Origin of the sequence: Chryseobacterium nepalense (assembly GCF_023195755.1) — a bacterium.
In the GTDB taxonomy this organism is placed as follows: domain Bacteria; phylum Bacteroidota; class Bacteroidia; order Flavobacteriales; family Weeksellaceae; genus Chryseobacterium; species Chryseobacterium nepalense.
Genome location: NZ_CP096203.1, coordinates 3171930 through 3633302, shown reverse-complemented (window position 1 = coordinate 3633302; position 461373 = coordinate 3171930). Strand labels below are relative to the sequence as shown.

433 protein-coding genes, 4 tRNA genes, 1 other RNA gene, 1 pseudogene and 2 riboswitches (2 of these 441 running past the window's edge) are annotated in these 461373 nt (G+C 36.1%); of the genes and pseudogenes, 202 read left to right on the top strand and 237 right to left on the bottom strand.

The annotated features are described in order from the left end of the window. The 6 genes from M0D58_RS16415 to M0D58_RS16390 all read left to right on the top strand — a co-directional run. Positions 1-944: the 3' end of an endonuclease MutS2 gene (locus M0D58_RS16415; RefSeq protein WP_248391696.1), read on the top strand. The gene continues 1204 nt to the left of window position 1, outside the view; the window shows 944 of its 2148 coding nt (coding positions 1205-2148); its start codon lies beyond the left edge, outside the window; it ends in the stop codon at positions 942-944. A 149-nt stretch (positions 945-1093) separates the two neighbouring features. Continuing rightward, entirely contained in the window at positions 1094-1435 is a 342-nt protein-coding gene (locus M0D58_RS16410; RefSeq protein WP_248391694.1) for a YcxB family protein, read from the top strand. 84 nt (positions 1436-1519) lie between these two features. After that, positions 1520-1798: a hypothetical protein gene (locus M0D58_RS16405; RefSeq protein WP_248391692.1), complete on the top strand. Its 279-nt coding sequence runs from the start codon at positions 1520-1522 to the stop codon at positions 1796-1798. Beyond that, entirely contained in the window at positions 1795-2457 is a 663-nt protein-coding gene (locus M0D58_RS16400) for an ATP-binding cassette domain-containing protein (protein WP_248391690.1), read from the top strand. Before M0D58_RS16405 ends, M0D58_RS16400 begins: the two co-directional genes overlap by 4 nt. A 9-nt stretch (positions 2458-2466) precedes the next feature. After that, positions 2467-3282, top strand: a complete 816-nt coding sequence (locus M0D58_RS16395; RefSeq protein WP_248391688.1) for a hypothetical protein — start codon at positions 2467-2469, stop codon at positions 3280-3282. A 40-nt stretch (positions 3283-3322) separates the two neighbouring features. Then, positions 3323-3501: riboswitch (cobalamin riboswitch) on the top strand. Between the two features lie 103 nt (positions 3502-3604). Next, positions 3605-3988, top strand: coding sequence for an acyl-CoA thioesterase (locus M0D58_RS16390; protein ID WP_248391686.1), 384 nt, complete (start codon positions 3605-3607; stop codon positions 3986-3988). A 160-nt stretch (positions 3989-4148) separates the two neighbouring features. Here M0D58_RS16390 and M0D58_RS16385 read toward each other — a convergent pair whose 3' ends face one another. Beyond that, positions 4149-4739: an HD domain-containing protein gene (locus tag M0D58_RS16385; RefSeq protein ID WP_248391684.1), complete on the bottom strand. Its 591-nt coding sequence runs from the start codon at positions 4737-4739 to the stop codon at positions 4149-4151. A 153-nt stretch (positions 4740-4892) separates the two neighbouring features. On the opposite strand from M0D58_RS16385, the gene M0D58_RS16380 reads away from it, so the two are divergent. The 9 genes from M0D58_RS16380 to M0D58_RS16340 all read left to right on the top strand — a co-directional run bounded on the left by M0D58_RS16380 (position 4893) and on the right by M0D58_RS16340 (position 14145). After that, positions 4893-6233: a cytochrome P450 gene (locus M0D58_RS16380; protein ID WP_248391682.1), complete on the top strand. Its 1341-nt coding sequence runs from the start codon at positions 4893-4895 to the stop codon at positions 6231-6233. A gap of 213 nt (positions 6234-6446) precedes the next feature. Continuing rightward, the gene (locus M0D58_RS16375; RefSeq protein ID WP_248391680.1) at positions 6447-6776 is read left to right on the top strand and encodes a PadR family transcriptional regulator; all 330 of its coding nucleotides are present in this window, start codon (positions 6447-6449) and stop codon (positions 6774-6776) included. An 11-nt stretch (positions 6777-6787) separates the two neighbouring features. After that, entirely contained in the window at positions 6788-8509 is a 1722-nt protein-coding gene (locus M0D58_RS16370) for a PspC domain-containing protein (RefSeq protein WP_248391678.1), read from the top strand. 317 nt (positions 8510-8826) lie between these two features. Beyond that, complete coding sequence (locus tag M0D58_RS16365; protein ID WP_248391668.1) at positions 8827-9429, top strand: 1-acyl-sn-glycerol-3-phosphate acyltransferase; 603 nt, start codon at positions 8827-8829, stop codon at positions 9427-9429. Between the two features lie 105 nt (positions 9430-9534). Then, a complete protein-coding gene (locus M0D58_RS16360) occupies positions 9535-9963 on the top strand; it encodes a PaaI family thioesterase (protein WP_248394992.1) in 429 nt (142 codons plus the stop codon). A 100-nt stretch (positions 9964-10063) separates the two neighbouring features. Further along, a complete protein-coding gene (locus M0D58_RS16355) occupies positions 10064-11122 on the top strand; it encodes a hypothetical protein (RefSeq protein ID WP_248391666.1) in 1059 nt (352 codons plus the stop codon). A gap of 5 nt (positions 11123-11127) precedes the next feature. Beyond that, complete coding sequence (locus M0D58_RS16350) at positions 11128-12240, top strand: RNA polymerase sigma factor (protein WP_248391664.1); 1113 nt, start codon at positions 11128-11130, stop codon at positions 12238-12240. An 11-nt stretch (positions 12241-12251) separates the two neighbouring features. Then, positions 12252-13148: a porin family protein gene (locus tag M0D58_RS16345; protein WP_248391662.1), complete on the top strand. Its 897-nt coding sequence runs from the start codon at positions 12252-12254 to the stop codon at positions 13146-13148. After that, a complete protein-coding gene (locus tag M0D58_RS16340) occupies positions 13096-14145 on the top strand; it encodes a chorismate-binding protein (protein WP_248391660.1) in 1050 nt (349 codons plus the stop codon). Before M0D58_RS16345 ends, M0D58_RS16340 begins: the two co-directional genes overlap by 53 nt. A 90-nt stretch (positions 14146-14235) precedes the next feature. Here M0D58_RS16340 and M0D58_RS16335 read toward each other — a convergent pair whose 3' ends face one another. From M0D58_RS16335 to M0D58_RS16290, 10 genes are all read right to left on the bottom strand, one after another. After that, complete coding sequence (locus tag M0D58_RS16335) at positions 14236-14430, bottom strand: hypothetical protein (protein ID WP_248391658.1); 195 nt, start codon at positions 14428-14430, stop codon at positions 14236-14238. Between the two features lie 5 nt (positions 14431-14435). After that, positions 14436-15038, bottom strand: coding sequence for a MarC family protein (locus M0D58_RS16330; protein ID WP_072885314.1), 603 nt, complete (start codon positions 15036-15038; stop codon positions 14436-14438). A gap of 44 nt (positions 15039-15082) precedes the next feature. Beyond that, positions 15083-16828, bottom strand: a complete 1746-nt coding sequence (locus tag M0D58_RS16325) for a BatD family protein (RefSeq protein ID WP_248391656.1) — start codon at positions 16826-16828, stop codon at positions 15083-15085. Beyond that, positions 16828-17568 carry a tetratricopeptide repeat protein gene (locus M0D58_RS16320; RefSeq protein ID WP_248391654.1) on the bottom strand — a complete coding sequence of 247 codons (741 nt, stop codon included), beginning with the start codon at positions 17566-17568 and terminating at the stop codon, positions 16828-16830. The genes M0D58_RS16325 and M0D58_RS16320 overlap by 1 nt, the downstream gene beginning before the upstream one ends. An 88-nt stretch (positions 17569-17656) precedes the next feature. Beyond that, positions 17657-18664: a vWA domain-containing protein gene (locus tag M0D58_RS16315; protein WP_248391652.1), complete on the bottom strand. Its 1008-nt coding sequence runs from the start codon at positions 18662-18664 to the stop codon at positions 17657-17659. Continuing rightward, on the bottom strand, positions 18664-19656 hold the full coding sequence (locus tag M0D58_RS16310) for a VWA domain-containing protein (protein WP_248391651.1): 993 nt from the start codon (positions 19654-19656) through the stop codon (positions 18664-18666). Before M0D58_RS16310 ends, M0D58_RS16315 begins: the two co-directional genes overlap by 1 nt. Further along, positions 19649-20545, bottom strand: a complete 897-nt coding sequence (locus M0D58_RS16305; RefSeq protein ID WP_248391650.1) for a BatD family protein — start codon at positions 20543-20545, stop codon at positions 19649-19651. The genes M0D58_RS16310 and M0D58_RS16305 overlap by 8 nt, the downstream gene beginning before the upstream one ends. Positions 20546-20612: 67 nt before the next feature. Continuing rightward, positions 20613-21476, bottom strand: a complete 864-nt coding sequence (locus tag M0D58_RS16300) for a DUF58 domain-containing protein (protein WP_248391649.1) — start codon at positions 21474-21476, stop codon at positions 20613-20615. Between the two features lie 142 nt (positions 21477-21618). After that, positions 21619-22041, bottom strand: coding sequence for a GNAT family N-acetyltransferase (locus M0D58_RS16295; protein WP_248391644.1), 423 nt, complete (start codon positions 22039-22041; stop codon positions 21619-21621). Then, positions 22041-23045 carry an AAA family ATPase gene (locus M0D58_RS16290; protein WP_248391643.1) on the bottom strand — a complete coding sequence of 335 codons (1005 nt, stop codon included), beginning with the start codon at positions 23043-23045 and terminating at the stop codon, positions 22041-22043. Before M0D58_RS16290 ends, M0D58_RS16295 begins: the two co-directional genes overlap by 1 nt. Before the next feature lie 250 nt (positions 23046-23295). Between M0D58_RS16290 and M0D58_RS16285 the strand changes: the two genes are divergently transcribed. The 8 genes from M0D58_RS16285 (at position 23296) to M0D58_RS16250 (ending at position 30931) form a co-directional block, all read left to right on the top strand. Further along, the gene (locus tag M0D58_RS16285; protein ID WP_248391642.1) at positions 23296-23766 is read left to right on the top strand and encodes a DinB family protein; all 471 of its coding nucleotides are present in this window, start codon (positions 23296-23298) and stop codon (positions 23764-23766) included. A gap of 32 nt (positions 23767-23798) precedes the next feature. After that, positions 23799-24191 carry a four helix bundle protein gene (locus M0D58_RS16280; protein WP_248391641.1) on the top strand — a complete coding sequence of 131 codons (393 nt, stop codon included), beginning with the start codon at positions 23799-23801 and terminating at the stop codon, positions 24189-24191. A gap of 116 nt (positions 24192-24307) precedes the next feature. Continuing rightward, positions 24308-25057, top strand: coding sequence for a 23S rRNA (guanosine(2251)-2'-O)-methyltransferase RlmB (rlmB, locus tag M0D58_RS16275; RefSeq protein WP_248391640.1), 750 nt, complete (start codon positions 24308-24310; stop codon positions 25055-25057). A 37-nt stretch (positions 25058-25094) separates the two neighbouring features. Continuing rightward, a complete protein-coding gene (locus M0D58_RS16270; RefSeq protein WP_248391638.1) occupies positions 25095-26147 on the top strand; it encodes a DUF6263 family protein in 1053 nt (350 codons plus the stop codon). An 85-nt stretch (positions 26148-26232) separates the two neighbouring features. Further along, a complete protein-coding gene (locus M0D58_RS16265; RefSeq protein ID WP_072885326.1) occupies positions 26233-26472 on the top strand; it encodes a hypothetical protein in 240 nt (79 codons plus the stop codon). A 10-nt stretch (positions 26473-26482) separates the two neighbouring features. Beyond that, positions 26483-29017, top strand: a complete 2535-nt coding sequence (locus tag M0D58_RS16260) for a hypothetical protein (RefSeq protein ID WP_248391636.1) — start codon at positions 26483-26485, stop codon at positions 29015-29017. Positions 29018-29127: 110 nt separating this feature from the next. Further along, a complete protein-coding gene (locus M0D58_RS16255) occupies positions 29128-29442 on the top strand; it encodes a GxxExxY protein (RefSeq protein ID WP_248391635.1) in 315 nt (104 codons plus the stop codon). A 178-nt stretch (positions 29443-29620) separates the two neighbouring features. Then, positions 29621-30931, top strand: coding sequence for a glycosyltransferase family protein (locus M0D58_RS16250; protein WP_248391634.1), 1311 nt, complete (start codon positions 29621-29623; stop codon positions 30929-30931). Between the two features lie 144 nt (positions 30932-31075). Here M0D58_RS16250 and M0D58_RS16245 read toward each other — a convergent pair whose 3' ends face one another. Next, positions 31076-31720 carry a hypothetical protein gene (locus M0D58_RS16245; protein ID WP_248391633.1) on the bottom strand — a complete coding sequence of 215 codons (645 nt, stop codon included), beginning with the start codon at positions 31718-31720 and terminating at the stop codon, positions 31076-31078. Between the two features lie 151 nt (positions 31721-31871). Here M0D58_RS16245 and M0D58_RS16240 point away from each other — a divergent pair, with 151 nt between their 5' ends. Continuing rightward, positions 31872-32834, top strand: a complete 963-nt coding sequence (locus M0D58_RS16240) for a YpdA family putative bacillithiol disulfide reductase (RefSeq protein ID WP_248391632.1) — start codon at positions 31872-31874, stop codon at positions 32832-32834. Positions 32835-32877: 43 nt separating this feature from the next. On the opposite strand, the gene M0D58_RS16235 is transcribed toward M0D58_RS16240, so the two are convergent. From M0D58_RS16235 to fbp, 5 genes are all read right to left on the bottom strand, one after another. Then, positions 32878-34908, bottom strand: a complete 2031-nt coding sequence (locus tag M0D58_RS16235; RefSeq protein ID WP_248391631.1) for a TonB-dependent receptor — start codon at positions 34906-34908, stop codon at positions 32878-32880. Between the two features lie 471 nt (positions 34909-35379). Beyond that, positions 35380-36606, bottom strand: coding sequence for an MFS transporter (locus M0D58_RS16230; RefSeq protein ID WP_248391630.1), 1227 nt, complete (start codon positions 36604-36606; stop codon positions 35380-35382). 148 nt (positions 36607-36754) lie between these two features. Then, a complete protein-coding gene (locus M0D58_RS16225; RefSeq protein ID WP_248391629.1) occupies positions 36755-38428 on the bottom strand; it encodes a glutamine--tRNA ligase/YqeY domain fusion protein in 1674 nt (557 codons plus the stop codon). A gap of 564 nt (positions 38429-38992) precedes the next feature. Next, complete coding sequence (locus M0D58_RS16220; protein ID WP_248391628.1) at positions 38993-39997, bottom strand: o-succinylbenzoate synthase; 1005 nt, start codon at positions 39995-39997, stop codon at positions 38993-38995. Further along, the gene (gene fbp, locus M0D58_RS16215) at positions 39997-41013 is read right to left on the bottom strand and encodes a class 1 fructose-bisphosphatase (RefSeq protein ID WP_248391626.1); all 1017 of its coding nucleotides are present in this window, start codon (positions 41011-41013) and stop codon (positions 39997-39999) included. Before fbp ends, M0D58_RS16220 begins: the two co-directional genes overlap by 1 nt. A 314-nt stretch (positions 41014-41327) precedes the next feature. Between fbp and M0D58_RS16210 the strand changes: the two genes are divergently transcribed. From M0D58_RS16210 to M0D58_RS16180, 7 genes are all read left to right on the top strand, one after another. After that, positions 41328-42566, top strand: a complete 1239-nt coding sequence (locus tag M0D58_RS16210; RefSeq protein ID WP_248391624.1) for an aspartate kinase — start codon at positions 41328-41330, stop codon at positions 42564-42566. Between the two features lie 22 nt (positions 42567-42588). Then, positions 42589-44430 (top strand): bifunctional lysophospholipid acyltransferase family protein/GNAT family N-acetyltransferase, encoded by a 1842-nt coding sequence (locus M0D58_RS16205; protein WP_248391622.1) that lies wholly within the window; start codon positions 42589-42591, stop codon positions 44428-44430. 98 nt (positions 44431-44528) lie between these two features. Beyond that, positions 44529-44601 (top strand) — tRNA-Phe (locus M0D58_RS16200). 115 nt (positions 44602-44716) lie between these two features. Continuing rightward, positions 44717-44789: transfer RNA gene (locus M0D58_RS16195), tRNA-Phe, on the top strand. A 94-nt stretch (positions 44790-44883) separates the two neighbouring features. Beyond that, positions 44884-46065 (top strand): thioredoxin family protein, encoded by a 1182-nt coding sequence (locus M0D58_RS16190; protein ID WP_248391621.1) that lies wholly within the window; start codon positions 44884-44886, stop codon positions 46063-46065. After that, on the top strand, positions 46065-46694 hold the full coding sequence (locus M0D58_RS16185) for a DUF3575 domain-containing protein (protein ID WP_248391620.1): 630 nt from the start codon (positions 46065-46067) through the stop codon (positions 46692-46694). Before M0D58_RS16190 ends, M0D58_RS16185 begins: the two co-directional genes overlap by 1 nt. A gap of 5 nt (positions 46695-46699) precedes the next feature. Then, complete coding sequence (locus tag M0D58_RS16180) at positions 46700-46906, top strand: hypothetical protein (RefSeq protein ID WP_248391619.1); 207 nt, start codon at positions 46700-46702, stop codon at positions 46904-46906. Between the two features lie 65 nt (positions 46907-46971). On the opposite strand, the gene M0D58_RS16175 is transcribed toward M0D58_RS16180, so the two are convergent. After that, positions 46972-48183 carry an exo-beta-N-acetylmuramidase NamZ family protein gene (locus M0D58_RS16175; RefSeq protein ID WP_248391618.1) on the bottom strand — a complete coding sequence of 404 codons (1212 nt, stop codon included), beginning with the start codon at positions 48181-48183 and terminating at the stop codon, positions 46972-46974. A gap of 4 nt (positions 48184-48187) precedes the next feature. On the opposite strand from M0D58_RS16175, the gene M0D58_RS16170 reads away from it, so the two are divergent. Both M0D58_RS16170 and M0D58_RS16165 read left to right on the top strand, forming a co-directional pair. Then, complete coding sequence (locus M0D58_RS16170; protein ID WP_248391617.1) at positions 48188-49417, top strand: ABC transporter permease; 1230 nt, start codon at positions 48188-48190, stop codon at positions 49415-49417. A gap of 122 nt (positions 49418-49539) precedes the next feature. After that, complete coding sequence (locus M0D58_RS16165; RefSeq protein WP_248391616.1) at positions 49540-50523, top strand: PLP-dependent cysteine synthase family protein; 984 nt, start codon at positions 49540-49542, stop codon at positions 50521-50523. Positions 50524-50611: 88 nt separating this feature from the next. Here M0D58_RS16165 and M0D58_RS16160 read toward each other — a convergent pair whose 3' ends face one another. The 3 genes from M0D58_RS16160 to M0D58_RS16150 all read right to left on the bottom strand — a co-directional run bounded on the left by M0D58_RS16160 (position 50612) and on the right by M0D58_RS16150 (position 52482). Continuing rightward, positions 50612-51139: a hypothetical protein gene (locus tag M0D58_RS16160; protein ID WP_248391615.1), complete on the bottom strand. Its 528-nt coding sequence runs from the start codon at positions 51137-51139 to the stop codon at positions 50612-50614. A gap of 113 nt (positions 51140-51252) precedes the next feature. Continuing rightward, positions 51253-51561, bottom strand: a complete 309-nt coding sequence (locus M0D58_RS16155; RefSeq protein WP_248391613.1) for a chaperone modulator CbpM — start codon at positions 51559-51561, stop codon at positions 51253-51255. A 3-nt stretch (positions 51562-51564) separates the two neighbouring features. Further along, positions 51565-52482, bottom strand: coding sequence for a DnaJ C-terminal domain-containing protein (locus M0D58_RS16150; RefSeq protein ID WP_248391611.1), 918 nt, complete (start codon positions 52480-52482; stop codon positions 51565-51567). 93 nt (positions 52483-52575) lie between these two features. Here M0D58_RS16150 and M0D58_RS16145 point away from each other — a divergent pair, with 93 nt between their 5' ends. Next, positions 52576-53775, top strand: a complete 1200-nt coding sequence (locus M0D58_RS16145; RefSeq protein WP_248391609.1) for a dicarboxylate/amino acid:cation symporter — start codon at positions 52576-52578, stop codon at positions 53773-53775. A gap of 57 nt (positions 53776-53832) precedes the next feature. Here the strand turns inward: M0D58_RS16145 and M0D58_RS16140 are convergent, their stop codons facing one another. The 3 genes from M0D58_RS16140 to M0D58_RS16130 all read right to left on the bottom strand — a co-directional run bounded on the left by M0D58_RS16140 (position 53833) and on the right by M0D58_RS16130 (position 57686). Next, positions 53833-54216 carry a DUF779 domain-containing protein gene (locus M0D58_RS16140; RefSeq protein ID WP_248391607.1) on the bottom strand — a complete coding sequence of 128 codons (384 nt, stop codon included), beginning with the start codon at positions 54214-54216 and terminating at the stop codon, positions 53833-53835. 374 nt (positions 54217-54590) lie between these two features. Continuing rightward, positions 54591-55628 carry an alcohol dehydrogenase AdhP gene (adhP, locus tag M0D58_RS16135; RefSeq protein WP_248391598.1) on the bottom strand — a complete coding sequence of 346 codons (1038 nt, stop codon included), beginning with the start codon at positions 55626-55628 and terminating at the stop codon, positions 54591-54593. Between the two features lie 528 nt (positions 55629-56156). After that, positions 56157-57686, bottom strand: a complete 1530-nt coding sequence (locus M0D58_RS16130; RefSeq protein ID WP_248391595.1) for an aldehyde dehydrogenase family protein — start codon at positions 57684-57686, stop codon at positions 56157-56159. Between the two features lie 182 nt (positions 57687-57868). Between M0D58_RS16130 and M0D58_RS16125 the strand changes: the two genes are divergently transcribed. Then, entirely contained in the window at positions 57869-58798 is a 930-nt protein-coding gene (locus tag M0D58_RS16125) for a helix-turn-helix transcriptional regulator (protein ID WP_248391593.1), read from the top strand. Positions 58799-59013: 215 nt separating this feature from the next. On the opposite strand, the gene M0D58_RS16120 is transcribed toward M0D58_RS16125, so the two are convergent. The 8 genes from M0D58_RS16120 to M0D58_RS16085 all read right to left on the bottom strand — a co-directional run bounded on the left by M0D58_RS16120 (position 59014) and on the right by M0D58_RS16085 (position 67998). Then, entirely contained in the window at positions 59014-60342 is a 1329-nt protein-coding gene (locus M0D58_RS16120) for a hydroxymethylglutaryl-CoA synthase family protein (RefSeq protein WP_248391591.1), read from the bottom strand. A gap of 164 nt (positions 60343-60506) precedes the next feature. Continuing rightward, positions 60507-61340: a T9SS type A sorting domain-containing protein gene (locus M0D58_RS16115; protein ID WP_248391589.1), complete on the bottom strand. Its 834-nt coding sequence runs from the start codon at positions 61338-61340 to the stop codon at positions 60507-60509. 174 nt (positions 61341-61514) lie between these two features. Then, on the bottom strand, positions 61515-64025 hold the full coding sequence (locus M0D58_RS16110; RefSeq protein WP_248391587.1) for a M1 family metallopeptidase: 2511 nt from the start codon (positions 64023-64025) through the stop codon (positions 61515-61517). 12 nt (positions 64026-64037) lie between these two features. Continuing rightward, entirely contained in the window at positions 64038-64256 is a 219-nt protein-coding gene (locus M0D58_RS16105; protein WP_248391585.1) for a hypothetical protein, read from the bottom strand. A gap of 4 nt (positions 64257-64260) precedes the next feature. Then, a complete protein-coding gene (locus M0D58_RS16100) occupies positions 64261-65580 on the bottom strand; it encodes a serine hydrolase domain-containing protein (protein ID WP_248391583.1) in 1320 nt (439 codons plus the stop codon). Between the two features lie 181 nt (positions 65581-65761). After that, positions 65762-66556 (bottom strand): thymidylate synthase, encoded by a 795-nt coding sequence (locus M0D58_RS16095; protein ID WP_248391581.1) that lies wholly within the window; start codon positions 66554-66556, stop codon positions 65762-65764. Positions 66557-66661: 105 nt separating this feature from the next. Further along, a complete protein-coding gene (locus M0D58_RS16090) occupies positions 66662-67411 on the bottom strand; it encodes an SDR family NAD(P)-dependent oxidoreductase (protein WP_248391579.1) in 750 nt (249 codons plus the stop codon). A gap of 134 nt (positions 67412-67545) precedes the next feature. Beyond that, a complete protein-coding gene (locus tag M0D58_RS16085) occupies positions 67546-67998 on the bottom strand; it encodes a hypothetical protein (RefSeq protein WP_248391577.1) in 453 nt (150 codons plus the stop codon). Between the two features lie 244 nt (positions 67999-68242). Between M0D58_RS16085 and M0D58_RS16080 the strand changes: the two genes are divergently transcribed. Next, positions 68243-69784, top strand: a complete 1542-nt coding sequence (locus M0D58_RS16080) for a hypothetical protein (RefSeq protein WP_248391575.1) — start codon at positions 68243-68245, stop codon at positions 69782-69784. Positions 69785-69844: 60 nt separating this feature from the next. Here M0D58_RS16080 and M0D58_RS16075 read toward each other — a convergent pair whose 3' ends face one another. From M0D58_RS16075 to M0D58_RS16060, 4 genes are all read right to left on the bottom strand, one after another. Continuing rightward, entirely contained in the window at positions 69845-71194 is a 1350-nt protein-coding gene (locus M0D58_RS16075; protein WP_248391573.1) for an alpha-amylase family glycosyl hydrolase, read from the bottom strand. A 466-nt stretch (positions 71195-71660) separates the two neighbouring features. Then, on the bottom strand, positions 71661-72254 hold the full coding sequence (locus M0D58_RS16070) for a plasmid pRiA4b ORF-3 family protein (protein ID WP_248391571.1): 594 nt from the start codon (positions 72252-72254) through the stop codon (positions 71661-71663). A gap of 130 nt (positions 72255-72384) precedes the next feature. After that, positions 72385-73416, bottom strand: coding sequence for a sensor histidine kinase (locus M0D58_RS16065; protein WP_248391569.1), 1032 nt, complete (start codon positions 73414-73416; stop codon positions 72385-72387). Between the two features lie 50 nt (positions 73417-73466). Continuing rightward, positions 73467-74144 (bottom strand): response regulator, encoded by a 678-nt coding sequence (locus M0D58_RS16060; RefSeq protein WP_072885369.1) that lies wholly within the window; start codon positions 74142-74144, stop codon positions 73467-73469. Positions 74145-74332: 188 nt separating this feature from the next. Between M0D58_RS16060 and M0D58_RS16055 the strand changes: the two genes are divergently transcribed. The 3 genes from M0D58_RS16055 (at position 74333) to M0D58_RS16045 (ending at position 79393) form a co-directional block, all read left to right on the top strand. Next, positions 74333-76801, top strand: coding sequence for a TonB-dependent receptor domain-containing protein (locus tag M0D58_RS16055; RefSeq protein ID WP_248391567.1), 2469 nt, complete (start codon positions 74333-74335; stop codon positions 76799-76801). 24 nt (positions 76802-76825) lie between these two features. Next, complete coding sequence (locus M0D58_RS16050; RefSeq protein ID WP_248391565.1) at positions 76826-78040, top strand: hypothetical protein; 1215 nt, start codon at positions 76826-76828, stop codon at positions 78038-78040. 189 nt (positions 78041-78229) lie between these two features. Continuing rightward, positions 78230-79393, top strand: coding sequence for a hypothetical protein (locus M0D58_RS16045; protein WP_248391563.1), 1164 nt, complete (start codon positions 78230-78232; stop codon positions 79391-79393). Positions 79394-79717: 324 nt separating this feature from the next. Here M0D58_RS16045 and hemL read toward each other — a convergent pair whose 3' ends face one another. From hemL to M0D58_RS16025, 4 genes are all read right to left on the bottom strand, one after another. Beyond that, positions 79718-81001 carry a glutamate-1-semialdehyde 2,1-aminomutase gene (hemL, locus tag M0D58_RS16040; RefSeq protein ID WP_248391561.1) on the bottom strand — a complete coding sequence of 428 codons (1284 nt, stop codon included), beginning with the start codon at positions 80999-81001 and terminating at the stop codon, positions 79718-79720. 70 nt (positions 81002-81071) lie between these two features. After that, positions 81072-82130, bottom strand: coding sequence for a glucosaminidase domain-containing protein (locus tag M0D58_RS16035; protein WP_248391559.1), 1059 nt, complete (start codon positions 82128-82130; stop codon positions 81072-81074). 65 nt (positions 82131-82195) lie between these two features. Then, the gene (locus tag M0D58_RS16030) at positions 82196-83104 is read right to left on the bottom strand and encodes a 1-aminocyclopropane-1-carboxylate deaminase/D-cysteine desulfhydrase (RefSeq protein ID WP_248391557.1); all 909 of its coding nucleotides are present in this window, start codon (positions 83102-83104) and stop codon (positions 82196-82198) included. Between the two features lie 154 nt (positions 83105-83258). Beyond that, complete coding sequence (locus tag M0D58_RS16025) at positions 83259-83585, bottom strand: hypothetical protein (RefSeq protein WP_248391555.1); 327 nt, start codon at positions 83583-83585, stop codon at positions 83259-83261. A 40-nt stretch (positions 83586-83625) separates the two neighbouring features. Between M0D58_RS16025 and M0D58_RS16020 the strand changes: the two genes are divergently transcribed. Then, a complete protein-coding gene (locus tag M0D58_RS16020; RefSeq protein WP_029294953.1) occupies positions 83626-83808 on the top strand; it encodes a C1orf53 family protein in 183 nt (60 codons plus the stop codon). Between the two features lies 1 nt (position 83809). Then, positions 83810-84337: a DUF4136 domain-containing protein gene (locus M0D58_RS16015; RefSeq protein WP_248391553.1), complete on the top strand. Its 528-nt coding sequence runs from the start codon at positions 83810-83812 to the stop codon at positions 84335-84337. Between the two features lie 487 nt (positions 84338-84824). Here M0D58_RS16015 and M0D58_RS16010 read toward each other — a convergent pair whose 3' ends face one another. Beyond that, a complete protein-coding gene (locus tag M0D58_RS16010) occupies positions 84825-85610 on the bottom strand; it encodes a T9SS type A sorting domain-containing protein (RefSeq protein WP_248391551.1) in 786 nt (261 codons plus the stop codon). Positions 85611-85852: 242 nt separating this feature from the next. Here M0D58_RS16010 and M0D58_RS16005 point away from each other — a divergent pair, with 242 nt between their 5' ends. After that, complete coding sequence (locus tag M0D58_RS16005; protein WP_248391549.1) at positions 85853-87391, top strand: endonuclease; 1539 nt, start codon at positions 85853-85855, stop codon at positions 87389-87391. A 72-nt stretch (positions 87392-87463) separates the two neighbouring features. Here M0D58_RS16005 and M0D58_RS16000 read toward each other — a convergent pair whose 3' ends face one another. Genes M0D58_RS16000 through M0D58_RS15990 form a run of 3 tightly spaced genes read right to left on the bottom strand, consistent with a single transcriptional unit; the run spans position 87464 to position 89191 of the window. Continuing rightward, positions 87464-87796: a CCC motif membrane protein gene (locus M0D58_RS16000; protein ID WP_248391547.1), complete on the bottom strand. Its 333-nt coding sequence runs from the start codon at positions 87794-87796 to the stop codon at positions 87464-87466. 15 nt (positions 87797-87811) lie between these two features. Next, positions 87812-88105: a DUF2752 domain-containing protein gene (locus tag M0D58_RS15995; protein WP_248391545.1), complete on the bottom strand. Its 294-nt coding sequence runs from the start codon at positions 88103-88105 to the stop codon at positions 87812-87814. Between the two features lie 39 nt (positions 88106-88144). After that, positions 88145-89191, bottom strand: coding sequence for an NADH:flavin oxidoreductase/NADH oxidase (locus tag M0D58_RS15990; protein ID WP_248394991.1), 1047 nt, complete (start codon positions 89189-89191; stop codon positions 88145-88147). Between the two features lie 104 nt (positions 89192-89295). Here M0D58_RS15990 and M0D58_RS15985 point away from each other — a divergent pair, with 104 nt between their 5' ends. From M0D58_RS15985 to M0D58_RS15975, 3 genes are all read left to right on the top strand, one after another. Further along, a complete protein-coding gene (locus M0D58_RS15985; RefSeq protein WP_248391543.1) occupies positions 89296-89778 on the top strand; it encodes a cytidine deaminase in 483 nt (160 codons plus the stop codon). 430 nt (positions 89779-90208) lie between these two features. Continuing rightward, positions 90209-90385, top strand: a riboswitch (cobalamin riboswitch). A 29-nt stretch (positions 90386-90414) separates the two neighbouring features. Then, positions 90415-92241: a TonB-dependent receptor plug domain-containing protein gene (locus tag M0D58_RS15980; protein WP_248391541.1), complete on the top strand. Its 1827-nt coding sequence runs from the start codon at positions 90415-90417 to the stop codon at positions 92239-92241. A 13-nt stretch (positions 92242-92254) separates the two neighbouring features. Then, positions 92255-93295 carry a hypothetical protein gene (locus tag M0D58_RS15975; protein WP_248391539.1) on the top strand — a complete coding sequence of 347 codons (1041 nt, stop codon included), beginning with the start codon at positions 92255-92257 and terminating at the stop codon, positions 93293-93295. 380 nt (positions 93296-93675) lie between these two features. Here M0D58_RS15975 and M0D58_RS15970 read toward each other — a convergent pair whose 3' ends face one another. The 9 genes from M0D58_RS15970 to gldB all read right to left on the bottom strand — a co-directional run bounded on the left by M0D58_RS15970 (position 93676) and on the right by gldB (position 100900). Next, positions 93676-95097: a CCA tRNA nucleotidyltransferase gene (locus tag M0D58_RS15970; RefSeq protein WP_248391537.1), complete on the bottom strand. Its 1422-nt coding sequence runs from the start codon at positions 95095-95097 to the stop codon at positions 93676-93678. Between the two features lie 154 nt (positions 95098-95251). Continuing rightward, a complete protein-coding gene (locus M0D58_RS15965; RefSeq protein ID WP_248391534.1) occupies positions 95252-95800 on the bottom strand; it encodes an L-threonylcarbamoyladenylate synthase in 549 nt (182 codons plus the stop codon). Between the two features lie 114 nt (positions 95801-95914). After that, positions 95915-96139, bottom strand: coding sequence for a GIY-YIG nuclease family protein (locus tag M0D58_RS15960; RefSeq protein ID WP_345892703.1), 225 nt, complete (start codon positions 96137-96139; stop codon positions 95915-95917). 72 nt (positions 96140-96211) lie between these two features. Further along, entirely contained in the window at positions 96212-96715 is a 504-nt protein-coding gene (locus M0D58_RS15955; protein ID WP_248391532.1) for a DinB family protein, read from the bottom strand. 142 nt (positions 96716-96857) lie between these two features. Further along, positions 96858-97298, bottom strand: a complete 441-nt coding sequence (locus tag M0D58_RS15950) for a GNAT family N-acetyltransferase (protein ID WP_248391530.1) — start codon at positions 97296-97298, stop codon at positions 96858-96860. Between the two features lie 64 nt (positions 97299-97362). Then, positions 97363-97842 (bottom strand): nuclear transport factor 2 family protein, encoded by a 480-nt coding sequence (locus M0D58_RS15945; RefSeq protein ID WP_248391528.1) that lies wholly within the window; start codon positions 97840-97842, stop codon positions 97363-97365. 468 nt (positions 97843-98310) lie between these two features. Beyond that, positions 98311-99450: a cystathionine gamma-synthase gene (locus tag M0D58_RS15940; RefSeq protein ID WP_248391526.1), complete on the bottom strand. Its 1140-nt coding sequence runs from the start codon at positions 99448-99450 to the stop codon at positions 98311-98313. 85 nt (positions 99451-99535) lie between these two features. After that, positions 99536-99862 carry a gliding motility protein GldC gene (gene gldC / locus M0D58_RS15935; protein WP_248391524.1) on the bottom strand — a complete coding sequence of 109 codons (327 nt, stop codon included), beginning with the start codon at positions 99860-99862 and terminating at the stop codon, positions 99536-99538. A gap of 57 nt (positions 99863-99919) precedes the next feature. Further along, positions 99920-100900, bottom strand: a complete 981-nt coding sequence (gldB, locus tag M0D58_RS15930; RefSeq protein WP_248391522.1) for a gliding motility lipoprotein GldB — start codon at positions 100898-100900, stop codon at positions 99920-99922. A 53-nt stretch (positions 100901-100953) separates the two neighbouring features. Here gldB and M0D58_RS15925 point away from each other — a divergent pair, with 53 nt between their 5' ends. The 6 genes from M0D58_RS15925 (at position 100954) to M0D58_RS15900 (ending at position 104812) form a co-directional block, all read left to right on the top strand. Continuing rightward, a complete protein-coding gene (locus tag M0D58_RS15925) occupies positions 100954-101589 on the top strand; it encodes a leucine-rich repeat domain-containing protein (RefSeq protein ID WP_248391520.1) in 636 nt (211 codons plus the stop codon). Positions 101590-101591: 2 nt separating this feature from the next. Then, on the top strand, positions 101592-102116 hold the full coding sequence (locus M0D58_RS15920) for a GNAT family N-acetyltransferase (protein WP_248391517.1): 525 nt from the start codon (positions 101592-101594) through the stop codon (positions 102114-102116). A 59-nt stretch (positions 102117-102175) separates the two neighbouring features. Continuing rightward, positions 102176-102967, top strand: a complete 792-nt coding sequence (nadE, locus tag M0D58_RS15915) for an NAD(+) synthase (RefSeq protein ID WP_248391515.1) — start codon at positions 102176-102178, stop codon at positions 102965-102967. 165 nt (positions 102968-103132) lie between these two features. Next, a complete protein-coding gene (locus M0D58_RS15910) occupies positions 103133-103633 on the top strand; it encodes a ribonuclease domain-containing protein (protein ID WP_248391513.1) in 501 nt (166 codons plus the stop codon). A 24-nt stretch (positions 103634-103657) separates the two neighbouring features. Further along, positions 103658-103966, top strand: coding sequence for a barstar family protein (locus M0D58_RS15905; RefSeq protein ID WP_248391511.1), 309 nt, complete (start codon positions 103658-103660; stop codon positions 103964-103966). Positions 103967-104215: 249 nt separating this feature from the next. Further along, positions 104216-104812: a Crp/Fnr family transcriptional regulator gene (locus M0D58_RS15900; RefSeq protein ID WP_248391509.1), complete on the top strand. Its 597-nt coding sequence runs from the start codon at positions 104216-104218 to the stop codon at positions 104810-104812. 230 nt (positions 104813-105042) lie between these two features. Here the strand turns inward: M0D58_RS15900 and pafA are convergent, their stop codons facing one another. Continuing rightward, on the bottom strand, positions 105043-106689 hold the full coding sequence (gene pafA, locus M0D58_RS15895) for an alkaline phosphatase PafA (protein ID WP_248391507.1): 1647 nt from the start codon (positions 106687-106689) through the stop codon (positions 105043-105045). Between the two features lie 228 nt (positions 106690-106917). On the opposite strand from pafA, the gene M0D58_RS15890 reads away from it, so the two are divergent. The 10 genes from M0D58_RS15890 (at position 106918) to M0D58_RS15845 (ending at position 116116) form a co-directional block, all read left to right on the top strand. Further along, positions 106918-107241, top strand: a complete 324-nt coding sequence (locus M0D58_RS15890) for a hypothetical protein (protein WP_248391506.1) — start codon at positions 106918-106920, stop codon at positions 107239-107241. Between the two features lie 42 nt (positions 107242-107283). Continuing rightward, positions 107284-107820 carry a GNAT family N-acetyltransferase gene (locus M0D58_RS15885; protein WP_248391504.1) on the top strand — a complete coding sequence of 179 codons (537 nt, stop codon included), beginning with the start codon at positions 107284-107286 and terminating at the stop codon, positions 107818-107820. Between the two features lie 75 nt (positions 107821-107895). Then, the gene (locus M0D58_RS15880) at positions 107896-109608 is read left to right on the top strand and encodes a S41 family peptidase (RefSeq protein ID WP_248391502.1); all 1713 of its coding nucleotides are present in this window, start codon (positions 107896-107898) and stop codon (positions 109606-109608) included. 67 nt (positions 109609-109675) lie between these two features. After that, entirely contained in the window at positions 109676-110281 is a 606-nt protein-coding gene (locus tag M0D58_RS15875; RefSeq protein WP_248391500.1) for a TetR/AcrR family transcriptional regulator, read from the top strand. Between the two features lie 132 nt (positions 110282-110413). After that, on the top strand, positions 110414-111154 hold the full coding sequence (locus M0D58_RS15870; protein WP_248391498.1) for an SDR family oxidoreductase: 741 nt from the start codon (positions 110414-110416) through the stop codon (positions 111152-111154). Between the two features lie 157 nt (positions 111155-111311). Beyond that, positions 111312-112358, top strand: coding sequence for a DUF262 domain-containing protein (locus tag M0D58_RS15865; RefSeq protein ID WP_248391496.1), 1047 nt, complete (start codon positions 111312-111314; stop codon positions 112356-112358). Position 112359: 1 nt separating this feature from the next. Then, positions 112360-113046: an MAE_28990/MAE_18760 family HEPN-like nuclease gene (locus M0D58_RS15860; RefSeq protein ID WP_248391494.1), complete on the top strand. Its 687-nt coding sequence runs from the start codon at positions 112360-112362 to the stop codon at positions 113044-113046. Between the two features lie 91 nt (positions 113047-113137). Next, positions 113138-114106, top strand: coding sequence for an SDR family oxidoreductase (locus M0D58_RS15855; protein ID WP_248391493.1), 969 nt, complete (start codon positions 113138-113140; stop codon positions 114104-114106). Positions 114107-114132: 26 nt separating this feature from the next. Then, positions 114133-114918: a helix-turn-helix domain-containing protein gene (locus M0D58_RS15850; RefSeq protein ID WP_248391492.1), complete on the top strand. Its 786-nt coding sequence runs from the start codon at positions 114133-114135 to the stop codon at positions 114916-114918. 226 nt (positions 114919-115144) lie between these two features. After that, a complete protein-coding gene (locus M0D58_RS15845) occupies positions 115145-116116 on the top strand; it encodes an RDD family protein (protein WP_248391491.1) in 972 nt (323 codons plus the stop codon). A gap of 109 nt (positions 116117-116225) precedes the next feature. Here the strand turns inward: M0D58_RS15845 and M0D58_RS15840 are convergent, their stop codons facing one another. The 4 genes from M0D58_RS15840 to M0D58_RS15825 all read right to left on the bottom strand — a co-directional run bounded on the left by M0D58_RS15840 (position 116226) and on the right by M0D58_RS15825 (position 121401). Next, positions 116226-117152, bottom strand: a complete 927-nt coding sequence (locus M0D58_RS15840) for a malate dehydrogenase (RefSeq protein WP_029294870.1) — start codon at positions 117150-117152, stop codon at positions 116226-116228. Positions 117153-117349: 197 nt separating this feature from the next. Continuing rightward, the gene (locus M0D58_RS15835; protein WP_248391490.1) at positions 117350-117901 is read right to left on the bottom strand and encodes a biliverdin-producing heme oxygenase; all 552 of its coding nucleotides are present in this window, start codon (positions 117899-117901) and stop codon (positions 117350-117352) included. A 28-nt stretch (positions 117902-117929) separates the two neighbouring features. After that, positions 117930-120122: an ATP-binding protein gene (locus M0D58_RS15830; RefSeq protein WP_248391489.1), complete on the bottom strand. Its 2193-nt coding sequence runs from the start codon at positions 120120-120122 to the stop codon at positions 117930-117932. A 265-nt stretch (positions 120123-120387) separates the two neighbouring features. Then, positions 120388-121401 carry a nucleoid-associated protein gene (locus M0D58_RS15825; RefSeq protein ID WP_248391488.1) on the bottom strand — a complete coding sequence of 338 codons (1014 nt, stop codon included), beginning with the start codon at positions 121399-121401 and terminating at the stop codon, positions 120388-120390. 268 nt (positions 121402-121669) lie between these two features. Between M0D58_RS15825 and M0D58_RS15820 the strand changes: the two genes are divergently transcribed. Together M0D58_RS15820 and M0D58_RS15815 are read left to right on the top strand one after the other, a co-directional pair. After that, positions 121670-122026, top strand: a complete 357-nt coding sequence (locus M0D58_RS15820) for a DUF7674 family protein (protein ID WP_248391487.1) — start codon at positions 121670-121672, stop codon at positions 122024-122026. Between the two features lie 71 nt (positions 122027-122097). Continuing rightward, a complete protein-coding gene (locus M0D58_RS15815; RefSeq protein ID WP_248391486.1) occupies positions 122098-122505 on the top strand; it encodes a DUF7674 family protein in 408 nt (135 codons plus the stop codon). Positions 122506-122591: 86 nt separating this feature from the next. On the opposite strand, the gene M0D58_RS15810 is transcribed toward M0D58_RS15815, so the two are convergent. The 8 genes from M0D58_RS15810 to dnaK form a co-directional block, all read right to left on the bottom strand. Then, positions 122592-125093 (bottom strand): cation-translocating P-type ATPase, encoded by a 2502-nt coding sequence (locus M0D58_RS15810; RefSeq protein ID WP_248391484.1) that lies wholly within the window; start codon positions 125091-125093, stop codon positions 122592-122594. 256 nt (positions 125094-125349) lie between these two features. After that, positions 125350-130098, bottom strand: coding sequence for a T9SS type A sorting domain-containing protein (locus M0D58_RS15805; protein ID WP_248391482.1), 4749 nt, complete (start codon positions 130096-130098; stop codon positions 125350-125352). A gap of 17 nt (positions 130099-130115) precedes the next feature. Further along, positions 130116-131054 (bottom strand): formyltransferase family protein, encoded by a 939-nt coding sequence (locus M0D58_RS15800; RefSeq protein ID WP_248391480.1) that lies wholly within the window; start codon positions 131052-131054, stop codon positions 130116-130118. Further along, positions 131051-132172 carry a type 1 periplasmic-binding domain-containing protein gene (locus tag M0D58_RS15795; RefSeq protein ID WP_248391478.1) on the bottom strand — a complete coding sequence of 374 codons (1122 nt, stop codon included), beginning with the start codon at positions 132170-132172 and terminating at the stop codon, positions 131051-131053. The genes M0D58_RS15800 and M0D58_RS15795 overlap by 4 nt, the downstream gene beginning before the upstream one ends. A gap of 63 nt (positions 132173-132235) precedes the next feature. Beyond that, positions 132236-132778 carry a phage tail protein gene (locus M0D58_RS15790; RefSeq protein ID WP_248391476.1) on the bottom strand — a complete coding sequence of 181 codons (543 nt, stop codon included), beginning with the start codon at positions 132776-132778 and terminating at the stop codon, positions 132236-132238. 32 nt (positions 132779-132810) lie between these two features. Continuing rightward, positions 132811-133353, bottom strand: a complete 543-nt coding sequence (locus tag M0D58_RS15785; RefSeq protein WP_248391474.1) for a phage tail protein — start codon at positions 133351-133353, stop codon at positions 132811-132813. Between the two features lie 45 nt (positions 133354-133398). Next, positions 133399-133938 (bottom strand): phage tail protein, encoded by a 540-nt coding sequence (locus M0D58_RS15780; protein ID WP_248391463.1) that lies wholly within the window; start codon positions 133936-133938, stop codon positions 133399-133401. A 667-nt stretch (positions 133939-134605) separates the two neighbouring features. Further along, complete coding sequence (dnaK, locus tag M0D58_RS15775; RefSeq protein WP_248391461.1) at positions 134606-136501, bottom strand: molecular chaperone DnaK; 1896 nt, start codon at positions 136499-136501, stop codon at positions 134606-134608. A 363-nt stretch (positions 136502-136864) separates the two neighbouring features. Here dnaK and ppk1 point away from each other — a divergent pair, with 363 nt between their 5' ends. The 5 genes from ppk1 to M0D58_RS15750 all read left to right on the top strand — a co-directional run bounded on the left by ppk1 (position 136865) and on the right by M0D58_RS15750 (position 144294). Next, positions 136865-138937, top strand: coding sequence for a polyphosphate kinase 1 (gene ppk1 / locus M0D58_RS15770; RefSeq protein WP_248391459.1), 2073 nt, complete (start codon positions 136865-136867; stop codon positions 138935-138937). Then, the gene (locus M0D58_RS15765) at positions 138934-139818 is read left to right on the top strand and encodes a Ppx/GppA phosphatase family protein (protein ID WP_248391457.1); all 885 of its coding nucleotides are present in this window, start codon (positions 138934-138936) and stop codon (positions 139816-139818) included. The genes ppk1 and M0D58_RS15765 overlap by 4 nt, the downstream gene beginning before the upstream one ends. A gap of 451 nt (positions 139819-140269) precedes the next feature. Further along, positions 140270-140923 (top strand): NAD-dependent epimerase/dehydratase family protein, encoded by a 654-nt coding sequence (locus tag M0D58_RS15760; protein ID WP_248391455.1) that lies wholly within the window; start codon positions 140270-140272, stop codon positions 140921-140923. Further along, positions 140920-141072, top strand: coding sequence for a hypothetical protein (locus tag M0D58_RS15755; RefSeq protein ID WP_248391453.1), 153 nt, complete (start codon positions 140920-140922; stop codon positions 141070-141072). The genes M0D58_RS15760 and M0D58_RS15755 overlap by 4 nt, the downstream gene beginning before the upstream one ends. Positions 141073-141252: 180 nt before the next feature. Beyond that, positions 141253-144294 carry a choice-of-anchor I family protein gene (locus M0D58_RS15750; RefSeq protein WP_248391451.1) on the top strand — a complete coding sequence of 1014 codons (3042 nt, stop codon included), beginning with the start codon at positions 141253-141255 and terminating at the stop codon, positions 144292-144294. 111 nt (positions 144295-144405) lie between these two features. Here the strand turns inward: M0D58_RS15750 and M0D58_RS15745 are convergent, their stop codons facing one another. The 3 genes from M0D58_RS15745 to M0D58_RS15735 form a co-directional block, all read right to left on the bottom strand. Then, a complete protein-coding gene (locus M0D58_RS15745; protein WP_248391449.1) occupies positions 144406-145020 on the bottom strand; it encodes a response regulator transcription factor in 615 nt (204 codons plus the stop codon). A 583-nt stretch (positions 145021-145603) separates the two neighbouring features. Then, positions 145604-145852 carry a NifU family protein gene (locus M0D58_RS15740; RefSeq protein ID WP_169229467.1) on the bottom strand — a complete coding sequence of 83 codons (249 nt, stop codon included), beginning with the start codon at positions 145850-145852 and terminating at the stop codon, positions 145604-145606. A 39-nt stretch (positions 145853-145891) separates the two neighbouring features. Next, a complete protein-coding gene (locus M0D58_RS15735) occupies positions 145892-146998 on the bottom strand; it encodes an Mrp/NBP35 family ATP-binding protein (RefSeq protein WP_248391447.1) in 1107 nt (368 codons plus the stop codon). A 127-nt stretch (positions 146999-147125) separates the two neighbouring features. On the opposite strand from M0D58_RS15735, the gene M0D58_RS15730 reads away from it, so the two are divergent. Together M0D58_RS15730 and M0D58_RS15725 are read left to right on the top strand one after the other, a co-directional pair. Beyond that, positions 147126-149948 (top strand): GH92 family glycosyl hydrolase, encoded by a 2823-nt coding sequence (locus M0D58_RS15730; protein ID WP_248391445.1) that lies wholly within the window; start codon positions 147126-147128, stop codon positions 149946-149948. An 8-nt stretch (positions 149949-149956) separates the two neighbouring features. Continuing rightward, positions 149957-150718, top strand: a complete 762-nt coding sequence (locus tag M0D58_RS15725) for a hypothetical protein (RefSeq protein WP_248391443.1) — start codon at positions 149957-149959, stop codon at positions 150716-150718. Between the two features lie 36 nt (positions 150719-150754). Here M0D58_RS15725 and M0D58_RS15720 read toward each other — a convergent pair whose 3' ends face one another. Both M0D58_RS15720 and M0D58_RS15715 read right to left on the bottom strand, forming a co-directional pair. Next, entirely contained in the window at positions 150755-151468 is a 714-nt protein-coding gene (locus M0D58_RS15720) for a phytanoyl-CoA dioxygenase family protein (protein ID WP_248391441.1), read from the bottom strand. Between the two features lie 565 nt (positions 151469-152033). Beyond that, positions 152034-153284, bottom strand: coding sequence for a dicarboxylate/amino acid:cation symporter (locus M0D58_RS15715; RefSeq protein ID WP_248391439.1), 1251 nt, complete (start codon positions 153282-153284; stop codon positions 152034-152036). 235 nt (positions 153285-153519) lie between these two features. Here M0D58_RS15715 and M0D58_RS15710 point away from each other — a divergent pair, with 235 nt between their 5' ends. The 5 genes from M0D58_RS15710 (at position 153520) to M0D58_RS15690 (ending at position 159702) form a co-directional block, all read left to right on the top strand. Then, on the top strand, positions 153520-154017 hold the full coding sequence (locus M0D58_RS15710) for a BON domain-containing protein (protein WP_248391437.1): 498 nt from the start codon (positions 153520-153522) through the stop codon (positions 154015-154017). A gap of 4 nt (positions 154018-154021) precedes the next feature. Next, positions 154022-154441 carry an SH3 domain-containing protein gene (locus M0D58_RS15705; RefSeq protein WP_248391435.1) on the top strand — a complete coding sequence of 140 codons (420 nt, stop codon included), beginning with the start codon at positions 154022-154024 and terminating at the stop codon, positions 154439-154441. A 172-nt stretch (positions 154442-154613) separates the two neighbouring features. Continuing rightward, positions 154614-157385, top strand: a complete 2772-nt coding sequence (locus M0D58_RS15700; RefSeq protein ID WP_248391433.1) for a TonB-dependent receptor — start codon at positions 154614-154616, stop codon at positions 157383-157385. A gap of 126 nt (positions 157386-157511) precedes the next feature. Beyond that, on the top strand, positions 157512-157802 hold the full coding sequence (locus M0D58_RS15695) for a hypothetical protein (protein ID WP_248391431.1): 291 nt from the start codon (positions 157512-157514) through the stop codon (positions 157800-157802). A gap of 40 nt (positions 157803-157842) precedes the next feature. Further along, positions 157843-159702 carry a CocE/NonD family hydrolase gene (locus tag M0D58_RS15690; protein WP_248391429.1) on the top strand — a complete coding sequence of 620 codons (1860 nt, stop codon included), beginning with the start codon at positions 157843-157845 and terminating at the stop codon, positions 159700-159702. Positions 159703-159961: 259 nt separating this feature from the next. Here M0D58_RS15690 and M0D58_RS15685 read toward each other — a convergent pair whose 3' ends face one another. From M0D58_RS15685 to speB, 3 genes are all read right to left on the bottom strand, one after another. Then, positions 159962-160573, bottom strand: coding sequence for an alpha-ketoglutarate-dependent dioxygenase AlkB family protein (locus M0D58_RS15685; protein WP_248391427.1), 612 nt, complete (start codon positions 160571-160573; stop codon positions 159962-159964). Positions 160574-160850: 277 nt separating this feature from the next. After that, complete coding sequence (locus M0D58_RS15680) at positions 160851-161699, bottom strand: bifunctional helix-turn-helix domain-containing protein/methylated-DNA--[protein]-cysteine S-methyltransferase (protein ID WP_248391425.1); 849 nt, start codon at positions 161697-161699, stop codon at positions 160851-160853. Between the two features lie 67 nt (positions 161700-161766). Continuing rightward, positions 161767-162624 carry an agmatinase gene (gene speB, locus M0D58_RS15675; RefSeq protein ID WP_248391423.1) on the bottom strand — a complete coding sequence of 286 codons (858 nt, stop codon included), beginning with the start codon at positions 162622-162624 and terminating at the stop codon, positions 161767-161769. 244 nt (positions 162625-162868) lie between these two features. Here speB and M0D58_RS15670 point away from each other — a divergent pair, with 244 nt between their 5' ends. Continuing rightward, complete coding sequence (locus M0D58_RS15670; protein ID WP_248391421.1) at positions 162869-163528, top strand: HAD family hydrolase; 660 nt, start codon at positions 162869-162871, stop codon at positions 163526-163528. A gap of 142 nt (positions 163529-163670) precedes the next feature. Here M0D58_RS15670 and M0D58_RS15665 read toward each other — a convergent pair whose 3' ends face one another. From M0D58_RS15665 to M0D58_RS15650, 4 genes are all read right to left on the bottom strand, one after another. Next, the gene (locus M0D58_RS15665; RefSeq protein ID WP_248391419.1) at positions 163671-165065 is read right to left on the bottom strand and encodes a type III PLP-dependent enzyme domain-containing protein; all 1395 of its coding nucleotides are present in this window, start codon (positions 165063-165065) and stop codon (positions 163671-163673) included. A 110-nt stretch (positions 165066-165175) separates the two neighbouring features. Further along, positions 165176-166051 (bottom strand): tyrosine-protein phosphatase, encoded by an 876-nt coding sequence (locus M0D58_RS15660; RefSeq protein WP_248391417.1) that lies wholly within the window; start codon positions 166049-166051, stop codon positions 165176-165178. Between the two features lie 168 nt (positions 166052-166219). Further along, positions 166220-166849 carry a thiamine diphosphokinase gene (locus tag M0D58_RS15655; RefSeq protein ID WP_248391415.1) on the bottom strand — a complete coding sequence of 210 codons (630 nt, stop codon included), beginning with the start codon at positions 166847-166849 and terminating at the stop codon, positions 166220-166222. Next, positions 166839-167408 carry a cob(I)yrinic acid a,c-diamide adenosyltransferase gene (locus M0D58_RS15650; RefSeq protein ID WP_248391413.1) on the bottom strand — a complete coding sequence of 190 codons (570 nt, stop codon included), beginning with the start codon at positions 167406-167408 and terminating at the stop codon, positions 166839-166841. Before M0D58_RS15650 ends, M0D58_RS15655 begins: the two co-directional genes overlap by 11 nt. Positions 167409-167977: 569 nt before the next feature. Here M0D58_RS15650 and M0D58_RS15645 point away from each other — a divergent pair. Beyond that, positions 167978-168469: a DinB family protein gene (locus M0D58_RS15645; RefSeq protein ID WP_248391404.1), complete on the top strand. Its 492-nt coding sequence runs from the start codon at positions 167978-167980 to the stop codon at positions 168467-168469. Between the two features lie 110 nt (positions 168470-168579). Here the strand turns inward: M0D58_RS15645 and M0D58_RS15640 are convergent, their stop codons facing one another. The 4 genes and pseudogenes from M0D58_RS15640 to hemB all read right to left on the bottom strand — a co-directional run bounded on the left by M0D58_RS15640 (position 168580) and on the right by hemB (position 173700). Beyond that, entirely contained in the window at positions 168580-169551 is a 972-nt protein-coding gene (locus M0D58_RS15640; RefSeq protein WP_248391402.1) for a helix-turn-helix transcriptional regulator, read from the bottom strand. 107 nt (positions 169552-169658) lie between these two features. Continuing rightward, a complete protein-coding gene (locus M0D58_RS15635; RefSeq protein WP_248394990.1) occupies positions 169659-171386 on the bottom strand; it encodes an ABC transporter ATP-binding protein in 1728 nt (575 codons plus the stop codon). Positions 171387-171886: 500 nt separating this feature from the next. Then, positions 171887-172612 (bottom strand): annotated as a pseudogene (lptB, locus tag M0D58_RS15630) (LPS export ABC transporter ATP-binding protein); the annotation flags it as partial. Positions 172613-172710: 98 nt separating this feature from the next. After that, positions 172711-173700, bottom strand: coding sequence for a porphobilinogen synthase (gene hemB, locus M0D58_RS15625; protein ID WP_248391398.1), 990 nt, complete (start codon positions 173698-173700; stop codon positions 172711-172713). A 120-nt stretch (positions 173701-173820) separates the two neighbouring features. On the opposite strand from hemB, the gene M0D58_RS15620 reads away from it, so the two are divergent. The 3 genes from M0D58_RS15620 (at position 173821) to M0D58_RS15610 (ending at position 176499) form a co-directional block, all read left to right on the top strand. Continuing rightward, on the top strand, positions 173821-174171 hold the full coding sequence (locus M0D58_RS15620; protein ID WP_248391396.1) for a T9SS type A sorting domain-containing protein: 351 nt from the start codon (positions 173821-173823) through the stop codon (positions 174169-174171). 103 nt (positions 174172-174274) lie between these two features. Continuing rightward, on the top strand, positions 174275-175186 hold the full coding sequence (locus M0D58_RS15615) for an ABC transporter ATP-binding protein (protein WP_248391394.1): 912 nt from the start codon (positions 174275-174277) through the stop codon (positions 175184-175186). A gap of 2 nt (positions 175187-175188) precedes the next feature. After that, the gene (locus M0D58_RS15610; RefSeq protein WP_248391392.1) at positions 175189-176499 is read left to right on the top strand and encodes an ABC transporter permease; all 1311 of its coding nucleotides are present in this window, start codon (positions 175189-175191) and stop codon (positions 176497-176499) included. 73 nt (positions 176500-176572) lie between these two features. Here the strand turns inward: M0D58_RS15610 and M0D58_RS15605 are convergent, their stop codons facing one another. The 9 genes from M0D58_RS15605 to M0D58_RS15565 all read right to left on the bottom strand — a co-directional run bounded on the left by M0D58_RS15605 (position 176573) and on the right by M0D58_RS15565 (position 184708). Continuing rightward, positions 176573-177241, bottom strand: a complete 669-nt coding sequence (locus M0D58_RS15605; protein ID WP_248391390.1) for a porin family protein — start codon at positions 177239-177241, stop codon at positions 176573-176575. 17 nt (positions 177242-177258) lie between these two features. After that, entirely contained in the window at positions 177259-178131 is an 873-nt protein-coding gene (sucD, locus tag M0D58_RS15600; RefSeq protein WP_029294782.1) for a succinate--CoA ligase subunit alpha, read from the bottom strand. Between the two features lie 90 nt (positions 178132-178221). Continuing rightward, positions 178222-179124: a UDP-3-O-(3-hydroxymyristoyl)glucosamine N-acyltransferase gene (locus M0D58_RS15595; protein WP_248391388.1), complete on the bottom strand. Its 903-nt coding sequence runs from the start codon at positions 179122-179124 to the stop codon at positions 178222-178224. A gap of 145 nt (positions 179125-179269) precedes the next feature. Then, the gene (gene efp / locus M0D58_RS15590; protein ID WP_027379799.1) at positions 179270-179836 is read right to left on the bottom strand and encodes an elongation factor P; all 567 of its coding nucleotides are present in this window, start codon (positions 179834-179836) and stop codon (positions 179270-179272) included. A gap of 15 nt (positions 179837-179851) precedes the next feature. Further along, positions 179852-180181 (bottom strand): hypothetical protein, encoded by a 330-nt coding sequence (locus M0D58_RS15585; RefSeq protein WP_248391386.1) that lies wholly within the window; start codon positions 180179-180181, stop codon positions 179852-179854. A 16-nt stretch (positions 180182-180197) separates the two neighbouring features. Further along, positions 180198-180986 carry an acyl-ACP--UDP-N-acetylglucosamine O-acyltransferase gene (lpxA, locus tag M0D58_RS15580; protein ID WP_248391384.1) on the bottom strand — a complete coding sequence of 263 codons (789 nt, stop codon included), beginning with the start codon at positions 180984-180986 and terminating at the stop codon, positions 180198-180200. After that, positions 180987-182384 carry a bifunctional UDP-3-O-[3-hydroxymyristoyl] N-acetylglucosamine deacetylase/3-hydroxyacyl-ACP dehydratase gene (locus M0D58_RS15575; protein ID WP_072885190.1) on the bottom strand — a complete coding sequence of 466 codons (1398 nt, stop codon included), beginning with the start codon at positions 182382-182384 and terminating at the stop codon, positions 180987-180989. Between the two features lie 4 nt (positions 182385-182388). Beyond that, the gene (gene lpxD, locus M0D58_RS15570) at positions 182389-183408 is read right to left on the bottom strand and encodes a UDP-3-O-(3-hydroxymyristoyl)glucosamine N-acyltransferase (RefSeq protein ID WP_248391382.1); all 1020 of its coding nucleotides are present in this window, start codon (positions 183406-183408) and stop codon (positions 182389-182391) included. Between the two features lie 88 nt (positions 183409-183496). Further along, positions 183497-184708 carry an HD domain-containing protein gene (locus M0D58_RS15565; RefSeq protein ID WP_248391380.1) on the bottom strand — a complete coding sequence of 404 codons (1212 nt, stop codon included), beginning with the start codon at positions 184706-184708 and terminating at the stop codon, positions 183497-183499. Between the two features lie 218 nt (positions 184709-184926). Between M0D58_RS15565 and porX the strand changes: the two genes are divergently transcribed. Together porX and M0D58_RS15555 are read left to right on the top strand one after the other, a co-directional pair. Continuing rightward, complete coding sequence (gene porX / locus M0D58_RS15560; RefSeq protein ID WP_248391378.1) at positions 184927-186471, top strand: T9SS response regulator signal transducer PorX; 1545 nt, start codon at positions 184927-184929, stop codon at positions 186469-186471. Positions 186472-186598: 127 nt separating this feature from the next. After that, on the top strand, positions 186599-187363 hold the full coding sequence (locus M0D58_RS15555) for an exodeoxyribonuclease III (protein WP_248391376.1): 765 nt from the start codon (positions 186599-186601) through the stop codon (positions 187361-187363). A gap of 62 nt (positions 187364-187425) precedes the next feature. On the opposite strand, the gene M0D58_RS15550 is transcribed toward M0D58_RS15555, so the two are convergent. The 36 genes from M0D58_RS15550 to M0D58_RS15375 all read right to left on the bottom strand — a co-directional run bounded on the left by M0D58_RS15550 (position 187426) and on the right by M0D58_RS15375 (position 228869). Continuing rightward, positions 187426-187797, bottom strand: a complete 372-nt coding sequence (locus tag M0D58_RS15550) for a septal ring lytic transglycosylase RlpA family protein (RefSeq protein ID WP_072885186.1) — start codon at positions 187795-187797, stop codon at positions 187426-187428. Positions 187798-188143: 346 nt separating this feature from the next. Continuing rightward, positions 188144-189445: a 30S ribosomal protein S12 methylthiotransferase RimO gene (gene rimO, locus M0D58_RS15545; protein ID WP_248391374.1), complete on the bottom strand. Its 1302-nt coding sequence runs from the start codon at positions 189443-189445 to the stop codon at positions 188144-188146. 99 nt (positions 189446-189544) lie between these two features. Then, positions 189545-190084 carry a dTDP-4-dehydrorhamnose 3,5-epimerase gene (gene rfbC, locus M0D58_RS15540; RefSeq protein WP_248391372.1) on the bottom strand — a complete coding sequence of 180 codons (540 nt, stop codon included), beginning with the start codon at positions 190082-190084 and terminating at the stop codon, positions 189545-189547. 1 nt (position 190085) lies between these two features. After that, positions 190086-191063: an MraY family glycosyltransferase gene (locus M0D58_RS15535; protein WP_248391370.1), complete on the bottom strand. Its 978-nt coding sequence runs from the start codon at positions 191061-191063 to the stop codon at positions 190086-190088. Then, the gene (locus tag M0D58_RS15530) at positions 191060-191956 is read right to left on the bottom strand and encodes an NAD-dependent epimerase/dehydratase family protein (RefSeq protein ID WP_248391368.1); all 897 of its coding nucleotides are present in this window, start codon (positions 191954-191956) and stop codon (positions 191060-191062) included. Before M0D58_RS15530 ends, M0D58_RS15535 begins: the two co-directional genes overlap by 4 nt. Then, entirely contained in the window at positions 191953-193158 is a 1206-nt protein-coding gene (locus tag M0D58_RS15525) for a glycosyltransferase family 4 protein (RefSeq protein WP_248391366.1), read from the bottom strand. The genes M0D58_RS15530 and M0D58_RS15525 overlap by 4 nt, the downstream gene beginning before the upstream one ends. Beyond that, positions 193158-194294, bottom strand: a complete 1137-nt coding sequence (gene wecB, locus M0D58_RS15520) for a non-hydrolyzing UDP-N-acetylglucosamine 2-epimerase (RefSeq protein WP_248391364.1) — start codon at positions 194292-194294, stop codon at positions 193158-193160. Before wecB ends, M0D58_RS15525 begins: the two co-directional genes overlap by 1 nt. After that, positions 194251-195501, bottom strand: a complete 1251-nt coding sequence (locus M0D58_RS15515) for an O-antigen ligase family protein (RefSeq protein WP_248391362.1) — start codon at positions 195499-195501, stop codon at positions 194251-194253. Before M0D58_RS15515 ends, wecB begins: the two co-directional genes overlap by 44 nt. Positions 195502-195504: 3 nt before the next feature. Then, positions 195505-196623 (bottom strand): polysaccharide biosynthesis C-terminal domain-containing protein, encoded by a 1119-nt coding sequence (locus tag M0D58_RS15510; protein ID WP_248391360.1) that lies wholly within the window; start codon positions 196621-196623, stop codon positions 195505-195507. After that, the gene (locus tag M0D58_RS15505; RefSeq protein WP_248391358.1) at positions 196623-197048 is read right to left on the bottom strand and encodes a WxcM-like domain-containing protein; all 426 of its coding nucleotides are present in this window, start codon (positions 197046-197048) and stop codon (positions 196623-196625) included. The genes M0D58_RS15510 and M0D58_RS15505 overlap by 1 nt, the downstream gene beginning before the upstream one ends. Positions 197049-197059: 11 nt before the next feature. Beyond that, a complete protein-coding gene (locus tag M0D58_RS15500; protein WP_248391348.1) occupies positions 197060-198097 on the bottom strand; it encodes a polysaccharide biosynthesis protein in 1038 nt (345 codons plus the stop codon). Between the two features lie 14 nt (positions 198098-198111). Beyond that, the gene (asnB, locus tag M0D58_RS15495; protein WP_248391346.1) at positions 198112-199917 is read right to left on the bottom strand and encodes an asparagine synthase (glutamine-hydrolyzing); all 1806 of its coding nucleotides are present in this window, start codon (positions 199915-199917) and stop codon (positions 198112-198114) included. 3 nt (positions 199918-199920) lie between these two features. Then, the gene (locus M0D58_RS15490) at positions 199921-200685 is read right to left on the bottom strand and encodes an AglZ/HisF2 family acetamidino modification protein (protein ID WP_248391344.1); all 765 of its coding nucleotides are present in this window, start codon (positions 200683-200685) and stop codon (positions 199921-199923) included. A gap of 15 nt (positions 200686-200700) precedes the next feature. Then, complete coding sequence (gene hisH, locus M0D58_RS15485) at positions 200701-201315, bottom strand: imidazole glycerol phosphate synthase subunit HisH (RefSeq protein ID WP_248391341.1); 615 nt, start codon at positions 201313-201315, stop codon at positions 200701-200703. Continuing rightward, entirely contained in the window at positions 201312-202454 is a 1143-nt protein-coding gene (locus M0D58_RS15480) for an N-acetyl sugar amidotransferase (RefSeq protein WP_248391340.1), read from the bottom strand. Before M0D58_RS15480 ends, hisH begins: the two co-directional genes overlap by 4 nt. Then, a complete protein-coding gene (locus M0D58_RS15475) occupies positions 202454-203365 on the bottom strand; it encodes a hypothetical protein (protein WP_248391337.1) in 912 nt (303 codons plus the stop codon). The genes M0D58_RS15480 and M0D58_RS15475 overlap by 1 nt, the downstream gene beginning before the upstream one ends. A gap of 66 nt (positions 203366-203431) precedes the next feature. After that, positions 203432-204166 carry a glycosyltransferase gene (locus tag M0D58_RS15470; RefSeq protein ID WP_248391335.1) on the bottom strand — a complete coding sequence of 245 codons (735 nt, stop codon included), beginning with the start codon at positions 204164-204166 and terminating at the stop codon, positions 203432-203434. Then, positions 204163-205332 carry a glycosyltransferase family 4 protein gene (locus M0D58_RS15465; RefSeq protein WP_248391333.1) on the bottom strand — a complete coding sequence of 390 codons (1170 nt, stop codon included), beginning with the start codon at positions 205330-205332 and terminating at the stop codon, positions 204163-204165. Before M0D58_RS15465 ends, M0D58_RS15470 begins: the two co-directional genes overlap by 4 nt. A 52-nt stretch (positions 205333-205384) precedes the next feature. Then, complete coding sequence (locus tag M0D58_RS15460; RefSeq protein ID WP_248391331.1) at positions 205385-206569, bottom strand: O-antigen ligase family protein; 1185 nt, start codon at positions 206567-206569, stop codon at positions 205385-205387. Beyond that, positions 206559-207824, bottom strand: coding sequence for a lipopolysaccharide biosynthesis protein (locus tag M0D58_RS15455; protein ID WP_248391329.1), 1266 nt, complete (start codon positions 207822-207824; stop codon positions 206559-206561). The genes M0D58_RS15460 and M0D58_RS15455 overlap by 11 nt, the downstream gene beginning before the upstream one ends. 10 nt (positions 207825-207834) lie before the next feature. After that, complete coding sequence (locus M0D58_RS15450) at positions 207835-208845, bottom strand: Gfo/Idh/MocA family protein (protein WP_248391327.1); 1011 nt, start codon at positions 208843-208845, stop codon at positions 207835-207837. Continuing rightward, on the bottom strand, positions 208838-209992 hold the full coding sequence (locus M0D58_RS15445) for a hypothetical protein (RefSeq protein WP_248391325.1): 1155 nt from the start codon (positions 209990-209992) through the stop codon (positions 208838-208840). The genes M0D58_RS15450 and M0D58_RS15445 overlap by 8 nt, the downstream gene beginning before the upstream one ends. Then, positions 209985-211916, bottom strand: coding sequence for a dehydrogenase E1 component subunit alpha/beta (locus M0D58_RS15440; protein WP_248391323.1), 1932 nt, complete (start codon positions 211914-211916; stop codon positions 209985-209987). The genes M0D58_RS15445 and M0D58_RS15440 overlap by 8 nt, the downstream gene beginning before the upstream one ends. A 6-nt stretch (positions 211917-211922) precedes the next feature. Further along, positions 211923-213047 carry a DegT/DnrJ/EryC1/StrS family aminotransferase gene (locus M0D58_RS15435; RefSeq protein WP_248391321.1) on the bottom strand — a complete coding sequence of 375 codons (1125 nt, stop codon included), beginning with the start codon at positions 213045-213047 and terminating at the stop codon, positions 211923-211925. Between the two features lie 27 nt (positions 213048-213074). Further along, a complete protein-coding gene (lhgO, locus tag M0D58_RS15430) occupies positions 213075-214265 on the bottom strand; it encodes an L-2-hydroxyglutarate oxidase (RefSeq protein ID WP_248391319.1) in 1191 nt (396 codons plus the stop codon). A 10-nt stretch (positions 214266-214275) separates the two neighbouring features. Then, positions 214276-215568, bottom strand: a complete 1293-nt coding sequence (locus M0D58_RS15425; RefSeq protein ID WP_248391317.1) for a nucleotide sugar dehydrogenase — start codon at positions 215566-215568, stop codon at positions 214276-214278. Then, entirely contained in the window at positions 215565-217967 is a 2403-nt protein-coding gene (locus M0D58_RS15420) for a GumC family protein (protein WP_248391315.1), read from the bottom strand. The genes M0D58_RS15425 and M0D58_RS15420 overlap by 4 nt, the downstream gene beginning before the upstream one ends. Positions 217968-217972: 5 nt before the next feature. Beyond that, positions 217973-218791 carry a polysaccharide biosynthesis/export family protein gene (locus tag M0D58_RS15415; protein WP_248391313.1) on the bottom strand — a complete coding sequence of 273 codons (819 nt, stop codon included), beginning with the start codon at positions 218789-218791 and terminating at the stop codon, positions 217973-217975. Between the two features lie 41 nt (positions 218792-218832). Continuing rightward, on the bottom strand, positions 218833-220761 hold the full coding sequence (locus tag M0D58_RS15410) for a nucleoside-diphosphate sugar epimerase/dehydratase (protein WP_248391312.1): 1929 nt from the start codon (positions 220759-220761) through the stop codon (positions 218833-218835). A 347-nt stretch (positions 220762-221108) separates the two neighbouring features. Further along, entirely contained in the window at positions 221109-221567 is a 459-nt protein-coding gene (locus tag M0D58_RS15405; protein WP_248391311.1) for a regulatory protein RecX, read from the bottom strand. Positions 221568-221623: 56 nt separating this feature from the next. Then, positions 221624-222889, bottom strand: a complete 1266-nt coding sequence (gene glyA / locus M0D58_RS15400; RefSeq protein WP_248391310.1) for a serine hydroxymethyltransferase — start codon at positions 222887-222889, stop codon at positions 221624-221626. A gap of 227 nt (positions 222890-223116) precedes the next feature. Continuing rightward, positions 223117-224016, bottom strand: coding sequence for an NAD(P)/FAD-dependent oxidoreductase (locus M0D58_RS15395; protein ID WP_248391309.1), 900 nt, complete (start codon positions 224014-224016; stop codon positions 223117-223119). A 206-nt stretch (positions 224017-224222) separates the two neighbouring features. Next, the gene (locus M0D58_RS15390) at positions 224223-225419 is read right to left on the bottom strand and encodes an efflux RND transporter periplasmic adaptor subunit (RefSeq protein WP_248391308.1); all 1197 of its coding nucleotides are present in this window, start codon (positions 225417-225419) and stop codon (positions 224223-224225) included. A 32-nt stretch (positions 225420-225451) separates the two neighbouring features. After that, positions 225452-226723 carry an ABC transporter permease gene (locus M0D58_RS15385; RefSeq protein ID WP_248391307.1) on the bottom strand — a complete coding sequence of 424 codons (1272 nt, stop codon included), beginning with the start codon at positions 226721-226723 and terminating at the stop codon, positions 225452-225454. Positions 226724-226831: 108 nt separating this feature from the next. Continuing rightward, entirely contained in the window at positions 226832-228061 is a 1230-nt protein-coding gene (locus M0D58_RS15380) for an ABC transporter permease (RefSeq protein ID WP_248391306.1), read from the bottom strand. Between the two features lie 118 nt (positions 228062-228179). Then, entirely contained in the window at positions 228180-228869 is a 690-nt protein-coding gene (locus M0D58_RS15375; RefSeq protein ID WP_248391305.1) for an ABC transporter ATP-binding protein, read from the bottom strand. A 421-nt stretch (positions 228870-229290) separates the two neighbouring features. On the opposite strand from M0D58_RS15375, the gene M0D58_RS15370 reads away from it, so the two are divergent. The 5 genes from M0D58_RS15370 to M0D58_RS15350 all read left to right on the top strand — a co-directional run bounded on the left by M0D58_RS15370 (position 229291) and on the right by M0D58_RS15350 (position 234165). Then, positions 229291-230265 carry a ribonucleotide-diphosphate reductase subunit beta gene (locus M0D58_RS15370; RefSeq protein WP_248391303.1) on the top strand — a complete coding sequence of 325 codons (975 nt, stop codon included), beginning with the start codon at positions 229291-229293 and terminating at the stop codon, positions 230263-230265. A gap of 19 nt (positions 230266-230284) precedes the next feature. Beyond that, positions 230285-231007 (top strand): toll/interleukin-1 receptor domain-containing protein, encoded by a 723-nt coding sequence (locus M0D58_RS15365; RefSeq protein ID WP_248391301.1) that lies wholly within the window; start codon positions 230285-230287, stop codon positions 231005-231007. A 101-nt stretch (positions 231008-231108) separates the two neighbouring features. Beyond that, positions 231109-232767 carry a ribonucleoside-diphosphate reductase subunit alpha gene (locus M0D58_RS15360; protein WP_072885148.1) on the top strand — a complete coding sequence of 553 codons (1659 nt, stop codon included), beginning with the start codon at positions 231109-231111 and terminating at the stop codon, positions 232765-232767. Positions 232768-232868: 101 nt separating this feature from the next. After that, positions 232869-233759, top strand: a complete 891-nt coding sequence (locus M0D58_RS15355) for a DUF72 domain-containing protein (RefSeq protein WP_248391299.1) — start codon at positions 232869-232871, stop codon at positions 233757-233759. Positions 233760-233934: 175 nt separating this feature from the next. Further along, a complete protein-coding gene (locus tag M0D58_RS15350; RefSeq protein ID WP_248391297.1) occupies positions 233935-234165 on the top strand; it encodes a hypothetical protein in 231 nt (76 codons plus the stop codon). A 55-nt stretch (positions 234166-234220) separates the two neighbouring features. Here M0D58_RS15350 and M0D58_RS15345 read toward each other — a convergent pair whose 3' ends face one another. Next, positions 234221-234814: a hypothetical protein gene (locus tag M0D58_RS15345; protein WP_248391295.1), complete on the bottom strand. Its 594-nt coding sequence runs from the start codon at positions 234812-234814 to the stop codon at positions 234221-234223. Between the two features lie 51 nt (positions 234815-234865). On the opposite strand from M0D58_RS15345, the gene M0D58_RS15340 reads away from it, so the two are divergent. Further along, complete coding sequence (locus M0D58_RS15340) at positions 234866-235264, top strand: hypothetical protein (RefSeq protein ID WP_248391293.1); 399 nt, start codon at positions 234866-234868, stop codon at positions 235262-235264. Positions 235265-235531: 267 nt separating this feature from the next. Then, positions 235532-236104, top strand: coding sequence for a PorT family protein (locus M0D58_RS15335; RefSeq protein WP_248391292.1), 573 nt, complete (start codon positions 235532-235534; stop codon positions 236102-236104). Here M0D58_RS15335 and M0D58_RS15330 read toward each other — a convergent pair. The 5 genes from M0D58_RS15330 to M0D58_RS15310 form a co-directional block, all read right to left on the bottom strand. Beyond that, positions 236101-236745 (bottom strand): HD domain-containing protein, encoded by a 645-nt coding sequence (locus tag M0D58_RS15330; RefSeq protein ID WP_248391290.1) that lies wholly within the window; start codon positions 236743-236745, stop codon positions 236101-236103. The two genes, M0D58_RS15335 and M0D58_RS15330, sit on opposite strands and share 4 nt — an antisense overlap. Next, positions 236745-237584: an alpha/beta hydrolase family protein gene (locus M0D58_RS15325; RefSeq protein ID WP_248391288.1), complete on the bottom strand. Its 840-nt coding sequence runs from the start codon at positions 237582-237584 to the stop codon at positions 236745-236747. Before M0D58_RS15325 ends, M0D58_RS15330 begins: the two co-directional genes overlap by 1 nt. A gap of 88 nt (positions 237585-237672) precedes the next feature. Then, positions 237673-238563 (bottom strand): ribokinase, encoded by an 891-nt coding sequence (locus M0D58_RS15320; protein ID WP_248391286.1) that lies wholly within the window; start codon positions 238561-238563, stop codon positions 237673-237675. Between the two features lie 57 nt (positions 238564-238620). After that, a complete protein-coding gene (locus tag M0D58_RS15315) occupies positions 238621-239256 on the bottom strand; it encodes a DUF4241 domain-containing protein (RefSeq protein WP_248391284.1) in 636 nt (211 codons plus the stop codon). Positions 239257-239322: 66 nt separating this feature from the next. Continuing rightward, a complete protein-coding gene (locus M0D58_RS15310) occupies positions 239323-241938 on the bottom strand; it encodes a valine--tRNA ligase (RefSeq protein ID WP_248391282.1) in 2616 nt (871 codons plus the stop codon). 128 nt (positions 241939-242066) lie between these two features. Between M0D58_RS15310 and M0D58_RS15305 the strand changes: the two genes are divergently transcribed. Beyond that, the gene (locus tag M0D58_RS15305) at positions 242067-242534 is read left to right on the top strand and encodes a DUF1573 domain-containing protein (RefSeq protein WP_248391278.1); all 468 of its coding nucleotides are present in this window, start codon (positions 242067-242069) and stop codon (positions 242532-242534) included. 202 nt (positions 242535-242736) lie between these two features. Beyond that, the gene (locus M0D58_RS15300; RefSeq protein ID WP_248391276.1) at positions 242737-243609 is read left to right on the top strand and encodes a PPK2 family polyphosphate kinase; all 873 of its coding nucleotides are present in this window, start codon (positions 242737-242739) and stop codon (positions 243607-243609) included. 91 nt (positions 243610-243700) lie between these two features. Here the strand turns inward: M0D58_RS15300 and rnpB are convergent. Then, positions 243701-244023: RNase P RNA component class A (gene rnpB, locus M0D58_RS15295), an RNA gene on the bottom strand. Between the two features lie 156 nt (positions 244024-244179). Between rnpB and M0D58_RS15290 the strand changes: the two genes are divergently transcribed. Then, entirely contained in the window at positions 244180-244671 is a 492-nt protein-coding gene (locus M0D58_RS15290; protein ID WP_248391273.1) for an RNA polymerase sigma factor, read from the top strand. Beyond that, the gene (locus tag M0D58_RS15285) at positions 244664-245338 is read left to right on the top strand and encodes a beta-carotene 15,15'-monooxygenase (RefSeq protein ID WP_248391272.1); all 675 of its coding nucleotides are present in this window, start codon (positions 244664-244666) and stop codon (positions 245336-245338) included. The genes M0D58_RS15290 and M0D58_RS15285 overlap by 8 nt, the downstream gene beginning before the upstream one ends. A 50-nt stretch (positions 245339-245388) precedes the next feature. On the opposite strand, the gene rpoN is transcribed toward M0D58_RS15285, so the two are convergent. From rpoN to M0D58_RS15265, 4 genes are all read right to left on the bottom strand, one after another. Continuing rightward, the gene (gene rpoN, locus M0D58_RS15280) at positions 245389-246852 is read right to left on the bottom strand and encodes an RNA polymerase factor sigma-54 (protein WP_248391270.1); all 1464 of its coding nucleotides are present in this window, start codon (positions 246850-246852) and stop codon (positions 245389-245391) included. Positions 246853-247108: 256 nt separating this feature from the next. Further along, positions 247109-248557 carry an asparagine--tRNA ligase gene (gene asnS, locus M0D58_RS15275; protein ID WP_248391268.1) on the bottom strand — a complete coding sequence of 483 codons (1449 nt, stop codon included), beginning with the start codon at positions 248555-248557 and terminating at the stop codon, positions 247109-247111. A gap of 94 nt (positions 248558-248651) precedes the next feature. Further along, positions 248652-249296 carry a hypothetical protein gene (locus M0D58_RS15270; RefSeq protein ID WP_248391266.1) on the bottom strand — a complete coding sequence of 215 codons (645 nt, stop codon included), beginning with the start codon at positions 249294-249296 and terminating at the stop codon, positions 248652-248654. Positions 249297-249306: 10 nt separating this feature from the next. Continuing rightward, positions 249307-249906 (bottom strand): CDP-alcohol phosphatidyltransferase family protein, encoded by a 600-nt coding sequence (locus M0D58_RS15265; protein WP_248391265.1) that lies wholly within the window; start codon positions 249904-249906, stop codon positions 249307-249309. 110 nt (positions 249907-250016) lie between these two features. Here M0D58_RS15265 and M0D58_RS15260 point away from each other — a divergent pair, with 110 nt between their 5' ends. The 3 genes from M0D58_RS15260 to M0D58_RS15250 all read left to right on the top strand — a co-directional run bounded on the left by M0D58_RS15260 (position 250017) and on the right by M0D58_RS15250 (position 253493). Then, positions 250017-250949: a helix-turn-helix domain-containing protein gene (locus M0D58_RS15260; protein WP_248391264.1), complete on the top strand. Its 933-nt coding sequence runs from the start codon at positions 250017-250019 to the stop codon at positions 250947-250949. Further along, a complete protein-coding gene (locus M0D58_RS15255) occupies positions 250946-251749 on the top strand; it encodes a helix-turn-helix domain-containing protein (protein ID WP_248391263.1) in 804 nt (267 codons plus the stop codon). Before M0D58_RS15260 ends, M0D58_RS15255 begins: the two co-directional genes overlap by 4 nt. Positions 251750-251816: 67 nt before the next feature. After that, a complete protein-coding gene (locus M0D58_RS15250; RefSeq protein WP_248391262.1) occupies positions 251817-253493 on the top strand; it encodes a serine hydrolase domain-containing protein in 1677 nt (558 codons plus the stop codon). Between the two features lie 53 nt (positions 253494-253546). Here M0D58_RS15250 and rimM read toward each other — a convergent pair whose 3' ends face one another. The 5 genes from rimM to M0D58_RS15225 all read right to left on the bottom strand — a co-directional run bounded on the left by rimM (position 253547) and on the right by M0D58_RS15225 (position 256616). Next, positions 253547-254089, bottom strand: a complete 543-nt coding sequence (gene rimM, locus M0D58_RS15245; protein ID WP_248391261.1) for a ribosome maturation factor RimM — start codon at positions 254087-254089, stop codon at positions 253547-253549. Positions 254090-254100: 11 nt separating this feature from the next. Further along, a complete protein-coding gene (locus tag M0D58_RS15240; protein ID WP_072885130.1) occupies positions 254101-254655 on the bottom strand; it encodes a 30S ribosomal protein S16 in 555 nt (184 codons plus the stop codon). 220 nt (positions 254656-254875) lie between these two features. Further along, positions 254876-255391 carry a nitroreductase family protein gene (locus M0D58_RS15235; RefSeq protein ID WP_248391260.1) on the bottom strand — a complete coding sequence of 172 codons (516 nt, stop codon included), beginning with the start codon at positions 255389-255391 and terminating at the stop codon, positions 254876-254878. Between the two features lie 114 nt (positions 255392-255505). After that, a complete protein-coding gene (locus M0D58_RS15230; protein ID WP_248391259.1) occupies positions 255506-255955 on the bottom strand; it encodes a GreA/GreB family elongation factor in 450 nt (149 codons plus the stop codon). 127 nt (positions 255956-256082) lie between these two features. Beyond that, entirely contained in the window at positions 256083-256616 is a 534-nt protein-coding gene (locus M0D58_RS15225; RefSeq protein WP_248391258.1) for an SRPBCC family protein, read from the bottom strand. Between the two features lie 213 nt (positions 256617-256829). On the opposite strand from M0D58_RS15225, the gene M0D58_RS15220 reads away from it, so the two are divergent. Both M0D58_RS15220 and M0D58_RS15215 read left to right on the top strand, forming a co-directional pair. After that, complete coding sequence (locus tag M0D58_RS15220) at positions 256830-258899, top strand: M3 family metallopeptidase (protein ID WP_248391256.1); 2070 nt, start codon at positions 256830-256832, stop codon at positions 258897-258899. A 154-nt stretch (positions 258900-259053) separates the two neighbouring features. After that, complete coding sequence (locus tag M0D58_RS15215; protein ID WP_248391254.1) at positions 259054-259659, top strand: hypothetical protein; 606 nt, start codon at positions 259054-259056, stop codon at positions 259657-259659. A 33-nt stretch (positions 259660-259692) separates the two neighbouring features. On the opposite strand, the gene M0D58_RS15210 is transcribed toward M0D58_RS15215, so the two are convergent. The 3 genes from M0D58_RS15210 to panD form a co-directional block, all read right to left on the bottom strand. Next, positions 259693-260268 carry a TerD family protein gene (locus M0D58_RS15210; protein WP_248391252.1) on the bottom strand — a complete coding sequence of 192 codons (576 nt, stop codon included), beginning with the start codon at positions 260266-260268 and terminating at the stop codon, positions 259693-259695. Positions 260269-260450: 182 nt separating this feature from the next. Further along, positions 260451-261533, bottom strand: coding sequence for a lysylphosphatidylglycerol synthase transmembrane domain-containing protein (locus M0D58_RS15205; RefSeq protein WP_248391250.1), 1083 nt, complete (start codon positions 261531-261533; stop codon positions 260451-260453). 3 nt (positions 261534-261536) lie between these two features. Continuing rightward, positions 261537-261887, bottom strand: a complete 351-nt coding sequence (gene panD / locus M0D58_RS15200; protein WP_066433540.1) for an aspartate 1-decarboxylase — start codon at positions 261885-261887, stop codon at positions 261537-261539. A 400-nt stretch (positions 261888-262287) separates the two neighbouring features. Between panD and M0D58_RS15195 the strand changes: the two genes are divergently transcribed. Further along, positions 262288-262578 carry an HU family DNA-binding protein gene (locus M0D58_RS15195; protein WP_029294646.1) on the top strand — a complete coding sequence of 97 codons (291 nt, stop codon included), beginning with the start codon at positions 262288-262290 and terminating at the stop codon, positions 262576-262578. Positions 262579-262718: 140 nt separating this feature from the next. Here M0D58_RS15195 and pdxH read toward each other — a convergent pair whose 3' ends face one another. Continuing rightward, positions 262719-263363 carry a pyridoxamine 5'-phosphate oxidase gene (gene pdxH, locus M0D58_RS15190; protein WP_248391248.1) on the bottom strand — a complete coding sequence of 215 codons (645 nt, stop codon included), beginning with the start codon at positions 263361-263363 and terminating at the stop codon, positions 262719-262721. A gap of 24 nt (positions 263364-263387) precedes the next feature. Here pdxH and M0D58_RS15185 point away from each other — a divergent pair, with 24 nt between their 5' ends. Beyond that, positions 263388-263936: a YqgE/AlgH family protein gene (locus tag M0D58_RS15185; protein ID WP_248391246.1), complete on the top strand. Its 549-nt coding sequence runs from the start codon at positions 263388-263390 to the stop codon at positions 263934-263936. Between the two features lie 279 nt (positions 263937-264215). Here M0D58_RS15185 and M0D58_RS15180 read toward each other — a convergent pair whose 3' ends face one another. The 9 genes from M0D58_RS15180 to M0D58_RS15140 all read right to left on the bottom strand — a co-directional run bounded on the left by M0D58_RS15180 (position 264216) and on the right by M0D58_RS15140 (position 275350). Continuing rightward, complete coding sequence (locus M0D58_RS15180) at positions 264216-265022, bottom strand: aminotransferase class IV (protein WP_248391244.1); 807 nt, start codon at positions 265020-265022, stop codon at positions 264216-264218. Positions 265023-265096: 74 nt separating this feature from the next. After that, entirely contained in the window at positions 265097-265483 is a 387-nt protein-coding gene (locus M0D58_RS15175; protein WP_066433531.1) for an START-like domain-containing protein, read from the bottom strand. Positions 265484-265738: 255 nt separating this feature from the next. Continuing rightward, positions 265739-266914 carry an aspartate aminotransferase family protein gene (locus M0D58_RS15170; RefSeq protein ID WP_248391242.1) on the bottom strand — a complete coding sequence of 392 codons (1176 nt, stop codon included), beginning with the start codon at positions 266912-266914 and terminating at the stop codon, positions 265739-265741. 434 nt (positions 266915-267348) lie between these two features. Further along, positions 267349-269112 (bottom strand): OstA-like protein, encoded by a 1764-nt coding sequence (locus M0D58_RS15165; RefSeq protein ID WP_248391240.1) that lies wholly within the window; start codon positions 269110-269112, stop codon positions 267349-267351. Further along, positions 269105-269578 carry a Fur family transcriptional regulator gene (locus M0D58_RS15160; RefSeq protein ID WP_029294631.1) on the bottom strand — a complete coding sequence of 158 codons (474 nt, stop codon included), beginning with the start codon at positions 269576-269578 and terminating at the stop codon, positions 269105-269107. Before M0D58_RS15160 ends, M0D58_RS15165 begins: the two co-directional genes overlap by 8 nt. Before the next feature lie 67 nt (positions 269579-269645). Further along, a complete protein-coding gene (locus M0D58_RS15155; RefSeq protein ID WP_248391238.1) occupies positions 269646-271640 on the bottom strand; it encodes a KUP/HAK/KT family potassium transporter in 1995 nt (664 codons plus the stop codon). 121 nt (positions 271641-271761) lie between these two features. Beyond that, positions 271762-272742, bottom strand: coding sequence for a pyruvate dehydrogenase complex E1 component subunit beta (locus M0D58_RS15150; RefSeq protein ID WP_248391236.1), 981 nt, complete (start codon positions 272740-272742; stop codon positions 271762-271764). Positions 272743-272853: 111 nt separating this feature from the next. Next, positions 272854-273270 carry a DUF2147 domain-containing protein gene (locus tag M0D58_RS15145; protein WP_072885114.1) on the bottom strand — a complete coding sequence of 139 codons (417 nt, stop codon included), beginning with the start codon at positions 273268-273270 and terminating at the stop codon, positions 272854-272856. 148 nt (positions 273271-273418) lie between these two features. Next, entirely contained in the window at positions 273419-275350 is a 1932-nt protein-coding gene (locus M0D58_RS15140) for an LTA synthase family protein (protein ID WP_248391234.1), read from the bottom strand. A 166-nt stretch (positions 275351-275516) separates the two neighbouring features. On the opposite strand from M0D58_RS15140, the gene M0D58_RS15135 reads away from it, so the two are divergent. Continuing rightward, complete coding sequence (locus M0D58_RS15135) at positions 275517-276230, top strand: CDP-alcohol phosphatidyltransferase family protein (protein WP_248391232.1); 714 nt, start codon at positions 275517-275519, stop codon at positions 276228-276230. 113 nt (positions 276231-276343) lie between these two features. After that, a complete protein-coding gene (locus tag M0D58_RS15130; RefSeq protein ID WP_248391230.1) occupies positions 276344-277108 on the top strand; it encodes a 3'-5' exonuclease in 765 nt (254 codons plus the stop codon). 135 nt (positions 277109-277243) lie between these two features. On the opposite strand, the gene M0D58_RS15125 is transcribed toward M0D58_RS15130, so the two are convergent. The 4 genes from M0D58_RS15125 to M0D58_RS15110 form a co-directional block, all read right to left on the bottom strand. Continuing rightward, the gene (locus M0D58_RS15125) at positions 277244-277735 is read right to left on the bottom strand and encodes a hypothetical protein (RefSeq protein WP_248391228.1); all 492 of its coding nucleotides are present in this window, start codon (positions 277733-277735) and stop codon (positions 277244-277246) included. A gap of 83 nt (positions 277736-277818) precedes the next feature. After that, on the bottom strand, positions 277819-278385 hold the full coding sequence (locus tag M0D58_RS15120) for a hypothetical protein (RefSeq protein ID WP_248391226.1): 567 nt from the start codon (positions 278383-278385) through the stop codon (positions 277819-277821). A gap of 15 nt (positions 278386-278400) precedes the next feature. Continuing rightward, entirely contained in the window at positions 278401-284895 is a 6495-nt protein-coding gene (locus M0D58_RS15115) for an RHS repeat-associated core domain-containing protein (protein WP_248391224.1), read from the bottom strand. A 9-nt stretch (positions 284896-284904) separates the two neighbouring features. After that, on the bottom strand, positions 284905-285363 hold the full coding sequence (locus M0D58_RS15110) for a hypothetical protein (RefSeq protein ID WP_248391222.1): 459 nt from the start codon (positions 285361-285363) through the stop codon (positions 284905-284907). A gap of 257 nt (positions 285364-285620) precedes the next feature. Between M0D58_RS15110 and M0D58_RS15105 the strand changes: the two genes are divergently transcribed. The 3 genes from M0D58_RS15105 (at position 285621) to M0D58_RS15095 (ending at position 287654) form a co-directional block, all read left to right on the top strand. Beyond that, a complete protein-coding gene (locus M0D58_RS15105) occupies positions 285621-286019 on the top strand; it encodes a putative signal transducing protein (RefSeq protein WP_248391220.1) in 399 nt (132 codons plus the stop codon). 531 nt (positions 286020-286550) lie between these two features. Further along, positions 286551-287156: a fumarylacetoacetate hydrolase family protein gene (locus tag M0D58_RS15100; RefSeq protein WP_248391210.1), complete on the top strand. Its 606-nt coding sequence runs from the start codon at positions 286551-286553 to the stop codon at positions 287154-287156. Positions 287157-287216: 60 nt separating this feature from the next. Then, positions 287217-287654 (top strand): universal stress protein, encoded by a 438-nt coding sequence (locus M0D58_RS15095; RefSeq protein WP_248391208.1) that lies wholly within the window; start codon positions 287217-287219, stop codon positions 287652-287654. A gap of 78 nt (positions 287655-287732) precedes the next feature. Here M0D58_RS15095 and M0D58_RS15090 read toward each other — a convergent pair whose 3' ends face one another. Further along, on the bottom strand, positions 287733-287966 hold the full coding sequence (locus M0D58_RS15090) for a DUF6341 family protein (protein ID WP_248391206.1): 234 nt from the start codon (positions 287964-287966) through the stop codon (positions 287733-287735). 42 nt (positions 287967-288008) lie between these two features. Here M0D58_RS15090 and M0D58_RS15085 point away from each other — a divergent pair, with 42 nt between their 5' ends. After that, positions 288009-288914 (top strand): DUF6427 family protein, encoded by a 906-nt coding sequence (locus tag M0D58_RS15085; protein WP_248391204.1) that lies wholly within the window; start codon positions 288009-288011, stop codon positions 288912-288914. A gap of 5 nt (positions 288915-288919) precedes the next feature. Then, a complete protein-coding gene (locus tag M0D58_RS15080; RefSeq protein WP_248391202.1) occupies positions 288920-289504 on the top strand; it encodes a DUF3109 family protein in 585 nt (194 codons plus the stop codon). 162 nt (positions 289505-289666) lie between these two features. On the opposite strand, the gene M0D58_RS15075 is transcribed toward M0D58_RS15080, so the two are convergent. The 13 genes from M0D58_RS15075 to M0D58_RS15015 all read right to left on the bottom strand — a co-directional run bounded on the left by M0D58_RS15075 (position 289667) and on the right by M0D58_RS15015 (position 306027). Further along, positions 289667-292528, bottom strand: a complete 2862-nt coding sequence (locus M0D58_RS15075; RefSeq protein ID WP_248391200.1) for a M16 family metallopeptidase — start codon at positions 292526-292528, stop codon at positions 289667-289669. Positions 292529-292817: 289 nt separating this feature from the next. Next, positions 292818-293501: a hypothetical protein gene (locus tag M0D58_RS15070; protein WP_248391198.1), complete on the bottom strand. Its 684-nt coding sequence runs from the start codon at positions 293499-293501 to the stop codon at positions 292818-292820. 110 nt (positions 293502-293611) lie between these two features. Further along, entirely contained in the window at positions 293612-294946 is a 1335-nt protein-coding gene (locus M0D58_RS15065) for a trigger factor (RefSeq protein ID WP_248391196.1), read from the bottom strand. A gap of 253 nt (positions 294947-295199) precedes the next feature. Then, entirely contained in the window at positions 295200-295787 is a 588-nt protein-coding gene (locus tag M0D58_RS15060) for a hypothetical protein (RefSeq protein WP_248391194.1), read from the bottom strand. 48 nt (positions 295788-295835) lie between these two features. After that, positions 295836-298220, bottom strand: coding sequence for a TonB-dependent receptor (locus M0D58_RS15055; RefSeq protein ID WP_248391192.1), 2385 nt, complete (start codon positions 298218-298220; stop codon positions 295836-295838). A 225-nt stretch (positions 298221-298445) separates the two neighbouring features. Then, positions 298446-298802 carry a hypothetical protein gene (locus tag M0D58_RS15050; RefSeq protein ID WP_248391190.1) on the bottom strand — a complete coding sequence of 119 codons (357 nt, stop codon included), beginning with the start codon at positions 298800-298802 and terminating at the stop codon, positions 298446-298448. A 152-nt stretch (positions 298803-298954) separates the two neighbouring features. Next, positions 298955-300883, bottom strand: coding sequence for an ABC-F family ATP-binding cassette domain-containing protein (locus M0D58_RS15045; RefSeq protein WP_248391188.1), 1929 nt, complete (start codon positions 300881-300883; stop codon positions 298955-298957). Between the two features lie 185 nt (positions 300884-301068). Beyond that, entirely contained in the window at positions 301069-302409 is a 1341-nt protein-coding gene (locus M0D58_RS15040) for a T6SS phospholipase effector Tle1-like catalytic domain-containing protein (protein ID WP_248391187.1), read from the bottom strand. A 135-nt stretch (positions 302410-302544) separates the two neighbouring features. Then, positions 302545-303222, bottom strand: a complete 678-nt coding sequence (locus M0D58_RS15035; protein WP_248391186.1) for a response regulator transcription factor — start codon at positions 303220-303222, stop codon at positions 302545-302547. Then, a complete protein-coding gene (locus tag M0D58_RS15030; RefSeq protein ID WP_248391185.1) occupies positions 303191-303919 on the bottom strand; it encodes a sensor histidine kinase in 729 nt (242 codons plus the stop codon). The genes M0D58_RS15035 and M0D58_RS15030 overlap by 32 nt, the downstream gene beginning before the upstream one ends. A 50-nt stretch (positions 303920-303969) precedes the next feature. Continuing rightward, entirely contained in the window at positions 303970-304446 is a 477-nt protein-coding gene (locus tag M0D58_RS15025) for a hypothetical protein (RefSeq protein ID WP_248391184.1), read from the bottom strand. A gap of 139 nt (positions 304447-304585) precedes the next feature. Beyond that, positions 304586-305326 carry a hypothetical protein gene (locus M0D58_RS15020; protein ID WP_248391183.1) on the bottom strand — a complete coding sequence of 247 codons (741 nt, stop codon included), beginning with the start codon at positions 305324-305326 and terminating at the stop codon, positions 304586-304588. A gap of 80 nt (positions 305327-305406) precedes the next feature. Continuing rightward, entirely contained in the window at positions 305407-306027 is a 621-nt protein-coding gene (locus M0D58_RS15015) for a DUF5715 family protein (protein ID WP_248391176.1), read from the bottom strand. Positions 306028-306242: 215 nt separating this feature from the next. On the opposite strand from M0D58_RS15015, the gene aqpZ reads away from it, so the two are divergent. Next, the gene (gene aqpZ, locus M0D58_RS15010) at positions 306243-306971 is read left to right on the top strand and encodes an aquaporin Z (RefSeq protein ID WP_248394989.1); all 729 of its coding nucleotides are present in this window, start codon (positions 306243-306245) and stop codon (positions 306969-306971) included. Between the two features lie 55 nt (positions 306972-307026). Here the strand turns inward: aqpZ and M0D58_RS15005 are convergent, their stop codons facing one another. From M0D58_RS15005 to M0D58_RS14985, 5 genes are all read right to left on the bottom strand, one after another. Then, positions 307027-307572 carry a hypothetical protein gene (locus M0D58_RS15005; protein WP_248391174.1) on the bottom strand — a complete coding sequence of 182 codons (546 nt, stop codon included), beginning with the start codon at positions 307570-307572 and terminating at the stop codon, positions 307027-307029. Between the two features lie 154 nt (positions 307573-307726). Further along, positions 307727-308713 carry a LuxE/PaaK family acyltransferase gene (locus M0D58_RS15000; RefSeq protein WP_248391172.1) on the bottom strand — a complete coding sequence of 329 codons (987 nt, stop codon included), beginning with the start codon at positions 308711-308713 and terminating at the stop codon, positions 307727-307729. A gap of 175 nt (positions 308714-308888) precedes the next feature. Then, positions 308889-309680 carry a UDP-2,3-diacylglucosamine diphosphatase gene (locus tag M0D58_RS14995; RefSeq protein WP_248391170.1) on the bottom strand — a complete coding sequence of 264 codons (792 nt, stop codon included), beginning with the start codon at positions 309678-309680 and terminating at the stop codon, positions 308889-308891. 23 nt (positions 309681-309703) lie between these two features. Then, positions 309704-310150, bottom strand: coding sequence for a 6-pyruvoyl trahydropterin synthase family protein (locus M0D58_RS14990; protein WP_066433447.1), 447 nt, complete (start codon positions 310148-310150; stop codon positions 309704-309706). 48 nt (positions 310151-310198) lie between these two features. Continuing rightward, complete coding sequence (locus M0D58_RS14985; protein ID WP_248391168.1) at positions 310199-310582, bottom strand: acyl-CoA thioesterase; 384 nt, start codon at positions 310580-310582, stop codon at positions 310199-310201. A 104-nt stretch (positions 310583-310686) separates the two neighbouring features. Between M0D58_RS14985 and M0D58_RS14980 the strand changes: the two genes are divergently transcribed. The 3 genes from M0D58_RS14980 (at position 310687) to M0D58_RS14970 (ending at position 312620) form a co-directional block, all read left to right on the top strand. Beyond that, positions 310687-311340, top strand: a complete 654-nt coding sequence (locus tag M0D58_RS14980) for a ComF family protein (RefSeq protein ID WP_248391166.1) — start codon at positions 310687-310689, stop codon at positions 311338-311340. Positions 311341-311421: 81 nt separating this feature from the next. Next, a complete protein-coding gene (locus M0D58_RS14975) occupies positions 311422-311847 on the top strand; it encodes a hypothetical protein (RefSeq protein WP_248391164.1) in 426 nt (141 codons plus the stop codon). Between the two features lie 83 nt (positions 311848-311930). Then, positions 311931-312620: an alpha/beta fold hydrolase gene (locus tag M0D58_RS14970; protein WP_248391162.1), complete on the top strand. Its 690-nt coding sequence runs from the start codon at positions 311931-311933 to the stop codon at positions 312618-312620. Here M0D58_RS14970 and upp read toward each other — a convergent pair. Both upp and der read right to left on the bottom strand, forming a co-directional pair. Further along, a complete protein-coding gene (gene upp, locus M0D58_RS14965) occupies positions 312609-313262 on the bottom strand; it encodes a uracil phosphoribosyltransferase (protein WP_248391160.1) in 654 nt (217 codons plus the stop codon). The genes M0D58_RS14970 and upp overlap by 12 nt on opposite strands. Before the next feature lie 78 nt (positions 313263-313340). Next, complete coding sequence (der, locus tag M0D58_RS14960; RefSeq protein ID WP_248391157.1) at positions 313341-314651, bottom strand: ribosome biogenesis GTPase Der; 1311 nt, start codon at positions 314649-314651, stop codon at positions 313341-313343. 251 nt (positions 314652-314902) lie between these two features. On the opposite strand from der, the gene M0D58_RS14955 reads away from it, so the two are divergent. Further along, positions 314903-314973 (top strand) — tRNA-Gln (locus tag M0D58_RS14955). 178 nt (positions 314974-315151) lie between these two features. Here M0D58_RS14955 and katG read toward each other — a convergent pair. Next, positions 315152-317431: a catalase/peroxidase HPI gene (gene katG / locus M0D58_RS14950; protein ID WP_282569123.1), complete on the bottom strand. Its 2280-nt coding sequence runs from the start codon at positions 317429-317431 to the stop codon at positions 315152-315154. 288 nt (positions 317432-317719) lie between these two features. Here katG and M0D58_RS14945 point away from each other — a divergent pair, with 288 nt between their 5' ends. Both M0D58_RS14945 and M0D58_RS14940 read left to right on the top strand, forming a co-directional pair. After that, positions 317720-318181, top strand: a complete 462-nt coding sequence (locus M0D58_RS14945; protein ID WP_248391155.1) for a heme-binding domain-containing protein — start codon at positions 317720-317722, stop codon at positions 318179-318181. Between the two features lie 11 nt (positions 318182-318192). Next, positions 318193-318606, top strand: coding sequence for a thiol-disulfide oxidoreductase DCC family protein (locus M0D58_RS14940; RefSeq protein ID WP_248391152.1), 414 nt, complete (start codon positions 318193-318195; stop codon positions 318604-318606). A gap of 69 nt (positions 318607-318675) precedes the next feature. On the opposite strand, the gene M0D58_RS14935 is transcribed toward M0D58_RS14940, so the two are convergent. Continuing rightward, the gene (locus tag M0D58_RS14935) at positions 318676-320106 is read right to left on the bottom strand and encodes an alpha-amylase (protein ID WP_248391150.1); all 1431 of its coding nucleotides are present in this window, start codon (positions 320104-320106) and stop codon (positions 318676-318678) included. Positions 320107-320284: 178 nt separating this feature from the next. On the opposite strand from M0D58_RS14935, the gene M0D58_RS14930 reads away from it, so the two are divergent. Together M0D58_RS14930 and murA are read left to right on the top strand one after the other, a co-directional pair. Then, on the top strand, positions 320285-320953 hold the full coding sequence (locus M0D58_RS14930) for a DUF4290 domain-containing protein (RefSeq protein WP_248391148.1): 669 nt from the start codon (positions 320285-320287) through the stop codon (positions 320951-320953). Between the two features lie 2 nt (positions 320954-320955). Then, positions 320956-322263 carry a UDP-N-acetylglucosamine 1-carboxyvinyltransferase gene (gene murA, locus M0D58_RS14925; protein ID WP_248391146.1) on the top strand — a complete coding sequence of 436 codons (1308 nt, stop codon included), beginning with the start codon at positions 320956-320958 and terminating at the stop codon, positions 322261-322263. A gap of 76 nt (positions 322264-322339) precedes the next feature. On the opposite strand, the gene M0D58_RS14920 is transcribed toward murA, so the two are convergent. From M0D58_RS14920 to M0D58_RS14900, 5 genes are all read right to left on the bottom strand, one after another. Then, a complete protein-coding gene (locus M0D58_RS14920) occupies positions 322340-322651 on the bottom strand; it encodes an NIL domain-containing protein (RefSeq protein ID WP_248391144.1) in 312 nt (103 codons plus the stop codon). Between the two features lie 189 nt (positions 322652-322840). Continuing rightward, positions 322841-323497, bottom strand: a complete 657-nt coding sequence (locus M0D58_RS14915; protein WP_248391142.1) for a YiiX/YebB-like N1pC/P60 family cysteine hydrolase — start codon at positions 323495-323497, stop codon at positions 322841-322843. Then, entirely contained in the window at positions 323475-323930 is a 456-nt protein-coding gene (locus tag M0D58_RS14910; protein ID WP_248391141.1) for a DUF1801 domain-containing protein, read from the bottom strand. Before M0D58_RS14910 ends, M0D58_RS14915 begins: the two co-directional genes overlap by 23 nt. 119 nt (positions 323931-324049) lie before the next feature. Beyond that, positions 324050-325474, bottom strand: a complete 1425-nt coding sequence (locus tag M0D58_RS14905; RefSeq protein WP_248391139.1) for a hypothetical protein — start codon at positions 325472-325474, stop codon at positions 324050-324052. Positions 325475-325484: 10 nt separating this feature from the next. Further along, entirely contained in the window at positions 325485-326669 is a 1185-nt protein-coding gene (locus M0D58_RS14900; protein WP_248391138.1) for a hypothetical protein, read from the bottom strand. A 176-nt stretch (positions 326670-326845) separates the two neighbouring features. Here M0D58_RS14900 and M0D58_RS14895 point away from each other — a divergent pair, with 176 nt between their 5' ends. From M0D58_RS14895 to M0D58_RS14855, 9 genes are all read left to right on the top strand, one after another. Then, a complete protein-coding gene (locus M0D58_RS14895; RefSeq protein WP_248391136.1) occupies positions 326846-328051 on the top strand; it encodes a pyridoxal phosphate-dependent aminotransferase in 1206 nt (401 codons plus the stop codon). 105 nt (positions 328052-328156) lie between these two features. Further along, positions 328157-329176: a UDP-N-acetylmuramate dehydrogenase gene (murB, locus tag M0D58_RS14890; RefSeq protein WP_248394987.1), complete on the top strand. Its 1020-nt coding sequence runs from the start codon at positions 328157-328159 to the stop codon at positions 329174-329176. A gap of 71 nt (positions 329177-329247) precedes the next feature. Next, a complete protein-coding gene (proC, locus tag M0D58_RS14885; RefSeq protein ID WP_248391134.1) occupies positions 329248-330051 on the top strand; it encodes a pyrroline-5-carboxylate reductase in 804 nt (267 codons plus the stop codon). A gap of 127 nt (positions 330052-330178) precedes the next feature. Next, positions 330179-331822: an apolipoprotein N-acyltransferase gene (gene lnt / locus M0D58_RS14880; protein WP_248391132.1), complete on the top strand. Its 1644-nt coding sequence runs from the start codon at positions 330179-330181 to the stop codon at positions 331820-331822. Between the two features lie 140 nt (positions 331823-331962). After that, on the top strand, positions 331963-332202 hold the full coding sequence (gene rpmB, locus M0D58_RS14875; protein WP_029294538.1) for a 50S ribosomal protein L28: 240 nt from the start codon (positions 331963-331965) through the stop codon (positions 332200-332202). A gap of 7 nt (positions 332203-332209) precedes the next feature. Beyond that, on the top strand, positions 332210-332392 hold the full coding sequence (gene rpmG, locus M0D58_RS14870) for a 50S ribosomal protein L33 (protein ID WP_027379950.1): 183 nt from the start codon (positions 332210-332212) through the stop codon (positions 332390-332392). 20 nt (positions 332393-332412) lie between these two features. After that, on the top strand, positions 332413-332565 hold the full coding sequence (locus tag M0D58_RS14865; protein WP_002976755.1) for a DUF4295 domain-containing protein: 153 nt from the start codon (positions 332413-332415) through the stop codon (positions 332563-332565). A gap of 179 nt (positions 332566-332744) precedes the next feature. Then, complete coding sequence (gene ftsY, locus M0D58_RS14860) at positions 332745-333698, top strand: signal recognition particle-docking protein FtsY (RefSeq protein ID WP_248391130.1); 954 nt, start codon at positions 332745-332747, stop codon at positions 333696-333698. 69 nt (positions 333699-333767) lie between these two features. Then, a complete protein-coding gene (locus M0D58_RS14855; RefSeq protein WP_248391128.1) occupies positions 333768-334034 on the top strand; it encodes a GlsB/YeaQ/YmgE family stress response membrane protein in 267 nt (88 codons plus the stop codon). Positions 334035-334098: 64 nt separating this feature from the next. Here M0D58_RS14855 and sppA read toward each other — a convergent pair whose 3' ends face one another. Beyond that, a complete protein-coding gene (sppA, locus tag M0D58_RS14850; RefSeq protein WP_248391121.1) occupies positions 334099-335856 on the bottom strand; it encodes a signal peptide peptidase SppA in 1758 nt (585 codons plus the stop codon). Between the two features lie 19 nt (positions 335857-335875). Between sppA and folK the strand changes: the two genes are divergently transcribed. From folK to fmt, 5 genes are all read left to right on the top strand, one after another. Beyond that, positions 335876-336292, top strand: a complete 417-nt coding sequence (folK, locus tag M0D58_RS14845; RefSeq protein WP_248391119.1) for a 2-amino-4-hydroxy-6-hydroxymethyldihydropteridine diphosphokinase — start codon at positions 335876-335878, stop codon at positions 336290-336292. Between the two features lie 19 nt (positions 336293-336311). Continuing rightward, the gene (locus M0D58_RS14840) at positions 336312-337424 is read left to right on the top strand and encodes an OmpA family protein (RefSeq protein ID WP_248391117.1); all 1113 of its coding nucleotides are present in this window, start codon (positions 336312-336314) and stop codon (positions 337422-337424) included. A gap of 29 nt (positions 337425-337453) precedes the next feature. Beyond that, entirely contained in the window at positions 337454-338917 is a 1464-nt protein-coding gene (locus tag M0D58_RS14835) for an OmpA family protein (protein WP_248391115.1), read from the top strand. Positions 338918-338997: 80 nt separating this feature from the next. Further along, positions 338998-340899 (top strand): RecQ family ATP-dependent DNA helicase, encoded by a 1902-nt coding sequence (locus M0D58_RS14830; RefSeq protein ID WP_248391113.1) that lies wholly within the window; start codon positions 338998-339000, stop codon positions 340897-340899. A gap of 41 nt (positions 340900-340940) precedes the next feature. After that, positions 340941-341888 carry a methionyl-tRNA formyltransferase gene (gene fmt / locus M0D58_RS14825; RefSeq protein ID WP_248391111.1) on the top strand — a complete coding sequence of 316 codons (948 nt, stop codon included), beginning with the start codon at positions 340941-340943 and terminating at the stop codon, positions 341886-341888. 114 nt (positions 341889-342002) lie between these two features. Here the strand turns inward: fmt and ribB are convergent, their stop codons facing one another. The 4 genes from ribB to M0D58_RS14805 all read right to left on the bottom strand — a co-directional run bounded on the left by ribB (position 342003) and on the right by M0D58_RS14805 (position 346971). Beyond that, positions 342003-343124 carry a 3,4-dihydroxy-2-butanone-4-phosphate synthase gene (gene ribB / locus M0D58_RS14820; RefSeq protein WP_248391109.1) on the bottom strand — a complete coding sequence of 374 codons (1122 nt, stop codon included), beginning with the start codon at positions 343122-343124 and terminating at the stop codon, positions 342003-342005. A gap of 65 nt (positions 343125-343189) precedes the next feature. Next, a complete protein-coding gene (locus M0D58_RS14815) occupies positions 343190-344194 on the bottom strand; it encodes an LLM class flavin-dependent oxidoreductase (RefSeq protein WP_248391108.1) in 1005 nt (334 codons plus the stop codon). A gap of 238 nt (positions 344195-344432) precedes the next feature. Further along, positions 344433-344804, bottom strand: coding sequence for a hypothetical protein (locus M0D58_RS14810; RefSeq protein WP_248391106.1), 372 nt, complete (start codon positions 344802-344804; stop codon positions 344433-344435). A gap of 37 nt (positions 344805-344841) precedes the next feature. Further along, the gene (locus M0D58_RS14805) at positions 344842-346971 is read right to left on the bottom strand and encodes a helix-turn-helix domain-containing protein (protein WP_248391104.1); all 2130 of its coding nucleotides are present in this window, start codon (positions 346969-346971) and stop codon (positions 344842-344844) included. 89 nt (positions 346972-347060) lie between these two features. On the opposite strand from M0D58_RS14805, the gene M0D58_RS14800 reads away from it, so the two are divergent. Beyond that, entirely contained in the window at positions 347061-347489 is a 429-nt protein-coding gene (locus M0D58_RS14800; RefSeq protein WP_248391102.1) for an outer membrane protein assembly factor BamD, read from the top strand. A 128-nt stretch (positions 347490-347617) separates the two neighbouring features. Here M0D58_RS14800 and M0D58_RS14795 read toward each other — a convergent pair whose 3' ends face one another. Then, positions 347618-348154 (bottom strand): gamma carbonic anhydrase family protein, encoded by a 537-nt coding sequence (locus M0D58_RS14795; protein ID WP_248391100.1) that lies wholly within the window; start codon positions 348152-348154, stop codon positions 347618-347620. A gap of 144 nt (positions 348155-348298) precedes the next feature. Between M0D58_RS14795 and M0D58_RS14790 the strand changes: the two genes are divergently transcribed. The 4 genes from M0D58_RS14790 (at position 348299) to M0D58_RS14775 (ending at position 350972) form a co-directional block, all read left to right on the top strand. Continuing rightward, positions 348299-349177 (top strand): NifU family protein, encoded by an 879-nt coding sequence (locus M0D58_RS14790; RefSeq protein WP_248391097.1) that lies wholly within the window; start codon positions 348299-348301, stop codon positions 349175-349177. A gap of 56 nt (positions 349178-349233) precedes the next feature. Then, positions 349234-350280: a ferrochelatase gene (hemH, locus tag M0D58_RS14785; RefSeq protein ID WP_428037164.1), complete on the top strand. Its 1047-nt coding sequence runs from the start codon at positions 349234-349236 to the stop codon at positions 350278-350280. A gap of 209 nt (positions 350281-350489) precedes the next feature. Next, a complete protein-coding gene (locus tag M0D58_RS14780) occupies positions 350490-350720 on the top strand; it encodes a hypothetical protein (protein ID WP_248391094.1) in 231 nt (76 codons plus the stop codon). Then, positions 350721-350972, top strand: a complete 252-nt coding sequence (locus tag M0D58_RS14775; protein ID WP_248391091.1) for a hypothetical protein — start codon at positions 350721-350723, stop codon at positions 350970-350972. It abuts the gene before it with no gap. Between the two features lie 153 nt (positions 350973-351125). Here M0D58_RS14775 and M0D58_RS14770 read toward each other — a convergent pair whose 3' ends face one another. Then, positions 351126-352337 carry a type IX secretion system plug protein gene (locus M0D58_RS14770; RefSeq protein WP_248391088.1) on the bottom strand — a complete coding sequence of 404 codons (1212 nt, stop codon included), beginning with the start codon at positions 352335-352337 and terminating at the stop codon, positions 351126-351128. Positions 352338-352480: 143 nt separating this feature from the next. Between M0D58_RS14770 and M0D58_RS14765 the strand changes: the two genes are divergently transcribed. Next, complete coding sequence (locus tag M0D58_RS14765) at positions 352481-353119, top strand: MBL fold metallo-hydrolase (RefSeq protein ID WP_248391085.1); 639 nt, start codon at positions 352481-352483, stop codon at positions 353117-353119. A gap of 90 nt (positions 353120-353209) precedes the next feature. Here the strand turns inward: M0D58_RS14765 and M0D58_RS14760 are convergent, their stop codons facing one another. The 10 genes from M0D58_RS14760 to M0D58_RS14715 form a co-directional block, all read right to left on the bottom strand. Further along, positions 353210-354289, bottom strand: coding sequence for an endonuclease (locus M0D58_RS14760; RefSeq protein ID WP_248391069.1), 1080 nt, complete (start codon positions 354287-354289; stop codon positions 353210-353212). Between the two features lie 795 nt (positions 354290-355084). Next, complete coding sequence (locus M0D58_RS14755) at positions 355085-355267, bottom strand: hypothetical protein (RefSeq protein WP_248391066.1); 183 nt, start codon at positions 355265-355267, stop codon at positions 355085-355087. 52 nt (positions 355268-355319) lie between these two features. Continuing rightward, positions 355320-355598, bottom strand: coding sequence for a PepSY domain-containing protein (locus tag M0D58_RS14750; protein ID WP_248391063.1), 279 nt, complete (start codon positions 355596-355598; stop codon positions 355320-355322). 205 nt (positions 355599-355803) lie between these two features. Continuing rightward, positions 355804-357300 carry a hypothetical protein gene (locus tag M0D58_RS14745; RefSeq protein WP_248391061.1) on the bottom strand — a complete coding sequence of 499 codons (1497 nt, stop codon included), beginning with the start codon at positions 357298-357300 and terminating at the stop codon, positions 355804-355806. A gap of 3 nt (positions 357301-357303) precedes the next feature. Next, on the bottom strand, positions 357304-357534 hold the full coding sequence (locus tag M0D58_RS14740) for a hypothetical protein (protein ID WP_248391059.1): 231 nt from the start codon (positions 357532-357534) through the stop codon (positions 357304-357306). Beyond that, the gene (locus M0D58_RS14735; protein WP_248391057.1) at positions 357521-357889 is read right to left on the bottom strand and encodes a nucleotidyltransferase domain-containing protein; all 369 of its coding nucleotides are present in this window, start codon (positions 357887-357889) and stop codon (positions 357521-357523) included. Before M0D58_RS14735 ends, M0D58_RS14740 begins: the two co-directional genes overlap by 14 nt. A 23-nt stretch (positions 357890-357912) precedes the next feature. Then, positions 357913-361896, bottom strand: a complete 3984-nt coding sequence (locus tag M0D58_RS14730) for a hypothetical protein (RefSeq protein ID WP_248391055.1) — start codon at positions 361894-361896, stop codon at positions 357913-357915. Positions 361897-362441: 545 nt separating this feature from the next. After that, entirely contained in the window at positions 362442-363551 is a 1110-nt protein-coding gene (locus tag M0D58_RS14725) for a hypothetical protein (protein WP_248391053.1), read from the bottom strand. A gap of 258 nt (positions 363552-363809) precedes the next feature. Beyond that, positions 363810-364991, bottom strand: a complete 1182-nt coding sequence (locus M0D58_RS14720) for an NUMOD4 domain-containing protein (protein ID WP_248391051.1) — start codon at positions 364989-364991, stop codon at positions 363810-363812. Positions 364992-365573: 582 nt separating this feature from the next. After that, positions 365574-368867 carry a DEAD/DEAH box helicase gene (locus M0D58_RS14715; protein ID WP_248391049.1) on the bottom strand — a complete coding sequence of 1098 codons (3294 nt, stop codon included), beginning with the start codon at positions 368865-368867 and terminating at the stop codon, positions 365574-365576. A 56-nt stretch (positions 368868-368923) separates the two neighbouring features. Between M0D58_RS14715 and M0D58_RS14710 the strand changes: the two genes are divergently transcribed. From M0D58_RS14710 to M0D58_RS14680, 7 genes are all read left to right on the top strand, one after another. After that, on the top strand, positions 368924-369784 hold the full coding sequence (locus M0D58_RS14710; RefSeq protein ID WP_248391047.1) for a hypothetical protein: 861 nt from the start codon (positions 368924-368926) through the stop codon (positions 369782-369784). Positions 369785-369931: 147 nt separating this feature from the next. Continuing rightward, complete coding sequence (locus M0D58_RS14705; RefSeq protein ID WP_248391045.1) at positions 369932-370120, top strand: helix-turn-helix domain-containing protein; 189 nt, start codon at positions 369932-369934, stop codon at positions 370118-370120. 1 nt (position 370121) lies between these two features. Next, positions 370122-371048 carry a hypothetical protein gene (locus tag M0D58_RS14700; RefSeq protein WP_248391043.1) on the top strand — a complete coding sequence of 309 codons (927 nt, stop codon included), beginning with the start codon at positions 370122-370124 and terminating at the stop codon, positions 371046-371048. Between the two features lie 458 nt (positions 371049-371506). After that, a complete protein-coding gene (locus tag M0D58_RS14695) occupies positions 371507-371908 on the top strand; it encodes a hypothetical protein (protein WP_248391041.1) in 402 nt (133 codons plus the stop codon). A 9-nt stretch (positions 371909-371917) separates the two neighbouring features. Then, the gene (locus M0D58_RS14690; protein WP_248391039.1) at positions 371918-372382 is read left to right on the top strand and encodes a hypothetical protein; all 465 of its coding nucleotides are present in this window, start codon (positions 371918-371920) and stop codon (positions 372380-372382) included. Between the two features lie 2 nt (positions 372383-372384). Next, positions 372385-372750 (top strand): hypothetical protein, encoded by a 366-nt coding sequence (locus tag M0D58_RS14685; protein WP_248391029.1) that lies wholly within the window; start codon positions 372385-372387, stop codon positions 372748-372750. A 15-nt stretch (positions 372751-372765) separates the two neighbouring features. Beyond that, positions 372766-373191 carry a hypothetical protein gene (locus tag M0D58_RS14680; protein WP_248391021.1) on the top strand — a complete coding sequence of 142 codons (426 nt, stop codon included), beginning with the start codon at positions 372766-372768 and terminating at the stop codon, positions 373189-373191. Positions 373192-373495: 304 nt separating this feature from the next. Here the strand turns inward: M0D58_RS14680 and M0D58_RS14675 are convergent, their stop codons facing one another. The 4 genes from M0D58_RS14675 to M0D58_RS14660 all read right to left on the bottom strand — a co-directional run bounded on the left by M0D58_RS14675 (position 373496) and on the right by M0D58_RS14660 (position 378997). Continuing rightward, complete coding sequence (locus M0D58_RS14675) at positions 373496-375313, bottom strand: hypothetical protein (RefSeq protein ID WP_248391018.1); 1818 nt, start codon at positions 375311-375313, stop codon at positions 373496-373498. After that, positions 375313-376311 carry a hypothetical protein gene (locus M0D58_RS14670; RefSeq protein WP_248391015.1) on the bottom strand — a complete coding sequence of 333 codons (999 nt, stop codon included), beginning with the start codon at positions 376309-376311 and terminating at the stop codon, positions 375313-375315. Before M0D58_RS14670 ends, M0D58_RS14675 begins: the two co-directional genes overlap by 1 nt. A 1-nt stretch (position 376312) precedes the next feature. Then, a complete protein-coding gene (locus M0D58_RS14665; protein WP_248391012.1) occupies positions 376313-377551 on the bottom strand; it encodes a hypothetical protein in 1239 nt (412 codons plus the stop codon). A 222-nt stretch (positions 377552-377773) separates the two neighbouring features. Then, positions 377774-378997, bottom strand: a complete 1224-nt coding sequence (locus M0D58_RS14660; protein WP_248391009.1) for a site-specific integrase — start codon at positions 378995-378997, stop codon at positions 377774-377776. Positions 378998-379460: 463 nt separating this feature from the next. Here M0D58_RS14660 and M0D58_RS14655 point away from each other — a divergent pair, with 463 nt between their 5' ends. The 5 genes from M0D58_RS14655 (at position 379461) to M0D58_RS14635 (ending at position 386296) form a co-directional block, all read left to right on the top strand. Continuing rightward, positions 379461-381008 (top strand): AAA family ATPase, encoded by a 1548-nt coding sequence (locus tag M0D58_RS14655; RefSeq protein ID WP_248391006.1) that lies wholly within the window; start codon positions 379461-379463, stop codon positions 381006-381008. Beyond that, positions 380995-381837, top strand: coding sequence for an HNH endonuclease (locus tag M0D58_RS14650; protein WP_248391003.1), 843 nt, complete (start codon positions 380995-380997; stop codon positions 381835-381837). Before M0D58_RS14655 ends, M0D58_RS14650 begins: the two co-directional genes overlap by 14 nt. A 457-nt stretch (positions 381838-382294) precedes the next feature. Continuing rightward, positions 382295-383209 (top strand): HamA C-terminal domain-containing protein, encoded by a 915-nt coding sequence (locus tag M0D58_RS14645; RefSeq protein WP_248391001.1) that lies wholly within the window; start codon positions 382295-382297, stop codon positions 383207-383209. A 2-nt stretch (positions 383210-383211) separates the two neighbouring features. Further along, complete coding sequence (locus M0D58_RS14640) at positions 383212-385335, top strand: DEAD/DEAH box helicase (protein ID WP_248390998.1); 2124 nt, start codon at positions 383212-383214, stop codon at positions 385333-385335. A gap of 145 nt (positions 385336-385480) precedes the next feature. Further along, positions 385481-386296, top strand: coding sequence for a hypothetical protein (locus M0D58_RS14635; protein ID WP_248390996.1), 816 nt, complete (start codon positions 385481-385483; stop codon positions 386294-386296). A 161-nt stretch (positions 386297-386457) separates the two neighbouring features. Here M0D58_RS14635 and M0D58_RS14630 read toward each other — a convergent pair whose 3' ends face one another. The 3 genes from M0D58_RS14630 to M0D58_RS14620 are packed head-to-tail and all read right to left on the bottom strand — an operon-like array spanning position 386458 to position 387570. After that, entirely contained in the window at positions 386458-386730 is a 273-nt protein-coding gene (locus M0D58_RS14630) for a hypothetical protein (RefSeq protein WP_248390993.1), read from the bottom strand. 16 nt (positions 386731-386746) lie between these two features. After that, on the bottom strand, positions 386747-387082 hold the full coding sequence (locus M0D58_RS14625) for a hypothetical protein (RefSeq protein ID WP_248390990.1): 336 nt from the start codon (positions 387080-387082) through the stop codon (positions 386747-386749). Further along, a complete protein-coding gene (locus M0D58_RS14620) occupies positions 387082-387570 on the bottom strand; it encodes a hypothetical protein (protein WP_248390987.1) in 489 nt (162 codons plus the stop codon). Before M0D58_RS14620 ends, M0D58_RS14625 begins: the two co-directional genes overlap by 1 nt. Before the next feature lie 225 nt (positions 387571-387795). On the opposite strand from M0D58_RS14620, the gene M0D58_RS14615 reads away from it, so the two are divergent. From M0D58_RS14615 to acpS, 9 genes are all read left to right on the top strand, one after another. Continuing rightward, the gene (locus tag M0D58_RS14615; protein ID WP_248390984.1) at positions 387796-388464 is read left to right on the top strand and encodes a tyrosine-type recombinase/integrase; all 669 of its coding nucleotides are present in this window, start codon (positions 387796-387798) and stop codon (positions 388462-388464) included. Positions 388465-388520: 56 nt separating this feature from the next. Further along, positions 388521-388805, top strand: a complete 285-nt coding sequence (locus M0D58_RS14610; protein ID WP_248390979.1) for a hypothetical protein — start codon at positions 388521-388523, stop codon at positions 388803-388805. Beyond that, entirely contained in the window at positions 388792-389133 is a 342-nt protein-coding gene (locus M0D58_RS14605; protein ID WP_248390976.1) for a helix-turn-helix domain-containing protein, read from the top strand. The genes M0D58_RS14610 and M0D58_RS14605 overlap by 14 nt, the downstream gene beginning before the upstream one ends. After that, positions 389133-389984 carry an ImmA/IrrE family metallo-endopeptidase gene (locus M0D58_RS14600; RefSeq protein WP_248390973.1) on the top strand — a complete coding sequence of 284 codons (852 nt, stop codon included), beginning with the start codon at positions 389133-389135 and terminating at the stop codon, positions 389982-389984. The genes M0D58_RS14605 and M0D58_RS14600 overlap by 1 nt, the downstream gene beginning before the upstream one ends. A gap of 11 nt (positions 389985-389995) precedes the next feature. Further along, positions 389996-390745: a thymidylate synthase family protein gene (locus tag M0D58_RS14595; protein WP_248390970.1), complete on the top strand. Its 750-nt coding sequence runs from the start codon at positions 389996-389998 to the stop codon at positions 390743-390745. After that, positions 390738-391766: a nucleotide kinase domain-containing protein gene (locus M0D58_RS14590; protein WP_248390966.1), complete on the top strand. Its 1029-nt coding sequence runs from the start codon at positions 390738-390740 to the stop codon at positions 391764-391766. The genes M0D58_RS14595 and M0D58_RS14590 overlap by 8 nt, the downstream gene beginning before the upstream one ends. A gap of 66 nt (positions 391767-391832) precedes the next feature. Beyond that, positions 391833-392612 carry a dCTP deaminase domain-containing protein gene (locus M0D58_RS14585; protein ID WP_248390965.1) on the top strand — a complete coding sequence of 260 codons (780 nt, stop codon included), beginning with the start codon at positions 391833-391835 and terminating at the stop codon, positions 392610-392612. Further along, positions 392599-393198, top strand: a complete 600-nt coding sequence (locus M0D58_RS14580) for a nucleotide pyrophosphohydrolase (protein ID WP_248390963.1) — start codon at positions 392599-392601, stop codon at positions 393196-393198. The genes M0D58_RS14585 and M0D58_RS14580 overlap by 14 nt, the downstream gene beginning before the upstream one ends. Next, positions 393198-393575, top strand: a complete 378-nt coding sequence (gene acpS / locus M0D58_RS14575; protein WP_248390961.1) for a holo-ACP synthase — start codon at positions 393198-393200, stop codon at positions 393573-393575. Before M0D58_RS14580 ends, acpS begins: the two co-directional genes overlap by 1 nt. A 121-nt stretch (positions 393576-393696) precedes the next feature. Here acpS and M0D58_RS14570 read toward each other — a convergent pair. Beyond that, positions 393697-393770 (bottom strand) — tRNA-Ile (locus M0D58_RS14570). Between the two features lie 61 nt (positions 393771-393831). Beyond that, a complete protein-coding gene (mce, locus tag M0D58_RS14565) occupies positions 393832-394230 on the bottom strand; it encodes a methylmalonyl-CoA epimerase (RefSeq protein ID WP_248390959.1) in 399 nt (132 codons plus the stop codon). Positions 394231-394315: 85 nt separating this feature from the next. Between mce and M0D58_RS14560 the strand changes: the two genes are divergently transcribed. The 6 genes from M0D58_RS14560 (at position 394316) to M0D58_RS14535 (ending at position 400420) form a co-directional block, all read left to right on the top strand. Beyond that, the gene (locus M0D58_RS14560) at positions 394316-394675 is read left to right on the top strand and encodes a ribosome-binding factor A (RefSeq protein ID WP_248390957.1); all 360 of its coding nucleotides are present in this window, start codon (positions 394316-394318) and stop codon (positions 394673-394675) included. A 3-nt stretch (positions 394676-394678) separates the two neighbouring features. Continuing rightward, complete coding sequence (locus M0D58_RS14555; RefSeq protein ID WP_248390955.1) at positions 394679-395884, top strand: ABC transporter permease; 1206 nt, start codon at positions 394679-394681, stop codon at positions 395882-395884. A gap of 223 nt (positions 395885-396107) precedes the next feature. Beyond that, entirely contained in the window at positions 396108-396845 is a 738-nt protein-coding gene (locus tag M0D58_RS14550; RefSeq protein ID WP_248390952.1) for a shikimate dehydrogenase family protein, read from the top strand. Positions 396846-396924: 79 nt separating this feature from the next. Further along, positions 396925-398730 carry a DUF349 domain-containing protein gene (locus tag M0D58_RS14545; RefSeq protein WP_248390937.1) on the top strand — a complete coding sequence of 602 codons (1806 nt, stop codon included), beginning with the start codon at positions 396925-396927 and terminating at the stop codon, positions 398728-398730. Between the two features lie 60 nt (positions 398731-398790). Next, positions 398791-399825, top strand: coding sequence for a bifunctional diaminohydroxyphosphoribosylaminopyrimidine deaminase/5-amino-6-(5-phosphoribosylamino)uracil reductase RibD (gene ribD / locus M0D58_RS14540; RefSeq protein WP_248390934.1), 1035 nt, complete (start codon positions 398791-398793; stop codon positions 399823-399825). Next, positions 399815-400420, top strand: coding sequence for an IMPACT family protein (locus M0D58_RS14535; protein ID WP_248390920.1), 606 nt, complete (start codon positions 399815-399817; stop codon positions 400418-400420). Before ribD ends, M0D58_RS14535 begins: the two co-directional genes overlap by 11 nt. On the opposite strand, the gene M0D58_RS14530 is transcribed toward M0D58_RS14535, so the two are convergent. Beyond that, positions 400417-401127: a zinc metallopeptidase gene (locus M0D58_RS14530; protein ID WP_248390918.1), complete on the bottom strand. Its 711-nt coding sequence runs from the start codon at positions 401125-401127 to the stop codon at positions 400417-400419. The two genes, M0D58_RS14535 and M0D58_RS14530, sit on opposite strands and share 4 nt — an antisense overlap. A 103-nt stretch (positions 401128-401230) precedes the next feature. Between M0D58_RS14530 and M0D58_RS14525 the strand changes: the two genes are divergently transcribed. The 18 genes from M0D58_RS14525 to M0D58_RS14440 all read left to right on the top strand — a co-directional run bounded on the left by M0D58_RS14525 (position 401231) and on the right by M0D58_RS14440 (position 419510). Continuing rightward, positions 401231-402358, top strand: coding sequence for a GNAT family N-acetyltransferase (locus M0D58_RS14525; protein ID WP_248390917.1), 1128 nt, complete (start codon positions 401231-401233; stop codon positions 402356-402358). 31 nt (positions 402359-402389) lie between these two features. Further along, positions 402390-402566 (top strand): hypothetical protein, encoded by a 177-nt coding sequence (locus M0D58_RS14520; RefSeq protein ID WP_248390915.1) that lies wholly within the window; start codon positions 402390-402392, stop codon positions 402564-402566. Between the two features lie 120 nt (positions 402567-402686). Continuing rightward, positions 402687-403058 carry an NADH-quinone oxidoreductase subunit A gene (locus M0D58_RS14515; RefSeq protein WP_029298774.1) on the top strand — a complete coding sequence of 124 codons (372 nt, stop codon included), beginning with the start codon at positions 402687-402689 and terminating at the stop codon, positions 403056-403058. A 104-nt stretch (positions 403059-403162) separates the two neighbouring features. Continuing rightward, positions 403163-403723: an NADH-quinone oxidoreductase subunit B gene (locus tag M0D58_RS14510; RefSeq protein ID WP_066441001.1), complete on the top strand. Its 561-nt coding sequence runs from the start codon at positions 403163-403165 to the stop codon at positions 403721-403723. A gap of 5 nt (positions 403724-403728) precedes the next feature. Further along, positions 403729-404223, top strand: a complete 495-nt coding sequence (locus M0D58_RS14505) for an NADH-quinone oxidoreductase subunit C (RefSeq protein ID WP_248390913.1) — start codon at positions 403729-403731, stop codon at positions 404221-404223. 67 nt (positions 404224-404290) lie between these two features. Continuing rightward, on the top strand, positions 404291-405514 hold the full coding sequence (gene nuoD, locus M0D58_RS14500) for an NADH dehydrogenase (quinone) subunit D (RefSeq protein ID WP_066440999.1): 1224 nt from the start codon (positions 404291-404293) through the stop codon (positions 405512-405514). A 121-nt stretch (positions 405515-405635) separates the two neighbouring features. After that, positions 405636-406145 carry an NADH-quinone oxidoreductase subunit NuoE family protein gene (locus M0D58_RS14495; RefSeq protein ID WP_248390911.1) on the top strand — a complete coding sequence of 170 codons (510 nt, stop codon included), beginning with the start codon at positions 405636-405638 and terminating at the stop codon, positions 406143-406145. Between the two features lie 68 nt (positions 406146-406213). Next, positions 406214-407566, top strand: a complete 1353-nt coding sequence (nuoF, locus tag M0D58_RS14490; RefSeq protein ID WP_248390908.1) for an NADH-quinone oxidoreductase subunit NuoF — start codon at positions 406214-406216, stop codon at positions 407564-407566. A gap of 25 nt (positions 407567-407591) precedes the next feature. Further along, positions 407592-408416: a hypothetical protein gene (locus tag M0D58_RS14485; protein ID WP_428037163.1), complete on the top strand. Its 825-nt coding sequence runs from the start codon at positions 407592-407594 to the stop codon at positions 408414-408416. A 42-nt stretch (positions 408417-408458) separates the two neighbouring features. After that, a complete protein-coding gene (locus M0D58_RS14480; RefSeq protein WP_248390905.1) occupies positions 408459-409457 on the top strand; it encodes an NADH-quinone oxidoreductase subunit G in 999 nt (332 codons plus the stop codon). A gap of 178 nt (positions 409458-409635) precedes the next feature. Continuing rightward, positions 409636-410700 (top strand): NADH-quinone oxidoreductase subunit NuoH, encoded by a 1065-nt coding sequence (gene nuoH / locus M0D58_RS14475; protein WP_248390902.1) that lies wholly within the window; start codon positions 409636-409638, stop codon positions 410698-410700. A gap of 160 nt (positions 410701-410860) precedes the next feature. Further along, entirely contained in the window at positions 410861-411418 is a 558-nt protein-coding gene (locus M0D58_RS14470) for a NuoI/complex I 23 kDa subunit family protein (RefSeq protein WP_062160095.1), read from the top strand. Beyond that, positions 411418-411915 carry an NADH-quinone oxidoreductase subunit J family protein gene (locus tag M0D58_RS14465; protein ID WP_029298759.1) on the top strand — a complete coding sequence of 166 codons (498 nt, stop codon included), beginning with the start codon at positions 411418-411420 and terminating at the stop codon, positions 411913-411915. The genes M0D58_RS14470 and M0D58_RS14465 overlap by 1 nt, the downstream gene beginning before the upstream one ends. Before the next feature lie 3 nt (positions 411916-411918). Then, positions 411919-412248: an NADH-quinone oxidoreductase subunit NuoK gene (gene nuoK / locus M0D58_RS14460; RefSeq protein ID WP_029298757.1), complete on the top strand. Its 330-nt coding sequence runs from the start codon at positions 411919-411921 to the stop codon at positions 412246-412248. Between the two features lie 2 nt (positions 412249-412250). After that, the gene (gene nuoL / locus M0D58_RS14455; RefSeq protein ID WP_248390899.1) at positions 412251-414164 is read left to right on the top strand and encodes an NADH-quinone oxidoreductase subunit L; all 1914 of its coding nucleotides are present in this window, start codon (positions 412251-412253) and stop codon (positions 414162-414164) included. 2 nt (positions 414165-414166) lie between these two features. Next, the gene (locus M0D58_RS14450; protein ID WP_248390896.1) at positions 414167-415660 is read left to right on the top strand and encodes a complex I subunit 4 family protein; all 1494 of its coding nucleotides are present in this window, start codon (positions 414167-414169) and stop codon (positions 415658-415660) included. A 101-nt stretch (positions 415661-415761) separates the two neighbouring features. Then, positions 415762-417147: an NADH-quinone oxidoreductase subunit N gene (locus tag M0D58_RS14445; protein ID WP_248390893.1), complete on the top strand. Its 1386-nt coding sequence runs from the start codon at positions 415762-415764 to the stop codon at positions 417145-417147. A 62-nt stretch (positions 417148-417209) separates the two neighbouring features. Beyond that, positions 417210-419510, top strand: coding sequence for a GAF domain-containing protein (locus M0D58_RS14440; RefSeq protein ID WP_248390891.1), 2301 nt, complete (start codon positions 417210-417212; stop codon positions 419508-419510). A 47-nt stretch (positions 419511-419557) separates the two neighbouring features. On the opposite strand, the gene M0D58_RS14435 is transcribed toward M0D58_RS14440, so the two are convergent. Next, on the bottom strand, positions 419558-420736 hold the full coding sequence (locus tag M0D58_RS14435; protein ID WP_248390889.1) for a Pycsar system effector family protein: 1179 nt from the start codon (positions 420734-420736) through the stop codon (positions 419558-419560). A 38-nt stretch (positions 420737-420774) separates the two neighbouring features. Between M0D58_RS14435 and M0D58_RS14430 the strand changes: the two genes are divergently transcribed. After that, positions 420775-424479 (top strand): metallophosphoesterase, encoded by a 3705-nt coding sequence (locus tag M0D58_RS14430; protein ID WP_345892702.1) that lies wholly within the window; start codon positions 420775-420777, stop codon positions 424477-424479. 61 nt (positions 424480-424540) lie between these two features. Here the strand turns inward: M0D58_RS14430 and M0D58_RS14425 are convergent, their stop codons facing one another. The 9 genes from M0D58_RS14425 to ruvX all read right to left on the bottom strand — a co-directional run bounded on the left by M0D58_RS14425 (position 424541) and on the right by ruvX (position 432301). Beyond that, positions 424541-425317: a hypothetical protein gene (locus M0D58_RS14425; protein WP_248390885.1), complete on the bottom strand. Its 777-nt coding sequence runs from the start codon at positions 425315-425317 to the stop codon at positions 424541-424543. Between the two features lie 40 nt (positions 425318-425357). Then, on the bottom strand, positions 425358-426227 hold the full coding sequence (locus M0D58_RS14420) for a hypothetical protein (protein WP_248390883.1): 870 nt from the start codon (positions 426225-426227) through the stop codon (positions 425358-425360). A gap of 2 nt (positions 426228-426229) precedes the next feature. Continuing rightward, on the bottom strand, positions 426230-427309 hold the full coding sequence (locus M0D58_RS14415) for an FUSC family protein (protein ID WP_248390881.1): 1080 nt from the start codon (positions 427307-427309) through the stop codon (positions 426230-426232). 1 nt (position 427310) lies between these two features. Continuing rightward, on the bottom strand, positions 427311-428078 hold the full coding sequence (gene mazG, locus M0D58_RS14410; RefSeq protein ID WP_248390879.1) for a nucleoside triphosphate pyrophosphohydrolase: 768 nt from the start codon (positions 428076-428078) through the stop codon (positions 427311-427313). Between the two features lie 556 nt (positions 428079-428634). Beyond that, positions 428635-428871: a hypothetical protein gene (locus M0D58_RS14405; protein ID WP_248390876.1), complete on the bottom strand. Its 237-nt coding sequence runs from the start codon at positions 428869-428871 to the stop codon at positions 428635-428637. Between the two features lie 71 nt (positions 428872-428942). Continuing rightward, on the bottom strand, positions 428943-430418 hold the full coding sequence (locus M0D58_RS14400; protein WP_248390873.1) for a hypothetical protein: 1476 nt from the start codon (positions 430416-430418) through the stop codon (positions 428943-428945). A 236-nt stretch (positions 430419-430654) separates the two neighbouring features. Next, positions 430655-431218, bottom strand: coding sequence for a DUF5606 family protein (locus tag M0D58_RS14395; RefSeq protein WP_169229223.1), 564 nt, complete (start codon positions 431216-431218; stop codon positions 430655-430657). A 97-nt stretch (positions 431219-431315) separates the two neighbouring features. Continuing rightward, on the bottom strand, positions 431316-431888 hold the full coding sequence (def, locus tag M0D58_RS14390) for a peptide deformylase (RefSeq protein WP_066440264.1): 573 nt from the start codon (positions 431886-431888) through the stop codon (positions 431316-431318). Further along, positions 431885-432301 carry a Holliday junction resolvase RuvX gene (ruvX, locus tag M0D58_RS14385; protein ID WP_248390871.1) on the bottom strand — a complete coding sequence of 139 codons (417 nt, stop codon included), beginning with the start codon at positions 432299-432301 and terminating at the stop codon, positions 431885-431887. Before ruvX ends, def begins: the two co-directional genes overlap by 4 nt. A gap of 113 nt (positions 432302-432414) precedes the next feature. Here ruvX and M0D58_RS14380 point away from each other — a divergent pair, with 113 nt between their 5' ends. Further along, positions 432415-432894 (top strand): SixA phosphatase family protein, encoded by a 480-nt coding sequence (locus M0D58_RS14380; RefSeq protein ID WP_248390867.1) that lies wholly within the window; start codon positions 432415-432417, stop codon positions 432892-432894. 165 nt (positions 432895-433059) lie between these two features. Here M0D58_RS14380 and M0D58_RS14375 read toward each other — a convergent pair whose 3' ends face one another. Beyond that, positions 433060-434604: a serine hydrolase gene (locus tag M0D58_RS14375; protein WP_248390864.1), complete on the bottom strand. Its 1545-nt coding sequence runs from the start codon at positions 434602-434604 to the stop codon at positions 433060-433062. Between the two features lie 144 nt (positions 434605-434748). Here M0D58_RS14375 and M0D58_RS14370 point away from each other — a divergent pair, with 144 nt between their 5' ends. From M0D58_RS14370 to M0D58_RS14350, 5 genes are all read left to right on the top strand, one after another. After that, positions 434749-435198 carry a hypothetical protein gene (locus M0D58_RS14370; RefSeq protein WP_248390861.1) on the top strand — a complete coding sequence of 150 codons (450 nt, stop codon included), beginning with the start codon at positions 434749-434751 and terminating at the stop codon, positions 435196-435198. Then, on the top strand, positions 435198-435695 hold the full coding sequence (locus M0D58_RS14365; protein ID WP_248390858.1) for a metallophosphoesterase family protein: 498 nt from the start codon (positions 435198-435200) through the stop codon (positions 435693-435695). Before M0D58_RS14370 ends, M0D58_RS14365 begins: the two co-directional genes overlap by 1 nt. Before the next feature lie 39 nt (positions 435696-435734). Next, positions 435735-436229, top strand: coding sequence for a Smr/MutS family protein (locus M0D58_RS14360; RefSeq protein WP_248390854.1), 495 nt, complete (start codon positions 435735-435737; stop codon positions 436227-436229). 18 nt (positions 436230-436247) lie between these two features. Continuing rightward, entirely contained in the window at positions 436248-436964 is a 717-nt protein-coding gene (locus tag M0D58_RS14355; protein ID WP_248390851.1) for a DUF3822 family protein, read from the top strand. Positions 436965-437028: 64 nt separating this feature from the next. Next, on the top strand, positions 437029-437613 hold the full coding sequence (locus M0D58_RS14350) for an RsmD family RNA methyltransferase (RefSeq protein WP_248390848.1): 585 nt from the start codon (positions 437029-437031) through the stop codon (positions 437611-437613). Between the two features lie 229 nt (positions 437614-437842). On the opposite strand, the gene murI is transcribed toward M0D58_RS14350, so the two are convergent. The 5 genes from murI to M0D58_RS14325 form a co-directional block, all read right to left on the bottom strand. Further along, a complete protein-coding gene (gene murI, locus M0D58_RS14345) occupies positions 437843-438673 on the bottom strand; it encodes a glutamate racemase (protein ID WP_248390843.1) in 831 nt (276 codons plus the stop codon). 109 nt (positions 438674-438782) lie between these two features. Continuing rightward, positions 438783-439907: a radical SAM family heme chaperone HemW gene (hemW, locus tag M0D58_RS14340; RefSeq protein ID WP_248390840.1), complete on the bottom strand. Its 1125-nt coding sequence runs from the start codon at positions 439905-439907 to the stop codon at positions 438783-438785. A gap of 49 nt (positions 439908-439956) precedes the next feature. Continuing rightward, a complete protein-coding gene (locus M0D58_RS14335) occupies positions 439957-440907 on the bottom strand; it encodes a PorP/SprF family type IX secretion system membrane protein (protein WP_248390838.1) in 951 nt (316 codons plus the stop codon). A gap of 51 nt (positions 440908-440958) precedes the next feature. Next, the gene (locus M0D58_RS14330) at positions 440959-442032 is read right to left on the bottom strand and encodes an RluA family pseudouridine synthase (RefSeq protein ID WP_248390826.1); all 1074 of its coding nucleotides are present in this window, start codon (positions 442030-442032) and stop codon (positions 440959-440961) included. Positions 442033-442104: 72 nt separating this feature from the next. After that, entirely contained in the window at positions 442105-443199 is a 1095-nt protein-coding gene (locus M0D58_RS14325) for a PASTA domain-containing protein (protein WP_248390824.1), read from the bottom strand. A 151-nt stretch (positions 443200-443350) separates the two neighbouring features. Here M0D58_RS14325 and M0D58_RS14320 point away from each other — a divergent pair, with 151 nt between their 5' ends. The 4 genes from M0D58_RS14320 to M0D58_RS14305 all read left to right on the top strand — a co-directional run bounded on the left by M0D58_RS14320 (position 443351) and on the right by M0D58_RS14305 (position 445944). Further along, complete coding sequence (locus M0D58_RS14320) at positions 443351-444340, top strand: D-alanine--D-alanine ligase (RefSeq protein ID WP_248390822.1); 990 nt, start codon at positions 443351-443353, stop codon at positions 444338-444340. 69 nt (positions 444341-444409) lie between these two features. After that, a complete protein-coding gene (coaD, locus tag M0D58_RS14315) occupies positions 444410-444874 on the top strand; it encodes a pantetheine-phosphate adenylyltransferase (protein ID WP_248390821.1) in 465 nt (154 codons plus the stop codon). 36 nt (positions 444875-444910) lie between these two features. Next, positions 444911-445228, top strand: coding sequence for a four helix bundle protein (locus M0D58_RS14310; RefSeq protein ID WP_248390819.1), 318 nt, complete (start codon positions 444911-444913; stop codon positions 445226-445228). 83 nt (positions 445229-445311) lie between these two features. Next, positions 445312-445944: a trimeric intracellular cation channel family protein gene (locus M0D58_RS14305; protein ID WP_248390816.1), complete on the top strand. Its 633-nt coding sequence runs from the start codon at positions 445312-445314 to the stop codon at positions 445942-445944. A 112-nt stretch (positions 445945-446056) separates the two neighbouring features. On the opposite strand, the gene M0D58_RS14300 is transcribed toward M0D58_RS14305, so the two are convergent. Both M0D58_RS14300 and M0D58_RS14295 read right to left on the bottom strand, forming a co-directional pair. Next, positions 446057-446626: a DUF2892 domain-containing protein gene (locus M0D58_RS14300; RefSeq protein ID WP_248390813.1), complete on the bottom strand. Its 570-nt coding sequence runs from the start codon at positions 446624-446626 to the stop codon at positions 446057-446059. Between the two features lie 83 nt (positions 446627-446709). After that, positions 446710-447195 carry a dihydrofolate reductase gene (locus M0D58_RS14295; RefSeq protein WP_248390810.1) on the bottom strand — a complete coding sequence of 162 codons (486 nt, stop codon included), beginning with the start codon at positions 447193-447195 and terminating at the stop codon, positions 446710-446712. Between the two features lie 75 nt (positions 447196-447270). On the opposite strand from M0D58_RS14295, the gene M0D58_RS14290 reads away from it, so the two are divergent. From M0D58_RS14290 to M0D58_RS14270, 5 genes are all read left to right on the top strand, one after another. After that, complete coding sequence (locus tag M0D58_RS14290; RefSeq protein WP_248390808.1) at positions 447271-447879, top strand: LemA family protein; 609 nt, start codon at positions 447271-447273, stop codon at positions 447877-447879. Further along, the gene (locus tag M0D58_RS14285) at positions 447879-448310 is read left to right on the top strand and encodes a TPM domain-containing protein (protein WP_248390806.1); all 432 of its coding nucleotides are present in this window, start codon (positions 447879-447881) and stop codon (positions 448308-448310) included. The genes M0D58_RS14290 and M0D58_RS14285 overlap by 1 nt, the downstream gene beginning before the upstream one ends. Then, complete coding sequence (locus M0D58_RS14280) at positions 448291-449091, top strand: TPM domain-containing protein (protein ID WP_248390804.1); 801 nt, start codon at positions 448291-448293, stop codon at positions 449089-449091. The genes M0D58_RS14285 and M0D58_RS14280 overlap by 20 nt, the downstream gene beginning before the upstream one ends. A gap of 204 nt (positions 449092-449295) precedes the next feature. After that, complete coding sequence (locus tag M0D58_RS14275; protein ID WP_248390795.1) at positions 449296-449817, top strand: NAD(P)H-dependent oxidoreductase; 522 nt, start codon at positions 449296-449298, stop codon at positions 449815-449817. Between the two features lie 3 nt (positions 449818-449820). After that, positions 449821-451698, top strand: a complete 1878-nt coding sequence (locus M0D58_RS14270) for a monovalent cation:proton antiporter-2 (CPA2) family protein (RefSeq protein ID WP_248390792.1) — start codon at positions 449821-449823, stop codon at positions 451696-451698. Here the strand turns inward: M0D58_RS14270 and M0D58_RS14265 are convergent. Beyond that, positions 451695-452513, bottom strand: a complete 819-nt coding sequence (locus tag M0D58_RS14265; RefSeq protein WP_248390789.1) for a head GIN domain-containing protein — start codon at positions 452511-452513, stop codon at positions 451695-451697. The genes M0D58_RS14270 and M0D58_RS14265 overlap by 4 nt on opposite strands. A gap of 227 nt (positions 452514-452740) precedes the next feature. On the opposite strand from M0D58_RS14265, the gene M0D58_RS14260 reads away from it, so the two are divergent. The 3 genes from M0D58_RS14260 to M0D58_RS14250 all read left to right on the top strand — a co-directional run bounded on the left by M0D58_RS14260 (position 452741) and on the right by M0D58_RS14250 (position 456018). Then, positions 452741-453106, top strand: a complete 366-nt coding sequence (locus M0D58_RS14260) for an SPW repeat domain-containing protein (protein WP_248390786.1) — start codon at positions 452741-452743, stop codon at positions 453104-453106. A 134-nt stretch (positions 453107-453240) separates the two neighbouring features. Next, the gene (locus tag M0D58_RS14255; protein WP_248390783.1) at positions 453241-455382 is read left to right on the top strand and encodes a M3 family metallopeptidase; all 2142 of its coding nucleotides are present in this window, start codon (positions 453241-453243) and stop codon (positions 455380-455382) included. Positions 455383-455643: 261 nt separating this feature from the next. Then, complete coding sequence (locus tag M0D58_RS14250; RefSeq protein ID WP_248390780.1) at positions 455644-456018, top strand: YchJ family protein; 375 nt, start codon at positions 455644-455646, stop codon at positions 456016-456018. A gap of 69 nt (positions 456019-456087) precedes the next feature. Here M0D58_RS14250 and M0D58_RS14245 read toward each other — a convergent pair whose 3' ends face one another. The 3 genes from M0D58_RS14245 to M0D58_RS14235 all read right to left on the bottom strand — a co-directional run bounded on the left by M0D58_RS14245 (position 456088) and on the right by M0D58_RS14235 (position 457897). After that, positions 456088-456588 (bottom strand): FKBP-type peptidyl-prolyl cis-trans isomerase, encoded by a 501-nt coding sequence (locus M0D58_RS14245; RefSeq protein ID WP_248390777.1) that lies wholly within the window; start codon positions 456586-456588, stop codon positions 456088-456090. 103 nt (positions 456589-456691) lie between these two features. Further along, complete coding sequence (locus M0D58_RS14240; protein WP_248390774.1) at positions 456692-456943, bottom strand: VF530 family protein; 252 nt, start codon at positions 456941-456943, stop codon at positions 456692-456694. A 99-nt stretch (positions 456944-457042) separates the two neighbouring features. Further along, on the bottom strand, positions 457043-457897 hold the full coding sequence (locus M0D58_RS14235; RefSeq protein WP_248390771.1) for a hypothetical protein: 855 nt from the start codon (positions 457895-457897) through the stop codon (positions 457043-457045). Between the two features lie 83 nt (positions 457898-457980). Here M0D58_RS14235 and M0D58_RS14230 point away from each other — a divergent pair, with 83 nt between their 5' ends. Beyond that, on the top strand, positions 457981-459186 hold the full coding sequence (locus tag M0D58_RS14230) for a metallophosphoesterase family protein (protein ID WP_248390769.1): 1206 nt from the start codon (positions 457981-457983) through the stop codon (positions 459184-459186). A 5-nt stretch (positions 459187-459191) separates the two neighbouring features. After that, positions 459192-461373, top strand: the 5' portion of a protein-coding gene (locus M0D58_RS14225; RefSeq protein ID WP_248390767.1) for an AAA family ATPase. 854 nt of this gene lie beyond the right edge of the window; 2182 of the gene's 3036 nt are visible here — the first part of the coding sequence; it begins with the start codon at positions 459192-459194; the stop codon falls past the right edge of the window.

Here is a 461373-nt window from a genome sequence, read left to right as displayed (position 1 = left end):
GGAAAATGTCGGGAATTATCCGTGAAGCAGATGCCAATACGCTTTTACTGATTGACGAATTCGGTACCGGCTCCGATCCTGAATTAGGAGGTGCTTTAGCAGAAAGTTTTCTGGAGTTTTTCTATGATAAAAAGAGCTTTGCAATTATCACCACGCATTACACCAATATCAAATTGGTGGTAGAACAGCTTCCGAATGCACAGAATGCCGCCATGCTCTTCAATGAGGAAACGCTGGAACCGATGTATAAACTTGAAGTAGGACAAGCAGGAAGCTCATTTACTTTTGAAGTAGCCGAGAAAAATAAAATCCCAAGGTTCATCATTCATTCTGCCAAGAAAAAGGTAGAACACGATATTGTAAATCTTGATAAAACGATTGTAAAGCTTCAGCAGGAAAAGTATGAGGTTGAAAAGCTGAAATCTGATCTTGCAGAAAGGAAAGAATCCGTTGAGGACAAGCGTGATAACCTTCAAAAGCTGAATGAGCAGCTTCAGCAGAAATTGTATAATTTCCAGAAACTGTATGAAGAAGAACACCGTAAACTGCAGTTCGGGAATAAGATTGAAACGTTTATCGACAGCTACACCAAAGGAAAATCGAGAAAAGATGTAGTGAAAGATTTTGTAAAACTTCTGGAACAGGAAAAATTCCGTAAGCTGGGTGCTGACAAAGATGAAAGCAAGCGCCTTCAGGTTGTTAAACGGAAAATCACCCAACAGCTGAAAAAAGAAGAAGTGATTGAAAAAATTGCTGAGACCAATGAAAAATTGGAAGAAAAAAGGCAAACTGACCGTTCACTCTGGATGAAAGTGGGACAAAGAGTTCGTATCGCCGGAAGCACAAGTGTGGGAACCATTGAAAAGATTTCCAAGAAAAAGGTTGTGGTGAATTATGGTACGTTCAAAACGACCATTGATGCGGATGAGCTGGAAAGAATTTAATGATCATAGTAAAAACCCATATCACGTTTAAGGATTTTTTGATGTTTCATTTAAAAAATTCATTAATACGAATCATTGTATTTCCAATAATTGCATTGATTTTTTTTGGAATAAATTATTATAATGCAGATAATGATAATCGGGAATTTATGGAATCAGCATCGGTCTGGTTGCTGGTTTTCTTTGTGTTCATCATTATCCGCACTTATTTTAGTGTAAAAAATATTTTTTATTCCAACAAAAATATCCAGGAGATGATTTCTTACACCTTCACGGACGAAAAGATCCGTACGGAAGGCAAAACCTTTGATGCATATGTTACATGGGATTCGATTTATAAAGTAAAAGAAAAAAAAGAATGGTTTCTGATTTACCAAACTGCCCAGACCATGAATATGGTTCCTAAAAAGTTTTTCACAAAGGACCAGATTTCAGAACTTAGAGATCTTATCAGAAAGAATAATGTGAAAGCAAAACTCAGAAACGATTGAAATAAAAATGAAAAGAGTGTCGAAAAGCACTCTTTTCATTTTTAAATAGTGATAAGATATTCTGTTCTATTGCTATATTTGAATATGATTAAAACCATAAAAATTCTCTGGATCTTCTATCTGAAACTATTGATCCCTTCCTTATTGTTTTCTGTATTATTAGCTTTTCAGACAGGATTTAGCATAGGAAATTTCGGATTCTGTTTTCTGGTGATGTTACCTGCATTTCACTTTTTGATTTATGAATTAAGACTGAAAAGGGAATATTTGTTTTTTGCTAATTTTGGATTTTCAAGGCAGCTTCTCTGGATCACAACCGTTTCCATCGGATTTATTATCAACCTTATTTCCAAATTGTTATGAGCAAGCTTCATATTGACAGTATCACAAAATCGTATGGTTCAAAGAAAGTCTTACAGGACGTTTATTTAAGTTGTGAAACAGGAAAAATTGTGGCTTTATTGGGAGGAATCGGATCCGGAAAATCAACATTGTTACAGATTATTTTCGGAACACTGAAGGGAGATTCTCAGTTTATTAAATTCAATGACCAGGTTCTTACAAAGCAATCCGATAGAAAAAATAAGATTGCCTATCTTCCTCAAACTCCGATTTTTCCAAGAGATATTAAAATTAAAAACCTTATCTCATTATTCTGTAATGAAGTGAACACTCAAAAACTTTTTAATTCTGATCTTCTTAAACCTTTGCTAAACAGAACTACGAGAAATCTTTCCGGAGGTGAAAGAAAAATGGTGGAAGTATTAACGATCATCCACTCTAACGCTGATTTTATCTTACTGGACGAGCCTTACAGCGGCCTGTCACCTGTTCTTACGGAAAAGGTAATGAGAATGATAAAAGAAATGTCCAGAAAGAAAGGGTTTATTATATCTAATTTTATGACTGAATATGCACTGGAGCTTTCAGATGAAATTTACCTGCTTTCAGATGCTTACTTAAGACAAATTAAAGATTTAAGAGAATTGCGGCTCCATTATTATCTTCCGAAAAACATTTAATTTATATATTTGACAATCAAAAAAATCATGATGTCCGTAAATAAAACATTATATATATCCGTTTTCACTTTTCTTTTTGTGTTTTTCGCCAAGGGGCAGGATAAAGTTCCTTTCGGTGTTGTAAAAGCAGAAGAAGGTTACGCCATGGTGCGTGTTCATAAAGACGATTACCGTAAAATCATTGATAAAATCCGAATGAAAACCGGCGATGTTTTTATTTATGTGAAACCTGCTCCGGGAGAAACAGAATGGATCTGGATCAAATATCCTGAAAAAGATGACACCGACAAGCCTTTCGTAAGATACGACAGCATTACAAAAGAAGGAATGGTGAACAAAAACCGCGTGGTTTTCGTGGATAAGCTGCCCCCATTTACCCCTTCAAAATCAAAAAAAGGAAAATCGCTTATTTTTACGGATGATACCAATCCTAAAATTCCGGGTAACCAAAGGACAAAAGTGATTATCGACGTCTATCCTTCTTATGCAAAGCTTAAAAAACAGGAAAAAGATGCTGAAGGAAATATCATCAAAATCGACAAAGTAAAATCCTGGGGTGTTGGCAAAGAGATCCCTGAAGGACTAACAGAAATAAAATCAGTAAGAGTTCAGCAGCCGGGAAGAGGCTCTGTCTTTGTTAGAGATGCTATCAAAAATATGTTTCAACCGACAATAGATTTCAATAACGTTGGCGTAACGGCCATTGATAACGACCATATTTTTCTTTATATGACCAATGGCGCCGGAGAGAACCGATATACGACGATCTGGACGATCAAGCAGGGAAAAGTTCAAAGCCAGATCATTTATAAAAACCCGGAATAATTCAGTAATATTCATTACTTTTGCTGCCGAAAGTCCAGCTTTTGGCTTTCAGGAAATTGGTTTTGCTTAACTGCAGATTAAAAGGGAATCGTGTGAAAATCACGAACTGTCGCGCAACTGTAAGTAACTGAAGTCTTTATTAATAATCCACTGTAAAACGTACGGGAAGGAAATAAAGATGTTACAAGTCAGGAGACCTGCCTTTTTCTTCACCACAAAACTTTCGCGATTTGAAGTTTGTTGATCTATAGAACCCAGGGATTTTACGCTCTGCTTTTTCTGTTGTTTTCAACTTTTCATTTCGCTTTAATTTAAATGAAATATGACTACAGAAGAAAGAATTAAAACCTCGGAGACCAGAATTTTCAAAGCCGTTTTCCCCAACACGACCAACCATTACGATACGCTTTTCGGAGGCACTGCCATGCAGCTGATGGATGAGGTTGCCTTTATCGCAGCAACAAGATTTGCCCGGAAACGCGTAGTAACGGTAAGCAGCGATAAGATTGATTTTAAAAGATCAATTCCTGCCGGAACCATTGTGGAGCTTATTGGAAAAGTAGTGCATGTCGGAAGAACAAGCCTGAAAGTGAATGTGGAAATTTATACCGAGCAAATGTATTCTTATGAAAGGGAAAGAGCCATCGTGGGTGATTTTACTTTTGTAGCAATTGATGAATTTAAGAAACCAATTCAAATACTATAAAAGAGCTTCGGCGGCCAAAGGCCGCCGAAGCTTTATTTTATTTCCCGCAGATTGCACAGACTTCACAAATTCTGTCTATATCAAATCTTCAGCTAAAAATATATACATCATCAGCGTAATTTGTGGAATCTCTGAGAGAATTCTCAATTGAAATTAAAACTTACTTCAACACCTTTTCGGTTTCCAGATTTTTAATTAAGAGCAACTGAAAAGCTTCGCCTAGTTCATCAGACGCTCTTACAATCGCATTTTCCAGCATATTTCTGATTTGTTTTTCGGTAACTCCGGCTTCTGTCCAGCTCTTTCCGGAAGTGTGCGAATTCAGAATGAACGGCATGATCCGATCTATGGCACACGCAAAAATAGCATCCGGTGTCTGTTCTTCCTCAAATTCCAGCCACAAATTAAAAAATTCACTTTTTAACGGCTCATCCAAAATACCGAAGATCTTTTGTGCTGAAACTTTTTCCCGCTCAAACTTCCCAACCATCGCCGCTTCGTCAAACAAGAAAGTATCGCCTGCTTCAATTTCAACCAGATCGTGAATAGAAAGCATTCTGATGACTCTCAACAAATCAATATCCGCTCTGTTTTTGGCGTAGGGGAACAAAATTTGTGCAAGAATGATGATCTGCCAGGAATGTTCTGCGGTATTCTCCCTTCTGGAATCATCGGCATTAAAATTTCTTCGCTGTACATTTTTCAGGGCGTCGACAGCCAAGATGAAATCAATTTCCTTTTGAATCTTCATTGCTCTAAGTTTATATGTAAATATTTGAAATTGCCTTCAGTATGAATTATTTTTAAAAAAAATGACAAATTTCATGAGGTGCAAAAATAATACTTTAAATATAAAGCCATATTAATTAACAGATTAGTGTTATTTTTATTGTAAATATTTATCATGGCTTCAGAATTCAATTATCCGCCCGAAATTAAAGGAAAAAGAAAATTATATTCCCTATTTAACGGAGTAAAAGATCCTTTAGGAGTGATCAGTGGAAATCATGCCATTTCAGGAGACAGTTATCATCTTAAAGCTACTTTCACGAATAAATATTTTATTTTCTCTCAGGATAAAGAGTTCACAGAATATATTTTAAAACAAAATCATAAGAATTATTTTAAATCTGAAATACAATCTGTCACTTTAGGAAAATATCTTGGAAAAGGTTTACTGACCAACAATGGAAAAGATTGGCTTAAGCAACGAAGATTAATTCAACCCGGTTTCAGTAAAGCAAAAATTGCCAATCTGGTTTCGATTATGGAAGAAGAGATTGATTCGGCTTTTTCGTCTTTTGAGAAAAAACCTGAAATTGATCTGTACGATGTTTTTCATACTCTGGCTTTTAATATTGTTGCGAAAACTCTTTTCAGTTCTGATATTGATGAAGAAAAAGTGAAAGAGCTGGGCAAAATTATCACTGAAGTTCAGGAAGTGTTTGCGAAAGAAGTGAGAATACCTCTTTATACGCAGGTTTTAAATATTCTCGGAATAACAGATAAAAATATAAGAAAAAGCAAACAGGCAAAGCATATTATCCAGAGTGTGCTGGAAAAAAGAAGGAATTCAGATGAAGAAAAGAATGACCTTTTGGATATGCTCATTCATGCAAGATATGAAGACACACAGCTTCCAATGTCTGATGAACAGCTTGTTGATGAAATGCTAATCCTTTTTATTGCCGGTCATGAAACAACTGCGAATGCTTTAAGCTTTATCTTCTTTGAGATCAGCCAAAATCATGAAACAGAAAAAAAATTACGGCAGGAAATCAGAAAAGAAGGCGAAAATGTTTTCACTACAGAAAATTTAATGAAAAAGTCTTTTACCATTAATATCATTAAAGAAGCTATGAGACTGCATTCTCCGGCCTGGGCTATCGACCGTCAGGCATTGGAAGATGACAGTTTTAAAGACTATTCGTGGAAAAAGGGAACTTTAATTATCCTTTATATTACAGGGCTGCACAGAAATCCAAAGTACTGGAGTGATCCCAACTCCTTTATTCCGGAGCGTTTTGATGATGAGAATGCTAAAAATTTTGCATACTATCCTTTCGGAGCGGGTCCAAGGCTTTGCATCGGTGAGCATTTTGCCATGATGGAAATGGCTCTTATCGTTCGTAAATTCTACAAAAACTACAGTTTTATATCTTATCAGAAAGATTTGGAGAAAAAAGCATTGGTTACTTTAAGAACAACAAGCTTAAAAGGTAAAATTATAAAAAATCTGAGCTAATTTTTCTCAAACTTCTCATTTAATAAATATAGCATTAAAAATAATTATATTGATTTCCAATAAGTTAAGTTATTAATTTATATTTTTTCACTACTTTGTATTGCATAATACCATTTTAATTATATATCTTTGTAATGTAAAATCGAAATAGGATCGTCTAGCTAGGTTCCGGATTTCGAAATTGATATAACTAATTAACAAAACTTATTAAAGATGAATACTGAAAATACCAAAGCGCAAATGCGAAAAGGAATTCTGGAATTCTGTATTTTAAGTCTCATCAATCATCGCGAAATGTATGTTTCCGACTTAATCGATGAGCTGAAAAAAGGAAAACTGGATGTAGTGGAAGGAACACTCTACCCTCTTTTAACAAGATTAAAAAACGGCGAGTTTCTTTCGTACCGATGGGAAGAATCTACAGGAGGACCTCCAAGGAAATACTACCAGATCACTGAAAAAGGTAAGCTGTTCTTAGACGAGCTTCAGAATACCTGGAACGAATTAACAGATTCAGTCAACCAAATTACTCAAAAAAAATAAAAAACAAAGCTATGAACAAAACACTCTCAATAGGACTCGCAGGTTTTTCTTTTACAATAGAAGAACACGCATATATAAAGCTCAGTGATTATCTGAACGCACTGAGAAGCTCTCTGGATGCTTCTGAAGCAGACGAGGTAATGCACGACATAGAAATCAGAATGGTAGAGATCTTCAAAGATTCTATGGCGAAACGTGAAGTAATTAACGACTCTGATGTAGAAAGAGTAATCGCCCAGATCGGAAGCCCTGAAACCATTGAAGAGCAGGAAGAAGCTTATTATTCTGAAAAGAATACCAAAAAGACAGGTAGCGCCGGAACTGAATATTCAGATAAAAAACAACTGTTCCGTGATCCTGAAAGACAAAAAATAGCTGGGGTTTGCGCAGGCCTTGCCCATTATGTAGGAATGGACATTACTGCAATGAGAGCTATCTGGCTTGGAATCTTCATCTTAGGGATTTTTACAGCGGCTGTATCTTCCACATTGGTTTTCTTATTATATATTATCCTTTGGGCGGTATTGCCAAAAGCAGAAACGGCAGCAGATTTCCTGAAAATGAAGGGAAAGCCTATGAACTTCGACAATCTTAAGAATGAGTCTAATAAATTGGTACAGTTTGCCAACGAGTCTACTCAGAGGGTCGGAGAAATATATATCGAAAACAAACCTTATATCAACAATGCAGGTAGCGGATTGTGGAATGTTGTACGATATATCTTAGGTGGAATCTTCGCATTCATGTCTTTATCCTGCCTGATCGGTGTATTCGTAGTGTTCGGTTTCATGGGAGCAGACAGCGACTTTCCTCCTGTGAGTGAAATGAATTTCTATTTCGATAACGACAATATGAAATACGTTATCATGGCGCTGATCACTTTAGGAAGCTTACTGCCTGCGATGTTATTTGGGTTACTAAGTATTAAATTAATTTCACCTAAGACAAAATTAAGAAACACAGGTTGGGTAATCGGAGCATTATTCCTTGCATTAATCGCTTTGGGTGCTTATTTCGGATTCAGCATGGCTAAAAAAGAAATGTTCCTGAAAGGTCATAAAGAAGATACGGAAGAGGTTTCCATCAACACAAAATCAGACACGCTCTATGTTGATTACAAGCAGGTTACCATTCCTCAGAATTTCAAAGGGTATGATGATGATATTTATTCCGACAAAATTTCAGTGTACGAAAAAGACTGGATCCATGTTGATGTAACAAGAAAAGCAGATATCAAAACGCCTTATCTGATCATTAAGAAAGAAGCTAAAGGATATAATCTTCCATTGAGTGTTACCGTTCCTGTGGAAGTTGCAGATAACAAAATTATCCTTCCAAACTACATCAAATATCCTTATGAACACCGATTCAGAGATTACAGCATTGATTATGAACTGGTGCTTCCATTAAAAACCATTGTTATCCCTGCCAAAAAAGACGGAATCAATTTCGATGGCGATCTTAATGCAGACGGAATCAATGATAACGACCAGGAAAGAGATGAAGACGGAAAAATTAAAATCGAAAACAACAAAATCACGGTAAACGGCTCTACGATTGAATATAATTCTGATGATGAAGACAGCATTATTGTAAACGGAAAAAAAGTTCCTAGCAATCAGGCAGATAAAGTGATCGATTCTATGAAGCACAGCATCAAAAAAATGAAAGGAGCAAACATCGACTTCAAAGTAGACGAAGGTAAAAATGAAATTTCCATACAAACTAAATAACTAAACTGCAGAGAGTGGCAGAAGGTGTGAATGGATAACACAACCGTTTGAAATTCACACCCTTCTTCTCTCACTGTTAACGAAAAAAAAATCAAATTTAGTTCGCTATGTAAATAAAATACTTTACATTTGTGTAGATAAAAATTATAACCAAAAACACTCAAAAAATATTAACTAATCATGATACAACTGGCATTAGAAATTGTAATGAAAATCGTAGATTTAATCAGCGGTTTGTTTTAAGAGCGATAATATTTCAATATATTTGTAAAGTATAACCACTTTGGTTATACTTTTTTGTTTTTAATTGAGATGATATGAGAAAGCTTTTTGGCAAAATAATGTTAAAATTAATGGGCTGGAAGGTCGTTCTACAGGGCGACGTAAACAACCTTAACAGATGTATTCTGGTAGTGGCGCCGCACACCCACAATATGGAATATATCTTGGGAAATCTTGCCTATTGGTCTCTGGAGAAGCCATTGAAAATAATCATTAAAGATGCTCATACCAAAGCCTGGTATGGCGGTCTGGTAAAAGGCCTGGGAGGCATCGGAATCGACAGAAGCCAGAAAAATGATCTCGTTAATTTTGTAGCAAAACAATTCGCAAAAGATGACTTCAGCCTCGTGATTACACCGGAAGGCACAAGAAGTTGGGTACCAAAATGGAGAAAAGGTTTCTATCATATGGCATTAGCGGCAAAAGTGCCGATTGTTCTTGCTGCCGGAGACTTTAAAAGAAAAATCATTTATCTCGGTTATACGATCCCTTATGAAAGAATTGAAACGGCATCCTTTGCTGATATCATGACTGAGATTCAGGAATATTACATCAAAAATGATATTGTTCCGAAGGTCCCTGAAAACTGGAACCCGAATATTATGGGGAATGATTCGGAAGTGAGAAGTGAGATGTAAGAAGTTAGAAGTTAGAAGTTAACAAAATTATTGATTGTTATTAACGTATCATTCAGATTCACAATTCACAATATAAATCAATCATCATTTATAGCAGACATGTATATTAAAGATAAAAATAAGGAAGATTTATTGAAGTTTATCAACGGATGGGGTGGAGAAACTTTTGCCAAAACCCTGGATATTAAATTTACCGATATCGACGTTGAAAATGAAACCTTAACGGCAACAATGCCCGTGCTGCCCAGAATTCATCAGCCTTTTGGAATTATGCACGGAGGCGCAAGCTGCGTTCTGGCAGAAACCATGGGCTCCAGCCTGTCTAACATTTTTATCGATGGTGAAAAATACTTTGGAGTGGGCACCAATATTAACACCAATCATCTACGAAGCAAAAAAGACGGATTGGTAACTGCGGTAGCAAGATTTATCCGGAAAGGAAAATCAATGCATGTTTCAGAAATTGAAATACGGGATGAAAAAGGCCAGCTCATTAGCCACACCACCATGACGAATACCATTATCAACAGATAAATTTCAGAAGCTCAAATTTTTTTTGAGCTTTTTTTATTTTTTTACTGCAACCTTTTCAAAATTCTGCATCTTATAGGTACAAACTTAAAAACAATTCTCTATGAAAAAACTACTTTTACCTTTTTTTGTATCTGTATTATCCGTTTTTAATTCTTGTAGTAATACAAGTATTAATGACGAAACAACAGGTAATTTGCCACAGTCTTACGATGTCTATATTGCAGGAAGAGAAAACAGCAAAGCATGCTACTGGAAAAACAACATTAAAACAGATCTTAACGGCGGCGACAATCTTGTACCTCTCGAGATCAAAGAGGAAAACAACAATGTGTATGTCACGGCAAGTCTTGGTGTAACGCCTACTTCTTTTAAATCGGTTCATTATTTCTGGAAAAACGGTAATAAAACTGAAATCAAACAGTATCTTGGAATACCTTCCGGTGCACAGAATGATATAACCGCATTTGGTGTAAACAATGGTGATCTTTATTTTGCCGGTTATGTTGAAAATCTTTCACCTGCCAATCCCAACCAAAGGTATGAACTCTGCTATTGGAAAAACGGAGTAAAAACACTACTCTACCAGAGTCAGTATATTCCATCTGCAGAAGGACTTTTCATCAATGGTTCAGACATTTACGTATCAGCACTTATTGTTGACAATAATCAGAATGTTGACCGAGGGTATTTTAAAAATACAACATTCAATTCTCTTGGACAGCCTAATTATGTTTTCAATTTTGCTAAAAATAATAACGGATTGCACATCCTTTTCCAGAAGAATGCCAAATATTACTTTAAAAATATTACCTCAAATACAGAAACAATGATCGGTAATTACACCATCACTTTACCTTTTTACGGAAAAATTGCTTCTGATGCAGGTTCCAATGATCTGTATACAACGTATTATAATCAGGGAAGTGATTACTTTAAAAACAGCAGTATTGTAAGTCCTGGTTTTTCATCTCTGCCGTATATTCAGGATTTGTTTGTGTTGAATAATAATGTATATATGATAAAATACAGCACGGCAAATAATGCGTATCTTGGCAAAGTGTTTATCAACGGCGTGGAAACCCAGAGTATCAACGGTACACAAAACGGAACTGTAAATTACACATCAACATTTAATTCTATTTATGTTGTGGAAAACTAGAATCTATGTCTAAAATAAAGCCGGATTGGAACAAAATTTATTCAGGTTTATCCCCAAAACTTTTGGGGATTTGCCGCAGATATATACAGGATATTTATACTGCAGAGGATATTGTGCACGATAGTTTCATTACGGCTATTCAAAAAAATGATCAGCTGAATGATGAAAAAGCTTTATTTGCATGGCTCAAAAAAATTGTAGTTAATAACGCTCTTCAGCATATCCGTAAGCATAGCAAAGATACCTTTATCTCTACAGAACCATCAGAAATTCCAGATAACTCATCAGAAATGGAACACCCTATTTTAGAAGATAAAAATATCTTCATCTACGATTTTACCAATGAAGAACTGCTTTCGTCTATTGATAGCCTGCCTCCTCACCACAAATCCGTCTTTAATTTGTATTTTATTGAAAACCAATCACATGCTGAAATTTCAGGATTACTGGGAATTACGGTTAACACTTCAAAATCTCATCTTTTACGTGCAAAAAAATCAATACAAAATTATTTGCTGAATAATTATGTGAATCAAAATACGCCGAAAAACAAGATAGCACAGGTTCTTGTTATTTTTGGACTTGGCGGATTGCTTTGGGCGCAGACTTTCCAGAGTAAATTTGCAGATTTCAAAATAGCTTCTTCAAGGAAACTTCAGATTCCTTCAGATATAAAAACCGGCAGCGTTATGATCTCTTCTTCAAACAGATCTTTACAAAACAAAACGGTAATTGGGCTTACGTTTCTTGTCATCATCATAACTTCTTTATTTTTAGTAAATCGAAAAACAAGTTTATCATTTAAAGATCACACAGTTTCAGCGAATGGTTCCGGCAATACTTCTAAAGAGACGGATGAAATCTCTGTACAAAATAAAAATTCCGGACTTTCAGATGAAGTATCTGCAAAACCGTCAGTTCAAAATACATCTGATGATATAGAATCTGAACAGAAAGAGCATGCTGCAGAAAAACAACATATTAATGATGAAAAAATCGTGGGAATCCATAAAAGCACAAAGAATGTAATCCATAGAGATTCTCTTGATGAGGCTCCACAAAAAGTAATTGTTGTCAAAAAAGTAATCAGGAGAGACACTATATTTATCGAAAAGTAACTAATCGGGCCATGATTTTCAAAAAGATTTTTTTTCTTTTGCTTGTATTTTTGATCAGTTTTTTTCATGCTCAAAGGCGAAAAAAAGTAGACACCGTATATGTTTATGAAAAAGTTGTCGTTTATGACACGGTTTACCTTCTTAAGCCGATCCGTTTTAAACCGAACGGTTTACTACTTCCGGAACCCAGATTGGAAGAAAAATTTTTCGTACGAAATATCTATAAAGAAGATATTGAAAAACAGAGGGCAAAAAACAGAATCAGAAAACAGAAATCCGGAGCGTCTGCATTTGGAATTGAAACAGGATTTGGTTTAAAAATGAGTGATTGGACGAAAGCTGTTTCTAACCAGAATGCTCAGTTGGGAGAGAATTTTAACATCTGGTTTTCAAAGAATATACTATCACCACAGACCTATTTGCTAATTTCCGCCGGTATTTCTCACTGGAATTCGACATTTGACCTCGATGCCAATAGAGATGATACCATTCTTAACGGCTATTATTTCACCAAAGATAGCCAGCCTTTATTATTTCAAAAATTCAACAACAAGCATTTTGAATATTCAGCTCAACTAAAATTTATTTATGAGTGGAAAAACATTCGTCCTTTTGCAGGAGTTTTATTTAACCGTAATACCTACAAAATGCAGTTTTTAGTTCCGGAAAACAATATTCTTGGCAAATTGGACGATTTTAAAAGCGACCAAACCAATTTCGGTTTCATTTTGGGAGTTCAGTACAGGCTTATCAGAAAGGTATATTTATCCTTAGAATATCAACAATATAAAATGAAAAATGTTTCTTTAAAAAACAGTACGTTTGATTTTGACATTTTTAAGACTAATAATACCTTTGCAGAAAGAAAAATCAACTTTGGGATTTCCTACGCTATATCCGGACGCTGATCTTCGAAATGCACTATCAATGATTTATTTTAAACTTCCATTCGACGAAAATCTGTATTCTGCAGATAACAACAATTCTGATGAACAACATATTGTTTTTCATTCTTTTGAAGGATCTGAAACGGTTGCGCATCCCGGAAAGATAATTAAAATAAAACCTGAAGAAACAGATCTTACTCAACTTGTAAGCAGTGCTCTTTCACAAGACAGCAATCATTTCACTCCGGAAACGAAGGACGAATATCTTAAAAATCTCGCTAATGTGATTGACGTGATCAATCAAAATCAGCTTCCGAAACTGGTGTATTCCAGAAGAAAGATCATAACAGACTTTCTCAAAATTGATCTTTCAAAAAGTTTTAAAAATCTTTGTGATTCTTATCCGAATGCATTCCGGTATATTTTTACTGATGAAAAAAATGCCTGGATGGGAGCTTTCTCTGAGGTTTTAGGCAAATTTAACAAAAAGGCACATACCTTTGAAACGATGAGCCTTGCAGGAACGCTTCCTGTTTCGGAAAGCTGGTCTGAAAAGGAAATTAAAGAGCAAAAACCCGTTACGGAATACATCAGAAATATTCTGAAAAATTATTCTGATGATATTGAAGAATCTGCAACCTATGATCATGTCTCAGGAAATATCAAACATCTTCGCACCGATTTCAAAGCCATGATCCGACCAGAAAACCTTGACCTCATTATTCAACAATTACATCCTACTCCTGCAGTATGCGGCATTCCCAAGGATTTTTGTAAAGAGAAGATCCGTGAACTGGAAAAATTTCCCCGCGAATTGTATGCAGGATATATTAAAATTGAAACAGAAGAAAACATCTATTACTTTGTCAACCTTCGTTGCTGCAAACTTTACCAGGATTCCGTACATATCTTTGTAGGAGGCGGAATCACCGCACAAAGCAGCCCGGAAAAAGAATGGCGTGAAACAGAACTTAAATCTGAAGCGATTCTGAAAAATCTCGCGATGATCACGGAATAGCTTTAATTCCTTCAGTTAGCATCAATAAATTTCGTAAAAAAACCTCTTTCGGGAAAGAAAGAGGTTTATATAGATTTTGTAATATAATTCTTATTTTTTAACGCCTACTTTACTCCATGTATTCATTACAAAAAGTAAAATAATACCAATGAGCGCTGAAGCCGCTGAAAATACAAACTTCAGATTATCTTCTGATAATAAATCAGTCTGCCAGTCCAGTGCATACAGATTAATTGCGATGAACACTAGAAATACAACTAAAAATACTTTATAAAACTTCTGCATGATTCTTAAAAATTAATATATGTTTTTACCAATTCGGCAAAATTTGCGGTAAATAATTTAATTGAAATTGCCAACAGAATGATTCCGAAAACTTTCTGCAGGATTGCCAGTGTGGCATCACCTATTTTCTTCTCAAGCCAGTTTGCAGATTTCAGCACCAAATATACGAAAATTGTATTGAGAATGATCCCAAAAATAATATTAATATCGTGAAATTCAGCTTTAAGAGACAAAGTGGTGGTTAAAGTTCCGGCTCCTGCTACCAAAGGAAAAGCAATGGGAACAATAGATGCAGACCTTGCTTCGGAAGTTTTGTTAATTTCAATCCCCAGAATCATTTCCAGGGCGATAATAAAAATCACGAAAGCACCGGCAATGGCAAATGAATTAACATCAACCCCGATGAATTTGAGGATTTTATTTCCTACGAACAGGAAAACAAGCATAATCAGACCTGCAGTAATAGTAGCTCTTTCGGCTTCAATCTTACCGAATTTCTGCTGAAGACTTACGATAATAGGAACAGATCCTATGATATCGATCACAGCAAAAAGTACCATAAAACAGGTAACGATTTCTTTAATAGAAAAATCATTGAAAATCTCCATGCCTTTAGAATTATTAATTTCGCAAAAATATGAAAATAAATTAACTATTTGCTAATTTGAGAATATAAATTCACAATGGAACTTAAGAGAATATCCATTCCTTCCGAAGATTTTACAGGAGCAAACTTTTCAATCTGTATTTTCTGAGTAAGACTTCTGTATTCTTCGGCAATTGCAGCACCTTTATAGTTTTCAAGGAAGCCGGCAAAATCTTCTGCGGAGCTCTGGAAGTATTGATTTCTTACTTCAGAATCCAATTCTTCAAAGGTTTGAAAAAACTTCTCATAATCTTCTTTATCCTTGAGATTTTCCAAATAACTAAAATAATCATTCACATCTGTTTTCAGCTGTTCCCTGATTTCTTTCTCTGCTTCTGCTATTGTGCCTAATGGCTTCACAACAGGCTCACCTGTTTTCTGCAACCTGCGCTTTTTCTGCCAGTTCTTGAAAATAAGATAAGCGACAAACAGTGCAATTAATATAGCAATATTGATGAAAAGAATATTCCAATGCAGTCTGCTTTTTTCCTTAACTTTAAAAGATGTTGTCTTAAGAACAGGAGTATTTACCGTCTCCAGGAAAGTATTTGTATATTCATTTACTTTTTCAACCGTAGTACGCGATTCCAGGATTTGATCATGTGAAAATGCATTGACATTAAGCACTTCCTGCCCAAGATCAACATATTCTTTTTTAGACGGATCAAAAAAAGAAAAATTTTCTGTTTTAATAGAAATTCCTCCTGCTTTTTTAGGGATTACAAGATAATTAGCGAGGATCTCCCCTTTCATTCCCGTCATTTCCGTTTTTACATTGGACGTAATTTTAGGAGCAAACACTTCATAATCCGGCGATTCGGCAAGCTTTGGAAGTTCCATGTTTTTCAGGTTACCTTCACCGCTTACTTTTACCAGGACGCTGATGGGTTTCTTCACTTCGGCTTTTTCCTTAGAAATATTAGAAATACTTACCTTAAAATTTCCTACTGCATTTTTAAAAGATTCAGGAGAATCTTCAGGAAGCTTTTTAACATTGATTTTAACTTTATTGGAAATAATTTTATTTTTTCCCGCAAAAGTACTCATTGAAGCAGAAGCTCCGGGCACCTCAACATATCCTGATTCATTAGGGAAAATAAGAAAGATGGCCAGTACCTGAGACGACATGTTTCCATAATCTGACGGATCAATTTCAGATTTTGCAAAACTTACCGGATATACATCCAGATCATTATCTTTGGGAAGACGGATATTCTTTACCTTTCTCAGATTATCCATATTCCTGGAATATACTTTCAGCACTGCAATGGTAGGTTCATCCTGATATACCTCGCGATCTTCCACCTCCATATTCAGATAAACATCTTTTGAGGAACTCGCTGCGACAGAAGCTTTTTTATCAACATCTTTAATAAGAATATCGAAAGGTTCGGTTTTATAAATCTTATTATTGATGGTAATCAGAAACGAACCTATTTTTAATTTTCCTTTTTGTTTCGGCTCTAAGGCAAGCCGGGTAACAGATTGAGAAATTACGGTGTTGGTCTCAGGATCCATAAAACCATTCGTTATGGAACCTGTGCCAATGAGATTGAATTTTGAGAAATCCGGAAGCCTCAGCTTGGTTTGTTGGCTGTTGTATTCACTGCCTTCAATTTCCAGCACAATCGTAAGGTTGATGACATCTCTTGCAGTGTAAGTGGTTTTATCGGAAGTTACGCTAAGATTTACCTGTCCATAAGAAATTACGGATATTAAAAGGAATATTATGTAGGTAAGTCTGCTCTGCATCACCAATCTTTCTCGTTGCTTTCGGGCATCGAATAAGAATTTTTATTTAAAATTCTTCTGGCGGTTTCTTTCTCTTTATCGCTTACTTTATTGAGTATCTGATTTTCAAGCTGTTTTGGGATTTTCCCTTCATTATCAGGTTTTTGCTCGGGATTATTTCCTTGTCCCTGCCCCTGATTCTGCTGCCCTTGTCCCTGATCTTGTTTTTGATCTTTGGGACCTTTTTGATCATCATTTTTCTGCTGGTTTTGGCCACCGCCTCCTTTGCCGGAGTTATTTTGTTGTTGTTTTTTCTGTTGGTTTTCTTTTTCCTTCAGCTTGGCTATCTCGTAATTTTTTCTTGTAGCCTCGCTGTAAGGATTTTGTTTCAGAGATTGTTTATAAAATTCGGCTGCCTTTTCAGGCTGTTTCATCTGCATATAAGCGTTTCCGAGATTGTGTAATGCTGCAGCTTTATCAGGAACGGTCTGAGAAAGTCTCTGGGCTTTTTCAAATTCCGCTTTTGCCTCTTCATATTTTTTACTTTTATAAAGGGCATTGCCTAAATTATAGTGTGCTGCAAAATCCTTATCATTCGTTTTTATGGCTTCCATATATTTTGCGGAAGCTGCATCATAATTTTTACCGTTAAATTTTTCATTGCCTTCATACACCAGTGTACGATAGTTTTTTTGCCCAAAAAGTAGTCCTGAGCTCAATAAGGCAGTAATAAACGACAAAAAAATGATTTTAGTATTCATCAGATGCAAAATTATTCCTTTATATGTTAATAAACAGTGCCTTAATTGTTAAAATTGGGTTAAAGTAGGCATTGAACGAAGGTTTCGATTATACATTAAAATCTCTTTTCGGATTAAACATATATATCAGGAAGAAGAAAAATATAGAAACCGCCAGAAAATATTGATAATAATGATTGGCATTCTGTGATTTTACCATAGTTTCAGAAGATCCTGTTTTCTTTTTCAAAGCTTCGATAATCCTTTCTGGAGCTTCATTGATATTATTTCCGTCAATATACGTTCCTCCCGTAGATTCGGCCATTTTTTTCAAAGCTTCCGTTTGTCTCTTGGAAATTACCGTTTGTCCGGACATATCTGCTTTATAGCCCATCAGCTGTCCAAACGAATATTCGGGAACCGGCGCACCTTCATCAGAGCCTAGCCCTACGGAAGTAATCATTATTCCTTCCTTTTTAGCCAGCCTTATGGCAGCGTCATCATTTCCTTCATTATCTTCTCCATCACTCAGTAAGACAACTTTCCGGGCATCTTTATTTACATTTTTAAATTTCTGAACTGCGACTTTCATCCCGTTAAGAAAATCGGTTCCCTGAATCTGCATGGAATTGGTTTCAATAGCACCAACATATGTTTCTGCCGAAGTGTAGTCTGTTGTAAGCGGCATAATAGAAGTCGCCTGTCCAGCAAACATTACAATTCCCACTTTGTCACTCTTCATCCGCTGCATGGTCTGGATAATGAGATTTTTCGCTTCTGTAAGGCGGCTTGGGTCGATATCTTCAGCATTCATGGAATTTGAAACATCCAGCATAAAAATAACATTATTCAGTTTCTGGTTGGTCTTGATTTCTTCAGAACCGCTCAGAAGATCGATGATCGAGAAAATAAGAAAAAGTGTTCCCAATAAATATAAAGCAGGAAAAAACTTTGTAAAACCCGAACGTTTTTCAAAAAGATGCTGATGGAATCGACTGTCCGCAAAAAGTTCCCTTTTTTTCTTTTTCCATTTTAAATAACGGACCAGAAAAATGGCTAACAGCGGCAGAAGCAACAGCAATAACAAATACCAATAATTACCTAAGTACCAATCCATTAACTTAAAATTTTATATAATACCCATCTCAGAAGTGCATCCAGAAACAGCATTCCCAACGCTATCCAAAGAAAGATTTTAAAATATTCCTGATAATTGAATAATTTAGCCACTTTCACATCAGATTTCTCCAGCTGATTAATTTCGTCATACACTTCCTCAAGGCTTGTATTTGATGTTGCCCTGAAGTATTTCCCTCCCGTCATTTGGGCAACTTCTTTTAAAACAGGTTCATCAATTTTCACTTCTGTTTCCGTAAAAACAAGATCTCCGAAAATATCAATCTGTGTAGGCATCAGTGCATATCCATTGGTTCCGATTCCGATAGTATAGACTTTTATATTGTTATTTTTCGCAAGTTCAGCGGCAATAGGTGGAGGCATTGCATTTTCAATGGTGTTGACTCCATCGGTCATCAAAATAATAATTTTACTTTTGGCTTTACTGTTTTTCAGGTGATTCACGGCTACTGAAAGCCCTTCTCCAATTGCTGTTCCCGGCTCAAGTTCCTGAAGATTAAGGTTCTGTAGCTCATCGATAACAACCTGATGATCAGAAGTCACCGGAACTTTTGTAAAAGCCTCTCCCGAATAGGTTACGAGCCCGATTCTGTCATTCGGACGTTTCTGGACAAATTTAACGGCGATATCTTTTAAAGCTGTAATACGGTCCGGAGTAAGATCTTTTGTAAGCATACTCAATGAAACGTCCACCGAAAGCATAATATCTATTCCTTTTGTATCGTCGCGGTCCTGAGAGATGGTAAACGTTCTCGGCCTTGCCATTGCGATAATTAATGCAGAAAGAATAATATACTTTGAAAATTTCAGCAAAAACATCACGAAACGGATTCCTCCGCTTTCTCCCATATTGCTAACGGTAGGAACTTTAATTCCTTTTCTCTGCTGACTGCTGACGTCCCGGATCAGAACAGGGATCAACAGCAGGAAAAGCAGTAAAAACCAAGGACTGTAAAACTCAAAATCAAACATCTTTTCTCAAATTTTCAAATTCCAAATCTTTTGATGAGCGCTTTACAAATTCTCTTATATCAGCAAGGTCTTTTTCCATTGTTTCTTTATCCGGGAATGTTTTTGCAAACTTTACAAGATCACCTCTTACGAATACATCTTCTACTACCCTTTCGTTTTCCTGGGAAATGGTATTGTTTTTCTTCATAAGGTCTACAAGATCATCGGTTAGTAAAACATCTGCCGGCAAACGGTATTGTTTTGCGATAAACTTTCTTGAAATGTCAATCAGTTCCACGTAAAAAGAACGGTAATTTCCGGTTTCAACGTATTTTTTCTTCTGGAGTGAATCGAGTTCCTTGAGGGTTTGATTGGTTGCTACAACCGGTGAATCTTTTCGTTTCCTTCCATATTTTACGAACATAATTATGGCAATAATCAGGGCGATAACTGCAATAGCAGCCAGAATATAAAACTTATACAGCTGCCAGTAATCGGTAACTTCAAGCTTTACCTCTTTATTATTCATGATATCATTAATTGGATCATCTTTCTGAGCAGTATTGATGACATCAATTTCATAAGGAATTGTTTTCAGGACTTTTCCTCCCACTTTAAACTCCAGCTCAGGAATTGTGAATTTCCCTTCTTCAAAAACAGCAAATTCTATTCTCCTGTAATAGATATCCTGCGTCTGCGAGATGCTGTCTTTCACTTCCTCAAAATGAAAGGGAAGCAGCTCATTTTCCGGAGCTGCAGAAACCTTTTCGTTATTAAGGTTGTTGATGGTCACAATAATATGATCCACCTCTCCGAGCGCAATGGTTTTCTTTTCCACACTCGAAGAAAGAATCTGTGAAAAAGCGTTTGCACAGAGTAAAAAACAAAATATAAATACTAGTTTTTTCAATTTTAATTAATTCAAAGTTTAAAGTTCAAAACTCAGTTTTTAAAATGGCTGGTTTTGACTTTTATATTTATTTTTTCTGAAAATAATTATACAACAGTTTCGAATAATCCGAACCGGTATCAACATTAAGAAAACTGGCTGAGCTGTTAGCAAAATCATCTTCCAGCGCTCTCAGTTTCTGCTTCTGAGCTTCCGCAAAATTATACCTCCATCTTGCATTCGATGTATTAGCCCAGATCTGTTTACCGGTTTCAGCATCATATAATAAGGTATATCCTACGTCCGGAATTTCATTATCTTTTTCGTCAAAAATCCTCATTCCTAAGAGCTGGTGTTTTTTAGCGGCTGCTTTCAGCATTTTGGAATCATATTCATCTTCAAAATCCGAGAACATGAAAACCAGAGATTTCCTTTTAAAAATACCCATCATATATTCCAGAGCCTTATCAATTTTGGCCGTTGCAGGAATATATTCTGCCGTAAGAATCGTACTGATGATCGAAAGAATGTGCTTTCTGCCTTTCTGAGGAGGGATTACTCTGTAAACCTTGTCAGCAAAAAGAATTAAACCGACTTTATCATTATTTCCTGCTGCGGAAAATCCCAGGCTTGCCGCAATTTCCGCAACATATTCGCGTTTCAGCTGATTCTTGGTTCCGTAATCCATTGAAGCAGAAATATCAACCAAAAGCATCATGGTGAGTTCTCTTTCCTCCTCCATTACTTTCACGAAAGGTTCACGGAAACGGGCTGTTTTATTCCAGTCGATCCTGCGGATCTCGTCTCCGAACTGATAAGGACGCACTTCCGAAAAAGTCATTCCCTGCCCTTTAAAAGCACTGTGATATTGCCCCATCAAAGTAGCTTCCGTCTTTTTTCGGGTACGGATTTCTATTTGTTTGACTTTTTTTACAATATCTTTTATCTGCATATAATTGTTTAAGGTTTTTGGTTCAATGTTTTTGGTTTGAAATGTTCCATTTTATTAAAAATTTAAATTGGCTTAATGGCATCAATAAACTTTAAATCTAAAACATTAAACATTAAACTCGATTGAAACATTAAACCATTCATCATCGAATTTTCGGGCTGTATTTTTTATAGAAATTAATCACCGGCTCATTCCAGTTTAAAACCTGAAAGACCATTCCGCTGTAGCGACGGGATTTTCCATATTCCATCGTAGCTTCAAATAATTTTCTCCCCACCTGTTTTCCTCTGCACCTTTCGGTCACGACCAAGTCTTCAAGATAAAGTCTTCGTCCTTTCCAGGTTGAATAACGGTCGTAAAATAAAGAAATACCGACAATTTCACTATTATATTCAGCCACAAAAGCTCCCCAGACAGGAGATGCCCCAAATCCGTCTTCGATGAACCGATCTAATGTGAGGATAACTTCACCCGATGCCTTTTCATATTCCGCAAGTTCTTTGATAAGTTCCAGCATAGAATGACAATCTTCCGGAACTGCCTTTCTAATTATCACTTCATCCATTACGGAGCCTGAATTTTCGCTAAGATTCTGTTGACGATTTCTTCTGATGAAATTTCTTCCGCTTCCGCTTCGAAAGTAAGACCTATTCTGTGTCTTAAAACATCTTTTGCCAGAGATTTTACATCTTCAGGAATGACAAAAGCTCTTCCTTTAAGGAATGCATACGCTCTTGAAGCGATAGCCAAATTAATTGATGCTCTCGGCGATGCCCCGAAACTGATATAATTTTTAAGCTCCGAAAGACCATAATTTTCAGGAAAACGGGTTGCAAAGACCATATCCAAGATATATTTTTCTATTTTTTCGTCAAGGTAAATCTGGTTAATCAGTTCTTTTGCAGCAACGATATGCTCAAGAGAAATTACAGGTTTTACCGAGGGCTGATGCGAAGTTGACACCATTCTCATTACCGTTCTTTCATCTTCAAATTTGGGGTAATCAATCGTACATTTCAGCATAAAACGGTCGCTTTGTGCTTCCGGCAACAGATAAGTACCTTCCTGATCTATAGGATTTTGTGTCGCCAACACCAGGAACGGCTTCGGCAGCTTCATCGTTTCGTCACCTATGGTTACCTGCTTTTCCTGCATTACCTCTAAAAGAGCCGACTGAACTTTCGCGGGGGCACGGTTGATCTCATCTGCCAGTACGAAATTGGCAAAAACAGGACCTCTTTTTATGGAAAAATCATTTTCTTTAACATTGTAAATCATGGTTCCCACCACATCGGCAGGCAACAGATCCGGAGTAAACTGAATTCTTGAGAATTCACCGTCAACAGCATCTGCAAGTGTTTTTATGGCAAGTGTTTTTGCCAGTCCGGGAACACCCTCCAAAAGAACGTGTCCATTCCCTAAAAGACCGACCAAAAGACGGTCAATCATATACTCCTGACCGATGATTACTTTATTGATTTCTTCGCGGAGACGGGAAAAATGGAAATTGGCTTCTCTTACCTGCTCAGTTAGCTGACGAATATCTTCTGCTTGATATGTATCTGACATAGTCTAATTAAAATAATTGGTAAATTTCTAATAAATAGTTGCATAAATCAACCCAAACAATGCTATTTTTGAGTTAAAGTTTGTTAAATATTCCGGCATTAATGTGATATTGAAAAACAAACATGATCTTGATTGCCTTCTATAATAAAGATATTTTCATAAAAATATATAAATTTTAACTGAATCACCTGTTCAAAAATTGTCATTTCCAGTTTATTAAACTATTTTTGGTGATTAAAAATTTTGCAAAGTGAATTATCATTTTCAAGCCCACAGACAAGTACGGAAGAACCTTCTGGGTATTTTACAGAATACTTCTCATGAAGATCTTCTGCTGATTCCGGACGGTTTCAATAACAACATTTACTGGAATATTGCGCATACCGTTGCTACCCAGCAGCTTCTGCATTATTACCTTAGCGGTAATCCTTTCAGAATTGATAAATACTGGATTGAAACTTATAAAAAAGGTACTTTGCCCAATCTGAATGTTCAGAAGTCTGAAGTAGAAGATCTTGAGTTCTTACTAACGGAAACCTCAAAGATTTTAATGAGGGATTATGACAGCGATTTCTTTTCAGATTACACTCCGTACACCACAAGTTTCGGAATGGATCTTAAAAGCATTCAGGACGCCATCATTTTCAACAATATGCACGAAAGCCTGCATTACGGCTATGCAATGGCACAAAAAAGAGCAATTTTAGGAGAAAAATATTAGGTTCAATGTTTTGAGTTTAAAGTTTAAGATTTATGGCAACAGTAAATAGATTTGAAGATTTAGAAATTTGGAAACTTTCACGTGAATTGTGTAAAGACATCTACGAAATTATTGAATCTACTAATCTTAAAAATAATTTTAAACTTTGCAATCAGATTGACAGCTCTTCAGGTTCGGTTATGGATAATATTGCAGAAGGATTTGAAAGAAATGAAAATAAAGAATTTATTCAGTTTCTGTCTATTGCCAAAGCGTCTTGTGGAGAAACAAGATCACAATTATACCGAGTGTTTGACAGAAATTTCATTTCACAGGAAAAGTTTGAGATCTTAAAAGATCAAAAAGAAGTTTTGAGCCGAAAAATAGGCTCATTCATAAAATATTTAAATATTACAGATTTAAAAGGAACAAAGTATAAACCATAATGGTTTCTGATTTAAAGTTTAAGGTTCTGGATTTGAACCGGATTATTTTAAACAGAAAATTCAAAACATTAAACTTTAAACATTGAACTTTGAACCTTAAACATAAAAATTATTCAATGAAAGACGATTTTATTTTCGGGCTGCGTCCCGTAATTGAAGCTATAGAAGCAGGAAAAACAATTGACAAGGTCTTTGTGCAGAATGCACTTCAGGGGCCTATTTATGCTGAACTTAAAGCAATTTTAGCCAAAAATAAAATCCGTCCCAATTATGTTCCGGTTGAAAAACTGAACCGTTTTACAAGAAAAAACCATCAAGGTGTGGTGGCTTTTATTTCAGATGTTCCTTTTCATAAAGTGGAAGATATTGTTCCTCAATTATTTGAAGAAGGGAAAACGCCTTTCTTACTCATTTTAGACCGGTTAACAGACGTCCGAAATTTCGGAGCGATCTGCAGAACGGCAGAATGTGTAGGGGTCGATGCTGTAATCATTCCTGAAAAGGGAGCCGCTCCAATTAATTCCGATGCCATAAAAACATCTGCAGGAGCTCTTTACAACGTAAAAATATGTAAAGCACCCAATCTTGCTCATGTGGTAGATTTTCTTCAACAGAGCGGTATATCGGTATTTGCAGCGAGCGAAAAAGCTGAAAAGCTCATTTATGATGTTAATTTCAACGAGCCTTGTGCCGTGGTAATGGGTAATGAGGAAACAGGAATTTCAAAAGAAGTCCTTCATCATTCGGATGAAAAAATAAAATTACCGATTGAGGGAAAAACCCAGTCACTGAACGTTTCGGTGGCTTGTGGAGCGATCCTGTATGAAGCGGTAAGACAGAAAATGACTGCAAAAGCAGGATTGTAGTACCTATAAAGAAATAGTAAAATTTAAAAAAAATTCAATGAAAAATATAGCAGCATTAGCGCTGATCTCAACGATAGCTTTGGTTTCATGTAATAAAAAAGAAACGGCAAAAATAACGAAAGTAGATCCTAAAACCGGAAAAACAATTACAGTGGAAGTACCTGCCGATTCTGTAGCAAAAGTGGAAGAAAATCCTGCGATAAAAGATTCTGCAGGAATTTACAAGCAGACTTTCAAGCTGGAAAAAGGAAAAACCTATCCTTTGACTACTTATCAGAGAGATACCAAAACCATGACCGACCCTACCGGAAAAACATTAAATGCAACCAGTGAGGCGACAGATGAAATGTCTTTTACGGTAAACGATATCAAAGGAAATGTATATGACATTACACTGAACCTGATTTCAAAAAGAAACTCTCAGACCTCACAGGGAAAGACAATCGTTGTTGATACCAAATTGCCTATTCCGAAGGAAGACGACCTGAAAATGATCTGGAATATCAACAGAGCGCTTACCGGAAATAAGCTGAATATGAAAATGGATACCAAAGGAAACGTTATTTCCATCACAGGTTTTGATGCGGTTTACAATAAAGTGGGAAATTCTGTAGGAACGATTGTAAAAGATAAAAGTCAGAAAGAAAGCATTATTGAAAGCCTGAAAGAATCATTCAATGAAAAAGTTCTGAAAGACCAGTTTAATAAAAATCTGACGATCATTCCGAAAAAAGGAGTAAAAGTAGGAGAAAAATGGACCAACAGTGAAAATGCCGATGCACAGGGAAAAATAAAAGTAACGTCAAATTATATTTTAAAAAGCGTAGGAAACGGTATTGCTGAAATTGCCGTAACCGGAGGAATTCCTAAAAAAGTGGAAAAGCAGAATCAGGGTGAAGTCACACACAGCTTAAGCAGTGAACTCAGCCAGAACGGAACCATAAAGTTTGATCAGAATACAGGATGGATCAGCAATCAGAATATTTCTGTAAAAACAACACAGATCGAAACCATTTCAAACGGAAAAGAATCGCAATCTATGAAAAGCGTTTCCAATTCTTCTGTGATGGTAAATCCGTCTGCAAAATAAAAGTTTAAAATTCAGGGTTTCGGGTTTAAAGTTTTTCAAATCTGAACGCAAAACTTTAAACCCTGAACCAAAACATTTAAATATTATGAAATATATTTTTGAGCTGGTATTAGCCGCGATCATTATTTTCTTTGTTTGGAATATCCTTAAAAGGATTTTTTTCAAAACATTTTATAGTTACAGATTTAACAATAATAACCAAAATGATAAGCAGCAGGACATACGAAACTCAAATAAAAACAATATCAACTGGGATGCTGAAACCGTAGATTACGAAGAAGTAAAAGACAGTACTGATAAAGGTAATTCCGAAAATAAAAGATAATAACCATCACATGGCGAAAAATAAAAACTTGATTTATATTGCAGTTTCAATAATTGTATTTATAGTTTTAGCATTTTTATATTCCACTCCTGTTTTTACGGGAAAACAGCTTTTCCAGCATGATATCGTGCAATATCGCGGAGGCGCAAAAGAACTCATCGATTACAGAGCCGACACCGGAAAGGAAACCTACTGGAGCGACTCTATGTTCGGTGGCATGCCTACTTACCAGATGGGAAGCCGTTTTAAAGGAGACTTTATCAAAAACATAGATTCTGCCCTAAACTCTTTCCCGAGGCCGGTCAATTATATTTTTATGCTTTTCGCCGGCTTTTTCCTGTTAGGAATGGTTGCCGTCAGAAACTGGAAATACGCATTACTGGGAGCCACATTCTTCGGACTTTCCACCTATTTTTATATCGCCATTGCGGCAGGACACAACGGTAAAATCAATACCATTGAATATTTTGCGCCGCTTCTTGCCGGAATTTTACTCGTCTACATCAGGAGACAATATATCTGGGGATTCATTGTAACCGCCCTTTTTATGGGACTTCAGATTGCAGCGAACCACCCGCAGATGACGTATTATCTGTTCCTTGCGTTAGGATTTTTATTCTTGTCTGAATTAATTCGCGCCATTCAGAAAAAAATACCGATGAAACATTTTCTTGTTTCATCAGGAATTATCGCAGCTGCATGCATTATCGGTGTCGGGATGAATTCCCAGAGAATTATGGCCAACTCCGAATATGTGAAAGAAACGGTTCGTGGAAAGCAGATCTTAACAAACGACAGCCACACCGGAGGAAATTCGGGGATGGATAAAGAAAGTATGCTGATGTGGAGCTACGGAAAGCTTGAAACACTGAATCTCTTCATCCCAAGACTGATGGGCGGCGGAAGCCAGGAGCCCGAAGGAAAAGAAATGATGAACAGAATTCAGGAGCTCGTTCAGGAAAATGTAGGTTCGCAGGCTGAGATGGACAGGATCTCCAAAGGTTTCGGCAGTCTTACGTACTGGGGAGATCAGCCCGGAACTTCAGGGCCGGCTTATCAGGGAGCAATTGTCTGCTTTTTAGCGCTTTTAGGGTTTTTCTTTGCCTGGAAAAAATACCGTTACTGGATTCTTGGAGCAACGGTTCTGACGATCTTTTTAGCCTGGGGAAGCAATTTCATGGCGCTTTCCGACTTTTTTATTGACTTCGTTCCTTTTTATAATAAATTCAGGGCTCCGTCATCTATTTTGGTGGTTGTAGAGCTTTTATTTCCTTTAATTGCGATTATCGGATTATACAGATTTTTCAAAGACAATGAGCTAACTCAGGAATATAAGCAGAAAATCCTTCTTTATGTTGGAGGCGGAACGCTGGGTTTTGTATTGATTTTACTGATTTTCGGAAAATCTTTATTAGGTTTCCATACCGAGAATGAAAAAACATATCTTCCTCCTTTCCTTTTGGATTATCTGAGTGAAGAACGGTTTAAATTATTCAGGATTGATGCCCTTAAAGCATTCATCTATGTTGCCATTGCGGCCGGTGTTTTATTCATGGTTTTAAAGCAGAAACTCAATCATAATATTGCTTTGGTAATCATTGGTGTCGTAAGCTTATTCGATCTATGGACTGTAAATAAGCGTTATCTGAATGACGATAATTATGTGGATAAGATCTTTGCAGAAAATCCTTTCCAAACGGAAAGTTCAGACTTAATGGCGGAAAAAGTTCAGGGCAATCCGAATCTGGAACCTATTCTTGCGAATGTAAATGTCAACAAAACGCTGGAAACCATCGCGGAAAAAGATAAAACACATTACAGGATTTTCAATAATATTTTAGGAACATTCAGTGAAACGAATACCTCTTACTTCAAATCTTCCATCGGTGGATATCACGCAGTTAAACTGAGAAGATATGATGACGTGATCAACGAATATTTCCAGATCATGGATTCGGTAAGAGTTCCGAATATCCTTAATCTCTTAAATGCAAAATATCTTGTGTTGGGTGGTCCTGAACAGCCACAGGCTATTGCCAATCCGAAAGCCAACGGAAATGCATGGTTTGTGAGTGATCTTCAATTTGTAGAGTCGCCCAATCAGGAAATTAAATCCATTGGAGTAATAGACAGCAAGAAAACAGCAGTTATTGCCGCTTCAGACAAAAAATATTTTGACGGAAAAACGGTTCAGGCAGATCCAACAGCGTTTATCAACCTAACAAATTATCAACCCAACGAACTGGAATTCAAATCTCAATCAAAAACACCGCAGCTCGCTGTATTTTCCGAGATCTATTATCCACATGGCTGGAAATTCTTTATTGATGAGAAAGAAGTTCCGTATATCAAGGCAGATTACCTTCTTCGTGCAGTACACGTTCCTGCAGGAAAACATGATATAAGAATGGTATTCGAACCGGAAGTGATTGAAAAAGGTAAGTGGATTTCATTAATTTGCTTCGGATTGTTTATTCTTTTGAGTGGAGTCGGAATTTATGTTCTTTACTGCAAAAGAGACAAAAGACAAGTTGAGGCTATTTAGTATTTTAGAGGTTTAAATTCTGAAAAAGCTGTATATTGATGATTACCCAAAAGTACATAACCGATCTTACCTATAGAATTAACGGAGCCTGCATTGAGGTTCATAAGATCTTGGGTGCAGGACTGGCAGAAATTGTGTATCATAGAGCTTTGGTAAAGGAATTTAAATTAAGAAATATTGAATACAAATCTGAATTTCAAATTCCTGTGGTTTACAAAAATGAAAATTTAAATTGTGATTTTAAATGCGATTTTTTAATTGAAGATTTAATTGTTCTGGAAATAAAATCCGTATCATCTATCTTGGAAATCCATAAAGCTCAGGTTATAAATTACATCAATTTATTAAAAGCTCCAAAAGGAATTCTTGTAAATTTTAATGTTAAAAATATTTTATCATTTTGGTCAGGAAACATTTATAAATAGGTACTTTGATCAATATGACTAAAAAATAATATATCATTTAACCGCAAAAGAAACAAAAGAAGATAATATTGAAAAGTTTATTCAAAAGTTTGCAAAATGTATTCTTTGAGTTTTGCTCTCTTTGAACACTAAAACAACAAGCATCTTTTGCATCTTTTGCGGTTAAAAATAATTATAAATGAACTCTCCGAAAAAAATACTCATCATCACCTATTACTGGCCGCCGGCGGGAGGGCCCGGTGTTCAGAGGTGGCTGAAGTTTGCAAAATATCTCCCTGAATTCGGTTGGAAACCAATTGTCTATACCCCCGAAAACCCGAGTTATCCTTTGCTGGATGACAGCCTTATAAAAGATGTTCCGAAAGATCTGGAAATCGTACAGACAAAAATCTGGGAGCCTTATCAGCTCGCCGAAAAACTTAACAAAAGCAATAAAAAGTTCAAAGCCGGGCAATTTGACGTTGGCAAAAACCAGAGCTGGAAATCCAGGCTTTCGATCTGGGTGAGAGGTAATTTTTTCATTCCTGATGCGAGAGTTTTCTGGGTGAAACCTTCCGTAAAATTTTTAGAACACTATTTAAAAGAAAACAAAATAGATGTCGTTGTAACGTCGGGACCGCCGCATTCTTTACACCTGATTGGTTTAAACCTCAAAAAAAAGCTTCCTCACCTAAAATGGATTGCCGATTTCAGAGATCCCTGGACAGAAATTTCCTATTACAAACATCTGAAATTAACCAAAAGTTCGGACAGGAAGCATCGCCAAATGGAAAGCGAAGTCTTCAGAAATGCTGATATTACTCTGGCTACCAGTTATACCGACGCAGAAAATTTCAGGAAAAACGGGGCCAATTCTTTTTGTATTACGAATGGATTTGATGAAACCGATTCCCCAACAATAAGCTCAAACTCTAAAACGTCCCGACCCTCAAACACTTCAACTTTCACATTGAGTTATATCGGTGTACTCGAACAGCTCAGAAATCCGGAAAACCTCTGGAAAGCACTTAATGATCTTATACGTCAGAATGCAGATTTTGCTGAAAGTTTTGTCTTGAAATTTGCAGGAAGAATTGATGATAAAATTTTAGCAGATTTAGAAAATTCGGCCTTAAAAAATCACATCCTGAATCTTGGCTATTTGTCGCACGATAAAGCAATTGAAGAAATGCAGACCTCCGATATTCTATTGATTACCAATTTTCCGAACAAATCTTCCAAAGGTATTATTCCGGGAAAAATTTTCGAATATCTTGCAACCGGAAAACAGATTATTTCTTTTGGACCGGATGATGCCGATGTTTCAAGAATATTAAATGAAACCCAGGCGGGAAAGCATTTCAGCTACCAGAATTCCGATACGATCAAAGAGTTTATTTTAGAGAAGTTTGACCTTTGGAAAAATGGGTATTCTGCTGAAAATACAACAAATATTGAGCAGTTTTCCAGAAGAAATCTTACGAAGAGGCTGTCCGAAATTTTAGAGTAAGAAATTACTAAAGGTTAAGGATAAGATCAAAGTTGAGCCAGAGATTATTATTTAATTATGAGGCTTCGACAAGCTCAGCGTGATAATGCATAACTTTAGAATTAGCTTTGTCACACTGGGCCTGCAGTGCTTAAAAGTAATCATTTAGATCGTCCACTGGTCATTAATAACCGCCACAAGATAATATTTCCCTTGAAATTCTTCAAAAACAAGACGAAGACATTTCCAGTCCATACCGCTATTGGCATCGGAACCTTTGAGAAAATTTTCCGTGAAATCCGCTTTTGGATAAATTTTTTTTAGATTATTCAGTGAGTTTCCGCTGCCCTGAAATTCATTTAATGAAACCTGGCCTGCTGCAAAATCTTCTGAATATACCCATTTCCTTAAATAATCACTGATTGTAGCTTTATACAGATCACCACTTCCGTCCAGTGCTCCCCAGGTGAAAATTGTTTTGGAAGGAAGATATTTTTCAAAATCAGATTTTGAAAACTTCTTATCCTGTTCGGGATTTACAAATGCATACATGGAAAACCGCACTCCTTTCTGAGGATGAATATATGCTGCTAATCTTTGATAATTTTTATCTTTTAATGCCTGAATAATACCTTCATTCAGTTTTTTAAGAGATTCTTCTTTGTTTAACGATGTATTGACAATACTTTTATCTTGTTGATTATCATCAATATTAGTAACAGAATCAGGACGATCATTGACAAATTTTTCAGGATTTTTTTTACAAGCAACGACACCAAAAATGATAATCGAAAACATTATTTTTCTCATGATTTTAAGAGTATTGGCTAAATTCACCAAAAACGATACCACATTTATTGTCTATTTTATGAGATTTGCAGGATAGATCTAAATTATCAAGATTATTATTTTTGAAGACTGTTAAAATACTTACGTGGCTTGTTTTTTGTAATTTTGTGAAATGGAAACGTTGGATATTCTTATCATTGGAGGTGGGCCGATCGGACTGAATTGCGCTCTGGAAGCACAGAAAAATAATTTAAGCTATCTCATTATCGAAAAAGGAACGATTGTTAATTCTTTATACAATTATCCTTTGTATATGCGTTTCTTTTCTACCGCAGAAAAACTTGAAATCGATGGAATCCCATTCATTTCTACTGCTCCGAAACCCGGAAGGCAGGAAGCTTTGGAATATTACCAGGGAATTACAAGACAACGGAATGTCAATATCAATCTGTATGAAAAGGTAGAAAAAGTTTCCAAAGAAAATGAAATCTTCGTTGTTGAAACTACCAAAGGAAAATATTCTGCAAAAAATGTAATCATATCAACCGGCTTCTATGATATTCCGAATCTGATGAATATTCCGGGAGAAGATCTTCCTAAAGTAAAACATTATTATACCGAACCTTATCCATACGCGAAACAGAAAATCGTTGTTGTAGGCTCCAGTAATTCTGCGGTTGATGCAGCCCTGGAAACTTACAGAAAAGGAGCAGAAGTGACAATGATTATCCGTCATTCTGAAATTTCCAAGAGTGTAAAATATTGGGTAAAACCAGATATTGAAAACAGAATTGCAGAAGGAAGTATTAGCGCTCATTTTAATGCAGAACTTCTTGAAATTAAGGAAAAAACAGTCATTTTTAAAAATGAAAAAGGTGAAATTCATGAAATCGAAAATGATTTTGTGCTGGCGATGACAGGCTATCTTCCCGACTTCGACTTCCTCAGAAATTCAGGAATTGAACTACAGGGAGAATGTCTCAACCCTTTGTACAATAATGAAACAATGGAAACCAACATTCCGAAGTTATATCTTGCCGGGGTTGTATGCGGAGGAAAAGATACCCATCTCTGGTTTATTGAAAATTCCAGAATTCATGCGGAAATGATTGTTCAGCATATTCTTTCAAAGTAATAGGCAATTCATGGTAAGAATTCCAGCACTCGTTCGCAATTACTTAAAAATCAATCTTTGCACCAAGAACAAAATTCCTTTTAGCAGCGGGATTATAATAGCGATTCCCGAAAGCATTGATATCAAAGCCGGAAACATAATCTTCATTATAAAGATTCTGTATCTGCAGGAACAAATTTAGTCTTGTCCTTTCAAGCTCAAAAGGAAATCTGAACTGGATATTTCCCACAAGACTGGGTTCTGACCATACGGAATTGGCATCGTTCAGTGGGATTTTTGAGGTGTAAAAATGTGAATAATCTACAGCAAGTTTTTTAAACAAAACAAAGTTCAGCAGACTGTTTACAGTCGTCCGTGGAACACCGGTGAGATCATTTCCTGAATAATCTGCATCGTTCTGGCGGTAATTTTCAAAGGTGAACCGGTAAAAACTTCCCGACATTCTGAATTTCAAAAAGCTGAAAATATTATTTTTAAGGTTAAAATTTTTAGATTCTATCAAGAGTTCCAAACCTTTCTGAACAGTTTCCCCGGAATTAACAAAAAATTCCTGACCAGCATCATTCTGACGTCTGACAATGGCATCTTTCATCCTGAAATCAAAATAACTTCCCTCCACAAAAACTGCATTTCCAAACTGTTTTCGGATTCCGAATTCTTTATTCCAACCATATTCCGGTTTGAGATCTGCATTAAACTGCTGATCTGATGCACGTATCTCCTCATTCGTCGGTGCCGAATTGCCCTTCCCTACTTTTGCGCGTACTGAAAAACCTTTAGCCAGAAGATAACTCAGTCCAAAATTGGGCAGCCACTGGTTTTTAAAGCTTACTTTTCCCTGCCCGACATCCGGAAAAGACCTTTCCCAATCGTAAGAGTTTGAATTCAGACTTAAAGAAATATCCGTAAAAAGTTTTTCATCAATATTTAATTTTTGGGAAATAAAATAAAATCCTGAAGTGTTTTTAATCTTGTCAAAATTCTGCGGATTACCCTGAATTCCTCTGTTGTTATCGTAGTTTTTCACGATAATATCATTGATTCCTCCTTCAAATCCAAAGCGATATGCCAATGAAATATGTTCCCAGTTTCTTTCATAATTGAAATGAGTACGCAGAGCAAAATTTTTCTCGAAACGATTTTCGAAATTGGTAATAAATGGATTTTCAAAATCTACGTAAGATCCCTGAACAAGAATGAAATGTGAAAAATTCCTATTAAAACTATACTCGTTTGAAAGTCCTGCCAAAATCATCTTATTACGAATTCCTGCATCCTGATCTGCCGCACCGGGAAGTGTTTTGGTTGCAGGTCTTGCCTGTTTCCGATTCATCTGCATCTGCTCAAGAGTAAGTCCACCGGGCGTCTGGTAATCAAGATCAGCATACAGAATCATAGCCTTCAGCGAGCCGTTCTGTGCATATTGAAAATGATCTTTCAGGAATATCTGTTTTCGTACAACTTTAGACTGTTCGCGGTAGGAATCTGTCTGATAATAATTCTGAAAAATTTCAACAAAATGTTTTCCCAGTTGCCTGGAAAGATTAAAGCTCTGGTTAAATGTTCCGTAACTTCCTGTTGCGAGATTAGCTGACATCTTTTCAGAATCTGATGTTTTCAGCAGTACGGTTCCGCCTGTGACGGCACCGTAATCGCCGCTTTCCGGACCTTTATAAATTTCCATTCTGTTGATGAGTTCGGGAGAAATTATATTAAAATAAGTATTGCCCGAAGCATCCGAAAGGATAAAATCGTCAAGATATACCTTTACATTCCGCACTCCAAAAGGCGAACGAAGGGTACTTCCTCGAAGTGAAATCCTATAACTTCCGGGGGAACGTTCTTCCATCCTTGCACCGGAGATCTGGTTGATGGATTCCAGCATTCTTTCTGGGGGATTCTGGTTGAGCAGATTTTGTGAAACGACAGACACTGATTTGGTGGAAGAAATAAAAGCTGTCGGCTTTTTGTACGCATCAATCTGTACTTCTGAGATCAATTGTGCAGAGTCTCTTTTCTGCGCCGATAGGAAAGTTGTAGAAATGATGGGTAGAAGAATGTAGACTTTTTTCATTGTCTAATTGTAAGCAAAAATTGTTCTTTTTATTCTAATACTTTTAAAATTTTATTAATTACGTTGCGAAGCATTTCCCGCTGATTTCACGGATTTACGCAGATTATTTAATTAATGTATTTTCTTAATTCTTCTTAGCCTAGATTTCTTAATGTTAATTATTGTGAATTTAGATATTGTTGAGATTTTTACAGAATAAGAAGCTGTACTAATATTTGAAATTAATTCATTGAAATATATTCATGTTTTTTTTATAAAAGCCTGTCAATTTGTATTTTGACAAGCTTTTTTGATATGACTTCTCGCGTGAGGGATGCGGCGGGCGGCGACGCAGGAGCCGGTGCGAGTGAGGAACGAGCGAGTACGGAAGCGAAGCGGACCCCAAAGCAGCCCGACCCGAATTTGTAGAGGAAACCTCATAGGTTTTTAAACCTATGAGGTTTAGCTTTGGAATGAGGGACACGCCCAAAATTATTCAGCGTGTTTTCTGTCGCCAATCATCCAAGGAACAATGAAATAAAATGCAATGGCAATCGCTGTTGCTAAAATTCCGGTCCCCATCCACAATGTTGTAAAGCCGAGCTTTTCTGCTATTAAAGTTCCAAGATATGGGGTTATGATAAATGCGATGGAGAATGATATTCCGTTCAGTCCCATGTAAGCACCTTTGTTGTTTTTACCGGACCGCAATGCCGTAATGGTTACCATAAAAGGCAGCGCCCAGATTTCACCAACACACAGCAAACTCATTGAAAGGACAAGAGTAAGCATCCCGTGATCAAAACCCAGCATTGCATAGGAAAGTCCACAGATAAAAGTTCCCAGAAACATGGTCACCGCAAGACTGAAATACTTTTCCGCCACCTGAACGAGTCCCATTTCCAGCAGAACCACAAGAAATCCGCTATAGCCAAGAATGTAACCGATACTCTGCTGACTGAGATGAGCCGTGTCTTTATAAAAGATAGTCAAAGTACTGAACAACTGGAAAAAGCAGATGGAAAAGAGCATGCAGAAGAAACAGTATAGTAAAAATTTACTGTCGCGGTACGGCGAGCGGTCTTTTTTAATTTCAATCACTTCTTTTATTTTTTTGGCTTTCAGTCTGGCAAGTTTATTTCGTTTTTTAAAAAAAACAATGTACAGAATTCCGGCTGATAAAGCTGTAAACGCATTCGCAAAGAAGAGAAACTCGTAAGAAATCGCTGATAAAATTCCACCCAAAGCAGGACCAATGGAAAACCCTAAATTGACCGCCATCCGGTTTAATGAAAATGCCCGCGTTATGTTTTCGGGTTTTGCATATTTGGTGATGGCAACGGAGTTGGCCGGCCGAAAAGCGTCGCTTACAATACTCTGAATCAAAATAATAGCTGCAACCCCAACTTCTGTCTTGAAAACAGGAATCAGGCAGAATAAGGGGACACTCAGCAGTAAACTGAAAGACTGTACTTTATATTCCCCAATCTTATCGGTAATAAATCCGCCAAGCCAGGAGCCTATAACGGAACCAATCCCGAAAAAGCTCAGCACAATTCCGGTATTTTCTATGCTGAAATGCAAATGATTGGTCATATATACTCCCAAAAAAGGAAGTACCATGGAACCGGCCCGGTTGATGAGCATCACCAGCGCCAGCATCCAGCTTTCTTTGGAAAGCCCTTTGAATGAGTTGGTATATAAATATATAAGTTTCATGATTTTATATTTTAATAGGACTTTATCCTATTTTGGTTTATATCGTCCCTTCGGGACTCTTTTCTTTACTATTATCATCTGTTTAAACAAAAAAAACAGGACTTAAAAAATTAAGCCCTGTTTCATTTATATTGGTATAAATAAATTATTACTCCGGCTTATAAGAGTCTTTTAAAGTCACAGTTCTGTTGAAGACCAAATTGTCTTCGGTAGAATCCTGATCTTTTGTGAAGTAGCCAATTCTTTGGAATTGAAGCGGTGCTCCCACTTCAACATCTCTAAGGCTTGGTTCTGCAAATCCTTTCACAACGGTTACGGATTCGGGATTGATGAAATTAAGGAAATCCACATCCTTTTCTGCATCAGGCTGCTCCACCGTAAAGAGTTTATCGTAATTTCTGACTTCCACAGGAATCGCGTGTTTTGCAGAAACCCAGTGAATGGTTCCTTTTACTTTTCTTAAACTTTCTTCCGTTCCGCTGCCTGACTTGGACTTTTCGTCGTAAGTTGCGTAGATGGTTGTAATATTTCCGTTTTCGTCTTTTTCCACTCTTTCCCCTTTAATGATGTAAGCAGATTTTAAGCGGACTTCTCCACCCAGTTTCAGTCTGAAGAATTTATTATTGGCTTCTTCCTTGAAATCTTCACGCTCGATATACAATTCTCTTGAGAAAGGTATTTCCCTTGTTCCGGCATCTTCTTGTTCCGGATTGTTTTCTGTATCCAGCCATTCTTCTTTTCCTTCCGGATAGTTTTCAATAACTAATTTTACTGGATCAACAACGGTCATAACACGTTTTGCGACTTTATTTAAGTCTTCACGAACGCAGAATTCCAACAACTGAAGCTCAATAAGGTTTTCCCTTTTGGCAACACCTACTTTTTCAATAAAATTCCTGATCGCTGTTGCCGTATATCCTTTTCTTCTCATTCCTGATATGGTAGGCATTCTAGGATCATGCCATCCGTTCACCACTTTTTCAGCAATCAGTCTTTGTAGTTTTCTTTTGGAAGTAATCATATAAGAGACATTCATTCGTGCGAATTCTCTCTGCTTATTTCTTACTTTCGTTTCATCGTATACCTGATCAAGATACCAGTCATACAGCGGTCTATGATTTTCAAATTCCAAAGAACATAAAGAGTGTGAAATCTGTTCAATATAATCAGATTCTCCATGAGCCCAATCATACATCGGGTAAATCTTCCATGCAGTTCCCGTTCTGTGGTGAGGTCTTCTTAAGATTCTGTACATCACAGGATCACGCATGTTCATATTGGGAGATGTCATGTCTATTTTTGCACGGAGCGACATTGAACCTTCTTCAAACTCTCCTTTTTTCATTCTTTCGAATAAATCTAGCGATTCTTCTACCGGACGGTTTCTGTATGGAGATTCAATACCTGGCTCAGTAGGATTTTTTCGCTGTTCGGTAATCACTTCAGACGGCTGCTCATCTACATAAGCCTTACCTTCTTTGATTAACTGCACCGCCCAATCATAAAGCTGCTGGAAGTAATCGGAGGCGTACAAAACTTTATCCCATTTGAAGCCCAGCCATTCAACGTCTTTCATGATAGAATCTACGAATTCCTGTTCTTCTTTTTCAGGATTCGTATCGTCGAAACGAAGGTTCACGGGAGCATTGTATTTTTCACCCAGCCCAAAGTTGATGCAGATCGCTTTTGTATGACCTACATGCAGATAACCGTTGGGTTCAGGCGGAAAACGGAAACGGATCTGATCTTTTTTCAGGCCGTTTGCCAAATCATCTTCGATAATTTGCTCAATAAAATTGAGTGATTTTTTTTCTTCTTCCATTAAATTCGCTTTAAAGATGCCGCATCTACGACAATTTGCAAATTTAGGAAATTTTAAAGTTTTACGGAAATTATAATTTACCGGTTTTAAGGACACTTATCCAATATTTTAACTTATCTTCGCAATAACTAAAACCATAGCTAAAATTATACATTATGTCCATCCCCATTCTATATTTCAAAAGATTTCCATTTTAATAATAAGTCCTCAGTCCCAAGATTAATTTTAATTTAATTTTGAGTTAAAAAGAAAGCAGGAAAAACGCAAATCTCCTGCTAAACAGCCATTTAAAATCAACCCATGAAATCTATCATATCAGAGATGGTAAGAGGCACCCTATTATGGCACAAAGATTGCAAACAAATAAGCGCACACAAACTAAATAATATTGTTATGAAAAAGGTTAAAAGAACGTTTTCTTCATTTTTAGAATACATCAAAAAGGCAATTTTCGTAGAAGATGTTATCTAGCAGGAATGAATCTAACAGTATGAATTTTTTTTTATTCATCTAATTTTTAAATGGATAATTCAAAAGTCATCTGAAAAACTCCAATCTTTCCGATTAAATTTTAAAATATAATAATTCTCCTTTCAGATCAAGATTGGATTCGAAATTATTAATAAATAAAGATCCGGTACCCAGACCCTGCGGCATCGGATTTTTCTTGGTAAAGGTATACTGTGCAATGGCATTCAGCCCGATATTGCTTTCCAGCGCAGAGGTAATCCACCAATCAATATTACGCTCTTGAGCTAAAGAAATCCACTCGTCCGAACCTGAAAATCCTCCAATTAATGAAGGTTTTAAAATAATATACTGTGGCTTTACGCTATCCAAGAGATTGATCTTTTTATCCAAATCAACAATTCCTATCAACTCTTCATCTAAAGCAATAGGTGTAGGAGTTTCAGCACACAATTCAGCCATATCATCCCAATTGCCGGCTTTTACAGGCTGTTCGATAGAATGAATCTGCAGTTCTGCCAATTGTTGCAAAACAATTTTGGCTTCATCTTTTGAAAAGCCTCCGTTTGCGTCAACACGGAGCTCAAGCATCTCTTTTGAAAACTTCTGTCTCAGTTTTTTAAGAATTTCATATTCGGATTTCCAATCGACACCGATTTTTAACTTGATACAATGAAATCCCTGATCCAGTTTATCCTGAATCTGCTCTTCCATGTATCCAATATCTCCCATCCAGATCAATCCGTTGATCACAATAGGTTTATCTCCTTCAGTAAATTCACCAGGAAAATAAATATTACCTCCATGTTTCAGGTTTAAAATAGCTTGTTCATAACCGAACCATATCGAAGGAAAATCTTTCAGTTCTTTTTTTAAATATTCATACTCCTGCTGAATATTTTCACAAAGCCACTGAAGCTTCTCTTCATAATCCGGCCTGTCGTCAAAACTGAGCTCTCTGAAAACAGCACACTCTCCTGTTCCTCTTTTTCCATTTGAGTCAATATGAAGAATAAAAGTTTCCTTTTCATACAAAACGCCGCGAGATGTTCCACTCGGGCGCTTGAATTCTAATAAATATCTGAAATATTCTGCTGTCATTATTTTACGCTGTCGATTCTCATAAATTCTTCCGCTTTCTCCACCATATCAACACTTCCGCAGAAGAAAGGAATTCTCTGATGCAGTTCTGTAGGTTCAATTTCAAGAATTCTTCTGAATCCGTCCGTTGCTTTTCCTCCCGCCTGTTCTGCAAGAAATGCCATAGGATTACATTCATACAGCAATCTTAATTTCCCGTTGGGTGCCTGTGAATATGAAGGATAAATATAAATACCGCCTTTCAGCATATTTCTGTGGAAATCAGCAACAAGAGAACCGATATACCTGGAAGTATAAGGCCTGTCCCCTTCTTCCATCTGGCAATATTTAAGGTAATTTTTTACTCCTTGCGGAAATTTGATATAATTTCCTTCATTGATGGAATAAATTTTTCCTGTTCTTGGAAACGTCATATTTGGGTGAGAAAGATAATAAGTACCTAGCGAAGGATCAAGCGTAAATCCGTTTACTCCGTTTCCTGTAGTGTATACAATCATGGTAGAAGATCCGTAAATCACATATCCGGCAGCAATCTGATTGACTCCTTTTTGTAAAAAATCCTGAAGCTGAACGGGAGTTCCGGGTTCTGTAACTCTTCTGTAAATAGAAAAAATAGTTCCCACGGAAACATTTACATCAATATTTGAAGAGCCATCCAAAGGATCAATCAATACGACATACTTGCTTAAATGGCCGTTTTCTCCGCATTTTATATCGATAAAATCGTCATTCTCCTCAGAGGCAATTCCGCAGACCACTTCTCTTTGAGACAGAGCGGTAATAAAAATTTCATTGGCAATAACATCAAGTTTCTGCTGTTCTTCACCTTGAACATTCTGGTTTCCGGCAGCGCCTGCAATGTCTACAATTCCTGCTTTATTTACTTCTCTGTTTACTACTTTCGAAGCAAGTCTTATCGCACTCAGAAGCCGGGAAAACTCACCGGTGGAATATTGAAAATCATCCTGTCTGTCAATAAGAAATTCTCCTAAAGTCTGTAATGGTCTTTCTGACATATTTTCCTTTTTACGTTTTCCTCAAATTTCGTAAAATTTATCGCATTTTAAAAGAATTATTAATAAAAGAGCTTATCCTTTGTTTATCAACATAATACGAAGCTTTTTCAGTTTTTAAAAGAACCCTTATCATAAAAAACTGTTCCCAAATTGCTCAATGATCTTATGATAATTTCTCTGGATTAATGATTTTAATGAAATCTTAAGGTCACTGTGATTCAACGCTATTTCATATCTCGTTGTAAATTTATAATTTTGTCACCCGTAAAATATTCCCACAAATTTTATCTAACAATTTTATTATTAACAATTTAATGAAAATTTTCAAGTTTGGTGGCGCATCGGTAAAAGATGCCGAAAGTGTAAAGAACGTATCTCTGGTACTAAAAAGTCAGGGATTTGCAAAGTGTCTGCTGGTAATTTCAGCAATGGGAAAAACGACGAATGAACTGGAAAAAGTAGTGGAGCTTTATTTCAGGAAAGATAACTATCAAACGGAGATTGAAAAGATAAAACGAAAACACATTGAAATTGCAGAAGGACTTTTTCCTGAAAACCATGCAGTTTTTGCGGAAATCAACTTGTTTTTTGATGATATTGATTCTTTTTTAAGAAGAAACAAATCTCCTAACTATAATTTCGTATATGATCAGGTAGTAAGCTGTGGGGAAATGATTTCTACGAAAATCGTGAGTGAATACCTGAATGAAATCCAGTTTACGAACCAGTGGCTGGATGCTAGAGATTATGTAAAAACCGACAATTCCTACCGTGAAGGTGTGGTAGACTGGGCTAAAACCGAAGAATTTATTTCAAACCTTAATAAGGAAATCTGCTATGTTACACAAGGTTTTATCGGTTCCGACGATAATAATTTTACCGTAACACTGGGAAGAGAAGGTTCAGATTACTCTGCAGCTATTTTCGCTTATTGCTTAAATGCTGAAGCCATGACCATCTGGAAAGATGTTCCGGGAGTAATGACCGGAGATCCGAGAAAATTCAAAGATGTGACATTGCTTTCCAATATTTCTTATGAAGAAGCTATTGAAATGGCTTATTACGGGGCAAGTGTCATTCACCCGAAAACGCTTCAGCCGCTTCAGCAAAAGAATATTCCTTTTTATGTAAAATCTTTTATTGATCCTTCAAAAGCAGGAACCAAAGTAGGTGCTTCAGAGAAAAATCAGAGTGAAGAAACTTACATTTTAAAAGAAAACCAGACCCTTTTAAAAATCTCAACAAGAGACTTTTCATTCATTGCGGAAGATCATATGAGCTTAATTTTCGGATATTTATCGAAATATAAGATCAAAGTTTCCCTGATGCAGAATTCTGCCATTTCACTGGCTTTATGTCTGGAAGATAAATTCCACACTATTGATGAACTGAATGAAGAACTTCAGAAAGTATTCCGCACGGAAGTGATAAAAAACGTATCTTTATTTACGGTAAGGAATGCGAAGATGGATCATATTGATCAATTTTACCAGGAAAAAAGTGTATTATTGGAGCAAATTTCGAAGAATACACTTCAAATGGTAACACAATAAAACTAATTGCGACTAAACACACATGAGTTTAATATCGAAAAACGATTTGATAAATGCTTCCGGCTTACATAAAATAGGATTTTTAAAGAATCCTGTGGCATCTGCTGTGATGAGCGTTGCCAAAATAAATGAAGTAAATAAATTATACGATAAATTAAAAGACAAGGAAGGCAAAGACTTTTTCGACTCATTTGTGAGAGAGCGAAACCTAAGCTATATCGCTTTTGAAGAGGATCTGGCAAAAATACCGAAAACAGGGCCGTTTATTCTCGTTTCCAATCATCCGCTTGGTGCCATAGATGGTATTCTGATGTGCAAGATTCTTTCGGAAGTCCGTCCTGATTTTAAGGTTATGGGAAATTTCCTGCTGGAAAAAATAAAACCCATGGAACCATATGTAATTTCGGTGAATCCTTTTGAAAACAGGAAAGGTGCATACAGCAGCTCTTCAGGAATGCGTGAAACATTGAAGCATCTTCAAAACGGAGGCTGTGTAGGTATTTTTCCGGCAGGAGAAGTCTCCAATAAGAATAATCCGTACGGAGAAATTTTAGATAAAGAATGGGAAAAACCGGCGCTTAAGCTCATCAAAATGGCCAAAGTACCGATTGTTCCTATGTATTTCCATGCCAAGAACAGCAGATTATTTTATCAGATGGCAAAAATACATCCGAGTTTACAGACCCTTATGCTTCCGGCAGAAATGATGAACGACCGGGAAAAACCGATCAGGATTCGTATCGGAAGACCCATTGCCGTAAAAGCAATGGACGATATGGAGAGCATTGAAGAACTCGGCGATTTCCTGAAACGTAAGGTTTACATGATGAAATCTTACTATGAGAAACGAAAATCACTGGCACAAAGCATCAATCTTAAAAATCTCTCGGTAAAATTCCCTTTGCTGAAAGAAGAAAATATTGTTCAGAATATTATTGACGAGACGCCAAAAGAAGATATTCTTAAAGACATCCAAAAGCTGAAAGGAACTGATAAAATGTTCTTCAGCAACGGGAATTATGAAGTCTATTTTACCAAATATGAAGAAATCCCTTCTATTATGAGGGAAATCGGAAGGCAAAGAGAGCTTACCTTCCGTGCCGTGGGAGAAGGCAGCAACCTGCCATTCGATCTGGATGAATATGATAAGCATTATCATCACCTTTTTTTATGGGACAGCGCCGAAGAAAGACTGGTAGGAGCATACAGAATGGCTTTGGGAAGAGAGGTGATGAAGAAATCCGGAATCAAAGGATTTTATACCAGCTCATTGTTTGAATTTGAACAGGACATCCATCCTTTCTTTAAAAAAGTTATTGAAATGGGACGCGCTTATATCTGTCAGGATTATCAGCAGAAACCATTACCGCTTTTTCTGCTTTGGAGAGGAATTGTGCATGTATGCCTGAGAAATCCGGATCATAAATTCCTGATGGGTGGCGTAAGTATTTCCAATAAATTTTCCGAGTTTTCGAAATCACTGATGATTGAGTTTATGCGTTCCAATTATTATGATTCTGCAGTAGCACAATATATTACCCCCAGAAATGAATACAAAGTAAAGCTCCGCGACAGGGATAAACATCTTTTTTTCGAAGAAATGGAATCTGACCTGAATAAGCTGGATAAAATTATTGATGACCTTGAGCCTGAATTGAGACTGCCTGTTTTGATTAAAAAATACATCAAACAAAATGCAAAAGTAATTGCCTTCAACGTAGATCCAAACTTCAATGATGCCATCGACGGATTAATGTATATCAGAATAAGTGATTTGCCTGAAAATACGATCAAGCCAGTATTAGAAGAGATGAGTGAGCAAATAAGGAAAGAACAGGAAAATAATTCTGTTGAAAATCAATAGGTTTTTAATTTTTGTTAAAAAAAGTATTATTAATACTTGCTTCATATACGAAAACTTAGTACTTTTGCATCACTTTAAAACAACGAAGTAAAAAGAATGGTTTCTTAGCTCAGTTGGTAGAGCAATGGATTGAAAATCCATGTGTCCCTGGTTCGATTCCTGGAGAAACCACAAAAACCACCTTCAAAAAAAGGTGGTTTTCTTTTCTAAGTTTTTAAGATAAGTTGCAGGATGTGATTTTTATTATTACTTTTGCACCACTTCAAAAAAGAAGTAAAAATTAAATGGTTTCTTAGCTCAGTTGGTAGAGCAATGGATTGAAAATCCATGTGTCCCTGGTTCGATTCCTGGAGAAACCACAAAAAAAGTCATCTCAATTGAGATGACTTTTTTGTTTTTCAACTATTCTTACGCTGAAAATAAGTATATTCGCTTTTCTAATTTTTATTGAAAATGAAGAAGATTGTTTCCGTTTTGTTTTTATTTTTTGTGATTACAGCTTTTGCCCAGGAAGCTATTCATTTTCAGGAACTTCCATTTAAAGATCTTATTTCAAAGGCAAAAAAAGAAAATAAAATCGTATTTATTGATGCATTTACCTCATGGTGCGGCCCTTGCAAAATGATGGAAAAGAATATTTTCACGAAAAAATCGGTGGGAGATTATTACAATGCTAACTTTATCAACGCCAGATTCGACATGGAAAAGGGCGAAGGAAGAGAAATTGCTGCCAAATACGGTGTACGCTCCTATCCTACTTATCTATTTCTGAATGGCGATGGCGAGCTCGTTTCCCAGAATTACGGTTATATGGAAGAAAGTATGTTCATCTCAATGGCACAGGACGTTAATTCTCCCAACAACAAAAAAGGTTCCTTAAAAGAACGCTTTGAAAAGGGCGAAAAAAATCCTGAATTTCTGATCAATATTATGAAACTCAATTCTTCTTCAGATTTTGGTTTTGCCAAAAGAGCTTCGGAAAGATATTTTGAAAACAAAGCAAAAACATCAGAATTCACAAAAGATGATGTGGGTCTTTTACTGTACTTCCTTAAATCTTCTGAAGACAAAAATTATAAAGTCTTTACTGAAAGGAAAGCTGACATCATTAAATTTTTACCTGAAGAAACATATCATGAATTCGACAATCAGATTAAGCTGGGGAAAATTGTTGAACAATCAATCGACAATCAGAATAAAAGAATTAACGATGATTACTTCATGAAAGCAGCAGAACCTCTTGTAGGAAAACATGATGCTGAAGTAAAACTCAATCAGACCAAATTAAGCTATTACGAGCAAAACGCCAATTTCCCGGAATATGAAAAGGCTGCCCTTGTCTACTATAAAAATTCGGAAGCTTTTGAACCTAATGAATTATTAAAAGCAGCATGGATATTTTCTGAACATATAACTAATGTTACATCGCTGAAAAAAGCTGCTGAATGGGCCGAAAAATCGGTTATGCGTAGTGAAACTTCTGAAAACACTTACATTCTCGCAAAACTTTATTTTCTTACCGGAAATAAGGAACAGGCAAAGACCTACGCAGAAATGTCAAAAAATATGGCATCTCAGGCACAGAAAGATTCTACACTGGCAGAGGAGTTATTAAAACAAATTAATAAGAAATAATGAAGATCAGATTATTAGCAGGTTTTCTTACCCTTTTTATTTTAGGAAATTTAAATGCCCAGGAACAGGAAAACATCAATGAAAAAAAGGTCTATATAAAAGGTAATGCAGCCTTTATTCCTTTAGGGATTGTTAATCTTGCTCTGGAACATCAGCTCAGCAAAAAAATTACCATACAGGGTGATGTTTTGATTTCTCCCTGGAAATCTTTTGCAGGACATGAACTACAGTATTATTCAGTCTCAGCTGAAGGAAGATATTACTTTAATGAAGCGTTCAGACATTTTTATCTGGGAGCCAACATTGCTGCCTCTTCATTTGTTTTGCAAAAGTGGAATTATTGGTCTGACGGACCCTATTATAATGATTTTGGAGAAGTTTTCGTTACCTCAAATCTTTACCAGAAAGGATATTCGCTTATATTTGGTATAACGGGAGGGTATCAGTTTAAAGTTTCCGACAGATGGAATATCGACGTGTATGCAGCTATTGGATCATCACAGGATTTTTACAAAGGCTACGACAGAACTACCGGAGAGCGCTATGACAGAAAAGACAACAAATTCAACAGAAGTGGTGAAATTCTTCCTTACAGAGGAGGCGTCATGATTTCTTATCAATTAAAATAATCATTATGAAATTATTCGGAAAAAATCATCTGATTCTTTGTGCCGTTACTTTTATCATTCTTTTTATGATGAATTATCTGGGCAATGACCAGGCTGATAAACTGGAAAGAGCTTTAATGATCGGTGCTGCGGGAGTAATTGGTCTTTCCATCGGTTTAGTAATCATGAATAAGGGCAAAGACGATAAAACGCCGCCGCAAAATTTTGATTAAACGTCAAAAAGCAACGGTAAATTCATTCTTTGAATTTCAAACTGATACGATTGATCATTCACAGATCAATTTTCATAGATCATATACTTCTTTCTTATTTTCTCGAACTTTTCCAAACCGGGTTTCCAGGAATCTTTGATTTCCCTGATAGACTTTCCGGAAACGATCTGTTTTCTAAGCGTATCATCCCCAACTAAAGTATCAAACCAGAAATTTTTGCCGAGTGCAGGCTTAAGGAAAAAGTCCAGCTCAGGATTCTTATAATTTCTATAGGCTTTAAGCAACCATTCGAGGTTAAGCTCTGTTAAGTCGTGAGGATAACCTGAAAGATTTTCTCCATAGCAGAGTTTTCCGTTGAGGAAAGGATCTTTAGCCCCAAAATTAGGTTTCGGTGTAAACTGATACGGTAAACTTTTTGTCCACGGCGAACCGTAAATCTGAAAAGGCAGATCGGTACCTCTTCCTACGGAAACCTGAGTTCCTTCAAAAAAGCATAAACTTGGATACAAATTGATTGATTTTTCGTTGGGCAAATTCGGCGAAGGCTTTTCCAAAATTGGATACCGTAATTTTTTATGATAATTTTTCATCTGGACCAAAGTATATTTTGCCTGAACTCCCTTTTCAAGCCATCTTTCTCCATTCACCATTTTACCGTATTCCCCGATGGTAAGGCCATAAACTACAGGCACTTCATGCATTCCGACAAAACTTGTCCATTTTTTGTTCAGAACAGGGCCGTCTGTATAACCGTCATGCGGATTGGGGCGGTCCAGCACCATTACCTCAACATTATTTTCCGCTGCGGCTTCCATAAGATATGTTAATGTAGAAATATAGGTATAAAAGCGCACCCCTACATCCTGTATATCAAAAACCACAATATCAATTCCTTTTAATTGTTCAGGTTTTGGTTTCTTATTATTTCCATACAAAGAAACAATAGGAATTCCTGTTTTTACATCGACACCGTTTTTTACTTTTTCACCGGCATCGGCATCGCCTCGGAAACCATGCTCGGGAGCAAAAATAGATTTAATGTTAATCCTGTTTTTTACTAAAAAATCAACAACATGAGTTCTGTCGCTCATTAATCCGGTCTGATTAGTCACCACGCCAATTGTTTTACCCTTTAGCAACGGCAAATATATTTCTGGCTGATCGGCACCTGTTTTAAAACCTTCCAAAGCTTTGGATTGAGAATTATATTGATGGAATACTCCTAAAAAAATTAGGCAAATAAGAAGTAAATTTTTAATTTTGAGATCTAAATTCATAAGCTTGAAATTTCCTTTATATTTCTCTAGAAAAATAGCGTTTTCCAAAGATAACAAAAATAACCTGTCAAGGGTGATTATCTTCATTGGAAGGCTTTCGGTAGCGCTGGGAATCATTGTTTCTCTAATTACCGTATCCACTGGGTTCGGTTCTAAGAAAGCGATTAAAGAAAGACTGGCAGATTTCAGCGGCCATATTACAGTAAGATCTACAAGATCAAACTCTTCATACAACACTTCTGTACTCGATAACCAGGGTCTTGATATTAAAAAAATAAAAGAAATTCCTGATGTCGCAAGCGTTCAGAAATATGCGATGTTAACGGGTATAATGCGGAATGAGCATAATTTTGCAGGGATTATTTTCAAAGGAATCGGAAAAGATTTTGACAGCGTCAGATTTAAAAAATTCCTGATCGCAGGAACTACCCCGCAGGTTACTGAAAAAGGGTATAACAACGGCGTAGTGATCTCTGAAAAAACAGCAAAAGATCTTCATCTCAAGGTAAAAGACAGCATTGTCACGGTATTTTCAAAAACCGATCAGCAGCCTATCTACAGAAAATTTGAAGTGCTGGGAATCTACAGAACGGATATTAAGATGATTGATGATCAATTTGTTATCGGAGACATTAATCATGTGCGTAAAATTCAGGATATGAAACCCGAAGAAGCTGGTGGAATTGATATTTTCTTTAAAAATGTAAATGATGCAGATGCAGATTTTCCCGAAATCGAAAAGCTGATAGGTTATAAAAACTATGCTGAAAAAGCTACAGAGAAATTTCCGCAGATTACCGACTGGATCAGTATTTTTGATACCAATATTGCATTGATTATCATCATCATGCTGATTGTAGTGGTTATTAATATTATCATGGTTCTATTAATCCTTATTATTGAAAGAACCAATTCCATAGGCCTTCTTAAAACACTCGGAGCCAGCAATTCACAGATTCGTGCAACCTTTATTAACTATACACTGATCATTATGATTCCCGGGCTTTTGTATGGAAATGTAATTGGTTTAGGCCTGATTTTCATCCAGAAGATTTTTGGCATTATCAAACTGAATCCTGAAAACTATTACGTAAGCACGGTTCCGGTAGATCTTAATCCATTGATGATTATCTCCATCTCGGTGGGCATTCTGATTATTTCAGGGCTGGCCTTAATTATTCCCAGCTACCTCATCAGTAAGATTTCTCCGGTGAAGGCGATTAAATATAATTAGAAGTAAGTGAAAAGTAAAAGGTGAAAAGTCTCAGTTGTGAATTAACTTATTCATGGAATCGATAGGATCGTTTATCCTGATAAAATTTAAAGCCGTATCTTTGCCATGCTTAAAAAACATTTATGAAATACGCAAACAACATCCTCGAAACTATAGGAAATACACCATTGGTAAAACTGAATAAAGTTTTGGGTGAAGATTTTCCGGCACTAGTTTTGGCAAAGGTTGAGACATTCAATCCAGGAAATTCCGTGAAGGACAGAATGGCCCTGAAAATGATTGAAGACGCAGAAAAAGACGGAAGGCTAAAGCCGGGAGGCACCATTATCGAAGGAACTTCAGGAAATACAGGAATGGGATTGGCTCTTGCAGCAATCATCAAAGGATACAAATGTATTTTTGTAACCAATTCAAAACAATCTAAAGAAAAATGCGATATTCTCCGTGCTGTAGGTGCTGAAGTCATTGTTTGCCCTACCGACGTAAAACCTACAGACCCGCGTTCTTATTATTCGGTATCAAAGCGTCTTGCGAAGGAAACTGAAAACGGTTGGTATGTGAATCAATATGATAATTTATCCAACAGGGCTGCGCATTATGAATCCACCGCTCCTGAAATATGGGAACAGACCGAAGGAAAACTGACCCACTTCGTAGTGGGAGCAGGAACGGGAGGAACTATTACCGGCTGTGGCACATTCTTCAAAGAGAAAAACCCGAATATCAAAGTAATTGGAGTTGACACCTACGGATCTATCTTAAAAGAAATCCATGAGACGGGGGAAATTAATTTAGGAAACGCCTATACTTATATTACCGAAGGAATCGGTGAAGACATTCTTCCTGAGAATTATGACATGGCGGTTATCGATCATTTTGAGAAGGTAACAGATAAAGACGGAGCTATTTATGCTAGAAAATTAGCAAAAGAAGAAGGAATTTTCTGCGGATATTCTGCAGGAAGTGCCATTGCTTCACTGGTACAGATGAAGGATCAGTTCACGAAAGATGATGTAATTGTCGTACTTCTTCATGATCACGGTTCAAGATACGTCGGAAAAATCTATAACGACGAATGGATGAAAGAAATGGGTTGGCTGGATTAATAAGTCCCACTCTACAAAATAAAGAACTCAGAACATCTGTTCTGAGTTTTTTTATTTTATACGGATTAAGTTTTAATCTGCTGAATAATTATTCGTTGATGTTTTTCTTTAAAATTTGCTTTAAAAAGCTGTAGTCTTTTTCGCTCATCGATTTTCTGGGAAACATATAGCTGTACTTCCCTTCGATGCTGATAAATTCATTATTGCTGTCGAAAAACTCAAAATCTTTCCATTCGCTGGTCTCTTTATCACCGTTAATATTCACAGTGAAAAAATTCTCCTCTATTCTGATTTCATAAACCTTACAATTTTCGATCTTATTTAAATAGTGCGCTACCTGCTTCTTCCATCTTGAAACTTTATTAATGCTTACCGATAAAAAAACAGCGCAAAGCAGGAACAAAAAGCTTACAAAATACAATATCCCTGATTTTTCTTTACTGAAATCATCTTTGAAAATGAATAAAATTAACAGGATAACAGCAACTATAATGGTGGTAACCGTTTTTCCCCTTGTTGTAGGAGAAAAGAACAGGCTTCCCTGGTTCCCGCTGAAATATATTTCTTCAAAATCTTTTCTTTTCGGTTTCAGAACGATTACTTTCTCTTCAGTCATATTATTAATTCTGCAGCAAAGATAAGTTTTTCATTGTATCAATCTCATTTTAAGATCAACATCAAACACTTCCTCTAAAACTCTACAACACTCATACTCTAAAACCCTCTCACTCAAAAACTCCCATCCTCATATTTGTCGCTGATGGCTGAAAGCTTACTCATCAGTTCACGGTTTTTCTGTTTCAGGTCTTCCATTTTCCTGAGCATATCGTGGATCACTTCAAGTCCGGGGAGGTTGATTTCCAGATCATAATACCAGTTGGTAAACCTTTCAAAAGACGGCAGATCTTCATACATCAGATAGTGGATTTCATTCTCTGTCTGAATATTCAGTAAACCGGAATCTACCAGTTCATCAAAAAAGGTGATTTCAATATTGTATATTTTTACGAGTTCTTCCCGTGATATTCTTTCATTCATGACTTAAGAGTTTTTTAGTTGTTCGAAAAGCTGCTTCTGCTTATCAGTAAGATTGGTAGGCAGTTTCACATCGTATGTCACAAAAAGGTCGCCGAATTCTCCTTCTTTTTTGTAAACAGGGAATCCTTTTCCTTTTAGCCTTACGGTAGTTCCGTTCTGCGTTTCCGACTTTACTTTAAGATTAACGCTTCCTGTAAGGGTTTTAACTTTAACATCGCCGCCCAAAACAGCCGTATACAAATCGATCGCGACTTTAGTTTTTAAATCATCTCCTATCCTTTCAAAATCCGGATCAGCCGGAATCATAAAAGTAATGTACAAATCACCGTTCGGGCCACCATTATAGCCGGGATTTCCATGGCCTTTTAATTTAATCTGCTGTCCGTCATAAACTCCGGCCGGAATGGTAATCCTCACCTTTTTCCCGTTAATATCAAAAGTCTGCTGATGGGTAGTTGCAGCATCCTTTAAGCTTAGATTCAGCTCTGCATGAACATCCTGTCCTTTAAATTTCCCGGAAGCGCTCCCTCTTGAACTTCTCCCGAAACCTCCTGTTCCACCGAACATGCTTTGGAAAAAATCCGAGAAATCTTCTCCTTCACCAAAATCAGCACCGGAAAATCCGCTACTGTAATCATTTCCGTGACTTTGCCTTTGTTGCTGCTGTTGCTGTTGTGCTTTTTCATACTCTTCACCATGTTTCCAGTGTTCTCCATATTTGTCGTATTTAGCACGGTTTTCAGGATTACTGAGAACTTCATTGGCTTCGTTGATCTCCTTGAATTTCCTTTCTGCTTCCTTATCGTCTGGATTCAGGTCGGGATGAAGTTTTCTTGCAAGCTTGCGATACGCTTTTTTAATATCTTCCTGCGTTGCGTTTTTATCTACGCCTAAAATTTTATAGTAGTCTATATAAGCCATAGAAACCTTTTTACTCAAATTTAAGGATTTTAGAGACGAAATTTATATAATGAAGTGTTAAAAATAAAGCTATCTTTGATTAAAAAGCGCTCTATGAAAGAAGTGTTGAAAAACTACTCGGGAATCCTGCTTTTGCTTCTGGGGATCGTTATCGGGAGTATCATCGGAATTGTGGCACCACAAACGGTAAGTTATATAAAACCTTTAGGAGATATTTTCCTGAATTTACTGTTCGTAAGTGTTGTTCCGCTTGTTTTCTTTGCAGTCTCCAATTCCATTGCATCGCTGGAGCAAGAGTCGAAGTTTGGAAAAATCATGATAACCATGGCGTTTACTTTTATTTTTTTCATCTTAACAGCGGCCGTTTTTACGATCTTCGCGGTGTATTTATTTCCGGTTTCGGGAGTTTCAGGGAGTAAGGAACTGGTAGAGGAAGTGGCTTCCGAAGAAAGCTGGGGCAACAGGATTGTGAGTTTTTTTACTGTGGGCGAATTTACACAGCTCTTTTCACGGCAGAATATGCTGGCCCTGCTTATTTTTGCATTTATGACGGGATTTTCTGCAAGAAAAGCAGGAGAAAAAGGACAATCATTCAGGATGTTTATTGCTTCCGGATATGAAGTCATGAAAGAACTGTTACTATTAATTATGAAAGCTGCTCCTATTGGTTTGGGGGCCTATTTCGCTTATCAGGTGGCCACACTGGGACCTCAGCTTTTCGGATTTTATGCTAAGCCACTCGGACTTTATTATATTGCAGGTGTCGTTTATTTTCTGTTGTTTTTTTCCATTTATGCTTTTATGGCCGCCGGGACGAATGGTGTTAAAAGTTTTTGGAAAAATGCGATTTATCCTACAGCCACGGCACTGAGTACCTGCAGCAGCTTCGCTACTATGCCTGCTAACTTAGAAGCTGCATCCAGAATCGGAATTCCCAATCAGATTTCAAATATTGTGATCCCTATCGGAACTACGCTGCATAAAAACGGATCTTCCATGTCATCCATCATTAAGATCTATGTTGCTTTTATGATTATCGGCAGAGACTTTTTCGATCCGATGAATTTACTTCTGGCATTAGGCATTACGGTTTTCGTGAGCATTGTAGCGGGCGGAATTCCCAATGGCGGATATATCGGTGAGATGCTGATGATCTCAGTCTATAAACTGCCACAGGAAGCCATTCCGGCAGTGATGATTATCGGAACCCTGGTGGATCCGCTGGCTACTGTTCTGAATGCAGTCGGGCAATTGGTGGCTTCGATGTTTGTGAGCCGATTTGTGAAAGTCTGATTTTTTGTTTTTGCTAAACACAGATTACACAAATTTTTTTTTGATGATCAGGCAGATTTATTCACTGCGCTTTACTGGCTCCAGATTTTCCAGTTCTTCCGGTGTGAAGAGTGTATAAATAACTTTAAATGTTTTTCCCAGTGGAGTTTCCAAAGAAAACCCTCCCGGTCCGAAACCATCGGTAACGTCCAATGTAAAATGGGAATACTGCCAGTACTCGAAGAGGTCGCGGTCGATCCAGAATTCGTGTCCGTTGATGGTCCCGATCATGGCATCGTTCATTCGCGGATAAAACCCACCTTTTTCAAAACATTGCGGCTGTGTGCCTTCGCAACAGCCTCCTGTCTGGTAGAACATGAGATCACCGTATTTTTTTTCGAGCACCCAGATGACTTCCAGGGCTTTTTCTGTAGCAGAGAGTCTTGTTATTTTAGGGTTCATAATTCTTCTTTTGTTATTGATTGGCATAGCTCAAATTAAATAGTTTGCTATTCGGGGTACTTCAATTATTTTAAGCAGCTGGGCTTTTTCTGAGTCTCAAGCAAATTTACTTTATACTTATAATAAGCAGTTGTGCATTTTGCAAAATTTTGTTATTGAATTCGTCAGTTCGAGTATTTTTTCGTAACAAAGTGGAGAAAAATGTATCGAGAATAGATTATCTTCAGAAGTAACAAACTTCTCGATACGATTTTTTCAAAATCTACTCGAAGTGACGAAAATATATCAAAATACAAAACGTGCTTACAATTCTTTTAAACAAGTTAAAAAAAGTTCGGCAAAATTTCATTTCGCCGAACCAGACATTGTCATCATTAATTTGCACTTCCGGCGATATCAAGAACGATCCTTCCATCGATCTGTCCTTTTTTCATCTTATCAAAGACGTCGTTAATATCTTCCAGTTTTGCAGCGGTAACGGTTGCTTTTACCAATCCTTCATTAGCAAAATCAAGTGCCTCCTGGAGATCTTTCCGTGTTCCGACGATGGAACCTCTCACGGTAATTCTCTTGAGCACGGTTTCAAAGATCGGAAGCTCAAAGGATCCCGGCGGAAGGCCGTTCAGCGCAATGGTTCCTTTTCTTCGTAATACATCAATTCCCTGTTTGAAGGCAATAGGGGAAACTGCCGTAATGAGCGCGCCGTGCATTCCGCCGACTTCTTTATGCAGGTATTCTCCAGGATCTGTGTTTCTTGCGTTGACTACCAAATCTGCCCCGAGCTTTTTCGCCAAATCCAATTTATCATCCGCCACATCAATAGCAGCCACATGCATTCCCATTGCTTTCGCATACTGAACGGCTACGTGACCCAATCCCCCGATTCCTGAAATGGCTACCCATTCTCCAGGTTTTGTTTCCGTTTCTTTTAACCCTTTATACACGGTAACTCCGGCGCAAAGAATCGGCGCGATCTCCAAAAAGTTGATATCACTTTTCAAATGTCCCACATATCTTGAATCTGCAATTACATATTCTGCAAAGCCACCATCTACACTATATCCGCCATTTTTCTGCGCTTCACACAGAGTTTCCCATCCTGTAATGCAATAATCGCAGCATCCGCAAGCGGAATATAGCCAGGGTACTCCTACTGCATCTCCTTCTTTAACATACGCTTCAGGACCGCAGGCGACTACAATTCCCACTCCTTCATGTCCGGGAATCAGAGGCATTTTGGGTTTGGCCGGCCAGTCGCCATCAACGGCATGAAGATCTGTATGACAAACGCCACATGCGATTACTTTTACCAATACTTCATATCTTCCAGGTTCTCTTACGGGAACTTCTTGTATTTTTAATGGTTGTCCGTAGCCTTGAACAACCGCTGCTTTCATTGTTTTTGGTATCATATTCTGAGTTTTGAATTAGTTTTTATTGAATCATTGGAATTTTCTTGGAAACGGATATCCTAATATTATAATGAAATGTTGTTTTTTATTTCCCTCAGATTTCGCGGATTATTTATAAAAAGTTTATTTGATTAATCTTTAATTTAACGCAAAGTCCGCAAAGATCTTTTTTAATACTATATGTTTTTTAAGTTCGCAAAGGCGTTACACTTAACTAAGATCGCTAAGAATTTTCTTTACTTTTTATTTCTATAATAAATTACTTGAAGACTCTAAAGAATCATATAAGGTTGATTTTACTTGATGCAAAGAGTATAAATTGTTAATATTACTTTTCTGACTTCGGTAATCTCTATGTGTATAAATATGTACAAGACAACGAATCATTGCGTGAGGGATAGGAAGGGCGGCGAGGAACGAGCCGGTGCGGAGCGAAGCGGAGCACCGAAACGAAGTGCAGCCCTGGATAGCCCGACCGTTTTGCCCCGGCTTCAGCCGGGGCAAACGGGCACGCCCTATTATTTAAAATTAAAAAAATCCTAGTTTGTTTTTGTTGTACGAGATCAGCATATTTTTGGTCTGACGGTAATGATCCAGCATCATTTTGTGGTTTTCCCTTCCGATTCCGGATTGTTTGTAGCCCCCAAAAGGCGCTCCTGCAGGGTAAGAGTGATACTGGTTTACCCAGACTCTTCCCGCCTGGATCTGACGCGGAATAGTATACAGCTGATGTGCATCTCTCGTCCAGACTCCTGCTCCCAGTCCGTAAATCGTATCATTGGCAATTTTAACGGCTTCTTCTTCGTCTTTGAAGGTTGTAAAAGCCAGCACCGGCCCGAAAATTTCTTCCTGGAAAATTCTCATCCTGTTATTGCCTTTGAAAATTGTAGGCTGAATATAATAGCCATCTTCAAGTCCTTCGCCTACATTGTTGACATCACCACCAACGAGCACTTCCGCACCTTCTTCTTTTCCAAGTTTGATATAGGAAAGAATCTTATCTTTCTGGATCTGCGACGCCTGTGCGCCCATCATTACGGTTTTATCCAACGGATTCCCGACCTTAATCGCTTTTACTCTTTCAATCACTTTCGCAATAAAGGCATCCGCAATATCTTCCTGAACAAGCAATCTTGACGGACATGTACAGATTTCTCCCTGATTCAGTGCAAAAAGAACTGCTCCTTCAATGGCTTTATCCAAAAACTCATCATCGGTATCCATTACAGAATTGAAAAAAACGTTTGGTGATTTCCCGCCTAATTCCAATGTTACCGGAATAATGTTTTCCGTTGCATACTGCATAACAAGGCGTCCCGTTGCAGTAGATCCTGTAAATGCGGCTTTAGAAACTTTCGGATTGGTCACCAATGCCCTTCCCAATTCTGCGCCGAAACCGTTGACAATATTTACAACACCCGGAGGAAGGAGATCTCCTATAATTTCCATCAAAACCATGATAGAAACCGGAGTGCTTTCCGCGGGCTTCAGTACAACGCAGTTTCCGGCTGCCAATGCCGGAGCCAGTTTCCAAACCGCCATGAGAATCGGGAAATTCCACGGAATAATCTGTGCAATAACGCCCAGTGGTTCGTGAACGATAAGGGAAACGGTGTCTTTGTCCAATTCATTATGGGAACCTTCTTCCGCTCTGATCACCGAAGCGAAATATCTGAAATGATCAATTGCCAAAGGAATATCTGCCGCGAGCGTTTCTCTTACCGCCTTACCGTTGTCAATGGTTTCAACGGTTGCGATGTATTCCAGGTTCTGCTCAATCCTGTCGGCAATTTTATTCAAAATAACACTTCTTTCTGTTGATGAAGTATCTTTCCAGGTCTGAAACGCTTTTTCCGCAGCATTAACAGCCATCTCCAGATCTTCTTTTGAGGAATGGGCAGCCTGCGTAAACTTTTTCCCGTCCACCGGCGATACAACATCGAAGTACTCTCCGTTTACCGGTGCCGTGAACTGACCATTGATATAATTATCATATCTCTTTTTGAATTCAGGCCATTGAAGTAATGTGTCTGATTGTTGTTGTGTTGTAGTGCTCATATTTGTACAATTTTTAATTTTTCTTAATAGCCAAATTACACCTACATTTGAGATTTGAATAGCATAATCGTACAAAAAAGCTTCAAAATCGTACAGAATAATAATTTTATAATTCATTAACATTCAGCAGATACCATATTTTTCTTATATTTGAGATACGTGTAAACATAAATTGTTTAGAAATGAATGATCACAAATTTTTACTGAAAACTCCTGAATTGAAAAAGGAAAACCAGCTTTTAAGCATGGTTGAAAATCAGACCAAATTCAATCTGAACAATTGTGAATTCAGTATCTATGAAACACATAAAGCCGCTTTTGATGTAAAACTGCATTTTGAAACCATCGCTTTTACCACTATGCTTCGCGGAAAAAAGCATATGAAGCTCGACAATAAGACGAATTATTTTGATTATTACCCCGGTGAGAGTGTTCTGGTAGCTCCGGGCGAAACCATGATTATTGATTTTCCGGAAGCAGACGAAACGCCATCTCAATGCATTTCCCTGAGCCTGAATCCCGAATTTATAGAAAACTCTCTTAATCATCTTAATTATCACCTGCCGAAAACGGATGAAACTTCACAGTGGAATATTGAACTTGATGAATATTTTCTTTTCAACAATCAATCTTTAGCTTCCGCCACAAACAATATTATGCGTATTGCCATGGATGATAATTCACAGAAAGATATTATGGCTGATTTTGCTTTGAAAGAACTTCTGATCCGTTTGATGCAGACCCAGGCAAGAAGCATGGTAGAGAAAAATATTGCAAAAAACAGATCCAGAATCAGTTTTGCGGTAGATTATATCCGGAAAAACCTTCATCAGAAACTCTCTATTGAAAGCATTGCAAAACTGGCATATGTGAGTAAATCGAATTTCTTCAGGATGTTTAAGGATGAGCTGGGAACTTCCCCAAATGAATTTATTCTCCAGGAAAGAATCAGCAGGGCAAAAGAGTTACTGAAAAGCAGGAACAGCATTAAAGAAACCGCTTTTCAGACCGGCTTTTCGGATGCCAATTATTTCACACGTGTTTTTAAGCAGCTGGTAGGGGTTACGCCAAAGAATTATCAGGATAAAAATACCTTAGATATTTTTGAATGATATCCCTATTTGGCGTAAAAAGTAAGCAGAAAAGCTAACTTGATTATTAAATCTTTGTATTCTGCTTTTTATTATTGTTATATTTCTGGTTATAAAAAAGTCATTCTAAAAAAAGTCATTCTGAATAAAATGAAGAATCTCAAATAATTAATTTAAACAGATTCTTCGTCCCTCAGAATGACAAATTTCAAATTATCCTTACTTAAGAGGCCCTTCTATTTCTGATAATGATAATATCTTGCTCCTTTCAAGACCGGGTTTTCCAATTCCACATATTTTAATCCGAACCCTTTGTAATTTTCATTAACAGAATTTTCCAGCTGCTTTCTGTGAAGCTTTTCATAGGTTTCAAAATTGATGGCTGTTCTGCTTTTTAATTCTTCAAATACATCCCATTTTGAAACTACGTTTTTCCAGTTTGCTGAAACTTTCCCGGCAAAAACTTTCGATTTGGAACCGCTTCCATATCCTAAAAAGCCAATTTCCTTTCCGGTTAATTCTTCATTTTCATTAAAAGAAGTCTGTAATGCAGAAAGCAAAGCCATAAAAATGGATGCTGTGTACATATTTCCGATTTCTGAGGAAGCACGCTGTGATTTTTCAATTTTATCATTAATAAACTGAATATACGCTTCTGATTTTGCGACTGCTTTTTGCTCTTCAGGCGTTTCGTAGGATAGTCCGTTTTCCAGACTGTAAATCTCCGTAAAAACCCTTTTACCGTGAAATGCGTACGGAAGATGGAAAATCAGATATTTCCAGTGTTCATACGGTTTATTTTTCCCGGTAATTTCTTTATAATGGTTGTACGCTTCCCTGATTCTGTCCTGATAACACTGATTGGAATATTGCCCGTCGAAAACCGGTTCATCCGTAAAAATTTCAATTTTTTCCGGGAAACTTTCGGGAGCATTGTTCAGATTTTCTTTTTTGAAATGACGTCTCGGCTTGAAGAAGTCAAAGACAGATTCTGTCGCCACTCCCCAATTGTTTTCAAATTCAATTAAATCCGGTTTTGAAGAAACCAAAACAGCGACCGCTCCACCACCCTGCGTGTATTCACCGGAAGAAGCCAGTTCATATTTTGCATAATCGCTGGCGATAACAACTGCTTTTTTATCCGGATTTACTCTTACAAAGTCTAAAGAATTGTGAAATGCGTCTACTGCCCCGATACAGGCGAAGGTGAGATCCACCACATCACAGTTTTTGAAACATCTTTCTCCAAATTCTTCCTCCAGCACCTTTTCTACCATTTGCATCGCGTAGGAAGCTGTTGGCTTTGCCGCATCGAGAGCGCTTTCTGTCCCCAGATAAATTCTTGCAATGTCTTTTGGATTAATATGGTAATCTTTAATCAGTTTTAATAAGGCTTCTGCAGCAAATGTTGCCGCATCTTCATGCACATCCGGGAATCCCATTTTATGCAAGCCCAGACCTTTTTCCAGTTTTGCGGGTTCAATTCCTCTTTTTTCCGCTAAATCTTTAATTTCCAAATATAATGAGGGCACATGGTAGCTTGCCGCTTCAATTCCGAAAGTCATATCTTTTAATTTAATACGAATTTAAAAAATGTAAACGTTTAATCACATATGATTTTATCTAAATTTCGTCAATATTTTTATTTTAATATAAAAAAAGACATCCCGTGATGAGATGTCCTGATGTAAATTATTAACTATTTATCTTTTATACCATGAGAAGTAAATTAATTTTTAATGATCTTAAATGATTCTATTCCTTTATCAGTTTTTCCTGAAATAACATATATCCCATTACTCAAAGTAGAAATATTTATATTTCCCTGTTCAGCATTTACTGTATGCGTCTGAATGCTTCTTCCGTTCGCGTCATAAATGGTCATTTCGTGTACCTTATCTTTTGCCTGATAATGCAAAATATCATTAACAGGATTCGGATAATAATTAATCGATGATTTCGGAGAAACCCTTACATCATTCACCCCTAAAACATCATTGCTAATCGTAAAATTATCAATCAATGTAGAATATCCCTGTGCATTTTCACATTCTATGGCAACCTGATAAAGATTGGGAGGAAGATTAACGTTGGCAAAGAAGTACCAGGAATTAAAAGGCGGCTGAAATCCCATCACCATGTTCCATGAATCAGACGCTGACATCCGGTAGTAAATTCTTACCCAGTTCGCATTCGATCCCTGTTGGGGATTGATAAGATAAAAGCTCAGTCTGGGCGAAGTGAGCACCAAACTATTCAGTGGCGGGGTTACAAGCTTTGTTTTGTCTGCACCGGAAGAATTCGCCGGAAAGTTGGCAAATTTTGTTCCGGCAAACGCTGTTACTCCATTACTTCCTGTGGTTGCAGAAGATGCGAATGTCCAGGACATGTTGTTTGTTTCATAAACCTGAGTCCAGCCTGATCTGGTAGGAGAATTGTCTTCAAAAGTTTCCGTCCAGGGAAATGTTGAAATTTGAGCATGAAGCCCAATAGCGGAAAAAATGGTTAAAGCCGAAAATACATATCGGTTTTTAATTTTTTTAGAAAGTAGATTTGTTTTCATTAGCAATTATTTTAATGTTAATTCATTAACAAAATTATAATATAAAAACAAATAAATCAACAATATTAAAAATTTAATATATAAAATTTAATAAAAATCGTTTAACCAATAAAATAACCGCTATTATAAAATAGCGGTTATCATCATTATAATATTATAGAGTTTACCTGAACATTATTTAAAATCTTCAATTGCTTTATTCAGCAGATCGATCTGTTTATTAATGCTTGCGGCACTTTGAGGATTCTGTTTTAAAAGCTCCATTTTTTTATTCAGACCATCTTTCAGCATTTGGCTTATCATCATTTTTACCTGAGGGTTTTCACCAATCTGTCCTTTTGCCTGACCAAGAATTTTCGTGATGCTTTCTGTAGCTTTTACATTGTCTGAGGTCATAATCCAGTTGAATCCTTCTTCTGCAGATTTTCCAAGTTCAGGATTCTGGAATTTGATAAAAGGATAAAACGCTGCAAATTGCGCAATATTGGCCATTTGGGAAGTAACTTTATTCTTTACAATAATCGGAAGCATTTGTGCAGCCAGTGTTTCCGAAGCTCCTTCTAAATCAATTTTATCAGCATATGCCGCAGCTTTTGACGGATCAATAGCAACAATAGCTCCCACAGAACTTCCTTTTACGGCATTGGAGACCGCATTAATTCCTTTTTCAAATATCGGCATGTACTTTTTATCCTTTGTTTTTGCCAATGCTGAAATAGCTGCCGCCTGAACCAGTGTCTTAGGATCGTTAGAAGCTAATTTTTCAACATCTGAGCCTAAAGCCTTCAATTGCTCTGCATTGGAAAGATCCATAAGCTGCAATGCTTTTATCCTTGTTCTGAAGTAAGGATCTTTGATTGCTGCCGACAATAATTTAGTTGCTGCAGGATTTTTTCCGACCTGATCTTTAATACCATTTAAAGCATTGTATCTGCTTTTGAATTCTTTAGATCCCGTAAACTGCATCAGATACTGTTCAGGTGTTTTGGTATCGTTGATTTCTGCCAGTAAAACGCCATCTGCATTAATGTTGACAAGATCTGCATTTTTAGAAACATCAAAGTTGAATGTATTTTTAGCTTCCGCATTTACCCAAACGTTATATCTTTTAGGTTTTCCATTTTCGTAAACATCAATGGCCAGAGGAAACTGGAACGGCTGTTCCTGCGTCTGCTCAATGGTCACTGCAACTTGCTTTTTAACAGGTTCGAAAGTGTAGGAATAATTGATTTTCGGGTTTCCACTACCGAAATACCACTGATTGAAGAACCAATTCAGGTCTTTTCCGGAAACTTTTTCGAATGAAAGTCTCAGCTGATGAGCTTCGGCATTCTGATATTCGTTGGTTTTAAGATAATCCTGCATTCCGGCAAAGAAAGCCTCATCGCCAAGATAGTTTCTGAGCATGTGAAGTATTCCTCCTCCTTTCTGATAGGTCACGAGGTCGAAAACATCTTCGCGGGAAGCGTAATCAAATCGTACAAGATTATTTTTAAAATCGGTAGGATTGTGGATGTACATATTCACATCTGTCATCTGATGATAGTCTGCCTGATCTTTTCCATACTTAAATTCATTCCACAGATACTCCGAATAGTTGGCAAAAGATTCGTTAACCGTAAGATTGCTCCAGCTTTCCGCTGTGACAAGATCACCAAACCAATGGTGAAACAATTCATGGGCAATGGTATCTTCCCAAGTGTTTTCATCAATTAATTGCCCGGGTTTCTGCAGGATATCACTTCCGTGAAGAGTGGCCGTTGTATTTTCCATTGCGCCGCTGACGTAGTTTCTTCCGGAAATCTGTGCATATTTAGCCCAAGGATAATCGTAACCCAGTTTTTTAGAGAAAAACTCGATCATTTCCGGCGTATTTCCGTAGATCTGCTTTGCATACGGCTCATATTCTTTTTCAATATAATAATCTACAGGAATGTTTCTCCATTTATCTTTTACAATAGCATATTCTCCCACACCCATGAAAAACAGGTAGGTAGAATGTCTTTTATCCATCACCCAATGATCCGTTCTCAAGCCGTTGGATTCTTTTTGAGAATCTTTCAGGATACCGTTTGAAAGCGTAACATATTTGTCAGGAACCGTCATGTAGATTTCCTGAGTAGTCTTCTGATTGGGTTTATCAATGGTAGGAAACCAGGCTGAAGAAGATTCGGTTTCGCCCTGCGTCCATATCTGTGTAGGCATATCTGGATCTTTCCCTTGTGCGTTGATAAAGTAGAGTCCTTTTGCATCATTGATAGCGGCGCTTCCTTCCTGCTTCACTTCGTTTGGACGGGAAGTATATTTAATATAAACCGTGTAATCCTGGTTTTTCTGGTAGGTTTTATCTAAAGTGATTTTAAGAATATCGTCCTTATAATCATATTTTAACGGAGATTTTTTACCATTCGATTCTAATGCTACTTCATGAATCAGCATTCCTTTGGCATCGAGCGTGAGTTCGTTGGAAGGGTAAAAAAACGGTGATGCGGTGAGCCATTCTTCACCGTTCATCTGTTCTTTCTGATAATCGAAATTTACTTTAAGTTTGGTATGTTTAAGTTCAGTTACTTTGGTATGAGTAGCCCGGTAGACTTTTTCTCTTCCTGAAGTTTCGGTTTGTGCCGCTACATTGGTGGAAAAGAAAATTCCTAAAAGAGCGATCGATAAAATGGCTTTTTTCATTATGATTAAAAATTATTTCTTGGTTAAAATATCAAAAATATCATTAACTAACGTTTCGTAATCTCCTTTTTTGAACTGTTCTTTCGTTTTCGCAAAGGCTTTTTTAAGTTCACTTTCGGGATTTTCGTCGTCGATAATTTCTGCTGAATCTACACCTTTTAATTGAAGGATAACCGTTTTCAGGACTTCGATGTCTGCATTTTTTTCAATATTTATTTTTAAATATTTCATTGTTTTATTCTTTTGTGAATGTGTTTTTGGATCCTCCCTGCATGATGATGAACTGATTTTTTTCGGGATAAAAATTGATTTCTATTCCGTACATATCACATGTAAAGTTTGTGACAGAAGTTGCTTCGAGAGGAAATGCGCTTTGTCCGGTTGCCTGCGCCATCAGTTTTTTATCCTGGATAAAGATATTAATTTTCAGAGGTACTCCAACAGAAGCGTATGTTCCGGCGTATTTCTGAAGTATGTTTTCCGGAATGTTTATCGTCTTAAAATTGGGGATCTCAAAATCTTTTCCGGTTGCAACGGCCATCATTCTTGAAAAAATTTCATCAGAATCCATATCCTGCTGATTGACTGTGAAACTAACCGCTGTTTTCAATTCAGGAAAGTATACCAGCTCTGATCTGAAACCGTCAATGGCGCCGTTATGTCCAAATCCTGTATACTTTTCAAATGGGAATTTCACAAGGCCATATCCGTAATCATCAATAAAATGTTTCATTTTATCAACGTTTTCTTTTTTAATGAGTTTTCCCTGTTCCAGACCTAGAATAAAGATTAAAAGTTCTCTTGGAGTCGAAATGATATTTCCTGCTCCAATCGGAATGCTCATATCCGTTTCAGGTGCTGCGATATAACTTCCGCCAGAATACTGATAGGATTTCGCCTGATTTTTTGAAGTATCAATCTTTCCTCCAACGCTTGTTAAAGTCAGTTTTAATGGTCTTGCAATTTTATCTTTAATTAATTCTGCGTACGTTTTTTTATAGATTTTTTCAAGAATTAATCCAAGTAAAATAAAGTTTGAGTTGCTGTATTCATATTTTGAACCCGGCTCAAAGTCACTTTTATATTTTTTAATGATATTTACCAGATCATTTCCTGTGTGAGGCTGAGTATAATATTGTAAAAATTCGGCTTCATCCGTTAAATTATGAATTCCTGTTCTGTGCTGCAGTAAATGTTCGATGGTAATTTTATCCGCATTAGGAATTTCCGGATAAAAATCCGAAAGCTTTTTGTCTAAAGAAATCTTTTTATCTTCAACCGCTTTCATGATCAGAACTGCGGTAAAAGTTTTACTGATTGAGCCTATACGATATTGCGTATTTACGTTGGCCTTCTGATTTTTTTCTGCATCTGCAAATCCGACTACTTTTATAAAGGTAGGCCGATTATCTTCTGCCAGTGCAAAACTTCCCATTATTTTATGGTGTACAAACAGAGAATCCAGATAATTGGACATTTTATCTTTCACCGTATTCTGGGAGAAAACCATACCTGAAATACCCATTGCTGAAAGAAAAAGTAGCTTTTTAAACATATCTTGAGATTTACCGGATAAGTTGAAAATTTTCAGGAGATGTTACAAAAAAAGTGAAGTTTTACACTTCACTTGGTTTATTTTTTATTGCATTGAAATTTGATATAAGAGCCCATCTGCAAGCTCTTGGTTTTTTCTATTCTGATAGTAAAGGACTGCTAAGATTTAAATCTTCATTAAATTAAATTGCCACAGGAGCCTTTATTCCCGGATGCGGATCATAATTTTCCAGCGTAAAATCTTCAAAATCAAAATCAAATAAGTCTTTAATTTGCGGATTAAGCTTCATTGTAGGAAGCGCTCGCGGCTCTCTGGAGAGCTGTTTATGAACCTGTTCAAAATGATTGTTATAAATATGAACATCTCCAAAAGTATGCACATAATCTCCTACTTCAAGATCACAAACCTGTGCTACCATCATCAGCAATAACGCATAGCTTGCAATATTAAAAGGAACTCCCAAAAAGACATCAGCGCTTCTCTGATAGAGCTGTAAAGATAATTTTCCATCCGCTACATAAAACTGGAATAGAGCATGACACGGTGCCAGAGCCATATTCGGGATTTCTGCAACGTTCCATGCAGAAACAATTAATCTTCTGGAATCCGGATTTTTTTTGATCTGATCAACCACGTCTGTAATCTGGTCGATCACTTTACCGTCCGCGCCGTTCCAGCTTCTCCACTGTGCTCCGTAAACAGGTCCGAGATCTCCGTTTTCATCGGCCCATTCATCCCAGATGGATACTCCGTTATCTTTAAGATATTTAATATTGGTATCGCCTTTCAGAAACCAGAGCAATTCATAAATTATAGATTTCAGATGTACTTTTTTGGTCGTTACCAAAGGAAAGCCTTTAGAAAGGTCATATCTAAGCTGATATCCGAAGACACTTCTTGTGCCGGTTCCCGTCCTGTCGGTTTTATCAGTTCCGTTATCTAAAATATGTTGTAAAAGATCTAAATAGTTCTGCATCTGAAAAAGAATTTTAAGGTTCAAATTTAAAGAAAGTATTCCGAAATTATATGAAAAAAGCATCCATTTTGATGGATGCTTTCTATTGCTGAAAATCAAATTATATTAAACTGCCGTGTAGCCACCATCTACAAGATAATAGCCTCCCGTCATAAAAGATGATTTTTCTGAACTCAGGAATAACACCAGTTCTGCTACTTCTTTAGGTTTTCCCAGTCTTCCCATCGGATGTTTTGAAATCAGTGCTTCCTTCATTTCCTTTGTCAGGCTTTCCAACAGCGGGGTTTCAATATAAGCAGGCCCCACCGCATTGCAACGGATATTTTTCTGTCCGTATTCTGCTCCTATATTTTTAGTAAGCCCTACCACTGCGTGCTTTGCAGAAGTGTAGGCTGAGGAAAGCGGTGCAGCAACAATACCATGAATAGAGGCCATATTCACAATAACGCCGCCCCCGTTTTTTTCCATTTGTTCTAACTCATATTTGCACCCGTAGAATACGCCATCAAGATTTATGCTTAATACTTTTTGCCAGCTGTCGAGACCGTAATCGCCTGCCAGCGCCTGTTCGCCACCGATTCCCGCATTATTACATGCAATATCAAGTCTTCCGTAGATTTCTACTGTTCTTTTTACTAAAGCTTCCACTTCTTCAGGGTTTGAAGTATCTGCTTTTACAAAAGACGCTTCCCCGCCTTGTGCTTTAATGTCTTCAACTGCTTTGTTACCGTGATCTTCATTAATATCGGATACAATAACTTTGGCGCCTTCTTTTGCATACGAATGAGCAACAGCTAATCCGATTCCGGATCCTGCTCCTGTAACAAGTGCTACTTTGTTGTCTAAAATTCCCATATTGATTTTATTAATTGGTGATAATTGATACCACAATTTACGACAAAATCCCGGTATTGCTTCTAAAGTAAGCAATAAAATTTTCTTAAATTATGGTTAAATATTATTTAAACAAAAAAGCCCTTATCCGGCGTTTACCAAATCTGCTTAATAGTCTGAGTAATGCTATTCAGAGAAAAACTTTGTCCGTTACTTAATCCTGCCATTGCTTTAGCTAATGGTGACTCCCCTGAAACGGTCATTACTTTACGGTTATCACAAATTACTTCTCCTACGGAAGCAACAATATAAAACAAACCTTTTTCAGTCTCTACCAAAGCCCCGCTCTGTACTTTTGAGCAAGATTCGGGGCTTATTTTTTGTAGCAAAGCCTGCTGATTCAGCGTTTCATTCAACTGTCTCTGCAGATTATTAATTTCCTGCTGGAGCATTTCTCTGCCGGTTTCATATTTGTCGCCCATTGAACTTTTAGTATCATTGTTTGAAGCACGGGTATCTTCGATCAGCTGTTCAAATTTCTGAATTTTATCTATAAGTTTGTTTTTTATGATATCTAATAATTTTGATTTATCCATAACTGAATTCATTTCACTTAATTACCCAAATGTATTAATAATTAATTTTAAAAATTTAACGCCGCTTTTTCCGGTAGATTTATTCAGCACAGTACATTTTATGGTCTTTGAAATACAGACATTTAACATAAAAATATTTTTATCACTACTATTTGAAAATTTTCTAAATTTGACTAATGTTTATCATTTTTGATAAAATAATCAATTCAAAAAAAGACAATCATTTATAAAACCTGTTAATTTTAATAAGAACACTATGAAAAAAAAATTAATTATTGTAATATCAGCTATTTATTCGTGTATGACTTTAGCTCAGGTAGGGATAAATACACAAACACCACATGCATCTTCGCTATTGGATCTTAATTCAGATACAAAAGGACTTCTTTTACCAAGAATTACCACTGCTGCAGCCAACAACCTCTCCAGTACGGCAAGTGAGGGTCTTGTTGTTTTTGATAAAGATAAAAAGGCTTTTATTGGATGGGACGGAACAAAATGGCAAAACCTGGGTTATGAAGAAATTAATACCGTTCCTTCTGCGACCAATGTAACCATCGGTGGAAATTATACTATAGGTTCTGTACTTACAGGGAATTATACATTCTCTGATGCGGAAAGTAATCCTGACAATGCAACGACTTTCGTATGGAGAAGAGCAGATGATGCAACAGGTAGTAATATTGCTACGATTGGTTCTGCTACCTCTCAAAATTATACCACGGGCGCTTCGGACCTTAATAAATTCATTCAGGTCTGTGTAACTCCAGGTTCATTAGTTGGAGCTTCACCTGGCATACAAAAATGTTCTGCGTGGGGCGGGCCTGTTGGCGCAAACCAGGCTCCTGTTGCTACTGGTGTAACAATTTCAGGAAATGCAATACAGGGCCAAACTCTTACCGGAAACTATACTTACAACGATGCCGAAGGAAATGCGCAGGGAATTTCCACTTTTAGATGGACACGTTCCGATGATACATCAGGCACTAACGAAACAACAATAGCAGGGGCAAATGGAATTACATACGCTGTAGGACCCGGTGATGTTGGAAAATATATTAAATTCTATGTCACCCCTATGGCAATATCAGGTACAACAACGGGTGCAGAAGCAGGTTCTGCATTTAAAGGGCCTGTAATAAATCTGATAACAGGTACTATTTTTTCACAAGGATTTGAGACAGGTGATACAGTAAATTATACAACCTCAGGATTTTTTACAGGAGGTTTAAACTTTACTTCAGGGACTACAGCAGCAAGCGGAGATGCACCAGCTTCGTCCCCTTTATTTTCAACAGGGTCAAGAGGTTATGGATACTCTAATCCAACGACTAGTACAGTGACAAGTACCTATGTTGAATTTAACACCGTAGATGCGTCAAGCTATACCAATAATATTACTTTCAGTTTTGATGTGGCAGCATTTTCCATAGCAAGTACTACCAACGGAATGGAAAGCAGCGATCTTGTGTCGGTAGAAATAAGTACTGACAGCGGAGCAACGTATGCAACCAAACTTACGTTACTTGGAGGAAATTCTTCAACCGGCTCAAATGTAAGATGGGCATTTACAGGTACAGGCACGGGCACCAACAGTTACTCTTCATCAAATCTTAATGTTAGCTCTTCTAACACCTCAACTTCTTCAGGGATTACGTTTACCGGAACCCAGGCAATAACAAAGCTATCGGTAACGGGAATTCCAAACTCGAGCCAGCTCCGTATAAGAATTGGCTTAAGAAATAATGCTGCTTCTGAACTTTGGGTTATTGATAATGTACAGCTGGTTGCTCTATAGATAACCAATCATTCTTTACAAAAAAATCTCCGCCTGGACAGGCGGAGATTTTTATATGAATTACTTTTCAAAAACAGCATAATCGCCGGGTTGGAAATTAAAGTGCTTCCCTTCCTGAAAATCTCTGTTCATCTTGGTGAAAACATTTTTGAATGATCCGGACAGATGCTCGTCTTCAATATTGAAGTCAACAGGATCTTTTGACATATTTAAAACAACCAAGACTTCATGATTACTGTTTTTTCTTAGGTATGCAAATACTTTATCATTAGCAGTTGTATTCAGAAGATAGGTTCCGACATTCGGGTCACCGCCTCTTAAAGCCGGATTTGATGATTTAAGGTTTAATAAAGTCTTATAAAACTCTGCCATCTGGTAATTATTAGTCCATTCTATAGGATCTTTTTCAAAGAATTCCAGTCTTTTCATATTGGGAAGTTCCTGCCCGGAATAAAGCAATGGAATTCCGTTCCATGTTGCAGAAAAGACTGCCATTGGCTTAGTGATCACACCATATTTTTCATATTCGGTACCGTTCCATGAGTTTTCGTCGTGATTGGAGGTAAACCAGGCTCTCATAGAACCATCTCCGATATTGGAGTATTGTATAAGAAGATCTTTCAGTTCCTGTATGGGGAGATTTTTCTTATAATAGTCTTCTGATTTGTGCATCCACTTCCATGAATAGCTTGCATCAAAGACTTTTCCATATTCCGGGTTTTCCAGTTCATCATATTCCCCAATCCAGAAGAGCGGCTTTATTTTTTCAACTTCAGGACGTGCCTGCTGCCAGAAATCTACTTCAACCCAAGAGGCAAGATCACAACGGAAACCGTCAATATCGGTTTCACGGATCCAGAATTTCATGGCATCAATCATTGCGAGTCTCATTTGCTGATTTTTATAATCCAGTTCTATGATATCATCCATTCCTGATGCACGGTGAAAACTTCCATCAGGATCTTTCAGATAAAATTCGGGATGTGTTTTTGTCCAGACGTGATCCCATCCTGTATGATTCGCTACCCAGTCGATGATGACTTTAAATCCCAAACGATGAGCTTCGTTTACCATATGCTTAAAATCATCCATTGTTCCGAACTCGGGATTGATAGATGTGTAATCTGCCGCAGCATACTGACTTCCCAGGCTTCCTTTTTTGTTTTGCTGTGCAATGGGAGTAACCGGCATAAACCAAAGGGTTTTCACCCCCATCGCTTTTAGTCTCGGCATCTCCTTTTCAAAGGCTTTGAATGTTCCTTCTTTTGTATATTGTCTTACATTAACTTCATAAATATTGGTGGTGTGCTTCCATTCTTTAGGCTGTTCCGTCATTTTTCTTGTTGTATTTTGAGTGGCACAGGAAACGATTCCCAAGCCCATTATCGTTAATAGAATTAATTTTTTCATTATTTCTTTTAACAAAAATAACAATTGTGATTGGAATAAGAGAATTGTGGATGTCTAATTTTAGAATGCAGAACATTTCACTTTCAGTTCAGACGATTAAAATCCCGCTTCATTGATTTTGACAGTGTTAATTTTTTCATGTCGACTACCCTAGCCCTGATCGCAGCTTTGTCTGAGCTCATTTTTAATTTTTCGGCGGCGCGGCGAAGCCGTGCCGCCGAAAAATTAAAAATAGCGAGTGCGGAGAGCAGGAAAAAGCTTCCAATAAAATATATATTGCTTTTCGATGTAATCAAATAGCTCCTTTAAAAAATATCAATAATACAATTCGACGAAGTCAAAAAAGCTTCAAATAAAAGATCTCAATATCAAGTTATTCTTAAAGTAAAGACCAGACTGGAAATATCAATAAGATTCCGAAAGTTTCGGCAATAAAAAAGCCCTGAATTTCAGGGCTGTATATTTATTATCTTTCGTCATCGTTGTCTTCATCATCAAAAACATCGTCATTGTAATCTTCTTCTTCCTCATCATCGAAATTATCGTCGTCTTCATCTTCAAAATTACCACTAACGGCAAAATCATCTTCGAAGCTGAAATCATCATCCAGCAACGGCATGGCAGATTTCTTTTTAGACCCTCCCGTTCCGCTTTTGCTTGGTGCTTTTAAAGGCACATTTCCGAATCGGTATACGGTAATCGGGTAATTTACGCCTTTTGTTTCATCTATAATTTCGATCAATTCGCAGAAAAATTCCCAAAGATCGAGAAGTCCGTACTGAAACTGAGCTTTATCACCTTTATTTTCGAAAGCTTCATCGATGTAAACATCCGACATAATCTCTCCATCGCCATCGTCACTCATATCTTCCAACGGAACACTTTTTACGATCGTTCCGTCTTCTTCCAGTAAATTAAAAGCTGAAAGCTCGTCTCCCTGCAAGCTGAACGCACTTTTAATTCCTAAATGTAAGTTCCATAGCGTCTGTTTTCCTTTAACTTCGATATCCCGGAAAATATCTTCTTTCGCATCTAATATTACGCGGATTTTGTAAACCATCAGTTTAAAATTACTTTTTTGCCTTTGTTATTATGATAAATCTCTGTTGCAAATATAAAATAAATGAGATGTGACAAAAAAATATTTCAGGATTTTTTAAAATATTTTTTTTCCTTACATTTTGCAAAAATTATTTACTTTTTTCAAGCATAAAACTGAATTTTGTTCCTTCAAGGTATACGCTTTCAACCGTGATATTTTCATTATGAGCTTCCAGAATATGCTTTACGATGGCCAATCCTAATCCTGAGCCACCTTCTCTCCTGCTGCGGCTGGTTTCCACACGGTAAAATCTTTCAAAAATCCTTGGAAGACTTTCTGCTTTGATCCCCATTCCATTATCGATAACTTCAATCAGGACTTTATTTTTCAGAATGTTCGTTTTTACCACTACTTTTGCTTCCTGCCTGTTGGCATAATGGATGGCATTGGAAATAAGGTTGATAAAAACCTGCGAAATCTTCTGTTTATCCGCCTCTACAAAAATCTGCGGATGGAGGGTCTGAATCTGCATGGTAGCATTGTGCTTTTCAGCTTCAAGATCAAGGAGGTCAAAAATTTCCCTGATGAGAAGGTTGACGTCAAATTTTGAAACGTTAAGATTTATTTCTCCAGCCTCCAGACGGTTAATCATATCAAGATCGGTAACAATGGCTATAAGCCTTTCTACCGACTTATCAATTCTCTCCAGGTATTTGTCGCGGATGGTAAGGTTGTCTACTCCGCCATCCCGTAGGGTTTCCACATACCCCTGGATGGAAAATAAAGGCGTTTTAAGCTCATGAGAAACGTTTCCTATATATTCCTTACGATAGCTTTCCATTTCCTTCATCATGTCCAGCTCAGTAACCTTTTTCTGATTTAAATCTGAAAATCTTTCTCCAAGTTCTTTGATGGTAATGTTTTCGGCATCATCGTGAACAATTTCCTGAGGTAACAGAAGCGAAAGTCCGCGGACCTGTTTTTTACCATAGTAATTGAACAGCAGCTCCAAAACAATATAATTAATGATAAAGATAAAAATAAGGCAAATGAAAAGACCAATCTTGAAGAAAGGTGTACTGTAATACATATCTTTTAGCGAATCGAAAATGATTACTAAAAGAAACATCACCAATGTCAGAAGACAAGAGGCTACAAGGGTAAGTCTGTAAAATTTCAATTTTACAATTTTTATGGGTTGATGTAAAGGTAAGAAAATGAAATTGAGTATTAAACAATAAGTTTATACCCAATCCCTTTTAAAGTCTGAATCGTGTTGATCCCTAATTTTTCTCTTAATCTTCTGATATGTACGTCAATCGTTCTCTCTCCCACGATCACGTCATTTCCCCACACCTTTTCCAGGATTTCTTCTCTTTTGAATACTTTTTCCGTATTGGAAGCAAGTAAGTAAAGAAGATCAAACTCCTTTTTCGGAAGCAGAAACTGCTGCCCGCTTTTCGATACTCTGAAATTGTCTTTATCAATGATCAGATCACCGATCTCAATAAGCTTGGAATTGTCCGAAACCTGAGAAGTAAGCTGTAATAAAGCATTTACTTTAGAAATAAGGATTTTCGGTTTAATAAGCTTTACGATATAATCGTTTGCTCCTGCCTGAAAACCTGCCAGCTGAGAGAATTCTTCGCTTCTTGCTGAAAGAAAAACGATCAGTGTTTTCTGAAGTTCCTTAATCTTACGAAGTTCCTGACATGTTTCAATACCGTCTTTCTCCGGCATCATGACATCCAATAGTATAAGATCGGGAACAATTTCTTTGGCTTTATCGATACCTTCGTTACCATTTGTGGCCGTATAGATATCATAGCCTTCCTTTTCCAGATTGTAAGACAGAATCTCTAAAATATCCAATTCATCGTCTATTAAGAGGATTTTCTTTTGGTTCATTTCTAATTTTTACGCGTCAAAGTTAATAATATTTTAATCACAGTTTAATAAAAGGAACATCGTTCACATAAAGTTAACAATAATATCTTTTTCTTAATGTTTAGTTAAGAAAAAATTAAATTTCCCTAAACCATTTACCCCACAGATTCTTTCTTCCTTTGCACCGAAAGTTATATAGTAAAAAAGAAATGAATTTTAGAAAACTGAGTATCGCAGTTTTGTTTTTAACAACATCGGGAACTGTACTTTACGCTCAAGAGACCACAAACGACACCCTAAAGAAAGAGAAAAAAATCGAAGGTGTAGTCATTAAAGGATCTACTAAAAAAGGAACTGAAGCCAATCTTATCAATTTGCAAAAAAAATCTGTAGAAGTAATTGAACGTGTAGGTTCTGTACAGCTTGCAAAACAAGGGGTCGGTGATGCAGCAACAGCTGTAACCAAAGCTACCGGAACCACTAAACAAGAAGGAAGCGGACAAATTTTCGTAAGAGGTCTTGGTGACAGATATAACAGTACTACATTAAACGGATTGCCAATTCCCTCCGACGATCCGGAATACAAAAACATCAATCTTGAGATCTTTAAGACGTCAATGATTGAATATATTTCATTAGATAAAGTGTACAACCCGAAAATGCTTGGAGACTTTGGTGGAGCGAATGTAAATATCGTTTCCAGAGAGCATTCAGGAAAGCCTTATTTCAAAATAGGTTTGGGAAGCAGCATTAACCTTCAGACATTTGACAAAAAAGATTTCAAAGTTCAGGACGGTGCTCCGGGATTCTTCGGATATAAGGAAACCACTTTTACCAAAGGAAATCCTTATCAGAAATATCCTTTCCAGACGACATGGAATTTTAAAAATGCACAAAATCCTTTCAACACAGATATGAATATTGAAGGGGGTGCTACTTTCGGAAAGCTTTCCTTATTTGCTTATGCCGGATTTGAAAACTCTTATGAATACAGCCAGGGACAGGAAGGGTACTACTTCTTTGACAATACGCCGAGTAAAAACTACACGGACGTACAGCGTTTTAATTATAAAACCAATACTACAGCTCTAGTAAACTTAGGATATAAAATTAATGCCAACCATAAAATAAGCTTTACCTCAAACTATATCCACTCGTCTGACCAGTCAGCGAAAATTTATAAAGGATATTCCTATGATGTAGACAGAAATGTGATTATCAACCGTGGTGATAACAAGATCACAACCACATGGGTAAACCAGTTATTAGGAACCCATAAATTGGGAGACACATGGTCTGCAGACTGGGCTTTAGGTTACAATATGCTGAACAGTAAAAGGCCAGACCGTCTTCAGAATACCATTGATGCCACAAACTCTCAGCTCATTGCAGGAAGCGCCATCAACAACCACAGGTATTTTGATGAACTGAAAGACAATACAGTATTAGGACACGCTTATCTTACCAAAACGTTTGAAAAATTCAAAGTAACCGTAGGATATGACGGACAGTATAAGGACAGAAAATTTGAAAATACTACCATTGGAATGAACTTCAGCAATGTAGTACCGGTAGATCCTAATAATATCGACGGATATATCAATGCAGGAAACAATTCATTATTCTCCTATATCACTTTCCAGCCAACTGATAAATTATTCAATCCTTTTTATTATACTGCAAAGCAGAATATCCAATCCGGTTTAGCCAATGTGGATATTACCCTTTCAGACAAATTCATTATCCAGGTTGGTGGCCGTTTTGATTATATCGACATGCAGATGAAATGGCTGGATCCCATTGCACAGGATGGTAAAAAGAACAAGCAGTACAACAAATTCTTACCTGCCTTGAACGCGAAATACAGCATCAACGACAAGCAGAATTTGAGATTTGCCTTCTCCAAATCATATACATTACCTCAGGCAAAAGAAATTATTCCTATTGCTTACTATGATGTAACAACGAATACGTACGGTAACCAGTTCCTTAATCCGTCTGACAATTACAATGCAGACCTTAAGTGGGAATTATTCCCAAGATCCGGTGAAGTTATTTCAGTTACAGCTTTTGGAAAATACATCCAGAATGCCATTGCAAGAACAAGCTATGCTAGTTCGGCTCCAAGTGACATGACGTATTTCAACATTTCAGATTGGGGGTATATTGTAGGAGCGGAAGCCGAATTCAGAAAAGACCTTTATTCCTGGAATAACTCTAAAATTTATACATTCCTTAATGCTACTTACATGCATTCTGAACAGGAATTTAAATCTGAGAACGAAATTGCAAAAGAAAACGGAGGCAAAACCATTGTATTCAATACAGAAAAAGATAAAATCCAAGGAGTTGCAGATCTTATTGCCAACGTAAACTTAGGATACAACTACAAATGGAATAATGTAAACAGTTTAGATTTTGTAGTTTCTTATTCACACATCGGAAAAAGTCTTTATTCCGTGGGAACAGGATTTATCGGAAATTTTTATGAAGTACCCAGAGAGATTCTTGATATGAATTTAAGTTTCACATTAAACAAAATCGGTATCGGGATTTCTGCAAAAAATTTACTGAATCCTCACTTCAAAATTGAGCAGGAAAATACCACGCAGACCTTCATCCACAAAGACTATACAAAAGGCCGTCAGTTAGGATTAAACCTGTCGTATAAATTTTAATAAAAATAAAAATCTATAAAAGTTATGAAAAAAACAATCTTAAAAGCAGCTCTTTTCTTTTCATTAGTTGGAGCATTTTCATCAGTAGCCGTTTCTTGTAGCAATTCTGATGACGACGACTCTACAGAAACAATTTCTACCATCGATCCAAGCAACTTTAAAGGAAATATTGCTGCGGGAACTACCGTAACATTAGACCCTTCAAAAGTATATACCATCACCGGTAAATTAATGGTTGAGAACGGTGCAAGCCTTATCATCCCTGCAGGAACAAGAATTACTGTAGCAGAAGGTGCCAATTATTTAATCGTAGACAGAGGTGGTAAAATCTTTGTAAACGGTACTGCTTCAAACCCGGTTGTTTTTGAGGGTACTGCACACAAACAAGGACACTGGGGAGGTATTGTTATCTTAGGAAATGCTCCTAGTAACAGAACTTCATCCGGAACATCAACTTCAGAATTGGGTGATTTAACGTACGGAGGAACAAACACAGCTGATAATTCAGGTATTATTAAATATCTTATTATTAAAGACAGCGGATTCAAATATAATCCTGAAAAAGAATTTAACGGACTTTCTCTTTTCGGAGTGGGTAGCGGAACTACAATTTCTTATGTATATGTAACTGTAGGTGCTGATGATGGTATTGAATGTTTCGGAGGAAACGCAAACCTTGATCACATTGTTGTAACAGGTGTGGGTGATGATTCTTTCGACTGGACTGAAGGATACAGAGGTACTGTAAATTACATTTACGCTGCCAGAATGAAAGCATATCAAACCGCTGCAGAACCAGGAAACAGAGGTATTGAAGCAGATACTCAGGATACCAACCCGAACACTACTTTCGGAAACGGTGCTTCTAATCCTGTCATCAACAATGCAACGTTCTTAGGAAACACTGCTGGATCCGAGTCTCAGGGCATGAAAGTAAGAGCAGGATCTAACGGTCAGTTTGACAACATCGTTTTGGCAAACTATTCAACAGGTCTTGATTTCGAAACAGACAGAACTTTAACATGGTTCCAGGGTGGTTCTTACATCAAAAACCTGAGATTTGTAAATGTTGCTACAAAATCTAAAGCTAAAAATACTGCCGGTACAGCCGTAGATATCAGTTCTGTATACACTGAAAATACATCTGCAACAGGTGCAGGTAGCGGAACAGCTTTACCAGATTGGGCTAAAGGGTGGACTGGCCTTTCCAGCTTCGACGTAACAGATGCTATGAATTAGTAATTAGTTTTATCATATCAAATTAAAAAAAACGGCATCGGAATTTTTCCGGTGCCGTTTTGTGTTTATTGAATAAATCTGTATTTCTGCTGATCCGGATTATGGAAATACAGAGAAAAATGGTAATTTGGTCTTCTGAAATAAAACAGCATTTAAAAACTCCATTAAGCATAATAACCTTACAATATTATGAGAAAAAACTATCTGAAGCTCTTCATTGCAGCTGCCGTTATAAGCTTTTCATCCATCATCCACTCATGTTCGGAAGATGAAGACACAGCCACCATTGAAGTGGTGGGAATTGCACAGGATCCGGCAAATTTCAAAGGTGAGGTTACCGATGGCCAGGTGGTTACTCTTGATGCGACAAAAGTGTATGTACTCAATGGAGCAGTACGGGTGAAATCCGGTGGTAAACTTGTGATTCCGGCAGGAACAAGAATCGTGGCTACAGCAGGAGCAGAATCCTATGTTGTAATAGAACAGGGCGGACAGATCTTTGCTAATGGAACCCCGGCATCTCCCGTAACATTCAATTCCTCGGCAGCGGCTGCAGGAACATGGGGAGGCGTCATGATATGTGGCAGAGCACCCATCAATACCGGCGCAACAGCTACTTCCGAAGTTGGAAATGCTTCGTATGGCGGAACAGCTGCTACAGACAATTCGGGATCATTAACGTATGTGAGAATTGAAAACGCAGGAATCAGCTACGCTACCGATAAAAACTTCAATGGCTTGTCATTGTATGGTGTAGGAAGTGATACGAAAGTTGAAAATATAGCCGTTGTAAATGGCGCTGAAGACGGGATCCAGATGTATGGCGGAACCGTAAATATTTCCAATATTGTTTCCATCAGCAATGCAGACGATGCCTTTGTCTGGACAGACGGATGGATAGGAACAGCTACCAATCTCTATACCAAAAGAAGAACCAGCGGTACAGGAAATACCGGGATCAAGGGACTCAATAATGCAACAAACGCAGATGCCTCTCCAAGGTCTAATCCGATTATTAAAAATGTTACCATTCTTGGCGGGACATCAGGAGAATCGCAGGCGATAAGACTGTATTCAGGAACGTATGCCAATTTTGACAATGTAGTGCTTTCTAACTGGACAGACGGTTTCAGCCTTGAAAATAATTCCACGGTAACCTATATCAATGGGCAGAGCAAAATCCAGAATGTCTTTTTTGATACCAATGTTACCAACAAAATGACAGCGAAAACAACCGATGGTTCCACGGTAACCATTCTGCCATCAACGTACACCGAAAAATCTGATGCTACCGGCGCAGGAAACAAGCTGGCGAGCCCGGCCTGGGCAATTGGATGGTCTACCCTACAATAAATTTGTTTAAATAATAATGGCAGCGGCACCGGAAAATCCGGTGCCGCTGCCATTATAATCTTTCAGAACTTGTAAAAAACACCAACGGATACGTAATAAATATTGCCAGCCCTTTTAAAACATAGATCCCAAATTATAATGTATCCCTGCGGAGATGTATAACACTTCATTGCCGGTTTTCACGAACGTCATCCACGAGGCTTCGAATATCAAAATACACGTTGAATAACTTATCGGAATCCCTATAAAATGACAATTGAAACAACATCAGCTATATGCAGATTAAATAAAAAGGATGAAGTTTAACCTCATCCTTTTTATTATTTAAGAATATTCAAATTTTCGTACGGCTTCCAGCGTCCTATCGATTTCTTTATCCCTGATGGCATCACTGATAAAGTACGTTTCATAGCCGCTTGGCGGAAGATAAATTCCGTTCGTCAGCATCTGATGGAAGAAATTATTAAACAAAGCATGATTGGCTTCCTGCGCTTCATCAAAATTAGAAACCCTGTTAATATCGAAAAACACAGACATCATTGACCCTTTTCGGTTGATTTTATGAGGGATTCCTTTTTCATTTAAAATTTTTCCGATTTCAAAATCCAGTGTTTCGGTTGTTTTTGCCAGGCGATTGAAAAATTCAGGATCCTTTTTAATCAGCTGAAGCGTTTTTAATCCGGCTCTCATGGCCAGAGGATTTCCGCTGAGTGTTCCTGCCTGATAAACACCTCCTTTTGGAGCAAGATGATCCATAATCTCGTTTCTTCCTGCAAAAGCGCCTACCGGAAGTCCACCACCGATTACTTTTCCATAGGTTACCAAATCAGCTTTTACATTAAAAAGCTCCTGAGCACCTCCGAAAGCAAGCCTGAAACCAGTCATTACCTCATCGAAGATTAATAAAGCGCCGTTTTCATCACAGATGGTTCTCAATTTCTGAAGAAATTCGTTTTCAGGAAGAACACAGCCCATATTTCCGGCTACAGGTTCAATAATGACTGCAGCAATTTCACCCTGATTATGTCTGAACAAATCTTTTACCTGCTCAAAATCATTATATCTTGCCAGTAAGGTATCTTTTGCCGTTCCTGCCGTTACTCCCGGAGAATTCGGATTTCCGAAGGTAGCAGCACCACTCCCCGCCTTTATCAGGAATGAATCTGAATGCCCGTGATAACAGCCTTCGAATTTTACGATCTTATCTCTTCCTGTAAAGCCTCTCGCCAGGCGCACTGCACTCATGCATGCTTCCGTTCCCGAAGAAACCATTCTGATCTGGTCTATATTCGGGACATTTTCCACGATGAATTTTGCAATTTCAGTTTCCAGTTCTGTAGGAGCTCCGAAGGAAAAACCTTTCTCTGCCTGAATTTTCAATTCTTCTAAAACTTCGGGATGGGTATGTCCTAAAATAGCAGGTCCCCAGGAATTAATATAATCAATATACGTGTTGTCATCGGCGTCGGTAAGATAAGCCCCTTTTGCAGATTTCATAAAAACCGGAACTCCTCCTACGGATTTGAATGCCCGGACCGGGGAATTTACTCCTCCCGGAATGTATTGATACGCCTCATCAAATAAAGCTGAACTTCTTTGGTATTTCATATATAGTTGTTGGTTAATGGCTGATTGTTGTCAGTTTATCAATCAACCAACAACAATGACCATCAACAAATTAATTTCTTGGTTTTTTATCAATTAAATAAATCAATTGTCCGGCAGAAGGCTTCTGCCCCGCATCCATCCTGTTTTTAGCGTACAGTTTATTCAATTTGATCCCGAATTTCTGGGCGATATCATGCATATCTTCCCCTGCTTCGGCTTTATAGGTTGCTGTATTTCCATCAGAATTTTTAGATTCCAGGAATACAATATCATTTTTGTATAGAACATCACCTTCCAGCTCGTTCCATTTTACAAGTTTGCTTTCGCTTATTTTAAATTTTTTCGCGATAAATTCCAGATTGGTATCTTCAGGAATTACAATGTATTTCAGACCGTCGTTCGGGTGGGTTTTAATGAGAATAGAATTAAGAACTTCCGATTTTGTTCTGATTCTTTCCACCCTTTTCTGCTGTTGCGCATAAGAAGTCTGTTTATAGGGCACTTCAACGATTACGGGCTCTTTTGTTTTTTTGGTATATTTTTCCGTTTCCAGCTGTGCCATAAAGGTTCTGTCATCCTTAAGATTCGGATACATTTTTAGCACCGCATACAGCACTTCTTTTGAGCTGGTATTATCAAATTCGTATAACCTGTATTTTTCTATTTTACCGATTAGTATGGAAGCATATCTCGGATTGGTTGCGTATCCTGCTTTTTTAAGTCCGGTTGCCCACGCTCTGTAATCCTTCATATCCAGGTTGAAAAGATTGGCGTAGTATTTTCTTGTCGACAAAAATATGGAATGATCTTCATACGACTGACGCGGATCGTCATATACCCGGAAGCACTCATTGGGAGCGTCATCGGTGTGCTTCATGGTTTTTCCGGTCCAGTCTTCTTTACATTTGATTCCGAAATGGTTCTTGCCTTCCAGAGCGAGCCGGCTTTGTCCGCCACCCGTCTCCAGAAGTCCCTGTGCAAGGGTAATAGAAGCAGGAATTTTATACTTTTCCATTTCTTCTACAGCATATTTGGCAAATTTCTGGATGTATTGATCTTCAGTTGCCCAAGTCTGAGCCGAAAATTTTGATAAAACTAAAAGGCTTACGAGTAAGAAAAGTCTTTTCATCTTATAATTTTTATTGTTTTAAAATGAAAGATGGAACACTTAGTGTTTCCTATTTTCAATTTTACTTATATAATTAAATTTCTGTTCTGTTTTTCCAACAATAAATTTGCGCCTTCAATTCCCTGTAATCCACCGGTGTGGAAGCACAAAATTTTACTATTCTCGGGAAAATATCCTTCTTCAATCATTTCGAAAACCTTCTGCATCATTTTTCCTGTATAGATCGGTTCCAGCGGAATTCCGTAATCTCTCTTAAAATCATTGATAAAACGGATATTCTCATCATTTATTTTACCATAACCCCCAAAGGAAGAATTTATTAGACTGAAATTCCGCTTTGAAGTTAATTTAGCAATCGTTTCTTCCAAGCTACGATCCATCACCGCCTGAAATCCCATAACTTTCTGATTCTCTTCACAAAATTCTGAGATTCCTGAAATGGTTCCTCCCGTTCCCACTGCGGTGCAAAGATAATCAAAATCTTTTGTTTCGTCATTGAGCATCATTTTTATGCCTTTTACCGCCTCTTCGTTGGTACCACCTTCGGGAACGACAAGCGCGTCCGGAAATTCGGCTTTTAAAAATTCGGTAAGTTTTTCCTTGTGCCTGTATTCTTCACGGCTTACAAACTGAAGGTTCATTCCGTTTTTTCTGGCAAAAACTAAGGTTGGATTTTCACGCCATTTGTCTTTAAGTTCTCCTCCCCTGATCATACCTAAAGTAGGAATTCCGGTGAGATTTCCTACTGCAGAAACTGCCGCAATATGATTGGAAAATGCACCTCCAAAAGTAATGATATAAGGCTTTTCCGGGTTTTGGGTCAAATAATTATTGATATTAAAAAATAGCTTCCAGTATTTGTTTCCTGAAATATCAGGATGAATGAGGTCTTCTCTTTTGATGAAAAGTTTAACCTTTTTATCAATCGGGATTTCCTGGATCGGAATTTTTTGTGCCGGAAGCTGTAATATCATTGTAGCCTGAATGTATTGTACAAAAATAGTATTTTTTGTTTTTTTAAATTTTGCTATGGATTTAACGTTGTCGTTTTAATAAAAATTTAATTTTTTTGTGAATTTAAACCACCCTCCCGAGGAAGGGAATTTTTAATGTATGAGAAAAATTTTATTAAAGATATTTTCTGAAGCTCCATAATTTCCTTTTTTTAAGGTAATTCAGATCATGTTCGTTGGCATATGCTTCTCTTTCAAAAGAAATTCTCTGATAAGCGTGAAATGCATTTTTCAGTTTAAAAAGCCAGTAATAATATTCAATGATATAAAATAAATAGAAAAATATGACCAGCATTTCGATTTGCTGTCTTAAATGAATCTTTTCGTGGTTGATCAATATTTTATTTTTCTTATCTTCGGAATTCCTTATTAAGATAAAAGGAAAAAGAGCGATGCCGCTGATTTTTAGGAATTTCAAAAGTTTTTGGCATACAATTATCATAATAACAAATATAAAGTTTTTTGACTTAGCGATTTAACTTATGGCACTTTTTGACATCAAAGAAGGTGAAGATTTTTACTACAATGAGCAGGGGTATAAGGTTTTTACAGAAAAATTTCATCTGAAGAGAGGACATTGCTGTAAAAGTGGCTGTAGACATTGTCCTTACGGATACGATAAAAAAACGGACACATTTATTAAAAACGATAAAAAAAATAAGTAAAATGAAGAAATATATTTTTATTTTGTTAGCCGCGGCTACTTTGGGTTTAACATCCTGCAGTCCTTTTAATGTACGTTCTGATTATGCGGAAACCGCAAACTTTACGAATTACAGAACCTATAAGCTAAGAATTGATGATCTGAAACTGAATGACATAGACAAAGACAGAGTTTTGAACGAATTATCAAAACAGCTTCAGATGAAAGGTCTTCAGTCGGGAGACAGCCCGGATCTGATCATCAACGTGAAAGCCAATCATAAAAAAATTACGGATATAACCACCAGTTCTCCTTATGGAGCATGGGGATGGGGCGGACCTTTCGGATGGGGAATCGGGATGAACAGAACATGGACCAGCAATTATAATGAAGGGGCCATTATTGTAGATATGGTAGATGCAAGATCAAATAAACTGGTTTGGCAGGGGATCGGAAGCGGAATTTCCGTAGACCGCCCGAAAGCCAAGCAAAAACAAATTCCTGAAATTGTGGGTGAAATCATGAAGAATTACCCTCCACAAAGAAAATAATTTAAATCAATCATTATATATGAAAGCCGATACAAATTCTGTATCGGCTTTTTATTTCAGCATATAATCGAAATAAATTCTTCCTGAAAATTTATCCCATTTTAAAAATTATATTTTTCGTGACAAATATGTTTTACTTCTTTTATTTCCGTATTATTCCTCGTAAATGAACGCACTATAGTATCACACTCTTTATGATCATTACTGTTCTTAATAAATTTAATAACACCGAATGTTGTAATAATTAAAAAAACCAGAGAAAAAGAATAAGCAAGCTGTTTTTTCATAATACTATTTAATTGTTCAATAAAGTTTTTCAAATATAGTATTTTTAAGCAGAGTTATTTATGTTAAAACGCTCCTCATATATTCAAAAGTTGTAATTTTCCGTCAGCATCTAATCTGCATTACCATTACTATTTAAAATAATAAAAAAAGTCAGTAGCTCGGTATACTGACTTTTACAAAATAATTTTTAAAATCTAAGTTAATCCTTAATTATTTTATATGAGGCATCTCCTCCTTTTTTGAAATGTAAGGATATAAAATACATTCCTTTTTCAAGATCACTCAATGATACGGTAGTTGAAGGATTATTAATGATTTTTAATATCCTTCCCGATGTATCTGCTAATGTAAGGGTTTCTACATTTTTCACATTAGAAATATGCAGTTCATCGTGAACAGGATTCGGATAAAGACCTATCTTAGGCAGATTTTCCGTTTCGCCGGTTGCCAGATTCGGTATAGGTTCCCAGACTACATCGTCCCAGTAATGTCCGGCAAAAGAAGTTCCGGGATTGCGTATGGCCAGCCTCATTCCTGCGGGAATCGTAGTTGGTATCGTAAAAATCCTTTCCGATGTGCTGTCATAGGAAGTATTGGTGATGGTAATAGGCTGAAGAACTACAAAAGTTTCGGGAATTGCATCTTTTATGTAGCCTAATTCCAGATAACCCGCTCCGTTTGCTTTCATCTTCACACGAAGCCGATGCGTACCGTCTGAAATATTTGTCATTGTCGGCAAAATAACGATGGATATTTTGCCTGTGCCATAGCCGGTCTGATAAATCTGACTTGTTCCGGAGGCAGGCTGTGTACTTGAAATAATCTGGCTTGCCCCGCCCAAAATCACACTATCCCAGCATGTAGGCACGACTCCCATGCTGCAACAGGAATATGCATCAAAATTTTCAGATAAACTGCTTACCGGATTACACTGTGCACCGGCAAAGAAAACTCCGCCTATAAGCCCTAATACAGGCATACTCATTTTAAAATATAAATTTTTAACCATTCTAAATAAAAATAATAACAACGAAAGTAATTCTTTTCTCTCATATTATTGATTTATATTTTTATGATTTTTCTCAAGTAATTAAAAATTAAAACACATGTAATAAATAATTATTAATATTAATAATTTATCATGATATCAATATTATTTAGAAAATTAACAATTCCGTAATTTCTTATCCGTAATTTTATATTAATCTTACCACCTAAAATATTGACATGAAAAAAACACTGTTCATTTTGGTGTTTGTCTCTTTTCTGACAAATGCGCAGGCTCCTTCAGGATATTACAACTCGGCCAACGGGTTGTCCGGAGCTTCACTGAAAACAGCCTTAAGTACAATTATTACCAACGGACACCAGGACAAAGGCTATAATGGACTCTGGACCGGCTATAAGACAACTGACATTGACAAAAATTACGAAAATGACGGTTCTATTCTGGATATTTATTCAGAAAAGCCGGCAGGTACAGATCCTTATAAATACACTCCCGGAACAAATCAGTGCGGGACCTATTCCGTAGAAGGAAATTGTTACAACAGAGAACATATTGTTCCCCAAAGTTTATTTAATGAATCTTCACCAATGGTTTCCGATATACATTTTATCAGGGCAACCGATGGAAAAGTAAACGGGATGCGATCCAATTATCCTTTCGGAAAGGTTGGTACCGCAACATTCACCTCTAAAAACGGATCCAAACTTGGAAACTCGGTTTCTTCCGGATATTCGGGAACCGTTTTTGAGCCGATTGATGAATTTAAAGGGGATGTCGCGAGAATGATCTTCTATTTTGTAACACGCTATCAAGGCAAACTTTCCACTTTCGCTTCAGGAAATATGCTGGGCAATTCCACCTTTCCAGGATTACAGACCTGGGAACTGAATGTTTTGCTCGCATGGCACAATCAGGATCCTGTATCGCAGGCTGAAATCAACAGAAATAATGCTTCTTATGCTTTTCAGGGAAACAGAAATCCTTTTATTGACAATCCGAATTATGTGAATTTAATTTGGGGATCCGGATCTACAGGAGGCGGCGGAACTACAACTCCTCCCACAACGACCGGTTGTGCGAACGAAACTTTCGAAACCATTCCAACAGCAAGTTCTGCTTCTTATTTAACAAGAACCTGGAGCAACGGCGGAATTTCATGGATTGCCACAGATGCCAGAACCGACCAGACTATTTCTACAAAAGCCATTACCATAAGAGACGGTGCTTTAACATCAGGAAGTTCGGGTAACGGAATCGGGTCATTAACGGTAACCACCCAATTGAAATTTACAGGATCGAACGGAACATTTACTGTGAAAGTAAACGGAACAGCCGTAGGAACCGTACCTTACAGCACTAATTCAACAACTACTACGATTAATAATATCAACATTTCAGGAAATGTAGTTGTAGAGCTGGAAAACAACTCAACCAGCAACAGAGTAGCCATAGACAACCTAAGCTGGACCTGTTATTCCGGAACATCAAGAAACATTCAGAGTGTTTATGCAGAAACGATCTTACCTCAAAACCAGATGCAGATCTCCCCAAATCCGATTGTGAATAATGAAATTTTTGTAAAAGGTGAAACACGGAACATTACGAAAGCTGAAATTTATAATCTCCAGGGAAAAATAATGCAGTCTTTTGAACAGCCATTCAGGAACAACAGAAATTCTATCAGAATAAAAAATCTTCCTTCGGGAGTCTATATTCTGAAAGTAGATGGTTCGGTAATGAAGTTTATTGTTAAATAAATATATCTTAACTTTAAAATAAAAGCCTTCATCATAGATGACGAAGGCTTTTATTATTAACTATCATTTAGATTATTGTCCAAGCAAATCTCTCATTTTCTCCTGCATCAGTTGAGGGTCTTTCATTGCTTCCCAACCAACTGTCGATAACAGTACAATCACATAAATAAAGTACAATACACTTAATGAAATCCCAATAATCGCCATAATTTTACCGGCATTCAGCTGGCTATAATTTGAGTACATTGTTGGATTTTGTTTATACAATTGACCATCTTTCTTGGCGAGAACAAGAGCAATAATTCCAGATATAAGCCCCGGAAGGCCATAGCAGCAGCAACCTACAATTGATACAATTCCAAGAATTAATACTGCGGTTGCGTTAGGTAATTTTTGTTGATCCATAGTTTATAATTTAGTTTAAGTTATGTTTAGAAATAAATGTTTATAAAAGTATGAAATTACCATAATAATAGCGTTTGTTATTGCTAAAAAAACTAAGATATTACTGTAATTCCTTTTTCTATCCACAAAGTTTAAGATGACTGCCACAAAAAACAGCAATACAGTATATACCGCAGGAAACATATGAAAAGCTTCAGCAAATCTGCCTTCAAAAACCATAACGATCGCTCTCTGGGTGCCGCATCCGAAGCATTCTACCCCAAAGAATTTTTTGATAGGACAGGGCAGCATAAAATCTTCTGCTTTCATATTCTGATTTTTTGTTGATCAAATATATAAAAATTAAGATTATATTTTTGCTCTCAGATACTGATGTGGGAAAAAGCATTCTTCATTCATTTCAAATGATCCCTGAACTGCAAGATAAGGGTTTCTCAACATTTCCCTGGCAATAAAAATGAGATCGGCATCTCCTTTCTCAAGAATCTCTTCCGCATGGGAAACCTTTTTAATCAGTCCTACAGCTCCTGTTTTTACATCGGCTTCATTTCTTACCTGTGAAGCTAACGGAACCTGGTAGCCATCGAAAAGAGGAATCTTTACGCCGTGAATATTTCCGCCACTGGAAACATCAATGAGATCCACAGAGTGATTCTTCAAGACTTTTGACAATTCAACACTGTCGGTAATCTCCCAGCCGTTTTCTGCATATTCTGTTCCTGAAATTCTTACAAACAAAGCAACATTGTCATTCAATTCTTCGTTTACAGCATCTACAATTTCAACTAAAAAACGGATTCTGTTTTCAAAGCTTCCACCGTATTCATCAGTCCTGATGTTTGAAAGCGGCGATAAAAACTGATGAATAAGATAGCCATGAGCCGCATGAATTTCAATGACATCAAAACCTGCCTCTACTGCTCTTCTGGCAGCTTCTCTAAAATTCCGAACCTGTTCCTTAATTTCTTCCTGGGTTAAAACATGCGGAATTCTTTCTGTCGGATGATACGGAATCGGACTTGGCGCGATGGTTTCCCATCCTTCTTCAACGGAAATTTGTTTGGTATTCCAGGTAGATCCTTTTCTTCCGGAATGCGAAAGCTGAATTCCTATTTTGCTTTCTGAATTTTTATGAACAAACTCTACAATTCTCTGAAGCTGCTTTGCCTGCTCATCGTTCCATATTCCCATACAGTGATTGGTAATTCTTCCGCGGGGCTCCACCCCGGTTGCTTCTACGATAAGAAGCCCTGCTCCACCCTGAGCGCGACTTCCATAGTGAACAAAATGGAAGTCATTGGGAAGTCCATCTTCACTGGAATACATACACATTGGCGACATTACCCAACGGTTTTTTAATTCAACATTTCTGAAATTAACTGGAGTATATAACATGTTCATTTTTATTTTTAAAAATTGAGAATTGCAAAGAGCAGGCCTTTATTGCCTACCTCGTGAAAAAGAAGTAATTTTATCCCCCTTTTTTTAATCCACAATATATGAAAAAAGAAACTCAGATCAGTTACGAATATTTTAAGAATAGCAGCGAACTGAACGATATAGAAAAAGAATTATTTCAAAAGGCAAAGGACGCGCGCGAGAATGCATATGCTCCCTACTCCAACTTTCTGGTAGGATGTTCTGTGCTGCTTGAAAATGGCGAAATGTATTCCGGGAACAACCAGGAGAACGCGGCATTTCCATCGGGACTTTGTGCCGAAAGAACAACCTTATTCTGGGTAGCTGCCAATTTTCCGGCTGTGAAAATTAAAAAGATTTTCATTGTGGGAGGCCATAGGGAATTTCCTGAGAAAAATCCTCCTATTCCGCCCTGCGGAGCCTGCAGGCAAAGTTTGATTGAATTTGAGACCAAGCAAAATGAAAACATTGATCTTTATTTCTCAAGCATGAATGAGGAGGTGGTGAAGGTACATTCGATTAAGGATCTGCTGCCGTTTTATTTTGACGGTACGTTTTTGTAGCGATTTTTGGTGAATGATGAATTCTGCTTTGCAAGTAAATGGTGAATTTAAGAAAATTGACAAATTGACAAACGTAGCAAATTGACAGTTCACAATTGACTTTGGATTAGCCTTTTTAAATCATCTAATTTCTCTGAAAATTAATCCCCCCACCAAGTGAGGAGAATTCTTACCATTTAGAAAACTGAGATTTCTGTGGTGGCTCCGAAAAACCTCAGCCGTCACAGAAATCCTAGCCCTGATTGCAACGAAAATCCCGGAGTGGAGCGGCGGAGCCCGTCGTAGGCCCAAGCCAGGCCGGGTGGAGCCGCGTAATGAGGAATTGCAGTGGAAAGCAGGTTCCCGGCTCCTGAAAAATAAAACAACCTTTACAAAATCGTCATCGTACTTTAATTATTTCTCTGTTTTTGCTTTTTTGACGAATAAGTTTATCTTTGCAAAAAATTTTGGTTTCCAATCATTTGGAATGAAAAGGGAATCGGGTGTAAATCCCGGACTGTCCCCGCAACTGTAGATCGCAAGAAAAGTTTCTACGACAAACCACTGTGCAAACGGGAAGGTGTAGAAACGCGAAAGTCAGGAGACCTGCCAGAATTGTAACTAAATACATTGCTTTCGGAGGAAAAGTAAAATAGAATGGATATAAAAAAATCTTTAGTACTGATTTTTTCGGCTTACGGCTGCTTTCTTTCTGCACAGGAGAAAGCCATTGATACGGTATATATCTTTGATAACCAAATGAATAAAGTAAAACTTTTTCATAGTGTCAATACAATCCGTCCGAAAGATTTCGAAAAAAACACCACCAATCTTTCCGAACTTTTGCGGTTCCAGTCTCAGCTTTATATTAAAGAAAACGGACGGGGTGCAGTTTCATCGCCATCCTTCAGGGGAACCAGTGCAGGGCACACAGCTTTTGTGTGGAACGGCATCAACATCAACTCAGCCTTTCTCGGACAAGGTGATGTGAATAATATGCCGCTTTTCGGGTATGATGAGCTTGAAGTAAAAGCCGGCGGCGGAAGTGTACAATATGGAAGTTCTGCCATCGGAGGGAGTATTCATCTTAATAATAACCTGGAGTTTAACAAGGGTGCCCATGCTTTTCTTTATTCGGAAGCAGCATCGTTCGGGACCTTTAATAATTTCCTGAGGACTTCCTTCAGCAATGAAAAGTTCAGTATGAAGGTTTCGGGAAATTATGTCATCAGCCAGAACGATTATGAAGTTCCGGAGAAGGAGTACATCAACAGAAACGGCAGGTTTTACAATTCGTCGATCAACATCGGAGCTTCGTATAAAATTGCACCGCATCAAACGATTTCGTGGCAAAACCAGCTATTTGACGGATCCCAACATTATCCTATTTTCACAGAGAACGGTAACAAAACAAAATATAAAGCCCAGACATTGCGCAGTCTTCTTTCCTGGGATGTTACAAGAAATAATTTTTCCAACAGCCTGAAAGTGGCTTACACGGAGGATAATTTCCAGTATTTCGGAGATATTGACAAACCGAAGGAAAGTGGTGCGGAAGGTAAAAATTATATTTTCAGAAATGATTTTAATTATTTCATCACTCCGAAAATCAACGTCAATGCCATTGGGGAATTTCAGGTAAATAAAGGGTCGGGTTACCAATCGGGCATTGGAGATATCAGCAGAAATGTTGGTTCTGCAGCAGGTCTTATTAGATATTTCGTTACTTCTGATCTTCGTTTTGAAGCAGGTATTAAAAAAGATTTTGTAGAAAATATATCTTCTCCTGTCCTCTATTCTTTTTCAGGAAAATGGCAGCCTGTAAAATGGTATCAGGCAGGCGCAAGCTTCTCAAGAAATTTTAAGTTTCCTACTTTCAATGATCTGTACTGGCAACAGGGAGGAAATCCTGATTTGGTTCCGGAAACATCTACAAACCTGGATATGGATCATGAATTGACATTCGGAGATTTGAAACTGACGGTGAGTCCGTATTATATGGATATTAAAAACTATATCAACTGGCTTCCGACAGCTGCAGGTTACTGGGCTGCATTCAATACCTACAGCGTAGAAATTTACGGGCTTGATTCGCGGATCACTTATCTGAAAGATTTTGGAAATCATCATTTTACGTTTAACGGCGGATACACATATTCCAGATCTACCAATAAGCTTACAGGAATGCAGATGATGTATGTTCCGCTTCATAAGGCTACCGGAAACATCGATTACCGCTACCGTTTCCTGAGTGTTTATGTGCAGGGGCTTTTCAATGGGCTTACTTATACCACTACCGACGAAAAAAGAGCGGATGCCATTGATCCTTATTTCGTTTTGAACACCGGAATTTCCACAAAATTTTTAAACCATTACACTTTAGGATTTAAGGTAAATAATATTACAGACGTTGTTTATCAGACCGTTTCTTATTATCCTTTGCCCAAAAGAAATTACAGTGTTTATATCAATATTAATTTTTAACATTTAACATATTATGAAAATAACTAAACTTCTGACCCTTGTTTTTGCTTTTGCATTACTGTTCAATATTTCGTGTAGCAGTGATGATACTATAAGCGATGAAACGTACTACGGAAACGGATTTTTACTAAGCAACGAGGGAAATTTCGGAAAACCAAATGCAGATGTAACGTATATTACTTCTGACCTGAACATGAAACAGGACAATATTTTCTCTGCCAACAACGGAGGCTCTAATCTTGGTGATGTTTTGCAGATGATCAGCTTTAATGGAGACCATGCATACCTATTGCTGAATAATTCGAACAAAATTCAGATCGTCAACAGGTCGAACTTTAAGAGAACAGGCGAAATTACCGCTCAGCTGAACTCTCCAAGATTCATGGCTTTTGCCAACAATAATATTTATGTAACCAATGACAAATACGGAGGTGACAAATATGTAAGCATTTATAAAACATCCGATTTATCTTTTGTTAAGAAAATAAACTTCACCGACAGTGTTGAAAGAATCGTTGAAGCCGGAAATAATATTTTCGTGCAGAATGCTTCTTTCGGTTTCGGAAATAAGATTACCTATATTACGACATCTAATAACGAAATACAGTCTACGATCACGATACCGAACGGAAACATCAATAAAATGATTGCCAGCAACGGAACGGTATATGCTATCGCCGCAGGAACTGCAGATTCTTATATCTACCAGATTTCAAATACGGGGAGCATCACCAAAACATTTACTTTAACAGGAATTAGCGATGCTACGAATCTTGAAATTGAAAAGGGCAAATTTTACTTTACTTCAGGGCTAAAAGTATACGCGATGGATTTAACCGCTTCTACGGCGCCTACTACCCCACTGTTTACGGTAAGCAACAGTGTTGATCCGTATTCTAATCTATATGGATTCAGCGTTGTAAACGACAGAATTTTTGTTTCTGATGCCAACGGGTTTACTGAAGACAGTAAAGTCAGCGTATATTCTACGAACGGTTCTCTTCTGAAAACTTTTACAGCAGGTAAAGGTACCAACGGTGCATACTGGAACTAAGAACATTTGTATTTACCAATAAATACAATTTATTTTTTCATCATTTGTGTTTTTTTCCGGGCGGTTTCTTCGAAACCGCCCGGATTTTTATTTTAAGATAATATTTTAACCAAATTACCTCAAGCACACCTATCATCCACCAAATGGGAAATCTGAAATACGTATATAACAATGTAAAATTATCTACAAACGGCTGGCCTTTTATCGCTCTCTGAACTTCGAAATAAATAGAAAAAACAGGAATAATAAAGCTGAAAAGCAAAAACGCAATCAGGTAAAATACCCAATTGCGTTTCTTTATGATTTCATATTTCCAAACTATAATGTTGAAAATTACAATGATTATCAGTATGATACAATCAAATGGGCCAAAAAACATTTTAAACAAGTGTTAGCCCCAGTTTTCCTCCTTCTGCAATAACGAATTGTTTTGCCTTTTCGCTGTCATTTTCAATTTCTCCCTCCAGGATGGCCTCTTTTACTTTTTCTTTTAAAATTCCGATTTCACGGCCCGGTTTCAGGTTAAACAGTGCCATAATCTCCTCTCCGGAAATCGGCGGCTGAAAATTTCTTACCTGATCTTTCTCTTCCACTTCTTTGATTTTTACCGCTACATATTCAAAATTCTTTTTAAATTTTTCCTGCTTTTTAGAATTTTTCGTAGTGATATCTGCTTTGCAAAGGGTAAAAAGATCTTCCAGATCTTCCCCGGAATCAAACAAGAGCCTTCTTAACGCAGAATCTGAAGCATCATCAGTAATAAGAGCAATCGGACGTGAAGAAAGCTTTACCATTTTCTGAACATATTTCATATCCGGCCCTAAAGGCAGTTTCAGTCTCTGGAACAAAGTTTTCACCATCTTTGAACCTAAAAACTCATGTCCGTGGAATGTCCAACCCGTTCCTTCCACAAACTTTTTCGTCGGTGCTTTTCCGATATCGTGAAGCAATGCCGCCCAACGCAGCCAAAGATAGTCGGTATTTTGTGAAATATTATCTACGACTTCCAGCGTGTGGTAAAAATTATCTTTATGGGTCTGCCCTTCCACTTCTTCTATTCCTTTCAGATCAATGAGTTCAGGAATAATCAATTTCATCAAACCGGTTTCTTCCATCAGCCTAAGTCCGACAGAAGGTTTTTGGGAAAGCATGATTTTGTTAAATTCCACCATAATTCTTTCCATCGAAACGATTTTTATTCTTTCCGCTTCCTGTTTAATAGCTTCCAAGGATTTTTCTTCAATCTGAAACTGTAATGTGGAAGCAAAACGAATGGCTCTCATCATTCGCAACGGATCATCAGAATAGGTTTGAGCAGGTTCCAACGGTGTTCTGAGAATTCCTTTTTCGAGATCTTCCACTCCGTTAAACGGATCAATTAATTCACCGAAATTATCTTTATTCAGAGAAATTGCCATTGCATTGATCGTAAAATCCCGTCTCTTCTGATCGTCTTCTATGGTACCGCCTTCCACTTCCGGCTTCCGGCTGTCTTCCGTATAACTTTCTTTTCTGGCACCTACAAATTCAAGCTCAAGGTCTTTGTACCTGATCATTGCCGTACCATACGTTTTAAAGACGGAAACTTTCATCTTCGGATCAATTTCTTTTCCCACATTTTGGGCCAGCTCGATGCCGCTCTGTTCAGTTACAAAATCAATATCCGTAGAAGCTTTTCTTTTCATCAGCAAATCACGAACATAACCGCCAACGATGTACACCGACTGGCCATTTTTTTCCGCGACTTCAGAAATTATTTTAAAAAGTTTAAGGTTTCTATTTTGATTAAGATTGATGAACATTTTTTTAGATGTTAGATGATACTGATAAACAATAGATTAAAGCTCAACTATTATTTAACTTAAAACCACTAAGAAATCAGATTTTAGTGTAAAAACTAAGTTTCCGACTTCTTAATGGCTGAATGATTTTGCAAAGATAATTAAATCTTTTTTCTTATTCGCGAAGTACTTTTATTCTGTTATCACTCCAGATTTTGATAACCGAAGAGCCTGAATACTGAGACACTTTTTCCCTGTCTTCTTCCACTGCATAATCTACCAGATCAATAATCTCCCGTGAAATGTCCGAAAACTTCAAAGGACTTTTTTCACCACTGAAATTTGCAGAGGTGGAAACCAATGGTTTATTAAGTTTGGTAATGAGTTTCTTACAAAAATCATTTTTTACCAGACGAATCCCGATGCTTCCGTCTTCCGCCAACAGTTCTTTTGGCAGACCTCTCGGATTTTCATAGACGATGGTAACGGGTTTTTCGCTCAAATCAATGATTTCCCAAGCCATTTCAGGAACGTCCACCAAATCCTGCAGCCTTTTCTCAGACTCTACGAGAATAATCATGGATTTATTCTTTTCCCGTTTTTTGATTTCAAAAATTTTATTGACCGCTTCTATATTGGTGGCATCACAACCGATTCCCCAAATAGTATCGGTAGGATATAAAATAGTACCGCCTGATTTTAGAATTTGTATAATGTTTTCCATAATTATTTGTCATTGCGAGGAGCGAAGCGACGAAGCAATCTCAAAAAGGATTCATGATATCCTTAATATCTTCAGTCAAATCTCTCCATTCTGAATTGATTGAATTTATCAGATCTATTTTTTTCTGTCTTGAATCTGTTTTTCTCTATAAATTGCATCACCTATTTCCTGAAAAGATTCCCAATAAATAAGTTTATTTATATTATATTTTGAAGTAAAACTTAATTCAAAAAAATGTTTTTTGTGTTCATTAACTCTTTTAGGTAAATTAGATGTTACACCAGTATATAAAACCGTATTATTTTTATTTGTCATGATGTATACAAAGCCTGCCTTCATTTGTGTTAAATTTTAAATTATTAGATTGCTTCGTCGCTTCGCTTCTCGCAATGACAATAAAATTAAAAAACTTCACAATTCTACCAAATATCTTTCTTTAATAATATTGAGATGATGCACATTGTGTCCCACAATCAATTTCCCGATGGTTTCTGCGGAAATCTGGTTTCCGTTTGCCGTACCAATATTTTTTAATGCCGATAAATGAGCGGTTTCCAGTAAAACCTGAGAAGATTTTCTGATCAGCTGATATTCTTCCAACAGTGAGCTTACGGTTCTTTCATTGGCAAAAGACTGGCTCGCATATAGTTCTTCATCGAAGCCGGGCAACTCATTTTGATCGCTTCTTAAGAATGCCAGAATTCTGTATTGAAATACTCTTTCGGTATCTGATAAATGCAACAATAGCTCCTTCAGGGTCCATTTTCCTTCTGCATAAGCAAACGAAGACTGTTCTTCCGAAAGCTGAGCATAGAGTTCAACCGTTTGTTCTCCGGTTTTTTTTAATTCTTCCAACCAGTTTTCGGATGGGATTAAGTCTAAATATCTTTGTATATATTTTTGAAAATCAGTCATTGTTTATGATTTAATAATGTAGCAATGTAGCAATGTAGCAATTTAACAGTATAACAATGTAACAATGTAACAATGTATAAGTTTAATAATATAGAGCTTAATTATTGCCAGACTGTTATATTTATTTCATTAGTGCATTAATTTATTCATTTGTCCATTCGTAAAAATTCACTTCATCATAGATTTCAAATCCGCAGGCGGGGTATAATTGATTTCCGATATCGTTGGATTTCCCGGTTTCAAGAAGAATTCCGCATGCGTCAGAAGATTTCGCAATTTTCTTAGCTTCTTCGATAAGAGCCTTTGAATACCCTTTTCCACGATAATTTTCATTGACATACAAATCATTCAGCAGCCAGTAACGCTTCATTCTTGTAGAAGAAAACAGCGGATAAAGCTGTACGAAACCTACCAGCCTGCCGTTATATTCAGCGACAAAAATTTCAGAATCTTTATTCTCGATCCTTTCTGCTAAAAATTTTTCTGCTGCCTGAATATCAGATTCTTTATGATAAAATATTCTATATTGATCAAACAGTTCAGCCAATTGCTGCAAATCTGCGGCCGTTGCTTTTCTTGTCATTTTTATTGAATTTGAAAATATTGTCAAAGATAAAGCTATGAAAATATATGTTTGATAAAGTAATTTATAGATGGTGATCGTAACTTAAAACCCTTTTCATTTTCCAGTTTTTATCTTCCAGAGTCCAGAGAATAGTAAATTTTGCGCGGCTTCCTTTATTCCATTTTCCTTTATAAAATTCAGCAAAATCATGTTCTCCTTCCTGAATGAAAGCATACAGAACATTATTATTGTACAAAGGATAAATTTTCATGCTGCCGGGAACCAGTTCGCGCCTTACTTTGTTGGGACCGCCGCAGATATTGTTTTTAATGGACGCAATGAATGCTGCTTTTCCGGAGGTAATCCCGCCTTTGTCGTGGTAAAATTCAAGATCGTCGCTGACGATTGAATCATAATGAGAAAGATCGCATGCATTAAATCCGATATCGAATATCAGACTGTCTAATTTTTTTGCCGTTTTATAGAGCTCATCGGTATTCTTTACCTGAGAAAACATGATCTGACTTACAATCAGTAACAATACAATCTGAATCTTTCTCATAATATTTTTATTAATAATTTATTTTAAATGCAAAGCCGCTAAGATTATTGACTACTAAATGTTTTTAAGGTCTCAAAGCCTTTTTACTTAACAAAGACCATAAAGCTTAATTTTTATTAAATCAATATCTAAAAACTTTGTACGGTTTTCAAATGTTTAAACAAAGACCTCCACCCTAGCCCCGGTTGAGCGGCATGTCTGAGCTCTTTTCTGTTTTTGGCTCGGCGGCAAAGCCGCCGAGCCAAAAACAGAAAAAGCGAGTAGCGAAAGCGGGAAATTGCTCCTTAAAAAATTTGCAAATACAATTCGACGGAGTCAAAAAGCTTCAAATAAAAAATATATATTGCTTTTCGATGCAATCAAATTGCTCCTTAAAAATTTACAAATACAATTCGACGGAGTCAAAAAGCTTCAAATAAAATCAATACTGCTTTTCGATACAAATCAAAATGATTTTAAAAAGTTATATTACGAAAAAGCTCTTTCAAGATCTGCGATAAGGTCTTCCGCATCTTCGATTCCAACACTTAAACGTACCAGATCATCGGTAATTCCCAATTCTGCACGTTTTTCCGCAGGGATGGAAGCGTGGGTCATTAAAGCAGGATGATTAGCCAGAGACTCTACTCCACCCAATGATTCAGCCAATGTGAATACTTTTACTTTTTCTAAAAATTTAATCGCATCTTCTTTTTTTCCCGATTTAAACGTAAAAGAAACCATTCCGCCAAAATCTTTCATTTGGGATTTGGCCAATTCATATTGAGGATGAGATTCCAAACCAGGATAAATCACCTTATCCACAGCAGGATGAGATTCAAGATATTGGGCAACAGCCATTCCGTTTTCTGAATGTCTCTGAACTCTTAATGCCAATGTTTTGATTCCTCTTAGTACAAGGTATGAATCATGAGGGCCCAAAATACCACCGCTCGCAAACTGGATAAAATGAAGTTTTTCGCCTAATTCAGCATCTTTCGCTACTAAAGCTCCTGCGATAACATCGGAGTGCCCACCCAAATATTTGGTTGCAGAGTGCATTACGATATCAGCGCCCAGGTCAATCGGTCTCTGGAGATAAGGAGTCGCGAAGGTATTGTCAACCGCAACCAGGATATCTTTACCCTTTGCCACTTCAACTACCGCTTTGATATCAACCAGCTTCATTAAAGGATTGGTTGGTGTTTCAACCCAGATTAATTTTGTTTTATCGGTAATGACATCGGCAATTTTTGAAGTATCATCAAAACTCACAAAGGTAAATTTGAGCTGATATTTTTCGAAAAGCCTGGTAAACATTCTGTAGGTTCCCCCGTACAAATCATCCACTGCAATAACCTCATCTCCTGGGTTTAATAATTTTAAAACACAATCAATGGCCGCTAAGCCAGACCCGAAGGCCAAACCTCTCGCACCGTTTTCAATGCTTGCCAGAGAATCTTCCAAAGCCTGTCTTGTAGGATTTGCCGCTCTTGAATATTCGTATCCGGAATGTACACCCGGACTTTTCTGGGCGAATGTTGATGTTAAAAATACAGGAACATTTACAGATCCTGTTGCAGATTCGTGGTGTTGGCCACCGTGTATTACTTTTGTATTGAAATTCATAATCTTAATAATTTAACAATGTATCAATGTACCAGTTTACCAATATTTATTACATTGCTAGACTGATACATTGTTATATTAATTCTTACATTTTTATCACCGATTTTACGGCAAACTCTTCTGCTATTTCTTCCATCCACTGTGCTACATCTTCTTCACCGGTTGCTCTCTGATAAGTATTTCCTAGAGAAACCAAAATCTGATGGATAAACATTTTCATTTGGTCTACCGGCATTTCTTTAGTCCAAAGATCAATTCTCAAAGCCTCCATGGCTTTGTCGTCCCACACTGAAATCATGGTTGCTTTTGTAGGTTCTTTTTCAATTCCTCCGTCCTGAGCATTCCAGGTGATATTTTCGGGGATATGATTTTCATCCAATTCTACATCTATGGTAATCTGAGTTTTTCTCATAACATTCTATTTTCTAAATTTCTATATTTATCAGCCGTATATTTTACAGCTTATTTCTTATAATTTCGGTTTGTACCCAGACTGATTAAAAATAACCGTAGCATCCGTATTCAGGAAATCCTGAAGTTTAATGTCAGGTTTTTGATTAAGATACGCTTTACAAATCTGCCATCCCGTGAAAATTCCAACCTGTGGTGAAGATTCATTATCAATTTCCGTATAAAACTTTGAGAACGGTCCGGGAGCAATAAAACGGTCTTCCAATCGATGATCATCTCCAAAAATGATATTATTTTCTACAAAATAATTCCAGATATTGGCTTCATTAGCTACCGCCCATTCATATTGCTTCTGGGTATAGTTCATTTTCAGATAATCCGGATAAGTCGGCAGAAATGCATCTTTCAGAATCATGATCTTACCATTAAGAATGATCATGTCTATAAATTTCTGATGGTCGGGAGATTCTTTCACAAAACCTTCTGCAAAAATCTGGGCAACTTTCGGTACGATATTATTGGGGTTCATCGATTTCTGGAAATACATCTCAAGCCCTTTATAATTAGGATTTCCCTCTCCCATAAAACCTGTGACATCAACAAACAGCAGATTTCCTTTCGGATCGTAAAAAATAGGATCCTGAACCATCTGCAAGGCAGACGAAAAGAGATATACTTTCGGGCTTTTGAATGCCGGGAAATAATATTTTATATGGGTAAACAGATCCTGAAGGTCTGTCTGAAGTTTTTTCTCATCTATTTTAGCAATAGCTTCCTTGTAAATTTTTATTTCTTCCTGATCCGCTCTACGTTTAACAAAATCGGCATCATTTACTGTTCCCTGGAACCACGGAAATTCTGATTTAAATTGTGTTAAAGGAAAATTCTGATCATAAAAGTTTTTGGAAATATCGATAATTTCTACTTTTTCAGCAGGATTCTTTACTTCAACTTTCCATTTATTTTCAGGTTCTTTTTTACAGGAATTTAATCCCAAAACGAATACTAGTGAAAGTGCAACAATTCTGAAAATCTTCATATTTTTACATGAAATTAAGTCTACAAAAATAGTGATTTAAACATAAAATGATAATGAAAAATAAAATAATATCCTTCTGGCTTTTGATTTCGTTATTCCCTTTTTTCAATGCTCAGAAAATTATATTTAAAGATAAAAACTTTGAAAAAGCCATTATCGAAAACTTTGATCTTAATAAAGACGGAAATATTGTTCAGTCTGAAGCCGATCACGTTGAAAATCTTTTTCTGGTAGGAAAAGGCATTACCTCAATGGAAGACCTTCCGTATTTTAAGAATGCAAAAATGATCGTATTGGACGATAATAAGATTTCCGTAATTTCCGTAAAAAACATGGGCTGCCTCAGGCTGTTTTCCTGTACCCGGTGTAAGATTTCTTCCTTCAGTGCCGAAAACCTTAAAAACCTTACCTCGCTGTATCTTGATGATAATATGATTCAAAATATTTTATTGAAATCCACTCCTGCAATTACCCAATTAACCGTATCTTTAAATAAAATTAAAGCCATTGATATCAGCGGCCTTAGAAATCTTAAAAATATAAATCTGGAACATAATTTTATCCGAAAACTGGACATTTCTCAAAATCTGAATTTAGAAACTCTGAATATAAAACAAAATCCCATCCGGGAAGATGATATTAAAAAAGGAGCTAAAGATGTGACCATTTTTGGATTTCACCAACAATAAAAATGCAACTGGAAACCGAAAGACTGATCATGAGAAAATTTGAAGAAACAGACGCAGAGCGTATGTTTCTGATGGATTCCCATCCTGAAGTCATGAAATACATCGGAATGCCGCCTCTCACCCATATCCGTGAAACTGAAAACATTATTACCATGATCCGGCAGCAATATGAAGATTATGGAGTGGGAAGACTTGCCGTTATCGAAAAACAAAGCGGACTGCTGATCGGATGGAGTGGGCTTAAATTTCTGGCCCGGGAAGTGAACGGCTATAAAAATGTTTATGATCTCGGCTATCGTTTCATGCCTGAATATTGGGGAAAAGGATATGCCTCAGAATCTGCAAGGGCTTCGCTTGATTTTGGCTTTAATGGTTTAAAAATTGATGTTATTTACGCTCATGCTCATTCTGAAAACCATGCTTCCCATTATGTTCTGAAAAAACTGGGTTTCATAAAAACCGGAGATTTTACAGAACCGGACGGTATTTGTTTCTGGTACGAGCTGAATCATAAAAATTATTTTTAATACTATTTTCAAAACATTTAATTTTGAAATTCTTATAAACAGATTAAAAAAATATAACAATGCAGACACAAAAAGTAATAGACCATATTGTCAACTGGCTGAAAGATTATGCGGTAAAAGCTAATGCAAAAGGATATGTAATCGGGGTTTCGGGAGGTGTGGATTCCGGAGTGGTTTCTACCCTTTGCGCAATGACAGGACTTGAGGTTTTACTGTTGGAAATGCCTATCCGTCAGAAAGAAGACCAGGTAAACCGCGCACAGGATCATATTGAAGATCTAAAGAAAAAATTTCCTAATGTGCAGGGAAAGACCATTAACCTGACACCAGTTTTCGAAAGTTTTGAAGGAATTGTTCATGATCATGTGGAAGGAAGATGGAGCAATAATCTGGCTCTGGCTAATACAAGATCGCGTTTAAGAATGCTTACGCTTTATTATTTCGGGCAGCTTCACGGACTTCTGGTTTGCGGAACGGGAAATAAAGTGGAAGATTTTGGAATAGGATTTTACACAAAATACGGAGACGGCGGTGTAGATGTTTCGCCTATCGCCGATCTTTATAAAACCGAGGTGTACGAGCTGGCAAGATCTCTCAACCTTATAGAAAGTATTCAGAATGCGATTCCTACCGACGGACTTTGGGATGCAGACAGAACTGATGAAGACCAGATCGGGGCAACTTATCCCGAGCTTGAAAAAATTCAGAAAGAATACGGCATAAAAGCGGTGGAAGATTATGAAGGCCGCGATAAGGAAGTATTCATGATCTTCGACAGAATGCATAAAGCGGCAAAACATAAAATGGTTCCTATTCCGATCTGTGATATTCCGGAAGAATGGAGAGGATAATTTAATGGAACAATTTGATAATGTAACAATGTAGCAGTTTACTAATGTAATAAAGTGAGTTTTCAAACTCTGATTATCTTTAGTTATTTTATTAAATATTATTACATCTTTTAATTTTTACATTGTTAGATTCTTAGATTGTTATATTTTTTTAAATTAAAAACTATGAACAGTAAAACAAGATCTCTGTTTTTCATCTGCCTCGGACTTCTTTTCGGGATGTCGGCGATGTATATTTACCGGAATTTTATTGAAGATCAAAAAGATCATGCAAAACCCGTTGTAGAATACAGCAGTGCCGGGTCTTCAGCACCAGATAATTCTTCAGAACAGCAGCAATCTGTAGATCAGCTTACGGAACAAAATACGGTTATCCGCTTTGTAAAGCAAAATCATAAGCTTCCGGACTATTACATTACTAAAAATGAAGCCAGAAAAATGGGATGGAAGCCTTCTGAAGGAAATCTTTGCGAAGTATTGCCTGGAAAAGCGATTGGCGGAGATCCATTCGGGAACCGCGAAAAATCTTTACCTGAAGGACAAATCTATTTTGAGGCCGATGTTAATTATCATTGCGGAAACAGAAATGCAGACCGTATTATTTTTACAAAAAACGGTGATGTGTATCTCACAAAAAATCATTACAAAAGCTTTGAAAAGCAGTAATTAATGAATAGTATCTAAAAAATTATGAAAACAATATATATTGATTTTACAGACATAGGAGATTATGAAGACTTCTATGCACAATTAAAAACAAAGCTTCCACTTCCGGAATATTTCGGAGATAATCTGGATGCGCTATCGGATATTATTACCGGCGGACTTGAAATGCCGCTTCATATTGAATTCGTTAATATGACGGTGGATCAGCTCGAAATTTTTGAAGATCTTCTTACCGTACTGGAAGATGCGGAAGATCAGATGGAAGAATTTACTTTTACGTATTTTCTGGAGCAATACGATGATGAAGACGAACCTGAAGATGATGAAGATTAATTTTTTATAATTCTATAAAATCTAAATGGCGGTATACAGATTGTGTACTGCCATTTAATTTTATCCGTTTGGTATGAACTAATCAATAATATACAAAAAATGGTTGTTATCATACCGTTCATAATAGGTATTTCAATTTTTAGAGTTATTCTCTGTATCTCCCTGTATAAGGCATGTATGTGGTATTAATAAATTTTTAATCAACATGTTTATTTGTTAATTTTATCTCAAACAAATAACAGTTAGAATATGATCATATGCGAAAACCTCTTGTTTTCACATGGTGCCGAGCAACAAAATTATAATTCCGGTGAATATATCTTTGAAGAAGAGAGCACTCCGAAGTATTATTTGCAAATAAAAACCGGTACTGTAAAAATAAGCAGCTTCCTGGAAGACGGTAAAGAGTTTATCCACGGGATACCTTTCGATGGTCATTGTCTGGCCGAAACCTATCTTTTTCATGATAAAAAATATGCGGTTAATGCAATTGCCGTTACTTACTGCGAAATTATAAAACTTGAAAAGAACAGACTAATTGAACTCCTTCTGAAAAAGCCTCAGCTGATCTTCAGCATGTACTCTTATACGGCAGACCGTATGCGTTATAAGCACATTACCTCTGCACCGTTTTCTTTTCAGGATCCCGTAACGAAGCTCAATCTTATTTTGAACCATGTGAAAAACCATTTCGGGTTTAATGACAAATTTTCTTTTCATATTCCGTATACCAGGCAGCAGCTTGCATCACTTACCGGAATGCGGATAGAAACGGTGATCCGGGCCATTAAAAAGATGGAGAAACAGAATATGCTGAAAATAGACGGCACTAAAATATTCGTCTGAATAAAAAAATCCTTAACAAAGTTGTTAAGGATTTTTTATGCTAATTTATTTTTAACCGCAAAAGAGACAAAAGTTATTGCAAATCTTCGTTAATAAGGCTTTCAAAAGAATAAAAATCAAAGATTTTTAAAACTTTGAGATTCTTTTAATCTTACGCAATGATAAGCTTTAAAACTATATTATTCTTTGTACTTTTTGCGGTAAAAAGCTTAGACAGTTTTTCAAAAAAATTATTTTCCGATTACTTCCGTTATGGGATTTCCTATGTTCCCGCTTGGAAACTGTATTTTAAGTAAAGAAGAAACCGTAGGAGCAATATCCGTCATGAAATATGCTTTATTGCTTTCGCCATGTTGAATTCCCCAGCCCATAAAAATCAAAGGAATATGTGAATCATAAGAATTCCATACACTATGCGTTGTTCCTGTTTTAGAATAAGGCGGAAGCATTGAATCGTGTGAGATCAGCTGAATATCTCCGCTTCGCTGTCTGTTGATCCCGTTGATAATTCTTTGTTTAATCGGTTCCGGAATCGTAGATTGCTGTACCTTTGTCACCGAAACGGCGTAAAGGTCATTCGGATCATTTTCAATTTCCTCAACGGTGAAATCTCTTACCACATCCAGATCAAGTTTATGTTCTTTAAGAAGTTTCCTGTCGAAATAGATCTGATAATTATCAATGGCATTAATAAGTTTATCAACTCCGAATTTTTCTTTCAGCTTATCATTCATATTTTTTTCCATTCCGTCGCCAAAAAATCCGGTAGTAATTTTATGTTCCTGCAGAAAGCCTACAGAATGTGCACCGCCATGATCTGCGGAAAGAAAAACAGTGTACTGCCCTTTTCCTACTTTAGAGTCAAGATAATTAAAAAACTGTGCAAGATCCTGATCCAGCCTTAAATATACATCTTCAACCTCAATAGAGTTGGGTCCGAATTTATGTCCTGCGTAATCTGTGGAAGCAAGGTTTACGGCCAACATATCCACCACATCATCACTTCCCAGCTTTTCTCCTTCTACTGCCGCTTCGGCAAGTTTCAGGGTCAGTGTATTCCCGAATGGCGTATACCGGATATTATCTTTTTTATCTTTATAATCCGAAGCCAGATTGCTGTAAGGAAAAACAGGTGTTTTTGCACTTCCTAATAATCCTTCCCACGTAGAATTATCCGGTGAACTTTCAGTATACTGATCAATAGGAAGAAGGGTACTCCATCCATTAGCAACCAATTTTTCCGGCATTTTCTGCGCATTGAAAGCTTTTACCCACTGCGGAAGATCATTCATATACCAGCTGCTCGTAATAAAATCTCCCGTAGAATCATCAAACCAGAAAGCACCGTTCGGGGTATGACCTGCCGGTAAAATAGAAGCCCTGTCTTTAAGAGAAACACCAATTACTTTACCCTGAAAATTAGTAGCCATTCTCAGTTCGTCACTGATAGTGGTTGACCATAAATTCTTCGGAGAGTGGCTTCCTACTTTTGTATTGGTAGTCCCAACCGGTGTTACCGACTCGTCTGTGGTACAGTACACATTTTTGCCGGTTTCCTTATCTGTCCAGTCATTTCCTGCAATACCGTGAATGGCCGGAACTGATCCCGTATAGATGCAGGTGTGTCCCAATGCCGTAACAGTGGGTACATAAGGGATATGAACGTTATTCAGAGAATAGCCCGTATTCAGTAATCTTTTAAAACCATCATTGCCGTATTTGTTATAATAACGGTATAAATAATCCCATCTCATCTGGTCTACCACCAGTCCCACCACCAACTTCGGCCTTTCCAGTCTGGAATTTTTAATCTTCTGCGCGTTGATTGCCGTTACAGATACAATAACTGCTGTTGCAATCGAAATTTTCCTAAGCATTGAATTACATTTTATTGTGAGCAAATTTACGGGTTTTGAATTTTTGGTATATGAAATTTTGTTTAAATTTCAGTTTCCTGCTGTTTATAAGATGTATTATCCGGTAATTTTTCCTTTTAAAATGGTAAATAATTGTCTTAAAAAAGTTTAAGGTATATTATTTGTATGGAGTTTGTTTCAAATTAGTTAAATTTGAGAAATATCAAATCCTTATTAATACACAGAAAAATGAAACTTCTCCGACCTTTTCTTTTATCAGTTTCCATCATTTTATTTGCATGGCTTTTTATAAGCAATATCAACCTGATCAATGTGGCCACCACACTCAACGAAGCTGAAATCAATTCGGAGATCAAAAAAGTAAATGAATTTACGGACATTGCCCGCCTTAAGGAATTTGCGATCGAGAAGATCAACTATATGGAAACCATCAGAAACCGGTTTGCCGAAAACGCGATGATCAGGGTAGCTGTAATTTCGGTTCTTATTATTTTACAGGTTTTGCTTTATGTAACGGGCAGCAATATGTTCAGTACCAAAACTACGCGCTAGAAATGGTTTCAAATAGAATCAATCAACATCCTCATTTCATCGATGGAAATACGAAAACTTGAAAGCTTTCCCGGAAGTCCCATACTGGATTGGAGCTTAGACGGCTATACTACCGATAAAATATATGTAGTATCTGCTATTGAAGCAGGAAATACTTTTGAATTCAGTTTAAGAGAAAAAAACCAGTATTACAGTAAAATTTGGAATCATGAGGAGAATTTTGAACGGCTCAACTCTATTATCAGCCGGGGACATTCTTTTGGAGCGTTTCATAACGGTGAGCTGATAGCCTGGACGGTTTGTGATTTCAGAGCATGGAACAATAGTCTTTTTATTGAAAACCTGTTGGTAAGTGAAGACTTCAGAGGACAGAATATAGGAAAGCTGCTCATTAAAGCAATTAATCGTGAAGCAAGGTATTTACAATGCCGGATGGTAGAAGTTGAAACCCAAAACACCAATTACCATGCGATCAAATTCTTTCAGAAAGCCGGATTTTCAATAACCGGTATCAATACAAAACTATACAATGATTCTACTGAAACGGCAATTTTTATGAGTTTTGATCTATTAACATAAGAACAATCAGCCCATTATGGTAATAAATAATTTTTATTAAAATATATATACTATATTTATAAACTACTTATTATCATGAAAAAAATCACCATTTTTACACTAATTATTACAATTCAGCAATTTATTTTCGCCCAGAAAAATCAATATGCAGATTTCATTAAGACATGGAATTTCGTGAAATATTATCATCCCGATCTTGCCAGTGGAAAAATCGATGCCGATAGTTTGTTTTTAGTCAATATCGAAAAAGTTAGTCCGAAACAGAATTTCAACGAAATCATTACTTTAATAACACAGAATTTAAATACCCAATTTTCTTCACCACCTGTTATTGATAACAATAAGGATATCCTTTCTGTTAATCAAAATTTCGACTGGTTTCAAAAAAATAAAAAGATTACTGCAGAAAATAAAAACCTTTTGAACAACATCTACAAAAACCGCTTTGATTACGGACTTTTACCAAAAGGAAAATCAGTAAGTGATGAGAAAGAATACCCCTTCCCCAAAGAAGAAAATCTACCGCTGAAGTACAGGCTATTGACCATGGCAAAAATACAGGGTACTGTTGATTATCTTTTTCCACACAAATATTTAATGGATAAAAATTTCGATTCTTACTTCAATATTTTACTGGATGAAGCTGTACAATCATCAACACGGAAAGATTTTGAGAGGGTCTTAGCAAAAGCCGTTTCACAATTTCAGGATAGTCACGCTTTTTCTTTTTACCGTCAGCTCAATTACAAAGACGGGATATTATTCAATGTTTCATATTATTCACCATTTGATTTTCAGATTGTGGGAGATCATTTGTTGGTTACACATCTCATTTTCCCTGAAATATGCAATAAAGCCCGTATAAAAACGGGTGATAAGATAACCGAAATTAATGGAAAAAAAGTCTCTGAAATTATTAAGGAAAAAGGGAGATTACTTTCGGTTTCCAATCATCAGAAGTTACTATACGTTCTTTCAACCTACGAGTACAATTTGATCTGGCCCGATAATTTACCCAAGAAAACTTTAGCGGTACGCTCCGGTTCCAAAAAATTCTCTACAGAAATTGAATTAATCAATGCAACTGATAAATCACAAGTTTCTGCTCTTGTTAATTATATCAACCATAAAAACAGGACAATAGAAAACCGCCATTTAGACAACAAGGATATTGCCTATTTTAAAACCGATGCAACGATGCATTTCATGGAGAATGTTGACGATGATAAATTAGATGCTAAAATGGATAGCATCCTGGAAAATGCCTCGCGTAAAAAGGCCATTGTTTTTGATATGAGGGGTTATCCGGATTGGGGTGGCTTCATTTTTCATTATGTTTATAAATACTTCTCGCCTGTCGAAAATTATTTTTATAAATATTATGAACCTAATTTGAAAAATTTAGGCACCTTTAATCTCCGGGATCCAAAATATAATTATCCGGAAATTGAAAATAAAACAACGCATTCCTATTCCGGAAAAGTCTTTATACTTGTAAATCCCGATACACGCAGTGCAAGTGAATGGTATTCTATGAGCCTGCAGAAAATTTTCCCACAATCGATAACAATCGGGCAGCAAACTTCAGGTGCAGATGGAGATGTGGTTAAAATCAATCTTCCCGGTGATTACCTTCTGGAATTTACTGGAAATGGAATCTTTTATCCTGATAATTCGCAGACTCAGCAAAAAGGAATCAGAATCAATGAATTAATCAAATATACGGATCAGGATATTCTCGATAACCGTGACCTTGAGTTCGAAAGGGTTTTAAATTCACTTCAATAATTATCGACAAAAACTATAAAAGATATTTGAAAATTAATTTTGTACTGAATAGTACAATTCAATACCTTTGTCTAAACAAAATACAGAAATGGCAGGAAGACCGAAAATATTCGACGAAAAAGAAGCGATAGATAAAGCAACAGAAGTCTTTAGAAATAAAGGCTACGATACTGCTTCCGCAGATGAGCTGCTAAATGCCATGGGAATCGGTAAAGGCAGTTTTTACCTTGCCTTCAAAGGGGGAAAGCAGGAACTTTATATTCGCTCATTAAAGCAATTCGCTGAAGAATTTAGTAAAAAAATTATTTCTGCAATTGAACATTCGGATGATCAGATCCAGTTTATCAGACGTTTTTTTTTGGTTCTGGCCGATGCTGAAAACTGTGATATAGACAGAGGCTGCTATCTTGGAAATGCACTGGTTCAGCTTTCTGAGAAAGACGAGGATATTAAAAAAATCACTGCAGGATTATTAAAAAATCTCCAGAAAATTTTTGCTACAGTCATTTGTAAAGCCCAAGAAAACGGAACGCTTGAGAACAGTGATGATCCTGAAGTTCTAGCATGGCATCTTACCAATCTCTGGAACGGAATTCATGTAACAAGACGCATGGAAGCCTCCCACGAAACACTCAGATCGATGATTGAAATGAATTTGAGAATCCTCGAATAAAGATAACCTAATTTTAAATATAATTTAATACCATCCTATACTTACAACTCTTAAATATTAATAAACTTTAATCAATTTTGTACCGAATAGTACAATTTATAAATCAGATAACTTTAAACAAAACAAATTATTATGAACCTTACAAACAACACCATTTTAATTACCGGAGGAGGTTCCGGGATCGGATTAGCAATTGCAAAAGCATTGAGTCCTGACAATACCATTATTATCGTCGGCAGAACAAAAGAAAAATTAGAAGCCGCAGCGAAAGACCTGCATAATGTTCACACAATCCAGGCTGATATAACCAACGAAAAAGATATAGACCGTCTGGTGGAAGAAATGAAAATAAATTTTGGCGGGCTGAATATCTTAATTAACAACGCCGGCAGCGCCTATGTATACAATGTTGCAAAAGACGGGGACGCTTACAGTAAAGCGGTTACGGAGTTCACCACCAATTATTTTGCGCCCATCAGATTATCTGAAAAATTTCTTCCGCTACTAAAACAGCAAAGCGAAGCGGCTATTGTAAATGTTTCATCTATTGTGGCTTTTGTTCCCGGTGTTTATCTTCCAACATATTCAGATTCCAAAGCAGCGCTGCACTCTCATACCCAATCGTTGAGATATGAACTGGCAAAAGACACCCAAGTAAAAGTTTTCGAACTGATGCCGCCTTTGGTAAATACAGATTTTTCCGTAGAAATCGGTGGTCGGGAAAACGGAATTCCGGCTTCGGATGTTGCGAACGATCTGGTGAAAGCCCTTCAGGAAGATATTTATGAAATTCGTGTTGGAAATACAGGAGTGTTATACGATAACTTTTTTGCCGCTGCCGAAGGTGCTTTTGCCACTTTTAATAAGAATTAAATAAAACTGATCGAAGTTCGATTTCATATATTTTTTCTCCTGCGGATTTTTCCGTAGGAGATTTTGGTTTTAGTATAGATAATCTTCTAAATTTAGCATTAATAGTTTAGCAAAATTATAATTAAATTTGCTGAAAACTAAATGAATAAATTAGACAATGACAATTCAAGAACAATTAGACAAAAATAGAAGAACAGTTTCTTTTGATAATTATGATATAACTGTAAGGCAATTATATACTATGATTGTTGAACATCAAATTGAATTACAACCTGAATATCAAAGACATTTTATATGGGATGATACAAGACAATCACAATTAATTGAATCAATCTTCTTAGGTATACCAGTACCTAATTTATTTATGGCAACGAATCTAGACTCTAGTTGGGAGGTAATCGATGGATTGCAAAGACTTACAACAATAGTAAATTTTGTTGGAGATCAAAATACAAGAGAAAGAATTAATCCTATATCTAAAAAATTAAAAATTAATAATTTAGATAAATTGAGTTCAATGAATAATTATTATTTCGAACAGCTACCTCTTTCTGTCCAACAAATGTTTTTTACTAGGCCAATTCGAGTAACTGTTCTTAATGATAAAAGTGATTTTAATGTTCGATATGACCTATTTGAAAGGTTAAATACTGGCGGGGTGACATTACATCCACAAGAAATAAGAAATTGTGTCTATTTAGGTGAATTCAAAGATTTTATAATAGAATGTAGTAAAAATGAGAATTTTAATCATTCTGTTAAAATGACAGAATCAGCTGAAAGAAATGGAAACAGGGAAGAATTAGTTTTAAAATTCTTTGCTTATTATGAGCAAAGAAATATTTTCGATCATAGCGTTAAGGAATTTCTTAATAATTATATGGAAAGAAAAACCAAAAGGTTCGAAAATAAAATACAATTAAAAGACTTATTTTCTTCTACATTTGAAACTATAAGGGATAAGTTGCCTAATGGTATTGTTCGTGGTAATAGAATTAATATTACACCATTAGTTCTTTTTGAAGCCATTTCAATAGGTGTTGCTGATGTTATCATAAGTGGTCATATAGCAAATATTACAACTCAAAAATTGAATAATCTTTTAAATGATGATGAATTAAAGAGACTAACCACTGGGGCAACAAATTCTAGGAATAAATTAAATGGCAGGATTGATTATGTCAAAAACTATTTAATAGATTAAAATGCCTTATAATTTAATTAGAACAGAGGTAGGCAGTAGATTTTTAGAAGTAAATAATTTATTAAGTAGTATAAAGTCTTCCGAAGAAAGTATACTTCCTCCTATGTTACCTCCAGTAGAGAATAAAATTGTCAAAGGATTATTTTATGTATTACTTTATGCAAGTATAGAATATACATTTAGTAAATTAACTACGCACACATTAACCATCATTAAAAATAATAATATCAGGTATCTTGATCTAAACAATAAATTTTATACTGTTGCATTAGCATCAAATCTCCAAAGTATAAAAGATTGTACTCCAAAGGCATTTTTAGATAAGTCTGCAGATTTGTTTATACTTCTTGAAAGTACAGATGTTTCTTCTTATAGCGAAACTTTTATAAACCAATATTTAAAGAATATTTGGGGAAAATCATTTAATCAATTGACTAAAACTATTGGAATAAGTCCTTTTGTAATTACTCCAAGAGAATTAACTATTTTTGATGAAATTGTTGAAAATCGAAATATTGTTGCTCATGGTAGAGATTTTGCTCAAAATATTGGTTCATCTCCAAATTATACTGATCTCAAAGTTAAGGTTGATATTGTTTTTGATGTTTTAAGTAGATTTATCGACCATTTTGAAAATTTTTATGTCACTAAAGAATTTATTAAACCACATATGAGAACAGCATATTGAATCTGACCTCCACAACAAACAAAAATTGAACCCCACAACAAAATTCCCACTCCAAATAAACCTCAACTTTGTAATGTAAAATTTAAAATAAATGGAAAATACAAAGACAACAGTTTTGGTGACGGGAGGAACAGGATTTCTTGGAGTTCATACTGTATTACAATTATTACAGCAAGGATATGAGGTGAGAACGACACTTCGTTCACTTTCAAAAAAGGACAGCATCATTAAAGCGTTGGAAGAAGGCGGAATTTCAGATTTTTCAAACCTCACTTTCTTTGAAGCGGATCTCACCAGTGACAACAATTGGGATGAAGCTGTAAAAGGCTGTGACTATGTTCTTCATGTGGCCTCCCCTTTCCCGGCCCAGGACCCGAAAGATGAAAATGAACTGATCATTCCCGCAAGAGACGGGGCTTTGCGTGTATTGAAAGCAGCAAGAAACGCCGGCGTTAAAAGAGTGGTTTTAACCTCATCTTTTGCGGCAGTCGGTTACAGCATTAATACTGAAAATCATGTTTTTACAGAAAATGACTGGACGGATATCAATACAGAGCTTCCGGCTTATATCAAATCGAAAACCGTAGCAGAAAAGGCAGCTTGGGAATTTATTGAAAAAGAAGGAAACGGACTGGAATTATCCGTTGTTAATCCTGTAGGAATATTCGGTCCTGCACTTGGCGGAATTACCTCTGCTTCACTGGATATTGCCGTTTCCGGCATTTTGGAAGGTAATCTGGAATATACTCCTACTTTTACAATGGGTATTGTAGATGTGAGAGATGTTGCAGATATTCATATAAAAGCTATGCTAGATCCTGAAGCTGCGGGAGAGCGTTTTATTGCAACCGCAGAAGGTGTAATGAGTTTTTACGATGTTGCCGAACTGTTTAAAAAACAAAGGCCACAATATACTTCCCATATTAAAAAACTGGAACCGATTGGTGATGAATTCTATAAACAGATATCCAACAAAAAAGCAACAACAATACTCCACTGGAACCCCAGAAGCAACGAAGAGGCATTACTGGCAAGCGCTGATAGTCTTATGAATCATTGATAGATTTATCGTATCTTTAATACAACATGAAATTCAACAATCTGCAGTCTTGCCATTTAGGACCTGAAATTTCTCCGGAACAGTTCATTCCGGAGCATTTCTTTTTGTTTCTGCTAAAAGGTTCGATGATCGCCTATGACGGAAACAAACATTACCAGATACAGCCCGGTGATTATTGTATTGCCCGGAAAAATCATCTGGTGCGGTACACCAAATATAAAGACGAAGGGCAGTTTGAAAAAGTAATTATAACTTTCGATGAGGCTTTCCTTAAAAAATTTCTGGAGCGCCATTCCTACACTGCTGAAACAGCAGATAACGACGATTCATTTATCTTCATTAAAGAAGATCATTTGGTTAAAAATTTTGTCCGTTCTCTGGAACCTTACTATGATGGTACGGAACAGCTTGATGATTATTTTGTAGACATCAAACGGGAAGAGCTCATGATGATTCTGCTGAAGAACAATCCGGAACTTAAGAATATTTTTTTCAATTTCAGTATTCCGCATAAAATAAACCTGGAGCATTTCATGAATGAGAATTATAAATTCAATATCAGCTTAGAGCGCTTTGCATTTATGACCGGCAGAAGTTTGTCTACCTTTAAAAGGGATTTCAAAGCGGCCTTCAATATGGCTCCGGGCAAATGGCTCATTAAAAAACGCCTTCAGGAAGCATACTTTCTTCTGGATAAGGAGCATCGGAAACCTTCGGATATTTATATTGACCTGGGGTTTGAGGATCTTTCCCATTTTTCTTATGTCTTTAAAAAAGAATTTGGTATTTCGCCATCGGAGCTGCGGGGTTGAGCTGGAAAGTATAATTTTTGTGGCGAAACAAAAAAGTAAAATCAGCTGCTTGCAAATTTCCTGCAATTTTTAACTTTATTCTAAAAAATTAAGGAATTCAAATATTCAAGTAATTTTTTAAGGATATGATGAATATCGCTTTTTAATTCAGAAGTTCTCTATTTAAAAATAATTATTTTACGATAAAATAATTGACTACTTTTGCCGACAAATAAACTATTCAGACATGGAAAACAATTTATTATTATCCAAATTTTGGATGAGAATCTGGGCATTACTTATTGATTCACTTATTCTTGGACTTTTCGGATTCATATTAGGTCTTATTTTTAAAAATTTTTTCATTTCGTTTGGAGAAAGCGCAAAATTAATAGGATGGATCATATCGCTGTTTTACTTCACTATTTTAAATTCTAAATTATACAAAGGTGGTACTCTCGGAAAAAAAGTAATGAAGATCCAGGTAACCGATATCAAAGGAAATTTTATAGATGTTAAAACTTCTTTCATTCGATCATTGGTTTTTACTGCCCCATTTTTTCTTAATGGTTTTAAAATTCCTGGAGTGAGTTCATTTTCTTTTGTTACAATTATTCAGGGGATTATCATTTTCACAATTGGGCTGGGAATTATTGTATTTTATATTTTCAATAAAGAAACCAGGCAATCCATTCATGATATTGTTGCAAAGACATATGTAGTACAGGATTTCAGAAATAAGGAGATAGGTTTTATGCCGAAAATACGAAAACTTCCTTTTTATATTACCGGAGCAATATTATTGGTAACAATAGGAGTTTCCATTTACAGTTTAAGTAGTACATCAAAAATTTCAAAATTAGTTCCAGTGTATGAAGATATTTTGAAGCAGGAAAATATTACCAATGCCGCAGTTAATATGAATTATATTCCTATTACAGACGATGCCGGGAATAAACGATTTGTTTATACAGTAACTGTTTATGTCAATAAAGACTTAGAAATTACACAAAACAATATTAATGAACAAGCTAAAAATCCTGAATTGCTGGAAACTGTAAAAACTTTCATTAACAGCAATGCCTATGATACAGATAACGATATTTTGAACGTTGTGGTCGTTTCAGGATATGATATTGGAATAGCCAAGCAATATAAATCATTCAATTTTTACAAACCGATATCCGAGTGGAAAAGAATATTCGGTAAATCATTATAAATAAATTACGGCTCGGAACAAAAACAGAATTTTAAAAATCAAGGAAATTTTAAATAAAAAGCCCGAAAATAAATTTCGGGCTTTTTATTTTATGTTCAGTCTAATGTAATTAAAACTTAAGATCTCCGTTCACTTCTCTTACTGCATTAGCTGCTTCAGCGAATTTCAATTGCTCTTCAGCAGTAAGGGTTACGTTTACGATTTTTTCAACACCGTTTGCTCCGATGATGGCAGGAACACCCAGACAGATATCATTTTGTCCGTATTCTCCTTCAAGCATTAATGAACAAGGGATCATTTTTTTCTGATCGCAAGCGATTGCCTGAACCATTACGGAAACAGCAGCTCCCGGAGCATACCATGCAGAAGTTCCCAATAATTTGGTAAGCGTTGCGCCTCCTACTTTTGTTTCTTCGATTACATATTTTTGTTGTTCGGCATCAAGGAATTCAGTTACAGGAACCCCGTTTCTTGTAGCTTTGCTCAATAGAGGAAGCATTCCTGTATCACTGTGAGCAGCGATTACCATTCCGTCAACATCCGAAATCGGAGCTTCTAATGCTTCAGCCAATCTGTATTTGAATCTTGCAGAATCCAGCGCTCCACCCATTCCGATGATTTTATGCTTAGGAAGACCGGAAGTTTTGTGTACAAGGTAAGCCATTGTATCCATTGGATTGGAAACAACAATGATGATTACCTCCGGAGAATGTTTTACTAAATTTTCAGTAACTTCTTTTACAATTCCTGCATTGATACCGATAAGTTCTTCTCTCGTCATCCCAGGTTTTCTTGGAATACCAGATGTAATAACGGCTACATGAGAACCTGCAGTTTTGCTGTAATCTCCTGTTGTACCGGTAATTTTCGTATCGAATCCGTTAAGAGATGCCGTCTGCATCAGATCCATTGCCTTACCTTCAGCAAATCCTTCTTTAATATCTACCAAAACCACTTCCGAACAGAAGTTTTTCATAGCGATGTATTCTGCACAGCTTGCTCCTACAGCGCCTGCACCTACTACAGTTACTTTCATAATATATTTATATTTATTTATTGTTTTTAAAGGTATTATGAACTTTACCGTTTCATAATATAACTTTTAAATTATTTATTAGAATTATTTATTTAGCTTAAAATTGAAAGCTCCCAAATTTAACAATTCCTGAAAAATTGAGCAATCTTTCAGGAATTTAATTATCTTAAAAACGTTATTTAGAATATAAAATCTGTTTAGCTGACGTTCAGCAGGAATGAATAAAGCTTTTTGGCACCGGATAATACCTCATCATAATTATTTTCATGGACTTCGGCATCAAGGGTTTCTTTGAAGCTTTTCCACATAGCACCGGTGTTTTCGTGGTAACAGCCGAAAAAGTTGAAAGTAATTCCATCAAAGCCATCGGTTTTGGAAAGTTGCTTAGCAATGACATTTCCACCCAAAGTTGAACCTTCTATCACATACATGGCTCCAAGTGCTTCATGCTGACTGGTCAATTCCAGTTCACTGCCGGCAACAGCTTTTTTCAGTAAAAGGCTTTTAAGATCTTTCTCAATTAAAGGCAGCTTCATTCTGTCGCTGAGCTGCAGCTTTTCCGAATATTTGTTAAGTTTCTTAAAGATCTTATCTTCAGAATGCAAAAGCATCAAATAATTGCTGCGAATAATTTTTTTATAATCTTCAAGAGTAAATGTTTTACTGAAAATTTTTTTTGAGTTGAAAAGCTTTTCGGCAGCATCGTGATATGATGCTGTATTTTGTTTTAAATATTCTGATACAGTCATAAGGATTTTGATATTCCCTAAATAATAATTAAGGTTTTTTAAATGTTAGGATAAATGAAGTGCCTTCCGGAGAACTTTCGTATTCTACATTACCACCGATCCGTTTCATAATTCTGTGGACAATTGATAGCCCGACTCCATTTCCTTTGAATTTTTTGGCATTATCCATCCTGTTGAAAATTTTAAACATTTTGTGTTTATTTTCTTCAGGAATACCGATTCCGTTGTCTGAAATTCTGTAGATTACCATCTCGCCCTGTTCGGTCCCTTCAATCTCCACCACCGGTTTTTCCTGTTGAGAAGAGTATTTTATCGCGTTGTTGATGATGTTCAAAAACACCTGATGGAGCATTGTTTTATCAGCAAGAACTTCCGGACATGCCTTAATGATAACTTCACTTTTCGGAGTTCCGAAAGTAATTTTGGCATTTTCACAAATCTTTTCGATGGTTTGCACCGTTTCAAGTTTTTCAAGCTGGATTTCACTATGTTTAGCACGGCTGAGCTGTAAAACATCATGCATCATTTCCGCCATATTGTCTATCTCTTCGATGATAGAATTAATTTTATTACGGCTTTTCTCAGATTCGTCTATTAAAGTTTTAAGAAGCATCTGTGCATTCAGCTTCATCACCGTAAGCGGTGTTCCCAGGTCATGAGAAATAGTATATGAAAAACTGTCGAGTTCTTCATTTACTTTTTTAAGCTCGTCGTTGAGCCTTTTAATGGTATTATAGTCTTTGTGTAATGCTTCTAAAATAAGGTCCCGTACTCCCTGAAGCGCCAGAATATTCCTGGAACTCCATCTTTTAGAACTTCCTTTAATATCTTCTGTAAATATTTTGAAAGAGGTCCTCGGGGAAACCATCATTTTTTCTTCTCCGTTGTTATTCACCACCTCAACTTTTTTCTCCGGATTCCCAGCCCAGTTGATGTGTTCATCAAACTCTTTACGGAACCAGATCAGGACATTGTTTTTATTCCGTTCCATGAAATAAATAATAACACCCGCGGCCCTTTCATCAAGCCCAAGTTGCTGACCGTAGTCTTTAAGGAAACTTCGGCTCAGGTAAATAGTGTCTTCAATATTTTCATGGGCCCATTTGGTGATTTTTTCAATGACAGATGGTTCGGGTGTGATTCCTTCTGTAATGGTATTTTCATCAGCAACCACTGCAAGACCGTCTGCATCAAGAAGTTTTCTTAGTTCCGCCTTATTTTCCGTTAAGGATTCAAGTAAAGTATCGTGTTTTAAAAATTCCGCTTTTAGACGTAAAACATCCTCATTAAGCTGGAGGCGGTAATTCAGTTCATTTTTCGATTTGAAAGATGAAAACGCATTGGATGCCAGTGCCGTGAAAATCCCGGCCTGCACACGGTCTTCCAGATCAATATGCTTTGGTTCCGAATTCTGGCAGGTAACAAGACCCCAGAGATAATCATCAATAATAATGGAAACACTGAAACTTGAAGAAGCACCCGAATTTTTAATATACTGTCCGTGGATGGGAGACATGGCCCGTGAAGTTGAATAAGTAAGGTCTATATTTTCCTTCGTTTTGCTTAGCAGCGGTACCGGTTCCTCATGCACATTGCTGAAAATTCTTTTTCTTTTTTTAAGATACAGTTCCCTTGCCTGGATGGGAATATCAGATTCCGGATAGTGAAGGCCAAGATAGCTTTCCAGGTTATCGTTTGTTTTTTCTGCCACAACTTTCCCGGAGCCGTCCATCATGAATTTGTAGACCATCATACGGTCATAATTCACAATTTTAGATAATATATTAAGCAGCTGATCCCAAATTTCCTGTTCATTTTCAACAATATAAAAATTATCATATTTGTTGGTAATCTGCTTATTGGGATTTACAAGAACCTTTTCAAATTCAAGAAAAATATTCCCTTTACTTCTGAATGCCGATAAGTGATACTGATTGTCTCCGATAAATACTTTATCAAAGAACGTTTCATTATCTCTCCGCGTGAAATTAGGTAGGGATTTAAATATATCGGAGCTAATAATACTGCCGAAAGCTTCCGGAAAATCCGTAAGCCTTTTGCCGAAAAGCTCTTCAGAACTTTCGATTTTAAAAATATCCTCAATATTCTTGCTGAAAAAAGTGATGGAATGAGATTCTGCGTCAATGCCAATCAGATAGCCAAAACTTTGTACGTAGCCCGGAATATGGATAGGCTCTTCATGACACTCTACAAAATTCATATAATACTTTGATCAATCAAATATAAAAAAAATTTTAAAGCTGTGGTATTTTTTTAAATGAAAGAGATACCACACAAAAAATATTACTCTAAACTGTGATAATCGATTAAAAAAATTAGAAAAAAATTATTCAGCTTTCTATTTTTAATGGAATAATTTATATACAGTTTAATAGCCTTTTTTATTTGGTTTATTTTAAAATAGCAACATTTTTGCCGTAGCAGCTTGTTCGCTAACTATTCTGCAAAATACACAACTGTTAACATTACACTTCTTTTTCGAAGTACAGCATATAATATTTCCCTTTTTCATCTTCTCCCTGCGCCAATTTCTGGCGGTCGCCGTGGATATAGATATGGAAATTCTTGTCTAATTTAATAATGCTTTTAAAATGCCTCTGGGTTTTCTTTACGGCAGTTTCATTGATCGGGAATTCTTCTGCGATATTGATCTGCATATCCTGCTCGTAATCGGTTTTAAAATTTACGAAGCTTTCAATAACATGCTCGTCCTGAAGCACTTCTTTATTAAAATCATCAAGATTAAATTCTTCTTTTTCTTTGAAGAAATTGATGGATTTATTCAGGAAATCTGCCTGATCTGCCCTGGAAACTTCAAATTCCTGCGGAAGCTGCTTGGTGATATAATCTTTATATACCATCAATGCTTCCTGGGTGTGGAAATATTCGTCATCACGCTGTTTTACCTTCAGAAAATCTTCAAACCAGTAATACATATCCCCGTTTTTATTGTTGTCCACTACAGAAAGTACGTACCCCGTTTCTTTATCATTATTATAAATAAGAGCCGCCTTATCTATTTTGGAAAGACCGATACCCTGATCTTTTTCTATCACGAAACTGTCTTCCTGAGGAGAAATTTTAAGGAAAGATTCTCTTTTTTCCATTTTAAAGATCCCGATTTTGTCAACTTTTTCAGTGCCTTCTCTTTCATCTTCAAAATAAATGATAAATAATTCTCCTCCCTGAACTCTTGGATTTTCGGCTGCTTCAAAAAGATGTTTGGCAATATTTTCCGCTTCCCAGAGAAATTTGGCCTTGTCATCAAAAATTTCAGATACGGAACTGTAGACCGGATTATTCACCAGATAAGAATCGCTGTAAAAATGAAACGTTTCTTCTGATTTGAAAGATCCAAGAAAATAATTCTCCAGCAGCTCTGCCATTCCCTCATCAAGCTGAAGTTCTTCCTGAGAAAGCATTAACGATTCTCCGTTGATTTTATTTCCTACTCTGTGCATTACGATTTTTGAAAACATCTCCTGAATATTTTTGGACTGCAAAGATATTAATAATATCAGAGAATCAGCACCATTTCATTTTGATAAAAAAACCTTGTCAATTTGGGAGTGGCTGGTCTGGTGACCGGATTAGCTATTTATAAATAATAATCTGACTATCAAAATAATACAGTTGAGGATCCCACACCAGCCTGAAATTTGGCATTATGATTGTGAATATCCTTCTGACAGCCTTTCAACTATTATTAAATCTATTGATAACATTTTTTAACCAACCACAAAATATATGAACTATTTACAAGCCACTCAGGAAATAACCGTTGCGATTCCGGAAATCTGCAATGATCTTAATGAAAAAAAAATAGAGAATTCGTATCATATTATTGTTTTTTTAACCGATAAAGTAAAAAACATGATCCGGCAGAACAACACCAGCTGTTTATTTAAATGCCTTGGAAAAATGAACGAATTGTACAACAAAGGAGATAAAATGGTAAAAAGTGCAATTGAAAATTCTTTTGTGTATTCACTGGACAGCTGTACCGCTTTCTGTGCTAAAGAATACCGTGATCTGATTTTCAGTCGTCTTTCACCTGACCTTCAAAAAGTGTATGCCCGACAGATTTACAGCCACAGTATCTGATTATATTTTATTTTCAGACTGTTTCCACAGAATTTATAAACTTTGGTACGGTTTTCGTTTAAATAAAGTACTTGAAATTAATTATGATGAATGCACCAATGCAAACTATTGATCAAAAAATAGCTGTTGAATATTTAAAGTTTTTTTACCCGCCGTTGCGCACCGAAATCTCCCAACTTTCCGTACAGAATAATTTTGCAGGTATCATTCAGGCCACTATCAATTATTTGAAAAGTCTCCTGTTGGAAGCAAAGATAAATATCATTTCCCATCATATGAAACTGATGCATCTGATCTACCGAAACGGGAATTCTTATATAAAAGATATTATTGAAAATCTCTTTGTAAGATCTTTTGAAAGTTTTAAAAAACATGCTAAAATTCAGCATTGGAAACTTCTTTATCAATATATGCCGGTAAGCTTCCAGGAAATTTATGATGAGCAACGAAAACAAGACAAACTATTTTTCGGTAAATAAAGTATTTATAATAAACTTCGGGCGGAACCAAAGGTTCCGCCCGAAGTTTTAATATAATCCATAATGTAATGATAATATTGCCGATATCAAACTGAAATTCTTTTAACAAATTTATAAAGTTCAAACCATAGTACCGAAACAGCAGCTGTAGCCACTACCAGCAATAGCTCATTGATATCCAGAGATGTTACATTAAAGAACCTTGAAACAGGATGTATATACAGAATAACAAAAAGCAGTACCAATACCAATACCGTAATCCCCGCAAGCAACGAATTACGGTTTTTAAAACTTTCTATAAAGCTGTAATAAAAAGACCTGTTTACAAGACTGAGCAATATATTGGCAAAAATCAGAGTACTGAAAACGAGCGCCCTGGTTTTGATTTCATCATTTCCAAGATAGAAGGAATATTGATAGATGCCTAATATTCCGGCCGTTATTACCAATCCCTGAATAATACTTATAGTAAGTTCTTTCCAGTTGAGGAAAGTATCCGTAAGCTTTCTTGGCGGATTATTCATGGTATTTTTCTCCATAGGTTCATTTTCGTAGACAATAGAGCAGGTAGGTCCCATAACCAGCTCTAAAAATATAACATGTACCGGAGTAAAAATACCGGGAAATACCCAGCCTAAAAACAGAGGCAGCGAAACGGTAAGTATAATGGGAATGTGAATAGAAATAATATACTGAACCGCTTTTTTAATATTGGCATAAATTCTCCGCCCCGCAGCAATCCCAACAACCAATTTTTCCAGATCATCATTCATAAGCACCATTGCTGCTGCCGATTTGGCAATTTCAGTTCCCTTATTTCCCATTGCCACACCAATATGTGCTGCTTTTAAGGCCGGTCCGTCATTTACACCGTCTCCAAGCATGGCTACTACCTGACCCTGCTTTTTTAAGGCCGTGATTATTTTAAGTTTTGCTTCAGGAAACATTCTGGTAAATAAGGTTTTATCTTCGGCAATTTTCATCAATCCCTCTTCTGAAACCGATGCAACATCATTACCGTTCACCGCGGCCGTACTGTTTTTAATTCCCGCCTGCAGGGCGATAGCCTGTGTTGTATCGCTATTATCTCCTGTAATTACTTTTATTTTTATCCCCGCATTATAGATCTGTTCCAATACTTTTTTAATTTCTTTTTTAGGAGGATCATAAAATACGGTTAATCCAAGGAAGTCAAAACTGAAATCCTGTTGTTTTTCCGGGAAATTATTTCCTTCAAAGTCTGACATCGCCACTCCCAAAACCCGGTATCCCTGTTCTCCGAATTTTTTTACTACTCCACGTATTTTAATTTTTTCTTCTTCTGAAAGTCTGGAAACATTAATGATAGCTTCCGGTGCTCCTTTCGCAGCAACAATTCTTTCTTTCTGTTCATTTTCAAACAGATCGGTCATCATCGGAGGCTTACCTTCCAACGGATATTCATGAAAAAGTTTATAGCTTTTTCTTTCATCATCAGGACGGTTCTGCTCATAGGTTTTGTGAAGCGTAATTTCCATAGGATCAAAAGGAACAGGCTCACTGCTCCACATAGCATAATCAATCAGCCGATTTAGTTTTTCCGAATTAAATTCTTCTTGTCCGTACACCATATCTGAACGGTAATCATAAAGATATTTAAGCTGCATAACATTTTCAGTGATTGTTCCTGTTTTATCGGTGCAGATTACCGTTACACTTCCCAAAGTTTCCACAATACTGCTCCGCTTGATGATAATACCGTTTCGCATCAGCTTCCAGGCTCCCAATGCCATAAAAGTTGTAAAAGCCACAGGAATTTCCTCAGGAAGCACGGACATAGCCAGCGTAAGACCGTTCAAAAGACTGCCAAGAAAATTTCCCGTTTTGATGAAACTGAAAGTACAGACTCCCAGAAAAATAATGATTCCGATGATCGCCATTCCTTTTACAAACTTCCGGATCTGGATCTGCAGCGGCGATTCTTCTTCTTTGATATTGATAATAGACTGTCCTATTTTTCCTACTCTCGTTTCTCTGCCAATACGTTCTACCCTATATACTGCAAGACCGGAAACGGTTACTGTTCCGCTGAATATCTCATTATCTTCAGATTCGCTGTCTTTAAATACAGAGTAACTTTCTCCGGTAAGAGAAGATTCATTGACTGAGAAATCATTACTGTGTACAATTCTTCCGTCTGCATTAATCAGATTCCCTTCTTCAGTAATACATAAATCCCCCACCACAATTTCAAAAGTTGGAATTTCTATGATTTTTGAATTCCGGATTACTTTGCTTAAAGGTTCATTAAGCTTTTCCAGTTCTTTCAGCGCTTTTTTGCTTCGGTTATCCTGATAAAAAGAGATTGCCGTAACGGCAAGTATGGCAGCAAACATAAATAGCGCTTCCCCGTAATCTCCTATCAGAATATAAATAAATGAAACACAAATCAGTAAAATAAGCATCGGTTCCTTCAGAATGCTGACGAGAACATTCATCCATGTTTCTTTCTGAACTTCTCCCAAAGTATTGTATCCGTATTTTTTTCTGGAAAGTTCAACTTCGGCTTCTGTAAGTCCTTTTAAGTTTTCAGGTATATTGTAATTCATAGCATATGAATAGATTACTAAAGTTAAGAATTCTTCTTTTAAGTACTGACATTATTTCACTTTATGAATAAATCTTATTATTTTAGAAAACTATTAAAAAAATTATGAATTATGAGTGAAAATTACCTCGCCACTCCTGAATTTACGGAACCATTATACAGGTTTACCAAATATTTCATAATAATATCTAAGATTAATAAAAAGGACTGCCTAAAATTAGACAGTCCCTTTATTATAATTGATTAAATGTATGAAACTATTTCTTAATGAATTTAAAGGTTTGCATACCATTATCTGTAAATACCTGAATCAGATATACTCCCTGAGGTAAAGCGTGAACATCAATGCTTCTTTCCCCTGATTGTAGTTTCTTTTCAGTTACTCTTCTTCCATCTGCAGCAAAAATTACTGCTTTGGTGATCACTTCCTGTCCGCTGAAATTCAAAATATCTCTTACCGGATTAGGATAAATCTGAAGCTGAGATTTTGTTTTTGTATTATCAGCAACACCAAGAGTAGTATTAATTGCCACTACTGCTAAAGAAGCCGTAGATTCACATGATCCTACGGTCTGTGTAGCATAGTAAGTAGTATTGTGCACCAAAGCTGTGTTAAGCGGCAGACTGTTTACATGGTTCTGTGCGTCTGAAGATGAAGCATACCATTTGATATTCTGACCAGTTACTACCAAAGCACTCAGAGTACTTCCAGGAGCAAAATTCTGAGGTGAAGTTCCTGTCGGAGCCGCTACCGGAGCTGATTGTGTAATAGTGAATGTTCTGGTTAATGTACATGCATTAGCATCAGTAACAGTCACAGTGTAAGTTCCGGCAGATAAGCCTGTAGCTGTTGCAGCTGTTCCCCCTGATGGAGACCATGAATACGTATAAGGTGCTGTTCCTCCTGAAACGTTAACAGTTGCTACTCCTGTAGATCCGCCATTACATGCGATATTCGTCTGGGAAGTAGTAGCACTAAGAGCCGTTGGCTGTGTAATAGTGAATGTTCTGGTTAATGTACATGCATTAGCATCAGTAACAGTTACTGTATAAGTTCCGGCAGATAAGCCTGTAGCCGTTGCAGCTGTTCCTCCTGATGGAGACCATGAATACGTATAAGGCGCTGTTCCTCCTGAAACGTTAACAGTTGCTACTCCTGTAGACCCACCATTACATGCGATATTCGTCTGGGAAGTAGTGGCACTAAGAGCTGTAGGCTGGGTCACTGTTCTACTCACTGTTGCAGTACATCCGTTGGCATCAGTGATGATTACCGTATATGTTCCGGCAGCTAGCCCTGTTCTGTCTTCTGTTGTGATTCCACCACCCCAGTTGAATGTATAAGGTGCTGTTCCTCCTGCCGGAGTCAAGTTGATCGCTCCATTAGAAGCGCCGTTACATGCTACGTTAGTTACTACCGTTGTTCCGCTTACTGCACTTGCTGGCTGCGTTACTGTGGCATTAACTGTTGCAGTACATCCGTTGGCATCAGTGATGATTACCGTGTATGTTCCGGCAGCTAGTCCTGTTCTGTCTTCTGTTGTGATTCCACCACCCCAGTTGAATGTATAAGGTGCTGTTCCTCCTGCTGGAGTCAAGTTGATCGCTCCGTTGGAAGCGCCGTTACATGCTACATTCGTTACTACCGTTGTTCCGCTTACTGCACTTGCTGGCTGCGTTACTGTGGCATTAACTGCTGCAGTACATTCGTTGGCATCAGTGATGATTACCGTGTATGTTCCGGCAGCTAGTCCCGTTCTGTCTTCGGTTGTGATTCCACCACCCCAGTTGAATGTATAAGGTGCTGTTCCTCCTGCTGGAGTCAAGTTGATCGCTCCGTTGGAAGCTCCGTTACATGCTACGTTTGTTACTACCGTTGTTCCGCTTACCGCACTTGCTGGCTGCGTAATAGTGAATGTTCTTGTTAATGTACATCCATTTGCACTAGTAACAGTCACAGTATAGGTTCCAGCTGATAATCCTGTAGCCGTCGCAGCTGTTCCTCCTGATGGAGACCATGAATACGTATAAGGTGCTGTTCCTCCTGAAACGTTAACAGTTGCTACTCCTGTAGATCCGCCATTACATGCGATATTCGTCTGGGAAGTAGTAGCACTAAGAGCCGTTGGCTGTGTAATAGTGAATGTTCTGGTTAAGGTACATGCGTTAGCATCAGTAACAGTTACTGTATAAGTTCCGGCAGATAAGCCTGTAGCCGTTGCAGCTGTTCCTCCTGATGGAGACCATGAATACGTATAAGGTGCTGTTCCTCCTGAAACGTTAACAGTTGCTACTCCTGTAGATCCGCCATTACATGCGATATTCGTCTGGGAAGTAGTAGCACTAAGAGCTGTAGGCTGAGTAATCGTGAATGTTCTGGTTAATGTACATGCATTAGCATCAGTAACAGTCACGGTGTAAGTTCCGGCAGATAATCCTGTAGCCGTTGCAGCTGTTCCCCCTGATGGAGACCATGAATACGTATAAGGTGCTGTTCCTCCTGAAACATTGATAGTTGCTACTCCTGTAGATCCGCCATTACATGCGATATTCGTCTGGGAAGTAGTAGCACTAAGTGCTGTAGGCTGAGTAATAGTGAATGTTCTGGTTAAAGTACATGCATTAGCATCAGTAACAGTCACTGTGTAAGTTCCGGCAGATAAGCCTGTAGCCGTTGCAGCTGTTCCTCCTGATGGTGACCATGAATACGTATAAGGTGCTGTTCCTCCTGAAACGTTAACAGTTGCTACTCCTGTAGACCCGCCATTACATGCGATATTCGTCTGGGAAGTAGTGGCACTAAGAGCTGTAGGCTGAGTCACTGTTCTACTCACTGTTGCGGTACATCCGTTGGCATCAGTGATAGTTACCGTGTATGTTCCGGCAGCTAGTCCCGTTCTGTCTTCGGTTGTGATTCCACCACCCCAGTTGAATGTATAAGGTGCTGTTCCTCCTGCTGGAGTCAAGTTGATCGCTCCGTTGGAAGCTCCGTTACATGCTACGTTAGTTACTACTGTTGTTCCGCTTACTGCACTTGCTGGCTGCGTTACTGTGGCATTAACTGTTGCAGTACATCCGTTGGCATCAGTGATGATTACCGTGTATGTTCCGGCAGCTAAACCTGTTCTGTCCTCTGTTGTGATTCCACCACCCCAGTTGAATGTATAAGGTGCTGTTCCTCCTGCTGGAGTCAAGTTGATCGCTCCGTTGGAAGCTCCGTTACATGCTACGTTTGTTACTACCGTTGTTCCGCTTACTGCACTTGCTGGCTGCGTTACTGTGGCATTAACTGTTGCAGTACATCCGTTGGCATCAGTGATGATTACCGTGTATGTTCCGGCAGCTAGTCCTGTTCTGTCTTCTGTTGTGATTCCACCACCCCAGTTGAATGTATAAGGTGCTGTTCCTCCTGCTGGAGTCAAGTTGATCGCTCCGTTGGAAGCGCCGTTACATGCTACATTCGTTACTACCGTTGTTCCGCTTACTGCACTTGCTGGCTGCGTTACTGTGGCATTAACTGTTGCAGTACATCCGTTGGCATCAGTGATGATTACCGTATATGTTCCGGCAGCTAAACCTGTTCTGTCTTCGGTTGTGATTCCTCCACCCCAGTTGAATGTGTAAGGTGCTGTTCCTCCTGCCGGAGTCAAGTTGATCGCTCCGTTGGAAGCGCCGTTACATGCTACGTTTGTTACTACCGTTGTTCCGCTTACTGCACTTGCTGGCTGATCAATCGTAAATGTTCTTGTAGATTGGCATCCCAAATTATCCGTTACCGTTACAGTATAAGTTCCGGCAGATAAACCTGTAGCCGTTGCAGCGGTTCCACCAAAAGGTGCCCAAGAATATGTATAAGGTGCAACACCACCTGATGGTACTACCGTAGCAACACCATTGGACCCGCCATTACAGGATACATCAGTTTTGCTTCCTGTGGTACTTATGCTTACAACCGTTAATGTAGCAGCATTAGAAGTAGCAGAGCCTGAACCGATAGCCACGGCACGATACTGATAGCCGTTCATGGCTGAAGTAGCTCCCGTGATGGTCAAAGTACTGGTTGTAACTCCTGAATAAGGAGCGGTGTTAGTCAAAGCAATAAATCCGCTACCAGAATTCTGATACCACTGGTAAGAACTAGCCCCTGAAGCAGCAACCGTAAAGGTAGTGGTGCCTCCTGCACATATAGTTCTGTTTGCCGGGCTTGCCGTAATTACAGGATTACTGGCCAAGAACGTACACCCTGAATACTGCGATCCTGCAGCAGTACTAAGTGTCCAGTTGGCATTATTCATGACCGCTGTTCTTATATTGGCAACTGTTGATGTTGGAACACCGGTACAGTTAAACTTTCCGGATCTAGCCACTGTGACACCAGATACCGGCCCTGTATAAAATGCATTCGTACCTCCCGTAAGTCCCGGTGGCATTAATGAAGCATTGGGACTTCCAACCGCATCACTATTCCATGCAGCTGTTGTAGATCCTGCTGTATAAAAATAATTGATACCGGCAATACAAGTCACATTAGCACCTGTAACACTACCGTTTCCTCCCTGGAAAGCTATAATCTGATCTCCCACAGATGATAAAACCAATCCATTGGAAGATGTTCCGTCGGTAAGCGCTACAGTACCATTGGGTATAGATGTACTTGTTGCAGGATTATAAACAGAAGCTGACAACGCTGAAATATACACTTCAGTACCGGCCGGCAACGCAGTACCGCTGGTCCATGTAATTGCAGATTCTGTTGATCCGGCTGCTTGCCAGGCATTGCTTCCCTGATATCCCCGATCGGTAAAGCTTATTTGTGTTCCGCTTGAAATAGGGGCAAGCAAAACAAATGAAAATACATCTACCGAAGTAGAACTCGAATCATAAGAGGTAAACGCAATCCCTCCGGGAGAGAGCGTCGTCTGAGCCTGGGCATATCCCAGCAACGACGCTCCCATAATGACGACTGTTTTCGCCAGCGTTCTAATTGTAGAATAAAAATTTTTCATTTTTAATTATATTTAAGTTATAAGTTCAAAAATTGTTCACCATTTCTAAGCCCGAAAGCAGATAATTTATGTCCGCTCATGAAGCCCTCTTCGACGTAGACGATATCTAGTCTCAGATATGAATTATGATTACATTTAACAATTAACCCATTTTCCTTATCCAAAGAAAGTATGGTTCCGGGAGTTCCGGCATGATGATTTGCAATCTCAACGGAGGTAGCTTCCACTAGCCTGATATTCCATCCATTCCATTGAGCATACGCTCCTTTATTCCAGGGATTACATGCTCTTATTAATGCTTCAATGGTTTCAGCATCCTGCTTCTCCCAGGAAATACAAACATCTGTAGCACCTGGTTTCGGATAATACCGGGCCATTTCTTCGTTTTGTTCCGTTCCTAAAAAATTTCTTTGTAAAAGGTTTAAAAGTTCATTTAAAAGATTGGCGCCTAACCACGACAAGTGAGTGCATAATGCCCCATGTGTCATTTCCGCAGTAACAGGAATATTTTTTTTAAGAATAATGGCTCCTTTATCGATATCCCGATCAATAACATGAACAGTAATTCCCGATTGTCCAGAACGGCTTCTTATGGTTTCAAAGACAGGATCTGCCCCTCGCATTTCCGGCAAAAGCCCGTAATGAAAGTTGTAAAATTTACCAGAATAAAGCGCAAGAATTTCAGAAGAAATTTTCCAGGGAAAAGTCATGGTAAAAACGGTATTGGCGCCGGAAACCTCCATCATATTTTTTATCTGACCGGTGCAGCTTTCGGATGTCATAATAAAAAGAGGTATTCCTGACTGCTTTGAAAGCATGGAGCAAAATTCAATAACTTCCGCATTCTTATCAGGCACTCCTAACGCACAAAGCCGGCCTGCAGCATGTAAAGCCTGCAAAGCCGGAAATGCCATCCGGTTATTACATAAAACTGCTATTTTAAATGGACCTGTCATGATTCTAAGCACGCATAAGCATTAAGCCAAGTATTAGCCTCTACAGTTCTTATATATTCAATATTCCTTTCTAACGCTTCGCGTTCCATTTCTGTAACCGAGGCTGCATAACAGTCTTTTAAAAGACAGTTTCCTGTTTTGTCATCTTTTGAAACGGTCGCATAATAAACTTCAGTCTCCGAAAATCCGTTTTCAGGATTCATATATACTTTTCCACGTGGTGAATGAATGGTCATTTCATTAAACTCTGTATTTTCCAGTCCTATCAACTGTGCAGCTTCCCATCCCAATAAAGAGAAAAGGTTGGCTTTACCATATTTAATTCCATCCATTATATTTACAAAAATTTCATTTTCAGGAATCTTCAAATTTCTTGACCAGGCTATTGCTGTACTCCAATCATATCCGGGATATGTTATTTTTCCCAGCCAGGTTTCATCCGCAGTAAATCCCGTACCATATACTTTATAATGGCCGGACATTTCGCTGCTTCCCGCAAAAAAGTCTTCAGCCATATCACCACAAAAAGTTGCAAGTACCGCAGTGTTCTGTTCTTTTTCAAGAAATTCCGTAAGTGGTTTCAATGTAAAATCAGAACGCTTTAAAGAAGTAATGTGGTTAAAAACTATAGATCCTCCTTTTTCTTCAGCAGCAGCTGCATATACATAAGAAGGACGGTATCCTGCATCATAAAAAGAGCAGCTGAATGCAAAATTCCTGAATCCGTCTTCAATGGCTTTATGTGTTATTACACGTGTACAAAGGCCACCCTGAAGAGAGATAAACCATGCATTTGAAAGCTTTTTGCTGAATTTAGGAAAATGATAGCCACTATCAAGAACGATGAGGCTTTTTCCCGAAGATTCAAAAAGAGGATGTACAAATTCTGCTGAAAAAGGATTCATATATCCTATTATGATATCTGTACCGGCGAGCAAAAACTGTTCGCAATGGTCATAAATTTCCTCGTTTTTTGCAGCAACCCCAATTCCTGCTGAAATGATTTCATGGTATCCTTCCAGTCCCATATTCTTAAGGGATTGTTTGAAACCGTCCATAATATCAAATGAAATAGACGGATAAATAACAGAGCGCGGTAAAAGTAAAGCTATTTTCATATTCTTTAATAAAGTCAGTCTGCGGCAAACTGTTTTGCCGCAGACTGAATTAATAAATGCTAATTAAGATCTTGACGGAAAAATCCCGTACATACAGATGATGTAATTCATTCCCAGATAAGGCTGACGAATACTCATCGGCTGCCCTGCTCCTGAAACGCTTAACGCGAATGCATTAGGTATTGCTTTCATGGTGCTGTCTGGCTGCTCGCTAGAATACAAACCCTGTAATGATGCAAGTGTACTGCCTGCAGGAGAACCTGTATTTCCTTCATCTGAAAATGTTTTTATTGAAACTGTTTCAGACCCTGCAGTGTGTGTATGCGTTGGCATGTGCTGTATATCGCAGGTTACCGTTTCAGTACCTGCCGTCATTCCTAATTGAAATACTTTGGTTCCTGCTCCAGTACCGGTTCCCACAGCTGTTCTTCCTGCAAAATTCGGCAGCATGAAGGTTGTTGTCCCGTTACCTCCGTACATTGTACCCAAAAGCGCAAAAAGTGCCTGGTTAGTACTAATCGATATTGTCTGCCCCTGACAAAACGCCCAATACTTGGGAGCAAAATTTCCGGCAAACATTCTTATTTCTGACATGGTTCCTTCCATAATAATCGTTTTTCTATTAATAGTTTAATGAATTAATCCTGTCTTGGCGGGTAATACCCTTCAAGACAAATAATGTAGTTGGTTGCCAATACAGGCTGTATAATACTAAATGGAACATTGCTTCCAACAGCAGATATAGAACCTGTTGTGGTAGCCGGTGCGATAAAAGTATCTGGTGCCTGAGTGGAATATGCTGCAGCTGAACCTGCGAGTACGTTACCTGCCGGAGATCCCGTATTACCTTCATCTGAAAAACATGGAAATGCAATTGTTGCTGCTGCGGTATGGCTATGCGCAGGCATTTGCGCGGTAGTCATGGTAACCGTTTCAGTTCCGCCTACCTCTCCTAAATCTATAGGAGTAAGACCAGCTCCCTGGCCTGTTCCTACAGCAACTCTTCCTCGAAGATCCGGAACGCCGAACGTATTGCGGCCATCGCCACCGAAAGTAGTTCCTAATATTGTGTATACTGCCTCAAATTGTGAGATACTATAAAGTGTTCCGTCGCAGAAAGCCCAGCCAAGCGGAGCAAAATTTCCACCAAATAAACGCACTTCTCCTATATAACCTTCCATAATGATATCTTTAATTGTTATTAATTTTATTTTAAATTTCAGTAATTATCCTCTTGGAGGAAAAGTCCCGTAAAGGCAAATAATATAATTCATTCCAAGTGAAGGCTGAACAATAGTGAGCGCGTTATTCCCCCCCGAAACACCTACCTGCAATGCCATCGGAATTGGTTTTGTCGTAGAGTCGGTACCCTGATTGCTGTACATCGATGCCTTTGATGCGAGGATATTGTTCGCCGGAGTTCCCGAATCCCCTTCATCCGAATAAGCAGGAATTACAACATTCCCTGACAAATTATGGGTATGAGCAGGCAAATTTGACATGGTGAGAGTTACAGAGTTTGTACCTGTCGCTTCTCCCAAACTGTAATATGATAAACCGGGACCCTGCCCTGCACCTACAGCCGACCTTCCCGCAAGGTTCGGGAGACCGAAGGTAGTTATCCCATCTCCACCATAGGTATTTCCTAGAAGTGAAAACAAGGCCGTATTTGACCTGATAGCCAATAAAGCGCCATTACAATACTGCCATGATTTGGGAGCAAAGTTTGCGGCAAAAAGTCGGATTTCTCCAATTGTTCCGTCCATAATTATTGTTTTTAAAATGAAAATTTATTAAAGTATAACCTACTCAGGAGAATGATAAACAGAATCCCAACCTGAATAAATTGTTTAGATGTCAGCAGATGTCGGAGTGAAAGAAGCATCCATACAGTAAAATTCAAACAATGTTTGAAAGCCCGTATTTTACGATCTTATTAGTCCCGAAAATGTGATATTAATTTGGAAAAGAATAGTTTACTATGATTTTCATGATTATTTATTTTAGTTTTTTAGTTTTCTGAGTGATAAACTGCTTTACAGTAATCACATCTTATTACAAATTTAAATTTATTATTGACATAATTGCTATTTATTAAAAAAAATTAGTTAATAATTTATTATTTCTAATTTATATTCATTTTTAAAGCAATATGACTCAGCAATTATTTTCCCGATAAAATTAAACATTACCGTATTAGCTGAATTAAGTATTTATACTGAATTTGCATTAAAATTTGCAACATACCACGATTACAAATCCTGCAGATTTTGTTTATTGGTGAATGTTTTTAAGCCAATTCCGATTTATAATTTTATAAGTGTCTGATTTATAAAACATAATGACCTTCAACATCATAAAGTCAATTGCCAGCATAAAAAAACCGCTTTAAACTTGCGTTTAAAGCGGCCTTTTATTTTTATGAAGTTATGCTTATTTTACTTCTTCAAAGTCTGCATCCTGTACATCATCTGCTCCTGCATTGTTACCACCAGGGTTTTGAGCTCCTGCATCGGCACCAGGCTGCTGTCCTGCTGCATACAATTCTTCTGAAGCTGCCATCCATGCTGCATCAAGTGCTTCTGTTTTAGCTTTTACATCATCTGCATTTTTAGCTTCAAAAGCGGTTTTCAATTCTGCATGAGCAGTTTCGATTGCTGCTTTTTTATCTGCAGATAACTTATCACCAAACTCTTTCAGTTGCTTTTCAGTCTGGAAGATCAATCCGTCTGCTTTATTGAAGATTTCAACTTCTTCTTTTTTCTTAGCATCAGCAGAAGCATTTTCCTGAGCTTCTTTTTTCATTCTTTCGATTTCCTCATCAGAAAGACCAGAAGAAGCCTGGATTTTGATAGACTGCTCTTTACCTGTTCCTTTATCTTTCGCAGAAACACTTAGGATACCATTCGCATCAATATCGAAAGTTACTTCAATTTGAGGAACTCCTCTTGGTGCCGGTGGAATATCTGTAAGATCGAATCTACCGATTTCCTTGTTATCATTGAACATTGGTCTTTCACCCTGTCCTACTCTGATGCTTACAGCAGGCTGATTATCAGAAGCTGTTGAGAATACTTCAGATTTTTTAGTTGGGATCGTTGTGTTTGCTTCAATTAATTTAGTGAAAACAGAACCCATTGTTTCGATACCTAAAGAAAGCGGTGTAACGTCTAATAGAAGAACGTCTTTTACATCTCCTGTTAAAACCCCTCCCTGGATAGCAGCACCAATTGCCACAACCTCATCCGGGTTAACTCCTTTAGACGGTTTTTTACCGAAGAATTTTTCCACTTCTTCCTGAATGATCGGGATTCTCGTAGAACCACCTACCAGGATTACTTCATCGATATCTGAAGTTGATAAACCTGCATCTTTCAATGCTTTAGCAACCGGCTCCATAGATCTTCTAACAAGATCTGCAGATAACTGCTCAAATTTCGCTTTCGTTAAAGTCTTCACTAAGTGTTTAGGACCTGTAGCGGTAGCGGTAATATATGGAAGGTTGATTTCTGTTTGTGGAGAAGAAGATAATTCGATTTTTGCTTTTTCAGCAGCTTCTTTTAATCTTTGTAATGCAATAGCATCTGATTTTAGATCAACACCTTCTTCAGATTTGAATTCATCTGCCATCCAGTTAATGATCACATCATCAAAGTCGTCACCTCCTAAGTGCGTATCACCATTTGTAGACAATACTTCAAATACACCGTCTCCTAAATCAAGGATAGAAATATCGAAAGTACCACCACCAAGGTCATAAACTGCGATTTTCTGATCTTTATGGTTTTTATCAAGACCATACGCTAACGCTGCAGCAGTAGGCTCATTGATAATTCTTTCTACTTTAAGACCTGCAATTTCACCGGCTTCTTTGGTAGCCTGTCTTTGTGCATCATTGAAGTATGCAGGAACAGTAATTACCGCTCTTGTCACTTCCTGACCAAGATAATCTTCTGCAGTTTTCTTCATTTTCTGAAGGGTCATTGCAGAAATTTCCTGCGGAGTATATTCTCTGTCGTCGATTTTTACTTTTACGGTATCGTTTGGCCCGCTTACTACTTTATAAGGTACTCTTGAGATTTCAGAGGCATCATCTTTAAAATGTGTTCCGATAAATCTTTTGATAGAGTAAACCGTTTTTGTAGGGTTAGTAACCGCTTGTCTTTTCGCAGGATCCCCCACTTTTCTTTCACCATCTTCTGTAAATGCTACAATAGAAGGAGTTGTTCTTTTACCTTCTGCGTTAGGGATAACAACAGGGTCTTTTCCCTCCATTACAGCAACACAAGAGTTGGTTGTACCTAAGTCAATTCCGATTATTTTACTCATAATATTTTTATTTTTTCTATTTTTAATTTTAATTTACATTCTGTATTTCTCAATATTTGTACCATTCAAATTTTTATGACAAATTGACACACCCCATTTGAAATCAGCAATAACAATGAGATTTTAAAGCTAACCGATCATATGATAACGATACTGTAAAGGTGGATTTTAACCAGTATTGCTGTTCAAAATGTCACTTTTTAATTTATAAGCATATTTCTATTCCATAGGTTTTTTTAATAACTTTAATCACTGTAAAAAATTAATTGCATCGGGCTTTATTAAATTTAATTAAAGCTTAACGTTGAAATACTTCAATAAAAAAAGGTGAATTATTATTTTTGATAAATTATAAACTAGCGAATGTCATTACATTTTAATCCGAGAGATATTACCTGGCTTGCCTTCAATGAGAGGGTGCTACAGGAAGCAATGGACGAGAAAGTTCCTTTGCATTTGAGAATCCGTTTTTTAGGAATTTTTTCAAATAATTTAGATGAATTTTTCAGAGTTCGCGTTGCCGGGTTAAAACGTGCCATGGATTTCAAAGAAAAAGTAATTGCCGAATCTTTTTATCAGCCTCCTTCAAAAATTCTTCAGAAAATCAATGATATTGTTATGAGGCAGCAACAGAATTTTGATAAAACGTGGAAGAAAATCCAGGGCGAAATGGCGGATCATCATGTATTCATCAAAGCTCCCAAAAACTTAACCCCAAAACAGAAAGAGTTTGTAAGAAACTATTTTGATGAAGTGGTAGAATCAAACGTGATCCCGATTCTGCTTCATGAAAATACCCCAATGCCTTATATGAGAGACAAAAGTCTCTATCTGGGTGTTGCCATGAGAAAAAAAGATTGGCAGTATTCCAGCAATTATGCCATTATAGAGATTCCATCGCGTTTTGTAGGAAGATTTGTCCTGCTTCCGACTGAAGATCCGCAGGAAAAAGATGTCATGCTTCTGGAAGACGTGATTACGTTCAACCTGCCGCATATTTTTTCGTATTTCGGATATGATGAATTTTCGGCGAATGCTTTTAAAGTAACCAAAGATGCGGAACTGGATCTTGATAATGATATCAGAACCAATTTTGCCGAAAAAATCGAAAAAGGATTAAAAAACAGGAGAAAGGGGAAACCTACCCGTTTTGTTTTTGATAAAGATATGGATAAAGCACTTCTCGAGATGCTGATCCGAAAATTGAATTTATCCAAAAAGGACAGTATTATTCCTGGTGGAAAGATTCATAATTTCAAACATTTTATGGATTTCCCGGATGTTTTCGAGAAATATGAAAGGCCTGTAGAAAGAACTTCTTTTACCCATCCTGACTTTGAAAACGGTAACCGTGTAACAGACGTTATTTTAAAACAGGATGTTCTTTTAACATTTCCTTATCATAAATACAATCCCGTTATTGACCTCCTTCGGGAGGCGGCGATGGACCCTGATGTAAAATCCATTCAGATTACGGCATATCGTCTGGCGAGTAATTCAAAAATAATCAACGCATTAATTTATGCCGCAAGAAACGGCAAAGAGGTTACCGTTATGCTTGAGCTGCAGGCAAGGTTTGATGAAGAGTCTAACCTCGAATGGAAAGAAATGCTGGAACCGGAAGGAATTACGGTATTGATAGGTATTCCGAACAAGAAAGTACATGCCAAATTGTGTATCATCAAAAAAAGATCCCACAACAAAACCATTCAGTACGGATTTATAAGTACCGGAAATTTTAATGAAAAAACAGCAAGAATTTACGGCGATCATTTGCTGATGACAGCCGACCGCGGAATCATGGCAGATATCAATAAAGTGTTCAATATCCTTAAAAAACCAAAGGTTGACTTTCTGCCTGTTCTTAAAACCTGCAAAAATCTTTTGGTATGTCCGCAATTCATGAGGGAAAAAATCGTTCATCATATCGATAAAGAAATTGAAGAAGCAAAAGCAGGAAGACATGCGGAGATGATCATTAAAGCCAATTCGGTGAGTGACAGATCGCTGATTGAAAAATTGTATGAGGCTGCTAACGCCGGAGTTCACATCAGAATGATCGTAAGAGGTATTTACTGTGCGGTAAACCAGAAGGATTTTAAAGAAAAAATTAAGGCGATCAGTATTGTAGATGAATATCTGGAACATGCCAGAGTCATGTATTTTTATAATAAAGGTGCTGAAGATATGTATATTTCATCAGCAGACTGGATGACCAGAAATTTGGATTACAGAATTGAAGCCGCTGCCAAAGTCACCGATAAAAACCTTAAGAAAGAACTGAAAGATATTCTTGACATACAGTTGAAAGATAATGTAAAAGCTCGTATTTTAGACAAAAAATTGAGTAACGAGTACATTCATAATGATAAAGAAGAATGCCGTTCCCAGATTGAAACCTATCGATACTTACATGCTAAAACAAACAAAAAATGAAGATTGCAGCCATAGACATCGGAAGTAATGCGGCCAGACTGCTGATTAATGAAGTAAAGATTAATAATAAACAGCCTGAATTCATCAAGCTGAATCTCTTGAGAATTCCTCTGAGACTGGGAATGGATGTGTTCACCCTTGGAAAAATCGGTGAGGAGCGTGAGAAAATGGTGATTGATTCTATGAAGATCTTCAGTGACCTGATGAAAATTTATAAGGTAGAACATTACAGAGCCTGCGCGACAAGTGCCATGCGTGATGCTGCCAATGGCCGGGACATCATTGATGAAGTAAAAAAAACCTCCGGAATTGATATTGAAATTATTTCGGGAGACGAAGAAGCTTCCCTGGTTTTTGAAAACCACATTGCAGAAGGCCTTGATAAAGATTTTGCCTACCTTTACATTGATGTTGGCGGTGGCTCTACTGAACTTACCTTCTATGAAAACGGCAAAATGCTGTATGAGAAATCTTTCAACATCGGGACGATCCGCTTACTGAATAATTTGGTAACCCCCGATAACTGGAAGGACATGAAGGAAGAGATCAGGAAAAATATCAACAGCAAAAAGCCTGTTGTTGCGATCGGTTCAGGCGGGAACATCAATAAAGTTTTTTCGATGAGCAAAACGAAAGACGGCAAACCGATGTCCTCATCACATCTTAAGAAAGTCTACAAGGAGTTCAATGACCTTACCGTGGATGAAAGAATGACAAAATACAACCTCCGCGAAGACAGAGCAGATGTGCTGGTTCATGCCTTAAAAATTTTCAATAACGTGATGACATGGTCTGAAATCAATAGGATTTTTGTCCCTAAGATCTCTGTAGCAGACGGTTTGATCCATAATATTTACAGTACTTTACAGGACAAAAAATAATTATCTCAATAGAAATTAAAACCGGTCAGTGATCGGTTTTTTTTTGTTGATTCAATTTGTTTCTTTTTTAAATAGTGAGGAAGTGACAACCACCCTAGCCTTGATTGAGCGGTATGTTTGAGCTCTTTTCCATTTCCATTTTGCGGCGGCTTCGCCGCCGCAAAATGGAAATGGAAAAAGCGAGTAGCGAAAGCAAGAAAAAGCTTCCAATAAAAAAATATATTGCTTTTCGATGCAATCAAATTGCTCCTTAAAAAAATAACAAATACAATTCGACGGAGTCAAAAAGCTTCCAATAAAAAATAAATATCTGCTTTTCAATGGAATCAATTACTTCTAAAAAATATAAATACAATTCGACGGAATTAAAAAAACTCAATATATATAATTTTTCATCTTCCATAAAGTAAAATTGAGGTTCGGAACGTCAGCAATAATACAATATTAAATAATGAACTCAATTAAAGTAATTCTCACAGGAGCCACCGGAATGGTGGGCGAAGGTGTTCTGATGGAATGCCTTGAAAACCCCAATATTTCGGAAGTTCTGAGTGTAAGCCGTAAGACCAGCGGAAAAAAGCATGCTAAACTGAAAGAATATATCATTCCCGATTTTCTCGCCATGAATCTTCATGATGAAAACCTAAAAGGTTATGACGCTGTTTTCTTTTGCGCAGGAATAAGCAGTATGGGAATGAGCGAAGAGGAATATACCAGAATAACCTTTGATACAACGATCCATTTTGCCAAGGCTGCACTCAGCCAGAATCCGGATATGGTATTTAACTACGTTTCAGGTGCATATACCGATAGTACAGAGAGCGGAAAGATCATGTGGGCAAGAGTAAAGGGGAAAACGGAAAATACGTTGAGGAAGCTTGGATTCAGTGCTGCATACAATTTCCGGCCCGGATTTATGAAACCTGTTGAGGGGCAGAAGAATGTAAAATGGTTTTTTAAACCTTTTATTTTATTTTTTCCGGTGATATTTCCTTCAAAATCATTAACTTTACATGAAGTGGGTAGAGCAATGATCAACGCAGTACAAAAAGGATACCCCACCTCAACATTAGAAATCAAGGACATTAAAAATCTGGCGATATGAAAGGAATGATAAAAAGAATTTTTCTGGTTGCTTTTATTTTATTGGTTCTGACTGCTATTTCGGGTTTTTTCTATATGCAGAAACATCCTCTTGACGGGAGAAAAGCAACGGGAAAAAATCTGAATTTTTCGGGCCATGTGTCCAAGTAGGAAAAACTAATATTTCGTGAAGTTCAAAGATCGTTTTAGAGAATTCTGATGACGGTTCATCGCCTGCGATGTAATATTTTTCATTCATCTTAAACCTATTTATTAATCATTTATTAAAATTACCTTAAAATATTTAAAAAGTAGAAACTCCATTTTTGCATAAATTTAATATCAGCAAAAATGATTAATAACTACTTTTTGAAAGGTTCTGTTATAGCTGCATTTTTCCTTCAGGGAGCGGTTTTTGGACAGACATCCCTTATCCACTACTGGAATTTTAACAATAATACTTCTGTTGCTGCCATTACCACTCCTACAGTAAGTTTAACAGGAGGATCACTGAACACAGTGATTAATGGGACGACAGAGATCGATTTTGCAGGCGGAACAGGACAGAATTTCAATGTTGAAAATCTGAATGCCAGAAACGGAGATGCCGCAGGAACCCATTTACGATATAACTTCCCTATTAACGGAAACCTGCAGTTTAATTTACCTACGACAGGGTATCAAAATGTAGTTGTGAAATTTACAACTAGAAGATCCGGTTCCGGAGCGGGAACACAGACATGGTCTTATTCTACGGACGGAACGACATTTCAGACATACCAGACTATTTCCCCGCAGGATGCCAACCCGCAGCTGATTACATTTGATTTTTCCGGAGTGAGCGGCGTTTCCAACAACCCAAATTTTAAACTTAAAGTTGAATTCTCTCCAACTGGCGGCGGAAGTGTGGGAAATAACCGGTTTGATAATTTTACTGTAGATGCAACTGCTGTAAACGGAGCCGACACAACGCCACCAACAGTAACGTATCTTCCGGCAAATAATACAAATAATGCTTCTTCTACCGCAAATCCTACTATTACATTCAACGAAAATGTAAGGCTGCTGGATAATTCTGCAATTACCAATGCTAATGCACAAAATCTGGTTGATTTCCGGTTAACAGATGCTTTGGGAGCACAGGTTCCTTTCACTACAACATTTGCGAATAATACAATCACCATAATTCCTGTTTCTGGTTTAGCGACCAATCAGACTTATTTTCTGGCTTTAAAGCCGAATACCGTTGAGGATACGAGTGACAATGCCGTAAGTACGGTGACCTCTTCCACTTTTACTACTGCGGGAACTTCCGTTTCTTTAGATAAAAATTTTATTAAAGTCAATGAAAATGCAGGAACATTAGCATTTAAGCTAAATATTGCCAATCCATCAAATGCTACCGTGAATCTTGTGGTAAAACCTGCTCCGTTCAGTACTGCGGACAGTACTGATTTTACATTGGCCAATCAGACCATTACGATTAATCCTTCTACAACAAGCTATACCGTGAATATTCCGATCATTGATGATATAGCTGAAGAACAGCAGGCAGAATATTTTGTAGTGAGTCTTGAAAGCCCTGTTGGGGCAACCATTTCAGGAGACAATAATGCAACAATTTATATTATTGATAACGACAAGCAGGCACCTGTTCCGTCAAATCAGATTGCCCTAAACTATATCGGAAGTTTTGATCCTTCCGGAAACAACAACAGTTCTACGGAAATTGTTGTTCATGATCCCGCAACTCAGAGATTATTTACCATCAGCTCCATTACGGATGTTTTTGATATTATTAACTTTAGCAATCCTACAACCCCAACAGTAATCAATACTATCAACATGGCTCCGTACGGAGGTATTACCAGTATTGCCGTAAAAAACGGAATCATCGCTGCCGCTTCTCCGAATACCAATCCGCAACAGAATGGCTCCGTAGTTTTCTTTGATATCAACGGGAATTTCCTGAAACAGGTAACCGTAGGTGCTTTGCCGGATATGATTACTTTCTCACCGGACGGTACAAAAGTAATGACCGCTAACGAAGGAGAACCGAATGATGCTTACACCGTTGATCCTGAAGGTACAATCAGCATCATTGATATTTCAGGCGGAATTGCAAACCTTACCCAATCTAATGTAACAACCCTAAATTTTAATGCATTTGATGCTCAGGTTGCTGCTTTAACAGCAACAGGTCTAAGAAAAGTGAGAACGAACAACACCCTTTCCCAGGATCTGGAACCGGAATATATTACGATCAGTTCAGACAGTCAGAAAGCATGGGTTACGCTTCAGGAAAACAATGCGGTGGCAGAGGTGAATTTAGCGACAAAAACAATTACCGGAATCTGGGGACTGGGTAAAAAAGACATGAGCATTCCCGGAAACGGCTTCGATGCATCGGATAACAATAATGAAATTTTAATCGCCAACTGGCCTGTAAAAGCGTACTACACTCCGGATGCGGTTCAGAATTATAAAGTGGGGAATACTCATTATATTGTTACGGCCAACGAAGGAGATGAAAAAGATCTTTCAGGCTTCAGCGAAAGAACAACGGTGGGAGCAAATAATTATAGTCCTGATCCAGCTTTGTTTCCTCAGGCAGCGATTTTGAAAGCTTCTTATAATTTGGGCAGATTCAGAGTTTCTAATGCTACAGGAAATACAGATGGCGACGCAGATTTTGAAGAGATTGCAGCGTTAGGCGCACGTTCTTTTTCTATATTTAATGCAGATACAAGACAGATTGTTTACGACAGTGGAGATCAGTTTGAGCGGTATATTGCAGCTAATCATCCTTTGATCTTCAATGCTGATAATGAATCAAATACTGTAAAGAACAGAAGCCGCGCGAAAGGCCCGGAGCCGGAAGGTGTGGCTCTAGGAACGATCAATGGGCAGACTTATGCTTTTATTACTTTGGAAAGAACCGGCGGTGTGATGGTTTACAATATTACAGACCCTAATAATCCAACATTTACCGATTACAAACATTCGCGTATGACTTCTGCTTATGGTGGCGATAACGGACCTGAAGGAATTATCTACGTAGCTCCTGAAAATACAACAACAGGTAAAGGCTATGTAATCATCGCCAACGAAATAAGCGGAACTTTATCCATGTATGAAGTTGCGGGTGCCCCTACTCTGGCAACAGGTGAGATAAAAACAGCTAAGACTACCTTTAATGTATTCCCAAATCCTATAACAAAAGGAAATACTCTTTATTTCAACAGAATGCAGGATTATGAGCTGTACGACATGTCCGGAAAATTAATCAGAAAAGATAAAAAGGCTTTAACTATTGATACTTCTGAACTTTCTACAGGAGTTTATCTTTTGAAAACTTCAGAAGGACAAACAAAAAGAGTTGTTGTAAAATAGAATACATTATTTAGTTGATTTGAATAAGCCCTTTACCGGGCTTTTTTATCCTTACAATAAATATTCTTTAAAAAAATCAATCCCGGCGAATTTCTCTGCCGGGATTTATAATTAATGCATATCGTCATAAATTCTTACAAGATCAACTACATTTTTCACCTGCAGCTTTTCAAAGATTTTTTTCTTATAAGTACTGATGGTAGACATCTTAAGGTTCAGTATGTTTGAAATTTCTATATTCCCGTTTCCCTGCGCAAGAAGCTTAAAAATCTGAAATTCTCTTTTAGAAAGTCTTTCTACAGAATGACTGCCCGCAGTATGTGTAACCAGCTTCTTCATCATATCCACGGTATAATAATAGCCTTCCTCAAACATGGAATTTACCGCGGTAATGATTTCAGATTCTGAGGCTCCTTTGTTGAGATATCCGGCAGCTCCCTCTTCTATGTATTGTATCCCTACATTGTCATCATAAGTTGAAAAAAATAAAATCTTAAGGTGTTTTTGCTTTTTCTTAAGATCTTTTACCATTGCCCTAAAAATACTTCCCGGTATATCAATATCAATAATTAAAAGATCATATACCTTTTCAGAAACCATATCCTTTGTATCGGAGTATGTTTCAGCAAAATCTATATTACAATGATATTGGAGTTTTGACTTTAGCACCAGAGCTGTACCTGTTCTTACTACATAGTGACCGTCAGCAATGAGTATATTTTTCATAGAGTTAGTTTTTTAAATAAAAGTCCCAGTCAAACGGGAAACAGCTTCTCTTTATTGTTATGTTTTCAATACAAGTTACAGACCAAATACCATATACATTTCTATCCATACCTTTCTATCAGGAGTTTTATTAAAGTTATTACAACGGTTTTATGATTCCGGAAATTCAGGAACCTAATAATTGAAAATAATTTTTATAAAATCTTTAAAAATTATTAAACATATAAATTAAATGAATAAAAAAGTATGTTACAAGCATTCATCCTTATCTTAGCGCTGTAAATATTTTCTACAAAAATAATACATAAAATATTCATGGGCATGTAGAAATATTACTATAAATATTTCATAAATTTTCTAAATAATTTCTTATAAATCAAGTGAAAACGATTACACATAAAAATCAAAATAGTGTGATAAATTTAAAACCAACCGAATCTTTGTTCAAATCCCTTCCTTGTAAAGATAAATCCTGCGTAAAGATTGGCAATTTTAAAAGTTATAAGTATATGAAAAATCTAAAATAAAAAAACAGACCTCTAAATATTAAAGGTCTGCTGAAAAATATATTTAATTTTTTCTTTTATTCTACGCTTACAACTTTTTCTATCTCCGGAGCATGCTGCTTAATCGTGTTCTCAACACCCAGTTTCAGGGTAGAAAAATTTAACGAACATCCGGAACAGTTTCCTAAAAGTTTTACATAAACCAGATTATCCTTCACATCGATAAGCTCGATATCCCCTCCGTCTTTATTGAGAAACGGACGGATACTTTCCAAAGCTTCCAATACCCTTGTTACTGTATCTTCGTGTGTTATATTTGTTTCCATATTTTTTTCAGTTCAATTTGGTTTCAATTACTATTGAAATTATTTTGCTTTTGGGGAGCATCCTGCCATCGTAGTGATCTTAACCGCTTCCGTAGGAGGCAGATTTTTGTTTCTTTCTACAAGGCTTTCCACCATTCTTCGGGCAGTTTCCGTATACACCTCTGCAATTACAGAATTTTCCTGCAATGCTGCCGGTCTTCCTACATCTCCAGCTTCCCTGATGCTCTGAATCAAAGGAATTTCCCCCAGTACAGGAATACCAAGATCTTCTGCAAGATACTGAGCGCCTTGTTTTCCAAAAATATAATATTTATTTTCAGGCAATTCTTCCGGTGTAAAGTACGCCATATTTTCGATTAATCCAAGAACTGGAATATTAATACTTTCCATTTGGAACATTGCAATACCTTTTCTTACGTCTGCCAAAGCTACATGCTGCGGTGTGCTCACAATCACGGCACCCGTTACAGGCACTTCCTGGATAATAGACAGGTGAATGTCTCCGGTTCCCGGAGGAAGGTCAATTAATAAAAAATCAAGTTCTCCCCACGCTGCATCTCTGATCATCTGGTTTAATGCCTTTGAAGCCATCGGACCTCTCCAAACTACCGCCTGATTTGCTCCTGAAAAGTATCCTATAGAAAGCATTTTTACACCATAGTTCTCGATCGGTTTCATTAGATTTTTGCCTTCAATTTCTACAGAAATCGGTTTTTGCCCTTCCGTATCAAACATCGTAGGAACAGATGGACCGTAAATATCAGCATCCAGCAATCCTACTTTGAAACCCATTTTTGCCAGTGTTACCGCTATGTTCGCAGAAACGGTAGACTTTCCTACCCCTCCTTTTCCTGAAGCAATAGCAATGATATTCTGGATTCCGGGAATCTGTTTTCCTTTAATCTGGCTTTGCTGAATTTCACTCGGTTCCGGAGAAACGATTTTCAGTTTCAGGTTTACCTCTTCTCCGAATTCGCTTGCAAAAGCCTGTTTCATGGCTGCTTCAAGCTTTTTCTTTTCATGCATGGCCGGTGAATGAGCTGTCATATCAATATAAACCTCATTACCCATGATCTGAAGATTGTTTACCAAATCATCTACTTCTATATCTTTAAGGAAATTCTGAACCTTGTCTTTCGTCAACATAAACTAATAAATTGTCTACAAATTTACGAAAAATTAACCTATTTAGAATAAGTAAAGACACTGATAGATATTTTCTTTTGCGAAAGCTAATTTTATAGTATTTTAGGGGAATTTTAATTTATAGATCATGAAAAGAATATTCATCGTTCTTTTAGGAATTTTATTCCATAATACATTTTCACAAAATTATTCGCAATATGTGAATCCGTTTATCGGAACAGGCGGCCACGGACATACTTTTCCGGGAGCGATTGTTCCCTTCGGAATGGTGCAGCTATCTCCGGATACAAGAATCGACGGAAGCTGGGACGGCTGCAGCGGCTATCATTACTCAGATTCCGTGATTTATGGATTTTCTCATACGCATCTTAACGGAACGGGAGTTTCGGATTATGGAGATATTATGCTGATGCCAACGATGGGAAACCCGGGACTTACTCCAAAAGAATATTCTTCAAAATTTTCACATAAAAACGAAAAAGCTTCGGCAGGATTTTATTCGGTTAAATTAGATAAGCACAATATTGATGTACGTTTAACCACTACAAAAAGAGTAGGTTACCATGAATACACATTCAATAATGCCGGAAATGCCAATATTATTTTAGACTTAAATCACAGGGATAAATTATTGCAAGGTGAGGTAAAAATTATCAATGACAAAACGATCGAAGTTTCCCGCAGGAGCGAAGCCTGGGCAACCAACCAGTACATCTATGCCAGAATTGAGTTTTCAAAACCGATGCTCGAATCAAAATTAATACAATCTCATAATGCTACACCAAGAGGCATGATGCAGGAAAATAACTTTTATTACGGAAATGAGATACAGATTGCTTTTTCAAATAAAGTTAAAAAAGGCGAAAAAATTCTCGTAAAAGTATCAATTTCCACTACCGGTTATGAAGGCGCTGCCAAAAATATGCTTGCAGAAGGTAAATCAAATGATTTTGAAGCGATAAGAAAACAGGCCGTAGCTGACTGGGATAAAGAATTATCTAAAATCGAAGTTAAATCTTCGGATAAAGATAAGCTAGCTGTTTTTTACACAGCTATGTATCATGTTTTCACACAGCCGAACATTAATATGGATATTGACGGAAAATACAGAGGCCGCGACAACAAATTCTATATGACCAACGGTTTTGACTATTATTCGGTTTTTTCACTGTGGGACACCTTCAGAGCAGCACATCCTCTGATGACACTGATTGACAGAAAAAGAACGGCAGATTTCATCAATACTTTTATCAAACAGTATGAGCAGGGCGGAAAACTTCCCGTTTGGGAACTGGCTTCCAACGAAACAGAATGTATGATCGGTTATCATGCAGTGTCGGTTATTGCCGATGCCATGGCAAAGGGAATCACCGGTTTTGATTATGAAAAAGCATTCGAGGCCTCCAAACATTCTGCCATGCTGGATATCTTCGGGTTAAATGCCTACAAACAGAATAATTTCATCAGTATTGATGATGAACATGAAAGTGTTTCCAAAACGGTAGAATATGCCTATGACGACTGGTGTATTGCGCAAATGGCTAAAATTTTAGGCAAAAAAGAAGATTACCAGTATTTTATGAAGCGCTCTCAGAACTGGAAAAACCTCTACAATCCTAAAAACGGATTTATGCAGCCGAGAAAAAACGGAAACTGGTACGAGCCTTTTGAACCTCGTGAAGTGAACAATAACTATACGGAAGGAAATTCATGGCATTATTCTTATTCTGTTCAGCAGGATATTCCGGGATTAATTGCAGCTCATGGCGGAAAGGAAAAGTTTGAGCAGTTTATTGACGCTATTTTTTCTGCACCGGATAAAACCACAGGAAGAGAACAGGTGGATATCACCGGACTGATCGGGCAATATGCCCAGGGAAATGAACCGAGCCACCATATTGCGTACCTTTACAATTATGTCGATAAGCCGGAAAAAACAGATGCGAAGATTAAATTCATCCTCGATAACTATTATAAAAATACTCCGGACGGACTGATCGGAAATGAAGATTGCGGACAGATGAGCGCATGGTACATTCTGAGTGCCCTGGGAATTTATTCCGTAACACCCGGATTACCCGAATGGCAGACCACAAAACCTTATTTTGATGAGGTTAAAATTCATCTGGAAGACGGAACCACGAGAACCATCACTAAAAATACAGGCAAAGAAGAACTTAAAAAACTTGGTTTTGAAAATGCAAAATCCTACAAAGATTTTAAATATGATGAATTAACAGCTTCGCCCGTGATTGCAGCAGCAAGAATCTTTGATCTTAATACGAAAGTAGAAATTACTGCCATGAATCCTGATGATAAAATTTACTACATGACACTCGACGAAGGAGATGCTAATGTTAGAAAAATGTTCATGCCTTACAAAGGTCCGTTCACCATTACCAAAACAACGCAGGTTGCCGCTTACGCAGAGCGAAAAGGAGAAAAAAGCTCTATTGTAAGAGCCGACTTCAACAGAAGACCTAATAATTGGGACATTTCGGTACTTTCCCATCCTACTCCACAGTATACTGCAAGTGGAAAATTATCTTTAATTGACGGCATCAGCGGTGATACCAACTGGCGAAAAGGAGAATGGCTGGGTTACCAGGGACAGACTTTTGAAGCCGTTATCGATATGAGATCTCCACAGCAATTCACAAAATTGTCTTCCACCTATCTTCAGGACAGCAGAGCATGGATTTTAATGCCGAAAAAAGTAGAATATTATGTTTCAAACAACGGCAAAGATTACATTCTGCTGAAAACGGTGGAAAATACACTTGATCCGAAAGACGAAACCGTTCAGATAAAAGATTTTTCAGCTGAGGTATTGCCTACACAGGCTCGATTTATCAAAGTAAAAGCTTATCATTTCGGCAAACTTCCGGAATGGCACCAGGGAGCGGGGGGCGATGCTTATATTTTTGTGGATGAAATTTCCGTGAAATAATACTGATCATGAAAAAACTGTTATTTTTTTTCTTTTTAGTTTTAAACGTTGTAACGTTGTACGCCTGCAAATGTAAAACAGATCCGTTAGCAGAAAACTATCTGGCTGCAGATGTTGCGGGAATTATCAGAATTATAAAGGTCTACGGCGAAAATGCGGAACAGAGAACTTATAAGGCAGATATAAAATTTGAAAAGATTTATAAAGGTAAGAAATTCCAAACGCTTACTGTAAGGGGCCTTATCGGAAATCCGTATTCAGGAGCGTGCGAAACAGATGTACAGCCTGGTGAAACCTATCTTATTTTATTGAATAAATACAATGGTGAATATTCTATTTCGTCCTGTTCTCCGAAATACAGGTTTGATATGGAGAAGGAAAAAGCAACATCTGAAGTTTTGGAAAAAACATTCGCCTATATTGATAAAAATAAATTTGCTTTCACAGGACTGCAATTTGCGACGTGCTTTGATGAATTACAAAAAGGTAACAAATCTGATCTTTCAGCAATAAAAAACTTTTCGCCGAAAAATCCGTTTGCAATTTATAAGGTAAAAGTTAATGATTATTCTAAAATTGAGGAACTGACTCCGGTCACAACTTTCGGAGATAAGGATCAAGAAATTGAAAACATTCTTAAAAGAAATATGATTATCGACACCCCTATGTTCTTCGATCATAAACCCGGAGAAGAATTTTTGATATTACTTTTATACCTTCCGGATAATATCAATACAAAATATGGAGAAATAATCAATTTTGAATGGTAAAAAACTAAACCTCTTCTTTTGAAGAGGTTTTTTATTTTAATTCATATTTTCCGACCACTTCAGCTCTTCCGGTAATTGTCTGTCTGAAAATTCGATATGAATCACCCTTCTTTTTTTTCCGTTTGTAGTACGGTTTGATCCATGAAGAAGTAAAGGCTTCATGAGCATTATTCCGCCTTTATGCACCCTGCAGATGGTTTCTGTTTCTACGGACCAGTCGATGGTTTCGGGGCGGTAAATTCCTTTCGCGTGTGATGTTGGAATTACTTTTAACGCACCGTTGTATTCATCGGTATCATCCAGGTGAATCCTAATAGTAAAAATATTTTCCAGAATGTCAATCGGCGGCTGAACGGCAAACTGATTCTGCTTCGTAGTCCACGGACCAAATCCCGGAAGATCTGTTTTTTTGTCAACAGAAATCGTAAGATCCTGATGATATGCCACATACCAATTTGATTTTTCAGGCTTATCAAAGTAAATGCTTTTCACCACAAAATATTTTTCTCCGAAAATTTCTGTGATGATGTTCTTTATATTTTCATTGAAAACCAGCTCCCTGACTTGAGGAATTTCTTTTAAAAATTGCCTGATCGCGAAAAGATCATCTGATTTTCTGAATGTCTCTTTCGAGGTATCTATATTTTGAATGATTTCTCCGATCTTTTTAATTTCTTCTTCCGAAAAAACGTTGTTAATTACAGTAAAGCCATTTTCCTGTATTGAGTTTTTATGATGGTCTAAATTCATTTTCTAAAAAACAGTTTTTTGAAAAGCAAAGATGCAAAGATTTTCTTTTAATGATCACATAGATTTTGCAGATTCTATGTTATTACTGTTAATTTGAATTAGGAATCATGCAGCAATTTTGTCATCCTGAAAGGATCTCAACAAGAGTATTTTTTAAAAAGACTTCGCTTAAAGCGTAATATTAAAGGTATAATAACTCAATATTTATGTTTTCTCCCGCGGATGACACGTATAACGCAGATTGTATGACTTATAAAAATTAAGGATTTTATAATAATTTCATGAAGAAAAGTTCCGGCATGACCAATTAGCCCCGATCGAACGGCATGTCTGAGCTCTTTCCGAGTTCTTTTCGCGGCGGCAAAGCCGCCGCGAAAAGAACTCGGAAAAGCGAGTAGTGAGAGCGGGAAAAAGCTTCAAATAAAAAAATAAATACTGCTTTTCGATATAATTAAATTGCTCCTTAAAAAAATTCACAAATACAATTCGACGGAGTCAAATAGCTCCTAAAAAAATAGCCAACAGTGAATGCACTATTGACCATTTTTCTTATTTACTACATATTTTAAAGATCACCACCATGATTATCCAGCTGTCCTTCCCATTTGGAAACCGCTGAAGTTGCCAAAGCATTTCCAAGAACGTTGGTCATACTTCTTCCCATATCACAGAAATGGTCAATCGGAAGGATCAGGGCGATTCCTTCAGGAGGAATTCCGAACATGGAACATGTGGCCACAATGATTACCAGAGAAGCTCTCGGAACACCTGCAATTCCTTTTGAAGTAAGCATCAATACTAAAAGCATAGTGATTTGCTGACCAATACTCATTTCAATTCCATAAATCTGGGCAATGAAAATGGAAGCAAACGTCATGTACATCATACTCCCATCCAGATTAAAAGAATAGCCTAATGGTAAAATAAATGATACCACCCTGTTATTACAGCCGAATCTCTCAAGCTCTTCTACCAGTTTCGGGAAAACTGCTTCAGAACTGGTGGTGGAAAAGGCAATAAGCAAAGGTTCTTTAATTCTTCTCAGCAATTCAAAAAGCCGGTTGCCGATGATTAAATATCCTACAAGTAAGAGAACCAGCCAGAGAATGCCCAGTGCAAAGAAAAAATCCCTGAGATAAATGGCATAAACCTTAAAGATCTCAAAACCATTGGTTGCCACTACTGCTGCAATAGCTCCCAGGACACCCAGCGGAGCAAACCACATAATATAACCTACCATTTTCAGGATTCCATGGGCGATAATATCAAACAGCTTTACAACAGGTTGTGCATATTCGTCTCCCAAATTGGCCAGTGCAATCCCAAACATGATAGAAAATACCACAATCTGCAGCACTTCATTGGTAGCAAAAGCTTCAAAAACACTTTTAGGAATAATATGCTTTACAAAATCTTCCATGGAAAATCCTTTGCTGCTTTTCAGAAGTTCATCTGCGGAAGCCGCATCCTGAATAGGGAGTGTTGTCACGTGTCCCGGCTCCAGCCAGTTTACCAACATAAGACCAATAAACAGAGATACCAAGGAAGCAGAGATGAACCATAACATCGCTTTTGTACCTACCCTTCCGATCATCTTAATATCACTCATTTTGGCAATTCCCACCACCAGGGTCGTAAATACCAAAGGTGCGATAATCATCTGCACCAGACGAATGAAAACAGTTCCTAAGAGTTTTATGTTTTTAGAAAACGGTTCTGCGCTTTCAGGATAACGGATGTGTACAAATCCGCCGATGGCCACACCCAGAATCAAGGCAACAACGATGGCTATAAATAGTTTATTCTGTCCTTTCATATAGATAATTCAAGTTTGGCAAATATAATATTTTTAGAATTGCTTCCAATCCCACATCAGATATAATACAGCCGTTATCAGATATTGAGTTCAGAATGTCTTTATTTAAAGAACAATTTTATCAATCTGAATTACATTTCTTTTTTAATTTCATGAAAATAAATCCTAAATATGATCTTTTGGTATAAATTTTATTGTTATCTTGATCATATTAAATACATCAAAATATACAACTATGAAAAAAACTATCGCAATGGCTGCCTTAGCTGTAGCTATCTCTTTGGGATCAGTTTCATGCAAAAAAAAGGTTTCTGATACCGACCTGCAGACGCAGGCTACTACGGTGGTAACCTCTAATCCTGGAGCTTCTGTAGAAGTAAAAGATGGTGTTGCACATCTCAGCGGCACCTTTGAAACCCAGGAAGAAAAAGACGCTATGATCACACAGCTTAAAGCCATCAACGGAATTAAGGACGTACATGATATGGCAACGGTAGCTCCTGCAGCCGCAGCAACACCTGCTCCTGTAGAAACGCAGTCTGCTGTGGATCCTGCCGTACAGCAAAAAGTACAAGATGCCGTAAAAGATATTCCCGGAGTAAAAGTGGAGGTCATAAACGGAGAACTAACCTTAACCGGAACTATTTCTGCTTCAGATGCAAGAAAAGTAAAAGAATCGGTAGATGCTTTAAAAGTAGGAAAGGTAAACTATAATTATACAGTTAAAAAATAACGACATGAGTACTTTAGAAGACAAATATTCAAGTGTGGTTTCTGCGGCACAGTCTGCAGGAATTTCTGATCTTAAAGTTCAGGAACAGGATGGTATTCTGTATGTTTCGGGAAGTGCCTCCAACACCGCTGCCAAAGATGCGGTATGGAATGCTTTGGGAACCATTGATTCCACTTATTCCGCTTCAGACATTAATATTGATGTACAGGTTTCCGGACTTACTACAGGAACGCCACTCACTGTAGCAACGGATGATTCTAATCTCAATATCAGACAGGAACCTTCCACGGATGCAGCTATTATCGGCAAAGTAAGCAAAGGTTCTTCCATCACGCTTGTAGAGCAGACTTCGGATGACTGGTGGAAAGTGAAAACTTCTGACGGACAGGAGGGATATGCTTATTCAAGATATTTGAGAGCTTAGTATCATTATCTATATAATTAAAAAACATCCTTTGTCAAAGGGATGTTTTATTTTTATGGAAAATTAACAGTTAGCCCCCAATTCCAGGGGAAAAATTAACTGTCTTTAACTCTATTAATTGTGAATTAAATAATGTTTTTTATAATTTTGCAGCTCTAATAATCTATGATACATGAAGAAATTAGCAATTCTGCTTATCCTGACATTCAATATTTTGATTCTTAACGCTCAAAAATTTAACATCGACGGAAAAATACTCGGCCTAGAAAAAAAACCTATTGAAAATGCAACGGTTTATCTTCTCAAGGAAAAAGATTCTTCTATTATCAATTATACTGCAACCAACCGCGAGGGAAAGTTTTCCCTGAAAGCAGACGAACTGAATGAACCCAGCATTCTGAAAATAGATGCCGACAAAATGATTTCTTTTTCCAAGCGTCTTGAAAAAATTGAAAAATCTTTTTCGTTAGGAGATATCGAGATGGAGAAAAACTCGATAACCAATATTGAGGAAGTTAGGCTTACGGCATCGCCGGTAAAGATTAAAAAGGATACGATTGAATTTAATGCTTCATCCATAAAGGTTCGTCCTGACAGTAAAATTGAAGAACTTCTTAAGCAAATTCCCGGCGTTCAGATTGATAACGACGGAAAAATCACGATCAATGGTAAAGAGATTGACCAGATTACCATCAACGGAAAGCCTTTCTTTGACAAAAACGGGAGAATAGCACTGCAGAATCTTCCTGCGGATATTATCAAAAACATCCAGTTTACCACGACAAAAACCAAAGAAGAGGAACTGAGCGGCAAGGCATCAAAGTCAAACAACGCCACCATTAATTTCAATATTGATGAAAAGAAAAACAAAGGGCTCATTTCACGACTTACGTTGGGCTATGGCTCTGACAAGAGATATGAAGGCAGCGGACTGCTGAGTTATTTTAAAAACGACACCAAAATAAGTATCCTGGCGGCTTCAAATAACATCAATTCTCAGGGCTTTTCCAGCGATGAGGTTTTCGACAGTATGGGTCGCGGAAGAAATTCGTGGCTGATGCAGGGTGGTTCCGTATACACTTCCGGAGGTGTTACCTATTATTCTTCAGCAGGACCTAACACCAAAGGTATTCAGAAGTCAACGACTATTGGATTCAATTACAGTGATAAATTCGGAAAAGATACCGACCTGGACAACCTCAGCTTAATCCACATCAATAATAATCTCGAAACAAGATCCAAAGTATCAAGAACAACCCTATTGCCAGATTATATTTTAAAAACAGATTCCGAAAACAATGGTGAAAATGAATCGAAGCAGTATAATTTCGATCTTTCAGCAAGAATTCGACTGGATTCTCTCACAAGCATTTATTTCTCTCCTTCATTCTCAAGAAATGAGATACATAATTTCAGCGCTTCCAATTCCCGTACATTCAAAGACAACGACCTGCTGAACACAAGTGATAATTACACCAAAACAGATTCTGAGAACAACTCCTTTAGCCCAAATATTTATTTCTCAAAGAAATTCCGTAAAAAAGGCAGGGAAATGCACGCGAGTATGAGCAGCAGCATCTCAGAAAATAAGGAAAATGTACTGAACAGATCTGAAAATATTTTCTATACACAGCCTCAATCTTTTGATAACAGAAACCAGTATTCTGTAAGGAAAAATCTCAACAACAATTATCGCTTCAATTTAGGATATTCAGAGCCTCTTTCGGACTCGTTGAATATTGGCCTGGGCATACGCTATAATTCATCGAATATGAGAAACCTGCGTGATGTAAATGATTTCAATGCGGCAACACAGGATTATTCCAGCTACAACGATATTTTATCAAACAGGATGAATCAGAAGATCGATGAGTTTACTCCCGAATTATCATTTGAACTCAACAAAAAGAAAATAAGTGCCTGGGGAGCTTTGAATGCAGATATTTCGAACATGAACGTCAATTCAAGCTTTACCGGTCAGAATTACGATCTGCAGAAAAACTTCATTCTTCCAGGCTATAATGTAGGACTAAACTATCAGTTTTCCCAGAATAAAAGATTAAATCTTTATCATTATTCAGACTTTACCATCCCGACTGCAGAACAGCTTACTCCTTACCGGGATATTTCAAATCCTTTGGTAGCCTTTCAGGGAAATCCGGATCTGAAAAACACATGGAGCAATTCCACGTATCTCTATTTCAACAATTTTAATATGGTAAAAACTATCAGCTATTACTTTAATATTGGATTTACTTATAAGAACAATGATATCATCAATTACTCTTCATTCGATGAAAGCGGAAGGCAGCTGATCACCTATGCCAATATCAGCGGTAATAAAAATTTCAACCTGGGAGGAGGTTTCAGCAAAACATTCAAATGGAAAGAAAATAAACTGACGATCAACCCAAGACTCAATACCAATTATGCATTCAATAAAGGTTTCGTGAACGGCCAGGAATTTACAAGCCAGTCATACAACATCAATCCCGGGATCAATTTAACGTACGAAATCAAAGAAAAACTAACGGTAAAACCTTCTTACACGATAGGATATAATTTTTCAAAATATAAAAATTACAGCATCGATGATGTAAATACCACCAATCAAGCTCTTAAGCTGGAACTTACCAACTACATTTTTAAAAGCAGGCTGATCTTAGGAAATGATGTGGAATATAATACAAGCACCAATATTGCACCCGGCTTTAAAAGAGATTTTTATTTCTGGAACACCAGCGTAGGCTATTCATTCTTTAATAAGCAGCTGACCGCCAAAGTAAAAGTCTATGATGTATTAAATCAAAACCAGAGTGTAAGAAGAGTGATTTCAAACACGTATTTTGAAGACCGTGACGATCTGATCCTAAAGCGTTATGTCATGTTCTCGCTAACAATGAAGCTTAATAAATTCGCAGGAAAAAAGACAAAAACCCAATAGATTAAAATTATTTACACAGCAGCATCCTCTTTTCGGGGATGCTTTTTTTGGTTTGTAAGTTGGCATATCTATCATTAACACTATTTAAAAACAAGCTATAAAACACTGAAATATAACAATTTGTACTTGATCGCCTTTTCGGACTGGTTGATTGCCTCTGCGGAGTGGTTGATTGCCTCTTCGGACCGATTGATTACTTCTCCGGACCAGTTGGTTGCTTCTCCGGACCGGCTGATCGCCTATTCGGAATGCCTGAACGTTTCTTCGAAGCGATTGATCGTTTCAACAAAATTCCTGAACATTACTTCTGACAGGTTGGAACGGTTATCAAAACAAATGAAAGACCTACCAAAGTTTTTGCTTATAGCAAAGGTTATTAATACCAATTCTTCAGAATCTTGTCCCAGTCAACAGTAAATAAAATCATTTATCATTAAATTAGCCACAAATTTTATATATGAAGATTCATTTTTCAATTTTGTTTATTTTATTATTCGTCTTTGGAAACGCACAGAATCCGGATGATGAAGATCATTTTGTGAAAGATAACTTTACAAAAAAGGAATTTTACATTCCGATGCGTGACGGGGTGAAACTTTATACAGCGGTCTACATTCCGAAAGATATTTCCAATAAAAACAAATATCCTTTCCTGATGCAGAGAACCTGCTACAGTATTGCGCCATACGGTGAAAATGAATACAGAGAAAGACTTGGTCCCAACAAATACCTGATGCAGGATAAATATATTTTTGTACTTCAGGATGTACGTGGAAGATATATGAGTGAAGGAACATTTACCAATATGACCCCGCAGGTTGACCGGAAAACCAAAATAGATGTCGATGAAAGTACGGACACTTACGATACCATCGAATATCTTCTGAAAAACATCAAAGGAAACAATGGAAAAGTGGGCCAGTACGGAACTTCTTATCCCGGATTTTATACTGCTGCAGGAGTCCTGGCGCAGCATCCATCTTTGGTTGCCTCTTCCCCGCAAGCTCCGATTTTAGATTTCTGGAATGACGATTTTCTCCATAACGGAAAAGTAATGCTAGGCTATTTCAGGACCTTCCCGGTTTTCGGCGTTCAGAAAACAAAACCGGAAAATAAAGCATGGTACAACGACACCATGATTAAACCTACTTCTGAAGATGGCCTTAAATTTTACAGAGATATGGGAACTTTGAAAGACGGGTACGAGAAATACTACAAGGATAATTTCTTTATGACCGAAATTATGAATCATCCGAATTACGATGAATTCTGGCAGAAAAGAAGTCTTCTTCCTCATCTTAAAAATGTAAACCATGCGGTAATGACCGTAGGCGGATGGTTTGACGCAGAAGACCTTTCGGGGCCATTAAATATTTATAAAACCATTGAAAAGACAAGCCCGAAAGCTAAAAATACAATTGTAATGGGACCGTTTTCACACGGGGCCTGGGCTTATGAACAGGGAAAACATTTTCATAATGACATCTATTTTGGGGACAGCATTGCAACATATTATCAGAAAAACGTGGAAACAAAGTTTTTCAGTCATTATCTGAAAGGAAATGCAAAACAGGATGCAGGTTTACCGGAAGCACTGATGTACGATACCGGCGCCAAACAATGGAGAGAATTTGCAACATACCCTCCGAAAGTAGCACAGAAAGTGAATTTCTATTTGTCTGGCGGCACATTGAAGAATACAGCAGGACAAGGTTTCTCGGAATATTACAGTGATCCGAATAATCCTGTTTTAAGTTCTGATAAGCTTAAAGATTTTAATGGTTTTACTCCGAAAAATTACATGTCGGAAGACCAGCGTTTTGCAGAGGGCAGACCGGATGTTCTGACTTTCACAACAGATGTACTGACGGAAGACGTCACTTTTGCAGGAGAGATCATGGCTAAATTAAATATCGCCTCTACATCATCCGACGCAGATTTTGCCGTGAAGCTGATTGATATTTATCCTGAAGATTTCAAGCCTGCCGCAAAAAAAGAAGGCGTGATTTACGGAAATTACCATCAGATGGTACGCAGCGAAATTATGCCTGCAAGATTCAGGAATTCGAGAGAAAAAGCAGAAGCTTTGGTTCCGGACCAGAAAACGGCTGTGAATTTCAGACTTCAGGATGTTGTTCATACTTTTAAAAAGGGGCATAAAATTCAGATTCAGATTTCTTCAACCTGGTTTCCGCTTTTTGCAGTCAACCCGCAAAAATTTTTAGACAATCCAAATTTTGCGACAAAAGAGGATTACACAAAAGCATTCATCAAAGTTTTTGATGACAGTGCGATTGAAGTTGAGGTTTTGAAATAAATTTCTAAAAGCTGTTCGGTCTGAACAGCTTTTTATTTTTTTTGTTTCTTATCTAAACGCAAAGATCTATTATAATTGGATACTTTTTAAGGAGCAAAGATGCGCGACAGGTCATTTATTAAGCTTAATTTGTGATCAAGGTCAAGGTGTTGAAATAAAAATGGAACTGTGGTTTCGAGGACCTAAGCACCGATAGCGAGATTGTTATATTTTAAATTATACCTAAAAATGGTGGCTGAGGTTCTCGAAGCCACCATTTTTACTCCTCAATCGTTCTGAAAGTCAGGTTTACTCTTGGGGTTTTCACTTTTGTTGTTGGCGGAAGCCTGTGTAGCCAGTGATCCTGTGTTGTTCCTTTCATCACGAGTAAACTTCCGTTTTCCAGGAATATTTCTACTTTTTCTTTCGTTGTTTTATGTTTAAACAAGAACTTTCTTTCTGCACCGAATGTCAGCGATGCAATGGCTCCATGTTTTTTAAGATCCTTTTCGGCATCGCTGTGGTAAGCCATTCCTTCACTGCCGTCGTGATATAAATTCAGAAGACATGAATTATAGGTTTCTCCTGTAATCTGCTCACATTTATTTTTTAATTCCAGCAGTTCAGGCGTCCACGCCTTTGCATATTTTGTTCTTTTCGAATAAGTGTACTCAAATGGTTTCTCTCCAAACCACGCCACTTTTCTTTTGGTTAAGATCAATTTTCCGAAAATCAGGGCTTCGTCATTTTCCCACGGAATTTCTTTCAATAAATAATCATAATAAAAATCAGATTTTTCTCCGGAAAATATTTTTCCGTAATAATGAGCGATTCCATCATCAGGAAGAAGGTTTAAAGGATAATCTGATATATCTTCGAATAAATTGAGCATGACAATCTGAGTTTTGTGTTTAGGGTTTATGTTTATTATCTCATCTTTTCATTCTGTAAGAATCCAGTCAAGATATTATTAAAATTAACATTTAATACATAAACCTTAATTCCTATGCAATGGTGAAGATGAAGATGTGTTGAAGTTTGGCTAAAGCCGATTCTGATTTTATATCTTTAAAATGGACTAAAGCCCGTTCCTATTGATGAAATTATTGGCTTTATAAAATTTAAATAAATCAATTGTATCTATTCGTGAAAATTTGTTCCCTTTATGCTTAAAAATCCGAATAAACCTGCGAGCTTTCCCAGCCAATCATTAGCTGCTTTCGGTCAGGTCCCCACATATAACCCCCGATTTTTCCGGAAGATTGGATCACGCGGTGACAAGGGATCAAAAACGCAACAGGATTACTGCCTATTGCCGTTCCTACCGCTCTTGAAGCATTCGGGTGCCCTATTTTCCCGGCTAAGCTTCCATAAGTAGAGAGTTTCCCCATCGGAATGGTAAGAAGGCTTTCCCAAACTTTCAGCTGAAAATCCGTGCCTTTTAAATGTAATTTTACGGTATTTAGCTTAGTCCAGTCTTTATTGAATATGGACAGGGCATTGGCCTGAAGCTCGTCCGGCCTTTCAATAAAAGAAGCATTGGGAAATCTTGACTGTAAATCTCCCAATGCTTTATAGATATCATTTTCAAAAGCCATATAGCAGATTCCTTTTTCTGTGGAAGCTGCAATTAATTTTCCAAAAGGGCTGTCTGAAAAACTGTAATTGATGTTCAGATTCTTTCCGCCATTTTTATATTCTGCAGGAGACATTCCTTCGATTTTCACAAAGAGATCATGCAGCCGGCTCGTACTGGAGAAACCTGTTTCAAAAGCCGTATCAAATAAACTTGCCTTTTCTTCTTTCAATAAAGATTTGGCGTGTTCCAGGCTGATGAACTGTAAAAATTTTTTCGGACTTGTCCCTGCCCAATCCGAAAACATTTTCTGAAAATGTGCAGGACTCAGGTGTATTTTCTCCGCCACTTCCTCCAAACTTGGCTGAAGCTTAAAATTGCTGCGGATATATTCTATCGCTTTGGCAATTCTTTCGTAATCTAACTGATTTTGTGTGGACATATCATTAATTTTACCTCACAAATTTCCGAAGAAGATCCGGTAGAAAAAATCCGATTCCTGCGGAATTTTAGTTGTTTTTATAAAGGTGATAATACGCAAGCATTTTGTAGTAAAGCTTTGCAGCAAGGAATGCACTTGGTTTCGCCATCGGAGAATCCATTAATTCTACAATATCAAATGCCACCACATTACATTTTTCAAATACTTTTCTCAACAATTCCAAAGTCGGATACCATTGTAAGCCTCCCGGTTCCGGTGTTCCTGTTGAAGGTGCGATGGAAGGATCAAAAGCATCAAGATCGATGGTGATATATACATTCCCTGAAACTTTTTCCAATACATCATTTACCCAATTTTCGTTGTTGGCAATTTCGTGAGCAAAAAACACTCTTCCTTCCGGCAGATATTGTGCTTCCTCGATATCCATAGAACGGATTCCCACCTGTACCAGGTTATGTTTCTGGCTGGCTTCAAAAACTGCACATGCGTGATTGGAAGTAGAACCGTGGAATTCCGGACGTAAGTCGGTGTGAGCGTCCAGCTGAAGAACCGTTAAATTCTCAAACTTCTCTCCTACTGCACGAATCGAACCGATAGAAACGGAATGTTCCCCGCCAAAAAGGGTAAACAATTTATCGTCATGACTTAAAAGTTCTTTTGTTTTTTGATAAACCGCTTCCGTCATGGCTTCAGGAGTAGCGTTTTCAGAAACTTCGCCCGCTAAATACACGCCTTCAAGATAAGGTTCAGTCTGTGTTTCAATATCGTAAAGTTCCATATTTTCTGAAGCGTTCAGGAACAATTCCGGTCCTTTGTCGGCTCCTTTTCCCCATGTAGATGTTCCATCGTAAGGGACCGTTACCAACACTACTTTCGAGTTTTCCAGTGATGCATTTTCTTCAGGAATTCCTGCGTATGTTTTCATGTTTTATCTGAAATTAAATGATTTCGGCAAAGATACAAAGAAGTTTGGAGAAGTGGAGGGATGGTGGACGATAGGTGCTGGAAGTCTTACATAATGAAGAATAATTAATGTTGAAATTTTAGATCTAAATCATTTTTAAATTCAAATAATTAACTTAATAAAATTACGCCCTCCAATTTTAAACTTCCATCCTCCAACTTCCCGCTTCCCACCAAAATCCTTACCTTTGCAAAAACAAAATTGTATGTCGTTAAAAGCTGTGCTGTTCGATATGGATGGCGTTATTGTGGATACAGAACCCTTGCACAGAAAAGCCTATTTTAAAACATTTAAAGAACTGGGAATTGATGTTTCCGAGGAATTGTATGCTTCATTTACGGGAGCTTCCACCAAAAGAGTGTGTGATACGTTGATTAAAAATTTTAATCTAAAACAAACCTTTGAAGAAATAGCAAAAATTAAAAGGGAGTATTTTAAGGATTATTTTTATAATGATGAGGAATTCGACCTGATTTCCGGAGTGAAAGAACTGATTGAGCATTATTATGAAAACGGCATCACCCTGATTCTTGCATCGTCTGCAACGATGAACACTATTGATATGGTTTTTGAGAAATTTGAGCTTGAAAAATATTTCAGCGGAAAAATAAGCGGTGCCGATTTGAAAGAATCAAAGCCTCATCCCGAGGTTTTTCTGCTGGCTGCGGAAATGGCAGGACAACCCGTTGAAAACTGCATGGTAATTGAAGATTCTACCAATGGTATTTTAGCGGCACACCGGGCAAAAATTTTCTGTGCGGCATATAGAAGTCCGCATTCTAAAAACCAGGATTATACATTGGCAGATACGGTAGTTTCAGATTACGAAGATCTTCAGATTGATAAAATCTCACAATATTTTTAAACGCAAAAAGCTCTCAGTCTGGTTCTGAGAGCTTTTTATTATATTTCATTGTTGTCATTCTGAATGAAACGTAGTGGAATGAAGAATCTATGTAATTTTGAGATTGCTTCGTCGCTTCGCTTCTTGCAATGACAATTTACAGTTATTTATACCCAAGGATTTTCAATACATCTTCCGGCTCCTGTTTTTCACGGAAAATCTCGTATTGCAGCTCCCCGTTTTCATCTTTCTGAATCAGGACGTGTCTTGGCTGCGGCATCAGACAGTGGTGAATTCCTCCAAAACCACTGATGGTTTCCTGATAGGCACCGGTATGGAAAAATCCGATATATAAAGGTTTTGTATCACTGAAAACCGGCAGATAAATAGCATTGGTATGCTGCTCAGAATTATAATAGTCATCCGAATCACAAGTTAAGCCACCTAAGAAAACTCTTTCATACGTATCTTCCCATCTGTTAAGCGGAAGCATGATGAAGTGTCTTGAAATGGCCCATGTATCAGGAAGTGTGGTCATAAACGATGAGTCGATCATATTCCACTTTTCTCTATCGTTTTGACGTTTCTGAGAAATTATCTTATAAATATTCGCGCCACTTTCCCCTACGGTAAAGCTTCCGAACTCTGTGTAAATATTAGGCTCTTCAACCCCTTCTTCTTCACAGAATTTTTTGATCTGGGAAACAATTTCCTCTACCATGTACTGATAGTCATAATCAAAGTTCAGGGAAGTTTTGATGGGAAATCCGCCACCAATATTTAAGGAATCAACTTCCGGTGCGATTTTTTTCAGACGTGCATATACACGAAGACATTTGTAGAGTTCATTCCAGTAATAAGCGGTGTCCTTGATTCCGGTATTAATGAAGAAGTGAAGCATTTTAAGCCTTGCATTCGGGTGTTCTGCAATTTTCTGGCTGTAATAAGGAATAATATCCTTGTATCCTATTCCCAACCTTGAGGTATAAAATTCAAACTTCGGTTCTTCCTCAGAAGCAATTCTGATTCCGATGTCGAAAGTAGTATCAATGCTTTCCGTAAGTTTATCCAGTTCGCGGTAATTATCAAGAATCGGGGTAATATTTTCAAAACCGCTATTGATCATATCCGAAATCTTTGCCAGATAATCATCTGTTTTGAAACCGTTGCAGATTACTTCAATATTTTTATCCACTTTTCCGTTCTCGTAAAGAGATTTTACGATATCCATATCGTAAGCGGAAGAAGTTTCTATGGAAATATCATTTTTGAGTGCTTCTTCCAGTACAAATTTGAAATGACTTGATTTTGTACAGTAGCAATAAGTATAATTTTTTTTATATTCGGTTTTCTCAAAAGCTTCCTTAAACCAGCTTTTCGCCTTCTGGATATTTTGAGAAATTCTCGGCAGGTAGCTAATTTTTAGCGGGGTGCCAAATTTTTCAACAACATCCATCAACGGAATGTCGTGAAACAACAAATTGTTCTCAGATACATTGAATTCTTCTGTTGGAAAATACAATGTCTGATCAATTAGTTCCGAGTATTTTATTTTCATTTCTAAACAAGTGAATTAAGAAATGCAAAATTGCTAAAAAAGTTTGGTTTTTTAGCGTTAAAGTTATTATAAATTTTTATCGTTTTCGATCTTGAAATCCGCGCTAATTATTAATCCGTGAACTTCCTAATATATTCTTCCCGTTTATTTTCATTTATTTTTAAAACCTGTTGAATATAAGCATCTTCAGAACCATATTTTTTATTGATTTCATTAAATGCAGCATCAAGATAAGCCTTTTCTACCCAACTGAGTTTTTCAAGTACACTAATATCCATCTTAGGGTACAGAAAATGTAGATTTATGGCAAGTTTAAGTCTTTGATTAACTAAGTTTTTTCTATAATTATTTGATAGCAGATAATCGTTATAAATAGTTTGTTTGTCGAATTTCAGTATGGTTAAAATAAGTGCTGTAATGATTCCTGTACGGTCTTTTCCGGCAGTACAGTGGTACAGAACAGGCTGATCAGAATCTAAAATTTCAGTGATGATTTCCCTGATTATTTCAGGATTTTCTGTGATATATTCTCTGTAAAAATCAAGCATTCTTCTGTCGGCATCTTCACCTTTTACTTTTCCTTTCAGCACTAATTTTCTAGCCTTGTCCAACTGATCGCCTTCATCCTCAAAAGCAGAATAATTTTTGTAAACCATCTGCCCCGGAAGATGATCCGGTTTCTGTGCAATTTCTCTGGAATTTCTTAGGTCGATCGTTTCTTTTATTCCAAGATTTTCCAATTCTTTAAAGGATTTTCTTTTCAGTTGATGAAGATTTCCGCTTCGGTAAAATTTTCCACTTTTCAGGATTCTTCCCTCAATATTTCTGATGTTACTGACAGATCTGAAATTATGAACCTCTTTAATTTTGATATTTTTTTCACTTATATTTCTTCCGTACTCAGGAGCAGAGAAGTTTTGCGTTTTGCATGAGCTTACGCAATATATTGAAACAATGAGAAAAAGTATTTTGATTAAATTTTTCATTTTTTGATTCTGTGAAGCTAATTGCTTTTTTAAATCCGCTAGTTTCACGGATTTACACAGATTAGAATTTATTTAATTGATTAATAACTGTTAGTTCTGAACAAATTTTAATTTCCCACAGATTACGCTGATTACACGTAATTTATGCTTAAAGTTTAAAATTATTAATTACAGGTAATTTTTACCAATGAAAATTAATAAATCTCCCTTTTCATATTCAACAGAAACTTCATCTTGAACGGCAAAATTCCGGGTTCCTATATTGGATGTAATACTTAAATTTCCATTAGTTAGAGGCCAGTTCAACCCTTTGGTTGTAATATTTTCAACGGAAGGAAAGGGATATAATGAAACCATTTTACCTTTTAGATTTTTTACAGTAAATTTTTTCGGAATAAAATAATATTCAGAAAATTCATCATAAAACCTTATGTTTAGCTGATCTTTAAAACCAAAAGCTACCGTAAGATTTCCTAAAAAATGATCCTGCTCTCCTCCGCTTCCTCCGAAAACATCAACACTGGCAATGTCTTTTTCCGCTATGATTTCCAGCGCTTTCTGAAAATCGGTTTTATCCTGATCCGGAGTATAAATGAATTTGTCCTGGTAAATATTTTCATCTGAACCCGAATGTGAATCAAAATCCCCGGAAATAAAATCCAGTTTTTCCAAAGGAAAATTAAGGTTTTTCAGATAATGAAAGGCTCCGTCTGTACAGGCAATGAGATTGTATTCATCAGGATCGGGAAATGATTTCGGGACGTCGCCATTAATGAAAAGTAAGGCTTTATCTTTCATTCGGATTCCAGTATTCTTCCGGTTCGTTGTGGATTTTTGAAATATATCTCGCGAGAACGAACAGATAATCTGAAAGCCTGTTCAGATACTTTATCAGCTCGGGTCTTACTTCTTCTGATTCATTCAGGAAAACCAGAGAACGCTCTGCTCTTCGGCAAATTGTTCTTGCTGCATGTAAAAATGTCGCTGCTTTTCCGCCACCGGGAAGGATGAAAAACTGGAGCGGTTCAAGTTTTTCATCGAAAGCATCCATCCAATTTTCCAGCTCTTCGATTTCGGTATCGGAAATAATTAATGGCAGACGGGATTTTCCGTTGGCTAACATCAGTTTGTCAACCGGAGTTGCCGCCTCTGAACCAACAGTAAATAAATCAAACTGAATTTTCTTCAGTTGTTTTAAAACTTCTTCGTCCCCGATGTGGCTTTTGGCAATTCCGATGAATGAATTCAGCTCATCTATATTTCCGTAACTGTCGACTCTTGCACTGGCTTTTGAAACTCTTGTTCCGCCGTACAATGCTGTCTGACCTTTGTCTCCTGTTTTCGTGTAAATTTTCATTGTACTAAATTACTTTTTTCCGGCAAGGTTTACAAGTTCTGATTAAGAATCGGTGACTTCGAGAGCCTCAGTCCCCGGGCTGTTAGATATTAAGTCGGCCATCAGTCTGTTAAGTATTAAGTCAGCCACCAGTTGTTATGTTATAAAGTCAATCAACGGTTTCTATTCAAGATTTTCACCAGTATTTGTATCATCGACAAATACCCTAGCCCTGATCACAGCAATTGTCTGAGCTCTTTTTTATTTTCGGGCTGCCGCCGCAGCCCGAAAATAAAAAAGCGAGTGCGGAGAGCAGGAAAAGCTTCAAATAAAATAATCAACGGCTTGTAGAAGTATCAAATTGTTCTTAGAAGTTCCACTTTTCCGAATTAAAATAAATGACCGGCCCTGCGACCGATCACTTCTCAAATTATTATTTACCTAACATTGCATAATACATAATTGTAACGCAAAAAACCTGCAGAATATTTTAGACAATTAAAAAATTTTCAATACTGAAATTCCTACTGACAAACTGTTGTCATCAACCGGTTTTATCTTTGTATCAACAATAACAAACAAATTAAATTATGACAACTACAGCAATTAACACCAAACAATTCATGACCTCCGAACAACTTCTTGAACATTGGCAGGGACACAGAAATCTTACAAGAAGAGTAATTGAGGCCTTCCCGGAAAAAGAGCTTTTTGAATTTTCCGTTGGCGGAATGAGACCTTTCGCAAAACTTGTGGTTGAACTCATCAGTATCGGCGGTCCTGCTTTAAAAGGAATTGTAGAGAAAAACATGGACGGCTACAATGAAGAAGGCTTTAATCCTACAACAAAAGCAGAGTTGCTGAAGAAATGGGATGAGGAAACAGAAGTGATCAACCGTTATTTCGCGCAAATCTCAGAAGAACGTTTTCAGGAAACATTCAATTTATTCGGACAATACGAATTTCCTGTTTATCAGAATATTCTGTATTTCGTAGACAATGAAATCCATCACCGCGGACAAGGCTACGTTTATCTGCGAGCACTTGGAATGGAACCGCCTTTTTTTTGGGAGAGATTTTAAGCTTTCTGATGCCTCTCTACAGATTACGCGTATTGATTAACAATACACATAGAACATCATTTGTTTAAAATCTTACAATTCTATTATTAAATTTTGCAATAACCTCAGCATCAACTATTGGCTGAGGTTTTTTGGTGTTTTACGGAAATATTTTCAATGAGCTCGGCCAGTCTGGTTTTGAGAATTTCCGGTTCCAGGATGGTCGCATAATCTGCAAAAGTGATGAGCCAGCGTGGAAATCCGTCTGTAATCCATTCGGTTTCAAAGGTAAGTTCCATCCCCAGATCAGTTTCTTTTTCATCGATGAGTCCGTAATATTTTTTGGAGTTGGAAAGATGGTTGATGATCTTTTTTTCAACCAGAAGTTTTACGATGGTCTTATTTCCGTTTCCATTTTGCCTGTAGTCATTGATCTGACCATATTCCTGAAGAAAAGGATTCTGGGTTTTAAAGATCTGTAAAATCCTGTCGACCCTGAATTGTCTGAAATCGTTCCTCAACGTACAGAAAGCCATAATGTACCAATAGTTAAACTCAAAGAAAACGCCTACCGCTTCAATAGTCCTCATCGAAACGCTACCGTCAATCGTTTTATATTCCATGGTAAGCTGTCGTTTTTCAGCAATACTTTCCAAAACTATCGGAAGAATATCTTTAATATGATCTTCTGTTTCAGGATAATAATTAAAGATATCAATCTGCTTTTCAATATTCTGAATGAGGTTTTTATCTGAATATTTCAAAACAGAGCGCACTTTTTCCATGGCTGTTCTGTAGTGATTTCCCAGACTCTGATGGGAAAATTTCTGCATCAGCTTTTCAGCCGTGATGAAACTCAGCACTTCTTCTTTGGTAAACATCACGGGCGGAAGTTTATAACCATCCATTAAAGAATAGCCGCTTCCGGCTTCTCCGATAATGGGAATGCCGGCATTTTCCAATGTTTTGATATCCCGGTAAATCGTTCTTACACTTACATCGAATTTCGCCGCCAAATCGTGCGCTCTTACAACCGGTTTCGACTGTAATTGGGTAAGAATTGCGGTTACCCGGTCAAGTTTTTTGAGATAATGATCATTCATGAGTAATTAGGGGTGAGGGATGAGAAGTTGGAAGTTGGAAGTTAACAAAAATACTTTTCACTTTTCACTTTTCACTTTTCACTTTTTACTTTTTAATTATTAAACATCTAATTATCTTTAAAACTATTAACCAGTTTATCCAGATTTAAACTTCTTGCGGAAGCATCGAAAATTTCGCGGTAAGTTCCGTTAATCTGTACCAATTCATCGTGGGTTCCGCTTTCCACTACCCTTCCTCTTTTCATGACATATATTTTATCCGAATCTAAAATCTGTGATAAAGAATGCGAAATGATAATTACCGTTCTGCCTTCTTTTATAGCATCCAGAGAATTTTTAATTTGTTCTGTTGCAATGGCATCAAGACTTGCTGTGGGTTCATCAAGGAAAATAATCGGCGGATCTTTTAAGAATAGTCTGGCAATGGCAATTCTCTGCTGCTGTCCTCCGGAAAGCTGGGTGGCATCGTGATTATAACCGTTGGGTAAATCAAGAATCTGCTCATGGAGATATGCTTTTTTGGCAGCCTCTTCAATTTCCCGGAATGTTGCATCCATATTGCCATACCGGATATTGTCTTCAATGCTTCCCTGGAAAATATGGTTTTTCTGCAGTACCAAGCCAAGATCATTTCTAAGAAAAGTATTGTCAAAATTATTTAAATCAACCGCGTCTAAAAGAATTTCTCCTGAATCGGGAAGATAAAATTTACATAAAAGGTTGATAATGGTAGATTTTCCGGCTCCACTGAGACCCACCAATGCCGTTGTTTTTCCGTTTTCGATTTTCATGGAAACATCATATAAAGCCTGGGTTCCGTTTGGGTAAGTAAAATTGATATTTTTCAGTTCAAAATTTCCTTTGATGTCTTTTTCAACGAAATTTCCATTGGGTTCTTTTTCATTGTTAGCATTTAATATATCGAAATACCCTTCGGCATAAATCATGGCATCGTTCATATCGTCATAAATCCTGTGAAGCTGGCGAATGGGTGCCGAAACATTATTAAAAAGCATAATATGCAGCATGATCGCTCCGATGGTCATCTGCTGATCCAGCACTAAGTAAACAGTTAAAAGGATAATCAGGACCACACCAAACTGTTCGATAAAAGTTTTTAATCCGTCATAAATAAAATTCGTTTTGCGGGTAAACATCTGGCTTTCCATAAGCTGCATCTGAAGATCATATTGCTTTTTGCCTTCAAATTTTTCTCTTACAAAACTTTTAATAACCATGATGGAATTAATCAGATTTAATAATCCTGAAGTTTTCTGCTCACGCTGGTTTCTCAATGTTCTCCTTACACCACTCAGTTTTTTTGCCTGTAAAGAACTGATATAAAAATAAATGGGAACAATAATCGTAGAAACTACTCCGACGTACATATTCTGCAAGTACATGATAATTAGAGCGATAATTGCATTTGAAAAAAGAGGCAGCATATCAATGAAAAAGTTTTGAACCAGCCTGGTTAAACTTTCAATTCCCCTGTCTATCCTGATCTGCAGCTTTCCCGATTCGTGATTTTCATCATTAAAGTAAGCAACACGATAGGTAAGAATCTTGTCGATGGCTGATTGAGCCAACACCGAGCTTACATTAATCCTTATTTTTTCACCGTAAAATTTCTGTCCGAAATTGATAAAAATATTCACAAGTTCTTTCCCTAATAAAATTACCGAGATTACCACCAGCACATGAATTCCTTCCGACATCGGATGCGGAAGACGGGTAAGCTTTGTGACTTCATCTACGGTGTATTTCAGTACCAAAGGATTTACCTGGGCAGCAAGCGCTCCCAAAAATGTAAGAAACAAGGTCCCGTAAATCATCAGACGGTATGGCCTGATAAAGGGAACCAGCTGTTTGTAAATCCCGAATAAGGTTACCGTTCTGTTGAATGGTTTTGCCATACAAATTCTTTTAATTGAAAACGTACCGTTTTACAAAGAAAAAGGTACGTTTTATTCTATTTTTCAGCAAATAATTGCTTTAATTAATTTTCGAACACGTAAGTTGTGAGATAATGTAATTCTGATCTGCTCGCAGCTTTAGATTCGGCCTCCGCCTGTTCCAGTAAGTATTGGGAATTGATTTCTTTTTTCTGAAATACAAAAGCATTATTGGCCGTTTTATCCACTACATCATTGAAAATATGCTGAATCTCTGAATTTCCTAATGATGCGAAACTGATATCTTCAAAACCGTACATTAACCTCAGATCATCAAATTGTGCGAAATTCTGATTCACAAATTCCTGCAGCTGTGCCTTAGAATCGAAGTTTCCGGCCCAGATATTATAGGCATAACTTTTCTTTTTGGGCTTATCCAAAATACTCTGATAAACGAAGTTTTCTCCCAAATACGCTTCCCGTACCTGCGGATCATTGGCAAGATCTTCCGGAAGACCTTCTTTCAGGATCCGTCCTTCAAACATAATGTAAGTCTTATTCGTAATAGCCAGCGTCTGCTGTACATTATGGTCGGTAATAAGGATTCCGATATTTTTATCTACGAGGCTTCTTACGATTTTTTGGATGTCTTCAACAGCAATTGGGTCTACTCCGGCAAAAGGTTCGTCCAGAAGGATAAAACTCGGATCCGTGGCAAGACACCGCGCAATTTCCGTTCTACGCCTCTCCCCTCCGGACAGAAGATCTCCCCTGTTTTTGCGGACATGCTGTAAAGAAAATTCTTCAATCAGCTCGTCACATTTGATCTGTTGTTCACGTTTTGAAAGTTTTGTCAGCTGCAAAACCCCCATAATATTTTCTTCCACAGAGAGTTTTCGGAAAACAGAAGCTTCCTGTGCAAGGTATCCGATACCTTTTTGGGCCCTGCGATACATCGCGTCCGTTGTGATTTCCTGTTTGTCTAGAAAAATTTTTCCCGAAGTAGGCTTAACCAATCCTACAATCATGTAAAAAGATGTGGTTTTTCCGGCTCCGTTCGGACCGAGCAATCCAACAATCTCTCCCTGCTGAACCTGTACAGATACGCCTTTTACAACTTTTTTCGGACCGTATTCTTTGATTAAGTTTTCTCCTCGTAAAATCATAAAGCAAATATATAAAATGTAAACGTTTTACTTTACACAATCACAAAAATTTAAAAACACCTCAACTGAGGTGTTTTCAGTAATTATCACTGATGGAATTATCTGTTTAAAATCATTGCCGCTTCTTTCGCAAAATAGGTAAAGATCATATCTGCTCCCGCTCTTTTAAAGCAGGTAAGACTTTCTACAATGGTTTTATCATTGTCCAGCCAGCCGTTCTGTGCGGCAGCTTTTACCATTGCATATTCACCACTTACATTATATACCGCTATCGGAAGATCAATAGCTTCACGAACTTTAGAGACGATATCCAAGTATGGAAGTCCCGGTTTAATCATGATAATATCTGCGCCTTCTTCAATATCCTTGAAAACTTCGTTCAATGCTTCACGTGAATTATGAAAATCCATCTGGTATGTTTTTTTATCTTTCGGAATTTCCATATTATCTTTCGGCGCACTGTCTAAAGCACTTCTGAAAGGTCCGTAAAATGAGCTCGCATATTTTGCCGCATAACTTAAAATCCCCACATCGGTAAATCCGCTCTCTTCCAACGCTTCGCGGATCACCTGAACTCTTCCGTCCATCATATCGCTCGGTGCCACAATATCTGCTCCGGCTTCTGCATGAGAGACAGACATTCTTGCCAAAGCATCATTGGTTGCATCATTCACAATTTTACCATTTTCAATGATCCCGTCGTGTCCGTAAATTGAGTAGGGATCAAGTGCTACATCGGGCATCACTACCATTTCGGGAACAGCATCTTTTATCGCTCTGATCGTGTTCTGCATTAATCCGTTCTTGTTCCATGCTTCTTTTCCGGTATTATCCTTAAGATCATCCGAAACTTTCATATACAGATTGACTGCTTTTACTCCCAAAGAAAATAATTCCTTACATTCTTTCACTGTCAGATCAATGCTTCGCCTGAAAATCCCCGGCATTGACGCAATTGGTTCTTCTTTATTCTCGCCCTCCATTACGAAGATTGGCATTACGAAATCACTTGTAGTAAGGGAGCATTCTCTTACCAGACTTCTGACAGATTCATTTACTCTCAGTCTTCTATTTCTTGAATGTATCATTTGGAATACTTTTTGAATGAAATTTAATGCAAATTTACTACAACTTAAACAAAAAAGTATTGCAGGAGATTGTAGAATTGTTTACTTTTGTTTTAATATATTTATAGAAATTGTAATTTGATGAAAAAACTTTTACTTTTATTTATCTTTTTAGGCGCTTTTGTTGGATTTTCCAATAATGCAAAAGCTCAGATAAAGGAGCCTTCAGCATTTTCTCAGAAAGCTGATGATGGTGTCCTTGTAGCCTATCCGAATCCTGCTAAGGACTTTCTGATTATAAAGGCGAAGGACTCTAATCTTAAAATTAAAAGTGTGACCTTCTATTCCATTTTGGGAACTCAGGTTGCCAATTATGCTGTAAATATGAATTCGGGGGAAATTAATATTGAAAAATTAAAACCCGGAAAATATTTGATCCGCTACATATTGAGCGACAACACCATGAAGGTTACACAAATCGTAAAACAATAATTAAATCCTGATAATCATCAGGATTTTTTCTTTTAGATTAATCTGTTTTCAATAATTCCGTAACTTTCGGAACTTTTTCATACTAATCAGTAAAAACAATTTAATGCTAAAAGCTGAACATATCAGAAAGACTTACAATGCGGGCAAAAAAGTAGCATTGGACGATTTCAGCATCCATGTTCCGAAAGGAAGCGTGTATGGTCTTTTAGGACCGAACGGAGCCGGAAAAACTTCATTTATCCGCATTATCAACCAGATTACCCAGGCAGATTCCGGAGACATTATGATCAATGGACAAAAACTCAATCCGGATCATATTAAAGATATCGGCTACATGCCTGAAGAAAGAGGGCTTTATAAAAACATGACCGTAGGAGATCAGCTTCTTTACTTTGGGGAACTTAAGGGCATGACTAAAAATGACGCTTTGAACGAAGCTAAGAAATGGTTTGATAAGCTGCATATCGATCAGTGGTGGAAAAAGAAACTGTCTGAGCTTTCCAAAGGTATGGCACAAAAGATACAGTTTGTAGTTACTGTTCTTCACAGACCTAATTTATTGATTCTGGACGAACCTTTCTCCGGTTTTGATCCAGTGAATGCCAATCTCATTAAGGACCAGATTATTGATCTTAAAAACAATGGCACCACAATAATTCTTTCAACACACCGTATGGAAAGCGTGGAAGAAATGTGTGATTATGTTGCGCTTATTAATAACTCTAAAAAAATTATTGACGGAAGAGTATTTGATGTGAGGGAAAAATTCAAAAAAAATATTTTTGGAATTACACTTTCGGAAGTACAGGATATTCAGTTTGATAATTTTAAAAGAAAATATGATCTTTTCAATATTGTAAATGAAAACAATCTTATTTCCTTTGATCTTAAAAACGAAACGAATCAAAATGATATTCTCCTTGAACTGGTACATATAGGAAAAGTGCGTTCGTTTGAAGAGAAGATCCCGAGTATGAATGAAGTTTTTATTAATGCAGTAAGCAGCAATATTTAATTATGAATAATATTTTTTTAATTACAAAAAGGGAATTTCTGACGCAGGTTAAGAAAAAATCCTTCATTATACTGACGATTCTGGCGCCTATTCTCCTTGTTGCATTCGGAGCGGTTATCGGTCTTATGTTCAAAGCTAATGAGTCTCACAGCGTTATTGAAGTTGTTGATAAAAGCGGATTATTTACCCATAAGCTGAAATCTTCAGACCAGCTGAAATACATTTTTGTTTCGGCAGCAGATGAAAAGTCGAAAATTAACAATCTAAAAGGTAACGAATCATTAGATGGCATCTTAGTATTACCGGAACTTAAAAATAAGAACTTCGATGATCTTCAGAAAAACACAAGGCTTGTTATTAATAATAAAATAGGCTTTGATACCAAGCAAAAAATTGTTTCCGACATTAATGAAGTTATTAAAAAAGAAAAAATAAAGCAATTAGGTATTGCAGAAACCCAGCTCATCAATCTTGATAAAAGCTTTACCCTTAAAACGATTAATGTTTCTGAAAACAATAAGGAAGATTCTGATCTTGCGTTTGGGGTAAAAAGCGGGTTGAGCATCCTTCTGATGTATGTCACTTTCATGTTTATCATTATTTACGGAGTAAGGGTAATGCGTAGCGTGCTGGAAGAAAAAAACAACCGTGTAGTGGAAATTATCATTTCTTCGGTTAAACCTTTTGAGCTGATGATGGGGAAAATATTAGGCGTTACGCTTGTAGCCTTAACGCAGTTTGTTGTCTGGATCACTATGTCTGTAATTGGTGCTCTGGTTCTGAATACAGGATTTTCATCGATTCAGAAAAATATCCCCGGAGGAAATGAAGAACTGGCTGATAAGCTAGATGTTACACAGATTGCCACCCAGGTTTCCCACAGTTTGCTGGAGCTTAATTTTCCGCTGATCATTTTTGTATTTATCGTGTTTTTCCTTTTGGGATACATTTTTTACAGTTCCATATATGCAGCGATTGGATCTGCGGTGGATAATGAGACGGAAACACAGCAATTCACACTTTTTGCCATTCTTCCTTTAATGCTGGGTATGTACGGCAGTTTTTCTTTAATGAATAATCCGGATGGTCCGCTGGGCTTCTGGCTATCCATTATTCCTTTCACTTCTCCTGTCGCCATGATTGCAAGAATACCTTTTGGAGTTCCTGCATGGCAGATTGCCTTATCAATCGCCCTCCTCTTGGGAACTACTATTTTTATGATTTTCTTAGCCGGAAAAATATATAGGGTGGGTATCCTGATGTATGGTAATAAAGCGACCTTAAAAGAGCTCTGGAAATGGATTAGAGGATAATAAATGTAGATAGAGTTAAAATAAAAATCCCGAAGTAAAGTTCGGGATTTTTTATGCTTGAATTACATAATTTTTATCTAAAAATATAGTTCAGACTTATACTGAGAACCTGTTCAGATTTATTTTTAGTAGTTCCCTGCGGTTCATAATCAAGACCGGGATACGTATTGGAAAGTCCAAAATCATATCTTGCAGCTACTTCCAGTTGTCTTTTATAGCTGTAGCCCACTCCAAAGCCGATTCCAAGGTTAAAGCTATTCGCTTTTCCATTGACATTAGGCAGAGACGATACCGTAACATCCGGGTCGTAATAAGGTCTTGATACGGGAGCGTTTTTTGTCCGCTGATCTATCAAAAAATTAAATCTTGGTCCTATCAATCCGAAGAATTCTGATTCTGCTTCGGAGAAATAGGCCTTAAAACTGATTGGTACACTAAGATAATTATTGGCATAGACAGCATCATAACCATCTTTACCTTTAAAATCTTTATCTTTTCCTGTTTCTCCTGCCCCGAAATATTGTATTTCAGGCTGAAGGAAAAACTGATTAGTGCTGCCTACAGGAATCAGAGCAAGAAATCCTGCCTGTACCGTAAGTCTTCTTCCTGAGGGATTGTGAGCATTTTTTACTGCCGAAAGATTACCTCCGGCAGACACCCCGAATCTTGTACTGCTGAAGTCTATTTGTGCGAAAGACATCACCGACAATAACAAGGCGGAGGATAATAAAAATTTTTTCATTGTGTATATTTTTTAAATTATGCTAAAACCTTAGCCACGGTAACACCAATATCAGCAGGGGAATCTACTACATTGATACCGTTTTCTCTCATGATCTCCATCTTTGCCTGGGCTGTGTCTTCAGCGCCACCAACGATAGCACCTGCATGTCCCATTGTTCTTCCTTTAGGAGCAGTTTGCCCTGCAATGAAACCTACTACCGGCTTTGTAGAACCGCTGGCTTTGTACCATCTTGCTGCTTCTGCTTCAAGACCTCCACCGATTTCTCCGATCATTACAACTGCTTCCGTTTCAGGATCATTGATGAATAATTCCAAAGCTTCTCTGGTCGTAGTTCCGATAATAGGATCTCCACCGATACCAATCGCTGTAGAAATACCAAAACCGGCTCTTACTACCTGATCTGCTGCTTCATAAGTAAGCGTACCGGATTTTGAAACGATACCTACTTTACCTTTTTTGAAAACGAAACCTGGCATAATACCAATTTTAGCTTCTTCAGAAGTAATGATTCCCGGGCAGTTCGGACCGATTAATCTGCAGTCTCTGTCGGCAATATAAGATTTTACTTTCACCATATCTGCTACAGGAATACCTTCGGTAATACATACAATTACTTTAATGCCCGCTTCGGCAGCTTCCATAATGGCATCAGCAGCAAATGCAGGGGGTACGAAAATGATACTCACGTTTGCTCCGGCTTTTGCCACAGCATCAGCTACAGTATTGAATACAGGTTTCCCAAGGTGCTCGCTTCCTCCTTTTCCCGGAGTAACACCACCTACAACGTTGGTTCCGTATTCGATCATCTGGCTTGCGTGGAAAGTACCTTCATTCCCCGTAAATCCTTGTACAATTACTTTAGAATCTTTGTTTACTAAAATTGACATTTTATTATTTATTTAATTTATTTATTAATTTTTAAATGCACACAAATTTAATTAAATTTCTTTGATTAAAGATAAATCTAAACAATTTGTTTATTTGAGATTTCTCAGTTTAACCTCTTTTTTCAGATAGGTTCTGAAGTCTTCTGCAAGGAAACCAAAGTATGTTCCTTTAGTTAAATCTCTGTTCACTCCGGCTTTTGCGAGTAAAACGGTCCCTTTTTCTATTCTTAGACCAGATGCGATCCCCACCTGTCCCCAGATGGTTACTTCATCTTCAATGATACAGCATCCTGCAATTCCCGTCTGGGAAGCAATAAGGCATCTTTTACCGATTACCGTATCATGTCCTATCTGGATCTGGTTATCTAAAACAGAACCTTCACCGATAACCGTAGAATCCGTCACACCTCTGTCAATTGTACATCCGTTTCCAATTTCAACGTTACTTTCAATGACTACATTTCCAACAGAGATTAAACGATCAAAGTTACCGTCCAGTTTTCTGTAATAGAATGCATCACCACCTAAAACCGTATTCGACTGAATGACAACATTGTCGCCGATGACTGTTCTGTCGCCAATCACAACATTCGGGAAGATAAGGGTGTTTTTTCCTATTTTAACATTGTTTCCTATGACTGCCGAACGATGAATATGCGTTCCTTCACCAATTTCAACATCATGAAGCTCTTCCGTGAAGTTATAAATTCTTGTAAAATGGGTATTGATCTTATTAAAATCCCTGAAAGGGTCTTCAGAAACCAAAAGAGCTTTTCCTTCAGGACATTCCACTTCTTTATCAATAAGAATAATGGTAGCTGCGGAATTCAGGGCTTTGTCATAATATTTCGGATGGTTTACAAAAACAATATCACCTGGTTTTACCATATGAATTTCGTTTGTTCCCAGTACTTCAAAATCTTCAGGACCTATGAATTTAGCTCCGATAATATCAGCAATTGTTCTAAGTTTTTGTGGCTGATGAAACTTCATATTTTTAATGAGGTTTAAATTTTATCAAAATATTATCGGAATTATATCCGATTTTATAAATCTTCCTTTTGGGAATATTTGAGACTTTTATAAACAAAAATTCGGTCTGCTTTCACATTCCGAATTTCTGTAAATTGTATTAAAATTATTCTTTAACTCTTTCTAAGTAAGAACCGTCTTCCGTACTTACTTTAATTTTGTCTCCCGGCTCAATAAATAAAGGAACCATTACTCTTGCTCCTGTTTCAACGATAGCGTTTTTAAGAGCATTGGTTGCTGTATTACCTTTTACTCCAGGATCAGCCTCTACTACTTCAAGGTAAACAGACTGTGGTAATTCTGCAGATAAAGGTGTTTCATCTGCTTCTTTAAGAATGATAGTAACTTCTTCACCGGCTTTCATAAGGTTTGAATTTTCAATCATTTCCTTATTCAGGTAAAGCTGAGAAAAATCGTCATTATTCATGAAGTGGAATCCGTTCTCATCATCATAAAGATACTGATATTTTCTGGTGATTACTTTTACTTCGTCGATTTTGTGACCTGCAGAGAAAGTATTATCAATTACTTTTCCGTTGGTTACAGATTTTAACTTTGTTCTAACGAAAGCAGGACCTTTTCCCGGTTTTACGTGAAGAAATTCGATAACTTTATAAATATCGTTGCTGTACTCAATACAAAGCCCTTTTCTGATATCGTTACTTGTTGCCATTAATTTTGTATATAATTATTTTCTTTTGTTAAATTGTATTCCCTCCCCCTGCGGTATCATTCTGTTGAATGTATTGTTATTGAAAGTGTTTACATTATTCTGCAAACGGTTCACATTCATCTGAACTTCCGAATTATAAGGATTCGCCGTTCCAAAAACGGAGCTTGAATTATCCTTTTTCAGGATAGATTTAAAATTACTTCTGGCGAGACTGTCTTGAGACTTCTCGGGAAGTTTTCTTTCCAGAATGGAATTCTTTGTTGTTTTCTGAGTTTTTAATCCTTCCGTTTGCTGTCCAAACACAGAAGTCGCTGAAAGCATGATAAAAAAGATTAAAATTTTCATATTTTAATTTTGCTGATTACTCTTTTCCGGTTCCGTAGCCTTTTACGATTCCTCTCGGAGAGTTTTGGATGAACTGAAGGATCTCATCTCTCTCTGCAGTAGGAAGCATTTCTTTTTCAATATGTGAAATCGCCTGGGAAACATTCATTTTCATCTGAAAAATAGCTCTGTAGATTTTCTGGATTTCAAATATCTTCTCATTAGTAAACCCTCTTCTTCTTAATCCTACAGAATTGATTCCTGCATAAGACATCGGCTCTCTCGCAACTTTTACATAAGGTGGAATATCTTTTCTTACCAGTGTACCTCCGGAAATCATTACATGTTTTCCGATTTTCCCAAACTGATGCACTGCGGATAATCCCCCCATTACGGTATAATCACCAATTTCTACATGTCCGGCGATCCCGCAACCGTTTACAATGATAACGTGATCTCCTATCACACAGTCATGTGCAATATGCGATGTTGCCATGATGAGACAGTTGGTCCCGATTTTAGTATATCCGAGTGCTTTTGTCCCTCGGTTTACGGTAACACATTCTCTGATGGTGGTTTCATCCCCGATGATAACCTGAGTATCTTCACCATCAAATTTCAAATCCTGAGGAATTGCTGAAATTACGGTTCCCGGGAAAATTCTGCAGTTTTTACCAATTCTTGCTCCATCCATGATGGTAACATTGGGACCAATCCATGTTCCTTCTCCTATTTCTACGTCCCCTGCAATGGTAGTGAAAGGTTCTACGATTACATTTTTGCTGATTTTCGCACGCTTATCTACGGCTGCTAATTGATGAATCATTTAATCAACTTTATTTTTTGCAACTTGAGCCATTAATTCTGCTTCTACGGCAACCGCATCCCCTACATATCCGTAGCCCTGCATGTGGACGATTCCTCTTCTGATCGGCTCGATCAATTCAATCTTGAAAATAATGGTATCTCCCGGCACTACTTTTCTTTTGAATTTTACTTTATCAATTTTTATGAAATAGGTAGAGTAATTTTCAGGATCTGGAACACTTGCCAATACAAGAATACCTCCTGTCTGTGCCAATGCTTCCACCTGTAAAACGCCCGGCATTACAGGCTCTTTTGGAAAATGTCCTACGAAGAATGGTTCGTTCATCGTTACATTTTTCAGCCCTACAACATGGGAATCTGAAAGTTCAAGAATTTTATCAATCAGCAAAAACGGTGGTCTGTGCGGCATCAGCCTCATGATCCCGTTGATGTCAAAAACCGGTTCTTTGGTAAGATCAAAGTCCGGAACATTTTTCTTTTTCTGCAGTTTCCACTGGCGGTTAAGTTTTTTCGCAAACTGGGTATTTACATAATGTCCCGGTTTGTTGGCAATAACTTTTCCTTTTATTTTTACTCCTGCCAAAGCCAGATCCCCAATCACATCCAGTAATTTGTGTCTTGCAGCTTCATTAGGATAATTTAAATTTAAATTGTCAAGAATTCCGTTTGGTCTTATTGAAACATTATCCTTACCGAAGGCTTTTTTAAGCTTTTCTGTGGTTTCCGGCGTAAGATCCTTATCTACATATACAATAGCGTTTGATATATCACCTCCTTTGATAAGGCCGTGATCCAACAGCATCTCCAGCTCATGTAAGAAACTGAATGTTCTTGCTGAGGAAATCTCATCTTTAAATTCTGAAATATTTTTAAGAGTGGCATTTTGTGTCCCCAGAACCTTAGTCCCAAAGTCTACCATAGTTGTTACTTCGTAGGTATCAGAAGGGATAATGGTAATTTCAGATCCCGTAGCAGGATCACTGTATGTAAGCACTTCTTTTACAACAAGATATTCTCTTGCAATATTCTGTTCAACTACACCAACACTTTCAATCGCTTCAACAAAATACTTTGAAGATCCATCGAGAATCGGAGGCTCCGAAGCATCCATTTCAAGAATCGCATTATCGATATCACAACCTACCAATGCGGCTAAAAGATGCTCGCAAGTTGTAATTTTAACACCTAATTTTTCTAATGTTGTCCCTCTTTCCGTAGCTACTACATAATTAACATCTGCTTCTACCTGCGGATGTCCTTCAAGGTCTGTTCTTACAAAAACAAAACCTGTATTTTCTTTGGCAGGTTTCATGGTCAGTTTTACTTCTTTACCAGTATGAAGTCCGATCCCGGAAAGTGTTACTTCTTGCTGAAGCGTTTTTTGCATATCACTCATTAGTTTAATCTTTTGAGTTATTCTCAAGATTTTTTATTCTATTAACAATTTCAGTAAAGTTTCTGAAATGAATGTAGTTTCTCAGATAATCATTATAATTAATTGCCGGTGAGCCGTACAACGTTTCTTTATCATTAACGCTGGAATTTACGCCACTCTGGGCCTGAATTTTCACCTGACTTCCTATTTTAATATGACCTACGATACCTACCTGGCCGCCGATCTGGTTCCAGTCGCCAATGGTTGTAGAGCCTGCAATACCGGCCTGTGCAGCAATTACATTATTTTTACCGATCTTTACATTATGTGCAATCTGAATCAGATTGTCTATTTTTGTACCTTTTCCTATAACGGTAGATCCGATGGTTGCGCGGTCAATACTACAGTTTGATCCTATTTCCACATCATCTTCAATGATTACATTCCCCAACTGCGGAATTTTTTTAAATCCTTCAGGTGTCGGCTGGAAACCAAATCCATCTCCACCTATTACCGTATTGGAGTGAATCACACAGTTGTCCCCGATGATGCAGTAGTCATAAATTCTGGCGCCGCTGTCTATTTTGCAGTTTTTACCGATTTTTACCCCCTTCCCTATATAAACATGAGGGTAGATCTGAGATCCTTCCCCTATTTTTGCTTTCTCTGAAACATAGGTAAAAGCCCCGATATAGGCTTTATCACCGATTACTGCCGTTTCATGGATTGAAGAGCCATTCTCTATACCTTCTTTTTTTCCCTGCATTTCCTGATAAAGGTTCATGAGTATCTGAAAAGAAAGATAGGCATCTTTCACCGATATAATGGTAGAATTATAAGAATCTTTTGTAATAAGACTTTCTGAAACAATGATAACGGAGCACTTTGAGGTATCCAAATAATGCGTAAATCTATCTTGTGCTATAAAAGAAAGATGTCCTGTTTCCCCGCTTTCAATAGGTGAAACTCCAGTAATAAGTGCACTTTCGTCACCTATTATTTTTCCGTCAATAAAACTTGCAATTTGCGAAGCTGTAAATTCCATATTCTGCAAAGATAAGAAATTCTGTAATTCGCAAACATTTTTTGGTTTTCGGAAAGTAAAATTTTAATAATATTTAAGAAAATGTATTCTAAATATCCCTTGGATACATGAGAATATAGCGTTGGGTCTTATTTATCATAAGTCCTGATAAAAGCTGATCTTCCGACTCTTCAAGTCTTATTTTTTTTCCGCTTTTCTGAAGGAGATAAATAGGCTGTTTTTCTGTATCATAAGGCAGAAGTTTTCTTTTAATTTCATGAACAAGCTCTTCTCCATTATCAATTCCGAAAAAATCATTGGTTTTTTTTATTTTTTCTTTAATGAATTCCTGTTCAAAAGGATGTGATGAGATAATTGTTCTGGGAATGTTCCTCTGTATGATACATTTGCACCAATATGACAATATATGATCTTCTGCATTCTGCCACAGTTTCATTGCATGAATAATATCATTATCGTCCAGCTGAGTAAATCGTTTTACGTCTTCATCAGTAGCTGCACTTTTTTCACGATAAAGGAAATATTTGAGATTATCTCCGGCAGGAAGATCTATTCCCTGAGAAACAAGATATTTGGCGCGCTCCAGAATTTTCACCAGTAAAAATTCAGCAAGCGCCGATGTTTTATGATAATATACCTGCCAGTACATGAACATTCTGGCTGTTAAAAAATTTTCTATAGAATATACTCCTTTTGCATCAATTACCAATTCTCCCTCCTCACAAACATTCATCATGGAAATGATGCGCTGGGTATTGATACTGCCTTCCGAAACTCCTGTAAAAAAGCTGTCGCGTTTCAGATAATCAAGCCTGTCTACATCCAACTGCGAAGAAATCAGCTGATTGAAAAATTTCCGGTGATATCTTCCCTGAAACATCTCAATAGCGCAGGAAAGCGCTCCTTCAAACTCAACATTCAGTCGATTCATCAACAGCAGTGACAGCGTCTCGTGATGCCAGTCGTCCATCAGCATACTCTCTAAAGCATGAGAGAAAGGGCCGTGACCGATATCGTGCATTAAAATTGCCAGCATTGCTCCTTTTTCTTCATTTTCTGATATTTTCACACCTTTTTGTTTCAATGTTTCAAGTGCTGTGAACATGAGATGCATCGCTCCCAGTGCATGATGAAATCTTGTATGCGTTGCTCCCGGAAAAATAAGATTCAGAAGGCCCGTTTGCCCGATTCTTCTTAACCGCTGAAAATAAGGATGCTCAATAATATCAAATAAGATTTCGTGTGGGATTCTGATAAAACCGTGAACCGGATCATTAATGATTTTGAGTTTATTCTGCATGGAAAACGTCTGAATTTAGAAACAAATTTAAGGATTTTAAAATTGAACATGGTTTAAAACATTATTAAAAAATCGGGCCGAAATTCCTGAATAATTATTATCCGGAAATATTGCAGTTTTCATTAACTTATATTTAACTTTACACATGTTCATTTTGGCAGATTTTAATGTTAGTTGGTCGGCAATTTGATACAATAACCATGTAAAAAAATAAATTTATGTCGGAAAAGATATTATGGATAGATGATGAAATTGATCTCCTTAAACCTCACATTGTATTCCTTGAAAAAAAGGGCTATCAGGTAACCCCTGTAAACAATGTTAATGAGGCTTTGGAGCTGATGGATTCTGAAAAATTCGCATTAACGCTAATTGATGAAAATATGCCCGGAATCTCCGGACTTGAAGCTATTCCTATGATTAAGGATAAAGATAATTCCTTAAAAATAGTAATGGTAACCAAAAGTGAAGAAGAACACATTATGGAGGAGGCTATCGGATCACAGATTGCAGATTATATTCTCAAACCAGTGAATCCCAACCAGATTTTGCTTTCTCTAAAGAAAAATCTTCAACAGGACAATCTTGTGGAACAGAAGACGATTCTTCAGTACCAGCAGGAATTTAGGAATCTTTCGATGGAACTCTCTTACCTGAGAACCTATCAGGAATGGGCAGAATATTATAAGAAAATTTTAAATTGGGAAATTAAATTCGATAAGGTTACAGACAATGAATTTGCGGATCTTTTACAATCGCAGAAAGAAGAAGCGAATATCCAGTTTGCCAAGTTTATCGAAAACAACTACGAAGATTGGCTCCACGACTCTGACAAACCGATCATGAGCCATACGCTTTTTAAAGAAAAAGTAAAGCCTGAAGTAGAAAAGGAAAAAGTTCTGCTGTTGATGGTTGACAATCTGCGTTATGATCAGTGGAAGGTAATTGAGCCGTTATTTACTAAATATTACAACAAGATTTCTGAGGACTATTATTACAGTATTCTTCCTACGGCGACCCAGTATGCGAGAAATTCATTTTTTGCAGGGCTTATGCCTTCAGAAATTGAAAAACGTTTCCCCGATAAATGGTTTAACGATAACGAAGAAGGAAATAAAAATGAATATGAACGTGATTTCCTAGAAGACCAGATGAAAAGGATTGGCCTTGGCTCCAAGTCCATGAAATATCTTAAAGTCCTGAATGCAGATTTTGAGCGAAAGATTTATGATGATTTTAACCAGCATAAAAACAATGACCTTTTAGTGATCGTGTATAATTTCATTGATATTCTTTCTCATGCGAAAACAGACAACCATATTGTTGATCAATTGATCCGTGATGATAAGACCTTCAGATCACTTACTTTAAACTGGTTTGAAAATTCTTCATTGATGAAAATTATTAAAGTTGCAGCTGAAAACGGATTTAAACTTGTGATAACCACGGACCACGGAACGGTTTACGTTAAAAAACCAAGCAAGGTTGTGGGTGACAGAGAAACTTCAACCAACATCCGTTATAAGACAGGAAAAAGCTTAACATACGACAGCAGTCATGTATGGGCTATTACCAATCCTGAAAAATTATTTTTACCAAAAGGAAATTTAAGCTCAAAGTATATTTTTGCCAAGAATAATATCTTCCTTGCCTATCCTAAAAATTACAATCATTTTGTGAATTATTACAAAGAGACTTATCAGCACGGAGGAATTTCACTGGAAGAGTGCATTATCCCGATCAGCATTCTGGAACCTAAATAGCAGATGGTTTTGGCAGTTTGCCAATGGCTTTATCAATAACATGTTTCGGGCGGAAAAATCGAAGATTTTTCCGCCCGAAACTATTTTAAGACCATAAAGACTTTGTATTTTTGAAAAAAATTAAATTTTGAGATTAATCACTTATAACGTTAATGGAATACGGGCTGCTTTCACCAAAGATTTTTTAGGATGGCTGAAATCTGCAGATCCTGATATCATCTGTATTCAGGAAAGCAAAGCCGGAAACGATCAGATTGATATCGAAAGCCTCGAAAAGCTGGGCTATCACAGTTACTGGCATTCGGCTGTTAAAAAAGGCTACAGCGGGGTTGGAATAGCTTCTAAAATAAAGCCCAATCACGTGGAATACGGCTGCGGTATTGAAAGCTATGATAACGAAGGAAGGATAATCCGTGCTGATTTTGACGGGTTTTCTGCAATTTCCGTTTATGTTCCGTCTGCTTCCAATATCGAAAGGCTGGATTTTAAAATGCAGTTCTGCTATGACTTTTTAGAATATATTAAAAATTTAAAGAAGGAAATTCCCAACCTTATTATTTCAGGCGATTTTAATATCTGTCATGAAGCTATTGACATTCACAATCCAATCGGATTAAAGAATGTTTCCGGATTCTTACCGATGGAAAGAGAATGGATGACGAATTTCATCAATGAATGCGAGCTGATTGACAGCTTCAGGTTTTTTAACAATGAACCTGATCATTACACATGGTGGAGCTACCGGCAAAATTCAAGAGAACGGAATAAAGGCTGGAGGCTGGATTATAATTTTACTTCCTATACTTTAAAAGATAAGCTTACCAGAGCTGTTATATTAAAGGAAGCAGTACATTCCGATCATTGTCCTGCACTTGTGGAAATCAGTTTATAGTATTGCATTATAAAAGAAAAAAGCCAACTGCGAAAGTTGGCTTTTTAATTTAAATCATAAAATTAATCGACAATTTCATATTCCACCGGAATCGTACCGCGGTCGGTATCTCCGATTTCATCGAACGCAGCTTTAGACATATCCAAAGCTCTTGACGAATGGTAAGGTCCTCTATCATTAATTTTCACAATTACCTCTTTACCATTGTTCAGGTTGGTTACCTTAATGTTTGTTCCAAAAGGAAGCGTTCTGTTGGCTGCAGTAAATTTTGCATTATCGAAAATCTCTCCGCTGGCCGTTTTTCTACCGTTAAATTTATCGTGGTAGTACGATGCATAACTTGTTTTTTTCGCATCTATGGCATTCATTTTGAATGAATAAACACCAAGGGTTGAAATCATCATTATGATTACGAGAATTAATCTTTTCATCATTTTGAACTTTTATTTGTTTGACGAGGCAAATGTATCAGGAATCTTTTAACGAGCCTATTTTATATGTTAACAGATGTTAATAAAAACCAAAATAAATGTTAATTTATATTTTAAACTACTGATTATCAACAAGTAAAACCATATTGTTAAAAAATGTTAAAAAAACAGTTAAAAAGTTAACGAATTTAACGAAAAGACTGCGGAAATATAAAATTTAAAAACACAAAACACTAATTATCAGCATATTAAACATTTGTATTTCATGTAAATTTCTTTACATTTTTATTTAAAAAATAAAAACAACCTTACACAGGTTGTTTTATTATTTTAGATTATATGTTTATTATTATACCAACACTCCGTAAAGATCAAATTCTTCAGCAGAAGTAATTTTTACGTTTGCAAATTCGCCAATGGAAATATAGGTTTCTTCTGCAGATACCAGAACGGTATTGTCTACATCGGGAGAATCGTATTCCGTTCTTCCTATGAAATAATTTCCTTCTTTACGGTCAAAAATACAGCGATATACCTGCCCTATTTTTTCCTGATTCTTTTCCCAGGAAATCTGAGACTGGATTTCCATGATCTCTTCCACTCTGGCTTCTTTAACTTCCTGCGGAATATTATCTTCCAGTACATAAGCACCGGTATTTTCTTCGTGAGAATATGTGAAGCATCCTAACCTGTCAAATTTCTGCTCCTTCACCCAATCTTTTAATTCCTGGAAAATCTCTTCAGTTTCTCCCGGATATCCTACGATAAGGGTTGTACGGATGGCCATATCCGGAACCTTCTCTCTGAATTTTGCTAAAAGTGCATCTGTCTTTTCGTGGGTAGTTCCTCTTTTCATGGATTTCAGCAGCTCCGAGTTGATATGCTGGAGCGGAATATCAATATAGTTGCAGACCTTCGGTTCTTCTCTTATAATATCAAGAACATCTTCCGGGAAACCGCTTGGAAAAGCATAGTGAAGTCGGATCCAATCAATCCCATCTACCTTTACCAATTCTTTTAATAAATCGCCAAGCGCCCTTTTTTTATAGATGTCCAATCCATAATAAGTAAGATCCTGGGCAATAAGAATCAATTCTTTTGTTCCTTTTTTAGCAAGTTTTTGAGCTTCTGAAACCAACTTTTCGATTGGCGTGGAAATGTGGCCTCCTCTCATCAGAGGAATCGCACAGAAGGAACATGGTCTGTCGCAGCCTTCGGAAATTTTAAGATAGGCATAATGTTTTGGAGTAGTTGTTAAACGCTCTCCTACAAGCTCATGTTTGTAATCTGCGCCAAGATGTTTAAGCAAAATCGGAAGATCTCTAGTTCCGAAATACTGGTCTACATCAGGAATTTCTCTTATAAGATCCGGTTTGTATCGTTCCGAAAGACATCCTGTAACAAATACTTTTTCTACTTCGCCCCTGTTTTTAGCTTCAACATAATCAAGAATTGTATTGATGGATTCCTCTTTGGCATTATCTATAAATCCGCAGGTATTGATGACCACAATATCTCCTTTGTCTTCATGAACTACTTCTTTTCCATTGGCTTTCAGCTGGCTCATCAAAACTTCAGAGTCATAAACATTCTTGGAACATCCAAGCGTTACCACATTGATTTTCTTCTTCCCTACAGATTTTGTACGCATCTTTTTGATTTTGAGTTGGCAAAGATACAAAATATTGAAGAGTCCTGGATAAAAAATAAAAACCACCCTAAAGAGTGGTTGTAATATCATTTTAAAATTCTATTCGTGATTAAAAGCGGGTAAAATTTGGTCTTTTTCGGATAAGACAGCATCTTCCGCTGGAACGATCCAGTCTATGTTTAAATTGGAATCATTGTAAACAACACCTGCTTCTGATTCTTTATTGTAAAAATTATCACATTTATATGCGAAAACGGCTGTTTCACTTAACACAGAAAAACCATGTCCGAAACCTCTAGGCACATACAGTTGTGTCTTATTTTCTGCCGTAAGTTCAATTCCGAACCATTTCCCGAATGTAGGAGAATCTTTCCTCAGATCTACCGCAACATCCCATACCCGGCCTTCAAGACAGGAAACCAATTTCGCCTGCGCATGTTCTCCTTTCTGCAAATGAATTCCGCGGATTACTCCATATGAAGATTTGGATATATTGTCCTGAACAAAATGACCATTCATTCCGGTAAGTTCCTCAAATCTTTTTTCATTATACTTTTCAAAAAAATATCCTCTTTCATCTTCAAAAATTGTAGGTTCAATTATATAACAGTCTTTCAGAGGAGTTTCTTTTATTTTCATATTATTTAATTACGGTTGATTGTACTTTCTTTTTCAGCTTTAATTTAAGGAACAGATAAATGCTGCCAAACGGAACAAATATAATTAAAATAACAGCATAAACCGGAAGCTTCGAGTGTATTAAAAATACATTTACTGCCAATTGTGCAAGTGCATAGAGTATACTTATCACGAGATGAGACATTTTCTTCTCATTGGCCAGCAGCTGATACAGATGTCTCCTGTGAGCTTCAAATATATTTTCTTTCAGGAGCAGCCTTTCTATAATTGTCAGTACAACCTCTATTCCATATATTGAAAACAGGAGTATATATCTGTAATCCTGTGTCTTCATAATCAATAAAGTAATAAGTGCAATGAGCCAGAAACCAATTCCCATACTTCCCACATCTCCGGCGAAGCATTTGGCCTTTTTTCTGAAATTAAAAAACAGGAAAACCAGGGATGCTAATATGGCATAGATTATAAAATTTTCCTGTGTAAATGCAATAATATCACGATTGATATAAAAAAGGGTTAACAATGTGACCAATGTGTAAGCTCCAGTCATGCCATTAATTCCATCCATAAAATTATAGGCATTGAGAGTTCCTATCACTATAATGAAGAAAATCGGCCAAACCCAGACCGGCATCATACTGAACATCTCTGCAAAATTCAGCAAAAGTGCTACCGATAAAAAATGCACCGTAATTCTTATTTTTCCTGATAAAGTTTTGACATCATCAATGAAACTGACCAGGCAAATTGACAATAATCCGAGCCCGAAAGACCAATACATGCTCATTGCTTCTTTATAATTGATTATAGAGAAAATAACAAAGGCAATCGGAAAAATGATTCCGCCTCCTCTGAGGGTAATTTGCGAGTGGGCACTGCGATGGTTAGGCTTATCGATAATATTATACTTATCCGCTATTGCGAAATATGCCTGAATTAAAATGAATAAGGTTATGAAAACCAGTAGATATTCTATCATTTGTGTTGAAAGCTTTTTATAGTTTTTATTAATCCTTCTCTTGTGGAAACAGGAAGTTGCCTGATATCTAAAGCTGATTTTATTTTATGATTGGAAACTTTATAATTTTCGGTCAGCTTTTTTAATCTTTCTGAGTTTAAAGGAAGTTTTATTTTATCACCTACTTTTGAAAAAATATTTATAATATCCGGATACACATTCAATTGCTTTGTTCTTTTACCAAGTGCTTCATCAATAATCTTTATCAATTCATTAGTTGATAAAAATTCGTCATCCGCAAAATTATATATTCCAGATGTAATTTCTTTATTTTGAAGTAATTGTAATACCAAAAAATTAACATTATCAATACTTAAAAATGATCTTTTATTATCAAATGCTCCTAATGGCCATGGCATGCCCATTTTGACCATTTTATACAAAAGATTAAGATTGCCTTTATTTCCGGGGCCATGAATCATACAAGGGCGAATAATAAAAAGTCTTTTTGTGCTGGGAAGTGCTTTGGAAAGTAAATATTCTTCCGCCAGCAATTTAGATTTCCCATAAGGAGTTTTAGGTTCTGCCATGTGGTCTTCATGTAAAATATCCACAACACAGTCTGCGACAGCCTTTACGCTGCTAAAATAAATAAAATCTCTGATATTTGAATTCAAAAACTCATCAAAAATTTTTTTTGTAAGATCTGTATTAATTTTGAAATAATCTTCTGCATCCGAACTGTTTTCAATATCGTGTGCTTTCCCGGCCAGGTGGATCAGGGCATCGGCATTGATGTCAAGAGTCCATTCGGACCGCAATGACAAAGTCTCTACATTATGATTTTCATTCTTTAGGAATTGTGAGAGATTTTGTCCTACAAACCCTGAAGCTCCTGTAATAATTGTTTTCATTTTTGGGAAATTAGTTTTTCAAGATTTGAAATACACTGTTCCATTTTATAATTTAACTCATAAAATTGTTTTCCATTTCTTCCTAAAATTATCAAATCTTCTTTTTTCATTTGTGATATTTTTTCAATTGTCGCGGCTAATTCTTCACTATTACCCGCTGGAACGGAAAATCCGCATTGTGCTTCAGCGATATTTTCTGCTCCTTCACCATTCAGCATAGCAAGAATGGGCTTCCCGGAACTCATATAAGCCTGAACCTTTGCAGGAACAGTAAGGTTGAATATCGGATCATCTTTAAGACTTACCAATAATATATCTGCAGCATTAAAAAAGGTAGCCATTGCATCAACAGGAAAACGTCCTAAGGTATAAACAGTATTCTCAAGATGATTTTCTGAGATAAACTCCTGTACAAAAGGCATTTTTCTGCCATCTCCCAGTAAAATAAATTTAATTTCTTTATTTTCTTTAAGTAATAAAGCTGCCTTCATAATATTGTCCATATCCTGAGCTTCCCCTATATTTCCGGCAAACATAATCCTGAATCCATCCGGAAGTTCGGGAATAGGGAATGCTGTATTGCCAGAGGATATAGTGTCTTCTGCCCAGTTGGGAAAATAGTGAATTTTATTTTTAAAATCGCCTTTTTCCAGAATAGATTTTTCAAAACCTTTAGAGGTGATCAGTATTTTTTCTGATTCTTTGTAAAAGTTCCGCACCATCCCGGTGAAAAAGTTGAGTATGAATTTATTTTTGATACCTCCGGCAATTTCAAGGCTTTCGGGCCATAAATCCATTACCCAAAAATAGACAGGCGTCTTTTGCAGTTTTTTTAAAACCAGCGCAGGATAAAACTGAGTAATGGGTGAAGGTTCATGCACTATAATTGCATCATATTTTTTTGAAGATAGCTGCAATGCTTTTAATGAGGCAAAAAATGCCCAGCTAAAATAATTGAGAAATAATCTCAGACCGCCACCACTACCTCTCGGCACCAATAATGTTCTTATAATCTTGACATTGTTGATATATTGCGTTCTTTTTTTAAAATATCCATATCCCTCATATATTTTACCTTCAGGGTAATTTGGAATTCCGGTGAGTACGGTAACATCATGTCCTCGCTTCTTTAATTCGAAAGCGAGGTCATTGCTTTTAAAGTTTTCCGGGTAAAAATACTGCGTTACAATAAGAATTTTCATTAGCTTTTACTCCAGACAACCCTGTTAATATAATCGGTATAGCTCAGAATAATTCTTACCATCTTTTCGGAAACATTGGGCATAGAATAATCTGCAACCGGCCTGTAATTCCTTTCATTTCCTATTTTCTGCTGCTGAAGCTGGGCAAGTCCCTGCATGATTCTTTCAGGAGAAAGCCCTACCATCATGACGGATGCTTCTTCCATAGCTTCCGGCCGTTCATGAGCCTCACGAATGTTTAATGCCCTGAAATTAAGAATTGAAGATTCTTCAGAAATTGTTCCTGAATCTGATAAAACTGCATAGCTTCTCATCTGCAATGCATTATAATCGTGAAATCCCAAAGGTTTTAAGAACTGAATTTCCGGTCTTACCTCAACGTTCATTTTATCAATCATGTTTCTGGTTCTGGGATGAGTGGAAACAATGATCGGCAATTCAAACTTTTCGGCAATTGCATTCAGGCTTTGTATTAATCCTTTAAAATTTTTCTCTGAATTAATATTTTCTTCCCGGTGAGAAGATACTACAAAATATTTTCCTTCTTCAATGTTCAGACGAGTGAGCACATCGGATCTTTCAATCTGTGGAAGATAATGATGCAGGACTTCGAACATCGGAGATCCTGTTTTAATAATCCTGTCGGCAGAAAGTCCTTCACGCAAGAGATATTCTCTGGCAATGTCTGAATAGGTTAAATTAATATCTGCTGTATGGTCTACAATTTTTCTGTTGGTCTCCTCAGGAACTCTCTGGTCGAAACATCTGTTTCCGGCTTCCATATGGAAAATAGGTATCTGTCTTTTTTTTGCGGGAATCGCACAAAGACATGAGTTGGTATCTCCCAAAACCAGAAAAGCTTCCGGTTTTAGTTCTTCCAGAAGAGGATCTATTTTAATCAGAATATTTCCAACGGTTTCTGTTGCCGTTTTACCGGCTGCTTCAAGGAAATAATCCGGCTTGCGAAGTCCCAGATCTTCAAAGAAAATCTGGTTTAGTTCGTAATCATAGTTTTGTCCCGTATGGACGATGATATGTTCAATCGCTTCAGAAGCGTCTAAAGCAGATAATACTCTTGATAATCTGATGATTTCAGGCCGTGTTCCCACGACGGTTATTACTTTTAATTTCTTCATTTGTAAAATTTATATATCCTAAGCCGATAACGGCTGCTCCAAAATACCACAACTCAAATGATAAATAAAGGCTTCCCGAGGTCTGAGCCAAAATTAAATACTGCAGGAAAAAGAAAATTAAGATTCCGCTTTCTTTATATTGATAAATATTCTTCAGAACTTTAAAAAAGCTTCTGATTACAAATTTAAAATAAATTATAAAGAGCACCATACCCAATAATCCTGTTGACATTAATATATCTATAAAAATATTGTGTGAATAGGCTCCATCGCTTAATAAAGCATTTCCTCCAATTAAAGGATGTTCCCTGAATATCTCTATCCCGCTATTTAAGTAAAAAGCCCTTCCTGAAGCATTATTTTCAAAAATTGCAGCATTTAATCTTTTAAAAAAAATAAAATCTTCAGCTATTTTACTTTGATATATAAAATATAAAGCAAGAAAAGATAATAATATAAGACTAAAGAAAGATATCCAGTATTTTCTTTTATTCAATAACATTAAAAACACAAAAAGAATAATTACCAGTGCCAGAACCGGACTTCTTGCTGCGGCAACATACATGGGAAAAAGCCCGAGAAAAACTGCAATGATATATTGAAATCCTTTAATTTTTAAAATTAAAAAACTATACAGCGCCATGATAATCAGACTTAACCCGTAATGTCCGACTGTGATGTAATACAATCTGAATATACCGCTTCTTCCATTACTTGAATAATTACCAAAAATAAAGTGAGTATGAATAAAATTGATAACCAAAAGAATAAAATAAAGCCAGAATACGATCCGGAAAAATTTTTTAAAATCAATTTTTTCATAATTCAGGCTTAACAGAGCAACAACAGGTACCGGTATGACGACAAAACCAAAATAATAAATAGAATATTTCAGTTTTTGCAATGCATCTGCCGGTAAATTGAGATCCGGAATCGTGTGATAAAGTTTGAACAGGTAAAAAGAGAAAAAAGTAACAAATGCTGCTACCAATACTTTTCTTTCTTTAATCATTGAGATATTTTTACCTATGAAATATACAGATATCACAAATAAAGCCGCTCTTATGAATGCATTGATATAATGAGGATATCCACTGGAATTGTAAGGATCTATGTAGCCAAAAATATAGCCGAATAAGGCAAATATCAGGAAATACATTTCCTGATTTCTGATGAGCGAATATTTTAGACTTTCTATTTTTTCCATTGGCTACACTTCCACAAAATAAGTATCGGCATCCTCGGGATTAAAAGGCTCATTAATCCAGAAAATAGTATAAAGCTCTTCTTCCCCTATATTTTTAATATTGTGCGTGTACCAGATCGGCATGTCTACATAAGCCGGCTCGGCTCCATCCAGAAAAAAATCCAGTACTTCATCCGTATCTATTTTTCTCAGCTGTATCAATGCTTTTCCTTTGATAACAGCAAATCGCTCTATTTTCCGTGTATGAAAATGGTTTCCTCTCGTAATTCCAGGAACTGTAGTTGAAAATGAGCATTGCCCGCCTATTCCAAGTCTTATGACCTCCACAAACGCTCCTCTCGGATCCGTATGCTGTGTAAATTTTACAGGATAATGATTTTCTATATCAAAATAGCATCGGAAAGTATTGAAAAGATTTAAATCAAAAGCAGTTTCCAAAGCAGGGATTTCCCCGTTTTCAAAATATAATTTTTTATAATTTTGTAATTTTCCGAGCACCTCCGAAACCTTATTTACAGAGGTATGCGGAACTTCGTAGAAATTTATATCTTTTTCGTCTTCAATCTGATTGATGATTTCCTTTACAAGTTCTGCTACATAGATTAATTTTACCTCTCCGTCCTGATCAATAAACGGCGTTTCCCCATGGGTAAGTTTATGACAAAAGGTTGCAATAAAGGAATTGTAGTTGGGCTTTCCAAAAGGGCCGAAAACATTAGGAATAACCATCCCCGTAAATTTCCCTCCTGATCTTTCTGCCCATTCTGCCAGAAATTGACGGCCTTCTTTTTTAGATTTGCCGTAAAGATTATCTTTTTCTTCCTGAGATGATGATGAGAAGAGAACATGCGCCTTAGATTTTGTTTTTTCTAAAGAGGTTATCAATTTTTTTACAAGCTCAATATTATTCCTGTAAATAACTTCCGGATCAGAATGCCTGTTCATTGCCGCAAGATGTACGATCACATCACACTGCGCGACAAACTCATCCAGTTTTTCTTCATTTTCGAAGAAATCCCTTTCGAAATGAATTCTTTCAAATTTATCCGGTGATAAACCAAGCGTATTGTAGAGATGCGAACCGACAAAACCATTCTGGCCGGTAATTCCGATTTTCTTCATTATTTCAAATTTTCGAAGTAGTTTATAGTAAAACGATAATCATCAGTAATTTCGCCGAGGGCATAATCTGCCATTACCAGCAATCTTGAATTTTCATGATGAGACTGAATTGCACTTGCATATCCCGGAGGAACATGCAGAATGTCTAAATTTTCTGAATTCAATTCAAACTTTAAAACCGGCAGATTTTCAGACGGTTTTTCCCAATTGTCAATTTTAATCAGGTTTATGGTAAAACTCCCCTGCGTGGCAGAAAACCATCTTTGTTCCGTTTTATGGCCGGTCCACCCTCTGATGAACTGAGTGTCTCTGTTTTCTATAAAGTAGATTCTTTTGATCTGAGAGGCATTGAAATCATTATTAAAAAAAAGACTTCCTCTGTCATCTGCAAAGCTTTTCCCCTGAATAAGCATTGGTTTTTCCATAACTCAATAGTTTAATCGGGATATTGCATTATATTGTCTTCTCCTAAGACCTCTTTTCTTATGAGCGGCAGTTTCATTAAAAGCTTTTTCATTCCTTCTACATCCTGCTGCTGTGTGTTATGAGAATGGTAATCTTCAATTTTGGAGATATCCTCTGTTCCCTCTGAAAAATACTGGGCATAGTTTAGATCCCTGTTATCGGCCGGAATTCTGTAAAAATCCCCCATATCTTCAGCCTTAATCATTTCTTCACGGGTACAAAGTGTTTCATACAATTTTTCGCCGTGTCTGGTTCCGATAATTTTTACGGGATTATCGGCTTTGAACATTTCTTTTAAAGCCTGTGCCAAATCACCGATTGTTCCGGCGGGTGCTTTATTAACGAATAAATCTCCGGGATTTCCATGTTCAAAAGCGAATAATACCAAGTCTACAGCTTCTTCAAGCGACATCAGAAACCTGGTCATGTTGGGGTCTGTAATAGTAATAGAATCTCCGTTTTTAATCTGCTTTACAAACAAAGGGATTACGGATCCTCTGGAAGCCATTACGTTACCGTATCTTGTAAGACAAACCACTGTATCATTAACATTTCTGGATGCAGCAATGGCTACTTTTTCCATCATAGCCTTTGAAATACCCATTGCATTAATAGGGTATGCTGCTTTATCCGTGCTTAGACAAATCACTTTTTTTACATGATTCTGAACGGCAGCATCAATTACATTTTGCGTCCCTTCAACATTAGTTTTAACGGCCTGCATAGGGAAAAATTCGCATGATGGTACCTGCTTAAGGGCGGCAGCATGAAAAATATAATCCACTCCTCTTGTTGCAGGCTCAACACTTTTATAGTCTCTTACATCACCGATATAAAATTTCAGCTTATCATTTTTAAACTGATTTCTCATATCATCCTGTTTTTTCTCATCACGGGAAAAAATACGGATTTCTTTAAAGTGATCCGTATCAATAAATTTTCTGAGGACAGCTGTACCGAAAGAGCCTGTTCCTCCTGTAATAAGAAGTGTTTTATCTTTAATCTGCATTCGTTTTTCCGGTTTTATAGTTTCATACCAAATATTTCTTCCCAGACTGCAATATTATATAATTTCCACTGCATTTCCCTGTTTTTAATTTTCTTAATTTTCTTTGAATACAGTTTCTGCAATATTTCGGACTGGTTAATTTTATCCAGAATTTCTTCGGAATAGGGCCACCACTTGTCTGCAGGAGCATCAAATCCTATTTTTCTTTTTCGCCACGTTACTTCATCCGGTAAGTTACCTGCCATATTTTTTCTTAAAATATATTTAGACCAGCCGTCAAATATTTTAAAGTTGTTATTAATTGACAGGCATGTTTCTACAAATTTGTAATCTAAGAATGGAAGTCTTGTTTCCACTCCAAAGGCCATAGAATTTTTCTCTTCAAATTTCAGGAGCTCCGGAATCTGCGCCCAAAAGATCTCAATTCTCTGCATTTTAAAAATATCAGCATATGAATTGGTAAGGTTTTTCATCAGTGTAAAATCAATTTTCTTTCTATATCTTGATTTTATATTTTTTGCCCGGAATAATATTCTCAGTTTTCTGACAAAGAAGACGCTAAAATATAAATAGTATAGGATCCCTTTGTATATTGAAATATCATAATGTCCGGGTACACTGAGCAGGAACTTTAGGTTTTTTATGAAAGAATGGTTCCTGAGATATGCCGCAGTATATCTGCTGTAACCGAGCAAAATTTCATCTGCGCCCTGTCCGTCAAGCAAGACCTTGATATTTAATTTGTTGGTTTCTTCCATAAGGAAGTTCTGCATATAAATGGACAATCCGGGAAATGGCTCTTCCTGAGAAATAATGACATCGTTAATTTTTCTCCTAAATTCTTTCTGGCTGGGATATATGAGGTCCTGGTTTAGGTCAAGATGTTCCGAAACCAATTTCGAATAATAGCTTTCATCATTTTTGGGATCTCTTGATCCTACCGAAATCACATTAAATTTCTCTTTTTTCTGTTCTTTATATATTTTGGATGCTTTGGATGCCATATATGAACTGTCCAAGCCACCACTTAAAGCAGATCCTATTTTTACGTCACATCTTAGTCTCATTTTTATGGAACGTTCAAGCTCTTTATCAAAAAGACGGGCTGCATCTTCTAAAGAAAGCTTTGAAATTTCTTCATTAAAATGAATGTCGTAATATCTGTAGATTTTATAGGTATGATTTACAAGATCATACACTAAATTATGTGACCCGGGTAGTTTGCTGATGCCCTGAAAAAAAGTTTCGCTGGTCTGTTCTGTGAGATTAACGGCAATAAACTGAACAAGCACCTGCACATTTACCTGAGTGATTTTCTCAATCTCAAGTATCGGTTTTATTTCTGAAGCAAAAATAAATTTGTTATTATCTGTAAAATAGTAAAACGGCTTAATTCCAAAACGATCACGTGAACAGAAGATTTTATTGTTTTTTACATCAAATATGGCAAAAGCCCACATGCCATTGAATTTTTTCACGCAATCTTCTTTCCAGCAATCATAGGATGCAATCAGGACCTCTGTATCTGAATCTGTTTTAAACTGATACCCTTTTTTTTCAAGCTCTTCTCTGAGTTCTATATAATTATAAATAGCCCCGTTGAAGATCAAAACATATTGATCACCGAAATAAAAAGGCTGGTTTGCAGATTCACTTGTATCAATAATCGACAATCTGCGGTGTCCGAATCCCACATTATCTTTAATAAAAAAACCTTCTGCATCCGGGCCTCTGTGCGACATTCTGTCGGTCATCTTTTTGAGAGCTTCCTCTTTTACCTGTGTCTGATCTTTATATATTATTCCGGCTATTCCACACATATTTTACTTTTGTCTTAGACCTTCTTTTTCCTCGAAAGAAGGGTAGTTTATCAAAACGGCTTTGTAAACACCTTTAAATACAAACAAACTACCTGCTGCAACTCCAATAATTCCGTGCTTGTCTATTACCTGTTTAATATCATTTAAAGAACCTGCCCCTCCTAAAACGGTAAGGGGAAGTGATATTTTTTCTCTTATTTTATCGATTAATGAAATATCGAAGCCTTTCATCACACCATCCTGATCTATGGAATTGATGATTATTTCGCCGGCACCCAGTTTCTGGGCTTCTTCCACAAATTTAAACGGATTGATTCCCGTGGATTTTTTTCCGTTGTGAGTATAAACCTCATATCCTCCAAAGAGCTTTTTCTTAACATCAAGTACTACAATTACACTTTGAGAACCTACTCTCTCTGCAATTTCAGTAATGAGACGGGGATTTTGAAGAACCGCTGATGAAAGTGCTATTTTTTCAATTCCAAGACCAAAGATTCTTTGAGCCTGTTCAACAGTTTTCACGCCTCCTCCGTAGCAGAGTGGCATTCTGGACTGATTGGCAATTCTTTCAATAAGGCTATAATTAGGCTCTAATCCTTTAACGGTAGCATCTATATCGAAAATAGCGAGTTCGTCTACTTCTTTTTCATTAAATATTCTTACCGCATTGATAGGATCACCCACATATTTCGGATTTTTGAAGTTTACGGTCTTTACAAGTCCGTTATCCTGTATCAGAAGACTGGGTATAATTCTGGGTCTTAACATTCGGGCTGATAATGGTTAAAGTTTTGCAAAATTATGTAATAAAATTTCGCCATAGTGGTGACTTTTTTCAGGATGAAACTGTATTCCGTACTTATTTCCGTGATGTGCCGCTGAAGCAAATTCATCACCGTACTGTGTAACAGCCATGATATCTTCATTATTATGGCAATGAAAATAATAAGTATGAAGAAAATAAAAAATGGAATCTTTTTCCAATCCTTTAAACAATTCCATATCTTTCACGGGTTTTACATCATTCCATCCCATATGGGGCAGCCGCGTTACCTGATTAATTTTTGTTTCATCAAATTTTTTAACAGTGGCATCAATCCATTTCAGTCCTTCTAATTTTCCTTCATCACTGCTGTTTGCCATCATCTGCATACCTACACATATTCCGATCACCGGTATTTTTTTACCAAGTACAAGCTCATCGAGTGTATCCCGCATACCGGAATTATTAAGTTGGGTCATCGCATGGTCAAAATGTCCTACTCCCGGAAGAATAAGCTTCTGAGCATCCTGCAGATCGTCTTTAGACTTTGCAACTTTTACGGGAACATCTACTCTTTTGTAGACGTTTACGAATGCATTGATATTTCCCACCCCGTAATCAATAATTGTTATCATCTGAATAATCTTTTTTCTAATCCCAGTTTTTGCATTGCCTGGGCACCGAGTTTTATGATTCCCATTTTGTTTTTATAATCTTTGTACGTTTTGTTTTCCCCTTCAAAAATCTGCTGAAGTTCTTCTTTCGTGAGATCCAGTTTATTGGCAACATACTCGAATTCTCTTTGCAGGAATTCTTCCGGCAATTCCGGTCTGGAAACTCTGTCTAAAGCTTCTTCCCGTGTCATTTGCCCGGTGAGGATCAATGAAGAAAAGTGTGCTTTTCTTTTTTGGTAGCCAAATTTTCTCGGCAGCCAGTAATCTTCGTAAAAACGGGTAAATCTGGATTCGTGGTGTTTGTGCTGAAAAGGCTCCCAACCGAATTTTTCTGTTAAAAGATTTTCAGCATCTTTTTTAATATACGGAACCAGGTTCAATGGTTTAAAAACTTCCATTCCGTATACATATTTGTAGTATATCTTATAGGAAAGAATATCAACCAGAGGAAAAGTTTTCAGCGGCCTTTTGCCGAATTTGGAATGAATATCTTTTACCAATGTAGTATCAATGCCTGGAAATCCTCCCCATTCTTCGGGTTCTCTGCAACATTCCGTTGAAAAATTTCCTCCCGTAAGAACATAGTTTATCTTATGTTTTTTTGCGAATTTGTAAAGTGCAGAGAAAAAAGCATAATCCTGGGGTAAATCCTGATCCGAAATCTGTGATTTCAAAAATGCAAGCTGAAGATCTTTCATTTCTTCCCAGTTGATTACTTCTGTAAATAAGTCCAGCCCCAATCCATTGATTAGCTTTTCTATATTCCCCACCGCTTTGTCGGTATTCCATCCTGCATCAACATGGAAAATAAGAGGTCTTATTCCCATGATTTCTTTTGCGACGTAGGCAGCATATGAACTGTCTAATCCACCGCTCAATCCGATAATACAATCAAAATCTTTATTTTTTGATGTTTTTTTGATTTTATCGGCAATTTTCATTAGTTCGTTATACCCTCTTTCATCTGTATGCCAGTTGGGTTCTATGTTTTCTTTGAAATTGGTATAGTAATCACTTTCTCCCTTTTCATTGAATATTATATGAGGATCTGTAGTATCCATAATTGTTTTCGTACAGATCTGATAGGGCCTGTTTTTCATTATCTCTTACTTTGTAAAACCTGGTTTATAATTTTAGCTTTTTTTATTAATTTTTCATCATTGTATTTAATGAAATTATCCAAAGATCCGTTATATTCTTTTTTCATATTTGCAGCTTCCGGTCTTCCATAAAAATAAGTATCTGCTCCCCACCATAAAATTCCGTCTACAAATTTACCATTTACATTTTGACTTGCAACGGTTTCTATTTGATCCTTCCATATATTATCCGGAATCTCTTTCATACTTTCTTTTTGATTGCTGTTGTGGTATCTATGCCACATAAATATATAAACCGGTTTTTTGTATTTCATTCCTAATCTGATAACACCGTCCAGATTATAGTTTAAGTAGTTCCCATTAACTAAAAGCACTGCAGGGTCGCTATAAAAAGTATATAGCGAAGGGAGGAAAATGTCGCATTCTTTCAGTAAAGGTGCAAATTTATTCTGTGCGTTAAAAAACTCCTGGTTGGCATCCCAAACACTTGTAAAGGGAATTGCATAAAATCCCCATTTTATATTGGGTCTTGCTTTTTTAGCGTATTTTAAAACGGCAAGACAGTAGTCCATTGCCTTCATAGCAAGCCGATTATCTTTCCCTTGCATATCAGGGAAAGGCATCTCCAAGTTTATATAAACAATTCCTTTCCGGTTCTTATCCGGTACTGCTCTGTTAATTTCCTGTTGTAATAATGCTAAATTCAAAAAATATTTATCTCCTGTTTTAGCTATAAACTGACCCTCGTCTAAAAAACCAACTTCTTCAGCACCAATTTGTTTTAAATAACTTTTAGCATTGCTTCCTATCGCACCAAGAGCATAAAAAAACTTTGTCTGTCTGTTCTTAGTTTGTGATGAAATGCAGGATAAGAATAATAAAAATGATAATAGAAAGAGTCTTTTTTTCATGTTATAAACTTTAAATCTTTTAACTATTATATTAGGAGCAAATCTTTATAGTATAGTAAGTAAAAATTATCTTTTTATTTTTTTTAACCTTTTTAATATTTCTACCTGAGATCTTAAAAAGATATATCTTGAGAAAATCTTTTTAAAAAATTTTCTTTTTCTCAGACTGTCATTTTCATCATGAATTCTTCTATAAAAAGTTTTATCATCAATGTGTAGATTAGATCTCATCATATTTGCTGCCATTGCAATCCATAAATCATGTGATTCAATGTAAGTAGGTATTGGAAGGATGACATCTAAAATATCTTTTTTCATCGCCATTCCACAGCCGTAATAACCAGCTGTGCCACTATAAATATCAATTATATTTTTTGAATAGTTTTGGGAACTTTCTTTTGATAATTTTACTATATTAGCATGTATTTCGTTTCCTTTATTATCTATAAAATATGAATTATCACTAATAAGAAGGACATCATTATCATCAAAATATTTTTTATAGATTTCTATTTTAGATTCAATCCAGATATCATCCTGATCGGACAAGAACAACAATTGATTTTGGGCTAAACTTAATAGCTTTTCAAAAGTTTTTACATGGCCTAAATTCTTTTCGTTTATAAAAATTTTGATGTATCTTGAATTAAGACTTTTTATAATATCAACAGTTTTATCCTTAGAACCATCGTCAATGATAATTAGTTCATCATTTCCCGATAATTGTGGTAAAATTGAATTGATCTGTGTTTCAATATATTTTTCACCATTATACGTTGCCAAACAAACACTTATATTCATACAATTAAAGTTTTTTCAGCAATTATTTTATAATCTAAGTATGTTTTTGTCGTTAATACAGCTCCTTCAGACATATTCTTTCTCTTTCTTTCATCGCGTATTAATTCGGTAAGAATATTACTAAATGTATTAACGTTCAGATTTTCTTTGTCAACAACAATAATGTTATTATTTTTATTCATATATTCCGCACTTTGCCCTCCAGAATCTCCTACTAAAAGGGGTAATCCGGCTCCAATTGCCTGTTGCCATAACACTGACTGACTGGCTGGAAAAACAGCAATATCGGAAATCAGATATAACTTCAACGTTTCTTCTGCGGTTATCCAGCCTATGAAATGTACATTTAAACCTTCTGATAATTTTTCTAAATATAACTTATATTTTTCAGTCGTTGGTTTCCCAAATAATAACAAATGGACATTCGAGGGCAAATTGCCCATTGCCTGAATAAGTAAATCTGTCTTTTTCAATTCGTCTAACTTGCCTCCACTAACAAGTAATAGTGCGTTTTCATTTATATTATATTTTGATAATATTTGTTTTTTATAATCCTTAATGTTACTCTTTATCTCTTCTACGGCCAGAGTGTCTACACCTAATGGAAGTATTTCCATTCTGTTATTTTCAATTGAATATATTTCATTTAAAAACTTTGCTCCATGCGGAACTATAGGGAAAATTTTATCGATATGTTTTAAATAGAAATGTAAATATCTTTTACGGATTATTCTGTGAAGTATATTTATTGACACCCAGTTCTTACCGCTGTTAGAATAATCAGCGTGATAATCCATGATAATTTTTATACTTTTATTTTTTCTTTTATATTTTATTACCTCATGAAGATTAAAGCTTATATCATGTAAGAAAACCATATCAGGAGCTACTTCATCCAGAATAGAAAAAATATTTGAAAACTTTTTTATTTTATTTAAAACATTAATTGTATAAGGCAGTCTGTAAATTATTTCCCCATATCTTCCTAAAACCGTTTCTTTAAAATTTACTTTAACGTTTTTTTCAGATACATAATTGAAAACATCTTTATGGTGTGAAGTAATTATATACACTTTATGTCCCAGATGCCTATAATATTTGGAAAGCATGGGTTCCTGATATAATTGTGAATCATCGTAGTAATCACAAATAAATAATATTTTCATCTTTTCAATTTAAATATAATAATAAAATATCTTCACAATTTCGGCATTAATTTTACACTTCCCCGTTAACTTCATCAATTTGACTATTAACAGTTAATGTCAAAAGTGGCCATAGGAGCATATCGTTAGAAATACTTCCTGATGAAAACGAAGAAATAATATTTAAAATTAGTATTGCACCAATCCAATTATAATCGGAAATTTTTAAATATTTTATACCATTTTTCAATCCACCCACTGTAATGATGATCATAATAATTCCTCCCACAAAACCTGTTGTCATTAATGCTTCCAAAACAATATTGTGAGGATATGTGCCTCCTATTTTAGTTTCTATTGAGTCGCCCAAAAAAGGATGATTAAGAAATTGTTCCCATGCTGAATTAAAGAGTTCACCTCTTATCCTATCACTGTCGTTAGATGAAAAGCCTGTTTCACTAATTCTTTCAAACAACAGTCTTGAACTATCGAGGTATTCAGGAAATATTGTAAAAACACCAATAGCAATAACGGCAAGCCATATAATATACTTTATGTGTATAGCCTTCCTTTGACTTAATAAGTATAATCCAATAATTAACACAAGTTGAATGAAAGGACCTCTGGAACCAGCAATGAAGATATTAAAAATACTTAATGCCATTATTACAATAAGCAGAATTTTATAAATCATTTTATTTTTTTCCATAAATATCATAAAGCAGACAAGAAACATTGTGGCTGCAGCTTTACCAAATGAGAGTGTATTAAAAGATTCATTAGCATCCGCTCTTACGAGTACATCATCTGGAACTAATTTAGGTTGCGTAATATTGTTATATAAGCCCCAAACATTAACAATACACAAAACAATAAGTACCCATTTTCTTGCTGATAGTATCGTACTTTGAGAAAAATTGGTGGTGCAGGCAAGAGACGTAAGGATAATAATAACTGAAAAAGCCCAATAGTCTACCAATGGAGTTTGTAGTCCAGGAACAAAGGCTGTATCATAAACCAATCTCAAAAGATATAGCAACCAGAAGAAATAAATTAAAAAATGTTGTGGCTTTAAAACCAGTCTGTTTTTTAAAATAACTAATGTTCCCAATAAAAATACTATTATCCTGTACCCAACGGAAACAGGTCTTGATGATTCCATTTCTAATAAACCCGGAAAAAAAGATATGAGTTCATACCCAAAAAGCATGGATACTAAGAAAGTAACCTGCAATTTATTGATTTTTCTAAATGGCACCTTTTGACAATTTATTTGTAAAAATTATAAAATTTATATTTGATATAATCGAAACTGAAGAATATAATATCAGAGAATAATAATAGTCTTTAAAAAAATAATATCCAAGAAATATTGCTATAAATGTAAGAATAGAATTTAATACCTGAAGCCTCATTAATATTTTTTGTTTCTCTCTTACATAAAATAGTGTATTAAGAGGTATTGCAATAAATTCAAAAAGAAGCATTATAGACATGATTCTTGCAAAGTAGCCTGCAATTTTCCATTCTTTTCCAAAAATAACATCAAAAATTGTTGGAGCTATAAGAAATATCGTAAGATATATTGGCAAAGATAGTATGGTAAGCTTTTTTAGTGTAGATCTATATAATGTTTCACAATTTCCTTTTTTTCTTATTTCATCAATTGCATCATTTCTAAACACATTACCAATAGAGCCTGTAATAACAATATTTGGTAAACGCAGCATCCTGTTTGCTAATGAAAAAAAACCTACAATAGTTGTACTGTAAAGCACCGAAAACACAATAGGTATAAACTGTTGGCTAGCCGTTAAGGAAAGATCTGAAAAAATCATATAACGTGGGAAAGAATAATATTCCTTGGCAATATCTACTACATTTTTTTGTTTAATTATTGTATAAGAAAGATTCTTTTCTTCAATAAATAAATAAAGAGTTGATATAAAAATCCCGATTATGAGCCCCCATATCATCCCTGAACTAATTTTTAACAATCCGAATGTTACACTAAAAATTGTAGTTGCAATTACCTGAAGTGCATTAGCTATTGTTATTTTTTTATATTCTTTTTTTCTTTGTTTCCAATATCCCAAAGCAGAATAAACAGCAATAAAAAATATATAAAGAGGAGCTATGAAAGATTCTTTCTGAACTAGAAAGCCTGTTTTATCATGAACCTTAAGTATAACCTTTAACAAAAAAATTACAGCAAAATAAAATACCGATACGAATGCTCCTATATAAATAATTAGTTTAAATATTTTTAATGCTTTATCATCATTTTCCGGAAGACCAATGGCAAACTCATACCGCCCCGTAGACAATACAGCAAAAAAAACAGTTAAACTGGTAAAAATTGAGAGAATTCCAAAAGATTCAACAGAAAATAATCTTGAAAGCAGTGGTGCCGAAATAACAACCACAGCCTGACTAATTATACTGCCAAAAACCAAAGTTGATACATTTTTTAAAAACTGGTTTTTGTATAATTGCTTTAACTGCTCCTTCAAAATCTGGTCTTTATACTTTTTGTGAATAAATCCTTTCTATAATATCTACCACTTTTAATCCTTCCAATGCATTGGTGGTGATTGTATTTCTTTCTTTCAAAACATCTACAACATTTTCAATAATATAATGATGGTTGGCAGCAGAACCCTTATAGGCTCCATAATCATTTCCCGGGTTTGTAGGAGGAAGCTGGGGCATGGTGTAATCCTTGATATTACAGACTTCCACCTTATCCATATATTGTCCCCCAATTTTTACAGAACCATTTTCTGCAATAATTGTCATTGAACTTTCAAGATTTTGGTTCCAAACGGAAGTGGAATAATTTAAAGATCCCATTCCTCCTTCTACAAAATCAAAGTTTACAAAACCCGAATCTTCAAAATCAGTGAGGTCTTTATGGTTAAAATCGGCAAATTTTCCCTGAATATTGGTAATATCCCCAAACAGCCAATACATGATATCAATAAAATGAGAAAACTGGGTAAAAAGTGTCCCGCCGTCGAGCTCTATTTTACCGTGCCAGGATTCAGGTTTATAATATCTGCTGTCACGATTCCAATAGCAGTTGAGTTGGACCATATAGACCTGTCCCAGTTTACCACTTTCTATCATTTCCTTGATCCATGCAGAAGGTGGCGAATACCTGTTCTGCATGACGGCAAAAATCTGTTTATGTTTATGCAAAGCCTGGAAAATAAGTTTTTCGGCATGCTGTTTTTTTAGTGCCATCGGTTTTTCTACCACTACATGTTTGCCTGCAGAAATTGCTAAATAAGCCTGTTCAAAATGAAACCCATTAGGTGATGCGATATTGATAACGTCTGTTTCAATTCCTGAATTTAAAAAATCATCTAATGATTTAAAAAAAGGCACATTATAGCTTTCAATCCCCAATAAGGATTTATCTCTTATATCTATCAGAGCTACAAGTTCACATTCAGAATTTCTGGATATCATTTCTGCGTGTCTTTTACCAATATGGCCACAGCCGACAACCGCAAATTTTATTTTATTCACCTGTATTTATTTTTTTTATTTCAAATTTTGTCGTGTTTCTTAAAATGCTGCTTCCAGGAATATTTTTTTGTACAACACATCCTGAAGCAATTATACTATTGCTTTCAATACTAACCCTGGGCTCTATGAAAATACCAGTACCAAATTTAATTTCATCCCCAATGGTACAGCTTCCTGAAAAAATAACAGATGGACCGAATGTATTATGATCTCCTAATTTATTATGATGTTCAAAACTGCAATATGATGAGACCACATTATTATTACCAATTTCCACAAAAGGACCTATTCGGGTATTGGCAAAAAAGATATTTCCTTTCCCAAAATTTACAAAATGGCTTATAATGCATGTAGGATGGAAAATATTGGCTATGACAAGATCATTTTTTTCAAGCAAATCAAACCATTTTTTTCTTTCAGCAATATTTCCTGAAAAGGATATGATGATTTCGTCAAAAATATCATCTTTGAAATCTTTCATAATATTCTCAATGGAAAGTTGTTTTATTTCTATTCCTAAAAGTTTCTTTCCTATAATATCTTGATTACCATCATATAAAACAACGGGGTTAATATTTTTAAGTTCGAAAACAGTATCCAGAAGCTGCAAGGCTGCCTTTCCTGCTCCAATAATTGCTAGTCTTTTCTGTCCGTTATTAATTTTAAAGTCTAAAATGCCAGAGTAGTAAAAACCAATATCCTGGAAAGTATGCTTATTCTTTTTTTGAAGATAATTTAAAACAATTTCTTCAGAAACAATCTCTTCTGTAAAAACACCGGGATCAATATTATTTTCTTCGATTAATTTCTGTGCTTTCTTAGTAATAATCTTATCATTATTTTTGACAATAGCAGATTGTAATTCTATATTATTATCTTCTTTAAAAACATCTTCAAAATTAGTTATCTTTTCTTCAGAAACTACAGCCAACAAATATCCTATTTTATAGTTTTTTTTGAGTAAAAGCGTAGGGTTGTAGTAAATATAGCCGTCATGCTCAGATTCTCCGTCAAAGTCTGCCTTGGAAGATTCATAAGAAAAAATTACATCTCCCTTCTTAACTTTATCCCCGTTTTGAAACAATATAGCAGTTATAAGATATTCATTATCACTTACATTAATCTGCTCTATAAAGTACTTATTCATAAAAAAAATTTTTAATCTCGTTGAAAATGATGTTTTTATTTGGGATAGTTGCTAATTCTGCCTCTTTAGCACAAGGTATTAAACTTTCATTAGAAATTCTTAGTGCTTTGTCTATTTCTATTTTGTGTTCTACAAAATATGAGAAAATCTCTCCTGATAATCCTGCATATTTTGACCCTTCTTCAACAATACAAATGTTTTTAGTTTTTCCTATGCTATCTACAACTCTATTGATATTAAATGGAGAAATCTGAATAGCACATATTATTTCAGGGAAAATTTCTTCAGCAATTAAATCATCAATAGATGCCAATACCTCATCCAACATACCTCCATAACAAAGAATTGTTAAGTTAGGATTTATTTTTGCCGGGCTAAATATTAAAGTCGGAAACTCTTCTCTTGTTTGGTATATTTCATAGCCTTTAAGATCTTTCCAAAATATTTCTTTTGTATAGGAAATTTTATCTTCAATAATTAATGTTAAAATATCATTATACTGATATAAAGATTCAAAAATATTTTTGGGATTGTAAAAAGAATTTAACGCTAAAACCCTTGTATTGGGGATAAATAAAAAATGTTTCTCAATATTTTGTGAGTGTGTAGGTCCGTATCCTCTTCTTCCTCCCATTGGAGTTCTTATAATCATCGGAAGTTCTACTTTTTGTCCGAACATTTCAGGAATCTTTGATCCCTGTTGTAATATCTGATCAAAAGCAAGGGTCATAAAATCACCAAACATAATTTCTGCAATCGATTTATATCCGTTTAATGATGATCCAATTGCAAACCCAATAATGGAACTTTCACAAATAGGAGTATTAAAGACTCTGTTTTTATATTTTTCGCTTAATTTTTCAGAGACTTTGAATGCTCCTCCGTAATTGCCCGGCGTATATTCCGTAGTCTGCATAATATCTTCACCTAAGAAAAGTGAATTTTCTTTTGCTAAAAAAATATCAAGCCCTTCATTAATAAGTTTGTTTATTCTTTTTCCTAACTTTTCTATTGCAAACTTTTCTATATCAATTTTTTTATTATAAATTGACAGATGCTTTTTCATTGTGCTAAGCGATTCTTCAGCAGAGAGTTCTTCAAGATATTTGTACAATAACTCTTTAGCAGAACTTTCATATTCTAATGCCTTATCTCCATATTCTTTATAAAAAACATTAATCGGATCTATTTCTACATATCTTTCAATTTCAACAGTATCTCTATTGTCATCCCCTTTTGAATGTGAATTTAGTCTATAGCATTCAATTTCTAAGAAAACAGGCTGTCCTTCTCTTGTTTTTACAATTGCTTCATGTACTGTTTTTTCAAAATCAGACGCCCAGATTGACGTTTTTAAATAGGTTACGCCGAAGCCTTCAACTCTATTTTTGATCTCGCCCTTTTTTACCATTTTAAAAGGAGTTGACTGTGCATATCCGTTGTTTTCCATCACAAACAGCGTTGGTGACGAATAGATTGCAGCCAAATTAAGGGCTTCATATACGACTCCTTCTCCCATGGTACCATCTCCGAGGAAAACTATGGAAATATTATCATTGTTTTTCAATTTATTTACATAAGCATAACCAACTGCAACTGGCGCCAAACCTCCCTGAATTCCATTGCTTATAAAATTATCATTGTAAAGATGCTGACTTCCACCAATTCCTGACGAAATACCACACTTTTTTCCAAGCATTTCCGCAAGCAAAAGTTTTACATCTCCACCAACGGAAATAAAATGTCCGTGTCCTCTATGATTAGAAAAAACTTTATCCCCTTTTTTAAAGTTTTCAGAAATAGCAACTGCAATCGTTTCCTGCCCAACACAGGTATGAACTGTACCATTAAGAGTTCCTTTTGAAAATTGATCCAAAAGCAGTTTTTCAAATTCTCTTATAAGTATTGCTTTAGTATAATTCATGATTAATTAGTTAAAAAAGTTTTTAATCTCAGAAATTATATAATCTGAAACCTGTTGATTAAATTCTGTATGAACAGGAAGAGAAATTACTTCCGAACAAAGTTTTTCCGTAACCGGCAGGCTAAAGCCTTCTTCCACATATTGCTCAAAAGCCTCCTGTCTGTATAATGGCAGCGGATAATAGATCATGCTGGGAATATCTTTTGCGGCCAGGTATTGTTGCAGTGCGTCTCTTTTTCCATTTTTCACTTTCAGCGTGTACTGGTGAAAAACATGGGTGGCATTTTTTGCCCTTTCGGGAACTTGGATTTCAGGTATTTCTTTAAGATTTTCATCATAATATGCCGCCATCTGATTTCTGGAAGCTGAGTAATGATCAAGATGCTTTAATTTTACATTTAATACAGCTGCCTGAATAGTATCAAGTCGGGAGTTACACCCCAGCACTTTATGATAGTATTTTTTTTGCTGCCCATGATTGGCAATCATTCTGATTTTTGTCGCCAGATCATCATCATTTGTCATTAATGCTCCCCCGTCTCCATAGCATCCCAGATTTTTGGAAGGAAAGAAAGAAGTGCATCCGATATGACCTATTGTTCCCGTTTTCATGGATGTTCCGTCTGGAAATGTATAATCTGAACCTATGGCCTGAGCATTGTCTTCAATTACAAATAGATTGTGCTTTTCGGCAAAATCAAGAATTTTTTTCATCTCTGCACTTTGCCCATATAAATGGACGGGCACAATAGCCTTTGTCTTTGGGGTAATATAATTTTCCAATCCTTCTGGGGCAATATTGAACGTATTTTCATCAACATCCACCATAATAGGTTTTAGCCCTAAAAGTCCGATTACTTCCGCGGTAGCTACATAGGTAAAGGCAGGACAGATTACTTCATCTCCCGGTTTTAAATCCAAAGCCATCATTGCAATCTGTAAAGCATCTGTTCCGTTTGCACATGGAATTACATGTTTTACGTTTAGGTATTTTTCAAATTCCTGCTGAAATTCTTTTACTGCTGGTCCGTTAATAAACGCGGTATTATCGATGCATTCCTGAATTCCTGCATTGACTTCCTCCTTTATTTTTTCGTATTGACTTTTTAAGTCAACCATCTGAATTTTCATACAATTTGTTTTATCTGAGTGTTTTCATTAGTTTTCTACTAATTTACTGATTTTCTCTCCAATGGAAAGGCAGGAAGTTGCAGCCGGTGAAGGTGCATTTCTGACGTGAATAATATTGCCGTTCTTTACAATATCAAAATCATCAATTAAGGTTCCGTTTCTGTCGCAGGCCTGTGCACGGACACCTGCTCCTCCCGGAACAAGATCGCTTTCCTGTATTTCGGGAAGCAGCTTTTGCAGTGCTTTGGTAAAAGCCGCTTTTGATAAAGAGCGATGCATCTCTCCCAGTCCGGTTTTGCCATACTTGCCAACAATTTTTCTAAAGCCGGGCCAAAAAAGGGTTTCCATGGTTTCAGAAAAATCAAAATCAAAAAAACGATATCCTTCTTTTCTAAATGCCAGAACGGCATTAGGTCCGGCTTCAATATTTCCATCAACCATTCTGGTAAAATGAACTCCCAGAAAAGGGAAATTAGGATCCGGAACAGGATAAATAAGATGTTTTACCAAATATTTCTTTTCATCTTTTATTTTATAATACTCTCCGCGAAAAGGAATAATAATGACATCATTCTTATCATTGGTCATTTTAGTGACCTTGTCTGAATATAATCCCGCACAGGAGATCAGCTTTTTTGTTTTGAATTCTGAATGGCCGGTTGTAACAACGATTTCATCATTTTTATTAATGATATTTTTAACCTCGTTATTAAATCTTATTTCACCGCCTAATTCTTCAAAAAGCTCTTTAATTTTACCTGCGATTCCCGGGTAATCGATAATTCCTGTCTGCGGAACTTTTATTGCCTTTACCCCTTCGCAATGAGGTTCAATTTCGCGAAATTCTTCTCTTGAAAGATATTTAAGATTCTGAAGGCCGTTATCTACACCTCTTTTGTAAATATTATCCAGAAGCGGTAATTCTTCCTGTGAGGTTGCAACAATAATTTTTCCGCAGAGATCATATTTGATTCCGTATTCTTTGGCAAAATTAATGACGGAATTATATCCTTCAATACAGTTTTTTGCTTTTAAACTTCCCGGTTTGTAATAGATTCCGCTATGAATTACTCCACTGTTGTGCCCCGACTGATGTGCAGCCACATTATTTTCTTTTTCTAAAATTAAGATCTTAGAAGCGGGATTTTTAAGTTTTGTCTGATATGCCGTGGCTAATCCTACTAAACCTGCACCAACAATAATGATATCGTAGTTCATGTTTATTATTTTATAATCTTGCGTCTACTAAATTCCGGTCAAAACAAGCTTTAGTATCAAAAACTACGGCATTATCCTTTTTCAGCTGATTAAGATCCAGCTGGATAAATTCATTGTGGGAAACCGCTACAATAATTGAATCGTATTTTTTCCCTTCAATTAAAGTATCTAAAATATTTATCCCGTATTCATGCCTTATTTCATCTTTATCGGCCCAGGGATCATAGATATCTATATTTACTCCGTAGTCTTTAAGTTCTGTATAGATATCAATTACTTTAGTATTTCTTATATCGGGACAATTTTCTTTAAAGGTAACACCTAAAATCAGCGCTTCCGAATCTTTGATAACGCCACCTTTCGCGATGAGAAGTTTTACCACTTTAGAAGCAATAAATTTGGCAATAGAATCATTCACACGACGTCCGGATAAGATTACATCAGGATGATATCCCAACTGTTCTGCTTTATGGGCAAGATAATACGGATCTACGGAGATGCAATGTCCGCCCACTAAACCAGGTTTGTATTTGAGGAAATTATATTTTGTACCGGCTGCTTCTAAAACATCGTGGGTATCGATTCCTAATCTATCAAAAATTAAAGCCAATTCGTTTACAAAAGAAATATTCACGTCACGTTGCGCATTTTCTATTGCTTTTGAAGCTTCTGCAACTTTAAGGCTTGGCGCTTTATGTGTTCCTGCCGTAATAATTTTTTTGTAAAGATTATCTACTTCTTCAGCTGCTTTTTCTGTAGATCCGGATGTAACTTTTTTAACATTTGTAAGTGTATTGACTTTATCTCCCGGGTTGATTCTTTCAGGAGAATATCCTACAAAGAAATCTTCATTGTATTTTAATCCGGAATGTTTTTCCAGTACAGGAACACATTCTTCCTCGGTGCAGCCGGGAAAAACTGTAGATTCATAAATCACAATATCATCTTTTTTGATGATACCTCCCAGCATTTTCGAGGCCGAAATTAAAGGATTAAGATCCGGTGCATTATACTTGTCAATGGGAGTGGGAACTGTTACAATGTAAACATTTGACGAAGCAATATCGGATAATTCGCTCGTTGCTTTGTATCCTGTTGATCCATTTGTTTCATTGTATTTTTTTAAGCTTTCATCGAGCTTTTTTTTATCTGCTTCCAGAGTAACATCGTTTCCCTGGTTAAGCTGATCAACTCTTATAGGGTTAATATCAAATCCCAGGACAGGATAATGATTTGCAAACTCCAGAGATAGCGGTAGCCCGACATACCCCTGTCCTATAACAGCTATTCTATATGATTTCATCTTTGTGTAAATTTATCTTTAATTTTTTCAAACCATGTTTTATCATGGATATTATTATATCCATATCCATATTTATTATTATATCCTAAATTTTCTCGGCTTACGTCATTGAGTACAAAACCTACATTTTTGATCTTATTTTGATCAATATTGGTATTGGCAAATTTCAATAATGACTTCTCTGTATATTTGGATCTTGAAACATAGATGGTCATATCAGCCATTTCTGCAATAAGGAAGGTATCCGTAACGAGGAGCAGCGGCGCGGTATCTAAAATAATGTAATTGTATTTGTCCTTCAACGCTTCCAATAATGCTTCATATCGTCCGTTTGAAAGCAATTCTGTAGGATTCGGCGGTATCATTCCGGAATAAATTACATCCAGATGAGGGTTAAACGAAGAAACATGAATGATATCTTCCAATTTGGTATCATCGGAATAAAGATACTCCGTAAGCCCTGCAAGACCTTTTCGTGCAGGATTATATCTTTGTAACTGAGGGTTTCTGATATCTGAACCGATGATAATTGCTTTTTTCTTAGGATTTGCCAGTGTTAAAGCGAGGTTAACCGATGTGAATGTTTTTCCTTCACCTTTTACAGTAGAGGTAACAAAAATAACTTTTCCTTTATTATCTTTAGGAAGCATAAAATTCATATTGGTAATAAGAATTCTGAAAGCTTCTGCCAAAGGTGTTATATCATTTACTTTCACAATTTCTGAATCGCCACTTTCAAGGCTTGGCAGCTCTGCAATAACAGGGGCCTTTATTAAAATTTCCAGATCATGTTTGGTTTCAATCTTATTATTCAGAAGTTCTTTCAGGTAAATAATAAGAAACGGCATTAATAAGCCGATGAATACTGCTGCCAGAAGCACAACATTTCTTTTGGGTGAAACCGGATTGTTTGAAGCATATGCTTTATCTATAACTCTAGCTTTCGGAGCGGTAATAGATTGTGCGATAGCTGTTTCCTCTCTTTTTTGTAATAAAAGCAGATATAAATTTTCTTTTATTTGTTGCTGTCTTTCAATACTTCTGAACATTTTTTCTACAGAAGGAAGTTTTGAAATTTTCCCTGCAACTTTATTTTGTTCTCCAAGATATTCATTTCTTGCAAGCTCCAGCCCTGTTCTATTTCTTTGAAGGCTCTGCATTATCGAGTTTCTCAAGGATTGAATCTGTTTAGTGACATCAACAATAACGGGGTTGTCTGCAGTTCCTGATTCTAATAACCTGTTTCTTTGTATTACTAACTGGTTATATGCTGAAATTCCTGAAATTGTCTCAGGATTATCCAGCCCTACATTTGCAGGTAATACCTGATATTGACCTTGATTAGAAACAAATCCGATCAATGAATTGGTAAGTTCAAGTTGAGCATCAATTTCCAATTGTTTGGTCCTTGCAGTAGCCGAACTTTCAAGATTAATCTTTGCTTCAGTTTCCAGGTCTGTAAGATTATTTCTCGACTTAAAATTTTCTTTTTCATTTTCAACTTCACCCAATTCTCCGGAAAGTTTTTTAATTCTGTCTTCAATAAAATTCAACGTTTTTTGTGATTCAATGTCTTTATCTAAAATAGCCTCGTTATTATAAGCTATAATAAGACTATTCAGTATATCTTCGGCTTTTGATATTTGTGGATATTTAAAATCAAGCTTTAAAACAGTTGCATCTTTAGTAATCAGAGATACATTAAGTGCAGATTGCAGGTTATTAACTTTATTTTCTACTGATGAGATTTGCAGTTCAAGATTTTTTGTATCAATACCTTTTACCAGAGACGGATTAAATTTGGTATTTTTTATTATAATAATATTTGCGAATGGAAGCGCTATCATTTTTCCATAGGAAGTTAGTATTTTTCCTTTTTTAAGCTTTTCCGAGAATAAAGTAAGCTTATCGCCGTCTATATTAAGATTGATGGCAGCATTTTCATCCTGAGTTCTTTTTTCAGAAATTATTTTCACTTCTATAGGTGAAGTTTCTTTATAAAGTTCTAAAGTGGTAATTCTTCCTTTTGCTATAATATTTGTCTGGAGGTTTTTATTTATAACAACCTCTCTCATTATTTTTTTTGATTTTAGTATTTCTATTTCGTTAGCAATACTATTTGTTTTTAAACCTCCAAAACTGGTTAGATCCGGTAATAATCCAAGCTCATTATTTACAGGAGATGAGGAATTTTTTGCATCTTTAATCAATACAGTAGACTGTATATTATAAATGGGGACCGTGAATTTTAAAGCAATATATCCTATCACAAATGCAACTAATGCACTTACTATAAACCATGGCCATTTCCTCAAATAGGGTCTTATAATCTCATTTATATCAATACTATTTGATTCGTTATTTGCTTTTAAATTTCCTGGGTTATTTTGGTTATTCATCAATTTTATTTCTTAAATAAACTTACTACAACGGCAATAGCTGTGACACCGATCGAAATTGCAGTTAAATAAAGTCCTGTATTGGGGTTTTGTTTTGCCTGAATATCTTTTGCGTTGCTGGAAGCTACGATGATGGCATCTCCCTGCTTTAAATAATAATATGGCGAATTGATAAGATTAGCGTCCTGCAAATTTACTTTTCCATGAATAACCTGGCCATTTTCAGTTCTGATCACCAATATCTGATCTCTTTTTCCGTACATGGTAAGATCACCGGCCATCCCAAGAGCATTAAGAATGGTTCCCTGTCCGTTTGATATGATATAATCCCCCTGTCTGTTTACCTCTCCCAATACCGTTACTTTAAAATTAGCTAATCTGATATTTATGGTAGGGTTAATAACATATTTCTGCATTTTCTCCCTTAGGTCAGCCTTCAGGCCTTCTAGGGTTTTTCCTTCCGTATTAATAATTCCCAAAACAGGAAAATCAATATTACCATTAACATCTACAATATAAGTAGGGCCTGATATTGTAGTAACACCCTGATTAGGTGTATTCCCTCCCGCAAACGAGTTGGTTTGTATAATTTCTGATGAAGAATAATTTTGGTTAAAAGGTTTTACAACATCCATATCTTTTGCTGTGATAAGAATAACCAGCTGATCCCCTTTCTGAACAGTATTTTCAGAATTTCTTGCGGATGATTCAATTGCTACCTTTTCAATATTTTGCAAATAGTTCAGATCATTTTTAGCATTGGGATTAGTTTTACAGGAAACTATTATAAATGCTGATAATATTACCAATATTTTACCTTTCATCGTTTTTTAAAAATTGTACAAATATATACATTTAAATTATTCTATTTATCCAGTACTTCATATATTGAATTATTACTTCTGAATTCCGGAACAATTATCTTCAGAAGTTTTACTACTTCAACTTTATCTCTTCTTAAGGAAGCTTTGGTAATAGAATTTACAAGCGTTTCTATCTCCAGGAATTCCATGATAGGATCTTTGGAAATCATGATTTTTTCATTATGAGTAGGCAATGTTTTGGCATCGTCACTTAATAATTCCTCATACAATTTTTCACCTGGCCTTAGCCCTGTATAAATAATTTTAATATCAATGTTCGGCTCAAATCCCGACAGCTTGATCATTCTTCTTGCCAGATCCAGTATTTTCACCGGCTCTCCCATGTCAAAAACAAAGATTTCTCCTCCCTGACCCATCGTACCAGCCTGTAGTACCAGTTCGCAGGCTTCAGGAATCGTCATAAAATATCTTACAATATCCGGGTGGGTAATGGTAACAGGTCCTCCGGCTTCAATCTGTCTTTTGAAATGCGGAATTACCGATCCGTTGGATCCCAAAACATTTCCGAACCGGGTAGTAATAAATTTGGTAGTGTTCCCTTCTACATTCTGCAACGACTGCACAAATAATTCAGCAGCTCTTTTTGATGCTCCCATCACATTGGTGGGATTTACCGCCTTATCTGTAGAAATCATTACGAATCGGTTTACCTTATATTTGCTGGACAGTGTTGCTATAATTTTGGATCCGAGTACATTCACAAGAATTCCTTCGTGAGGATTCTCTTCCACCAACGGAACGTGTTTATAGGCTGCCGCATGGTATACCATGGAAAAGTTGTAGGTTTGGAATAAAGGTTCTATCCTGTGTTTATTAGAGACATCTGCCAGTACAAATTTGAATCTGACATGAGGAAACTTCTCTTTCATTTCCAGTTCAATATCGTACAAAGGTGTTTCCGCCTGATCCAGAACCACAATAAGTGAGGGATTAAACTGTGCAACCTGGCGCACAATTTCGCTACCTATTGAGCCTGCTCCGCCTGTTACAAGGATGTTCTTATTAAAATGTCTTCTCTTGATTTCTTCGTTTTCAATCTTAATCGGTTTTCTGTTCAGAAGATCCTCAATCTGAAGATTACGGATGGAACCCGCAAAATCACTGTCACGTAGCTTTTGTACCGATGGTGCTTTGAATATATTGAGATCTTTTTCAAGAAATAAATTCACCCAGGAATTCATTTCATCTTTAGACATCATTTCTTTAATGATGATTATGCCATCAATAAGAAGTTCTTCTTTAGCGTTTTCTTCTATTTTTTCTTTGGCAAAAATGGGCTTTCCCAGTAAATATGCTCTCTTAGAGTCTGTACGCTGTGTAAGAAATCCTACTACGTGGTAAGGAAGGCTAGGATTATCCAAAATTGCCCTTGCAATGGCAATAGACTGTTCATCAATTCCCAGTACAAGAATTCTTTTCTTCAATGTGCTTCTTCTGTATTCTCTCACTATATGAAAGAACTCTTTCACATAAAGCCTGAACAGAAAAAGCCCCATAAAGGAAATTATGAAATACAATATAAGAAAAGGATTAATAATAAATTCTTTCCCTGTTATCCACTCACAAATGATGTTGGCACTTCCTACTAAGAACAATGTACAGAAGCATGAGATAAGTAGTTTAAAAAGATCTATAAAAGTAGAGTGTCTTATAATACCTGCATATGTTTTAAAAACATACATAAACATGACATTCGAAAATATCACTCCTGCAAATACTACAATCTTATCATTGTGGTAAATAAATTCAGACCGCGTAATTTTTTCTATAATATAGGTAGCTAAAAATAGTGATATTACCAATATGATAATATCTATTACAAGAATTATCCACCGTGGCAGATATCTTACATCCGAGAGATTGACAACATTATCTCCTCCGAACATTTTCTTTCTAAAAGAGTTGTACATTGTCTTTAATGGTATTCATGTGTATAAAAATGTATAATCTGACCTTCACATTCGAAAGTATTGATGCAAATTTAAAATAAAATTTCATCTATTATCAGTATTTAAAAATTAAATTTAGTTCAGAGATAATATGGTATTATGAATTATTCTCTTCAGATATTCTGCGGAATAGAAAACAACCCTGGCAAAAAACATACCACATAGCAATTATGTTTATCACTGTATTTAAAAATTAAGCAACATACTGCCAATCAAAATTGTTTTTTCTATGTAATGAATAAATTTCTTTCTATAGTTAATAATTTTTAAATTCTCTTTTTACTCTAAACTGCCTTATTTTTTTAATATTATTCAAAAATATCATTTATTTTTTCATATTCAAACCCCCTGCTCATTAAATATTTTATGGTTTTTGATTTACGCTGATATTCTTTAAGCCCTTTTTGCTTCAAATAATAATCTTCATAGATTTTGCGGATCGTTTTGCTATAATCCTGTTCATCAATTTCATCAAAGCATGCATTAATTAATTTTTCAGGAACCTGCTTTTGTTTAAGGTGAATTTTAATTTTCGTTTTTCCCCAGTGTTTAATATAAAATTTCCCGCGGATATAGCTTCGCGTAAACCGTTCTTCATTTAAATAATTTTCCTGTAAAAGATAAAGCATGATTTCCTCTTTCGCTTCATCAATAAGGAGAAACTCTTTCATTTTTTGTTCAACTTCATAATGACAGCGATCCTGGTACACACAATAGTTTACCAGCTTTTGTTTTATCTCATCAAAAGTGAACGATTTCTTTTCCATATTCCATAAAAAAGAATGAGCAGATGCCCATTCTTTATATTTTATTTTGATATTAATTAATAGTTAAATAAAGCTTTGCCTTCCATTAATTCATTCACTTTTTTTCTAACGGAAGTAAGTACTTCTTCATTTTTAATATTGTCTACTACTTCAGAAATTAATCCTGCAATAGTATCCATATCATTCTCTTTCAATCCTCTTGTGGTGATAGCTGCAGTTCCCAATCTGATCCCTGAAGTTGTAAATGGTGATTTGTCATCAAAAGGAACCATGTTCTTGTTGCAGGTAATATCAGCAAGCACCAAAGCTTTTTCAGTTTCTTTACCGTTTACACCTTTGTTTCTGAGATCTACAAGCATTAAATGATTATCCGTTCCTCCGCTTACAATATCAAAACCTCTGTCAATCATTGCTTTTGCTAATGCCTGTGCATTGGATTTTACCTGCTTTGCATAGGTTTCAAATTTCACATCCAAAGCTTCCCCGAAAGCAACTGCTTTTCCGGCAATCACATGCTCCAGCGGACCTCCCTGAATACCCGGAAAAACGGAACCATCCAATACCTGGCTCATCATTTTGATTTCCCCTTTCGGAGTTTTGTGGCCATATGTATTTTCAAAATCTTTTCCCATCATAATCATTCCTCCACGCGGACCTCTCAATGTTTTATGAGTAGTTGTCGTTACAACATGACAGTGCTCAAATGGGGAATTCAATAGACCTTTAGCTACCAAACCGGCAGGATGTGCAATATCTGCCCAAAGTGTCGCACCAATTTCGTCTGCTACTTCTCTGAATTTGGCATAATCAAGATCACGAGAATATGCTGAAAAACCGGCGATAAGCATTTTAGGCTTTTCTCTCAGAGCAACTTCTCTCATTTGATCGTAATCGATAAGACCAGTCTCTTGCTGCACTCCGTAAGAAACCACATCATACTGAATTCCTGAAAAATTAACCGAAGAACCATGAGTAAGGTGACCTCCCATAGAAAGATCCATTCCCATAATTTTGTCGCCCGGTTTTAAAACGGCAAGATAAATGGCGGCATTCGCCTGAGAACCTGAATGCGGCTGTACATTTACATAGTCCACCCCAAAAAGCTGTTTTGCTCTTTCAATAGCCAGCGTTTCAACCTCATCTACTACTTCGCAACCTCCGTAATATCTTTTTCCGGGATATCCTTCAGCATATTTATTGGTAAGCACACTTCCCACGGCTTTCATCACATTATCAGAAACAAAGTTCTCTGATGCAATCATCTCAATTCCATGAGTTTGTCTTTGTCTTTCTTTTTCAATCAGGTCGAAAATAATATCCATTTTACTTTTAGTTTTTGAAATTTTTCACCCCAAAAATACGAAATTTCCGCCGAGATTGCGGTATACATCCATATGATTTTTAGCCTTATCATTAACAATACATCCTGAATATTTGCTGTTTAATGAGATTTCCACAGTATTTTCTGATTCTTACCTTAAATTTTTAAAATGAAATAAAAAAATCCTCCCAAATACTTTGAGAGGAATATCGTATGAATCAAAAGAAATTAAAATCCGTCTTCTGATAATTCTTTATTCACAATGGCTCCGGTAAAATTTCCCTGCGCAACCGCATTGGCTACAGATCGCATCATGGTGGTATTGTCACCACAGGCAAATACACCATCGGTACTTGTTTTATGAAAATGGTCTATTTTAATAAACCCATGCTCGGTAAGTTCAAGCTGTAAATCTTCGGTATTGATATTCTGCTCAAAAGGAATTTTTGCATACAATGCTTCAAGAGCTTTTTCGCTTCCGTTTTTAAATACAATTTTCCGGATATTACCATTTTCATGAACAATTTCTTTTATTTCGTCTTCAACAATATTAATTTTATTTTGACTGAATCTCTCTATCTGTTCTTCATTTAATGTACATTCTCCGTTGGTAAATAAACTGAGATCTTTAGACAGATTAAAAACCAGTTTTGAAAATTCGAAAGCAAGATCACCGTTGGAAAGAATTCCTGTTTTTTTACCTTTAACCTCATAGCCGTGACAATAAGGACAATGGATCACGGAAATCCCCCAACACTCGGCAAATCCTTTAATATCCGGTATCTGATCTTTAACTCCGGAAGCCAGAATTATTTTTTTAGCTGAAAATTTTTCACCGTTATCTATTTCCACTTCAAAACCTTCTGAATTTTGAGATGTTTTTGCAACCCTGCCTTCAAGAAAACTTACCGTTTCATATTTTAAAACCTGGTCTTTTGCTATTTCTGAAATTTCTTTCGGAGCTTTACCATCCTGCGTAAGAAAGTTATGTGAATGAGGAGTCTGCCAGTTACAAGGTTTTCCGCTGTCGATAATCAAAACATTTCTTAATGATCTTCCGAGAGACATTCCGGCAGAAAGTCCAGTATAGCTTCCTCCTATTATGATTACGTCAAAGTTATTTTTCATAAGTATTTATTTGTTGATAGTTACTACAAGTAACGAACCGTTATTATTCAGCAAAGATAAAAATAAATTCACTAATGCAACAAAATTGCATTAATAATTACCATATCTGAAAATACATAAACACACACAGGATTAAGAAATGAATTGAATAAAAAAATCCTGAGAATAATTCCCAGGACTACATCTGAATCTATAGTGTTAGTTTACTATTTTTTTGATTTTTCTTTCAATTCTTCTTTGTCTTTATCAGAAGGATTCCAGACTTTTACTTCTGCATCTGGGCGAATTCCGGAAAGAATTTCCACATTAATTCCGTCGCTTGCTCCTAATTTTACGTATACTTTTTTGAACTTACCGTCTTTTTGCTTCACTTCAACGAAAGGTACATCTTTACCGTTTTTCTTTTCATACTGAATTAAAGATTCATCCAGCAATAAAGCGTTTTTCTTTGAGGTGAGTACAATTTCGCCGTTGGCAGAAAATCCCGCTCTGATGTATTCATTATTTGGGTTGAATACATCTCCTTCCACAGGGAATTTGATCGTTCCGTTGTTATCTTTACCTTTCGGAGCAATCATCGTCAGTCTTCCCGGAAATGTTTTATTCTGAAGAGCACCGATGACGATTTTCATATCCATTCCTTGTTTAAGCTTTCCTGCCTGCGCCTCGTCAATCTCTCCCTGAAAAATTAAAGAATTGAGATCGGCGATAGAACAAATGGTGGTCCCTGCGTTAAAAGAGTTGGCTTCAATTACCTGACTTCCTACTTTTACAGGAACTTCAAGAACCGTTCCTGCAGCTTTTGAACGAATCTGCGTTGTAGCAAGCCCCTGAAGTTCCGGAGTAGCTCCTGTTTTTGCAATCTGCAATGCTTTTTGCGCAGTCACGAGCTGCTGTTGGGAATTTTTCAATGCCTGTTGTGTTGTATAAAGCTGCTGTTGTGCATTTAAAAACTCCTGTTTTGAGGCAACTCCTTGTTTGTAAAGTCTTTCCTGCATTTCAAACTGCTTACGCATGTTTTCAACATTCATCCTGGCATTGCTGATCTGGAGCTGCTGATTATTTACATTTTGTTGCGCATTATTCACTTCAGCAATATTCGGGACAATCCTTACGGTCGCGATCAACTGTCCGGCCTCCACCCTGTCGCCTTCGTCCACTAAAATTTTGTCAATAATTCCTGCTATATTGGGTTTGATTTCGATTTCTTCCTTTGGAATAATTTTTCCTGTCGCCATTACCTTGTCTTCCATATTCTGAACAGTAGGCTTACGGGTAAGAAAAGCTTCGCTCTGCTTAGAATTGGATTTTACAAAATATCTGATTCCTGAGAACAGCGCCACTGCAAATAAAAGCCCGAGAATAATATAAATGGCTTTTTTCCAGGTGAATTTCTTTTTCATATGTATAGTTTATTTTTATTTAAATTAAAGTTTTATTCTGTTCTTAATGCTTCAATAGGACGTATTTTTACCGCTCTTTGTGCCGGAATCATTCCTATGATAAGTCCTAAAATCACCATAACCGCCATCGCCGCAAAAACATTTCCATAATTGACCGTAGGATTATAAAAAGGAAATGAATCCTGTCCCTGGGTGGCTACATTTAAAATCATAAGCACAAAAATCCCGAACATAAAACCTAAAAGTCCGGAAGACAACGTAATCACGACACTTTCCAGGAGAATCTGGTTTCTCACTTCGGAAGGTTTTGCCCCTAATGCTCTTCGGATTCCTATTTCTTTAGTTCTTTCTTTAACGGTAATCAAAAGGATATTTGAAATGGCAATTACTCCCGCAAGAATGGTTAATGTTCCCACAATAATGGTAAGAAGCTGCATTCCCGTAAGAAAGCCCGTCAATTTTTTAAATTCTTTGCCGAGATTAAAGCTTCCGAAAGCATTGGTATCTTCTGGAGAAACTTTATTTTTAGCTTTTAATTCAAGTTTTACGGTTTTTTCAACGGAATTCACGTCGACATTAGGTTTACTCACAATAGCAAACATATCAATCTGATCTCCTGCATTATACATTTTGGTATAAGTGGAAAGCGGGATAAAAACTGTTTGATCATTTTCAAACCCTCCGTTTTTCTTTATTCTGAATACACCGATCACGTTAAAAAAGATTCCTTTAATATTAATGGATTTCCCAATTGGGCTTTCATTCTTTTTAGAATCAAAAAAGTTTTTATAAATCTCTTCTCCGATTACCGCTACATTTTTATTTCCGGAAACATCTGCATCATTGATATACCTACCGAAAATCAGTTTCTTTTCCGAGATCTTATTTCCTACCGGATAATCTCCTGTTAAAGCATAGGTTCCGCTTTTCCCGTTTCTTGACATGGATTCTCCCGGTGTTCCCGTGAAACTTCCTCTTGAATTCTGTGGTGAAATGTAATCAATTTCGGAAATTTTTCTTTTCAGCATGTCGATATCAGAAAGATGGAGGTGCATCTGTCTTCCTTTAGGGAAACCTTCGTAAGGAATAGATGTGTTTTGCGCCCAGAGAAAAATAGAATTGGTAGCAAATCCGGAAAAGAGCTTATCAAAGCCGTTCTCCATTCCTTTAGCTGCTCCCAGAAGACTTACATACAAAAACATACCCCAACCCACACCAATCATGGTAAGGAAAGTCCGAAGCTTATTATTCCTGAGTGAATAATAAATTTCCTGCCAAGTATCTTTTTTAAATAATATATTCATTTTAGCTGTCAATCTTTTTATACTAACAATGGTCAATCTCTGCGACAATAGTCAATTTTTCTGAGACCTAAATTAACTTGTGAAGCAAAATTCACCGTTCACCGTTCATCATTCTGTTCTCAGTGCTTCAATAGGTTTAATTTTAGAAGCTCTGTAAGCCGGCACAAATCCTGCAATCAATCCTGAAAAAACCAGTGCTATGAATGCCGCAAAAATGTGTCCCCACCCTACACTAGGATCTTTAATAAAATATTCTTCCAGATTATTTCCTATTAAGTAGAGAGCCAGCACACCGAGACCAACCCCAATTAATCCGGAGATTACCGTAATCACAACACTTTCCTGAACAATCAGCGCCACAATAGTTTTTGGTTTCGCTCCGATCGCTTTCCGCACCCCGATTTCCTTGGTCCTTTCTTTTACGATATATACCATAATATTGCTGATCCCGATAATTCCGGCTGCCAGCGTTCCCAAACCGATAAAGCCGACAATTCCGGTTAGTACTGCCATGAATGCAAAAGTATCGTTCATATTCTGGGCATTGTTCCAGACCCTTACACCGTTTTCATCGTCCGGTGCTACATTTTTTCTTGATTTTAGCCTTTCTTTTAGTTCGTCTCCGTACTTTATGGCTTCCTGGGGCGTTAATTTTTCATTATAAGCGATATAATTAATGCTCACGGTATCCGAACCTTTTTTCATCTGCTGCAATGTAGTAATCGGAACAGTAATGTGCCTCTCGTCCCAGTCGCCGCCGTCATCTGAAAATACACCAACCACTTTAAACATGGTTCCGTTGATATTTAATTCTTTTCCTACAGGACTTCCGTTTTTGATAAGGTCACGCTGAACCATCCTTCCGATTACAGCTACATTCTGTTTTCTTTCCAAATCAGTAGGAGTAAGATATCTTCCTTCAAGGATTTTTCTGTTTTCAATGGTCTGCTCTTCAGGCTTGGCCCCGTTAATCTGATAATTGCCGCTCTCTTTACCGTATTTAACCAATAAATTGGATGTATATCTTGGAGTGGAACTTCCTACTTTTTCTTTATCAATATTAACAAGGAAATCGTAGTCGTCATTATTCATGGTCACTTGTCTGTCAGACTGAAGTCCATTGTAGGCAATCGTTGTTTTTCCTGTTACAATGGAAATCAGGTTTTGGGCATCTCTTGCAAAACCTTGTGTAAATGCATTCTGCAGGCCCGTTCCTATCCCGAACAGAACAATAAAAATAAATAATCCCAAAGCCACAGTAAAGCCGGAAAGTACCGTCCGCAATACATTACTGCGAATAGAACTGAATATTTCCTGCCAGCGATCTAAGTCGAACATATTTCTTTAGATTTGAAGCGGGAAGTCTGATGATGAAAGTCTCCACTCTTTCCGCTGATTTATTTAATTATTAAAATTTTCTTTTTCATCCCCAGGCTTCCGTCTCCCATTTTCCAGCCTATAAAACCAGCTGCTTAATAAACTCATCACTTTCTATAATTCCGTCTTTCAGAATGACATTTCGTTTGGTTTGGGCAGCCACATCCGGTTCGTGTGTAACAACAATGATAGTTTTTCCTTCATTATTAATATCCTGAAGCAGTTTCATAATATCGTGTGTGGTTTTGGAATCCAATGCTCCGGTAGGCTCATCGGCAAGCACAACTTTTGGGTTGGTGATCAGAGCCCTTGCGATGGCAACTCTCTGTTTCTGCCCTCCCGAAAGTTCATTGGGCAAATGGTTGGCCCACTGCGCAAGCCCTACTTTTTCCAGATACTCCATTGCTCTGCGTTCACGTTCTTTTCTCGGAACATTCTGGTAATATAAAGGAAGGGCAACATTATCCAGAGCGGTTTTATACCCGATCAGGTTGAATGACTGAAAGATAAATCCTAAAAATTTACTCCTGTACTCCGCAGCTTTTACTTCCGAAAGGTGTTCTATCGGAACGCCATCCAGCTCATATATTCCGGAATCCTTTTCATCAAGAATACCGATAATATTAAGCAGGGTTGATTTTCCGGATCCGGAACTCCCCATAATAGAAACAAACTCACCTTCGGAAATGGTAAGGTTAATTCCTTTAAGAACATGAAGCTTACTTTTTCCGGTATCGTATGACTTATGTAAATCCTGAATTACTAACATGAAGCGGGATATGTTTTATCCAATAAGTAGGTATAAATTTTAATTTGTTACGCAGAAAGAAAAATTCTTTAATTAAATTATTGTTTAATAAATTTGTCCTTTATTAATAGAACTTTATAAAAAACTGTTTAACTTCAATCGGCTTTTAACAAACATTTTTCAATGATACTCCTTTGTAAGCCAGTATTTAAGCGGTTTTGATGTAAATGTGGAAAACTTTTAAGGTTAAAACTCAATCATTTAGTGTTTCGCCCTTTTAAATACAGTTCTTGTTTTCTAACTTTGTACATGTTCATCACCAAAAGATAAATACTTTGCCGGGTTGATAACTTTCACCTGTAAGTACCAACAAATCAAAATGTTGAATATTTTTTGAACTTTATCCACATCGATCATTATTAATTTTTAAGACATTCTAAATATGGGAATTTTTGATAAAAGAGTAAGCTATAAACCATTTGAATACCCTGAGGTTCTTCAATTCGTGGAAGCAATCAACAAGTCATTTTGGGTGCACTCGGAAGTGGATTTTACCGCAGATGTTCAGGATTTTCATTCACAGCTGGAACCGCACGAAAAGCACGCCGTAAAAAATGCACTTCTGGCTATTGCACAGATTGAAGTATCTGTAAAAACATTCTGGGGAAATTTATATAACCATCTTCCAAAGCCGGAGTTCAACGGTTTAGGATCTACCTTCGCCGAGTGTGAGTTCCGTCACTCTGAAGCCTATTCCAGATTATTGGAAGTATTAGGCTATAACGAAGAATTTGCTCATGTCGTAGAAATTCCTGCCGTAAAAAAGAGAATTGATTTTTTATCAAATGTCCTGAAACACGCCAATTCTGCAACACCTAAGGAATATGTTTCTTCTCTTTTATTATTCAGTATCCTTATTGAAAATGTTTCGCTTTTCTCTCAATTTGCCATCATCCTTTCCTTCACCAGATTCAAAGGATATATGAAGAATGTTTCCAATATCATCGCATGGACTTCCGTAGATGAGCAGATTCACGCCAATGCAGGAATTTACCTGATCAATAAAATCCGTGAAGAACAGCCTGATTTATTAACTGATTCTGATATTGAAGATATTTATACCTTAGTTGACCAGTCTGTAGAACTGGAAGGAGAAATCCTTGACTGGATCTTCGAATTGGGAGAGCTGAATGTTTTCTCAAAAGAAGACTTATTAAACTTTATGAAATACCGTGTTGATGACAGTTTAAAGAAAATCAACATGAATACAAGATACAATGTCACTCCGGAACAATACCGCCCAATGGTTTGGTTTGAAGAGGAAGTGTTTGCCAATTCAATGGATGATTTCTTTGCGAAAAGACCGGTGGATTATACAAAACACGATAAGAGTATTACGGCGAACGATTTATTTTAATAAAATTTAAATTAAAAAAATGGCAAGATGTACAGCACCAATTCATGGTCATCGTTCAGCAAGTGCAGCAGAAAACTGTCCTGCATGTAGCAGTCGTTATAGTCGTAGTTATTACTCTCCTAATTATTATTCTCCTTCATACCCTACTTCTTCAGGTGGTTCAGGTAATACCCTTTCTAATAGTAATGGAAGTAAATCAAGAAATAAAAAAGCTAGTTGGTCTTCAATCAGTTCAACTATATTATATACACCAGAAGAGATAAAAACTCTTACACCAGTTCGTGAAAATGTTGAAAAACGATCTAATTTACCAGACTTGCGTGATATTTTTCTTTGTCATGCTTGGGATGATCGTAAAGGTTCAGCTAAGGAATTGCACGATTTATTAGAATCAAAAGGTGTCTCTGTTTGGTTTAGTGAAAAAGATGTTTTGTTAGGTTCACCATTAATGCGTGAAATTGACCGAGGTTTAGCAAAATCTAAAGTAGGCATAGTGTTAGTTACGCCATCATTTCTTGAACGTATTAATAATGCAGGAATAGCGGATAAGGAGCTATCTGCTTTATTAGCTCGTGATTTGCTAATTCCTATTGTTCACAATACAACTTATGACAACTTACGTGATGTTAGTCCTCTGCTTGGCTCAAGAAGCGGTTTAAGTACTGCTGAAGAGACAATGGCAGAGATTGCTGCTAAGTTAGCAGAATTAGTAACTCCAGAGGAAACATTAATTGAAGCATAAAACAAGAGTTTACTTCTCATTCTTCAGAATGACAAATAATTAAATAAAAACAAAATTCCTGAGCCGTAAAACCGCTCAGGAATTCGAAAATATAAACAACTATGGAAGAACAAAGTACAAATATATGGTGGCTCAATGAAGAGTCCGAGCAGATGCTCAACAGAGGCTATTTGCTGAAAGGGGAAACAGTAGAAGGTGCTATCGACAGAATTACCACGGCAGCAGCAAAGAGACTGTATAAGCCGGAGCTTCAACCTGCATTTAAGGAAATGATCACCAAAGGATGGATCAGTTTTTCTTCACCGGTATGGGCCAATATGGGAACCCAGAGAGGTCTTCCTATTTCCTGCTTTAACGTTCACATTCCGGACAGCATTGAAGGAATTACCCACAAAATGGGTGAAGTCATCATGCAGACCAAAATCGGTGGCGGAACATCAGGATATTTCGGGGAACTGCGTAACAGAGGAACGGCAGTAACCGATAACGGAAAATCTTCAGGAGCCGTTTCTTTCATGAAACTTTTTGATACGGCAATGGATGTGGTATCTCAGGGTGGAGTGAGAAGAGGTGCTTTTGCAGCTTATCTGGATGTTGACCACGGAGATATTGAAGAATTTTTATCGATTAAAGATATCGGAAGTCCTATCCAGAACCTGTTTACAGGCATCTGTGTGCCGGATTACTGGATGCAGGACATGATCGACGGTGATATGGAAAAGCGTAAAGTATGGGCAAGAGTATTGGAAAGCCGTCAGCAAAAAGGACTTCCTTATATTTTCTTTACCGACAACGTGAACAGAAATAAACCGCAAGTATATAAAGACTTAGGATTAACAGTAAACGCCAGTAACCTTTGTTCGGAAATCATGCTTCCTTCAACCATGGAAGAATCTTTCATCTGCTGTTTATCTTCCATGAACCTTGAATTGTACGATGAGTGGAAAGACACTGATGCGGTAAAGCTGGCTATCTATTTCTTAGATGCTGTTTTATCTGAATTCATTGACAAAACGGAAGGGAACTATTATCTTCAGGGAGCAAGAAATTTTGCCATGAGACACAGAGCGTTGGGATTAGGTGTTTTAGGTTATCACTCTTATCTTCAGAAAAATATGATTCCTTTTGAAAGCTTTGAAGCAACGCAGTTCAATGCAAGAGCATTCAGAAGAATTAAGGAACAGGCAGAGCAGGCTTCGAGAGAACTGGCAAACATCTATGGAGAACCTGAATTACTGAAGGGTTATGGGTTAAGAAATACCACGACAATGGCGATTGCGCCTACGACTTCAAGTTCTGCGATCCTCGGACAGACTTCTCCGGGAATCGAGCCGTTTGCATCCAATTATTTTAAAGCGGGTCTTGCGAAAGGAAACTTTATGCGTAAAAATAAATACCTTGCCAAATTATTGGCTGAAAAAGGCCTTGATAATGAGGAAACTTGGAGAACTATTATGTTAAATCATGGTTCTGTACAACATTTGAAGGAGCTGACCGATGAAGAGAAGGCAGTATTTAAAACGTTTAAAGAAATCTCCCCGATGGAGATTATTTCTCAGGCAGCCCAAAGACAGCAATATATTGATCAGGCACAGTCCCTGAATCTTCAGATACCTTCTACAATGCCGGTGAAAGATGTTAACTATTTATACATTGAAGCCTGGAAAAAAGGAGTAAAAACTCTTTATTATCAAAGAAGTTCTTCTGTTTCTAAAGAAATGATGGTAAACTTTGTTACCTGCACCGCTTGTGAAGCATAAGACTCTCAAATAATAAACATTACATATTCACTTCAGCACGCTTTTACGGCGTGCTTTTTTCTTTTATATTTGTTAAAGAGATAATCACTAAAAATTCAGATATGAAATTCGGACAAGTAGAAGATCCTTCAAAAATAGATTTTACATTACCTAAAGATCATCCCAAAACAAAGAAAATTTTAAGCCATAACAAAAAAGGCCTGGAAAATATTTCCATAGGATGTGCAAAATGGAATAAAACCGACCTGAAAGGATTTTATCCGAAGGGAACGAAAGACGAACTTACCTATTATTCAACCCAGTTCAACTCTATTGAGCTGAACGCCACATTTTATGGGATGCCTACTCCGGAGCAGGTACACACCTGGAAAGAAAAAACCCCCAAAGACTTTAAATTCTTCCCTAAAATTACCAATACTGTTTCTCACTTCAGAAGATTGATAGATGTGACAGAACCTGTTACCCAATTTGCAACCTCAGTGATGCAGTTTGATGAAAAATTAGGGATGGTGTTTCTTCAGCTTCATGATAATTTTAAGCCTAAAGATTATGACAGACTGGAAAAATTCGTGAAAGACTGGCCTAAAGAAGTACCGCTAGCCATTGAATTAAGAAATACAGAGTGGTTTACCAACGAAGAAATCCTGGATACAACCTGTGAGCTTTTTGAAGAGCACAATATCACCAATATTATTGTAGACACTGCCGGAAGACGCGATATGCTTCACATGCGGCTTACGACACCTACAGCTTTCATCCGCTACGTTGGTGCTAATGCAGAAAGCGATTATGAACGTCTTGATGACTGGCTGGATCATCTTACAAAATGGAAGAAAGAAGGCCTGCAGAATCTTTACTTTTTTGTGCACCAGAATATCGAAAAAGCTTCTCCTCTTCTATCTGCTTATTTGATAAAAAAAATGAATGAGGAGTGGAAAACAGACTTTCACATCCCTAAAATGGCAACCGAAAGTACCGGAACCTTGTTTTAAGGATTGATAAATTTTAATTTTATTCACTATCCAGTGTAATAAAGTTAATTAAAATTCACTGTTTTAAGAAAAATAATTCACCTGTTATCCCCTGTAAAAGAAATACTTGCAAAATATTTTTCGTATTGTAATAATTGTTAAATTAGAAAAAAAATGACAATTAAAAAAAACCAATATGGAAAATGAAATTTGTAAAATAAGTATTTCAACAAACTGGTTGGGAGATGAATACATCTTTTATGAAGACGACAAAATTAAAAGAGTGTACGACAGCAATAGTTTAAGCTCTGATAATACTGAATGGGTAGAGCCAAAACAGATCAGTAAACATAATAAAGATAAAATTATAAAAAACTGCCCGGAAGAATTTAAGGAGAGAATAATGATGATTTTAGATTATCCGTGATTGTTTCATATCATCTTAAAGATAAAAATTCCGGCTTGCTTCGCAAGCCGGAATTTTATTTTCTGTTTTTAATCAATAAGATTAGATTGAGAAAAAGCAGCAGAAAATCAAGTGTTATCCAGATTCCAATTTTAATATTCTCGTAATTGTACTCTTCCACCTGCTTTTTTGCTAGATCCGAAAGTTTAAAACTTTGGTTGATATAATTCCGGACCTCAATAATCTGATCCATATTTTTATTAGGTAATGCATGCTGAGAAAAATATACAAGATTTTTTTTGCCCAGATATCCGGCAATCCAGTATTCATCGGAATTATCCATTTTAAGGTATTCTATACGGTAATATTCCGGACGGATATTTCCGATGTGCTTAGTATCAATTACTTTACCTACTTCCGTATCATTAAGCGTTATAACATAAAAATCCAGGGGTTGAGGAAGTTTATTAATGACCTGCAGAGCAACAGAATCTTCCACAATTCCTACCGCACTTTTTTTTATAAACCAGTAAGTAAAAATGGAAATAGAAAAAACGATGGTAACTATACGAAAAAGTTTTGCCCATTCGGCTCCCTTTCCTCTTTTAATTTTAGACAAAAAAAGAGAAATCACCAAAGTCCAGAAAATCGCCAGAACAATAAATACCATGTTGCAAAGATACTTATTTATACATACTTTTGCGCCTGTTAAATTTTACTCATGAAAAAACTCATCCTATTTCTTTTTCTTTTCTTTATCTTTTTCAATAATGCTCAAATAAGATTTGAAAAAGGATATATTATAACCAATGATGATAAGAAAGAAGAAGTTTTCATCAAAAATCCTGACCGGTCAGATAGTCCCAAAAATTTCATTTACAGAATCAGCGAAAAATCTTCAGATTTATTAGGAACTCCTGATAAGATTAAAGAATATTGTATTTATGATTTTGGAAGTTACATTAGTTATACAGGCCCAGTTGATAAATCATCAGATGATATTTCTGCATTATCTTATAAATATGAACCTGAATTTCGTAATGAAACTGTTTTTCTTAAGGTTCTTGTCTCCGGAGATAAAAATTTATATTCATACAGCGAAAAAAATACTACAAAATAATTTTATTCTGATTCACAATCAACAGTACAGCCTTTAATTTTTAAAAAGTATAATCCGCAGGGTGACCAGTTTAAAGTAGCCAAAAACAATTCATATATCAAACAGTTACAATCTATTTTTAATGAAGATACCGCAGCTACAAAGCTGATACCCGAAACAAAATATACTGAAAACAATTTAAAGAAAATTTTCAGGACCCATAACCAACAGCTTTCAACGAATTCGGAAAATGAAAATCAATCCAAAAAATATACTGCAAAATATAATTTGAATGTAAGACCTGGAATTAATTTTTATTCCCCGTTGAAAACGGAAGGAATACTTGGAGCAGGAGAATTTGCATCTAGAACTAATTTCAGATTAGGATTAGAAGCCGAAATTATATTGCCTTTCAATAAAAATAAATGGGCTATATTATTAGAGCCAACCTATTCGCTTTATTCAAATGAAAACCTAAGTATTTCTTCAGATAATAATCTATATACGATAAGCATAAAACCCTATTCTTTTATCAATATTCCTGTCGGAATCAGATATTATCTTTTTTTAAATGATCAATCGAAATTGTTTGTCAATGCCAGTGTCAATGTACTTAATATAAGAATGGGACAGGCAAAAAGTGTGGATTTGAGTTACAATAATCAGACTTTTGACAGAGCAGATTTAGCCTCCACTCTTGCCTCTAAAAGTTTTTCTTTTGGATTAGGATATGTTTATAAAAATAAATTTAGTATTGAAGCAAGATATAACAGCCAATATAATATAATTGCCAACTCGTCGCCTACCAGAGAGGTAAATCTTAGCTATACATCACTTATTCTGGGATATAACATATTCTAAGAGACATTCCACTCTTTATAAAACTGATCAAGAAATTGCAGCATGAAGCGATGTCTTTCTGCTGCAATTTCTTTTCCTTTCCGGGTATTCATAAGATCTTTCAGCAGTAATAATTTTTCATAGAAATGATTGATGGTGGTACCGTTGGATTTTTTATATTCATCTTTCGACATGTTCAGCTTAGGTTTGATTTCCGGATCATACATCAGATTGTTTTTAAAGCCTCCGAAATTAAAGGTTCTGGCAACTCCTATGGCTCCTATGGCGTCAATTCTGTCTGCATCCTGCACAATTTTGAGTTCAACAGGGAGATTTTCAGGAGCTTCTGCCCGGTTTTTAAATGAAATATTTTTAATAATAAACAAAACTTTCTCAATAACATTTTCTGATGTCTGCTGATTTTCCAGAAATTCACGTGAAACTTTTAGAGCCACGGTCTCATCACCGTTATGAAATTTAGGATCGGCAATATCATGAAGCAAGGCTGCCAGCTCAACAACTTCCAGATCGCAGTCTTCTGTTTCAGCAATTTTTTTTGAAAGTTTCCAGACTCTTTCAATATGATACCAATCATGGCCAGCTTCAGCACCTTTCAGTTTTTCTTTTACAAATTCTACCGTGTTTTCAATCAGTTTATTCATTATATCAATTCATTTAAAATAATATTCCAGAGTTTGCTGTTATAACTTCTGAAAAAGTTAACGTGTCCTATTTCACCTTTTTCAGACTCTGAAGTTTTTAACAGTCTGTAGGTAGGCTTCAGATTAGGATAGGTATCATTCAGAAGGCTTCTCACACCTTCTTCAGTGAGCCACACATCATCTTCAGCCCTGATTACCAATACTTTTTGTGTTAACATTTTAGAATAGTCATCAGTTTTCTCCAATAATCTATTGGTCGATTTCCTGTTTAAAATTAAGGTTCTCCAGTCATATGCGCAATTTTTCGGAAGACTTTCTCCCAATCCAAACCATTGTGCGGGGAAATATCCTAATAAAGCTGTTGTTAATGGCTGCACAATCCCGAATCCTAAATAAGCTTCAATTTTTGTCCTGAATTTTAAATTTCCAACAAAAGCATTTTGCGTTCCGACAAAAACAAATTCCTCAAAAATATCCGAATTTTTATTCATTCCTAAAATTAATGCTCCCACAGAATGCCCAAGACAATATTTTTTATAATCTTTAAAATTAAGCTTTATATATTCAGTGATTGCTTTAAAATCCTCGGATCCCCAGATTCGCATCGAAGCCTTAAAATTCTTTATATTCCGGGGTTTTGAAAGACCAATTCCACGGTAATCATATGCAATTACGGTGAATCCGTTTTCAGCCAGATAGCGGGCAAAAGAAAAGTATACCTGCTGTTTCACTCCAGTTGCGGAATTAATAGCCAATAGCTTGCGATTACTATTCACCGGTAAAAATAAATGAGCCGTAATAATAGCCTGGTCCTGTGTTGTAATAAGTAACTTCTCCATAGGTAAAAGAAAAATCCACTATAAAAGTGGAAATTTTAGTTTGGATTCAGCTGTTGTTTTTATAACTTTCGATATGTTCCAAATAGTTTTATAAAACGAAATCTGACAATCTGGGAAGTCCGGTTTGTGAACCTTTTTGCGTAGAAACCCTTGCAGAAACTTCATTTCCGAATTTTACACAATCTTCAATATCATTATTATGACATAATGCAATAGAAAATCCTACGGTAAAGGCGTCTCCCATTCCCATTTTGTAAATTGTACTATCTTTCTCATTCCTGCAGTATTTCATCTCTGTTCCATCGAAATAAACGGTAGAGTTGATATCATCTCTTACAAAAACTTTATTGAAATATTTTTTTAGGATTTCCTCTCTCTGTTCTTCTCCGAAAAGAATATGTAATTCATTACTTTTGACGATAATAAAATCAAGGTTTTCAACCAATTCTTCAGAAAGTCTTTGAGCCGGAGAGGCGTATAATCCTACTTTTTTGCCGTATTTTTTAGCTTTATTAACGGTAAATTCCACAACATCCATAGAAATTTCAAGCTGAAGAAGGATTAGATCCGCTGTCTGAAAATACCGGTCTGCAGATTCTACATGTTTCGTATTTAAATAATTATTGGCAGCAGGTACCACAACAATAGCAGAATTTCCATGGGACGCTGTAACATAAGCTGTTCCGCTTGCATCCTGATCAGTCTCAAAAACGAAATCTACATTTACATTTTCACTGATCATATTTCTCATGATCTGTTGTCCAACGGGATCCTGCCCTACACAACCAACAAAATACACGCTTGCGCCAAGCCTTGCCGTTCCAACAGCCTGATTGGCGCCTTTTCCGCCAAAAAAGCTTTCAGAATGAGTAGCAATAACGGTTTCGTTTTTTCCCGGAACTTTTTCGGTTTCCAGTACAAGATCTATAGAAGAGCTGCCTACAACAATTATCTGAGGATGATCTGATGAAAAATTCATTGCATTTAATACATTAATAGTTGTGTTGGTAATACTGAATATTTATTAATTAAAATCTCAACTAATTTCTATAAATTCAGTTACGATTTTTACAGGCATCCGGTTTTTATCGTAAGCAATATAGCTGGCATAAAATCCTTCACCATATCCTGTTTCAAAGGCAAAAATAGTTCCAGGATGATCTTCCTTAGGTTTTAAAAATGCAAACTGATCGATTGCTCCTTTTTCATCAAAGAAATATTCATGGAAAAACTCTTCGTAAATCCCCATAAAGTCTGCACCTTTACTGCGATACAACCTTTGTTCCAGCTCGTTGAGCCCAGTCTGTGTATCAGCATCCATAAAGCATCCCATACCGCTTTCTACAGGATAACCGAAAACTTCACCTTCCGACAGATCTTTCATATTCTGGCCTTCTGTGGTAGCGAGATTCCATTCGGTAATAGCTTCCTGACTGAAAATGATTTCGGCATATGCTACGCAATTACTTTCTCTTTCCTTATGCAGCAAAACGGAAAAATCTCCTTTCGGAAATACTGTTGTGAAGGATTTCATATCGTTTGTAATCAAAGGATCACAAGCAACAAGATGACCGCTTGAAAGGTATATTTTTCCAACTTCAAAGCTTTCCAGCAATGGACTTTCCACAAAGTTTTTGGAAAATAACTTTTTTATGTTTTCTATGTGTGTCATGTTATATTTAGGCTAAGATTAAGGTTCAGGCTAAGCTTGAGACTCAACCTTAACCTAAACCTTTTATTATAAACTTTTCAGCTTTTCTTCTAAAATTGCAATCTTATCGAGTGCATCTTTTTGTTTTTTGCGCTCAACTTCTACGACTTCCGGTTTTGCATTGGCTACAAACTTTTCGTTGGAAAGCTTTTTATCTACAGAAATCAGGAATCCTTTCAGATATTTCAGTTCTTCTTCTGTTTTTGCTTTTTCTTCTCCTAAATCTAAGTTTTCACTTAAAGGAATTGAAATTTCCGTTGCACCAACCAGAAATGTGAAACTCGGTTTATCTGTTTTTGTTCCGAAATGAATCTCTGAAACATTGGCTAATTTCTTAATAACGGCTTCGTTTGCAAATTCTGAAGCATTGGTATAAATTTCCGCTGTTTCTCTTGGTGAGATACCTTTGGTCTGGCGGTAATTTCTTACTCCGGAAATAATTTCAGATGCCGTTTCGAAGTTTTTAATAATATTTTCATTAAATGACCCTGCTTTTTTCTGTTGAGCAACAATTAATGCATCTTCAATACTTCTTTCTGAAATGGTTTGCCATAATTCTTCAGTTAAGAAAGGCATAAACGGATGCAGTAATTTCATTAATTCTTCAAAGAAATGAATGGTCTGGCTATAAACTTCTTTTGAAATTCCTTCTCCGTAATTCGGTTTAATTGCTTCAAGATACCAGCCGCAGAAATCGTCCCAGATCAGTTTATAAATCAAATGTAAAGCATCAGAAATTCTGAATTTTTCAAATTGATCATTAATTTCAGCGATGGTTTTATTTAATTTATTTTCAAACCACTCGATGGTCTGAGTTTCTGTTGAGTTGGCCGGTTTATTCTCATGATTCCACATATTGATCAGACGGAAGGCATTCCAGATTTTCGTCATAAAATTTCTTCCCTGAAGCATTAAATCTTCATCAAAAAGAAGATCATTTCCGGCTGCTGAACTCAATAAAATTCCTACACGAACTCCGTCTGCTCCGTATTTGTCCATGAGTTCCAGCGGATCCGGTGAATTTCCTAAAGATTTAGACATCTTTCGTCTCTGCTTATCTCTTACAATTCCTGTGAAATAAACATTTTTAAACGGAACTTCTTTTCTGTATTCCAATCCGGCCATGATCATTCTGGCCACCCAGAAGAAAATAATATCCGGACCTGTTACCAAATCTGAAGTAGGATAATAATAATTGATGTCCTTATTTTCAGGATCCAGCAATCCGTCGAAAACCGACATCGGCCACAACCATGATGAGAACCAGGTATCAAGAGCATCTTCATCCTGTTTTAAGTTTTGGATCTCGAGTTCTGCGTTTTGAGTTTTTTCTTTAGCTAAAGCCAAAGCTTCTTCGATAGTCTCTGCAACTACGAAGTCATTTTCGCCATCGCCGTAATAATAAGCCGGAATCTGCTGTCCCCACCAAAGCTGTCGGGAAATATTCCAGTCGCGGATGTTTTCCATCCAGTGTTTGTAGGTATTTTTAAACTTTTCAGGATAAAATTTAACCTCATCATCCATCACCACATCCAAAGCCGGTTTTGCAATTTCAGACATCTTCAGAAACCATTGCACAGAAACTTTAGGCTCGATAACCGCACCTGTTCTTTCAGACGTTCCTACCTTATTTACGTAATCTTCAGCTTTCAGCAAAAGATCTTTTTCTTCTAATTCTTTCGCAATCTGCTTTCTTACCTCAAATCTGTTTTTTCCGGCGTAATGCAGTCCGTAATCATTAAGATTTCCATCATCATCCAGCGCATCAATCATTTGAAGATTGTGCTTTTGCCCAAGCTCATAGTCATTAACATCGTGAGCAGGTGTAATTTTTAAAGCTCCTGTTCCGAATTCGATATCTACATACTCATCTTCAATAATCGGAATTACTCTGTTTACAATCGGAACAATTACTTTTTTACCTTTTAAATGAGCATATCTTTCATCATTAGGATTGATACAAACCGCAGTATCCCCGAAAATAGTTTCAGGACGTGTGGTTGCAACGGAAAGAAATTCTTCTGATCCCTCTATGGCATATTTCAGGAAATATAATTTTCCGTTTTGTTCTTTAAAAATTACTTCTTCGTCGGAAATATTGGTTTTTGCTTCCGGGTCCCAGTTTACCATTCTGTAACCACGATAGATGAGGCCTTTATTATATAAATCAACAAAAGATTTAATAACCTGCTGAGAAAGTTTCGGTTCCATGGTGAACCGCGTTCTGTCCCAATCGCAAGAACATCCCAATTTCTTAAGCTGTTCAAGGATTGTTCCCCCGTATTTATCAGTCCATTCCCAGGCGTGTTTTAAAAACTCTTCTCTTGTAATCTCGGATTTATTGACTCCTTCAGACTTCAGTTTAGCAACCACCTTCGCTTCCGTAGCAATGGAAGCATGATCTGTTCCCGGAACCCAACAGGCATTGAACCCCTGCATTCTTGCACGGCGGACCAGAACATCCTGAATGGTATTGTTCAGCATATGCCCCATGTGCAAAATCCCCGTCACGTTTGGCGGAGGGATCACAACAGTGTAAGGCGGCTTATCATTCGGTTCTGAATGGAAATATTTATTTTCCAACCAGTAATTGTACCACTTTTGTTCTGTCTCCTGTGGATTGTACTTTTCTGAAATCTGCATAAATTCTATTACTTTAATTTACAATTTGCAAAAATAGTCTAAAGAAAAAAAATTTTAAGTATGAATTAAAATAATTTTTAACTTTGTTTCTCAAAATTTATCTAACAACATATTTAATATTCAAGAATATGAAAAAATTAATCGCAGGAATTGCTTTATTCGGAACATTCGCATTGGCATCTGCACAAACGATCACGTTTGATAAAACAACTTTTGATTACGGTACAATCAAACCAAGTTCAGACGGTACAAGATTTTTTACAGTAACCAATACAGGTGACAAGCCTCTTATTCTTTCAAATGTAAAAGCATCTTGTGGATGTACAACCCCTGAATTCAGCCAGGATCCTATCATGCCGGGAAAATCTGCTAAAATCAAAGTTGGGTATAATACTGCCATCAACGGTGGGTTCAACAAAATGATTGAAGTATTTTCCAATGATCCTGCAAACAGCAGAAGCGTAATCTACATCAAAGGAAACGTTGATCCGAACGCTCCGGATCCAAAACCTTTAACTCCTGCTGAATTGAAAGCTAAAGCTAAAGAAGAGAAAAAAGCTGCAAAACTAGCTAAAAAAGCTGCTGCTGCAAAGTAAGCTCTACTCAAAGAATAGAAGAACCGTCTCAGTGAGGCGGTTTTTTTATTATATTTATATAGGTTTGGCTGAAGTTTAGATATGAGTTTAATGTTTAATGTTTAATGTTTAATGTTTAATGTTTAATGTTTAATGTTTAATGTTAATCTTTAATCTTTTATCTTTTATCTTTTATCTTTTATCTTTAATAACGAATAAAAATATGGACATCAATTTCTCAGATGATTTTTTAGTAAAAGGAAAGTTTTCTATTAAAAAAGCTTCAACACAATACAAAGGGAAACTCACCAAAGAAGAAGGTGAGCAATTACTGATTCAGGAAAAAGAAAAGCTTCGTGAGCTTCAGGAAAGATTATATTCAGACGGAAGTAAATCTCTTCTGGTAGTGCTTCAGGCAATGGATGCCGCGGGAAAAGACAGTATGATAGAACATGTTTTCGGAGGGGTAAATCCGCAGGGCTGTAATGTAACCAGCTTTAAAACACCGAGCTCAAGAGAATATGCACATGATTTTTTATGGAGGCATTACCTGGCTTTACCACAAAAGGGAATGATTGGTATCTTCAACCGGTCGCATTATGAGAGCGTACTTGTATGTAAAGTTCACCCTGAATATAATCTGAACGAAAAAACCTGGAAATCCGTAAAAGATTTTGATGATAAATTTTGGGAAAATCGCTACGAAAGTATCAGAAACTTTGAAAAACATTTGACCGGAAACGGAACAACTATCGTAAAAATATTTTTGCACGTCTCCAAGGATGAACAGAAAAAAAGATTCCTCGACCGGATCAATGAACAGGAAAAAAACTGGAAATTCTCAGCAGCTGATCTTCCCGAAAGAGCTGTCTTCGAAAAATATATGGAATGCTATGAGGAAGCTATTAATGAAACCTCTAAAGACGGTGCGCCATGGTTTGTACTTCCGGCAGATGATAAATGGTTTGCAAGAGTCGCAGCCATTCAGATTATTATTGATGCGCTGGAGAAAATGAATCTTAAATATCCTAAGCTTTCTGAAGAAGATAAAGCCGGATTAGAAGAAGCTAAAAAACAACTGGAAAGTGAAAAATAAATTTGCATGGAAGATGGGAGCATGAAGATGGAAGTTTTTAACACAATAATTTTAAACTTCGAGCTTCAGACTTCTAACCTTCAGCTTAAAAACCACGAGAAAATCTGTAAGCCGGATTCTGTACTTCCGAAGAAGCGCCTGTTATTTGTCTGCATCTTGCATTGCTGCAAAACTTTAGCTGATTACCCCTCGGCTTTCAGAGCGGGCAACTCCTATTTTCATTGCTGAAAAGAACCGATATACTTATCATTGCACCACAAAGAGTTTACCTGATTTCACTACAGCCGAACTGTACATCCTTTCTGTTGCACTTGTCCTACCCTCGCGGGTGACGGATGTTATCCGCTTTGCTGCCCTATGGTGTCCGGACTTTCCTACCTCCCGAAACGGGAAATCAACAAGCCGATTTTCTCGTGGCTGCAAAGATACGATTTAATGTAACAATTTAGCAACGTAACAATATAACAATTAAAAATTACACTGGCTTTAATAATTGCTGGATTGTTAAATTATTACATTGTTAAATTGATATTTTCTTTATCTTCGTACCACTAAAATTATACATCTGCATTGGCCTCAAAAGAGAAAGAATTTGCGCAGCTTATTAAGGATAATCAGGGTCTGATTATCAAAGTTTCGCGGCTTTATACCAATTCTTTAGAGGATGAGGAAGATCTTTTTCAGGAAATTGTGTTACAATTATGGAGAAGTTATGACTCATTTAAAGGAAATTCTAAAATTTCTACATGGATGTATCGTGTTGCCCTCAATACAGCTATTACCCTTTTCAGAAAAAAAGCCAAAAGCCTACCTACGAATGAACTGGACATCAATCTCGCCGATTTTATCGAAGATGATGATGAAAAGCAACAACAGGTATCACTTTTGTATACTGTAATAAAAACGCTTCCCAATGTGGAAAGAGCGATTGTAATGATGTATCTGGATGATTTGCCTTATAAGGATATTGCAGAAAACCTCGGAATTACTGAAGTTAATGCGCGTGTGAAAATGAACAGATTAAAGAAAACCCTTAAAGAAAAGATGGAAAAATATGCCTGAATTTGATTTAGACAGCTTTAAGAAGACGTGGCAGGAACAACCTGTTCAAAAAAAATACGATGACAATGAAATCCTTCAGATGCTTAACAGGAAATCGCGGAATTACGTGAAATATATCTTCTGGATCAGCGTAGCAGAATTTTTACTGTTTTCCGTAATGGGAATATTCTATTTCTTTCAGAATGAAGAAGATAACGGCTTTCTCAATATCCTGGAAAAACTGGGCGCCCAAAAAACACCAGAAATTGAAAACAGTTTTGAAAGTATTTATTGGATATTGAAAATATCAAGTGTTATGGTAACTGCATATTTTGTTTTCAAATTTTATCAGAATTACCGTAAAATCAGAATTGAGGAAAACCTGAAAGGATTGATTACAAGAATTCTCACTTTCAAAAAAACAGTTAATGCATTTATCCTCATCAGTATACTTTTACTGGTAGCTTTCACCTCAATCTTTACTATTTTCATATTTTACTCTTTAAATGCACAAAATGTTGAGCCTAAAAGTTCTGAAATGACCATATTTATTATAGGAATCATTGTAACAACTGCATTTTCAGTACTGCTGATCTGGCTTTATTACAGACTGGTGTACGGCATTATCATGAGTAAGCTGGATAAAAATCTTAAACAGCTCCGGGAAATTGATTCGCAGGAAGTTTAATCTAAATTACTAAACATAAAAAAGCACTTCGTTTGAAGTGCTTTTTTTATTTAAAGTTCTTTTCTTAATCTCGCTACCGGAATATTGAGCTGCTCGCGGTACTTGGCGATTGTTCTTCTGGCAATATTATAGCCCTGTTCTTTCAGGATCATTACCAGTGCATCATCGGTAAGGGGTTTCCTTTTATTTTCTTTACTGATAACTTCCTGAAGATGGGTCTTAATTTCCTTTGTAGAAACTTCCTCTCCATCGTCATTGGTAAGGCTATCTGAAAAGAGGTCTTTCAGATATACAATTCCGTTGGGCGTATCGGCATATTTACTTTTAACCACTCTTGAAATCGTTGAAATATCAAATCCGGTGATATCAGCTACATCTTTCAGGATCATTGGTTTCAATGACTTTTCATCGCCGGTGATGAAATAATCTTTCTGGAATTTTACGATTGCCGTAATCGTTTGCAACAAAGTATTCTGTCGCTGATTAATAGCATCAATATACCATTTGGCGGCATCTAGTTTTTGTTTGATGAATAAAGCCGCCTGTTTATGTTCTGAAGAATTCTTATCATGAGAATACGTAGTTAAAATATCTTTATATTCTTCAGAAACCCTTAAAGTCGGTGCATTCTTACTGTTCAGCATGGGAACTACCTGTCCGTCTTTTACCTGTATCACAAAATCCGGAATGATTTCCTGATTGATGGTAATTGTTTGCGTATCAAAGTTACCTCCTACTTTAGGGGATAATTTGGAAATTTCATCCAATGCATCTCTCAGATCTTCTTCCTCAATATCATATTTCTGAATGATCTTATTATAATGTTTGTTGGTAAGCGCATCAAACTGATATCTCAGAATATTGGCTGCGAGAGAAACCGCTTTATCGGAGCTTACTTTCTTTTCGATCTGTAAAAGCAGGCATTCCTGAAGTCCTCTTGCCCCCACACCCGGCGGATCCAGCTTTTGGATATAGTTTTCAAGAATATCTTCCACCTTTTCTTTAGTAGTATAAATTCCCTGAGAAAAAGCAAGATCATCAACAATCGACTTGATTTCTCTTCTTAGGTATCCGTCTGTATCAAGATTTCCGATAAGATATTCTGCAATTTTTTCGTCTTCTTCACTGATATTTACCAGATGAATCTGCTCCAGAAGATAATCGTAAAGCGATTGTCCTTCCGTTAAAAGGCTTTCGTTATCAAATTCTTCGTCGTCCGGAGAATAGTTGCTGGAAGCGGTTTTATAGCTTGGTTCATCGTCATAAAGATATTGGTCTACATCAAAATCCGTTTCAATGCTTTCCGTACCCTCACTTTCATAAGATTCTTCCAGAGAGGAGAAATCATCCTCTTTAGATTCTTCTTTCACAATTTCCAAGGCAGGATTTTCTTCTAATTCTCTTTCAAGTTCTTCTTCAAATTCAAGGGTATGAAGCTGGATCAGTTTCATCAGCTGGATTTGCTGAGGGGCCAACTTCTGCCCTAATTTGAGTTGTAAGTGTTGTTTAAGCATAGTACCAGGTAGTATTTAACATAACATATTCCACGAATTTAGGAAAATATTTTGATAAAAATAAATTTTAGCACGATTTTTGCATTATCAAGACCATAATAAGCTATTTAAAATAAACAGAAAAGCCCTGAACAATGTTTGTCAGGGCTTTTTCATTATATTATGTTTAAGAATTTTCAACTTCAATAATAATGTAAAGACAAAAAATCCTTCCGTTTTTAAACAGAAGGATTTCAGTATTTTTTAAAAATTATATTTAAAATTCTGCATTCTTAGGTGTTCTTGGGAAAGGAATTACATCTCTGATATTCGTCATTCCCGTTACGAAAAGAACTAATCTTTCCAATCCTAAACCAAACCCGGCATGCGGAACAGAACCGAATTTTCTTGTATCCAGATACCACCAAAGCTCATGCTCATCAACATGCATATCTGTCATTTTCTGCTTTAAAATATCCAGTCGTGCTTCTCTTTCTGAACCACCGATAATTTCACCGATTCCAGGGAAAAGAACGTCCATTGCCGCAACAGTTTTACCATCTTCATTAAGCTTCATGTAAAATGCTTTGATCTCTTTCGGATAATCAAATAAAACTACCGGACTTTCAAAATGTTTTTCCACCAGGTATCTTTCGTGTTCAGACTGAAGATCGGTTCCCCAATTTTCAACAGGATACTGGAATTTTCCTTTTTTATTTTCTTTAGAATTTAATAAGATTTCAATCGCTTCCGTATAAGAAACTCTCTTGAAACGTTTTGAAACTACATTTTCAAGTTTTTCGATAAGACCTTCTTTCGCTCTTTCTTTCTCCGGCTTTGATTTTTGCTCTTCCGCAAAACGCTTGTCTAAGAAATCAAGATCGTCTTTACAGTTATCCAAAACATATTGGATTACATATTTCAGGAAATCTTCTGCAAGATCGATGTTATCTTCAAGATTATTGAAAGCAACCTCCGGCTCAATCATCCAGAATTCCGCAAGGTGTCTTGTTGTGTTTGAATTTTCCGCACGGAACGTAGGACCGAATGTATAAATTCTTCCCAATCCCATTGCCGCCGTTTCTCCTTCAAGCTGTCCCGAAACCGTTAAGTTGGTTTTTTTTCCGAAGAAATCCTGTGCAAAATCAATATCTCCCTGTTCGTCTCTAGGAATATTGTTTAAATCGAAATTGGTAACACCAAACATTTCTCCTGCTCCTTCTGCATCCGCTCCCGTAATGACAGGTGTGTTGATGTAAAAGAACTGATTCTGGTTAAAGAAAGAATGGATGGCAAAACTCACCGCGTGACGTACTCTGAAAACCGCTCCGAATAAATTGGTTCTGAATCTTAAATGAGCCTGCTCTCTTAATGTCTCCAGGGAATGCTTTTTAGGCTGAAGAATGGTTTTGTCTCTTTCTTCCGTAAAGTTGTCTCCCAGAATTGTAATTTTCTTCGCAAGGATTTCCACAGCCTGTCCTGCTCCTTGGCTTTCCACCACTTCACCTACAATTTTAAGGGAAGCTGCTGTACTGATTTTAGAGATGATCTCCTCATCAAAATTTTCAAAATCAACAACAATCTGCAAATTATTAATCGTAGAACCATCATTAAGTGCAATGAAACGATTGGCACGGAATGTTCTTACCCATCCGTAAACCGTAATGTCATGATGTAATACTTTCTTGTAATCCTCAAGGATTTCCTTAATTGTCTGCTTTTTCATTTGTTGATTCAATTTTTTATGTAAAAATTAATGAGTGCAAAGGTACAAAAAACGTTTTAAGACATAAATAGTTCTATTCGTTTAATTTTGATATTTATTGTTGGTAAATTGGGTATTGCATATAATCTAAAAATCCATTTGTTTCGTAAAGTAGGTCATAACCCTGTTCCGTTAAATAATAATGACAGACCTTTACTTCATTATTCCGTTTCGGGAAAGTCAATACTGCGGGACAAAGCTTTGCCTTATCAACTGTCATAGCAAAGACTTCATAATCGTCATTTATTTTCTTTCTGCTGAAAATTCCCAATGATCTGTCGTTTATAAATCTTGCTGTCATTATATCTTTTACAGAATAGGTAAAAAGCTCATATTTTATTCCCTCATATTTTGCACAATTTTCATTCATCGTAGAAGAAATGGTGAGAGAATCTTTTGTAATATTTTTAATAACACCCGATCTGTATCTTTTTCCGTCCCGGAATTCCAGATCATAAATTGCTTCCATTCTCATAGCAAACCCTTCTTTTGAGGGCTTCCAGCTTTTTGCCGGATCAATAATTTTCCCCTTCTTTTGAACAATTAAAACATATCCCGGTTCATATTTACAGTCATAATATTTTTTATAATGTAATTCATAATCCAGACTGTCCTGAATTGTTTTAAACTGTCCATTTACATATATTCCGGATGTAAGAAAAAGTAAAATGATAGTGAATTTTGCTTTCAGCGTTTTCATATGATTAGATTTAATTAAATAAAACTGTTTTCTTTGTATGTTTTCCTTTTCTGATTTTCCAGGCATGGAAAGAGCTTGGGACGTCATATTGCCATTTCGGGAGAATGAGAATAATGAGAATCACATCAATATGTGCTACAAATCCGAGAACAACCGTCAGGTAAAATGCCCATCCCGCCTGTTGAAATCCAATAAGATAAGTAAATGCAGTAAGCAGACTAAGCCCCCACATTTTTGACAAAAAGGCGTGGGTACATGTTTCTTTTCCGAATTTCAACCAGCTTACGATATAACATACAGCTTCCATTCCCAGAATTATAATGACGCCAATCCATTCATCTTTTATTAAATCAGGATTTAAAAAATAAACAGCAAATCCTAAAGAAAGCCAGAAAATCATATCGGTCTGACTGTCCATTCTCCTTAGTCTTTCAGAAGAAACTCCTGTTTTCCGGGCGATTATTCCATCGAAAATATCCGTTAATAATCCGAAATACATCAATATCAAAATTAAAAACCGGGATTTTTCACCCATGAAATAAGATAAACAAAAAATGACAGGTGCAAGAACAAACCGTAAAGCGATTAAAATATAAGGTAATGTTTTCATAATAATTTATTGAATTTTAAAATTATACTTCAAAATTATTGGTGAAAAGCAATAGAATAAATGCGGAAAAAAATTAAAATAAATCTCTACATTTGTGAAAATCGCAAAGCATGCATCAGGAACTTTTACTCAGGCAGATCCGTACAAAAATCGGAAACAAATCTTTAAATGATGAGATTGCGAATATTCTAAATATCAGCTACGATGCCGCACACCGGAGAACCTCCCTGAAGGCAAAATTCAGTTTTGAGGAAGCAGTGGAGCTGGCCAAATATTTCCAGATTTCTTTAGATCAGTTTCAGGTTTCCGATCATCAGATTATCGCAAGAAAAACCTCAGCCGTAACCCAAACAGAGGATCTGGAGTCTTTTTTCAGAAACAACCTGAAAGTTTTTGAAAATCTTCCGCTTAGCCATGAGATGACCATTTATTATTCCGCGAAAGACATTCCTTTCTTTTACACGCTTTCCGATACACTGCTCTCCCGTTTTAAGGTGTATGTCTGGATGAATCTTTTAAATGCCAAACAGGTTTTTATTCCTTTTTTAGACTTCTCTCCTCCAGATTTTGAATGGAATACTAAAGAATTGCGAAAAATATATGAAGAGCAGAATGTAATTGAATTATGGAATGATATGACTGTTTCCAGCGTTTTGCAGCAAATTGTTTATTATTGCGAAACCGGACTTCTGAAAAGGAATGAAGCAGGAATTATCCTGCAGGAACTAAAAGAATTAATAGAATATATCGAACAGAAAACCGAGAACAATCCGAAATTCCATTTATATGAAAATGAACTGATGCATCTCTCCAATGACATTTTTTTCCATCATCCCCAACAGTCTCTTTTTGCCATTCCCACCAATATGTTCGGATATATATTGATTAATGATGACAAAACCTGTAAAGAAACACAGAATTATTTTGAGCACCAGATCAAAAACTCAAAATCGCTGAGTACCTCCGGTAATCGGGACAGGAAAAAGTTCTTCAATAAAATATATCTGCAGATTGAAGATTTAAAACACATAATTGCGCTATGAAAAATCTTCGCAACGGTGAGTTTTTCGGACAAACCACTGAAACTTTGCGTTTCGGGGGATTAACGATTACAGATACGGAATATACGCACGCCTTCGTAGACTGGCATTATCACGAAAACCCTTATTTCACCTTTTTGCTGCAGGGAAATATGACCGAAGGCAATAAAAAAGAAATATATGACTGTGCAACCGGAACACTGCTGTATCATCACTGGCAGGACTCGCACTACAATACAAAACCTGATGTGTTTACAAGGGGTTTTCATATTGAAATTTCGGAAGATTGGTTTGAAAAATTTCAGCTTTTAAAAGATAAAACACAAGGAAGCTTTAATATTAAAAATCCGGCAGTAAAGCTATTGATGTACCGTATTTTCAAAGAAACAAAAAGCATTGATAATTCTTTTGAAATATCGACAGATCAAATCCTGCTTGATATTTTTCACGAAATAGCCGGCCTGAAAACCAGTAGAGAAAAAAATCCTTTGTGGGTAAAACAAATCGACGAGATTCTTCATGAAACTTTTATGGAAAAATTGAATTTATCAGACCTTGCAAAAATAGTAAACATTCACCCGATCCATCTGAGCAGGGATTTTAAGAAATATTTCCATTGTACCTTAGGAGAATATCTCAGGAAATTAAAAGTGGAAAATTCTTTGAAAATCCTGAATGAATTTGAGTCTTTATCGGAAGTTGCACTGGAATGCGGCTTTTCCGACCAAAGTCATTTTATCAGGTGTTTTAAAGAAAATATAGGTATTACACCTTTAAAGTATAGAAATATTCTGAAGAAATAGCAATGTTAATTTCATTCTATTTTCTACAAAAGGGAAAGTCTAATTTTGTCAGATAAAAAAGATATTCATGTCTACATTCTCAAAACAATATAAATTGTATCTGACTTTATTGTTATCGATAATATTTCAAATGTTTTCTTTTGGTCAAAAAGTAAATATTGTCGAAACGGAAGATATAAAAACAGAATTACAGAAAAATAATACCGGGAAAATATTTTTTACAGATAAGAGAATCGGAGACCATATTTTACAGCAGAAAGATTTTTTAGATTTCTACACGCTTACCAACAAGAGCAATCTTTTTTTTGTTGCTTATTTTGATAATTCTCTGACCAATTATAAGCATTTTCTGGCACCTGAAATTCCTTTAGATTCATTATTCAAAAGCGGAAATTATCAGTTTACATTGTTTGTGGACGGAAAAGAAATCTATAAAAGTAACCTAATGCCGGGAGCTCCACAACCTGACATTCAGGATAAGGCTACTTCGTTAAACCGACCTTTTATCGATAATTTGAACGGTCAGGGTTCCTGGAGCGAATCTTTTTGGAATCGTTTTCTTCATAATGGCGGAGATCAGGCGCTTTCGGATGGCAGTCACACTCTGAAAATGGAAATCCGACCTTACGTAAAAACCGAAACTATAAAAACAGGCGAAATAATTGCCGCGGGAAGTCTGAAACTGAACGTGGCAAGAAATCCAAAAATTGATATTTCAACAATTACTTTAAATAAAATAGTTCCTTACAATGGATTTTTTGTTTCTAAGGAAAAATACGATACAGAAAAAATAAAATTACTGAAAGGGTCTATAGATGAAGGAATATTTAAAAAGATAAACAGTATTGTTGTGATAAAAAACGGAGGAATATTAATTGAGGAATATTTCAATGGCGAAACCAGAGAAACGCTTCACGATCCCCGCTCTGTCGGGAAATCATTGACTTCAACATTGATGGGGCAAGCAATTTCCGAGGGTTATATCAAAAATGAATTACAACCGCTTAAAACTTTTTATCCGCTTCATCAATTTGCAAATTTCAGTACAGCCAAAGAACAGATTACCATTAAAGACCTTTTGACAATGAGCTCCGGATTGGATGGAAATGATGAAGACGGTAACAGTCCCGGAAACGAAGAGAATATGTACCCCACTCCAGATTGGGTAAAATTTGCGCTGGATTTGCCTTTTCAGGAAAAACTTAATCATCAATGGCACTATTTCACTGCCGGAGTGGTTGTTTTAGGAGACATTCTTGATCAATCTACGCCTAAGGGTCTAAAGAATTATGCCGATGAAAAGTTGTTTAAACCTCTTGGAATCAATCATTATGAATGGCAATATACCCCGCAAAATATTCCAAACACAGCAGGTGGAATTAAAATGAACGCATTGGATTTCGCAAAGTATGGTCAGCTTTATAAAAATGGCGGGATTTGGAACAAAAAACAGATTCTTTCCCAAAAATGGATCAACAGAACTTTTACAAAACAAAAACAAATAACCGGTAGGGATAACGAGTATTACGGTTATCTATTCTGGAATAAAAGCTACCAATCAAAAGGCAAATTATACGAAGCATACTATTGCGCAGGAAATGGTGGAAACTATATCCTTGTTTTTAAAGACCAGCCATTAGTGATTGTAATTACGGCAAGTGCCTATGGACAACCTTACGCCCATTCGCAGGCTGATAAAATGATACAGGATTATTTATTGCCCGCAGTGTTTGAACAAAAGTAATTTGAATAAGTAACTTGTGGATAAGTGAATGCTTAAAACTGAATTTTTAAGATTTATTCATCTTTTTTGGAAGGAACCAGAAAAACATCGATAAGTCCTTCAGGAAGCTGCATTTTAATGAATTTTTCTTCTCTGTTTACTTCAATAATCCAGTCTTTGATGATAGGAATTACCACTTCTTTGCCGTCGAGATTGGTAATAAAGTAGGTTTGTGCAGTCTGATCATTTACAGATCGTATTACGCCGCAGTCGTTATCATTTTCATCCAGAATATTATACCCGATGATCTCATGATAGTAAAATTGTTTCCCCGAAAGTTTAGGTAAGGTGGAAAGCGGTAAATAAACATTCTTACCTAAAGACTGATCTACCAGCGCTTCCGTAGAATTTTTGAATGAAATATTCAGCACATCAGATTTGCTCCGGGATGATTTTTCAATAAAAAAAGGAACCAATAATCCGTTGATTTCAACGAATATTGATTCCAATTTATTGTAAAGCTCGGGTTGGTCGGTATCCAGTTTAAGGATAACATTTCCCGCAAGTCCGTGTCTGCGTGTGATTTTTCCTAATAAATAGCAATCTTCTTTACGCATACAGGGCTTTCTTACGCTTCAGTGTTTTCTTCTGTAGATTCAGCAGCAGCTTCTCCTTCTGTAGTTTCTTCAGCAGGTGCGTTTGCAGCCTCTTCAGCAGCTTTGGCATCAGCTTCAGCCTGTGCAGCAGCAGCGATTCTCGCTTCGTTTACTTTAGCTTCAGCGTCCAGAGCAGCTTTTTTGGCATCAGATTTAGCTGTAGCCAAACCTTCTACTTTACCTTGTACTTTAGCTTCCTTAGCTTCTACCCAAGCATTGAATCTTTTTTCAGCTTCAGCTTCATCAAAAGCTCCTTTAGCAACACCACCTTGTAAGTGTTTTTTGTAAAGAGCACCTTTGTAAGAAAGGATAGCTCTCGCAGTATCAGTTGGCTGAGCACCGTTGTTTAACCACTTTACAGCAGAATCAACATTTAAATCGATTGTTGCAGGGTTAGTAATTGGGTTGTAAGTTCCTAACTTTTCGATGAATTTACCATCTCTTCTAGCTCTTGAATCTGCAACCACGATGTGGAAAAAAGGTCTTCCTTTAGATCCGTGTCTTTGTAATCTGATTTTTACTGACATAATGTTTGAATTTTAAGGGAACTCGTCCCAGTTAAATATTTTAAGAGTGCAAAGATAATAAAAAAGTTTGAAGTAAAAAGACACAAATAAAAAGTTTTGTCAATTCATTTTATTTTCAGGAGCCGGGAACCTGCTCTCGCTACTCGCTTTTTCTGTTTTCGGCGGCGGCTTTGCCGCCGCCGAAAACAGAAAAGAGCTCAGACATGCCGCTCGATCAGGGCTATTCTTGCAGGTTACCCAAATAAAATAGGCCCAGACATTTCTGGTTTTCTTCAATAGTTAGGGATTCTTGTAAATGATCTACTAATTTCGGGGAACTCCAGTAGCATCCAACCTGATGGGCCGTACAGGTAAGGTACATATTCTGAACCGCCATTGAAACGGCGGCAATTTCCTCCCATTCCGGAACCATTGCACTGAAATTAACAACAATAGAAACAACGGCATCTGCTTTATTAATTTTAAAACCTATGTCATTGTATTTTTTTTCTAAAAAAAGTTGTTCCGGTTGCGTAGCTTTATAGATTGCCTGCATTTCCGAGGCCAGTTTTGCTTTTTCTTCCCCTTTAAAAACCTTAAAACGCCAAGGTTTTGTACGCTTATGATTGGGCGCTAATGTTGCTGAATGGAGTATTTCATCAATGATTTCCTGTGAAACTTCCGTATCGGTATAGTCTTTTGGAAAAACGCTTCTTCTTTGTCCTATGATTTCTTTTAAAACTTCTGCTTTATTCATAGTGCAAAATTACAAAAAAGACACAGAAGTGAGATGTTAACAGTGAGAAGTGAGCAGTAAGAAGTAAGAAGCTTAGCAAAATACGTTTCACTTTTCACTTCTCACTTCTCACTATCATAAAACTTCAATAATTTTCTGATGGATTTTATTCAACGTGAACTCGTCGCCTGATTTCATGCCCATCATTTTCTTTGCCATCGGGCTTTCTGAGGAGATGGCGTAGAACCGGTCGCCTTCAAAAAAGAACTCCCCAAGCGAAACTGAAATATAAAACCGGGCTTTATTCGTAATCACCAGAGAACCGAGCTGTACTCTTTCCGTAGAATTATTCAGTACTTTGGCCATATTTCTTCTCAAATCATTTAGAGCTCCCAACTGTCGCTGCATCTGGTAAATTTCTTCCTGCATTTCCTCGCGCATGCTGTCATATTTGGGAGTTTTTTTTATATCGCGGCTTGCTTCCTGAGTGAATTCAATAAAGTTTTTAAGCTTTTCTATTTTCTCGGCAATTACGGTTTTTACATAATCTCTTATGTTATTTTTCTCAAACACTATCTTCTCCATACATCGAATCTTTATATAAAGATAATATTTTTTTAAATAATATTCCTTTCCCTTACGATAACAATTATAATTCAATCAATCAAAAGAATAGTAAGAAAAAAGCCCTGCAGATTTGCAGAGCTTCGTTTTATTTTTCAACTAATTTTTTGAGATTGTTTAATCCTTCTTCATAAGACTTTCCCATCTGGTAATCCATCATCGGCCTCATGATTTTCATCCATGTTTCCTGCTCCGTATCCATAGTCCAGGTTACATTTGTATCGTTTCCTTCAGGAGAAATTGTAATTTCAGAAGTAGCCTGTCCGTCAAACGGCCTTTTAAAAATCATTTCTGTTTTTTGCTTTTGGCCAGGGACAACCTCTTTAAGTTCCTGACAGCCCGCTCCGGCTTCATCATTTTTACTGTCCCAACAGTATTTATCACCAACTTCACCGGAATTTCCAGAATAAGTAATTTTCATATTCGGATCCAGTTTCATCCACGGATTCCATTGATTAAATGCCTGCATCGAGCTTACCTGCTGCCATACTTTTTCTTTCGGAGCTTTGATAACCATCGATTTTTCGTAATGATAATTGCTACCGAAAGCAATCATGGCAATTACTACATACACAACAATTAGAAGGATTATGACACCCAGAATTTTTAAAATTGTTTTCATAGTTCTGTATTATTTAAAGTTATTTTTTCTCATCATGAGTATTCTTTATTGCTGTCAAAAGTAATCAATTCTTCATTATCTTCTCTTCGCATATGACAAGATTATTCTACACCGTCAATTTTGTCACACCTTCTTTCTCAGGCATTATTTTTGAGCAATTTCGGTGTCGGTTCGGCAGAATTATTACTTTTACAAGAATTAAAAAATTAGAATATGAATATTTTAACGGAAAAATTTAATACACCATATCATTCAGCACCATTCAACAAAATCAACAATGAAGATTACCTTCCCGCATTTAAAGAGTTGATAAAAAAATCGGAAGAAGAAATTGATGCTATCGTTAACAATCCCGAAGACCCTACTTTTGAAAATGTTATTGAAGCATTGGCGTATTCCGGAGAGCAGCTGGATGTAGCTTCGAATATATTTTTCAATCTGAACTCTGCAGAAACAAGCGACGAACTACAGCAGATCGCCCAGGAAGTTTCCCCGATTTTAACGGAGTATTCTTCAAAAATCTCTCAAAATGAAGCCCTTTTCAACAAGATAAAAAAAGTATACGACGAAAAAGAAAAATACAACCTGAATGAAGAACAAAAAATGCTTTTAAATGAAACTTATAAAGGTTTTGTTAGAAGCGGTGCTTTACTGAATGAAGAAGATAAGGAAAAATTGAAGAAGATCAGCATGGAACTGTCTGTAAAATCGCTTCAGTTCGGGCAGAATGTGCTGGCTTCAACCAACAGTTATTTCAAACATATTACCCATAAAGAAGATCTTGCCGGAATTCCGGACGCCATTCTGGAACAGTATGCCGAAGAAGCTAAAGAAAGAAACCTTGAAGGATGGGTGGTGACACTGCAGTATCCTAGCTATATTCCGTTTATGACCTATGCTGAAAACCGTGAGCTGAGAAAAGAAATTGCCTTGGCGAATGGTAAAAAATCTTTCGACGGCGGTGAATTTGACAATCAGAACTTAATTAAAGAATTACTGAATTTAAAACAACAGAAAGCAGAATTATTAGGCTATAAAAACTACGCAGATTATGTTTTGGAAGAAAGAATGGCAAAATCTCCTGCAAAAGTCATCGATTTCCTGAATGAGCTTTTAACCAAAGCAAAACCGTATGCCGACAAAGAAATTGAAGAATTGAAATCGTTGGCCAAGACTGATGGAATCGAAGAAATAGAGGCTTACGACCATGCTTATTATGCAGAAAAGCTTCGTAAAGCAAAATTTGACCTCAACGATGAGGAATTAAAGCCATACTTCCCGTTAAATCAGGTTCAGGATGCCGTTTTCGGATTGGCTGAAAAACTTTTCGGATTGACTTTTGAAGAAAGAAATGATATCCCGAAATACCATGAAGATGTAAAAGTGTATGAAGTAAAAGAAGTCCTGCACTCTACTCAGAATGACAATATGCCAGAAGCCAATAGCCAGAAGCCAAAAGCATTTAAAGCCCTGCTTTATGTAGACTATTTCCCAAGAAAAGGCAAAAGAGCCGGCGCATGGATGACGAGCTATAAAAACCAGTATCAAAGAAACGGTGAAAATTCCCGTCCGCATATTTCCATTGTCTGCAACTTCAGCAAACCGACGAAGGACACACCGAGCCAGCTGACCTTCCAGGAAGTAACCACTTTGTTCCATGAATTTGGACACGCGCTTCACGGAATGCTTGCCGATACTCAATATCCTACTCTTTCGGGAACTTCTGTAAAGTGGGATTTTGTGGAATTACCTTCGCAGTTCCTGGAAAACTTCTGCTATGAACCGGAGTTTTTGAAAACTTTCGCCAAACATTATCAAACCGGGGAAGTGCTGCCGGATGAAAAAATTGAAAGAATAGCACAATCAAAAAACTTTATGGAAGGGTATCAAACCTTAAGACAAATCGGTTTCGGATTGCTTGATATGAATTACCATACAAAGGTTGGAGAACTGGAGAGTAAGAGTGTGAAAGAATTTGAAGATGCTTACACGAAAGCTATACAATTATACCCCGCAAACCCTGAAACAGCGATGAGCCCGAGTTTCTCGCATATTTTCCAGGGCGGATATTCCGCAGGATATTATTCTTACAAATGGGCCGAAGTTCTGGATGCCGATGCTTTCCAGTACTTTAAAGAAAACGGAATTTTCAATCCTGAAATTGCCGCAAAATATAAAGTTCTCCTTTCTTCCGGCGGAACGAAAGACCCGATGGAACTGTACAAAAGTTTCAGGGGAAGTGAGCCAAAAGTGGAAAGTTTACTAAAAAGAGCATTTGGATAAAATATTTTAAACCATTAAGCACCATAAGCTTAATGGTTTTTTATTTATATTAAACAAAGTTTTGACAAAGAAATTTTGATGACATAAATTATTGGCATTTTTTCACTACCTTTAGTACTCAAAACACCAAATAAACAAGGGATTACATAGCATTATGAAAGACAAACTCTATTTCATTAAGACCAATCCTGTCAGCGCCAAGATCAATCTTTACAATAAACTCTGCAGTGAAGAAAAAAGCATGCTTCCGTTCATGGAAGACGATAAAGAAGCAAGTCTTGAAATCATTAAAAGAAAAACAGCAGATAATGTAGAAAGTCTTTCAAAGGAAGAATTTATATGCATATTCAACTGGTTTGAATCCCGCTATCATTCGGATCCTGAAGAGATGAAAGCCCAGCTTTTCATTCACGGAATAGATGTTTTCTATGATATTTCAAACCCATTATGCATTGAAAATTTTTCTAAAATATTAGAGGATTATGAGAATTATTTAGATCACAGATTTTCTTTCATCATGAATTCCGAAAGCTTCGCTCATTTTCTGATCTACGGTATTTTTTTTACCGGAATGGCAAATAGTGACGAAAAATATTTATTTGATTTTCTAAAGCAGGATCACAAAGTTCTCTATGCTCTGGCAGAAAAAGGTTACATAGAAAAAAGATTCGGCCTAACTCTGCAGCCGGAAACGTATCAATACTTTTCTGATCTTTACGACTGTACTAATTTTTATAAGGGTTCTATTATTATAATTTAAAAAGAGACTTCTTACGGAAGCCTCTTATTTAGTTTATTTGATAATTTGTCCTTTGTAGTATTTTTCGAGGAAAAAGCCTAAATCTGCTCTGTACCCGATTCCGGAAGCTTCGAACTTCCAGTTTCCGCTGCGTTTGTACAATCTTCCGAACTCTATTCCTGTTTCTATAGAAAAGTCTTCATCAAGCTCGTATTTAGCAATTTCCTGATGGGTAAGATTATCAATAATTCTAATGTATGAATTTCTTACCTGCCCGAAATTCTGTTTTCTTCTTTCATAATCTTCTATGGTTACGACAAAAAGAATTTCCTGAACCCGCTCATCTACTTTTTCGAGATCAATGATAATGGATTCGTCATCATCACCATCGCTGTTTTTACCACTCGGATCGTCTCCTGTATGCGTGAGAGCGCCGTCGGGAGAGTTTAGATTATTATAAAAAACAAAATATTCTTCACTTACCAGTTTTCGGTCTGCATCAATCATAATTGCGGAAGCATCAAGGTCAAAATCATATCCCATTCCTTCATTGGGATCCCATCCAAGACCAATGGTCATTTTCGTGAACCCTAAATCAATTCTTTGTCCCTTCTGTAAATTAATTGCCATAATAATTTATGTGTCTTATTGTATTCGTTATCGAAGTTATGGCTGTTTTAGGAATTTTCCAAAATATTTTAAGACAAAAAAATAGGTATATTGCAGTTTATAAAAAATAAGTTGCCTTTATTCAAACATAAAAAATCCGATCATTCTGACCGGATTGATATTTTAAATTCAGCTAAACTAATTTATTCCGCGAACTTTTTTTCCGCAACAACCGCATTTCGTGCTTTTGCCAGCATCAGAATAGAAATTAATCCCATTATGAGCATAATGAAAATCTGCAACGGCAATGAAATGAAAGAATAAGTTAATCCTACTTCGCCACCTACTTCGCCGCTTTTTCCCATTGAGATAAATAAGGCCATGAAACCATATTTCATCGCCAGGTTAAAAGCTCCGATTCCACCGCTTGCAGGGATAATCATCCCGAAAGTACCGACTACGAGAATCAGAAATCCGTCATCAAAGGTAAAACCCGAAGTTTCCGGTAATGCAAAACACACAAGGTAGGCCGCAAAATAATAGGAAACCCAGATTCCTATCGTATAAAGAATGAATTTGCCTTTTTGCTTTAGTTTGAATATGGAAGTTAGACCTTGAAGAATTCCTTTTCCAAAATTAATCAGTTTTTCTTTTTTAAATTTATAAAAAAGTAACAAACAAATTACAATCAATAAGACTAAACCTAATTTAAGATAGAAATAAAAAGAATCAAAATCATTTACTCCAAGTTTCATCATTTGCCTTTCAAAAAAATTAGGAACAAATTTTTCTTTTTCGTCCTTCTTCTCCATCACAAATTGATAAAATGATAAAATCGTATTGAATTTAAATATAGCTGTTAAACACAGAAATATAATCATACAAACCAGATCTACCACTCTTTCCAGAATAATCGTCCCAAAAGACTGATCAACAGGAACTTTTTCAACACCGTACAAAGCTGTTGCCCTGGCCACTTCTCCACTTCTCGGGATGGTAAGATTCATCAAATATCCGAAAGAAATCGACCAAAGTGAATTGGAGTTTGAAATATTATATCCCATCGGTTCCAGCATCAGGTTCCAGCGTATTGCCCTGAACCAGTATGCCGCAATTCCGAAGCATGCTGCAAATGCTACCCACCAGTAATTGGCTTTAGACAATGATTTCTGTATAACTTTAAAGTCTAATCCTTTTAAGGCAACCCATAAAAAAAAGCCTGCAAAAGCAAGCGAAATCACTATTGTAAGAATTGATTTTAAAGGGTTCTTTGTTTTTTTCTCCATAGATTAAGTCAAAAGATTTGTTTTTTCGTCCGGGAAAACAATTTTTGGCTGAAAATCTCTTGCTTCTTCAGGAGTCATCTGTGCATAAGCGATAATGATAATGATATCGTCCCTCTGTACTTTTCTGGCAGCCGGCCCGTTAAGACAAACTTCTCCGGATTTTCTTTTTCCTTTGATCACATAAGTATCAAAACGCTCACCGTTATTTACATTTACGATATATACTCTTTCTCCAACAACAAGACCTGCTGCTTCAATAAGGTCTTCATCTATTGTAATACTGCCGATATAATTAAGGTCAGAAGCCGTAACTCTCACCCTGTGAATCTTAGACTTAAAAACTTCTATTAACATAGTGCAAATTTATTAATAAAAATCAATAAAATGACTTTTTAGAATGATTTTAAAACCATCAGTGGCACAGACATTTAATTCCTTAAAATGTAACAGTTATTATTTTTAATTATAAATTCTTCAAATAATTATGAAAAGTCTTATTACTTTACACAAAATTTAGGATTTAATAAATACAAAAACCAATACCACAATTTTCATAAAGTCAATGTACATAAGCATTTGGCATGATTTTAGTGACGTGTATCGTACATTTTACGTGGAAACGTAAATTATCATATTTTAACTAATTTAAGTTAAAAATGAAAAAATTACTTATTTTTTTATAAAAAAATTGCACATATAGAAAATAGTATTATATTTGCTATTATAACGAACTAACTTTAATATTAAAAAAATTATGAACAAGTCTGAATTAATCGACGCAATCGCAAAAGATGCAGGTATCACTAAAGTTGCAGCTAAAGCTGCTTTAGAATCATTCATCAACAATGTAATGACTACTTTAAAGAAAAAAGACGGAAAAGTTTCTTTAGTAGGATTCGGTACTTTCTCAGTTGCTGAGAGAGCTGCAAGACAAGGTATTAACCCTGCTACTAAAAAGCCAATCAAAATTGCTGCTAAAAAAGTTGCTAAGTTCAAGGCGGGAGCTGATTTATCAAATGCAGTTTCTGGAGCTAAGAAAAAATAATCATTCAGATTAATTAAAAAAAATCAACCTCATCATTCGATGAGGTTTTTTATTGAAGATATGGCTTTAGAGAATCCTCAGCCATTACTTTCGGTAGATTTAACTGCCATCATTTCACCAAGAGGTACTCCAAGAATTAACTAAGGCGCCAAACGTGAAATCTTCCAATCCAGACCATCAATTAATTCATAAATAATCCTGTCGTGCAAACGATTTGGTCTTCCCTGCCAGAATTCTATTTCATAAGGTTTTGCAATGTAGCCACCCCAATTTTCAGGCCGCGGAACCTCAGTATTTTCGTATTGCTTTTCCAGATCCGCTAACTTCCGTTCCAGAAACTCCCTATCCGGAATTTCCTGACTCTGCGGTGAAACGACCGCTCCCAGCTGACTGCCTTTCGGACGTGAATGAAAGTAGCCGTCGCTCAGATTCTCAGCGATACGCTCCAGATTGGCTTTAATTATGATCTGCCTTTCTAGTGTAGGCCAGAAAAAGTGAAGACATGCTTTATGTGTTTTTTCAATGGCTTTTCCTTTCCTGCTGTGGTAATTGGTGTAGAAAATAAAGCCTTCGTAAGTATATGCTTTAAGCAAAACCATTCTTGTACGCGGACAGCCATCTTCCTCCATTGTAGAAACAGCCATAGCATTAGCTTCCGAGATCGCCGGATTTTCGGAAGCTTCAATAAACCAATCCCTAAACTGCTCGATAGGATTTTGTTTTATCTCACTTTCAATAAGTTGGGATCTCTCGTACACTTTTCTTTTATCGTGCAGGTTTTCCATAAATATTTTTTATTAAATTTGAGTATGAATTACTCCTACAAAGGTAAAATATTAATTTCCACACCTGATATTTCCGGTGATATTTTTTCCCGTTCGGTAGTATTGGTCATTGAACATAATGAGCAGGGCGCATTCGGCTTAATTCTGAATAAGAAAAACAGCCAGATGAGCGACAAGTTTAAAGATATGTTCGAGTTTAAGATTGAAGTTTATGATGGCGGCCCTGTAGAGAATGATAAGGTTTTTTTTATCGTTAAAGGCAAAAAAGTAACAGAACATTTTATAGAAATTACCCCGGATTTTTACCTTACGGAAGATATTGAAAATATTATCAGCGCTGTTTTAAATAGTGAATTAAGCATCAATGATGTTAAAATATTTTCAGGATATTCGGGATGGACTTCCATGCAGCTTGATGAAGAAATTCAGCGTAAAATGTGGACTGTTGTAGATGTTTATAATCTGGATTACACCTTACCAAATGACCAGACGCTTTGGAAATCTATTATGCAGAATCTTGGCGGTGAATACCTGCTTTGGGCAAACTCTCCGGAAGACATCTCCCTGAATTAAAACCGGTTATAGCTTTAAGCACATTAACTTTAACAAATATTTAAGATATTTTTAGTCTAATTTTCTCAAATAATTTCCGTTATTTGTTTAACCAAAAACTTAACCTTTATGAGAGCAATCAGACGGCGTGCTGTATCATTACTTTCTACACCATTTTTCACACAAAAATTCTTTGATATTCCCGATGAATATCTATTACCATACAATTTCTGATTATTCAGAATAAAAACCCGGTAAAGGACTTTTGGAACTTTTGTTGTTTACCGGGTTTGTCAATTTTTAAAAACTTTTTCTCCAGGCCTCTGCTAATTCTAAGAATCGGTTTTTCCCAAAAGTTTTATTTCTTATTTTACCAACTGAAAATATTCCTTTTTCTTCCGATATCAATAAAATCTCTTCCGCTTTCTGAGACTCAAAAGCAATAATTTCATGCTCCTGAATATCCGCAAGATTATTTTTATGTAAAAAGGTAACAAAATTCTCCATTAAAGGCGAAATATAAGCTCCTTCAGTCTGTTTCGGAACTTTAATGACATCACCTTCCAGAAATAGAAGGTTGCCGGTTCCAGCCCTTGCAATTCTTTTTGCCGGATTTAAGAAGATTACGTCGTCAAGATCGTTCTCCTGCGCATAGATTTCACCATAAATATTTTCAGGACTATGAACGCGGATATTGCTCAAAAGGTTATTATTGACATTAATTTCCTTGATCAGATCCAGTTCCAGCGACCTTTCGTGAACAGACAATACATCGTTCATTTCTACGATTTCATAATAATAAGACACGGAAGATTTTGATAAGGTAATTCCATCCATATTCCGGAATACCTGAAAATTGATGATCCCGTTTTTCAATCCTCTTTCAATGACCTCTTTATTGAAAACAGACTGGAAAAATTCCAGGGTATAAGATAGCGGAATATTCATTCTCATTTTTCTCATGGAGGCCATCAGAAAGAAATAACATTCTTCATCCATGATTAATTTTGCATCTCTTACAAAGAATGAAACCTTCACTGTATCTCCCGATAGAAATGCTCTGTTCTTAACATCCAATTCTCCTGATGTAAAATATTGATTTTCCAATTTATTATGATTTATTATAAAAAAATAATGAACGATAAATCGTTCATCAGTTTTATCTGCAATACAGCTTACGTTTAAGCGGCACCTAATTTTATTCTAAGGTTTTCGATAAGGTTTTCCCAATACATTGCATTTTCTTCTTCGTCTCCTTCTTCACAGAAGTCTGTAATATTCAGCGCCAGATCTTCAGTAATATCGTCGATTGTGATTGTCATTTCAAAGAAATGCTTCGTCCCTTCATCCTCTTCCCATCTGAAACGTACGAAACCTTCAGGCTTATATCGTATTAAAGTCGCCTTTTCGGCAGGGCCGCCTCCCCAGCTAAAATAGAAGTCGTCCCCTTTCTCTGTCACCTCATCCGCAAACCATTCAGACAACCCCTCTGCAGTCGCCAGATATTCGTATAAAATCTCTGATAAACAATGCATTGGAAATTCGTAATGGACTTTATGTTTCGCCATATAATCTTTGTTTTAATCGTCCCGCAATATATAAATTAATTTTTTTATTACACAAAAATGTATTTACTTTTTTACATAATCTTCATGATATTTGTCAGAAATTTTAAATAATTCAATGATCTTATTTTTGTAATAAATACGGGCGCCGGATAAGATTTTTCAAAAGCATTTTTGACCGACATTTTTCTCTGTCCGGAATATATTTTTTAATCTGATAAAGCAAAAACATCGAAAAAATTCGATGCCTTCTGATTTTTAATTTTCATTCAGAACATCCATAATAATATTACAGCCTTCTATGATTTCTTCCTTTGAAATCGTAAGCGGTGGTGATATCCTGAGGTATTCATTTCTGTACAGCTGCCAGAAAACAATAAGACCTTTTTCCATACATCTTTTGGCAACATTTAGGGTATATTCTGGAGATCCAAGATTTACCGCCAGCATTAAGCCTTTTCCGTTAATATTTTTAATTTTCGGGTGAACGAGAAGTTTTCTATATAATTTTTCCTTTTCATCAATTTCATTCATCAGTCCGCTTTCCAGAACTTCTTTCAGAGTTGCATAGCTCGACGCTGCAATAAGCGGATTCCCCCCAAAAGTGGTAATATGACCAAGCTTTGGAGAATGCGCCAGTGTTTCCATGATTTTTTTTGAACTCATAAAAGCTCCTACCGGCACTCCACCGCCCATTCCTTTTCCCATAACCAGGATGTCCGGGACAATCCCGAAATGCTCAAATGAGAAGAGCTTTCCGGTTCTCCCAAATCCCGGCTGAATTTCATCAAGAATTAATAAAGCCCCTACTTCTTCACATCTTTTCTTTAATCTTACTAAATAATCCGGATCAGGAACTAAAAATCCTGCTGCTCCCTGAATTGTTTCCATGATAACGCAGGCTGTTTTTTCCGTGATTTTATCAAAATCATTTTCATTATTGAATTCAATAAAACTCACCATAGGTAACAGCGGACGAAATTCTCGTTTGTGCGTTTCGTTTCCGGAAACGCTTAGCGCTCCATGGGTGTTGCCGTGATACGAATTTTTAAATGAAATAATTTCTTCTCTTCCTGTATATCTTTTAGCCAGTTTAAGGCTCCCGTCTATTGCTTCCGCACCACTGTTGACGAGGTAAGTAATTTCCAGCGGATCCGGAGTTGATTCTGCGAGGAGTTTACATAAAGCGACCGGTTTTTCCTGTGCATATTCACCATAAACCATCACATGAAGATATTTTTCGGCCTGTTCTTTAATGGCATTTACTATTTTAGGATGGGAGTGTCCCAGTGTATTTGCAGAAACTCCGGCTACAAAATCCAGGTACTTTTTTCCATCGGTTCCATAAATATAGCTTCCTTCTGCTTTTTCCACTTCAAATCCTGCTGCAAATTTTGTGGTTTGTGCCTGATAGATAAAAAAATCTTTTTGCATTTCCATTGTATTGAAAAATTTCAGCAAAGCTAAAAAACATTCATTAAACGCCGAAATTAATGTGGTAAAATAAAAACGCTTACAGCCAGAAGCTGTAAGCGAAACCACCAAATCACAAAATATTAATATAGATTAACAATATTTATGGTTTAAATATATGCAAAAAAATTATTCCAAATACAAATTTTTCAAAAAAATTGCATTTTTTTTCTCATATAACAATTCAATTCCATAATTGATGAAATGATTACGCTATTAAACCTTAATTAATATGAGAATTTAATATTCACAAATTAGTGAAAAAAGATAATTTGAATTATTTGAATTTTTCATAAAAAAAGCGGTAAACATACAATATCAAAAGGTTTATAAAAAATAACTCACCATTTTTGAAGTAAAATGGTGAGTATCAATAATCAATTTTGTACTTGATTTTATCTGCGAACCCTTTTTGGTTTTTTGGCTTCCTCTTTAGCCTTTTCATCATCGATAACTTTCTGTGCAGAATCATAAAGGGTGGTATCTGATTCATATTTTATTTCAGGGTAATTAGGTGTATCTACCAGAATATCCTGCCATTTTAGTATCCTGTCTTTGGTATTCCAGTTGAAATCCGGAAATTTTCGCTTTGCAGGTTCAATCATACTCATCGGATAAGTATCTGAATTGGCACCGATATTACATTCTACCACGTATAATGCTTTTTCTTCAAAGATAGCATCAATAATTCCGCATGTACTGAGTGATATTCCGATTCTCTCTTTCTGTTTCGTTTGCGCGTTTACATCATCAGAATATGTAATTGCTTGCGCATTTCCGATTACCTTAGCTTCTTTGATATTGTTATCTTCTCCATAGTAAACTGTCATCAGCTTTCCTTTTACCTGGTTGAATTCATCTTTCATATTCAGTGAATCTACTTTGCTTATGGCAAAAGCATTTCCGATTACTTTCAGAGAATCAATATTTTCTTTTTCAGTATTAAAATAGGCCTCAATTTTATCTCCGGTTACCTGTTTTCCGTTGCTCCATAAAATAGGTTTTGTGTACATATGCAAAACACCGTCTGTTTCATTGAAAGCAATAGAATCGGCTCTTCCCTGCGCGTTGGATTTGTAAAACCTTCCCTTCCTGAATGCCCGGAGAAAGCTTTTTTTAACATTAATATTAGCAGAATCCGGTCTTTGGAACGATATGATCTTTTCTGCAGCAAAATACATGGAATCTTTTTCCAGTGCTTTCACGGCATAAGGATTTTTCGTCATCATGGCAGAATCTTTCTTTTCAAAGATCTCTCCATATCCGCCCTTTATCCATCTTCTTTCGTTAGGATCATCAATTGTTACATTTCCTGTTGCCTTACCAAATCCTGTGAGTTGGTTATAATACATCTCATCTCCGGTGAGGATTTTATCATTATAATACACTTTCGAATTCCTGTATAGAAAAGCTTCTTTCGTATTCGTATTGTAATTTCCTTTATCAGTAACGATACGGTTTTTCGGATTTTTTTTATTAATAATCGTTGTGGGACCGTTGATGTTTACAATGTTGGTATTCTGATTCTGAACCACATTGTCACCTTCCAGAACGTATTGCGCATCTTCGATTTTTACTCTTCCGGAAAGGTCAATGGTTCTCGTAGCCAGAAAATAGGTTGCGGTTTTGGAATAGGTTGTACTTTTACCATCATTGATTGTTCCTCCCGTGTTGTAATATGCCTGATTCGAAACCCTGTCGTAATACATGGTTTCTGTTTTGATCACCGTTCCTTTAGGATCTGTAAGCACTACGTTTTTCCTAGCAATTCCGCGTTGGGTATTACCGTCATATTCCATTTCATCTGCAGTAATTACGGAACCATCCGCATTCTGAAGTTTTACATTTCCTACTGCTTTTACAAAATTCTGCCCTTCATACACAATCACGAGATCAGCATTCAGCAATGATCCCTGATGCTCAAACTGCACATTTCCGGTAAAATAGTTATTTCCGTCATATTTATCAGGGTCCTTCCGCAATTCATCGGAATGTATATGCTTCACTTTTTCCGGAGGAGGTGCATTTTTCTGCGGAACCGTTTTAGGAGTAAAATAAGGATCCTTCTGCAAAGGTTTCTGATTGTTGTCCTGAGCAAAAATAAAAGAGTAAATACAAATAAAAAGACCTGTGAGCAGTCTTAATGATCGGTTAGTCATTCTTTGTACCATAAAAATACAGTGAATGAGAATCAATCTTCACCCCGAATGCTTCTTCAATAGCTTCTTTAATTCCCTGGATTCTCGGATCGCAAAATTCTATAATTTCCTCAATTTCCTTATCAGAATCTTTTTTATAGATCACAAGGTGATCATGCTGCTTATCGAAATAAGATTTTTCGTAGGAAGAAGAGGTTAATGTTTTCTCTCCGAACTGATGTTTACGGATCAGGCCCGCATCGAGAAAGATCTCAATAGTATTATAAATAGTCGCTTTGGAAACGTGATATTTTTTCTGCAGCATCAAAAGGTACAGATCATCAACATTAAAGTGATGATCCATACTGTATATTTCTTCTAATATTGTATATCGTTCAGGAGTGTTTCTGAAACCTTTTTCAAGTAAGTAGTTTCTTAAAACATCTTTAATCAGTGCAATATTTTTTTCTTTTTGTATTGTATCCATCAAAAAAATTATATACAAATTTATTGATTTTTATTTAAATACATATTGTACCGGAATGTTAAAGAATTTAACTATTGTGACGGATGAAACCGCATTGTTCTATTCTCGATTTACTTACGCAGTCTTCTGTCATCGGTGCAGATTCCACCACTACATTATGTGAAGTGATTCCCCATGCTTTGAAATCATCACTTCCGATATATTTAACAAAATTATAAATATTAAGGATAATTTTCTCTTTTACAGTAAGAAGGATATCGTTGATATAGGTATTATCTATGATCACATATTTAAGATCCGGCGGAATATTATGAGCTCTTAGTGAAGGGTGGCTGCTTCTTGAAGGAATTGTTCCGTCTGCCATCATGTCTCTCAGAACCATATCAAAATAATCATTGATTCTCCTGTCGATCTTAAAGCCTAACATGAAATTGATCTTATAAATTGTTCCCGGCAGAACTTCATCCACGGTATATTTGAAAGTATAAGGATCTTCCTGATTGGTAATAGCCAGGATAAAGTAATGATCTGCCCTTTTGGGTTGTTTTTTAATAATAGAATAGATAATTTTTGATTCTATTTCGTCATTTTTTTTAGCACGGCTCAGATAAGCAAGATTGGTGGCATATTTAGGAATTGTTTCATCAAGCTTCATGTCTTTGATGATTGGAATATATGTTTCCAGCTTGATAAATTTGATAAATTTAGTTTTAATAGATCTCCCGTTGTACCATGCATACATGCAAATTCCTATTGATCCTGCCAATACTACTGTAATCCAGCCTCCTTCCATGAACTTAATTACGTTGGCGCTGAAGAAGCCCAGTTCTATTGCCATATATACCAGTGCGAAAACCAGTATAAATAATTTGTTGACTCTTTTTTTCAACAGCCAGAAAACCAGCAGAACGGTTGTCATCAACATGGTTACAGTGATGGATAAACCATAGGCTGCTTCCATTTTTCCGGATTCTTTAAAGTGCAGTACTACAACAATACAGAATAGCAAAAGCCCCCAGTTGATTCTCGGAATGTACATTTGTCCTTTTACTCCTGAAGGATAATCGATTTTCTGATTCGGCCATAAGTTCAGAGACATTGCTTCTGAGAAAATGGTAAATGAACCTGTAATTAAGGCCTGACTTGCAATAATTGCAGCAGCTGTTGCCAAAATAACTCCCGGAATCACCATCCACTCTTCCATAATTCCGAAGAAAGGATTAACCACTGAAAAACCAGGTTTGGTATAGTTTGTTAAAAGCCAGGCTCCCTGGCCAAGATAATTTAAAACCAGCATGATTTTCACAAAACCCCAGCTTACCCTGATATTTTTTGCGCCACAATGTCCCAAGTCGGAATACAGTGCCTCAGCTCCTGTTGTACAAAGAAAAACGGCTCCTAAAATAATAATAGCACTCGGAGAATTAACAATCAGTTTATATGCGTAATACGGATTGAATGACCTTAGGATTTCCATATTTTCGCTTAAATGAGATACACCAAGCCCCCCTAAAACCAGAAACCATATCACCATTACAGGCCCGAAAAATTTCCCGATAAAGCTGGTCCCAAATTGTTGAACAAAGAAAATGATGATCAAAATCCCAATAGTAATAGGAACTACTGGCGTGTGTGGATTGTAGATCTCAAGACCTTCAATAGCCGACATTACAGTAAGAGAAGGAGTAATGACTCCATCAGCAATAAGTGCAGCCGCTCCTACAATAGCAATAAGATAAAGCCAGCCTTTTTTAAGATTTTTTACCAGTGAAAATAAGGCAAGAATTCCGCCTTCTCCTTTATTATCCGCCCGAAGAGCAATAATAACATATTTGATAGTGGTCTGAAGCGTAAGAGTCCATATAATACAGGAAAGTGCACCTTCAATATATTCGTTGAAAGGCATCGTGCTTCCGCTTTCTCTTGCGTTTACGATTGCTTTCATTACGTAAAGCGGCGAAGTACCAATATCTCCGAAAACAATACCCAGAGAAACCAAAACTCCAATGAAAGAAAGCTTTTTAATGTCAAAGTGATGACCGCTTTCTACAACTTCTGCCATATTAGCTAATTTATTTAAAAGCGCAAATTTAAATCAAATTTACAACCCCAAGAATTTTTCTTCATGAATATAATAAATGAAAAAACTTCCTTTCGGAAGTTTTTCTCTATAATTATGTTAATTATTTTACGTACATCGCTTTTTTGATTTCTTCTTTCACTTTTTCAAGTTTCGGAAACCATTCTGCGAATAAAGCAGCAGAGTAAGGAGCCGGCGCGTCAGGAGTTGTAATTCTCTTGATAGGCGCATCAAGATAATCAAATGCTTTCTGCTGTACCATATAAGTGATTTCTGAAGCTACGGAACCAAACGGCCACGCTTCTTCCAGCACAACCAATCTGTTTGTTTTCTTAACTGAAGCTAAAACAGTATCATAATCCAGAGGACGAACCGTTCTAAGGTCAATTACTTCCACGGAAATTCCTTCTTTAGCCAAATCTTCAGCTGCCTGAATCGCAAGCTTCATGATTTTCCCGAAAGATACCAAAGTTACATCGCTCCCTTCTTTTTTAATGTCAGCCTTTCCGATTGGTAAATAATATTCTTCCTCAGGAATTTCCATTTTATCTCCGTACATCTGTTCAGACTCCATGAAAATTACAGGATCATTATCCTGAATTGCTGTTTTCAATAATCCTTTTGCATCATATGGGTTTGATGGAACCACTACTTTTAGCCCCGGAATATTGGCAAACCAGTTTTCGAAAGCCTGAGAGTGAGTAGCACCTAATTGACCTGCAGAAGCAGTAGGACCACGGAAAACGATAGGACAATTCCACTGTCCGCCACTCATTTGACGGATTTTTGCCGCATTATTGATAATCTGATCAATACCAACCAATGAGAAATTGAATGTCATATACTCTACAATTGGTCTGTTACCATTCATCGCAGCTCCTACAGCAATCCCTGTAAAACCAAGCTCTGCGATAGGTGTATCGATTACTCTCTTTGGACCAAATTCATCAAGCATTCCTTTTGAAGCTTTATATGCACCGTTGTATTCTGCTACTTCCTCCCCCATTAAAAAGATGGATTCGTCTTTACGCATTTCCTCGCTCATTGCCTGTGCAATTACCTCACGAAAAGTATATTCTGCCATATTTATTTGAAAAATTTAGAGTACAAAAATAGTGTTTTTTTATTATTACATAACAAAAACGGCATTTCATTTCTGAAATGCCGTGTATTATTTTTTTATTAATGCTAAAAATTAATTAACCTTATACCAGGTCTGTGTTCTTCCGATAAGAGAAAAACCAAGATACCCTCTTACGTTAAGCTTATCTCCCTCTCTTTTGATGGTACACTTGTAAGTTTTCCCCGTTTTGGGATCGGTAATAGTTCCTCCGGTGAATTCATCACCTTCTTTTTTCAACCCTCTGATAATTTCCATCCCAAGAATAGGCTTGTTTTTTCTGTCATCTTTACAATCTACACAGTTCGGATTGGCAGGCTTTATCAAAAGCTGGGACACTTTTCCGTAGTACTGGTCTCCTTTTTTATAGATTTCCACAATAGATTTTGCCTGTTTTGTCTCGTCATCTATTGTTTTCCATTTTCCTTCAATCTGAGCGAACGATAAAACGCCGACAAAAGAAAGAATGAAGGTTAATAATAATTTTCTCATATTCTTATAGTTTTAATTTCAAATACATTATTTTGTTATCTATATCGCTAAAAATAGAAATTAATTTTCACATAACAAAAATTTTTGTTATCCTGAACATATTATTATAGATTCACTTTAAATCAAATAGTTAAAGTATTTCTATAAATTAATATAGCTTTCTGTTAATCACTCTGTCCATATAATCCTGATACCATGCTTTGGCAATAAGCATTCCTTTTTGGACTTCAGGTTTATTTTTCAAATGATCCAGGAGATTTTTCTCAAGTCCAAGATCTGTTTTTTCAAAAACACCCACGATCTCCTTACCATCAAATCGGTATATATAATTGCCGATAATAAATTGCTCCACGGCACCGTCCGAATTGGCAATAATCGGAGTTTCCTGATTTTCATTTACCAGACTTCTTCCCCAACTTCTGATTTTTTTATTGTATCCGATGAGATCTGCTAATGTAGGATAGATATCAATCTGCTGAGCAAATTCAGGGTTTACGCCTTTGAGATGGTATTCAGGATTGGGAGAATAGAAAATCAGGGGAACGGCAAAACGGTTCATGATCTTTTCGTATTCGGGATAAAACACTTCATTGGTATGGTCTCCCGTGAAAACAAAAATGGTATTTTTAAACCAGGGCTGCTTTTTAGCCGTTTCAAAGTATTTTTTTATGGCATAATCCGTATACTGAATAGGTTCATGCATCGGATTTTTTCCTTTTTTGAATTTTCCATTATATTTTTCGGGAATCTTGAAGGGATGATGAGAAGATGCCGTGAAAACCGTAGCCATAAAGGGCTGTTTTTTCCCCGTATTTTTAGCAAAATATTGTAAAAACGGTTCATCCCAGATGGCCCACATTCCATCAAAATCATTGTCGTTATTGTATTCCGTTTTTCCAAAATAATGTTTAAAGCCCAGAATATTTCCAAAACCTAAAAAACCCATTGAACCGTTCGGAGCACCGTGATAAAAAGACGTATCATACCCCATTTCATTACAAACCGAAACAATAGACTGTATTTTCTGGTTGGAATATGGCGAACTGGTAAACGCATCCGTAAGGCTCGGAATTCCGGCCAGTACGGAACTCATTCCATGAATAGACTGTCTTCCGTTGGCAAAAGTATTCGGAAAAATAAGACTTTGATCAGCAAGACTGTCGATAAACGGGGTATAGGAAACATAATCTTTAATATTCTTATCCCTATTGAAGGCTCCCGAATATTCTCTCCCAAAAGATTCTACGATAAAAATAACGATATTGGGTTTATCTTCAACTCTCCTTTCATACAATTTATAAGGATGAATATTTTCTTCTATAAATTTTTCGTCAACGAAATGAACTTCTTTAAAATTGTTCGTATTCAAAGTCCTGAAGAACGAAAACGTACTGTTCAGCACCATATTTCCCTGGGAAGGCAGCTTGGCAAAACGATTGGCATCTACCAGGTTGATCGGTCTTGTACTGTGTTTGAAATCCCCTCGTATTCCGCCGACAGCGAGAACAGCAATTAAGCAAAGCGTTATTGTGGACCACAAGAAGTAAGGAACCAATCGATCAGGCTTATTTTCCTGAACTTTTATTTTTTTATAGAGAAAAATCCACAGTGCCATCAAAAGAACAAACCAAATAATCACAAATGGATTCTGAGCGATTGAGGATGTAAAAACCTTAAAAATATTGTTTTCATGTTGTGCCACCTGAAGCGCAGCCGATGTAAGCCTCATCTGCGAAAATCTAAAGTACACTATATCTCCAAAATTCATGGCATAAGCGATTCCATTGGTAATAAAGTACAGCCAGAAAAGAAACTTCTGGTAATTTTTTTTGGTGTTGACGATAACAGGAATAATACTTAAAAGAATAAAAAGCGCATTGACATATAAAATTGCCGTGGTATCAAATGCAATTCCGTGGAAGGAAAGACTGAAATAATCCTGCAGCGAATCAATCTTTATTAAATCCCTGTTGAAGTACCAAAACAAAAATCTTGCGATCTGATAGAAAAAATAGGCTAAAAAGATCCTGTATAAAAGCAGCAGAATCTCCTGTTTTCTAAACTCCTTAAAAAATTTCATGCGCAAATTTACATCAAAAATTAATCTGGTAACATATCAATTTATCAATACACCGATGTACAATGTAACAATAGTAAGAAACAACAATGGAAGGCTGTGATAATTATTGCTACATTGCATATCCTGATACATTGGTAAATTAATTAATTGTTTTAATTTTGTGTTTATGAATTTCATTAAGAATAATCTGGCCAATACCATTACGCTGGGAAACTTGTTTTCAGGCTGCGTGGGTGCAGTACACCTTATATCCGAAGATTATCAGACTACTGCAGTCTGTATTATTTTTTCGTTGATTTTGGATTTTTTCGACGGTTTTGTAGCCAGAGCTTTAAAGTCCAATTCCAATTTAGGAACCCAGCTTGACTCTTTGGCGGATATGGTAAGTTTTGGCCTGATTCCTGGGCTTACCATGTTTAAGATCCTGGAACCGTTCGGTAATGAAATATCAGGATTGCAGTTTCCTTTTGAAATTAAATATTTTGGATTTTTAATTACACTTTTTTCCTGTTTAAGACTGGCTATTTTCAATCTTGATGAAGAGCAGAAATACTATTTCAAAGGCCTGAACACCCCCAGCAATACGATATTGATTTTTGGATTATATTACGCTTTCAGGCATGAAGAAATCTTTGTTCATTTAGTAAATAACAGCACGTTAATGCTTATTTTAACCATAATTTCATCATGGCTTCTGATTTCACCTATTAAAATGATTGCGATGAAATTCAAATCAATGAAACTTCAGGATAATTATCCAAAAATCGCTTTACTTACCGGCGCTATAATCCTTTTGATTATTTTTAAAGCAGTCGGAATTCCTTTAGTCATTATTTATTACATTTTAATTTCTCTTATCTTTCAAAAACAATTAAAGTAGGATAATTGAAGATGGGAGTTTCCGTTCTCAAATTCATATATTTTCAAATTATAAAATAAAAACATGAGCGAGAAAGCAAGAGCTCATCGCCACTAGCTAAAAGCAATTTAAAAATGAACTTAAAATTACATAAACCGCTTTGCATTTTTGATTTAGAAACGACAGGAACCAATATCGGAAAAGACCGGATTGTGGAAATCTGCATTTTAAAAGTAAATCCTGATGCTTCCCGGGAAAGCAAAACCTGGAGGGTAAATCCGGAAATGCCTATCCCTAAAGAATGCAGCGAAATCCATGGAATTTATGATGAAGATGTAAAAAATGCTCCTACATTCAGAGAAATTGCTCCTAAAGTAATGGAAATGATTACAGGAGCGGATTTGGGCGGTTTCAACTCCAACAGGTTTGATGTTCCCCTATTAGCTGAAGAGTTGCTTCGTGCAGATTTTGATTTTGATTTGAATAAATTCAAACTTGTGGATGCACAAACCATCTTCTTTAAAAAAGAGCCCCGGAATTTAGGAGCTGCCTATCAGTTTTACTGTGGAAAAACGCTTGAAAATGCTCATTCTGCTGAAGCTGATGTCATGGCAACTTTTGAAGTACTGGATGCACAGGTCGGAAAATATGATGATGTCCCGAACGAAATTGCAGATCTTAGCAGTTTTTCGTCACAGAATAAATTTGCAGATCTTGCAGGAATGATTCATTTCAATGAAAACGGAGAGGAAATTTTTGCTTTCGGAAAATATAAAGGACAAACGGTGAAATCTGTTTTCCAGAAAGATCTTGGATACTACGGATGGCTTCAAAATGCTGACTTTCCGTTATACACGAAAAAAGTATTTACAAAAATTCAGTTATCAAGCAGATTTTAAGGATGAGCGAACTAGCTTAGTTCAAATTAGTAGATACTCAGAATAAGATTATAGAGCAACTTTTGAAAAAATAATTTCCAAAAAAATAAAAGACTCCGCTAAGATATTGTAGCGGAGTCGGTTTTTAAAATCAATTTAGAAATTATAGCTAAGTGCCACACCTGCACCTGCATTTTCCAGCTTAAAGTAAGGCCGGAAAGCTGTTTCTTTACCATTTTCCGTATCTATGGCTTTGTTCAGGTTCTTCTTTGAAGAAATAGCAAAAGGTATGGCTATGGCAACCAAACCTGCTCCAATCCCTACCATGCTCCAGCCTTCATTTTTGGTTTTTTCTGTACGGGCTACTCCATACTGGTCTACACTCACCAGCTTTTCGCCGCCGTCTAATACTTTTATCAGCCCGTATCCCATACAGCCACCGCCTATTGCCCCGAAAATCTGCGATACGGTACTGTTGGTTCTGTACTTTTTGTAATACATCAAAGCCTGTTCATTTTGAAACACTTCTTTGTACTGAGAAGCCTTATAGGCCTGCCCGTCTTTTACAAGCTTATTTTTGGATAAGCTTACTTGTGAAAATGCTAATTGAGACATTGCCACAAGACTTACTAAAATTGTTTTTTTCATAGTTGTGTCATGTTACTATTTTTTTATAAGCTCATTTAGTGAACTCCATAGAATGACTTTTAAATCTCATTGAGAAATACTTATCATTTTATGATGCTTACAATCATATTTTCAGGATATTTAATTTTAATGATTTTTGAATCGTCAACAGAACCTTTTTCAAAAAATAATATTTTATATCTACCGCTATCAGATTTATTACAGTTCAGTTCAAATTCTTTCATGTATATTTCCTTAGGAGCAAGTTCTACTATTTTTGAAATGTAATTTCTTTGCATTGTTGAATCTACGTCTATAATTCTTTTTTTCTTTGAATTATCTATAAAACTTGTATATATCTTATCTATTACAATCTGTTTAATATATGGTTTTATGATAACATTCTTATCAGTATCCACTCTTTTTTCTTCTAATATTTCGAAAATAAGTTTAGGAGGTATAAGATAAATATTTTTATCACTAGAATTATAATAAGAAAATATTAGTCTATTACCCTTATTAATAAATATATCCACATTTAGATTCTCATTATAGTCTATCTTACTTATATTTTCTGTAGTAAGACTTATATTACATGCAGAAACTTGTTCTTTTTTTCCCTCCGAGCAAGAAATCATACTCAAAAACAGAATTAATATAATATTTTTCATGTTTAAAATTAATAATTATGGAGTTACTACACCCATTTTTCTATTAAAAACAGGTAAGAGGAAATTTCTTAAAATGTTAAACTCTCTAATGTTATTACCACTTATAACATTATCTATTGCTTTTATTATGAAATCATTATCAATTCCAATTGCTGGATTGGAAGGAAAGTTATTAATTGCTGATATGTAGTTTTCCAAGTCATAAATTACAGCATGGCCTAAAGTTTTTAATGCGGAATTGTATCCGTTAGTAAACAATTTCTTATCATGTAACATTTTAATATAACGATTACCAGCATACATAGCATAGGAATGTCCAGTTTCGTGTAACATCGTTGTATATAGTAACTCTTTTGAGGCAAATGCAGCTTTTGAATAATGGATAATAGAAACACCTGTAAAAAAATTAGGTGGTGGTGTATAAGCATACGCTTTTCCGTCGGGTGTATCAAAGAAACCATCAGACGTTAGATCATAATCACCTGAACCAATTACATCCTTACTCACTCGATATTTTTGATGGAGAGTGCTAGGATCAAAACTTTCGTTTCTCATCTTTTTTAGAGTTTCGTTTGAGTATTCCTGTGCTTCTCCAATTGGTGTACTTTCTGCTCTTTTATAACTAAACTCTCTTTCCATGCCTGCATATTTCACCAAATAATTTATTGTATAACTTACAGCGCCCATTGCCGCTCCAACTATTCCTCCTGTATAAAAACCTTTAGCAAAATTTCTACCATTTACCAAGGCGTCTACAGTTCCACCTATGGCACCCTGTATGCTCCCCATGACTACGGCACCTCTAACTCCCGTAGCGGCAAAGGTAGAAGAAAATCCTCCGGAAATAGCCCCTGTGACAGCACCTACCAGCAAACTTTTACCAAAGCCTCCCCAAGTCCAGTTATTGGTTATCAAAGATTTTATCGTATAAATCCCGGCAGATATTACCGCACCTACAATGGCACCATAAATTACAGGAACTATGTACGATAAAAAGAAACCTGCTGCCCATATTTCCCCAGTCGGGTCATTAAACATGAGTGGGTTATTCATTACATAACCGTACTTGTTGTAGTTTTGGGTATTGGCAGGATCCTGTATATTTTCGTCTGCATTCAGGAATCTTCTTAACAACGGATCATACAGCCTTCCGTTCATGTGGATAAGCTCTACCTCGTGCAGATGCTCGTGGGAAGTATAGCCACGGTCTATTAGCATGGCTTTGTTTGCCAAAAACTCTTCTAATGCCTGACCTTTTAGTATGCCTCCTTCTTTTACTTGCAGATGGGTAAAGATTCCCCATGCATCAAAATGTCTGCGTTCTTCGGCATTGCCTTCTTCATCGCTTATGGCAAGGATGCTACCCAGGTAATCTTTATGCAGGAATTTATAACCTTTGTCTTCATTAAAATCTTTAATATAGATTATGCTGCTTTCATACGGAGAGCCGCCGATGTACAGGATATGCTTTTCTTTTCCGCTCTTTTGGTCAAGAATAATCTCTGCATCACCTCCCTCATTATAATATTTGGCGAATCTGGCTTCTTTCTCTTTCACAAAATTTCCTCCGTAGTACATGATCTGTCTACTTTCAGACAATCCGTAGCCGAAAGCATAATCGCCACGGGTACCGTCTATTTTTACCGGATCGTTGTTTTCGTTGTAGGTAACTTTCTGAAGCACCCTGCTCTGCCCGTTGAGGTCATAATTCTGTATTCCTTCTGCATTCAGCTTCATTTGCGTAACCCGGTACGGATTTCCGCCAATACTGAACCCTATTTCTCCCAGCTGGTCGTTGTATCGTATTCTTCCTTTCTCATCATATTCGTTAAAAGACAATTGCCCTATTTTAGGATTCGTCCAGTTAACCAGCCTGTTATTATCATCATATTCGAAAATTTCGTCGATGTCGAAATTCTTGTGGTAACGATGGTTCAGCTCATTCTTTATGGCATTAAAGCTGTAATCCAATGTCAGCAAATCCGCACTTCCTGAAGTATGAGACACGTGGGACAAGAATCCAAAGCTGTCATACTGATTGCTGATCTGGGTATTTCCCAGCGATGCTGCCAGCACCTGCCCTTTGGCATTGGTTTCCTGCAATTGGTAAAGGGTTTTCCCGTTGTTGGCGTCGGTTAAGGTTTTCAGGTCTCCGTTCCAGCTGCTGTAGTTATTCTGTACGGTTACTTCCGTTGTATTACCTGAAGATTCCAAGCCTTGATGAAACTGCGAAACCCTGCCCACTGCATCATACTGTATATCATCTTTAAAGAATGTTTTTCCCTCAAACTGTTCTGTATGTGCAACAAGCCTTCCGTTTGGAGCATAAGTAAAGTTCTGCGCAAAATACCTGCCATTGGCATCGCCATATTTTTGGGCAATCTGCCCGTAAGCATTGTATTCAAAGTCATAATTTTTTTGAGTAGAAACTCCATCGTTAGAAATTTCTCTTACGTGTACAGGCAACCCGTTGGATGCATACGTATATTCTTTATATCCTTTCGGGCTTATCTCTTTCTTAATGGCACCAAGGCCCGTATATTCATAGTTGTACAGACCGTTAGCAGGATCATGAAAGCTCATTTTCCTTCCCCAATCATCGTACCCTGTAACTACTGTGTTATCCCCGTATTTTGCTTTTATCTGCTGCCCTGCTGCATTGTAAGAAAATACAATAGTTCCTCCTTTGTCGGTAGCGCTTATTACATTTCCTAAAGCATCTGTTGTTTTGCTGGTGGTTCTGTTATAACCGTTCAGCTCTTTTACAGTTGTGGTATAGCCAGAGATAGTGGTTTGTATCTTTTTACCGTTAAAAGAAGTCGCCGTTACTTTAGCAGGGTACACCGTATCGTCATAAGCAATAGTATTCCATTGAGATGCAGACTGCCCTTCAAAATAAGGTTCGGATTCTTTCAGTTTTCTTCCCAGCACATCATAATGTATTTCTGCGGAAATATATTTCCCCTGTACAAATGCTTTAGTGGTTGTTTTATAGTTCTGTCCCAGCGTATTGGTATATACGATCTTCACATCTCCATCTGGCAAAAACTCTGATACTTTCGTACCTGCATTACCGGAGAGCCTTTCGTAAGCATAGGAAGTTGTACCCGCGAGCGTACTGTTAGAGGAAAGCAGCTTGCCCCAATGGTCATAGGTATTGGTAAGCATATTCCCGAAAGGGTCTTTTTGGGTAAGTACCTGCCCCCAGTTGTTATACGTAAACAAAGTTTCCATTCCCAGATTATCCGTTTTTTTGTTCACAAAACGCCCTTTGTCTTCATATTGAGATTTTTCTGTAATGCTTTGGGCATCTACAGAATTGGTACTTGCTTTTTGGGTAATGTTTCCAAAATCATCATAGGAAAAGGTGTCTAAGACATAGTCTGTATTATTCTTATTCCATTTCTTAACTGTTTTCAGCAGATTATTATCATAGGTATACTCTTCTTTGACAGATTGAGTGTCTCCGTACGCTGTAACCTGTTCTATTTTGGAGAGCGGCCGCCCAGTAAAATAATTGCTTCCAACTCCTGCCAGATTATGGAGATATTCATAAGTCGTCGTATTGATGGCATACCCGTTATTGATATTAGATACTGTTTGTGATGGAAGATAATAACTACCATAAGAAATAGTGCTTACCGCGAGAGTATTGGTGATAAAATCTTTTGTCTTTGTAGTTTTAGGAATAATAGCCGTTACTACTTTTGGCTTATCGGCATCCGGTACTGTAGTTACGACCTGTCCGTTTACAAGCTTATCCGTCTGGTAAGTGGTTCCTTTATAAGAAAGAAGCTGAGTGTTATTTTCTGAAATATCTGCCGGGAATATTTTGCTTTCATCATTGGTTCTTATGGACCATTCTTTTACGGGAACACTTTCATTTTGCGGATCTGTTTCTACACCAGACCATATTTTTGTATTCTCAAAGCCATCTGCGTACCAAGAAGAGCGTGCCGACCGGCTAAACCCTAACATTCCTCTTCCCTGCAAATGCCCGGTCATACCCCTGTATCGGAAATCCTGTTTTCTGCCTGTCTGCTGTAACTGAACTACAGCATAAGACTGGTCTGCCCGCTGCATAGAAAAGAAAGGATAGTATTCTTTCTTTTCCTTTTTATAATAATTAGAATTTGTATCCGGATTCAGTTCTGCATAAGTAACAGAAGTAGTAAGCCCAGCCTGAGAAATCGATTTTATGCGGCCCAATTCTGCGATGGGAGTAGGTGCTTTAATTTTAAGCAAAACATCTTTTCTAAATAGGAAAACATTATAATAATTATTATTTGATCTGATTGTGTTGGTAATAGGCTGATATATGGAGAGATCATCATAAGGCTGGGTTAAGGTGTAAGTTCCCGGTGAAGGAAAAGAATAAATATTTTCAAAATCGAAATTAATACTTCCATCCGTCATATTGGTGCCATTAGAAGTAATTGAATTGACGGTAACACCAATTGACCTGTAATTGCTTCCAGATGAATTTGAATACGAATACACTTGTACTATATCTGATTTCCCATCAGAATTAAGGTCTGATATCGAATAAAATGTTTTGCTGAATTGTAACCAGTATCCGTTATTTGTAGTGGAAACATTTTTATATACTAAGAAATCATTTCTTCGGAAGCTGTTAAATCCTGTTCCCGTACCTATGTAAAACCTCCAATCATCTTTTCCCGTTTTTCCTTCAGTAAGAGGCAAAGTGAAATCCAGTTTTGAATCACCATTAAAATCACCAAAAAGTACCGGAAAACCCGTTCCTTTGGTTTCAGCTAAATTGCCTGTGAATTTTATTTTTTTAAGGTATTCGGTAGCTGATATTTTTGCAAATTCAAATACCGTATAAGAAGTATTTGAAATATTAATTATATCAACTTTTCCATCACCGTCTGCATCCAAATATTTCTGATCGGTATATTGACTGTCGTTAATTCCTGAATCAAGAGTATAGGAATACAATGGATTGTTAGCATTTTTCAAATCAACTATAAAATTTCCCACTAATTGGGTATATTGTTGAAATCCGTAACATGGCCCTCCGTCATCTATTCCTACTCCAATTACAGGTGTTGTGCCATTGCAGGGCATCTCAACCCATTCCCCTACCCTTTTATTAATCGTTACAAATACATCCGAAATACCATCTCCATTAATATCCCCTTCGTTGAATGAAGCCATTTGTATACTGCAACTGTTATTACCCTGATTTATACAGCTAGAATCAGCATATACCAGTTTTTCAAATACTTTGACAAAATTATTTGCTCTGAAAATATACCCTACAACTTTCCCGGATTCATATTGAACAATTCCGTTTCCATTGTAGATTTGTCCTTCTTCATCAAGCATTGTGGTTACTACTTTTGCCTCCGTGTTAAAAACCTTATTGGTAGAAACCTCAGTATAATTATCGTTAAATGCACCTAGTTTTACCGTACCATTAGACATTATGAAATCTATGTATGAATCTCCGTTAAAGTCACCCGTCAGTTTCACGTCTTCTAATGTTGAAGATCCAAAGTTTGCTCCGGCAATACTGGTTCCTATTCTGTCAGGATATGTAAAGGTCACAGGATTTGCAGCTTCATTATTCGCATTATATTCGGTAATCTTATTCAGAAACTGGTAATTGGTACCATTACTTGTATATTCAACCAGATACTTTCTAAATTGTGAGCCGTTTGTATTTACGATAATACCTGATAAAATTTTATCTTGTATAAATCTTAATCCCTGAATATAGGCCTGTTCTTTTAAATTTCTTTCCGTATAAGTAAATTCGACCGAATTATAGTGCGGTTTATTAAGGAACTCATTTCCTCCCCAAAAGATAGAGGATATTCTAAGTGTCCCTGGAAAGTTGAAGCCTCCCGAGTGTGCTGTATATTCGTAATTGTATGAGATATAATTCCCCTGCGCATCCCTCCATTTTACAATATTGTATTCTGAAGGCGATGTTACCATAACATTATTTCTGGTACCGGCTTTATAAACTCCATACCAAGCCTGCGAGCCATCTTCAAATGTCACTTCAAATTCTGCGGGTCCTGCCAATTGCCCATTAACATGATATGTTCCTAAAGACTTTATTTTGATATTAGAAAATTTTTCTGTTACATAGGTAGCACCATCTTGTCCGTAAGCAGCAGGGCTATTGGGTGCAAGAATAAGCCTCTGCCCGTTAAAGCTGTAAGAATCCGAATAATCCAGCTGAATTGCTTTAATGTCTCCGTCCCGTTCAATGCTTTTTCCTGTTCTGGTGATGGAGGTAATGCCTGAGACTGTCCACCCATATCCTGCAATACCATTGCTGGAATTACTTAAATACATAAGACTGATATTAGGAGAAACACTTTTCACCCCCGGAGGAAGAGTAATAGGAAGCGTATATTGAAGCTGCCCTCCGGCATTTACTTCTATTTTCCCTTGTGTATCATGGAAACTATTCTGCCCATATAGATTGTAAAACCCTAATAGGACAGTAAGGAATATAATAATTTTTTTCATAATGTGCTTCTAATTTTTTGTTACTGTTCTAGTATAAACACTACCGTCTGAGAGATAGAATTTGAGATAATATACCCCATAAGGATAACTTTCCATGCGGAAAATATAGGAGGTATTATTAAGTGTTCTTACATCTACAAAACTCAGAATCTTAAAGCTATTATAAGGCAGAAGTTCTATTTTCGTAATATAGTCATTCACCTCCTTATCCCATAATACAGTTAAATCTGTTTTTACAGGGACAGGAGCTGCACGTACACTATTTGCGACTTTTTGAGCAATAGTTTTGGGCTGAGATGCCTGTTGTTGTGTTTTAGAAAATAAATCTGAATTAGAATTTTTGCAGCCGTCACATATTCCCCGGAATACCTGGTTGCCAGCTTCATCATATTCAAAAATTACGCTTTGTGCGTACAAGCTGCTTCCAAAGAAAAGGAAGAGTACAGCATTCGAAATACTTTTTTTCATGTTGGTCATTTGAGTTTGAAATTTATTTTGCAGGATAAATTTTATCCTGGATTAGCAATATTTTTGCGGCCAAATATGCAAATAAAATTTTAGGATACACTGCCTTGTTTTGTAATAATTTTATTACAACATTGTCTAATATTTTATTATTTTAGCTAAAAAAATAGTAAGAAATTTTGTATAAAATTGCCTAAAATCAAATGCAAATATTTATTGAGACATTAGAGGAATTTATAATTAGTAAATGTTATTTTTAGATGAGCGAACTGGTACAATTCAAATTCTACGAAACGGCACTTCAGGCTAACAGGGATAAGCAGATCCTGGCGGAAAGCGGTATCAACAGCTTTATTGCGAACGAACAGCTAATCCAGTCGGACTGGCTTTTGTCGCAGGCAGTTGGCGGAATTCAGCTGCAGGTTTTTGAAGAAGATCTTGAGAAAGCGCACAAGGCTTTGGAAAATTATAAGGAAAATGAACAGTTTTCCCTGGAAGTAGAACATACGATTTCAGATCCTGAATTTGATTTTGTTTGTCCGAAATGCGGATCTAACCATATTTACAGAGATGACAGCGCTACAAGCTTTTTTGGAATTTCGATTTTAACGAGCCATAAGTTTGTGTGTTATTATTGCGGAAATGAGTTTATGCATTAATAAGAATTTCAACGCAAAGCTGCAAAGATTTTTTTTAATTTATTGTGGATATCTTTCGTTCGAAAAGGCGTTTGACTATGTCGAATCTTCGATTTCACTCAGCAAATCAGCAGGGACTTTGGTTTGTTACTTTAAAAAAATTATATCAAAATAAGATTTACCATTCCCCTCCTCTGGCGGGTGGCGAAAATTCGAAGAATTTTTGACGGGTTGGTTTTTAAATAGTAAATTATGAATTTTCTTCGCAAGTGAATACTGTGAATGATAAAATTCGTTATTGATTCGCAGAAATTGACGATTCACTCTCCTAGCCCCGATTGCAACGGCATCCTTTTTGGCTGCGGGCGGAGCAAAGCGGAGCCCGTAGCCAATAAGATACAGTGGAAAGCGGGAAAAAGCTCTTAAAAAAAGAAAGAAAGCTGGAAGATGGAGGAAAGAAATTTACTATCATTGAAAAATAAAATTAATTAAATAATGTGAGATGAAATTGCTTCGTCGCATGAGCTTCTCGCAATGACAAAATAAAAAGTTATGAAAATAATCTGTATAGGAAGAAATTACAGCGAACATGCAAAAGAACTGGGAAATGAAATCCCGGAAAGGCCGGTCATTTTCATGAAACCTGATACGGCTGTTCTGAAAGGAAATGATTTTTATATTCCGGAATTTTCAAATGATGTTCATTATGAACTGGAAGTAGTGGTGAAAATTTCAAAAGGAGGAAAATACATCCAAAAAGAAACGGCTCATAAACATTATGAGGAAATCGGTTTAGGAATTGATTTTACAGCGAGGGATCTGCAAAGCGAGTTAAAATCAAAAGGCCTTCCGTGGGAGCTTGCCAAAGGGTTTGACGGCTCTGCAGTGGTTGGAAATTTCTTTAAGAAAGAGGATTTTAATCTTGAATCTTTGAATTTTTCATTGTTAAAGAACAACGAGAAAGTTCAGGACGGAAATACGAAAGACATGATGTTTACGATTGATGATATTGTCACTTTCGTATCACAGTATTTTACTTTAAGAGTGGGCGACCTTATTTTCACGGGCACTCCGAAAGGCGTGGGAAAAGTTGATGAAAATGATATTCTGGAAGCCTATCTTGAGGATAAAAAAGTGATTGATATCAGAATATTGTAGATAATTTAACGCTGTTTTCTGCCATATTTTTCTTAACTTTAGTAGACAAAATTAAAGGTTATGGTAAATATTGTATTGCCCGTAGATTTTGGGGACAAAACAGAGCAGCTTGTAGAAGGTGCGGTAAAATTTGCAAAGCAAATCAACGGAAGAATTTTTCTGATCCACGTAGCACCGTCGGATATTGGTTTTGCTATCGGTGATATGGGATTCCAGTATTTCCCGGAAGTTGAGGAAAACGAGATCAGAGAGGAACTGGTGCAGCTAAATAAAATCCAGCAAAGGATTCTGGCTCATAATGTAGAGTGTGAACACATCCTGAAACAGGGTATTGCCAAAGATATTATCCTGGAACATGCCGTGGATAAAAAAGCGGACTTTATCGTAATGGGCTCCCACGGAAGAAGCGGAATTTACGATGTTTTTGTAGGAAGTTTAACCAAAGGGATCACCAAAGATTCAAACATTCCCGTACTGGTACTGCCTGTTCACGAATAAAGAATACATTTTAATCGTTAGTAATAAAAAAGCCGACCAAACAGAATTTGATCGGCTTTTTACTATATAACCAATTAATTAACCTTCTTTTTTATAGATGTTCGGATCATAGTAAGGGAACTTACCTTCCGTTGGAGAATAGTAGTCTTTGTCTTTATTGTTACCAAGGGTTTTTACCAAAACATAGCACCAGTAGGTAAACAATGCGCAGCAAACAATAAATAAAACCCAGTTTAATACGTTTCCGAATGTGTCAAAAAAACCAAACGACCATTTGAAAACTTTGCTTAAGAATAGAAAGAAAGACGTCATTATTTTCCTTTTTTAAATTAACTTTGTACAAATTTATAAAAAATGTTTAAATTACTTTCAAAAGAAAGCAATATTTTTTCAATCCCGGTTTATATTGGTTTCCTTCTTTTAATAGTAATAACTTTTAATTTCCTGAATTTCAACACTTATGAAGCCATTGTTGCCGGAATTACTTTTCTGGGGATTGCACTGGGATATTTTTGTTTTCACAGTATCGCGCTGAATTACCAGACGCATCTGCCATTATTTTTATATACATTTTTTATTTTTGGTTTATATCCCGGGAAACTGGACATCGGTCTGGCCGTTGCACTGCTTACGAATTCTTTTCTGCTGTTGCTGCTTACCAGTACGAATGAGGACATCAGAAAAAAATCATATGTTCTGGTAGGCTCTATTGTAGCGCTGAATTTTATTTTTCTTCCCACTACATGGCCTATGGCTGTTTTTGTAATCATCCATGTGATTGCTACTTCTGAAAGAATCAGTCTGAATATTTTCAGGTTCCTCTTAGGAATTCTCCTGATTGTTCTGAGTTATTTTTCAGTAATGTTTTTCCTTGATTACAATTCCTGGAATACGGATTATTTCCCTTTCAGAAAAATGAAGCTGGTTACGGATTATGAACAATTACTGCCGTTAATCCCCATTGTATTGATGCTCATTTACGCGGTATATGATCATTTCAGTAATTACAACAAGAAAAGCCCTGTCAGCAGGTACAAATATACTTTTTTACTGGTTTTTTCGTTTGCCCAACTAATCACCATTATATTGTACATGAATACAACGTATGAATATCTGCTGCTGCTCGCCTTTCCCTCCACCATTATTCTCAGCAGGATGTTAAGATTTCTCCCGAAATACTGGATGCAGGAAGTGAGCCTTTGGCTGATTATTTTTAGTTTAATCGGTTTTAAAGCCGGAACTTATTTTGATTTATTTTAAAGATTATGATTCAGATTGACGATAAATTGATCTCCGAGGAAATTTTTTCCGAAGAGTTTGTCTGCAACCTTACCAAATGTAAGGGTGCCTGTTGTGTGGAAGGGGATGTTGGAGCTCCTCTGGATAAGGATGAACTGGAAATTTTAGATGCTATTTTTGATAAAATAAAGCCTTATCTTACTGCAGAAGGCATTAAAGCTCTGGAAGAACAGGGAACATGGACCACTGATCCTATGGACGGAATGTATGTGACCCCAATGGTGGAAGGTCGCGAATGTGCTTATGTGACTTTTGATGAAAAAGGTATTACCAAATGCGGTATCGAAAAAGCATATGAAGACGGCGCCGTAGACTGGCAAAAGCCGATTTCATGCCATCTCTACCCAATTCGTATTACCGAATATTCTTCTTTTACCGCTTTAAATTATCATGAATGGAGTGTCTGCAGCGATGCATGTACATTAGGAAGAGAGCTTCAGGTCCCGGTGTATAAATTTCTGAAAACACCTTTAATCAGAAAATATGGCGAAGAATTTTATGAGGTACTGAGCGGAGCGGCTGAGGAATGGAAGAAAGAGTACGGCTCGTGATAGATGTTTGAGAGTATATGCGTTTGAGGGCTTGAGAGTTTGAGGATTATGTGTATGTTCAAATAATGGAAAAACCTTGATCTTTAGTAATTAATGGAACAATAAAAAGCCCGTCCGGAACAAGTTCCGGACGGGCTTTGTTTAAAATATTATATCGAAAAATTACTGCGCTGCTCCGGCTTTGATTACCGCCGTTTCTGGTTTTGCTTCATCCTTTTTAGTATTTTCCCAGCCATCTTCCGGCATTAATGTAGCCACAACTTTTCCTTTTGTAAGATACTTTTTGCCTACCTCCTGAAGATCTTTTGCGGTTAAAGCTTTCACTTTCTCTTCATAGTTCAGGATTTCGTATTTGTCGCTTCCGCTCATCTGATTTTTGGTAAGCGCATTCATCCAGTACATATTATCTTTCATGCTGGTTTTATGATCGTTGTATTCTCCTTCTTTATATTTGTCAAGATCTTTCTGTTCGGGACCTTTATCAATAAGCTTCTGAAGTTCTGTCAATGCACTTTTGGTAAGTTTTTCAGCATTTTCAGGACCACAAGGGAAACTGATGCTGAAATAGTAATTTCCATAAGGAACTTTTACCATTCCGCCTCTTGCTCCACCACCATAGATTCCACTTTCATCTTCACGAAGTTTTTCAATTACTTTAATGGTTGCCACCTCTCCCAATGCTTCCAGAGCTAATGCTTCTTTTTCATTATAAGGCGTTTCCCCGGCATAAGAAATGGTTACCATACTTTTAGGATCTTTTCCTTTTTTATATATTTTGGTAAAATCGCCGGCCATTTGTCTGTAACCTGTATCTTTGAAGTTGGTAGATTTTCCTGTTGAAGGAAGACTTGCAATATACTGCAGTACTTCATTTTTAAATTTTGCTTCATCAATATTTCCTACGAAATAAAAATGGAAGTTTCCTGCATTACCGAATTTTTCTTTATAGATATCATACGCCTTTTTATAATCCGTATTCGCCCACTCTTTTTCTAAAGGAACAATGCCTATAAACCTCGGATTTTTCTGGTTCATGAATTTTGCATGCTCATTAGAGAAATAAAACTGTGGGTTCGACAATAAATTGTCCAACATGGCAGATTGTTTTGTCTTATAAGCATTGAAAGCGTCAGGATTATAATTCAGCCCTGTGAAATAAGCATACATGAATTCCATAGCCGTACTTAGATCTTTTTGCGTGGTACGTCCTGAAATCCCTTCAAACAAAGAACTTACCATAGGATTTACACTCACTTGTTTTCCGGCTAAATAATTGGTAAGATCAGATTTCGAAAAACCGTTTACCCCGGCTTCTGACAGTGCAGGAAAAGCAAACTGTGTTTTGTTATAATCTGCGTCGTTAATTAATGAACTCCCCCCCATACTTCTTGCTGAGAAAACAATTTCATCATCTTTAAAATCAGTTTTTTTGAATGTTACTTTTGCACCGTTGCTTAAGGTCCAGGTTGTTGTTCCCAGTTTTGCATCGGTTTCCGTTTTGGCAATTTTACCTTCAGATTTGAATGGCTTTACCAGATTTTTAATCGTTTCTTTTTCTTCATAAGGCTTAAGATCTGCCATTTTCACACTTTCGAACATATCCAAAACCATAGCCTGTGAAGGCATAGTCACATTTTCTTTTTTAGGACCTGTGATCACTACTACCCTGCTGTCATCTTTCACGAATTTTTTAATGACTTCATTCGTCTGAGCCAAGGTTACGGAAGGTAAAAATTTTCTGGTGTCCTCATATTCCCATGCAATTCCGGGGATCGGTTCTTTTTCCAGGAAGTTACTTACATATTCATCTACCAACATATCGCTTTCCGTTTTGTCACGATTGTTATAAGATCTTTCAAGGTTTGATAAAATCCGTGCTTTTGCCCTGTCCAGTTCCGTTTGTGTAAAGCCAAATCTTTTTGCCCTTTCCGTTTCCTCAAGAAGAACTTTGAGAGCGTTAAGCTGGCCGCCGTCTTTTACCATTGCAAATCCCTGGAAGCCTTCCTTCGTTCTTGCATACGTTCCGCCGTGGTAAACAGATCCGTATGTAAAAGGAGGATTATTAGAGTTCACAAGCTCCCTCAATCTGTTATTCAGCATTGTTGAAGTAAGGTTTTCGATGATACTCTGGTTGTACTGCTCAATAGTAACATCCGGCTGATATGCTTCGGAATCCTTCATAATGAACTGAACCATTGAGCTTGTTGCGTCCGGATCCGTTTCAACAGCTACTAACGTTTCTTTGTGATTTGGCAAATCAAATGTTTTTCTTTCTCTGGGTTGCGCAGGATTTTTATATTTGCTGAAATTATCTTTGATTTTCTTTTCAACCTCGTCTACATTAATGTCTCCCACAACAACAATAGCCATAAGATCCGGTCTGTACCAATCTTTGTGGAACTGTCTTATTACTTCAGGTTTAAAGTTTTCCAGCACTTCTTTTTTACCTATCGGAAGACGATTGGCATATTGAGAATTATACAATAATTTAGGAAGATACTTGTCAGCCATTCTTTTATCGGCACCAAGACCTAATCGCAGTTCTTCCAGTACTACGCCTCTTTCTTTATTGATTTGCTCATCGGAAAGCGTAGCATTGAACGCCCAGTCTTCCATTACTTTCAGGCCTGCATCCAGGTTTCCCTGCTTATCAAGAGGAACAGGAAGCATATAAACGGTTTCATCGAAACTTGTATAGGCATTAAGGTGCTGTCCGAATTTCACTCCAATCGACTGCAGGAAATCTACCAGTTTATTGTCAGGGAAATTTTTTGTTCCGTTGAAGTTCATGTGTTCCATAAAGTGCGCGAGTCCCCTCTGGTTATCATCTTCAAGAATAGATCCTGCGTTGATGGCCAATCTGAAATCCACTTTCTTTTCGGGTAACGTATTTTTTTTGATATAGTACTTCATTCCGTTTGAAAGAGTACCAATTCTTACAGAAGGATCTGTAGGAATATTCTGTGCGAATGCATTTGCAGAGATCAAAAAAACCACGGCAAATGATGATAGCATTTTCTTCATATGTTTGATTATTAATTTTTATGGTTCAAAAATATCATTTATTCACAGAACGAAGAAATAATAAAAATATTATTTAAAGTTAAATAGCGTTAAATACCGTTAATTTTAAACGATTTTCATTAGAAACAGTGAGAAGAAGTGATCATGTTTAGTAATTAATTATTACTAAACTTTTATTTTTAAGTAAAATATTGATTCAAATATAAAGTAGGACTACACTTTTAATTATATTTTAAATTGCATAAAAAAACCGGGACAAACCCGGCTTAATTTTTATTTAATAGCAATTCTATTTAAAATCTGCATCCGAAACTCCGGAATTAAGGGTAACTTTTGTAGTTTTAATAACCACTTTCTGGCCATTTCCTTCCGCTTCAATTTCCTGTGGGAATTTTATACCGTCTACGGTCATATAGCTTTTTACAACTGCTGTTCCTTCTTCTGCAGAAGATTTGTAAAGCAATCCTGTAGAAGCATCAAAATAGAACATCCCTTTACTTGAAGTCAATACATTATAATCTTTTCCATCAATTTTTTCCACGGTAACAGTTGAGAAAGTTGCAGGATCATAAGACAATGCGTCAATCACTTTGCTTTTCTTTAAATCCGGGATTTTATCAGCCGGAATGTCCATTTTCTGACCTCCCTGTTCAAAGTATCCTTTTTCACCATCAAAGAACTGAACCATTTTCTGGCCCATCACAGATTGTTCGGACTTGAATTTGTTTCCCATTTTCTTCGTAGTCATCATCACATCCATTCCCTGAACGGTAAGGGTGTTTTCGATAAGTGTTGTTTTAATACCTTCGAGTTTATCTTTTCCTCCTAAAGCTTTCAGATAATTATCGATAACTTCTTTGGGTGTTAATTTCGATTTTACGGTCTCCGTTTTAGCAGGAGCGGATGATGTCTGTGCAACTACAGGCGCAGCATAAAGCACGGCACAAAAAAACGGAATGATGATCTTTTTCATATATAAATTTTAGATTGTAAATATATGAATATTGACTGATAAATTTTCAGGATATTTTCATAAAAAAAACCACCAAATTGGTGGTTTTAAAATATTTATAATACAATAAATTATTTTTTAAGCTCTTCTAAAAACTCATCGTGAGAGATGGCTGTTTCTTTTTTAGTTGCTTTTTCAAGAATGATATCTTTTAGTTTTGTCATGGCAACTTCAGAAGAGATCTGTCTTACCTGCTCCTGATCTTTCAGCATTTCCACAGCATATTTCTGGATTTCTTCGTCTCCTAAATGGTGGATTCCGTAGATTGCCAACTGGTTTCTTACCAACTGCTCTGCCTGAGCCAATACATCTGCATAATCTAACTGGATTTCGTTTTCCGACATTAGTTTACCTTCGATGATCTGGTATTTCAACTGGTTTTTCTCAGATTCCAGGATTTGCTTAGCCTGCTCTTCAGACTGAATATTCTGATTAGAGAATAGTAACCATTTAACAAGGAATTCTTCAGGAAGTTTTACTTCTTCTTTTTCAGAAACCTGTTCCAATACTTTATTTACAAAGTGTACGTCTGCATTTTGCTGGAAATATTCATCCAGTTCAGCTTTCACTTTTTCTTTTAATTCTTCTTCAGACTTGATGTTTCCTTCACCATATACTTTATCGAAAAGATCCTGGTTAAGTTCCGCAAGGTTTAATGAATAGAAATCTTTTACTTTTACTTCCACTTCATTGTGGTGTAAGTGTTCAGCTTCTTCTTTGGAGAATCCTAATTCTTTAGCCAATTCTTCGTTTTCAGCAAGCGTTTCTTTAGAAACTTTTACAGATCCGTCCATTTTCAAACCTTTTACCAATTTGAAAGCTTCTTTGTTTTCAGCAGTAATGGTAGCGTTCTTTGGATGGTGGTGGTGCTCACCTTCCGCATCATCTTCCACAACCTGAGAAATTTCTAAAGCGATATAAGAATCTTTAGTGATTTTATCCTGAGGAACCTGCTCAGCGAAACGCTTCTGCATGTTTTCAATGCTCTTGTTGATTTCTTTTTCAGAAGCTTCCACTTTGTAGTGAGGCGCTTCATATTTAGAAAGGTCTATGGTAAATTCAGGCTCGAAACCTACTTCAAAAGCCACTTCCAACTGATCAGCATTGTAATCAAATTCGTTTACAGGCTGAGGAACAGGCTGACCTACTAATCTTAGTTTGTTTTCGTTTACGTAGTTGTTTAAAGCATCAGAAACCTGTTTGTTGATTTCTTCGAATGCAATACCTGCTTCGTATTGTCTTCTAACCATACTTAAAGGCACTTTTCCTTTTCTGAAACCAGGAACTTGCGCATTTTTAGCATAATTAATCAATTGCTTTTCAACTCTTTCTTTATAGTCAGATTTTTCCAATGTCACTGTAAGCAATGCACTTACATCATCATGGTTTTGTGCGGTAACCTTCATTATTGATTAAAATTTTAGGTTGCAAAAATAGGAAAATTTTATGAAAATCACTCATTTAAAACAAACATAAAAGCTAAATAATGTTAAATATAAATTTCCTAAGGCGGAAGACTGGAAGATGGGCGACGGAAGTTCTATGAATAGTTAAAATTTAGACAATCTAATCTGTAGTCTTAGAATTTTATCAATAAAAAACCACCGGAAAATTTCCGGTGGTTTTCATAACAAGATTAAGGATATTAAAAAGTGATTTTTAATTTGTGATTGTATAGTTTGCCTGAGCATCGGTCTCGCCTCCCGTCTGAGTTCCGTACACCACTCCGTTTCCGCTTACCTGAGCATCTTCTGTCACACTTGCCGGCTCATGGTAGAGCGTAAAGATCAGCTGGCTTGTTACGGAAGGATTTTTAACTGCTTTTGTTACCACCCATTGTGTTTTTAAACCAACACGCTTTCCGTCTGCTCTTGTTGAGGATGCGTCATCTGTACGTGTTAACATAATATCAGAATTCGGGAAATTAAAAATTAAGAAATGTTCATCTTTTGCATCTTTAATTTCCTGAGTTGCATCTTCGTTTCCGTTTTTAAATTCTGCGCTTACCTCATATGTTTTCCCGTCGGTAAGCTGAATAGCCTGTGCACCTCCTGCTCCCATGCTGTAATTGTAGGTTTGGGTAGTTCCTGCCGCAACATCTTTTACATTCAATATAATATTGGTAAGGTCTTCCTGCGGCAAATCGTCTTCCGCAGCAGAGCCGTCTCTTTGACAAGAAACTACCGTAATGGCAATGAATAAAACAGCTAATAATTTGATGATATTTTTAGTATTGAATAATTTCATTTTTCTAAATTTTAAAGTTGTTGATTTGTTTGATTTGTTTTTAACGCTTTAGAATCTGTATCTAAAGTTGACAATAAAGTTTCTTCCTGCCTCATCGGAGAAAAATCTCATCCTGTTCAGGTAATCCCTGTACGTTACATTGAAAAGATTATTTACAATAAGCCCTGCAGAAAGATTTTTGCTGATATTGACACCGGTCTGGACATTCCACAGAGAATATCCGTTGGGCGGTGTGCTCAGATCCACTGTTTTTTCAACCTCTTCCCCGTTTGTATAAACAGGAATGGTTGCGTTATACACCGGAAACCTGTTTTGTTTCAGGAATGTATGATTTTCCAGAGTAAAATAGAAATGATTCCACTTTTCTTTACTGAACTGTAAAGCATTGGAAAAATTCGGAGGCATCATTAGAATCAAAGGAACATGATGGGTTTTGTCCTGTCCGTAAACATAACTCCCTCTTCCCACATATGTAAGATCATCCGTAAGCCTGAAATTTACATCAAGATCTATCCCGTACATTTTGGCATCGATCTGCTGATAAGACCATACCGGAAATACTCCCCTGATGGTATTCTGCACTCCCGTAGGAACCTGGTTGATAAAATTTTTAGTGATAAAAAAATAAGGATTTACCGAAATATTAAGTCCGTTTAAGACATTGAACTTTGAATCAGCGATGACATTAAACTGATGTCCCTGCTCATTCTTCAAACCCATATTTCCGATTTCGATCACCGAAGCCGAATGATGGAGTCCGTCTGAAAATAGCTCTGCAATATTCGGGGTTCTTCCTACTTTAGCATAATTAAATTTCAGGTTAATACTTGAATTCGGGTGATATTCCAATCCTGCATTGAAAGAAACATTGTTATAATTCAATTGGGGACGTGTAAGAATCCTGTTCTGATTCGTTTTCACATAAAACTGCGGGTAAATATCCGCATACAATTTTTCCCAGTCGGCTTTGTCGTACCATTTTGTGACGTCATACCGTGTAAAATCGTAACGTGCTCCCGCTTCCACATTGAAATTGCCTGAAATTTTATATTTAAAAATAGAATATACTCCGGCAGCATATTTATCATAATTCGGAATCAGACGCCTGGCTTTAGTAGCAGGATCCGAATAATTATTCTGAAAACTTGCATCAATTCCGGTTTCCAGAGAGAACTTTCCTCTTTCCAGCAAATCATTAAGATTAAACTGGTGGGTCATCAGTTCAAGATCCAGGGAAGGGATATCTTTGAGATCTCCTCTTCTGATATCGTATTCCTGCCTGTGATTGTACTGATAACTGTATGTTGCAGAAACCTTCCCGATATTTTCAAATCTTTTGAACGCGGAAACTTTTGCAATATGATGCTCAATTACCTGTCTCGGATTGTCAATATCGTAACTGAAATTCCCCGTATATACAGGAATTTTTGATGTTGTGGCGTTATAGAAATCTTCGTTGTTTCCCACGTGGGAACCTCTGTAAATTCCTATATTCTGGTTGGTAAGATAATAATCGAATGAAATTCCTTTTTCATACGTATTATGTTGAACGGTAAAGTTGAATGAAGAAAAATCCATTCCCGTATTCATCAGATTATAATCAGGAGCATTCTGATCTCCCAGCTTTTTGATGCTACCGCCGGTTTTTACCGCCCATCCGTTTTTCCAGATTTTAGCAACATCGGCTTCCAGGGCCATTCCTCTTCCGTTTGAAATTCCTGTAAGACCTACCGATCCTTTAATGGTATCTTTTTTAGGAAAGACTTCAGGTTCCATAATCACAACACCGCCAATGGCATCACTTCCGTACTTTAATGCTGAGGCGCCTTTAATAACGTCAATATGCTGAAAATTATTAATATCAACATTCGGGGCGTGCTCTACTCCCCATTCCTGCTCGGCAAGTTTCACGCCGTTATTCAGAATGGAAATCCTGCTACCGTAAAGTCCGTGAATAATAGGTTTTGAAATATTATTGCCTGTTTTTAAAGCACTTACTCCTGAAATCTTTGTGAGCAAATTTCCGAGATTATCCGAAGAATTTTTCTCAATTTCGGACTTGTCCAATGTTTTAATGACCAGGGATCCATTGCTTTTATGGCTTCCGTGGATGGTTACCGTTTCGATATCCTGAACGTGATGTTCAAGAGTAATCGTTATATGTAAATCCTGTGTAACTCCTACATTTTCAGTATAATCATTACAATCAGGATGTTTAGCAATGAGTATATATTTCCCGGCAGGAATTTTACTGAATGAAAATTTGCCGTTTTTATCCGTTTTGGCAGAAAATTCACCGATTTTCACTACTGCATTTTCCAGCATGGTTTTATCATGAAAATCTTGAACAGTTCCCTCTACCGAGTAAGTCTGCTGTGCGTTCGTTAATGCAAATCCGCAAAGGATAAGCATAAAACTATAGATCAATTTCATTGTTAAATAGATTGATTGCGTACTTTTTCAGGTACTTTTTTCGTAAAAAATTTGTTGATAGGATCTTTTGAAATGAGATTAATTAATCATGTTAGCCGATTATTAATCAATGCATTAAACCTGATATCATTAATAACCTAACTATCTCTTAATGGTTGTATTTTCATTAAGAAATATTTAAATTCTAAAAATTTAAGGTAAAAAAATTCGGAAAGAATCTATGAATTATGAAATTGCGGGCGGACCGCGAAGCTGAAAGGTAAATTTAGTCTGAGACCATATTTTTTCCTGAACTGCAATAATCTGCTTTACTTCATGCGTGTAATTTTCAAAAGAGAAATTAAATTCTTCAGGAACTAAAGTATGTCCGGTGGCTAAGAAATGACAGGCAAGACAGTCTGCTGCTTTTTCCTTCGCTATATTTTTGGTAATGGTATTTTCTGATTTTTTAAAGTTGAAATTTTTAAAAACATCTTCAGAGCTGTGGCTGTGAAAATTCTGAGAAAACAGCGCAAGAAAGTAAATCCCAAACAACAGTTTGGAAAGAAAATTCCTGAGATTTCTGCTTTCTTTAAAAATCATGCTTCAAAATTATAAAAATAAATTAAAAACTCAGATTAAAGTTTTCTTAAAATATTTTATAGATAAGTTGATGGAAATGAAATTTTGTTACAAACTGTAATAAAACCTTATAGATTTTGGAACCTATAAGGTGTATTAATATAACTTGGAAATCAGTTCAGCTGCGTACCCAAATATTCCCACTCCTGAAGTGCAAGATCGAGATCTTCTTTTGTTTTATTATATTGTTCCAGTGTTTCTTCAGAAGGATTTTCTTTGGTAAATGACGCTTCAAATTCTTCAACTTTAGTTTCAAGCTCAGTAATTTTATCTTCCACTTTTTTCAGTTTATTCTGAATATTTTTCTGCTCTTTGCTTACGATTACATTTGATTGATTATTGGAAGCTGGTTTTTCTTCAGGCTTTTTTTCCTCAACTTTAGGAACTTCGTTGTGAAGTTTTGCTTTTTCTGCAGAAATTTCGCGAATCGATTCTTTTTGTCTGAATTCAAGATATTCATTAATATCTCCTAAGAATTCTTTCATTTTACCATCGCGGAATTCGTAAATTTTATCACAAAGTCCCTGCAGGAATTCCCGGTCGTGAGAGATTACAATTAACGTTCCTTCAAATTTCTGAAGCGCCAGTTTAATAATTTCTTTAGACTGAATATCAAGGTGGTTCGTAGGTTCGTCCATGATCAGTGTATTGAATGGACGCAACAATAATTTACAAAGAGCCAGACGGTTTCTTTCCCCTCCGGAAAGTACTTTCGTTTTTTTATTCACCGCTTCCCCCTGGAAAAGGAAAGATCCTAATAAATCGCGGACTCTTGGTCTGGTTTCTTCTGTGGCAGCGTCTTCCGCTTCTTCCTGAACCGTTTTATTCGGGGTTAAAACTTCCTCCTGATTCTGGGCGAAATAACCAATATTTACATTATGCCCAAGATTCCACGTTCCTGAATAATCTTTGATATCTCCGGCAAGAATTTTTGCCAGCGTTGTTTTTCCCTGTCCGTTCTGTCCAAGAAGTGCAATCCGGTCTCCTCTCTGAACAATAAAATCCACATCATCAAAAATCTGCTTCTCACCATAAGCTTTTCCGAGTTTTTGAGCTTCAAAAATTACTTTTCCGGGAACTACGGATTGTACGAAGCGAATGTTGAATTTAGAGACGTCTTCATTATCCACTTCGATTCGCTCGATTTTGTCTAATTTTTTGATAAGCGACTGTGCGAAAGATGCCTTCGTAGCACTTGCACGGAACTTATTAATATTGTCTTCCATCTGCTTGATCTCCGCATCCTGATTCTTTTTAGCCTGAATCAATTTTTCACGGCGGTCTTCACGCATTACCAAGTATTTGGAATAATTGGCTTTATAATCATCAACCTTTTTATTGTTGATATCAAAAGTACGGTTGCAGACTGCGGTCATAAACTGTTTATCGTGACTTACCAGAACGATGGCTCCCGGATAATCTTTTAAGAAGTTTTCCAGCCACATGATGGATTCCATATCAAGGTGGTTGGTAGGCTCATCGAGAAGCATGATGTCATTCTTTTGCAGAAGCAGTTTTGCCAGCTCGATTCTCATTCTCCATCCTCCGGAAAATTCATCGGTAATTTTCTGAAAATCATCTGCTTTAAAACCAAGCCCGAACAATACTTTCTCCATGTCACCTTCCAAATTATAGGCATCATGGTTCATCAGAAGATCATTCAGTTCGGTCATTTTATTGATCAGATCGGTGTAAGAATCGCTTTCGTAGTCTGTTCTTGTGGCCATCTGATGATTCACTTCTTCAAGTTCATTCTTCCAGGCATTGATCTGCTCAAAAGCCTGCATGGTTTCTGCCCAAACGGTTCTTCCTTTCACAAAATCAAGATCCTGCTTCAGAAAACCGATTGTGACATTTCCTTCAGGCACTACATTTCCTTCATAGAAATTGATTTCGCCTGAAAGCATCTTCAATAAAGTGGATTTTCCCGCTCCATTTTTACCAACCAAACCGATTTTATCATCCTTTTTAATCGTGAAATTGACGTTTTGAAACAAATATGTTCCCGAATGATGTAATCCTAAACCTTGAACCGAAAGCATGCTAAATAATGATTAATAGTGAATAATAAATTTCCGGGTGCAAAAATACGGAAAATAAAAGAACTGGGGTAAGAAAAATAACTTCTTATGAATCTGAATCTTAAAAAGACTTCTTTAGGGACAGGGATAAAAAAGAGCTGCCTTACCAGGACAGCTCCACACCTAAATTTAAAACTGAAAAAGTACTAACATTTATTGTATAAATTTTCCTTAATCAATATGGTTCGGTTCCAATTGTCATTATTAGGAATATTGGTACCGTATGCGTAATCCACAACAGAATCTTCGATATGATGTATTTCTACCTGGAGTTTTGACGGGTTGGCGGTAAATTGATCATCCGAATTCCCCGGTACATTCAGACCGTTGTTAATGAATTCCGTAAGATCTTCATTTGATGAATTTCTCGGAATTGCAGGATGATATAATCCGAAATTGGCTGAAATATGAGTATAGTCTGCAAGTGTTCTATAATTGTAAACAGGTTTCAATTCCGGCGAAAGTTTTTCCGTGTAGCTCTCCAGTTCGGCTGAAAGCCGGATCAGGTAAGGGTGCTTTTCGGGATTAATTAAAAAATCGGAATCATCAAATTCAGTATTAAAAACCTTTTTTTCAGCATTCGATTCTTTCAGCATAAGTTTACCGTATACTTTAGAAAGCTCATTAAAAACAAGATCCCTTGAAATGTAAGCCTGGCAAAAAACTTCTCCCGGATCTACTTTATAATCTCCGAGAATATGATCCCATATTTTATTTTCTTCAGCGTCGGCTGCCGTTGTTCTGATATTCTGAATATAGCTGTTCAATTCCCCTTCAAGTAAAAAATTCGGAGATATGTAAACAGACTGGGGACCTTCCAGATATCCTCCTCCGATATCTGCATGAGCACCGGGAACAAATATTTCTTTCCAGATTGTATTTTCGCATATTTTATCTTCCATTAACCCGGAATCTTCAAAAAAACCAGTTAAAGGAAAGAAAAAACGACATTCATTGACAGCGCAGATTTGAAACGCCCGTTGCACGGCGGGATGCACCATGACATTATAATCATTAAAGGGTGCAGATTCTACCGTATCGAAAATACCTAGAAATTTCACACTGATATTTCCCATGAATTCAGTGTCGGCTTTCAGCAGCTCCTGGCAGAAATTTCTGGCGAGCATGGCTCCTCTGCTAAATCCGTAAACATACAATTCATAGTAATGATTACGATCCGAGATTATATTTCTGAAATAAGCGAACGCTTTCTGCAGTTTGTCATCAGACGAATAGCCGTTCTGTCCTGCAGGATTTTTACAGGTTGCCATGGCAAAATCACTGTCTTCCTTCTGCGTAACTGTTCCGATGCCTTCTATGTAAATTTTCTCCTCCCCGTTAAAGAGTTGAAATAATTTATAAATATTGGTCCTATTTCCGTAATAGCTTTCATTGTTTTTCGGAGGTTTTTCGGGAGAGGTTGCATTAATCCCGTTGTTTCCGGTCCCGTCAAAAAAAATTCCAACGGAGATGATGTTGCTTTTCATGTCACTTTGTAGTTTTATTTAAACTTTGTCAAAGATTTTCAACTTTGGCAAAGTGAATTCATCAAAGTAACGATGAAATAAACCGGCATTATAGAGTATAAAATACCAAATAAAAAATTCCGTATTTCTACGGAATCATATTCTTTCTAAAGGGTGAATATTATTAATAATGGCATAAATAACAATTCCAACGGTATTTTTTGCGCCTATTTTTTCTACAATTCTCTGTCTGTGGCTTTCTACGGTTCTCGGGCTGATAAATAGTTTTTCGGCAATTTCATTATTTGTACATTCCTGACAGATGAGTTTCACCACATCTTTTTCACGGTCGGATAATTCATCATCCATTTCAAAAAGTGTTCTTTTTTTGGTAGGACTGTTCATGTAGGAAAAGATCATCTGATGATCTTCCGGTGTAAAAAAGATCCCATTTCTATATACCATGGTAATGGCTTCTATAAAAGCTTCCCGGTTTGAATTTTTAGGTAAAAAAGCAGAAACTCCCAGTTTTACCATGTATCCTAGAATTGTTGTTTTATAGTGGGAGGAGAGGATAATGATCTTTAAGCCGGGATATTTTTCTTTAAGAATTTCTACGAGCTCAAAGCCGTTCATGGGCTGCATCTGAACATCTACCAAAGCGATATCCGGAAAGTCTTCGTTTGAAGTTTTTTCCAGCAAATCGAGAAAATCCGGTCCGTTATTGGAAGTAAATCCCACGGAAATATTCTGTTCGGAAGAGAGCAGCATTTTCACCCCTTCCAGGATAAGCTGTTCATCGTCAATTAATGCTACTTTGATTTGAGAATTCATTGGTGTACGGAATTTTAATAATTAGCCGGCTTCCTTTACCTAATACATTTTTCCATTTGTGAGCCGCGTTCATGGATTTTATTCTGGATTCTATATTTTTAATGCCCATTCCTTTTTTAACATCTTCATATTCAAAACTTTCTCCGTTATCAGAAATCACTACTGCAAGATTGTTCTGATTGTCTTTGATATAGATCCAGACTCTTGATGCTTCCGAATGTTTGAGAACATTGGTGGTAAATTCCTGAATAATTCTGTAAAGCTGAACTTCTATAAAAATATCTTTTTTCTGAAATTTCGGGCTTACATTCAGGGAAATATTTATTCTTCCCGATAAATTGGCAATCAATTCTTCAATATACAAAACCAGTCCTACAGTTTCCAGATTTACCGGATATAATGAATGTGAGATGCTGCGCGCAGAATCTATAAGCGAGGACATCTGGGTAGTAATGTTTTTCCTGATAAGCTCATCTCCTTTCGTATCAAGATTATTAAGCCATAATGATAAAATATTAAGCCTGTTTCCGATATCATCATGAATCATTACCGCAATTCTTTTTCTTTCAGATTCCTGGGCTTTTATATTTTCGAGGACAAGGTTTTTCTGATGCAGAACTTCAGCTTCATGCTGTACGTTTTTTTCTTCAATTATTCTTTTAATAAAGCTTCTGTACGCAAGCAAAATAAAGGACATGATAATTACCAGGACGACAATTAACGTAATAAAAAAGGTAATATTGAGCGTTATTTCTTTAATCTTAAAAAGGTATAAATCATTGATATATATAAAAAACTGCTGAGTATGTTATTAATACTCCAGATCATATTGGCTTCTTCTTTTCCGAGATCCGAAAGCTGTCTTAAAAGGAAAAATAAAAAAACCGACAATGCATAATAGAGGAAGATGAAACTATCTGCAATCATAAACCTGCCATTAATTTTACTGCTCTTAATTTCAGTAAGTAAAGCATAACCTGCAAAGCAGATGACAACTATATTGGAGATCACTTTTTTTACGTCTGAGGTGAGCATTTGAGAATCTGTAAAGAATAAAGCCGCAAGAAGAACTACGGGAATATACCAGTAGACCGACATATTAAGCTTTCTTATATATAAAATCCCCAACAGCAACAGCTCTCCCGCAACATAGAAAGGAAAGACAAAATTAACGTCTCTCAGGTTAAAAACATAAAGGCAGAGTTTAACAACAGCTTCTATCAAAAAAAGAAAAATGATATAGTAAGCATACCATTTTTCTGTATTTTTAAAAAATTTGTACCGGACAAGTCCTATAACAGCACAAATGAAAAGTAAACTATTATTAAGATAAAGTATTACTTTGTAGGTATCCACAGTAAGTTTAGTTATTATAATTAAAAGGGCACAGAGGCGGACAAGGCTGAGACCAGTCGTATGTATTAGCAGTACTGTCTATACTTCCCGAATTTTGCAGATCCTGATAAAATGAAATAAAAATAAGGGTTGGCAGTACTCTCTGATACACTTGTGAGAATTTCAGTCCGAATGAGCATACGATTTTATAAAGTCCCGGCTTGGAAGCAATAAGATCTTCTGACGGCACATAGAACTTTCTGAAAATCCTGCTTCCTTTAAACTCAGAACATTCTCTGTAAAACCACGTCATTGAGTCATTTCTCCATGATTCTATTGCTTCAAGAGCCACATCCTGCTCCAGCATAGGCTTGTTGGAAATCGGGAAATAGGTATCAGAATCATAATCAATTCTCTGCAGGTCCTTTGACAGGACGGCATTTTTAATAACCTTGTACTGCTCAGTTTCTACCAATCTCAGATCTCCGTCAAGTTCACTCAGGATACTATAAGGGAATGCGTCTACAATAAGCTTCTGCCCATTTGCATCCATAGGACATAAAATAGCTACCAGCTGGCCATTGAAAACCCCTATTTCCGCGCAAAATTCGTTGTAATCATTATAGTTCTTCAGCCAGGTTACCTGCTCCGAATCAAAAGTAAACACATAATTGGGTGGAATAAGGCTTTGGATTTTCTGATAATCTGCGCAGCAGTTTGTCCATTCTGCAACGGCTACATCAAATTGATCTCTGTTGAATATATTCATATTTCACGGTTTTTAAAGTGCCATAAAATTATAGAAACTAAATTATCTGTGCAAGTATATCACATATATTAGAAAACTAATTAATAATTCTTAACCGTAATATGAAAACAACTTTGCTGTCTTTCTTTAATATAGTAAATTCGTCCTGCATTATAATAATATTTCAAAACCTTTTCCAGAGACGCTTCAAGGGTGGGATTACTCCGTAAAACCCCATTAAAACGGACATAAGAGATATCAAAAGAGTTACCGTAATTGTGAGAACTAATCCCCAAAGAGGCATTTGTATTAACTTTTCTTAATCTGCACTGATCTTCGAGCGTTCTTGTTATGGATGAAACCGTAAATGCATTTCCTTTTGTTTCTTTGCTGAACCGCGACCCTATTCTTTCCAGCATCAGCTTTCCTTTGGAGACCATCCAGGCCCTGCTGTAATCAAGTTTTTTCACCCGGTACCCCTTTCCTGATTTGTTGATTTTGTGAAATTTCCCATTGTTGATGTATTTCTGAACCGCTTTTGAATCATTCAGAATCTTAATTCCGAAACTTTTAGAAGCATCCAAATGAGGTTTATAAAGTAAAGTAGGCTCTACTTTCAAAACTTCCGTAAGATCATAGCATGGTAATTTTTTTTTGACTTCCTGAGCATAATAAATCCCCTGAATAAAGAAAGCAATTGCCAGGTATAAAAACTTTTTCATTAAAAATGTTTTAATTATCAAACTAAAAATAATGAATTATCCTTTACTATTAAAATCTCATAATAATTTTACATTTCAAATACATCAAAAAAATTAAATAAAAATTATAAAATTTGTTTTTATTTCAATTATTTATCAAATTAATCCTACTTAAAATTACTTTTTATTTCGATATATAAATTATACATTTGATTACATTAAAAAAAACAGATATGATGAAAAAAATTTTCGCTGAATTTTTCGGCACATTCTGGCTCGTATTCGGAGGCTGTGGCAGTGCGGTATTTGCTTCCCAAATTGCACCTTCTGCTAACGGGCAAGTGGGGATTTTACTTTTAGGAGTATCTCTTGCTTTCGGACTTACCGTTCTTACAATGGCTTATTCGGTAGGGCATATTTCGGGTGGACATTTCAATCCGGCTGTAAGTTTCGGATTGATGGCCGGAGGAAGATTCTCAGCCCGTGACCTTGCGCCGTACATTTTAGCCCAATGTTTCGGAGCAATAGCAGCTGCCGGTGCTTTGTATATGATTATAAACGGCTCAGGAGGCGCAGATTTTTCCGCACCGGGTGCTTTTGCTACCAACTTTTATGATGCTCCGGTTTATTTTGAGAAAAGCTACTCTATGAGTGCTGCATTCCTCACCGAATTTTTACTGACCGCTTTTTTCCTGATCATTATTATGGGAGCAACCGATAAATATGCAAACGGAAAATTTGCAGGGATCGCAATCGGACTGGCTCTCACCTTAATTCATCTTATTTCAATACCAATTACCAATACATCGGTAAATCCGGCCAGATCGCTGTCTCAGGCAATTTTTGTACAGGGCAATGCACTTTCCCAGCTTTGGCTGTTCTGGGCCGCACCGATTTCAGGAGCTGTTTCCGGCGGATTGATTTATAAATTTTTACTTCAAAAAGAATCTGTAATCTCCGAATAATTCAATCAAACAAAAAAATCCTGTCTAAACAACAGGATTTTTCTATACATGTATTTTATTTTAATTTTTTAAGATCAAAAGGATTTCTAAAGATCAGTTCTTCATGCTTTCCCTTAATTTCCATTTTCCGATGCAGTAAATTAAGAGCCATTTTCCGAATAAACAAATCCTTGTCATTCAGTGCCCAGTAAGAATCTTCATGAACTTTTTTCGGTTTTCTGATGGTATAAAACTCCGTAATCCAGGAATCCACATTATGGTAAAACTCAATGATCCCACAGTGCTCCGGAATAAGAATATGATCTACCATTCCCATCGGAAGCAGGAAACTGAATGCATTGCAGACATAATCGCCGCAGGAAATTTTATCGTGCTTCAGGAATTTTTCGCCGGTATTGGAATTGGTGTACGATTTTTTAAAATCATTTTTAAAATCGCTTTTCGAAAGTTTAATCTCAATTTCATGACTGAAACCTTCCGGATCTACAATCAGAATATCAGCTTCCCAATCCGCCTGAAAATGATTGGTTAATACAATTTCTTTCTCAAAATCACATTGAGAATAAATAAATGCATGTACCAATTCTTCTATTTTTAACATGTTTTTTAATTTGACAGTTGATAGGATTTACATCCTATTCTTTTATAGGCCGTCCCTTCGGGACTCTATTTTCTAATGATCATCTGCGATAAATCAGAATAAGCAACTATTATTTATCATTTACTCATACGCTCTTATCCTAAAACGCTCAAACCTAACTTACCAGCAGGCTGCAGCCACGAATATCAGAATGATCAATTCTGCCCAGAACCTGAAATTGATCTCCCGTCATTTTTCCCAAATCCTGTGTTGCAATAAATGCGCAGGAATGAATATTTGCCAGGTCGATAATATTAATAGCACCAGTTCTTCCTTCCTTTTCATAATTAAACGGATCTTCCGCATTTCTGATCATGATTTTCATCCAGTTTGGACACCGGTATTCATTATTTCCCAGTGAATAGGCCTGGGAAAGAAGTTCTGTCATGGAATATTCGGAATAAATTTTTTCTGTCTTAAAGCCTTCCTGTAAAATTTTCAGGAGTTCATCTTTGGTCATTTCTTCTTTTCTTCCCTTCATTCCCCCGGTCTCGATTACCATGAGATTCTCCATAAAATTCAGAGATTCTTCACTACGTTCAGAATGACAATAGTCGATAAAATCCAGCAATGCAAAGGAAACTCCAAAAAGAATGACTTTTTTATTTTTTAATTTATCCAAAAGTTTAAACAGCTCTTCATGATTGTAAAGAAAATATCCATTTTCAGATTTTCCGGATTTTTTCATTAAATAATCAACCATATAAATCAGGGAAGAATTCTGACGCTCCAGATAGCTTGGCAGCAATCCGAGGAAAATATAATCTTCCGGTGTTCCTATAAACTGTGTAAAGCTTTTGTAAATACTCTCTTTATACAGGCCTTCGTCCGCAATAAAATGTTTTGAAAGGTTCATCTGTGTGGTTCCCGAGCTTTGAAAGAAAAGATCAGCCTTACTATTCTTATCGATAATCTGATGATTTTTAAACATTTCTATAGGAAGAAACGGTATTTTTATTAGCTCATCCACCTCATCAGGATTAATATTCAGATAATCTACAAAACGTCTGTAAATTTCAACATTCTCATATTGATAACGAAAAGTCCTAAGCGTTTCCGACAGAAATTCCTGTTCGGTTTTTATGTTAAATATTGTATCCACTGCAAAGAAGTTTTTCACTTTATTGTTTCACTATAAGCCGATTAACGAAACAATTTCAGCTTTTTAATATTTTTTTAATATAAAATTTAAATTTTGGTCAGATTATTGCAATTACAAAACCGGAATATGGATTAAAAACAAGAGTGAACATTGTTTCGCTCAAAGAATTACCTCTTTATGGGGTAATTCTTTTTTTGTTCATCTCAAACGTTTTCAGCTGAAAATCATGTTCGAATACTCCGTAGGTAAAGTAAGAAATCCAGTCTCCCAGATTGACATATTTTGCTTTTCCATCCAGCTCCATAACCATAGGAAGATGGCGGTGTCCGTAAATAAAATAATCTATTTTCTGTGTTTTAAGTTTTTCTTTAGAATAAATAATCAGAAATTCTTTATCCTCGCCTAAAAACTCTTTATCCTCATCACCGGAAATCATTTTATTTTTCTGAGACATATACAACGCAATTTTCATGGCTATATCCGGATGAAGCCACCTGAAAACCCACTGTGCAAAAGGATTGGTAAAAACTTTTTTCATTCTTTTATATCCTTTATCTCCCGGCCCGAGACCATCGCCGTGAGCAAGCAGAAACTGCTTCCCTCCCATCTCAAAATATTGTTTCGTATAGAAAACGGTACATCCTATTTCTTCCTCCAGATAGTCTTTCATCCAGAGGTCATGGTTACCAACAAAAAAATAAATATGAATCCCACGGTCTTTCAGTTCGGCAATTTTACCCAGCACACGGACATAACCTTTAGGAATTACGTGTTTCCATTCATGCCAGAAATCAAAAAGATCTCCCATTAAAAATAAGACCTGAGCATCATGCTTGATTTCATCCATCCAGCGGATAAAGTGCTCTTCACGCACTTTGCTTGCCTTCGGATCCGGTGCTCCGAAATGCTGATCGGAAGCAAAATATACTTTTTTTCCAGGTTCTAAGTTAATGGTAGTCTTTAACACTTCTGAATATTTATTGATCTAAATTACTGATTATCTTCCGCAAACCATTCTCCATAGGAGTTTTCCGTTTCGTGGAGCTTAAGATAAGCCAGAGAAATCCCTTCCGGAAGTTTTGACTTTATTTTTGCCGCAATAGCATACAGCATGTTTTCGCAGGTCGGCTGGAAGGTACAGTAAATTACTTTATGTCCTTTTCCTTCAAGGTCTTCTCCCAGTTCTTTATGCGGCGACAGTCCGTTAATCAGCACCGCATGATCCCAGACGTCTACAATTTCAGATTTTACGATACTTTTAATGTCTCCAAAATCTACTACCATCCCATTTTTAGGGTGTTCCAAATCATTGATTGGTTTTCCTTTTACCGTTACAAACAGTTTATAGGAATGTCCATGCATATTTTTACATTTTCCGTCGTAATTGTACAGCACATGAGCTGTTTCGAATGTAAAAATTTTTGTAATTCGTATCATAGGGCAAAGATAAGGAATTTGCTTTGAGTTTCGGTTTTGTAAGAACAACTACAAAATATCCAGCCAGTCGCTTTCCAGTCTTATAATCCGTTGCGTTTCTTTATCAATGAAAACCCAGAGCGTCAATGAGTCTACCACCAGCTGACCGTTGCAGTAGAATTCCACTTTTCTGGGCTGTCTGATTCCTTCAGGGGCTTTAGGATAGGTCTTTATGGTAAGCAACTCCCCGAGATACACCTGCTTTTTATATCGAATATGATGATCCAGGAGCATCCATATATCCTCGGGATTGTTGGTTTTATGCTTTACGAAATCCCAGTGTTCACCGGCTATCTCCTCCACCCATTTTACATACTGAACATTATTGACATGGTTATTCCTGTCGATATGCTCTTCTGTTATCACAACCTGTTTTTCATAAATCAAACCCATTTCTTTAGTATTTATTCAAATAAAATATAAAATTACGGAATCTGCCGAAATTTAGTTAAATAAACAAATTTCCGAAGTTAGTATATTAGCAGAAAATTACACAAATGATTTTAGATATTTTATTTCCTAACCGTTGTCTGGGCTGCAATTGTATTATATCGGCTGATCTTCTGGTTTGTGAGCTGTGTTTCGGCCGTATTGACTTTATCCATTCCGGTTATTTTGATGATAATTTAATTAAAGAAAGATGCAGGCTTCTTTTTCCTGTTGAAAATACCTTTGCTTTGATGCAGTTTGGAAAAGAAAATCTCAGCAGAAAAATCATTCATGAATTAAAATACAAAAGCAGGGAAAAAGCAGGAGAAATATTGGCAGAATGGACCACTACCCGACTTGATTTTAAAGATCAAAAGCCGGATTTGATGGTTTCCGTTCCGCTGCATCCCAAAAAGTTGAAAGAACGAGGATACAACCAGCTTCATGTATTTACTGAAAAACTTTCTGCATTTTACGGAATTCCATTTGATCATGATGTAATCAAAAGAAATCAGTACTCAAAAGCACAGGCCCTAAAAGATAAACAGAACCGGTTAAAGTCGGAAAATGTATTTTCTGTTACAAAAAGCATAACTCAAAAAAATATACTTCTTATTGATGACGTATTCACTACCGGAAATACAATTGCTTCTATTGCATGGGAAATTCTCAAAGCGGGTAATAATACGGTAAACGTACTGGTGATGGCGATGGATGTGTAGCGGTATGATTTAAGTTTCCAAATTGTTGCAGTATGAAACTTCGTATATTTGAGCTAATAGTAACTGTATATAACAAAACTTATGTGGAAAGAAATAAAAGATCAGAAAGACATCAATACACTTTTGGAGAGCTATGGTTATTTTCATGATAGCTGTCTGCGTGATATTTATATTACTACAAAGGAATATATCGACGAAAAACTCGCGATGCACTTTGAAAATAAACTCACTGCATCATTACTATTTCAGCGACAATTTTCTCCAATAACAGTTTTAGAATTAAAATTTGAGGATATTGTACATTTTAATTTCAAACCTTTTGATAAAGATACAAATGCAGTTATTCATGATGTAACGTTAATGAAAGTTAACGGACTTTTTTATTGGGCTGACTTTGCAGACTGGAAAATTGATGACAACGACTCGATCTGGATAAACGGTAAGAGATTGTTTTGGCGTCTACGACCCGGGCTTATCGGAAATGTAAAGAGATTAAATGATGAATAAATTACATTGAAATTTTCTTTAAACATGGAATTTTTCATATAATCAATACAATAAATTTAGTAATTTTCCGAAAAACAATCACCATGCTGAATCTTATTTTACTTCACGGCGCTTTAGGACATAGCCAAATCTTTGAGCCTTTCAAACCGGAGCTTTCAAAATATTTTTCCATTCATACCCCTCTGTTCTCGGGGCACGGAACTTCTGAAATTCCGGAAGACGGAATCAGCATTGAAAAATACACGCATGAGCTGAAAGAATTCATCGAAAAAAATAATCTTCATGATATTTATATTTTCGGACACAGCATGGGCGGTTACGTAGCCCTTTGCTACGCTGCACAGTACCCTGAAAGACTGAATTCTGTGATAACAATGGGAACAAAATTCAACTGGACGGAAGAACAGGCATTACGGGAAAGTAAAATGTTAGATCCTGAAACCATTGCCGAAAAGGTTCCCAAATACGCAGGACTTCTGGAAGCACAGCACGGAAAAAAATGGAAACAGCTATTGCATTCCATCGCCGATCTGATGGTTTCTTTAGGCAAGAACCCTCCTTTAAAAAATAACCTTTCAATGATAAATATTCCCGTGCAGATTATGGTAGGAGATCAGGATAATATGGTAACACTTGAAGAAAGTATAGAGGTTTACAGAAGCATCCCAGATGCAAGACTGGCCGTACTTCCGGACACAAAACATCCGCTGGATAAAATAAGAACCGACCTTTTACTTACTATTATGAAAGATTTCTGGACTTTATCTCTGTAATTTTTCTCCATAGCTAAGATCTCCGGCATCCCCCAAACCCGGTGTAATATATCCCTTTGAAGTAAGATGTTCATCAATAGCGCCAACCCAAATTTTTGCTTCAGGATAAGCTTTTTCTATGGTTTCAACTCCCTGTTTTGAAGCAATTGCTGCTACAATATGCAGCTGAGTGGGATTTCCGTGAGTCAACAAATCTTTGATCGCTTCAATTAAAGACGCTCCGGTAGCCAGCATAGGATCGCCGACAATCAAAGGCCTGCCTTCGATATCAGGACACGTTAAATAATCCTGTTTGATAGAGAAATAATCATTGGCATCGTGTTTTCTGTAAGCCGCCACAAAACCGCAGTCGGCTTTATCAAAATAATTCAGCATTCCTTCAAACAGAGGAACTCCGGCTCTCAAGATTGTTGTAATAACCGGCTGAACAGCAATTTCTTTAACCCTGATTGTATCCAGTGGCGTCTGAATTTCAATTTCCTTCTGTTCCAGGTTTTTACTGATTTCAAAGGCTGCGATTTCTCCAATCCTTTCCATATTCCTGCGAAACCTCATCCTGTCATGCTGAATATTAACATTCCTGAGCTCGTTAATCCATGAATTAACCAAAGAAAACTGTTCTGATAGTACAACTGTATTCATTATCGGGAAAAATTTTATCTAAAATATGAATAATTAAGAATAAAATCCCTTTCAAAAAAATCTGAAAGGGATGGTCATTTATTTTTGTCTGAAATACACTTCAATAGGAACTCCGGTAAACCCGAATTCTTTTCTCAGCTGATTTTCAGTAAATCTCTTGTATGGTTCTTTTACATACTGTGGCAGGTTGCAGAAGAAAACAAACTGCGGTGACGGCGTAGGAAGCTGCACACAATATTTGATCTTGATATATTTTCCTTTGTTTGCCGGCGGAGGTGTTCCCTCAAAAATCGGAAGCATAACTTCGTTTAATTTTGAAGTTTTGATCTTTTTCTTACGGTCTTCGTACACCTGCATGGCTACTTCAACCGCTTTCAGGATTCGCTGCTTGGTTAATGCCGATGTAAACAAAATTGGAATGTCCTGAAACTGACCGATCTTATCTTTGATTTGTTTTTCAAAATCACGCATGGTGTTGGTCTGCTTATCTTCAATAAGATCCCATTTATTAACCAGAATCACAATTCCTTTCCTGTTTTTCTGCGCAAGACTGAAGATGTTCATATCCTGAGATTCCCAACCCTGGGTAGCATCCACCATGATAATCACCACATCTGAAAATTCTATGGAACGGATGGAACGCATTACAGAATAAAACTCCAGGTCTTCATTTACTTTAGATTTTTTACGCATTCCTGCGGTATCTACCAGTACAAATTCGTGTCCGAATTTATTGTAAAGCGTCTGGATACTGTCTCTTGTTGTTCCTGCAATATCAGTAACGATATTTCTTTCCACATCCAGCAAGGCATTCGTAAGGGTAGATTTCCCTACATTCGGACGTCCTGCGATTGTAATTTTAGGAAGGCCTTCAAAAGGATCTTTGTATTCTGTAGTCGGAAAATCTCTTACAACATCATCCAGCAAATCTCCCGTTCCGGAACCTGTTGCAGAAGACAAGGTATAATATTTATCGATTCCAAGCTGATAAAATTCCGTTGCCGGAAGTTCTTCTTTTGAAGAATCTACTTTATTGATGACAATATAAATGGGCTTGTTTGATCTTCTTAAAAGCCTGTAAATTTCGTAGTCTGTATCAGTAAGCCCGTCTTCCACGTTCATCATAAAAATAATAGAAGTAGCTTCATCCACAGCCAGCTGTACCTGTTTACGGATTTCTTCTTCAAAGATATCATCGGTTCCTACATCATACCCACCGGTATCGATTACGGTAAAATCCACCCCATTCCAGTCGGATTTTCCGTAATGACGGTCTCTGGTAACCCCTGCAGTAGAATCTACAATAGCTTCCCTTCTTTCTAATAAACGATTAAATAACGTGGATTTTCCTACGTTGGGGCGCCCAACGATCGCGACTATATTTGACATAAAAAAATGTTTAATAATCCTGAGACAAACTCAGGACAGGTTATTAATGGGTTTCTCCAACTTTTGGAGCCCAATTTTTTTGCAAAGATACAGTTTTAATTTAAATGAAGGTTTTATTGCAATACATCTATGTAAATTTTAGGAAAAATAATTCTTTGAATATCAGTAAAAAAACGACTGTTTCCAGGAAATATTCACCATTTCATTTTTATTTTTAAAATAATTTATATAATTTCGCGACATAGAAATACAGACCCATGGTGTAGCGGTAACACTACTGATTTTGGTTCAGTCATCTGGGGTTCGAATCCCTGTGGGTCTACGGAAAGCCTTGTTAATTATTTAAATTACAAGGCTTTTTTTATTAAAGTAAATTTCCAATTTAAAACTGATTGATCAAGCCGAAACAGTTGTTGGAAAACTAAAATAATTATTGTAATCAATAAAAAAAGACAGTTCATTTCTTAACTGTCTTTTATCAATTTTATAATGATGTTAAATTAAACCAGATCAAAGCGATCCAAGTTCATTACTTTCACCCATGCGGAAACAAAATCATTCACAAATTTTTCATGAGCATCTGAACTTGCGTACACCTCAGCAATAGCTCTTAGCTCAGAATTAGATCCGAAAACAAGATCTGCCCGTGTCGCCGTCCATTTATTCTCTCCTGTTTTGCGATCTGTCCCCTGATAGAGCTCATTATCATCGGAAACCGATTTCCACTTCGTATTCATGTCCAGAAGATTGACAAAGAAATCATTGGTAAGTGTTCCCGGTCTTTGGGTGAAAACGCCATGTTGAGAACCGTCAAAATTAGTATCCAGAGCACGCATTCCTCCTATTAAAACTGTAAGCTCAGGAGCAGTAAGCGTTAATAATTGCGCCTTGTCAATCAATAAAGATTCTGTGGAAACGGAGAATTTTTTCTTTAAATAATTTCTGAATCCATCAGCCAAAGGTTCCAAAAACTGCATGGATTCTACGTCAGTCTGTTCCTGTGAAGCATCGGCTCTTCCCGGTGAAAACGGAACAATGATCGTATATCCTGCATCTTTTGCTGCTTTTTCAACCGCTGCACTTCCTGCAAGGACAATGAGATCTGCTAATGAAACTTTTTTGCCTCCGGTCTGATTTTCGTTAAATTCTTTCTGAATATTTTCCAAAGTACTTAAAACTTTTTGCAACTGAGCAGGATTATTGACTTCCCAGTCTTTCTGAGGCGCCAGACGAATTCTCGCCCCATTGGCCCCTCCTCTTTTATCACTTCCTCTGAACGTTGATGCGGAAGCCCAGGCTGTTGACACCAGTTCTGAAATATTTAATCCGGAATTAAGGATTTTAGATTTCAATGCTTCAACGTCAGAATTATGAATAAGTACATGATCTACTGCAGGGATCGGATCCTGCCAGATGAGTTCTTCAGAAGGAACATCAGGTCCGAGATAACGGTCTCTCGGCCCCATATCTCTATGAGTAAGTTTAAACCATGCTCTTGCGAATGCATCAGCAAAAGCGTCAGGGTTTTCGTAAAATCTTCTTGAAATTTTTTCATATTCCGGATCAAATTTCAGGGAAAGATCTGTTGTAAGCATGGTTGGTTTGTGCTTTTTATAAGGATCAAAAGCATCCGGAATGGTTTCGCTGCCGTTTTTCGCAACCCACTGATGAGCACCGGCAGGACTTTTGGTGAGCTCCCATTCGTTTTCAAAAAGGTTTTTGAAAAAGTTATTGCTCCACTGGGTAGGAGTTTCAGTCCAGGTAACTTCAAGGCCGCTGGAGATTGCATCTCTTCCCTTTCCGGAATTGTAAGTACTGTTCCATCCGAATCCCTGTGCTTCAATACTTTCTGCTTCCGGCTCTTTTCCTACATGATCTGCCGGTCCTGCACCGTGTGTTTTTCCGAAAGTATGACCTCCGGCGATGAGGGCTACCGTCTCTTCATCATTCATTGCCATTCTTCCAAAAGTATCACGGATATCTTTTGCCGCTGCTATAGGATCCGGGTTTCCGTCCGGACCTTCAGGATTTACATAAATGAGTCCCATTTGTACTGCAGCCAGAGGCTTTTCCAGATTTCTTGTGTGGATATCACCGTCTGCATCGTCATCCGTGGGCAGTACTCCGCGACTTTCAACCACCCCGTCTGAACCGTGGGCATACCGAAGATCACCGCCGAGCCATGTTTTTTCAGACCCCCAGTAAACATCCATATCCGGTTCCCAAACGTCTTCACGACCGCCCGCAAACCCAAACGTTTTAAAACCCATAGATTCCAGAGCTACATTTCCCGTAAGAATCATAAGATCTGCCCAGGAAATTTTCTTACCATATTTTTGTTTGATCGGCCAAAGCAGCCTTCTTGCTTTATCTAAGTTCACATTATCCGGCCAGCTGTTCAGCGGTGCAAAACGTTGTTGCCCTGCGCCGGCACCCCCTCTTCCGTCTCCTACACGATACGTCCCCGCACTGTGCCATGCCATACGGATAAACAAAGGACCGTAATGTCCAAAATCCGCAGGCCACCATTCCTGCGAATCCGTCATTAAATCATGAAGGTCTTTTTTTACTGCTTCAAGATCCAGACTATTAAATTCTGCTGCATAATCGAAATCTTTATCCATCGGATTGGATAATGATGAATGCTGTCGAAGAATATCTACTTTCAGCTGATCCGGCCACCAGTCTGAATTTTTAGTACCTCCGCCGGCAACGTTTTCTTTTTTCATAGATCCGTTGTGAAACGGGCATTTACTGATGTCATTCAAATCTTTTTCCATTGTCGTTTAATTTTATGTTGATTTATTAATTATCGCTGAAACAAACTTACGCAAGTTTTTCAATCAATATAATCTATTAATAATATTTTTATGATAGTTAAAAGCGATTATAGATTATTTATTTTGATTACTGTTAAATTTAAGAATTAATCAGAAATATATTTATAATAGGTTTAAATTCAGACAGAAGAAAAATAAATTACTTTTTAGATTTAAATATTTCAAAGATTGATTACGCATAAAATTAAAAATTTTATGGTACATTTATTTATTCTTAAACATTGAAATATGAAAAAAGTTTTAACTGTTATCCTGGTAGCATTTATTATTATCCAGTTCTTTCCTATCGACAAGACCAATCCTGCACCTACTCCCGGAATGGATTTTTTAAAAATAAAAAATACACAGCCCGAAATTGCCAAACTGATTAAAGTTTCGTGCTATGACTGTCATTCTAATGAAACCACGTATCCTTGGTATTCCAATATAGCGCCGGCTTCCTGGATTATGAAAAATCATATTGATGAAGGACGGAAAGAACTTAATTTTTCTACGTTTGCGATGTATGAGCAAAAAGATCAGGCACATAAATTGCAGGAATGCATAGAAATGGTTGAAAGCAAAGAGATGCCACTTGACTCCTATTTTATAGGACATCAAAATGCAAAGTTAAGTGATGAACAGAGAAAGATTCTGATAGATTATTTTAAAAAAGAGAAAATGGAAACGGAAAGGAAAATGTTTTATTAAATCTTAACATCATGGAAGAAAACTGGGAAAACAAACACATCGTATTTTTTGACGGCGATTGCGGAGTATGCAATTTCTGGGTACAATGGATTCTGGAACGAGATAAAAAAGACCAGTTCATGTTTGCTTCCCTTCAATCTGATTTTGGCCAAAAATTCCTATCTGAAAGAGGGCTGAATACAAAAGTTTTCAACACCATGTATCTCTGGAAACCCGGCCAATATTATCTTGAGAAATCCAAAGCTGTTTTAAAGATTGCTAATCTTCTGGGAGGTATTTACAGATTTTCGGTTTTAGGAAAAATTATTCCTTCCTTTTTAAGCGATAAAATGTATGATATCGTTTCTAAAAACAGAATGAAACTTGCCAATCAGAAATGTTATTTACCGACTCCGCATCAGCGGGCCAAATTTATTCAGGTTTAAAGTTTTAGAATAAATATAAGCTTAAAAATAAAGACTGCTTCCTGTGAAACAGTCTTCATTTTTTAGATATTATTGATTCAAAGACCAAACGGAATACGACTTTGGTGCACATTGGATTTTCACCCATTTATCAGACTGCGTTGTCGGGTACCAGCTTGAGCTGCCGGTAAAATCTTTAATCTGCTGACTGGCCCAGTTGGTCTGTATCCATCGTTCCTGCCAGCTTGAAGAATTATTGATGTACACTACCAGTCCCGGATTTCCGTTATACCCGTTTCTCCTTGCGATATATTCATCATTATCGGTATACAGAATAGATGTTGTTCCCGTTGCTTTATTATTGTGAATCCAGATGAGATTGTTTAATCTTTCTTTATTCAGCCATTCTTCATAATCTCTGTAGAAGATTGTAGGATATCCTTCATGCGTTAAAATATAAGCATAAGCCAGCATTTTATTGTAGATAATATCCGTATCATGATTGGCAACGAACGTCACTGCTTTAAAAGGATTTCGTTTCCACATCATATCATCATTCAAAACATTCAGATTCCCATTGTCGAATGCATCATCCATTTTATAATAGGCGGCAAAATCAAACACTGAACTATTGGCATTATTAGCCCACCATTCAAGTGTATTCACATTAGAGTCCCACAGCTCACCAACAGAAAATCCGCCGACATTGGAATTCCATGTATTAACCACCCAAGGTCCGAAACCTTTCACATAATCGAATCTCCAGCCATCAAATTTCATAATATTTTTATAATATTTTCCGACAGAATCATCTCTTCCCCAAAGCCAGTCCTGAACATACGGATTGGCGTGGCATAAGTCTGGGAAGCCTCCGAAAGCACCTTCATCATTATTTCCGTAAGAATTTTTATAAAAATCGTTATAGCTTCTTGGAAACTTTCCTGAAGCAACACCCGAAAAATTGGTCCAGGTATTTGAACCTACATAGGGATTATACTCCGATTGGCCGCCGCTGTTATGGTTAATGACAATATCCGCATATACCTGCATATTTTCTGCGTGGGCTTTTGTAATCAACGCTTCGAGTTCTGTCCTGGATCCAAAACGCGTTTCAATACTTCCGTTTTGATTGTAATTTCCGAAATCATAATAATCAGTAGGATCATATCCCATTGAATATGCACCATTCTGTGCTTTTGATGCGGGAGGAAGCCATACGGCACCAATTCCGGCATTCGACCAATCGGTCAGTTTTCCTTTTACGGTGTTCCACCAGTTTCCTCCATCCGGTACATCCCAATAAAATCCCTGCATGAGAACACTTCCGCCCGGACCGGCAACAAATTTTGCATAGGGAGAGTTTCCGGTACTGAAAGGCCGTCCGTCATGATGGGTTACATGTACGGTTTTATTGTGAACTTCTTTCTGAACCGAAGTATCATCTGCAATTCCATCATTCTCCCGGCATGAAAAAACAAAGCCTAAGGCCAGTGCTAAAAGTAAAAATTGAGTTTTTTTCATATCTTATTTTTTGATTATTAAAGTGTTACCTAAATTACAATTTTATTAAAATAATTTCAAGTGATTGTGAAATAATTTTTATTATCATCATAAATTCTTATTTAAAACATCATTAAAAATTGATAAACTTTAAAGATTTTCGGTACAATTTTTCTATTAATCCATATATTTGCATACTATGGAATACAACACCCAAAAAAACAAGCTTCAACTGCCGGAATATGGCAGAATCATACAACTGTTGGTTGAACGTTGCAAAGAGCTTCCTTCAAAAGAAGAGAGAAGCGAGATGGCAATGGGCATCATTGATTTTATGGGTCAGAGAAACCCACAGCTTCGCGACGAAGAAAATTACAAGCATAAACTTTGGGATCATCTTTTCATTCTTGCCGATTACGACCTTGACGTAGATTCGCCATACCCTTTCCCTACAAGGGAACAGCTGGCAGAGCGGCCTAAAAGAATGGAATACCCTAAACTTCAGGGTGATTTCAAATTCTACGGGAAAAGTATTCTTCAATTAATAGAAAAAGCAATCGAACTGGAACAGGGAGACGAAAAAGAAGCCCTGATTGAGGTGATTGCCAATAATATGAAGAAGTCTTATAACGTATATAACAAAGAACACGTTACCGATGATGTTATTTTCCGCCATCTGAAAGAACTTTCTGAAAACAGACTGGATCTTACGGGAATAGATACACTAGAAAAAAGTAAAATCTATTATACAAGCAATAACAACAACCGTAATAATAACAACCGAAACCAGACTAACAACCGAAACCAATCTAACAACAAAAGAAGACACAACAATAACAACAACAATCATAATAAAAACAGAAAGTAAACATGAGTGGAACATTTCAGATAAGAGGAGGAAAAAGACTGCAAGGTGAAATTACTCCACAAGGAGCAAAAAATGAAGCTCTACAAATTCTTTGTGCCGTCTTATTAACTGATGAGGAGGTAAGAATTAAAAATATTCCCGATATCCACGACGTTAATCGATTAATTGAAATTCTGGGCGATTTCGGAGTGAAAGTTACCAAGAACGGACACGGCGATTATACTTTCAAAGCAGACAAAGTTAATTTTGATTACATCAAATCCGATGAATTTAAAAAAGACGGGGCAAAGCTAAGAGGTTCCATCATGCTTATGGGTCCTATGCTGGCAAGATATGGCGAGGCATATATGCCGACCCCGGGAGGTGACAAGATTGGAAGAAGAAGATTAGATACCCATTTCCAGGGATTAGTAGAACTTGGCGCTGAATTTCATTATGACGAAGAAGAATTCTTTTATTCTTTAACAGCAAAAGAGCTTAACGGTAAATTTATTTTATTGGAGGAAGCTTCCGTAACAGGGACTGCCAATATTGTGATGGCTGCAGCATTAGCGAAAGGAAAAACAAGAATCTATAACGCAGCCTGCGAACCATATCTTCAGCAATTATGTAAAATGCTGAACAGAATGGGAGCAAATATTTCAGGAATTGGTTCAAATTTATTAACAATCGAAGGCGTTTCCCATCTTCACGGAACAGAACATACGATGCTTCCGGATATGGTGGAAATCGGATCCTGGATCGGTCTTGCAGCCATGACCAAATCTGAAATTACCATTAAAAATGTCAACTGGAACCAGCTTGGCGTTATCCCGAATACATTCAGAAAGCTGGGTATTCAGCTGGAGCAGAGCAACGATGATATTTTTATCCCGACTCAGGAAAATTATAAAATCCAGAAATTTATTGATGGCTCTATCCTTACTGTTTCTGATGCTCCATGGCCGGGATTCACACCAGACCTTCTATCTATCATTCTTGTGGTAGCAACACAGGCGAAAGGGAGTCTTTTGGTTCACCAGAAAATGTTCGAATCAAGATTATTTTTCGTGGATAAACTGATTGACATGGGCGCTCAGATCATCCTCTGCGATCCGCACCGTGCAACGGTAATCGGGCTGAATCAGGAAACTCCGCTAAGAGGAACAACCATGGTTTCTCCTGATATCAGGGCTGGAAATGCTCTTCTGATTGCGGCGCTTTCTGCAGAAGGAAAATCAATCATCCACAATATTGAGCAAATTGACAGAGGATATGAAAATATTGATGGCAGATTAAAGGCCATCGGAGCAGATATCGAAAGAATTTAATACAGAAATTAATAATATAAAAGCGTCCGGTGAAAACCGGACGCTTTTCTGTAATTAAAAACGATATGAACCTATCTTATAAATACTTTCTGCAGATATATTCTACAGTGGTACTCAGAAGTTTATTTTTATTAAGATACATTTCCAGTGCATCGTAGTCCTCCGAACTTACATTAATATACAGCTGAACAGATCCGAAGCTTCTCCCATTTACATATTCAACATTGGCTGATAACACCTTGTGACAGATCCCCAACTGATTATATATAGTATTCATCAGCTGTTCAAACTTCATTTTACCATTCAGTTCAATTTCCAGGATCAATTCTTTTTTAGGCAGATTTATTTTACCGTTTAAAACCTGCAGGCTTGGGTTAGGTGTTATCATAACAAAACTATTGGTTAAAAAATAATGCTCATTTTTTCTGTTGGTTAAGCTTAGACAAAAATATAAAAAAATATTAGTCTACCAAATTAGTAGGGTATTAATTTTAAAATTTATTTTAAATCTGCCTGAAATTAAATCATAAAAAAAGGACTCTTACGAATCCGTTATTATTTCTTTCTTTACAGTTATTTATTTAAGAATTTTGATCCTTTCCAGCTTTTCTGAAGCAGCCAGTCCGTTAGGATTACAGCCAGGTTCACCTTCCGGAACTTTAAGACCTTTTTTCTTGTAAAAATCTTCCCAGAAAGCATTGGTCTTTCCTGTTGCAGGATCAATAAAAGTCATTGGTTCAAGCTTGAAAATATGATTTTCCCTGAATGCTCTTTCAATATAGTCTGAGCAGTAGTAAGAATTTTCATTCAGAATATAATCAAAATTATACGGTTTCCCCAACATGGCATTTGCTTTTTCAACAGCTGAAGGTATTGCATGCTGATACTGAGGTTTTAAGCGATAAACAACAACCGTTTGTCCGTCTTCGGACTGATCTTCCAGAAAATCTTCCAGCTTTTGCTTTTGGGAACCGCCTTTCAGAGCTGCATGCAAAACATAGGCACTTCCATTTGCTATCTCCAGAATTCCGATGTGATCGAAAGAGGCATTTTCCTGTTTCTGGGTAACATTATTAATTGCTCCGGAAAGCCCGGTACTTTTCGCCGTTACAAAAAGCAAATCCCCATTTACCAAATCAGAAGTCCTGTAACTCCGGCAGCTTAGAATACACGTGAAAATATATAGTGCCGCTAAAAGCGTACAGAGAAATTTACTTTTTAAAATTTGCTTCATAACAATCGATCCAATCCTGAACCGTCATTTTTTTACTTACTTCAGCGATTAATTCAAAGGGAATATCATCCATTTTTTTGAAACGCACACAAGATTTTCCCATATCCAGTTTTCTTTTAGAATATTTGGGAAATTCTTCCAAGAACCAATCCAACAGATCAGGTTTTGCATACATTCCCATATGGTAAAATGCAATAAAATTCTTCTGTGAAGCAATACTGATGAAAGGCAAAGGCGTTCCCGGAGCACAATGATAACCTGCCGGATATGTTTCCAGTGGAACTCCCCATCCAATCATTCCGTAGCTGCTGCTTTGCGAAAAACCTTCCGGTAAATTGTCGCTGATGGTGTTAAAAAGCTTTCTGAAAACCTCCTGTCTTTCTTCAGGGATCTTTGAAATATAATCATCTATTGAAATGGATTCTATCTGCATTTTTTCAGTTTTATAATTTTTTCAAAATAACGAAAATTTAATGGAACCGGGTTTTAAATCAATAAAAAATCAGCTTTAAAATTTAAAGCTGATCTATCAATATTTCTCTGATGAAAAAATTATTTCACAAAATTGTAAATGCTGAACATCTGAACATTTTTACCATCTTTGTCCAGGAACAGTAATTTATTGGTAGCCGGAACAAACTGCACCAGATTCCCGTCCGTAAAGCCGTAATTCTGGAAGAAATTTCTTCCCTTATAATCTACCGTAAGTTCTTTTGGAGCCAGGCTGCCGAAATCGAAAGCTTTCATTGAAAAACCTGTATTCCCGAATGCACCTTTTGGATAAAATGCGGAAACATACAGATTGTCTCCGGATTCAATCACCTGAACTCTTCTTCCTGAAGGATTGCTTCCCAGTGGTACAAACTGTTTTACTTCCCCTTCTTTATTGAATTTCATTAAAACGCCTACATCAAGTGTATAAACAGGATCCGGAAAACGATTCATTGCTGTAGGCATCGGTCTCGAAACCGTTTCCTGCTGAACCGCCATTAAAACCTCATCGCCTTTTATGATGGTCTTAATTACTTTTACGTCGCTCATGTCTTTGGCGCCTGCAAGATTGGTATTGCTGATTACCGCTTTTCCAGATTTAATATCATAAAACATTACCGTTCCGAAAGTACTTCCGCCCATTGTAACCGCCTGGTTTTTTCTTCCGAAAGTTACCAGATAATCATTGTCATTTTTGCTGATTGCGTATAATTTTTCAGGAATATATTTATCATCAAAAGGTAAATCTTTATCTTCTGTATTAGAAACCATTTCCATTTTGTAAGATTCTTTCCAGCCGGCAGCTTTACGCAGCAAAACGATCTTCCCGGAATTCGTTAGGGTTAAAGATTTTTCCACATAATCACTACTTAACGTAATTTCTTTATTCCAAAGCGGTGTTAATGTTCTTAAATCGATTACCAGAGCATCATTAACGTTATCCGTTTTCTTCGTTGCATATCTGTCGTTGAACACGGCCGCATATTTCCCGTTCTCAGAAAAAACTACATAAGTTGTCCCCGATCTGTTTGTGGATTCAATCGTATATTTTGCGATGCTTTTTGTCGTAAAACTTCCCGTTTTTTTACTGAAAACATGCTGAAAAACTTCTTTCCTGTTTTCCTTACCGAAATATTCTTCTGTAAATGCCACCAATCTGTCTTCATCAATCTGTTGAGATCCCAGGTAATTGTGAAGAACGCCGTTGGTTTTATTTGCATAATCCTGAATATACGTATCTACAAGACTTCCGTTCTGATCCAGTTTTCTCATCAGCAGTTTTTTGTGCGGAAAGACATTTCTCATCAGCCCGTCGATATTGATCGCACTGAACATATAAGAATTGTAATCGTCTGCCAGAACCAGCTTTTCATCTGTTTCAAGATTGTCATCCGTTGTAAATTTTGTCCCTTCCACAACCTTTACCTGAGCAAATGCACATACAGAAGCTGTGATCATCACTGAGGCAATAATCTGTTTAATCATGTAATTTTCTTTAGTTATTATAAATTTTTTGTTCTAATTTTTTTAATTCAAGATTGGCATCATAGGATAATTTGATGTCTACCAAATGTTCCTGAAGTTCATTTAAATATTTTTCCGCTTCTTTAGAATTTCCTAAAGCAAGATTCAGCCTTATCAGATTAAAATAAAGATACTCTCCTATTTTCTGGTTGTATAAAGCTTTTTTATCACTGTAATTTACTTTACTAAGCGCAGCCTTCCACATATCGATTCCTTTCTGCATATTTTCCATGGCCACTTTATTCGGAGCGTAGTCCGACTTTGCCTGCAGCTTTTTAAGATTAGTCGTTACATAGATATATGCTTTTTCCAGATCATCATAATCTCCTTTATTTTTTACCGTTTCTAAAGTTACCGAAGAATTGATCGTCTGGTATCCGAAATGATCATTAATAATATTCCTGGTACGGTCCATTGTTCTCTGGAGATATGATTTTTCGTGTCCGTTTAGGTTGATCTCGTTTGTAGGCACACTTGCAATTTCTGCAAAGTCGGAAAAATAGGTTTTATCCAGTTTCACCACTCCGTTTTGTTTACCGATAATTCTTACCGGCTGGTTGGCAAATGTTTTTCCCTGATTGTCCTGAAAATTTGTTCTTTCCATTTCAATCTGCAGGTCAAGATAATTTCCGCCTTTTGAAAAGCCTGCAACATCTATTTGTGAAGCAAGAATTTTGTTGTCCACAATTAAAGCATCCCTCAGGTCGGGCTGTCTGTAAACAGGCATTGGCGGGATATTAAGAACAGGCCTTGAAGGCAGCGTTAAAACCGGAGCACCATTTGTAGTGGCAATTTTTTCAACAGCAGACAATTTGCTGTATTCTGCAGATTCGAGTTTAAATTTTTCCTGAAGCTTTTTAACTTCAGCCTCATAATCTTTCAGTCTTTCCTGATGTTCTATCTTAGCTGTTTCTACATTGGCCTTATAATTATTTACCTGATTCTGGTAATCTTCTTTTGAGATCCTCAAAACGTCATCTTTTGTAATATTATAAGGAGATTTTACAGTAATCGTATAATTTCTGTTGGCAGCCTCTGTAGTAAAAACAGGTTCTTTCAATAATTGAAAGCTGATGGTCTCTTTATCAATCCTCTGCCCTAAAACAGATTGAACCGAAAATAAAACAACAGGAATAAATAAATTTATTTTCTTCATATAAAATAGTTAATTCCGGGCAAAAGTAAAATAATTTATCAATAAAACACCTGTCGCAGTATTAATAATTAACTTTTTACAAATCATTAATATCATTTGGATAAAGTCTTTCTTTGCCTGCTTTATTGTATTATTGAGAAATTATATCTTATTTTTGCCATACAAATTTTTCAACAATGCCGAATATTTCAAACAGAGCACTGCACATGCCGCCTTCGCCGGTAAGAAAACTGGTTCCATTTGCCCTGAAAGCAAAGCAGAAAGGAATAAAAGTCTATCACCTGAATATCGGGCAACCTGACATCGAAACCCCGGAAACAGCACTGAATGCTTTAAAAAATATTGATCTCAAAGTTTTGGAATATGCTCTTTCAGAAGGTAATTTAGAGTATAGAAAAGCCTTAACAGATTATTATCATTCATTGGGATTTAATGACCTTACAACAGATAATTTCATTGTTACCAACGGAGGATCGGAAGCTTTGAATTTCGCCATTTCAACTTTGTGTGACGACGGTGATGAGGTGATTATCCCTGAACCGTATTACGCTAATTACAATGGTTTTACAAGCACCTTCAATGTAAATGTTGTTGCCGTTCCTTCAACCATAGATACAGGATTTGCACTTCCTCCGATTGAAGAATTTGAGAAAAAAATTACAGAAAAAACAAGAGCTATCGTTATTTGTAACCCTGGAAATCCTACCGGTTACCTATATACCCGTGAGGAACTTCAGAAATTGGCAGAAATTGCTCTTAAATATGACATCGTGGTGATTTCAGATGAAGTGTACAGAGAATATGTATATGACGGGAAGCAGCAGGTTTCTATGTTTGCTTTTCCTGAACTGGCGGAAAACTGCATCATTATTGATTCCGAATCGAAACGTTATTCTATGTGCGGTGTGAGAATCGGGTGTATGATTACCCGTTCAAAGAAAATCCACGACGCGGCCATGCTTTTTGCACAGGCCAGATTAAGCCCTGTCCTATTAGGACAAATTGCAGCCACTGCAGCACACCAGAATGACGGAGCGTACATCAGAGCCGTGAGGGAAGAATATACCCACCGAAGAAATGTATTGGTTGATGCTTTAAACGCTATTCCGGGGGTAATCTGCCCGAAACCGAAAGGGGCTTTCTATTGCGTTGCAGAGCTTCCTGTAGACGATACCGAGAAATTCGCGCAATGGCTTCTTGAAAAATATTCCAACCAGAACGAAACGATTATGGTAGCTCCGGCGGGAGGTTTCTACAGCAATCCGGAACTGGGAAAAAAGCAGGTAAGAATTGCTTATGTTTTAAAAGAAGAAGATCTGAAAAGAAGTGCAGCTATTTTAAAAGATGCACTTGATCAATATAAATTAGAGTTCAGTCTTTAATCTTAAACAATATAGTTATCAGCAATAAAAACCTGGATTAGAAATACCTTCCAAGCTTTTATTGCTGATATTTTTTTTAATAAGATCAACGAATTTGTTTAAATAATCCAAATGCAGGAAAATTTTTCACTCAAGGCACACAACACATTTGGCGTGGATGCAAAAGCGAGATATTTCACGGAAGTACATTCTACCGAAGAATTAATTGAAGCGTTCAACTATTCCAAAACAGGTACTTTACCTCTTCTATTTTTAGGTGGAGGAAGCAATATTCTTCTGACAAAAGATTTTGAAGGATTAGCCATTAAGCTTAATCTAAAAGGTATTCACGAAGATATCCTCAATGAGGATGAAGTATTGGTTACGGCAAAAGCAGGTGAAAACTGGCACGAATTCGTGATTTTCTGCCTTGAAAAGAATTATGGCGGACTGGAAAATCTTTCCCTGATTCCCGGTAATGTAGGAACATCACCCATGCAGAACATCGGAGCTTACGGCACGGAAATCAAAGATATTTTTGTAAACTGTACCGTTCTAAACCTTGAAAACCTGCAGCTTGAAACTTTCAACCTGGAGCAATGCAGATTCGGGTACAGAGATTCTGTTTTCAAGCAGGAGGGAAAAGGAAAGTATGTAATTTTAGATGTTGCTTTTAAGCTGACCCGAAAAAATCATCATATCAAAACAGAATACGGCGCGATACAGGCTGAGCTGGAACATTTAGGAATTGAAAAACCGACCATTCAGGATGTTTCCCGCGCGGTAATCAATATCAGGCAAAGTAAACTCCCGGATCCGAAAAAAATCGGCAACGCCGGAAGTTTCTTTAAAAACCCTACCATTTCTTTATCACAATTTGAACAGTTAAAGGAAAATTTCCCACAAATTCCGGGGTATGCAAACGGAGATTTCGTTAAAGTTCCTGCTGGATGGCTTATTGAGCAATGCGGATGGAAAGGAAAACAGATAGGTAATGTGGCTTCTCATCAACTGCAGGCTCTTGTGATTATCAACGCAACCGGAAAAGCGACCGGACAGGAAATCTTCGATTTTTCAACGGAAATTATTAATTCCGTGAACGAAAAGTTCGGGATTGAATTGGAAAGAGAAGTAAATATTATTTAAAATAAACTTTCAAAATTTTGTCAAAGCTTTAAACTTTGACAAAGTTAACACGCGTAAAACAAACACACAATATGAAAATCGCTATTCTCGGGGCCGGAAACATGGGGCTCTCCTTTTCAAAATCGTTTCTGAAATATGAACTGATAAAGCCGGAAAATCTTCATTTAATCACAAGAGACAACTCAAAGTTCTCAAAAATATCGGAAGAATTTCCAAAATCTAAGATTTCGACTTTTGATGAAGTCACAGAATTGAATGCAGATTTAATTATCATTGCTGTAAAACCTCAGGATTTCAAGCATGTTGCCGAAAATATCAGATTTAAACTCGTGGAAAATCAGATGGTTTTATCGATTATGGCAGGAATTAAAATCGAAAAAATCCAACAATTACTTAATCATCCTCTGATAGTAAGAGCAATGCCCAATTCCCCTACGCTGCTCGGAATGGGAATTACCGGTTATACTGCAGCGGCAGGAATTTCCTTCAGCCAGCTCATTGCTATTGAAAGACTGCTAAACTCAACTGGAAGATCCGTTTACCTGGAAAATGAAGAATTGCTTGACGCTGTAACTGCACTTTCCGGAAGTGGCCCCGCCTATTTTTATTACATTGTAGATGCGATGATTAAAGCGGGAGTTGAAATGGGAATTGATGAAAACCTTTCAAAACTTTTCGTAAACCAAACTATGCTCGGAGCTTATCACCTGATTAATAATTCTGATAAAAATTTAGAAGAACTCATTAAAGATGTCGCATCAAAAGGCGGCACAACAGAAGCTGCCTTGAAAACTTTTAACGAAAATAATTTAAAGCAAATCCTGAAAACAGGCATTCTGAACGCGGAAAAACGTGCTAAGGAGCTGAATGGCTAATCCTGCCATTAAAATCTAAAGTTGAGGTCACGTCAAGATTACGATCTGGTATTTTATAATATTCTTTAACATCGTATGCAAATTTATTCATTTCAAAAACATTAAATTTGTGTATTAAATAAATTGAATGAAATACGTTTTACTTACGCTCATTTCAGCGATGCTATTATCCATTTCGTGGCCTACTTACGGAGTTCCTTTTTTTATATTTTTCGCATTGGTACCGCTTCTGATGATGGAGCATGGTGTTTCTAAATTTTCAGACTTTAAGAGAAAAAGCTGGGTAGTTTTCGGACTGTCTTATGTATGTTTTATTATCTGGAATGCGGTGACTACCGGCTGGCTGTACGGAGCAAAAAATCCGGATGGAAGCCATTCGATATTGGCTGTTTTATTCCCGGTATTGGTTAATTCGCTTCTTTATTCTTTGGTATTTCAGTGTTATCACTGGTATAAAAATGCACAGGGGACATATTGGGGACTGGCCTTTCTGGTAGCCATCTGGATGAGTTTCGAAAAATTCCACTTGGGATGGGAATTTACCTGGCCCTGGCTGAATCTCGGCAACGTATTTTCAGAGTACCCCAAGGTGATTCAATGGTATGATACACTGGGTGCTACTGGTGGAAGCTTCTGGATCTTACTGATCAATGTTTTGATCTTTTATACGGTGAGAATCTGGCAAGCCGGAAGAAAAAGAAAAGACCTTATTAAAAATACTTCAATTGTTGCGGTTCTGATTATCGTACCGATGATTATTTCGGTTGTACAGTATAATAATTTTAATAAAAAACCAACCGGCAGCGTAAATGTATTAATGCTTCAGCCAGACCTTGATCCTTATGCTGAAAAATATTCCAAAGACAGCCTTATTATAGAAAATGATCTTTTGGATCTGGCCGAAAAAAATTCAAAAGGGAAAATAGATTATTATATTGCTCCCGAAACCGCACTTCCGGGCAGAGGTTCAATTTCCGAGCGTGGTTTTGAGAAAAGTGTTATCCTGAACAATCTTAAAACGTTTTTATCTAAACATCCAGGGTCTGTATTTGCCACAGGAATTTCTTCACACAAATTTTATACTTCCGAAGAAAATCTTCCAAAAGAAGCATATCAGCTAAATCCCGGGCTTTGGGTTGAAAGTTTTAATTCTGCCGTTCAGGTTATTCCTAACCGAAAAGTTGAAGTATATCACAAAGGAAAGCTGGTTCCCGGCGTTGAGATTTTCCCTTATATGAGCTATCTGAAGCCTATTTTAGGTGATGCGATGCTTAACCTGGGAGGAACTGTTGCTTCCCTTGGCACAGACAAAGAAAGAATGGCATTTGCCAATCCTTTCAACAAAGGCAAAATGGCGCCTATCATCTGCTATGAAAGTATTTACGGAGAGTTTACCGGAGAATATGTAAAAAAGGGAGCCAACTTCTTAGGGATTATGACGAATGATTCATGGTGGGGTGTTTCAGAAGGACACCGTCAACTTCTGTCTTATGCAAAACTTCGTGCGATAGAAACCAGAAGAGAAATTGCAAGAGCTGCCAACAGCGGAATTTCGGCTCATATTGACGCCAGAGGAGAGATTATTGAAGATACTTTTTACGGAGACAAAACAGCCTTATTTGCAAAAATACAACTGTATGATGAGATGTCTTTCTATACTAGAGCGGGAGATTTGCTTTCCCGGTTTTCAATTTTTGCCCTGGGCTTTTTATTATTTTATTTTTTAATAACCCGATTTCAGGAAAAAACCAGGAAAGGTCGTGCAGCGTAAAGCAGGATAGAAAACAGCAATTATCTGAAGCAAATATCAGCAACTTATTTGCAAATAATTTTCAAAAGATTTGTCTATCTAAAAAATTCTTCGTTATTTTGCACTCTCAAATATTATAGTACAAATAAGAACATCGAGATATGTCAAGAATTTGCCAAATAACAGGAAAGCGTGCAATGGTTGGTAACAACGTTTCTCACGCTAATAACAAAACGAAGCGTCGTTTTGAAATTAACTTATTGGAGAAGAAGTTTTACCTTCCGGAGCAAGATAAGCACGTAACACTGAAAGTATCAGCTCATGGATTGAGAGTGATTAACAAGATTGGAATCGAGGAAGCTCTTGAAAGAGCAACTAGAAACGGATTGATTAAAAAGTAATTGAATCATGGCAAAAAAAGGAAACAGAGTTCAAGTAATCCTTGAATGTACAGAGCATAAAGAAAGCGGTATGCCAGGAATGTCGAGATACATTTCTACAAAGAATAAAAAGAACACCACTGAAAGACTGGAGTTGAAAAAATACAACCCGGTTCTTAAGAAAGTAACTGTTCACAAAGAAATCAAGTAATTATTAAAATATAATTTACCATGGCAAAGAAAGTAGTAGCAACCCTACAAAGCGGTCAGTCTAAAAAAATGACCAAAGTGGTGAAAATGGTTAAGTCTTCCAAGTCAGGAGCTTACGTTTTCGAAGAAAAAGTAATGAATGCAGACGAAGTAGACGGTTATTTGAAAAAATAATCTACACTTTATTTACAATATAAAAAACTACTCAGCTTTTGGGTAGTTTTTTTGTTATCTTTGCTTTAATCTAGCTGGAAGTCAGAAGCTGGAGGCTGAAGTCGGTACAAAATTGCAGAACTTCAGACTTCCATCCTCAGCTTCTATCTTTAATTAATAAAATTCCGTAATTCATAAAGATGAGTTGGTTTAAAAAAATTTTTAAAAAAGAAGAGAAAGAAACCTTAGACAAAGGATTGGAAAAATCCAGCCAGGGCTTTTTCGAAAAAATGACGAAAGCCGTAGTCGGTAAAAGCAAAGTAGACGATGAGGTTCTGGATGACCTTGAAGAAATACTTATTGCCTCTGATGTCGGCGCCTCTACCACCATCAAAATCATAGAAAGAATTGAAGAGCGTGTCGCAAGAGACAAATACGTAAGCGTAAATGAACTGGACAAAATTCTCCGTGAAGAAATCTCAGGATTACTGCTGGAAAACCCTCACGCAGGAACAGGAAATATAGATACTTCCAAAAAACCTTACGTAATAATGGTGGTGGGAGTAAATGGTGTAGGAAAAACAACCACTATAGGTAAACTGGCTCATCAATTCACATCAGAAGGTAAGAAAGTGGTATTGGGAGCTGCAGATACATTCCGCGCTGCCGCAGTAGATCAGCTGGTGATCTGGAGCGAGAGAGTGGGCGTTCCTATCGTAAAACAGGAAATGGGATCAGATCCAGCTTCCGTGGCCTTTGACACCGTACAAAGTGCCGTTGCCCAAAATGCGGACGTTGTAATCATTGATACAGCGGGAAGGCTTCATAACAAAATCAACCTGATGAATGAACTTTCCAAAATTAAACGAGTAATGCAAAAAGTTATTCCTGATGCGCCACACGAGGTTTTACTCGTTCTCGACGGCTCTACGGGACAGAACGCTTTTGAGCAGGCCAAACAATTCACTGCCGCTACAGAAGTAAATGCTTTAGCAGTAACCAAATTGGACGGAACAGCAAAAGGAGGAGTTGTAATTGGTATTTCGGATCAGTTCCAGATTCCGGTGAAATATATAGGGGTCGGTGAAAAGATGCAGGACCTGCAATTATTTAATGGTACAGAGTTTGTAGATTCATTTTTCAAGAAGAGATGATGTAAAAATCATGTTTTCCCAAAACAGCAATAAACCAAACTATAAATATTAACATTAAAAAATGCAACTATGGGATTTTTAACATGGATTATTTTCGGACTACTGGCCGGAGCACTAGCTAAAGCGATAATGCCAGGGAAACAGGGAGGCGGAATGCTTATTACAATGATTCTGGGTATTATTGGAGCTTTTATAGGAGGAGCAATAGGCGTATATGTGCTTCATTGGGGAGATGTAGATTCTTTCTGGAATTTCAGAAGCTGGATCTTAGCCATCGGAGGCGCTTTAATTGTTCTCTGGATTTACGCAATGCTTACACGGGAAACCAGGGCTTAGCTAATAAAAAACTAAAAACGGCGGATTTGAAATTCAAATCCGCCGTTTCTTTGTATAATATAATTTAGTTAATTTTAATCTGATAAGGCATTTCCATTTTTATTTCGGACTGCAGTTTTCTCTTTTCTGTAACCTGCTGAAGGATTTCATAGTTTGATTTTCCAATCTTATTTTTGATCACTCTTGCCGAAATTTCATCTTGATTCAGATCATTAAATATCTGTTCAAAAGGAGTCATGCTTTTAGGATATGAAGCAATACCATACGATTTCAATCCCGCTTTCTGTGCGGCAAATTTTACCGCATCATTTAATGTTCCCAATTCATCTACAAGTCCTATTTGTTTAGCCCTTGTTCCGCTCCACACTCTTCCTCCTCCAATATTATCAATCTGTTCAAAAGTTTGTTTTCTGTTCTGCGTTACAAAATATACAAATCTTTTATAGGTACCCTCAACACTTCTTGTAATAAGATTTACTCCGTAAGGGGTGACTCCATTTAAAGAAGAATAATACTGAGAATTGGCATTCGTTGAAACAATATCAGAACGGATCCCGTTTTTATTAGCAATATCTTTAAAATAAGGAATAACACCGAAAACACCTATTGATCCCGTCAATGTATTAGGCTCAGAATAAATTTTATCCGCCGCCATCGCGATGTAATAACCACCGGAAGCTGCATAATCCCCAAAAGAAACAATAAGCGGCTTTTTCTTTTTTAACTGCTGAAGCTCAAAAAGAATTTCATCAGAAGCATTGGCACTTCCTCCCGGAGAGTTAATTCTAAACACCACAGCTTTCACTTTATCATTATTCTGAAGATCTTTAATGTATTTAATATATTTTTCAGAATGGATATCATTATATTCGTCTCCTCCATAAATTGATCCCGAAGCATATAAAACGGCAACTTTATCTCCAGACTTTTCATTATCGGAATATGAAGCAATATATTTTCCTAAGGAAATTTTATTTAATTTTTCATCATCCTTTACGTTTAATTTTGATTTGATTAACTGATCATATTCAGTTTTCTGGATCAGCTTATCTGCAAGCTTGTATCGAAGTCCCAATTCAGGAATCATTCCATAAAGGCTGTCTACTACCATTCTGAAGGCAGCCGTATCAATTTTTCTGGAAGCAGCCATCTTGGAAGATGTATTTTTCCATATATCGTTCAAAAGAGTACTGAGCTGCTCTTTATTCTCAGGAGAAATATCATTTCTCAGGAATGGTTCAACAGCAGATTTGAATTTTCCGTGGCGGATTACCTCAATACCGATACCGTATTTATCTGCAAAATCTTTAAAAAAGGTTACTTCGGTAGCCAGACCTTTAAGTTCGATCATACCTGCCGGATTCAGATAGTACTGATCTGCAACAGACCCTAAATAATAAGAAGCCTGGGAAACAGCATTTCCATACGCATACACAAACTTTCCGCTTTTCTTAAAATCTGCGATAGCATCTCTCAGATCATCGATCTGGGTGACACCGGCGTTCAGATTATCCGCTTCAATACTGATTCCTTTAATATTATCATCTGTTTTGGCTTTACGAATCGCCTCAACTGCATCATAAATCAAAACATTTTTGTTCTGTTCGCTGATATTAAACAATCCCGTCTGTTCTTCAGTAGGACTGTCAATAATATTGGTTTTCAGATTAATTGTAAGTACGGAATTCTTTTTTACAACTACAGACTTTTCACTACCCATAGCGCTAAAGACCAGCATTATGATGAAAAAGAAGAAAAACACGACACATAATATGACGATAGCCACTATATTTGCCAGTACATTTTTAAAAAAGCTTTTCATAAACAATCATTTTTTCAATATGTCGCAACATAAAGTCGTTTTGTTACTTGGAAGTAATCTCGGGGATCAAAAAAAAAATCTGCAGACTGCCCTGGACAAAATAAAACAGGCAGGAAATGAAATATTTAAAGTAAGTGATTTTTTAACATCCGAAGCCGTGGAATTTGCCAGTTCCAATATTTTTTGTAATATTGCATCAATAATATTCACACATCTTTCACCATTTCAGCTCCTTACTCTTGTAAAAAGTATTGAAGCGGAAATGGGGCGAACAGACGATTCTGCTGTAACCGGCGGTCATACCGACAGAGTTATTGATATTGACATCGTTACGTTCAATGAGATAAAGTTTATATCAGAAAGGTTAAAAATCCCTCATCAAAAACATCTTTCTGAAAGAGAATTTTCAAGAATATTATTAAAAGATTTTATCTAAAAACATAAAAACATATTGTATGAAATTAAGTTTATTGTTATTGGCTGCAATGCCTGTTGCAATGTATGCGCAGGATAGTATTGCTGTCACATCAAATGATATGTATCCTAATACATTTACTTCGGGTTCTGCTCATGTACAAACCTTCAACAATGCATCCAGACGATTTAATGACTGGTCTGTATCAATTGGTGGAGGTGCTGCATTTATGGTTCACTCAGACCTTAAATCTATTACAGATCAAAAGATTAACTGGGGCTATAATTCGTATATAAGCCTGGACAAACAGATCTCTCATGCTTTCGGAATAAGTCTTATTTACCAAAAAGGTGAAACCACGCAGAAAGCACAACTGGAAGGAGCCGCAGGTATCGCTGCGGGAATAGGGGAAGCAAAAACGAAATATAATCAGATTGCTTTAATGGGTGATGTTAATTTTTCAAATCTTTTAAGAAGAGTAGACAATCATTCTCCCTACAGATGGGCTATGCATGGATATGCAGGTATCGGTATCATGAGCTACAATACTTCCCTGCATGATAATAATGAATTCAGATGGAGTACCGTCCCCGCAAGAATTCCTTTATTTATCAATCAGAAACTGGATATAAATTCCATTTACTATCAATTGGGGCTTGGAATAAAATATAATGTCTCCAGGCTTATTGATCTTGAAGCAAGAACCATGTATGTCATTAGTGGTGACGATGAGTTTGACGGCGGAGGAAATGCAGGACCGGCAGACTATGACCCGAGTTCTAAAGTTTCTAAATACAACATGATCAATAAAAGAAGATCAGACAATGCATGGACCGTAAATCTCGGACTCTCTTTCAAATTAGGAAAACATATGACTCATCTCGCATGGCATGATCCTCTGCAGGAAGCGTACTACAGAGCCTATATTCTGGAAAATAAAAGTCCGGAGCTTATCGTATGCGAAAAAGGAGATGCAGATAATGACGGTGTGTGCGACGATTGGGACAGACAGCCTGACACTCCTGCAGGAGCAAGGGTAGATGGAGCTGGCGTTGCTTTGGATATCGATATGGACGGCGTTATAGACCTGAATGATAAATGTGTTACCGTTCCCGGAACCGTTGAGAACCAAGGTTGCCCAACAAATAAATAACTATTATTAAATAACTAAAAAAAATACATATGAAATTAAGTTTAGCAATTGTTGCATTAGCGCTGGCTGTTCCCGCAACAGGCTTTGCACAAGACTCAACAGCAGTCTCTTCAAGCAGAGAATATCCAAATACATTCTCTTCAGGTTCTGCAAATATTTCCCCATTTACAAATAAATCAAAAAGATTCAATGATTGGGCAATTTCATTTGGGGTAGGTGTACCATTGGTTCAATCTGCAGATTTAACATCCATAAAAAATGGAAACGGTAAAGACTTATTTGGTTACTCGGCATATGTAAGTATCGATAAAGCAATTACTCATGCTTTTGGTATTAACTTACAATATGACAGAGGAGAAACCAGACAAGGTTGGTTCAATACGAAAAAAGATGCACCCTCAAATGCCTCAACATATCAGCAGGTAGGTGCCAGAACGCAATATGATGCCATTTCATTGCTTGGAGACATCAATCTCTCCAACCTGTTCAGAAGAGTGGATAACCATTCGCCATACAGATGGGCTTTTCACGGATATGCAGGTTTGGGAACTTTAGCATACCGCGCCTATCAGAAAGATGAAACAGGAGACAGAATGGTAGCTGAAGTTAAGCCATTTAAATTAGGATCTATGTTCGCACAGGCTGGTGCAGGTCTCAAATTCAAAGTAAACCGAAGAATTGATCTTGAAGGAAGAGTAATGTATGCAATCACAGGTGATGATGAGTTTGATGGTGGAGGTGATAAATACAGTGCTATCAACCAAAGAGAAGAACAGGTATCCGATAATTTCTTTAATGCAACATTAGGAGTTTCATTGAAATTAGGAAAACATGAATCTCATTTGATGTGGCATGATCCGCTTCAGGAAATGTATTATAAACTAGATGTTCTGGCCAGTAAAAACCAGGATATTGAAGTATGTAAAAAAGGAGATCTTGATAACGACGGCGTTTGTGATGACTGGGACAGACAACTTGACACTCCTGCAGGAGCAAGGGTAGACGGTGCCGGTGTTGCGCTTGACACTGATCTTGATGGGATAATTGATCTCTACGATAAATGTGTAACGGTTCCGGGACCTGTTGAAAACAATGGATGTCCTACAACATCAACGTCAGTAGATAAAGGATTTGTTGAAGAGCAAGAAACAAAATTGGAAGGAATTGAATTTGATTTAAATTCAGACAGAATCTTACCTTCAAACACTCCTATCCTGAACAATGCCGTTAATTATATTAATTCTTCAAGCGGAACTTATACCGTGATCGGAGCAACGGATACAAGAGCTTCTGAAACATATAACCAAAAATTATCTGAAAGAAGAGCAAATAACGTTAAAGATTATTTAATCCAAAACGGTGTACAGTCGGATAAATTAAATGCTGTAGGAAGAGGTGAAAAAGATCTTAAATATCCTGAATGTAATCCAGCTACAAAATGCCCTGAATGGAAAAACAGAGCCAACAGAAGGGTTTATTTTGAGGCTAAATAGTATTTAAATTTTATAAAATAATATTAAAGTCACGCAAAGCGTGGCTTTTTTTGTCAGCTTAGTTTCACTATTTTTATCCCATGATTTCCCAACAAGATTTTCAAGAATTAAAATTCAAAACCTTAAAATATTTTTGGGGTTATGATAACTTCCGGGATTCCCAGGAAGCCATTATTGATTCTGTTATTAATGAAAAAGACACACTTGTCCTTTTACCAACAGGTGCAGGAAAATCACTCTGCTATCAGCTTCCTTCATTATTAAAAGAAGGAACCTGCCTGGTAATTTCACCACTTCTGGCATTAATGAAAGACCAGGTAAGCCAACTGAAATCAAGAGGGATTGAAGCTGAATATTTGTCTTCTGAACTGGATGAATATGATGCAGAAGGCATCTATAACCGTTGCAAGGAAGGGTTGACCAAATTGCTTTATATCTCTCCTGAAAGACTTACCAATAAACAGTTTCTTCAAAATATTGAAGAAATTCAATTGTCTTTTATTGCAGTGGATGAGGCACACTGTATTTCAGAGTGGGGGCAGGATTTCAGGCCAAGCTATCAGAACATCAAGGAATTTAGAAGAAATAATCCTAAAATATCCTGTCTGGCCTTAACGGCAACGGCAACACCGAAAGTTTTGGATGAAATAAGAGCAAAGCTTGAACTTAAAAATCCCCAGATTTTCCAAAGGAGTTTTAAGAGGGAAAATATCAGAATTCTTACAGAAGAAGTTTCCGATAAATTCCAGAAAATCTATGATATCCTGAAGTTTACCAAACAGTCTGGAATTATTTATGTAAGAACAAGAAAAGAAGCAGAGCTGCTGAGCGAGTTTTTACAGAAAAACCAGTTAAAAAACGTTGATTTTTTTCATGCAGGCCTTACAACAAAGGAGAAAAATGCTAAACAAACCATCTGGAACAACAGCGATAATCAGGTTCTCATCTCCACGAATGCTTTTGGAATGGGAATTGACAAGGACAATGTTCGTTTCGTGATTCACTACTCCCCTGCTCCTTCCATTGAAAATTATTATCAGGAAATCGGAAGAGCCGGAAGAGATGGTGAAGAAAGCTTTGCCTTCTTACTTTGGAACAGGCAGGAACTTTCTAATTTTGACGATATATTAAAAAACCAGATTCCCAACAAAGCTGAATTCTTAAAAATCCTCACATACCTCTATTCCATTTTTCAGGTAGCAGAATTTGAAATGCCTGAAAAAGTTTTTGAGCTTAATTTAAACGGAATTCAAAATTTTACAAAACTTTCTTCAGCCAAAATTAAAAATGTTCTGAATTTCCTTCATAATCAGGAAATTATTTATTTCAATGATCATAAAAGTCTTTCATCTCTTCAGCTTTTAATGCAGGCCGATGAAATTGAACAGCTTCCGCATAAAGATGCTTATTTTATTGAACTCATGCTTCGTACCATTTCAGGAATTACAACACACAAAGTCATGTTCAGTGAGCAGCAGGTGAGCAATAAAATCGGGGTGAGTATTCATTTAATTAAAGAAAGACTTAAAGAACTTCAACAGAAAGGATATGTTGAATACGTAGACGGAGCACTTTCCAGCATTAAATTTTTAAAACCCAGAGACGAACGATTGAATAATTCTCAGTACTGGAAGCTTTTTGAACACATTCAGAAAAATAAAATCCAGAAATGGGAAGAGATGAAGTTTTACATTGAAGATAACCGCTATTGCAAAATGAAACTGATCCTTACCTATTTTGGTGAAAAGAAATCTAAAAACTGCGGAACGTGTTCTGTTTGTGAGAAAAACAGACAGTCTATTTTCGGGAAAAATATTTCTGGTGAAATCATTCAGGTTCTTGCTAAAAAGGCCTGTACAATAGAGGAAATTTCCATCCAGCTGAATTATCATCCTAAAGAAAATATTCTTGAGACTCTTATTTATCTTTTGGATTCCGGCAAGGTAAAAATGCTAAATTTCAGAACATATGCTTTAGCCTAAGTTATATCAGATTTTATCAATAAACAGCTTATCTTTGCATCATGAAATCATTGAAAGTCGTTTTTTTGGGCACCCCGGAGTTTGCGAAGACTTCTTTAGAAGCCATCCATCATTCTCATCATGAAGTAGCAGGTGTTGTAACCGTGGCGGATAAAGCAAGCGGTCGCGGACAAAAAGTTAATCAGTCACCTGTAAAAATTTTTGCGGTGGAAAACAATATTCCTGTTTTTCAGCCTGAAAAATTAAGAAATCCTGAATTTCTGGAAGAGTTGAGAAAACTGAATGCCGATGTTTTTGTAGTCGTTGCATTCAGGATGATGCCGAAGGTACTTTTTGAAATGCCAAGAATGGGAACTTTTAACCTTCATGCATCGCTGCTTCCGGATTACAGAGGGGCAGCACCCATTAATTACGCTGTGATTAATGGCGAAGAAAAAACAGGAGCTACGACTTTTTTTATCAATGAAAAAATTGATGAAGGAAATATTCTTCTTCAGGAAGAATTACCGATTCTACCCAATGAAAACGCAGGAAGCCTCCACGACAGGCTTATGGAAATGGGTGCTGAACTTGTGGTAAAAACTTTGAACGGATTAGCAGAAAATACCATTACCGAAAGACCCCAGCCACAGGTGGAGCATCCTAAAAATGCTTATAAAATATTTAAAGAAGATACTAAAATAGACTGGACAAAAAAATCCAGGGAGATTCATCAGTTTATCTTGGGAATGTCTCCTTATCCTGCTGCTTTCACGACATTAAAAATCGGAGATGAAGAAAAAGGATTGAAAATTTTCGGGGGTGAATTTAAAGTTGAAAATCATGATAAGCCTGCCGGAACTCTGGATATTTCAAAAAATGAGTTTAAAATCTATACTGCGGACGGAACATATTCCCCTTTAGAACTGCAGCTGGAAGGAAAGAAAAGAATGAATATTAAAGACTTTCTGAACGGATTCAGAAGCTTTGAACAAATAAAAATGGCTTGATTTTCTCAAGCCATTTTATATGTTGTCGGTCGTGAATTTTGCTTCGCAAGTGGATAGTCAATTTTGTCCTAAAAAAAATTCACAAGCAGCAAATTGACCATTTACCATTCACTTTTAAAGTTCTACCATCTCGGTTACCTCAACATCATACCCTCCAACCTGAGGCCTGATATTAGGATTCTGAGTGATCACCTTAAATTTATTGATTCCAAGATTTTTCAGGATCTGCGTTCCGATCCCGTAATCTCTGTAATTGTAAGCTAATGTCGGATGTTGAACCTGCCCATCCTGATAATTCAGGAACTGCTGAAGTTTTCTTAGTGTATTTTCTGAATTGGAAACATTATTAATAAAAATAATAGCACCTTTTCCTGCTTCATTCACCATACCGGTTACTTTTTCCAGCAAAGGTTTTTCACCGTTATTTAATCTTGTAAGCACGTCAAAATAAGAATCTGAAGACTGTACTCTTACCAAAACAGGCTCATCAACTGTCCATGCTCCTTTTGTTAAAGCAAAATGAATCTGATCATTTGAAGTTTCCCTGAAAGCAAAGAAATCATAATCTCCATAAGCCGTTTTCACTTTCCTTTCTTCAATTCTTTCAATAAGATTTCCTTTTTTAAGCTGATAATGGATCAAATCTTCAATTGAAACAATCTTCATATCATGTTTCTGAGCAAAAGCATACAATTCAGGCAAGCGCGACATCGAACCGTCTTCATTCATAATTTCACAGATCACACCTCCTTCTTTTAATCCTGCCAAACAGGTAAGATCAATCGCAGCTTCTGTGTGGCCGGCTCTTTTCAGAACACCTCCTTTTTTGGCACGAAGCGGGAAAATATGTCCGGGACGCATAAAGTCTGTAGGTTTTGACTTTTCATCCATCAAAGCAAGAATGGTTTTGGCTCTGTCGGCTGCAGAAATACCCGTTGAAGTTCCGTTTCCGAGAAGATCTACCGATACGGTAAAAGCTGTTTCCTTCGGATCACTGCTTCGGCTTACCATCACTTCCAGCCCGAGTTCATCACATCTTTTTTCAGGCAGGGGCATACAGATCAATCCTCTTCCGTGAAGAGCCATAAAATTAATGATTTCCGGTGTCGTCAGTTCGGCGGCACAAAGAAAATCTCCTTCATTCTCTCTGTCTTCATCATCTACTACTATGATTATTTTACCATTTTTAAGGTCTTCAATAGCCTCCGGAATAGTATTTAATTTAATATCAGACATTTTTACTTTAAATTTTCGCAAAGATACTCATAAAATAAGCATCTCCCAATTATGATAAGGGTTTGTTATATTTTTAATATAGCGTCTTTAGCTTTTCTGAAAATCGAATAGGAATCTAATCTTTTCTGATGATCATAAATATGAGAATTAATCATCAGTTCATTGACATTAAATTTCTCTTGAAAGGTTTTAAGCTGTTCTTCAATTTCTTCCTGATTACCTATCAGCGTATAACGAAGTTTCTGTAAAACCATGTTTTTTTCCATCGGCGACCAAATGTTATCCATATCATCAACCGGCGGAGCAAAAGGTTTTCTGTCATTTCGGATGATATTAATAAATGCCTGGAATAAAGTGGTGGAAATTTTGTGGGCTTCTTCGGAAGTTTCTGCAGCCACCCCATTGATACAGGCAATTACATAAGGTTGATCACAATATTCTGACGGCTCAAAATTTTGTCTGTAGATATTGAAAGCCATTTCCATCTGTTCCGGAGCAAAATGCCCTGCAAACGCATAAGGAAGTCCGAGTTCTGCTGCTAAAAAAGCACTATCTGTACTCGAACCCAGAATATACAGAGGAATATCAAGACCTTCCCCCGGAATAGCCCTTACAAGTGCCTCGGAATTGTCTTTGGAAAAATATCTCTGTAATTCAAGAATTTGTCTTGGAAACTGCTGATTGATAATGGCCGGATTTCTTCCTAAAGCCTGCGCCGTGAGTCCATCTGTTCCGGGCGCCCTGCCCAGTCCCAAATCAATTCTTCCCGGGAAAAGAGATTCCAAGGTTCCGAATTGTTCTGCGATGACCAGGGAACTGTGGTTCGGAAGCATAATGCCTCCTGAACCCACTCTTATTTTTTTGGTTCCGTTGGCAATAAAACCAATCAGGACGGAAGTTGCCGAACTGGCAATGCTTTCCATATTGTGATGTTCTGCAAGCCAGAATCTTTTATAGTTTAAATTTTCAGCATGGTTTGCCAAAGACAAACTATCCTGAAAGGTATCGTGAATGGTCTTTTCCTGTTTTACCGGAGCAAGATCCAGCACAGATATTTCGAAGTTTTGCATAATTTCAAATTTTAGGCTCTTAAAACCTTGGCAAATTTAAAACTAATATTTTGCATTAGTTACTTTTTGTAATTGATAAGACTGATCGGTGAATTCAGGGAAAAACTATTGAATAAATTTTTATTAGTTTTTGTCTTAAATAAGCTGCCAATTGCATTATGAAATATTTCAATAAATATAAAAAGGCTAATAATACAATTTTACCAGCCTTAATTATATATGTTTAAGATTAATCTATTTATTTTATATTCTTATATCGCTTATAAGTCTGTTTAGATTTTCCTTTTTCCTGGTTCTGCATAACAAGCACATCATCAGTAAGCTCATGAATTTCAAATGTTTTTTCCTTTCCCACCATGGTTATTTTGAGAATTTTCTTTGATCTTTCGATCTTATAAGGCCCTGTCATCCCTCCAATCATTGCTTTGGTTTTTCCATCTTTCATTTCCAACGTGGCAGTACTATCCTTTTCAAAAGTAAAAACCCCGGTAGCAGTAGTATTTGCAAAAGAATCCTGATACCAGGACCCAATTAAAAGATTATAATTTAAATCTTCTTTTTTATCAGAATTTAAAAAGAATAAAAAGAAAACACTAAACAAATATTTCATAATAAACAGTATTTACTGTTAAAAATACAAAATTATTTTAAATTTTCCCCTTCTCCTTCAGATAATTAAAATGATTGATCAGAATCCTGATTTCATTAAATTCAAAATGACTAGGAAGTGCATTTTTCCATTCTGTCAGAGTCTCTTTAGAATCAGTTTTAAACACGTCTTCAAAAGCTTTAATTTTATCCGAAGTAATTACTCTTGAAATATCCAGTAATCCCTGTTCCGCAAATTTTGCCAGATGCCCGATTACCGTTTCTTTGACCAATCCTCTTTCCAAAGCAATTTCCGAAATGGTTTTTCCCTGCTCAAACAACTGAAAGGTAAGAACCTGAGAAGGCACTTTCGCTATCTTCATGCTTACTTCCTGATTATTTTTTTCATCCAGAAGCTTCGTTTCCAACAGATGGATTTCTTTTAAACTGTTCAGATATTCTTCAATATCTTCCAGCCACACCCTGAATTCTTCGTTATATTGTTTTAAACCTTTAGTACCTTTAATTTCAGCATAAAAATCTTTCAGCGGACTGAAAATTTTATCCCTGATCTCCGTAAAAAAGAAATTAACCGCTCCTTTTGTTTTATTTTCAATTTCAGACCATTCTTCTTTCTGCTCGATAAAATTATTAACCTTCTGGGAAATTACTCTTTCCAGTTTTTCAAATATTTTACCGAGGTTAACAATCTCATGTTTCAGCTGCAAATAAAGCTGATTAGTCTTTACATGATCTATACTTTTCGTAGCCACGGAAAGTTTATTCCATTCTTCCACTTCTTTCAGCAACCATTGAGAATCTACGGTACGAAGCACTTTTCGGATGCTGTAATCATACTTTTCATTATTTAAAATAGCCTCAACCTTATCATTGGCTACCGTGTCGCTGTGAAAATGAAGAATTCGGTTGTCTTTAAAAATAACTTCCGGGGTAATTCTGGATTTTAAAACAATACCCTCCAGCGTTCTGCATCGTGATAATGCCACATAAACCTGCCCTGCCGTAAAGCTTTTTCCGGCATCAATAATTACTTTGTCGAAAGTAAGTCCCTGGCTTTTATGAATGGTAACTGCCCAGGCAAGCTTTATCGGAAACTGCTCGAAGCTTCCCAAAACTTCCTCTTTGATATTTTTATCGGTATCAAGGAAGTATTTTTTCTGTTCCCAAACCTCTCTTTTTACCGTAATTTCTCTTTCGCTGCCGTCAAGAATTACTTTGATTTCGTTCTCATCCAGCGCAGAAATTTCGCCCAGTTTTCCATTAAAATATTTTTTCTCTCCTGAAATATCATTACGGATAAACATAATCTGAGCGCCTATTTTCAAATCTAAAAACTGTTCGTTCGGAAACTGGTTTTCCCTGAATTCCCCGAAAAGTTTGGCTTCATAGGTTTTAGAACTTACCTTTAATTCATCCAGCTTTTCCTGGTTGATATCGTCTGCCATTTTATTATGGGAACAGAGATAAACATAAGGCTCGTCACCCATTTCAAAATTGGGGTCGTATCTTTCATTTAAATGCTCAAAATCGATATTGGCGACATCACCGTCACGGATCGCATTCAGTATGGCAAGGAAATTTTCATCAGATTGCCTGTACACTTTCGTCAGTTCTATCGTAATTAAAGGTATTTCTTTAATAGCATGACTGTCGAAGAAAAACGGAGAGTGGTAATACATTTTTAAAATATGTTCGTCTCTCACCACCGGCGGAAGCTGATACAAATCCCCGATAAATAACATCTGAACTCCTCCGAAACGCTGGTTATTTCTCCGGATAAACCGCAGGGAAAAGTCCATCATATCCAGAACATCAGCACGAAGCATGGAAACCTCATCGATGATGATTATTTCCACTTCCCGCAAAAGTTTCAGCTTATCTTTCCGGTATTTGAAATGCGGCATCAGGTCAGCAATATTGTTTGCCAGACTGGTATCAATTCTTTCGGTAGTGGGAAGAAAAGTCCGCAGCGGAAGCCCAAACATCGAGTGAATGGTAACGCCTCCTGCATTGATCGCCGCAATTCCTGTAGGCGCAACGACAATATGTTTTTTTCGGGTGCGTTTTACAAATTCATTAAGAAAAGTGGTTTTCCCTGTTCCTGCTTTTCCCGTTAAAAATACACTCCGGTTGGTATGTTCTATTAAGTCAAAAAAATGATTGTTCATCGCCTTCAAAATTACGGAAAATGAAATTTAAATCCTTACCTTGGCATAACTTTTGAAAAATCTTCAACATAACGAGAGAAAAACAACTTATGAAAATCCCTGTATTAGCCTTGTGCGTGATGCTTTTTACGGCTTCGTGCTCTTCAACAAAAAATACGGATGCCAGTCTTCCCAAAGATATTTCGGAGAGACCTGCTGACGAAAACAGCCAGAAGTATGATCAGGCACAACTGGATAAATTAAAAGCTTCCATAGAATCTGAAATTTCAAAAGAAAAATGTACGGATGCTGCAGAATGGACTTTTGCACCTATGGGAGCAAAAGGATGCGGCGGACCTCAGCTGTATATCGCTTATCCTAAAAAAATGGAAACTTCCATATTACCAAAAATCAATGATTATACAGAGAAGGTAAAAGCATTTAATCAGAAATACAGTGTAGTATCCGATTGTATGATGGTAATGCCGCCTTCATCTATAAAATGTGTTAATGGAAAAGCCGAATTGGTGAATTCTTAAGAAAAAATAAAATCTTGCTCTATAGGCAAGATTTTTTTTGTGATAAACTTTTAAATCAATGATGAATTGTGAATGCTAATTCATGAAAATAAATGAAAATTTACCTTTCACAATTCATTATTGATCAATTATCCTTCCACATGTTTTACGTTTTCTTTGTACCAGGAAGAATATTTTACATAATTATCAGCAATTCTGTTTACTTCTCCCTCAAGCAGCAGGGAATTAATATCTTTGATTTTTCTGGCCGGAACTCCACCCCAGACTTCACCTGATTTGATGTGCGTTCCTTGGGTCACAACAGAGCCTGCACCTACAATAGAATTTTCCTCCACAAGACAATCATCCATAACAATTGCACCCATTCCGATCAATACATTATCTTTAATGGTACAACCATGTACAATGGCATTATGCCCGATAGAAACATTATTTCCGATATTCAAAGGATGTTTCTGATAGGTGCAGTGCAGCATCGCATTGTCCTGAACATTCACTTTATTTCCCATCTTTATATAATGAACATCTCCCCTGATTACCGCATTGTACCATATACTACAATCCCGTCCCATGGTAACATCACCGATGATGGTGGCCGTTTCTGCCAAAAAGGTATTCTCTCCTATCTGCGGTGCTTTTCCTAAAAGTTCTTTGATAAGTGCCATATTTAATTTGAATTTTAATATTGTGATTGAATTGGGTTTTATCATTGATGATTTTTAAATCATACCGATAGCAAAAATCTAACTTCTTCCCTCCCTCTTCTAATTTCTAATTGCGTATTTTTGTATCTCAAATTTAAAGAAAAAATGCATACTATACTTATAGAGCCTACTGAAAACCCGAAAGTGATGAAATTTGTGGCGGATTACAACCTGATTCCCGGTTCTCTTGAACTGGACAGAGATTCGGATATTTCAGAAATTCCCATGGCACAGGAGCTTTTCAACTATCCGTTTGTGGAAAGAATTTTTATTACGGCTAATTTTGTAGCAGTTGCAAAACAAGATACGGTAGCATGGGAACATGTTGCGGAAAGCCTGAAAAATGTAATTGAGGATGAGCTTCTGGCCAATCCGAGAATTTATCTTCAGAAGAAAAAGGAGCTTTACCAGATTTATGCTGAAATGACCCCGAACCCCAATGTGATGAAATTCGTTTCCAACAGATTGCTTCTGGAAGGATTTGTGGAAGTGAAATCAAGAGACGCTGCAGACGGAGTTCCTTTGGCGGAGGCGATTTTTAAAGAATTCGATTTTGCTAAAGAAGTATTTATTTCTGACAACTTTGTTGCCGTAACAAGAGACAATTCCGTAGAGTGGCATCAGGTTATGATGACAGTACGGGCGCTGATTGCAGAATATCTTCAGAATGGTGGGCAAATTTCAAATATTGAAGCTCAAAAACATGAAAACCCTGTAGAAAAGATCATCAACAGAGACTACACAGAAGACGAGCAGAAAATTTCTGACATCCTGAATGAATACGTTGCTCCTGCCGTAGAAAACGATGGCGGAAAAATATCTTTAATGGAATATGATCAGGAAAATAAAACCGCAAAAATGCTTCTGCAGGGAGCATGCTCCGGTTGTCCAAGTTCTACCGCTACATTAAAAAACGGAATTGAAAATATCTTAAAACAATTCGTTCCCGATCTGGTAGAACGTGTAGAAGCCGTTAACGGATAATTTAAAAACCAAACTAAGAATCCGAAGAAGAATAGTAAACTATAAATTAAAAAATCTTGCAGAAAGAATCTTCCAATTCAAAAAAAGGAATTTTATTGGTAAATCTCGGTTCGCCAAAATCTACGGATGTAAAGGATGTAAAGGAATATCTTGACGAGTTCCTGATGGACGAAAAAGTAATTGATTACAGATGGATCTTCCGTGCACTTCTTGTACAGGGAATCATCCTGAAAACACGTCCGCCAAAATCCGCCGAAGCCTATAAAACCGTATGGACGGATGAAGGATCACCTTTGATCGTTATTACCGAGAAAATCCGGAAAAAATTACAGAAACTGGTTGATGTTCCTGTAGAAATCGGGATGAGGTATGCCGAACCCAGCATTGAAACGGGAATTCGTGCTCTTGCTGAAAAAGGAGTCACCGAAATCGTCCTTTTTCCCCTGTATCCTCAATATGCGATGAGTACCACAGAAACCGTTATTGAAAAAGCTGAAGAAGTAAGGAAACAGAAATTTCCGGGAGTAAAAATCAATTATATTCAACCATTCTACAACCGTGAAATCTATATCAACTGCCTTGCCGAAAGCATTCGCGAGAAACTTCCTGAAAATTTCGATGCGCTGCAGTTCTCATATCATGGGGTTCCGGAAAGGCATATCTTTAAAACAGATCCCACCAAAACCTGCAACCTCAACGATTGCTGCACAAGGGAGAATAACCCGAGTCACCAATTCTGCTATCGCCACCAGTGCTTTAAAACTACAGAAACCGTTATTCAAAAACTGAATCTACCCAAGGAAAAGGTTATTGTATCGTTTCAGTCCAGGCTTGGAAAAGATAAGTGGATCGAACCTTATACAGATGAAACCTTTGAAACCATTCCTAAAAAAGGAATTAAAAACCTTGCAGTTGTTTGTCCGGCGTTTGTTTCAGACTGCCTGGAAACACTTGAGGAAATATCGGTTGAAGGGAAACATCAGTTTACAGAAGCCGGCGGCGAAAATTTCCATTATATTCCGTGCCTGAATGACGAAGACCGATGGATTGAAGTTGTTAAAACCCTATGTGAGGAAAAGCTCAATGAATTTTATTTAGTTTAAAATATCAGCCTTCAGTTTTTGAAGGCCTTTTTATTTACCATTTAATTTTATAAAAAAATACCACTACCCCCCTAATTACGAGAAACAGTATCAAATATTTACATTTTATTTTATTATACCCCTAAAATTTTAAACTAAATATTAAAAATTTAAATATTTTTCTTACCTTTACCCCATCAAAACAACCTCATTAACCTTTAAAAATAAAAATGATGAGTGCAACTGCAGAAATTTTAAAAAGAAAGATTGAGAACTTTGGTCCTGATGCTTTAGAAGCTTTTGCAAAAATGATGGAAAGCTTTGAAGAGAAGAAGACTCCTCCGGTTTCTCCGTTTCATATGGATGAAATTTTATACAGGATTCAGTTTCATAATGAAAACCCTTCTACCAAACTGGATTTTTACGAAAATATTTCGGAGCTGAAAAAGTATTGTGCTTAAATGAAAATTCTTCTTTCTTCTATTGCAAAAAATGACATAAGGCTTCTTATGAGGGTTTTTAGTGCAGAAAATAAACAAAAAGGAATCGATTTTCTGGAAGGCCTTAAAGCCACTATCAATAACATCTCACAGCATCACGAAAGATTTGACGGAATTAACGTCTGCTCAATGGAAGACTTTCCTGTTTCTGTTCATTATATTTTTGAAAATGAAGAAACACTGTTTGTAACAGCTATATTTAAATTAAACTGATTTCCAGACTATTATTATATTAAGCCTTGCCGCCGGTTTGTCGGTGAGGTTTTTTGTTTTTTGCGATTTTAACCCAGGTTTTTGAAAACCTTGAAGGTTGTTTAGGTTGCTTTAATATTTACAGCTAAATTTAGTAATAAATACTCTTTCTGATTACCTCACCGGAGTTCTGAATTCACCATAACCTATTAAACCATCATAATTTCTTCCAAACGGAGCATAGTACAAAAATGCCTGATATAAGTTTTCTGTCTGCCAGAAGTTCCCGTTGACTTCACCAAAATTAAGGGAGCCACCAGGTTTTTTTGTAGCGAGAATATAATTGTAGAAACCTTGCTTAAGATATATTCTGGCGACATATTTTTTGTTTTCCGAATCGTATTGCATAAGGTTCTCTTTACCCGGCTTGAAATCATTGAAGCCTCCTAATACATAAATTTCTTTATCTACAGGATCCGAATCAAGAGAAAAATATACCCAGGAATAATCCGCTTCTCTTTCTGCATCCCTTTCCCTTCCCAGATCATTTCTTCTGTAGTACCAAGCCCCGTTAACATCAGGCTGATATTGGTAATTCAGCGGAAAAGCCCACACCGGATGAAGATAGGTATTATTAACACCGTCTTTCACTTCCGTTGCACGAACCATATCTGCAGCCATATTCATGTTTTTATTATCAAAATAATAAAACTCATTATTTCCGGGAAAAACAAGAGACAACTGCTGAAACAGCAATTGGTTCCCAAGTGTTGCGCTTGGCTTTAAATTGTTTATCGCAATATTAGGGTTATTATTCTGCATGACATTCAGCGTCATTGAATTGACGTTGGACGAAAGATCCCCACCTTTGGAAACAGCCTTCACCTCAATTCTCTGATTGGCTTCCGGATTTCTGGCATCAGCAAATCTTGAAACACCTACCGCCAGTGTTGCAGCATCTTCCACAAGATAGAATCTTCGCTTGAATAAAGGCTGATCTGCAGAATTTTTGTAAACGATAATTTCATAATTCCCTGAAATTTTAAGCTGCATTTTATCATTCGGGAACGTAAGTTTATAATGAGTGTATGACTGGAGCGTATTGAAGGAATACTGAAACCTGTCCAGCAGAGCATTTAAACTTCCTGTAGCATATTCGGTAAAGAAGAGATTATCATCTTCCCAGTTTCTGTTATAATGTTTGATGGTATATCTGTAAATTTCGCTGGCATTAGTAAGGTCGTCGAAGCTTAAAACCAACTGCTGGTTAAAGTAAATAACCGGCGTTTCATCATTGGTCTGCGGATTAAACAGCTGAATGCTCTGGATATTTTGTCCAAAAACAAGTCCGCCCAGGGTAAGTAAAAATATTTGCAAAGTTTTCATTATGACGAAGATAAAGAAAAATGCGAGATTTTTCATCCGATTCGCAGGTTTTAATGATATTTTAATTGGGAAATATTTAGATCTGACTGTTTTAAACCCAAACTTTTGTGATTACATTTGTTACTTATAAAAATATATATCATATGCTTCAGACACAAGGTTTCGTATTTAATTTCGCCAGCGAAAACACCTACATCATTTATAATGAAAACAAAAATGCATGGCTGATTGATCCGGGAAATATGAGTGACGCGGAAACCAAAACACTAGAAAATTTTATCAGGGAAAAAGAATTAAAAATTAATAAAATCCTTTTAACCCACGCCCACATTGATCACATCTTAGGGCTTCAGTGGGCTTCCGATACTTTTAAAGTACCTGTTTTTATGCACAAGGATGACCAAGAAGTGCTTGATATGTTCCAGATCAGCGGAATGCGTTTCGGGATGGCGCTTGAGCATATCCATGCAGACATTCGATATATCAGCGAAAATGACGAACTGGAACTGGATGGCGAAAAATTCAAAATTTACCATGTTCCCGGACATTCGCCGGGAAGTGTTGTCTATCATCATGAGAAGCAAAAATTCATGATTTCCGGAGATGTTCTTTTTGAGGGAAGCATTGGCAGAACGGATCTGTTTAAAGGGAATTATGAACAGCTGATTGAAGGAATCACAACGAAACTTTTTATTCTTGATCCTGAAACAAAGGTTTTCTCAGGTCACGGAAATCCTACGACTATTGGTTTTGAGAAAGCGTATAATCCGTTTTTCAGGTAATGAAAAAGGCATTCCTTCAGGAATGCCTTTTTTACTATGATGTTTGCTATTAGCAGAAAAATGCTAATAACTCAATATATATCAACACGTCTATTCTTTAATAAACTTGGTAGAAAAACGTTCAGTGACAAAATAATATACCCCTGGCTTTAAATCTTTAACATCAACTGTATTTGTATTTTTGAAAGGCAGATTATTTCTTTTGATCAATTGACCTAATGAATTATAAATTTCTAATTTCTCTATTTTCGCAATATCCCTTCCTGAAAGTGAAATTATATCTTTTGCCGGATTGGGGTAAAGAGAATACAAGACAGCAGTATCTTTTACCACATCATTGGCAGATAATGTAGAATATCCCCATACATCATGCACCCACTGAGGATTATCGATATAAGGATTTCGGTTATTTTGCCAGGTGTAGGCAGCGTTGTTACGGTCAATTTCTCTCTGAGAAACGGGATCCATATCATTCCATAAGAGCAAAACATTTAGCTCCCAGGTTTGAAGCCCTGGAAAAGCCGTGTTTCCTAACATATTACCTGACGAGAAGTTGGCAAGCCTGTTCTCATATCTGGTAACAAAATAGAAAATCATTCTTGCGATATCTCCCTTAAATTCATCAATTGGCTCAAAAACAGTACCCGAATATCCTGAAGTAGCACTCTGTCCAAGCTTGGAACCATTCAATGAAGTCCAGGTTGGATTAGAAACCTTTCCGAACGGCCAATCAGATCTCATTCCATTTACTTTTCCGTCTGTAGGCGGAATGAAATGTACATCATTGTGCATTGGATTAGCCGAATTAAATAAACTTTGAGGCACTAAATGTTCTCTATTATAGCAATCTCCTTCAGTTTGATAATTTCCACATTGATTGGTAACAATAGTATATTCATAAGGGTCTGCAGCAGTAGGCCTTTCTGAATACATATCCAGAACTTTTCCATTGTTTTCATAATAATAGTCTCTATCGGTTGTCTGATAAGCCGTCCATAAACCACTATAACCTTTATCTAGTGCAACATCAATAATTTGAGATAATTTAGTTTTTAAAGCACTTCCAGTAAGTCCTGTTGTTCCATTATAATAATTAGCGGGAGCCTGTGCAGTCATGAGTCCTATACTACATAAAAAGACTCCTACAAAAAATATAGATTTTAGTTTCATAAATCTTAGTATTTAATTTGATGCAAAGATATAAAAAGCTCAATTTAAAAAGTAAGTCTGGCAGTCCAATTTTTTAAATGAATCTTATTCGCACTTAATACATTAATAATAAATAATTTCCCTAAAAAACGCATTTAAAACCAATTAGCATAATGATATCACCAATAATATTTTATTATGAAAATTATTTTGCAATTTTAATTTTAATTAATATATGTTTTTTTTAATACCAAATCATTATTATTTTTATGCATGATGTATTGAGATTAAACCAACCTTGTTTGAAAAACCCTAAAATAAGTAATTTTGTAGCCAAATTTTAAGGTATTAATCAATGGTCAATTATTTATAATAGTTTTTTGTCGATCTATCAGCAGCAGCATATGCTTTTAATATCTAATTAGTTACAAAACGTATTTATTTCGGGGAGAAAAAAGGTATAATTTTTTGATGAAAGACATCAACCTTACAAATTAATATACAAATTTTTTTTTCTAAGTCTATTAGTGCGGATCAGTAAATACAAAACCTTCTTTCTTTTATTAATTTCATTTCTATATGATTTCTTATATCATAATAAGAACAAAAGTAAAATCATAAAAAAGGCGTTAATTTTTGTTAAACTTTTTTTTGAAAAGAATTAAAACATACGAAAATAGACGACTTAAAAGCCGTCTATATGGATCAGATATATCAAATATTATTATTTGGAAAAGCTAACTGATTATTCTCTATACAATACAAGTCTTATCTGGTCAAAATCATTTTTTCCTCTAAAACGAAAAAGATAAGCATTCAAGTATGCATTAGTTCGTGGAGGGTCTCGTAAAGAGTGGCATTTTCACGTAAAATCAATTTCATTTTTATCCCATCTGTAACGAACATCGCGGCATTATGAGCTTCCAACATTAAAGGATTTCCAGATTTAAGAAAGAATCCTTCAACTTCGAAAGCTCCTGCTCCTTTTCCAATTTGCATTAAAGAAAAACTCCAAGGCTTTTAGCTTCGGAGTTATATGTTAAAAAGGAGTTTACTCTTCCCAATCTTCAGCGTAACCGTGTTCTGTCAGGGTAAATAGAACTTCACCTGTTTCTGCATCTACATAAACAAAGTTTGGTACGTTTTCATAATAACCTTCGATATCATAATTTACAACATAAACATCTTTTTTTTGGTCTTCATACTTACCGTATGGAACTTCTATTTTCTCTTTCATTTGAACTCTCTCTCTCTCTATATAAACATAGGTTCTATTTTTTTTCTTTATATATTGTTCAACATTTTGAACTGCCTGTTCTTTTGTTATCATCACTATTTATTTTAAATTTAAAATTATATCAAGATTTACTTTTTGTCTTTTTTTAGGGATGTCATCTAAATTAGATGGTAAAGTTTCCTTAATTGGATTACCTAAATTGTCCGTGACCCCGTATTTGTGATATCTGTCATTTATGTACCATTTAGCATGTTCTAACTCTTTTCTATTTAAATACTTTTGATATTCCACCATTTTATCATACACGAATTTCTCTCTCCACCAAAGATTTTTGCATAAATGCTTTCATCCCTATCTGCTGACAATCCCTCATATGCATAAGCTCGTGTAAGGTTTCGTAAATGGTTGCGTTTTCTCTTAAAATTAGCTTCATTTTAACGCCATCTGTAACGAACATCGCGGCATTATGAGCTTCCAACATTAAAGGATTTCCAGATTTAAGAAAGAATCCTTCTACTTCGAAAGCTCCTGCTCCTTTTCCAATTTGCAATTCTACTTTTAATTGTTTTAGATAACTTTCTATCTTTATAAAATCTGCATCATCAAGAACCTGTCCTAAATACTTTCCTCGCCTTAATAGTGCAATTTCGACTCTTCTTGCACCCTTGCCTCCCCTTACTAAAACTTCATTAATCCATTTAACAAATTTAGATAATTGTTTTGCAAGTTTCGCAATACCTTTTATTATAGTAACGATCGTTACAATAATATCTATTGCCAAAATAAGATCCTCTCCTTCATTGTGTTGTATTTGGTATTGGTTAAGTTTAGGATCGTAATAGCGGGCGTACTTGTAATTTTTAATACCTTCAATAACATCTTTAAAGACTTTGGCGGGATTTTTCAAAACAGCTCCCAAAGCTTCTTCTACGCCTTCTCTTATTTCTAAAAATTCTAAATTGGTTTCACCTCCTGCTAAATCATTAACGGTAATATTAATCGCCAACAAAGCAAGATCTAAAAATCCGCCAACAAATTCTACCAAGCCATTCCATACTCCACAAAGAAATGGTATTTTTAATTTGATATCATTTCTGTTCTCAATGAGCCAATTGCTTATATCTTCGATACTTTTTATCTGCTCATCAATTCCTTTGATGATGTCTTCAATACTTTGTACTTTAAACTCTTTACCCAATATTTTAAAAGACTTCAAAATTTCTAACTGATCTTTTACTTTTTTGAGTGTTTTTTTTAAAGAATTACATTTTTGTATAAAATAATTAAAGGCTTTTTCTGGTTCTGCAAAAAGATATTCATCTGATTTCAATGTAGGATTCCATTGTTCTCTGGAGAACCGCTCATCTTTTCGGAAAGAATCTGAAATGCTTTCTGTTATTTTCCTGATAAAGTTTTGCACATCTAAAGCAGATACCGAAATGAATTTGGTTTGTAATTTAATTGATTCTAAAAATGCTTCAGCGATCTCATCTTCATTATATTGAAACGTATTATTGTTTTTGCACTGCTCGTAAATATATTTAGCCCAATATTCCGGTAAATCTACAGTACCCTTATATTCATGATGGTATTTAACCATCGCATCACTCATTTTGATAAGCAACACTCTGCCCAGGCTAATCGTATGATCATCTTTTTCTGCATACACAATAAAGTCTGTCTCTTCATCATCCGTTCCTTTAGAATTTTTGAGTTTCAAGTTTTCTTCCCGAAATTCTTTGATGAGTTTGGTAGCATCATAATCATGTACTATTTCATATTTCCAATATCCCATAGCTTATAATTTTGGTATTTGACCAATTATGATTTCCCTTTGTTCTTTATAAAACATACTATTATTTCCAAAAGGTGTATTTAAAGCTATATCATTGATGATTTCCTGAAATGTTCTTGATTTCTTCATTTCTCCCAAAGGATTTTTATTTCCTTCAAATCCCTGAGTTACTTCTTCAAAAGAAAGTATTTTGTATCCGGATAAATCACCGAATTCGTCATCAAAATTTTCCATTTTCTTGGTTTTTAGTCATTAAACATTCCAATTCATTTGTGGGAAATAGTTCTTTGGTTTTCATGTTTTTAATGAACTTTTCGGTGTGTTCTTTATTTAAAACCAAAAGATCCAGATGGTAATTTCCTTCCACCAAAACGTGGGCATTTTTTAGCTTGCAGCCTGCCTGTACCAAAATATCCCAGTCTTTTCCTTGCAGCTCGTTCCAATTTTCAAAAGGCAATCTGCCCCGGCTCCCGAAAAGGAAAATCTTTTCAACGGGAGTAATCTCCATAATCTTGTCTTTAAGACGCGTAAGGATATAAGGCAGCACTTTATCGTGCTGCCAAATAACCATAGGTTTCACCTTGCTCATTGTTTAATTTTTAAATGATCAGATTATACCAGAAATTTGTTTAAAGGAACTTTATCAAGATATTCGGCTTTTGGAATTACCTGTCCATTTTTATCCAAAATTCTTTCAAAGCCATAATTGTCATATTCAGGGGATGCAATTTTCAACGTTGAATTTTGCAAATCCACAGAAAACTTTAATAAATCATATGCATCATCTTTTCCAGGTTTACGGAAAGTGAACAGTGAAATCTTAGAGGCATTTATTTTAAGCGTAATACCAGTTTTACCATAAAGATTCGCCTCAACTCCTTCTATCATAGAAACTTCATCCGCCAATATTTTATGTATTTTTTCAACAGAATCTGAAGGTAACCAAGCAGCATCTCTATCAATTGTAATTGTATTTCCCAAACATGCATAAACTCTCGGAAAATCTTGCATATAATCGAAAGCTCCAATATTGGTATTTCCATCATCTAAATAATCAAAAGTTATCTCCATCCACTTATCAGAAGCTTGCCCGATCTGGCTGTTGTTGAGCTCAAAATTGCTTCCACACATTTCGCCTAAATTATCATCGAATTTCACGCCTGGTTCACAGTTGCAAGGCAATGCTTTTTCTACTTTCAGGCCGATAGAATCTGCCTGAAGAATCGTAAGCGAAGTCGGGATTTTTTCCCTCCACGGTTCTCCTTCTTTGGTTGCTTTTGGTGAACGCATCTCATCAACAAGAGATAAGAATAATTCATCATCGATGACAGGAATTTCACCTCCATTCCAGATCTGCCCTGTTGCCATAAAATGTCTTACCGCTTCTTCAAATCCAGGTCTTACCGTTACAATAACTCTTGCCATACCAGATTGCACAAATGCTCTGAAGATAGGGTCATTATCATCAAACTGATATAAATCTGCCCATGATTTCCGCTCTCCCCAATAATATGGATAGAAGTTATAGCTCATGATTTCCCATTCAAAGGCCTGCTCCATGAATTTAATGAATGCTGCGTACTGATCCAGTTCGTGATCTACCAGGATATCTGTATTGGTAAATGTTTCGGTAGCAGAATTGTCATTGGTATAGTATCTTTTCTTACCAAACGTCAGCATAGCATTCGGATTCTGATTCAGCATATAAGAAATACAGTTTCTTCTTAAGATTGTGTTTTCAATTTTTCTATAGAAACCAGGATTAGAACCTTTAATCTGAACGCCCACGGCTTTCGCCTCTGCCAGAGCAGCTTCATATTTCGACAATTCAAGTTCGTAGGCTTCAATAATTTTATTGAAAGCTTTCTGCATCCATCCATTTTTGTATTCCTCCTGCAGGACGCATTTAATATTTACCGTAGCATGGAAATAGTGTGCATTGGTTGTTGCAATGGTAATCGGAACTTCTCTTACGAATTTTAGGAAGCCGCTGCTGCCGTTATCTCCGCCGACAAGCAAACTTGCACCGCTTCCCCATCCATTATAACCCGGGAAGGAGTTACTGCTCTTTACGACGTAAGATTCTGTAATATAATGTTCCGGAATAGCAATCAGGTCAGATTTTGAAGATGCCTGCTTTGATTCCGTGGAAGAATAATCTATTGCTTTTCCTACATATACAACAGGCTCCAGCCTTTCATCGACTTCCACATTATAGTATCCCAACCAGTATTTTAGCTTTGTTGTGTCTGCAAGGGCGCTCCAGTCCTTGATCTGCATCGCTGCAGCCTCTCTTGGGTTAATTGGTTTTATGAGCTGGTTTTCTGTATTATTGCTCACTTTCATTCCCAGTGAATGTAATTTTGCAGGTTCGGGAACTATAAATTCAAACATCATCCTTTTTCCGTAGTTGAAGATCTGGTTTTTAACCACTTTATCCACCCAACGGTAAACTCTTACAACATGACTGCTTCCTTTGGTGTTGTCGAAGCCATGCTTGTTATTTTCTTCATACTCTTCAAGAATTTTGTCAATTCGTTCTTCTTTTACTTTGGTAACAACTCTGTCTAATGCTCTTGCGGTGACATCCTTCGCTTCGGTAACAGCCTGCCTGATGCTTTCTTCTTTAGAATTATGAGTGGCATAGTTAGCAGCCGTATTCAGCATATATTTTGGAGAAACTCCGCTTCCTGAACCCCATCCGGCACTGAATCCTGACTGAGCAGCAAAATCTTTTGATTCCTGAAGAACTTTAGAAATTTCATTTTGCATTTCATTTCTTTCAGTTGAGGTCGTATCGGTCAGCTTTTCCTTTTCAGATTCTGTGGATTTGGTAATTTGGGATTCACTTCGTTTCAGTCTTCTGGTAGACTTTTCTTTGTACTCCCTTGCCATAATGTTTTCAATGTGTGAAACATCACCTTCCACGTAACAATATGTGCTTTGTTCAACTTTTCGGTAATCGGCTATACCGATGTTTTTCATTCCAAATCCTGAAGGGATAAAAACATCATTCGGGTTAACCGGTGTTCCAGGATTTGCAGGAGGATTTCCCGTACCCGGATCAGAAGGAGGATTCCCTTTGTCCTTCAACGTAAATGTGCCAGGACCTTCAAATTTATAGTAGCTGTTTGATGTCACATGTAAAGTTGCCTGCATAATATACGCTAATCCATCGTTAAGAATAACTTCTCCTTCCAGTTCCAAAATCTCATATTTTTCAATAACTCTTGCCGGAAGGCGCTGATTTTCACTAAAAAGGATGGTTACATTTGGGGAGTTATAATTTACTACTTCTGATGAAGTTACAATGATTTGCCCTCCTCCTTTTACATGAAAAGTTCCGCTTATAATATATTTGGGTAAGCTCATGTCAGTAGAAATCATCATCAAATGCTCAAAAGGAAAATTGTAGCTGGTTTTGGCAAAAAAAGGTATCACCGAATTATTTGTGAGTGCATTTGTTACCGGAACAACAACTCCTCCTACCGTTGTAGAAACCTGAGGATTCAGAACCGTATTATTGATAATGATCTGCTGTAACGACTGGCTATTTTGTTCAACTGTCTGTAGCACCTCCGAAAATGTGAGAACCCCGTGTAATGCTACTGTAACATCAGAATTTCCATAAATTTTGCTTAAAGTTTCAATATTTTTCCGTCCAAGACTTTCTATTAATTCTTCGGCTTGGATTTCCGGACGAAAATCAAAAGTAAAGGCAGGGACTTCCGGAACCGGAATATATTTTAAACTTGAAAGTCCTTCATGGTTTTCTGCTGCTAAGAAAATTTCCTTCTGGTATTCCTGTTCTTTTACCTGCTTGTCATATTCTGCCTGTATCGGTCTTACTCTGTTTAAATATTCCTGGTATGCAATTTTATAAGCTTGTTCATATTCTTTTTGATATGTTTTTTCCAGTTTTTCTAGAGCAATTGTTAAATCTTTATTGGCGTTAAGATTTACTGAAGCTTCTGCCACTTTCATGCTTTTATCATCAAATGGAATATTGGGTATTAGCCCATCTCCCCTTAAAGCAGCTGAACCTGAAGAGTTTTCCTCCATTTTGAAAAGTTCTCTCGGAAGGACTACTTTTGCTTTTACCACATCATCATATTGCTCCTGGGTTGTCCCGTCGTAGTTTAATATAATATGATTTAAATGTAAAAGCTGCATTAGTGTTTCCTTTGCATAAAAATCTTTTTGTGTGACTACCTGATAAACAAGATTATCCCAGATTTTAGAATCTATGATAATAGCCTGATGCTGAAGGGTCTTATAGTCGTTTATTTTAGCATCAAACTCTGCTTTTGTGGCCTTGGCTTTATTTCTTGCCACCCAGACTGCCAAATCATAAAATGCAGGATCCTGAGCTTTTAATGATTGTTCGGAAAGAATAGTCAAAGGCAGATCTTGAGGTCTTTCACACAATTTTTTCAGTGATGTAGATGAGTTTAATTTAGTATCAAATACCCCGCGTTGCGTTCTATAGTCTCTGAAAATGAATCGTCTTTCTTTATTTTTTGGGTCTGATAATTCAGCATTGCGCATCGTTACAAACCTGAATAGTGTCTGCGATGCATTGGTACTTGTTGACATTTTTGTAAATTTGTTTTGATTTTATAAAAGGTTAAGATTTGAAGACTCTTTTTAGTAGGGTAACTTCAGGTTTTAGCCTTATTTTTTTAGGTGGTTTCCGGCAAAAGATATCCACCTGAAACTTTAATATCAATTTCCATTTTTCATGTTTTTCTTGATACAAAGGTCAGGGCTGAAAGCGACAAAACTCGTCGTGATAAAAATAATTATGCCTGTCTCCCGATTTTTTTTGATTGTTTTTGGTAAAGCCCTAAAGCATTATCTTTTACGGTTTTTTAGTAAAAGAACGATCGGACTAATCTTTCCATTCAGTTAAAAAAAAGATCCTCATATAGGATCTTAGAAGAGGTAATATTTCGTTAAAGATTTGATATGTAAAATTTATTAAATACATCAAAATTGAAATATGAAATAGCTTTCAATATTACATGGAAGCTTTTATGATGATACTAAAAACGAGCTGGTAATACTAATTCATATTTTTAATTACGTTTTTATACGAGTTTTTTCATTTTCTTTTAGAATTTATTTGATTTCAATCCCGCTCAAAAATCAAAATCTTTTGGTTCTCCGTTCAGTTCTCTGCCCCTCAGTATTGCTTCTTTCCAATTTTTGCCAATATCCATATAGGTTTTAAATTGTTCCTTTTCTCTTTCTGTACCGAGTGAAATTCCTAACTGATGGGTCGCCTTATATTTTTGGAAAGCCAGGGGCAAATGCTCTATGGTCTTTTTCGATCTGTAGCTTTCTACTGCTCTGTTTAAAGCGACGCGATAGTCGTCATGAGCTTCTATGGGAATTAATTCATCTTTTATTTCGGATAAGTATTGCAGATTCTCATCTGCCCTTTCATTTTCATAGGTATGATGGTGTTCTGTTCCTTTTAGATACTCTGTAATAAGTTTACTGGTTTGTTTATCCTCTATGAGCTGTGCTAAAGTTATATGTAATTTGGTGTCAAAAATATTCATATAAGGCTTTTCCAATTCCGGATCTTTTACATAGGAAATAGGTGGATCATGTTTCCGGGAATCTTCAATGCATAAGCTTTGATAAAATTTCTCTTTTTTACCCCGAATATCGGGAAGAGTAAGGAGTACTCCATTTCCTGTTTTTCCGTTATGAAAATCATACCATTCGGGAAAGTTTCGGTTTTCATTGTTGGTTTCATAAGCTTCTTTTATTTCCTCATAATTCTGCCAATCCTGAAACCAGTCTTGTTCAAACTCTGCGTTGTTTTGTGAAAGGTATTGACAATACCAATCAACCTCCTGTAGGGTAATTGGAGGTATAAAAGAACAATTGAGTATATCTTCTTCCCAAGCTCTAAAATCAAAAGTGATTTCTATTTCTTTTATTTCCAGTTGCTCGGCCCGCCAAAGACATTGTGCATCAAAAAGCTTTTTTTGTTGTATAATGGAGAGGTGTTCGAATGCCAAGTCAATCCATTCGTTTTGCTTTTGCTCGTTTAATCTCTGGTACATTTCGCCCCATTTCAAACCGGATGCCTTTATATTAGCATAAGCTTTGCAGAAGCTGTCCATGGAATATTTTTGATACGTCTTGCAGTATTCCTGTACTGCAGGGTTTTCCATGAGCTCTTTTGTCCATTGCTCACAAAATTGGTGGTAATCTGTTTTCTTTTCTTCGTTCATTGTTTTTTAGAAATTAGCAATTAGAGATAAAGTTAAAATTAAAAACTTTTGCATTATTTCCAGATCTCTACTTACTCAAATTTACAAATTATGTTTATTTTGACATTATTATCTTCAACATTCGGAAGCCGCAACGATGCAACTTTTAATGCATTAAGTATTGTTGGTTGAACTTGCAAAATATTATGACTTGCTTAAAAAATATCAACAGGGAAGCTAATTAAAAAGAATTGATAAAACTTTAAAGAATCTTTTACTTTAAATTAGAGAAGAAATTTTTTCTGATTGTTTTGTTTTAAAAAAAGAATGAATAGGACGCAGCGAAAGCTTTGAAATATGAATATTCCATAGGGGCTCACTTTTATTAACAACAACCAACGATTTATTTTTCATATCAAATTCTTCTATAAAACAGTAATAAAGCATCTGGTTAATCCTTACCTGAACCCTTTTGCCGTTAGAATTTAGATTAACATATAAATAATATGCTTTATCAGAATAAACATCAAGAAAAAGAGAGATAATACGCTCCTTCAAAAATCTTTTGCCTTTACTTTGCGTCCAGCTGTTTAGCCGTTTTATCCTTCCTTTATTTGAAATTTGAAACTGATTTTCCAATCCGGGAATCGGTTTCCATAATTCACCCGGAAAATCTTCGAGGGATAAATTCATACAGGCAGGAGGATTGCTTTCATCAATTTCGGGTTTTCCAAGTTTTTTCCAAAGAGCCTTGTTGAATATTTTATCGGATGCATTTTTTCCTAACAACATAAAGTCATCTTTTGTAAGGACATAGTCTTGTAGAAACCATCGAAACCCTTCCGCAGTCAGACGCTCTTTTTCTATTGCGGCTAAAATGTATGTACGGTTAATACCAAGGCTATCTGCTGCAAACTCTATACTTTCATAGGAAGAAATAAAATTTCCTTCAACAGTATATTGGCTTACTGCCCTGTTAAAGTTTCTTTTCTTTCCTCTTCCTTCTTTCATGGTTTTATAATGAACGTCACTTACAGAAAGTTTTTCCAAATTATCGGCATGAAAATGGAATTGGTTATGATCTTTAAACGATATAAGGAGTTTATGATTATCCATATCAAATTTTTCAACGAAATGGTAATAGACTAAACGGGAAACTGATTTTCCATACTCCTTTCCTTCCAATGACAATCTGCATCGAACGTTATAGAAGTCTCTTTTTAAATATTTATTAAAATACTTGAAGGCGTGTAGTTTCATAATACGGTCCGGCATTTTCCATTCTCCTCCATTTGAGTTTATAACACTGCGTTGAAGACTTTTTATACGACCATAATTAGAAATGGCATAATTTTCAAAACCTTCAATCTCTTTCCATTCTTCATTGGGAAGATCCGCAATAGAAAGATTTAAAAGAACTTCTTTAAGATATTTGTCTTCAATGTCAGTCGGCAACTTCATAAATCAATAAATTTTTAATATCATCTGTATCCGTTAAATATAATAAAAATATGAATTTTATAAAGAAAGAAAGAGCGTAATCTATTAAACTTAGGCTCACGTCTTTAAGAAATCCGTAGAAGTCTTTTTCTGCGATTTATTAAACCCATAAACCCTTTCATTTATTTTTGGAGAGATCTTATTGTATTTGCATTTTATCATCTCACCCTGAAATTGGAAAAGAGTTAATGTAAATGTGCAAATTTCAAAATAGCAAAAATCAAAGTTTAAAAAATTAACCAAATTTTTATCTAATTTTTTTGTTAGGCAGAAAAATATACAAAAATCAAAACAACCCATTTTAGGGCATTATAAGCCGGAATTTACTTGTAAAATATGTGCAAATAAGAAAAGAGCTACAAACAAAAACGCTGTAACTCTCTGATTTTTAACGTGGTCCCACCTGGACCACACGCTTGTATTTCTATTTAACAGATTTTCAAACTAATATAAAAATAGCAATTTAACTAGTGGACAGTTTAGAGTACACTTTTAAATAGTATCCTTTTATCTTAATACAAATTTAATTAATTAAAACGAATTTTAGTCACTTACAATAACATTAAAATTATTACCTGTATTTTTTAATAACATCTCTGTTGCACCTAGCAATTTTAACTGTTCATTCGAAATCTTTTCTTTTGAAATTCCAGGCTGTACAATATGAATATTTACAATAACTTTTGAAAAACCTGATTGAATAATTCTCTTAAATATATATAATTCCTCTGTTCCACCTTTTTCAAATCTAGATGGTTTATTAGCTTCAAATCTTTGCTTTTCTCTAAAGTTTAGATGATTAATTAGATTTTCTATTCTATGCTTCCAGTGAAAGCTCCTTTGCGCCTGTCCACAAACTTCATATAAGTCCTTAATTCGTCCTCCTGCTTTAGATTTTTGTGAAAACTTACAGTGATATAAATCAACTACTACTTTACTGTAATCTTCTTCAAAATATTTTATCCCAACAATATCACTAATTTCATCTTTATCATCATCATCAAAAATTATTTTATAATCTTCATCTTTTTTTAATTCATTAACCATAAAATATTGAACTGAGTCAGTAATTTTTGTCTTTTTGGTTTTATCATATTGAGACTCATTAGTTATATTTACCCCTGTCCAAATTCTTGTTTCGATTAATTCTGGATTATACGCTTGAAATTCATATTTAAATTCAAAAAATATATCGTTATACATTTTTGAAGAGTCAGAAAATCTTATTATAGGAGGATACTTTTTGAAAAAATCATCAATACTTATATTTTCATTTCGTCCGTATGTAAAAAATAAATCATTTCCTTTTATTTTGGAATAAGAGTAACCTTTTGAATTTTTATTTGAATCTAATATGAGTTCATATTCAGTCTCAATATTTTCTGTTTTTATTGAGAAATTAATTGAATTATTTTTTGTCTTATCAAAATTTAAAGCAATTCTATAATCAAAAAAAGATTTTTCATTAATGAAAAACTCTGTTTCTCTGAAATATATTTCGTCATTCCATATTATTGAAATTGGAGTAATTCCATTAGGAAGAACAGAAATCCTTTCTGGTTTAGCTATAAAATTAAATATATTTTTAACGTCAATAGTATCATCGTTAAGTTTTTTCCCAATAGTATCACACCATTCACAAAATTCAGGTATTGTTTTAATCATTCTAGACCAAACTCGACCTTTAGATGAACAACCTATAGTTATTCTTTCACCTGCAGTAAAACCTTTTCCAAAGAGATTTGCACTTGATTTTGTTTTCTTTGTTATTTCGTCTAAAGCTTCTCCAACATTTCTCCCAAATAATTGAGTGTAGCTTATTGCTTCCTCAGATATTGGCTTAACTCCTAAATTAAATAATTCTAATTGCTCTACTTCATGGAGCGATTTATATATGTCAGATTCATTTATAAGATTTATATTCTCTCCAATCACAAGATTTGCAAGGCTCTCATAAAGGCTGCCATTATTAGAACTATTTATAAATAATAAATTTTGTTCTCTATTAAAATAAATTATATACAGGTCATATACATTATTTATTAAATCATCTATTATCCCCCACCTTACAGAAGAATTGTTTCGACCAATAATGATTAACAAATCTTTTTCTTGATGTGTAGCGTGTACAGATTGATTGTTCTTTTTTTCAAAAAACTTCTTATATGAATCAGGATTCCATTTGGGTTCTAAATCATTAACCTTATATACTACTGTACTAAGAGCTGGAGTAATATTTCTTAGGGGTATTTGATATGGGATTCCTTCTTCGTCAAATTTTTGAAAAAAATCTTCTTCCTTATTTAACTCAGCTAAAATCCCCTCATTAGAAACTTTTAGAATTTTATTCCAATCTGCATCCTTTGCGTAAAGTTTTCTTAAAAGATTATCTTTTAAATTATTATCTCCGATATTAGCAATTATTGTAGCATTACCAACTTTTTGAGTTGAACTTCTAGTAAATCGACCAAAAAACTGTATTGAAGTTGTAATATTCTTATGAATTTCATGCAATGCACATATCTTTAAAGTTGGCAAGTCATAGCCCTCTCCTAACATATCTACACAAACAATAATTCTATAACTATCATCATTTTTTATTTTATCTAATATTTCTCTTTTTTCAGAATCATTAAGTCTACTATGTACAAGCATAGGCTTAAATTCTTTGTATTTTTTATATATTTCAAATACTTCTTGTGCTCTATTTATGTTTTCTACTCTAGCCATCAATTTGTGATTCAACTCTTGTGATAAATCACTTCTTAATTGCTCAATTGCCCTTTCGGCTATTATTATATCTGCTTTACTATCATTGAATTCTATTATAGGAATAAAGTTTATATTCAAAAAGGAGCCATCTCGTTGAGCAAGAGACAATGGATAATTGTAAATTGTTTTACCCTTTAGTCTTTTTTTATCATTTCTAAATGGTGTCGCTGTAAATTTCAGCACAGGCTTATTTTGAGAAATAAATTTTGTTGCAATATTATCCCACGTGCTTGCTTCACAATGATGAGCTTCATCAACAACAAGTAATTTTGATTTCGAAATTAAAGTATCGAAAATTTTATAATCATTTTGGTTACATTTATTAATAATTGATGTTGTTGCTATTATGACATTACACTTATCCCAAAACTCGGCTGCTTCAGCTTGGCTTTTAAAAGAAGTCTGTAGTGTACCAACTATAGGACATAATGCATCTTCACCAACAATTTGAAATTTTGAATCTTTTAACACTCCAAGTGTTAAAAATTTACCCGTTAATTGCCTTCTAAGTGAATCAGATGGAACGATTACAAGTATTTTATCGGTTTTATTAGCAACAAGAAGAGAAAGCATTGTTTCGGTTTTCCCTGTTCCTGTAGGCATTACGACTATTGCAGGCTCTTGTGAAACACTCCAATGTGCTAATATTGAATGTAGTGCACCAATTTGCGGAGGTCTTAATCCAAATTCAAGATTTACTTTATTTTCATCTAAAACTTCTTCTTTGTAAAAAAAATTATTATTCCATGAGTTTCTGATAAATTCTGAATTAGGTAAATTAAAATTAAGGCATATTTTATTGGTGGTTTGAAGAAAAGAAACTAAGTCTTTTGTAAACTTATTTTGGTCAACATAAAAGATACCGTTATACCCATTTGGTAGATAGCTGGGTTTTAAAGTAAACAAATACTTTTCATCATCGTTAACTGTAAACAAATAACCAAATTCAGATTCTTTTGAGAGTAATCCTATTTTTTTTCCTAGATAATAACTGATTACATTTTTATTTTGACGTAATTTTACTGTCAAATCAATTTCAGCAGTTTCTTGAAATAATTCCATCATAGTTTATTAGTTTAAACAAAAATAGAAAATAAATACTAAAAATTCACCCTTATAGTATGATTACAAATGAATTACAAAATCTTTCATATATTTTCAATTTTTCTAAAATCTTTTATGAGTCATACCATAAAAAGGTTCCATTAATAAATTTTCCTAGCACCCTTGAAAAACTTATAAATACTGATATAATCCAACTTATAAAATCCTCCGAATTACATATTATTGACAAGGCAAATATTTGGATGGAAGAGGCATATCTTAATTTCGAACGAATCAGTAAAATTGGAGTAGAAGCAAACAAAAAATTAATTTTAGAATTGGTTCCGAATAAGATACAAGATTGTAGTTTTATACAAGCTCTGACTGCATTTAATGAAAGAAATTATAATATTGCTAACTGCTTAGTTAATAAAAAATCTTTGATTGATAATGAAAATCTAATAAAATCTCAAATTAAATTAGATGCTTTTAAAGGTATTTCCCTTCTATTTCCTTATGATGAAATACCAAAAACATCCAATAATACGCAACAGCACCAAAATCAGGATAAACCTTTAAAATATAATCTTCAAATCCAACACATATATCTAGATAGATTTACTAACTCCCTGTTAATACACACTTTAGATGACTCCAAAGAAGATTTAAAAAAACTTCTACAGGGGCATTACATGGTTAAACCAATAAAGTTTTCTTGTCCTGCCAATTCGGTCATAAAATTTTTCAGGGAAAGACATGAAGATGGTGTAATTATTAATAGTAAATCCAATACAAAAGAATTTATTCATGCTTTCTTTTTATTTAAAAATAATAAAACAAAGATTTATCAGCAATCATCACTAAGTAATATAACAAACTTTCTAACACGGAAAACTTCCCAAAGTGGCACTCTAACAAAAATTATTTTTATAGAATAAAGTTAAAGTCTCATAATCTTCATTACACAATTATAACACTACAATAACACTGTATTGATGGTGTCATGAGTGTTTGAGTATCTTCGCAAAGTAATTACAAAATGCAATGGCTATTGCAAAATATTAACCATAAAAAAAATAAAGATTATGAATTTTAAAAACGAAGAACTTCTAACACTAGAAGACCTAGAGAAAATTTTAAAAAGAGGCAGAACCTCACTATGGCAATATCGAAAAGATGGTAAACTTATTCCTTATGGAATGAGTGGAAAAAGCCCATTATTTAGAATGGAAGATGTAGAAAAATTTTTGACCAACTCACTTAAAACTTATTAATATGATAGACAACTTTACAATTAAACTTTACTCACAAGAATTGGCAGAAAAGTATTTAAAATCAAAAGGTAATTATACTCAATCGTCATGGATAAGAAAAACTGAAAATAATGATGAAAAAGAAACAATATACCCACTTAAAAAGAAAATCAATAATATAGAATTAAGGGTAACTGAAAGGAATTCAGTATTTGGTAATTCTCTTCATAAGTATTTCAACATTAACAATTATGGAGAAACACAAGGGAATCAAAATTACAACGATTTTACTTTCTGTTCTCTATTGGAAGCCATTGAACAACTGGAAGTAGATTTCAAAGGTTTAAATTTAAATAATGGTTATCTACAAAATTTAGAATTTGGATTTAACTTGCTTGTTGATAAAGAACCAAAATATTACTTAAATCATAATTTTCTTTTATTTGAGCATAAAGCTCCAACAATTAATAAATCAACAAATGCTATGAATTATAGGAAGTTTGAACATAATAATTTAGCATGGAAGGTCTATGATAAAAAAACACAATATGGTCTTGAAAATAACCTTTTAAGAATAGAAATGGTGCTTAGCTCAGGTGAGTTAAAGAAACTTGGAATTTACACTTTAAATGACCTTAAAAATAGGGAAAATATATTATTGCTTTATTCAAAGTTTTTAGAGTCTTTTAAAGGCTTTACAATTGTTGACAATAGATTTGAAAGAAAAGATTTAAGTACTGAATTGATAAGCGATTTAGGCAACAGGTTAGAGCCTTCCTATTGGAAGCAAAAAAGAGGAAAAAATAACCTTTATCGAGATAAAGCAAAGCTAAGGGAAATGATAGAAAAAAACAACCTCAACACAACAGGAATATACTTTATAGAGTTGATAAAAGCTAAGTTTAACGAGTTGTTTTATGACTGTAGTATTGTTAATCAAGTTGCATGATTGGTTTTCTGTGATTGTATATAATAAAATATCAATCATTTGTAGTTTTTTTCTTTTTTAATGCTTTTCCAAATAGCATTTTAATTTCTCTAGATTTTCAATTTTCAAATATTTTTTTGTCAGTAATTAGTAATCTCATTTTTTAAAAGTGAGACAAGAGCAGGTTTTGACTTTAAGCAACTATGAATTTTACAAAAAATATGATTAAAAGATTCAATTTGAATTAATATCTTTGCTACTTACTTCAACGAAAAAGAGAAAACTTTTGCAATTGTAATACGAATCGGCAAAATTCAAATTTGACACAAAATGCAAACAGTTTAGCTCCTTGCCATATAATGGTGAGGGCTTTCCTGTTATGTGTCAAAGCTTTGCCGAGCTTGTATTACTAACATGGATAAGTACCTCACTTTTTTGTTGTTTATACAAAACAATTTTAAACAATAAAATTCAATTATATGAAACATTTATTTCTCACAGCTTTAATAGCTGTTTCTTTCGTTAGCTGTTCTGGTAGCGATGACGATTCAACATCACAACAGAACATTCCTACAACGACTCAATACTTTCATCCTCCCACATGGATTCAAGGTTCTTGGAAGGTTAGCAACACATCTTACTACAAATTCACAAACGAAGATTTTATTTATGTCATAAATGGAACGAGCTATAAAGCAATTCTAACACAAACTGCAAGCAACGGGCAGACTGCGAAAGTTGATGAAACAATTACAGATACTGACTATAATTTCGTAATTACAGCAGGTGCATCTAGTGGCTCTTATAAGTTTAAGAAAATTAATTCGGGTCAGATACAGTGGATAAACGGAATTAGCAACATTACTCTGGACAAAGAATAAACAGAATAGATGAAAAAGATTCTTTTCTTAACAATATTTTTACACTTATATTCATCCTTCTATTCTCAAGGATTTGTAGTAAAAAAAGATGGAAATTCTGTTACGGAATTTAATGGCTATAAACTATCATTTGTCAAATACAAAATGGATGCTGATACTAAAGAATTTTACGATAAGGTCGAAAACAACAGAGTTAAAATTTTTATTAGTTTCAATATTGATTGGAATTGTGTAACATGCGTCCTTAACTACATTGGTGATGGCAAATTATCGATATTCGAAGGAAATTATCGCACGGATTATAAGTTTAATAGAGGATATTATAACAAAAATGGAAATTCTGAATTCTTCAAATTCTATTATGGAAATAGAGAAATTGCAACTGTAATGTGTTTAAATGGTTCAGCATATTCTGTTATCTGTAATAACAATGAAGGAAGATATTTTAACTATTACACTAACCTCAAAGACTAAACATGAAAAATTTAATTTTATTCCTTTTCATAATAGTTTGTGCTAATTACAAATCTCAAATATTTGAATGTAATAATATTGACAGATACGAACTAAACTACATTTACAAGCAAAACGAAAATAAATTCAAAGTTGTAATTGGAGATATAAACTATATGCAAAAAAGTATAGACGGATTAGAAATTAAAGTTATAAAGCAAATCTGCATAAATAATTGGACTATATATGACAAAAATGGAGCGGACTATATGCATAAAAGATTTGTTGATTATAATGGTAGCATTGACAAAGGATATTATCTAAAAAATGCAGGTTATTTAGAGGTATTAAGCTATTTGAAATACAAAATTAAGAGCACAGTAAAATAATCCTAAAATAATAACATGTCAAGCTACACCTCTTTGTTTAATTTAAAACTAATTTTTGATTATGAAGTCTTTTCATTAGGTCAGGAATATCCATACTTATTTGACTGCATTGAACATGAATGGAGGAAGGATAATTCTGTTGATTTAAAAATGATTATTGGAAATATTATATATAAATATCAACACAATATGTCGTATAAACATTTTGACAATAATTATTTTAGAAAATTAAAAGAATTAAATACAATCCAAAGCGATAAAGCATATTTGAATTATATCAAAATCATTAATATCATGGGATACAGTATTATATTTACAGTAAAGAAGACTACTTCCAAATTAAAACTTGATAAGTTCAAAAAAGCATTATTTCAAAGTACAATTGGAAAAATTATTAGCAACTTTTACTTTTATGAGTCCAACAAGAATATAAAAAAATAAAAAAAAACTATTCAAATAATTTTATGTTTTTAATATTTTTAGAAAGATGTATAGATGTTATATGATATTTATATAAAAATTACCCCCTTATTTTTAGAGGGGGATTATTTTAAGTATAATTGTCTTGTAACAACTTTGAGACTCTATACTACACATTATCATTCTGACTTACAAGTACTTAAACTAACAAAAAGGAAGGTTGATAATTTATGAGAAATTTGCATTAAAATGAATTTATATATGCTTTTGAAAGTATATTTTTAATCCAATTAAAAGTTATTATCGGACCTAAAACTATTCAATTTCATGATTCTTGAATATTATAAAACAAATTTACACAGCTTAATTCATCCTTATATATAATACATTCTGTTGCATAATCATCACCGTATGGACATTTATCAACTCTAATATGTTTTATTGTGTAAAACTCAATATTATTAACGTTTTCGTCTTTTGTATAATCAAATCCATCCTGAGAATCTGAATTTAAAATATCCGTTGTTGGTTTTTCACTACCTGTATAAAACAAAGATATTACTATGACTTTTTCAACGTTTGCAAAAAACTCTTTTTCCCTCTTTCCTATAAGTTTTCTAATAGTTCTACCATCATTAACAACATCACTAATGATAATTACTTTCTTGTAGGACTTATCATCATTCACTAAATTAAGCTTATTCTCATACTCATGGTGGTCTTTATATCTATAGGAATATGGAAGATAGGAATATTTTACATCATATTTAATTGAAGCTTTACTTGCAATTAAATTTCCTTCATAACCTAATCCAATTATTAAATTACAATCAATATATAACTCATTAGCATCAATCACGTCAACGATTGCATTTTTAACAAACACTAAATCATCTTTATTTTCAAGCAATTTTGAAACATCAATCCAATTATGAGCTCTTGAAGTTTCACTCCAATGAAAATGACCAGAGTGAAAAAGTTTTTTATCTCTTACAATACTATAAAGCCTATCAGACATAGATAGGTCTTGTTTTACTATGTCATCAGTTTTTACAACCTGAATCTTTCTTGCTTGAGGAGGAACATATTGAGTAAATTCCCCTGCCGCAGGAAGTTCTTCAACTTCCATAATTGATGTTTCATTTGTCAATTGAATATCAAAATAATCAACTTGCTCAGCAGATGTATTCTCAACAATATTCCAGTAAAATGGGTTATCATTATGATTTGGTTTTTGAAGATTATATCCAACATTTTTTAACCTTATATTATTTCCCTCTGTAATAACTGGATATATCTTAAAGCTGGAATGATTTACCGTATCACAAAAAGCTCCGCAATCACTCGTATTTATTTCAATTTTAATCTTTTTAGCTCCTGGCGTATGTTCATTACCTGTAAGAATCATCTTAATTCCCTGCGAATCTAATTCAGATAGTAGATAATTCCTATTATCTTTATCCCATTGCCCACTATTCTTATTATCATAATTTGCAGTTATATTATGATGCCAACAACATATGAAATTAACTCCTGGTGGTAGTTGTTTTTTTATTTCTATTAACTCATTTCTAAATTTCTGAATAGGTATATAGCCATCTCCACCGTTTTGATTGATATAGTAATTTGAATTTATAGCTAGTAATACTACCTTATCCTCAATATTAATAAAATCAAATATAATTCTATCATAGTCAAAACTGACACCTTTAATATCTTCATAAAATTTTGAGAAATTGTAAAATTTAACCTCATTCAGCAAATGGCTTTCTTTATTGGGGGCAGTTATCAAATGAGCATTTAATAATCTCCTACTTACGTCATGGTCACCAGGAATTATTAAACAGTTTTCCTTTGGAATTGCAAGGTCTTCCAAGATTCTTTCAATAAACTTTTTAGCAAATTTATATTCTGGTTCTTCACTAATGTTAGCTATATCTCCTGTAATTAGAAGAATAAATTCAGGGTTTTCATACGAGGCTTTAATCTCGTTGATTTTTGATGTGAATGTAGTTATAAAGTGAAGAGATTTATCAATTGTATTATCAGTCGTTAAATATGATTTCAATCCATCCTTAGGAGAAGTATCAGCATTATAATATATACTTACATGTAAGTCAGAAATATGTATAATTATTTTCATCAGAAGTCTTCTAAATTTGTAGTTATTTTATAATTAAGTCTAGCATTATTACTTCTATTTATAGAAAATACTGCAATAGTTGCCTCTGGCTTTTTTATGTGTTTACTATTTAACGTTTCTATTTTAATAAGAGAGGCATTTCGTAAATAAGTACCTCCAAGAAACTGAATTAAATTTTTAACTATTTTTACTTCTGTTCCTAAACATACCAAATCAGAGATTATTACATATTTCTTCTTGTCAGAAATATTTTTATCAAGCCTAGAGTATAATTTATTTATTGGACCTATTTTATCCAATATGAGAATATCTAATTTTAACAGATTTGATAAGATTGAAACAATTAAAGAACTATTTAAACTTTGACAAACTAAAATTATATCATCACTGGTTTCATTGATACACTCTTCTTTAATCATTATAGATAATTGGTACATCGAAAATAAAAACATCTTTTTTTCATTAGAAATAAAGCTTTTTAAATCAACATATGAATGTAAATAAACAAAGGATGATGTATGAGGGTTACCATAAGGAATAATATAATTGCTAATTATATTTTCAAAAGACTGGGTAAATATTTTTCTAGGTTTTATTTTCCCTTTTAAAGACTCTATATCATCTGAAAACAAATTAAATTTTCTATAAAATTCGTCCTCGCAAATATTTTCGTCATTTGTTATGACATTAAAACCAAAATCATTAATAATATCTTCTCTTACATTAAGTAAGACAAATTTATAACCTACTTTAATATATTCGTGGAATTTTTTATTAATATTATTTTGACTTATGTTTTGAATTTTATCAAAATCTAATATGATGTTCTTACAATCATCTTCCAAATCATTAAGTACCTTTTCAATTGTATCAGAAACGAGTAAGTCTTCATATATGCCTAAATCACTATTATCATTAAAATAGTTAGAAATCATAACTTGTTCAGTATGCAAATTATAATAAACAAATCCTTCTGTTTTAAGTTTAGAAATTAACATATTAATGATTATTTGGAATTTCTACTTCTATATGAACGCCTCTAAATTTCACAGGATAAAATCTAATGGAAGAAAACTTTACATCGGTATTAAACTTATTTTGAACTGAGGTGAAAAAGTTTGTAAATAATTTTAAAGCCTTTTCTTTTAATGGTATTATCATTCTGTTGTACTCAGTATTATTAATGATACTTAATTCATACATATTATGATATTCAAATATAGTTTCCCTCAAAGAATTTAATGGCAATAGCTGCTCTTTCATTCTATTAGAAATGATAATTTGACTATTTTCTGAATGCAATCTAAAGTATCCTCTAGAGTTTAAGACAACATTTATCATCAAATCAAAAATTCCTCTTCTATTCTTCATAAATGAATAAAACAATGCTTCAAATATTGAAATAAGATTATTGATGATATTTTCATGAATATTTTTAAAATAATTTTTGTTGTTAAGGAGCTTGGTTAATTCATAAGGTTCATAATAATTATTACCTTTCTTAAACTTTAAAGATTCTGTAAAACCTATACCATTGTCAGAGATAGAAAACTTAGTTTTAAATCTATCAACAAACATTAATGCAAATACTGAAGATTTAGAATGAATTACACCATTTGTAATTAATTCAGAAAGAATATTTATAAATAAATTATGCTGATTTGAAGTAAATTCATTCTCATATAATAAAGCTAAAAAATGTTCCTTAACCAGATAAGTATAATGTTCCACCAGTGCATCTCTAAGTAATTCTTCATCTTCTTTATATTCCTCTTTTATTCCACTAACATTATTATCATTAATTGAATATCCTCTAATTTTATGTTGAGCTTTTATTACTTTCCCTTTAAAAGAACCAAAAAGTTGTTGATTAAAATTGTATATATCCTGTCCTAAAGGAAATTGAAACGACCTATTATTACCAGATAAATAGAAAAAGTCCGACAAATACAAAAACTCGAGGACATCTATTGTCCCTCTCGTATTATAAAGTATTAGGTCAATAGGCTCATTGTGAAATTTCTTGAGCTGTTCCGAAATACTGAGTAGTAAAGGGATTGTTATTGGGTCAATCCTGTAAGTTGATTCAAAAAAACTATTATCTCCTCCATCAGTAAGAGTAAATTGTATTTTCCCATTAGGAATAGCCTTATAAGCTATAGCAATATCTTTTAAGAAATCAGTATAAAAAACATATGGAGTAAAAGTTATATTCTTTTTAAGAATGGGTATATTCATAATGTACTCTTGTTGACCAAAAATATAAATATTATATTAAATATGAGTATTCTTTACAAGAAAGAGATAAATTTTAATTAAATAATTATCTAGATAATTACAGTATATCTAATTCTTATTATTTATAATAAAGGAGTTTCCATATAGACGACATACCCGTATCTACTTTTCATTTTTTGGGTACCCCCTATATATCATATTAGGCGTATTTAATAAATATTATTAATCCCATGCTTCATTTAATTTTTCTACAGAGTCCGCCTCAGAAAATTTAACATAAGCCTGAAAAACACTGAAATCTTCATGCCCAGTAATATCCATTATTTGAAGAGGTTGCATCCCTTTTTCCAAACATTTAATTATAAAATATCTTCTACCATAATGAAAAGTAATCCATTCGTACATAGGTTTCCTAATCTCCTCTAAAATTCCAAGATGATTTTTTTCAAATAATAGCTCCTCTCTATCAATCTCTGCTAGCATCAAAATTTTAGTAAGATGTTTATTAGTAGTTTGACTTGTAAACCCGCCTCCAATTCCATATAAATCAAAATACTCCTTGATATAAGCAATGGCTTTATTAGTCATTTTAATTTTCATAGGAGTATTTCTCTTCACAACTCCCAAATTATATTTATTGTTTATTATATTATTGAAATTTATATTAATTACATCTGAAAATCTTAATCCTGTAAGACAGCTAATACAAAATAACCTTCTACTTTTATCTAAATTTTTGTTATAACCTAGGTCAAGATTAAGAACCTTGTTAAATTCATCTTCATTAAAATAAACAAATTGTCCTTTTTCATGTTCTCTTTCTAAAGTTTCAAAAACTTTATTAGTATGATAATTTCTATCGTACATGAACTTTAAAAAAGCTTTAATATTTTTGATTTGCTTTGACCTTGTATTAGTCTTTTGCTTACATGTTATTTTTAAATAATTTACAAAGCCATCAAAAAAACTAATATCTAAATCATCAAACAATAAGTCCTTTTTCCCAATAATTACCGAATAGGTTCTTAGATGATTTTTGAGGGTTATATATGCCTTAAGTGTTTCTTCTTTAAGATTTGATTTTCGTATTTCCAAAAACTTATCAAATGCTTTCTCAATCGTCAAATCAGTTTCAGAGTTTTCAAATTTTCCAGATAAATACGTTCTGACCTCATCAAAAAATTTTGTTGTTTTCGATTTATCATTTTCAATGAAGTTTTTCGTATATAAATCCAGTATCCTTGACTGTACACTATTAAGGATTTTATTAAAATTTAATGCGTTTGGAGCATTTGATTTAATTCTCTGATTATTTACATTCCAATATTTCGGGTTGATTTTTTGTGTAGTGGAGAATTTTGACCTTTTTCCGTTTAGACTAATAGCAACCAAGATTAGTGACTCTTTTGTCGAGTTAGGTTCTTTTAAATAGAAATTAATTTTCATAATAATTACATTTAGGGACACTTTAATTTATACTAGGGACACTAAAAGAGACACTATTTTATGAATATAATTGAACAATCTCAAAAGTAAATATAAAAAAAATCCTTGTATTACTTATGAATACAAGGATTTAACGTTTAGCCGTGTTCAGTTATTTTTAACTGTTTTCAGTCTACGTGGTCCCACCTGGGCTCGAACCAGGGACCACCTGATTATGAGTCATTGCAGGATTTCCGTAATCCACTGTATATCAATGGGACAGAAAAGGGGACATTTTATTTTGTTTGATGATTTATGAAGTTCTATGACCTTGTAGCAAAAAAGTCTTGCAAGAAATCTTGCAATAAATTATAGAGTTTATTTATAGGGTTTACAAAGTTAGTTGTATTCTTACACAAGTGTTGATTCCAATTTATTGAATAATTTGTTATATTAGTTCTTTAATAACCAGATAATTCACAGCATGGAAGAAGACGAAACTATTAATGAGTTAACGTTCTATTTAAGTGGTAATAATTTCAATGAAGCTGAAAAGAAAAATATTGTTGTTCTTACGAGGTCAAGTTGGGACGATATGTTTTCTTTTTCTACACTTTATAGTGTTATATATTACAATAATGATGGAGAACGAACAAGATTAGGTGCAGTTAAAATAGGACAAGTTAATATGAAAAGTGATCAAAGGTCACCAAATCTACCGTTATCATTTACTTCTTTAGATGATAACTTCTTTTCTTTAGGTCAAGATGTAAGTTACTATGAAGAACTTAATGAGATCTCCGATGCCTTTAGGGAAAACTTCTTAAACTCTTTAAATGATCTAGCTTATAATAATGAGATGTATAAAAAAGCGTATAATGAAAGAGTTACAAGAATTTCTTTAATGAGAGATATTAGCCACGTATCTGTTATAGGTCAATTTAGGAGACTTGCACAAGGAACTTCTATTTTAACGACATATGATTTCGATTTTATTTTGCCTAATGGAACAAAATCAGAAAATTCAGAATCACTTTTGCACTTTTCCGTAGTTCCAAAGTCAAACCCACCTACAAATATTCATGTAATAATTGGTAGAAATGGTGTTGGTAAAACATTTCTTTTTAATAACATGATTATGTCATTATTATATCCAAATTCTTCTAAATATGGCTATTTTAAAACAAGTAGTAGAATTAAATCGGATTTCTTTGCGAATTTAATATCCGTATCATTCAGTGCATTCGAAGAGGCGACGCCAATTGATGAAATGAATAAAGGAAATATTAGGCAAGTAAGTTATTCTTATATAGGTCTTAAAACAGAAAAAGAGGGTAAAGTTATTATCAAAAGTCCAACTATTCTAAAAAATGAATTTGCAAGAAGTTCTTATAAATGTCTCATAACAGGAAAAAAACAGAGATGGTTAAGAGCCGTAAAAGTGCTTGAAACAGATCCTATTTTTAAAGATTCTGAAATATCAGAAATTGCGAATTTTAAAGGTGGATTTGAAGATTTTAAAAAATATGCAGCAAATATTTTTGTTAATCTAAGTTCCGGTCATAAAATAATACTTTTAACAATAACGAGATTAGTTGAAACAATTGAGGAAAAAAGTCTGGTTATAATTGATGAACCAGAAACTTATCTTCATCCGCCATTACTTTCGGCATTTATAAGATCTCTATCTGATCTTCTTATTCAGAGAAATGGTGTTGCGATTATTGGCACACATTCTCCAGTAGTATTACAAGAAGTTCCCAAATCTTGCGTTTGGAAATTAAGAAGAATAGCTAATGAATCTATTGTTGAAAGATTGGATGTAGAATCTTTTGGTGAAAATGTTGGAGTTTTAACACAAGAAGTTTTTGGTCTAGAGGTAACAGATGCGGGTTTTCATAATATTTTGAAGGAAATTGTAGAAAGAGTAGATGACTATAGGGAAGCTATCACCTATCTTAATAATCAATTAGGTTTTGAAGGTAAAGCAATATTGAGAAATTTATTATTTGAACAGAATGAAGAGAATTGATAAACCACCATTTAAAATTTCTGTCATTATTCGTGACTCCTTAAATAACATGCAAGATCAAAATTTAAAGACACGAATTTTAAATAATTTAAATGTTTTTGAAGACTTTGAAAATGATTTTGACACAAAAAAAAATGTTAATAATTTATATTTGATTGGTCGAAACATTACAATCGCAGGACAATTAGACGCTGATACACTGAAAAAACTTTATACAGGTAGAATGTTGAAAAAATCTAATGATGCGAGGATATACTATGACAAATTGCTAAACTCAGCTCCAAAAGGTAAATGTGTAAACTGCAATGTGAGAAGTGCTAATACATTGGACCATTATCTGCCAAAATCGGAATATCCAATTTTAGCTGTTTCTCCTTTAAATTTAGTTCCCTCTTGTAGTAATTGTAATACCGGTAAACTTATCGATTATCCAACTTGTGATGTCGAGGAAGTCATACATCCATATTATGATGATATTGATGTTGAAAATTGGTTGGATTGTCAACTTGTTAGTGTTAAACCAATGATATTTGATTTTTTCGTGAAAGATTCAGTATTTACTAATCTACCATTGTTAAGACAAAGACTGATTAAACATTTCGAATCATTTGAATTAAATGACCTATATATAACACATAGTTCAGAAGAGTTTGAGAGTATTAAATTTCAAGTTACTAAGTTGTATAATAACGGTGGATACACAACTATGAAAGAACACCTTTATGATTGTTATGAAAGTAGACTTAAAGTTGATATTAATTCGTGGCGTACTGTATTTTATAAATGTCTATTTGAAAGCGATGATTTTTGTAATGGTCACTTTATATAATTTAATGTGCTTTTACAACTGTTAATTTACATCTAGCATTAAACTTCTTTTAGGAGGTCTAATTTTTATAGATTTTCAGTGCATATGACCTTTGGATTTAAAAATCTCTAGTCGGTTAGTCGCCAATTTAAGATTCAAGATTATACGGTAAGATTATTTTGTCACAAAAAAGATAACAATTCCAAAAATAAATTATTTTACAAGAAAATTCAATTTTTTTAATATACTCTATTATTTACTACTGAATATGGATTTCGTCAAGCAAAATAATTTTATGTTGAAAAATATTAATATTACTGTTTCCCGTAACGTTACTAAGAAAGATTAAATTATTTTTACCTAGCTACCAATGTTGATTTAATACGCTGAATATGAATATGAATATTAAATTAAATATTTAAATAAATTTAGCAATTGATAAAATATACATCTTAAAAACTAAAACCAAGAATTCTTTATGGAATTTGAAATATTGATTAACTGCTCTTTTGCAGATATATTAACTGATACAAATCTTTCTCCCGTTAATAGAAAAAATATTGTCAGTTTAATAAATGATTACGAAGACTCGGATTGGATGTACACTCATTTTCAAAATTTTATATGGGATAACATAGCAGAGACCTCTCTTTCACACAAGGAAAGAGAAAGTCTTGTTAATAATCATCACACATTACTAACATCTGCGGCAAAAAATCTAAGGCTTTCTGATAAAAAAGGAGATGTAAGCAAAGGCAGTGAAATAGCCGAAATCGTTTTGTATGCAATAATGAAGCACCACTTCAAAGCACTTCCCGCAGTTCCTAAAATATTTTACAAACAGAATCCTCAGGATAATGCAAAAGGTGCAGATAGTGTTCACATTATTGTAAAAAATGATGATTTCTCGCTTTGGTTTGGAGAGGCTAAATTTTACAATAGTATAGAAGACACAAGGCTTTCTGAAATTATAACTTCTATTAAAAATTCTCTATCCACCAATAAACTTAAAAAAGAGAACAGTATTATTACAAATATTGCCGATATTGAATCATTAATTGCCGATACTGATCTCAAAGATAAAATAAAGAAATCTTTATCGCCTAGAGCTTCTATTGATAAGCTAAAACCTAAAATACATATTCCCATTCTCCTTTTACACGAATGCAATATAACAAAGTCACATTCTATAATGTCTGAAGAATATAAGAGTGAAATTACTGATTACCATCATGATAAAGCTAATGCATTTTTTAAAAAACAAATTGCCCAGATTGGTACAATTCCTCATTACTCCTCAATAACATTTCATCTTATATTTTTTCCCGTACCACTTAAAAAAGTAATTGTAGATAAGTTTCTTTCTACTGCTAACTTCTATAAAAACTACTAACTATGGACATTTTTGAATCCTGCCATCGGATAAACGATTTTATAAAAGTTAATCAAGAAATTGATGCTAGGAATGAATTGATAAGACTTCTTGATTATCACGAGAAAAATGATATTGAATACTCATCTTTATTAAATCACCTTATACGAGAAACAGGTCTATATCCGTATCTTAAGAGTGATACGGCTAGCTGGGAAGATCGATTTGTTTATGAGGTTTTTAAAGTTGATATCGGGGGGGGGAAATATTGTACATTACATAGAGAGCAATCTTCTCTTTTAAAAGAATTAGTTGAGGGAGAGAACGTAGCTGTCAGTGCTCCTACAAGTTTTGGGAAAAGTTTTGTAATTGATGCATTTATTTCAATAAAAAAACCTGATAATGTCGTTATAATTGTTCCAACAATTGCACTTACAGATGAAACGAGAAGACGGCTTTATAAAAAATTCTCAGGTGAATATAAAATTATAACTACTACAGAAATAGAACTCGCCAATAAAAACATTTTTATTTTCCCTCAAGAAAGAGCTATGAATTACGTGAACAAGCTAGAGTGTATTGATATTCTAATTATTGATGAATTTTATAAAGCCAGTTCTGATTATGATAAATCTAGGTCTCCATCCCTTCTTAAAGCTATTATTAAATTAGGCTTGAAATCAAAACAAAAATATTTTTTAGCACCAAACATTACATCAATTGGTGAAAATATTTTTACAAAAGATATGAAGTTTATTGATAAACTCGGATTTAATACAGTTTATCTGGATCGATATGATAGATATAAAGAAATAACAGGAGATAAGGTTGAGAAAGAATTGCAAAAGGGGGAAATTTTACTTGAAATTCTGGAGAAAACAAATACAAAATCGCTCATATATGCTGCATCTTACTCTCAAATTGATAAGGTTTCAAATTTATTAAATGAACGACTTGAGATTTCTGAAAAACCTTTACTAAAGGATTTTGAAAAATGGTTGACTGAAAACTATGATGTAAACTGGAAACTTACTAATTTGGTAAAAAGAGGCGTAGGAATACATAACGGCCAATTGCATCGTTCTATTTCACAAATTCAGGTTAAACTTTTCGAAGAGAAAGAAGGTTTAAACAATATCATTTCAACATCATCTATAATTGAAGGGGTTAATACTTCTGCCGAAAATGTTATTGTGTGGAGGAACAGAAAAAGTGGAAGTAACAGTTTATTAGATAGTTTCACCTATAAAAATATTATTGGTCGAGGTGGACGAATGTTTAAGTATTTTATCGGTAAAATTTATCTATTAGAATCCCCACCACCAGAAGATACTACTCAGCTTGACATCCCTTTTCCCGATATTATTTTAGGTGATTTGGACGAAAAACTTTATAGCTCAAGTTTAGACAATGATCAAATTTCAAAGATTATCTCATTCAAAAATGAAATGTATGAAATCTTAGGTAAAGAAACATATGACAGACTTCTGAAAGAAAATATTTTTCAATCAAATAATTCAGAATTTATAAAAGAGACAGCTCGACAAATGAAAAATAATCCTTCTGATTGGAATGGATTATCCTATCTAAATTCAGATGACCCAGAATCGTGGGATCGATTATTATGGAAAATTATCAGTCTACAACCGGGTGAATGGGGTGATGGAGCGTATGGAGCTCAACACAAAAAATTTGTAGAATTTGTCAAGGTTTTAGTTGGAAACTGGAATAAAACAATACCTGAACTATTGGATGAATTAGAAGAATTTGACATTGATATCGAGCAATTTTTTAAACTTGAAAGAATAGTTGCATTTAATCTATCTTCATTAGTTAGCGATATAAATATTTTGCAGAAAGAAATTATCGATAATGGAACTGATGTATCTCAATTTGTTTCTAAAATTTCACATGTCTTCTTGCCATCAGTAGTTTATCAATTGGAAGAGTATGGTCTTCCTAGAATGATTGCTAGAAAAATTCATAATAATGGCATTATTAATTTTGAAGATGCTCAGCTAAATATACACAGTACAATTCAAATTTTTCATCAAATCGGAAAAGAAACAATCTTATCAAAGAACTTTATAGATTCTTTTGATAAATATATTTTAGAATATTTTTACGATGGAATATCCAACTCTTAGTTACTTGTAAATGTCCGAAGTACAATTGTGTCCCAAACTGACTGTAATGATTAATTTCTATAAAACTATTTCTAATAAATGTAGGTTGTAGAAATAGCTTTGTTAACTAATATAGCTTTGTTTATATTTGTTAAAACTAATTTTTATGGAAATATCGGTATCTGAAATTATTGCTTACTGTGGGGGCTCTTCAATTGTTATATCTGCTTTTGTGGGGTTTCTTGCACAAAAGGTATCCGATTGGGGAAATGAAAAGTGGAGATTAAGTACAGAATCACAATTGAAAACCTTAGAAAACAAGCTAAGTGAGAAGACATCTATATTGAATAATTTAATAGATGTGCAAAAGTCTAGTTATAATTTCAGCCAAGAAAGAAGAATTAAGGCAATAGAAGATGTTTGGAATCTTATTTGTGAATTTAATTTTAAATTTCCAAAATCTATACTAACTGCTTATAGCATTTATACTGAGCAAGAAATAGAAAGTTTAATAAATTCTAATAAAGATTCGGTAATTTGGGATAAAATCTCCAACGGGTTAAGTGAAATTAATAATGAAGAGTTCATCGAATTTTATAGCGACTTACAAGTAAAGATTTCATATAACAGACCTTTTCTAGGCGAAAAATTATATTATAGCTTTTTTGCATTCACTTTATTTTATAGTAGACTTATTTTTATTGCCGAAGTAAGTTTGAATAGAAAAGAACTAAAATACTGGAGTAAAGATAAAACTATTATGCGGTTACTAAAAGAACATTTTAGTGAGGATGAATATGGACTTATATCTAAAAATCAAATACAATCACTAAATTATACAATAGGCGTATTAGAAAATAAAATAATAATAGAAATAGATAGTGTCTTAACCGGAAATACTGCATCAAAAACTTCAATGGCGCACTTATCTGAAATTACAACTTTTATTAACTTACGAAACATTGCTGAAGAAACGATCTAAAGATTAAGCAATTTCAATATCGAAATATAGACTGACAAAATATTGTGTTTAAGTATGTTGAATATTCTGTATCGTAAAAGAATAATTTTTATTAAAAAATGAAGACAGAAATATTTTCTGTCTTCATTTTTTATTTGATTGATTACTGCTCGTGTAGGAAATTAAGGAGTTAAATCCTTATATCGGTAGAAACGATAAACTTTAATACATATAAAAAGATGGAATACAAAAAGACCCATTAAAACAAAACAAATTGTTCTACCGGTATCTAGAACGGAAGTTACCGAGAAAATTTCGTGTTTAATTTCTTTGTGGTTTAAATTTAAATATTCTATAAGTTTATCGCCGTATTGGATATAATTATCAATAATTCTGAAGCACAATACGATTCCTAAAATACTTATTAAAATTCCAGCAAGTGATAGTGTTTTCATAAGTTTGTTTTTAATTTTAATATCCTCTGTTATTTTTGAATTCTTTTTCACATTTTAACGAACAAAATTCTTTTTCATCGGTTACAATAAATTGATATTTATGTTGATTAGTATCTTGGAGTTCATAACTTTCAATGCAGGCTTTGGGACTAACTGTTAAGACCGTCATTACAGAAGCAATCATCTCCAAAGGGTCTTCAGACTTAGGTTTTACAATTACCCCTAACAAATCCTTTGAGGTATAGATCATCGCTTTGATATCAATCTTTTTTCCACACCATTTACATTCAGTGACTCCAACATCAATCTTATTTTCAGCCTTGGATAACGGATCGGGATTAGGGTCACTCATTATCTTTTTAGTTTGATGATATCTTCAGGCGATAATCCCACATATTTCTCTGTTAGGTTTGCATTATTTATTAGTCGTTCAGCTTCGGGTATAATTGCTATATCATCCCAAGAAAATGTTTTACTTTCAATAGAATTTAGATCTTCAGTATTAATGTTTTGATCGTTTTCTAATTTAGTATCTCCTTTCACTACGAATTCTTTAGAATTTTCATCAAATATATTTTGAGAATAACGGAAATCTAACATACCTCTCCTATCGTTATAATCATATACTGTTAGAATAAAGAAAGAGAAAATAAAGTACAAAAGTACATTCGAAAAAACAGTAATTTGATAAGGATCATCGTCATAATCATCCGGGACGAAGGAAAAAATTATTGCTGAAAGAATTTTAATAACCACCATTATAGCGAAAAAAGGCACTAGAAATGAAGTTGTAATCATTGATTCGAAATCAAGATTCTCAAGGTAGTTTAAATAATTCATGATGGATTTGAGTTTTCGGTGGTTTATTTTTTATAGTAATCTAATCTTTTCTCTTTTATTCCGTCACCATTTTGATCATAATATTCATAATCCTGAAGAATTAATTCCTTGGAATCACTATGTTTAATGTAATAACGTAAGTATTAGAACGAAAATCCATATTAAACAGTCAAAAAACGTTTTTACAAGAGAAAACAATGATCTAACAATTTTGGAAATTATTTCATGAAAAAGAAAAACGTAATACCGACCGGTTACTTCTATCCTTTTGGCAAAGGTGGGTATTCGATTTGTGAATATTTTCCAAAAAAACAAGCCTTTACTAATAATGAAATATCTCAGATTATAAATTTGGATAAATTTGAGAGTAATGATGAAGAGTTCGCACGTGATATTTGGGAATTACTGTATCGATGTAATGGTATCAACTTTGTCGATCTTTTAAGATTAAGATGGGACCAGAGAAAAGGTAACTGTTTTGTATTTTTCAGAAAGAAAACAGAGAATACCAGAAAAAAAATGAGACAGGAAATTGTTGTTCCGATAAATCAAAAAGTAGAAAATATTATAAGTAAAGTTGGTGATAAAAATAGCCCTTTCTTACTTGGATTTTTAAAAGATGGGTATACTGACGAAAACTTTGATTATATGAATCGGAAAGTAAGAAAAAGTATCAACAAATCCCTGAAGCAAATATCAGTACGGCTTGATTTATCAATTACTCTTCAACTGAAAACTGCGAGAGATTCTTATGCAACAGTACTTAGAAGAAATGGAGTTTCTATTGATACAATATCTGAAATGCTATCACATTCTAGTACTGCAATAACAAAACATTATTTAGATAGTTTAGATACAGAAACTGTATTTAAAACAAACGAAAATCTAATTTAATCATACAAAATTTGTTTTGTAAGAAAATCTTACTATATTTGTAAGAAATTCATACAATGAAAACACCAAAAAATACAGAAATTGAAACTGAATTAATTAAAGTAATCAAAGAGGTCTGCGAACAGCAAAATTTAAAAGAAGACGTTAGTTCAGATTTTTGTCCAGGAAAATATATAATGAGCCAAATCCTAGTTTCAATTATTCCAGAAATTGAAGTAAGAACCGGATATTATATTCCTATTGAATGTTATATTTTCCACGATAATAAAACGAGACAACAACTATCAATTAAAAATGCAGTGAGTAAACTTATTAAAGAAGGAAAATATGAGCAACACTAATCTATCTGAAAGAGAAAAGATAGCCGAGAGACTAAAAGAAGCAAGGAGTTTAGCTGGTTTATCTCAAGAAAATGCTTCACGAATGTTAAATATACCGCGTCCTGCAATTTCGGAAATTGAAGCAGGTCGACGTAAAGTTAGCGCTGAAGAAATTATACAATTTGCTAAATTATATAAAGTTAGTACATCCTGGTTATTATTAAAAGATGGTCAAGAAGAAAATGAAATGGATGAACAACTTAAAGTTGCTGCACGTGAGTTAAGTAAAATGAACGAAAATGACAGGAAAAAATTACTCGAAATTTTAAAAATCTTCCCTAATAAATAATGGTATCAAGAAATTTATACACTAGTGCAATACGGAAGGCAAGTGAAACCAGAATTAGATTAGGTGCTAGCTTGAATGAACCACTAAATATATATGACGTCTGTTCCACTATGGAAATTGATGTGCGATTTGTTGATATAAACATGGAAGGTTTATATGTAAATAATGGTAATTCGCCACAAATATTAATTTCTTCTCAACGCCCTTATCCTCGTAGGGTATTTACTTGTGGACATGAACTTGGTCACCATCTGTTTAACCATGGTTTAAAAATAGATATCTTATCCGAAAGTGATGAAAATAGTTTATATAAAAGCAGCGATGAAATTCTAGTTGATACTTTTTCTGCATCCCTTTTAATGCCAATAGGGGGAATTCAATCAGAATTTGTAAAAAGAAATTTAAGTTTTAATACGGCTACCCCAATTGATTTTTATTTAGTAAGCTCAATTTTTGGAGTGGGATACCAAACTTTGGTAACTCATTGTAAAATTAATCGTTTAATTACCGAGCTAAAATCAGTAGAATTATTAAAACATACACCAAGTAAAATTTTTAAATCATATTTTGGTGATGTTCAAAAAAAATCATACTTCAAAATAGTTGATGGCAAAACATCAACAAAACCGGTCGATTTAGAAATCTCAAATTACTTAATTCTTCCTCCTGAATTTACAGTTGATAATGACTTCCTTGAAAAAAAGAAAGAAACACAGGAAGGTTATGTGTATGTAGCTACTAGAACGGGTATTTCTTCTGCATATTCTGATATTAATGAAAAAAGTTTTTTTATTAGAATACAACCACAAAATTATAATGGATTTGCAGAGTATAGACATCTTGATAATTAAATTATAATAATATGAGCACTCCTATACTAATTAATGAAAATAATCTATCAATTGCTTGGTTAAAAATATTTCAGTCGATAATTGATCATCCTGGAAAAGAAATCATGCCTTTGGTACTAACTCTATCAAACTTTGACGAGACAGATGATATTAAAAACACATTAAACATTGATTTAAAAACACACGGTTTAGATTCTGTGGAGGTCGTATCAGAGACTATCTTTCCACAATCACTTTATGAATATTACGAAAGAGATAAGAAAGTTTTGTTTGATAAATACCTCACACAAATTCTTCCAAGATTAAAAAAAATCGATTCTAGGAATAATAATGGAACTTATTTCGAGCGTTTGATATCCTTTGGGAATAAAGATAATAATAAAAACCAACTAGATATAATAATTGACTCATTAAATGGGACTAATAAGAGGAGATCTAAACTTCAAGCTGCGATCTTTGACCCCTTAAAAGATCATAAAAATGGGGTCTTTCAAGGATTCCCTTGCCTTCAACATGTTACTTTTTACAGATCTGAATCAGGAGGTCTTGTTCTTAATAGTTTTTATGCTGTTCAATATCTCTATCAAAGAGCGTACGGTAATTGGTTAGGATTAATAAACCTAGGTAAATTTATAGCAAAAGAAACAAATTTAGAACTTGAAAGATTTAATTGTTTTATTGGAGTAGAACAGCTTGATCACCTTACTAAAAATGAGGCAAAAAAATTAGTCAGTAAAATGAATATTAAAATAAATGATTAATAATATTACGAAGAAATCTAGTATCACAATATATAAACCGTTATCACCTGCGAAAACTACGGATGTTTATGATACCTACTGGAAATTTGCGACATTAAGACAGGACACCTTTTTTAATAGGATAGACGGAGAGCCCTTCCCTTGGACAAACGACAATATTATTAGTAAATATAGATTTACTAATACATATCGAGCATCAGATAGAGTTAGCCAATATCTTATAAAAAATGTAATTTATAATGATAATTTACCTTCTAGTCCTAAAGAAGTATTATTTAGAGTATTATTATTTAAATTATTTAATAAAATAGAAACATGGGAATTACTTCAATCTAAAATTGGTTTGATTATATATGAAAATTTCAATATCGAAGAATATGATAATATATTAACTCACGCTTTTTTAGAAAAAAAGACAATATATTCCGCAGCTTATATTATGCCTTCGTGTAAATCTGCATTTGGTCATATTCGCAAACATTCAAACCATCTTGAGCTGATTAAGTTTATGATAGAAAACCATTTAACCGAAAGACTTATGGATTCAAACAAAATGCAACAAGCTTTTGAAATTATTAAAAGTTTTCCCGGTTTAGGAGATTTCCTAGCCTATCAGTTATTAATTGACATTAATTACTCTAACATTTTAGACTTTTCTGAGTCTGAGTTTGTTGTAGCAGGTCCCGGAGCTAAGGGCGGAATTAGTAAATGTTTTATAGATACAGGGGGATTAAGTCATATCGAAATAATAAAGTTAATGACTGATAGACAAGAACAAGAATTTCAAAGGTTAGGTTTAACATTCAAAACATTATGGGGAAGAAAATTACAATTAATTGATTGTCAAAATATTTTTTGTGAAGTTGATAAATATGCACGGGTCAAGCACCCCGAAATCAAAGGAAATAGTGATAGAATTAGAATAAAACAGGTGTATAAAACTAATAAAAAACCGTTAGATTACTGGTTTCCTCCGAAATGGGGAATCAATGAAAATATTTCAAAAACAATAAGTTATTAGATATTTAAAGTCTTTAACAAAAAAATATTAATTTTATAAAAAAAACAATAACCGCTTTGATAAATTATGGCATACTTAGGAACAAAAGAACTCGAAATTATTTTACCTAATTGTATTGATAAATATGATAAAAGTAAAATCGACAATGTAGCATACGAACTCGCCCTCGGTGATCAGGTGTATTTGACTGATTCCAAAAATCGTAAAAAAGAGATACTTGATGATAAAAACTCTCAAGTTGTTATAAAACCCGGGCAATTTGCTCTACTCCTTACCGATGAAGTCGTTACAATTCCTAAAAATATTTTGGCATTTATCTCTATTAAATTTAGTCAAAAAATAAAAGGTTTAATTAATGTCTCTGGATTCCACGTCGATCCAGGATTTAGTGGCAAAATAATTTTTTCTGTTTACAATGCAGGACCAACAAATATTACACTAGACAAAGGTTCTCCTTATTTTATGATTTGGTTTAGTGAACTAACAAGTGAGTCTACACCATATGCAGGGAAACACAAAGGGCAGAATAGTATATCTGCTGGTAATGTAAATGATCTAAATGGAGAATTATTATCTCCAAGTACTCTTTTAAAAAGAATAAAAGAAAATGAAAAGAAATTATCTGCAATATCTGTTATTGCTACAATACTAATAACATTAGGGAGTGGATTATCAATAAAAGCACTATCAGATACATCCAAATTCAATGAAGGATACAATATTGGTGTTAAAGAACAGAGTATCAAAAAAAACATTGATAGCATATTTAGTAAACCTAATGTGGACAGTATTATTTCTAAAAAAATTGATGTTATACTAAAAGAAAAAAACAATGAAAAAAAATAATGAAAATTATATTCAATTCTTCGATGATAGTTTTAATGCTCAAGAACAATTTCCTCGACAATTTACGCTATCGTTTACAGAAATAGAAAATACAGATGACAAAAAAAATGAAGTTAGAGTGATTTTAGACAATAAAAAGCAACTAGGAGATATTATTAATGATAATTCCTATACAAATGATTTTTATCGTTATCATGATATTTTTCATTATACTTTCGCAACACTCCTAGGATGGTCACCTTGTGCAAGAGCAATGATGAGAAAAAAAAGAAAAAGTAATGATCTTTATGATAGGATTGAAGATGGTGCTAAAGCAATTATTACAGAAGAAGCTATTTCTATGATAATATTCAATGAAGCAAAAAGAAAAAATTATTTTTCAGGTACAGCAAAGGTTTCAAGAACAACTTTAAGAATAATAAAAGAAATGACAGAGAATTTTGAAGTTAAAATTAGAACTTCTAAAGATTGGGAATATGCAATTCAAAAGTCTTATGAAATTTTCAGATTACTTATTAAAAATAAAGGAGGTAATGTGAAATTTGATGCACTAAGTAGAAACATAACTTACATTTCTGTAAATTAATGATTATTGGAATTGGATGTGATATTGTTGAACATCAAATCTGTAGAAACTTAAACTGGGAGAATGATATTAAAATTCTTAAAAGAATTTTTTCAAATGCAGAAATTGATATATATAATTTAAAAAAAGATTTAAGATTTTTAGCAGGCAGGTTTGCGGCAAAGGAGGCAATTTTAAAATGTTTAGGGACTGGAATGCATGATGGAATTTCTTTACTTGACATTGAAATTCTTCAATCAATACATAGCAAACCAATAGTTAGGCTAAGTGGAGAACCAAAAAAAATAGCAGATCAATTAAAGGTCAATAATTGGCATATTAGTATATCCCATTCGTCAAAATTTTCGATATCATACGTTGTTGTGGAATCAATCTAAAAAATTTCTTTCATATTTTAATTACTTCTTTATAGAATAGCTAAAAAAATAAAAACCTTGCAACTTTCTTGCAATAACATAAAAAAAGACACTTACAAAGTTGTAAATGTCTGATTTTCAGTGGTCCCACCTGGGCTCGAACCAGGGACCACCTGATTATGAGTCAGGTGCTCTAACCAACTGAGCTATAGGACCGCAAAATTGGTTGAATTTTGTGACTGCAAAAATAATAAAATTTCTGGCACTACAAAATTTTTTATTGCTTTTCTTGACAAAGTTCTACCAGTACTCCATTCGTACATTTCGGATGCAGAAAGACAATTAATTTATTATCAGCTCCTTCCTTGGGTTCTTCGGAAATAAATTCAAATCCTTCTTTTTTTAACCGTTCAATTTCATGCAGAATATTTTCAACCCCAAAAGCCAAATGATGAATACCCTCCCCCTTTTTATCAATAAATTTGGAGATTGGACTTTCTTCTTTACTGGCTTCTAGAAGCTCGATTTTACTTTTTCCTGCCTCATAGAATGAAGTAACAACCCCCTCTCTTTCCACAGTTTCTTTTTTATAAGATTCTTTTCCCAGAAGTTTGGAAAAAAGCTCGTCAGAAACTCCCAAAGATTTTACCGCAATACCAATATGTTCTAATTTCATAAATTATATATTAAGTTGTAAATTTGATAAACGTTCAAATTTTCAAAGTATCAATTCAAACAAAAGTACTAAATTTGCACAACTTATGGAAAGCAACAGACAACGAAAAGTAGCACAGATTATACAGGAAGACTTCGCGGAGCTTTTCCGCAAACAGGCTGCAGAAAGCGGACAAGGCATTTTGGTATCGGTTTCTGATGTGAAAGTGACCGCAGATCTAGGGATCGCTAAAATCTACCTTAGTATATTTCCTCAGGAATTCCGTGCTGCCGTGATGAAAGAAATAGAAGAAAGCAAAGCGCAGTACAGAAATTTCATCGGTCAGAAAATGGCCAAACAGGTCCGTGTCATTCCTAATCTAAACTTTTATTTAGATACTACTCTTGATGACGTTGAAAAATTAGACCGGGAATTAAGAGGTGAAGGTGATAATCCTATTCTGTAACCTTTGAAAAATATTGCATTTTATATAGCGTCCAGGTACCTTTTGTCAAAAAAAGGAAGCACCGCGGTTACGTTTATTACGTGGCTTGCAGTAGGTGCTATGACGGTTGCCGTTACTGCAATGTTTGTCATTATTTCAGTTTTCTCGGGACTGGAAGATCTCAACAAGGAGCTCATTTCCAATCTCCATGCAGATCTTACCATTAAAAGCAATTCCGGAAAAACCCTGAAAGATTTTGATAAAATAAATACTGTTCTTAAAAACAACAAAGAAATCAGTAATTTTTCAAGGGTCATTGAAGAAAAAGTTTACATCAGCTATAACGGAAAAGGCGACATTGCCTATCTGAGAGGCGTAGATTCCGCCTACACCAAGGTAAATCCTATTGATAAAGATATTTTTTACGGAGCCTATCCTGGTTTTAAATATTCCAATGAGGTTTTAATGGAAAATTCCCTGGACAACAGGCTTTCCATTCCGGTATCTTCCAATTCTGATTATGCAACGGTATTTATGCCTAAACCTGGAACCGGCATTATCAATAAAGAAGAGGATATTTATAACAAAAAAGATATTCTTGTGACAGGGGTTTTTCCCGGTAAAGACCAATTGGACAACTATATTATCGCACCCATTGAACTTACCGAAGAGTTGTTGAGCCTTCCAAAACATTCCGCTTATCAGATTGTTATCAAACTGAAAAATCCTGATAACACAAATTCAGTAAAACAGCAGCTTGAGTCATCTTTAGGAAAAAATGTGGATATTAAAACTAAAGAAGAAGAAAATGCTGCATTCTGGAAAATGATCAATACCGAAAAATTATTTATTTATTTAATTTTTGCGCTGGTGATTTTTATTACAACCTTTAACCTTGCAGGAGCCATCATTATTTTACAACTTGACAAGAAGCAGCAGGCAAAATCTTTGGTATCACTAGGATTGCCATTAAGCCATCTTCGTCAGATTTATTTTTATACAGGAATTCTTATCGTTGTTTTGGGAATCATTTCCGGACTCATCCTGGGAACTGTACTTTGCTTTTTCCAGCAGTATACCGAGTTCTTCAAAGCCAATGAAACACTGCCATTTCCGGTAAAGATCGTAGGCAAAAATTATCTGATTGTTTCGGTTACTGCAGCACTTTTCGGGTTTGGTATTTCATGGGTATTTTCTAAAATAAGTAAAGATTATATTACTAAAAATTAATTCCGTAAAAGACAAAATCTTAGTAAATTTCATAGTTCAGTTTTTTGATTTTCAGGAAAGGAGATCCAGACTATAGAAATTCCTTTAAAATTTAAATAAATAAGGATAATAAAGAAATTATATCCTTCAACAGATTTTTTTTCCACAAAATTTGGTAGAACAATCTATAAAAATATTTATGTAGAAGACCGGTTTTTTCCAGTCTTTTTTTTATTTTTATACTATGGATTCCAATAAAAAATTAGGCCTCATCGGAAGAAATATATCATATTCTTTCTCTAAAAAGTTTTTTGAAGATAAATTTCAGAAACTGATGTTAAAAGGCTATTCTTATACTATTTTTGATTTAACAGAAATTCACGAAGTGAACGAACTTTTCTCTGTTCCTGATCTGATAGGATTTAACGTAACAATTCCTTACAAAGAAAAAATCATCGACTATCTGGATGATCTCAGTGATGAGGCAAAAAAAATTGGTGCCGTGAATTGTGTTCTGATTGAAAACGGAAGAAAGACCGGTTACAACACAGATGCTTTCGGGTTTGAAAAAACATTGCTGCTTCACAAAAAGCCTCATCAGGAATCGGCAATTATATTAGGAAACGGCGGAGCTGCAAAAGCCGTGAAATATATTCTGGACAAAAATAATATCCCATCTGTTACGGTATCCAGAAATACGGAAATAAATTATAGAAACCTGCAGAGAAAAACGGTTCAAGATCATAAAATCATCATTCAGTGTACTCCGGTGGGAACTTTTCCGAATGTTGAAGAATGCTTGGATTTTCCTTTTGAAGGCATCACAAAAGACCATCTGATTATTGATTTAATCTACAACCCAAACTATACGCAATTCATTATCAAAGCTTCAGAAAAAGGGGCAAAAACAGTGAATGGATATTACATGCTTGAACAACAGGCAGAAAAAGCCTGGGAAATTTGGAACTTTCAAAAAAAATAACATAAATTAGTGCTATATTTGGCTTTTTTGCTATATATTTAGAAGCTATATTAATGCCACTCACAATAAACGATTTGCTATGATTACAGAAAACAATCTTTCTGAAAACGAGGAAAACAAAAATTTTACTCCGGAATCTCCGGAAGAAACTTCAGAAGACGTTACCCCAAAAGATGAAAGCGTTCACGTTGAAGAACATGAACATGATGAAGAACAGGAAGAGGTAGAGCTTTCCCTTAGTGATACGCTGAAGGAAATGGAGAAAATCATCAATGCTCCCAACGCCGGTGAAGATTTCAAAAAATTTAATCAGCTTAAAGAAAAAGCAAGTCATTACATCCATGATGAAGTGGAGGACAAAAAACACGAATACATTGATGCCGGAAATGCTCCCGAAAATTTCAGCTTTGAACATCCTTCGCAGGCTAGATTTTCAGCGCTGGTAAATATTTTCAGGGAAAAGCATGATGCTTACCAGAAAGGACAGGAAGAGGAGCAGAAAAAAAACCTGGAACACCGTCAGAATATCATTGAAAGACTTAAAAATCTATATACCAATTCCGAACCCGGAACCAATCTTTTCAAATCCATAAGAGAGATTAAGGAAGACTGGTCTAAGGCAGGACAGGTAGCGAAGTCTGAATTTAAAATTCTTAACAACAATTATTTCCACCATCTGAATCAGTTTTACCAGATGCTGGATCTCAACAAAGAATTTCTTGAACAGGAATACAGCCATAATCTTGAAAAAAGACAGCACATCATTGAACGTGCAAAACAGCTGGAACAGGAACCTGTCATTCAAAAAGCACTGAATGAGCTTCAGTACCTTCATAAATTATGGAAAGAAGAAGCTGAGCCGGTAGCAGAAGAATTCCGCGAAAAAACATGGGAGGAATTTAAAGAAATTTCCAATAAAATCCATGAAAGAAAATCCGAACTTTCTGCTGCCATCGAAACAGAACAAAATGAAAATCTTGAAAAGAAAAATCAGATTATTGCTGAAATAAAAAAACTTTCGGAGCCATCTGAAAACCCGAACCATAATTACTGGCAAAATGCTATTAAAAGAGTAGAAGAATTAAGATCGGAATTTCTGAAAACCGGAAGTGTGCCAAGAAAGTTGTCTAATCAGAACTGGAATGACTTTAAAACTACTTTAAGGGCTTTCAACACAACAAAGAATTCTTATTACAAATCATTAAAAGGTTCTCAGCAAGCCAATCTTGAGGAAAAATTAAAGCTGATCCAGACAGCCCAAGATAATCAGAACAATGAAGAGTGGGATATCGCGGTACCTTTATTTAAAAAGCTTCAGGAAGACTGGAAGAAAATCGGGCACGTTCCGAAAAGCATGACCAATAAAATCTGGGACGAATTCCGTGATGCCTGCAATGCGTTTTTCAATAATTACAGAGAAAAAAGCAATGCGTCTACCGATAACTGGAAAGAAAATTACAAAAATAAAAAAGCACTTCTCGATGAGCTTAAAACAGTGACCAATGAGGAAGGAAGCATTGAAAAAATTGAAGCGATAAAAACTGCATGGAACAATATCGGAAAAGTTCCCAGAGATAAGATTTCAATTAATACAGAATTCAACAAAACATTGAGAGAAAAGCTTAAACTTAATAAAATCAACGAGCTTGAACTTAAAGAAGAAGGTTTATCTGAAAACCAGCTAACCGATAAAGCAAGAAAAATGAAGAGCCAGATCTCGGATCTGGAAGCTGAAATTGTGAAACTGGAAAACAACCTTGCCTTCTTCAAGAATCCATCCAGAGAAAACCCGCTTTTAAAGGAAACATTTGATTCTATTGAAGAGAAAAAAACTCATCTGGAAACATTAAAACAAAATCTTCACAGCATTATTGCAGGAGAATAGTATAATTTAAAATAAAGAAAGGCGAAGCAAAGTAATTTGTCTTCGCTTTTTTCATTCAGTATGCAGGACGAATTTTATATTAAAAGATGTATTGAGCTCGCCAATAAAGCATTAGGAAAAACTTATCCTAATCCGCTGGTTGGAAGTGTAATTGTGCACAACGACAAGATTATCGGTGAAGGTTATCATCATAAAGCCGGTGAAAACCATGCGGAAATCAACGCTATTAATTCGGTTCAGGACAAATCATTGATTCCGGAATCTACTATTTATGTATCGCTGGAACCCTGTGCGCATTATGGAAAAACCCCACCATGTGCGTTAAAAATCAAAGAATTGGGCTTTAAAAAAGTTGTCATTGGTGCTATGGATTCTCATGACAAAGTAAACGGGAAAGGAAAAAAAATTATCCAGGATGCAGGAATAGAAGTCGTTTCAGGAATTCTTGAGAAAGAGTGCACCGAATTAAACAAGAGATTTTTCACTTATCATGAAAAGAAAAGACCATATATTATTCTGAAATTGGCACAGTCCGGTGACGGGTTTATGGATAAAGATTTTAAACCGGCTTCCATTTCAAATTCTTTGGTCAATCAGTTTGTTCATCAACTGAGGGCAGACGAACACGCCATTCTTGTAGGAACACAGACCGCTTTGAATGACAATCCTGCTCTCACAGTACGAAACGTTGAAGGCGTAAATCCAGTGAGAATTCTGATTGATTTTAATTTGAAAGTCCCGCAGGATTTCAATATATATAACGGAGAATCAAAAACATTAATTATTAACGCTGTTAAAGATGAAGAAGGAGAAAATATCCGTTTCATAAAAATCAATAAAGAGAATTTTCTCCATGAACTGATGGATGCTTTATATAAAGAACAGATTCAGTCGGTGATCATAGAAGGAGGGAGTTTTACCCTTCAGCAATTTATTGATAAAAACCTTTGGGATGAAGCGATAATCATTGAAAATGAAAATTTAAAACTTGAAAACGGTACAAAAGCTCCGCAATTTGACGCAAAACCTGAAAAAGAAGAAATATTCAGGGATAATTTAATACGATTTTACAAGAGAAAGAATTATGTTGTTTGAGTACAAAACGATAGAAAAACCCGTAGAAAATATTTTATTAAAAGAAAAAGGAAGTAAATTTATAGGATTTGCTTATCCGGTAAATAATGAAGAAGAGCTTAAACATGCTTTAGAAAAAGTAAAATCTGAACATCCGAAAGCAACCCACCATTGTTATGCTTTCAGAATAGGACTCAATGGAGAAAATTATCGGGCCAATGATGACGGAGAGCCTTCGGGAAGTGCCGGACTTCCCATTTACAACCAGCTCCTTGCTAATGAAATCACCAATGTAATCGTTATTGTTGTACGCTATTACGGCGGGACAAAATTAGGGGTTTCCGGCTTGGTAAAAACATATAAGGAGTCAGCTAAACTCACTTTGGAAGAATCTCATATCATTACAAAAGAACTGGAAACAACGTTAGAAATAAGTTTCAATTTTGATCAGCAAAACATCATCTTTACACTTCTTTCAAAATATGATTCAAAAGTAATTGATTTTGCTGCCGATGAAAAATGTATAGTTACTGCATCTCTAAAACTATCACAAAAAGAAAGCATTTCGGACAAATTGTCCGAAATGCAGCATATAACTTTTAATTTAAAAAATTAATCTCTTCTGCCTCCCATAAGCAGTGATGCCCAGTATAAAAGCTGAGCTAGTGATCCAACAGCAGCTACCACATAGGTTCTGGCCGCCCAGTTTAAACTGTCTTTTACGCCTACATACTCTTCAGCGGTTACTGTACCGGTATCTCTCAACCATTTCATTGCCCTGTTACTCGCATCATATTCTACAGGAAGAGTAATAAAAGCAAACAGCGTTGTACATGCAAACATGATCACTCCTATGGCCAAAACCAAACGGTTTCCTGTCGGGTTTTCAATAGACTGCGTAGCAGCCATAATCATAATTCCCGCAATAAGCACAAACTGCATAAGATTTGAGCTTATCTGTACCACAGGTACCAGTTTCGAACGAAGCTGCAACATAGAATATCCTACTTTGTGTTGTACAGCATGTCCGCATTCATGTGCTGCCACTGCAGCTGCCGCAGCATTTCTCTGCATATAAACAGCTTCTGAAAGATTTACCGTTTTATTTTCAGGATTGTAGTGGTCTGTTAATTGTCCCGGAACAGATATTACCTGAACATCATTAATTCCGTTATCTCTCAGCATCTTTTCTGCCACCTCCTTACCGGAAAGTCCGTTCCGGAGATGCACTTTTGAATAATATTCGAATTTCGACTTGAGCCTTGATGAAACCCACCAGCTTACAAGCATTGAAATCCCAATGATTATATAATACCCTATCATCTTAGTAACTTTATAATATATTTTCACCCGATATGATGTAAAAACTGTGCCAAAGTTTAGCATTTATTTGGTTATATTTGCTTATTAATTTGCCTTTAAAACTATGTCTACAATTTCAGTAATTGAAGTAAAAACACCGGATCAGTTAAAGCAATTCGTGAAATTTCCAATGGATCTGTATAAAAACAATCCTTACTATGTCCCATCATTTATCAATGATGAGATCAACATTTGGAATCCGAACGAAAATCCCGCCATGCAGTATTCTGAAGCGAAGCAGTTTCTGGCTTTTAAAGACAATAAAATTGTTGGCAGGATTGCCGTAATGATCAATCATAAAGAAGAAAAAGAACTGGGCATCAGAAAAGTCCGTTTCGGATGGATAGATTTCATTGACGACCCTGAAGTATCTAAAGCACTAATAGACACCACTATAAACTACGCTAAAGAAAAAAAAATCAATAAGATAGAAGGTCCTATGGGCTTTACCAACCTGGATAAAGCAGGAATGCTGACTTTAGGATTTGACAAGCTGGCAACGATGATCGGAATTTACAATCATGAATATTATCCAAAACATCTTGAAAAATTAGGCTTAACAAAAGAAAAGGAATGGGTAGAATTTGAACTTCAATTTCCGGAAATACTCCCGGATAAAATTCACAAATTCAACGAATTAATATCCCAAAAATACAAACTTAAAGTCCTGAATTTCAAATCAAAAGAAGAAATCATTGAATATGTGGACCCTATGTTTGACCTTCTCGACGAGACCTATAAACATTTGTCCACCTATACTCCCATTTCCGATGAACAGCGCAAAACATACAAGGAAAAATATTTTAAGCTGATTGATAAAGATTATATTGTATGTGTTGCGGATGATGCAGATCAGCTCATTGCTTTTGCTATTACAATGCCTTCCTATTCCACAGCTTTACAAAAATCAGGAGGGAAACTTTTGCCTTTCGGGTGGTGGCATTTTCTGAAAGCAGGAAAGAAAAACGACCGGGCTAATTTTTATTTAATAGGAATTCACCCTGATTATCAGCGAAGAGGTGTTACTTCCATTATTTTTAAAGAAATCTGGAAACTTTTCAGAAAAAAAGGAGTAAAATACCTTGAAACCAATCCCGAGCTCGAAGAAAATAAAAGCATCCAACTCCTTTGGCAGGATTATAATCCCGTGAATCACAAAAGAAGACGAACATATTCTTTAGACATTATTTAATTTATTTAAAACTATTAATCACCATTAGATTATGAAAATCCGTCTTATTATTTTTGGAGTTTTAATTGCAGGATTCGTTGTTTTCAATCTTTTTCTTCAAACAGGAAATGAAAGAACCGACACAGCCGTAAATATCATTTATGCCAGCATTCTATTCGGGTACATTTCCTTCATGGCATTTTCTCTCATCAAAAAAATGAAGAAATAACGTTATTTTTATTGATTCTAAATTGTAAGTTTTATCCATTTTCATGAGACTTTTAATGGTATAAATTTCATGCTTTCTTGTTTATTCCCTAAATTTGCAAATTGAGATAATAATGCAAAAATGAATTTACCTGAAAGTTATATTCCAATCCTTATACAAGCAGGTGTTGCGATAGGTTTCGTAGCCATTTCTTTGCTTGGAGCACATTTTTTAGGTCCGAAACAGAAAAAAGGAAATTCTGTGAAAAACCAAAGCTGGGAATGTGGAGTCCCGGTAGAAGGAAATGCAAGAACACCGTTTTCAATTAAATACTTTTTAACAGCAGTACTGTTTGTATTATTCGATATTGAAATCGTATTTTTTTATCCGTATGCAGTGAACTTCAGAGAATTCGGAATGGAAGGATTCTTAGCTGTACTCATGTTTGTGGCGATTTTTTTTATGGCATTTTTTTATGTCTGGAAACGCGGTGCATTAGATTGGGATAAATAAAAAGGAATAGAAATTTTAAATGACAGTTTTAGACAATTCAGTTTACTTTAAAGCTAACATTAACAGTAATTTTGAATCTAAAATTAAATCTTAAATCTAAAAAAATGTCAGATAACAAACCAATAATAAGAACAGATGCACCTGCTCCGGAAGGATTTGAAGGAGAAGGGTTTTTCGCAACGAAACTGAGCAGTGTAATCGGGATGGCCAGAAAGTTTTCTCTATGGCCGCTGCCTTTTGCAACCTCTTGTTGTGGTATCGAGTTTATGGCTACCCTCAACCCAACATATGATGCCTCAAGATTTGGTATGGAAAGAAACTCTTTCTCACCAAGACAGGCAGATTTGTTGATGGTTTGCGGAACGATATCAAAAAAATTAGGCCCCGTGCTTAAAGAAGTGTATACTCAAATGGCAGAGCCGAAATGGGTAGTATCCGTTGGTGCCTGTGCGTGCAGCGGAGGTATTTTCGATACCTATTCCGTATTGCAGGGGATCGACAAAATCATTCCTGTGGATGTATACGTTCCGGGATGTCCTCCAAGACCGGAACAGATCATTGAAGGGGTAATGCAGGTTCAGGCTCTTGCAGAAAGTGAAAGCATCAGAAGAAGAGATATGCCTGAATATCAAAAACTATTAGATTCTTACAACATAAGCAACTAACGGAAATGACAAACGAATTTGTATTAGAAGCAATCACAAGGGAATTTCCGGAATCTGTAATCTCAAGTTCAGAGCCTTATGGAATGTTGACAATTGAGGTAAAAAAAGAAGACCTGAAAAAAATAGTTCACTATCTGAAGGACTCAACATTGGAAATCAATTTCCTCACCGATGTTTGTGGAATCCATTACCCGGAATTTCCTGAAAAAGAAATAGGAGTAGTATATCACCTTCACAACATGATGACCAACTTCAGACTGCGTCTAAAAATCTTTATGTCCAGAGAAAATATAGAAGTAGATTCCTTAGTAGACCTTTACGCAGGAGCCAACTGGATGGAAAGAGAAACCTATGATTTCTTCGGAATTAAATTTAAAGGCCATCCGGATCTCAGACCTATTCTTAATATGGAAGATCTTGGATACCACCCTATGCTGAAAGAATATCGTCTGGAAGATGGTACAAGAACCGATAAGGACGACGCAATGTTCGGAAGATAAAAATATAAATGATTAATGATGATTGATTAATGATCAATTATCACCTATCAATTATCAATTATATATTATGAAAGATAACTCATTATCCAATATACTCAACCAATACGAAAGCAAAGAGCAGATTGACGGGCAATTGTACACCCTCAATTTAGGTCCTACGCACCCTGCGACACACGGGATTTTCCAGAACATCCTTACTATGGATGGAGAAAGGATTCTTCACGCAGAACAAACCGTTGGATACATCCACCGAGCATTTGAGAAAATTTCCGAAAGAAGAAACTATTCTCAGATCACAACTCTTACCGACCGTATGAACTACTGTTCAGCTCCGATCAATAATTTAGGTTGGCACATGACCGTAGAAAAACTGATTGGCGTTGAGGTTCCAAAGCGTGTAGATTATATGCGTGTTATTTTAATGGAATTGGCAAGAATCGGAGATCACCTGATCTGTAATGGTGTAACGGGAATGGATTCGGGAGCAATCACAGGTCTTACCTATATGTTCATCGAAAGAGAGAGAATCTATGATATGTATGAACAGATCTGCGGGGCAAGGATGACAACCAATATGGGAAGAATCGGAGGTTTTGAAAGAGATTTCACCCCTAAATTCCATGAGTTAATTAAGGATTTCCTTAAAACTTTTCCACCAAGATTCAAAGAATTCTGTACATTGTTAGAAAGAAACAGAATCTTTATGGACAGAACCATCGGAGCAGGAGCAATTTCTGCAGAGAGAGCTTTAAGCTATGGTTTCACAGGTCCAAATTTAAGGGCTACAGGCGTAGACTATGATGTAAGAGTTGCACAGCCTTATTCATCTTATCAGGATTTCGACTTCATTATCCCTGTGGGAACATCAGGAGACACTTACGACCGTTTTATGGTTCGTCAACAAGAGATCTGGGAATCCATTAAAATCATCAAACAAGCATACGAAAATCTTCCTGAAGGTCCGTTCCACGCCGATGTGCCTGATTTCTATCTTCCTGAAAAAGCTGATGTCTATCAGAAAATGGAAGCTTTAATCTACCATTTCAAAATTGTAATGGGAGAAACGGATGTCCCTAAAGGTGAAGTTTACCACGCTGTAGAAGGAGGAAACGGAGAATTAGGTTTCTATCTGGTAAGTGATGGTGGAAGAAGCCCTTACAGACTGCATTTCAGAAGACCATGCTTCATTTATTATCAGGCTTATCCTGAAATGATTACAGGCTCTGTAATTTCTGATGCGATTGTAACCATGTGTAGTATGAATATTATTGCGGGAGAATTAGATGCATAAATCAGAATTTAGAAAATAGATGAAAGATAAAAGACTTTCATCGCCCAATATAAAATTGAATTTAGAACACGAATCTCAGAGTCTTTCTCTTTTTTCTATGTTCTTTAATCTTAGATAAAATATGAGCGAAACAATAGCTTTTAAACCGGAAAGTTTAGTACAGGTACACAAAATGATCGCAAGATATCCAGAAGGAAGACAAAAATCTGCGCTTATTCCTGTACTGCATTTGGCACAGAAAGAATTCGGTGGGTGGTTAGACGTTCCAGTAATGGATTATGTTGCAGAATTATTGAGTATTAAACCAATTGAAGTATATGAAGTTGCAACTTTCTATACGATGTTCAATATGAAACCGGTTGGTAAATATGTTTTGGAAGTTTGCAGAACGGGACCCTGCATGGTGTCGGGAAGTGAAAAAATCCTTAATCACATCAGAACAAAACTGAATATTAAGGATGGAGAAACTACAGAAGACGGAATGTTCACATTAAAGCCTGCTGAATGTTTAGGTGCTTGTGGATATGCTCCGATGATGCAGCTTGGAAAATTCTTTCATGAAAATTTAACAATAGAAAAAGTAGACGAAATTCTTGACCTTTGCAGAGAAGGACAGGTTGATTTAGGCTAATTGAGTTAATTTTTAAATAATTATAAAAGCTAAAAGCCATAAGCCAATAGCTAAAAGCATAATAAAAAATGAGTAAAAAACTTTTACTTAAAGACGCACATATAGAAGGAATCCGCTACTTTGAAACCTACCGTAAACAGGGAGGCTACACAGCAGCTGAAAAAGCCTTGAAAATGACCCCGGACGAAATTCTGGAAGAAGTAAAAGCTTCAGGACTTCGTGGCCGTGGTGGAGCAGGATTTCCAACAGGAATGAAATGGAGCTTTTTGGCGAAACCGGAAGGTGTCCCTAGACACCTGGTAGTAAATGCCGATGAGTCTGAACCGGGAACATTCAAAGACAGATATCTGATGGAATTCCTTCCCCATGTATTGATTGAAGGAATGCTGATCTCATCGTATTGTTTGGGTTCTAATGTTTCTTACATCTACATCAGAGGAGAATATTCATGGATTCCTGATATTTTAGAGGAAGCCATTGAAGAAGCAAAAGCTGCCGGATTTTTAGGTAAAAATATTCTTGGAACGGGGTTCGATCTTGAAATCTATGTTCAGAGAGGTGCCGGAGCATATATCTGTGGTGAAGAAACTGCTTTGCTGGAATCTCTTGAAGGGAAAAGAGGAAATCCAAGACTGAAACCGCCATTCCCTGCTGTAAAAGGGCTTTGGGAAAGACCAACCGTAGTCAATAATGTTGAATCTATTGCTGCAATTGTTCCGATTATTGATATAACCGGAGCCGAATATGCTAAAATTGGTGTTGGCAGATCTACAGGTACAAAACTGATTTCAGCTTGTGGAAACATCAATAAGCCGGGAGTTTATGAAATCGACATGACCATTACCGTTGAAGAATTCATTTATTCAGATGAATATTGTGGAGGGATTAAAGATGGTAAAAAATTAAAAGCTTGTATTCCTGGAGGAAGCTCAGTTCCAATTGTTCCTGCCAATTTATTATTAAAAACCGTAAACGGAGAACCGAGATATATGAACTACGAATCTTTGGCAGATGGTGGTTTTGCTACCGGTACCATGATGGGTTCAGGAGGTTTCATCGTATTGGATGAAGACCAGTGTATCGTAGAACATACCATGACTTTAGCGAGATTTTATAATCACGAAAGTTGCGGACAATGTACACCATGCCGAGAGGGTACGGGATGGATGTATAAAATATTAAAGAAAATTGAAAATGGACAAGGCAAGATGGAAGACATCGACTTGCTTTGGGATATTCAGAGAAAAATAGAAGGTAACACAATCTGCCCATTGGGAGATGCGGCAGCATGGCCTGTAGCGGCGGCAATACGTCATTTCAGAGATGAATTTGAATGGCACGTGAAAAATCCTGAATTGTGTCTAACACAAAATTACGGATTGGCTCACTATGCGGATCCAATTCCGACGCCGACGGTTTAGGCCTGTTTTAAGACAATAAATTAGGGTGATAAAAAAGTGTGTATTACTGCTTGGGTTAGCAGTAACGCTGGGTGTGAAAGCCCAGGAAAATCATGTGGATCCATTTAAAAAAGGATCAGTAATGGTATTTTGGGGGTGGAACAATTCGGTATATTCAAAATCGGATATTCATTTTAAAGGAGATGGATATGATTTTCAACTGAATAATGTTGTTGCCCACGATAGACAAACGAAATTTGATTGGGGAGTGTATTTTAAACCTAACTCAATCACAATTCCGCAGGTGAACTATAGAATCACGTATTTTCTTAAAGATAATCTGGGGATTACGTTAGGAATGGATCATATGAAATATGTGATGGATCAGAATCAGTCAGTTGATTTTAAAGGATATATCAATAATCCTGAATATGCTGAACTGGTACATAACGGAAAAGTAGATTTAAGTGATGCCAAATTATTAACATTTGAACATACAGACGGTCTTAATTATATTAATATTGGTGCTCAGAAGTATCATAATGTTTTGAACAAAAAAAATATTGATCTTTTTCTGAGCTATGGTGCCGGAATCGGCGCCCTGCTGCCAAAATCGAATGTAAAGCTGATGGGAAATGAAAGAAGTGACAGATTTCATCTTGCAGGATTCGGTGCTGATATCAGAGGAGCGATAAGCCTGGTTGCCATAAGACACGTTGTCGTTCAGGTAGAAGGTAAATTGGGTTACATTAATATGCCGGATATTAAAACAACTCTGAATAATAAGCCGGATAAGGCTTCACAGGACTTTGTGTACGGAGAAGTAGATTTTGGTATTGGATATACATTTAATACAAAAAAGTATAATTAATAAAGCTTACTGCTCGAACAGTAAAAGCGAAAAGCATAGAATATGAGCGAAGAGGTTAAAAAATTTAAAATAACTATAGACGGACAAACTACCGAAGTGTTGCCCGGAACTTCCATCCTGGAAGCGGCAAGACAAATCGGCGGAAAATCTGTACCTCCTGCAATGTGCTACTACAGCAAATTGGAAACCAGTGGGGGAAGATGCAGAACCTGCCTTGTGGAAGTTTCTAAAGGGTCTGAAGCAGATCCGCGTCCTATGCCGAAATTGGTTGCAAGCTGCAGAACAAATGTAATGGATGGTATGGAAGTAAAAAACCTTACCTCGGAAAAGGCTCAGGAAGGAAGAAAAGCAGTTACCGAATTCTTGCTGGTAAATCACCCGCTGGATTGCCCTGTTTGTGATCAGGCAGGAGAATGCCACCTTCAGGATCTGGGTTATGAATACGGAAACCCTGAAACAAGAACTGAGTTTGAAAGAAATACCTATGATGCAGATGATCTTGGCCCACATATCAAACTGAATATGGACCGTTGCATCCTGTGCGCAAGATGTGTATTGGCTGCAAACCAGTTAACAGGTCAAAGAGAGCACGGAATTCTTTTCAGAGGAGATCACGCAGAAATTTCTACTTATTTAAATAAAGCATTAGACAATGATTTTATCGGAAACGTAATTGATGTTTGTCCGGTAGGAGCATTAACCGACAGAACAGCTCGTTTTGCCAGCAGAGTATGGTTCACAAAACCAATGAACGCTACCTGTAACTGCGAAAAATGTTCAGGAAAAGCTACCGTTTGGATGAAAGGTGATGAAATTATAAGAGTTACCGCAAGAAAGGATCAGTGGGGAGAAGTTGAAGAATTCATCTGTGATACCTGTCGTTTCGGGAGAAAAGAACTTTCTGACTGGAATATCGAAGGTCCGAGACACATCGACAGACACTCTGTTATTTCATTGAATCATTATGAAAAGCCTAAAGATGAGCTAAGAATTTTAGACAATCCAATGGCTAAAGAAATCAGTGAAAAAGACGAAAAATAAAAAAGTTGGATGCTTGAAGATGGAAGATGGAGGTTTGTAACCGTAAAATTTTTCACTTCTACGTTTAATTTTAATTTCGTTAAAAATAAAATAAATTGGTAATGTGATGAAGAGTTGATGCACAAAGTGATACACTTCCAGCTTCCAGCTCCCATCTTCAAAACATTTAAAATAAAAAATGGATTTACTTACATTTAAACTTATACTTGTACTGGCACTTTTCCTTCTTTCGCTTACGATTGCAGCCTATTCTACATGGGCGGAAAGAAAAGTTGCCGCCATTATGCAGGACAGAATCGGACCTAACAGAGCGGGACCATTCGGATTGCTGCAACCGCTTGCCGATGGTGGAAAGTTTTTCTTTAAAGAAGATTTTACCCCTGCCAATGCGGAAAAGTTTCTTTTCGTATTGGGGCCGGCTTTGGTAATGTTTATATCATTGATCACGGGAGCAGTTATTCCTTGGGGTAAAAGTTTAAATATTGCCGGTACTTCTTACGATCTACAGGTTGCCAACATCGATGTTGGTGTACTTTTCATCATTGGGATGGCTTCCATCGGTGTTTACGGAATCATGATCGGAGGCTGGGCTTCCAACAATAAATATTCATTATTAGGTGCCATCCGTGCATCTTCCCAGATGATCTCTTACGAACTGGCAATGGGATTAGCCTTACTTTCTATCATTATGATGACGGGAAGTTTAGATTTAAAGGAAATCACAGAAAGTCAGACCAACGGAAAATTATGGGGAGTTATTCCATGGGTTTCCGGACTAAACTGGAATATATTTTACCAGCCGGTTGCTTTCCTTGTTTTTATCGTGGCAGCTTTGGCAGAAACCAACAGACACCCTTTCGATTTACCGGAATGTGAATCTGAATTGGTAACAGGATATTCTACCGAATATTCATCCATGAAATTAGGATTGTATATGTTTGGTGAATATGTAAATATGTTTATATCAAACGCATTCATGGTGGTTCTTTTCTTCGGAGGGTATAACTATCCGGGAATAGAATGGGTAACTCAGAACTGGGGAGAAAATACAGCCGGAATTTTGAGTATAGTAGCATTTTTAATGAAAACGATCATCGGAATCTTGATCTTTATGTGGATCAGATGGACACTTCCGAGATTCAGATACGACCAGTTAATGCACTTAGGTTGGAAAACTTTAATTCCAATGGCATTGGTAAACCTGCTGATTACAGGAGCTGTAATTTTAGCATTTGGGAATTAATTAATTTGAAAATGAGTTAATTTGAGAATTTGAAATGGAATATTTTTCCTGCTTCATCTTCCAACAAGATATAAATTTGAAAATGAGCTGATGTGAAAATGTGATGATGTTAAACTTCCATCTCCCGGCTTCCATCTTCTAACATTTAATAATAAAAATAATGAAACTTACGAACAGATCAAAAGTTGTTTCCAATAAAGAAATGACCCTTGCTGAAAAAATCTACCTTCCTGCTATTTTTACGGGAATGGGGATTACTTTTAAGCATGCTGTAAGAACCGTGCTGAAAGGTGCACCTGCAGTATATTCTTATCCGGAAGTACAAAAGCCGAGAGCAGATATCTGGAGAGGTCAACACGTTTTAAAAAGAGACGAAGAAGGCCGGGAAAGATGTACCGCCTGCGGACTTTGTGCAGTAGCATGCCCTGCAGAGGCCATTACCATGACTTCAGCTGAAAGAACAAAAGAGGAAAAGCATCTTTACAGAGAAGAAAAATATGCATCGGTATATGAAATCAATATGCTGAGATGTATTTTCTGCGGTATGTGCGAAGAAGCCTGTCCGAAATCCGCAATCTATCTTACAGATCGTCTGGTAGACGTGGAGACCAACAGAGGTTCTTTCATTTACGGAAAAGATAAATTGGTTGAAAAAATAAACGAAAGGATTGATATCACAGAAAGACAATCCGAGAAACAAAAAAATGCGGTAAAATAATGGATCAGTTTTTATTTTTCTTGGTGGCGTTTTTAGCAGTCGCAAGTGCGGTATATTTCGTATTTGCGAGAAATCCTTTATATGCTATTTTGTCATTAATTGTTACGATGTTTTCTATTGCGGGCATGTACATCCTTCTGAATGCACAGTTCCTTGCGATTATTCAGATTATTGTTTACGCCGGAGCGATCATGGTATTATTCCTTTATATCCTGATGATGCTTAACCTTAATAAACAAGACGAAAGTAAGAAGAACAATACTTTAAAATTTGTTGGAGTTTTTACTGCAGGTCTTTTATTAATTGGAGTTTTAGGGGTATTCAGAGGAGTTCAGCAAAACCAGATTGCAGTTGAAAATGTAGATGGAAGCATCGGACTTACTAAAAATCTGGGAAGACTTTTGTTTAATGAATATGTTTTACCGTTTGAGCTTGCATCCATCCTTATTTTGGCAGGTATTGTAGGTGCGGTATTAATCGGTAAAAAAGATTTATAAATTATGGGAGAAGTAAATACATTTATACAAAGCATCCCTCTGAATTACTTCATCATTCTTTCTTCTGTGTTATTCAGTTTAGGAGTGTTGGGCGTATTGCTGAGAAAAAATGCTATTGTTATTTTGGGTTGTGTAGAGCTTATGCTCAATTCTGTTAATCTTTTGCTGGCTGCATTTTCAGCCTACAAAGGTAATGGAGACGGACAACTTTTAGTTTTCTTCATTATGGTGGTGGCTGCTGCGGAAGTGGCGGTAGGTTTGGCAATTATTGCTATGCTTTATAGAAATACCCGTTCTGTTGATGTAAGTATATTTAATAAATTAAGAGGATAAGAATGGAAAATTTAGTGTATGCAATAATACTTTTACCACTTTTAGGTTTTCTTATAAACGGTTTATTCGGGAAAAATCTTCCAAAAATTGTTGTTGGTAGTTTAGCTACAGCAATGGTTTTTGCATCTTTCTGCATCGCAGTTAGTATTTTCATGAATTTCGACTCAGAAAGCCAGCCTGTCATTGTAAAAGCTTTTGAATGGTTTAGAGTAAACGGAGTTCAGATTAATTTCGGATTCCAGATTGATCAGTTGTCGTTAATGATGGTCATGATCATCACGGGAATCGGATCTTTAATTCACCTCTACTCTATCGGATATATGAGCCATGATAAAGGTTTCTATAAGTTTTTCACGTATCTGAACCTGTTTATCTTCTCCATGTTACTTTTGGTAATGGGAAGCAACTACCTGATCCTCTTTATCGGATGGGAAGGCGTAGGATTATGTTCTTATTTACTTATTGGTTTCTGGTATACCAACGAAGAATATGGTAAAGCAGCGAGAAAAGCATTTATCATGAACAGAATTGGTGACCTTGCTTTATTGATCGGTATTTTCATGTTGGCTTCACAGACTAATGCTGTCGATTATCTTACCATCAGAGAGAACGCCGGAAAATTTGAATTAGATGGAAGTGTAATTATCTTTATTACGGCGAGTTTATTTATCGGTGCTACTGGTAAATCTGCTCAGGTTCCATTATATACCTGGTTACCGGATGCGATGGCGGGACCAACTCCTGTCTCTGCCCTAATTCACGCGGCAACGATGGTAACAGCAGGAATTTATCTTGTAGTAAGATCCAATTTCTTATTTACTTTGGCCCCAAGCGTTCAGGATGGAATTTTATTCATTGGATTCTTAACGGCAGCTTTAGCCGGATTCTATGCACTTCGTCAGAACGACATCAAAAAAGTACTGGCCTACTCCACCGTTTCACAGCTTGGATTTATGTTCATTGCTTTAGGGTTGGGAGCGTATACAACAGCCATGTTCCACGTAATGACACATGCTTTCTTCAAAGCATTATTGTTCCTGGGTGCGGGTTCTGTAATCCACGCGATGAGCAACGAGCAGGATATGCGTTTTATGGGAGGATTAAAGAAATATATTCCTCTTACCCACGCTACTTTCCTGATTGGAACATTGGCGATTTCAGGATTCCCTTTATTATCGGGGATGATTTCCAAAGACGAAATTCTAGTAGCTGCTTTTGCTAAAAACCCTGTTTACTGGGTGATTCTATTCATTTTGGCAGCAGTTACTGCAACCTATATGTTCAGACTGTATTATCTCACTTTCCACGGAGAGTTCAGAGGTACTGAAGAACAAAAACATCACTTACACGAAAGTCCAACCAATATGACCTTACCATTGATCGTACTGGCTATTCTTTCTGTTGTTGGTGGTTTAATAAACCTTCCTCACTTCATCGGCCACGGCCACTACGCAAAGCTGATGGAATGGCTGAAGCCTGTTCTTACTGAAGAAAGCTTTAATCAAATGGAAACAACGCTTTCAGCGGTTCCGTTTGGTACAGAAATGATACTTTTAGGAGCAACAGTATTGATGTTCTTCTGTGTATGGTTTTTTGTTAAAAACACTTATGTTAACAAGAAAAAACAGGCTCTTCCGGAAGAGCAGTACACAGGATGGGAAAAACTGTCTGCCAGAAAATTATATATTGACGAACTTTACAATGCATTGATTGTAAAAACTGTTGAAGGATTAGGACGCGGAGGAAAGATGTTTGACAATGGTATTCTTGATCGTTTTGTAGACTTTGTGGGGGATGGCGCTGAAGACAGCGGAAAAGCCATGAAGCGTGTACAGAACGGAAATGTAGAGAATTACATTCTGATTATGTCTTTGGCGGTGGGAATTATATTAATTGTTAACTTTTTATTACAATAATAATGTCTGAGTTGTTATTAACATTATTACTATTACCTCTGGTAGGTTCGGGATTAGTTTTTGCATGGAAAAACAATTCAAGCAAATATTTGGCACTGGGAATTGCATTAGTACAAATGCTGATCACTTTCTATATTGCGGCGGATTTTAATTACGCCCCAACGGTAGACAGTGTACTGCAGCACGAAATCAATTACCCATGGTCACAATTCATCAAGAGTTCTCTTCACTTCGGTATTGACGGGATGAGTCTTCTTCTTTTATTGCTGACCAATATTTTAGCGCCAATCATTATTTTATCTTCATTTAACGAAAATGTAAGCTACAGAAATACATTCTATGGTTTAATACTATTGATGCAATTCGGCTTAGTTGGGGTTTTCACTTCACTGGACGGATTATTGTTCTACATTTTCTGGGAAGTAACCTTGATTCCGATCTGGTTCATTGCCGGACTTTGGGGTCAGGAAAATAAAAGATTTGAGTTTACTACGAAATTCTTCGTCTATACATTTGTTGGATCATTATTTATGCTTGCAGGATTGATTTATGTGTACAATCATTCAGCATCATTTGCTCTGACGGATTTATATAATGCTCAATTAAACGAAACCCAACAGACCGTGGTATTCTGGTTTATCTTTTTTGCTTTTGCAGTAAAATTACCGGTATTTCCTTTCCATACATGGCAGCCCGACACGTATACCTATTCACCGACTCAGGGATCAATGCTTTTATCGGGAATTATGCTTAAAATGGCGATCTATGGAGTAATGCGTTATTTATTACCTATTACGCCGCTTCCGATTGCAGGAATCTCAGGGCAAATCGTTATTATTCTTGCTATTGTAGGAATTGTTCACGGAGCATTGATTGCAATTATTCAGACGGATATGAAGAGGATTATCGCATATTCTTCATTCTCTCACGTTGGATTAATGGTTGCAGGTATTTTCGCTTCGGCAGTCATTACATTAAGAGGAACTTTCAATATCGAAGGTGCGGAAGGAGCGTTGGTACAAACTTTTGCTCACGGTATCAACGTGGCCGGTTTGTTCTACTGTTGTGATATTTTATACAAAAGATTTAAATCAAGAGATATCAGGCAAATGGGCGGACTTGCAAAAGTAGCTCCTAAGTTTGCCGTATTATTCCTGATTATTATATTAGGTTCAATGGGCGTTCCATTAACTAACGGATTCATCGGAGAATTTATCCTTTTGAAATCAATATATGATTTTAACGGGTTGGCAGCAGTAATTGCCGGTCTTACCGTGATCCTTGCTGCAGTATATTTATTGAGATTTTATGGAAAAGCAATGTTTGGTCCTGGTGATGAGGCCGTTCTGAGCACAGCAAAAGATCTTTCTGCTGTAGAATTTTCGGTATTGGCAAGTTTAGCGGTTTTTGTGATTGTATTTGGTATTTTCCCGCAACCGATAATCGAAATGGTAAATAGTTCGCTGAAGTTTATCTATACGGCGATGGCCAGTTAAAAAATTAAAAGATTTAAAAATTAAAAAACTAGGAGATCGAAGAAGAATAAAGTGAAAGGGCAAAACTCTGAACTTTAAACTTCAAATCTCGAATATAAATTATGAGTGTTTTAATTATTGTTTTCCTAACGGCAGTTATTGCGTTATTTTCAGGAGTTTTTGAACAGGGGAAATTCGCAAGATACATTGGAATTTTGGGATTAATCATCGCATTATGGGTAAGTTTTATGCCGGAAGCTTCATTCTTCGGCCAGTACAGACACATGTACGACTATACCGCCAATACTGCGTTATTTACTAAAATATCAATCGTAACTACATTATTATTATTCTTTTTGGGAGGTTTTGCATTCAGCAATCACAGAACCCACCAGTCTGAATTATACGCTTTGATGCTTTTTGCATTATGTGGTGGAATTATCCTTTTCGGATTCCAGAATCTGGTAACATTGTTCCTGGGAGTTGAGATTCTCTCTATTCCATTGTACGTAATGGCAGGAGCAAACAAAACCGATTTAAGATCAAATGAGGCTTCTATTAAATATTTTCTAATGGGTGCATTTGCAACAGGTTTCCTTCTGTTCGGGATCGCATTTATTTATGGAAGTGCCGGAAGTTTCGATTTATATAAAATCCAGGATTTCGGAGTTTCAAACCCGAAAGATGTCATGTTTATTTTAGGAGTTCTATTAATTCTTTGTGCATTGGCATTCAAGGTAGCATTGGCACCGTTCCATATGTGGAGTCCTGATGTATATTACGGTTCGCCTTCATTGATCACGGCTTTCATGGCGAGTGTTGTAAAAATTTCAGGTTTTTTCGCGTTATTCAGACTAATGACTATCGGGTTTGGTGGCGTTACGGAAGAATGGATCAATATTTTTGGAGTATTCCTGATCATTACCTTGCTTTTGGCAAACGTTATGGGTCTTGCACAAACCAACGCGAAAAGAATGTTGGCGTATTCATCAGTTTCTCACGCAGGATATATCGGGTTGGTATTCTTCGGGATGACAAGCCTTTCCACTTATAATTTGGCGTTCTATTTATTTGCCTATGCATTGTCAACGGTAGGTGTTTTCATGTGTCTGATTTATGTTGAAAAATTAAAAAGAGAAACTTCTTTCGGAGCATTCAAAGGTTTGGCAAAAACAGAACCTTTATTGGCCACGGCCGCTGCAATCTCTATGCTTTCTATGGCCGGAATTCCTTTAACAGCTGGTTTCATGGGTAAATTTGCATTATTTTCCCAGGCGATGAATTCTGATCACGGTGTTTTCCTTGTATTGGTTGCCGTATTAGGATCCGCTTTATCCATTGCCTATTATCTGAGATTAATTATCTCTATGTTTTTCTTTAAGGAAAGTACATTCAAATCTTCAGAGAAAGTAACCTTAACGTATAATATTGTTGCCGTATTTGTAATCGCTTCAATCATTGTTCTAGGTGTTTTCCCTGATCTTTTTGCAAAACAGTTCGGACTGTAAAAGTCCTTATAAAAATATAAGACCACAACCTCAAAGTTGTGGTTTTTTTATAACTTTACTTCATGGCAAATCTTTATAAAAAAGACGCTCCATTTCAGGTTTACATATCTTTCAAAAAGTATTTGGATGTGCTGGAGCATATCCGCTACAACGACCGTCTTGAATATCGTGTGAACTATGCCAAATCGTTATTAGATAAAACCAAAAATTTCCGGGAGCTGAGAGACGGCTTTCAGGATGTATCACTGCTGGAAAAACATGAAGAACTGATCAAACTCCTGCTTTCTGATCTATTTCCCACAGGGCTTACTAATAATGAAATAAAAGCTGCCAGTATCCCACTTTCCAATATCACATTCAACTATACGGAAAGATTTAAAAATATTCTTAAAGACGCAGGAAAAGATTTTGAAATAGAGCTCCGGAATATTGATGATGACGAATTTTATGTATTTTGCTGCTGTCTTATTCTGCAGACTTATTACAAAAGAGACATCAAAAGTTCGCTTCCGTTTTACTATGACATCCCGAACAGACAGGGAATCATGAAACATTACAAAATTATTGTGAACGCGGATTTTGCAGAAGTATATCCTACTGAAGATGCAAAGATCCCTTCTGAGGAGGTCGTCGATATGCTGCTTGAAAACCTTGATGATTTTAAGCTGTGGAAAAGATACTTCCCTTCAGAATCTTGGGTATTGAAAGGTTTTACCATCATCTCTCTGGTTGACTGCACCTCTGAAGTAGCATTGTCCGACCTGAAATCAAGCATGATCAGTATCGATCCGGAAAACCTTGCACCGGATGAAAACCTCATCGAAATTTTCAAATCGTATTTTGATGTTTCCGAGTTAAATTTCGGACTGATGCTTTTTAATAAAAAAGATCAGAGGCTGGAAAAGCTTCCGATTTATGAAAATCTTTTTACCAATCATATTCTGGACTTCTGGATCAATACTTTTGATGAGGAAACCAGGAAAACCACTTTTACCAATTTAAATCACAATTCTAAACCCATTGTTGTTTCCAACATTGAAAATCTGGATGACGAAGTGAAATCCCTGCCTTCTTTCAGAATACTGAGAGACAACAAAATCAACAGTTTCATGGTGATTCCTATCGTAAAAGATAATGAATTATTGGCCATGATGGAATTTACTTCACCGATAATAAACAGTTTCAACGGATTAAAACTCAAAAAAATGGAGTTTTTTTCAGATATGATTTTGTTTTCCCTGAACCGATTCAGTTTTGAGAAGAATTATCAGATTGAAGCCATTATCCAGCGCGAATACACCAGTATCCACGATAGTGTGGTTTGGAAATTCAGAAATGAAGCCGAGAAATATTTCAACGCATCACTGGCAAAAAAAATATATACCTTAAAGCAGATTTCATTTAAAAATCTTACGCCGCTTTTTGGATTTTCCGATATTCGTTCATCATCTGAAAAACGTTTCAACTTAATGCTGGAAGATCTCAACCAGCAGATTGAATGTCTTCATGAAATCTTTTCATTAACCAATTCGGAGTCAGAAAAATATCTTCTGGCACTTGAGATTTTCGAGAATGAATTGAATAATGAAATTAAAGCAGACAGCGAACAACGTTTCCAGAGATTGTTAAGGGACGAAATTCACCCATATTTACAGGCTAAATTAGAAATCAAATCTTCCAGTGAAGTAAAGGCAAAAATTAAAGATTATTTTGCACAGATATCAAATCATAATGACCTTTTTTACAACAACAGAAAGAGCCTGGACGACTCAATAACATTGGTGAACAGGAAATTGGCAGACGTTTTGGATGAGGCACAAATAGAAGCCCAGCAGATTTTTCCTCATTATTATGAAAGGTTTAAATCGGACGGTGTAGAACATAATCTGTACATCGGCCGCAATATTGCGCCGGATCTGCATTACCATTCAAAAGTAGTTCATAAATTAAGATACTGGCAGCTGAAAACCATATGCAATATGGAACATGAGTTTCGGAATTTTAAACAAGATCTTCCTATTTGCCTGGACATTGCCTCACTGATCTTTGTCTACAATGAAAAAATTGATATCCGTTTCAGGATGGATGAAAAAAGATTTGATGTAGACGGAGCCTATAATTCTTACTATGAAATTATTAAAAAGCGTTTAGACAAAGCACATATAAAAGATTCTACAGACAGAATTACCTGCCCCGGAAAAATAACAATTGTATATTTTGGTATGGAAAACCAGAGAGAATATCTTGACTATGTTAATAAACTGCAGAAAAAAGGCGTTCTGAAAAATGATGTCGAGCTGCTTCGCGTGGAAGATCTGCAGGGAATTACAGGACTTCTTGCTCTGAGAGTTTCATTAGCTTAAAATAAAAACTCATCCAGACAGGATGAGTTTTTTTTTATTTGTATCTTTTAAAGACTTAAAAAAGCATATCCGAAAGACAAAACGGAAATCACGATTCCTGCCATAAAAATCTGGTAGGTAATGGATAAGAGCCTGTATTTCCGGTCCAGTACTTTTCCCAGGAAATATAAATCCTTTACCATAGAATCATAAATATAATCCCGGTCTTTAATGAGAATATTCATTGCACTCTGGTAATCATCGAACAGCATCCTGTTAAAATTCCCAAAGAACAGCAGGTTTACTTTTCTGTCGGCAACATCCTGCATGCTGAATTTCGCTTTTGTAACGTTTGGTTTTGTTGATAAAATGGCAAAAATAATGGTTAGTACCGCCGATAAAAGCAAAATAAAACTAGGAATAATCAGATGCGAATTTTTCGGGGTATCAAGCTTCGGAACCAATACCGAAAGACAAACCGAAATAATAATCGCATTTACGGAAAGAAGAATATTGGCCTTGCTGTCTGCAATATCGCTTAATCTCGTGTGATTGCTCAGCGTAACCCTGAAAAGTGTATCCACACTTCTATCCGGCTTCGGATCTTTATCTTTATCCTTGTCTTTTTTATTTTCGGAATTATCTTTTTTACCCTCCTCTTTCTCTAATTTTTTTTCGATTTTCTTAATATTTTTCTCTTTCAAAGGCTGCCACGCATTTTTTGCATAATCGGTATAAAACTGATGCTTGTTTTTCAGCATATCCAGGTTACCGGCATTCCACTCGTCATTAGAAAAACATCTTACATTGGTAAGCTCCCACTCTTTTCGCAGTGCATCAGAAATATCATTGTAATCGTGGCTTGCAAAATGGCTGCAGTCCGCATCCTTTACAATTTTCTCCAGAAGATTTTGGGGGACATACGTAATTTTTGTCGCCAAAATTAACTGTACAATATCATTGATATCATTTTCGGGATAATTTTCTTTCTGAAGGAAGCTTTTTGCGATCTCGGCTCCGTTTTCTTCATGGTCTTTGGCACATTCTATGTATCCTGTATCATGAAACCAAAGTGCAAGCAATACCTTTTCCTGATCTTTTTCAGAAACAGGCGTGTTTTTCAGGATCTCTTCAGCCTTATTTACCGTAAATGTTGTATGTATAAAATTATGATAAAAATATACCGAAGATAGCTTATCTTTGAATAAGGTTTCAACATAATCTTTGGCTTTTTGTAAAATGTCCATCACCGAAATTTTGTTAATGTAAATTTATGAATTTATACTTGAAAACTCATCTAAAAAATACTTCTCTTGCTCTTAGATTCGTATTGTCCGCCGGAGTTTTGTATTCCTGCGCAACATATAACGTAAAAAAGGGTAAAAACTTATCTGAAGTCAGCAATTCTGATGTAAAATCCGAAAATGACTTTACCCTATTTCTTGTAGGAGATGCAGGCAATGCAGATGAGCCTCAGTCACAGCAAACTTTACAATTACTGAAAAACCGGCTGGAATCTGCAGGAAGCAACTCGATGCTCCTATTTCTGGGCGATAATATTTATCCGCACGGAATGCCGAAAGAGTCTGATAAAGATTATCCGCAAGCCAAAAAGAAACTGGAAGATCAGCTAGCCATTGTAAAGAACTTTAAAGGTAAAACACTGGTTATTCCCGGAAATCACGACTGGTACAGCGGACTTGACGGGTTAAAAGCTCAGGAAGATTTCGTAAAAAATTATTTGAACGATAAAAAAGCTTTTCTTCCTAAAAATTCCTGTCCTATTGATGATATCAGCCTCACAAAAGATATCAAATTAATTGTGATTGATTCGGAATGGGCATTGCTAAACTGGGACAAGCATCCGGGAATCAACAAAAACTGCGACATCAAAACCCGTGAAGATCTTTTCACCGAATTTAAAGATTTAATTAATAAAAATCAGGATAAAAGAATTATTGTTGCGCTTCATCATCCTATTATCAGCAGCGGAACACATGCAGGATTTACCTCTGCAAAATCCCACCTTTTCCCTTTAAAAAGCAAAATTCCGGCTCCGGGCGTTGCAAGTCTCATTAATGTTGTAAGAAGTTCTTCGGGAGCGAGCCCTGAAGACATTACAAACAAGCATTACGCAGATCTGGCCAACCGAATTAAAAGTATTGTCCAGGAAAAGGAAAATATTATTTTTGTTTCGGGACACGATCATAATCTTCAATATCACGAATTAAGAAATATCAGACAGATTATCAGCGGCGCGGGCTCCAAAGTTGATCCCGCTACCATCAGGGAGAAAACTGATTTTTCTTACGGAGGAAGCGGTTTTGCCATACTGAATATCAGAAAAGATAAAAGTTCGGACGTAGAATATTTTTCTACAAAAGATAATTCTTTAGAACAACTCTCGCATATTCAGGTCACTGAAAAGCCTGCGGATTTCATAAACAATTACCCAGATTCTTTTCCTTCAACAGTAACATCAACCATTTATCCTAAAAAATTAACAGAAAAAAGAAAATTTTACAGGTGGCTTTGGGGAGAGCATTACCGAAAATATTACAGAATGCCCGTTGAAGCTCCTACAGCGAACATTTCAACGCTGGATGGCGGCTATACACCTTTCAGGGAGGGCGGCGGAAATCAATCGAACAGCCTCCGGCTGAGAGCGCAGGACGGACAGGAATTCGTAATGAGAGGTGTTAAAAAAAGTGCCGTCCGTTTTCTCAACAATATGGCATTTCGGAAAAGCACTTTCGGAAATGAGCTGAATAATACTTTCCCGGACAGATTTCTTTTGGATTTTTATACTACCAATCATCCTTTTACACCTTTTGCGGTGGGAAATATGGCGGACAAGATTGATCTTTATCACAGCAATCCCAGATTATTTTATATCCCGAAACAAAAAGCTCTGGGAGAATACAATATCAACTACGGAGATGAAATGTACATGATTGAAGAGCGGTTTTCTGCAGATCCTAAAACCCTTGCTTCTCTGGATAATGCAAAGGATATTGTTTCAACAGATGATGTTCTGAAAAATTTTAATAAAAACTACAAATATTCCGTAGACCAGGAACTGTATATCAGGGCCAGGCTTTTTGATATGCTGATTGGTGACTGGGACAGACATTCCGACCAGTGGAAATGGGCCGAATATCAGCAAGGTGACAAAGTACTTTACAAACCCATTCCGCGGGACAGGGACCAGGCATTCAGTAAGTATGACGGAAATGCTTTCAAAATTATTATGAATATTCCGGCGATCCGCCACATGAAAACGTTTAAAGATGACATCAAGAGCGTAAAATGGCTTTCTATGGAACCCTACCCTCTTGATCTTGTTTTTCTGAAAGGCGCTACTGAAGAACAATGGATTGCCCAGGCAAAATACATCCAGGAGCATCTTACGGATCAGGATATTGACAATGCATTCAGCAACCTTCCGAAGGAAGTGCAGGACGAAACCATTGCAGATATACAAAGAAAGCTGAAATTGAGAAAAACGAAACTGGAAACCTATGCTTCACAATACTACAATGTGCTGCAGAAAAAAGTTCCATTGGCAGGAACGGTAAATCCTGATAAATTCGTTATTACTAAAACCGGAAACTCAGTTAACGTTAAACAATATAAATTAGATAAAAAGAAAGAAAATCCTGAACTGGTTTTTGAAAAGACCTATGATGATTCCAAAACCAAAGAGCTATGGATCTACGGACTTGAAGATGATGATATTTACGAAGTTTCAGGAGAAGGAAGACCTAAAATGAACATCAGGCTGATCGGAGGGTATAACCACGACACCTATACTATTGCCGACGGGAAGAAGGTTAAAATTTATGATTTTAAATCACAAAACAATACCTACAACACAAATGGTGCTTCAAAAAATATTTCAGACGATTACGACATTAATACCTACAATTACAAACATCCGAAATACAACTTTATTGCAGGCTATCCGAATGCCAATTTCAATCCGGATGATGGGGTAATTTTAGGATTTGTTGCCAACTATACGGTAAATAATTTTATCCGTGATCCTTTTACCCAGAAACACAGCTTGAGAGCTAATGTTTATACAGCTACGGGAGGGTTTAATCTAGGATATAAAGGGATTTTCAAAAAAGTGGTCGGAAATTGGGACGCCGGTATTGATGCATTGTATACCACTCCGTTTTTTGCAAGAACATTCTTCGGTCTGGGTAACGAAACGCAATATGACAAGGAAGCCGTAGAGAGAGACTACAACCGGGTAAGAATTTCACAATTTAAATTTGCACCATCTTTATCAACAACAAGCTGGCGCGGTATAAAAAACCAGTTTCAGCTGAGTTTTGAGCATGCTAAAGTGCAGCAGACTGACGACCGTTTTGTAGCGGTTTCCCCGGATGTAAATCCTGAAGTTTTTGATGGGCAGCAGTTTGCAGGAGCCAATTATACATTCAGTTTCAAAAATGTAGATAATAATGCATTTCCGACTTTAGGAATGGAATTCCTCTTAAACGCAGGCTGGAAAGCAAACATCTCAGAATTTGACCAAAATTTTGCAACGTTCCAGGGAACACTGAATGTTTTCCACAGAATCGATAAAAGAGGGCGTTTCGTATTTGCCAATTCCACGAATGCGATGATCATCAACAATAATAATTTTGAATTTTATCAGGCCGCGGCAATTGGTGGTAATAACGCGATGCGTGCTTACAGAAATGAGCGGTTTGCAGGAAAATCGTATCTTGTGAATAATGCCGAAGTGCGATGGGATTTTGGCCGTGTTAAAAACAACATTGTGCCTGTTAATATGGGAATTTTGGTAGGCTATGATCTTGGAAGAGTATGGATAGACCGTGAATCTTCTGACAAATGGCACCAAGGCGTGGGCGCAGGGTTCTGGATGAATATTCTGGAAATGTTCTCTGCCCGCATCGACTATTTCACCGGTGAAGACGGCGGACGAATTTCAGGAGGTGTAGGATTGGTCTTTTAAAATATTGATTAAAGAAACTGTATTATAACAAAACCGCAGAGGATATCTGCGGTTTTCTGTTTTATTGCCATGTCAGGATTACCTGCCCGTCCGAATCATAAAAATAGGTCCAATCTGAATGACCACTTCCGGGAGGAAACTGTGGATTCTGAAGGTCCTGAACAGTATAATCGACCGTTCGATAATTGTTTTTTGATAGACTTTTTTCGTAAAAATTATCATTGCATAAATACAATTTTTTAAAAGGATTTTTTGCAGTATCGAAATTTGAATAAAAAGTTGTTGTAAGTTTAGAATCTATGCCTCCGGATTTTTCTAATTTTTCACTTTTAATTAAATTTTGGTTTGAGTCAAAGAGATATGTTGTAAAATATTCCCAGGTATATTGCTTTTCATATACAACAATCTTGTCTGTTTGGTAAGAATAGTTTTTTTCAGAAAATAAGACATCTATACCATTATACAAATACCTGCTTTTAAGCTTTCCATTTTCCATAGTACAAACTTCTTTTACCGCCCCATTGGCCTCTACTTCAGAATGCTGAATAGATACCTTATCATTATTGTAAGAAAACAAACAATATGGATCTGTCATAAAAGTGGTAATGCCCGGAGTTGGTGACATAATTTTACCGGAAGCCTTTTTCAGAAGACCATTTTCATATGAAAATTTGTAAGTAAGACGCGGGTCAATTGAAGAATAGCTTTTAGGAAATGAAGCTATAAAAGCGGAAATTTTTTCTGGCTGTAATTCCTGATCAACAATTGCTGTACTCTCATCATTATCACACGAAGAAAATATTCCTGCAATACATAAAATATAAAAAAATTTTTTCATAGTTATTTTTCAGCCGCAAAAATACAATTTCCGGCACAACTCAGAAAGAAAACTTATACACATTACCTCCCTCTTTTCCGTCCTTTTCATCGGCAATGAGCAAAGTTCTATCATCAAGATATACAACAGCTTCTTTCTGAGAATTGTGGTTTAACGGAGTTTTCTGAATAACCGCTGTTTCAAAATTTTTATCAAAAAGAGATGAAAGTACATAAACATTTTTATGAGTAAGCAGTACAACCTGGTTTCTGCTGTTAATAGCTGCTGAAGTAATCGCCGCATCGCTGTATCCTCCCTGCAGTTTTAGTGTTGCAATTAATTTCGCTTCAAAATCACCGGCTTTATTAGGAACCTGAAAAACAAGAAAAGTCCCGTCGAAACCTTTGCTTCTGTTTTTGGTAAAGAGGTAAAAGTAGCCGTCCTTCTCTACAAAAGCTTCACAGTCATAGAGCCAATGAGATTTCTTTGGTGGAAACGCAGTCTGCCCTTCATAATGATAGGTTGTCGTCTGAGTAACATTTGTGGATTTTTGGGAAGCATCTTTCAAATCAACTTTTAAAATGGATAAATTGCGCCTGTCATTGTTGTTATTTCCAAAATCACCGATGTAAATATTTCCCTGAGCATCTGTGGTTATATCTTCCCAATCGTGGTTTTCCGCATTTTCTACCAGAACATCAGCGACCTGTTTTCCCTGTCTGTCCAGTCCGTAAATCACGTTTTTATTTCCCTGATCTTCAATCGCCCAGATTGTTTTTTTATCTTTTGATAAAGTAATTCCGGAAACTTCCTTGAGCTTTTTAGGCAAAGAAAACTCAACGGTAAGTGCCTCTCCGGACTTCTGGGAGTCCTGAGCTTTCGGATTGCAGCTGAGTAAAAGGAATGCTGATAAAACAAGAACGCGCAACATATCTATTTTTTTAATTTTTTAAACTGAAAATAAGAGAACCTGATATTTTTCTCTAAATTATTAATAATCTGCTGATGATGGAGAAAAAATCCTGCTGCCAGACCAATCAGGCTGCCAATGACTGTATCAATAAGCCTTGCCTGCATCAATGTTTCCACATGATGATGCGTTTCGCTTGCTGTTTCTGCCAGAAGAATCGTTAAGGGTGTAATGAAAATTACCGCAAATCCATAATTTCTGACAATTAATAATTCAATAATAAACTGTAAAATCGTGATAATGATAATCATCACGATCTTTTCCGGATTGAATAAAAGGATAATCCAAGCCAGCCCGATCCCGATAAAAGTTCCTAAAATCCTGTGCATATTCCTTTGTCTTACATGCTCAAAATTTCTTCCTTGGATGATCGCAACTGCTGCAATGGAAATCCAATAAGTATTGTTAAAATGTAAAAGATGCCCGATGATTAATGTCAGCGCCATGAAGAAGCCAATGATGGCACTTTCTACAAATTTGGTATATCTTCTTTTGTTGAATGTTCTTCTCGGGACGGCAACCACTTTGCTTTTTTCAATAAAAACCGAATACAGGAAGGCGAATGAGCAGGATAATATCGCTCCCATCGCAACAAGTCCCACACGTGCCGGAATGAGTTCCGGATCAAATCTATACGTACTGGCCATTGCGGCAACCATAATAAAGAAAAAATTTCCCGGCGGCGGAATTTTATAATACGAAGATATAAAATGGGCTAAAAAAGAAATTATTCCCAACGACAAAGCTCCTGCATACGCATTAAACCCGAAAAATGAGCTTACCGAAAATGAAAAGACAATTCCAAAAGCGCATACCGCGAGATGGATCATTCTCTGCGTGATTGGTGCTGAAGTAAAGTATAAAATCGTAAGTGCTCCCAAACTGGAAAGCGCGCCATAGTTAGGTTTCTCTGAAAAATAACCGATAAATAAACAGCTGCCGATGCAGAGTGCTGCCAGAAAGGGAAAATGCCATTTCCGTTCGGTCTGTTTAAATTCCAGTAAATACTGAAACCGGTGATGTATCGGGTTCTGTACTTTCATGTTACTGAAATTGTTTTGCTTCTTCCCAAAGAACATCCATTTCTTCCAATGACAAATCTGCAAGTTTCAGATTTTTCTCCGATGCCAGGTTTTCCATTTTCTGAAATCTTGAAATGAATTTTATATTGGTTCTTTCCAATGCAGAATCCGGATTGATGCCTACAATCCTCGCATAGTTGATTAGGGAGAAAAACACATCGCCCAGCTCCTGCTCTTTTTTATCCAGATCAGTTTCGTCGTGAAATTCCCGGATTTCTTCATCCACTTTTTTCCACGCATCTTCCGCGTCGTGAAACTCAAAGCCGATGCCTTTTACCTTATCCTGAATTCTGTATGCTTTTACCAAACTTGGCAGGCTCTTCGGAACGCCGCCCAGAATGGATTTGTTGCCTTCTTTCAGCTTCAATTTTTCCCAGTTCTGCTTTACCTCTTCTTCATCTTTTACTTTAGTATCACCGTAAATATGAGGATGGCGGAATATCAGCTTTTCATTTAAAGAATTGATCACATCCGCAATATCGAAACTTTCTTTCTCCGAACCGATCTTCGCATAAAAAACCAGATGCAGCAATACATCGCCCAGCTCTTTTTTAATTTCCTGCAAGTCATTCTGCAAAATCGCATCCGAAAGTTCATAAGTTTCCTCCAGCGTCAGATGGCGAAGCGACTCCAGCGTCTGCTTCTGATCCCACGGGCATTTTTCCCGCAGATCGTCCATAATATCCAATAATCTTCCGAAAGCTTCCAGTTTTTCCTGTTTGGTATTCATAGTTGAGAATTCAAGTCTTACAAATTTACGGGAAATCTTTCTGAATGTTCTTTTGTCGTAAAACAAAAGAACGAAAAATTCAAGACTTGGAATCTTTCGTTAAAAATTAAAACGTAATCCTAAAACTCAATTATAAAAGCTTCTACACTGCGTTTGTCATCCCGTAGGGATCTCGACCTAGTATTAGAGAAGTAAAAGGAAGATTGAATATGAATTTTCTAGTAATAAACAACTTTAAACAGATGATAAAATCATAAATATTCTACCCGCCAAATTTTGTTGCTGCCCAAACATTGCGGCTACAAAAATATTTCCGAACTGATGGACTTCCCTACTCCGCAACATGACCGCATAAAAGTGACCGTGAAACAGATCTATAATGAAAGCGGAACTAAGTGGTGGGGATTGAGGGAATTGAATAGAAAAACTCCTGGGTTTTCAGGAGTAATAACTGGTGTTTAATGTAAAATATTAACTTATTATTTCAGTTATAAAATTCTATCGTTTTTGAGATTATTTACTACCTATATAGTGTTTTTAGTGAAGGTGTTTTTGCTTATAATGTTGTTTGTCCAAAATCTAATTCGAATTCTATGTTACCTTCTACATTTTTGTGAAATACAGCTTCACAAATTAATTCTGGAAAATCGGAAGTCCAAAATCCAAATCTAAGTTTTTCTCCTTCTTTAATCTCAAGTGTCTTGGAGATTTTTTCAGCCTCTTTTTGACTTAAGATTTGAAGATCTTCAAAAGAATCAGTAGTTTTTCCAATTGAAATGTTATTAGTACTCATTATAATTATGTTTTTAATTTGAAAACTTGTTTTAATTAGTTATTTTTATCGCTTTAATCTTAGGGACAGTATTATTTTACATTTGAAGCTGAAGCTTTTCTTTCTGCGTTTATTAGTATAATATTTTTGTCTTTTTCAAGTTTTAGTTCTTTCAGAATTTTCTGAACTTTTGTATATTCACTTGCGTCAAAATATAAAATTACTTTAATTGAACTTTTTGTATTATTTGCCTCTTCATAAATCTTAACTTGATTTTCAAGATTTTGTTTCAACTTAGAATTAGAGGCTAATTTAAATTCAATCAAAGTTTTATCATTTGCCCCTTTAGAAATTGCATAGTCAACAGGACCTCTTCCGTTATTTACTTCTCGATTAACGTCAAAATCAGAAGCAAACCAGGTTAATCTATAAATTATTTGTAAATCTTCCTCTCTCTTAATGGGATTCCCTTCCACATAAAATAATCTATATCCATCATTCTTTTCAATTACTTGTTGAAGAAATTCAATTCTTTGCAAGGCTTCTTCGTATGACGATTTTGCTGGAATAGAATAGAAATCAGTGCTTTCTAATAATTTTTCTACAAAATTTGAAATTTGATGAATAAAAATTGTTTCTGTCTGCTCAACTTTTTGTCTGGATATATTTTTAGCACCTTCTTTATTTTCTTCTTTTGATTTAATAAACCATTTGATAATTTCGGGGAATTCACGAATAGTTTTTTGTACTGCTTCTGTAATTTCTCTTTGAGTATTTTTCTTGTTCTTAGATGGCTTTGGTAATTGCTTTCTGAAATAATTAAAAATTTCTTGACGAAACTGATCGTTTGGTATACTGCTACAAATCCTTGTAAAATCACCTCTTAAATCATTACTATTTATCCAATTATCATCTTTAGTCAATATATCCCTTGGTGTCAGAATAACATAATCTCCAAAAATAAAAGGCAAAATGTATTCTTTAGGCATCCATCTTTCAAGTTCGTAATCAAAATAAACTTTGTCAACGTGAACTTTTTGGGTTAAAGATTTATCTATAAATTTTAATGCAAATTCTTGAGTATAATCAAGTAAATAGCTTTTAATTAAATTTGTTGTGAAATCGCTAATATTATCTTTACCGACACCAATTTCAAATAACCCAGCTTTTTCTAAATGAGAAGATTGTGTTATTTGTTCTTTTCCTAAGTCATCAAATACTATATGCATTGATGATGACATTGAATTACCAAATTTTTTACCAAGTCCACTACCATTATTTCCAACTTTACTATAGCCGAACCAATTTTGTTTAACTTCCGGAAATAAAAACCAAGATTTTACTTGGGCTTCAGAAATACTACCTTTTGCAGATTTTTCTTTTATAAAAACCAAGTAATTAACAATTTTTTCATGTAGAGATTTGTATTCTTCTTTTTTACTTCCAAATAATAAAAAAGGATCAATAAATAATGGTAAGTCATTAATTAATGAAATATTAAAAGCTCCATAATTTTCTAAATCGGAAGTATCGATATTAAAAAAGTCAGAAAAGTAAATTTTTATCATAAAAAAGTATTTTATAATTATTTTAATGATGTATCAAGGAAATAATTGAAAGTATATATTGAAACTTAGTCAATATATTTGTAAATTAATTAACAAATGTAATAATAAGAAATTATCATTGTTTACGGCAATCCGTATTTATACTGAATTAATAATAGAATTTTTGATTTCAACCAAAAACAACAAAAAACCCCATCAAATCTGATGAGGTCCATATTTTAAGTAAGATAAATTAATTATCCCTGTTTTCTGTGTGTGCTTTTCGGAGCGGCTTTGGCTGCAGAAGTGGCTTTTACTTTTGGAGCGGCTGGCTTTTCAGCTTTTGGGGCTGCTTTTTTAGGCGCTTCTTTTTCTACGTTTACTTCTTCCGTTGCCGGTTCGCCTTCCAGTGTTTCAGGCTCTGCCTTTACGAAGCTTTCCGGAGTGATGTATCCTGCTTTATGAAGGATGTTGTACCACTGCGCCAGTTTTTTGATATCGGAAGCATATACTCTTTCGGTATCATAATTAGGAAGAGAAGCCGTCATGAATTCTTTTAATTCGGCATCAGATGCTTTGTGGTGAATCGCTTCCTTGTAGTCATAGTTTTTGGCAATATTTTCAAAAACTTCGAACAAAGGAACTTCTTTATCAAAAGTGAACATCGCAATATTGTCCAACAGGCTCACCTGGCTGGAATTCCCAATGCTTACTTTTTTCTTCGTGGTAACATCTTCAATGATAAATCCGTTTCTTAGTTGAGAAACTAATTTGTAAAGTCCTGGTTTTCCTGAAATTGAAATTATTTTTTCTAACAGCATAATTTTATTTTTTGTAAATTCTGCAATCAGCTATTCACTTCGACAAGCTCTGTGTGACAACTTTTTGCTTTTCTAATTTTCTTTATTCTATTGTAAACTATTTTGGAAATCTCATTTTGTAACCGATGCTTACGTCACCCTGGGTAATTTTGGTCAGTTTCCCTTTTACCAGCTTCTTTTTCAGTGCGCTGAGGTGGTCTGTAAACAAAATTCCTTCAATGTGATCATATTCATGCTGAATTACGCGGGCTCTAATATCGGAAAAAGTTTCTGTATGTTTTACAAAATTTTCGTCATAATATTCGATCACGATCGTACCTTTTCTCTTCACATCCTCTCTTACGTCCGGAATAGAAAGACATCCTTCGTTGAATTTCCACTCTTCCCCGGATTCTTCAAGAATTTTAGCATTGATGAAAACTTTTTTGAATTCTGCCAGCTCATCTTTGATGTCCTCATAATCTTCATCTTCCGCCAAAGGACTTACATCAATGACAAACAGACGGATATCCAGCCCGATCTGCGGTGCCGCCAAACCAATTCCGTTGGCACTGTACATGGTTTCGAACATGTTTTCTATCAATTCCTGCAGGTTGGGATAATCCTGATCAATATCCTTTCCTACTTTTCTTAACACGGGGTCACCAAAGGCTCTTATCGGTAAAATCATCTTGTTCTTTGTTCTAAAAAATTCTGCAATATGATGGTTGCACTTACTTTATCTATTAATCCTTTCTGCTGTCTCTGTTTTTTATTCTTTCCGCTTTGGGAGATAAAAAAAGAAGCCATCTTGGATGTAAATCTTTCATCGAAGCGGTTGACCTTAACTGTTGGAAATTCTTTTTTAAAAATTTCTATAAACTGCAGAATGTCGGTTTCCACTTCGGAGATATTTCCTTTCAAATCTACGGGAAGACCGATCACAACTTCATCTACTTTATTTTCGCTGAAATATTTCTTTAAAAATTCAGTGAGAAGCGGAGTCGATACCGTATCCAGACCGCTTGCAATGATCTGCATATCGTCGGTTGCGGCAATTCCACAACGTGCCTTTCCATAGTCTATTGCAAGGATTTGTCCCATAGGTTTGCAAATTTAGTAAATTTTAATGATTTTATTCTAAACACATTTTTTTTATAAATCATGTTTTTATTCCGCTAATTTTTTTATAATTTTAATTTTCTAAAAACGATAATATGAAGAGACTCATTCTCGTAAGACATGCGAAGAGCGACTGGCCGGAGGAAACAGAGGACTTCGACAGACCATTGGCAGACAAGGGGTTGGAAGAAGCGATGCATATGTCCCGGTTTATGAAAAACAACAATGTGGCGATAGACTATTTTGTCTCGAGTCCCGCCGTGCGTGCACTGAATACCTGCAGAATTTTCAACCAGTCCTACCATATCAATATTACAACGAATGAGAAGCTTTACAATCCTTCGGAAAGCAATTTTGAGTCTGTGATCTATGATCTTGACGACAATGTAAATTCCGTAGCTTTTTTTTCCCATAACAACGGAATCTCCAATTTTGCGAATTCCATTTCCGAAGATATCTTTCACTTTCCGACCTGCGGCGTTGCGGGTTTTGAGATCGACTGCAATTCGTGGTCCGAGTTCGACGGTGCCAAAAAGAGACTGATGTTTTTCTATGATCCCGGAAAAATAAAATGATACGATCCGGTGACTTCGAGAGCCTCAGCCACCGAATCGTATCAATTCTTATGCAAAAAAATCAAAGATTTTAAAAACTCATGTGTTCTAAAATATGCGCAAAGCTTTATTGTTTATCTAATGTGACTTATGTGTTTAAAAAGCTTCTGTGACTTTGCGGTTAATTTATTTCCGTTTCAAATCCAGATCATCAAAATCAAAACTGAAATCTGTAACATCTGAAATCGGTTTTAATCTCGCCGATTGCGCTTTTCCTGTTTCATCATAATCAAAAATAATGTAGGCATCGGCATCGTAGCTTCTGTCGTCCCATTTGATGATGAAAGAATTATTGGAATACGGCAGCAGCTCCCCTTTTAATCTTGGAGAACTTTTGCAGGAAATCCTGTAGTCATTTCCCTGCTGAGCAATTTCCACATCTCCAAACCATTGATCAGTGTACGTTCCGGTAAATTGTTCTGCTTTTGGCTGAAGGTTTTTATCTTTCCTGAAAGCTTCCGATTTGGCAAACGCTTCTTTTTTCTGTTTGTCGAAACTTTCTTCCATTTTCTTCATCCTTTCGCCGTAGGTTTTCAGCCAATTTCTGTCGGCCACACCCAGATAAGAATCTTTTACGGTATTGGTAATGGTATTAAAAGCCGCTCCGGACTGTTGATTGGTTAACACTACAATTCCCAGTTTCATATCCGGAATTAAGGTAAACTGCGTCACCGTTCCGATCAGCCCGCCCGTATGCTGAACCTGTTTATGCCCTTTCACATCACTTAAAAACCATCCCATTCCATATCCGTAGAAACTGGTATCATAAGGGTTTTTCGCCGCAACGCCGCTTGGAATCTGTAAACTCCAAAGCTGCTGGACATTTTTATCTGAAACTAATTTTTTACCATCTTTCGTGGTGAAATTATTCAATAGAAATTCAGCCCATGTGGTCATGTCTTTGATGTTGCTCATAATACCTCCTGCTGCATTAGCCGTTTCGTTCCAGTCGTGAGGAACCGCGATGGCTTTTCCGTCAACCGGTGCGTGTGCATCGATCTTATTGGCAACCATCTTTGCCCTGTTATAGCTTCCGAAACTTGAAGTCATCCCAACCGGTTTCATGATTCTTTGCTCGATAAATTCGGCCCAGCTTAATCCTGAAATTCTGTGAATCACTTCTCCGGCAACGATAAACATGATGTTGTTATAATCTAAAGTTGTCCTGAAAGGATTTTCAGGTTTTAAATACCGTACATTATGAACAATATCGTTCACCGTTAAATTTCCTCCTTCAGGAAAGAACATCAAATCTCCCTGTCCCAGTCCTAATCCGGCTCTGTGTGTCACCAGATCTTTAATGGTTACATTTTGGGAAACATAGGGATCGTACATTTGAAATTCCGGGATGTATTTTGAAACTTTATCGTCCCAGTTCAGTTTTCCTTCATCTGCTAAGATTGCCAAAGCTGTACAGGTAAAGCCTTTGGAGTTGGAGGCAATCCCCACCAGTGTATTGTCGTCCATTGGCTGTTTCGTTGTTAAAGAGCGTACGCCAAACCCTTTGGAGTAAATAACTTTACCATCCTTAATGATTCCGACTGACATTCCCGGTACATCAAAGGTTTTCAGCGTGTTCTGTATTAGCTCATCTAATTTTTTCTCTTCAACCTGTGCATTGGCTAAACCAACCGTCAGCAAAAGAAGGAAAATAGAAAGTTTCTGCTTCATTTTTTTTGCCTAAAGGTAATAAATTATCATGTTCTGATTTAACCTTAATTTAAGACGTTTCATTCATATCTTTTTAACGTTCGTAAAAAATCAGTTTCCGGAATTTTTTTTAAGTTTATCTTTGTGAAAATTTAAACATTAACAATGAAAACGAAAAAACTACTGACTTTATTTCTATTAATTTCCGGCCTAAGCTTTTATTTTTCCCAAGAAGTTGTCATTAAGGATGATAAGGTTCTGCTGGATGGGAAACAGATTTTGAAAGCCGAAAAAATAAATGTCCTGCAGTATTCATTTTACAGCATGAAAGATGATGAAGAAATTCTCATGTTCAGACAAATGGATAATGAAACGCCAAAATATATGGACGATGATTATTATGTTTTAAATTTCCTAACTGAAAAAACAAAGGTTGAATCCACTGATTTTACAAAAATCTTAAATTTCATGAACTCCAGAAAAGCCATGGAAAAGCTGATCAAATGGCTATTAAAAGAAAGAGTGATCAATAATGATGGTGAATTGAATCCTGAAAGAGTGCAGACATTCAAGGAAAAATACGACGAAAATATTACCGACAGAACTTTTAGATAATGACAAAAATCCTTCTCCTTTCCGATTCTCATTCATACATAGATGACCGTATTTTAGAATATGCCCGACAGGCTGATGAAATCTGGCACGGTGGAGATTTTGGCAGCATGGAAGTGATTGAGCAACTGGAAAAAATAAAACCTTTAAAAGGCGTTTACGGAAATATCGACAATGCAAAAATAAGATCGGAATTTCCCGAAGTGAATCGTTTCTTTTGTGAAGATGTGGAAGTTCTGATGGTCCACATCGGCGGTTATCCCGGAAAATACACACCTGTGACCAGGCAGGAAATTGCTGCAAAGGCCCCTACATTATTTATTTCAGGGCATTCTCATATTTTAAAGGTGATGTTTGATCAGAAAAACAATCTGCTTCATCTCAATCCGGGAGCATGCGGAAAGCAGGGATGGCATAAGGTACGAACGATGATGCGTTTTGTGATTGATGGTTCGGAAATCAGGGATCTGGAAGTTATTGAACTCGGACCTAAGGTTTAAGTTCAGGGGTTAAAGTTCAAGGTTTAGAGTTTAGAGTTTATGAAAATTGGTGATAAAGTTTCTGTGGTAGATGAGGATTTGAGCGGAATTGTAACTTCGGTCAACGGAAATATTGTTGTTTTTAAAGATGAATACGGATTTACCTACCAATATCCGAAAGAAAAATTGGTTCCGAAAAGTTCGGATTTATATGAAAATATCAAAATTGTAAAAAAACCGGAACCCAAGAAAAACATTTCGAAAAAGCATCAGAAAAATGCGTTGGTTCTGGATCTGCACTTTCATAACCTGGTCAAAAATCCCAATGATTATGATAGTTTTGAAAGGCTTTTCATTCAGAAGGAAAGATTACTCGAAACCTTGAGTTTTTGCAGGAAAAACCATCTTAAAAGATTGGAAATCGTTCACGGAATCGGCGACGGTGTTCTGCAGAGAATGGTTTGGGATATTCTGGAAAGCCAGACCGGACTGGATTTTTACAATAAGGAAATACTTCACCATCAATCGGGTGCTGTAATGGTAGAATTTCACTAAATTTGCAGGAATTGAACTATGAACATACTTAATTTACTTTTCACCAAAGACGGACTAACCTACCAGATTGCAAAAAACAAAAGCATCGTGGAAGAAAAATCCTACTTCAAAGATGAAGAATCTCCGGAGAATCTTATTGCAGATAAACTGGATGAAGTATTGATCAAACAGCGGTTTGATGAAATTCATGTTATTTCCGCACTCAATCATTTTACGCTGATGCCGGAAGGCTTTTCCGAGCACGAAGCAGGATTTGATCTGATCGCTTTTAATGCTCCCGTTGATAAGGAAAAAGAAGAGCTGATGTTATCGATCAACGAGAAATTCAAGGTTCAGTTTTATTATACGTTTCCGAAGAATTTTTATAAAAAGATAAAAGAGCCGGCTTTACCTGTGAACTTTAATTTTTCGGGTGAGAAATTTCTGAATTCCATTCAAAATAAAAACAATAAGGAAATTCATATCAACCTTTATCATAATCAGTGTGAATTTTTCGCGATAGATCAGAAGAAAATTATTTTATACAATAATCTTGATGTAAATTCTGAAGTGGATTTTTTATATTTCATCATGTTTACTTTAAGCAAGATCGGTTTTGGGATCAATGAAACCCATTTCTTTGCCTACGGTGAAACCACTGAAAATGAAACTTTTATTTCAGAGCTTCAGAAGTTTGTTAAAAATCTGAAAATCGTATACGATAATATTCCCAATAAAAATTTTATATTAAATTAGACTTGAAAAATCGGGTTAAAGCTTATTTTTTCCTGACCGTTCTACCGTCTAAAACCCAATACTTATGTACAGAATCATTTCAGGCAAATGGAAAGCCAAGAAAATAGCAGCTCCCAGAAATTTTGATGTAAGGCCCACCACGGACTTTGCGAAAGAGGCGCTTTTCAGTATTTTGGAAAATACCTATGATATGCAGTCGGTTTCCGTGCTTGATCTTTTTGCAGGCATCGGTTCTATTACGCTTGAATTTGCTTCCAGAGGCTGTCAGGATATCACTTCCGTAGAAATGAACCCGAAACATACGGCTTTCATTAATGCTACCGCTGCTGAGCTTGATATGGCTTTGCAGGTGAATGTTCAGCGTGGAGATGTCTTCGACTGGCTTAAAAAATTCAGAAATAAAAAGTCTTTTGAGATTGTATTTTCTGATGCACCTTTCGAAATGGAAGAAAAGAAATATCAGGAAATCATTTCTCTGGTTCTAAACAATAAATACCTGAAAGAAAACGGCGTTTTAGTGGTAGAACATCAAAGCCGGATGAAATTTGACCATCCGAATTTAGTGGATACGCGAAAATACGGAAATGTAAGTTTCAGCTTTTTTGAACCGAATAAAGAAGAGGTAACAGAAATACAAAATCAGGAATAATTTCCTGATTTTTTTTATACAATTTTAACTTTATAAATTTTCCACTGCTTTTTGCATTTAATGTATCGAATTTATCAGGAGCTTTTTCCCGCTTTCCATTACAATCTTTTTTTTCAAAAAAGGATTTTCATTACAATCGGGGCTATTTTAGTTTAGTCAATAGTATAAACAGGATGATGAGCCAGATTAAAAGATAAAAGCTGTTTCAGGTAGAAACAGCTTTTTATTTTTATAATACTTTTAATTCCAGATCGATCGATTTACCGAAGAATTTCTTCGAAATTTTCTCAAAATTTTTGGTAAGATCCGAAAGGTAAAAATGATAATTCGGGTTTGGATTCTGATCATTTAGCAGATTGTATTTATCCAGAATACTTTTCAGATGGTTGGCTACGATATTCGGAGAATCAATCACACGGACACGATTTCCGTAATACTGTTTGATTTCATCAATTAACAAAGGATAATGAGTACATCCTAATATCAAGGTCTCGATATTTTTCAGTTTACTGTTACTGAGATAATTATAAATAATTGCGTGGGTAATCGGATGATTTTTAAAACCTTCCTCAATGGCAGGAACCAATAAAGGCGTTGCTAACTCGTCCACTTTAATCCACTTATTATGTTTTCTGATGCTTTTTTTATACAAGCCCGAATTCACCGTGGCTTTTGTTGCAATTACACCAACATTATTATGAATTTCGTACGAAACTTTTTCCGCTACAGGATTGATCACGTCAATTACCGGAACTTTTCCTGCCACCGACTGCATAACTTCATTCAGTGCATTTGCGGTAGCCGTGTTGCAGGCAATTACGATCGCTTTGCAATTTTGTTCCAGCAAAAAATTAGTGATTTTTGTAGAATATTCGATAATGGCTTCCCTGGATTTTTCACCATACGGAAGGTGTTTGGTATCTCCGAAATAAATCAGATCTTCATGAGGAAGAAGTCTCTTAATTTCTTTGGCAACCGTTAAACCTCCAACTCCGCTGTCGAAAATACCAATCGGCTGCTTCGATGAAAGATGAGCGTAATCTTGCTTTTTCGTTTTCAAAATTGAACTGAAATTTTATACAAAAATAGTGAAATTGTTGGATGCCTGAAGCCGGATGTCAGAAGTTTTTTACAAACCGTCACTCTGCCTCCTGCTTCGAACCTTCTGTCTAAACCATAAACAAATCCGCGGCAATTCCGTCTGCCATAAACCAATGTTTTTCAGGAATCTTCAAATGATTTTCTTCTATGATTACTATTCCTTCTTCAAGCTTTGGTTTTATTTGTTTTTGGAAATATTCAAGAATTTCACCGTTGAATTTTTTATTGAACCAAGTAAGATCAACACCCCACACTGTTCGTAAACCGATCATTATCATTTCATTAAACTGATCCTTCTGTGAAAGAATCTCCTCTTCTTTAGCCAAAAGACCGGAGTTTAATTTTTTAATATATTGCTGATTGTTGGCTACATTCCAGCTACGGACATCAAAACCATTGTATGAGTGGGCCGAAGGTCCGATTCCAAGATATTCCTTGTATTTCCAGTATGAAGAATTATGTCTGGAATAAAATCCGGGTTTTGCAAAATTGGATACTTCATAATGTTCAAAACCCTTATCTTTTAGAAAATCAGATAAATAATAGAATTCCTGATTTTGTTCCTCTTCTTTCGGACTGATTACTTTACCTTTTGAAATCCAGTTTTCCAAGGTCGTTTTGGGCTCTACCGTTAACGCATAGGAAGAGATGTGCGGAACTTCCAGCGCAATGGTTTTATTTAAATTTTGTTTCCAGATTTCCATATTGGAAGTAGGCGAACCGTAAATGAGATCAATACTCAGGTTTTCAAATCCGAAATCCTGGGATCTTTTAATAGAGTCCTCTGCTTCGGATGCAGTATGAGCACGGTTCATCAGTTTTAAATCTGCTTCAAAAAAACTTTGAGTGCCAATAGACAAGCGATTTATTGGAGAATCAGAGAGACCTTTCAGAAAGTTTCTATCCAGATCGTCGGGATTGGCTTCCAGCGTTATTTCAATATCTTTTTCAAAACTGAAATATTTTAAAGTTTCATCAATAAGAGATTTTATCTCGTCAGGTGAAAGTATAGAAGGGGTTCCGCCGCCAAAATAGAGAGACTGAAGGTTTTTATTTTGCAATTCATCCTTCCTGAGGAGGATTTCCTTTTTCATCGCAGCCAGCATTTCATCTTTAAAATTCAAAGATGTTGAAAAATGAAAATTGCAGTAGCTGCATTTCTGTTTGCAAAAGGGGATGTGAATATAGATCATAAAAAAAGCCCTGAAAATTCAGAGCTCAAATTTATTTAAATTAAATTAATTAATATCTATAACCTCTGTGGTTAATGAAGTTATCGAAGTTATATCCTACTCCAAGCATGAAGCTGTTTCCTCCATATTCCTGGATATCAGACAATCCGATGTTGTAGGTAGCACCTATCATAAATTTGTTGAATCTTACTTTCACAACCGGAGCAATCTGTAATTGCTGGCTGTCGAATCTGTTCTGAACAGATCTGTAGTTTACCCCGAAAGAGAAAGAATTGATATCATTAAAGAACGTTGCCATTAAGTTATAATCAATCGTTCTTGTAGAGTTGGTGTTAAGGTTGATTAATGCTGAAGGAGTGAAATAGATATTATCACCTACATGCCAGTCATATCCTAAATTTAAAAAGAATTTGATCGGAGAAGGCTCACGTCCGTTAACAATTGCTTCGTCGTTTGTAAGAGCAATATCATTCACAGAAACTGCTGCAAAGATATTTCTATAGGTTGCCGCTACCCCGAAATTGGCATAAGCCATAAAAATGTTGCTTTCAGTTCCCTGTAATAAAGGATCTGAAGCATCCTGTGTATTAATTTTTGAATAATCAAAATTCATGTTGTAAAAGCTTACGCTTGTACCGAAAGAGAACTGGTCTCTTCTGTCTCCTTCACTGCTAAGAGGAATAAAATATGAAGCACCAGCCGTAATACCTCCTGCAGAAATAGGACCATTACTGTCTCTGAATACAGATAAACCTGCCCCTACTCTATCAAAGATGTTCGCGTTAATCCCCACCGACTGTACGTTTGGAGACTCACTGAACTTCGAAAATTGCTGCTGATAGTTAAGATTAAGTTGCACATAGTCAGTTTTTCCGTATTGTGCTGGGTTGAACAGAAACTCACCATCCAAAAGGTATTGTTGATAGTATGGTAATGTTTCTTGTGCTTTGTATGCATTTGACAAAAGAGCTAAACATACGATAGCATATAGTTTTCTCATAACAAATCTTGATTTCAATTCAACAAATATAAAAAAATTCTCAATATATTTTTAGTTTTCTAAATAATTTCTCCATTTTTTTACAGCATCCGCCATATCTTTCGGCATTGGGCTTTCAAAATATAATTCCTTTTTTGTAGTAGGATGTATAAAACCTAAAGTATGGGCATGGAGCGCATGTCTGGGCAGAATTTCGAATACATTTTTTATAAACTGCTTATACTTAGGAAGATTCACGCCACGGAGAGGTGTATGCCCTTCATATCGTTCATCATTAAATAAGGTATGCCCAATGTGTTTGAAGTGCGCCCTGATCTGGTGGGTTCTCCCTGTTTCCAGTTTACATTCTACCCATGTCATATATCTGAATCTTTCCAGAACTTTGTAATGTGTCACTGCATGTTTTCCCTGGCTGCCGTCTTCATAGGTATGCATCTGCATCCTGTTTTTCGGATGGCGCCCGATATGGCCTCTAATGGTGCCTTCATCGTCCTGTACATTTCCCCAGACGAAAGCCCAGTACAGCCTCTTCGTTTTCCTGTCGAAGAATTGTTTTGCTAAAAAGCTCAATGCATATTCATTTTTTGCAATGACCAGTAATCCGGAAGTATCTTTATCGATCCTGTGAACCAATCCTACTCTGTCCAGATCAGACTTCTCACCGTTCTGTTCGAAATGATAGGCTAAAGCATTCACCAAAGTTCCGTCCCAGTTTCCAAATCCGGGGTGAACAACCATTCCGGGATCTTTATCTACAACAATAAGATCATCATCTTCGTACACGATATTGATCGGAATGTTCTGCGGAATAATAAAATTCTCCCTTGGTGGATGCGCCAGTAAAACGGAAATCTGGTCACCCGGCTTTACACGATAGTTCTGTTTTACGGCAACTCCGTTTACGATAACGTTCCCGGCCCTGCAGGTCTGGGAAATTTTATTTCTGGAAGAGTTTTGCCGGAAGATCAATAAGAATTTATCAATTCTCAGGGGTTCCTGACTTTTATCCACCGTAATATTAAGGTGTTCATAAAGTCCTTTATTTTCCTCATCAATATCAATATTATCGATACTGTTCTGGTCTGCTAATTCTTCATCGAAAAAATCTTCGTTATCTTCTGCCATTGTTATATTTTTTTATACAAAAGGCTTCAACATAATAAAAGTTGAAGCCTGTATTTTTATAAGAATCGATACTTATTCTACTACTACTTTCTTAGCTTTCGCCTTTTCTGCAGTTTTTTGTGTTGTTGCAGCAGGTTTATTAGCGGAAGCTGTATTTCCGGAAGTACCGGTACCCGTAGTTTTCGGCTTAGCACTTTCAGGTCCTGAAGAAGATGGTTTTACCGAAGATTTCTGCGCATCTGTCTTCTGTATATCCGTCGACGGTTTCGGGCTTTCTCTTTTAGGCGCTGCAACAGGCGGAGGAGCTTCATAAGCCGGCTCCTGAACAGGCATTTCCTGATACTGAATCGGAGGCAGCGCCGTGTCTACCTTCATTCTGTAAATGGAATTCAGCTCTTCTATTTTTGCTCTCAGCTCAGCCGGAGTTCTTTTACTGGCCCAGAGATCCATCTGCATTCCCTGATCTCTTACATCTCCTGCAGCAGGATCCTGATAATAGATAATATCAGATTCGTCTTTACTGCCGTCTTCATGCTCTACAAGTCCCACTTCAAACATGCTTCTTGCAATCACAGCTCTGGCTTCTTTTACCGTAAGCCCTACAACATTCGGAATGGAAATATTTCTCAGCGGCCCGGAACCTATTACGACATCTACCACAGAAAATCTCGGAAGTTTGGTTTTAGGTTTTACAGCCGTTCCTTTGTACAATATTCTTAAAACTGCATCTTTCTGAATGCTCGGCTCAAAAATAGTATCTCCTACTTTTAGCCCTACCTGTTCCAGTCTTTGAAATGCAAGTCCTGAATATTTATTGATCACATCAGGAACTTCCACTCTGGCCCAGGTTCTCGGGTTCACTTTCAGTTGGATTGCTCTTCCGTCTTTTACACGCGAGCCGGGAGCAGGATATACCTGCAATACCTGGAACGGTCTGTATTTGGGATCATATTTAAAACTATCCACCTCATAATCCAATCCAGAATCGTCCAATATCTTGATTGCTTCCTGTACCGATTTATTGACAATATTGGGAACGGGAATTTCCTGGCCGTGATTGGTGTGATGCTCCAGCCAACGGAATGTAAGCCAAACCAATCCCACGAAAACACCGATGGCAACAACTAAGTTCAGTAAAACTTTCCAATTGAAAAGTGATTTAAGCATACTAAAAATACTATAATTAGACAGCAAATATAATTAATATTTTAGAATGTGCTTCGATTTCCGTTGAGCATTTTCGTTTTCAAAATTTTAGAATTTCCAAAATTGCATGATATAAAATCATTAAATTTGCCCCAATTGATACTTTAAGAATATGAACAAAAAGAGTGTTGCTGTAGTGATGGGAGGCTATTCTGATGAATACGTTGTATCACTGAAGAGCGGACAACTGATCTATGATTCTCTGGACAGAAACCTTTATGATGTATATAAAGTAATTGTTCTTCGGGATGAATGGTATTTTTTAGATGAAAATAATCAGAAATTTCAGATTAACAAAGGCGATTTTTCTGTAGCTATCGATAACAACACAACGCTGAAATTTGATGTGTGCTTCAACATCATTCACGGAACACCGGGAGAAAACGGCATTCTTCAGGCATATTGGGATGCCATCGGCCAGAAGTATACCGGCTGTGATTTTTACCAGAGTGCTCTTACTTTCAATAAAAAAGATACGCTAGCCGTACTTTCCAAATATGGTATTCCTTCTGCAAAAAGTGTCTACCTAAGAAAAGGAGAAGGTATCAATGTTGATGAAATTGTAGAAAATCTTGGTCTTCCTGTTTTTGTTAAACCCAATCAGTCGGGATCTTCACTGGGAATTTCAAAAGTGAAAGAAAAGTCCGAACTCATTGCTGCTACTGAAATTGCCTTTAAAGAAGATGATGAAATTTTAATTGAAAGTTTTCTTAACGGTATGGAGGTTTCCGTGGGCGTTATTGATTATAAAGGAGAAACTATTGTTCTGGGCATCACGGAAATTGTTCCTAAAAATGAATTCTTCGATTATGAAGCCAAATATGAAGGTGCTTCTGAAGAAATTACCCCTGCGAGAATCGATGAAGAAACGAGAATCCGCGTAGAAGAAATCGCAAAAAAAGCGTACAATTCATTAGGGATGAGTGGGTTTTCAAGAAGTGAATACATTCTGATGGACGGAATTCCCTACATGCTGGAAATGAATACCAACCCCGGGTTTTCGCCTGCAAGCATACTTCCTCAACAGGCCAAGATTTACGGAATTTCCATCACAGACCTTTGCGGAAACGAGGTTGAAAAAGCTTTGAATAAAAGAAATTAGACATTAGAGCTAGATATCAGAGTAAAAAAACTCATAATTAATAGCTCATAACTTATAACTTTATCACGCATGAAAATTGCTGTTTTCCCGGGTTCATTTGATCCCATTACTCTAGGACATTACGACATTATAGAACGTGCAGCGCCGCTTTTTGATAAATTAATAATCGCCATTGGGCAGAATTCCCAGAAGAAATATATGTTTCCCCTGGAAAAAAGAATGGAGTTCATTCAAAACTCTGTTGCCGAATTCCCGAATGTGGAGGTTGATTATTTTGAAGGCCTTACAGTTGACTACTGTTTTGAAAAAAACGCTCAATACATCATCAGAGGACTGAGAAATCCTGCAGATTTTGAATTTGAGAAAGCGATTGCGCATACTAACAGAACGTTAGCCCATAAAAAACTGGAAACGGTATTTTTACTGACCTCATCCGGAAAATCCTTCATCAGCAGCAGCATTGTGAGGGAAATTATCAATCACGGCGGAGAATACGGACTTTTGGTACCGGACTCGGTGAGAGTACAATTATAAGTAATAAGTAATGGGTAATGAGTAATTTTTACAACTATGGATTTTAATCAATTATTTAGAGATCGAACTAAAGATTTTTCGATTTCCATTATTAAATCGTTGTCACCATTACCTTATTCTGATGATCTTTCGATAATCAGAAAACAAATTATAAGATCAGCAACTTCTGTAGCTGCTAATTACAGAGCAGTTGCGAGAGGAAGATCCGAAAAGGAAAGATTTTCTAAAATATGCATCGTTGTAGAAGAAATTGACGAGACTCAATTCTGGTTAGAAATAATAGAAGAGCTGGAATATTTGGATCCCGGAAAAATCTCGCATTTAAGATCAGAATGTGATGAATTGGTAAAGTAATGACCGCTTATAAATTCAAATTATCTCAAAATACAACACTATAATCATATTACTTATTACCAATTACTCATTACCTATAAAAAATGCACGAACAGTTCAATTTTGCCATAGAAGTCCTTGGAACGATATCTTTTTCGATGTCGGGAAGTTTTGCGGCCATGCAGAAAAGGCTTGATCCGTTCGGGGTACTGATCATTGCATTTGTAACTTCAGTGGGTGGCGGAACAGTGAGAGACTTGCTTCTGGACATCCCGGTGTTCTGGATGCATGATCTTCTGACTTGTGCTTTGATTATCCTGACCAGCATTTTCACCATGATTTTTAAATCTTTTGAAAAAAACTTCAGGGTTACTTTATTTATTTTCGACAGTTTCGGATTGGGATTGTTTACCATCATCGGTGTTCAGAAAGGTCTTCATGCAGATATTCATCCTTTAATCTGCATAGGATTAGGAACCATCACCGGCTGTTTCGGGGGAATCATCCGTGATATTTTACTCAATCGGATTCCTTTGATTTTCAGAAAAGAAATCTATGCAACCGCCTGTATCGTAGGAGGATCTGCATTTTTATTACTAACCAAGTTCACCACCTTATCATATACCATCGTTCAGATTTTTACAATTTTACTGATTGTTTCCATCAGAACTTTAGCCGTGAAATACCACTGGCAGATCCCGAAATTTTATGGGTATGAGCATAATTCTGAGATGTAAAATTAATTTTTAACCATTAAATATTTAAGAGCTTAAGAATATTAAGCTACTTGTTTAAAATAAAAAAGCACCTGATTTCTCAAGTGCATTTCTATATTTAATTAAATTTTAATTAAAAGAATTTCCCTCTGTTTCTCATATTAGGATTATGCATGTGTTTCTGCATAGTCGGCATTTTCAACTGTTCTTTCATCATTTTGATCTGATCAGTCATCATTCCGGCGCTGTCCAGTCTTTTCGCCTCTTCCAGCAATTTTTGCCCTTCCTGTTTTCTTCCCTTGGAAATAGCTGCTGCGGCCAGGTTTAATGTAGCCATTGCACGATCATGTTTCATATTAAGACCATATTCCAATGCTTTTTTCATAAGAGGTTCTACTTTCGTCGGATGATCCTGTGCCTGTGTTAATCCTGTCAGGTAATGAAAATAACCATATTGAGACTTGTGAAGCTGTGCCTGGTAATTTGTGATATTTTTCAGCCAGTCGGCCGCTTTTTCCATATTTTGTTTTCTCAGCTGCCAGAAAGCCAGCAGGATATATTCATTTTTAAAGAAAAGCAGAATCGGCACTCCTGCTAAGAGGAAAATTACAATTCCCCACCCCAGATTTCTGGTAAAAAACATCATGTAAAGTCCTAAAAGTATCAGAACTGCAGCAACAGCAATTTTTATATATTTATTCATTATTAGATTTTAAGAAGTGCAAAGATAAGAAATTTAAGGTTCAGAATACAGAACTTCAAACCCGAAACCTCGAACTTCAAACTTTAAATTTTTTCGTAGGTCTGAAAACAGAAATCATATTGATTCTTATCATCTTTCTCGTAGCAGATTTCTTCTACTTTTTTCCAGACTTTAGAATCGATCTTTGGAAAGAAGGTATCTGCTTCAAGATCAGCTTTTACTAAAGTTACTTCCAGTTTATCAACCATATCTATCGTCTGCTCATAAATTTTACCGCCGCCGATGATAAAAATTTCTTCATCAATTTTCTTCGCAAATTTTATGGCTTCCTTAATACTTCCTACGATGAGAATCCCTTCTTCAAACCAGTCGCTTTTTCCGGATACAACAATATTGGTACGGTTGGGAAGAGGTTTTCCGATACTTTCATATGTTTTTCTTCCCATAATCACCGGATGCCCGGTAGTAATCTCTTTAAAGTGTTTTAAATCTTTCGGGAGATGCCAAAGTAACTGATTTTCAAAACCAATTTCGTTCTTTTCCCCCATTGCCACGACTATTGTTGTCATTAAAATTATTTTTTACAAAATTAGCACATAATTTGTATATTTGATCAGCACAAAAAATATTAAAAAAATTAAACTATGAAAAACAGAGGCTGTCTGAGCGCCGGAACTATCGGCATTGCTCTTTTGGTTATTGTTGGATTTTTATTCTTCTGGGGCAAAAACGGCTACAATAATTTTGTAACGAAAGAACAGAACGTAAATACCAAATGGTCTAATATAGAAACGGTTTATCAGAAAAGAGCCAACCTGATTCCTAATCTTGAAAGAACCGTAAAATCTTACTCTAAATTTGAGCAGGAAACATTAACAAAAGTTGTTGAAGCACGTTCAAAAGCAACGTCTATCAATGTTGATCCTACCAATATGACCGAGCAGGATATGGCAAGATTCCAGGCTGCGCAGGGCGAATTATCCGGAGCATTAAGCAGGTTGATGGCTGTTGTAGAATCGTATCCGAATTTAAAAGCAGACCAGCAATACATTAATTTCCAGAGAGAATATACTGCCATTGAAAACAGCATCCGTACAGAAACGGTATACTACAACCAGGCCGCTCAGGATTACAACACAACTATTAAAAAGTTCCCGAATAATATTCTGGCAAACTTTACCAACTTTAAAGAAAAACCTTATTTCAAAGCTGAAGCGGGCGCAGAAAAAGCACCTGAAGTATTCACTGAATAATGGCCAGGAATTTCCTTACAAATCAGCAGATAGCTTCCCTTGTGGAAGCTATTAAGTCAGCAGAAGAGCATTCTACCGGCGAAATCCGTGTGCATATTGATTCCAATACGGACAGTGACAACGCTAAAACGGCATTCAAGGTCTTTGAAGAATTGTGCATGGCAAAAACTGCCGAAAGAAATGCCGTGCTTTTTCATGTTAATTTTGAACAAAAATACCTCACCATCATCGGAGATACCGGTATTCATGAAAAAGTGCATCAATCTTACTGGGATCACCTTCATGATTTCATAACTTCTGAATTTGCCAAAGGAAATTATTATAAAGCGCTGAAAAGTGCTATCCTCGAAACAGGTCTTGAACTTAAAAAACATTTTCCTGTAACAGGAGAAAACCCCAACGAGCTGTCTAATGAAATTACCTTCTCTTAAAATAGTATTTTCATTTTTACTTCTATGCTTTTACACATTTGTATCAGCACAATATTCTATTCCGGACAAGCCGGCAGTTTTATATCCTGTTTTTGATGAAGCCAATCTTCTTTCCGAACAGGAAAAAAATGACCTTAATAAAAAGCTTATTGCTTTTTCAGATTCCACTTCCACGGAAATTGAGGTGGTCATCATCAAATCAACAAATGGAGAAGATGTCAATTTTTTGGCGACCATGTTCGGCGAGAAATGGGGAATCGGCCAGAAGGACGTTGATAATGGGGTTGTTTTTTTAATTGCGACCGAAGATCATACCATGTCTATCCAACAGGGACGGGCAGTTGAACAATATTTAACAGCTTCAGTTGCAGGACAGATTCTTGATTATATTGTAACCCCGCATTTTAAGCAGGGTGAATGGTTTGAAGGAATTGACCGCGGAACTTCTGCAATTATGGAAGCCGTGCAGGGGAAATTCAAGCCTTTAAAAAAGAATCAGAAGAACGAAAGCGGAGGCCTGATCAAAATTATCATTATTGCTTTTGTCATCTTTATCATCTTTGCCATCCTTTTCGGAAACAGAGGAGGCGGAAATGACGATGACGACGATGTTATCCTTTCGAGAAGAGGCCGAAGAAATTATTCCGGCGGGTTTTTCCCTTTCCCCGGCAGCTTCGGTGGCGGAGGCTTTGGTGGCGGAAGTTCCGGAGGCGGTGGAGGCTTCGGCGGATTTGGCGGCGGCGGCAGCTTCGGCGGCGGCGGCGCTTCCGGAGGATGGTAAATCCGATTATTTTCTTTAATTTTTATTAAAATCATATTAATAATTTCTATACCCTTAATGATATGGAAGAATTTTATATTGAATTAATTATTATTTAGTTATTTCTTAATGAAATAATGAAAAACTGTATTAAAAATTAATAAATATGCTCTAAATCTGTTTTTAAAACAGATTTTTTTCATTATATTTACGTAAAACAGGTTTATGAAGAAGACGTTGGTAGTTTTTGCGCATCCTTATTTAGAGCACTCCAACTCGAATGCAGAGCTCATCAATTTCTATGTTCGCCACCAGCATTTTACCTTAAGAGACCTTTACGAAGAATACCCGGATTTTCATATTGCCGCATTCAGGGAAAGAAAAAGAATAAAGAACTATGAACGTTTTATCTTCCAGTTTCCACTGATCTGGTTCGGAATGCCACCTCTGCTGAAACTGTGGATCGATGAGGTATTTGACCGCGACTGGCTCAAGGAGGAAAATTATAACCCTCTTCAGGGAAAGGAAGTCTACATTCTGGTAACTACCGGTGGAAAGGAAAGATCTTTTCACAGAGAAGGAACCTACAAATTCACTGTTGAAGAACTCATCAGCGGACTCATTGTTTCACTGAATGTCTTCAAGGCAGATATCAAAAATATTAAAATCGTCTACGAAGCCAATAAGCTTTCAAAAAAAGAAATCATTACCCATAAAAAAGAGTTTTCAGAACTTCTTAATCAATAAACTATGGAAACAAGCTTAGCCATGAATACCCTTTTATTCCTGGGCGTTGCCATTATTATGGTTCCGCTGGCAAGGAAATTCGGATTAAGCTCTGTAATCGGGTATATTGCAGGGGGAATCATCATCGGCCCTTATGTACTGAAACTTACCGGAAAGGATGTTAATGATATTATGCATGCCAGTGAATTCGGGGTAATCATGCTGCTTTTTTTAGTAGGATTAGAGCTTGAGCCGAGAAAATTCTGGGAAATGCGGAAAAAAATTATCGGACTGGGACTCACACAAATGCTTCTTACCATTTCCCTGCTTTTCCTTGTTTTTATAATGGTTGGATGGCCGTTGGACAAATCGATTGCTATCGCCATGTGTTTTGCTCTTTCTTCCACAGCGATTGTTTTACAGACTTTACAGGAAAAAAATAATTTAAAAACACTTGCGGGTGAGGCTTCATTTTCCACCCTTTTATTCCAGGATATTGCGGTAATTCCTATTCTGGCAATATTGCCGCTGATCGCACATTACAAGGCAAGACATCAGGATAACGAAATTCAGGTACTTATTCAGACCCTTCCGGAATGGATGCAGTTTGCAACCGTAATTTTAGGAGTGGTTATATTAATCTTACTCGGAAGATATGTTTTTGTTCCTTTTTTAAGATATGTTTCAAAATCCGGAATGACGGAACTTTTAACGGCTTCTTCCCTTTTTCTGGTCATAGGGGTTTCGGAATTAATGGTTGCCATTGGTCTGTCGCCCGCCCTGGGAGCTTTTCTTGCGGGTGTAATGCTGGCCAACAGTGAGTTCCGCCATGAGCTGGAAGCACATATCGATCCGTTTAAAGGATTGCTGCTTGCCGTTTTTTTTGTGAGTGTAGGCTCAACAATGAACTTTAATATCATTCAGGATGATCCTGTTTTTATTTTCAGTACGGTTTTTGCGGTGTTGATCATTAAATTTATCGTTCTTTTTTTTATCGGCAGATTTTTTAAAATCGATACTCCTCAAAGTCTCTTTTACGCATTTGCGCTTTCTCAGGTAGGAGAATTTGCATTTGTACTGATCAACTACGCCTCCAATCTCTATCTGCTGTCTCCTGAGCTTAATGCACAAATGATGGCTGTTACAGCGATTACCATGTGTATCACGCCATTCCTTTTAATTATCAATGATAAACTGATTACGCCACATTTTGTCAGAGAGACTCCTGATGCTGATAATGATTTTAATATTCTGGAAAACAACCCCCGTCAAAAGAAAATTATCATTGTAGGTTTCGGTCATTTTGGAAGTACAGTGGGAAGGCTTTTGAAAGCTAATAAAATTTCCGCAACGGTTTTAGACAGAGATTCTGATCGTGTTAAATTATTAAGAAGCTACGGTTTTAAAGTATATTACGGCGATGCTACTAAAATTCCCACTTTACGTGCTGCAGGAATTGAAGATGCAGAAATACTTGTTCTCTGTCTGGACGACCCGGATGACAATAAATTCGTTGCCGAAATAGTCAGCGAAAATTATCCTCACGTAAAAATATTTGTAAGGGCTAAAAACAGAATTGATGCGTACGATTTTTTAAATAACGGCATCAATAATATTTATCGTGAAACGTTGGGTACAGCCGTTGATATGGCGGTGGACGTACTCCACGAAACCGGAATGCGGAAATATGCCGCAAGACGTCTTGGGCAAAGATTTATGGCCATTGACAAAGAGTCGATCAGGAAACTCGCCAAGGCTGAAGAAGATGATGAAATCCATCTTTTTACGACAAAAGAAATCCTCCAGAGAGAGGAGGAATTATTGGCTTATGACAATCTTAATTTTGAAAATAATCAATGGGAAGATTCATCAAATGATGAAGACGATAATGAAAATAATTAATGAATACTTACGCTTCCACCGCTGTTTTCCTGTTTCGTTACAGAAGTTACATTTCCTTTTTTAGAAACATCTATACTCCCCCCCGAAGAAGCTTCCGCATTAATGGATGATGCAGCGCTGATATCAATACTCGCTCCGCTTGAGGCCTCCGCTTTCAGGTTATCTGCAACAAGATTCTTGGCAGAAATGCTGCTTCCTGATGATGAGGACACATCTGCATTTTTAGCTTTTCCCGAAAGATCCATGCTTGCTCCTGAAGAGGCATCAATATCAAGATCCACCGCCCATATTTTACCTGAAAAACTGCTGCTGCTTCCGGCAGAAATCTCAAAATCATTGGCTTCAAGATTTCCACTCACCGATCCTGCGCTAGATACTTCAATACTTGTTTTTTCCTGAACGAATTTATCCTTGACCACTATACCTGCTGCAGAATTGGCTTCTATTTTCGTAAAATCTTTAGCATAAATTTTTGCGGTCACATTATGGTTATTCATTACCCTGATTCCCTTTTTATAATGGATATGAAGCTCACCACCGCTGATATCAACCAACACATCGTCAATGATATTTTCGGGGGCGGAAATAACTACCTTTTCCATATCGGATTTTATAATTTCAGCTTCTATTGCCTGTGAAACTTCAATCTCGTCAAAATCACCCGTTACCTGTTTTTCTCTTACAGGTCCGTGATCGGTATTCACTACTTTTTTCACCCAGTCTCCTTCGCTGTCATTCTGCTTCTTTTCTTTATTGCCATCACAAGATGCCAATACTACAAAAGCTGAAAAAATAATAAGTCTTGTTGATTTCATATTCAATGGTTTTTATGATTATCTTATTTATAGACACCTAATTTATAAAAAATATTACATCTCTTTTTATATATTATAAGACCAGAGTCATAATACTTGATTTTTAAATATTCTTTTTCTATTGAATCAAATTAAACACTTTAAAAATCAATAATTTATACCACATTTATTTGTCTAATGGTACATCTATTGAACTACAGTTTATACACATTACAAAATATAATATTATGATTTCATCGAAAACACACGCTATTCTGGATTACGTGGTTGGTATATTGTTAATTGCCTTACCATGGCTGTTAGGATTTGCTGATGACAGTGCAGCCACTGTAATACCTGTACTCTTGGGGGTATCCACATTATTGTACAGCCTTTTAACAAACTATGAATATGCCATGGCAAGAGTCATTCCATACAAAATTCACCTGACGATAGATTTCGCAGCTGGCTTTCTTCTACTGGCTTCCCCATGGTTGTTCGGATTCAGTGACAGGATTTATCTTCCACATGTTATTCTGGGAGCTTTTGAAATTGTTGCGGTACTGCTTTCCCGCAAGGCAACGTCAACAGTTTATGCGCCAAAACAGATTTAAAACTCCTATAATTTTTTCAATGCAATATGATAGAGCTTTTCCGAATCCGGAGGAGCTTTATTTCTTTCTGATAAATGTAAACCCTAAATCTTTAGCTAATATTTAATATCTTTAGACATTATTAATAAATCATTATGAAGAAGATTTCATCAGTATTATTAATTTCTGCGTTAGCATTTAATCAATCCTGTACTACAATGAAAAGCACTGAAATTCAAACGGAAGTTCCCACTCCGGACGCTTCCCTGTCGTCGAATCCTTTTATGAAGAAAAGCAAACTTCAGTATGAGGCACCGGAATTTGACAAAATTAAAGACGAACATTTTAAACCCGCATTTGATTTCGGACTAAAGCAACATGATGCTGAAATTCTAAAAATCGCCAATAATCCTGAAGCGCCTACTTTTGAGAATACATTGGTAGCTCTGGAAAAAAGCGGTGAGGTACTGAAAAGAGCCGTGATTGTTTTTTCTAATCTTACCAGTGCCAACACAAATCCCACATTACAGGCTCTTGATGAAGAATATGCGCCGATCTTTGCTGCACATTCCGATAAAATGTATCTGAATGAAAATCTTTATAAAAGAATAAAAGCCATCTCGGAAAATGGCCTGGACTCTGAAGGCAAAAGATTATTACAATATTACAAGCAGAACTTTGAAATTGCCGGAGCCAATCTTTCCGCAGCGGATAAGGAAAAATTAAAACAGATCAACCAGGAACTGGCTTCTTTATCTACCCAGTATTCCAATAAATTGCTTGAGGCAAGAAAACAGGGCGGTGTTTTCTTTACGGATGCAAAGGAACTTGACGGACTTTCTGCCGATGAGATTGCGGCTGCCGCTACCGACGCGAAAAATGCAGGTAAAGAAGGCCAGTATCTTTTGGCATTACAGAATACCACACAGCAGCCTCTGCTGCAAAACCTGAAGAACAGGGCCACAAGAGAAAAGCTATTTAAAGCATCATGGACCAGAGCTGAAAAAGGAGACGCCAATGATACCCGTGAAACGATTGAAAAACTCGCTAAATTAAGGCTGAAAAAAGCACAGATTTTAGGCAAAAAGAATTTCGCAGAATGGAAATTGCAGGATCAGATGGCAAAAACTCCCGAAGCGGCTACAAAATTAATGAACCAGATTGCCACTCCTGCCGTGGAAACCGCAAAACGTGAAGCAAAAGATATTCAGGATCTTATCAAACAGCAAAACGGTGGATTTGAAGTAGAACCGTGGGACTGGAATTTTTATGCAGAACAGGTACGAAAAGCCAGGTTTGATCTTGATGAAAGTGAAATTAAACCGTATTTTGAAATTACAACCGTTCTTGAAAAAGGTGTTTTCTTCGCTGCTGAAAAATTCTACGGACTTACTTTTAAGAAAAGAACAGATCTGCCGGTTTATCATCCTGATGTGGTTACATACGAAGTTTTTGATCATGACGGCAAATCTATTGCGATCTATTATCTTGATTTCTACACGAGAGATTCTAAAAACGGAGGCGCATGGATGAGCAACTTTGTCGAGCAGTCTTATTTACTGGGCACAAAACCTGTTATTGTAAACTGCTACAATTATCAGAAACCGGCTCCGGGAAAACCTTCATTAATCAGCTTTGATGATGTTTCAACTATTTTCCATGAATTCGGACACTCTATTCATGGTATGTTTGCCAGCCAGAAATATCCTTCTCTATCGGGAACCAATGTGCCAAGAGATTTTGTGGAATTTCCTTCACAGATCAATGAACACTGGGCGCTGGATCCTGTAGTTTTGAAAAATTATGCTTTACATTATGAAACAAAACAGCCGATTCCCCAAACCCTGGTAGATAAAATAAAAAAGGCTTCTACATTCAATCAGGGTTATATGACAACGGAACTGGTATCCGCTGCCGAATTGGATATGGACTGGCATACGGTAACCAGCGAAAGCCAGCTAATTCCAGTTTTAGATTTTGAAAAACAATCATTAGCGAAGCATGGCTTTACTTTATCAACAGTTCCTCCAAGATACCATACGCCCTATTTTGCCCATATCTGGGGTGGCGGTTATTCCGCAGGATATTATGCTTATCTGTGGTCTGAAACATTGGATAATGACGCCTGGGAATGGATTAAAAATAATGGAGGGCTTACCAGAGAAAATGGTGATCGTTTCAGAAAGTATATACTGTCTGTAGGAAATTCTGTTGACCTGAATCAGGCATTCAGAGATTTTACTGGACATGATCCGGATATCAAGCCTCTATTGAGAAGCAGAGGATTTATTAAATAATTTTTTAAAGCATTCATTTTTGAATGCTTTTTTTGGGTTCTGAACACTAATGGCAAAAATATTTCATTAATGATTGTTCTTCGCGCAGATTTTTTGATTAAGGTGAAAATTAATGAAATTGTCTGTAAAATTTATGTTCTGTGCAACTATACGTTGCCTAAAGCCTATTGAATTATTTATTTTCAAGCCGAGCTAAGCCCGCTTCTATTTACTCTGTTGATAATTAAAAAAATAATCCTTTACATTTGTATCAAAAAAACGATGAATTGTCCCTGCTGTTCCGGAAAAACCTACGAAGAATGCTGTAAGCCGTATCATACAAAAGAAAAATTTGCTCCAACGGCAGAAGTATTAATGCGGTCGCGTTTTTCTGCATTTGCGATTCCGAATGGTGATTATTTAATGGAAACTATCCTTCCCAGCAAAAGAAAATATCACAGTAAAAAGGATTTACAGGAATGGGGAGAAAGCAATACCTGGACAAAGCTGGAAATTATAAACAAGCCGTCTTTATATAAAGTAGAATTTAAAGCCTTCTATACTGATGAAAATAATCAACCGCAGGTTCATCATGAATTATCAACTTTTAAAATAATTCAGAACCGCTGGTATTATGTAAGCGGCGAATTTTTATAATAAAGAGAGCATACAACTGTAAAACTATAGATTATAAAAAAATGTCCGAATAAATCGGACATTTTATATTTAGTGAGCTTCGTTTCCGTCAACTCCATGAGCATGACCGTGTGCAAGCTCTTCCTGTGTTGCTGGACGTGTGTTTAAAACTTCTACCTGGAAATCTAAAACTTTTCCTGCCATCGGATGATTAAGATCTGCCACCACTGCTTCCGGCGTTACTTCTACCACAAATGCCTGGAAATTATTTCCCTGGTTATCGGATAATGGTAAAATTGCTCCAACAGGAGGAACTCCGGATTCCTGGAACATATCGATCGGCAACTGTGCAATGGCATCCGGCTGTCTTTCCCCGTAAGCTTCTTCCGGATGAATTACAAATGATGCTTTATCTCCAGCCTGTAATCCCAAAATATTCTGCTCAAATTTTGGAATCATCATTCCAACACCGTATAAGAACGTTAGTGGATTTTCTGCTGTGGTCTCTTCTACAAGAGTTTTACTCCCGTCTTCTTCGATGGTGTGAAGGATGTAACTTACAGCTACAACATGATTGTTTTCGATTGTCATATTTTTTTCTTTTTTTCGTGAATTTTCACGATTAACGTTACAAATATACTGTTTTTGGATTCATTGCGCGAAGAATAACAGGTAAAGAAGCATCCACGGCATTCTACTTCTGTCCTCTTGTTTCTTTTCTTTTTTTCTCTCTCAACATAAAGAGATAGAGGCTTTCTACTTTTGTCCTTGCCCATGGAGTTTTCCTTAAAAACTTCAGTGATGAGCTGATGCTTGGGTTATCCGTAAAACATTTGATATTGATTTGCTCGCCAAGTCTTTCAAAGCCGTTGTAATATTCTACCAGTTCTTCAAGAATGGCATCAAGTCTTTTTCCGTGAAGAGGATCTTTTGATTGCTGTTCCATGTTGTAAAAATAGAAATAAATTGGTATTGAATCACAAGCAATTCTGAAATAAAGATTTCCGTTTTTTAATCTGAATTAAATTTAAATATAGATTACTCTCTATTTATCTTTCTTTTCTGGTTCCGGTTTATCCTTTTTATTTTTAAGAATGTTTTCTGCCATACCTTTAAAATTTTCAGTCTTCATAATCACCAGATTATTATTGGAGTTCCAGATACTGACAAATTTCTTAGAAATCGTCATATAACTTTTCCATTCTGTAAACTTCTGATATAACATCAGCGTACAGATATCCGTTGGTGTAATCATCTGCCAGTTTTCAATAACATGACTGTGCATTCCGCTTATCGTATGTCCTGTTTTCTCATCGTGAATTTTTTGGACGATCATACTATTGTGTAGTTTTTCAACATTTTTTACCTGATCTTTATTATCGAAAGTGATGAGGTAATCATTCCCGAATATAACCGTATTTCCTGCAGAAGTTGCTGTCAAAATATACACTTTCTTAACTTTATTTCTGATCAGCGGAACAATATTAAGGTTTGTATCTTTATATACTTTGAAAATTGTATCATTCTTTATTCTTTTCAAAGCATTTTGCCTTATGGTAAAATATTCGGTTTCCTTTTGGGTAAAATCTCTTTCCTCAAGATCAATCTTTGCATCTTTCGGATTGTAATTCGCCGGAAATGAAATAGTGCCGATTACTTTCTGGTTTTTAGAGAAAAAAACACATTTGGGAATTCCTGCGTCCAGATAAGAAAAGTAACCGCCTATATTTTCACGGTTCTTATAGTTTTCAATGAAAATATCAGTGCCGTTCCAGCTGGTCATTTCGCTATGATACAAGGCAACTCCCTCCTCATTAATTTCTTTTGAGAATTTTTCAGGATTTTGTGCTGCCACAGGAAAAGTGAACAATACAGCAAGTACTGTCAGAATTTGATTCATGTTGTTAGTTTTTTCAAAAGTAGTGATAATAATGTTGTATACCACAATTCTTACTTTTCATTTATCTTCTTTACATTTACATTATGAAAATTCTGCATACTGCCGACTGGCATTTGGGTAAACGTCTCGACCGCTTTTCAAGGCTGGAAGAGCAGGTTTTGGTAATGGAAGAGCTTATACAGACTGCCGATGAAAAAAATATTGATCTTGTTCTGATTGCCGGAGATTTGTTTGATAACTTCAATCCCGGTGTTGAAGCCGTAGAGTTATTTTATAAAACTTTAAAAAGATTGTCGTTAAACGGAAAACGGCCTGTGATTGCTATTTCAGGAAACCATGATTCTCCCAACCTTATTGACGCGCCGGATCCTTTGGCCCGTGAATGCGGAATTATCCTTATTGGCCATCCCAAAGCCATAATCACTCCTTTTGAACTGGAGCATTTTAACATTTCAAAAGCTGCGGAAGGATTCATTGAACTTACCTTCAAAAATCATGACTTTCCTGTAAGAATTCTTCATACACCGTATGCTAACGAAATGAGGCTGAAACAATATTTCGGTGAGCAAAAAGAAGCAGAACTGAACAACGTTCTTGCAGAACACTGGCAGAAAAATGCCAATGAGTTCTGTGATGAAAAAGGAGTGAATCTGCTCATGACCCATTTGTACATGAATAAAAAAGGCACACCCCTTCTGGACGAACCGGAAGGTGAAAAACCCCTTAAAATAGGGAATGCCGACCTGATCTATTCTGACATTATTCCTCCACAGATTCAATACACAGCACTTGGTCACCTGCACCGTTTTCAAAATATCGGGACCGATGAAAAGCCGGTTGTCTACTCATCTTCTCCCCTTTGCTATAGCTTCAGTGAGGCAGGACAGACCAAATATATCTCCATTGTTGAAGCCGAGCCGGGCAAAGCCGTCCGGTTTGAAAGAATCCCGATTAAAAACGGTAAATGCCTGGAAAGAAAAAGCTTTGACTCTATCAAGAAAACAGTGGAGTGGCTCACCACAAACCAGGGAACTTTTGTAGAACTTACTCTTGAAAGTGAGACCTTTCTAACAGCCGATGAAAGAAAACGGCTATACCAATCGCACAACGGAATTGTACACCTCATCCCGAAAGTTAAAAATCAGGAATTGAATGAAACCAAGCTTCGTGATATTAATCTCAATCAGGATATCCAGTCTTTGTTCAGAGATTATTTTAAATCTAAAAACGCTGGCCAGGATGCCAATGAAGAGCTAATCAATCTGTTTAACGAAATTCTTAACCCTTAGAGCTTATGATTCCAATTCAGCTAACTTTAGAAGGTATTTATTCTTACCAGGAACGTCAGAAAATAGATTTTGAAAATCTTACGGCAGCAGGACTATTCGGTATTTTCGGAGCCGTAGGTTCAGGAAAATCTTCAATCCTGGAGGCTATTTCATTTGCACTCTACGGTGAAACCGAGCGACTTAATGCCCGCGACCGACGTACTTACAATATGATGAACCTGAAATCAAACCGATCTTATATCGAATTTGATTTTATAAGCTCTGAAAATAAAAAATACCGCGCGACACGTGAATTTAAAAGGAATTCTAAAAATTTTGAAGATGTAAAAACACCGTCGGTCACATTTTATGAGTGGAAAAACAATAATTGGATCCCGCTTGATCATTCAAATGCAGAACAGATTGTAGGATTAAGCTATGCTAATTTTAAAAGGACGATTATTATTCCTCAGGGACAATTTAAAGAATTTCTGGAACTGGGAGCTGCCGACAGGACAAATATGATGAAAGAGATCTTCGGGCTCCAGCGCTTTGATCTTCAAAACAATGTTTCGCTTATTAATGCTAAAAACCGCTCAGAACTTGATCAGCTGGAAGGACAACTGAAAGGGTTTGAAGAGGTAAATGAAGAAAAGATTTCATCAATTAAAGAAACCCTCAACCAGGAACAGGAAAAATACCAAGCAGTATTGAAACAATTCCAGGAGACAGAAAACACCTATTCCAGGCTGAAGAGTTTAAAAGAAGACTTTGAAGTACTGGAAGAGAAGAAAGCCCATTTTCAAAAGCTTTCCGAACAAAAAGAAAATGTTGATCTTCTGGAAACAAAAACGGAACTCTATGACCGGATATCCCGGATATTTATCCCTTTGTTTTCTGAAAAAAACAAGCTGGTAAAAGAGATTGAAGAACAAGCCCGGCTCAAAGAACACCAGCTGGCCATTGTAAAAAACACGGAGCTTCAATTTGAAAAGCTGAAAAATAAACTTGCTGCAATACAGCCTCAGTACGAAGTCCTGCATCAATCTAAACTCCAGGAAAATGATTTGGGCATGATCCTGCAAATGATAAAAGTTTCCGATGAAATTAAAATCCTGAAGGAAAGAACTGAAAACGGATCCCAAAAGGTAACAGAAGTGCAAGCCGTTCAGAAACAGATTCAGGAAAAAATAGAAGAGCTTTTTAAAAAATCTGAAGCTTTAAAGCCCGGAAAAATTGATCCCGGATTACTTTTGAGCGTAGGAAACTGGTTTCTGGAACAGAAAAAATTAAAAGAAAACCTGAACATCCAAATCAAAAAAGCTGATGCTAAAAAAAATGAAATTATTTCTATTTCCGAAGAGCTCACATTTTTAAAAATTAATCCTGAAAACTTTAAAGACGATTTCAGGATTCAGGCTGAAAATCTGGAAAATCAGAAAAGAAAACTGTATGAAAAACGGAATCAGCTGGAAGTTCAGCAGAAACTTTCTCATTTTGCCAGCGAACTGCATGACGGAGAAGCCTGTCCGCTTTGCGGCTCTCTGGAACATCCGAATATGATGCAATATCATGACGTAACGTCAGAATTACATGACATTCAGCAGCAAATGGATCAGCTGGATCATCAGAAAGAAGACATTCAGAAAAAATTATCAGCAGCGGAGAAAGTTCTTGACCGTAGGAAAATCTTTGAAGAACAGCTGAAATATGAGGAAGATCAGGCAAAACAGATTCAGATTGAGATCGAAAAGCATCTTAAAAGTTTTACCTGGAAAGAATTTAATGCAGACCATGAAGCTGATTTTGAAGAACAGAGACAACGTTCTTTCACTATCGAAAAGCTTCTGGAAGAACTGAATGAGCAAATCAGTACGGAACAGAAAAACCTGGACAAAGAAAGAAACAATCTCGACAACTACAATAAGGCACTGGAAAAATTCCGGCTGGACGAAGCGAAAAAAGAAGAACAGATCAAAACCAATGAAGCCAACCTGAAAATTCTGGAATGGAAAAATTATACTGGTAAAACAGCTCAGGAAGTGGAAGAAATTTTTCACAAGCTCTCCGAATCCAATCGCGAGACGGAGCAGAATTATAATCAGTTAATTAAAGAAGAAAAAGAAATTTCGCCCAAACTGGCAGAGCAGAAAACCATTGTGAGTCAGTTGGAAAAACGGATCTCCGAATTGGAACAGGAAATGGCAG

Excerpts from the sequence above, each read along its gene's own strand:
- M0D58_RS15620 (WP_248391396.1), top strand. The coding sequence starts at position 173,821 with ATGAAAAAACTTTTACTTTTATTTATCTTTTTAGGCGCTTTTGTTGGA.
- M0D58_RS14680 (WP_248391021.1), top strand. The coding sequence starts at position 372,766 with ATGTCAAGCTACACCTCTTTGTTTAATTTAAAACTAATTTTTGATTAT.
- M0D58_RS14735 (WP_248391057.1), bottom strand. The coding sequence starts at position 357,889 with ATGAGCAAGGTGAAACCTATGGTTATTTGGCAGCACGATAAAGTGCTG.
- M0D58_RS14700 (WP_248391043.1), top strand. The coding sequence starts at position 370,122 with ATGATAGACAACTTTACAATTAAACTTTACTCACAAGAATTGGCAGAA.
- M0D58_RS16390 (WP_248391686.1), top strand. The coding sequence starts at position 3,605 with ATGACTACAGAAGAAAGAATTAAAACCTCGGAGACCAGAATTTTCAAA.
- folK (WP_248391119.1), top strand. The coding sequence starts at position 335,876 with ATGTCGCAACATAAAGTCGTTTTGTTACTTGGAAGTAATCTCGGGGAT.
- M0D58_RS14290 (WP_248390808.1), top strand. The coding sequence starts at position 447,271 with ATGAAAAACAGAGGCTGTCTGAGCGCCGGAACTATCGGCATTGCTCTT.
- M0D58_RS15925 (WP_248391520.1), top strand. The coding sequence starts at position 100,954 with ATGAAAAATAAAATAATATCCTTCTGGCTTTTGATTTCGTTATTCCCT.
- M0D58_RS15405 (WP_248391311.1), bottom strand. The coding sequence starts at position 221,567 with ATGGAAAAGAAATCGTTCACTTTTGATGAGATAAAACAAAAGCTGGTA.
- M0D58_RS14690 (WP_248391039.1), top strand. The coding sequence starts at position 371,918 with ATGAAAAAGATTCTTTTCTTAACAATATTTTTACACTTATATTCATCC.
- M0D58_RS14745 (WP_248391061.1), bottom strand. The coding sequence starts at position 357,300 with ATGGGATATTGGAAATATGAAATAGTACATGATTATGATGCTACCAAA.
- der (WP_248391157.1), bottom strand. The coding sequence starts at position 314,651 with ATGTCAAATATAGTCGCGATCGTTGGGCGCCCCAACGTAGGAAAATCC.
- M0D58_RS16270 (WP_248391638.1), top strand. The coding sequence starts at position 25,095 with ATGAAAAATATAGCAGCATTAGCGCTGATCTCAACGATAGCTTTGGTT.
- M0D58_RS14815 (WP_248391108.1), bottom strand. The coding sequence starts at position 344,194 with ATGCAAAACTTCGAAATATCTGTGCTGGATCTTGCTCCGGTAAAACAG.
- M0D58_RS16310 (WP_248391651.1), bottom strand. The coding sequence starts at position 19,656 with ATGTTTGATTTTGAGTTTTACAGTCCTTGGTTTTTACTGCTTTTCCTG.
- M0D58_RS15730 (WP_248391445.1), top strand. The coding sequence starts at position 147,126 with ATGAAAAGAATATTCATCGTTCTTTTAGGAATTTTATTCCATAATACA.
- M0D58_RS16160 (WP_248391615.1), bottom strand. The coding sequence starts at position 51,139 with ATGACTGAAGAGAAAGTAATCGTTCTGAAACCGAAAAGAAAAGATTTT.
- nuoF (WP_248390908.1), top strand. The coding sequence starts at position 406,214 with ATGAGTAAAAAACTTTTACTTAAAGACGCACATATAGAAGGAATCCGC.
- M0D58_RS16140 (WP_248391607.1), bottom strand. The coding sequence starts at position 54,216 with ATGAACCCTAAAATAACAAGACTCTCTGCTACAGAAAAAGCCCTGGAA.
- M0D58_RS15850 (WP_248391492.1), top strand. The coding sequence starts at position 114,133 with ATGAAATTCAACAATCTGCAGTCTTGCCATTTAGGACCTGAAATTTCT.
- M0D58_RS15365 (WP_248391301.1), top strand. The coding sequence starts at position 230,285 with ATGGCAAGATGTACAGCACCAATTCATGGTCATCGTTCAGCAAGTGCA.
- rlmB (WP_248391640.1), top strand. The coding sequence starts at position 24,308 with ATGAAAGACGATTTTATTTTCGGGCTGCGTCCCGTAATTGAAGCTATA.
- M0D58_RS16015 (WP_248391553.1), top strand. The coding sequence starts at position 83,810 with ATGAAGAAATATATTTTTATTTTGTTAGCCGCGGCTACTTTGGGTTTA.
- M0D58_RS15075 (WP_248391200.1), bottom strand. The coding sequence starts at position 292,528 with ATGAAGAAAATGCTATCATCATTTGCCGTGGTTTTTTTGATCTCTGCA.
- M0D58_RS16010 (WP_248391551.1), bottom strand. The coding sequence starts at position 85,610 with ATGAGTATGCCTGTATTAGGGCTTATAGGCGGAGTTTTCTTTGCCGGT.
- M0D58_RS15680 (WP_248391425.1), bottom strand. The coding sequence starts at position 161,699 with ATGTCCACACAAAATCAGTTAGATTACGAAAGAATTGCCAAAGCGATA.
- M0D58_RS15805 (WP_248391482.1), bottom strand. The coding sequence starts at position 130,098 with ATGAAAAATTTTTATTCTACAATTAGAACGCTGGCGAAAACAGTCGTC.
- M0D58_RS14450 (WP_248390896.1), top strand. The coding sequence starts at position 414,167 with ATGTCTGAGTTGTTATTAACATTATTACTATTACCTCTGGTAGGTTCG.
- M0D58_RS15750 (WP_248391451.1), top strand. The coding sequence starts at position 141,253 with ATGATTAATAACTACTTTTTGAAAGGTTCTGTTATAGCTGCATTTTTC.
- M0D58_RS14905 (WP_248391139.1), bottom strand. The coding sequence starts at position 325,474 with ATGATTAAACAGATTATTGCCTCAGTGATGATCACAGCTTCTGTATGT.
- M0D58_RS15840 (WP_029294870.1), bottom strand. The coding sequence starts at position 117,152 with ATGAAAGTAACTGTAGTAGGTGCAGGCGCTGTAGGAGCAAGCTGTGCA.
- M0D58_RS14805 (WP_248391104.1), bottom strand. The coding sequence starts at position 346,971 with ATGAACAATCATTTTTTTGACTTAATAGAACATACCAACCGGAGTGTA.
- M0D58_RS15635 (WP_248394990.1), bottom strand. The coding sequence starts at position 171,386 with ATGATTTACGGGACCTTGTTTCTTACATTTTTGGGAGCGCTTGCTGCC.
- M0D58_RS14580 (WP_248390963.1), top strand. The coding sequence starts at position 392,599 with ATGAAAAAAAATAATGAAAATTATATTCAATTCTTCGATGATAGTTTT.
- M0D58_RS15095 (WP_248391208.1), top strand. The coding sequence starts at position 287,217 with ATGGTAAATATTGTATTGCCCGTAGATTTTGGGGACAAAACAGAGCAG.
- M0D58_RS16110 (WP_248391587.1), bottom strand. The coding sequence starts at position 64,025 with ATGAAAAAAGCCATTTTATCGATCGCTCTTTTAGGAATTTTCTTTTCC.
- M0D58_RS15175 (WP_066433531.1), bottom strand. The coding sequence starts at position 265,483 with ATGGCGAAACATAAAGTCCATTACGAATTTCCAATGCATTGTTTATCA.
- M0D58_RS16190 (WP_248391621.1), top strand. The coding sequence starts at position 44,884 with ATGAAGAAGATTGTTTCCGTTTTGTTTTTATTTTTTGTGATTACAGCT.
- nuoH (WP_248390902.1), top strand. The coding sequence starts at position 409,636 with ATGGATTTACTTACATTTAAACTTATACTTGTACTGGCACTTTTCCTT.
- M0D58_RS14360 (WP_248390854.1), top strand. The coding sequence starts at position 435,735 with ATGAAAATTGGTGATAAAGTTTCTGTGGTAGATGAGGATTTGAGCGGA.
- M0D58_RS15900 (WP_248391509.1), top strand. The coding sequence starts at position 104,216 with ATGATCATATGCGAAAACCTCTTGTTTTCACATGGTGCCGAGCAACAA.
- M0D58_RS15860 (WP_248391494.1), top strand. The coding sequence starts at position 112,360 with ATGCCTTATAATTTAATTAGAACAGAGGTAGGCAGTAGATTTTTAGAA.
- M0D58_RS16050 (WP_248391565.1), top strand. The coding sequence starts at position 76,826 with ATGAAAAAAACAATCTTAAAAGCAGCTCTTTTCTTTTCATTAGTTGGA.
- M0D58_RS15345 (WP_248391295.1), bottom strand. The coding sequence starts at position 234,814 with ATGGTATTTATTGTTCTGGCGATTTTCTGGACTTTGGTGATTTCTCTT.
- M0D58_RS16205 (WP_248391622.1), top strand. The coding sequence starts at position 42,589 with ATGAGTTTAATATCGAAAAACGATTTGATAAATGCTTCCGGCTTACAT.
- M0D58_RS15130 (WP_248391230.1), top strand. The coding sequence starts at position 276,344 with ATGAACTTAAAATTACATAAACCGCTTTGCATTTTTGATTTAGAAACG.
- M0D58_RS15315 (WP_248391284.1), bottom strand. The coding sequence starts at position 239,256 with ATGACACACATAGAAAACATAAAAAAGTTATTTTCCAAAAACTTTGTG.
- M0D58_RS14610 (WP_248390979.1), top strand. The coding sequence starts at position 388,521 with ATGAAAACACCAAAAAATACAGAAATTGAAACTGAATTAATTAAAGTA.
- M0D58_RS15435 (WP_248391321.1), bottom strand. The coding sequence starts at position 213,047 with ATGAAAATTCAGATGGTTGACTTAAAAAGTCAATACGAAAAAATAAAG.
- M0D58_RS16155 (WP_248391613.1), bottom strand. The coding sequence starts at position 51,561 with ATGAATGAAAGAATATCACGGGAAGAACTCGTAAAAATATACAATATT.
- M0D58_RS14525 (WP_248390917.1), top strand. The coding sequence starts at position 401,231 with ATGTCTACAATTTCAGTAATTGAAGTAAAAACACCGGATCAGTTAAAG.
- M0D58_RS16175 (WP_248391618.1), bottom strand. The coding sequence starts at position 48,183 with ATGAATTTAGATCTCAAAATTAAAAATTTACTTCTTATTTGCCTAATT.
- M0D58_RS14895 (WP_248391136.1), top strand. The coding sequence starts at position 326,846 with ATGCCGAATATTTCAAACAGAGCACTGCACATGCCGCCTTCGCCGGTA.
- M0D58_RS16320 (WP_248391654.1), bottom strand. The coding sequence starts at position 17,568 with ATGAATACTAAAATCATTTTTTTGTCGTTTATTACTGCCTTATTGAGC.
- M0D58_RS15035 (WP_248391186.1), bottom strand. The coding sequence starts at position 303,222 with ATGAATTCTCAAATCAAAGTAGCATTAATTGACGATGAACAGCTTATC.
- M0D58_RS15885 (WP_248391504.1), top strand. The coding sequence starts at position 107,284 with ATGGAAATACGAAAACTTGAAAGCTTTCCCGGAAGTCCCATACTGGAT.
- M0D58_RS14255 (WP_248390783.1), top strand. The coding sequence starts at position 453,241 with ATGAAGAAGATTTCATCAGTATTATTAATTTCTGCGTTAGCATTTAAT.
- rpoN (WP_248391270.1), bottom strand. The coding sequence starts at position 246,852 with ATGCTTAAACAACACTTACAACTCAAATTAGGGCAGAAGTTGGCCCCT.
- M0D58_RS14645 (WP_248391001.1), top strand. The coding sequence starts at position 382,295 with ATGGAATTTGAAATATTGATTAACTGCTCTTTTGCAGATATATTAACT.
- M0D58_RS15375 (WP_248391305.1), bottom strand. The coding sequence starts at position 228,869 with ATGTTAGTAATTCAGGATTTACATAAGTCATACGATACCGGAAAAAGT.
- M0D58_RS15145 (WP_072885114.1), bottom strand. The coding sequence starts at position 273,270 with ATGAGAAAATTATTATTAACCTTCATTCTTTCTTTTGTCGGCGTTTTA.
- M0D58_RS15395 (WP_248391309.1), bottom strand. The coding sequence starts at position 224,016 with ATGAAAAATAACTTTGACGTAATCATAATAGGAGGAAGCTATACTGGA.
- M0D58_RS15240 (WP_072885130.1), bottom strand. The coding sequence starts at position 254,655 with ATGTCAGTAAAAATCAGATTACAAAGACACGGATCTAAAGGAAGACCT.
- M0D58_RS16105 (WP_248391585.1), bottom strand. The coding sequence starts at position 64,256 with ATGAAATATTTAAAAATAAATATTGAAAAAAATGCAGACATCGAAGTC.
- M0D58_RS16335 (WP_248391658.1), bottom strand. The coding sequence starts at position 14,430 with ATGCAGAAGTTTTATAAAGTATTTTTAGTTGTATTTCTAGTGTTCATC.
- M0D58_RS15490 (WP_248391344.1), bottom strand. The coding sequence starts at position 200,685 with ATGTTAAGACCCAGAATTATACCCAGTCTTCTGATACAGGATAACGGA.
- M0D58_RS15855 (WP_248391493.1), top strand. The coding sequence starts at position 113,138 with ATGGAAAATACAAAGACAACAGTTTTGGTGACGGGAGGAACAGGATTT.
- M0D58_RS14550 (WP_248390952.1), top strand. The coding sequence starts at position 396,108 with ATGGATTCCAATAAAAAATTAGGCCTCATCGGAAGAAATATATCATAT.
- M0D58_RS14990 (WP_066433447.1), bottom strand. The coding sequence starts at position 310,150 with ATGATACGAATTACAAAAATTTTTACATTCGAAACAGCTCATGTGCTG.
- M0D58_RS15305 (WP_248391278.1), top strand. The coding sequence starts at position 242,067 with ATGAAAAAATTAATCGCAGGAATTGCTTTATTCGGAACATTCGCATTG.
- M0D58_RS14655 (WP_248391006.1), top strand. The coding sequence starts at position 379,461 with ATGGAAGAAGACGAAACTATTAATGAGTTAACGTTCTATTTAAGTGGT.
- M0D58_RS14415 (WP_248390881.1), bottom strand. The coding sequence starts at position 427,309 with ATGAAAGTACAGAACCCGATACATCACCGGTTTCAGTATTTACTGGAA.
- M0D58_RS14670 (WP_248391015.1), bottom strand. The coding sequence starts at position 376,311 with ATGTTAATTTCTAAACTTAAAACAGAAGGATTTGTTTATTATAATTTG.
- M0D58_RS15585 (WP_248391386.1), bottom strand. The coding sequence starts at position 180,181 with ATGAAAATTTTAATCTTTTTTATCATGCTTTCAGCGACTTCTGTGTTT.
- M0D58_RS15235 (WP_248391260.1), bottom strand. The coding sequence starts at position 255,391 with ATGAATAAAGCAGAAGTTTTAAAAGAAATCATAGGACAAAGAAGAAGC.
- M0D58_RS15700 (WP_248391433.1), top strand. The coding sequence starts at position 154,614 with ATGAAGAAATTAGCAATTCTGCTTATCCTGACATTCAATATTTTGATT.
- M0D58_RS15155 (WP_248391238.1), bottom strand. The coding sequence starts at position 271,640 with ATGGCAGAAGTTGTAGAAAGCGGTCATCACTTTGACATTAAAAAGCTT.
- proC (WP_248391134.1), top strand. The coding sequence starts at position 329,248 with ATGAAAATCGCTATTCTCGGGGCCGGAAACATGGGGCTCTCCTTTTCA.
- M0D58_RS14560 (WP_248390957.1), top strand. The coding sequence starts at position 394,316 with ATGGAAAGCAACAGACAACGAAAAGTAGCACAGATTATACAGGAAGAC.
- M0D58_RS14920 (WP_248391144.1), bottom strand. The coding sequence starts at position 322,651 with ATGATAACACCTAACCCAAGCCTGCAGGTTTTAAACGGTAAAATAAAT.
- M0D58_RS14295 (WP_248390810.1), bottom strand. The coding sequence starts at position 447,195 with ATGACAACAATAGTCGTGGCAATGGGGGAAAAGAACGAAATTGGTTTT.
- M0D58_RS14250 (WP_248390780.1), top strand. The coding sequence starts at position 455,644 with ATGAATTGTCCCTGCTGTTCCGGAAAAACCTACGAAGAATGCTGTAAG.
- M0D58_RS15310 (WP_248391282.1), bottom strand. The coding sequence starts at position 241,938 with ATGCAGATTTCAGAAAAGTACAATCCACAGGAGACAGAACAAAAGTGG.
- M0D58_RS16030 (WP_248391557.1), bottom strand. The coding sequence starts at position 83,104 with ATGATATTACAGCTTCCGGCACAAAAAATTCCGATCCAGGAAATCCCG.
- M0D58_RS15330 (WP_248391290.1), bottom strand. The coding sequence starts at position 236,745 with ATGAATAAACTGATTGAAAACACGGTAGAATTTGTAAAAGAAAAACTG.
- M0D58_RS15185 (WP_248391246.1), top strand. The coding sequence starts at position 263,388 with ATGAATTACTCCTACAAAGGTAAAATATTAATTTCCACACCTGATATT.
- M0D58_RS15670 (WP_248391421.1), top strand. The coding sequence starts at position 162,869 with ATGTCGTTAAAAGCTGTGCTGTTCGATATGGATGGCGTTATTGTGGAT.
- M0D58_RS16095 (WP_248391581.1), bottom strand. The coding sequence starts at position 66,556 with ATGCAGAACTATTTAGATCTTTTACAACATATTTTAGATAACGGAACT.
- M0D58_RS15890 (WP_248391506.1), top strand. The coding sequence starts at position 106,918 with ATGAAACTTCTCCGACCTTTTCTTTTATCAGTTTCCATCATTTTATTT.
- M0D58_RS14625 (WP_248390990.1), bottom strand. The coding sequence starts at position 387,082 with ATGAGTGACCCTAATCCCGATCCGTTATCCAAGGCTGAAAATAAGATT.
- M0D58_RS16035 (WP_248391559.1), bottom strand. The coding sequence starts at position 82,130 with ATGAAAAGACTTTTCTTACTCGTAAGCCTTTTAGTTTTATCAAAATTT.
- M0D58_RS14590 (WP_248390966.1), top strand. The coding sequence starts at position 390,738 with ATGATTAATAATATTACGAAGAAATCTAGTATCACAATATATAAACCG.
- fmt (WP_248391111.1), top strand. The coding sequence starts at position 340,941 with ATGAAATCATTGAAAGTCGTTTTTTTGGGCACCCCGGAGTTTGCGAAG.
- M0D58_RS15170 (WP_248391242.1), bottom strand. The coding sequence starts at position 266,914 with ATGCAAAAAGATTTTTTTATCTATCAGGCACAAACCACAAAATTTGCA.
- acpS (WP_248390961.1), top strand. The coding sequence starts at position 393,198 with ATGATTATTGGAATTGGATGTGATATTGTTGAACATCAAATCTGTAGA.
- M0D58_RS15515 (WP_248391362.1), bottom strand. The coding sequence starts at position 195,501 with ATGGAAAAAATAGAAAGTCTAAAATATTCGCTCATCAGAAATCAGGAA.
- rpmG (WP_027379950.1), top strand. The coding sequence starts at position 332,210 with ATGGCAAAAAAAGGAAACAGAGTTCAAGTAATCCTTGAATGTACAGAG.
- M0D58_RS15735 (WP_248391447.1), bottom strand. The coding sequence starts at position 146,998 with ATGTTGACGAAAGACAAGGTTCAGAATTTCCTTAAAGATATAGAAGTA.
- M0D58_RS15565 (WP_248391380.1), bottom strand. The coding sequence starts at position 184,708 with ATGCAGAATAAACTCAAAATCATTAATGATCCGGTTCACGGTTTTATC.
- M0D58_RS14620 (WP_248390987.1), bottom strand. The coding sequence starts at position 387,570 with ATGAATTATTTAAACTACCTTGAGAATCTTGATTTCGAATCAATGATT.
- coaD (WP_248390821.1), top strand. The coding sequence starts at position 444,410 with ATGAAAATTGCTGTTTTCCCGGGTTCATTTGATCCCATTACTCTAGGA.
- M0D58_RS16280 (WP_248391641.1), top strand. The coding sequence starts at position 23,799 with ATGGCAACAGTAAATAGATTTGAAGATTTAGAAATTTGGAAACTTTCA.
- M0D58_RS14640 (WP_248390998.1), top strand. The coding sequence starts at position 383,212 with ATGGACATTTTTGAATCCTGCCATCGGATAAACGATTTTATAAAAGTT.
- rimM (WP_248391261.1), bottom strand. The coding sequence starts at position 254,089 with ATGCGTAAAGAAGATTGCTATTTATTAGGAAAAATCACACGCAGACAC.
- M0D58_RS14985 (WP_248391168.1), bottom strand. The coding sequence starts at position 310,582 with ATGGGTTTGATTTATGAAAAACAGGTTGTGATAACAGAAGAGCATATC.
- M0D58_RS14320 (WP_248390822.1), top strand. The coding sequence starts at position 443,351 with ATGAACAAAAAGAGTGTTGCTGTAGTGATGGGAGGCTATTCTGATGAA.
- M0D58_RS16005 (WP_248391549.1), top strand. The coding sequence starts at position 85,853 with ATGAAAAAAACACTGTTCATTTTGGTGTTTGTCTCTTTTCTGACAAAT.
- M0D58_RS16240 (WP_248391632.1), top strand. The coding sequence starts at position 31,872 with ATGGAAACGTTGGATATTCTTATCATTGGAGGTGGGCCGATCGGACTG.
- M0D58_RS15015 (WP_248391176.1), bottom strand. The coding sequence starts at position 306,027 with ATGAAAAAGTTTTTATACCTGGCAATTGCTTTCTTTATTCAGGGGATT.
- M0D58_RS15325 (WP_248391288.1), bottom strand. The coding sequence starts at position 237,584 with ATGGAGAAGTTACTTATTACAACACAGGACCAGGCTATTATTACGGCT.
- M0D58_RS14275 (WP_248390795.1), top strand. The coding sequence starts at position 449,296 with ATGAAGAAGACGTTGGTAGTTTTTGCGCATCCTTATTTAGAGCACTCC.
- M0D58_RS16410 (WP_248391694.1), top strand. The coding sequence starts at position 1,094 with ATGGAATCAGCATCGGTCTGGTTGCTGGTTTTCTTTGTGTTCATCATT.
- M0D58_RS15740 (WP_169229467.1), bottom strand. The coding sequence starts at position 145,852 with ATGGAAACAAATATAACACACGAAGATACAGTAACAAGGGTATTGGAA.
- M0D58_RS16210 (WP_248391624.1), top strand. The coding sequence starts at position 41,328 with ATGAAAATTTTCAAGTTTGGTGGCGCATCGGTAAAAGATGCCGAAAGT.
- M0D58_RS15165 (WP_248391240.1), bottom strand. The coding sequence starts at position 269,112 with ATGACTAACCGATCATTAAGACTGCTCACAGGTCTTTTTATTTGTATT.
- M0D58_RS14480 (WP_248390905.1), top strand. The coding sequence starts at position 408,459 with ATGAGCGAAGAGGTTAAAAAATTTAAAATAACTATAGACGGACAAACT.
- M0D58_RS14510 (WP_066441001.1), top strand. The coding sequence starts at position 403,163 with ATGTCAGATAACAAACCAATAATAAGAACAGATGCACCTGCTCCGGAA.
- M0D58_RS16365 (WP_248391668.1), top strand. The coding sequence starts at position 8,827 with ATGAGAAAGCTTTTTGGCAAAATAATGTTAAAATTAATGGGCTGGAAG.
- M0D58_RS14660 (WP_248391009.1), bottom strand. The coding sequence starts at position 378,997 with ATGAAAATTAATTTCTATTTAAAAGAACCTAACTCGACAAAAGAGTCA.
- M0D58_RS14930 (WP_248391148.1), top strand. The coding sequence starts at position 320,285 with ATGGAATACAACACCCAAAAAAACAAGCTTCAACTGCCGGAATATGGC.
- sppA (WP_248391121.1), bottom strand. The coding sequence starts at position 335,856 with ATGAAAAGCTTTTTTAAAAATGTACTGGCAAATATAGTGGCTATCGTC.
- rpmB (WP_029294538.1), top strand. The coding sequence starts at position 331,963 with ATGTCAAGAATTTGCCAAATAACAGGAAAGCGTGCAATGGTTGGTAAC.
- M0D58_RS15125 (WP_248391228.1), bottom strand. The coding sequence starts at position 277,735 with ATGAAAAAAACAATTTTAGTAAGTCTTGTGGCAATGTCTCAATTAGCA.
- hemL (WP_248391561.1), bottom strand. The coding sequence starts at position 81,001 with ATGAAATACCAAAGAAGTTCAGCTTTATTTGATGAGGCGTATCAATAC.
- M0D58_RS15610 (WP_248391392.1), top strand. The coding sequence starts at position 175,189 with ATGAATAATATTTTTTTAATTACAAAAAGGGAATTTCTGACGCAGGTT.
- M0D58_RS15465 (WP_248391333.1), bottom strand. The coding sequence starts at position 205,332 with ATGAAAATATTATTTATTTGTGATTACTACGATGATTCACAATTATAT.
- M0D58_RS15370 (WP_248391303.1), top strand. The coding sequence starts at position 229,291 with ATGGGAATTTTTGATAAAAGAGTAAGCTATAAACCATTTGAATACCCT.
- M0D58_RS15905 (WP_248391511.1), top strand. The coding sequence starts at position 103,658 with ATGAAAACAATATATATTGATTTTACAGACATAGGAGATTATGAAGAC.
- M0D58_RS15355 (WP_248391299.1), top strand. The coding sequence starts at position 232,869 with ATGAAATTCGGACAAGTAGAAGATCCTTCAAAAATAGATTTTACATTA.
- M0D58_RS16055 (WP_248391567.1), top strand. The coding sequence starts at position 74,333 with ATGAATTTTAGAAAACTGAGTATCGCAGTTTTGTTTTTAACAACATCG.
- M0D58_RS14695 (WP_248391041.1), top strand. The coding sequence starts at position 371,507 with ATGAAACATTTATTTCTCACAGCTTTAATAGCTGTTTCTTTCGTTAGC.
- M0D58_RS14970 (WP_248391162.1), top strand. The coding sequence starts at position 311,931 with ATGCTGAATCTTATTTTACTTCACGGCGCTTTAGGACATAGCCAAATC.
- M0D58_RS14235 (WP_248390771.1), bottom strand. The coding sequence starts at position 457,897 with ATGAATCAAATTCTGACAGTACTTGCTGTATTGTTCACTTTTCCTGTG.
- M0D58_RS15420 (WP_248391315.1), bottom strand. The coding sequence starts at position 217,967 with ATGAATAACCAAAATAACCCAGGAAATTTAAAAGCAAATAACGAATCA.
- M0D58_RS14940 (WP_248391152.1), top strand. The coding sequence starts at position 318,193 with ATGGAAGAAAACTGGGAAAACAAACACATCGTATTTTTTGACGGCGAT.
- M0D58_RS15780 (WP_248391463.1), bottom strand. The coding sequence starts at position 133,938 with ATGGACGGAACAATTGGAGAAATCCGACTTTTTGCCGCAAACTTTGCT.
- M0D58_RS14305 (WP_248390816.1), top strand. The coding sequence starts at position 445,312 with ATGCACGAACAGTTCAATTTTGCCATAGAAGTCCTTGGAACGATATCT.
- M0D58_RS14915 (WP_248391142.1), bottom strand. The coding sequence starts at position 323,497 with ATGAAGCAAATTTTAAAAAGTAAATTTCTCTGTACGCTTTTAGCGGCA.
- M0D58_RS16090 (WP_248391579.1), bottom strand. The coding sequence starts at position 67,411 with ATGGGAATTTTAGACAACAAAGTAGCACTTGTTACAGGAGCAGGATCC.
- M0D58_RS14790 (WP_248391097.1), top strand. The coding sequence starts at position 348,299 with ATGCATACTATACTTATAGAGCCTACTGAAAACCCGAAAGTGATGAAA.
- M0D58_RS14350 (WP_248390848.1), top strand. The coding sequence starts at position 437,029 with ATGTACAGAATCATTTCAGGCAAATGGAAAGCCAAGAAAATAGCAGCT.
- M0D58_RS15980 (WP_248391541.1), top strand. The coding sequence starts at position 90,415 with ATGGATATAAAAAAATCTTTAGTACTGATTTTTTCGGCTTACGGCTGC.
- M0D58_RS15210 (WP_248391252.1), bottom strand. The coding sequence starts at position 260,268 with ATGGCAATTAATTTACAGAAGGGACAAAGAATTGATTTAGGGTTCACG.
- nuoL (WP_248390899.1), top strand. The coding sequence starts at position 412,251 with ATGGAAAATTTAGTGTATGCAATAATACTTTTACCACTTTTAGGTTTT.
- M0D58_RS15440 (WP_248391323.1), bottom strand. The coding sequence starts at position 211,916 with ATGAATTATACTAAAGCAATACTTATAAGAGAATTTGAAAAACTGCTT.
- M0D58_RS15085 (WP_248391204.1), top strand. The coding sequence starts at position 288,009 with ATGTTTAAATTACTTTCAAAAGAAAGCAATATTTTTTCAATCCCGGTT.
- M0D58_RS16375 (WP_248391680.1), top strand. The coding sequence starts at position 6,447 with ATGAATACTGAAAATACCAAAGCGCAAATGCGAAAAGGAATTCTGGAA.
- M0D58_RS15350 (WP_248391297.1), top strand. The coding sequence starts at position 233,935 with ATGGAAAATGAAATTTGTAAAATAAGTATTTCAACAAACTGGTTGGGA.
- M0D58_RS14245 (WP_248390777.1), bottom strand. The coding sequence starts at position 456,588 with ATGACAATCGAAAACAATCATGTTGTAGCTGTAAGTTACATCCTTCAC.
- M0D58_RS15260 (WP_248391264.1), top strand. The coding sequence starts at position 250,017 with ATGCATCAGGAACTTTTACTCAGGCAGATCCGTACAAAAATCGGAAAC.
- M0D58_RS15825 (WP_248391488.1), bottom strand. The coding sequence starts at position 121,401 with ATGTTTTCAAAAATCGTAATGCACAGAGTAGGAAATAAAATCAACGGA.
- M0D58_RS16290 (WP_248391643.1), bottom strand. The coding sequence starts at position 23,045 with ATGTCAGATACATATCAAGCAGAAGATATTCGTCAGCTAACTGAGCAG.
- M0D58_RS16115 (WP_248391589.1), bottom strand. The coding sequence starts at position 61,340 with ATGAAAACAAATCTACTTTCTAAAAAAATTAAAAACCGATATGTATTT.
- M0D58_RS14705 (WP_248391045.1), top strand. The coding sequence starts at position 369,932 with ATGAATTTTAAAAACGAAGAACTTCTAACACTAGAAGACCTAGAGAAA.
- M0D58_RS16020 (WP_029294953.1), top strand. The coding sequence starts at position 83,626 with ATGGCACTTTTTGACATCAAAGAAGGTGAAGATTTTTACTACAATGAG.
- M0D58_RS16235 (WP_248391631.1), bottom strand. The coding sequence starts at position 34,908 with ATGAAAAAAGTCTACATTCTTCTACCCATCATTTCTACAACTTTCCTA.
- M0D58_RS15250 (WP_248391262.1), top strand. The coding sequence starts at position 251,817 with ATGTCTACATTCTCAAAACAATATAAATTGTATCTGACTTTATTGTTA.
- M0D58_RS16345 (WP_248391662.1), top strand. The coding sequence starts at position 12,252 with ATGATTTTCAAAAAGATTTTTTTTCTTTTGCTTGTATTTTTGATCAGT.
- M0D58_RS15230 (WP_248391259.1), bottom strand. The coding sequence starts at position 255,955 with ATGGAGAAGATAGTGTTTGAGAAAAATAACATAAGAGATTATGTAAAA.
- asnB (WP_248391346.1), bottom strand. The coding sequence starts at position 199,917 with ATGTGTGGAATAGCCGGAATAATATATAAAGATCAGACACAGGTAAAA.
- aqpZ (WP_248394989.1), top strand. The coding sequence starts at position 306,243 with ATGAAAAAAATTTTCGCTGAATTTTTCGGCACATTCTGGCTCGTATTC.
- M0D58_RS14910 (WP_248391141.1), bottom strand. The coding sequence starts at position 323,930 with ATGCAGATAGAATCCATTTCAATAGATGATTATATTTCAAAGATCCCT.
- M0D58_RS16260 (WP_248391636.1), top strand. The coding sequence starts at position 26,483 with ATGGCGAAAAATAAAAACTTGATTTATATTGCAGTTTCAATAATTGTA.
- M0D58_RS14635 (WP_248390996.1), top strand. The coding sequence starts at position 385,481 with ATGGAAATATCGGTATCTGAAATTATTGCTTACTGTGGGGGCTCTTCA.
- M0D58_RS14900 (WP_248391138.1), bottom strand. The coding sequence starts at position 326,669 with ATGAAGAAAATAAATTTATTTATTCCTGTTGTTTTATTTTCGGTTCAA.
- M0D58_RS16145 (WP_248391609.1), top strand. The coding sequence starts at position 52,576 with ATGAAAGAAGTGTTGAAAAACTACTCGGGAATCCTGCTTTTGCTTCTG.
- M0D58_RS15215 (WP_248391254.1), top strand. The coding sequence starts at position 259,054 with ATGAAAGACAAACTCTATTTCATTAAGACCAATCCTGTCAGCGCCAAG.
- M0D58_RS14835 (WP_248391115.1), top strand. The coding sequence starts at position 337,454 with ATGAAATTAAGTTTAGCAATTGTTGCATTAGCGCTGGCTGTTCCCGCA.
- M0D58_RS15880 (WP_248391502.1), top strand. The coding sequence starts at position 107,896 with ATGAAAAAAATCACCATTTTTACACTAATTATTACAATTCAGCAATTT.
- M0D58_RS15205 (WP_248391250.1), bottom strand. The coding sequence starts at position 261,533 with ATGGAGAAAAAAACAAAGAACCCTTTAAAATCAATTCTTACAATAGTG.
- M0D58_RS15220 (WP_248391256.1), top strand. The coding sequence starts at position 256,830 with ATGAATATTTTAACGGAAAAATTTAATACACCATATCATTCAGCACCA.
- M0D58_RS16300 (WP_248391649.1), bottom strand. The coding sequence starts at position 21,476 with ATGCAGATAAAAGATATTGTAAAAAAAGTCAAACAAATAGAAATCCGT.
- M0D58_RS15475 (WP_248391337.1), bottom strand. The coding sequence starts at position 203,365 with ATGAAAAAAAGACTCTTTCTATTATCATTTTTATTATTCTTATCCTGC.
- M0D58_RS14980 (WP_248391166.1), top strand. The coding sequence starts at position 310,687 with ATGATTTTAGATATTTTATTTCCTAACCGTTGTCTGGGCTGCAATTGT.
- lhgO (WP_248391319.1), bottom strand. The coding sequence starts at position 214,265 with ATGAACTACGATATCATTATTGTTGGTGCAGGTTTAGTAGGATTAGCC.
- ribB (WP_248391109.1), bottom strand. The coding sequence starts at position 343,124 with ATGTCTGATATTAAATTAAATACTATTCCGGAGGCTATTGAAGACCTT.
- M0D58_RS14470 (WP_062160095.1), top strand. The coding sequence starts at position 410,861 with ATGAAACTTACGAACAGATCAAAAGTTGTTTCCAATAAAGAAATGACC.
- M0D58_RS15910 (WP_248391513.1), top strand. The coding sequence starts at position 103,133 with ATGAACAGTAAAACAAGATCTCTGTTTTTCATCTGCCTCGGACTTCTT.
- M0D58_RS15030 (WP_248391185.1), bottom strand. The coding sequence starts at position 303,919 with ATGTCCTTTATTTTGCTTGCGTACAGAAGCTTTATTAAAAGAATAATT.
- M0D58_RS14585 (WP_248390965.1), top strand. The coding sequence starts at position 391,833 with ATGGCATACTTAGGAACAAAAGAACTCGAAATTATTTTACCTAATTGT.
- M0D58_RS14365 (WP_248390858.1), top strand. The coding sequence starts at position 435,198 with ATGACAAAAATCCTTCTCCTTTCCGATTCTCATTCATACATAGATGAC.
- M0D58_RS15100 (WP_248391210.1), top strand. The coding sequence starts at position 286,551 with ATGAAAATAATCTGTATAGGAAGAAATTACAGCGAACATGCAAAAGAA.
- sucD (WP_029294782.1), bottom strand. The coding sequence starts at position 178,131 with ATGTCAATTTTAGTAAACAAAGATTCTAAAGTAATTGTACAAGGATTT.
- M0D58_RS15790 (WP_248391476.1), bottom strand. The coding sequence starts at position 132,778 with ATGGAAGGAACCATGTCAGAAATAAGAATGTTTGCCGGAAATTTTGCT.
- M0D58_RS15530 (WP_248391368.1), bottom strand. The coding sequence starts at position 191,956 with ATGAAAACAATTATTACAGGAGCTTCAGGGTTTGTAGGACAAAATCTC.
- M0D58_RS14780 (WP_248391094.1), top strand. The coding sequence starts at position 350,490 with ATGATGAGTGCAACTGCAGAAATTTTAAAAAGAAAGATTGAGAACTTT.
- M0D58_RS15425 (WP_248391317.1), bottom strand. The coding sequence starts at position 215,568 with ATGAAATCATATAGAATAGCTGTTATAGGACAGGGGTATGTCGGGCTA.
- M0D58_RS15415 (WP_248391313.1), bottom strand. The coding sequence starts at position 218,791 with ATGAAAGGTAAAATATTGGTAATATTATCAGCATTTATAATAGTTTCC.
- M0D58_RS14380 (WP_248390867.1), top strand. The coding sequence starts at position 432,415 with ATGAAGAGACTCATTCTCGTAAGACATGCGAAGAGCGACTGGCCGGAG.
- M0D58_RS15360 (WP_072885148.1), top strand. The coding sequence starts at position 231,109 with ATGGAAGAACAAAGTACAAATATATGGTGGCTCAATGAAGAGTCCGAG.
- M0D58_RS14535 (WP_248390920.1), top strand. The coding sequence starts at position 399,815 with ATGTTGTTTGAGTACAAAACGATAGAAAAACCCGTAGAAAATATTTTA.
- M0D58_RS15550 (WP_072885186.1), bottom strand. The coding sequence starts at position 187,797 with ATGATGAAAAGATTAATTCTCGTAATCATAATGATGATTTCAACCCTT.
- M0D58_RS14595 (WP_248390970.1), top strand. The coding sequence starts at position 389,996 with ATGAGCACTCCTATACTAATTAATGAAAATAATCTATCAATTGCTTGG.
- hemW (WP_248390840.1), bottom strand. The coding sequence starts at position 439,907 with ATGATCTATATTCACATCCCCTTTTGCAAACAGAAATGCAGCTACTGC.
- M0D58_RS16225 (WP_248391629.1), bottom strand. The coding sequence starts at position 38,428 with ATGGAAGAAGAAAAAAAATCACTCAATTTTATTGAGCAAATTATCGAA.
- M0D58_RS15755 (WP_248391453.1), top strand. The coding sequence starts at position 140,920 with ATGAAAGGAATGATAAAAAGAATTTTTCTGGTTGCTTTTATTTTATTG.
- M0D58_RS15870 (WP_248391498.1), top strand. The coding sequence starts at position 110,414 with ATGAACCTTACAAACAACACCATTTTAATTACCGGAGGAGGTTCCGGG.
- M0D58_RS15965 (WP_248391534.1), bottom strand. The coding sequence starts at position 95,800 with ATGGAAAACATTATACAAATTCTAAAATCAGGCGGTACTATTTTATAT.
- M0D58_RS15645 (WP_248391404.1), top strand. The coding sequence starts at position 167,978 with ATGACAACTACAGCAATTAACACCAAACAATTCATGACCTCCGAACAA.
- M0D58_RS14435 (WP_248390889.1), bottom strand. The coding sequence starts at position 420,736 with ATGGACATTTTACAAAAAGCCAAAGATTATGTTGAAACCTTATTCAAA.
- M0D58_RS16120 (WP_248391591.1), bottom strand. The coding sequence starts at position 60,342 with ATGACTTTCGGAATTGAAGCGGCAAGCTACCATGTGCCCTCATTATAT.
- M0D58_RS14810 (WP_248391106.1), bottom strand. The coding sequence starts at position 344,804 with ATGAAATATTTGTTTAGTGTTTTCTTTTTATTCTTTTTAAATTCTGAT.
- mce (WP_248390959.1), bottom strand. The coding sequence starts at position 394,230 with ATGAAATTAGAACATATTGGTATTGCGGTAAAATCTTTGGGAGTTTCT.
- M0D58_RS15795 (WP_248391478.1), bottom strand. The coding sequence starts at position 132,172 with ATGAAAATAGCTTTACTTTTACCGCGCTCTGTTATTTATCCGTCTATT.
- ftsY (WP_248391130.1), top strand. The coding sequence starts at position 332,745 with ATGAGTTGGTTTAAAAAAATTTTTAAAAAAGAAGAGAAAGAAACCTTA.
- M0D58_RS14370 (WP_248390861.1), top strand. The coding sequence starts at position 434,749 with ATGAAAACGAAAAAACTACTGACTTTATTTCTATTAATTTCCGGCCTA.
- hisH (WP_248391341.1), bottom strand. The coding sequence starts at position 201,315 with ATGATAACAATTATTGATTACGGGGTGGGAAATATCAATGCATTCGTA.
- M0D58_RS15070 (WP_248391198.1), bottom strand. The coding sequence starts at position 293,501 with ATGAAAAAGATCATCATTCCGTTTTTTTGTGCCGTGCTTTATGCTGCG.
- M0D58_RS15845 (WP_248391491.1), top strand. The coding sequence starts at position 115,145 with ATGGAAAACAATTTATTATTATCCAAATTTTGGATGAGAATCTGGGCA.
- M0D58_RS14775 (WP_248391091.1), top strand. The coding sequence starts at position 350,721 with ATGAAAATTCTTCTTTCTTCTATTGCAAAAAATGACATAAGGCTTCTT.
- M0D58_RS15615 (WP_248391394.1), top strand. The coding sequence starts at position 174,275 with ATGCTAAAAGCTGAACATATCAGAAAGACTTACAATGCGGGCAAAAAA.
- M0D58_RS16100 (WP_248391583.1), bottom strand. The coding sequence starts at position 65,580 with ATGTTTAAAAAGCTACTTTTTCTTTCAGCAATGGGTATTTCAGGTATG.
- M0D58_RS15830 (WP_248391489.1), bottom strand. The coding sequence starts at position 120,122 with ATGAATTTTGTAGAGTGTCATGAAGAGCCTATCCATATTCCGGGCTAC.
- M0D58_RS14675 (WP_248391018.1), bottom strand. The coding sequence starts at position 375,313 with ATGAAAATAATTATACATATTTCTGACTTACATGTAAGTATATATTAT.
- M0D58_RS16085 (WP_248391577.1), bottom strand. The coding sequence starts at position 67,998 with ATGAATTCAGTTATGGATAAATCAAAATTATTAGATATCATAAAAAAC.
- M0D58_RS14530 (WP_248390918.1), bottom strand. The coding sequence starts at position 401,127 with ATGATAGGGTATTATATAATCATTGGGATTTCAATGCTTGTAAGCTGG.
- ruvX (WP_248390871.1), bottom strand. The coding sequence starts at position 432,301 with ATGGGACAAATCCTTGCAATAGACTATGGAAAGGCACGTTGTGGAATT.
- efp (WP_027379799.1), bottom strand. The coding sequence starts at position 179,836 with ATGGCAACAAGTAACGATATCAGAAAAGGGCTTTGTATTGAGTACAGC.
- M0D58_RS16130 (WP_248391595.1), bottom strand. The coding sequence starts at position 57,686 with ATGAGCACTACAACACAACAACAATCAGACACATTACTTCAATGGCCT.
- M0D58_RS15225 (WP_248391258.1), bottom strand. The coding sequence starts at position 256,616 with ATGAAAACAATTTTAAAAATTCTGGGTGTCATAATCCTTCTAATTGTT.
- nadE (WP_248391515.1), top strand. The coding sequence starts at position 102,176 with ATGCAGACACAAAAAGTAATAGACCATATTGTCAACTGGCTGAAAGAT.
- M0D58_RS15055 (WP_248391192.1), bottom strand. The coding sequence starts at position 298,220 with ATGAAATTGATCTATAGTTTTATGCTTATCCTTTGCGGATTTGCATTA.
- M0D58_RS14445 (WP_248390893.1), top strand. The coding sequence starts at position 415,762 with ATGAGTGTTTTAATTATTGTTTTCCTAACGGCAGTTATTGCGTTATTT.
- M0D58_RS15110 (WP_248391222.1), bottom strand. The coding sequence starts at position 285,363 with ATGAAAAAAAGTATTTCGAATGCTGTACTCTTCCTTTTCTTTGGAAGC.
- M0D58_RS16350 (WP_248391664.1), top strand. The coding sequence starts at position 11,128 with ATGTCTAAAATAAAGCCGGATTGGAACAAAATTTATTCAGGTTTATCC.
- M0D58_RS15510 (WP_248391360.1), bottom strand. The coding sequence starts at position 196,623 with ATGAAGAAAATCGGAATTACCGGCCAGAATGGTTTTGTCGGTTCGCAT.
- M0D58_RS14400 (WP_248390873.1), bottom strand. The coding sequence starts at position 430,418 with ATGATAAAAATTTACTTTTCTGACTTTTTTAATATCGATACTTCCGAT.
- M0D58_RS15265 (WP_248391265.1), bottom strand. The coding sequence starts at position 249,906 with ATGAAAACATTACCTTATATTTTAATCGCTTTACGGTTTGTTCTTGCA.
- katG (WP_282569123.1), bottom strand. The coding sequence starts at position 317,431 with ATGGAAAAAGATTTGAATGACATCAGTAAATGCCCGTTTCACAACGGA.
- adhP (WP_248391598.1), bottom strand. The coding sequence starts at position 55,628 with ATGATACCAAAAACAATGAAAGCAGCGGTTGTTCAAGGCTACGGACAA.
- lnt (WP_248391132.1), top strand. The coding sequence starts at position 330,179 with ATGAAATACGTTTTACTTACGCTCATTTCAGCGATGCTATTATCCATT.
- M0D58_RS14800 (WP_248391102.1), top strand. The coding sequence starts at position 347,061 with ATGAAAATCCCTGTATTAGCCTTGTGCGTGATGCTTTTTACGGCTTCG.
- M0D58_RS15690 (WP_248391429.1), top strand. The coding sequence starts at position 157,843 with ATGAAGATTCATTTTTCAATTTTGTTTATTTTATTATTCGTCTTTGGA.
- M0D58_RS14505 (WP_248390913.1), top strand. The coding sequence starts at position 403,729 with ATGACAAACGAATTTGTATTAGAAGCAATCACAAGGGAATTTCCGGAA.
- M0D58_RS15745 (WP_248391449.1), bottom strand. The coding sequence starts at position 145,020 with ATGAAAAATATACTCATTGCTGACGGTCACTATGTAGTAAGAACAGGT.
- M0D58_RS15820 (WP_248391487.1), top strand. The coding sequence starts at position 121,670 with ATGAACTATTTACAAGCCACTCAGGAAATAACCGTTGCGATTCCGGAA.
- M0D58_RS14730 (WP_248391055.1), bottom strand. The coding sequence starts at position 361,896 with ATGTCAACAAGTACCAATGCATCGCAGACACTATTCAGGTTTGTAACG.
- M0D58_RS15140 (WP_248391234.1), bottom strand. The coding sequence starts at position 275,350 with ATGAAATTTTTTAAGGAGTTTAGAAAACAGGAGATTCTGCTGCTTTTA.
- M0D58_RS15320 (WP_248391286.1), bottom strand. The coding sequence starts at position 238,563 with ATGAATTTTTCATCAGATCATCCTCAGATAATTGTTGTAGGCAGCTCT.
- M0D58_RS14265 (WP_248390789.1), bottom strand. The coding sequence starts at position 452,513 with ATGAAATCAACAAGACTTATTATTTTTTCAGCTTTTGTAGTATTGGCA.
- M0D58_RS14765 (WP_248391085.1), top strand. The coding sequence starts at position 352,481 with ATGCTTCAGACACAAGGTTTCGTATTTAATTTCGCCAGCGAAAACACC.
- M0D58_RS15655 (WP_248391415.1), bottom strand. The coding sequence starts at position 166,849 with ATGAAAGATAAAGCCTTACTTTTCATTAATGGCGACGTCCCGAAATCA.
- M0D58_RS15920 (WP_248391517.1), top strand. The coding sequence starts at position 101,592 with ATGCAACTGGAAACCGAAAGACTGATCATGAGAAAATTTGAAGAAACA.
- M0D58_RS14710 (WP_248391047.1), top strand. The coding sequence starts at position 368,924 with ATGATTACAAATGAATTACAAAATCTTTCATATATTTTCAATTTTTCT.
- M0D58_RS16080 (WP_248391575.1), top strand. The coding sequence starts at position 68,243 with ATGAAAAAAAAATTAATTATTGTAATATCAGCTATTTATTCGTGTATG.
- M0D58_RS14740 (WP_248391059.1), bottom strand. The coding sequence starts at position 357,534 with ATGGAAAATTTTGATGACGAATTCGGTGATTTATCCGGATACAAAATA.
- ribD (WP_248390934.1), top strand. The coding sequence starts at position 398,791 with ATGCAGGACGAATTTTATATTAAAAGATGTATTGAGCTCGCCAATAAA.
- M0D58_RS14425 (WP_248390885.1), bottom strand. The coding sequence starts at position 425,317 with ATGAAAAAATTTTTTTATATTTTATGTATTGCAGGAATATTTTCTTCG.
- M0D58_RS16075 (WP_248391573.1), bottom strand. The coding sequence starts at position 71,194 with ATGAAAAAATTAATTCTATTAACGATAATGGGCTTGGGAATCGTTTCC.
- M0D58_RS15995 (WP_248391545.1), bottom strand. The coding sequence starts at position 88,105 with ATGAAAGCAGAAGATTTTATGCTGCCCTGTCCTATCAAAAAATTCTTT.
- M0D58_RS15660 (WP_248391417.1), bottom strand. The coding sequence starts at position 166,051 with ATGAAAAATTTAATCAAAATACTTTTTCTCATTGTTTCAATATATTGC.
- M0D58_RS15650 (WP_248391413.1), bottom strand. The coding sequence starts at position 167,408 with ATGAAAATTTACACGAAAACAGGAGACAAAGGTCAGACAGCATTGTAC.
- M0D58_RS14495 (WP_248390911.1), top strand. The coding sequence starts at position 405,636 with ATGAGCGAAACAATAGCTTTTAAACCGGAAAGTTTAGTACAGGTACAC.
- M0D58_RS14395 (WP_169229223.1), bottom strand. The coding sequence starts at position 431,218 with ATGCTGTTAGAAAAAATAATTTCAATTTCAGGAAAACCAGGACTTTAC.
- M0D58_RS14855 (WP_248391128.1), top strand. The coding sequence starts at position 333,768 with ATGGGATTTTTAACATGGATTATTTTCGGACTACTGGCCGGAGCACTA.
- M0D58_RS16000 (WP_248391547.1), bottom strand. The coding sequence starts at position 87,796 with ATGGATCAACAAAAATTACCTAACGCAACCGCAGTATTAATTCTTGGA.
- M0D58_RS15470 (WP_248391335.1), bottom strand. The coding sequence starts at position 204,166 with ATGAATATAAGTGTTTGTTTGGCAACGTATAATGGTGAAAAATATATT.
- M0D58_RS14770 (WP_248391088.1), bottom strand. The coding sequence starts at position 352,337 with ATGAAAACTTTGCAAATATTTTTACTTACCCTGGGCGGACTTGTTTTT.
- upp (WP_248391160.1), bottom strand. The coding sequence starts at position 313,262 with ATGAATACAGTTGTACTATCAGAACAGTTTTCTTTGGTTAATTCATGG.
- M0D58_RS16405 (WP_248391692.1), top strand. The coding sequence starts at position 1,520 with ATGATTAAAACCATAAAAATTCTCTGGATCTTCTATCTGAAACTATTG.
- gldB (WP_248391522.1), bottom strand. The coding sequence starts at position 100,900 with ATGAAGATTTTCAGAATTGTTGCACTTTCACTAGTATTCGTTTTGGGA.
- M0D58_RS16025 (WP_248391555.1), bottom strand. The coding sequence starts at position 83,585 with ATGATAATTGTATGCCAAAAACTTTTGAAATTCCTAAAAATCAGCGGC.
- M0D58_RS15970 (WP_248391537.1), bottom strand. The coding sequence starts at position 95,097 with ATGTTCATCAATCTTAATCAAAATAGAAACCTTAAACTTTTTAAAATA.
- M0D58_RS15835 (WP_248391490.1), bottom strand. The coding sequence starts at position 117,901 with ATGACTGTATCAGAATATTTAAAACAAAATACAGCATCATATCACGAT.
- M0D58_RS14355 (WP_248390851.1), top strand. The coding sequence starts at position 436,248 with ATGAACATACTTAATTTACTTTTCACCAAAGACGGACTAACCTACCAG.
- murA (WP_248391146.1), top strand. The coding sequence starts at position 320,956 with ATGAGTGGAACATTTCAGATAAGAGGAGGAAAAAGACTGCAAGGTGAA.
- M0D58_RS16355 (WP_248391666.1), top strand. The coding sequence starts at position 10,064 with ATGAAAAAACTACTTTTACCTTTTTTTGTATCTGTATTATCCGTTTTT.
- M0D58_RS15525 (WP_248391366.1), bottom strand. The coding sequence starts at position 193,158 with ATGAAAATTCTTATTGTAACGCAGTATTTTTACCCGGAAAACTTTAAA.
- M0D58_RS16185 (WP_248391620.1), top strand. The coding sequence starts at position 46,065 with ATGAAGATCAGATTATTAGCAGGTTTTCTTACCCTTTTTATTTTAGGA.
- M0D58_RS14600 (WP_248390973.1), top strand. The coding sequence starts at position 389,133 with ATGGTATCAAGAAATTTATACACTAGTGCAATACGGAAGGCAAGTGAA.
- M0D58_RS14440 (WP_248390891.1), top strand. The coding sequence starts at position 417,210 with ATGGCAAATCTTTATAAAAAAGACGCTCCATTTCAGGTTTACATATCT.
- M0D58_RS15960 (WP_345892703.1), bottom strand. The coding sequence starts at position 96,139 with ATGAAGGCAGGCTTTGTATACATCATGACAAATAAAAATAATACGGTT.
- M0D58_RS14520 (WP_248390915.1), top strand. The coding sequence starts at position 402,390 with ATGAAAATCCGTCTTATTATTTTTGGAGTTTTAATTGCAGGATTCGTT.
- M0D58_RS15720 (WP_248391441.1), bottom strand. The coding sequence starts at position 151,468 with ATGAATTTAGACCATCATAAAAACTCAATACAGGAAAATGGCTTTACT.
- M0D58_RS15135 (WP_248391232.1), top strand. The coding sequence starts at position 275,517 with ATGAATTTCATTAAGAATAATCTGGCCAATACCATTACGCTGGGAAAC.
- M0D58_RS15810 (WP_248391484.1), bottom strand. The coding sequence starts at position 125,093 with ATGAATTACAATATACCTGAAAACTTAAAAGGACTTACAGAAGCCGAA.
- M0D58_RS15390 (WP_248391308.1), bottom strand. The coding sequence starts at position 225,419 with ATGAAAAAGAAATTCACCTGGAAAAAAGCCATTTATATTATTCTCGGG.
- rimO (WP_248391374.1), bottom strand. The coding sequence starts at position 189,445 with ATGCGTACAAAATCTGTAGGGAAGAAGAAAATCAATGTGGTAACGCTT.
- nuoD (WP_066440999.1), top strand. The coding sequence starts at position 404,291 with ATGAAAGATAACTCATTATCCAATATACTCAACCAATACGAAAGCAAA.
- gldC (WP_248391524.1), bottom strand. The coding sequence starts at position 99,862 with ATGAGAAAAACTCAGATTACCATAGATGTAGAATTGGATGAAAATCAT.
- rfbC (WP_248391372.1), bottom strand. The coding sequence starts at position 190,084 with ATGAAAATAAAAGAAACTCCTCTGAAAGACTGTTATATAATTGAACCT.
- M0D58_RS15990 (WP_248394991.1), bottom strand. The coding sequence starts at position 89,191 with ATGTTATATACTCCAGTTAATTTCAGAAATGTTGAATTAAAAAACCGT.
- M0D58_RS15975 (WP_248391539.1), top strand. The coding sequence starts at position 92,255 with ATGAAAATAACTAAACTTCTGACCCTTGTTTTTGCTTTTGCATTACTG.
- M0D58_RS15160 (WP_029294631.1), bottom strand. The coding sequence starts at position 269,578 with ATGGATACAATACAAAAAGAAAAAAATATTGCACTGATTAAAGATGTT.
- M0D58_RS16165 (WP_248391616.1), top strand. The coding sequence starts at position 49,540 with ATGAAATACGCAAACAACATCCTCGAAACTATAGGAAATACACCATTG.
- M0D58_RS15410 (WP_248391312.1), bottom strand. The coding sequence starts at position 220,761 with ATGTACAACTCTTTTAGAAAGAAAATGTTCGGAGGAGATAATGTTGTC.
- M0D58_RS15090 (WP_248391206.1), bottom strand. The coding sequence starts at position 287,966 with ATGACGTCTTTCTTTCTATTCTTAAGCAAAGTTTTCAAATGGTCGTTT.
- M0D58_RS16125 (WP_248391593.1), top strand. The coding sequence starts at position 57,869 with ATGAATGATCACAAATTTTTACTGAAAACTCCTGAATTGAAAAAGGAA.
- M0D58_RS15065 (WP_248391196.1), bottom strand. The coding sequence starts at position 294,946 with ATGAAGGTTACCGCACAAAACCATGATGATGTAAGTGCATTGCTTACA.
- M0D58_RS15445 (WP_248391325.1), bottom strand. The coding sequence starts at position 209,992 with ATGAATAAGTACTTTATAGAGCAGATTAATGTAAGTGATAATGAATAT.
- M0D58_RS14240 (WP_248390774.1), bottom strand. The coding sequence starts at position 456,943 with ATGGAACAGCAATCAAAAGATCCTCTTCACGGAAAAAGACTTGATGCC.
- M0D58_RS15710 (WP_248391437.1), top strand. The coding sequence starts at position 153,520 with ATGAAAAAAACTATCGCAATGGCTGCCTTAGCTGTAGCTATCTCTTTG.
- M0D58_RS16330 (WP_072885314.1), bottom strand. The coding sequence starts at position 15,038 with ATGGAGATTTTCAATGATTTTTCTATTAAAGAAATCGTTACCTGTTTT.
- M0D58_RS14230 (WP_248390769.1), top strand. The coding sequence starts at position 457,981 with ATGAAAATTCTGCATACTGCCGACTGGCATTTGGGTAAACGTCTCGAC.
- M0D58_RS15150 (WP_248391236.1), bottom strand. The coding sequence starts at position 272,742 with ATGGCAGAATATACTTTTCGTGAGGTAATTGCACAGGCAATGAGCGAG.
- M0D58_RS15985 (WP_248391543.1), top strand. The coding sequence starts at position 89,296 with ATGAAAAAAGAAACTCAGATCAGTTACGAATATTTTAAGAATAGCAGC.
- M0D58_RS14630 (WP_248390993.1), bottom strand. The coding sequence starts at position 386,730 with ATGAAAACACTATCACTTGCTGGAATTTTAATAAGTATTTTAGGAATC.
- M0D58_RS15380 (WP_248391306.1), bottom strand. The coding sequence starts at position 228,061 with ATGTTCGACTTAGATCGCTGGCAGGAAATATTCAGTTCTATTCGCAGT.
- wecB (WP_248391364.1), bottom strand. The coding sequence starts at position 194,294 with ATGAAGAAATTAAAAGTAATAACCGTCGTGGGAACACGGCCTGAAATC.
- M0D58_RS16315 (WP_248391652.1), bottom strand. The coding sequence starts at position 18,664 with ATGGATTGGTACTTAGGTAATTATTGGTATTTGTTATTGCTGTTGCTT.
- hemB (WP_248391398.1), bottom strand. The coding sequence starts at position 173,700 with ATGATACATTCAAGAAATAGAAGACTGAGAGTAAATGAATCTGTCAGA.
- M0D58_RS15270 (WP_248391266.1), bottom strand. The coding sequence starts at position 249,296 with ATGAAAACGCTGAAAGCAAAATTCACTATCATTTTACTTTTTCTTACA.
- M0D58_RS15500 (WP_248391348.1), bottom strand. The coding sequence starts at position 198,097 with ATGCAGATTAAAGATAAAACACTTCTTATTACAGGAGGAACAGGCTCT.
- M0D58_RS16060 (WP_072885369.1), bottom strand. The coding sequence starts at position 74,144 with ATGAACCAAAAGAAAATCCTCTTAATAGACGATGAATTGGATATTTTA.
- M0D58_RS16295 (WP_248391644.1), bottom strand. The coding sequence starts at position 22,041 with ATGGATGAAGTGATAATTAGAAAGGCAGTTCCGGAAGATTGTCATTCT.
- M0D58_RS15340 (WP_248391293.1), top strand. The coding sequence starts at position 234,866 with ATGAAAAAACTCATCCTATTTCTTTTTCTTTTCTTTATCTTTTTCAAT.
- M0D58_RS14270 (WP_248390792.1), top strand. The coding sequence starts at position 449,821 with ATGGAAACAAGCTTAGCCATGAATACCCTTTTATTCCTGGGCGTTGCC.
- M0D58_RS14605 (WP_248390976.1), top strand. The coding sequence starts at position 388,792 with ATGAGCAACACTAATCTATCTGAAAGAGAAAAGATAGCCGAGAGACTA.
- M0D58_RS14715 (WP_248391049.1), bottom strand. The coding sequence starts at position 368,867 with ATGATGGAATTATTTCAAGAAACTGCTGAAATTGATTTGACAGTAAAA.
- M0D58_RS14300 (WP_248390813.1), bottom strand. The coding sequence starts at position 446,626 with ATGAATAAATATATAAAAATTGCTGTTGCTGCAGTTCTGATACTTTTA.
- M0D58_RS14840 (WP_248391117.1), top strand. The coding sequence starts at position 336,312 with ATGAAATTAAGTTTATTGTTATTGGCTGCAATGCCTGTTGCAATGTAT.
- M0D58_RS15195 (WP_029294646.1), top strand. The coding sequence starts at position 262,288 with ATGAACAAGTCTGAATTAATCGACGCAATCGCAAAAGATGCAGGTATC.
- M0D58_RS15575 (WP_072885190.1), bottom strand. The coding sequence starts at position 182,384 with ATGAGTGATATGCAAAAAACGCTTCAGCAAGAAGTAACACTTTCCGGG.
- M0D58_RS15940 (WP_248391526.1), bottom strand. The coding sequence starts at position 99,450 with ATGAATTTCAATACAAAAGTAATACACGGTGGCCAACACCACGAATCT.
- M0D58_RS15020 (WP_248391183.1), bottom strand. The coding sequence starts at position 305,326 with ATGAATATATTCAACAGAGATCAATTTGATGTAGCCGTTGCAGAATGG.
- M0D58_RS15725 (WP_248391443.1), top strand. The coding sequence starts at position 149,957 with ATGAAAAAACTGTTATTTTTTTTCTTTTTAGTTTTAAACGTTGTAACG.
- M0D58_RS15255 (WP_248391263.1), top strand. The coding sequence starts at position 250,946 with ATGAAAAATCTTCGCAACGGTGAGTTTTTCGGACAAACCACTGAAACT.
- mazG (WP_248390879.1), bottom strand. The coding sequence starts at position 428,078 with ATGAATACCAAACAGGAAAAACTGGAAGCTTTCGGAAGATTATTGGAT.
- M0D58_RS14545 (WP_248390937.1), top strand. The coding sequence starts at position 396,925 with ATGATTACAGAAAACAATCTTTCTGAAAACGAGGAAAACAAAAATTTT.
- M0D58_RS16220 (WP_248391628.1), bottom strand. The coding sequence starts at position 39,997 with ATGACAGCAGAATATTTCAGATATTTATTAGAATTCAAGCGCCCGAGT.
- M0D58_RS15865 (WP_248391496.1), top strand. The coding sequence starts at position 111,312 with ATGACAATTCAAGAACAATTAGACAAAAATAGAAGAACAGTTTCTTTT.
- M0D58_RS15535 (WP_248391370.1), bottom strand. The coding sequence starts at position 191,063 with ATGATAGAATATCTACTGGTTTTCATAACCTTATTCATTTTAATTCAG.
- M0D58_RS14945 (WP_248391155.1), top strand. The coding sequence starts at position 317,720 with ATGAAAAAAGTTTTAACTGTTATCCTGGTAGCATTTATTATTATCCAG.
- def (WP_066440264.1), bottom strand. The coding sequence starts at position 431,888 with ATGATTTTACCGATAAGAGCCTTTGGTGACCCCGTGTTAAGAAAAGTA.
- porX (WP_248391378.1), top strand. The coding sequence starts at position 184,927 with ATGTCGGAAAAGATATTATGGATAGATGATGAAATTGATCTCCTTAAA.
- pdxH (WP_248391248.1), bottom strand. The coding sequence starts at position 263,363 with ATGGAAAACCTGCACGATAAAAGAAAAGTGTACGAGAGATCCCAACTT.
- asnS (WP_248391268.1), bottom strand. The coding sequence starts at position 248,557 with ATGAAAAAGCAGACAATTAAGGAAATCCTTGAGGATTACAAGAAAGTA.
- M0D58_RS15050 (WP_248391190.1), bottom strand. The coding sequence starts at position 298,802 with ATGATTTTTAAAGAAAGCAGAAATCTCAGGAATTTTCTTTCCAAACTG.
- M0D58_RS15005 (WP_248391174.1), bottom strand. The coding sequence starts at position 307,572 with ATGTTAAAAATAGAAGAATTGGTACATGCATTTATTTATTCTCAATGT.
- M0D58_RS14725 (WP_248391053.1), bottom strand. The coding sequence starts at position 363,551 with ATGAACGAAGAAAAGAAAACAGATTACCACCAATTTTGTGAGCAATGG.
- M0D58_RS14330 (WP_248390826.1), bottom strand. The coding sequence starts at position 442,032 with ATGGCAGAAGATAACGAAGATTTTTTCGATGAAGAATTAGCAGACCAG.
- nuoK (WP_029298757.1), top strand. The coding sequence starts at position 411,919 with ATGGGAGAAGTAAATACATTTATACAAAGCATCCCTCTGAATTACTTC.
- M0D58_RS14685 (WP_248391029.1), top strand. The coding sequence starts at position 372,385 with ATGAAAAATTTAATTTTATTCCTTTTCATAATAGTTTGTGCTAATTAC.
- M0D58_RS15955 (WP_248391532.1), bottom strand. The coding sequence starts at position 96,715 with ATGACTGATTTTCAAAAATATATACAAAGATATTTAGACTTAATCCCA.
- M0D58_RS15950 (WP_248391530.1), bottom strand. The coding sequence starts at position 97,298 with ATGACAAGAAAAGCAACGGCCGCAGATTTGCAGCAATTGGCTGAACTG.
- M0D58_RS15040 (WP_248391187.1), bottom strand. The coding sequence starts at position 302,409 with ATGAAAAGCAACATCATCTCCGTTGGAATTTTTTTTGACGGGACCGGA.
- M0D58_RS14285 (WP_248390806.1), top strand. The coding sequence starts at position 447,879 with ATGGCCAGGAATTTCCTTACAAATCAGCAGATAGCTTCCCTTGTGGAA.
- M0D58_RS15045 (WP_248391188.1), bottom strand. The coding sequence starts at position 300,883 with ATGCTTTCGGTTCAAGGTTTAGGATTACATCATTCGGGAACATATTTG.
- M0D58_RS14935 (WP_248391150.1), bottom strand. The coding sequence starts at position 320,106 with ATGAAAAAAACTCAATTTTTACTTTTAGCACTGGCCTTAGGCTTTGTT.
- M0D58_RS16045 (WP_248391563.1), top strand. The coding sequence starts at position 78,230 with ATGAGAAAAAACTATCTGAAGCTCTTCATTGCAGCTGCCGTTATAAGC.
- M0D58_RS15685 (WP_248391427.1), bottom strand. The coding sequence starts at position 160,573 with ATGCTCAATTTATTCGAAGATATATCAGATTATCCTTTAAACCTTCTT.
- lpxD (WP_248391382.1), bottom strand. The coding sequence starts at position 183,408 with ATGGAATTTACAGCTTCGCAAATTGCAAGTTTTATTGACGGAAAAATA.
- M0D58_RS14615 (WP_248390984.1), top strand. The coding sequence starts at position 387,796 with ATGAAAAAGAAAAACGTAATACCGACCGGTTACTTCTATCCTTTTGGC.
- M0D58_RS14665 (WP_248391012.1), bottom strand. The coding sequence starts at position 377,551 with ATGAATATACCCATTCTTAAAAAGAATATAACTTTTACTCCATATGTT.
- M0D58_RS14830 (WP_248391113.1), top strand. The coding sequence starts at position 338,998 with ATGATTTCCCAACAAGATTTTCAAGAATTAAAATTCAAAACCTTAAAA.
- M0D58_RS15945 (WP_248391528.1), bottom strand. The coding sequence starts at position 97,842 with ATGAGAAAGATTCAGATTGTATTGTTACTGATTGTAAGTCAGATCATG.
- M0D58_RS16380 (WP_248391682.1), top strand. The coding sequence starts at position 4,893 with ATGGCTTCAGAATTCAATTATCCGCCCGAAATTAAAGGAAAAAGAAAA.
- M0D58_RS15300 (WP_248391276.1), top strand. The coding sequence starts at position 242,737 with ATGGACATCAATTTCTCAGATGATTTTTTAGTAAAAGGAAAGTTTTCT.
- M0D58_RS14760 (WP_248391069.1), bottom strand. The coding sequence starts at position 354,289 with ATGAAACTAAAATCTATATTTTTTGTAGGAGTCTTTTTATGTAGTATA.
- M0D58_RS15480 (WP_248391340.1), bottom strand. The coding sequence starts at position 202,454 with ATGAAAAACAGGCCCTATCAGATCTGTACGAAAACAATTATGGATACT.
- M0D58_RS16250 (WP_248391634.1), top strand. The coding sequence starts at position 29,621 with ATGAACTCTCCGAAAAAAATACTCATCATCACCTATTACTGGCCGCCG.
- M0D58_RS16265 (WP_072885326.1), top strand. The coding sequence starts at position 26,233 with ATGAAATATATTTTTGAGCTGGTATTAGCCGCGATCATTATTTTCTTT.
- M0D58_RS15385 (WP_248391307.1), bottom strand. The coding sequence starts at position 226,723 with ATGAATATATTATTTAAAAAAGATACTTGGCAGGAAATTTATTATTCA.
- M0D58_RS16385 (WP_248391684.1), bottom strand. The coding sequence starts at position 4,739 with ATGAAGATTCAAAAGGAAATTGATTTCATCTTGGCTGTCGACGCCCTG.
- M0D58_RS16325 (WP_248391656.1), bottom strand. The coding sequence starts at position 16,828 with ATGCAGAGCAGACTTACCTACATAATATTCCTTTTAATATCCGTAATT.
- M0D58_RS15765 (WP_248391457.1), top strand. The coding sequence starts at position 138,934 with ATGAAGATTGCAGCCATAGACATCGGAAGTAATGCGGCCAGACTGCTG.
- M0D58_RS14515 (WP_029298774.1), top strand. The coding sequence starts at position 402,687 with ATGAATTTACCTGAAAGTTATATTCCAATCCTTATACAAGCAGGTGTT.
- M0D58_RS15705 (WP_248391435.1), top strand. The coding sequence starts at position 154,022 with ATGAGTACTTTAGAAGACAAATATTCAAGTGTGGTTTCTGCGGCACAG.
- pafA (WP_248391507.1), bottom strand. The coding sequence starts at position 106,689 with ATGCTTAGGAAAATTTCGATTGCAACAGCAGTTATTGTATCTGTAACG.
- ppk1 (WP_248391459.1), top strand. The coding sequence starts at position 136,865 with ATGTCATTACATTTTAATCCGAGAGATATTACCTGGCTTGCCTTCAAT.
- M0D58_RS14975 (WP_248391164.1), top strand. The coding sequence starts at position 311,422 with ATGTGGAAAGAAATAAAAGATCAGAAAGACATCAATACACTTTTGGAG.
- M0D58_RS15285 (WP_248391272.1), top strand. The coding sequence starts at position 244,664 with ATGCCTGAATTTGATTTAGACAGCTTTAAGAAGACGTGGCAGGAACAA.
- M0D58_RS14720 (WP_248391051.1), bottom strand. The coding sequence starts at position 364,991 with ATGAAGTTGCCGACTGACATTGAAGACAAATATCTTAAAGAAGTTCTT.
- M0D58_RS15595 (WP_248391388.1), bottom strand. The coding sequence starts at position 179,124 with ATGAAGTTTCATCAGCCACAAAAACTTAGAACAATTGCTGATATTATC.
- M0D58_RS14865 (WP_002976755.1), top strand. The coding sequence starts at position 332,413 with ATGGCAAAGAAAGTAGTAGCAACCCTACAAAGCGGTCAGTCTAAAAAA.
- M0D58_RS14260 (WP_248390786.1), top strand. The coding sequence starts at position 452,741 with ATGATTTCATCGAAAACACACGCTATTCTGGATTACGTGGTTGGTATA.
- M0D58_RS14375 (WP_248390864.1), bottom strand. The coding sequence starts at position 434,604 with ATGAAGCAGAAACTTTCTATTTTCCTTCTTTTGCTGACGGTTGGTTTA.
- glyA (WP_248391310.1), bottom strand. The coding sequence starts at position 222,889 with ATGGATATTATTTTCGACCTGATTGAAAAAGAAAGACAAAGACAAACT.
- M0D58_RS14325 (WP_248390824.1), bottom strand. The coding sequence starts at position 443,199 with ATGCTTAAATCACTTTTCAATTGGAAAGTTTTACTGAACTTAGTTGTT.
- M0D58_RS14465 (WP_029298759.1), top strand. The coding sequence starts at position 411,418 with ATGGATCAGTTTTTATTTTTCTTGGTGGCGTTTTTAGCAGTCGCAAGT.
- M0D58_RS16150 (WP_248391611.1), bottom strand. The coding sequence starts at position 52,482 with ATGGCTTATATAGACTACTATAAAATTTTAGGCGTAGATAAAAACGCA.
- M0D58_RS15060 (WP_248391194.1), bottom strand. The coding sequence starts at position 295,787 with ATGAAATTATTCAATACTAAAAATATCATCAAATTATTAGCTGTTTTA.
- speB (WP_248391423.1), bottom strand. The coding sequence starts at position 162,624 with ATGAAAACATACGCAGGAATTCCTGAAGAAAATGCATCACTGGAAAAC.
- M0D58_RS14750 (WP_248391063.1), bottom strand. The coding sequence starts at position 355,598 with ATGATAACAAAAGAACAGGCAGTTCAAAATGTTGAACAATATATAAAG.
- fbp (WP_248391626.1), bottom strand. The coding sequence starts at position 41,013 with ATGTCAGAAAGACCATTACAGACTTTAGGAGAATTTCTTATTGACAGA.
- M0D58_RS14280 (WP_248390804.1), top strand. The coding sequence starts at position 448,291 with ATGAAATTACCTTCTCTTAAAATAGTATTTTCATTTTTACTTCTATGC.
- M0D58_RS15665 (WP_248391419.1), bottom strand. The coding sequence starts at position 165,065 with ATGAAAATAAAATACTCGGAACTAATTGATCAGACATTGTATTTTCCA.
- M0D58_RS14420 (WP_248390883.1), bottom strand. The coding sequence starts at position 426,227 with ATGTTGCGCGTTCTTGTTTTATCAGCATTCCTTTTACTCAGCTGCAAT.
- M0D58_RS14335 (WP_248390838.1), bottom strand. The coding sequence starts at position 440,907 with ATGAGAAAACTATATGCTATCGTATGTTTAGCTCTTTTGTCAAATGCA.
- M0D58_RS15785 (WP_248391474.1), bottom strand. The coding sequence starts at position 133,353 with ATGGAAGGTTATATAGGAGAAGTGCGTTTATTTGGTGGAAATTTTGCT.
- M0D58_RS15800 (WP_248391480.1), bottom strand. The coding sequence starts at position 131,054 with ATGACAGGTCCATTTAAAATAGCAGTTTTATGTAATAACCGGATGGCA.
- M0D58_RS16370 (WP_248391678.1), top strand. The coding sequence starts at position 6,788 with ATGAACAAAACACTCTCAATAGGACTCGCAGGTTTTTCTTTTACAATA.
- dnaK (WP_248391461.1), bottom strand. The coding sequence starts at position 136,501 with ATGAGTAAAATAATCGGAATTGACTTAGGTACAACCAACTCTTGTGTT.
- M0D58_RS16180 (WP_248391619.1), top strand. The coding sequence starts at position 46,700 with ATGAAATTATTCGGAAAAAATCATCTGATTCTTTGTGCCGTTACTTTT.
- M0D58_RS15760 (WP_248391455.1), top strand. The coding sequence starts at position 140,270 with ATGAACTCAATTAAAGTAATTCTCACAGGAGCCACCGGAATGGTGGGC.
- M0D58_RS15605 (WP_248391390.1), bottom strand. The coding sequence starts at position 177,241 with ATGAAAAAATTTTTATTATCCTCCGCCTTGTTATTGTCGGTGATGTCT.
- M0D58_RS15640 (WP_248391402.1), bottom strand. The coding sequence starts at position 169,551 with ATGAATGATCATTATCTCAAAAAACTTGACCGGGTAACCGCAATTCTT.
- M0D58_RS15715 (WP_248391439.1), bottom strand. The coding sequence starts at position 153,284 with ATGAAAGGACAGAATAAACTATTTATAGCCATCGTTGTTGCCTTGATT.
- M0D58_RS15505 (WP_248391358.1), bottom strand. The coding sequence starts at position 197,048 with ATGGAAAAACCAATGCTTATTCAGGGGAAAAGCTTTGCAGATGACAGA.
- M0D58_RS16070 (WP_248391571.1), bottom strand. The coding sequence starts at position 72,254 with ATGGTTTACAAAATCCGCGTAATATTAGATGCGAAAGAAGATATTTTC.
- M0D58_RS15080 (WP_248391202.1), top strand. The coding sequence starts at position 288,920 with ATGATTCAGATTGACGATAAATTGATCTCCGAGGAAATTTTTTCCGAA.
- M0D58_RS15115 (WP_248391224.1), bottom strand. The coding sequence starts at position 284,895 with ATGAAAAAAATTATTATATTCCTTACTGTCCTATTAGGGTTTTACAAT.
- M0D58_RS15105 (WP_248391220.1), top strand. The coding sequence starts at position 285,621 with ATGAGCGAACTGGTACAATTCAAATTCTACGAAACGGCACTTCAGGCT.
- panD (WP_066433540.1), bottom strand. The coding sequence starts at position 261,887 with ATGTTAATAGAAGTTTTTAAGTCTAAGATTCACAGGGTGAGAGTTACG.
- M0D58_RS14650 (WP_248391003.1), top strand. The coding sequence starts at position 380,995 with ATGAAGAGAATTGATAAACCACCATTTAAAATTTCTGTCATTATTCGT.
- M0D58_RS15120 (WP_248391226.1), bottom strand. The coding sequence starts at position 278,385 with ATGAAAAATATTATATTAATTCTGTTTTTGAGTATGATTTCTTGCTCG.
- M0D58_RS14310 (WP_248390819.1), top strand. The coding sequence starts at position 444,911 with ATGGATTTTAATCAATTATTTAGAGATCGAACTAAAGATTTTTCGATT.
- M0D58_RS16230 (WP_248391630.1), bottom strand. The coding sequence starts at position 36,606 with ATGAAACTTATATATTTATATACCAACTCATTCAAAGGGCTTTCCAAA.
- M0D58_RS14405 (WP_248390876.1), bottom strand. The coding sequence starts at position 428,871 with ATGAGTACTAATAACATTTCAATTGGAAAAACTACTGATTCTTTTGAA.
- M0D58_RS14795 (WP_248391100.1), bottom strand. The coding sequence starts at position 348,154 with ATGGCACTTATCAAAGAACTTTTAGGAAAAGCACCGCAGATAGGAGAG.
- M0D58_RS16400 (WP_248391690.1), top strand. The coding sequence starts at position 1,795 with ATGAGCAAGCTTCATATTGACAGTATCACAAAATCGTATGGTTCAAAG.
- M0D58_RS16245 (WP_248391633.1), bottom strand. The coding sequence starts at position 31,720 with ATGAGAAAAATAATGTTTTCGATTATCATTTTTGGTGTCGTTGCTTGT.
- lpxA (WP_248391384.1), bottom strand. The coding sequence starts at position 180,986 with ATGATTCATCAATTAGCAGCCGTAGATAAGCGTGCGAAAATCAGCAAA.
- M0D58_RS14755 (WP_248391066.1), bottom strand. The coding sequence starts at position 355,267 with ATGCAAATTGGAAAAGGAGCAGGAGCTTTCGAAGTTGAAGGATTCTTT.